290 protein-coding genes, 3 tRNA genes and 4 pseudogenes (1 of these 297 cut by a window edge) are annotated in these 346,797 nt (G+C 66.6%); 165 read left to right on the forward strand and 132 right to left on the reverse strand.

What is annotated here, in order from left to right:
- From AC1DCU_RS05820 to AC1DCU_RS05830, 3 genes are all read left to right on the forward strand, one after another.
- A protein-coding gene (locus AC1DCU_RS05820; RefSeq protein WP_478013576.1) for an FAD/NAD(P)-binding protein crosses the window boundary here: on the forward strand, positions 1-1,393 show its 3' portion. Its footprint begins 29 nt before the window's first position; 1,393 of the gene's 1,422 nt are visible here — the last part of the coding sequence; its start codon lies beyond the left edge, outside the window; the stop codon is at positions 1,391-1,393.
- A gap of 9 nt (positions 1,394-1,402) precedes the next feature.
- Positions 1,403-3,595 (forward strand): DNA helicase II, encoded by a 2,193-nt coding sequence (uvrD, locus tag AC1DCU_RS05825; RefSeq protein ID WP_140228498.1) that lies wholly within the window; start codon positions 1,403-1,405, stop codon positions 3,593-3,595.
- Between the two features lie 97 nt (positions 3,596-3,692).
- Positions 3,693-4,019 (forward strand): low molecular weight protein tyrosine phosphatase family protein, encoded by a 327-nt coding sequence (locus tag AC1DCU_RS05830; protein ID WP_442251883.1) that lies wholly within the window; start codon positions 3,693-3,695, stop codon positions 4,017-4,019.
- Positions 4,020-4,031: 12 nt separating this feature from the next.
- Here the strand turns inward: AC1DCU_RS05830 and AC1DCU_RS05835 are convergent, their stop codons facing one another.
- On the reverse strand, positions 4,032-4,658 hold the full coding sequence (locus tag AC1DCU_RS05835) for a YajG family lipoprotein (RefSeq protein WP_478013577.1): 627 nt from the start codon (positions 4,656-4,658) through the stop codon (positions 4,032-4,034).
- A gap of 141 nt (positions 4,659-4,799) precedes the next feature.
- Between AC1DCU_RS05835 and AC1DCU_RS05840 the strand changes: the two genes are divergently transcribed.
- The gene (locus tag AC1DCU_RS05840) at positions 4,800-5,354 is read left to right on the forward strand and encodes a hypothetical protein (RefSeq protein WP_033832536.1); all 555 of its coding nucleotides are present in this window, start codon (positions 4,800-4,802) and stop codon (positions 5,352-5,354) included.
- 89 nt (positions 5,355-5,443) lie between these two features.
- Here the strand turns inward: AC1DCU_RS05840 and AC1DCU_RS05845 are convergent, their stop codons facing one another.
- Positions 5,444-5,602, reverse strand: coding sequence for a hypothetical protein (locus AC1DCU_RS05845; protein WP_442251881.1), 159 nt, complete (start codon positions 5,600-5,602; stop codon positions 5,444-5,446).
- A gap of 78 nt (positions 5,603-5,680) precedes the next feature.
- Entirely contained in the window at positions 5,681-7,273 is a 1,593-nt protein-coding gene (gene rtcR / locus AC1DCU_RS05850) for an RNA repair transcriptional activator RtcR (protein ID WP_025878051.1), read from the reverse strand.
- Between the two features lie 187 nt (positions 7,274-7,460).
- On the opposite strand from rtcR, the gene AC1DCU_RS05855 reads away from it, so the two are divergent.
- The 4 genes from AC1DCU_RS05855 (at position 7,461) to AC1DCU_RS05870 (ending at position 12,500) form a co-directional block, all read left to right on the forward strand.
- Positions 7,461-9,008, forward strand: coding sequence for a vWA domain-containing protein (locus AC1DCU_RS05855; protein ID WP_442251880.1), 1,548 nt, complete (start codon positions 7,461-7,463; stop codon positions 9,006-9,008).
- Positions 9,009-9,536: 528 nt separating this feature from the next.
- On the forward strand, positions 9,537-10,763 hold the full coding sequence (locus tag AC1DCU_RS05860) for an RtcB family protein (protein ID WP_442251879.1): 1,227 nt from the start codon (positions 9,537-9,539) through the stop codon (positions 10,761-10,763).
- An 81-nt stretch (positions 10,764-10,844) separates the two neighbouring features.
- On the forward strand, positions 10,845-11,861 hold the full coding sequence (gene rtcA / locus AC1DCU_RS05865) for an RNA 3'-terminal phosphate cyclase (RefSeq protein WP_025878045.1): 1,017 nt from the start codon (positions 10,845-10,847) through the stop codon (positions 11,859-11,861).
- A 192-nt stretch (positions 11,862-12,053) separates the two neighbouring features.
- Positions 12,054-12,500 (forward strand): universal stress protein, encoded by a 447-nt coding sequence (locus tag AC1DCU_RS05870; RefSeq protein ID WP_025878044.1) that lies wholly within the window; start codon positions 12,054-12,056, stop codon positions 12,498-12,500.
- 254 nt (positions 12,501-12,754) lie between these two features.
- Here the strand turns inward: AC1DCU_RS05870 and AC1DCU_RS05875 are convergent, their stop codons facing one another.
- Positions 12,755-13,039 carry a DUF2782 domain-containing protein gene (locus tag AC1DCU_RS05875; protein ID WP_025878043.1) on the reverse strand — a complete coding sequence of 95 codons (285 nt, stop codon included), beginning with the start codon at positions 13,037-13,039 and terminating at the stop codon, positions 12,755-12,757.
- Positions 13,040-13,136: 97 nt separating this feature from the next.
- Here AC1DCU_RS05875 and polA point away from each other — a divergent pair, with 97 nt between their 5' ends.
- Positions 13,137-15,911 carry a DNA polymerase I gene (gene polA / locus AC1DCU_RS05880; RefSeq protein ID WP_049466689.1) on the forward strand — a complete coding sequence of 925 codons (2,775 nt, stop codon included), beginning with the start codon at positions 13,137-13,139 and terminating at the stop codon, positions 15,909-15,911.
- A gap of 315 nt (positions 15,912-16,226) precedes the next feature.
- On the forward strand, positions 16,227-16,709 hold the full coding sequence (locus AC1DCU_RS05885; protein ID WP_025878041.1) for a DUF421 domain-containing protein: 483 nt from the start codon (positions 16,227-16,229) through the stop codon (positions 16,707-16,709).
- A gap of 96 nt (positions 16,710-16,805) precedes the next feature.
- On the opposite strand, the gene hemF is transcribed toward AC1DCU_RS05885, so the two are convergent.
- From hemF to AC1DCU_RS05915, 6 genes are read right to left on the reverse strand one after another with little or no spacing between them, the layout of a single operon-like run.
- Entirely contained in the window at positions 16,806-17,702 is an 897-nt protein-coding gene (gene hemF / locus AC1DCU_RS05890; protein ID WP_032976793.1) for an oxygen-dependent coproporphyrinogen oxidase, read from the reverse strand.
- 10 nt (positions 17,703-17,712) lie between these two features.
- Complete coding sequence (locus AC1DCU_RS05895) at positions 17,713-18,894, reverse strand: hypothetical protein (RefSeq protein WP_051585059.1); 1,182 nt, start codon at positions 18,892-18,894, stop codon at positions 17,713-17,715.
- A gap of 41 nt (positions 18,895-18,935) precedes the next feature.
- The gene (locus AC1DCU_RS05900) at positions 18,936-20,135 is read right to left on the reverse strand and encodes a hypothetical protein (protein WP_312962613.1); all 1,200 of its coding nucleotides are present in this window, start codon (positions 20,133-20,135) and stop codon (positions 18,936-18,938) included.
- Between the two features lie 37 nt (positions 20,136-20,172).
- Positions 20,173-20,736 carry a hypothetical protein gene (locus tag AC1DCU_RS05905; protein WP_282279577.1) on the reverse strand — a complete coding sequence of 188 codons (564 nt, stop codon included), beginning with the start codon at positions 20,734-20,736 and terminating at the stop codon, positions 20,173-20,175.
- A 30-nt stretch (positions 20,737-20,766) separates the two neighbouring features.
- Complete coding sequence (locus tag AC1DCU_RS05910) at positions 20,767-21,186, reverse strand: NUDIX hydrolase (RefSeq protein WP_282279576.1); 420 nt, start codon at positions 21,184-21,186, stop codon at positions 20,767-20,769.
- Complete coding sequence (locus AC1DCU_RS05915; protein ID WP_282279575.1) at positions 21,183-23,555, reverse strand: S9 family peptidase; 2,373 nt, start codon at positions 23,553-23,555, stop codon at positions 21,183-21,185. The genes AC1DCU_RS05910 and AC1DCU_RS05915 overlap by 4 nt, the downstream gene beginning before the upstream one ends.
- 166 nt (positions 23,556-23,721) lie before the next feature.
- Here AC1DCU_RS05915 and AC1DCU_RS05920 point away from each other — a divergent pair, with 166 nt between their 5' ends.
- From AC1DCU_RS05920 to AC1DCU_RS06045, 26 genes are all read left to right on the forward strand, one after another.
- Positions 23,722-24,051: a hypothetical protein gene (locus tag AC1DCU_RS05920; protein WP_025878030.1), complete on the forward strand. Its 330-nt coding sequence runs from the start codon at positions 23,722-23,724 to the stop codon at positions 24,049-24,051.
- A gap of 37 nt (positions 24,052-24,088) precedes the next feature.
- Complete coding sequence (locus AC1DCU_RS05925; protein WP_025878028.1) at positions 24,089-24,733, forward strand: RNA polymerase sigma factor; 645 nt, start codon at positions 24,089-24,091, stop codon at positions 24,731-24,733.
- A complete protein-coding gene (locus AC1DCU_RS05930) occupies positions 24,730-24,945 on the forward strand; it encodes a membrane protein (RefSeq protein ID WP_032976798.1) in 216 nt (71 codons plus the stop codon). Before AC1DCU_RS05925 ends, AC1DCU_RS05930 begins: the two co-directional genes overlap by 4 nt.
- A 264-nt stretch (positions 24,946-25,209) precedes the next feature.
- Complete coding sequence (locus AC1DCU_RS05935; RefSeq protein WP_080149570.1) at positions 25,210-26,607, forward strand: cytochrome ubiquinol oxidase subunit I; 1,398 nt, start codon at positions 25,210-25,212, stop codon at positions 26,605-26,607.
- A 1-nt stretch (position 26,608) separates the two neighbouring features.
- Positions 26,609-27,622, forward strand: coding sequence for a cytochrome d ubiquinol oxidase subunit II (gene cydB, locus AC1DCU_RS05940; protein WP_025878022.1), 1,014 nt, complete (start codon positions 26,609-26,611; stop codon positions 27,620-27,622).
- Positions 27,623-27,851: 229 nt separating this feature from the next.
- Complete coding sequence (locus AC1DCU_RS05945; protein WP_442251998.1) at positions 27,852-28,598, forward strand: beta-ketoacyl synthase chain length factor; 747 nt, start codon at positions 27,852-27,854, stop codon at positions 28,596-28,598.
- Entirely contained in the window at positions 28,591-29,388 is a 798-nt protein-coding gene (locus AC1DCU_RS05950) for a lysophospholipid acyltransferase family protein (RefSeq protein WP_025878020.1), read from the forward strand. Before AC1DCU_RS05945 ends, AC1DCU_RS05950 begins: the two co-directional genes overlap by 8 nt.
- Positions 29,375-29,632 (forward strand): phosphopantetheine-binding protein, encoded by a 258-nt coding sequence (locus AC1DCU_RS05955; RefSeq protein ID WP_005411610.1) that lies wholly within the window; start codon positions 29,375-29,377, stop codon positions 29,630-29,632. The genes AC1DCU_RS05950 and AC1DCU_RS05955 overlap by 14 nt, the downstream gene beginning before the upstream one ends.
- A 16-nt stretch (positions 29,633-29,648) precedes the next feature.
- Positions 29,649-29,906 (forward strand): acyl carrier protein, encoded by a 258-nt coding sequence (locus tag AC1DCU_RS05960; RefSeq protein ID WP_025878014.1) that lies wholly within the window; start codon positions 29,649-29,651, stop codon positions 29,904-29,906.
- A 22-nt stretch (positions 29,907-29,928) separates the two neighbouring features.
- Complete coding sequence (locus AC1DCU_RS05965; RefSeq protein WP_025878012.1) at positions 29,929-30,480, forward strand: COG4648 family protein; 552 nt, start codon at positions 29,929-29,931, stop codon at positions 30,478-30,480.
- Positions 30,473-32,161 (forward strand): ApeI family dehydratase, encoded by a 1,689-nt coding sequence (locus AC1DCU_RS05970; protein WP_313445079.1) that lies wholly within the window; start codon positions 30,473-30,475, stop codon positions 32,159-32,161. Before AC1DCU_RS05965 ends, AC1DCU_RS05970 begins: the two co-directional genes overlap by 8 nt.
- Positions 32,151-32,921 (forward strand): glycosyltransferase family 2 protein, encoded by a 771-nt coding sequence (locus AC1DCU_RS05975; protein ID WP_313445077.1) that lies wholly within the window; start codon positions 32,151-32,153, stop codon positions 32,919-32,921. The genes AC1DCU_RS05970 and AC1DCU_RS05975 overlap by 11 nt, the downstream gene beginning before the upstream one ends.
- A gap of 1 nt (position 32,922) precedes the next feature.
- The gene (locus AC1DCU_RS05980; protein WP_442251996.1) at positions 32,923-33,864 is read left to right on the forward strand and encodes an LpxL/LpxP family acyltransferase; all 942 of its coding nucleotides are present in this window, start codon (positions 32,923-32,925) and stop codon (positions 33,862-33,864) included.
- Complete coding sequence (locus AC1DCU_RS05985) at positions 33,854-35,404, forward strand: HAL/PAL/TAL family ammonia-lyase (RefSeq protein WP_478014139.1); 1,551 nt, start codon at positions 33,854-33,856, stop codon at positions 35,402-35,404. Before AC1DCU_RS05980 ends, AC1DCU_RS05985 begins: the two co-directional genes overlap by 11 nt.
- The gene (locus AC1DCU_RS05990) at positions 35,391-35,822 is read left to right on the forward strand and encodes an acyl-CoA thioesterase (RefSeq protein WP_025878003.1); all 432 of its coding nucleotides are present in this window, start codon (positions 35,391-35,393) and stop codon (positions 35,820-35,822) included. The genes AC1DCU_RS05985 and AC1DCU_RS05990 overlap by 14 nt, the downstream gene beginning before the upstream one ends.
- The gene (locus AC1DCU_RS05995) at positions 35,819-36,448 is read left to right on the forward strand and encodes an outer membrane lipoprotein carrier protein LolA (protein WP_099785846.1); all 630 of its coding nucleotides are present in this window, start codon (positions 35,819-35,821) and stop codon (positions 36,446-36,448) included. The genes AC1DCU_RS05990 and AC1DCU_RS05995 overlap by 4 nt, the downstream gene beginning before the upstream one ends.
- Entirely contained in the window at positions 36,441-38,786 is a 2,346-nt protein-coding gene (locus AC1DCU_RS06000) for an MMPL family transporter (protein ID WP_442251995.1), read from the forward strand. The genes AC1DCU_RS05995 and AC1DCU_RS06000 overlap by 8 nt, the downstream gene beginning before the upstream one ends.
- 62 nt (positions 38,787-38,848) lie before the next feature.
- Positions 38,849-40,123, forward strand: a complete 1,275-nt coding sequence (locus AC1DCU_RS06005) for an NAD(P)/FAD-dependent oxidoreductase (protein ID WP_025877998.1) — start codon at positions 38,849-38,851, stop codon at positions 40,121-40,123.
- Complete coding sequence (locus tag AC1DCU_RS06010) at positions 40,111-40,665, forward strand: DUF3261 domain-containing protein (protein WP_033832520.1); 555 nt, start codon at positions 40,111-40,113, stop codon at positions 40,663-40,665. The genes AC1DCU_RS06005 and AC1DCU_RS06010 overlap by 13 nt, the downstream gene beginning before the upstream one ends.
- Entirely contained in the window at positions 40,662-41,849 is a 1,188-nt protein-coding gene (locus AC1DCU_RS06015; protein WP_032976811.1) for a beta-ketoacyl-[acyl-carrier-protein] synthase family protein, read from the forward strand. Before AC1DCU_RS06010 ends, AC1DCU_RS06015 begins: the two co-directional genes overlap by 4 nt.
- Positions 41,846-42,304, forward strand: a complete 459-nt coding sequence (locus AC1DCU_RS06020) for a hotdog family protein (RefSeq protein WP_025877993.1) — start codon at positions 41,846-41,848, stop codon at positions 42,302-42,304. The genes AC1DCU_RS06015 and AC1DCU_RS06020 overlap by 4 nt, the downstream gene beginning before the upstream one ends.
- A complete protein-coding gene (locus tag AC1DCU_RS06025) occupies positions 42,301-43,032 on the forward strand; it encodes a 3-ketoacyl-ACP reductase FabG2 (protein ID WP_025877991.1) in 732 nt (243 codons plus the stop codon). Before AC1DCU_RS06020 ends, AC1DCU_RS06025 begins: the two co-directional genes overlap by 4 nt.
- The gene (locus AC1DCU_RS06030; protein WP_442251994.1) at positions 43,032-44,270 is read left to right on the forward strand and encodes a beta-ketoacyl-ACP synthase; all 1,239 of its coding nucleotides are present in this window, start codon (positions 43,032-43,034) and stop codon (positions 44,268-44,270) included. The genes AC1DCU_RS06025 and AC1DCU_RS06030 overlap by 1 nt, the downstream gene beginning before the upstream one ends.
- A 37-nt stretch (positions 44,271-44,307) precedes the next feature.
- The gene (locus tag AC1DCU_RS06035; RefSeq protein ID WP_025877987.1) at positions 44,308-44,748 is read left to right on the forward strand and encodes a hypothetical protein; all 441 of its coding nucleotides are present in this window, start codon (positions 44,308-44,310) and stop codon (positions 44,746-44,748) included.
- Positions 44,749-44,907: 159 nt separating this feature from the next.
- A complete protein-coding gene (locus tag AC1DCU_RS06040; RefSeq protein ID WP_032976812.1) occupies positions 44,908-45,168 on the forward strand; it encodes a YcgL domain-containing protein in 261 nt (86 codons plus the stop codon).
- Positions 45,161-48,499, forward strand: a complete 3,339-nt coding sequence (locus AC1DCU_RS06045; protein ID WP_025877985.1) for an ankyrin repeat domain-containing protein — start codon at positions 45,161-45,163, stop codon at positions 48,497-48,499. Before AC1DCU_RS06040 ends, AC1DCU_RS06045 begins: the two co-directional genes overlap by 8 nt.
- Positions 48,500-48,745: 246 nt before the next feature.
- Here the strand turns inward: AC1DCU_RS06045 and AC1DCU_RS06050 are convergent, their stop codons facing one another.
- Positions 48,746-50,533: a monovalent cation:proton antiporter-2 (CPA2) family protein gene (locus AC1DCU_RS06050; RefSeq protein ID WP_032976814.1), complete on the reverse strand. Its 1,788-nt coding sequence runs from the start codon at positions 50,531-50,533 to the stop codon at positions 48,746-48,748.
- Positions 50,534-50,877: 344 nt separating this feature from the next.
- Between AC1DCU_RS06050 and mgtE the strand changes: the two genes are divergently transcribed.
- Positions 50,878-52,248 (forward strand): magnesium transporter, encoded by a 1,371-nt coding sequence (gene mgtE, locus AC1DCU_RS06055; protein ID WP_025877611.1) that lies wholly within the window; start codon positions 50,878-50,880, stop codon positions 52,246-52,248.
- A 135-nt stretch (positions 52,249-52,383) separates the two neighbouring features.
- Positions 52,384-55,110: a bifunctional acetate--CoA ligase family protein/GNAT family N-acetyltransferase gene (locus AC1DCU_RS06060; protein WP_099844117.1), complete on the forward strand. Its 2,727-nt coding sequence runs from the start codon at positions 52,384-52,386 to the stop codon at positions 55,108-55,110.
- Between the two features lie 42 nt (positions 55,111-55,152).
- Here AC1DCU_RS06060 and AC1DCU_RS06065 read toward each other — a convergent pair whose 3' ends face one another.
- Entirely contained in the window at positions 55,153-55,533 is a 381-nt protein-coding gene (locus AC1DCU_RS06065) for a YbjQ family protein (protein WP_025877607.1), read from the reverse strand.
- Positions 55,534-55,578: 45 nt separating this feature from the next.
- Here AC1DCU_RS06065 and AC1DCU_RS06070 point away from each other — a divergent pair, with 45 nt between their 5' ends.
- The gene (locus AC1DCU_RS06070) at positions 55,579-56,280 is read left to right on the forward strand and encodes an alpha/beta fold hydrolase (protein ID WP_025877606.1); all 702 of its coding nucleotides are present in this window, start codon (positions 55,579-55,581) and stop codon (positions 56,278-56,280) included.
- A gap of 50 nt (positions 56,281-56,330) precedes the next feature.
- On the opposite strand, the pseudogene dkgB reads toward AC1DCU_RS06070, so the two are convergent.
- Together dkgB and AC1DCU_RS06080 are read right to left on the reverse strand one after the other, a co-directional pair.
- Positions 56,331-56,978 (reverse strand): annotated as a pseudogene (gene dkgB, locus AC1DCU_RS06075) (2,5-didehydrogluconate reductase DkgB); the annotation flags it as partial.
- 85 nt (positions 56,979-57,063) lie between these two features.
- Positions 57,064-58,278 (reverse strand): MFS transporter, encoded by a 1,215-nt coding sequence (locus AC1DCU_RS06080; protein WP_059065570.1) that lies wholly within the window; start codon positions 58,276-58,278, stop codon positions 57,064-57,066.
- A 105-nt stretch (positions 58,279-58,383) separates the two neighbouring features.
- On the opposite strand from AC1DCU_RS06080, the gene AC1DCU_RS06085 reads away from it, so the two are divergent.
- Complete coding sequence (locus AC1DCU_RS06085) at positions 58,384-59,286, forward strand: LysR family transcriptional regulator (protein ID WP_025877600.1); 903 nt, start codon at positions 58,384-58,386, stop codon at positions 59,284-59,286.
- On the opposite strand, the gene AC1DCU_RS06090 is transcribed toward AC1DCU_RS06085, so the two are convergent.
- The gene (locus AC1DCU_RS06090; RefSeq protein WP_478014141.1) at positions 59,274-61,385 is read right to left on the reverse strand and encodes a methyl-accepting chemotaxis protein; all 2,112 of its coding nucleotides are present in this window, start codon (positions 61,383-61,385) and stop codon (positions 59,274-59,276) included. The genes AC1DCU_RS06085 and AC1DCU_RS06090 overlap by 13 nt on opposite strands.
- Positions 61,386-61,568: 183 nt before the next feature.
- On the opposite strand from AC1DCU_RS06090, the gene AC1DCU_RS06095 reads away from it, so the two are divergent.
- Together AC1DCU_RS06095 and AC1DCU_RS06100 are read left to right on the forward strand one after the other, a co-directional pair.
- On the forward strand, positions 61,569-62,024 hold the full coding sequence (locus AC1DCU_RS06095) for an Rrf2 family transcriptional regulator (protein WP_032976824.1): 456 nt from the start codon (positions 61,569-61,571) through the stop codon (positions 62,022-62,024).
- Positions 62,014-62,919 carry an NAD(P)/FAD-dependent oxidoreductase gene (locus tag AC1DCU_RS06100; RefSeq protein ID WP_080149589.1) on the forward strand — a complete coding sequence of 302 codons (906 nt, stop codon included), beginning with the start codon at positions 62,014-62,016 and terminating at the stop codon, positions 62,917-62,919. The genes AC1DCU_RS06095 and AC1DCU_RS06100 overlap by 11 nt, the downstream gene beginning before the upstream one ends.
- A gap of 66 nt (positions 62,920-62,985) precedes the next feature.
- Here AC1DCU_RS06100 and AC1DCU_RS06105 read toward each other — a convergent pair whose 3' ends face one another.
- Positions 62,986-63,942, reverse strand: coding sequence for an aldo/keto reductase (locus AC1DCU_RS06105; protein ID WP_105164849.1), 957 nt, complete (start codon positions 63,940-63,942; stop codon positions 62,986-62,988).
- 169 nt (positions 63,943-64,111) lie between these two features.
- Between AC1DCU_RS06105 and AC1DCU_RS06110 the strand changes: the two genes are divergently transcribed.
- Positions 64,112-64,969, forward strand: coding sequence for a class I SAM-dependent methyltransferase (locus tag AC1DCU_RS06110; RefSeq protein ID WP_088101858.1), 858 nt, complete (start codon positions 64,112-64,114; stop codon positions 64,967-64,969).
- 82 nt (positions 64,970-65,051) lie between these two features.
- Complete coding sequence (locus AC1DCU_RS06115; protein ID WP_312962901.1) at positions 65,052-65,591, forward strand: pseudouridine synthase; 540 nt, start codon at positions 65,052-65,054, stop codon at positions 65,589-65,591.
- Between the two features lie 90 nt (positions 65,592-65,681).
- Here the strand turns inward: AC1DCU_RS06115 and AC1DCU_RS06120 are convergent, their stop codons facing one another.
- Positions 65,682-66,071 carry a hypothetical protein gene (locus AC1DCU_RS06120; RefSeq protein ID WP_025877588.1) on the reverse strand — a complete coding sequence of 130 codons (390 nt, stop codon included), beginning with the start codon at positions 66,069-66,071 and terminating at the stop codon, positions 65,682-65,684.
- A 128-nt stretch (positions 66,072-66,199) separates the two neighbouring features.
- The gene (gene hrpB / locus AC1DCU_RS06125; protein WP_442252340.1) at positions 66,200-68,707 is read right to left on the reverse strand and encodes an ATP-dependent helicase HrpB; all 2,508 of its coding nucleotides are present in this window, start codon (positions 68,705-68,707) and stop codon (positions 66,200-66,202) included.
- A 68-nt stretch (positions 68,708-68,775) separates the two neighbouring features.
- On the opposite strand from hrpB, the gene AC1DCU_RS06130 reads away from it, so the two are divergent.
- Positions 68,776-69,573: a TatD family hydrolase gene (locus AC1DCU_RS06130; RefSeq protein WP_025877584.1), complete on the forward strand. Its 798-nt coding sequence runs from the start codon at positions 68,776-68,778 to the stop codon at positions 69,571-69,573.
- 78 nt (positions 69,574-69,651) lie between these two features.
- Here the strand turns inward: AC1DCU_RS06130 and AC1DCU_RS06135 are convergent, their stop codons facing one another.
- From AC1DCU_RS06135 to AC1DCU_RS06150, 4 genes are all read right to left on the reverse strand, one after another.
- Entirely contained in the window at positions 69,652-70,569 is a 918-nt protein-coding gene (locus AC1DCU_RS06135; RefSeq protein WP_442252342.1) for an NAD-dependent epimerase/dehydratase family protein, read from the reverse strand.
- A gap of 10 nt (positions 70,570-70,579) precedes the next feature.
- Positions 70,580-71,518, reverse strand: coding sequence for a 2-dehydropantoate 2-reductase (gene panE / locus AC1DCU_RS06140; RefSeq protein ID WP_025877580.1), 939 nt, complete (start codon positions 71,516-71,518; stop codon positions 70,580-70,582).
- 687 nt (positions 71,519-72,205) lie between these two features.
- Entirely contained in the window at positions 72,206-73,006 is an 801-nt protein-coding gene (locus AC1DCU_RS06145; RefSeq protein WP_088101854.1) for an ABC transporter permease, read from the reverse strand.
- Positions 73,003-73,971 (reverse strand): ABC transporter ATP-binding protein, encoded by a 969-nt coding sequence (locus AC1DCU_RS06150; RefSeq protein ID WP_051501690.1) that lies wholly within the window; start codon positions 73,969-73,971, stop codon positions 73,003-73,005. Before AC1DCU_RS06150 ends, AC1DCU_RS06145 begins: the two co-directional genes overlap by 4 nt.
- An 84-nt stretch (positions 73,972-74,055) precedes the next feature.
- Between AC1DCU_RS06150 and AC1DCU_RS06155 the strand changes: the two genes are divergently transcribed.
- Positions 74,056-74,805, forward strand: coding sequence for a ferredoxin--NADP reductase (locus tag AC1DCU_RS06155; protein ID WP_080149594.1), 750 nt, complete (start codon positions 74,056-74,058; stop codon positions 74,803-74,805).
- 17 nt (positions 74,806-74,822) lie between these two features.
- Here AC1DCU_RS06155 and AC1DCU_RS06160 read toward each other — a convergent pair whose 3' ends face one another.
- The 4 genes from AC1DCU_RS06160 to AC1DCU_RS06175 all read right to left on the reverse strand — a co-directional run bounded on the left by AC1DCU_RS06160 (position 74,823) and on the right by AC1DCU_RS06175 (position 78,471).
- Positions 74,823-75,104 (reverse strand): DUF1883 domain-containing protein, encoded by a 282-nt coding sequence (locus AC1DCU_RS06160; RefSeq protein ID WP_025877572.1) that lies wholly within the window; start codon positions 75,102-75,104, stop codon positions 74,823-74,825.
- 87 nt (positions 75,105-75,191) lie between these two features.
- Positions 75,192-76,364, reverse strand: a complete 1,173-nt coding sequence (locus tag AC1DCU_RS06165; protein WP_280884149.1) for a lytic polysaccharide monooxygenase — start codon at positions 76,362-76,364, stop codon at positions 75,192-75,194.
- A gap of 215 nt (positions 76,365-76,579) precedes the next feature.
- Positions 76,580-77,749, reverse strand: a complete 1,170-nt coding sequence (locus AC1DCU_RS06170) for a lytic polysaccharide monooxygenase (RefSeq protein ID WP_442251311.1) — start codon at positions 77,747-77,749, stop codon at positions 76,580-76,582.
- Positions 77,750-77,985: 236 nt separating this feature from the next.
- Entirely contained in the window at positions 77,986-78,471 is a 486-nt protein-coding gene (locus AC1DCU_RS06175; protein ID WP_312965074.1) for a DUF1203 domain-containing protein, read from the reverse strand.
- Between the two features lie 271 nt (positions 78,472-78,742).
- Here AC1DCU_RS06175 and AC1DCU_RS06180 point away from each other — a divergent pair, with 271 nt between their 5' ends.
- Genes AC1DCU_RS06180 through AC1DCU_RS06190 form a run of 3 tightly spaced genes read left to right on the forward strand, consistent with a single transcriptional unit; the run spans position 78,743 to position 82,193 of the window.
- On the forward strand, positions 78,743-80,269 hold the full coding sequence (locus AC1DCU_RS06180; protein WP_032976837.1) for an alpha/beta hydrolase: 1,527 nt from the start codon (positions 78,743-78,745) through the stop codon (positions 80,267-80,269).
- Complete coding sequence (locus tag AC1DCU_RS06185) at positions 80,266-81,012, forward strand: ABC transporter ATP-binding protein (protein WP_025877565.1); 747 nt, start codon at positions 80,266-80,268, stop codon at positions 81,010-81,012. The genes AC1DCU_RS06180 and AC1DCU_RS06185 overlap by 4 nt, the downstream gene beginning before the upstream one ends.
- On the forward strand, positions 81,009-82,193 hold the full coding sequence (locus AC1DCU_RS06190) for an ABC transporter permease (RefSeq protein WP_059065550.1): 1,185 nt from the start codon (positions 81,009-81,011) through the stop codon (positions 82,191-82,193). The genes AC1DCU_RS06185 and AC1DCU_RS06190 overlap by 4 nt, the downstream gene beginning before the upstream one ends.
- Positions 82,194-82,265: 72 nt before the next feature.
- Here the strand turns inward: AC1DCU_RS06190 and AC1DCU_RS06195 are convergent, their stop codons facing one another.
- On the reverse strand, positions 82,266-83,069 hold the full coding sequence (locus tag AC1DCU_RS06195) for an AraC family transcriptional regulator (RefSeq protein WP_442251312.1): 804 nt from the start codon (positions 83,067-83,069) through the stop codon (positions 82,266-82,268).
- A 75-nt stretch (positions 83,070-83,144) separates the two neighbouring features.
- Here AC1DCU_RS06195 and AC1DCU_RS06200 point away from each other — a divergent pair, with 75 nt between their 5' ends.
- The gene (locus AC1DCU_RS06200) at positions 83,145-83,399 is read left to right on the forward strand and encodes a hypothetical protein (protein ID WP_105164841.1); all 255 of its coding nucleotides are present in this window, start codon (positions 83,145-83,147) and stop codon (positions 83,397-83,399) included.
- A gap of 74 nt (positions 83,400-83,473) precedes the next feature.
- Here AC1DCU_RS06200 and AC1DCU_RS06205 read toward each other — a convergent pair whose 3' ends face one another.
- Positions 83,474-84,481, reverse strand: coding sequence for an energy transducer TonB (locus tag AC1DCU_RS06205; protein WP_025877557.1), 1,008 nt, complete (start codon positions 84,479-84,481; stop codon positions 83,474-83,476).
- A gap of 201 nt (positions 84,482-84,682) precedes the next feature.
- The gene (locus AC1DCU_RS06210; protein ID WP_032976840.1) at positions 84,683-85,309 is read right to left on the reverse strand and encodes a TIGR00645 family protein; all 627 of its coding nucleotides are present in this window, start codon (positions 85,307-85,309) and stop codon (positions 84,683-84,685) included.
- Between the two features lie 113 nt (positions 85,310-85,422).
- Between AC1DCU_RS06210 and AC1DCU_RS06215 the strand changes: the two genes are divergently transcribed.
- From AC1DCU_RS06215 to AC1DCU_RS06230, 4 genes are all read left to right on the forward strand, one after another.
- On the forward strand, positions 85,423-86,112 hold the full coding sequence (locus AC1DCU_RS06215) for a glutathione binding-like protein (protein ID WP_033832494.1): 690 nt from the start codon (positions 85,423-85,425) through the stop codon (positions 86,110-86,112).
- Between the two features lie 213 nt (positions 86,113-86,325).
- Entirely contained in the window at positions 86,326-88,551 is a 2,226-nt protein-coding gene (locus AC1DCU_RS06220; RefSeq protein ID WP_442251313.1) for a S9 family peptidase, read from the forward strand.
- Positions 88,552-88,576: 25 nt separating this feature from the next.
- The gene (locus tag AC1DCU_RS06225) at positions 88,577-89,092 is read left to right on the forward strand and encodes a cytochrome c oxidase assembly factor Coa1 family protein (protein ID WP_032976843.1); all 516 of its coding nucleotides are present in this window, start codon (positions 88,577-88,579) and stop codon (positions 89,090-89,092) included.
- A 76-nt stretch (positions 89,093-89,168) separates the two neighbouring features.
- Positions 89,169-90,971 carry a DUF885 domain-containing protein gene (locus AC1DCU_RS06230; protein ID WP_154881230.1) on the forward strand — a complete coding sequence of 601 codons (1,803 nt, stop codon included), beginning with the start codon at positions 89,169-89,171 and terminating at the stop codon, positions 90,969-90,971.
- Between the two features lie 69 nt (positions 90,972-91,040).
- Here the strand turns inward: AC1DCU_RS06230 and AC1DCU_RS06235 are convergent.
- Positions 91,041-91,290 (reverse strand): annotated as a pseudogene (locus AC1DCU_RS06235) (hypothetical protein); the annotation flags it as partial.
- Positions 91,291-91,471: 181 nt separating this feature from the next.
- Between AC1DCU_RS06235 and AC1DCU_RS06240 the strand changes: the two are divergent.
- The 4 genes from AC1DCU_RS06240 to AC1DCU_RS06255 all read left to right on the forward strand — a co-directional run bounded on the left by AC1DCU_RS06240 (position 91,472) and on the right by AC1DCU_RS06255 (position 94,073).
- Entirely contained in the window at positions 91,472-91,720 is a 249-nt protein-coding gene (locus AC1DCU_RS06240) for a hypothetical protein (RefSeq protein WP_032952021.1), read from the forward strand.
- Positions 91,721-91,843: 123 nt separating this feature from the next.
- Positions 91,844-92,761 carry a bestrophin family protein gene (locus AC1DCU_RS06245; RefSeq protein ID WP_312963137.1) on the forward strand — a complete coding sequence of 306 codons (918 nt, stop codon included), beginning with the start codon at positions 91,844-91,846 and terminating at the stop codon, positions 92,759-92,761.
- A gap of 19 nt (positions 92,762-92,780) precedes the next feature.
- A complete protein-coding gene (hemB, locus tag AC1DCU_RS06250; protein WP_025877543.1) occupies positions 92,781-93,770 on the forward strand; it encodes a porphobilinogen synthase in 990 nt (329 codons plus the stop codon).
- Between the two features lie 33 nt (positions 93,771-93,803).
- Positions 93,804-94,073, forward strand: coding sequence for a gas vesicle protein GvpG (locus AC1DCU_RS06255; RefSeq protein ID WP_312963134.1), 270 nt, complete (start codon positions 93,804-93,806; stop codon positions 94,071-94,073).
- Between the two features lie 163 nt (positions 94,074-94,236).
- Here the strand turns inward: AC1DCU_RS06255 and AC1DCU_RS06260 are convergent, their stop codons facing one another.
- Positions 94,237-95,100: a hypothetical protein gene (locus AC1DCU_RS06260; RefSeq protein ID WP_312963132.1), complete on the reverse strand. Its 864-nt coding sequence runs from the start codon at positions 95,098-95,100 to the stop codon at positions 94,237-94,239.
- Between the two features lie 48 nt (positions 95,101-95,148).
- Here AC1DCU_RS06260 and aroE point away from each other — a divergent pair, with 48 nt between their 5' ends.
- The 3 genes from aroE to dinG all read left to right on the forward strand — a co-directional run bounded on the left by aroE (position 95,149) and on the right by dinG (position 98,603).
- Positions 95,149-95,994, forward strand: coding sequence for a shikimate dehydrogenase (aroE, locus tag AC1DCU_RS06265; RefSeq protein ID WP_033832490.1), 846 nt, complete (start codon positions 95,149-95,151; stop codon positions 95,992-95,994).
- A 3-nt stretch (positions 95,995-95,997) separates the two neighbouring features.
- Positions 95,998-96,348, forward strand: a complete 351-nt coding sequence (locus AC1DCU_RS06270) for a hypothetical protein (RefSeq protein ID WP_088101842.1) — start codon at positions 95,998-96,000, stop codon at positions 96,346-96,348.
- 152 nt (positions 96,349-96,500) lie between these two features.
- A complete protein-coding gene (gene dinG / locus AC1DCU_RS06275) occupies positions 96,501-98,603 on the forward strand; it encodes an ATP-dependent DNA helicase DinG (protein WP_025877533.1) in 2,103 nt (700 codons plus the stop codon).
- A 68-nt stretch (positions 98,604-98,671) separates the two neighbouring features.
- Here dinG and AC1DCU_RS06280 read toward each other — a convergent pair whose 3' ends face one another.
- Together AC1DCU_RS06280 and ilvD are read right to left on the reverse strand one after the other, a co-directional pair.
- Positions 98,672-99,271 carry a hypothetical protein gene (locus AC1DCU_RS06280; protein WP_312964989.1) on the reverse strand — a complete coding sequence of 200 codons (600 nt, stop codon included), beginning with the start codon at positions 99,269-99,271 and terminating at the stop codon, positions 98,672-98,674.
- A gap of 121 nt (positions 99,272-99,392) precedes the next feature.
- The gene (gene ilvD, locus AC1DCU_RS06285; protein WP_442251316.1) at positions 99,393-101,231 is read right to left on the reverse strand and encodes a dihydroxy-acid dehydratase; all 1,839 of its coding nucleotides are present in this window, start codon (positions 101,229-101,231) and stop codon (positions 99,393-99,395) included.
- Positions 101,232-101,600: 369 nt separating this feature from the next.
- Between ilvD and AC1DCU_RS06290 the strand changes: the two genes are divergently transcribed.
- Genes AC1DCU_RS06290 through AC1DCU_RS06300 form a run of 3 tightly spaced genes read left to right on the forward strand, consistent with a single transcriptional unit; the run spans position 101,601 to position 104,006 of the window.
- The gene (locus tag AC1DCU_RS06290) at positions 101,601-102,170 is read left to right on the forward strand and encodes a DUF1190 domain-containing protein (RefSeq protein ID WP_032976852.1); all 570 of its coding nucleotides are present in this window, start codon (positions 101,601-101,603) and stop codon (positions 102,168-102,170) included.
- Between the two features lie 7 nt (positions 102,171-102,177).
- Entirely contained in the window at positions 102,178-103,356 is a 1,179-nt protein-coding gene (locus AC1DCU_RS06295) for a glutathionylspermidine synthase family protein (protein ID WP_025877526.1), read from the forward strand.
- A complete protein-coding gene (locus AC1DCU_RS06300; RefSeq protein ID WP_442251317.1) occupies positions 103,356-104,006 on the forward strand; it encodes a hypothetical protein in 651 nt (216 codons plus the stop codon). Before AC1DCU_RS06295 ends, AC1DCU_RS06300 begins: the two co-directional genes overlap by 1 nt.
- 144 nt (positions 104,007-104,150) lie before the next feature.
- Here AC1DCU_RS06300 and AC1DCU_RS06305 read toward each other — a convergent pair whose 3' ends face one another.
- The 10 genes from AC1DCU_RS06305 to AC1DCU_RS06350 form a co-directional block, all read right to left on the reverse strand.
- Positions 104,151-105,449: a DUF58 domain-containing protein gene (locus AC1DCU_RS06305; RefSeq protein WP_442251318.1), complete on the reverse strand. Its 1,299-nt coding sequence runs from the start codon at positions 105,447-105,449 to the stop codon at positions 104,151-104,153.
- Positions 105,446-106,432 (reverse strand): AAA family ATPase, encoded by a 987-nt coding sequence (locus AC1DCU_RS06310; RefSeq protein ID WP_025877520.1) that lies wholly within the window; start codon positions 106,430-106,432, stop codon positions 105,446-105,448. The genes AC1DCU_RS06305 and AC1DCU_RS06310 overlap by 4 nt, the downstream gene beginning before the upstream one ends.
- Positions 106,429-107,619: a DUF4350 domain-containing protein gene (locus AC1DCU_RS06315; protein ID WP_442251319.1), complete on the reverse strand. Its 1,191-nt coding sequence runs from the start codon at positions 107,617-107,619 to the stop codon at positions 106,429-106,431. Before AC1DCU_RS06315 ends, AC1DCU_RS06310 begins: the two co-directional genes overlap by 4 nt.
- Entirely contained in the window at positions 107,616-109,250 is a 1,635-nt protein-coding gene (locus tag AC1DCU_RS06320; RefSeq protein ID WP_478014143.1) for a DUF4129 domain-containing protein, read from the reverse strand. Before AC1DCU_RS06320 ends, AC1DCU_RS06315 begins: the two co-directional genes overlap by 4 nt.
- Positions 109,240-110,232 carry a stage II sporulation protein M gene (locus AC1DCU_RS06325; RefSeq protein WP_312964866.1) on the reverse strand — a complete coding sequence of 331 codons (993 nt, stop codon included), beginning with the start codon at positions 110,230-110,232 and terminating at the stop codon, positions 109,240-109,242. Before AC1DCU_RS06325 ends, AC1DCU_RS06320 begins: the two co-directional genes overlap by 11 nt.
- Entirely contained in the window at positions 110,229-110,918 is a 690-nt protein-coding gene (locus AC1DCU_RS06330) for an RDD family protein (RefSeq protein WP_032976856.1), read from the reverse strand. The genes AC1DCU_RS06325 and AC1DCU_RS06330 overlap by 4 nt, the downstream gene beginning before the upstream one ends.
- A 124-nt stretch (positions 110,919-111,042) precedes the next feature.
- On the reverse strand, positions 111,043-111,573 hold the full coding sequence (locus AC1DCU_RS06335) for a gamma carbonic anhydrase family protein (protein WP_059065523.1): 531 nt from the start codon (positions 111,571-111,573) through the stop codon (positions 111,043-111,045).
- Between the two features lie 145 nt (positions 111,574-111,718).
- On the reverse strand, positions 111,719-112,537 hold the full coding sequence (locus AC1DCU_RS06340; protein WP_478013578.1) for a nucleotidyltransferase domain-containing protein: 819 nt from the start codon (positions 112,535-112,537) through the stop codon (positions 111,719-111,721).
- Between the two features lie 103 nt (positions 112,538-112,640).
- The gene (gene mnmG, locus AC1DCU_RS06345) at positions 112,641-114,530 is read right to left on the reverse strand and encodes a tRNA uridine-5-carboxymethylaminomethyl(34) synthesis enzyme MnmG (protein ID WP_025877509.1); all 1,890 of its coding nucleotides are present in this window, start codon (positions 114,528-114,530) and stop codon (positions 112,641-112,643) included.
- Positions 114,531-115,088: 558 nt separating this feature from the next.
- Positions 115,089-115,556, reverse strand: a complete 468-nt coding sequence (locus AC1DCU_RS06350; protein ID WP_032952020.1) for a hypothetical protein — start codon at positions 115,554-115,556, stop codon at positions 115,089-115,091.
- A 159-nt stretch (positions 115,557-115,715) separates the two neighbouring features.
- On the opposite strand from AC1DCU_RS06350, the gene AC1DCU_RS06355 reads away from it, so the two are divergent.
- Both AC1DCU_RS06355 and AC1DCU_RS06360 read left to right on the forward strand, forming a co-directional pair.
- Positions 115,716-116,678 carry a pyridoxal-phosphate dependent enzyme gene (locus AC1DCU_RS06355; protein ID WP_025877505.1) on the forward strand — a complete coding sequence of 321 codons (963 nt, stop codon included), beginning with the start codon at positions 115,716-115,718 and terminating at the stop codon, positions 116,676-116,678.
- Positions 116,675-117,307: a YdcF family protein gene (locus AC1DCU_RS06360; RefSeq protein ID WP_025877503.1), complete on the forward strand. Its 633-nt coding sequence runs from the start codon at positions 116,675-116,677 to the stop codon at positions 117,305-117,307. Before AC1DCU_RS06355 ends, AC1DCU_RS06360 begins: the two co-directional genes overlap by 4 nt.
- Before the next feature lie 153 nt (positions 117,308-117,460).
- On the opposite strand, the gene bioC is transcribed toward AC1DCU_RS06360, so the two are convergent.
- The 5 genes from bioC to bioB all read right to left on the reverse strand — a co-directional run bounded on the left by bioC (position 117,461) and on the right by bioB (position 122,299).
- Positions 117,461-118,345 (reverse strand): malonyl-ACP O-methyltransferase BioC, encoded by an 885-nt coding sequence (bioC, locus tag AC1DCU_RS06365; RefSeq protein WP_025877501.1) that lies wholly within the window; start codon positions 118,343-118,345, stop codon positions 117,461-117,463.
- A gap of 12 nt (positions 118,346-118,357) precedes the next feature.
- A complete protein-coding gene (locus tag AC1DCU_RS06370; protein WP_032976861.1) occupies positions 118,358-119,137 on the reverse strand; it encodes an SDR family oxidoreductase in 780 nt (259 codons plus the stop codon).
- 29 nt (positions 119,138-119,166) lie between these two features.
- A complete protein-coding gene (gene bioH / locus AC1DCU_RS06375) occupies positions 119,167-119,946 on the reverse strand; it encodes a pimeloyl-ACP methyl ester esterase BioH (protein WP_032976862.1) in 780 nt (259 codons plus the stop codon).
- Between the two features lie 18 nt (positions 119,947-119,964).
- Positions 119,965-121,188, reverse strand: a complete 1,224-nt coding sequence (gene bioF, locus AC1DCU_RS06380) for an 8-amino-7-oxononanoate synthase (protein WP_032976863.1) — start codon at positions 121,186-121,188, stop codon at positions 119,965-119,967.
- 67 nt (positions 121,189-121,255) lie between these two features.
- Positions 121,256-122,299, reverse strand: a complete 1,044-nt coding sequence (gene bioB, locus AC1DCU_RS06385; protein WP_059065508.1) for a biotin synthase BioB — start codon at positions 122,297-122,299, stop codon at positions 121,256-121,258.
- A 157-nt stretch (positions 122,300-122,456) separates the two neighbouring features.
- On the opposite strand from bioB, the gene AC1DCU_RS06390 reads away from it, so the two are divergent.
- On the forward strand, positions 122,457-123,029 hold the full coding sequence (locus AC1DCU_RS06390; RefSeq protein WP_032976865.1) for a DUF3658 domain-containing protein: 573 nt from the start codon (positions 122,457-122,459) through the stop codon (positions 123,027-123,029).
- On the opposite strand, the gene AC1DCU_RS06395 is transcribed toward AC1DCU_RS06390, so the two are convergent.
- Positions 123,016-123,438 carry an H-NS histone family protein gene (locus AC1DCU_RS06395; protein WP_032976866.1) on the reverse strand — a complete coding sequence of 141 codons (423 nt, stop codon included), beginning with the start codon at positions 123,436-123,438 and terminating at the stop codon, positions 123,016-123,018. The two genes, AC1DCU_RS06390 and AC1DCU_RS06395, sit on opposite strands and share 14 nt — an antisense overlap.
- Positions 123,439-123,712: 274 nt before the next feature.
- Between AC1DCU_RS06395 and AC1DCU_RS06400 the strand changes: the two genes are divergently transcribed.
- On the forward strand, positions 123,713-124,234 hold the full coding sequence (locus AC1DCU_RS06400; protein ID WP_157804433.1) for an HAD family hydrolase: 522 nt from the start codon (positions 123,713-123,715) through the stop codon (positions 124,232-124,234).
- A 259-nt stretch (positions 124,235-124,493) separates the two neighbouring features.
- Positions 124,494-125,141: a DUF4304 domain-containing protein gene (locus AC1DCU_RS06405; protein WP_235189966.1), complete on the forward strand. Its 648-nt coding sequence runs from the start codon at positions 124,494-124,496 to the stop codon at positions 125,139-125,141.
- Between the two features lie 186 nt (positions 125,142-125,327).
- Here AC1DCU_RS06405 and AC1DCU_RS06410 read toward each other — a convergent pair whose 3' ends face one another.
- Positions 125,328-125,819 carry a GNAT family N-acetyltransferase gene (locus AC1DCU_RS06410; protein ID WP_161763245.1) on the reverse strand — a complete coding sequence of 164 codons (492 nt, stop codon included), beginning with the start codon at positions 125,817-125,819 and terminating at the stop codon, positions 125,328-125,330.
- A 234-nt stretch (positions 125,820-126,053) separates the two neighbouring features.
- On the opposite strand from AC1DCU_RS06410, the gene AC1DCU_RS06415 reads away from it, so the two are divergent.
- From AC1DCU_RS06415 to AC1DCU_RS06425, 3 genes are read left to right on the forward strand one after another with little or no spacing between them, the layout of a single operon-like run.
- Positions 126,054-126,749: a ComF family protein gene (locus AC1DCU_RS06415; protein ID WP_032976869.1), complete on the forward strand. Its 696-nt coding sequence runs from the start codon at positions 126,054-126,056 to the stop codon at positions 126,747-126,749.
- Between the two features lie 58 nt (positions 126,750-126,807).
- The gene (locus AC1DCU_RS06420) at positions 126,808-127,359 is read left to right on the forward strand and encodes an HdeD family acid-resistance protein (protein WP_025877483.1); all 552 of its coding nucleotides are present in this window, start codon (positions 126,808-126,810) and stop codon (positions 127,357-127,359) included.
- Positions 127,359-127,853 (forward strand): SecDF P1 head subdomain-containing protein, encoded by a 495-nt coding sequence (locus AC1DCU_RS06425; protein WP_025877482.1) that lies wholly within the window; start codon positions 127,359-127,361, stop codon positions 127,851-127,853. The genes AC1DCU_RS06420 and AC1DCU_RS06425 overlap by 1 nt, the downstream gene beginning before the upstream one ends.
- Before the next feature lies 1 nt (position 127,854).
- Here the strand turns inward: AC1DCU_RS06425 and AC1DCU_RS06430 are convergent, their stop codons facing one another.
- The 6 genes from AC1DCU_RS06430 to AC1DCU_RS06455 all read right to left on the reverse strand — a co-directional run bounded on the left by AC1DCU_RS06430 (position 127,855) and on the right by AC1DCU_RS06455 (position 135,114).
- Positions 127,855-129,666, reverse strand: coding sequence for an MFS transporter (locus AC1DCU_RS06430; RefSeq protein ID WP_032976870.1), 1,812 nt, complete (start codon positions 129,664-129,666; stop codon positions 127,855-127,857).
- 89 nt (positions 129,667-129,755) lie between these two features.
- Positions 129,756-130,871 (reverse strand): N-acetylglucosamine-6-phosphate deacetylase, encoded by a 1,116-nt coding sequence (locus AC1DCU_RS06435; RefSeq protein WP_032976871.1) that lies wholly within the window; start codon positions 130,869-130,871, stop codon positions 129,756-129,758.
- Positions 130,868-131,644, reverse strand: coding sequence for a DeoR family transcriptional regulator (locus AC1DCU_RS06440; RefSeq protein ID WP_032976943.1), 777 nt, complete (start codon positions 131,642-131,644; stop codon positions 130,868-130,870). Before AC1DCU_RS06440 ends, AC1DCU_RS06435 begins: the two co-directional genes overlap by 4 nt.
- 33 nt (positions 131,645-131,677) lie before the next feature.
- Positions 131,678-133,012 (reverse strand): D-tagatose-bisphosphate aldolase, class II, non-catalytic subunit, encoded by a 1,335-nt coding sequence (locus tag AC1DCU_RS06445; protein WP_032976872.1) that lies wholly within the window; start codon positions 133,010-133,012, stop codon positions 131,678-131,680.
- Positions 133,013-133,028: 16 nt separating this feature from the next.
- A complete protein-coding gene (locus tag AC1DCU_RS06450; protein ID WP_025877472.1) occupies positions 133,029-133,967 on the reverse strand; it encodes an ROK family protein in 939 nt (312 codons plus the stop codon).
- On the reverse strand, positions 133,960-135,114 hold the full coding sequence (locus AC1DCU_RS06455) for an SIS domain-containing protein (protein ID WP_025877469.1): 1,155 nt from the start codon (positions 135,112-135,114) through the stop codon (positions 133,960-133,962). Before AC1DCU_RS06455 ends, AC1DCU_RS06450 begins: the two co-directional genes overlap by 8 nt.
- A 321-nt stretch (positions 135,115-135,435) precedes the next feature.
- Between AC1DCU_RS06455 and AC1DCU_RS06460 the strand changes: the two genes are divergently transcribed.
- The 18 genes from AC1DCU_RS06460 (at position 135,436) to AC1DCU_RS06545 (ending at position 174,265) form a co-directional block, all read left to right on the forward strand.
- Positions 135,436-138,795, forward strand: coding sequence for a TIM-barrel domain-containing protein (locus AC1DCU_RS06460; RefSeq protein ID WP_442251335.1), 3,360 nt, complete (start codon positions 135,436-135,438; stop codon positions 138,793-138,795).
- 131 nt (positions 138,796-138,926) lie between these two features.
- Positions 138,927-141,902, forward strand: coding sequence for a TonB-dependent receptor domain-containing protein (locus AC1DCU_RS06465; RefSeq protein ID WP_032976876.1), 2,976 nt, complete (start codon positions 138,927-138,929; stop codon positions 141,900-141,902).
- A 64-nt stretch (positions 141,903-141,966) separates the two neighbouring features.
- The gene (locus AC1DCU_RS06470; protein WP_442251326.1) at positions 141,967-143,322 is read left to right on the forward strand and encodes a Gfo/Idh/MocA family protein; all 1,356 of its coding nucleotides are present in this window, start codon (positions 141,967-141,969) and stop codon (positions 143,320-143,322) included.
- A 282-nt stretch (positions 143,323-143,604) separates the two neighbouring features.
- Positions 143,605-148,275, forward strand: a complete 4,671-nt coding sequence (locus AC1DCU_RS06475; RefSeq protein ID WP_442251327.1) for an RHS repeat-associated core domain-containing protein — start codon at positions 143,605-143,607, stop codon at positions 148,273-148,275.
- Positions 148,276-148,288: 13 nt separating this feature from the next.
- The gene (locus AC1DCU_RS06480) at positions 148,289-148,756 is read left to right on the forward strand and encodes a hypothetical protein (RefSeq protein WP_282279540.1); all 468 of its coding nucleotides are present in this window, start codon (positions 148,289-148,291) and stop codon (positions 148,754-148,756) included.
- A gap of 161 nt (positions 148,757-148,917) precedes the next feature.
- Positions 148,918-149,205: a hypothetical protein gene (locus AC1DCU_RS06485; protein WP_051585062.1), complete on the forward strand. Its 288-nt coding sequence runs from the start codon at positions 148,918-148,920 to the stop codon at positions 149,203-149,205.
- Positions 149,206-149,318: 113 nt separating this feature from the next.
- A complete protein-coding gene (locus tag AC1DCU_RS06490) occupies positions 149,319-149,687 on the forward strand; it encodes a hypothetical protein (RefSeq protein WP_282279539.1) in 369 nt (122 codons plus the stop codon).
- Positions 149,688-149,719: 32 nt separating this feature from the next.
- On the forward strand, positions 149,720-150,349 hold the full coding sequence (locus AC1DCU_RS06495; protein ID WP_235189971.1) for a hypothetical protein: 630 nt from the start codon (positions 149,720-149,722) through the stop codon (positions 150,347-150,349).
- Positions 150,350-151,000: 651 nt separating this feature from the next.
- Positions 151,001-151,654: an STN domain-containing protein gene (locus AC1DCU_RS06500; protein WP_152543314.1), complete on the forward strand. Its 654-nt coding sequence runs from the start codon at positions 151,001-151,003 to the stop codon at positions 151,652-151,654.
- The gene (locus AC1DCU_RS06505; RefSeq protein ID WP_235189972.1) at positions 151,651-152,181 is read left to right on the forward strand and encodes an RNA polymerase sigma factor; all 531 of its coding nucleotides are present in this window, start codon (positions 151,651-151,653) and stop codon (positions 152,179-152,181) included. Before AC1DCU_RS06500 ends, AC1DCU_RS06505 begins: the two co-directional genes overlap by 4 nt.
- Entirely contained in the window at positions 152,178-153,221 is a 1,044-nt protein-coding gene (locus AC1DCU_RS06510) for a FecR family protein (RefSeq protein WP_081794581.1), read from the forward strand. The genes AC1DCU_RS06505 and AC1DCU_RS06510 overlap by 4 nt, the downstream gene beginning before the upstream one ends.
- A gap of 268 nt (positions 153,222-153,489) precedes the next feature.
- Positions 153,490-167,034, forward strand: coding sequence for a filamentous haemagglutinin family protein (locus tag AC1DCU_RS06515; RefSeq protein WP_478013579.1), 13,545 nt, complete (start codon positions 153,490-153,492; stop codon positions 167,032-167,034).
- Positions 167,035-167,095: 61 nt separating this feature from the next.
- On the forward strand, positions 167,096-168,691 hold the full coding sequence (locus tag AC1DCU_RS06520; RefSeq protein ID WP_032976880.1) for a ShlB/FhaC/HecB family hemolysin secretion/activation protein: 1,596 nt from the start codon (positions 167,096-167,098) through the stop codon (positions 168,689-168,691).
- 34 nt (positions 168,692-168,725) lie between these two features.
- Positions 168,726-170,531 (forward strand): DUF2341 domain-containing protein, encoded by a 1,806-nt coding sequence (locus AC1DCU_RS06525; RefSeq protein WP_478014145.1) that lies wholly within the window; start codon positions 168,726-168,728, stop codon positions 170,529-170,531.
- Positions 170,532-170,542: 11 nt separating this feature from the next.
- Complete coding sequence (locus tag AC1DCU_RS06530) at positions 170,543-170,956, forward strand: ExbD/TolR family protein (RefSeq protein ID WP_032976882.1); 414 nt, start codon at positions 170,543-170,545, stop codon at positions 170,954-170,956.
- Between the two features lie 4 nt (positions 170,957-170,960).
- A complete protein-coding gene (locus AC1DCU_RS06535; RefSeq protein ID WP_235189973.1) occupies positions 170,961-171,653 on the forward strand; it encodes a TonB family protein in 693 nt (230 codons plus the stop codon).
- Positions 171,654-171,705: 52 nt separating this feature from the next.
- Positions 171,706-173,433 carry a putative porin gene (locus AC1DCU_RS06540; protein WP_282279535.1) on the forward strand — a complete coding sequence of 576 codons (1,728 nt, stop codon included), beginning with the start codon at positions 171,706-171,708 and terminating at the stop codon, positions 173,431-173,433.
- 55 nt (positions 173,434-173,488) lie between these two features.
- Positions 173,489-174,265, forward strand: coding sequence for a SapC family protein (locus tag AC1DCU_RS06545; protein ID WP_235189974.1), 777 nt, complete (start codon positions 173,489-173,491; stop codon positions 174,263-174,265).
- A gap of 251 nt (positions 174,266-174,516) precedes the next feature.
- Here the strand turns inward: AC1DCU_RS06545 and AC1DCU_RS06550 are convergent.
- Positions 174,517-174,593 (reverse strand) — tRNA-Arg (locus AC1DCU_RS06550).
- A 149-nt stretch (positions 174,594-174,742) separates the two neighbouring features.
- On the opposite strand from AC1DCU_RS06550, the gene ubiA reads away from it, so the two are divergent.
- Positions 174,743-175,636: a 4-hydroxybenzoate octaprenyltransferase gene (ubiA, locus tag AC1DCU_RS06555; RefSeq protein WP_032976885.1), complete on the forward strand. Its 894-nt coding sequence runs from the start codon at positions 174,743-174,745 to the stop codon at positions 175,634-175,636.
- 176 nt (positions 175,637-175,812) lie between these two features.
- Positions 175,813-177,237, forward strand: a complete 1,425-nt coding sequence (locus AC1DCU_RS06560) for a short-chain fatty acid transporter (protein WP_442251330.1) — start codon at positions 175,813-175,815, stop codon at positions 177,235-177,237.
- Positions 177,238-177,337: 100 nt separating this feature from the next.
- Here the strand turns inward: AC1DCU_RS06560 and AC1DCU_RS06565 are convergent, their stop codons facing one another.
- Positions 177,338-179,002: an AMP-binding protein gene (locus tag AC1DCU_RS06565; protein WP_442251331.1), complete on the reverse strand. Its 1,665-nt coding sequence runs from the start codon at positions 179,000-179,002 to the stop codon at positions 177,338-177,340.
- A 310-nt stretch (positions 179,003-179,312) separates the two neighbouring features.
- Here AC1DCU_RS06565 and AC1DCU_RS06570 point away from each other — a divergent pair, with 310 nt between their 5' ends.
- The gene (locus AC1DCU_RS06570) at positions 179,313-179,474 is read left to right on the forward strand and encodes a hypothetical protein (protein WP_164745118.1); all 162 of its coding nucleotides are present in this window, start codon (positions 179,313-179,315) and stop codon (positions 179,472-179,474) included.
- 54 nt (positions 179,475-179,528) lie between these two features.
- Here AC1DCU_RS06570 and AC1DCU_RS06575 read toward each other — a convergent pair whose 3' ends face one another.
- Positions 179,529-180,155 (reverse strand): YiiX/YebB-like N1pC/P60 family cysteine hydrolase, encoded by a 627-nt coding sequence (locus AC1DCU_RS06575; protein ID WP_032976963.1) that lies wholly within the window; start codon positions 180,153-180,155, stop codon positions 179,529-179,531.
- A gap of 81 nt (positions 180,156-180,236) precedes the next feature.
- Here AC1DCU_RS06575 and AC1DCU_RS06580 point away from each other — a divergent pair, with 81 nt between their 5' ends.
- The 3 genes from AC1DCU_RS06580 to AC1DCU_RS06590 all read left to right on the forward strand — a co-directional run bounded on the left by AC1DCU_RS06580 (position 180,237) and on the right by AC1DCU_RS06590 (position 184,087).
- Positions 180,237-180,761, forward strand: a complete 525-nt coding sequence (locus tag AC1DCU_RS06580) for a hypothetical protein (RefSeq protein ID WP_032976888.1) — start codon at positions 180,237-180,239, stop codon at positions 180,759-180,761.
- Positions 180,762-180,833: 72 nt separating this feature from the next.
- Positions 180,834-182,678 (forward strand): M3 family metallopeptidase, encoded by a 1,845-nt coding sequence (locus AC1DCU_RS06585; protein WP_312962741.1) that lies wholly within the window; start codon positions 180,834-180,836, stop codon positions 182,676-182,678.
- The gene (locus tag AC1DCU_RS06590) at positions 182,675-184,087 is read left to right on the forward strand and encodes a TPM domain-containing protein (RefSeq protein WP_478013580.1); all 1,413 of its coding nucleotides are present in this window, start codon (positions 182,675-182,677) and stop codon (positions 184,085-184,087) included. The genes AC1DCU_RS06585 and AC1DCU_RS06590 overlap by 4 nt, the downstream gene beginning before the upstream one ends.
- A gap of 1 nt (position 184,088) precedes the next feature.
- Here AC1DCU_RS06590 and AC1DCU_RS06595 read toward each other — a convergent pair whose 3' ends face one another.
- The 3 genes from AC1DCU_RS06595 to AC1DCU_RS06605 form a co-directional block, all read right to left on the reverse strand.
- A complete protein-coding gene (locus tag AC1DCU_RS06595) occupies positions 184,089-184,760 on the reverse strand; it encodes a VOC family protein (RefSeq protein ID WP_312962745.1) in 672 nt (223 codons plus the stop codon).
- Positions 184,761-184,878: 118 nt separating this feature from the next.
- Positions 184,879-185,940: an alpha/beta hydrolase family protein gene (locus tag AC1DCU_RS06600; RefSeq protein WP_442251336.1), complete on the reverse strand. Its 1,062-nt coding sequence runs from the start codon at positions 185,938-185,940 to the stop codon at positions 184,879-184,881.
- A gap of 34 nt (positions 185,941-185,974) precedes the next feature.
- Positions 185,975-186,802 (reverse strand): AraC family transcriptional regulator, encoded by an 828-nt coding sequence (locus tag AC1DCU_RS06605; RefSeq protein ID WP_032976895.1) that lies wholly within the window; start codon positions 186,800-186,802, stop codon positions 185,975-185,977.
- A 187-nt stretch (positions 186,803-186,989) separates the two neighbouring features.
- Here AC1DCU_RS06605 and AC1DCU_RS06610 point away from each other — a divergent pair, with 187 nt between their 5' ends.
- The 3 genes from AC1DCU_RS06610 to AC1DCU_RS06620 all read left to right on the forward strand — a co-directional run bounded on the left by AC1DCU_RS06610 (position 186,990) and on the right by AC1DCU_RS06620 (position 191,221).
- Entirely contained in the window at positions 186,990-187,370 is a 381-nt protein-coding gene (locus tag AC1DCU_RS06610; RefSeq protein ID WP_032976897.1) for a hypothetical protein, read from the forward strand.
- Between the two features lie 144 nt (positions 187,371-187,514).
- Positions 187,515-189,920: a TonB-dependent receptor domain-containing protein gene (locus tag AC1DCU_RS06615; RefSeq protein ID WP_312962751.1), complete on the forward strand. Its 2,406-nt coding sequence runs from the start codon at positions 187,515-187,517 to the stop codon at positions 189,918-189,920.
- Positions 189,920-191,221 carry an aminotransferase class V-fold PLP-dependent enzyme gene (locus tag AC1DCU_RS06620; RefSeq protein WP_312962753.1) on the forward strand — a complete coding sequence of 434 codons (1,302 nt, stop codon included), beginning with the start codon at positions 189,920-189,922 and terminating at the stop codon, positions 191,219-191,221. Before AC1DCU_RS06615 ends, AC1DCU_RS06620 begins: the two co-directional genes overlap by 1 nt.
- 176 nt (positions 191,222-191,397) lie before the next feature.
- Here AC1DCU_RS06620 and AC1DCU_RS06625 read toward each other — a convergent pair whose 3' ends face one another.
- From AC1DCU_RS06625 to AC1DCU_RS06640, 4 genes are all read right to left on the reverse strand, one after another.
- Positions 191,398-192,927, reverse strand: coding sequence for an aminotransferase-like domain-containing protein (locus AC1DCU_RS06625; RefSeq protein ID WP_312965719.1), 1,530 nt, complete (start codon positions 192,925-192,927; stop codon positions 191,398-191,400).
- Between the two features lie 9 nt (positions 192,928-192,936).
- The gene (locus AC1DCU_RS06630) at positions 192,937-193,539 is read right to left on the reverse strand and encodes a DUF6436 domain-containing protein (protein ID WP_312965720.1); all 603 of its coding nucleotides are present in this window, start codon (positions 193,537-193,539) and stop codon (positions 192,937-192,939) included.
- A complete protein-coding gene (locus AC1DCU_RS06635; protein WP_032976966.1) occupies positions 193,539-193,799 on the reverse strand; it encodes a hypothetical protein in 261 nt (86 codons plus the stop codon). The genes AC1DCU_RS06630 and AC1DCU_RS06635 overlap by 1 nt, the downstream gene beginning before the upstream one ends.
- Positions 193,800-193,870: 71 nt before the next feature.
- The gene (locus AC1DCU_RS06640; protein WP_312963502.1) at positions 193,871-195,286 is read right to left on the reverse strand and encodes an aminotransferase-like domain-containing protein; all 1,416 of its coding nucleotides are present in this window, start codon (positions 195,284-195,286) and stop codon (positions 193,871-193,873) included.
- Positions 195,287-195,469: 183 nt separating this feature from the next.
- On the opposite strand from AC1DCU_RS06640, the gene cyoA reads away from it, so the two are divergent.
- The 5 genes from cyoA (at position 195,470) to AC1DCU_RS06665 (ending at position 200,124) form a co-directional block, all read left to right on the forward strand.
- Positions 195,470-196,375 (forward strand): ubiquinol oxidase subunit II, encoded by a 906-nt coding sequence (cyoA, locus tag AC1DCU_RS06645; protein ID WP_025877429.1) that lies wholly within the window; start codon positions 195,470-195,472, stop codon positions 196,373-196,375.
- A 5-nt stretch (positions 196,376-196,380) separates the two neighbouring features.
- Positions 196,381-198,357: a cytochrome o ubiquinol oxidase subunit I gene (cyoB, locus tag AC1DCU_RS06650; RefSeq protein ID WP_442251448.1), complete on the forward strand. Its 1,977-nt coding sequence runs from the start codon at positions 196,381-196,383 to the stop codon at positions 198,355-198,357.
- Positions 198,354-198,989, forward strand: a complete 636-nt coding sequence (gene cyoC / locus AC1DCU_RS06655) for a cytochrome o ubiquinol oxidase subunit III (RefSeq protein WP_442251447.1) — start codon at positions 198,354-198,356, stop codon at positions 198,987-198,989. The genes cyoB and cyoC overlap by 4 nt, the downstream gene beginning before the upstream one ends.
- A 1-nt stretch (position 198,990) precedes the next feature.
- Positions 198,991-199,323, forward strand: coding sequence for a cytochrome o ubiquinol oxidase subunit IV (gene cyoD, locus AC1DCU_RS06660; RefSeq protein ID WP_025877422.1), 333 nt, complete (start codon positions 198,991-198,993; stop codon positions 199,321-199,323).
- A 114-nt stretch (positions 199,324-199,437) separates the two neighbouring features.
- Entirely contained in the window at positions 199,438-200,124 is a 687-nt protein-coding gene (locus tag AC1DCU_RS06665; protein WP_309908322.1) for an SCO family protein, read from the forward strand.
- Between the two features lie 201 nt (positions 200,125-200,325).
- Here AC1DCU_RS06665 and AC1DCU_RS06670 read toward each other — a convergent pair whose 3' ends face one another.
- Together AC1DCU_RS06670 and AC1DCU_RS06675 are read right to left on the reverse strand one after the other, a co-directional pair.
- Entirely contained in the window at positions 200,326-200,904 is a 579-nt protein-coding gene (locus AC1DCU_RS06670) for a S8 family serine peptidase (RefSeq protein ID WP_032976910.1), read from the reverse strand.
- Positions 200,904-202,670 (reverse strand): S8 family serine peptidase, encoded by a 1,767-nt coding sequence (locus tag AC1DCU_RS06675; RefSeq protein ID WP_025877415.1) that lies wholly within the window; start codon positions 202,668-202,670, stop codon positions 200,904-200,906. The genes AC1DCU_RS06670 and AC1DCU_RS06675 overlap by 1 nt, the downstream gene beginning before the upstream one ends.
- Positions 202,671-202,948: 278 nt before the next feature.
- Between AC1DCU_RS06675 and AC1DCU_RS06680 the strand changes: the two genes are divergently transcribed.
- From AC1DCU_RS06680 to AC1DCU_RS06690, 3 genes are all read left to right on the forward strand, one after another.
- Positions 202,949-203,353, forward strand: a complete 405-nt coding sequence (locus tag AC1DCU_RS06680) for a hypothetical protein (RefSeq protein WP_442251445.1) — start codon at positions 202,949-202,951, stop codon at positions 203,351-203,353.
- Positions 203,354-203,464: 111 nt separating this feature from the next.
- Positions 203,465-203,905 (forward strand): DUF2231 domain-containing protein, encoded by a 441-nt coding sequence (locus AC1DCU_RS06685; RefSeq protein WP_025877408.1) that lies wholly within the window; start codon positions 203,465-203,467, stop codon positions 203,903-203,905.
- Positions 203,898-205,208 (forward strand): PQQ-dependent sugar dehydrogenase, encoded by a 1,311-nt coding sequence (locus tag AC1DCU_RS06690; protein WP_032976914.1) that lies wholly within the window; start codon positions 203,898-203,900, stop codon positions 205,206-205,208. Before AC1DCU_RS06685 ends, AC1DCU_RS06690 begins: the two co-directional genes overlap by 8 nt.
- 50 nt (positions 205,209-205,258) lie before the next feature.
- Here AC1DCU_RS06690 and AC1DCU_RS06695 read toward each other — a convergent pair whose 3' ends face one another.
- Complete coding sequence (locus AC1DCU_RS06695; RefSeq protein ID WP_223486896.1) at positions 205,259-205,921, reverse strand: exopolysaccharide biosynthesis protein; 663 nt, start codon at positions 205,919-205,921, stop codon at positions 205,259-205,261.
- A 172-nt stretch (positions 205,922-206,093) separates the two neighbouring features.
- Here AC1DCU_RS06695 and yidA point away from each other — a divergent pair, with 172 nt between their 5' ends.
- Positions 206,094-206,927 carry a sugar-phosphatase gene (gene yidA, locus AC1DCU_RS06700; RefSeq protein WP_442251444.1) on the forward strand — a complete coding sequence of 278 codons (834 nt, stop codon included), beginning with the start codon at positions 206,094-206,096 and terminating at the stop codon, positions 206,925-206,927.
- A 60-nt stretch (positions 206,928-206,987) separates the two neighbouring features.
- Here yidA and AC1DCU_RS06705 read toward each other — a convergent pair whose 3' ends face one another.
- Positions 206,988-207,470 (reverse strand): hypothetical protein, encoded by a 483-nt coding sequence (locus tag AC1DCU_RS06705; protein WP_442251443.1) that lies wholly within the window; start codon positions 207,468-207,470, stop codon positions 206,988-206,990.
- Between the two features lie 45 nt (positions 207,471-207,515).
- On the opposite strand from AC1DCU_RS06705, the gene AC1DCU_RS06710 reads away from it, so the two are divergent.
- The 3 genes from AC1DCU_RS06710 to AC1DCU_RS06720 all read left to right on the forward strand — a co-directional run bounded on the left by AC1DCU_RS06710 (position 207,516) and on the right by AC1DCU_RS06720 (position 211,096).
- Complete coding sequence (locus AC1DCU_RS06710) at positions 207,516-207,809, forward strand: hypothetical protein (protein WP_442251442.1); 294 nt, start codon at positions 207,516-207,518, stop codon at positions 207,807-207,809.
- A 128-nt stretch (positions 207,810-207,937) separates the two neighbouring features.
- Entirely contained in the window at positions 207,938-210,253 is a 2,316-nt protein-coding gene (locus AC1DCU_RS06715; RefSeq protein WP_442251441.1) for a TonB-dependent receptor, read from the forward strand.
- Positions 210,254-210,793: 540 nt separating this feature from the next.
- Complete coding sequence (locus tag AC1DCU_RS06720) at positions 210,794-211,096, forward strand: hypothetical protein (protein ID WP_234003398.1); 303 nt, start codon at positions 210,794-210,796, stop codon at positions 211,094-211,096.
- Here the strand turns inward: AC1DCU_RS06720 and AC1DCU_RS06725 are convergent.
- From AC1DCU_RS06725 to AC1DCU_RS06745, 5 genes and pseudogenes are all read right to left on the reverse strand, one after another.
- Complete coding sequence (locus tag AC1DCU_RS06725) at positions 211,093-215,439, reverse strand: AAA domain-containing protein (RefSeq protein ID WP_282279527.1); 4,347 nt, start codon at positions 215,437-215,439, stop codon at positions 211,093-211,095. The two genes, AC1DCU_RS06720 and AC1DCU_RS06725, sit on opposite strands and share 4 nt — an antisense overlap.
- A gap of 36 nt (positions 215,440-215,475) precedes the next feature.
- Positions 215,476-215,910 carry a hypothetical protein gene (locus AC1DCU_RS06730; RefSeq protein WP_165780911.1) on the reverse strand — a complete coding sequence of 145 codons (435 nt, stop codon included), beginning with the start codon at positions 215,908-215,910 and terminating at the stop codon, positions 215,476-215,478.
- A 118-nt stretch (positions 215,911-216,028) separates the two neighbouring features.
- Positions 216,029-217,534, reverse strand: a complete 1,506-nt coding sequence (locus AC1DCU_RS06735; RefSeq protein WP_442251440.1) for a YifB family Mg chelatase-like AAA ATPase — start codon at positions 217,532-217,534, stop codon at positions 216,029-216,031.
- A gap of 415 nt (positions 217,535-217,949) precedes the next feature.
- Entirely contained in the window at positions 217,950-218,879 is a 930-nt protein-coding gene (locus AC1DCU_RS06740; protein WP_442251439.1) for a bifunctional helix-turn-helix transcriptional regulator/GNAT family N-acetyltransferase, read from the reverse strand.
- Positions 218,880-218,959: 80 nt separating this feature from the next.
- Positions 218,960-219,448 (reverse strand): annotated as a pseudogene (locus tag AC1DCU_RS06745) (magnesium chelatase subunit ChlI family protein); the annotation flags it as partial.
- Between the two features lie 101 nt (positions 219,449-219,549).
- Between AC1DCU_RS06745 and AC1DCU_RS06750 the strand changes: the two are divergent.
- Positions 219,550-220,878: a hypothetical protein gene (locus AC1DCU_RS06750; RefSeq protein ID WP_442251438.1), complete on the forward strand. Its 1,329-nt coding sequence runs from the start codon at positions 219,550-219,552 to the stop codon at positions 220,876-220,878.
- Positions 220,879-221,190: 312 nt separating this feature from the next.
- Here the strand turns inward: AC1DCU_RS06750 and AC1DCU_RS06755 are convergent, their stop codons facing one another.
- Both AC1DCU_RS06755 and AC1DCU_RS06760 read right to left on the reverse strand, forming a co-directional pair.
- Positions 221,191-221,916 carry a prefoldin domain-containing protein gene (locus AC1DCU_RS06755; protein WP_442251437.1) on the reverse strand — a complete coding sequence of 242 codons (726 nt, stop codon included), beginning with the start codon at positions 221,914-221,916 and terminating at the stop codon, positions 221,191-221,193.
- Between the two features lie 340 nt (positions 221,917-222,256).
- Positions 222,257-222,523 (reverse strand): helix-turn-helix domain-containing protein, encoded by a 267-nt coding sequence (locus AC1DCU_RS06760; RefSeq protein WP_442251436.1) that lies wholly within the window; start codon positions 222,521-222,523, stop codon positions 222,257-222,259.
- A gap of 958 nt (positions 222,524-223,481) precedes the next feature.
- On the opposite strand from AC1DCU_RS06760, the gene AC1DCU_RS06765 reads away from it, so the two are divergent.
- Positions 223,482-223,961, forward strand: a complete 480-nt coding sequence (locus tag AC1DCU_RS06765; protein WP_442251435.1) for an NIF family HAD-type phosphatase — start codon at positions 223,482-223,484, stop codon at positions 223,959-223,961.
- 48 nt (positions 223,962-224,009) lie between these two features.
- Positions 224,010-224,573: a cyclin-dependent kinase inhibitor 3 family protein gene (locus AC1DCU_RS06770; protein ID WP_442251434.1), complete on the forward strand. Its 564-nt coding sequence runs from the start codon at positions 224,010-224,012 to the stop codon at positions 224,571-224,573.
- 249 nt (positions 224,574-224,822) lie between these two features.
- Here AC1DCU_RS06770 and AC1DCU_RS06775 read toward each other — a convergent pair whose 3' ends face one another.
- Positions 224,823-225,614 (reverse strand): hypothetical protein, encoded by a 792-nt coding sequence (locus AC1DCU_RS06775; RefSeq protein ID WP_442251433.1) that lies wholly within the window; start codon positions 225,612-225,614, stop codon positions 224,823-224,825.
- Positions 225,615-226,003: 389 nt separating this feature from the next.
- Between AC1DCU_RS06775 and AC1DCU_RS06780 the strand changes: the two genes are divergently transcribed.
- Both AC1DCU_RS06780 and AC1DCU_RS06785 read left to right on the forward strand, forming a co-directional pair.
- The gene (locus AC1DCU_RS06780; RefSeq protein ID WP_478013581.1) at positions 226,004-231,919 is read left to right on the forward strand and encodes a hypothetical protein; all 5,916 of its coding nucleotides are present in this window, start codon (positions 226,004-226,006) and stop codon (positions 231,917-231,919) included.
- Between the two features lie 622 nt (positions 231,920-232,541).
- A complete protein-coding gene (locus AC1DCU_RS06785; RefSeq protein WP_442251431.1) occupies positions 232,542-233,528 on the forward strand; it encodes an SEL1-like repeat protein in 987 nt (328 codons plus the stop codon).
- Between the two features lie 101 nt (positions 233,529-233,629).
- On the opposite strand, the gene AC1DCU_RS06790 is transcribed toward AC1DCU_RS06785, so the two are convergent.
- The 3 genes from AC1DCU_RS06790 to AC1DCU_RS06800 all read right to left on the reverse strand — a co-directional run bounded on the left by AC1DCU_RS06790 (position 233,630) and on the right by AC1DCU_RS06800 (position 240,051).
- Positions 233,630-233,806 carry a hypothetical protein gene (locus tag AC1DCU_RS06790; RefSeq protein WP_442251430.1) on the reverse strand — a complete coding sequence of 59 codons (177 nt, stop codon included), beginning with the start codon at positions 233,804-233,806 and terminating at the stop codon, positions 233,630-233,632.
- A 285-nt stretch (positions 233,807-234,091) separates the two neighbouring features.
- The gene (locus AC1DCU_RS06795) at positions 234,092-238,735 is read right to left on the reverse strand and encodes a hypothetical protein (protein WP_442251429.1); all 4,644 of its coding nucleotides are present in this window, start codon (positions 238,733-238,735) and stop codon (positions 234,092-234,094) included.
- Positions 238,736-239,256: 521 nt separating this feature from the next.
- Complete coding sequence (locus AC1DCU_RS06800) at positions 239,257-240,051, reverse strand: DUF6602 domain-containing protein (protein WP_442251428.1); 795 nt, start codon at positions 240,049-240,051, stop codon at positions 239,257-239,259.
- A gap of 640 nt (positions 240,052-240,691) precedes the next feature.
- Between AC1DCU_RS06800 and AC1DCU_RS06805 the strand changes: the two genes are divergently transcribed.
- Complete coding sequence (locus AC1DCU_RS06805; RefSeq protein WP_442251427.1) at positions 240,692-244,519, forward strand: hypothetical protein; 3,828 nt, start codon at positions 240,692-240,694, stop codon at positions 244,517-244,519.
- A gap of 283 nt (positions 244,520-244,802) precedes the next feature.
- Here the strand turns inward: AC1DCU_RS06805 and AC1DCU_RS06810 are convergent.
- Positions 244,803-245,825, reverse strand: a pseudogene (locus tag AC1DCU_RS06810) (YifB family Mg chelatase-like AAA ATPase); the annotation flags it as partial.
- A 365-nt stretch (positions 245,826-246,190) separates the two neighbouring features.
- Between AC1DCU_RS06810 and AC1DCU_RS06815 the strand changes: the two are divergent.
- Entirely contained in the window at positions 246,191-246,631 is a 441-nt protein-coding gene (locus AC1DCU_RS06815) for a YbbD-related protein (protein ID WP_442251426.1), read from the forward strand.
- Between the two features lie 121 nt (positions 246,632-246,752).
- Here AC1DCU_RS06815 and AC1DCU_RS06820 read toward each other — a convergent pair whose 3' ends face one another.
- Positions 246,753-247,229, reverse strand: a complete 477-nt coding sequence (locus AC1DCU_RS06820) for a cold-shock protein (RefSeq protein ID WP_442251425.1) — start codon at positions 247,227-247,229, stop codon at positions 246,753-246,755.
- Positions 247,230-247,275: 46 nt separating this feature from the next.
- Positions 247,276-247,632, reverse strand: coding sequence for a hypothetical protein (locus tag AC1DCU_RS06825; protein ID WP_033832433.1), 357 nt, complete (start codon positions 247,630-247,632; stop codon positions 247,276-247,278).
- A gap of 565 nt (positions 247,633-248,197) precedes the next feature.
- On the opposite strand from AC1DCU_RS06825, the gene AC1DCU_RS06830 reads away from it, so the two are divergent.
- Entirely contained in the window at positions 248,198-248,461 is a 264-nt protein-coding gene (locus AC1DCU_RS06830) for a hypothetical protein (RefSeq protein ID WP_282279488.1), read from the forward strand.
- Between the two features lie 363 nt (positions 248,462-248,824).
- On the forward strand, positions 248,825-249,154 hold the full coding sequence (locus AC1DCU_RS06835) for a hypothetical protein (protein ID WP_127564128.1): 330 nt from the start codon (positions 248,825-248,827) through the stop codon (positions 249,152-249,154).
- Between the two features lie 563 nt (positions 249,155-249,717).
- Here AC1DCU_RS06835 and arr read toward each other — a convergent pair.
- Together arr and ubiK are read right to left on the reverse strand one after the other, a co-directional pair.
- Positions 249,718-250,152, reverse strand: coding sequence for an NAD(+)--rifampin ADP-ribosyltransferase (gene arr / locus AC1DCU_RS06840; RefSeq protein ID WP_282279487.1), 435 nt, complete (start codon positions 250,150-250,152; stop codon positions 249,718-249,720).
- Between the two features lie 127 nt (positions 250,153-250,279).
- Positions 250,280-250,531, reverse strand: coding sequence for a ubiquinone biosynthesis accessory factor UbiK (gene ubiK / locus AC1DCU_RS06845; RefSeq protein ID WP_025874558.1), 252 nt, complete (start codon positions 250,529-250,531; stop codon positions 250,280-250,282).
- A 158-nt stretch (positions 250,532-250,689) separates the two neighbouring features.
- Between ubiK and AC1DCU_RS06850 the strand changes: the two genes are divergently transcribed.
- The gene (locus AC1DCU_RS06850) at positions 250,690-251,028 is read left to right on the forward strand and encodes a P-II family nitrogen regulator (RefSeq protein WP_032977217.1); all 339 of its coding nucleotides are present in this window, start codon (positions 250,690-250,692) and stop codon (positions 251,026-251,028) included.
- 134 nt (positions 251,029-251,162) lie between these two features.
- On the opposite strand, the gene AC1DCU_RS06855 is transcribed toward AC1DCU_RS06850, so the two are convergent.
- Entirely contained in the window at positions 251,163-251,822 is a 660-nt protein-coding gene (locus AC1DCU_RS06855; protein ID WP_051585083.1) for an RIO1 family regulatory kinase/ATPase domain-containing protein, read from the reverse strand.
- 441 nt (positions 251,823-252,263) lie between these two features.
- Between AC1DCU_RS06855 and AC1DCU_RS06860 the strand changes: the two genes are divergently transcribed.
- A complete protein-coding gene (locus tag AC1DCU_RS06860) occupies positions 252,264-253,169 on the forward strand; it encodes an aspartyl/asparaginyl beta-hydroxylase domain-containing protein (RefSeq protein ID WP_478014151.1) in 906 nt (301 codons plus the stop codon).
- A gap of 113 nt (positions 253,170-253,282) precedes the next feature.
- Here the strand turns inward: AC1DCU_RS06860 and speE are convergent, their stop codons facing one another.
- Positions 253,283-254,137, reverse strand: a complete 855-nt coding sequence (gene speE / locus AC1DCU_RS06865; protein ID WP_032977218.1) for a polyamine aminopropyltransferase — start codon at positions 254,135-254,137, stop codon at positions 253,283-253,285.
- Positions 254,138-254,316: 179 nt separating this feature from the next.
- On the opposite strand from speE, the gene speA reads away from it, so the two are divergent.
- The gene (speA, locus tag AC1DCU_RS06870) at positions 254,317-256,206 is read left to right on the forward strand and encodes an arginine decarboxylase (protein ID WP_080149658.1); all 1,890 of its coding nucleotides are present in this window, start codon (positions 254,317-254,319) and stop codon (positions 256,204-256,206) included.
- Positions 256,207-256,249: 43 nt separating this feature from the next.
- The gene (locus tag AC1DCU_RS06875) at positions 256,250-256,570 is read left to right on the forward strand and encodes a DUF6122 family protein (protein WP_033832425.1); all 321 of its coding nucleotides are present in this window, start codon (positions 256,250-256,252) and stop codon (positions 256,568-256,570) included.
- A 118-nt stretch (positions 256,571-256,688) separates the two neighbouring features.
- Here AC1DCU_RS06875 and AC1DCU_RS06880 read toward each other — a convergent pair whose 3' ends face one another.
- Genes AC1DCU_RS06880 through AC1DCU_RS06890 form a run of 3 tightly spaced genes read right to left on the reverse strand, consistent with a single transcriptional unit; the run spans position 256,689 to position 258,954 of the window.
- Positions 256,689-258,008, reverse strand: coding sequence for an ATP-binding protein (locus tag AC1DCU_RS06880; RefSeq protein WP_442251423.1), 1,320 nt, complete (start codon positions 258,006-258,008; stop codon positions 256,689-256,691).
- On the reverse strand, positions 258,005-258,664 hold the full coding sequence (locus AC1DCU_RS06885) for a response regulator transcription factor (protein ID WP_025874566.1): 660 nt from the start codon (positions 258,662-258,664) through the stop codon (positions 258,005-258,007). Before AC1DCU_RS06885 ends, AC1DCU_RS06880 begins: the two co-directional genes overlap by 4 nt.
- On the reverse strand, positions 258,664-258,954 hold the full coding sequence (locus AC1DCU_RS06890) for a PepSY domain-containing protein (protein WP_025874567.1): 291 nt from the start codon (positions 258,952-258,954) through the stop codon (positions 258,664-258,666). The genes AC1DCU_RS06885 and AC1DCU_RS06890 overlap by 1 nt, the downstream gene beginning before the upstream one ends.
- Positions 258,955-259,110: 156 nt before the next feature.
- Here AC1DCU_RS06890 and AC1DCU_RS06895 point away from each other — a divergent pair, with 156 nt between their 5' ends.
- On the forward strand, positions 259,111-259,545 hold the full coding sequence (locus tag AC1DCU_RS06895; protein WP_025874568.1) for a PepSY domain-containing protein: 435 nt from the start codon (positions 259,111-259,113) through the stop codon (positions 259,543-259,545).
- 127 nt (positions 259,546-259,672) lie between these two features.
- Here the strand turns inward: AC1DCU_RS06895 and AC1DCU_RS06900 are convergent, their stop codons facing one another.
- The 3 genes from AC1DCU_RS06900 to AC1DCU_RS06910 all read right to left on the reverse strand — a co-directional run bounded on the left by AC1DCU_RS06900 (position 259,673) and on the right by AC1DCU_RS06910 (position 262,005).
- On the reverse strand, positions 259,673-260,164 hold the full coding sequence (locus AC1DCU_RS06900; protein WP_025874569.1) for a hypothetical protein: 492 nt from the start codon (positions 260,162-260,164) through the stop codon (positions 259,673-259,675).
- Between the two features lie 125 nt (positions 260,165-260,289).
- On the reverse strand, positions 260,290-261,498 hold the full coding sequence (locus AC1DCU_RS06905) for an NAD(P)/FAD-dependent oxidoreductase (protein WP_312964959.1): 1,209 nt from the start codon (positions 261,496-261,498) through the stop codon (positions 260,290-260,292).
- A 12-nt stretch (positions 261,499-261,510) separates the two neighbouring features.
- Positions 261,511-262,005 carry a lipocalin family protein gene (locus AC1DCU_RS06910; RefSeq protein ID WP_033832422.1) on the reverse strand — a complete coding sequence of 165 codons (495 nt, stop codon included), beginning with the start codon at positions 262,003-262,005 and terminating at the stop codon, positions 261,511-261,513.
- Positions 262,006-262,187: 182 nt separating this feature from the next.
- Between AC1DCU_RS06910 and AC1DCU_RS06915 the strand changes: the two genes are divergently transcribed.
- Together AC1DCU_RS06915 and AC1DCU_RS06920 are read left to right on the forward strand one after the other, a co-directional pair.
- Positions 262,188-262,436 (forward strand): hypothetical protein, encoded by a 249-nt coding sequence (locus AC1DCU_RS06915; RefSeq protein ID WP_025874572.1) that lies wholly within the window; start codon positions 262,188-262,190, stop codon positions 262,434-262,436.
- 90 nt (positions 262,437-262,526) lie between these two features.
- On the forward strand, positions 262,527-264,953 hold the full coding sequence (locus tag AC1DCU_RS06920; protein WP_442251422.1) for a DUF3772 domain-containing protein: 2,427 nt from the start codon (positions 262,527-262,529) through the stop codon (positions 264,951-264,953).
- A gap of 667 nt (positions 264,954-265,620) precedes the next feature.
- On the opposite strand, the gene AC1DCU_RS06925 is transcribed toward AC1DCU_RS06920, so the two are convergent.
- Positions 265,621-267,726, reverse strand: a complete 2,106-nt coding sequence (locus AC1DCU_RS06925; RefSeq protein ID WP_313115216.1) for a phosphoglycerol transferase I — start codon at positions 267,724-267,726, stop codon at positions 265,621-265,623.
- 260 nt (positions 267,727-267,986) lie between these two features.
- On the reverse strand, positions 267,987-269,630 hold the full coding sequence (locus AC1DCU_RS06930; protein ID WP_223483053.1) for an ABC1 kinase family protein: 1,644 nt from the start codon (positions 269,628-269,630) through the stop codon (positions 267,987-267,989).
- A 212-nt stretch (positions 269,631-269,842) separates the two neighbouring features.
- Here AC1DCU_RS06930 and AC1DCU_RS06935 point away from each other — a divergent pair, with 212 nt between their 5' ends.
- A complete protein-coding gene (locus tag AC1DCU_RS06935; protein WP_025874576.1) occupies positions 269,843-270,769 on the forward strand; it encodes a DUF808 domain-containing protein in 927 nt (308 codons plus the stop codon).
- 784 nt (positions 270,770-271,553) lie between these two features.
- Here the strand turns inward: AC1DCU_RS06935 and AC1DCU_RS06940 are convergent.
- Positions 271,554-273,092 (reverse strand): GGDEF domain-containing protein, encoded by a 1,539-nt coding sequence (locus AC1DCU_RS06940; protein WP_312965195.1) that lies wholly within the window; start codon positions 273,090-273,092, stop codon positions 271,554-271,556.
- A gap of 106 nt (positions 273,093-273,198) precedes the next feature.
- Between AC1DCU_RS06940 and AC1DCU_RS06945 the strand changes: the two genes are divergently transcribed.
- The 3 genes from AC1DCU_RS06945 to AC1DCU_RS06955 all read left to right on the forward strand — a co-directional run bounded on the left by AC1DCU_RS06945 (position 273,199) and on the right by AC1DCU_RS06955 (position 275,190).
- Entirely contained in the window at positions 273,199-273,834 is a 636-nt protein-coding gene (locus AC1DCU_RS06945) for a Rossmann-fold NAD(P)-binding domain-containing protein (protein ID WP_279208958.1), read from the forward strand.
- Entirely contained in the window at positions 273,834-274,541 is a 708-nt protein-coding gene (locus tag AC1DCU_RS06950; RefSeq protein ID WP_025874579.1) for a helix-turn-helix transcriptional regulator, read from the forward strand. The genes AC1DCU_RS06945 and AC1DCU_RS06950 overlap by 1 nt, the downstream gene beginning before the upstream one ends.
- A 262-nt stretch (positions 274,542-274,803) precedes the next feature.
- Positions 274,804-275,190 (forward strand): VOC family protein, encoded by a 387-nt coding sequence (locus AC1DCU_RS06955; RefSeq protein WP_088101779.1) that lies wholly within the window; start codon positions 274,804-274,806, stop codon positions 275,188-275,190.
- Between the two features lie 184 nt (positions 275,191-275,374).
- On the opposite strand, the gene AC1DCU_RS06960 is transcribed toward AC1DCU_RS06955, so the two are convergent.
- From AC1DCU_RS06960 to pdhA, 4 genes are read right to left on the reverse strand one after another with little or no spacing between them, the layout of a single operon-like run.
- Positions 275,375-276,769: a dihydrolipoamide acetyltransferase family protein gene (locus tag AC1DCU_RS06960; protein ID WP_099785666.1), complete on the reverse strand. Its 1,395-nt coding sequence runs from the start codon at positions 276,767-276,769 to the stop codon at positions 275,375-275,377.
- Positions 276,766-277,119 (reverse strand): SH3 domain-containing protein, encoded by a 354-nt coding sequence (locus AC1DCU_RS06965; RefSeq protein ID WP_025874583.1) that lies wholly within the window; start codon positions 277,117-277,119, stop codon positions 276,766-276,768. Before AC1DCU_RS06965 ends, AC1DCU_RS06960 begins: the two co-directional genes overlap by 4 nt.
- Position 277,120: 1 nt before the next feature.
- Positions 277,121-278,188, reverse strand: coding sequence for an alpha-ketoacid dehydrogenase subunit beta (locus tag AC1DCU_RS06970; protein WP_025874584.1), 1,068 nt, complete (start codon positions 278,186-278,188; stop codon positions 277,121-277,123).
- Positions 278,181-279,263, reverse strand: a complete 1,083-nt coding sequence (gene pdhA / locus AC1DCU_RS06975) for a pyruvate dehydrogenase (acetyl-transferring) E1 component subunit alpha (protein ID WP_032976633.1) — start codon at positions 279,261-279,263, stop codon at positions 278,181-278,183. Before pdhA ends, AC1DCU_RS06970 begins: the two co-directional genes overlap by 8 nt.
- A gap of 325 nt (positions 279,264-279,588) precedes the next feature.
- On the opposite strand from pdhA, the gene AC1DCU_RS06980 reads away from it, so the two are divergent.
- The 4 genes from AC1DCU_RS06980 (at position 279,589) to AC1DCU_RS06995 (ending at position 284,022) form a co-directional block, all read left to right on the forward strand.
- The gene (locus tag AC1DCU_RS06980) at positions 279,589-280,464 is read left to right on the forward strand and encodes a tryptophan 2,3-dioxygenase (RefSeq protein ID WP_025874586.1); all 876 of its coding nucleotides are present in this window, start codon (positions 279,589-279,591) and stop codon (positions 280,462-280,464) included.
- A gap of 179 nt (positions 280,465-280,643) precedes the next feature.
- Entirely contained in the window at positions 280,644-282,143 is a 1,500-nt protein-coding gene (locus tag AC1DCU_RS06985) for a peptide MFS transporter (protein ID WP_025874587.1), read from the forward strand.
- Positions 282,144-282,159: 16 nt separating this feature from the next.
- Positions 282,160-282,762 (forward strand): thioredoxin family protein, encoded by a 603-nt coding sequence (locus AC1DCU_RS06990; RefSeq protein WP_312964845.1) that lies wholly within the window; start codon positions 282,160-282,162, stop codon positions 282,760-282,762.
- A gap of 120 nt (positions 282,763-282,882) precedes the next feature.
- Complete coding sequence (locus tag AC1DCU_RS06995; RefSeq protein ID WP_032976635.1) at positions 282,883-284,022, forward strand: hypothetical protein; 1,140 nt, start codon at positions 282,883-282,885, stop codon at positions 284,020-284,022.
- Positions 284,023-284,153: 131 nt separating this feature from the next.
- Here AC1DCU_RS06995 and AC1DCU_RS07000 read toward each other — a convergent pair whose 3' ends face one another.
- Together AC1DCU_RS07000 and AC1DCU_RS07005 are read right to left on the reverse strand one after the other, a co-directional pair.
- Positions 284,154-284,381: a hypothetical protein gene (locus AC1DCU_RS07000; RefSeq protein ID WP_033832409.1), complete on the reverse strand. Its 228-nt coding sequence runs from the start codon at positions 284,379-284,381 to the stop codon at positions 284,154-284,156.
- Positions 284,382-284,917: 536 nt separating this feature from the next.
- Entirely contained in the window at positions 284,918-285,412 is a 495-nt protein-coding gene (locus AC1DCU_RS07005; protein WP_049467584.1) for a MarR family winged helix-turn-helix transcriptional regulator, read from the reverse strand.
- A 129-nt stretch (positions 285,413-285,541) separates the two neighbouring features.
- Between AC1DCU_RS07005 and hppD the strand changes: the two genes are divergently transcribed.
- Positions 285,542-286,654, forward strand: a complete 1,113-nt coding sequence (gene hppD / locus AC1DCU_RS07010) for a 4-hydroxyphenylpyruvate dioxygenase (RefSeq protein WP_301869906.1) — start codon at positions 285,542-285,544, stop codon at positions 286,652-286,654.
- A gap of 78 nt (positions 286,655-286,732) precedes the next feature.
- On the forward strand, positions 286,733-288,031 hold the full coding sequence (gene hmgA / locus AC1DCU_RS07015; protein ID WP_032976636.1) for a homogentisate 1,2-dioxygenase: 1,299 nt from the start codon (positions 286,733-286,735) through the stop codon (positions 288,029-288,031).
- A 206-nt stretch (positions 288,032-288,237) separates the two neighbouring features.
- Here hmgA and AC1DCU_RS07020 read toward each other — a convergent pair whose 3' ends face one another.
- Positions 288,238-288,774 carry a hypothetical protein gene (locus AC1DCU_RS07020; protein WP_282279471.1) on the reverse strand — a complete coding sequence of 179 codons (537 nt, stop codon included), beginning with the start codon at positions 288,772-288,774 and terminating at the stop codon, positions 288,238-288,240.
- A gap of 124 nt (positions 288,775-288,898) precedes the next feature.
- On the opposite strand from AC1DCU_RS07020, the gene AC1DCU_RS07025 reads away from it, so the two are divergent.
- Together AC1DCU_RS07025 and AC1DCU_RS07030 are read left to right on the forward strand one after the other, a co-directional pair.
- On the forward strand, positions 288,899-289,543 hold the full coding sequence (locus tag AC1DCU_RS07025; protein WP_049467575.1) for a hypothetical protein: 645 nt from the start codon (positions 288,899-288,901) through the stop codon (positions 289,541-289,543).
- Positions 289,544-289,616: 73 nt separating this feature from the next.
- Positions 289,617-290,576 carry a sodium:calcium antiporter gene (locus tag AC1DCU_RS07030; RefSeq protein ID WP_312964400.1) on the forward strand — a complete coding sequence of 320 codons (960 nt, stop codon included), beginning with the start codon at positions 289,617-289,619 and terminating at the stop codon, positions 290,574-290,576.
- A 108-nt stretch (positions 290,577-290,684) separates the two neighbouring features.
- On the opposite strand, the gene AC1DCU_RS07035 is transcribed toward AC1DCU_RS07030, so the two are convergent.
- From AC1DCU_RS07035 to AC1DCU_RS07070, 8 genes are all read right to left on the reverse strand, one after another.
- Entirely contained in the window at positions 290,685-291,071 is a 387-nt protein-coding gene (locus AC1DCU_RS07035) for a Na+/H+ antiporter subunit G (protein WP_025874597.1), read from the reverse strand.
- Positions 291,068-291,352 (reverse strand): K+/H+ antiporter subunit F, encoded by a 285-nt coding sequence (locus AC1DCU_RS07040; RefSeq protein WP_025874598.1) that lies wholly within the window; start codon positions 291,350-291,352, stop codon positions 291,068-291,070. Before AC1DCU_RS07040 ends, AC1DCU_RS07035 begins: the two co-directional genes overlap by 4 nt.
- Positions 291,349-291,855, reverse strand: a complete 507-nt coding sequence (locus AC1DCU_RS07045) for a Na+/H+ antiporter subunit E (RefSeq protein ID WP_025874599.1) — start codon at positions 291,853-291,855, stop codon at positions 291,349-291,351. The genes AC1DCU_RS07040 and AC1DCU_RS07045 overlap by 4 nt, the downstream gene beginning before the upstream one ends.
- Entirely contained in the window at positions 291,852-293,387 is a 1,536-nt protein-coding gene (locus AC1DCU_RS07050) for a monovalent cation/H+ antiporter subunit D (protein WP_025874600.1), read from the reverse strand. The genes AC1DCU_RS07045 and AC1DCU_RS07050 overlap by 4 nt, the downstream gene beginning before the upstream one ends.
- Positions 293,384-293,761 (reverse strand): Na+/H+ antiporter subunit C, encoded by a 378-nt coding sequence (locus tag AC1DCU_RS07055; protein WP_025874601.1) that lies wholly within the window; start codon positions 293,759-293,761, stop codon positions 293,384-293,386. Before AC1DCU_RS07055 ends, AC1DCU_RS07050 begins: the two co-directional genes overlap by 4 nt.
- Positions 293,761-296,589, reverse strand: coding sequence for a monovalent cation/H+ antiporter subunit A (locus tag AC1DCU_RS07060; protein ID WP_442251369.1), 2,829 nt, complete (start codon positions 296,587-296,589; stop codon positions 293,761-293,763). Before AC1DCU_RS07060 ends, AC1DCU_RS07055 begins: the two co-directional genes overlap by 1 nt.
- Before the next feature lie 332 nt (positions 296,590-296,921).
- Entirely contained in the window at positions 296,922-297,407 is a 486-nt protein-coding gene (locus AC1DCU_RS07065; RefSeq protein ID WP_025874603.1) for an Mpo1 family 2-hydroxy fatty acid dioxygenase, read from the reverse strand.
- Positions 297,408-297,613: 206 nt separating this feature from the next.
- On the reverse strand, positions 297,614-298,540 hold the full coding sequence (locus AC1DCU_RS07070; RefSeq protein ID WP_032976644.1) for a phosphoribosylaminoimidazolesuccinocarboxamide synthase: 927 nt from the start codon (positions 298,538-298,540) through the stop codon (positions 297,614-297,616).
- Positions 298,541-298,684: 144 nt separating this feature from the next.
- On the opposite strand from AC1DCU_RS07070, the gene AC1DCU_RS07075 reads away from it, so the two are divergent.
- From AC1DCU_RS07075 to yegS, 5 genes are all read left to right on the forward strand, one after another.
- Positions 298,685-299,014, forward strand: coding sequence for a J domain-containing protein (locus tag AC1DCU_RS07075; protein ID WP_025874605.1), 330 nt, complete (start codon positions 298,685-298,687; stop codon positions 299,012-299,014).
- A 57-nt stretch (positions 299,015-299,071) separates the two neighbouring features.
- Positions 299,072-299,746 carry a ribulose-phosphate 3-epimerase gene (gene rpe / locus AC1DCU_RS07080; protein WP_025874606.1) on the forward strand — a complete coding sequence of 225 codons (675 nt, stop codon included), beginning with the start codon at positions 299,072-299,074 and terminating at the stop codon, positions 299,744-299,746.
- Between the two features lie 60 nt (positions 299,747-299,806).
- Positions 299,807-300,286, forward strand: a complete 480-nt coding sequence (locus AC1DCU_RS07085) for a GNAT family N-acetyltransferase (protein ID WP_025874607.1) — start codon at positions 299,807-299,809, stop codon at positions 300,284-300,286.
- A 26-nt stretch (positions 300,287-300,312) separates the two neighbouring features.
- Entirely contained in the window at positions 300,313-300,900 is a 588-nt protein-coding gene (locus AC1DCU_RS07090; protein WP_033832404.1) for a hypothetical protein, read from the forward strand.
- A gap of 258 nt (positions 300,901-301,158) precedes the next feature.
- Positions 301,159-302,091 carry a lipid kinase YegS gene (yegS, locus tag AC1DCU_RS07095; RefSeq protein WP_059065388.1) on the forward strand — a complete coding sequence of 311 codons (933 nt, stop codon included), beginning with the start codon at positions 301,159-301,161 and terminating at the stop codon, positions 302,089-302,091.
- Between the two features lie 8 nt (positions 302,092-302,099).
- Here yegS and AC1DCU_RS07100 read toward each other — a convergent pair whose 3' ends face one another.
- Complete coding sequence (locus AC1DCU_RS07100) at positions 302,100-302,957, reverse strand: ankyrin repeat domain-containing protein (protein WP_282279462.1); 858 nt, start codon at positions 302,955-302,957, stop codon at positions 302,100-302,102.
- A gap of 11 nt (positions 302,958-302,968) precedes the next feature.
- Positions 302,969-303,841 carry an ankyrin repeat domain-containing protein gene (locus AC1DCU_RS07105; protein ID WP_282279461.1) on the reverse strand — a complete coding sequence of 291 codons (873 nt, stop codon included), beginning with the start codon at positions 303,839-303,841 and terminating at the stop codon, positions 302,969-302,971.
- A gap of 103 nt (positions 303,842-303,944) precedes the next feature.
- Here AC1DCU_RS07105 and AC1DCU_RS07110 point away from each other — a divergent pair, with 103 nt between their 5' ends.
- The 7 genes from AC1DCU_RS07110 (at position 303,945) to AC1DCU_RS07140 (ending at position 312,048) form a co-directional block, all read left to right on the forward strand.
- Entirely contained in the window at positions 303,945-306,326 is a 2,382-nt protein-coding gene (locus tag AC1DCU_RS07110; protein ID WP_442251367.1) for a Tle-like phospholipase domain-containing protein, read from the forward strand.
- 176 nt (positions 306,327-306,502) lie between these two features.
- Positions 306,503-307,978, forward strand: coding sequence for an anthranilate synthase component I (gene trpE, locus AC1DCU_RS07115; RefSeq protein ID WP_282279459.1), 1,476 nt, complete (start codon positions 306,503-306,505; stop codon positions 307,976-307,978).
- Positions 307,979-308,045: 67 nt separating this feature from the next.
- Positions 308,046-308,828, forward strand: coding sequence for an SIMPL domain-containing protein (locus tag AC1DCU_RS07120; RefSeq protein WP_032976650.1), 783 nt, complete (start codon positions 308,046-308,048; stop codon positions 308,826-308,828).
- Positions 308,829-308,830: 2 nt separating this feature from the next.
- Positions 308,831-309,418 (forward strand): anthranilate synthase component II, encoded by a 588-nt coding sequence (locus AC1DCU_RS07125; protein ID WP_025874614.1) that lies wholly within the window; start codon positions 308,831-308,833, stop codon positions 309,416-309,418.
- 16 nt (positions 309,419-309,434) lie between these two features.
- Positions 309,435-310,466: an anthranilate phosphoribosyltransferase gene (gene trpD, locus AC1DCU_RS07130; RefSeq protein ID WP_025874615.1), complete on the forward strand. Its 1,032-nt coding sequence runs from the start codon at positions 309,435-309,437 to the stop codon at positions 310,464-310,466.
- 74 nt (positions 310,467-310,540) lie between these two features.
- On the forward strand, positions 310,541-311,335 hold the full coding sequence (gene trpC, locus AC1DCU_RS07135) for an indole-3-glycerol phosphate synthase TrpC (RefSeq protein WP_059065380.1): 795 nt from the start codon (positions 310,541-310,543) through the stop codon (positions 311,333-311,335).
- Complete coding sequence (locus AC1DCU_RS07140; protein WP_282279457.1) at positions 311,332-312,048, forward strand: haloacid dehalogenase-like hydrolase; 717 nt, start codon at positions 311,332-311,334, stop codon at positions 312,046-312,048. The genes trpC and AC1DCU_RS07140 overlap by 4 nt, the downstream gene beginning before the upstream one ends.
- Before the next feature lie 60 nt (positions 312,049-312,108).
- On the opposite strand, the gene AC1DCU_RS07145 is transcribed toward AC1DCU_RS07140, so the two are convergent.
- Together AC1DCU_RS07145 and crp are read right to left on the reverse strand one after the other, a co-directional pair.
- Positions 312,109-312,870: a sulfite exporter TauE/SafE family protein gene (locus tag AC1DCU_RS07145; RefSeq protein ID WP_025874618.1), complete on the reverse strand. Its 762-nt coding sequence runs from the start codon at positions 312,868-312,870 to the stop codon at positions 312,109-312,111.
- A gap of 137 nt (positions 312,871-313,007) precedes the next feature.
- Positions 313,008-313,697, reverse strand: a complete 690-nt coding sequence (crp, locus tag AC1DCU_RS07150; protein ID WP_025874619.1) for a cAMP-activated global transcriptional regulator CRP — start codon at positions 313,695-313,697, stop codon at positions 313,008-313,010.
- 150 nt (positions 313,698-313,847) lie between these two features.
- Between crp and speD the strand changes: the two genes are divergently transcribed.
- Complete coding sequence (gene speD, locus AC1DCU_RS07155; RefSeq protein WP_025874620.1) at positions 313,848-314,642, forward strand: adenosylmethionine decarboxylase; 795 nt, start codon at positions 313,848-313,850, stop codon at positions 314,640-314,642.
- A gap of 165 nt (positions 314,643-314,807) precedes the next feature.
- Positions 314,808-315,128 (forward strand): DMT family transporter, encoded by a 321-nt coding sequence (locus AC1DCU_RS07160; protein ID WP_025874621.1) that lies wholly within the window; start codon positions 314,808-314,810, stop codon positions 315,126-315,128.
- 93 nt (positions 315,129-315,221) lie between these two features.
- On the opposite strand, the gene coq7 is transcribed toward AC1DCU_RS07160, so the two are convergent.
- Positions 315,222-315,866: a 2-polyprenyl-3-methyl-6-methoxy-1,4-benzoquinone monooxygenase gene (gene coq7, locus AC1DCU_RS07165; protein ID WP_032976655.1), complete on the reverse strand. Its 645-nt coding sequence runs from the start codon at positions 315,864-315,866 to the stop codon at positions 315,222-315,224.
- 196 nt (positions 315,867-316,062) lie between these two features.
- Here coq7 and rplM point away from each other — a divergent pair, with 196 nt between their 5' ends.
- Together rplM and rpsI are read left to right on the forward strand one after the other, a co-directional pair.
- On the forward strand, positions 316,063-316,491 hold the full coding sequence (gene rplM / locus AC1DCU_RS07170) for a 50S ribosomal protein L13 (RefSeq protein WP_025874623.1): 429 nt from the start codon (positions 316,063-316,065) through the stop codon (positions 316,489-316,491).
- Positions 316,492-316,493: 2 nt separating this feature from the next.
- Positions 316,494-316,886, forward strand: a complete 393-nt coding sequence (rpsI, locus tag AC1DCU_RS07175; RefSeq protein WP_005411311.1) for a 30S ribosomal protein S9 — start codon at positions 316,494-316,496, stop codon at positions 316,884-316,886.
- A 283-nt stretch (positions 316,887-317,169) separates the two neighbouring features.
- Here rpsI and AC1DCU_RS07180 read toward each other — a convergent pair.
- Both AC1DCU_RS07180 and AC1DCU_RS07185 read right to left on the reverse strand, forming a co-directional pair.
- A tRNA-Gln gene (locus tag AC1DCU_RS07180) sits at positions 317,170-317,243 on the reverse strand.
- A gap of 52 nt (positions 317,244-317,295) precedes the next feature.
- A tRNA-Met gene (locus tag AC1DCU_RS07185) sits at positions 317,296-317,372 on the reverse strand.
- 121 nt (positions 317,373-317,493) lie between these two features.
- Between AC1DCU_RS07185 and AC1DCU_RS07190 the strand changes: the two genes are divergently transcribed.
- From AC1DCU_RS07190 to bfr, 4 genes are all read left to right on the forward strand, one after another.
- Positions 317,494-318,117, forward strand: a complete 624-nt coding sequence (locus AC1DCU_RS07190; RefSeq protein WP_025874624.1) for an RNA pyrophosphohydrolase — start codon at positions 317,494-317,496, stop codon at positions 318,115-318,117.
- An 8-nt stretch (positions 318,118-318,125) separates the two neighbouring features.
- The gene (locus AC1DCU_RS07195) at positions 318,126-318,416 is read left to right on the forward strand and encodes a hypothetical protein (RefSeq protein WP_312965556.1); all 291 of its coding nucleotides are present in this window, start codon (positions 318,126-318,128) and stop codon (positions 318,414-318,416) included.
- 135 nt (positions 318,417-318,551) lie between these two features.
- Positions 318,552-318,761 carry a (2Fe-2S)-binding protein gene (locus tag AC1DCU_RS07200; protein WP_032951724.1) on the forward strand — a complete coding sequence of 70 codons (210 nt, stop codon included), beginning with the start codon at positions 318,552-318,554 and terminating at the stop codon, positions 318,759-318,761.
- A gap of 140 nt (positions 318,762-318,901) precedes the next feature.
- A complete protein-coding gene (bfr, locus tag AC1DCU_RS07205) occupies positions 318,902-319,372 on the forward strand; it encodes a bacterioferritin (RefSeq protein WP_025874625.1) in 471 nt (156 codons plus the stop codon).
- Position 319,373: 1 nt separating this feature from the next.
- Here bfr and AC1DCU_RS07210 read toward each other — a convergent pair whose 3' ends face one another.
- Genes AC1DCU_RS07210 through AC1DCU_RS07220 form a run of 3 tightly spaced genes read right to left on the reverse strand, consistent with a single transcriptional unit; the run spans position 319,374 to position 324,136 of the window.
- Complete coding sequence (locus tag AC1DCU_RS07210) at positions 319,374-321,578, reverse strand: ATP-binding protein (protein WP_312963951.1); 2,205 nt, start codon at positions 321,576-321,578, stop codon at positions 319,374-319,376.
- On the reverse strand, positions 321,579-323,474 hold the full coding sequence (locus tag AC1DCU_RS07215) for an EAL domain-containing protein (protein WP_312963949.1): 1,896 nt from the start codon (positions 323,472-323,474) through the stop codon (positions 321,579-321,581).
- Between the two features lie 44 nt (positions 323,475-323,518).
- The gene (locus tag AC1DCU_RS07220) at positions 323,519-324,136 is read right to left on the reverse strand and encodes a DUF4126 domain-containing protein (RefSeq protein WP_025874628.1); all 618 of its coding nucleotides are present in this window, start codon (positions 324,134-324,136) and stop codon (positions 323,519-323,521) included.
- 178 nt (positions 324,137-324,314) lie between these two features.
- On the opposite strand from AC1DCU_RS07220, the gene AC1DCU_RS07225 reads away from it, so the two are divergent.
- The 5 genes from AC1DCU_RS07225 to ampE all read left to right on the forward strand — a co-directional run bounded on the left by AC1DCU_RS07225 (position 324,315) and on the right by ampE (position 328,007).
- Entirely contained in the window at positions 324,315-325,058 is a 744-nt protein-coding gene (locus AC1DCU_RS07225; RefSeq protein ID WP_025874629.1) for a DUF6776 family protein, read from the forward strand.
- Positions 325,059-325,062: 4 nt separating this feature from the next.
- Positions 325,063-325,527 (forward strand): bactofilin family protein, encoded by a 465-nt coding sequence (locus tag AC1DCU_RS07230; protein ID WP_025874630.1) that lies wholly within the window; start codon positions 325,063-325,065, stop codon positions 325,525-325,527.
- Between the two features lie 31 nt (positions 325,528-325,558).
- Complete coding sequence (gene erpA, locus AC1DCU_RS07235; protein ID WP_025874631.1) at positions 325,559-325,951, forward strand: iron-sulfur cluster insertion protein ErpA; 393 nt, start codon at positions 325,559-325,561, stop codon at positions 325,949-325,951.
- A 141-nt stretch (positions 325,952-326,092) separates the two neighbouring features.
- On the forward strand, positions 326,093-327,025 hold the full coding sequence (gene nudC / locus AC1DCU_RS07240) for an NAD(+) diphosphatase (protein WP_025874632.1): 933 nt from the start codon (positions 326,093-326,095) through the stop codon (positions 327,023-327,025).
- 94 nt (positions 327,026-327,119) lie between these two features.
- Positions 327,120-328,007: a regulatory signaling modulator protein AmpE gene (gene ampE, locus AC1DCU_RS07245; protein ID WP_312966031.1), complete on the forward strand. Its 888-nt coding sequence runs from the start codon at positions 327,120-327,122 to the stop codon at positions 328,005-328,007.
- Positions 328,008-328,558: 551 nt separating this feature from the next.
- On the opposite strand, the gene AC1DCU_RS07250 is transcribed toward ampE, so the two are convergent.
- The 10 genes from AC1DCU_RS07250 to AC1DCU_RS07295 all read right to left on the reverse strand — a co-directional run bounded on the left by AC1DCU_RS07250 (position 328,559) and on the right by AC1DCU_RS07295 (position 345,089).
- Positions 328,559-328,984 carry a DUF2752 domain-containing protein gene (locus tag AC1DCU_RS07250; RefSeq protein WP_025874634.1) on the reverse strand — a complete coding sequence of 142 codons (426 nt, stop codon included), beginning with the start codon at positions 328,982-328,984 and terminating at the stop codon, positions 328,559-328,561.
- A gap of 43 nt (positions 328,985-329,027) precedes the next feature.
- Positions 329,028-329,312, reverse strand: a complete 285-nt coding sequence (locus AC1DCU_RS07255) for a CD225/dispanin family protein (protein ID WP_025874635.1) — start codon at positions 329,310-329,312, stop codon at positions 329,028-329,030.
- A gap of 33 nt (positions 329,313-329,345) precedes the next feature.
- The gene (locus AC1DCU_RS07260) at positions 329,346-329,633 is read right to left on the reverse strand and encodes a CD225/dispanin family protein (protein ID WP_025874636.1); all 288 of its coding nucleotides are present in this window, start codon (positions 329,631-329,633) and stop codon (positions 329,346-329,348) included.
- 181 nt (positions 329,634-329,814) lie between these two features.
- The gene (locus tag AC1DCU_RS07265; RefSeq protein ID WP_059065362.1) at positions 329,815-331,704 is read right to left on the reverse strand and encodes an MFS transporter; all 1,890 of its coding nucleotides are present in this window, start codon (positions 331,702-331,704) and stop codon (positions 329,815-329,817) included.
- A 93-nt stretch (positions 331,705-331,797) separates the two neighbouring features.
- Positions 331,798-332,595 (reverse strand): SDR family NAD(P)-dependent oxidoreductase, encoded by a 798-nt coding sequence (locus AC1DCU_RS07270; protein WP_134833185.1) that lies wholly within the window; start codon positions 332,593-332,595, stop codon positions 331,798-331,800.
- Positions 332,596-332,744: 149 nt separating this feature from the next.
- Complete coding sequence (gene yccS, locus AC1DCU_RS07275; protein WP_033832393.1) at positions 332,745-334,922, reverse strand: YccS family putative transporter; 2,178 nt, start codon at positions 334,920-334,922, stop codon at positions 332,745-332,747.
- A gap of 120 nt (positions 334,923-335,042) precedes the next feature.
- Positions 335,043-337,100, reverse strand: coding sequence for a TonB-dependent siderophore receptor (locus tag AC1DCU_RS07280; RefSeq protein WP_442251365.1), 2,058 nt, complete (start codon positions 337,098-337,100; stop codon positions 335,043-335,045).
- Between the two features lie 288 nt (positions 337,101-337,388).
- The gene (locus AC1DCU_RS07285; RefSeq protein ID WP_025874641.1) at positions 337,389-340,511 is read right to left on the reverse strand and encodes an efflux RND transporter permease subunit; all 3,123 of its coding nucleotides are present in this window, start codon (positions 340,509-340,511) and stop codon (positions 337,389-337,391) included.
- Between the two features lie 31 nt (positions 340,512-340,542).
- Positions 340,543-343,776 carry an efflux RND transporter permease subunit gene (locus AC1DCU_RS07290; protein ID WP_312962562.1) on the reverse strand — a complete coding sequence of 1,078 codons (3,234 nt, stop codon included), beginning with the start codon at positions 343,774-343,776 and terminating at the stop codon, positions 340,543-340,545.
- Positions 343,777-343,850: 74 nt separating this feature from the next.
- A complete protein-coding gene (locus tag AC1DCU_RS07295; RefSeq protein ID WP_032976663.1) occupies positions 343,851-345,089 on the reverse strand; it encodes an efflux RND transporter periplasmic adaptor subunit in 1,239 nt (412 codons plus the stop codon).
- Between the two features lie 187 nt (positions 345,090-345,276).
- Between AC1DCU_RS07295 and AC1DCU_RS07300 the strand changes: the two genes are divergently transcribed.
- Entirely contained in the window at positions 345,277-346,596 is a 1,320-nt protein-coding gene (locus AC1DCU_RS07300; RefSeq protein ID WP_025874644.1) for a M20 family metallopeptidase, read from the forward strand.
- The last annotated feature ends 201 nt before the right edge of the window (positions 346,597-346,797 follow it).

The following is a 346,797-nucleotide window of genomic DNA, read 5'->3' on the forward strand; positions in this document are numbered from 1 at the left end:
ACCGCGTAGTGGCGAACTGGACCTGGCGATCATCGGCGGTGGTGCGGCCGGGGTGCTGGTGGCGATCCAGGTGTTGCGCCAGGCCCGAGCGCCGCTGGCGCTGGCCATCTTCGAGCCGGCCTCGCAGCTGGCACAGGGCATTGCCTATGCCACGCCGTGGCCGGAGCACCTGCTGAACGTGCCGGCGGCGAAGATGAGCGCCTTTGCCGACCAGCCCGGCGACTTCCTCGATTTCCTGCAGGTCGCCAACGCGTACCCGGGCGAGGCGCGCGAAGTGCTGGGCGAACGCTATGTGTGTCGCCACTACTTCGCTGCCTACCTGCAGCAGCGCCTGCGCGAGGCCGAAGCGGCCAGTGCGGCGCGATTGCAGATCGTGGCCCAGCCGGTGTTGGCGTTGCATCCGGATGACCACGGTTACCAGCTGCAGCTGGGCGACGGCCAAACATTGCATGCAGGGCAGGTGGTGATCGCCACCGGCAACAGCATGCGGCCGTTGCCGGTGGACGGCGTCGACGCGCTATCTGCCGATGACGTGGTCGAAGCCTGGGATTACGACGGCGTACGCACGCTGGCCAGTGACCATGCCCTGGCCATCGTCGGCTCCGGGCTGAGCATGGCCGACACCGTGCTGGCGTTGGTGGCCGGCGGCCATAGCGGGCCGCTGCACGTGATCTCGCGCCACGGGCTGCTGCCATTGCCGCACGCCCACGGCGGTCTGCCGGCGTTCGACCCGCAGGAGCTGCTGACGATGAGCCTGCGCCAGCGCCTGCACGCGCTGCGCCAGCACGCGCGCAAGGCACAGGTCGACGGCATGCCCTGGCAGGGCGTGATGGATCGCATCCGCCCGCACGGCCAAGCGCTGTGGCAGAGCATGGACGCCGCCGACCAGCGCCGCTTCCTGCGCCACGTGGTGCGCTACTGGGACGTGCACCGCCATCGCATTGCTGAACCGGTGGCTGAGCAGTTGCAGGCGCTGCAGGCCAGCGGCCAGCTGCGCGTTCACCGCGCCCGCCTGCAGCGCGTGTGGCGCGACGGTGATGCCCTGCGGCTGTCGGGCCGCGAGGCGGGCGGCGGCAACCTGCAGTGGACGATCGCTGCGGTGGTCAATGCCACCGGTGTGGAGACCCGCGCCTCGGCACTGCGCAATCCCTTGCTGCAGCAACTGCAGGCCGATGGCCTGGCCCGCTCCGGGCCGCATGGGCTGGGCCTGGACAGCAGCGTGCCGGGCGACCGGCTGTGTGCAGCGGGTGGCCAGCCACAGGCGCGCCTGGGGGTACTCGGCAGCCTGCGCATCGGCAGCCTGTGGGAAAGCCTGGCGGTGCCTGAACTGCGTCAGCAGGCGCAGGCACTTGCCACGCAGGTGGTCGCAGGAGCTGCGACGTCGATGCCGTAAAATGGAGGCATGGATGTCTCCCACTTGCTTGATGGCCTGAACCCGGCCCAGCGCGAAGCCGTCTCCGCTCCCCTCGGTCACCACCTGGTGCTGGCCGGTGCCGGGTCGGGCAAGACGCGCGTACTCACCCACCGCATTGCCTGGCTGCATGAAGTCGAAGGCGTGCCGACCCACGGCATTTTCGCGGTGACCTTCACCAACAAGGCCGCCGGCGAGATGCGCCATCGCATCGACGCGCAGCTGCCGCATGGCAGCCGCGGCATGTGGATCGGCACCTTCCACGGCCTGGCCAACCGCCTGCTGCGCCTGCACTGGCAGGATGCCAAGCTGCCTGAAGGCTTCCAGGTGATGGATTCGGACGACCAGCTGCGCCTGGTCAAGCGCGTGGTGCAGGCGCTGGAGCTGGATGACGGCAAGTACCCGCCCAAGCAGATTGCCTGGTGGATCAACGCGCAGAAGGATGAGGGCCGCCGCCCGCAGCACATCCAGCCCGAGCCGAACGATGCGTGGCTGGAAACCATGCGCCAGGCCTACGCCGAGTACCAGGCGCGGTGTGACCGTGCCGGCCTGGTCGATTTCGCCGAGCTGCTGCTGCGCGCGCACGAACTGCTGCGCGACAATCCGCCGTTGCTGTCGCATTACCGCGCGCGGTTCCGCGAGATCCTGGTGGACGAATTCCAGGATACCAACGCCATCCAGTACGCCTTCGTACGGGTACTGGCCGGGCACGAGGGCCACGTGTTCGTGGTCGGTGATGACGACCAGGCCATCTACGGCTGGCGCGGTGCCAAGGTCGAGAACGTGCAGGGCTTCCTGCGCGATTTCCCGGGCGCGCAGACCATCCGCCTGGAGCAGAACTACCGTTCCACCGCCAACATCCTCAGTGCCGCCAACGCGGTGATCGCGCACAACCCGGACCGCATCGGCAAGCAGCTGTGGACCGACAGTGGTGACGGCGAGCCGATCGACCTGTACGCGGCGTACAACGAGATGGACGAGGCGCGCTACATCGTCGAGCGCGCACGGCAGTGGGTGCGCGACGGCGGCAGCTACACCGAAGTGGCCGTGCTCTACCGCAGCAACGCGCAGTCGCGCGCGCTGGAAGAAGCGCTGCTGAGCGAACAGGTGCCGTACCGCGTGTATGGCGGCATGCGCTTCTTCGAGCGCGCCGAAGTGAAGGATGCGCTGGCCTACCTGCGGCTGCTGTCCAACCGCAACGACGACGCTGCATTCGAGCGCGCAGTGAATACGCCCACGCGTGGCATCGGTGACCGCACGCTGGACGAAGTGCGCCGCGAAGCGCGCGCCCAGGGCATCTCGCTGTGGGAAGCCACCATGCTGGTGACCCAGGGCAGCGCACTGGCGGCACGAGCCCGCAATGCGCTGGCCGGCTTCCTGGTGCTGGTCAACGAACTGCAGGCGCAGACCCTGCAGATGACCCTGGCCGAGCGCGTGGACCATGTGCTGGTGCGCTCGCAGCTGCGCGAGCACTGGAGCAAGGAAAGCCGCAACGCGCTGGATTCGGAATCGCGCACCGACAACCTCGACGAACTGGTGTCGGTGGCCTCGCGCTTCGTGCGCCGTGCCGACGACATCGAGGAAGTAGGCGAGGACATGGACGAGCTGGTCGCGTTCCTGGCCTACGCGGCGCTGGAGGCCGGTGAGGGCCAGGCGCAGGCCGGCGAGGAAGGCGTGCAGCTGATGACGCTGCACTCGGCCAAGGGCCTGGAATTCCCGCTGGTGTTCCTGGCCGGCGTGGAAGAGGGGCTGTTCCCCAGTGCACGGTCGCTGGAGGAAAGCGGGCGGCTGGAGGAAGAGCGTCGGCTGGCCTACGTCGGCATCACCCGCGCGCGGCAGAAGCTGGTGCTCAGCTACGCCGAATCGCGGCGCATCCACGGCCAGGACAGCTACAGCCTTCCTTCGCGTTTCCTGCGCGAGATCCCGCGCGAGCTGCTGCACGAAGTGCGGCCGAAGGTGCAGGTCTCGCGGCCGGCGTCGATGGGCGCAAGCCGGGTGATGGGACACGCCGCCATCGAAACGCCGCCGATCAAGCTGGGTGCGCTGGTCAATCATCCCAAGTTCGGCGAAGGCATGGTGACCGACTACGAAGGCAACGGTGCCCACGCACGCGTGCAGATCGAGTTCGCCGACGCCGGCAGCAAGTGGCTGGTGATGGCGTATGCCAACCTGACGGTGATCTGATCACCGCCGGGGTCGGATCCCTCCCGTAGGAGGGCTCTGACCCCGACGCGATGGAAAGCAGCCGAGCACGGGCTCGGCTCTACAAAGGCGAGTGCTCATGACCCGCAACGTGCTCTTCCTCTGCAGCCAGAACCGCCTGCGCAGCCCGACGGCCGAGCAGGTGTTCGCCGATTGGCCGGGCGTCGAAACCGCCTCGGCCGGGCTGCTCGCCGACGCCGAGGAAGTGCTCAGCCCCGAGCTGCTGCAATGGACCGACCTGGTGTTCGTGATGGAGCGGGCGCACCGCAACCGGCTTTCCAGCCGCTACAAGGCATGGTTGAACGGCAAGCGGGTGATCTGCCTGGATATTCCCGATGACTACGAGTACATGGATCCGGTGCTGGTGGAACTGCTCAAGCGCAAAGTGATCACGTTCCTGCGCTGACCCGGGCGGCGATCAGTCCTGCGCCTGCGGTTGCGCGGCCGTGTCCTGTTCGGACATGGACTGCTGCAGGCTGCTGCTGAAGCTCTTCACCGCGCGTTCCAGGGCGATCTCCCAGTTCTCCCGCGAGGCGACCTGGAAGATGTTTGCGCCATGGCCGGTAGTCGTGAAGGTGCGCGTCTGGCCATCCTTGCGTGCCGTCACCTGTACCGCGATGTCTGCAAGCATCCGCTGGGTGTACGTCGCGGCGCGCCAAACATTCACCGGAGCACTTACCGAAAAATCGGTCAGCGTGGTTTCCAGGTGCGTGCACGATGCTTCGCAGTTGTCGGCAGTCCGATAACCCATGTTGCGCAGCGCTTGGATCATGATCTCGCGTGCCTTGTCCGGCGCTGTGGACGTTTCGAGCTCCACCAGCACGCCATTGCCGGCACGGATGACACCACCGATGTTCTTCGCACGCGCCGCCGATTGCACCTGCGGGAAGTACTGGGGGCGGTTGTCACGCACCGGGGCCACCACCACCACCGGGCCCTGCTCCGGGTTCACCCGGATGTCCGGCACGTTCACGCGCACCACTTCGGTGCGGATGCCACAGCCGGTGAGCAACAGCAGCAGTGCCAGCGTAATGATCGACTTCATGTATTCCCCCTGTTGGAATGGTGTCCTTGCGCCGCGCATTATCGCCTGCATATCGCCTGAAGGGACGAGGCGTCGACGCCGCAAAGCAGCCGGGCATGGCGCGGCTCTACAATAGCGGGCACACCTCCCAGGAACGCCCTCATGACCGAACCCACGCTGCATGTCACCGTGAAGTTGAACGCCAGGCTGCAGCCCGAGCATCGCCATGAGCTGTTCGAGGATCCGCTGGACGCGCTGTTGCAGGCGGCCGAGCTGGGCGGGATCACCGGAGGCGGTACTGCGATGTCCGACGAGGGCGAAGTCGAGTACGGCGATATCGAAGTGGCACTGGTCGATGCCGCGGGCGTGCCGAAGCTGGTCGACCTGCTGGAGCAGCTGGGGGCACCGAAGGGGTCGCAGGTGCAGGGCGCAGGCGAGGCCGACCGCAGCTTCGGCGTGACCGAAGGCCTGGGCATCTACCTGGATGGCCTGACCCTGCCTGACGAGGTGTACGAGCAGTGCGATTCGAACCACGTATTCGAACAGCTGTCCGAGCGCATCGATGGCCTGGGCGAGATCTGCAGCTGGTGGCAGGGCCCGAGCGAGACCGCGCTGTACATGTACGGCCAGTCGTTCGAGGCGATGCGTGAGGCGATCGCCGAGTTCGTCGGCAGCTACCCGCTGTGCCAGAACGCGCGCGTGGTGCAGATCGCCTGAAGCTGTGGTTTCGGGTGGAGCGGGCCGGCTGCTCCAGGTGCCGGAATAGCGGCGGCTGCCGGCCAGCGGCCGGCACTACCGGAGCGGGGTCAGCGTGCTGGCTGGGCGGCCGCAGCCTGCTGAGCGTTGTCGGCCTTGGCCAGTGATTTGCCGAACTGGTAGCCACCCACGAGCAGGACGACGGCAGCGACACAGGCCAGCACGATGATCAGGCCGGTTCTGGAAGTCGAGCGGGGGCGGTCCTGCATGGGAAATCTCCGTTCAGGTAGGGGGTCGCAGCCGGAGCATGCGCCGTGACCGGTGCACGCGCAAGCCGGGCCGTCGCGCTACCGGGCCGGCCCCCGCACCTGCTCCCAGTCCAGCCCGAACTTCGCCAGGTACTTGCGCAGGCGGTCGGCATCGTTGGTGCTGGCGCGCTGGGTGCGCGAGACCGCAAACAGCTCGCGCCCGGCGGCGGACAGCGACTTCGAGCGTGCACAGACCCGCACCACTTCTTCCAGCTGCACGCGGTCGAAACGGTCCAGCGCGTCCACGGCCTCGCCCAGCAGCGCATCCAGCGGAGACGGCGCATCGCCGCCGCGCCACTGTGCCCGCAGGCGCGCGATCTCGTCCTCCACGCCCTCGATCTGGATGCGCCCGGCGCTGGCCAACGTGGCCAGGCGCATGATCGACGCGCCCAGGTCGCGGAAGTTGCCACGCCACGCCGCTTCCGGGCTGGTGGCGAATGCGAGATAGCGCGTGCGCGCCTCGGTGTTGAAGCGCACCCGCGCATGCTGGTCCAGCGACCAGCGCTCCAGCTCGAACTCGATGTTCGGCTCGATGTCTTCCATGCGCTGCGCCAGCCCGGGCAGGTGGTACGTCCACAGGTTGAGGCGCGCCAGCAGGTCTTCGCGGAAGCGGCCTTCCAGCACCGACTGCTGCAGATCGCGGTTGGTGCCGGCGATCAGCTGGAAATCGCTCTCCACTTCGCGGTCACTGCCGACCGGCAGGAAGCGCTTCTCTTCCAGCGCCCGCAGCAGCATCGCCTGTTCGTCCTGGCCGAGTTCGCCGATCTCGTCCAGGAACAGCAGCCCTTGGTGCGCTGAGCGCAGCAGGCCGGCACGGTCGCTGGAAGCGCCGGTATAGGCGCCTTTGGTGTGACCGAACAGGGTGCTCATCGCACCGTCGCCGCGCAGCGTGGCGCAGTTCACTTCGACGAAGCGACCGGGCAGCTGGTGCTTGAGCTTCTTCAGCTCGAACACGCGCTTGGCCAACTGGCTCTTGCCGGCGCCGGTTGGTCCCATCAGCAGCATCGGCGCACGTGAGCGGGTGGCCACCGTCTCGATCTGCTCGATCATCCGGTTGAAGGCGGCGTTGCGGGTGGCGATGCCGCCCTTCAGCAGGTCGCGATCCAGCAGCTGCTGCTGGGCGAAGCGCTGGGCGATGTGGTCGTAGCGCGACAGGTCCAGGTCGATGATCGCGTACGTGCCGGCGGCACCGTCCTGCTTGCGCGGTGGCGAGGTCTGCAGCAGTCGTCCGGGGAAATGACGGCTCTCGGTCAACAGGAACCAGCAGATCTGCGCCACGTGCGTGCCGGTGGTGATGTGGACGTAGTAGTCCTCCTCCTCCGGCTGGAACGGGTAGCGCGCGAGAAAGTCGTGCAGGGAGGCGTAGACCCCCTCGAATTCCCATGGATCGGCCAGGTAGGTGTCGTGACGCTGCACGCTGATGCCCGGCGCGGCCTGCGCCAGGTCCTCGCAGACCACGCGCGCCAGCTTGCTGTAGCGGCGCTCATCCAGCAGCAGCTCGATGCGGTCGGGCAGGAAATCCTCATGCATGCCCAGCGAAACGGTCGGGCGCCACTTCTGCCAGCGGCCCGGACCCTCGCCTGCGTCGAGCTGGGTGCCCAGCATGCCGAATACCACCTGCCGACGCGCCATATCCATTCCTATAAAAGATGCGCGGGAAATATATATCTTTTCGCCGGTGTCCGCTGGGCAGGATGGCCTTCTTCTATTGAAATCACTTCAAAATCAATAGCATGCGATGGTTTCGCAAAAGTTGGCACGGCCATTGCTCTATATCCGGCAAGACACGACGCGGGCTGTTCCCGCCGAGGACATCAGCATGGCCAACCTTTCACTCTTCTCCTGGATGCGCACGCCGCAGCCGCCGCAGGCAGACACCGTCAATGAAGCCGGTGGCCTGGCCTACCGCCGCGACCCGCGTGCCGCGCTGGCGCTGTATGCGGCCACCGGGTGCCTGAACAACACCTTCTACAGCGACGCCGAGGCACAGCTGCAGCAGGTGCTGGCGCTGACCGCGCAGGTCGAGCCGCGCTTCATCGCCCGTACCGCCCTGTACGCCCGCCAGGTCGCACACATGAAGGACATGCCGGCGCTGCTGCTGGCGGTGCTGAGCCTGCGCGACCCGGAGGCGTTCGCCCTGGTTTTCCCGCGGGTGATCGACAACGGCCGCCAGCTGCGCACCTTCGTGCAGATCATGCGCAGCGGCCAGGTGGGGCGCCGCTCGCTGGGCTCGCTGCCCAAGCGCAGGGTGCGTGAGTGGATCCAGCAGGCGTCGGCGGAAACGCTGGTGCGTGCGGCGATCGGCCAGCAGCCGTCGCTGGCCGATGTGATCCGCATGGTGCACCCGAAGCCGGCCAACGCCGAGCGCAAGGCGCTGTATGCATGGATCATCGGTCGTCCCTACGACGAGGCGCAGCTGCCGGCAGTGGTGCGGGCGTACGAGGCGTTCAAGCGTGACCCGCGCGGACTGCCGCCGGACCTGCCGTTCCAGTACTACAGCACGCTGCCGCTGGACGCGGCGCAGTGGTCGGCACTGGCCCGCAATGCATCGTGGCAGTCGATGCGGATGAACCTCAACACGTTCGCCCGCCATGGCGTGTTCGACGATCCGGCGATGGTGCAGGTGATCGCAGAGCGCCTGCGTGATCCGCAGCAGGTGCGTCGTGCCCGCGTACTGCCCTACCAGCTGCTGATGGCCTTCCACGCCGGCGGTGGCTTGCCGACGCCGATCCTGGAAGCGTTGCAGGACGCGATGGAGATCGCCACGGCGTCGGCCCCGGCATTGCCCGGGCGGGTGGTGGTGGCGGTGGACGTGTCCGGTTCCATGCAGTCGCCGGTAACCGGCTACCGCAAGGGCTCCAGCACGGCGGCGCGCTGCGTGGACGTGGCGGCGCTGGTTGCAGCCTGCGTGCTGCGCGGCCAGCCGCAGGCCAAGGTGTTGCCGTTCGATACCGAGGTGCGCCACGTGCGCCTGAACCCGCGCGACAGCGTGATGACGTTGGCCCGCCAGCTGGCCATCAACGGCGGTGGTACGTCGGTCAGCGCGCCGCTGCACTACCTCAACCTGCGGCGCGAGCCGGTGGACCTGGTGGTGCTGGTGTCGGACAACGAGAGTTGGCGTGACACCCGCCAGGGCGGCCAGACGGCCACGATGCTGCAGTGGGATGCGTTGAAGCGTCGCTGCCCACAGGCGCGGCTGGTGTGCATCGACCTGCAGCCGGTGGCCAGCAGCCAGACCGTGCAGCGCGGTGACGTGCTGCACATCGGTGGCTTCAGCGATGCGGTGTTCGACCTGATGGCGCAGTACGCCGCTGCGGCCGAGGACGGCAGCAGCTGGGTCGAGCGCATCCAGGACATGGCGTTGTAAGGCGGCAGGGAGGCCGCACGGACCGCCCGGCTGGCAATGGGGCCAGCCGGGCAGGGCCAGGAATTCGTTTTCGCGGTGAATGCTGGTGGAACTACATTGGTTGTCCCTTCGGGGTCGGGTTCGAGTCCCGCGTTTCCTGCCTGTCGTGAGGAAGCAGACGTTCCACCTCCCTTGTCACCGCACCTTTTCAAACGGCACCGGCAACGGTGCCACCGCTTCAATGCCGGCAGCGCGAATGCCGGAGGAACTACAGCCCCTTAAGCTCCAGGTCGCGGGTTCGACTCCCGCCTGCCACGGCAACGCGGCAGTAGCTCAGTGGTAGAGCAGGATGTTCCTCCAGATTCTTGTCGTGCTGCCGGCACCTTCGCTTTCGTTGCGCGGGGAATGCAGGTGGAACTACATCGGAAGCCCTTCGGGGTCGGGTTCAAGTCCCGGCCGTCCTCCGCGGCAACGCGGGTGACGGAATGTTCCACCCCCTTTGTCACCGCACCCTCTTTGTTTTTGCTTTGGATGAAAGGAAACATCACCATGACCACCCTCAATTACGACGTGATCCAGCAGCCGGGCGCTGCACCGATCAAGCTGTGGACCCGCGGCGTGCCGCTGGAAGACCAGGCGCGCGAGCAGCTGCAGAACATCGCCAAGCTGCCCTTCATCCACAAGTGGATCTCGGTGATGCCCGACGTGCACCTGGGCAAGGGCGCGACCGTGGGTTCGGTGGTGCCGACCATCGGCGCGATCATTCCTGCAGCGGTGGGCGTGGACATCGGCTGCGGCATGATCGCGGTGCGCACCACGCTGGTTGCCAGCGACCTGCCGGACAACCTGTCGGCGGTGCGCACCGCGATCGAGCGGGCGGTGCCGCACGGCCGCAGCGTCACCCGCGGGGGCCGTGACAAGGGCAGCTGGGACACGCCGCCCGAACTGGCGGTGGAAGGCTGGGCGCAGCTGGTGGATGACTTCGCACTGATCTGCGAGCGTCACCCGCGCCTGAAGAACACCAACAACCTCAAGCACCTGGGAACGCTGGGTACCGGCAACCACTTCGTCGAGGTCTGCCTGGACCAGGAGCAGCGCGTGTGGTTCATGCTGCACTCCGGTTCGCGTGGCGTAGGCAATGCCATCGGCACCTACTTCATCGAGCTGGCCAAGCAGGAAATGCGCCGCTGGATGATCAACCTGCCCGACCAGGACCTGGCCTACCTGCCCGAGGGCAGCCAGCACTACGGCGACTATGTGTTCGCGGTGGACTGGGCGCAGCGTTTCGCACGCATGAACCGCGAGGTGATGATGCGCAACGTGGTGGCCGCGGTGCGCACGGTGATCAGCAAGCCGTTCGAGGCCGAGGCCGAGGCGGTGAACTGCCACCACAACTACGTGAACCGCGAGACCCACTTCGGCAAGGAAGTGATGCTGACCCGCAAGGGCGCGGTGAGTGCGCGCAAGGGCGAACTGGGCATCATTCCGGGCAGCATGGGGGCCAAGAGCTTCATCGTGCGTGGCCTCGGCAACGAGGACAGCTTCCACAGCTGCAGCCACGGTGCCGGCCGCGTGATGAGCCGTACCCAGGCACGCAAGCTGATCACGGTGGATGACCACGCCAAGGCCACCGCGCACGTGGAGTGCCGCAAGGATGCGGAGGTGGTGGATGAATCGCCGGCGGCCTACAAGCCGATCGAGGCGGTGATGGAGGCCCAGCGCGATCTGGTCGAGATCGTGCACACGCTGCGCCAGGTGGTGTGCGTGAAGGGATGAGGCAACCCGTGCGCGGCGTACACTGCGCCGCGCACGGCAGCAAGGCCCGGCATCGAACAACGGGCACGGAGGAACAGACAGATGGACATGATTGAACTGGATGGCGGGCACGGAGGCGGACAGCTGCTGCGCTCGGCACTGACCCTGAGCCTGTGCACCGGCACCGGCTTCACGCTGCACAACATCCGCGCGATCCGGCGCAAGCCGGGGTTGATGCGCCAGCACCTGACCGCGGTGAACGCTGCGGCGCGGGTCGGCAACGCCTGTGTGCACGGTGCAGAACTTGGCGCTACCTCGCTGCGTTTCGAGCCGGGGCGGGTGAGCGCCGGCACCTACCACTTCGCGACCGGCAGCGCCGGCTCGGCCACGCTGGTGCTGCAGACCGTGCTGCCCGCGCTGTGGCGCGCGCAGGGGCCGTCGCAGCTGCGCCTGGAAGGCGGTACCCACAATCCGCTGGCACCCAGCGCGGATTTCATCGCGCAAAGCTATCTGCCGGCGCTGGGCCGGATGGGCGTGCAGGCGTCGATGCAGCTGCTGCAGCACGGCTTCCATCCAGCCGGTGGCGGCGTGATGGAGGTGCAGGTGCAGCCGTGCGCGGCGTTGCAGCCGCCGTCGTTGGAGGTGCGTGCACCGTTGCAGGCGATCGAGGCACAGGTGCTGATGTCCGGCCTCTCCAGCGGCATCGGCCTGCGCGAACTGCAGGTACTGGCCGAGACGCTGGGCGTGGACCCGCACCCGCGCAACGTGCAGTCGATACGGCCGGCGCTGGGACCGGGCAACGTCGCCCTGGTGCGCGTGCGTCATGGTGATCACGTGGAGGTGTTCAGCGGCCACGGCGAGCGCAGTGTCTCCGCCGAGCAGGTCGGGGCGCGCCTGGCCGGGCAGGTCAAGCAGTACCTGGACGGGACCGGTGCTGTTGGCGAGTACCTGTCCGACCAGTTGCTGCTGCCGATGGCGCTGGCGGGCGGCGGTGCGTTCACCACCCACGTGCTGAGCGATCACCTGGTCAGCAATGCGCGGTTGATCGAGAAGTTCCTGCCGGTGGAATTCGATTGGCAGCCGCACGACGGTGGCTGGCGGGTGACGGTGCAGGCCTGAGTGCCCGCCGGGCGTGGCCCGGCGCTACCGGAGCATTCCAGTTGCCTGTCGATCCTGGGCGCGTCGGCCGATCATGCCGCGCTGCGCAGGCATCGCTGCGCGCTGCCGGATTGATCCTGCGCAAGGCACGATCTCCACACAGGCTGTGTAATGGTGTCGTTCCCACTGGCTGGATCACCGCGGAGCCCCACCATGTACAAGCGCATCCTGATCGCCACCGATGGCTCGGAGCTGGCCGACAAGGGCCTGGCCAAGGGCCTGGAGCTGGCCAAGGACCTCAACGCCGAGGTCGACATCGTCACCGTCTCCGAGCCTTGGGCCGTCGGCATGTACGACGCCATGGGCTGGAGCGTGGGCTACATGAACAGCCCGGAGTACAAGGCCGACCGCGAGGAAGGCGCGCAGAAGGTGCTGCAGCCGGCCCTGGCCAAGGCGGCCGAGCAGGGCATCACCGCCAATCCGGTGCATGTGCTGGACCGCTACGCGGCCGACGGCATCATCGAGACGGCGGGCCAGCGCAACAGCGACCTGATCGTAATGACCTCGCACGGCCGCCGCGGCGTCACCCGCGTGCTGCTGGGCAGCCAGACCGCCGAGGTGCTGGCGCGCAGTACGCTGCCGGTGCTGGTCATCCGCTGATACGGAAGCGTTCCCGGGGAGGGGACCCGACGCCGGCCGCAGGATGCGCGCCGGCGTTGTTTTTTATCGGCGGCCCGAAGAGCATCCACGCATGGCGTGGATCTACTCCAGTTCACCGTCAAAGGTCCACGCCATGCGTGGATGGGGCCACCGCAATGCCCAGTAGATCCACGCCATGCGTGGATAGGGCCGTGCCGATCGCCTTGATGGGGTCAGAGCCCTTTCCCGTGGAAAGGGATCCGACCCCGGCCACATCACCAGCTGTACAGCTTCCAGTACACCGGCGACACGCCATCCTTGTCATTGTCGAAGCGGCCATCGCCGTTCTTGTCATACATGTAGAACGGGGCGCCGCGTGCCGGCGTCACCTTGACCATGCGCAACTGGCCGGACACCCGGTATTCCTCGATGGTGTCGCCGTTGTCCATCGTGCGCTTGGAAACATCGGCGCCCTTGACGTCCACCGGGGGAGCGCCCGCGCCGCCCATGCTGGCGCAGCCAGCAAGCAGGAGCAGGGAAGCCAGCATCAGGGTCTTCATCGGCGGGGCCTTTGCCTGGAAAGAGCCTTGATTATGCCCCAACGCCGCGTCGCTGCCGTGTCGCCGCGATGCAGGAACAGGCGCGTAGAATCGACACATGAGCAGATTAGTCCTGATCGACGGGTCCAGTTACCTGTACCGCGCGTTCCACGCGCTGCCGCCCCTGTCCAATGCACAGGGTGAGCCCACCGGCGCGCTGTTCGGCGTGGTCAACATGCTGCGCTCGACGCTGAAGGAGCGCCCGGCCTACGTCGCCTTCGTCGTCGATGCCCCCGGCAAGACCTTCCGCGATGACCTGTACGACCAATACAAGGCCAATCGCCCGCCGATGCCCGATGAACTGCGCAGCCAGGTCGAGCCGATGTGCCGCATCGTCGAAGCGCTGGGCATCAGCATCCTGCGCATCGACGGCGTGGAGGCCGACGATGTGATCGGCACCCTGGCCCTGCAGGGCGTGGCACAGGACCTGAAGGTCACCATCTCGACCGGCGACAAGGATTTCGCGCAGCTGGTCCGGCCGGGCATCGAACTGGTCAACACCATGACCGGCAGCCGCATGGATTCGGACGCGGCGGTGATGGACAAGTTCGGCGTGCGCGCCGACCAGATCGTCGACCTGCTGGCGCTGATGGGCGATACCGTGGACAACGTGCCGGGCGTGGAGAAGTGCGGGCCGAAGACGGCCGCCAAGTGGCTGGCCGAATACCAGCATCTGGACGGGGTGATGGCAGCGGCGCCGACCATGAAGGGCAAGATCGGCGAAAACCTGCGCGCCGCGCTGGAGCGCCTGCCGCTGAACAAGGAGCTGGTGACCATCCGCACCGACGTCGCGCTGGACGCCAGCCCGACCACGCTGGCCCTGCGCGATCCGGATGTGCCCACCCTGGGCGAGCTGTACCTGCGTTACGGCTTCACCCAGGCATTGAAGGAGCTGGGCGGGCCGGTACCGGCGCCTGCAGTGGCCAACGACGCGACGCCGAGCCTGCGTGGCACCGCAGCCGGCTTTGCCCGTGGCAGCGCCGAAGCGCCGCCCGTCGGCGAGCTCGATCCGGCGCTGTCGGCGCCCGGCGAGTACGAGACCGTGCTGACCACCGAGCAGCTGCAGGCCTGGGTTGCGCGCGTGCAGCAGGCTGACCTGATCAGCTTCGACACCGAGACCGACGCACTGGATGCGATGCGTGCGCGCCTGGTCGGCATCAGCCTGGCGGTGGAGCCGGGCAAGGCCGCCTACATCCCGGTCGGCCACGATTATCCCGGCGCGCCGGCACAGTTGCCGCTGGCACAGGTGCTCGATGCGCTGCGGCCGGTGCTGCAGGACCCGGCGAAGAAGAAGCTGGGCCAGCATGGCAAGTACGACCTGCACGTGCTGCGCCGCCATGGCGTGGACGTGCAGGGCTACCACGACGACACCATGCTTGAGAGCTTCGTGCTCAATTCCACCGCCACCCGCCACGACATGGATTCGCTGGCCCTGCGTTACCTAGGCTACAACACCATCAAGTTCGAGGACGTGGCAGGCAAGGGCGCCAAGCAGATTTCGTTCTCGCAGGTGGGCATCGACGAGGCCGGCCGCTACGCCGCCGAAGACGCCGACATCACCCTGCGCCTGCACCACGCGCTGCAGCCGCAGCTGCTGGCCGAACCGACCCTGGACAGCGTGTACCGCAGCATCGAGATGCCGCTGGTGCCGGTGCTGGCCAGCATCGAAGCCAATGGCGTGCGGATCGACACCGACGAACTGCGCCGGCAGAGCCAGGACCTGTCCTCGCGCATGCTGGCCGCGCAGCAGAAGGCCACCGAACTGGCCGGGCGCAGCTTCAACCTGGATTCGCCCAAGCAGCTGCAGGCGGTGCTGTTCGACGAACTGAAGCTGCCGGCGGTGGTGAAGACCCCCAAGGGCCAGCCCAGCACCAATGAAGAGGCGCTGGAGGCGATTGCCGAGCAGCACGAGCTGCCCCGGGTGATCCTTGAGTACCGTGGCCTGGCCAAACTGCGCAGCACCTATACCGACAAGCTGCCGGAGATGGTCAACTCCGAAACCGGCCGGGTGCACACCAGCTACCACCAGTCCGGCGCCGCCACCGGCCGCCTGTCCTCGTCCGATCCGAACCTGCAGAACATCCCGATCCGCACCGAGGATGGCCGCCGCATCCGCCGTGCGTTCATCGCCCCGGAAGGCTTCCAGCTGCTGGCGGCCGACTATTCGCAGATCGAGCTGCGGATCATGGCGCATCTGTCCGGAGACCCGGGCCTGGTGCGGGCCTTCGAGCAGGGCGCCGACGTGCATCGCGCCACCGCCGCCGAGGTGTTCGGCCGCACCCTGGAAGAAGTGACCAGCAACGAGCGTCGCGCGGCCAAGGCGATCAACTTCGGCCTGATGTACGGCATGAGTGCGTTCGGACTGGCCCGCAACCTCGGCATCGACCGTGGCCAGGCGCAGGACTACGTGGCGCTGTACTTCAGCCGCTATCCGGGCGTGCGTGACTTCATGGAGCGCATGCGCGAGCAGGCCCGCGAGCAGGGCTACGTGGAGACCCTGTTCGGTCGCCGGCTGTACCTGAACGACATTCATGCACGTAACCAGGGCCTGCGTGCTGGCGCTGAACGTGCGGCGATCAATGCACCGATGCAGGGCACCGCCGCCGACATCATCAAGCGCGCCATGGTCGATGTGGACAAATGGCTGCGTGACAGCGGCGCACCGGCGCGGATGATCCTGCAGGTGCACGATGAACTGGTGTTCGAAGCCGAGGCCGGTTTCATCGAAGAACTGCGTAGCAATGTCGTGCAGCGCATGTCGCAAGCGGCACAATTGCGGGTGCCGTTGGTGGTCGATACCGGTACTGGCAGCAATTGGGATGAGGCGCACTGAGTCGCATTCAGGCCGAAAACGCCGTGAATTCGTTCATTTGCATGATATTTCTGACTCAAACATGAATGTTTCCCTGATGGGTGTTTATTAAATTGGGCCCCTTCACGAACCGTTAGTGTTCGGAGTGCTTCTATAACTCCCGACAGGCGCAATGCCTGTCGTGGATCTCTCCCATCCCCTGGAGCAGATCTCGGAACGGGGGCTCCTCCCCAAGCGCCCGTTCCCCGGCCCCGTTGACCTCCCCCTGGTCAGCGGGGCTTTTTATTTGTGCGCTGCTGCGCCACGCTGGGCCACCGCCCAGCAGGGAAACCCGCGATGCCCGATCTGTTCGACTTGGCGATGCCGTGGTGGGAATTCATCCTGCGCGCGGTGGTGGTCTACGCAGTCGTGCTGGGCATGGTCCGGCTCAGCGGCAAGCGCGCGCTGGGACAGGTCACCCCGTTCGACGTGCTGCTGATCGTGCTGCTGGGCAATGCGGTGCAGAACGCATTGCTGGGCACCGATACCTCGCTGGCCGGCGGCCTGCTGCTGGCCGCCACGCTGATCCTGCTGAACTATGGCGTAGGCTGGATCACCGCCCGCAGCCGCCGCATGGAACGGCTGATCGAGGGCGAACCGGTGGTGATCGCGCGCAACGGCAAGCTCTTCGACAGTGTGCTGCGGCGCGAGCTGGTCAGCCGCGCCGATTTCGATGTCGCCATGCGCCAGCAGAGCTGCATCGGCGTGGAAGAAGTGGAACTGGCACTGCTGGAAACCAACGGCCACATCACCATCATTCCCAAGCGCAAGGACGATTGAGCGGGTGCGGTCGATATCGAGCTGGCCCGACCGCCTGTCGCCTCGGCCCGGTCCCGGTAGTGGTCGAGCTTGCTCGACCGCTGTGGGCGCCACGCATCACACCCAGTCGCGCGGCACCAGGTAATCGGCCAGGCGCGCCTCGGCGCTGCCTTCGTCGGGGCTGAAGCCGTACTCCCAACGCACCCGCGGCGGCAGGCTCATCAGGATGCTCTCGCTGCGCCCGCCACTCTGCAGGCCGAACAGCGTGCCACGGTCGTAGACCAGGTTGAACTCGACGTAGCGGCCGCGGCGGTACAGCTGGAACTCGCGCTCGCGTTCGCCGTAGGGCGTGTCCTTGCGCTGCTGCACGATCGGCAGGTAGGCATCGAGGAAGCCATCGCCGACCGCGCGCAGGTAGGCGAAATCGCGTTCGAAATCGCCGTGCAGATCATCGAAGAACAGACCACCCACACCGCGCGTCTCATTGCGGTGGCGCAGGAAGAAATACTCATCGCACCAGCGCTTGTGCGCGGCGTAGCGTTCGTCGCCGAACGGTGCACACAGATCGCGCGCCACCCGATGCCAGTGCTGCATGTCCTCGTCGAACGGGTAGAACGGGGTCAGGTCGAAGCCACCGCCGAACCAGCTGGCCACCACCTCGCCGTCGCGCTGGGCCTGGAAGAAGCGCACGTTGGCGTGGGTGGTCGGCACGTAGGGGTTGAGTGGGTGGAACACCAGCGACACACCGGTGGCGCGCCACGAGGCACCGGCCAGTTCCGGCCGGTTGGCCGAGGCCGACGGCGGCAGGCGGCTGCCCGCCACATCGGAAAAGCCGATACCGGCCTGCTCGAACACCGCGCCATCGCGCAGCACGCGGGTGCGGCCACCGCCACCTTCGGCGCGCTGCCACACATCTTCCTGGAAGCGTGCCCGGCCATCTGCGGATTCGATCGCTGCACAGATGCGGTCCTGCAGGTCGGTGAGGTAGGCGCGCACGCGCTCGAATTCGTTCATGGCGCGTACTTTACCGCAGCGCCGTGCCTGCGCTGGCACGCGCCCCGCAGGTCGGCGACGAACCGTCACGCTGGTAGCGGGCGAAGCGGGCCCAACGGTCGTTGCCTACAAGATCGCCATTGGCCAGCTGCCAGAACACGTGGTCCTCGCCTTCCTCGTTCCGCACCCGGATGGCGCCCTCGCGCATGACCGCAGGCTGCCTGCCGGACGCATCGACCTGGACCTGGGCGTCGTCGCCGAACACCAGGGAGTGGCCCTGCGCCGCATAGCGGCCGCAGGGCAGCGTGGCCACGTCCACGATGACCAGGTCTGCGCTGCTCAGTGCGGCCAAGGGGGCGACGCTGCTGCAGGCCTGCGGGTCCCGACCGATGCTGCACGCCAGCTGCAGGGCATCGCGGGCCGGCAGCAGGCGCGCCGATGCCCACAGCGCCACGGCCGCGGCATGGCAGGAACTGGCACTGGGATGCTCGCGGCACAGCATGCTGACCTCGTCCAGCTGCGCTGCCGGTAGCGGCACGTCGCGCGGGATGCTTCGCGCCACCGAGAACGCCCAGGCCGCATCACGCACCCGGCCCACCGCTTCGGCCTGTCTGCATGCTTCTGCGTCGACGTCCGTGCTGCCACGCTGGCATGCCGCAGGTTCAGCAGGCTCCTCGCGATTGCTGGCCAGGGCGATGTCGAGCACCAGGGCATTGCGGGCGTCGCTGCGATAATCCTCGATCAAGCGATTGCAGCCGGCCGGCACGCCTTCACGGCACCACTGCCGCCAGCGCTCGGGTCCGGCCACTGCCATGTCATCCATGCAGCTGGCGATATCGGCGCGGCAGCTGCCCGCTGCGAACACCGGCGACGCCTGGCAGACCGCCGTGCTTTCCAGCGTGTAGTAACGCTCTTCGCCGGCCAGCGCGTGGCCCTCGTCGATGATCTGCAGGGCCTCGATGCCGCCGGTGGCCAGGTTGGCCAGCATCAGCACGTCCTGCAGCTGCTCCAGGTTGTAGGGCTCCGGGGCTGCGCCGGGGATGAGGCGGGAGCCCTGAACTGGGCTTTCCACCGTCAGCCGGGCGCCGCTGTCGGCGTCCTTGAAGGTACCGCACAGCAGTGGTTGCGCGGATGCTGCCGGGCCGAGCGACAACAGCAGCGCGGCGATCCACCCGCGTGACAGGTGGCCGCGGTGGGCAGTGGAGGGGGGCATGCAGGAACTCCTTGCAGAAACGGTACGTGGAACGATGGTCATCATCGGTGGGCAGATGGTGCGGTATCACGGGTGGGCGCAGCCTTGCAGCGCACAGCACCCGGCTGCCGCTGGTAACGCTGGTAGCCGGTCCAGGCATCCATGCCCAGCAGGTCGCCATTGGCCAGCAGGCGCAGCACATGATCGCTGCCGTGGTCATTGCGCAGATGGATGGCACCGTCCAGCAGTCGCACCTGCGAGCGCTGGCTACCGATCGTCGCGTGGCCATCGTCGCCGAACGCAACCGCATCGATCGTGCCGCCGTCGGCCCGGTACAGGCCACAGGGCGGCTCGGTCGCATCGACCAGGCGCAGCGCGGCACCGAGTGCCTGCAGGGGCTCGACCCGTTCGCATGCGCTGTCGCGACCGCTGTCGCAGACCACCTGCAACGCCTGCACGGCCGCCCGCGGATCGCGCGCATTCAACTGCTGCTCGGCCACTTCGGTGCAGAAGCGGCCAGCGCGCTGCTGCAGGCACAGCTGCTGCAACTGGTCGCGCTGCGCCGCCGGCAGTTCCACCCACGCTGGATCGATGCCACGGGCGAACGCTTGGCCGCTGGCCTGTGCCACCGCGGCGGCCAACGCGTCACGACGGGCATCACGGCAGGTCAGCACCTCCTCGCGCTCCGCATCGGTGGTGCAGGGCGCCGGTGCGGCGGTAGCCAGCGCTACGCCCTTGGCAGACGCGGCGGCGAGGAGCGCATCGTCCACGTAGCGCAGCAACAGGCCGCTGCAGGCCGCGCCCACGCCCTGTTGGCAGGCGGTCAGCAGCTGCGGCGGCGTCGCCGCGTGCAGGCGAGCCATGCAGCGGTTCGCATCGGCCAGGCAGCTGCCGGCGGCGTTCACGGCCACCGGCTGGCAGACCGCCGGTGCACGCAGCTGGTAGTCCTGCAGCGTGTCGTTGATGCGTCTGCCATCAGCACTGGCAGTGAGCGCTGTTGTCACGCCGTCATCCAGGTTGACCAGCACCAGGCCGTTGCCATCGCGTTCGATCTGCAGCGATTCGAGATCAAAGCCCGTCGTCAGGCGACGGCCCCGGTTGTGTGAGTCGATCACCAGCGCGGCATCATTCTGCGCATTGACGTACCGGCCACATCGCAGCGGCGCGGGCGCGGGCGTGGAAGCGGAGGCTGCGGCCGGCGCCGGCGGGGTGGCCAGCAGCAGCGCAGTGACGACCAGAAACATTCGGAGCAGGGCAGGCATGCGACATCCTTGTCGAAGGCGGAACGCGGGAGGGGAGTCAGCGGAAGCGGCAGCGGATGTCCGGTCGCAGCAGGCGCCAACCCAGCCAGCCCTGCAGCCCCGCAAACAGCACCGAGGTGCCGACCAGTGTCAAGGTGAACAGCACACGCTGCACCTGCAGCTCATGCTGCGCCGTGGGGTCGCTGGCAAGCAGCGCGATCAACACCAGCAGCAGGCGATCCATCCACCAGGCGATCACGAAGTTGGCCAGCGCGCTCAGGCCCAGCATCCACATATAGGCCCACAGACCCCAGCGTCGCTCGCGCCACAGGCCCCAGCTGGCCAGGGTCGAGAACAGGCAGAGCAGGGCAACCAGCAGCGAGGTGGCCGCCGGGTGTTTCAGCATCCACCACAGGCTGCCGTCGAGCTGCTGTTCCCATGCCAGTGTCACCAGCGTGGTCCAGAACCCGGTACGGGCCAGTACCGCGGCCATCAGCGCCTGCGCGAGGAAATAGAGGGTGACCAGCAGGCTCAGCCAGAACGAGCCCTGCGCCACTGCGCCGACCCAGTTGCTGGGTGGCGGTGGGGCAGGTGCTGGAATCGAGGGAATCGAAGCTGACATCCGTTGTCCGGGTGAGCGATGCCCGCCGGGTCAGCGGGCCGTCGCCAGGGCAGCGACCGCCGGCAGGATATGGTGTTCACTCAAGGGTGCCAAGGGCTGGCCATGCGGCGGCTGCAGCGGCACCCAGGCCAGTTCGGCGATCTCCGCACGCGCGCACGGCTCACCTTCGATCCACACCCGCCAGGCCTGCGCCTGCACGCGATGGCCTGGCTCGTTCACTGCCCAGTCCTCGAAACTCCCGAGTGCGATGGCCGAAGCGGTGTGCAGCCGTACGCCCAGTTCCTCGTCCAGTTCGCGTGCCAGTGCCTGCAGGGGTGCTTCGCCCGGGTCGGGCTTGCCGCCTGGCTGGATGAAGCGGTTGGCACCGTGCTTGCGCACCACCAGTGCCCGGCCACGGTCATCGAGGATGACCGCGGCCACGATGTGGATCGTGGCCGCGGCAACACTCACTTCAGGTTCTGCTCGAACAGCTTGAGGATGCGCTTGTACTGGTCCAGCCAGGAATCGGCACGCACGTAGCCATGGCGCTCCAGCGGGTACGGCGCGATCGACCAGTTGTCCTTGTGCAGCTCGATCAGGCGCTGGGTCAGGTTCACCGAATCCTGGAAGAACACGTTGTCGTCCATCATGCCGTGGGCGATCAGCAGGTTGTCCTGCAGGTTCTGTGCGTACTCGATCGGCGAGGACACGCGGTACGCCTCCGGATCGATGTCCGGGGTGTTGAGGATGTTGCTGGTGTAGCCGTGGTTGTACTGGTGCCAGTCGACCACCGGACGCAGCGCGGCGCCGGCCTTGAACGTGCCCGGCGAGCGGAACAGGGCCATGAAGGTCATGAAGCCGCCGTAGGAGCCGCCGTAGATGCCGGCGTGGTCACGGTCACCCTGCTGGGTGTCGACCAGCCAGTCCAGGCCGTCCTTGTAGTCTTCCAGCTCCGGGTGGCCCATGTTGCGGTAGATCGCCGTGCGCCAGTCGCGGCCATAGCCTTCGCTGCCGCGGTAGTCCATGTCCAGCACGATGTAGCCCTTCTGCACCAGCAGGTTGTGGAACATCTGCTCGCGGAAGTAGGCCGGGTAGCGCTGGTGCACGTTCTGCAGGTAGCCGGCACCGTGCACGAACATCACGACCGGGTACTTCTTGCCGGGTTCCTTGTTTTCCGGCTCGTAGTACTTGGCCCAGACCACGCCGGCGCCATGCTTGGACGGCACCGCCACCAGCTTCGGCTGGATCCACTGGCGCGCCTTGTACTCGGCGGTACGGGTATCGGTCAGCACGCGCGCCTGGCCAGCGCCGGTACTCGGCACCACCGCCAGCTGCGCCGGCAGGTAGGCGCCGGAATAGCGCACCAGCAGCTGCTGGCCGTCCGGCGACAGCGAGAAATCTTCCACGCCATTGAGGCTGGTCAGCTCGCGCACCTGGCGGGCAGCGGTATCGACCGCGCAGACTTCGTAGTCATGCGGGGCCTGCTGGTTGCACAGGAAGTAGAAGCCCTTGCCGTCGGCCGACAGCACCGGCGCCGAGGTTTCCCACTTGCCGCTGGTCAGCGCCTGCGGCTTGCCGCCACCGGCCTGGGTGTACAGGTGCGAGAAGCCGGATTCCTCGGACAGCAGCCACAGCGTGCGGCCATCGGCCATCCAGCCGAAATCGTTGAAGCCCCAGTTGATCCAGGCGTTGTCGGTCAGCCGGTGGCGGTTCTGCACGCGGCCGTCGGCGGCAGCAACGCTGACGATCCAGCGGTCCTTGTTGTCGTTGGCGCGCAGCATCACCGCGGCCTGCTGGCCGTCAGCGCTCCAGCGGATGCCACCGCCCATGAAGTCGCTCATCACCTGCACGGTGCGGTCGCCCTTCAGTGCGTCCTTGCCGGCCTTGCGGCGCAGCTCGGCCAGCGGATCGGTGCCGATGCCCGGCAGGCTGGACAGCGACAGCTTCTCGGCCTTGCCGCTGCGTACATCCACGAACCACAGGGTGTGCGGCTCGAAGCCGTTGCGGCCGACGCGCTGGCGGGTGTCCTCGGTTTCCTCATAGCCCGACTCGGTCACGTACAGCGGCATCTTGCCGCCGCGGCCGTCATCGAAGTCCTTCGGCTTGGTGGTCACGATCAGGTGGCCCAGGTCCGGCGACAGCACGCTGTCGACGATCTCCACGTCGGCACCCAGGAACACCGGACCCGGTGCGCGGGTCGGGTCGGCCTGGCGCCAGCGCTGGTCCTGGTCCTTCAGCGCCTCGCGCTGTTCGCGGTCGCGGCGCAGGGTTTCCAGCGTGCGCAGCTGCTGGTCGCGCAGCACGTCGGCCTTCGGCGGCGTGCTGGGATCCTTTTCGGCTTTCAGGCTGGCCACCTGCTGCACGCCGCTGGCGGCGGTCCAGTGGAACCAGTTCTGGCCGACGCGCCAGATCACGCCATTGTCGGCGGCGAAGTTCACGCCGCTGGCGCGCTCGTTGCTGCGGGTCAGCTGGGTCAGTGCGCCGCTGCGCAGGTCGCGCACGAACACGTCGCCGTTGCGCACGAACGCGCTGCGCGTGCGGCTGCGGTCGTACACCGGATCGGCCACGTCCAGGCTGCCGCGCTGGTCATCGGCCACCTGCGCGGCCACGCCACCGGCGATCGGCTGGCGGAAGGTGTCGCGCACCGGGCTGCCGTTGCGCTTCAGCTGGTACTCCACCTGCTGGCTGTTCCACGACCACCAGGCCTTCTCCACCGGCGGACCGATCCAGTCCGGGTCGGCCATGGCCTGTTCGATGGTGATCGGTGTCGGCGCAGCCTGCGCGGCCGGAGCGGCCAGCACGGCAGACAGCAGGAGGGACAGGGGCAGCACTCGGGACATGGGCGGACAGCACCAGAAGAGGAAACCGGGCAAGCGTAGCAGCCGTCCCGGCCCCGGGCAGGGGCCACAGGTCATGGCAGCGGAATCGGCAAAGCGGTGCAACCGCTTGCCTTGGTCGCGCATCCAATCTCCTGAACCCGCATCATCTACCGGACAGGAGCACGACATGCAGGAACTCATCCCGATCACCCTCTTCATCTGCATCGCCTATGCGATCCATGCCATCGCCGATGCGCGTGCGCGCAGCAAGCTGGTGGCACCGCACGTGCCGGAGGAAGTCATCCGCTCGCTGGCGGTGCTGGAGGAGGAACGCCGCCGCCAGGGCGCCCTGCGCTGGGGCATCAGCCTGGTCTGCCTGGCGCTGGCCATGGCGCTGCTGGAGGCCATCGGTGCCCGCGACCTGACGTTCGGCGCAGCTGCCGCGCTGGTCGGCAGCGCAGGGCTGGGCCAGCTGCTGGCTTGGCACTTCACCCGCCCCGCCACGCGCAAGGGCTGAGCCGGCGCATGCTGCGGGCACAGGGGGAGTCCCACGCATGAGCCTGCTGGGGGAAGCGCTGGCTGCACTGCGGGGGCGGCGGCGCAATGTCCCCGTGGAGGAGCCCTCTGCGTGGTCGGACGACCGCGCCCTGGTGGGTGCGATCATCGACGGCTCGCAAGCGGCCTTCGCGCAGTTGGTGGAAACACATCAGCGCACCTGCGCGCATGTGATCGGGCGCATGGTCGGCGACCGCGACCAGGTGGCCGACCTGCTGCAGGAAACCTTCCTGGCCGTGTTCCGCCAGCTGCACCGGTTCCGTTTTGAATCTTCGTTGCGGACCTGGATTTCGCGCGTGGCCTACACCACCGCACTGCAGCACCTGCGGCGGCGGCGGCTGGAAGCGCAGTGGATGGTGGCGGTGGAGGTACCTGAAGAGCTGGGTATCGGCGATGAAGGGCCGGGCCCGGCCGAACTCAGCGAGGCGCTGCAGGCCGGCCGCCAACTGGGCGCGGCGCTGGAGCGGTTGAGTGCGCCGCAGCGCCTGATCGTCGGCCTGCACTACCTGGAGGATTTCGATCTGGCCGAGATCGAGCAGGTGACCGGGCTGGCCCGGGGTACCATCAAGAGCCACCTGCACCGTGCGCGCCAGGTCCTGAAACAGGAGCTGGTGAAGCACGCCACCGCCGGAGAACTGTTGTGAGCCGACCAACCGATTCCCGCGAACCCGACGAGCGTGCGCTCTCGCAGGCCTTGCATGAACAGGTAAGGCAGGACGAGGTGCCGGATGTGAGCGAAGCGCTGCAGAAGCGGATTGCGTCCGAGTCGCGCGACAGCAGCGTGGGCTATGCGGTGGTGCAGATCGTGTTGCTGGGCGCGTTGCTGGCGATGGGCGTCTGGTATTTCTGGCGGTGAACGCCCCGCCGGGCATGGCCCGGCGCTACCGCGTGAATCAGCACCCCGCCGGGCATGGCCCGGCGCTACCGCGTGAATCAGCACCTCGCCGGGCATGGCCCGGAGCCACCAATGATGAAATGACGTGTAGCGCCGGGCCATGCCCGGCGGCGTCCACGCACCCTGCGACAAAGTGAAGCAGCGCGTCACCCGGTCGCATCCCGGCTTAACGATATCCCCCTAAAGTGGTCTGGTATCCCACCGGCACCTGGCAGGAGGCGTCCCTTGGACGCGTTGTTGTTGTCGCGGATCCAGTTCGGATTCGTCATCAGTTTCCACGTACTGTTCCCGGCCTTCACCATCGGTACGGCCAGCTGGCTGGCCTTCATCGAATGGCGCTGGCTGCGCACGAAATTGCCCGTCTGGCGCGAGCTGTATTTCTTCTGGCAGAAGATCTTCGCAGTGTCCTTCGGCATGGGCGTGGTCAGCGGCATCGTCATGGCCTTCCAGTTCGGCACCAACTGGCCGCGGCTGAGCGAAGTGGCCGGTACGGTCATCGGACCGCTGCTGACCTACGAAGTGCTGACCGCGTTCTTCCTCGAAGCCAGCTTCCTCGGCGTGATGATGTTCGGCTGGGGCCGGGTGTCGCCGCGCCTGCATTTCCTGTCCACCTGCATGGTGGCGCTGGGCACGCTGTTCTCTACCTTCTGGATCCTCTCGTCCAACAGCTGGCTGCATACGCCGGCCGGCTACGAGATGGTCAACGGCATCGTGCATCCCGTCGACTGGTGGCAGGTGGTGTTCAATCCGTCCTTCCCGTACCGGCTGGCGCACATGGCGCTGGGTTCGTTCATCACCACCTGTTTCGTGATCGGTGGTGTGGGCGCGTGGTATCTGCGCAGGGGAACGCACGTGGAAGCGGGGCGGCGGATGTTGATCGCGGCGGTGGCGTTCGCGGCGCTGACCGTGCCGGTGCAGATCTTCGTCGGCGACATGCATGGCCTGAACACGCTCAAGCACCAGCCGATGAAGATCGCGGCGATGGAAGCGCACTGGCATGAGACCAAGGAGGGCGAGGGCGTGCCGCTGGTGGTGTTCGCGCTGCCCAACGAGAAGGAGGAGCGCAACGATTTCGAGGTGGCCATTCCCAAGCTCGGCAGCGTGATCCTCACCCACACCCTGGACGGTACGTTCGATCCGCTGACGTCGGTGCCGGCCAGCGAACGGCCGCCGGTGACGCCGGTGTTCTTCGCCTTCCGCATCATGGTCGGGCTGGGCACGCTGATGCTGGTGCTGGCCTGGGTCTCGGCCTTCCAGCTGTGGCGGAAGAAGCTGCTGGCCTCGCCGTGGCTGCTGCGTGGCTGGAACTGGATGCTGCCCAGCGGCTTCATCGCGCTGCTGTCGGGCTGGTTCGTCACCGAGATGGGGCGGCAGCCGTGGGTGGTCTATGGCGTGCTGCGTACCGCCGATGCCGTTGGCCCGCAGAGTGCATGGATGACCGCGCTGTCGCTGGGTGTCTATGTGATCGGCTATGCCTTCGTGTTCGGCTGGGGCATCTGGTACCTGGTGAAGATCCTGCGCCACGGCCCGCAGCCGTACGACGAAGGCCCGTCGCTGGACCATGGCAGCCACACCCCGGCGCGGCCGCTGTCGGCCGCCGACGAACCGCTGGAGGAGCGCTGACATGGACCTGATGACCTGGCTGCCGGTGGCATGGTTCGCGGTGATCGGCTTTGGCGTGCTGATGTACGTGGTGCTGGACGGCTTCGTGCTCGGCATCGGCATCCTCGCCCCGTTCGCCGAGGACGAGGAACAGCTGGACCTGATGATGAACACCGCCGCGCCGATCTGGGACGGCAACGAGACCTGGCTGGTGCTCGGCGGCGCTGGCCTGATGGCCGCCTTCCCGAAGGCCTATGCCGTACTGCTGTCGGCGCTGTACCTGCCGGTGCTGCTGCTGGTGGTGGCGCTGGTGTTCCGTGGCGTGGCCTTCGAGTTCCGTTTCAAGGCGCACCGTTCACGGCGGCTGTGGAGCGTGGCGTTCGGCCTCGGTTCGCTGCTGGCCACCTTTGCCCAGGGCGTGATCCTCGGCACGCTGGTGCAGGGCCTGCCGCTGGTCGATGGCGTGTACCAGGGCGGCGCGTTCGGCTGGTTCAGCCCGTTTGCGATGCTGACCGGTGCCGCGCTGGTAGCCGGCTACGCACTGCTGGGCAGCACCTGGCTGATCCTGAAGACCGAAGGCCGCGTGCAGGCGCTGGCCCGACAGATGACCCGCCCGCTGGTGGTGGCGGTGATCGCGGCAATGGGCCTGGTCAGCAGCTGGCTGCCGTTCCTGCAGTCGCGGCTGATGGACCGCTGGTTCAGCGACGGCAACTTCTGGTGGCTGTCGCCGGTGCCGCTGCTGACCTTGGCGGTGGCCATCGCGCTGTGGCGCAGCGCCACCCATCCGCGTCGCGACCTGCCGCCGTTCCTGCTCAGCCTGGCCTTGTTCGTGCTCGGCTTCGCTGGCCTGGTGCTGGGCATGTGGCCGTACCTGCTGCCGCCGTCGATGACGCTGTGGCAGGCCGCCGCGCCGGCCTCGTCGCTGGGCTTCACCCTGGTGGGGCTGGTGGTGCTGCTGCCGGTGATCCTGGGCTATACGGCATGGTCCTACCGGGTGTTCCGCGGCAAGGTACGCGCCGACGCCGGCTATCACTGAACCGGTTCGCTGGATCGGTCCATGCGGGGGGCGGTCGCTGACCGCTCCCCGTTGTGCTTTGTGAAACATGTCATCCCTGTGTCGGACGTGCTAGCGTGCGCTCCTTTCCGGCAGCCAGGGGGGCAGCCGGCGACGTCCTGGACGGATGCATGGCTGCAGGAATGGGGGGCAGCCGCGTGTCGCCGTAATGGCTCGAGACTCTCGTTCGCCCATCGAAACATCACCGGTAATGATCGAATTTTCCGTTGTCGACTGGGCCGCCTGGGCGCCTGGCCTGACCGAGCGTAGCCAATGGATGGGCTGGGCCGGAGCACCGTTCCTGCCGCAGGGCGAGGACACGCCGGCGCTGGCCGAGATTCCGGCCATGCAGCGCCGCCGGATCGAGCGCCTGGGCCGCATGGCGATCCAGGCCGCGTGCTGGTGCGAGGACGGGCAGGGCGCTGACAGCCAGGTACCGCTGGTGTTCGCCAGCCGCCATGGCGATGTCGCCCGATCGATGGACCTGCTGGGCTCGCTGGTGGCCGATCAGCCGCTGTCGCCCACCGGCTTCGGCCTGTCGGTGCACAACGCGATCGCCGCGCTGTACTCGATCGCCCGCGGTCACCGGGGCAACTACCTGGCGTTGTCCGCTGGCCAGTCGACGGTGGAAGCGGCGTGCCTGGAGGCCGTCGGCCTGCTTGGTGATGGTGCCAGTGAAGTGCGGATCGTGGTCTATGAGTCGCCGTTGCCCGACGTTTACGCCGAATTCGCCGACGAACCCGACCCGTTCTTCGCCTGGTGCTGGCGCCTGGCACCCGCCGGTAATGCCGGCGGCAGCGATCTTTCGCTGTCCTGGCAGGTCGCCGGCGACGCCGGGCCGACCGCGCCGGGCGTGCTGCCGCATGCGCTGGACCTGCACCGCTTCCTGCTGGCCGGGGATCCGCAGCTGCAGCACGTGACCCAAGGCCAACGCTGGTCCTGGCGCCGCCGTGGCTGAGGCGCTGCGCCGCCTTGATCATGCCTGGCGGGTGTTCGGCACCGGCCTCAGCTTCGCCGCGTTTGGCGTCGGCGGTCTGTTGCTGGGCGTGCTGGTGATGCCGGTGCTGCTGCTGATGCGCGACCCGGTGGCGCGTCGCCGCCGGGCCCGCCGGCTGGTCCAGCGCGCCTTCGCCAGCCATGTGTGGCTGATGTGCCGGCTGGGGGTGATGACCCTGCAGGTCGACGGGCGCGAACGCCTGCAGCGCGACGGCCTGCTGGTGCTGGCCAACCACCCGACCCTGATCGACGTGGTCTGCCTGATCGCCCTGCTGCCCAACGCCGACTGCGTTGTGAAGCGGGCGGTGGCCTGCAACCCGTTCATGCGCGGCCCGGTGCGTGCCGCCGGTTACATCTCCAATGACGACGGCGCTGGGCTGGTCGATGACTGCGCGGCGGCCGTGCACGCCGGCGGCACCCTGGTGATCTTCCCGGAAGGCACCCGCAGCGTGCCGGGGCAGCCGTTGCGGCTGCAGCGTGGCGCGGCCAACATCGCCGTGCGCGGGCGCCTGGACATCACCCCGGTGCGCATCACCTGCACCCCGCCGACGTTGACCAAGGGCCAGAAGTGGTATCGTGTACCCTCACGTCGTTTTCACGTTCAGCTGCAGATCGGCGAAGATATCCCGATCGCGCCGTTCCTGGCCGAAGATGACTCGCCAAGGGGGGATGCCCTGGCGGCCCGTCGCGTCACCGACCACCTCACTCGTTATTTCGACCTGTCTGGAGATCCGACCCGTGCAAGCACTTGAGCACGAGATCAAGGAATTGATCATTTCCTCGCTTTCACTGGAGGACATCACCCCGGAGGACATCGATCCGACCGCGCCTCTGTTCGTGGAAGGCCTCGGCCTGGACTCGATCGATGCACTGGAACTGGGCCTGGCGCTGCAGAAGAAGTACGGTGTCAGCCTCTCGGCCGACTCGGAAGAAACCCGTCGCCATTTCTCCAGCGTGCGCGCGCTCGGCGAGTTCGTCGCCGCCCGCCAGTCGTAAGGCGCCAGGAACTGCCATGACCAAGAATGAACTGTTCGAGCGCATCGTCCGCATCCTGACCGACAGCTTCGAGATCGAGCCGGCGCGGATCAGCCCGGAATCGCGCCTGTACGACGACCTGGACATCGACAGCATCGATGCCGTGGACCTGATCGTGCAGCTCAAGCCGCTGCTCGGCCGCAACCTGCAGCCTGAAGCGTTCAAGGCCGTGCGCACCGTGCAGGACATCGTTGATGTCGTGCATGGCCTGCTGCCCGGTCAGGCCGCTGCCTGACAGCAGCACGGACGCCGCGACCATGGCACGGGCACGCATGGTCGTGGTGGCAGCGATTTCGCTTGCCTATCCGGTGCTGGTCTACCTGGCGATGGGCCGCTTCGAGCCACGCTGGCTGTCGCTGCTGCTGTTCGCGCTGGCCCTGCTGCGCGCGCTGAGCACCCGCCAGCCCTTGTGGTGGGCCGCCGCCGCCGGCGCGGGCCTGCTGGCCGGGCTGGCCACCGTGCTCAACCAGGCCCTGCCGCTGAAGCTGTACCCGGCGCTGGTGAACGTGGTGATGTTGACGGTGTTCGCCACCAGCCTGCGCTTCGGTCCGCCGCTGGTGGAGCGCCTGGCGCGCCTGCAGGAGCCGGACCTGCCACCGTTCGCGGTGGTCTATACCCGCCGCGTCACCCAGGTGTGGTGCGGCTTTTTCGTTCTCAATGGTGGTCTCGCCCTGCTCACCGCGCTGTATGCGTCGGACCGGGTCTGGATGCTCTACAACGGATTGTTGGCGTACGTGATGATGGGATTGTTGTTCGGGGGCGAATGGCTGGTACGGCGTCGGGTCAAGGCAGCGCACGCGCATGGCTGACTGGATTGCCCTGGACCGGCTGCTGATCGCGGCGCAGCCCGGTCGTGACATCGGTATCTGCGATGGCACTGCCCTCGACCATGTCGCCTTCCGCCTGCGCGTACTGGCCTGGCATGACGCTTTCAGCGCTGCCGAAGGTCGTGACTGGGCGCTCTACTTCGATGACACCGTGGCCTTCGCTGCGGCGTTGTTCGGTGCCTGGCATGCCGGCAAGCGGGTGTTCCTGGCCGCCGACAACCTGCCCGCGACATTGCAGGCGCTGCAGCTGCAGGTGAGTGGCTTCGCAGGTGACCTGTCGGCGGATTACCAGCCGTTGCAGGCCACCAACAGCGCCGCCGCCGACGTGGTGCTGCTGCCGTTGGACGAGCGCGCCTGCGAACTGTGCGTGTTCACCTCCGGCAGCACCGGCCAACCCAGCGCGATCAGCAAGCGGCTGGACCAGCTGGCGCGCGAAGTCGATGCGCTGCAGGCCGCCTTCGGCGCCCAGCTCGACGGGGCCCAGGTGCATGGCACCGTGTCCCACCAGCATATCTACGGCCTGCTGTTCCGCGTGCTGTGGCCGCTGGCTGCCGGCCGTGCGATCCAGCCCCGGCGCTTCTTCCACGAAGACCTGGTGGGCGCGCTGGCCGGTACCGACACGGTGCTGGTGGCGACTCCGGCCCATCTCAAGCGCCTGCCCGAGCAGCTCGACTGGGCCAGCCTGCACGGCCGCCTGCGTGCGGTGTTCTCCTCCGGCGGCCCGCTGCCCGAGGACGCCGCGCGCCAGGTCCGCCAGTGGTTGGGCGTGGCGCCCACCGAGGTTTACGGCAGCAGTGAAACCGGTGGCATCGCCTGGCGCCGCTGGGACACCGATGCACCGCCGTGGCAGCCGTTGCCGGGCGTGCAGTGGCGGATCGAGGAGGACTGCCTGGCGGTGGCCTCGCCGCACCTGGAGACGTTGGACTGGTGGCGCACCCAGGATCGCGTGGAAGCATTGGCCGATGGCCGTTTCCGCCTGCTGGGCCGTGCCGACCGCATCGTCAAGATCGAAGAACGCCGCGTTTCGCTGGATGCACTGGAGCGCGCACTGCGCGAGGATCCAGAAGTCGAGGACGTGCGCGTGCTGGTGCTGCAGGGCCAGCGCGAGCAGCTTGCGGCCGTGGTGGTGCCGGCCGATCCGGCGTTGGCACGTGCCGGTGACGGCGCACGGCGTGCGCTGGGACAGCGGCTCGGTGCGCGGTTGGCGCAGGGCCACGATGCGGTCACCCGGCCGCGGCGCTGGCGCCTGGTCGCATCGCTGCCGATCAATGCCCAGGGCAAGGTCACCCAGGCCGCACTGGTGGCGTTGTTCCAGCCGATGATGCCGGTGCCGGTCTGGGACTGTCGCGACGAGGCGGCGGCCACCCTGCGGATGACGCTGGACCCCGCGCTGCGCGCGTTCCAGGGCCACTTCCCGCAGGCGGCGATCCTGCCCGGCGTCGCCCAGCTGGACTGGGCAGTTCGCTTCGGCCGCCAGGCCTTCGTGTTGCCGGTTGGTTTCCAGCGCATGGATGCAGTGAAGTTCCAGCGCGTGGCCCGCCCCGGCGACGAGCTGACCCTGCACCTGGACTGGGACACCGGGCGCGGCGTGCTGACGTTCCGCTACACCTCGGTGCATGGCGTGCACGCCAGCGGCAGGGTGGTGTTCGCCGATGCGCATTGAGCCGGCCACCGCTGGCGGCGCGTTCGCGCCGCTGGTGGTCATTCCCGTGTACGACCACGAACGCGCCATCGGCGCGGTCGTCGATGGCGTGCAGGCTGCGGGCCTGCCCTGCCTGCTGGTCGACGATGGCTCGCAGCCGTCCTGCGCGCTGGTGCTGCGGGAACTGGCACAGCGAGCGGGTGTCGACCTGCTGCGGCTGGACGTGAACCAGGGCAAGGGCGGTGCGATGCTGGCTGGTTTCGCCGAAGCGCAGCGTCGCGGGTATACCCATGTGCTGCAGATCGATGCCGACGGCCAGCACGACACCGGCGACCTGCCGCGCTTCATCGACGCCGCCCGCGCGCGGCCGGACGCCGTGATCTGCGGTATTCCCGCCTACGATGCCAGTGTGCCGAAGGCGCGCCTGTATGGTCGCTACGCCACCCACATCTGGGTGTGGATCAACACGCTGTCGCTGCACCTGCGCGACACCATGTGTGGATTCCGGGTGTATCCGCTGCCGCCGGTGCTGCGCCTGGTCGGCGAGGAAACCATCGGCCGGCGCATGGATTTCGACACCGAAGTGATGGTGCGCCTGTACTGGCGACAGGTACCGGTCGACCACCTGGCTACGCGGGTGACCTATCCCGCCGACGGCGTTTCGCATTTCGATGTGTGGCGCGACAACGTGCGCATCAGCCGCATGCATACCCGGCTGTTCTTCGGCATGCTCTGGCGCGCGCCGCGCCTGCTGTGGCGCCGCCTGCAGGGGCAGGGCTGAGATGAGCCACGCGCACGACGCCCCGCACTGGGCCGACATCGGCGAGTCCACGTCGGTGGCCGGCGTGCTGTTCCTGTGCTGGGTGCACCGCTGGTTCGGGCGCTGGCCGTTCCACCTCTGCGTGTGGCCGGTCGTGGCCTGCCACTGGCTGGGCAACCGCGTTGGTCGCCAGGCCTCGATGCAGTACCTGCAGCGGCTGCAGGCCCATGCCGGTGCGCTGGGCCATGCGCCCACCCGGCGCGACAGCCTGCGCCACTTCTTCAGCTTCGCCGACACGATGCTGGACAAGATTCTCGGCCTCGGCGGCCGCTATCCGCCCGAGCGCATCCGCCTGCAGCGTGACCTGGTGCTGGGCAGGATTGCGCGCCGCGAAGGCGGCCTGATCCTGACCGCACACATCGGCTGCCTGGAACTGTGCCAGGTGCTGGCCGAGCAGGTGCCGGGCTTCCGCATCACCGTGCTGGTGCATACCGCGCACGCGCAGCGCTTCAACCGGCTGCTGCAACGGCTGGACCCGCTGGCCGCGGTGGAGCTGGTGCAGGTTACCGAGATGGGCCCGGCCACGGCGATGATGCTGGCCGACAAGGTCGCCTCGGGTGGCTTCGTCGCCATCGTTGGCGACCGCGTGCCGGTGCAGGGCGGGCGCAGCGTGACGGCTGATTTCCTCGGCCACCGCGCGCCGTTCCCGATCGGCGCCTACGTGCTGGCGGCCGCGCTCGGCTGCCCGGTCTACACGATGTCGTGCCTGCACCAGGGCGACGGCTATCGAGTGGCATTCGAACAGTTCGCCGACCGCGTGGTGCTGCCGCGCGGTTCACGCGATGCCGCACTGGCCGAACAGGCGCAGCGCTTCGCGCGCTGGCTGGAACTCCAGGTCATCCAGTCCCCGCTGGACTGGTTCAATTTCTTCCCCTTCTGGGATCAGGCTCCTCATGACGATTGACGCCGTACCCGTGTGCCGTTTCGGCGATGCACCGCTGACCATCGAAGACGTGGTCGCCCTGGCCCAGCGCAAGTGCGAGGCCGCGCTGAGCGATGTGCCTGCGTTCCGCGCACATATCCAGCGTGGTGCCGACTTCCTCGACCGCCTGCTGCGCGAGGATGGCGTCATCTATGGCGTGACCACCGGCTACGGTGATTCGTGCACGGTGAACATTCCGCCGGCACTGGTCGCCGAGCTGCCGCACCACCTGTACACCTACCATGGCTGCGGCCTGGGCCGTTACCTGGACCCGGCCGAGACCCGCGCCGTGCTGGCCRCGCGCCTGGCCTCGCTGGTGCGCGGCATGTCCGGCGTCAGCGTGCCGTTGCTGGAAGGCCTGGCCACGCTGCTGCAGCACGACGTGCTGCCGTTGATTCCGGCCGAAGGCTCGGTGGGCGCCAGTGGCGACCTGACCCCGCTGTCGTACGTGGCGGCCGTGCTGTGCGGCGAACGCGAGGTGCTGCACGACGGCCGCGTACAGCCGGCTGCCGACGTGCTGGCGAAGATCGGCATGACGCCGCTGAAGCTGCGGCCGAAGGAAGGCCTGGCGATCATGAACGGCACGGCGGTGATGACCGGCCTGGCCTGCCTGGCCTGGCAGCGCGCCGATTACCTGGCACGCATGGCCACGCGCCTGACCGCGTTCAACGTGCTGTCCAGCGATGGCAACGCGCACCATTTCGATGAAACCCTGTTCGCCGCCAAGCCGCACCCGGGGCAGTCGCGCATTGCCGCACGCCTGCGCAGCGACCTGCACAGCGAGCGCCCGCCGCGCAACGAGCAGCGCCTGCAGGACCGCTACTCGCTGCGCTGCGCGCCGCACGTGATCGGCGTGCTGGAAGACACCCTGCCGTTCCTGCGACAGCTGATCGAAACCGAACTGAACAGCGCCAACGACAACCCGCTGATCGACGCCGACGGCGAGCGCATCCTGCACGGTGGCCACTTCTACGGCGGGCACATCGCGCTGGCGATGGACACGCTGAAGAATACGGTTGCCAACATCGCCGACCTGCTCGACCGGCAGCTGGCGCTGGTGGTCGACGCCCGCTACAACCACGGCCTGCCGGCCAACCTGTCGGCGGCCACCGGCCCGCGCGCGGCGATCAACCATGGCCTGAAGGCGCTGCAGATCAGCGTTTCGGCGTGGACGGCCGAGGCCCTGAAGCAGACCATGCCGGCCTCGGTGTTCTCGCGGTCCACCGAATGCCACAACCAGGACAAGGTCAGCATGGGCACCATCGCCGCGCGCGACTGCCTGCGCGTGATCGAGCTGACTGAGCAGGTGGTGGCGGCCATGCTGATCGCTGCCCGCCAGGGCCTGGCGCTGCGCGAACGGGTTGGCATGAACGCGCAGCTGCATGGCAGTCTGGCCGACATGTACGCCGACCTGGGGCAGCGCATCGCCCTGGTCGAAGAAGACCGCGCGCTGGATCGCGAACTGCGGGAACTGCTGGTGGAGATCCGCGCGCAACGCTGGGAGCTGTATGTCGGTGAATGAAGGCAACGAACTGGTCGGTGAGGTCGAGCTGGCCCCCGCTTTCCATGACTGCGATCCGATGAACGTGGTCTGGCATGGCAACTACTTCAAGTACTTCGAGATCGCGCGCTGCGCGTTGCTGAAGCGCTACGACTACGACTATCCGCAGATGCTCGAATCGGGCTACCTGTGGCCGGTGGTCGACGCGCGGGTGAAGTACGTGCGGCCGCTGCTGTTCGGCCAGGCGCTGCGCGTGCGCTCGCGCATCGTCGAGTGGGAGAACCGGCTGAAGATCGAATACGAGATCCTCGATGCGGAAAGCGGCCAGGTGCTGACCCGCGCAATGACCATCCAGGTCGCGGTCGACGCGGCCAGCAAGGAAATGCTGTATCAGTGCCCGCCGGTGCTGTGGCAGCGTCTTGGAGTGCCTGCCCCGTGAACCGATCCCTTCGTCTTCCGCGCGTGCTGCTGTGCGCGCTGCTGCTGGTGGCCGCACCGCTGGTGCAGGCGGCCGATGCCGCCGTCGATGCCATCACCCAGGCCGTCGCCCGACCGGACGTGCTGCGCGGGCAGTTCACCCAGGAAAAGCAGGTCAGCGGTTTCAAGAACCCGCTGCGTTCGCAGGGCCAGTTCGTGGTCGCGCGCAAGCACGGCGTGATCTGGTCCACGCTCAAGCCGTTCCCGTCGGAGGTGGTGGTCACTGCCGACCGAATCCTCAGCCGCCAGCGCGATGGCAGCACCCGCGTCGAACTGGACGCGCGCCAGCAGCCGGCGATGCGCTCGGTCAACGCGATCATGTTCGCGTTGATGAGCGGTGACGTGCAGGCACTGTCCAGCCAGTTCAACGTCGAGGCCACCCGTGAAGGGCAGGGCTGGCGCCTGAAGCTGACGCCGAAGTCGGCGATGCTGGCCAAGGCCTTCCAGTCGCTGACGTTGCAGGGCGACCGTTACGTGCGCCAGGTCGAGATCATCGAAGCCAACCAGGATCGCACCCGCATCCAGTTCACTGCGCTGAGCGAAGCGCCGGCCACGTTGAACGCCGACGAGGCGCGCCGCTTTGAGTGACAGCGCCGCACCGGATCGCCTGCGCCGCTGGTGGCACTGGCTGGGCATCGCCTGGCTGCTGCTGCTGCTGGTGCTGGGTGCGCAGCAGTGGCGACTGTGGAGCCAGGAGTCGCGGATCGACACCGACATCCTCGCCCTGCTGCCGCAGGACGCGCACGACCGCCTGCTTAGCGACGTCACCCGGCGCATCGCCGATGGCAGCTCGCGGCAGGTGGTGGTGCTGCTCGGCAGTACCGACGGTGCCGCTGCCAAGCGCGCGCAGGCCGCGTTCGCCGCGGCGATGGCCAGTGATGCCGACAGCGCGCTGCTGGTGCCCAGTGGTTCGATCGAAGGCTGGTTCGATGAGGCGCGTGCGTTCTACGCACCGTACCGCGATCGCTTGCTGACCCCGGCCCAGCGCGAGCAGTTGCAGCAGGCCGAACCCGGTGCGTTGGCCGAACAGGCACTCGGCGCGCTGTACGGCCCGATGGGCGCGCCGCGGTTGACCGAGTGGCGGCAGGATCCGCTGTCGCTGTGGCCGCAGTGGTGGCAGCAGCAGGCCCAGGGCTCCGGCCTGCGCCTGGGCGATGACGGCCTGCTCGAGGCCGAAGGCAAGCACTGGGCGGCGCTGCAGTTCGATACGCCGGGCTCGGCCTTCAGGCTCGATGGCGAGCGTCATCTCGATGGCCTGCTCGAACGCGCCGGACAGGCGGCCAAGGCCGCTGCGCCGGATCTGGAGATCCTGCATGCCGGCGTGCCGTTGCATGCCGAAGCGGCTGCCGTGCAGGCCAACCAGGAGATCAACACCATCGGCTGGGGCTCGCTGGCGGCGGTGCTGCTGCTGGTGTGGCTGGCGTTCCGCTCGCTGCGGCCGATCCTGCTGGTTGCCGCCTCACTGCTGATCGGTTGTGGCGTGGCGCTGGCGGTGACCGTGCTGGTGTTCGACAAGGTGCATGTGCTGACCCTGGTGTTCGGTGCCTCGCTGGTTGGCGTGGCCGAGGACTACGGCATCCACTGGTTCGCTTCGCGCCAGGCCGAACCGGCTGACCGTCGCTGGAAGCTGCTGCGGCATCTGCTGCCGGGACTGTGGCTGGCGCTGCTGACCAGTGCGCTGGCGTACCTGGCGCTGGGCCTGGCGCCGTTCCCCGGCCTGCGGCAGATGGCGCTGTTCTCGGTGGTGGGGCTGGCCGCTGCCTTCCTCACGGTGATCTTCTGGTTCCCGTGGCTGGACGGTGGCGAGATCCGTACCACCCGCTTCGCGCAGTGGCTGGGCAACACGCTGGAGCGTTTCCCGCGCCTGCACGGGCGTCGCCCGGTGGCGATCTTCCTCGGCGTGGCCGCACTGGTGTCGGTCATCGGCATCGCCCGCCTGCAGAGCAACGACGACCTGCGCAGCCTGCAGTCCTCGCCGCCGGCACTGATGGCCCAGCAGATCCGCCTCAGCCAGTTGCTGGGCATGCCCAGCCCGGCGCAGTTCTACCTGGTGCAGGGCAGCGATGCCGCACAACTGCTGCAGCGCGAAGAAGCGCTGACCACGCGCCTGCGTGAACTGACCCACGACAAGCGCATCGGCGGTTACCGCGCAATCAGTGACTGGTTGCCATCGCCCGCACGGCAGCAGGCCGATGCGGCGTTGACCGCCAGGGTGGAACCCGGCGTGCTGGCCGCGGTGGGCGAAGCGGTGGGCGAGCCCCTGCAGCGCCCCGCATTCGCAGCGGCGCCGCTGAGCGCCGAGGCCTTCCTCGCCTCGCCGGCGTCGCAGCCGTTCCGCCACCTGTGGGTCGGCAACGTGGGCGGGCAGATGATCAGCGTGGTGATGGTCGATGACCTGTCGCGTGCCGATGCACTGGCCACCCTGCGCGGTGCTGCCGAAGGCCTGGACGGCGTGCGCTGGGTCGACCGTACGGCCGATTTCTCGCAGCTGCTGGGCCACTACCGCAAGCTGATGGGCGGCCTGCTGCTGGTCGGCATCGTGCTGGTGTTCGGCGCCCTGTGGCTGCGCTACCGGCGCCAGGCCTGGCGCGTATTCGCACCGACCCTGGTGGCCGGCGCGCTCACCCTCGGATTGCTCGGCCTGTTCGGCCAGCCGCTGCAGCTGTTCAACGTGCTGGCGCTGATGCTGCTGCTGGGCATGGGCATCGACTACGGCATCTTCCTGATCGAGCACCGCGGCGATGCCAGCGCCTGGCTGGCGGTATGCGTGGGTGCGGCCAGCACCTGGCTGTCGTTCGGACTGCTGGGTCTTTCGCAGACGCCGGCGCTGCGTGCGTTCGGGCTCACCCTGCTGTTCGGCATCGGCCTGGTGTGGCTGATCTCGCCGCTGTTCCGGCCGACACCGCATGACGCTCCGCCGGCCTGACCGGGCACGCTTCATTCCGATTCCTCCGCTTTTCCACCTGATCGAGCAACAAGGACGCACCGATGACTACTGCTGTGGATGCCGCTGATTCTTCCCGCCACGAAGACGTGGAACGTACCGAGATCCTGATCATCGGCGCCGGCCCGGCTGGCTCGGTGGCCGCGGCGATGCTGCGCCAGCAGGGCCGCAGGGTGCTGATGCTGGAGCGCCAGCAGTTCCCGCGCTTCTCCATCGGCGAGAGCCTGCTGCCGCAGAGCATGGAATACATCGAAGCGGCGGGCCTGCTGCAGGACGTGGTCGAGGCAGGCTTCCAGTACAAGAACGGCGCGGCCTTCGTGCACGGAAAAGCGCGCACCGCGTTCGACTTCAGGAAGAAGTTCTCCCCGGGCTGGGGCACCACCTACCAGGTGCAGCGCGCCGACTTCGACAACGTGCTGGCGCGTGGCGCCGAGCGCATGGGCGCGACCCTGCGCTTCGGTGACGAAGTGCTGTCCGTCGAGCCGGGCGAGCAGCCGCTGGTGAGCGTGCGCCGCCCCGATGGCAGCGAGTACCGCATCGAAGCCGATTTCATCCTCGACGCCTCTGGCTTCGCGCGCCTGCTGCCACGCCTGCTGGACCTGGAATCACCGTCCAACTTCCCGGTGCGCGGCGCGATCTTCTGCCACGTACGCGACAACATCCCGGCCGAAGCGGAATTCGACCGCAACAAGATCCTGATCACCACCCATCCCGAGCACATCGACGTCTGGTACTGGACGATTCCGTTCTCCAACGGCTGCTGCTCGCTGGGCGTGGTCGCCGAGCCATCGTTCTTCGAGCGCTACGAAGGCGACGACCTGCAGAAGCTGCAGGCCATCGTCGGCGAGGATCCGAACCTGACCTCGCTGCTGGCCAATGCCGAATGGGCGGTGCTGCCGGTGCGCCGCATCACCGGCTATTCGGCCAATGTCAGCTCGCTGTGGGGCCCGGGTTATGCGCTGCTGGGCAACGCCGGTGAGTTCCTCGACCCGGTGTTCTCCTCCGGCGTCACCATCGCGTTCAAGTCGGCGCAGCTGGCCAGCGAATGCCTGAAGCGCCGTTACGCGGGCGAGACCGTGGACTGGGAAAGCGAATTCTCGATTCCGCTGCGCGCCGGTGTGAAAACCTTCCGCCGCTTCGTCGAAAGCTGGTACCAGGGCGGCTTCCAGAAGATCATCTACCACCCCGACCAGCAGCCGCAGGTACGCGACATGATCAGCTCCATCCTGGCCGGCTACGCCTGGGACACCAACAATCCGTATGTGGCCGACGACAGTGGCCGTCGCATGCGCGTGCTGGAGGAACTGTGCAGCGCCTGATCGTCCGCCTCTCCGCGGTCCTGCTGTGCCTGCTGCTGGCCGCCTGTGCCAGCCGCATGCCGCGGCCGCTGGTCGACCTGCCGCCGCTGCGGCTGGCACCGTCCAGCCTGCCGGCGCCGTTGGCCCTGCAGCAGCAACTGCACTTCCGCTTCGGCAGCCACGAGCGTGATCTGGATGCGCTGCTGGAAGCCGACGCGCAGCAGGTGCGGCTGGCCGTGCAGGCGATGGGCCAGACCGGCGTGCGCCTGCAGTGGGACGGCCAGCAGCTGACCCAGCAGCGTGCACCGTGGCTGCCGCCACAGGTACGTGCCGAACGCGTACTGGATGACCTGCAGTTCGCGCTCTGGCCGACGGACGCCATTGCCGCCGCGCTGCCGGCCGGCTGGCAGGTGAGCGACGACGGCCGCCAGCGCAGCCTGTCCCGCGACGGCACCGTGTGGCTGCAGCTGCAGCGCCTGGGCGATGGCAGCGTGCAGCTGGACAACCGCGCCGAGGGCTACACCCTGCGCATCGAATCGATCGACATGGCCGGCCAGGAATGAAGAGCGCTCCCATTTTCCTGAACGACCTCGGCGTGGTCTGCGCGTTGGGCGAGGGCCGCGCCGCGGTGGCTGCTGCGCTGTTTGCCGATGCGCCCGGCGGCCTGAGCGACAACGCCAGCCTGCTGCCAGGTCGCACGCTCGCGCTGGGCGAAGTGCACAGCCCGCTGCCGACGCTGGAGGAACTGCCGGTGTCCCTGCGTGGCCGCAACAATGCTCTGCTGGACGTGGCACTGGCGCAGATCGCGCCGGCTGTTGCCGATGCCATCAACCGTTACGGTGCCGAGCGTGTGGCGGTGGTGCTGGGCACCAGCACCTCGGGCATCGGTGAATCCGAACAGGCGCTGCGTACCCGCGCCGAGCACGGCCATTGGCCCGAAGGCTTCGACTACGCACAGCAGGAAATGGGCACCGCCGCGCAGTTCGTGCGTGAGCGCAGCGGTGCGCTGGGCCCGGCCTGGACGCTGTCCACGGCCTGTTCGTCCAGCGCCAAGGCGTTGATGTCGGCCGCGCGCATGCTGCGCTCGGGCATCGTCGATGCGGTCATCGCTGGTGGTGCCGATTCCCTGTGCCGGTTCACCGTCGCCGGGTTCAGCGCGCTGGAATCGGTCTCCGCAGTGCGCTGCAATCCGTTCTCGCAGCATCGCTGCGGGATCAACATCGGCGAGGGCGCCGCGCTGTTCCTGCTGACCCGCGATGCAGGCCCGGTCAGCCTGGCGGGGTGGGGTGAGTCGGCCGACGCGCACCATATGTCGGCGCCGGACCCGCAGGGTCTGGGTGCCATCGATGCCCTGCAGCAGGCGTTGCAGCGTGCTGGCTGGGCACCTTCGGAAGTGGATTACGTGAACCTGCATGGCACCGCGACAGGCCACAACGACGCCATGGAAAGCCACGCCGTGGCGCAGGTGCTGGGCACCGCCGTGCCGGCCAGCTCGACCAAGCCACTGACCGGCCACACGCTGGGTGCGTCCGGTGCGATCGAAGCGGCGCTGTGCTGGATCCTGCTGGCCGAGAATCCGCAGCAGCAGCTGCCGCCGCACTGGTGGGACGGCGTGGCCGATCCGGCGCTGCCGGCGTTGCCGCTGGTAGCCCCGGCGACCTTCCTGCAGCAGCTGCCGCGGCGGGTGCTGAGCAATTCGTTCGCCTTCGGCGGCAGCAATGCCGTGCTGGCACTGGAGCGCCGATGAACATGCCGCTGTATGCCATCGAAGAGGTGGTGCCGCACCGCCAGGACATGTGCCTGCTGGACCGCATCCTGCGCTGGGACCAGGACGGCATCGAGGCGGAACTGGTGGTGCCCGAGGCCGGCCTGTTCATCGAAGACGGTGCGGTCCCGGCATGGGTCGGCATCGAATACATGGCCCAGGCCATCGCTGCCTGGGCCGGCTGCCGCGCACGCACGGCCGGCAACCCGCCGCAGCTGGGCTTCCTGCTTGGCAGCCGGCGCTATACCAGCACGCGCAGCAGTTTCCCCAGTGGCACCCGCCTGCAGGTACAGGCGCGTTGCGAGCTGTTGGGCGACAATGGATTAGGGATGTTCGCCTGCCGCATCCTGGCAGGCGAAGAAGAATGGGCGGTTGCCAACGTGTCGGTGTTCGAACCGGCCGACTCGATGGCCTATCTGGAGAGTGGACAGGCATGACAGGGAATCCAAGCGTGCTGGTGACCGGCGCGAGCCGGGGCATCGGCCGGGCCATTGCGCTGCGTATCGCGCGCGATGGCTTCGACGTGGTGGTGCATTGCCGCAGCCGTGTGGAAGAAGCACAGGCGGTGGCCGACGAGATCCAGGCGCTGGGCCGGCAGGCGCGCGTGCTGGCCTTCGACGTGGCCGACCGTGCTGCCGCGCGTGCTGCGCTGGAGGCTGACGTGGAGGCACATGGCGCCTATTACGGCGTGGTGTGCAATGCCGGCATCGCCCGTGACGGCGCGTTCCCGGCATTGTCCGAGGACGACTGGGACCAGGTGATCCACACCAACCTGGACGGTTTCTACAACGTGCTGCATCCGCTGATCATGCCGATGGTGCGGCGGCGCAAGCCGGGCCGCATCGTCACCCTGTCCTCGGTGTCCGGCGTGGCCGGCAACCGTGGCCAGGTCAATTACAGTGCGGCCAAGGCCGGCATCATCGGTGCCAGCAAGGCATTGGCGCTGGAACTGGCCAGCCGCCAGATCACCGTCAACTGCGTGGCCCCGGGCCTGATCGAGACCGACATGCTCAACGAAGAAGTGGTCGAACACGCATTGAAGCTGATCCCGGCCGGCCGCGTCGGCCGTCCCGAGGAAGTGGCGGCCACGGTCGCGTTCCTGCTGTCCGAGCCGGCCGGCTACATCACCCGCCAGGTGATCTCGGTCAACGGAGGGATGATCTGATGGCCGCCGATCGTCGCGTGGTGGTCACCGGTGCTGCCGCCATCAGTCCGCTCGGCCACGACTGGCCGACCATCCAGGCCCATCTGCGCAGCTGCCGCAATGCGGTGCGTTCGATGCCGGAATGGGATGTGTATGCGGGCCTGAACACCAAGCTTGCCGCGCCGGCGCAGGACTACGAGCTGCCGCCGAACTACAACCGCAAGACCACCCGCTCGATGGGCAAGGTGGCGATCATGTCGGTGCGCGCCACCGAGGTCGCCCTGCGTGAGGCGGGCCTGTTCGAGCACCCGGTGCTGCGCAGTGGCCGTACCGGCGTGGCCTATGGCTCGTCGTCGGGCAGCCACGAAGCCACCGGCGAATTCGGCCGCATGCTGCATGAGTTCACCACCGACGGCATCAGCGCCACCACCTACCTGAAGATGATGAGCCACACCGCGCCGGTCAACATCGGTGTGTTCTTCGGCTTGTCCGGGCGTGTCTACACCACTTCCAGCGCCTGTACGTCGGGCAGCCAGGGCGTGGGCGCCGGCTATGAAGCGATCCGCAGCGGCAAGCAGACGGTAATGGTGGCCGGTGGGGCCGAACAGCTCGACGCCACGGCTGCGGCGGTGTTCGACACCCTGTTTGCCACCAGCACGCGCAACGACGCACCGCACACCACCCCGCGTCCGTTCGATGCCGGCCGCGATGGCCTGGTGCTGGGCGAGGGCGCCTGCACGCTGATCCTGGAGGATCTGGAACACGCGCAGGCACGCGGCGCGACCATCCTCGCCGAGATCGTCGGTTACGGCACCAACAGCGACGGCCAGCACGTCACCCAGCCCAGCGCCGATACCATGGCCCAGGCCATGCGCCTGGCGCTGGAAGACGCCGGTCTGCAGCCGGTGCAGATCGACTACGTGAACGCCCATGGCACCGCCACCGACCACGGCGACATCGCCGAGACCCAGGCCACCGCCCAGGTGTTCGGCAGCCGCGTGCCGATCAGCTCGTTGAAGAGCTACGTCGGCCACATGCTGGGCGGTTGCGGCGCGTTCGAAGCCTGGATGAGCATCGAGATGATGCGCGCCGGCTGGTTCGCGCCCACCCTGAACCTGGTCGAGGTGGACCCGCGTTGCGGCCAGCTCGACTTCATCACCGGGCAAGGCCGCGAGCTGCAGGCCGAGTACGTGATGAGCAACAACTTCGCCTTCGGCGGCATCAACACCTCGCTGGTGTTCCGCCGCTGGAGCGCGTGACCCCGCCGTACCCGCACCCCAACAAGGAGACGTTCCGATGCGCCGCACCCTGCTGATCGCCACTGCCACCGCGCTGCTGGCCCTGACTTCCACCGCTTCGGCGCGCGATACCCGCGTCGAACAGTCCCTGCGCGAGCTGATCAGTTCGCAGGCCGCCAAAGATGCCGGCATCGACGGCAGCGTGCGCTTCTACCTGGCCGGCCAGCCGGTCAGCGTGCAGCAGCGCCTGGGCGAGGACGTGACCAACAAGAAGACCAACGCCGCCAACAAGAGCGACGTCGAGGCCTGCAACTGGGTCGCGCTGTCGGCACTGCTGGCCCTGCAGGACGGTGCCAAGTCGCGCGGCGCCAATGCCGTGGTCGACATCGTCAGCTACTACAAGAAGAACGAGTTCAAGAGCGCGACCAACTACGAGTGCTGGGCCGGCACCTTCGTCGCCGGCGTGGCCCTGAAGGGCACCTACGCCAAGGTCAAGTAAGCGCTGCCGACCGGTGGCGCAGCCTGAACGGCGCCGCCACATTGCTGAACCTCAACGGGGAAACGCCGTCGATCGCGCCGCCATCGTCGCGTGACGGCTTTCCCCGGTGTCGGCTTTCCGACACAATCACGGCTCTTCCCGGGTTATCGTCCCGTGGACATGCACGCCTACGTCTATAAAAGCCAACTCAAGCCGGACACCTACGTCTATCTCGCCCGACGCGATGACTTCAGCGCTTTGCCTGCGCCGCTGTCGGCGTCGTTGGGTTCGCTCGTCTTCGTGCTGGACGTGACCCTGGACGCGGAGCGCCGGCTGGCCCAGGCCGACCCGGCCAAGGTGCGCAGCGAACTGACCGAGCGCGGGTTCTACCTGCAGGTGCCGCCGTCGGTGAGCAGCATGATGCTGCGCCACTATGACTGAGCTTTCCCGATCCCGCGCCCTGTCGCTGGCCTTCACCCTGGGTGCCTTGCTGGCACTGGGTTCGGCGCTGGGCGGCCTGCCCGGTGCGGTGCTGGCCGCACTGGCACAACCGGCGTTCGCATTGGGAATCTCGTGGTGGCGGCGCAGCCGTGCGCTGCTGCCGCCGAAGGTGATCGTCCGCCAGGACCTGCCGGCGCTGCTGGCACTGTGGATCGCCGCGCCGTTGCTGCTGGCCCTGTTGCTGGCCTGGCCGCTGGCCGCGCTGCGCGACAGCGGCAGCCTGGCTGCGGTGCTGGGCCTGAGCGTGCTGGTCAGCGCTGGCCTGCTGGCGGCTTGGCGCACCTGGCCGCTGTGGAATGATGTCGAGCGCCTCGACGGTGGCCTGGCCCAGCATTGGCAGGCGCTGGCCGGCCGCGACCTCAGCGCCTGGCGTGGCCTTGGCGTGGCCGCACTGGTGATGGCCCTGGCCGCACTGGTGGTACTGCCGACCTGGCCGGGCCTGCTGCCGGAAAGCGCGCGTTGGCCGTCGGCACTGGCGGTGCTGCTGCTGTCGCCGCTGCTCCACCTGCTGCTGCAGCGCATCGCACCGGCGCCGCTGGTCTCGCTGCGCGGCCCGGTTGGCGCTGAACTGCCGGTCGATCGCGAAACGCTGTTCAGCACTGCGGTGGACACCACACCGCTGGAAGCATTGGCGCCGCAGGAGCTGACCCCGGCCCTGTACGAAGCCGCACGCCACGGCCGCATCGACCGCGCGCTGCAGTTGCTGCAGGCCGGCGCCGATCCGCACTCATTGCCTGACCCCAACTGGCGCGACCAGCGCAGCCTGGCTGTACTGGCCGCGGTATTGCCGGACCTGCGCCTGCTGCGCGAGCTGATCGGCCGCGGCGTCGATGTGAACGCGCCGCACCGTGGCATGACCCCGCTGCTGGCCGCGACCCGCGACAGCTGGCATGGGCGTCCGGAAGCGGTGATGACCCTGCTGGCCAACGGTGCCGATTCGCGCGCCACCGACAGCGAGGGCAACACGCCCCTGCACCACGCCGCGCGCAGTTCCGACCCGGGCGTGGCCGCGCTGCTGCGCGATGCGGCGGCTGAAGTGGACGCACTGAACCGTGATGGCTGGTCACCGCTGGCGGTGGCCTGCCAGGTCGGCAACTGGCGCCTGGCGCGCTTCCTGCTGGAGCGCGGCGCGCGCAGCGAACCGGCTGACGGCACCCCGGTGCTGCTGGCCGCGGCCGCCACCGAGGACGACGATCCGGCCGGCGTGCAGCTGCTGCTCAAGCACAAGGCACGTGCCGACGCGCGCGACCGCCAGCGCCGCAGCGCGCTGCATGAAGCCGCACTGGCCGGCCACGTGGACATCATCGGCGTGCTGCTGGCCGCCGGTGCCAACCTGGAAGCGCGCGATGCGCTGGGCCGCACCCCGTGGCTGGAAGCCGCACGCGCCGGCCGCGCTGCCGTGGTCGAGCACCTGCTGCCGCACAAACCAGACTTGGTTGCGGTCGACACCGATGGCCGCAACGCGGTGCTGCTGGCCACGATGGCCGAGGACGTTTCGCCGTTGTTGATCAAGCGCCTGCTGGAACTGGGGATCGCCGCCGACGGCAGCGATCCGGCCGGCCGGCGCGCGGTGGACTATGCCGCCGAAGCCGGTCGCTGGGCGATCGTGGCCCTGCTGGACCCGTCCTACCCGCTGCCCGCCGCGGTCAGCGATGGCCTGGCCGAGCGCGGTGAGACGGCCAGCGCCAGCGGCCTGTTGCCCGACCGCCCGCCGTTGACCCTGCTGCGCGAGGCGCTGGGGTTCGGCAATACCGATGGCATGGCCGCACTGGCCAGGCTGTGCCAGCCCGAAGAACTGGGTGGCCTGCTGCTCGATCCGGAGCTGGCGCTGGAGCCGCGTGCGGTCGACTGGCTGCTCGCCCATGGTGCCGATCCGTACGTGCGCGACGCCTGCGCAGATACGCCGATGTTCGCGCTGCTTTCGCGTGGCATCGATGCCGTGCCAGCCCTGCAGGTGATGCTGCAGCACGGCCTGTCGCCGGCCGGGCGCGGTGGCCTGGCGCGTTTCCTGGCCGCCTGTGCGCAGCACGACCAGGCGGCGCGTGGCCTTGAGCAGCTGGCGCTGGAACTGCTGGAGCGGGGCGCCGATCCGTTTGCCGCCTCGCCAGCCGGTGATCCGCCGTTGTCGCTGGCGGTGCGCCTGGGCTGGCTGCGCCTGCAGCAGGCCCTGCTCACCACCGGCGTGGACCGCGAAGCACGCGACAGCCATGGCATGACCGCGCTGCATCTGGCCACCGCACTGGCCCGCGAAAGCGCCTTGAAGCTGTTGGTGCAGCACGGCGCCTCGCCGGAAGCGCGTGCTGCCGATGGGCAGACACCGCTGGGCGTGGCGTTGTCGATCGGTCGTCGTGATCTGGCTGATTGGCTGGACTGGCGCGTCTGGCCGCTGCCGCGCCGGACCCTGCGCGAAGGCGATCTGCCGGCCGCCGCGATGGCCGGTGATGTCGACGCCGTGCGTCGTTTGAATGATCTGGGCTTTGCCGTCGACGCCGTCGATGCGCAGGGCTGCACCGCACTGCTGCGTGCTGCCGGCGGTGGCCACCTGGCCGTGGTCGACCTGCTGCTGGCGCGCGGCGCTGATCCGCAGCATGCCGCTGCCAGTGGTGCCACGCCGTTGTCGGCGGCGGTCAGCATGCGCCAGGTCGAGATCGTCTCGGCCCTGCTCGACGCCGGTGCGCAGCTCGAACACCGCCTGCCGGGCGGGGTCACCGTGCTGATGCTGGCCTCGGCGCTGGGGCTGCCGGACATCGTGGCGCGCCTGCTCACCGCCGGTGCCGATGTGCACGCCGGCGATGCCCAGCAGCTGGCGCCGCTGCACTGCGCGGCACTGTATGGCTTCAGTGCGCGCGACCGTTCGCGCCTGCTGGCGCTGCTCGATACCCTGCTGCTGGCTGGTGCAGAGCCGGACCAGGCCGCCGCCGGTGCGGTCACGCCGTTGCTGCTGCTGCTGGGCGCGCGCGCCGAACCGGGCACTGCCTGCGACGAGCAGGTGGTGATGGCCGCCGTCGAGCGCCTGCTGGATGAAGACGTCAGCCTGGACGTGCGCGATCCGCGCGGCTTCGGCCCGCTGCACTTGGCCGCCCTGCACGGGTTGCCGCTGCTGGTGCAGCGCCTGCTGCGCGCCGGTGCCGACCCGGAAGCGCGTGATGGCTTGAACCGCAGCCCGCGCGAGATCGCGGTGATGCGCGGCTTCATCGACGTCGCCGCCGAGTTCGAGCCGCGCGTGCCGGGYGTMTCGTCGATGGCCAGGTTCCTGCGCGACAACGGCTGACCCCWRGGCGCGGTAGTGCCGGCCGCTGGCCGGCAGCTTCGCAATCCTGRCGAGGTKCATGAGGTTGCCGGCCAGCGGCCGGCACTACCCARCCCCGTCGRTCAGCGYTSCTTGTCGCCGYCGCTTTCCGCKTCCGAGCCGCGCGTGCCGGGCGTATCGTCGATGGCCAGGTTCCTGCGCGACAACGGCTGAAGGTCGCCTTCCATTGGGTGGGTGCCGACCGTTGGTTGGCACACCGGCCCGCGGTCAGCGCTCCTTGTCGCCGTCGCTTTCCGCGTCCGCTTCGAACAGGTGCATCAGGTCGTTGCGGGCATCGCGCGAGGTCTGGATCACGGCGGCCTCGTCGTCGTAGACCAGGTACTGGTCGCGCAGCAGCTTCTCGTCGTGTTCGCGGAACTGCTGCACATGGCGCTCGGCCACGTTCGGTGCCACGCCCAGCGCGGTCAGCACGCGCCCGCTCATTTCCAGGCTGGTACCGAACACTTCGCGGAACGGTTCGGCCGACATGTCCATCAACCGCCAGGCATGCTGGCGGTTGCGCGCACGCGCCAGCACCGTCGCATCCGGGTACAGGCGGCGCACCATGCGCACCGCACGCAGGTTGGTTTCCGGGTCGTCCACGGTGATCACGAACACGTCGATGTGCTCGCCACCGGCGGCGCGCAGCATCTCCGGCCGGGTCGGATCGCCGTAGTACAGCTGGTTGCCGAAGCGGCGCAGGTCGGCCACCGTGTCCGGGTTCGCCTCCAGTGCCACGAACGGCACCTTCTGCGCGGTGAGCAGGCGCGCGATCACCTGGCCGAAGCGGCCCATGCCGGCAATCAGCACCTTCGGGCGATTGTCCGGCGCCACCTTGTCGGCCTCCGCCGCCTGGCGGGGCGCGACCTTCTCCTCGCCGAGCAGGCGCATCAGGGCGATCATCAGCAACGGGGTGATCGCCATCGACAGGCCGACGATCGCCACCAGCCGGTCATGGTTGGCATTGCCCAGCAGATGCGCACGCTGGGCTTCGTTGAACACCACGAAGGCGAATTCGCCGCCCAGCCACAACACGCTGCCCAGCAGCAACGACTGCCGCGAGCTGAGTCTGGCGATGCGGCCGATGGCGTACAGCAGGCTGAACTTCACCACCAGCAGGATCGCCACGCCCGCAGCGATCATCCACGGTTCGGCGGCGATGCGGTCCAGGTCGATGCCCATGCCCACGGCAATGAAGAACAGGCCCAACAGCAGGCCCTTGAACGGCTCGATCTGCGATTCCAGCTCATGCCGGAATTCCGAATCGGACAGCAGCACGCCGGCCAGGAATGCCCCCAGGCTGGGGCTCAGGCCGGCTTCCTGCATGAACCAGGCGGTGCCCAGCACCACCAGCAGTGCGGTGGCGGTGAACACCTCCGGGCTGCGGGTGCGGGCGATGATGCCGAACACCCGGCGCAGCACCGGCCGCCCGCACAGGATCACCACCGCCAGCGCGCCCAGCGCGACGGCCGCATCTTCCCAGCGCAGCGTCTCGTTCTTGACCCCGCCCAGCAGCGGAATCGCGGCCAGCAGCGGAATGGCGATCAGGTCCTGGAACAGCAGGATGGCAAACCCCAGCCGGCCATGGTCGCTGTTGATCGCCTTGTGTTCGGACAGCAGCTGCAGGCCGACCGCAGTCGACGACAGCGCCAGCGCCACGCCCACTACCAGCGCGCTCTTCCACTGGAAGTGATCGAGCAGCAGCAGGCCGCCCAGCACCAGCCCGGACAGCGCCACTTGCGCGGCGCCCGCACCGAACACCGAGCGCCGCATCACCTTCAGCCGGGCCGGGGACAGCTCCAGCCCGATCACGAACAGCAGCATGACCACGCCGATCTCGGCCGCGCCGAGGATGCGGTCGGCGTCCTGCACGAAGCCCAGACCGTCCGGACCCAGCACCACGCCGGCCGCCAGGTAGCCCAGCACCGCGCCGAAGCCGAACTTCTTGAACACCGGCACCGCTATCACCGCGGCCAGCAGCAGCACCAGTGCCAGTTCCAGACCACCGCTATGCATGGGAATACCTGGTCATCGGGAGGCCGGCTGTGCGTCCGTTCGGCGGGGAGGGGAAGCGCGGCGGATGCCACCTGGGCATTATGCGCGCGCCGCTGTGTACGCACGAGAACGGCAGCGGGCCCATTGTCCGGTCAGCGTGGCGGGTTGACCTGCACCGACCGCAGGTCCAGACTGCCCGCCGCTGCCGGCGTGTCCGGCAGTACACCCCTCCGGAGTCCCCAACCCATGTCCAGCGACAGTAGAAGTCGACCTCGGTCGACGCCAGCGATGGCCACCGCCTGACACCGGGACGGTTTGCCTGCGTTGGCGTTGCGCGAGGTCGCACCCCATGAAGGCGAATCACCATGAACCAGAAGCAATTGCTGCGTCCGGTGGCCGATGCCGCAGCATTGTCGGCACCGCTGGCGAACTACAACACCGCCGACGCGGTGGAATTCCTCAACACGCTCGAACTGCAGCGCGCCGCCGAGACGCTGGCCGCGCTGTCGCTGCCGCGCGCAGTGAAGATGCTCGAGGCGCCGGAGCTGCACCGCAGTGGCGAACTGGTTGCCGCACTGCCGCCGGCACGCGCCGCCGCGCTGCTGGGGTTGATGGCCGACGACCGTGCCACCGATATCGTCCACGAGCTGGATGAAGAAGAACGCGCGCGGCTGATTCCGCTGCTGGGCAACGAAGCCCGGCAGACCATCCAGAAGCTGCTGAGCTACCCGCCGAACACCGCCGGTGCGCTGATGACCACCGAGTTCGTCGCCGTGCCCGCCACCTGGACCGTGGCCCAGACCCTGCAGCACATCCGCCAGGTCGAACGCACGCGCGAGACCGTGTATGCGATCTACGTACTCGACCCGGCCAACCAGCAGCTGCAGCAGGTGGTGACCATGCGCCGGCTGATCACCGGGCTGCCGGAGGAATCGATCCTGGATGTGGCCCAGGTCAATCCGCCGGTGATGGTGGATGCGCAGATGGACCAGGAAGACGTGGCGCGGCTGATCCGCCGCCACGATCTGCTGGCCATTCCGGTGGTGGACGCGCAGCAGCACATGCTCGGCATCGTCACCGTCGATGACATCCTCGATGCGCTGATCGAAGAGTCCACCGAAGACGCACACAAGTTCGGCGGCATGGAAGCGCTGGACAAGCCGTACATGCAGATCGGCTTCTTCGAGATGCTGCGCAAGCGCGCCGGCTGGCTGAGCGTGCTGTTCGTTGGCGAGATGTTGACCGCCAGCGCGATGCAGCACTACGAGGACGAACTGGCGCGCGCGGTGGTGCTGACCCTGTTCATTCCGTTGATCATGAGCTCGGGTGGCAACTCCGGTTCGCAGGCGACCTCGCTGCTGATCCGCAGCCTGGCGCTGCGCGAACTGCGCCTGCGCGACTGGTGGAAGGTGGCCTTGCGCGAAGTGCCCACCGGCATGGTGCTCGGCGCCATCCTCGGCTGCCTGGCCATCGTACGCATCGTGATCTGGCAGCTCGGTGGCTTCCATGACTACGGCGAACACTGGATCCTACTGGCGATCACCATCGGTGCCGCGCTGGTGGGCATCGTCACGTTCGGCTCGCTGTCCGGGTCGATGCTGCCCTTCATCCTCAAGCGGCTGGGCTTCGACCCGGCCAGTGCCTCGGCCCCATTCGTGGCCACCCTGGTGGATGTGACCGGCCTGGTCATCTACTTCAGCATCGCCGCGATGATCCTGCACGGGACGCTGCTGTAACGGCGGCGTCATCCACGCATGGCGTGGATCCACTGGTCCTGGCCTGCGTAGTAGATCCACGCCCTGCGTGGATGCGATGCCAGGTTCCTGCGCACGATCATGCCGCCGCAGCGCCGGTCCGTGTAACGTAGGCACATGAGTACTTACCACCTGCAGTCCGTGTTCCGTCCGCAGTCGGTCGCGGTGATCGGCGGCAGCCCGCGTGAGCGCTCGGCGGGCCGCGCAGTCATGCGCAACCTGCGCGGCACCGGCTTCCCCGGCAAAGTGGCATGGATCAACCCGCGCCATGCCGAGATCGATGGCATCCGCACGGTGAAGCGGCTGAAGGACCTGGACTGGGTGCCGGAACTGGTGGTGATCACCGCACCGGCCGCCATCGTGCCGCAGGTGGTACGCACCGCTGCCGAACGTGGCGTGCAGGCCGCGATCATCCTCACCGCGCACCTGGGAGAAGGCCCGGGCTCGCCATGGGCACAGGTGGAGGCCGCCGCGCGCGCGCATGGCCTGCGCATCCTCGGCCCGCACTGCCTAGGCGTGATCGCGCCACATGCACGGCTCAATGCCAGCATCGCCGCGCATTTCCCACAGGCTGGCGACCTCGCGCTGATTTCCGAATCCTCGGCGATTGCCGCCGCCCTGGTGGAATGGGGCGTGGCGCGCTCGGTAGGGTTCTCCGCCGTGGTTTCGCTGGGCGACACCATGGACGTGGACTTCGGCGATCTGCTGGATTACTTCGCCACCGACTACCGTACCCGCGCCATCCTGCTCTATGTCGAGCAGATCAAGGACGCGCGCAAGTTCATGTCGGCCGCGCGCGCCGCTGCGCGTGCCAAACCCGTGGTGGTGGTGAAGTCCGGGCGCGCCGAACGGGTACAGCCGGGCAGCGCCGATACCCACGTGCAGGCACTGGCGCGCGCCGATGATGTGTACGGCGCGGCATTCAACCGTGCCGGCCTGCTGCGGGTGAGCGCGCTGGACGAACTGTTCACCGCGGCCGAGTCGCTGGGCCGGCTTGGCACCTTCCCCGGTCGTCGCCTGGCCATCCTCAGCAACGGCGGTGGCGTCGGCCACCTGGCGGTGGACCAGCTGATCGCCCTGCAGGGCACGCTGGCGCAACTGTCCGACAGCACCGTGCAGAAGCTGGATGCGGTACTGCCGCAGGGCTGGACGCGCAGCAACCCGGTCGACATCGTGGTCGACGCCGATGGTGATCGCTATGCCACTGCCATCGAAGCGTTGCTGGCCGACAGCGAGAACGATGCGGTGCTGGTGGTCAACGTGCCTACCGCGTTCACCTCGTCGGCCGATGCGGCGCAGGCGCTGACCCGTACGCTCGGCCTGCGCCCGCGCCACCACCGCGACAAGCCGGTATTCGCGGTGTGGCTGGGCAACGACGACCAGGCCACTGCCACCCTCAATGCCGCACGCGTGCCGACCTATCCCACCGAAGCGGAGGCCGTGCGCGGCTTCCAGCATCTGGTGCGTTACCGGGAGGCACAGAGTGCGTTGATGGAAACGCCGCCGAGCCTGCCGCAGGATTTCAGCGTGGATACCGCGCGTGCGCGCGCGCTGGTCGAAGCCGCGCTGGCCAATGGCCAGGGCTGGCTGGACCCGTTGGCCACCCATGAACTGCTGAAGGCCTACGGCATCCCCTCTGCACCGGTGATGCACGCGCGCGATGCGCACGAGGCGATGGACCTGGCGCAACCCTTGCTGGAGCGTGGCGCGACCGTCGCGCTGAAGATCCTGTCGCCCGATATTCCGCACAAATCCGAAGTGGATGGCGTGCGCCTGAATCTGGCGACCCTGCCGGCGGTGCAGAGCGCGGCGAAGGCCATCCTTGCTCGTGCACGCCAGCTACGGCCGGACGCGCGCATCGACGGCCTGCTGGTGCAACCGACCATCGTCCGCCCGAAGGCGCGCGAGATCATCGTCGGCATCGCCGACGACGCCACGTTTGGACCGGTGATCGTGGTCGGGCGCGGTGGCACGGCGGTGGAAGTGATCAACGACAAGGCGCTGGCGCTGCCGCCGCTGGACCTGCGCCTGGCCCACGAGCTGATCGGCCAGACCCGGGCCTCGCGCATCCTCAAGGCCTATGGCGATGTGCCCGCCGCCGATGAGCGTGCACTGGCACTGGCGCTGGTCAAACTGGCGCAGCTGGCGGCGGACATTCCCGAAGTGCGCACGCTGGACATCAATCCCCTGCTGGTGGACAGCAAGGGCATCCTCGCACTGGACGCGCGCGTTGCGGTTGCGCCGTCGCGCATCCTGCACAAGGGCCGTGGCCATCCACGCTTCGCCGTGTTCCCGTATCCGAAGGAATGGGAGCGCACCATCGAGCTGTCCGATGGCGGTCGCGCGTTCGTGCGCCCGGTGCGGCCGGAAGATGACGCGCTGTTCCGTGCGTTCTTCGCGCGTGTCAGCGACGAGGATCTGCGTCTGCGTTTCTTCCAGTCGGTGAAGCATTTCAGCCACGAGTTCATCGCCCGCCTGACCCAGCTGGACTACGCCCGCTCGATCGCATTGGTGGCGCTCGAACCGCGCAGCGGCGAAATGCTCGGCGCGGTGCGACTGCATGCCGATGCGGATTACCACCGTGGCGAGTACGGCATCCTGATCCGTTCGGATCTGAAGGGACACGGCATCGGCTGGCGCCTGATGGCGATCATGATCGAGTACGCCAAGTGGCTGGGCCTGGATGTGGTGGAAGGCCAGGTGCTGCGCGAGAACAGCACCATGCTGGCGATGTGCCAGAGCCTGGGCTTCAAGACCCGGCTGGACCCGGACGACCCGACGGTGATGATGGTGACGTTGCCGGTGCAGCAGGTGGAAGTGCCCGACGTCCCGCCGGTGGCGTGACCGTGACGGTAGCGCCGGGCCATGCCCGGCGGAACATCGGATTCAACGCAGCGGCTCGACCACCACCGCCGTGCCATAGCACAGCACTTCGGTCAGGCCGGTCATCACATCGGTGGCGTCGTAGCGCATGCCGATGACCGCGTTGGCACCCAGCTGCCGCGCATGCTTGACCATGTCGCGATAGGTTTCCTCGCGCGCCTGCTCGCACAGCTCGGTGTAGATGGTGATGTTGCCGCCGAAGATCGTCTGGATGCCGCCCAGGAAATTGCCCACGATCGAGCGCGAGCGCACGGTGATGCCGCGTACCACGCCCAGGTTGCGCGCGATGCGGTAGCCGGGCAGCTCGAAGGCGGTGGTCACCATCGAATCCTCGAAGCGCGCTGCTGACGTGGTCGGGGTACCGCTGTTGTAGGGGTCGGCCATGGGTGTCTGGTCGTGTTGTGGGTTTGAAGACGCCACAATACCCGCATGACCGACCGCATTCCCCTGCTGCTGCTCCCCGGCTTGCTCAACGACGCCGAACTCTGGCGCGCGCAGCTGGCCGACCTGGCCGATATCGCCGACTGCACCGTGGGCGACCAGACCCACGGCGAGACCCTGCAGGCCGTTGCCGAGGAGGTACTGGCGCAGGCGCCGGAGCGGTTTGCGCTGGCCGGTTTCTCACTGGGCGGCTTCGTCGCCCAGCAGATCCTGCGCACCGCGCCGGAGCGTGTGCTGCAGCTGGCCCTGATCGACACCTCGATCCATGCCGACTCCCCGGAACGTGCCGAACAGCGCCGCAGCCAGCGCGCCAGCGTGCGCCTGCCCGGTAAATTCCACGGCTTTGGTGACGCGCTGATGCGCAGCTATATCGACGCCTCGCGGCTGGACGACTACGTGCTGGTGCAGCGCGTGCGTGACATGACCGCACGGCTGGGTGCGGAGGTGTTCCTGCGCCAGAGCGCGCTGGAGCGCAGTGATGGCCACGATGTGCTGGCCGGCTACCGCGATCCGCTGCTGATCGTCTGTGGTGCGAACGACCGCATCACGCCGTTGGCGGTGAGCGAGGAGATGCACGCGCTGGTGCCGCATTCGCAGCTGGTGGTGGTGCCCGATTGCGGGCACCTGGCACCGATGGAGAAGCCGGACGAGGTGAGTGCGGCAATGCGCGGATGGTTGTTGCAGTACTGATGGATCCGCCGGGCATGGCCCGGCGCTACCCACCGTCATCCGGTAGAATCCTGCTGCAGCGCCCATGCCAGCGCGATCTGCGCCGGGCTGGCCTGATGACGGCCGGCGATGGCCTGGATCACTGGGTCCTTGATCACCTCGCCGTAGGCCAGGCTCATGTAGGCAGTGACGCGGATCCCGTTGTCCTGCAGGAACTTCACCAGCAGGCGGTTCTGCAGGTAAGGGTGGATCTCGATCTGGTTGGTGGCGATGGCATCGGCGCCGAGGATCTCGATCGCCTTGCGGGTCTGGGCGATGGTGAAGTTGGAGATACCGATCTCCCGGGTCAGCCCCTGTGCCTTGGCGGCGGCCAGGGCAGGCAGGTATTCCTCCATCGGCGTATCGACCTTGTCGTTCGGTGACGGCCAGTGGATCAACGCCAGGTCGACATGGTCGGTGCGCAGCTTTTCCAGGCTGGTGCGCAGGCTGGCCAGCAGCGCATCGCGCTTGAACTCGGTGATCCACACCTTGGTGGTCAGGTAGATCTCGTCACGCGGTACGCCGGACTCGGCGATGGCCTGGCCGACCTCGGCTTCGTTGCCGTAGATCTGCGCGGTGTCGATGGCGCGGTAGCCGACGTCCAGCGCGTTGCGCACCGAGTCGATCACGGTCTGGTCTTTCAGGCGGAAGGTGCCGAGGCCGAAAGCGGGGACAGTCATGGAGAACTCCAAAGCGGGGGAAGGAGGTGATCGCAAAGGGTAGGGCAGGGGCCGTGTGCATGCCGGCAACGGTGCATTGCATGCATCAGTGCGCGCTCACCGCGATCCCCTCGGCGCGATCGTCGATGCCGTCGCGACGGTCCAGGCGGCCGCTGAGCGCCGTCAGTGCGAACGCACCGACCACCACCAGCGCACCCAGCCACGGCGTATGCATCAGGCCGATGTGCTCGACCACCAGGCCGCCCAGCGACGCACCCAGCGCGATGCCGATGTTGAAGGCGGCGATGTTCAGGCCCGAAGCCACATCGGTCGCCTGCGGTGCGTAGCGCTGTGCCTGCTTGACCACGTACACCTGCAGGCCGGGCACGTTGCCGAACGCCACCGCGCCCAGTGCCAGCACGGTCAGCAGCATCAGCCAGGTGTTGTGGGCGGTGAAGGTCATGACCAGCAGCACGATGGCCAGCAGCGCGAAGATGCGCTTCAGCGCGGGAATCGGGCCCATGCGGTCGGCCATGCGGCCGCCCCACAGGTTGCCGATCGCCACCGACACGCCATACACCAGCAGCACCAGGCTGACCGCGTTGGCCGAGAAGCCGGTGACGTCCTGCAGGATCGGCGCCAGGTAGGTGAAGGACAGGAAGGTGCCGCCGTAGCCAAGCGCGGTGATGGCATACACCATCAGCAGGCGCGGCTGCGCCAGCACGCCCAGCTGCTGGCGGAAGGTGGCCGGCGCGCTCTGTGCCAGGCCGCGCGGCACGAACAGCAGGCTGCCCAGCAGCGCGATCACGCCCAGGCCGGCCACGGCCAGGAACGTGGCGCGCCAGCCCAGGTGCTGACCGATGAAGGTGCCCAGCGGCACGCCGGTCACCAGCGCCACGGTCAGGCCGGTGAACATGATGGCGATCGCGCTGGCGGCCTTCTCTTTCGGCACCACGGCGGTGGCGATGATCGAGCCGATGGAGAAGAACACGCCGTGGGCCAGGCCGGTGAGGATGCGGGCGACGATCAGCGAGGTGTAGCCCGGTGCCATCCATGCGATGACGTTGCCGAGGGTGAACAGCACCATCAGCGCCACCAGCAGGGTCTTGCGCGGCACGCGGCCGGTGAGCGCGGTCAACACCGGCGCGCCGACGGCCACGCCCAGGGCATACAGGGAGACCAGCAGGCCGGCCGAGGGCAGGCTGACCTGCAGGTCGGCGGCGATGGTCGGGATCAGGCCGACGATGACGAATTCGGTGGTGCCGATGGCAAAGGCACCGAGGGTCAGCGCCAGCAGGGCGAGCGGAATGCCACGGATCATGACAGTGTCCAGAGGGAAGGAAGGCGCGCAGTGTGCGCGGCCGACCTTTGCCGAAAAACCGGTCTTCACGCCAATCACTCTTGCCGCGTGGTCAATAATGGCGCCATGAAAACCACCCTCGACGAAATGCAGGCCTTCCTGGCGGTGATCGACAGCGGTTCGATCAGCGCGGCTGCCGAGCAGCTGGGGCAGACACCTTCGGGCGTGAGCCGCGCGCTGGGCCGTCTGGAGGACAAGCTGGGCACGACCCTGCTGACCCGCACCACCCGCCGCCTGCACCTGACCGCCGAGGGCGAGGCCTACCTGCGCCATGCGCGGGCGATCATCGATGCGGTGGAATCGGCCGAGGAACAGATGGCGGCGCGGCGCGAGCGTCCGGCTGGCCGGCTGCGGGTGGATGCAGCGATGCCGTTCGTGCTGCACGTGATCGCGCCGCTGGTCGCTGGTTACCGCGCGCGCTATCCGGACGTGCAGCTGGAGTTGAACAGTTCCGAGCGCTACATCGACCTGCTGGAACGGCGCACCGATCTGGCGATCCGTATCGGCCCGCTGGCCGATTCCACCCTGCATGCGCGGCCGCTGGGGCGCTGCCGGCTGCAGGTGCTGGCCAGCCCGGCCTATCTGGCCACGCACGGCGAGCCGGCCAGCGTGGTGGCATTGGGTCAGCACACGCTGCTGGGGTTCAACGAGCCGGAGTCATTGAACCGTTGGCCGCTGCCGGGCGATGCCGAGGGGCAGCTGCTGGTGCGCCCGGACATCGCGGTGTCCAGCGGCGAGACCCTGCGCACGCTGGCGGTGGAGGGCGTGGGCATCACCTGCCTGTCCGACTTCGTGACCGAACGCGACCGCGCGGCCGGCACCCTGGTGCCGGTGCTGGCCGCGCAGACGCTGGATGTGTACCAGCCGATCCATGCGGTGTACTACCGCAACACGGCCGTATCGGCACGGATCAGCTCGTTCCTGGATTACCTGGGCGAGGCGATGGCCGCCTCGGATTACCTGCGCTGATGGAGTGTCCGGGTTGCCGGCCAGCGGCCGGCATTACCGGGAATCRCACGCATGGTAGTGCCGGCCGCGGGCCGGCAACCCCCACAGGCGCTCGCTTCTTCCACCAGCGCGGCATTCTGCTGGGTGGTGCCATCCATCTGGATGATGGTCTGGCTGACCTGCTCGATGCCGGCCGACTGCTCCTGCGACGCAGCGGAGATCTCGGCCATGATGTCGGTCACGCGCTGCACCGACGCGACGATCTCGGCCATGGTGTCGCCGGCCTGGCGCACACGCTGCGCACCGTGGCCAACCTGTTCCACCGACGCCTCGATCAGCGATTTGATTTCCTTGGCCGCCGCCGCCGACCGCTGTGCCAGCGTACGCACTTCACTGGCGACCACCGCGAATCCACGGCCCTGCTCGCCGGCACGCGCCGCTTCCACCGCTGCATTCAGCGCCAGGATGTTGGTCTGGAACGCGATGCCGTCGATGACGCTGATGATGTCGGCGATCTGCCGCGACGAGCCTTCGATCGCATCCATCGTCGCCACGACCTGGCCGACCACTTCACCGCCGTGCGAGGCCACGCTGTGCGCACCGATCGCCAGCTGGTTGGCCTGCCGCGCATGCTCGGCGTTCTGGCGCACGGTGGAGGTCAGTTCCTCCATCGACGCGGCGGTTTCTTCCAGGTTCGCCGCCTGCTGTTCGGTGCGGCGCGACAGGTCGTTGTTGCCGGCGGAAATTTCCGCAGCGGCGGTGTGGATGCTGCCGGAGGCGTGCTTGATGTCGCTGACGATCGTCGCCAGCTGTGCGGCGGTGGCGTTGGCATCCCCCGCAATGCGGGCGAACACGCCCTGGAAGTCGCCGTCCATACGCGCACCCAGTCGACCATCGGCAATGGCACGCAGCATGGCCGAGACCTCGCCCAGGTTCTGTTCGGTGGTCTGCATCAATCGGTTCAGGCCATCGACCATCGCGCGGAAATCATGCTCGAAGCGCGCACTGTCGCCGCGTTGGCTGAAATCGCCTGCTGCCGCAGCTTCGGCCAGGCGGCGGATTTCGCCGTTGATCGCGCCCAGGTTGGATTTCACCGCATCCAGCGCCTGGGTGATCACGGCCTTCTCGCCGGGCAGGCGTTCCATGTCCAGGCTGAGATCGCCCACTGCATAGCGGCCCATGATCGTGATCGCGCGCATCTTCACCTGGATGTGCGCATCGACCAGGGTGTTGGTGTCGGCCACCATCGTGCCGTAGGCGCCGGGGAAGGCGCTGCTGTCCATGCGGTGGCTGATCGTGCCGGCGTCGTGTGCCCTTGCCATCGCGGTCTGCGCATCAAGCACGCCACGCAGGGTGCTCTGCACGGCCTGCATCGCCTGTGCCAGGCGACCGATCTCGTCGCGGCTGCGCACCTGCACCACGTGGTCGAGGTCACCGGCGGCAACCGCACGCGCGGCCGCTTCCACCGCCAGCACCGGCTGCACCACGGCGCGCCGCAGCCACCAGCCAAGGGCGATCAGCAGCAGCACGGCGGCGCCGATGGTCAGCGCGGCGCACACCACCAGCACCTGTCGGGAATCCTGCGAACGCGCGGTCACTGCAGCCTCGGCTACCTCGGTGGCACGCATGCTCAGGGCATCCAGCGCACTGGCCACCGGACGGTCCTTGCCGCGCACCAGGGAATCGCCGACCGCCGGGTCGTAGCTGGCGTCAGCGAAGGCCTGCAGTGCGGCGTGGTAGTCCTGCTGCAACTGTGCGTGCAGGCCGGAAAACGCCTGCGCCAGTTCGCGCGTGCGCGCATCGGGGCTGGCGGCCAGGCCCGTGGCCAGTTCGGCAACGACGCGGCCTTCGTTGTCGAAGGCCTGCAGGTGATGCTGGCGCAGCGCGTCATCGTGGCCGCGCAGCAGCACGTTCTTCCACTCCTGTACCTGCCCGCGGAATTCGCGTTGCAGGCGCTCGGCGTCACGGCTGTGGGCAACCTCCGGCGGTACGTCGGTGGACAGCTTCAACCAGGCCGACGCCAGGCCCGCCAGGGCGCATACCAGGACAACAGCCAGACCAACAGAAACGGCACCGAGCAGCTTCGACTGCAGCCGCGGCGCATGGGAAGAGGCTTTCATGGGACGAGATCTCGGAAGGGGTGCGATGCGGTATCGACCGTCCTTTAGCGCTCTGAAGTGCGATGCGTGTCACATTCCCGTTCTGTTTAGTGATGTGAAGAATGTGTTTCATTGGACAAATGTGTCCATATGGAACGAAAGAAGACCCTCGACAGGTGGTTTAAATGTAACTATTGTTGTTACATGAAATCCGCGAATCCGCTTTCCGACGCCCTGCACGTGATGGCCCATCTGGTCGGCCAGCACGGGCCGCGAACCTCCGAACAGCTGGCGACCTGCCTGCCGACCCATCCGGTGGTGATCCGCCGCCTGCTGGCGCAGATGCACAAGGCCGGCCTGGTACGCAGCACGCGCGGCCACGGTGGCGGCAGCCAGCTCGCCCGCGATGCGGCGACGATCACCCTGTACGACGTCTACCAGGCCATCGGCGCGCCGCCGATGGTCCAGGTCGGTACCCGCGAAGGCAGGGGCGGCTGCCCGATCCAGCAGCTGGTCAACCAGGCCCTGCTGGAGAGTGCCCGCGAAGCGCAGCGCCTGCTCGAGCAGCGGCTGCAGGCAACCACCCTCGACCAGCTTGGCGCCGACTTCGCCCGCCATCTTGCCCATCACCGTTCCCTGGAAGGTCACCATGAATCCTGATGTCCTCATCGTCGGCGGCAGCTACGCCGGCATCGCCGCCGCACTGATCCTGGCGCGTGCGCGCCGGCCGGTCACCATCATCGATGCGGGTTCGCCGCGAAACCGTTTCGCCAGCCATTCGCACGGCGTGCTGGGCCTGGACGGCATCAGTGGCGCCGAGTTGTTGAAGAACGCGCGCCAGCAACTGCTGGACTACCCGACCGTGCGTTGGCTGAATGCCGAAGCGGTGCAGGCCACGCTCCGCACCGAAGGTGTGGAGGTGCGTACGGCCGACGGCCAGGTACTGACCGCGCGCAAGCTGCTGCTGGCCACCGGTATCGCCGACCAGCTGCCCGATCTGCCCGGCCTGGCCGAGCGCTGGGGCAGCACCGTGCTGCACTGCCCGTACTGCCATGGTTATGAAGTGGGTGGCGGTTCGATCGGCCTGCTCGGCGGCCATCCGATGTCGGCCGGCAAGGCGCCGCTGTTCGCCGACTGGGGCAACGTCACCTTCTTCAGCCAGGGCCTGCCGATCAGCGACGAGGAGCTGGCCGCCATGCAGCAACGCGGCGTGCAGGTGGAAACCACGCCGGTGGTAGGTGTGCACGGCGAGCAGCCGACGTGGCTGGAAGTGGAACTTGCTGACGGTCGCCGTGTCGCCCAGCGTGCGCTGTTCGTGCCGGCCATGCAGCAGATGGCCACGCCGCTGGTGCAGCAGCTGGGTTGCGCGCTGGTGGAGAGTCCGCTGGGCGTGCTGGCCGAGGTGGACATGATGAAACAGACCTCGGTGCCGAACGTGTACGCCGCCGGTGATGCGACCACGGTCGGCAACATCACCCTGGCCATGGCAGAAGGCGTGCGCGCGGGCATCGGCATGCACCATGCGCTGGTGGCCGAGGACAGCCTGCCGCGCTGAGGCAATGCATCCACGCATGGCGCGGATCCGTTGAAGGGTGCCGACGTTGGCCGGCACCCTCCGCCTTCAACCTTCCACGCTGGCCGCATCCAGCTGTGCCACGTCATGCACGCTCAACGCCACGTTCGCCGCCGCCAGCAGGTCGTGCAGCTGCTCCACGCTGGTGGCACTGACGATCGGTGCGGTGATCGACGGCCGTGCGATCTGCCATGCCAGCGCGATCTGCGCGGCAGTGGCGTTGTGCTTGCTGGCCACGTCATCCAGTGCCTGCAGAATGCGCAGGCCGCGCGGGTTCAGGTAGCGCTTGACCACGGTGGCGCCGCGCGCGGAACTCTTGCCGGCGTCGTCCGGCGTGCGGTACTTGCCACTGAGGAAGCCGCTGGCCAGTGCGTAGTAGTTGATCACGCCGATCTGCTCGCGCTGCACCAGCGGTTCCAGCTCCTTCTCGTAGCCGGCGCGGTCGTACAGGTTGTACTCCGGCTGCAGGGTTTCATAGCGCGGCAGCCCGTAGTCGGTGGAGACCTTCAAGGCATCGGCAAGACGCGTGGCGCTGTAGTTGGACGCGCCGATCGCGCGCACCTTGCCCGCCTCGATCAGGCGACCGAACGCGGCCAGGGTCGCTTCCAGCGGCGTGGATTCATCGTCCTCGTGAGCCTGGTACAGATCGATCACCTCGGTCTGCAGGCGACGCAGCGAATCCTCCACCGCCGCATTGATGTTGTCCGGGGTGAGGCCGGGGCGCTCGGCCCATTTGGCCACCTTGGTCGCCAGCACCACCTTGTCGCGCTTGCCGCTGCGCGCGAACCACTTGCCCAGCAGCGTCTCCGACTCGCCACCCTGGTTGCCCGGCACCCACGCCGAGTACACGTCGGCGGTGTCGACCAGGTTGAAGCCGGCATCGACGAAGGCATCCAGCAGGGCGAAGCTGGCCTTCTCATCAGCGCTCCAGCCGAACACGTTGCCACCGAAGGCGAGCGGAGCTACATGCAGGCCTGAACGGCCCAGTTCGCGGTTTGCCGTCATGGGCACGGACTCCTTGGGGGAAGTCCTTCAGGATAGAACGCGATGTATGACCGCGCTGCGGCGCTGACCACAAAACTGTGTTCCGCACCGCGCACGCGGCTAACGTTTTGTGAACACCTGTGGCGCGGCGGCTGCTAGTCTCGCCGCATCTTCCGCTGGAGTCGCCCCGATGATTGCTGCCTCATCCCTGCGTGGTTGCCGCCTGCTGCTTGCTTCGGCCCTGCTGGTTGCCGTTCCCGCATTCGCCGCGCCGGCCACGGTCGCACCGGCAAAGATCCAGGTGTCGCCCGCGATCGATGCCGCGGTGAAGGCCTCGACCCGCGACCCCGCCAACGTCAAGCGCGACGGTTTCCGTCATCCTGCCCAGACCTTGGGCTTCTTTGGCGTCGCGCCGGAAAAGACCGTCATCGAGATCACCCCGGGCAATGGCTGGTACTCGGAGATCCTGGCGCCGCTGCTGCGCGACAAGGGTCATTACATCGCTGCGGTGGTCGATCCGCAGGCCGTGGCTGAAGGTCGCGGCCGCGACTACCAGCAGCGCAGCCGCGACAGCCTGGAAAAGAAGTACGCCGCCGCACCGGCACAGTTCGACAAAACCGCAGTGGTTGCCTACGACCCGGCCAAGCCGGTGTTCGGTGCAGCCAACTCGGCCGATGTGGTGCTGACCTTCCGCAACGTGCACAACTGGCGCAAGGCCGGCCAGGCGCAGGGCATGTTCCAGGGCTTCTTCAACGTGCTCAAGCCGGGCGGCGTGCTCGGCGTGGTCGAGCACCGCGCCAAGGCCGACGTGGCCGACGCTGACGACACCGGTTATGTGGGCCAGCAGCAGGTGATCGCGATGGCCGAGGCCGCCGGTTTCAAGCTCGACGCGCGCACCGAGGTCAATGCCAACCCGCGCGATACCAAGGATCATCCGAATGGCGTGTGGACCCTGCCGCCGACCAACCAGCATGACAAGGCGGATGACGCCAAGTACCAGGCCATCGGTGAAAGCGACCGCATGACCCTGCGTTTCGTGAAGCCGTGACCCGGTAGCGCCGGGCCATGCCCGGCGAGCACGCGCGGCGTGGCATGGGACAATGCCCTGCCCGCCGCCTGCCGTCCCCGCGATGCTGATTGCCTTCAACAAGCCGTTCAACGTGCTCTGCCAGTTCACCGACCGCAGCGTGCCGCCGCGGCCGACATTGGCCGGCTTCGGTTTGCCGCCGCGCGTCTACGCTGCCGGCCGCCTCGACCATGACAGTGAAGGCCTGCTGCTGCTGACCGACAACGGTACGCTGGCGCACAAGTTGACCGACCCGAAGCACAAGGCGGACAAGCTCTACTGGGTGCAGGTGGAAGGCACGCCCAGCGACGGGCAGCTGCAGCAGCTGCGCGATGGCGTGATGCTCAATGACGGGCCGACGCTGCCGGCGAAAATCGAGCGCCTCGATCCTGCGCCTGAACTGTGGCCGCGCGATCCGCCGGTGCGCTTCCGCAAGACGGTGCCCGACAGCTGGCTGGCGATCACGATCCGCGAGGGGCGTAACCGCCAGGTGCGGCGAATGACCGCTGCGGTGAACCTGCCGACGCTGCGGCTGGTACGCGCTGCAATGGGGCCATACCGGCTGGATGACCTGCAGCCCGGGCAGTGGCGGCAGATCGGCTGAAAAAAAGGCCGGAGGCCTTGCGGCGTCCGACCCTCGTGCAGCGTCATGGGGTCAGAGCCCTTCCTGCGGAAGGGATCCGACCCCGGTCAATCAGGCGTCGCTGCCGATATCGCTGTGCTCGTCGACCACGGTGTCGTTGCGGCGATCGCGCGCGTTGATGCGCTGGGCCTGGCCGTTGACCACATGGCCATTGGCGGCCTTCTTCTTCTGCTGCTTGCGGTACAGCGCATAGCCCAGCAGGCCTACGCCCACGGCAGCTGCCGCGATGGTCACCGCCGGATTGCGGCGGGCGAACTTGGTGGCGACCTTGCCGCCAGTCTTCACCGCGCCAAGGGCGGCACCGGTCTTGATCCAGTCGCTGGCCTGCGGGCCGAGGTGACGCAGGCTGCCGCCCGCGCTCTTCAGGCCATCGCCTGCGGTATGGGCCAGGTCGAGGGCGCGCTCCAGGGCGCGGTCGGTGATTACGGTCAGCTTGCTCATGCGGGGGTGTCCTTGCCTCGGGTCGAAGTCCAGTGTCGCCTGTTGCCCGTAAACGGTATGTCAGTCAGGCGGGCGCGTGGTGTGACTCTACCGCAGCCATTCAGGAACGGGCGGGGTGTCGGCGCGCATCACGTCCCGCGCGGCTTGGCCCGGTGGGTCGCCGTAGCCGTCCAAGGGTCGTCCGGCCACGGGTGGCGCGGGTAACGGCCCTTCATCTCCTTCTTCACCTCGGCGTAGGTGTTCTCCCAGAAATTGCGCAGATCCTGGGTGACCTGCAACGGCCGGCCACCCGGCGACAGCAGGTGCAGGGTCAGCGGCACCCGGCCATCGGCGATGCGTGGCGTATCGGCCAGGCCGAACAACTCCTGCAGCTTCACCGCCAGCACCGGCGGCAGCGGCTCGCCGCTTTCGCCGTCCAGCGCGTAGCTGATCGGCCGCTCCAGCCCCGACGGCACGGTGATCCGGGTGGGCGCGTGGCGCTCGACCAGCTGCCGTTGCGACCATTCCAGTGGCGACTTCAGCGCTTCGCCGAAACTGGCCTCGTCCAGTGCATCCAGCCGTGTCCTGCCCGCGAACGCCGGCTGCAGCCACTGCGCACGGTTGGCCAGCAATGCGGCATCACTGCAGTCGGGCAGGCCCAGCTCGGGCATCCAGCGCCGCAGCGATTCCACCCGTGCCTGCCACTGGCGCAGACCGTCGGTCCATGGCAATGCCTGCAGGCCGAGCTCGGCAACGGCGTCGGTGAGTGCCTGCGCCGCCAGCTGCGGATCAACCCGGCCAGCCGAACGGCTGTCCATCACGATGCGGTCGAAGCGTGTTTCGCGCAGCGCGACCAGGGCGCGGCGGGTGTCATCCCAGCGCACCGCGTCTTCGGTCACGAAGCGCTCGGGCCAGTGCCTGCGCAGAAAGCCTTCATCCACCGGTGCGGCGCGCAGCAGCAGCGCGTCGCGCGCCTCGAAGCGCAGTTCGCTGGCCACCAGCCACGGTTCGCCCCGCAGGTCGCTCAGTTCATGCAGGCGGGCGCTGCGGCCGTTGGCCAGCAGGTAACGCAGCGGGTCGTTCGGATGCTGGAAGGCAATGCGGTCGGGGAAGGCATGGGCCAGCAGGTCGCCCAGTTCGTGGGCCTCGATGCTGGCGGGCGGTGTAGCGTCACAACGCAGGCGACGGCGCCACTGTTTGGCAGCGGCATCGATGGCGGCCAGGCCACTGCGATTGGCATCGGCCGGCGCACGGCCGTTGCGGAAGGCCGCCAGTGCGCGCCAGCGTGCGGCCAGTGCATCACCGCCCTGGCGCAATGGGTCACGAGCTTCCAGCAATGCCGCCAGATCGGCGGCCAACGCCTGCGCGCGGGCATCAGCTGCGGCCAGCAGCATCGCGGCCATCCGCGGATGGGTGCCCAGCGCCAGCACGCGACGGCCAAGTGCAGTGATCGCGCCGCTGCTCGACAACGCGCCCAGGCGCTGCAGCAGTTCGCGTGCGGCGGCCATCGGCCCGGTCGGTGGCGGGTCGAGGAAGCGCAGGTCGCTGCTGCCCCAGGCGGCCAGTTCCAGCGCAAGGCCGGCCAGTTCAACCTGGTCGATCTCGGCGCGACGCTGCGGTTCCAGCCGCTGCGACTGCGGCCACAGCCGCCAGGCCACGCCCTCGGCCACGCGCCCGGCACGGCCGGCACGCTGGTCGGCCGAGGCCTGCGCAATGGCGACCACGTCCAGGCGGGTGAATCCACTGTTGGGGTCGTAGCGCGGCTCGCGCGCCTGGCCGCTGTCGATCACCACGCGCACGCCGGGCAGGGTCACCGAGGATTCGGCGACGTTGGTGGCGAGCACCACGCGGCGGCGGCCGTCGCTGGCGGCCTGCAGCACGCGCGCCTGCTGTTCCACCGGCAGTTCACCGTGCAGGGCCAATACGTCCACCGCAGCGCCAGCAAGACTGTCCTGCAGGCCTGCCTGCACGCGTGCGATCTCACGTTGGCCGGGCAGGAACACCAGCAGGTCACCGGGGTGCTCGGCCAGCGCCTGCTGCACCGCGCGTCGCACCTGCAGTTCCAGCGCCTCGTCACGCCGGGCAGGGAAGTGGCTGATTGCCACCGGATAGCTGCGGCCTTCGCTGCTCAGTCGTGGTGCATCGAGGAAGCGCGCCAGGCGTTCGCCATCGAGCGTCGCCGACATCACCAGCAACCGCAGGTCATCGCGCAGCTGCGACTGCACGTCCAGCGCCAGCGCCAGGCCCAGGTCGCCACTGAGGTGGCGCTCGTGGAATTCGTCGAACAGGATCGCGCCCACGGTCTCCAGCATTGGATCGTCCTGCAGCATCCGGGTCAGGATGCCCTCGGTGACGACCTCGATGCGCGTGCGCGCCGATACCTTGTTCTCGAAGCGGATGCGGTAGCCGACGATGCCGCCGACCTCCTCACCGAGCTGGCGCGCCATGAACATCGCGGCACTGCGCGCGGCCACCCGGCGTGGTTCCAGCAGGATGATCCTGCGACCCTCCAGCCACGGCGCATCGAGCAGCGCCAACGGCACCTGGGTGGTCTTGCCCGCGCCAGGCGGGGCTTCCAGCACCAGCCGCGGGTGCACGGCCAGGTGCTGCTGGATCTGCGGCAGCAGCGGAGAGATGGGGAATTGCGGGGCGTTCATCTGCAAAGGATAAGGGGCCATGGCGGGCACGGGTACAATGCGCGGGTTTTCCTGCCTCTGCTGCCCCCATGCATCTGATCGATATCGGCGCCAACCTGACCCACGACTCCTTCGACCGCGACCGCGACGCCGTGCTGGACCGCGCACGCCAGGCCGGTGTGGTGCAGATGATCATCACCGGTGCCAGCCGCGAGCATTCGCCGCTGGCCCTGCAGCTGGCGCAGCAGCACCCGGGCTTCCTGTACGCCACTGCCGGCGTGCACCCGCACCACGCGGTGGAGTACACCGACGAGTGCGATGCGGAGATGCGCGCACTGCACGCCCATGCCGAAGTGGTGGCGGTGGGAGAGTGCGGGCTGGACTACTTCCGTGATTTCTCGCCGCGCCCGGCGCAGCATCGCGCGTTCGAGCGCCAGCTGCAGCTGGCTGCAGACAATGGCAAGCCGCTGTTCCTGCACCAGCGCGACGCGCATGCCGATTTCATGGCACAGATGAAGAACTTCGAAGGCCGCATCGGTCCGGCCGTGGTGCACTGCTTCACCGGCGAGCGCCAGGAGCTGTTCGATTATCTCGACCAGGACTGGTACATCGGCATCACCGGCTGGCTGTGCGACGAGCGCCGTGGCGGTCACCTGCGCGAGCTGGTGAAGAACATTCCGGCCAACCGGTTGATGATCGAGACCGACGCACCGTACCTGCTGCCGCGCACCTTGAAGCCGATGCCGAAGGATCGCCGCAACGAACCGGTGTTCCTGTCGCACATCGTGGAAGAGCTGGCGCGGGACCGTGGCGAGGATGTGCAGACCACGGCCGCAAACGCCACGGCTGCCACGCGTGCGTTCTTCCGGTTGCCGGACGCCGCCTGATCGGCAAACGGTAGTGCCGGCCGCTGGCCGGATCCGGTAGCGCCGGGCCATGCCCGGCGAGCGAAGCGGCAATATCCGTCAGCCGGGAGTGCCCGGATCCGGTAGCGCCGGGCCATGCCCGGCGAGCGAAGCGGCAATATCCGTCAGCCCTTCCCGATACGTTGGAAACCGCGGCGTCCAGCCCAGCGCGTCGCGCGTGCTGCGGCTGTCGATGCGCTTGCTGCTCTGGTAGAAGCGCCGCAATGTCGCGCTGACTGATGGATCGTCCCAGGCCACCGCGGGTGGCATGGCGAAACCCCCCAGCTGCGCAGCGAAGGCCAGTACATCCTGCGGCGGTGCCGGTTGGTCATCGCTCGGCAGATACAGTGCGTTGGCCATGGGGCGTTGCATCGCGGCGATCACCACCGCAGCCAGGTCGTCCACGTGCAGGCGATTGAACACCAGCCCTGGCCGCACTACGTGCCGCGCGCGGCCCTGCGCCAGCTGCAGCAGCGCGTTGCGCCCGGATCCGTAGAGGCCCGGCAGGCGGAACATCGCCGAGGCGATACCGCGCGCATCCGCCAGCGCACGCCATTGCGTTTCGGCGAGGCGACGCTGCATGCCTGCCGGCCCGGTGGCATCGGCCACGCTGTGCTCATTGATCCAGCCACCGTCGCGGTCGCCGTAGACCGAGGTCGACGACAGGTAACCGAGCCAACGCAGTGAACTGCTGTCGCGCAACGCGGCATGCAGCAGGCGCAGCGCCGGGTCGCCCTCGGCATCGGGAGGGACGCTGCACAGCACCGCGTCGGCATGGGCAATCGCAGCGAGCAGGCTCGGGGCAAGCGCGGCGTCAGCACGCAGCTGATGACGCAGCAGGCCATCGTCAGGTGCCGACGCCGGATCGCGCACCGTGCCTTCCACGTGTACGCCCTGGGCCTGAAGGCGCGCGGCCAACACGCGGCCACTCCAGCCCATGCCGAGGATCAGTACGCGCTTCGGCAACGGGCCAGGCATGTTCATCGGATCACACCGAGCGCTGGGCCTGGTAGGCCTGCAGGCTGCTGTAGGCGACCTGCAGCAGCAACGCTTCCTGGCCCGCGGCGCGCGCACGCGCCAGCATGTCGCCGACGATCTGGGCCGCTTCCACCTGCTGGCCTGCCTCCAGGTCGCGCAGCATCGACGCCTTCAACGCCGAACCGGCCTGGGTCAGGGTGCCACGCGCGGTGTCCTGCGCCGCCTGCGGCACCGGCTCACCCGCTGCTTCGGCCACCGCCAGGCATTCGTCATAGAGCCCACGCACGATGGCGTCGCCGTCATCGGTGGCCACGATCGTGCCGATGTCCGCACGCAGCAGGCAGGTGGCCGCCGCCAGCGCGGTCAGGAACGTGTACTTGATCCACTGTTCCTGGCCGATGTGCTCACTGGCCAGATGATCGAGATTGGCCTGCGCACACGCTGCTGCGAACGCCTGCACGCGCGCGGAGATCGCACCGCCATCGCGTTCGCCGAAGGTCAGCTTGGCCGGCTTGCCCAGGTGCAGCACGGCCCCATCAGGCGCCTTGGTCGCACTGATGAAGCACAGACCGCCGAGCACGGCGTCGCGGCCGAAGCGCGCGTCGAGCGCGTTGTAGTGATGCAGGCCGTTGAGGATCGGCAGCACGGTGGTACCCGCGCCCACCGCCGGGGCGATGGCATCGATCGAGCTGTCCAGATCGTAGGCCTTGCAGCTGAGGATCACCAGATCGAACGGCTTGTCCGCAGCCAGCGCAGGCAGGGCATCTGCGGTGACGTGCTGCACCGGGAACGTGGCATCGCCCACCGGGCTGCGCAGCACCAGGCCATCACGATCCAGCTGCGCGGCGCGCGCGGGGCGCACGAGGAAGGTCACGTCCACGCCAGCCTGGGCCAGGCGACCACCGAAGTAACCGCCGGTACCGCCGGCGCCGAGGATCAGGATACGCATTGCACGCTCACTGCAGTTGGGGGATTCACTGCAGCGATTGTGCCGGAGTTTGCGGCCAACGGCTGAGCCCCTCGTGGTGGTTTGAAGCGCAAGCTGTGTTTGGGTCGGGCGGGGTGGGCTCACGGGGGGCGCCGCAAGTACGTCCGTGTAGGCTTGGCCGCGCCATCCATGGCGCGGACACCCCCGCGAGCCCACCCCGCCCGACCCCTGACGGTTTCCGTGTGCGTCCACCACGGAAAACAAAGAAGAAAATCAAAAGCAACAGCGGGTCGCTTCGCTCGTTCCTCGCGATCATCTTTCCGATGGATCCATATCCATCAGCTCACAAACGAAAAGAGCCGAGCAGATGCTCGGCCCCATCGCGAATGTTTCATCCACGCATGGCGTGGATCTACTGTGTCGACCAGGGTCGACACCCACCAACAGCAGCACGGACGCCGTTCCGACAGCAGCGGAAAACTGTCGAAGGCGGGGTGGTGTCGGGTTGCGGGGTGTCCGCGCCATGGATGGCGCGGCCAAGCCTACAAGGACGTACTTGCGGCGTCCCCGCAACCCGACACCATCCCGCCATCCCACGGATATCTCGTTTTTGACGTTGACGTTGACGTTGCTGTTGCTGTTGCTGTTGCCGGCCAGCGGCCGGCACTACCAGTGCGGGTGCAGGGTCGCAGGCCCTGCAGAACATCCTCAGCTGCGCATTCCCACGCCACGGCGCAACAACCACAGCGCCAGCGCCGTCAGCACCACCACGAAACCGATCATCAGCGCATACGCCACCACCACCGGCACATCGCTGCTGCCCAGCAGGCCATAGCGGAACGCGTTGACCATGTAGAAGATCGGGTTCGCGTGCGTGGCCGCCTCCGCCCATGGCGGCAGCAGCTTCACCGAATAGAACACGCCGCCCAGGTAGGTCAGCGGAGTCAGGATGAAGGTCGGCACGATCGCCACGTCATCGAACTTCTTCGCATACACCGCGTTGATGAAGCCGGCCAGCGAGAAGATCGTCGCGCCCAGGATCACCGTGGTCAGCGTCACCAGCGGATGCGGGATGCGCACCGGAGTGAAGAACATCGCGATGATCAGCACGATCACGCCCACCATCAGGCCACGCAGCACCGCACCGGCCACGTAGCCCCACAGGATCACCCAGTTCGGCATCGGGCTGACCAGCAGCTCTTCCACGTGGCGGCCGAACTTGGCGCCGAAGAACGAGGAGCTGATGTTGCCGTAGCTGTTCTGGATCACGCTCATCATCACCAGGCCCGGCACGATGAACTGCATGTAGGTGTAGCCGCCCATGTCACCCACGCGCGAACCGATCAGGCCGCCGAAGATCAGGAAGTACAGGGTCATGGTGATCGCCGGCGGTACCAGGGTCTGGCCCCAGATGCGCATGATGCGGGCGACTTCGCGGCGCACGATGGTCATCAGTGCGATGCGGTTGCGCTGGCCGTCGGTCAGGACCGGGGTCGGGGTGCTGCTCATGCGGACGTCTCCTGGTTGCCGGTGAGGCGCACGAACAGTTCCTCCAGGCGGTTGCTCTTGGTACGCATCGAGCGCACGCGGATGCCCGCCGCGTTCAGTGCCTCGAACACGCGGTTGAGGTCCATCGCACGTGGCATGTCGATGTCCAGCGTATGGCCGTCGGTGGCGGTCAGGGTTGCCCCCTCGATCACCGGCAACTGGGCGGGCAGGGTGCCGTCGATGTCCAGCAGGAAGCCTTCCACGTCAAGCTTGGCCAGCAGTTCGCGCATCGGGCCCTGGGTGACGATCTGGCCGTGGTCGATGATGGCCAGGTTGCGGCACAGGTGCTCGGCCTCTTCCAGGTAGTGGGTGGTGAGGATGATCGTGGTGCCGGCGGCGTTGATCTCCTTCAGCACCCGCCACATGTCGCGGCGGATCTCGATGTCCACGCCAGCGGTCGGTTCGTCCAGGATCAGCAGGCGCGGCCGGGTCATCATCGCGCGGGCGATCATCAGCCGGCGCTTCATGCCGCCGGACAGGGTGCGGCTCATCACCTGCGCCTTCTCCCACAGGTGGGCGCGCTTGAGCTCGACTTCGGCCATCTGCTCGGCTTCGGCGCGCGGCACGCCGTAGAAGCCGGCGTAGTTCACCAGGATGTCGAAGGGCTTTTCAAACAGGTTGAAGTTGATCTCCTGCGGCACGAGTCCGATCAGGCGCATGGTCGCGCTGCGGTTGCGCACCAGGTCGCTGCCGAACACTTCCACCTGGCCCTCGCTGAGGTTGACCAGGGAACTGATGATGCCGATCAGGGTGGACTTGCCGGCACCGTTCGGGCCCAGCAGGGCGAAGAAGTCGCCCGGGGCCACTTCCAGCGAGACCCCTTTCAGGGCCTGGGTGCCGTTGTCATAGGTTTTACGCAGGTCGCGCACGCGCAGGGCGGGCGCCGTATCGTTCAGGGAAGCCAAGCTCGATGCCTTCGCGCCCATGGGCTGGCGCTGGAGAGGGGCGGGGAAGGTCTATTATAGAAGACCCCGAGGGCTTGCCCCGGCTACACACTGTCCCGAAAAGTCGTGCCTGTCCAATTCCCCATCAAACTGGTCGACCGCCGCATGCTGGCGCCCTCCATCGGCCATTACCAGTTCGTGCGTGACGACGGCCAGCCGCTGGATTTCCAGCCCGGCCAGTTCATCCAGGTCCATTTCAGCTACGCCGATGGCACCGAAACCAAGCGCAGCTATTCGCTGGCGACCATCCACGACCACGCGCTGGGGCCAGGCGAGGCGGTGGATATCGCGGTCAGCTTCGTACCCGGTGGCGCCGCCACGGCGCTGTTCGAGGCGCTGGACATCGGCGGCCAGGTCAGCGCGTCCGGTCCCTACGGTCGGTTCTGCCTGAACCCGGGCGACCACAACGGCCGCTACCTGCTGATCGCCACCGGTACCGGCGTCACCCCGTACCGCTCGATGCTGCCGTTGCTGGCAACGGCGATGGCCGAGCGTGGCGTGCAGGTGGTCCTGTTGCAGGGCGCACGCAGCCCGGGGGAACTGCTGTACAGCGAAGACTTCTACAGCTTCGCCGAAAAGCACCCGAACTTCCGTTATGTGCCTTGCCTGTCGCGGGAACTGCCGGCCGAGCCGCACCCGGACGTACACCATGGCTATGTGCAGCAGGCGCTGGCGGCGTTCACGCCGGACCCGGCCACCGACATCGCCTACCTGTGCGGCAACCCGGACATGGTCGACGCCTGCGCCGAAGCGCTGAAGGCGGCGGGCCTGGGTAATCCGCAGATCCGCCGCGAGAAGTACGTCAGCAGCAAATAAGACCGCTGCCGCCGGGATCAGGCAGGTGGCAAGGGGCGCGGCAGCACCTGCACCGAGGCTTGGGTGCTGCCCGCCAGTCCGGCCATGTCTATGGTCAGATGCCATGGGCCCGAAGAGGGCACCGTGAGGTGGAAGGGTGACGTGCTGACCAGCCCGCCGTGGAACTGATGCCTTCGCCCATTCCGGTAACTGGCCAGATTGCTTGGTGTCATCAAGCGCACGTTGGCGGCGCGGGTCAGAGTGATTTCAATCACGTCACCCGCCTGCAGGATTCCAAGATCCCATTTCAGGTAGTTCATCTGCTTCTGCCCTCTGGATGGCCGTTGCGAGTGCAGGCCGCGGTGATCAGTGGAGGCAGCCAGCGGCTGCCTCCGGCTCCTACCCGGTCAGTACGGCACCCACGCATCGCGCCAGGCCGAACCCACGCCCGGCCGGTAGGCCTCGGCGTTGACGTTGCACCACGCGCCTTCCGGGAACGGGCGGCAGGCGTACAGCTTGCCGTCGGTGCCCTTCACCACGGTCTCGCCGGGCTTGTAGCTGCCAAGTCCGGCCGGGTACACGAAGTCGTAGTCGCCACCCGGCGGTGGATCCACAGGATCGACCGGATCCGGAACGCGCGTGTCGAGCTGGAACCGATGACCCGGCTTCAGATAGACGCGGTTCTCGGTGGCCGAGGCGATCGGCCTGATCACACCATTGTCCATCACACCAACGCGCGCCTGCTGTGCACTGGCGTTGACCGCATGGGCCAGAGCCAGCGGCCACTGGTTCGCCGCAGTCTGGCCGGCGGCCAGGGTGATCTCCGGGCGCTCCAGATCGTTGCCTTGGGCGTTGAACACGCGCAGGGTCAGGGTGGTGCCCACTTCCAGCGCGCCGCGGGCGGTGACCGGACCGGCATCCTGCCATTGCGGTGGCGGCTCGACGCCACCGCCTCCCTCGAAACGCACGTCCATGCAGGTATAGAAGGCCTCGGCCGAATCCGAGCGCTGCCAGGTGTTGTAGATCAGGTGCTGGCCGCTGCGCTGGGGCAGTGGGCAGTCCAGCTTGTAGACACCGCCCGCGGACAACGGGACGTCGCCCAGCGTGCAGAACTCCTGCAGGTCGGCCCAGCGCAGCGGGCTGCCCGGCTGCCAGCCATCGCGGGTGACGTAGAACTTCCATTCGCGGGTGGCATGCGGGGCAGAAGCAAGAAATTCAAAGGTGTAACGGCCGTTGCCATCGGCGCGGATCGGCGTGGTCGACCAATCGGACCGGTCCAGATCCAGGCCGCGGTACTTGCTGTTGCCACCGCTGCACAGCTCGCCGTCGGGAACGACTGCCTGGTGGTTGCCATTGGCATTGGCCTGGTTGATGCCGGCCCAGTCGTAGAAGGGCTGTGCGCCGCCGATGTCCTTGGCCGCAGCACAGGCGGGGTTGGTCGGCTGCTCTGGATTGCCCTGGTAGCAGGCGTACACCCGGCTGGTGGGTTTGGACATGGTGCCGTGTGCCAGCGCGCTGGCAGAGGCGCCCAGGCTGGCGATGGCAGCCACCGCGAGAGCAAGTCGATTGAGCGGTTGCATGATGGGGTCCTGTGGACGGTGGAAGGTCCAGCGAGTCTCCACACGATGCACAGCGCCAACCATTCAACGATTCCGAAAAGCTGCAGGCTGCGACGGGATGTGCAGTGCCTGCGCGAACGGGTTAACACTTCAAGCCGGACCCGCAGGCCTGCCTCTGCCCCATTGCAGAAGCGGGGCGGCACACGCGCGCCGCCCCCGCTCAGTCACTCAGTCACTCAGTACGGCACCCAGGCATCGCGCCAGGCCGAACCCACACCCGGCCGGTACGCCTCGGCATTGACGTTGCACCACGCGCCTTCCGGGAACGGGCGGCAGGCGTACAGCTTGCCGTCGCTGCTCTTCACCACGGTCTGCCCGGGCACGTAGCTGCCGATACCGGCCGGATACACATGGTCGAAATCACCGCCGGGTGACGGTGTACCCGGATCTGGCACCTTGGTGTCCAGCTGGAAGCGATTGCCATCCTTCAGGTACACGCGGTTGTCGGTGGCCGAGGCAGTGGGCGTGATCGCGCCGTTGCTGAGTACGCCGACGCGCGCATGCTGGGCACTGGCGTTGACCTTGCGCGCAAGCGCCAACGGCCACTGCGCCGGCGTGTTCTGGCCTGCGGCCAAGGTGGCTTCCACGCGTTCCACGTCGTTGCCGTTGGCATTGAACACACGCAGCGCCAGGGTGGTGCCCACCGGCAGCTCGGTACGTGCAGTCACCGGCCCGGCATCCTGCCACTGCGGCACCGGCGTGGTACCGCCGCCGCCTTCAAAGCGCACGTCCATGCAGGTATAGAACGCTTCGGTGGAATCGGCGCGCTGCCAGGTGTTGTAGATCACATGCTGGCCGCTGCGCTGCGGCAGCGTGCACTGCAGCTTGTAGGTGCCATCGGCCGACAGCGGCGTGTTGCCCAGCGAGCAGAATTCCTGCAGGTCGGCCCAGCGCAGCGGGCTGCCCGGTTGCCAGCCGGCGCGGGTGACGAAGAACTTCCAGTCGCGCGTAGCGTGCGGGGCGGTCGCCTTGAACACGAAGGTGAACCTGCCGTTCGCATCGGGCTGGATCGGTGTGGTCTGCCAGTCGCTGCGCTCCAGGTCCAGGCCGCGGAAGGTCGGGTTGTTGCCGCTGCACAGCTTGCCGTCGGGCACCACGGCCTGGTGGTTGCCGTTGGCGTTGGCCTGGTTGATGCCGTTCCAGTCGTAGAACGCCTGCGAGCCGGCCACTGCCTTGGCGGCCGCGCAGGCCGGGTTGGTGGGGTTCTCCGGGTTGCCCTGGAAGCAGGCATAGACGCGGCTGACCGGGGTGATCATCGTGCCGTGTGCAGCGGCGTTGCCGGCAACGCCAACACCGACGCCAACGAAGACGGTGGCCAACAGCAATGGGGTGTATCGCAGAGACATGGCGCATCCTTGTGGTCGTCGAAGGGAGCGGTGACCGCAGCACCCACGCCGTATCGCGCGACGGACGATGAGCGGTACCGTCGCGAGTATCGAGCTGCAACACGCAGTGGGAAACCACGTCAATGCCGATCCGTGACTACGTGTGTGAAGCCCTTCCCGCAGGCTTCACGCCACACTGAACGAACACGCTGGCGGTCACGCCTGCGGCGCGGCGACGATCACGTTCCCGTGCAACGTCATTGCCGCGGGTGGCCGACCCGATCCACCTGGCACGAAAAGCATCCATGTCCTGCGTTGTGCAGCTGCACAAAGGCCACCGTTGTATCGGCGAACAGCCGGTCCAGGTGCGTGGCAACCTCGGTGCCCTGGCAGACCAGGCCGCTCAGCATGAAGTCCGCGCTGTCATAGGCGCGCACCGAGATCAGCCGCCGCTGCACGTAGGCAGGTACCACGCCTGCTGGCAGCACGCAGCGGGTTGCACCGCGCTGCACGAAGATCGGGCCCGAGGCGCGGTATGGCGAATGCGTGGCCAGGTGTGTGTAGGGCAGCAGAAGCAGTTCTGCACCGGCAGGCGCGTCGGTCAGGCTGACCCTGCAGGGGTAGCCGCCGCTGTCGCCGGCGCGCCGGCGCACGATTCCCCGCGCGGCCAGCGCATCATCGCTGGATTCGAAAAGCGTCTCGAACGGCTGGTGGTCGATGCCACTGAGTTGCCACGGATGCATGGAGTGTCTCCTGGTTCTGCGCGCATTCTGCCGGCGCCACGGGCCGCCTGCTCGCCATTTTCCGCCACCTGATCGCGCTGGCCGATACCGCCCTGTACCGGGCAAAGGCCGAGGGTCGCAACCGTCTGGTGGCCGTGCCGACGCCGGCCCAGGACATCCGCCTGTCGCCGCCAGCGTCCGGCGCGTGTAAGTTGGGTCACATTCGATTGGTCACATCTGCCGCGGCACACCGTCGTGGTGGACAGGAATATCCCCAGGGGAATCACGCACGATGCAAAGACACCATTTCGCGCGGGCCGGGTTGCTGGCCAGCATGCTGATTGCCGGCTGCAGTGCACCGCCGCAGGCAGGGTCCGACGGCGCGGGCGATACACCCAGCCGCCGCTACGGCCAGATCGATTTCCGCCCCTGCACGCTGGCCACCGAAGGCGCCAATGCCAACGTCGAGGCGCAGTGCGCGACGTTCCAGGTGCCCGAAGACCGGAGCAGGCCGGATGGCCGCAGGATCGATCTGCGCGTGGCCTGGCTGGAGTCGGGCAACAGCGGTTCGGGCCTGCCGGACCCGGTGTTCTTCCTGGCCGGCGGGCCTGGCCAGGCGGCCAGCGAGGTGGCCGTCATCGTCGATACGGCACTGCGCCAGGTGCGCAAGCAGCGCGACATTTTCCTGATCGACCAGCGCGGTACCGGCGGCTCCAATCCGCTCAGCTGCCTGGGCGCGGACGGCAAGGAGCTGCCGATGGATGAAGACGCTGCGCCCAGCGAGGCGCTGCTGCGCGAGTACGCGGAGCGCTGCGCTGCGTCGCTGAAGGGCCGTGCCGATCCGCGCTTCTATACCACCGCCGAAGCCATCGCCGATCTGGACGCGGTACGCCAGGCGCTGGGCGCCAACACGCTGAACCTGGTCGGTGGCTCGTACGGCACCCGCGTTGCCCAGCGCTACGCGGCCGCGTACCCGCAGCACACCCGCAGCATCGTGATCGATGGCGTGGTACCGAACGAGCTGGTGGTCGGCGGCGATTTCGCCACGACCTTCGACAACGCGATCACCCTGCAGTCCGAGCAGTGCCGCAAGGATGCTGTCTGCAGCAAGCGCTTCCCGGTCGACACCCGTGCGCAGCTGCGCAGCGTGGTGGAAACCCTGCGCCGCGCGCCGGTCACGGTCGACTACCGCGACCCCGGCACCAACGCACCGCGGCAGGACGTGCTGACCCCGGACAGCGTGGTCGGCCTGGCGTTCGCCTTCTCCTACGTACCGCAGTACTCCTCGCTGTTGCCGCTGGTGCTGGATGAAGCGGCACAGGGTCGCTATGCACCACTGGCGTCGCTGGCGCGCGGTGCGACCCGCAGCATGGATTTCCAGATCAACCGCGGCATGCAGTGGTCGGTGATCTGCAGCGAAGACGCTCCGCGCTACCAGGCGCCGGTCGAAAGCAGCGACAGCCTGGTCGGCCCGGAAGTGGCGCGCGCGTTCTTCGCCGCCTGCCCGGTGTGGCCGCACCAACCGGCTGCGGCGGCTGCGGCAGTGCCGCTGCACAGCGACCTGCCAGTGCTGCTGCTGTCCGGCGAACTGGACCCGGTGACGCCGCCGCGTTACGCCGAGCAGGTGCTCAAGGGCCTGCCGAAGGGACGCGCGCTGGTTGCCCGCGGCCAAGGCCACGGCACCCTCACCGCCGGCTGCATGCCACGCCTGCTCGGCCAGTTCATCGACACCACCGATGCCAAGGCGCTGGATGCCAGCTGCCTGGACACGCTGAGCTACGTGCCGGCGTTCACCTCGTTCAACGGATGGGCCCCATGATCGTCGCCGACAACCTGCACAAGGCCTTCAATACCCGCACCGGTCGCATCCAGGCGGTGGCCGATGTCGGCTTCCGCGCCGAGGATGGCCGCATCACCGGCCTGCTCGGGCCGAACGGCGCCGGCAAGACCACCACCATGCGCATGCTGTACACGCTGATGACGCCCGATGAAGGCAGCATCACCGTCGATGGCATCGACGCGGCCCGCGATCCGGTGGAAGTGCGTCGCCACCTCGGCGTGCTGCCGGATGCACGTGGCGTCTACAAGCGGCTGACCGCACGCGAGAACATCGCCTACTTCGGCGAGCTGCATGGCCTGTCGGCGTCGCGCATCCGCGAACGCATCGAGGTGCTGTCGCATGCGCTGGACATGGCCGACATCCTCGATCGGCAGACCGATGGCTTCTCACAGGGCCAGCGCACCAAGACCGCCATTGCCCGCGCATTGGTGCACGACCCGCGCAACGTGATCCTTGATGAACCCACCAACGGCCTGGACGTGATGACCACCCGCGCGCTGCGCCGCTTCCTGCTGGGCCTGCGCGAGGAAGGGCGCTGCGTGATCCTGTCCAGCCACATCATGCAGGAGGTCGGTGCGCTGTGTGACCACATCGTGATCATCGCCAAGGGTACGGTGATGGCCGCCGGCAGTGCCGATGAACTGCGCGCGCAGTCCGGCGAGCCCAACCTGGAAGATGCGTTCGTGAAACTGATCGGCAGCGAAGAGGGCCTGCACGCATGAGCATGATGTCGACCCTGATGACGGTGATGCGCAAGGAACTGCGCGACCTCTCGCGTGACCGCCGCACACTGCTGCTGACCCTGCTGTTCGGCCCCGTGCTGTACCCGCTGCTGATCCTGGGCATGGGCAAGCTGGCTGAAAGCCGCGTGCGGATCCAGATCGAACAGCCGCTGCAGATCCCGACCATCGGTGCGGAGAATGCGCCGAACCTGGTGCGCTTCCTGGCGGCGCAGGGATTGAACGCCGCGCCGGCACCGAAGGATCTGGCCGAAGCGATCCGCTCGCAGGAGATCGACGTCGCCCTGCGCATCAGCCCCGAGTTCGGCAAGGACTGGGCCGATGGCAAACCCGCGCTGGTGGAAGTGATCCGTGACAGCACCCGTCGCGCCGCCGAAGTGCCCAGTGCACGCCTGCAGGCGGCCCTGGCAACCTACAACGGTCAGGTTGGTGCGCTGCGGCTGATGGCGCGTGGCGTCGACGCACAGGTTGCACGACCGCTGGATGTGGCCACCCAGGACATGGCCAGTGCCGAGGCCAAGCGCGGCATGATGCTGTCGATGCTGCTGCCGGTGCTGCTGACGCTGACCTCGTTCATCGGTGGCGCCTACCTGGTGATGGATGCCACCGCCGGCGAGCGCGAACGGCAATCGCTGGAGCCGTTACTGGCGACCCCGGGTTCGCGCAGTGCCATCGTCAGCGGCAAGATCGCCGCCGCCTGCGTGGTCGGCTTCGCCTCGTTGCTGCTGACCTTGATCGCGTTCAAGGCCAGCGCACAGATCGCGCCCGGCAACGTCGGCCGGCAGCTCAACATGAACATCGGCTCGATGCTGCAGATGCTGCTGGTGATGGTGCCGATGCTGCTGATCGGCACCTCGTTGCTGACCTTCCTCTCGGCCGCGGCCAAGAGCATGAAGGAAGCGCAGAGCCACATGACCTGGCTGGTGCTGCTGCCGATGCTGCCCGGCTACGCGCTGATGGCTTACCCGGTGAAGAGCGAGCTGTGGCAGTACGCGGTGCCGTTCCTGTCGCAGAACCAGATGCTGCTGAAGGTGATCCGCCACGAGGTGATCAGCCCGACCATCTGGGCGATCTACCTCGGCGCCAGCCTGGCGCTGGCCGCCGTGCTGTGGTTCGCCGCCGTTCGCCGCTACCACAACGAGCGGCTGGCGATTTCCGGCTGAGTGGAACCGGTAGCGCCGGGCCATGCCCGGCGGATGTGGCACGAGGCCCGGTCATGCCGGGCCTCGTGCATTTCAGCGCTGTGAAGCGTTTCCGTCTGCATACCGCGCCGGCGTCACTCCCATCTCGCGCTTGAATACCGCGATGAAGGCGCTGGGCGTGTCGTAGCCCAATGACAGCGCCACGGTGGTGACGGATTCACCGGCCAGCAATCGCGGCAGGGCCAGCAGCACGCGCAGGCGCTGCCGCCAGCGGGTCAGGGTCATGTTCGTTTCGGCCTGCCAGCGGCGGGCGAGGCTGCGACTGGACAGGCCGCTGGCGGCTGCCCAGTCCTCGACGGTGCGGGTGTCATGTGGCACACGTGCCAGGGCGGCGGCGATGCGGCGCAGGCGGCGGTCGCTGGGTTGCTGCAGCGCAAGTGGCAACGGCGTGCCTGCAGCGATCTCATCGGCGATCACCCCGGCCAAGCGCTGTTGCCGCGCATCCAACGCCTGCCCGCACCAGTGCAGTGCCCGCGGCACTGCCACCTGCAGCAGGTCGCTGGGCTGGAAGATGCGCGGTGCGGTGGGCAGGTCCGCGCAGGCCGCCTTGCTGAAGTACAGGCTCCAACCATCGAAGCTGCCGATGCTGGAAAGCGCATGCGGGTGCTGCGGCGGAAGCCACGCCACGTGCCCGGCCGGAAGCAGCCAGTGGGTGTCGCCCACCTCGATCCGCAACAGGCCGGTGTGGGCGCCCAGCAGTTGCCCGCGCGCGTGCTGGTGGCGGGCGGTGCGCCGTGAACCCGGCATCGCCAGCTGCGTGCCGAGCAGGGCCGGCCCCTCACTGGCATCGGCCAATGCAGGATCGATCAGTGGTGTCTGGAGTGTCTGTTCTGCCATATCGATTGGCAGTTATACGGCAGAACGGTCGGTGGCGAGCGTCGACACTGGGCGTCCACCTCCCAGGAGCACGCCATGCAGCCGCACGACATCCTTCCCGACCACCAGAACGAGGTGCAGGTGAACGGCCTCACCGTACGCAAGGGCAGCGTCGGCGCCTTTCTCGCCACCGTGCGGGAGTGGCAGGACCCGGCCCGTGATGCCGACCTCCGTGCCGCCGCCGAAGCTGATCTGCGCGGCCTGCTGCCCGGGCTGCACGCGCTGGGCCTGTTCCAGGTGCTGACGGCGCGTGATCCTGCGCTGCAACGGTTGATCGACAGCGCAGCCTGAAACGCACAAGGCCCGGACATGCCGGGCCTTGCTCCAGAACCGCCGGGCGCGGCCCGGCGCTACCGCCTTGGGCATCAGCCGCCCGGTGCGAACACCAGCGTGCGGCGGGTGGTGACCGGGGCCGTGACCGGTTCGAAGCGCCAGCGCTTGACCGCGTTGAGGGCTTCGCGATCAAAGACACGCGATGGCGTGGCGCGCAGTACGCGCGCATTGGTCACCGAGCCGTCGGTGCCGACGGTGATCTCCACCAGGACTTCGCCGGAGGTACCCGAACGCAGTGCTTCGGCCGGGTAACGCGGGGCTGGCGTGCTGACCGGGCGCAGGCTTGGCGCAGCGGCGGTCGCGGCCTGGCGGGCGGCGTTGGCCTGCTGCGCAGCGGCCTGCTGCTGCTTCTGCTCGGCATCGCGACGCGCGGCAGCCTGGCGCTCGGCTTCCTGGCGCTCGCTGTCACGGCGGGCAACGTCCTGCTGCGCAGCAATCTGCTTGGCCGCTTCGGCTTCCTTGGCACGCTGTTCGGTCAGGCGCTGCTGCTCGGCCAGCTGCTTGGTGCGGTCTTCAGCGTCCTTCTTGACCTTCTCGGTCTCGTCTTCGGTGCGCTTGGCGGCAACCTGCACGCCCTTGGTCAGGCCTTCCTTCAGGCGCGGCAGGGCCGGGGCCGAGGCATCGACCTTTTCGATCAGGGCGACCAGCCGCTGCGCTTCAGTGAAATCCTCGCGGCCCAGATGCTGCTCGGCGGCGATCAGGGTGTAGGGCAGAAGATCGGTCAGCGCGCTCTTCACCGAGGCATCGTCCGGCGTCTTGTCGCGCAGTGCCAGGTAGTACTCGATGGCATTGTCGCCGGCCGGGGCGTACATGCGGTTCTCGCGCAGTGCCTGGCTGGCCGATTCGCGCAGCTGCTCGGTACCCATCGACTGCACCTTGGCGGCCACTGCCGGTGCGGCTGGTGCTGCAGCGGCGGGAGCGGCGGCGCCCTGCGCGGCCGGAGCCGGTGTTTCATCCTTGCCCGAGCAGGCAGCCAGGGCCAAAGCCAGAGCGACCGGCAACCACCGGCGCGCGGCAGCGATCATTGCGACGTGCGACATCCTGCTCCCCTCTAAGAAGACGACGTTACGAAAAACGTAGATACGCATGGCCGGGACGCAAGGTCCGGGCGTGGCGGGGGACGTTTCCCAGCGTCACCGTCGCCTGTAGCGAGGGTGCAATCTAGCATCCCGGCCTCACCTGCGCACAAGGGCAGGCGTAGCGGGCCGGTGGCGGCACAGGGACCGCCACCGGGATTGGGATCAATGGACGGCAGACTTGCCGTGGCTCTCAGCCTTGTCGTGGCTGCCGGACATCAGCTTGTCGGTCCACGCGATGCCGATGGCCGACAGGATGAACACGCAGTGGATGATGGTCTGCCAGAGGACGCCGTCGGCCGTCAGCATCGAGCAGCGCGCTACGCCGATGTTGGCGGCAGCCACGCTCATCTGCTCCGGGGTGCACAGCGGGATACCGCCCAGCGCGCCGGTGGCGATGAACGTCTTCAACAGATGGATCGAGGAGATGCCGATGATCGCCATCGCCAGCTTCACCTTCAGCACGCTGGCGTTGACGTGGCTCAGCCATTCCGGCTGGTCCGGGTGGCCTTCCAGGCGCAGGCGCGAGACGAAGGTTTCATAGCCGCCGACGATCACCATCACCAGCAGGTTGGAGATCATCACCACGTCGATCAGGCCCAGCACGATCAGCATGATCTGCTGCTCGCCCATCGACACCGAGTGCGAGATCAGGTGCCACAGTTCCTTGCCGAACAGGAACACATAGACGCACTGGGCAACGATCAAACCCAGGTACAGCGGCAGCTGCAGCCAGCGCGAGGCGAAGATCAGGGTGGACAGCGGGGAGAGCGGCGGACGGTTTGCACTCATGCGGAGGATGCTGCGTTTCGGGGGAGAGGCGAGGTTACCGGCCCGCCATGACGGTGCCAAGCCAACGCACGCACTAGACTTCAGGTTCCTTTCCGTACCCCAGAGCCGCCGCCATGATCGACCTGTATTACTGGCCTACCCCGAACGGCCACAAAGTGACCCTGCTGCTGGAAGAAGCCGGCCTGGAGTACCGCATCCATCCGGTCAACATCGGTTCGGGCGACCAGTTCAAGCCGGAATTCCTGGCCATTTCCCCCAACAACAAGATGCCGGCCATCGTCGACCACGCCCCGGCCGACGGCGGTGCCCCGCAGAGCGTGTTCGAGTCCGGTGCGATCCTGCTGTACCTGGCCGAGAAGACCGGCCGCTTCCTGCCAGCCGACCCACGTGGCCGCGTCACCACCTTGGAATGGCTGTTCTGGCAGATGGCCGGGCTGGGCCCGATGAGTGGGCAGATGGGCCACTTCAATGTATACGCGCCGGAGAAGATCCCGTACGCGATCGAGCGCTACGACAATGAAGTGCGCCGCCTGCACGGGGTGATGGACAAGCGCCTGGCCGAGCACGCCTTCCTGGCCGGCGAGGAGTACACCATCGCCGACATGGCCAGCTACCCGTGGGTTGGCGCCTACGACAAGCTGCCGGCGGACTTCGACGCGTTCCCGAACCTCAAGCGCTGGCACCAGGCCATCGCCGCCCGCCCGGCGACCCAGCGCGCCTATGCGCTGCGCCAGCAGGTCAACCCGGACGCGGGCAAGCCGCTCAGCGACGAAGAGCGCAGGCACCTGTTCGGCAAGCGCTGAGGATTCAGCGCAGGCCGCTGCGCTCGCCGGGCATGACCCTGCGCTACCCAGCCCGCCAACGGTAGCGCCGGGCCATGCCCGGCGGATGTGCTTTGCTCGGTCCCTGCCATGGGCAGAAGGTCATGCTGTCTTCCTGCACCGCCTTGGTTAGGATGGACGCTGACCGTCCCGCGCCTGTCGCGGTGGCGGACCTGCCGTTTGCCGGGACCCTCCATGCGCCATCTGTTCGCCTCGCTCGCCCTCATGCTTGCCACCAGTACCGTCGCCCACGCTGAAAAACTCACCCTGGAAGCCATCACCGGTCCGCTGCCGTTGTCCGGCCCGACCCTGATGAAGCCGAAGGTGGCGCCGGATGGTTCGCGCGTGACCTTCCTGCGCGGCAAGGACAGCGACCGCAACCAGCTGGACCTGTGGAGCTATGACATCGGCAGCGGCCAGACCCGCCTGCTGGTGGATTCGAAGGTGGTGCTGCCCGGCACCGAAACCCTCAGCGACGAGGAAAAGGCCCGCCGCGAGCGCCAGCGCATCGCCGCCATGACCGGCATCGTCGACTACCAGTGGTCGCCGGACGCGCAGCGCCTGCTGTTCCCGCTGGGCGGCGAGCTGTACCTGTACGACCTCAAGCAGGAAGGCAAGGCTGCGGTGCGCCAGCTGACCCACGGCGAAGGCTTTGCCACCGACGCCAAGCTGTCGCCCAAGGGCGGCTTCGTCAGCTTCATCCGCGGCCGCAACCTGTGGGTGATCGACCTGGCCAGCGGAAAGCAGATGCAGCTGACCGGTGATGGCAGCACGACCATCGGCAACGGTATCGCCGAATTCGTCGCCGACGAAGAGATGGATCGCCATACCGGTTACTGGTGGGCACCCGACGATTCGGCCATCGCCTACGCCCGCATCGATGAAAGCCCGGTGCCGGTGCAGAAGCGTTACGAGGTCTATGCCGACCGCACCGATGTGATCGAACAGCGCTACCCGGCCGCCGGCGATGCCAACGTGCAGGTGAAGCTGGGCGTGATCTCGCCGGCCGAACATGCGCAGACGCAGTGGATCGACCTTGGCAAGGAACAGGACATCTACCTGGCCCGCGTCGATTGGCGCGATCCGCAGCACCTGAGCTTCCAGCGCCAGTCGCGCGACCAGAAGAAGCTCGACCTGGTGGAAGTCACCCTGGCCTCGAACCAGCAGCGCGTGCTGGCCCACGAGACCAGCCCGACCTGGGTGCCGCTGCACAACAGCCTGCGTTTCCTCGATGACGGCAGCGTGCTGTGGTCGTCCGAGCGCACCGGCTTCCAGCATCTGTACCGCATCGACAGCAAGGGCAAGGCCACCGCGCTGACCCACGGCAACTGGTCGGTGGATGAACTGCTGGCGGTCGATGAAAAGGCCGGCCTGGCGTACTTCCGTGCCGGCATCGAATCGGCGCGCGAAAGCCAGATCTACGCCGTCCCGCTGCAGGGGGGCCAGCCGCAGCGCCTGTCGAAGGCGCCAGGCATGCACAGCGCCAGCTTCGCGCGCAACGCCAGCGTGTACGTGGACAGCTGGTCCAACAACAGCACGCCGCCGCAGATCGAACTGTTCCGCGCCAGTGGCGAGAAGATCGCCACCCTGGTCGAGAACGATCTGGCCGATCCCAAGCATCCGTATGCACGCTACCGCGACGCGCAGCGCCCGGTCGAATTCGGCACGCTCACCGCGGCCGACGGCAGGACGCCGCTGAACTACAGCGTGATCAAGCCGGCAGGCTTTGATCCGGCCAAGCGCTACCCGGTGGCGGTGTACGTGTATGGCGGCCCGGCCAGCCAGACCGTCACCGACAGCTGGCCTGGCCGTGGCGACCATCTGTTCAACCAGTACCTGGCCCAGCAGGGCTATGTGGTGTTTTCGCTGGACAACCGCGGTACCCCGCGCCGCGGCCGTGACTTCGGTGGCGCGCTGTATGGCAAGCAGGGCACGGTGGAAGTGGCCGACCAGCTGCGCGGCGTGGCCTGGCTGAAGCAGCAGCCGTGGGTGGACCCGGCGCGCATCGGCGTGCAGGGCTGGTCCAACGGCGGCTACATGACCCTGATGCTGCTGGCCAAGGCGTCGGACAGCTACGCCTGTGGCGTGGCCGGCGCACCGGTCACCGATTGGGGCCTGTACGACAGCCACTACACCGAGCGCTACATGGACCTGCCGTCGCGCAACGACGCCGGTTACCGCGAAGCACGCGTGCTGACCCACATCGAGGGCCTGCGCTCGCCGCTGCTGCTGATCCACGGCATGGCCGACGACAACGTGCTGTTCACCAATTCGACCAGCCTGATGAGCGCGCTGCAGAAGCGCGGCCAGCCGTTTGAACTGATGACCTACCCCGGTGCCAAGCACGGCCTGTCCGGTGCCGACGCACTGCATCGCTACCGCGTTGCCGAAGCTTTCCTGGGGCGTTGCCTGAAACCTTGATCATCATCCGGGAAGGAGCCCGCCCATGACCCTGCCGCCGCCGATTCCTGCGCCCTCCACCCTGGCTTCCGGCTGGTGGTGCCGGCATTGGCGTTGGGCGATGCCGTTGGCGGTGCTGCTGTTCCTGGCCGCACTGGGCGGCGCCATCGCCTGGAGCCTGCTGCGCTGGACCGAGGCCGCGCACGACAGTGCGCCGATGCGCGAGGCCATGCGCCGCGCCGGCTGCAGCGTCGAACTGGTGCAGGTGTTCGGGGAACCGCTGCAGGCCGGCACGCTGCCGCTGGGCAGCATGCAGACCGCCATCAACGGCGAGCGCGACGTTGGCCTGACCGTGGCGCTGGAAGGGCCGCATGCGCACGGCCGCCTGTTCGTGAAGGGCACCCGCAGCGACGACGTGTGGGATTACCCGGTGATGTACGTGCTGGCCGAAGACAAGCAGACCTTCGACCTGAGCGCGCTGGATGATGCCGAGGCGGCCGGCGAATGCGAACTGCAGGCCTGTCGCGATCGTGGCGAATGCGCGCTGACGGCAGCGTTGTAGATGGCGTGACCTCCGGCCGATTGTCGCCACCGCCGTGAGCGCGTAGGGTGCGGGCAACCCTGTCCTGGAGTGCTCCATGAAGCCGATCGCGCTTGCCATCGCCCTGGCCCTGACCGCCGCCCCGCTGCTGTCGGCCCCACCGGCCCTGGCCGCACCGGCCGCCAAGGCCTCCACGCCGGCCAGCCCGGCCTGGGTCGCGCGCAGCAATGCACTGGCGCAGATCCTGCTGGATGCGCAGGGGCCGTTCCAGCCCGAGGAGACCGGCTTCTTCGGCGTGCCCGGCTATGACGACAAGGTCGCCGACCTCGGCCCGGACAACGACCAGCGCTACCGCGCCGCGATGGCCAAGGCCCGCGACGAACTGAAGGCCAAGCTGGCCAGCGAGAAGGATCCCAACGTCCGCCAGGACCTGGAGATCATGATCGCCGCCGCCAATCAGAGCATCGAAGGCAGCGAGCTCAACCAGAAGTACCTGCTGCCGTGGCGTGATGCGCCGCAGAGCGTGTTCAGCGGCCTCAACCTGCTGCTGTCCGACCAGGTGCCGGCCGAGCGCCGGGCCAAGGCGGTCGATCGCCTCAAGGCGTATGCGGGCCTGCAGCCGGGCGGCACCGCGTTCACCACGCTGGCCCGCCAGCGTTACGAAGAGCGGTTGAAGGACAGCACGCTGCTGCAGCCGACGAAGATCGAAGTGCAGCAGTCGCTGGACAACGTCGAGACCTACATCACCGGCATCGAGTCGTTGCTGAAGAAGTACCAGGTCACTGGTGCCGACGAGGCGATGAAGGCGCTTGCCGCACAGATGAAGGACTACGCCGCATGGACCCGCAAGGAGGTGCTGCCGAAGGCACGTGCCGATGCGCGCCTGCCGGCTCCGCTGTACGCCTACCAGCTCAAGCAGGTCGGCATTGATATCGACCCGAAGCTGCTGATGCAGCGCGCGCAGCTGGAGTTCATGGAAACCCGCTCGGCGATGCGCCAGCTGGCGCCGCTGGTGGTGAAAGAGAAGGGCCTGAAGGTCAGTGATCCGAGCGACCCGGTGGCGGTGATCCGTGCGCTGAAGGGCGAGAAGATTGCCGATGACCAGCTTGAAGGCCACTACCGCAAGGTGATCGATGCCATCGATCCGTTGATCCGAGAACACCGCATCGTCGACGTGCCGCAGCGCGCGATGCAGATGCGCTTGGGCTCGGCTGCCGAAAGCGCTGCCAGCCCGGCACCGCACTTCCTGCCTGCGCCGCTGGTCAACAACACCGGGCAGCAGGGCACCTTCGTGCTGCCGCTGGGCAACCCGGCCGCCGGTGCGGGTGCGCAGTACGACGACTTCAACTTCGGTTCGGCGGCCTGGACGCTGAGCGCGCATGAAGGCCGCCCGGGCCACGAGCTGCAGTTCACCGCGATGGTCGAGCGTGGCGTGTCGCTGGCGCGCACGATGTTCGCGTTCAATTCGGTGAACGTGGAAGGCTGGGCGCTGTATGCCGAGGCGGAGATGGTGCCGTACGAGCCGCTGGACGGGCAGATGATCGCGCTGCAGTTCCGCCTGCTGCGTGCCGCCCGCGCGATGCTGGACCCGATGCTCAATCTCGGCCTGACCGACCGTGCCAACGGCGAGCGCGTGCTGATCGAGCAGGTGGGTCTGTCCAAGGCGATGGCCACCCAGGAACTGGACCGTTACATGGTGCGCATGCCGGGCCAGGCGGGCAGCTACTTCTACGGCTACACCCGCATCCTCGAACTGCGCATGCAGACCGAGCTGGCACTGGGCGCGAAGTTCGACCGCTTGGCGTTCAACAACTTCCTGCTCGACCAGGGCCTGTTGCCGCCGGACCAGCTGGCCGAAGCCGTGCAGCAGCAGTTCGTCCCGAAATACAGGAAGAACTGACCGGTAGTGCCGGCCGCTGGCCGGCATTGCCTTTGCCTGCGGTTGCCGGCCAGCGGCCGGCACTACCGCCACCCAGTGCAGCCGCTTCGCGCTTGAGGCGAGCCACAGCGGCATCGGTCTGGCCCTGCGTGCCGAAGCCCACCGCCGAAGACGATTCCAGCTGGGCGATTTCCTGCGAACCGGCGGGCGGCGTCGAATAGATCTGCACCTGGGACGGATCGATCGGCGCGCGGGCGCGGCCCAGCATGACTTTGGAGGTACTGGCGCAACCGGCAACGGTCAGCAGCATGGCCGCCAAGGCGACCCAACGGATGTTCATGGCGTATACCCCTGTAGGACTGGTTCGGATCATCAGCCGGGCACTCTGAATCGGCGCCAACATCGGGGCTCGACCCATGGCCGCACGCTAGCACGGGGCCGGTGAGGCTGACGGCAACGGCGGTAGGCGGCACTGCCTGGAACGGCTATGGTTGGCGCATGAACAACCACGGGAGGGCGCTATGGGTGTGATCAGTCTGTTGTGGGGCGTGCTGGCGCTGCTGTGGATGATCCTGGCGTTGATACCGCTGCTGGGCTGGGGCAACTGGTTCCTGATCCCGTTCGCCGCGGTCGGCGCGATCATCGCCGCGCTCGGCATCCTGTTCACCCACCCCAGCAAGCGCGGCCGGGCGTGGACCGGGCTGATCCTGAACGGCATCGTGGTGGTGGTCGGCATCCTGCGCCTGGGGCTGGGCGGCGGCGTGATCTGAGCCGGCCGGGCCGGTGCGACCGGGCGTCGCAGGGACACGGCCGCCGGCCGGGCAGGGAGTAGAATGGGCGGCTGCGCGAGCCCCCCGCGTGCCTGTCGAACCGCGCCCTGCGCGGCTGCTCCCATGATCATTCGTTCCCGCCCCCACGGCTGGCAACTGCTGTACATCCTGCGTGGCTCCATCGTTCCGGCGATCGCGCCGAAGGTGCTGGCCATCCTCATCCTGTCCATCGCGGTCGCCGCGGTGGTGGAGCTGGCGCCGCCAATCGGCATCGAGCGCGTTTCGGTCACCCCGTTCACCCTGCTCGGCCTGGTTCTGTCGATCTTCCTCAGCTTCCGCAACAGCGCCTGCTACGACCGCTGGTGGGAGGGCCGCAAGCTGTGGGGCCAACTGGTGTTCGAATCGCGCTCGCTGGCGCGGCAGGTACAGGTGCTGCTGGCCGACGACGCGCCGCGCCGCCAGCGCCTCGGCTACCTGACCACCGCCTTCGCCCATGCACTGGCCGCGCGCCTGCGCGCCCGCGACGTTGCGCTGGCGGCGGTGCCATGGCTGGACGAGGAACAGCGCGGGCAGCTCGCCCAGCGCGGGAACGTGCCCGATGCGTTGCTGGCGATGATCGCCGCCGAACTGGCCCAAGCCCGTCGCGCCGGCACGCTCGATTCCATTCTTTACGTCCAGCTGGAAGAGCGCCTGCACGCGATGTCCTCGATCCAGGCTGGCTGCGAACGCATCCTGACCACCCCGCTGCCGTTCGCCTACACCCTGCTGCTGCACCGCTGCGCGTGGATGTTCTGCGTGCTGCTGCCGTTCGGCCTGGCCAGCTCGCTGGGCTGGGCCACGCCGGTGCTGTCGGCGGTGCTGGCCTACGCCTTCTTCGGCCTGGACCAGCTGGGTGAAGAAATGGAAGACCCGTTCGGCCTGGAGCCGAACGACCTGCCGCTGGACGCGCTGGTGCGCACCATCGAGATCGACCAGCTCGACGCCCTCGGCGAACGCCCGTTGCCCGCACCCCTGCTGCCGCAGGGCTACCTGTTGCAATAGCCACTCCCCGGAGCCTGCCATGCCTCATCCCCATTACCGCCCGCGGCGCATGCGCCATGACGAATTCTCGCGCCGCCTGATGCGCGAGAACACGCTGACCACCGACGACCTGATCTATCCGGTGTTCGTGCACGAACCGGCCGGTCGCGTTGCGGTGCCGTCGATGCCGGGCGTGGAGCGGCTGTCGATCGAAGAGCTGCTGAAGGTTGCCGAGGAGGCGCTGGAACTGGGCATCCCGGTGATCGACCTGTTCCCGGTGCTGGATGCCTCGCAGAAGTCGCTGGACGCCTCGGCGGCGTGGGCCGAGGACGGCCTGGCGCAGCGTGCGATCCGCGCGCTGAAGTCGCGCTTCCCGGAGCTGGGGGTGATGACCGACGTGGCCCTGGATCCGTACACCACGCACGGCCAGGACGGCATCATCGATGACAAGGGCTACGTGCTCAACGACATCACCGTCGAAGCGCTGGTCAAGCAGTCGCTGTCGCATGCCGAGGCAGGCGCGGACATCATTTCGCCGTCGGACATGATGGATGGCCGCATCGGTGCGATCCGTCGTGCGCTGGACGCCGACCACCACCTCAACGTGCGCATCATGGCCTACTCGGCCAAGTACGCGTCGGCGTTCTACGGTCCGTTCCGCGATGCGGTGGGCAGCGCGGCCAGCCTCGGCAAGGCCGACAAGAAGACCTACCAGATGGACCCGGCCAACGGTGACGAGGCGATGCGCGAGATCGCGCTGGACCTGGAGGAGGGCGCGGACATGGTGATGGTCAAGCCGGGCATGCCGTACCTGGACCTGGTGCGGCGGGTGAAGGAAACCTTCGGGGTTCCGACCTTCGCTTACCAGGTCAGTGGCGAGTACGCGATGATGAAGGCGGCGTTCGCCAACGGCTGGCTGGACGAGCGCGCCTGCGTGCTGGAATCGCTGCTGGGCTTCAAGCGTGCCGGCGCCGATGGCGTGCTGACCTATTTCGCGCCGCAGGTGGCGCGTTGGCTGCGCGAGCGCTGACAATAGCGCCCACGACGGACGGAGGAACACGCGATGGGACCTGAAATGGGTTGGATGCAATGGTTGATCTGGGGCACCGGTACGCTGGTGTTCGGGGCCATCATCGTCGGCGTGTTCGTTGCTGCCTGGCGCGCCGCGCGGCGCCCGCCCGAGCAGCTCTCCGCTGCGGCCCGGGTCGCCCGCGAGCAGGCCGTGCCGGAAAGCGTGCAGGCCGAACTGGCCGCACTGAACCGGCGCAAGGACAAAGGCCAGCTCAGCGAAGCGGAGTACGAACAGCAGCGCGCGAAGGTGCTGTCGCGCTGAGCGCCGTGGCCCGGGACCCGGGCCATCCACGCATGGCGTGGATCTACTGGTAGCCGCCAACCTTGGTTGGCGGTTTTGTTTCTGTGCCGACCAAGGTCGGCACCTACCGGAGCGGGGGGGGCGGTCGGTATCCACCGAACCGTCATCCACGCATGGCGTGGATCTACTGCATGCACGCGGGCACTGCCGCCACCTTCGGCACGGCCAGCCGGTATACATCCACGCCACCGGCGCGGGGCGACTTCGCCGCGCTGCTGGCCACCATCATTTCGCCCGGCTTGGCGTTGTCGACCACCGGCGCACCGGTCCAGCCGCCGGCCTGGTTGAACGACAGTCCGATCGGCTGCAGCGCAGCGCCCGTCCATGCACAACCGCTGGTCCAGACCTGCGCGGTGTCACCGCTGCCCCGGCTGAAGGCCACCGCGCCAGCGCTGCCCAGCCAGTCGCCATCGGTTTCATCGGCGGGGCTGTTCAATGCCTGCAATGCCGTCGCCGGGCCTCGCACGCCCTGCGCGTCCAACGAGGCCACGAACAGGTCCCAGCCGGCACCACGGCCCTGCTGGCGGGCAAACAGCAGCTGTCGCCCGTCCGCGCTCAATGCCGGCCCGCGCTCTTCATGGCGGACACCATCGCCTGCCAGCGCTTGCGGCGCCCCCACGCTGCCATCGGCGGCGATCGCCGCCCGGTACAGCCCCGACCGGCCCTCGCGGCCTGCGGCGAACAGCAGCCAGCGGCCATCGCGGCTGAAATACGGATCGCGCACCTCGCCGGACACAGCCAGCGGCAACGCCTGCGCCTGCTGCCAGCGGCCGTCGACCACGCTCGCCTGCCACAGCCCCCAGCCGGCCTCGCCACGGCGGGCGAAGACGATGCGCTGGCCATCGGCGCTGATCGTGGCCCGGCCTTCATCGGCACGGGTGGAGACCACGCCCATGCCTTCGATGCCGTACTCGTTCAACGCCATCGCCACCGGGGCAGAGAGTAGACTGGCGGCGAGCACCAGCAGGGTCGGGGCGATACGCATCATCCAGGTCCATGCACGAAAGAGCACCAGTCTAGCCAGCTTGAGGATTCCATGACCGATCGTTACGCCGTCTTCGGACACCCCGTCGCCCACTCGAAGTCGCCGCAGATCCATGCGGCGTTCGGTCGCCAGGAAGGCATCTCCCTCGACTACCGCAGCATCGATCTCGCCCCGGACGCATTCCTGGCCGGGCTGGAGGCGTTCGCCTCCGAAGGCGGGGTCGGTGCCAACGTCACCTCGCCGCACAAGGAAGCGGCGTTCTCGGTGTGCACTACGCTGACCGCACGCGCGCGCCGCGCCGGCTCGGTCAATACCCTGCTGCGCAAGGGCGACCGCTGGCACGGTGACACCACCGATGGCATCGGCCTGGTGCGTGACCTCACCGACCGCCACAGCCTGGACCTGCGCGGCCGCCGCGTGCTGCTGCTGGGCGCCGGTGGTTCCGCGCGCAGCGTCGCTCCGGCGCTGCTGGATGCCGGCATCACCGAACTGGTGGTGGTCAACCGCACGCCGGAACGTGCCGATGAACTGATCGATGCCATGGGCGAGCCGGGCCGCGCGCTCAGCCGCTACTGGGACGATCTGCGCGACCTCGGTGATTTCGAACTGATCCTCAACGCCACCTCGGCCGGCCGCGATCGCGACGCCGAGTTCAAGCTGCCGCTGTCGCTGGTCAATTCGATGACCACGGCCGTCGACCTGAACTACGGCGAGGCCGCCATCGCCTTCCTGGCCTGGGCGCGCGCCGCGCAGTGCCGCAACACGGTCGATGGCCTGGGCATGCTGGTCGAGCAGGCGGCGGAGAGCTTCCTGCAGTGGCATGCCGTACGCCCGCAGACCGACGAGGTCTACCAGCAGCTGCGCGCCGGTGCCGGCGCCTTCGCCGGGCAGGACTGATCGATGGATACCCAGGCTCTGATGGTCTCCCTGCTGACCATGGTCGGCGTGCGCCTGCCGGTGCTGATTGCCCTGTGCGTCGGCCTGGTCTGGGTGATGGGCGCGCCGCGCGATCCGGCACGTACCGGCGCGCTGACCGGCCTGCTGCTGTTGCTGGCGTCCAGCATGGGCAGCCTGCTGGCCAACCTGGTGCCGATGTGGATGGTCAGCAACGGTGACTTCGGCGCGATCTCGCAGCTGAGCACCGTGCTGGGCGTGGTGCACTTCGGCCTGGCGATGCTGGATGCCGTCGGCACGGTCCTGCTGGTCTGGGCGCTGGTACGGTTGCTGCGGCTGCGCGCCGCTACACCCTGACTCCGATGGCGGCCTTGGCCGCGTCGGTAGCGTTGCGGGGCGTGCATCCAGCCATCGTGCGACGCGGCTGACCCTGTTCAGCGCCCGCGCCTCGGAGCCCGTGGCCGGCCATGCGACAATGGCCGGCCTGACCCCGCTACGGTAGTTCTGGCGTGACCGAAACCGTCGCCGCTCCACGCAAGCTCGATGACACCTTGAAGGACGCGATCCGCAAGGCGTACACGACGCTGCAGGCCAACACCCCCGGCTTCTCCACCCGCCGCTCGCAGAGCCAGATGATCGGCGTGGTGTCGCGTGCGCTGTCCACCAGCGGAGGCGTGGGCGTGGTCGAGGCACCGACCGGCGTTGGCAAGAGCCTGGGCTACCTGACCGCCGGGGTGCCGATTGCCCTGGCCAGCAAGAAGAAGCTGGTGATCAGCACCGGTACCGTGGCGCTGCAGTCGCAGCTGGTCGAGCGCGATATTCCGAACTTCCTCAAGGCCACCGGCCTGGAGGCGACCGTTGCCCTGGCCAAGGGCCGCACCCGCTACCTGTGCACGCGCAACGCCGCCGAGGCGCACGGCGAGGGCGCGCAGAACGGCATGTTCGAGGACGAGCAGCCGCTGTTCGACCGCCCGCTGGCGCCGATCGAGATGGACATCGCCAAGCGCCTCACCGTGGCCTTCACCAGCGGCAGCTGGGACGGCGACATCGACAACGCACCGGAAACCATCAGTCCTGGCCTGCGCAGCCGCATCACCACCCCGGCCTCAGGCTGCGCGGGGCGACGCTGCGCGTACTCGGCGCAGTGCGCGGTGCTGCGCTCGCGCAACACCGTGCGCGATGCGCAGATCGTGGTCACCAACCACGCGTTGCTGCTGTCGGCGCTGTCCATTGGTGACAGCGACAACGGCCAGCCGATGATCGCCGCGCCGTCGGACATGCTGCTGGTGCTCGACGAAGGCCACCATGTTGGCAATGTGGCCATTGATCAGGGCGCGGCCAGCCTGGCATTGGATGAAATGGCCAAGCGCACCGGCCGCCTGCAGATCCTGATCGCCGGTGCCTACCGCGCGGTCGACAAGGATCGCCTCGGCAACCTTCTGCCGAACGAAGCCATCGACGCGGCCAGCAACGTGGCCAAGGGTCTGCGTGCGTTCCGCGACCACGTCGAGGCGGTATGGATGCCGGCGCCGGCCGACGAGGAGCCGATGTGGCGCGCGGCCAACGGACGCCTGCCCGAGGCCTGGCGCGAGCCGATCGAGGCGCTGGCCGACGATACCCGCAGCCTCTACAACTGGGCGCACGCGGCCACCGCGCAGGTCGCCAAGGGCAAGCCGGACGATCCGGCGCGCGAGCGCCTGCAGCGCAACCTCGGCATGGCGCTGGAGATGATCGAGCAGCAGTACAACCTGTGGCAGGTCTGGCGCCGCGAAGACAAGGAAGGCGCGCCACCGATGGCACGCTGGGTGACCGCCACCCGCGATGGCGACCTGGTGCTGCATGGCTCGCCGGTGTCGGCCGCGCACGTGCTGCGCAAGCTGTTGTGGGATGAAGTGGATTCGGTGGTGATGACCTCGGCGACGCTGACCGGTGGCGGCGACTTCCAGGCGCTGGCGATCGACAACGGCATCCCCGAAACCGCCGAGATGGTCTCGCTGTCCTCACCGTTCGACCTGCCCAACCAGGCCGAGCTGATCGTGCCGCCGTTCCCGGTCACGCCCGATGACCGCGAAGGCCATCCGCGCGAAGTGGCGCGCTACATCGGCAAGGAACTGGACTGGACGAAGGGCTCGATGGTGCTGTTCACCTCGCGCTGGAAGATGGAGAAGGTGGCGGGCCTGATGCCGGCCGCCAAGCGCAAGCAGGTGCTGGTGCAGGGCGAGATGTCGAAGACGCGCATGATCGATGAACACCTGCGCCGTGTCGCCGCCGGCGAGGGTTCGGTGCTGTTCGGGCTGAACTCGTTCGGCGAAGGCCTGGATCTTCCCGGTGAGGCCTGCACCACGGTGGTGATCACCCAGGTGCCGTTCGCGGTGCCGACCGATCCGCAGACCGCCACCCTGAGCGAATGGGTGGAAGCGCGTGGGCTCAATGCGTTCAACCTGATCGCGATCCCGCATGCGCTGCGCACGCTGACCCAGTTCGCCGGCCGCCTGATCCGCACCTCCACCGACACCGGGCGGGTGATCATTCTCGACTCGCGCCTGCTGACCCGCCGTTACGGCAAGCGCATCATCGACGCGCTGCCGCCGTTCAAGCGCACCATCGGCTGAGCTGCGGGGTCAGATCCCCTCCGCAGGAAGGGCTCTGACCCGGCCGCGCGAGCAGGGCGTTTAGCCTTTCAGGCCTGCGACTGCGGGCACGACTCGAATGCCAGTGCGTAGGGCCGGTACATGCAGCGGATCAGGTCATCCACGGTCTGCAGCCGCGGCGGCCATGCGACGCGCTGCGGGCCTTGCCTGGTCTGCAATCCGGCGATGCCGTCGCTGAGCGTGGCGCCCGGCGGCAGCGGCAGCGTCGCCAACCGCGCGCGGGCACGTCGCAGTGCCGGCAGGTCGTCGTCGAGAAAGGCGATGGTCGCATCCACATAATGGTTCCATCCTTCCGGATCGGCGCCCGCCGGCTTGTACGTCAAGCGCATCAGCGCGCTGGCCGGATCGCGCTGCCCCGCGTAGGCGCGCAGTTGCGCCTCGTGCCAGGCCAACGCTGGGTGGCCGCTTGCCTTGGCCTGGCGCCGGTATGCGGCGAACAGGTCAGCCAGTTCCAACTGGCAGCCGGCGCGCCGGACCAGCGCGTCCCAACCCTCGCCGGGGCCGTGGTCGAATGCTGCCGGAGACATCGCCAGCAGTTGGGCATGATTGTCGAAGCGGCATTCGTCGGCGAACGCCGGCGTGGACGCAGTGGCCAGTGCCAGCGATATCAGGCTGAGGAAACGGCGCATCAGGACGTCCATGTGTGGGGCCGCACATGATGCACCCCTGGGGTGGACGGTGCCGACCACTGGACGGCACGACAGGCAACGTGCGCTGCAGCTGCCGGCCAGCGGCCGGCACTACCGATCTTCAGTCGCCGAGCAGGGCGGTGTTGCGCACGGCGCCCTTGTCGGCGCTGGTGGCCAGCAGGGCATAGGCCTTCAACGCGCTGGTGACTTTGCGTGGTCGCGGTGCGCGCGGCTTCCAGCCCCGTGCATCGGCGTCGGCGCGGCGCTGGGCCAGCGTCGCCTCCTCCACCAGCAGGTCGATGCGGCGGGCCGGGATGTCGATGCGGATGCGGTCGCCATCCTCCACCAGTCCGATCACACCGCCGCTGGCCGCTTCCGGCGAAACGTGGCCGATCGACAGGCCCGAGGTGCCACCGGAGAATCGGCCGTCGGTCAGCAATGCGCACTGCTTGCCCAGGCCTTTCGACTTCAGGTAGCTGGTCGGGTACAGCATCTCCTGCATGCCCGGGCCGCCCTTCGGGCCTTCGTAGCGGATCACCACTACGTCGCCGGGCTTCACTTCATCGGCAAGAATGCCGGCCACGGCGGCGTCCTGGCTTTCGAACACGCGCGCATTGCCTTCGAACACGTGGATCGATTCGTCCACGCCTGCCGTCTTCACCACGCAGCCGTCGACGGCGAGGTTGCCGCGCAGCACGGCCAGCCCGCCTTCCTGCGAATAGGCATGTTCCAGCGCACGGATGCAGCCTTCGGCGCGATCCTGGTCCAGCGACGGCCAGCGCGTGGCCTGGCTGAAGGCCTCCTGGGTGGGAATGCCTGCGGGACCGGCCTTGAAGAAGGTGTGCAGGGTGTCGTTGTCGCTGCGCATCACGTCCCAGCGATCCAGTGCTTCACCGAGCGTGGTGCTGTGCACGGTCGGCACCGAGGTATCCAGCAGGCCGGCGCGATCCAGTTCACCGAGGATGCCGAACACACCACCGGCGCGGTGCACGTCCTCGATGTGATATTTCGGCGTGTTCGGTGCCACCTTGCACAGCTGCGGCACGCGCCGCGACAGTGCATCGATGTGGGTCAGGTCGAAGTCGACCTCGCCTTCCTGCGCGGCGGCCAGCAGGTGCAGGATGGTATTGGTCGAGCCGCCCATGGCGATGTCCAGGGTCATGGCGTTGGCGAACGCGGCCTGGGTGGCGATGCCGCGCGGCAGCGCACGCGGGTCTTCGCCGCCATACCAGCGGTGGCAGAGTTCGACGATCAGGCGGCCGGCGCGACGGAACAGCGCTTCACGGTCGGCATGCGTGGCCAGGGTGGTGCCGTTGCCCGGCAGCGACAGGCCCAGTGCTTCGGTCAGGCAGTTCATCGAATTGGCGGTGAACATGCCCGAGCACGAGCCACAGGTGGGGCAGGCGCTGCGCTCGTAGTCGGCGACCTTCTCGTCCGAAGCGCTGTCATCGGCAGCGACGACCATCGCGTCGACCAGGTCCAGCTTGTGCTCGGACAGCTTGGTCTTGCCGGCTTCCATTGGTCCGCCGGAGACGAACACCACCGGGATGTCCAGGCGCAGCGCCGCCATCAGCATGCCGGGGGTGATCTTGTCGCAGTTGCTGATGCACACCAGCGCATCGGCGCAGTGGGCATTGACCATGTATTCGACGGCGTCGGCGATGATCTCGCGGCTGGGCAGCGAGTACAGCATGCCGTCGTGGCCCATGGCGATGCCGTCGTCCACGGCGATGGTGTTGAATTCCTTGGCGACGCCGCCAACCTGTTCGATCTCGCGCGCGACCAGCTGGCCAAGGTCCTTCAGGTGCACGTGGCCGGGCACGAACTGGGTGAAGGAGTTGGCGATGGCGATGATCGGCTTGTGGAAGTCGCCATCCTTCATGCCGGTGGCACGCCACAGGGCGCGGGCACCGGCCATGTTGCGGCCGGCGGTGGAGGTGCGGGAGCGGTATTCGGGCATGGCTGGCGGAACGGGCGGGCCGTACGACGTGGGGGTCGGTTGATCATGGCCAATTTTTTCGGTTGCTGCTGCAACCACCGGAGGCGGTCCGGCAGGGCTGCGCCCTGCACCTGCCGAATCAACGTCAACGTCAAAATCAAAAGCGGGCTATCCGCGGGATGGCGGGGTGGGTCCGGTGGCGGGGGACGCAACCGGACCCACCCCGCCTCCGACAGGTGGCCGTGGGCCAGTAGATCCACGCCATGCGTGGATCAAGCTCGGGATGACAACGAAAATGAAATTCCGTTCATCTTTCCTACTTTGCCGATTCCGGTTGTTGGCCCGGATTTGGCATGATGGGGCATTGTTCCGACTTGAAGGCATGAGGCCATGAAACGTTCCCGCACCACTGCGCTGCTGCTGATGAGCGCTGCGCCGCTGCTGTTCACTGCCTGCCAGAAGGAAGAGCAGGTGCAGGTGCAGGAAGGCCTGTATACCTCGGTGGAGGCCTGCACCACGGCTACCGCTGATCCTTCGGCGTGCCGCAATGCGTTTGCCGAGGCGCAGAAGAAGTCTGCCGACGCAGCGCCGAAGTACGCGACCAAGGAAGCCTGCGAACAGGATTACAAGCCTGAGCAGTGCGTGCAGCAGCACACCTCGGCCGGCACCTCGTTCATCGGTCCGATGATGATGGGCTTCTTCATGTCGCAGATGCTGAGCAACCGCGGTGGCCTGGCCCCGCAGGCGCCGGCTTCGGCGCCGGCCTACCAGGACAAGAGCGCCGGTTGGGCGCGTCCTGCCCCGGGCGGCAGCGGCGGCCTGAACACCGCCAGCGGCATCGGCGCGGGCAAGGCCGGGCTGGCCCCGGTCAGCAGCGAACCGAACCGTGCGGTGACCGCCAGCCGCAGCGGCTTTGGCAGCACCAGTGCGCGCCGCAGCGGCAGCAGCGTCGGCGGCTGATCGACCCATGCAACGTATCCGTATTGCCGAGCGCGCCCAGTGGCGCGCGCGCGCGGAGGAAGCCGGTTTCCGCTTCCACACCATCGACGGCCAGCCGTACTGGGATGAAAGCGCGTATTACGCGTTCACCCTGCGCCAGATCGAGCAGGACATCGAAGATCCCAGCGCCGAACTGCACCAGATGGCGATGGACCTGGTCGGCGATGTCATCGCCAGCGAGCGCCTGATGGACCAGCTGGCGATCCCCGCGCATTACCGCGACTGGATCGCCGACAGCTGGCGCCAGCGCCAGCCGCACCTGTACGGGCGCCTGGACCTGGCCTACGACGGCACCGGCCCGGCCAAGCTGTACGAACTGAACTACGACACGCCGACCTCGCTGTTCGAAGCCAGCTTCTTCCAGTGGCAGTGGCTGGAGGACCAGCGCAACGCCGGCCGCCTGCCGCAGCACGCCGACCAGTTCAACGCGATCCATGAAGCCCTGGTCGAACGCTTCGGCGAACTGGCCACGCAGCTGCCGCCGCCGCTGTATTTCAGTGCGGTGGGGAGCTCGGACGAAGACCGCGGTACGGTCGAGTATCTGCGCGACTGCGCTTCGCAGACGGGCCTGCACGGGCAGGCGATCGCCATCGAGGACATCGGCCTGTCCGAAGACGGGCGCTTCACCGCGCTGGACGATACGGTCATCGGCACGCTGTTCAAGCTGTACCCGCTGGAAGACCTGATGGCCGAGGAATTCGGTCGCGCGCTGCCGGGCTCGGGCGTGCAGCTGCTGGAACCGGCATGGAAGGCGGTGCTGAGCAACAAGGGCATCCTGCCGCTGCTGTGGCAGCGCAATGTCGGCCATCCGAACCTGCTGGAAGCACACTTCGATGACGGCAGCGCGCTGGCCTCGGGCTGGGTGCGCAAGCCGCTGTTCTCGCGCGAAGGTGCCAACATCGAGATGCACCTGGCCGACGGCAGCACGCAGCGCAGCGACGGTCCGTACGACGGTCCGGCGATCCTCCAGCGTGCGCATCCGCTCACCCGTTTCGAAGGCGGTTACCCGCTGATCGGCAGCTGGGTGATCGGCGACCACGCCTGCGGCATCGGCATCCGCGAGGACGACAGCGCGATCACCCGCGACAGTGCGCGCTTCGTGCCGCACGCGATCATCGACGAAGCGCCGACGCGGATCTACGTCTGATGGCGGTGCAACGCCCGCCCGGTCGGCGCGGGCGTCCTGCTCCCGTGCCGGGCCGTCACTTCGACGATGGTCGCGGCCTGAATGCGTTCGCCGACCGCATCGCGGTGCGCTGCCACCGCTGCGATACGCCGGGCTGGGTGCTGGCGAGCTGGCAGCCCTACCGTTGGACGGTGCGTTTCCGCTGCACCGGCTGCAGCGTTGCGCTGGACAGTGGCGACTGGGTGGGCGCGGTGTGCATGCAGGGGCGTCGGCCGTGCGGGTACTGCGGGCACCAATGGCTGTACGTGCATCGCCGGATCGCGTCGGGCGTTCGTTCGCCGGCCACCTTTCCCGCACGATGTGGGCAATGTGGGCGCAGCAGCGATGTCGACGTGTCGGCCACCCCGCTGCGCGATGCCGAGCCGGCTGATCCGCACTTCGGCCTGCCGCTGCATCTGGTCGAGCCGACCCGCGCAGGTCTGCTTTGGGCCTACAACGCCGAGCATCTGCAGGCGCTGCACGACTACGCCGCAGCTACGCTGCGTGAGCACGGCGGCGTACGCAACAGTTCGATGTTCTCGCGGCTGCCGCAGTGGATGAAGCTGGCGCGTCATCGCGTGCTGTTGCAGCGTGCGGTGGAGCGGCTGCAGAAGCGCTTGCTGCAGGGGTAGTGCCGGCCGCTGGCCGGCAACCGCTGTTGGTAGAGACCGGCCTTGGTCGGCGCCGTTGATTGTGTGCCAACCAAGGTTGGCATCTACCAAGGCGATGTGTCGGTAGCGCCGGGCCATGCCCGGCGAGCGCAGCGGTCCGACAGGTCAGAGCAGCCCTTCGCGCTTCACCGCCAGATAGCGCTCCACCAGCGCGGCGGGCAGGGCATCGGCCGTGACGTCCAGCACCATCACCCGTTCGGCACGCAGCGCGTCATGCGCCTGCGCGCGCTGTTGCAGGTACAGCGCGGCGGCACCGGCCTGCGCGGCATCTTCCACCGTGTGTACCTCACCTTCCAGCGCAGCATCCAGCTCGCGCTCGCGCAGGCTGGCTACGCACACCAGATGACGGCGCTGCAGCAGGCGCACCGCCGCAAGCAGGTCTTCGATGTCCTCGTCGCGCACGTTGCTGACCAGCATCACCAGCGCGCGCCGGGGCTGGCGCAGTGAGACTTCGGTGGCGGCAGCCAGATAATCGGTGGCCACGGCCTGCGGCTGCAGGTCGTAGCTGGCGCGCAACAGATGCTGCACCGTGTCCATGCCGCGCTGCGGCGCCACCCAGCGACGCTCGCCGCCTACCGCGAACAGGCCGGCAGCATCGCCTTGGCGCAATGCCAGGTAGGCCACCACCAGCGAGGCGTTCAAGGCATGGTCGAAATGCGAGAGTCCACCTTCGCTGGCCAGCATGCGCCGGCCGCTGTCGAGCATCAGCAGCAGCTGCTGGTTCTTCTCGTCCTGGTACTCGCGCGAGATCAGCTTGCGGGCGCGGGCGGTGGCCTTCCAGTCGAGCTGGCGCAGGCTGTCGCCGATGCGGTACTCGCGCATCTGGTGGAAGTCGGTGCCTTCGCCACGGCGGCGCTTCACATGTGCACCGACCAGTCGCGAGGCCTGGTCGGCACTGAACAGCGCAAATCGGGTGAGTGGCACGAAGTTGGGATAGACCCGCACCTCCAGCGCCGGTGGCAGCGTGCGTTGCTGCCACCACAACCGCCATGGCGAGCGGATGCGCAGCTGCACGCCTTCGAAGGCAAAGCGACCGCGCTGCTGCGGCTGCACGTGGTAATGCAGCGAACTGGCATGGCCCGCCCGCAACTGCACGCGTTGCGGCAGTGATTCCAGTGGCCAACCGCCTGGCACCAGATCGAATACCTGTACCTGCATGGCCTGCCCGGACTGCAGGCGCAGGCCGATCTCGCGGCGCACGCCCAGTGCCAGGGCCTCGGGCACGTCGCGCTCGACGCTGGGCGGTGGTCGTCGCCGCTGCCGCCACAGATCAACCAGTGCCACCACCGCAACCAGTGCGCCGGCCAGCGCCCAGCTCCAGCGTGGCAGCAGCCCGGCCAGCACCACGCCGCCCAGCGCAGCCCAGGCCAACAACAACGCCAGCAGCAGCGGCGCAGGCCTCATCGGCGCGGCGCTTCCACCTTGGCCAGCAGCGCACCCAGCACGTCGTCGGCACCCTGGCCTTCGATCTGCAGCTCCGGTGCCAATGCAATGCGGTGGCGCAGGGCAGGGCGGGCGATGTCGCGCACATCATCGGGGGTGACGAAGTCACGACCGGCCAGCACCGCCTGCGCGCGCGAGGCACGCACCAGGGCGATGCTGCCGCGTGGGCCGGCGCCGACGGCGATGCCCGGCCACTGCCGGGTGGCGGCGACGATGCGCACCGCGTAGTCGATCACTTCGTCATCCACGGTGATTGCCGCGGTGGCCTGCTGCAACGCCAACAGTTCGCCGGCACCGAGCACGCGCGGCACCTGGCTCAGGTCGAAATCACTGGCGGCACGGCCGCTGGTGATCGCCGCGACCATGCGCTTCTCGTCCTCCAGCTGCGGATAGTCGATCAGCACCTTCAGCAGGAAACGGTCCAGCTGCGCTTCCGGCAGCGGATAGGTGCCTTCCTGTTCCAGCGGGTTCTGCGTGGCCAGCGCCATGAACGGCGGTGCCAGGGTGAAGGCCTTGCCTTCGATGGTGACCTGGCCTTCCTGCATCACTTCCAGCAGCGCGGACTGGGTCTTGGCCGGGGCCCGGTTGATCTCGTCGGCCAGCAGCAGGTTGGTGAACACCGGGCCGCGACGGATCTTGAAGCTCTCGCTCTTCGGGTCGTACACCGCATGGCCGCTGACGTCGCTGGGCATCAGGTCGGGGGTGAACTGCACGCGGCCATAGTCCAGTTCCAGTGCCTGCGCCAGCGCGCGCACCAGCAGGGTCTTGCCGAGGCCGGGCACGCCTTCGATCAGCACGTGGCCACCGGCCAGCAGGGCGACCAGGATCTGGTCGAGCACATCGGCCTGGCCGATGAAGGCGTGGCCGACGGCCTGGCGGATGGCGTCGACGCGTTCGATCAGGCGGGCGGTGGCGGCCGCCGGAAGTTCAGGGGCATCGGTCATAGCAGGGATCTCATCTGGAGCAGCAAGCGGATGCGCTCGCGCAGGGCGGAGGAATCATGCGGCGAAGGCGGAGTGAGTGCACTGGCGACTCGACTGACGGGCCATTGCAACACTGCGGCGATGGCCTGGTCACGCGCAGCACCGTCGAGTGCGGCAGCCAAGGGCGCGCGCAGGCGCAAGCGGTGCAGGAACAGCGCCTGCACGGCCAGGTACAGGCGCGTGCCATGGCCGAAGCGCAGCAGCAGTTCGCCACTGGCGCGGACGTGTTCCAGCAACGAACGGCGTTCGACCACCGGCGCGGGCAGGGCACTGCCGAAGCGTTGCGCGCGTGACCACAGCCAGCCGAGGATCGCCAGCAGCAGCGGCACCCACAGCGGCCAGCCCTGGTAGAAGATGCGCGCGCCCAGCGAGGGCGGGCGGCTGCCGTATACCAGCCACATCGTGCCGCGCCCATAGTTGGGATCGAGCAGGTAGCGCGTCAGGTCGCGGTGCGAGAGGTCATGCAGGCCATCGCGGGCAACGGCATCGGCGTCGACAGGGCGGCGGCGTGTTGATGCGGACGGGCCTTCACCGCGCATGACGTCCATATCCGCCAGCACGTCGATGCGGCCCTTGCCATGCGGCAGGCGCGCGAACACCAGTCCTTCCTGGCCACCCCAGCGGCGCTCGGCCGTGGCGTTGGCCTGGAAGCCCAGGCTGAAGCGCCGACCGCCGCAGAACTCGACGTGGCTGGGATCATCCACCACGTGGAAGGGTTGGCAGTCGCTGCCATGGAACAGGCTGTCCACGCCGATCCTGTCCAGCAGGGGGCCCTGCGTGCTGCTGGCATCGTCCTCGGCCGGTGGCTGCGTGCGCAGCAGCAGATGGCCACCCGTGCCGACCCAGTCCAGCAGGGCCTGCGCAGTGCGCGGCGGCATGTCGGCGGTATCCTGCAGCAATACCACCGTATCGGTGGCGGCCAGTGGCATCTGTGCCAGGTCCAGCCGCTGCCGGGACTGCACCTCGATGCCGTCGGCGCGCAGCGCCTGGCCCAGCACATACAGCGGGTTGTAGCTGGCTTCGCCCTGCGGCGGCAGCACGATGGTCTCGGTCACCTTTTCGTGCGTGCGCAGGAACAGGATGGTCAGCGGCACCCCGAGCAGGACCAGCGCGCCGAGCAGCAACGACCAGAACAGGCGCGGGCTCATGCCTGCCACCCGTACTGCTGGCGCAGCGTGCTGGCCAACGCGTCGAAATCGCTGCGGGTAGGCAGGCGCCCGCCGTATGCGGCGTACTGCCACATGCGCACGATGCGCGCGAACAGTTCACGGTCGGTGCTGTCGGACATGCGCCGCGAGGCACGCAGGCACTGTGCTTCGGTGGCACCGGGCGGCAACGCGATGCCGGTGCGCTCCACCAGCGTGCGCACGCTGGCGCGATAGAGCAGCGCCAGTGCCTGCCGCGGCCGTCCCTGGTCCCACAGCAGCCCGGCCTGGGTCGCCACATCCGGCGGCAGCACCACCGGCATTTCCACCTGCTCTTCGGTAATCTGCGGTGCCTGCTTTTCCTTGCGGCGGCCGGAACCGCGCAACCACGGCAGCCACAGCCGCGCGGTCAACAGCAGCACCAGCAGCAGGACCCCCCACAGCCCCCACAGGCCCCATTCGGCGAGCCGGGCCAGCCACAACTGGCCGCTCTTGCGCGACGTACGGTCCGCGTTGCTGCTGCTGTCCTTCTGCAGCTCTTTCTTGTCTTTCTGCTTCTCGGCGGCGTCTTCGATCGGCTTCCATCGGCTGACCTGCCGCGTCGGCCGCTGCAGCGGATCTTCGTAGGCGCGGTTCACGGCCTGGCGGAAGCCAGCGGTATCCACCGGCGTGTCGCCGAAGATCAGCGCCGGTGTATTGGCCGGATCGTTTTCCGCAGTGGCCGCTTCTTCGGCTTCTTCAGCGTCTTCCGCTTCTGCGTCTTCATCGGCGCTGGCCGTGGTGGTCTGCGCGGCGTCCGGCGTGCCGGCGTCCTGTGCGTGCACGGGCGCCAACGGCAGCGCCAGGCACAACAGCAGCACCAACGAAGAGGCGACCGGCAGCAGGCGTTCGCGCAGGCGGCGCAGGGCGATTTCCACGTCCCAGGCTTCCATCTGCGTGCGTCGGTTCAAGTACAGGCCGAAGCCGGCGCCCACGTAGAACGGCCCGATCAGCGCCGCCGCCAGCCAGCACAACAGGTTGAGGCCAAGCTTGGCCCACGCAGGCGCCTCCACGCTGACCATCGCCCACGCTGCGCGCCAGGATTCGGGCAGCAGTTCCAGCGGGATGAAGATGAAGATAGTGGCGATCGCGCCCACCACCAGCACCAGTTCGAATGCCAGGCAGATCACCGCCAGCACCAGCGCAGGGCCCGCAGCGCCGGCAGCGACTGCACGCCGGCGTGGGCCACGCTGGGCGGGCGCATTGCCCTCCAGCAGATTGACCGGCAGGCACAGGCTGCGCAGGCCGCTGAAACGGCGCCAGCCCAGATAGCCCCAGAACCCGCTGCCGCCCCACTGCCGCTGTGCGCGCAGCGCATCGCGCGGGCCGACCCGTTCGCCGAAGATGCCGCGCGAGAGCACGTACAGCGGTGCGCCTTCGAACAACGGTTTGCACCACCACATCGCCAGCCACGCCCAGCCGAAGGCATCCAGCCACCAGGCCAGTGCATTGAACAGCACGAACAACGGTGCACTGGCCAGCAGCCAGCTGCCCCACACACCGCGTGCGTGGCGGCGGGCCAGCGCGCTGCCCAGCTCCATCGCTTCCCAGCTGCTGCGCGCGCGCAGCACCACGTCCAGGTGGTCAATCYGCATGGCCACCTCCGCGTCCACCGCGCCACAGCCACAGCAGTACGCCGGCCCACAGCACCCCGGCCACGCTGAACTTCACTGCAGCCGGAATGCCGGCGATGGAGGACCAGAACGCTTCCACGAACGCGGCCAGCAGCAGCATGAAGGCCACGCCCAGGCACAGCCGCGCGCCGATGCGCCCGCCTTCGACCAGCGCATCCAGGCGGCGCCGCCGCCCGGGAGCCAGCAGTTTCATGCCCAGCTGCAGGCCGGCGCCGCCGGCAATCACGATCGCGGTCAGCTCGAACGCACCGTGGCCGGCCACAAAGCGCCAGAACGGGCCGCCATGGCCGATGTGCTGCAGGTGGCCGGCTACCGCGCCGATGGTGATGCCGTTGAACAACAGCACCAGCAACGTGCCCAACCCCGCCAGCAGGCCGCTGGCGAAGGTGCGCAGGGCGATGCTGATGTTGTTCATGATGTAGTAGCCGAACATCATCCAGTCGGTGCCGCTGTCGCGGCCCAGGCGCTCGGCGGATGGATCGTACATGCGCTCCATCTCGGCGATCTGGCCGTTGTCCATCAGCAGGTGGATGCTGTCCGGGTACACCTGCACCAGCACGAAGCAGGCCAGCGCCGGCACTGCGAACATCGCCAGCGCTGCCCACATGCTGCGCGCTTGGCTGCGCACCAGCAGCGGAAAATCAGCAACCAGGAATTCCAGCGCGCGCCGCCAGCGGGTCGGCGGCGTGCGGTACAGCACGCCATGGCCGTGCTGCATCAACTGCTGCAGGCGTTGCACCAGCTGCGGGCTGTAGCCGCGTTCGCGGGCCAGCGCCAGCTGCTGGCACAGCCGTCGGTAACGCTGCGGGAAGCTGACATCGCCGGCTTCTTCCGCGCCCGGCCTGCGCCGACGCCGACGCGAGGCACCGGCGCGATGCTGCAGCCACTGCTCCAGGTCATGCCATTCCTGTTGATGGCGGGCGACGAACTGCTCCTGCTTCATCGTCGTCCCAGCAACCAGTTGGCCATTGCATACAGGCGCAGCACGCCGACCTGGCCGGACGCGCTGGTCAACGGCTCGGCGATGCCGGCCAGTTCCTGCTGGCGTGCGGGTGACAGGCGTGGCGCGCGCTCGGCGAAGGCCATCACCGCCGCCTGTTCCTCCGGCCGCAGCGGTTGCGGCGGCGCCAGCGCGCTGTCGATGGTGGCCGGCGGCGGCAGGTAATGCGGCGGTGCATGTACCACCATCGTGCCGGCAACCAGATCGCCCAGGCGGCGGCCATGCGGATCGAACAGGCTGCTGATCAGGCCCAGTGCGTAGCCGAAAGGCAGCATGTCCACGGTGCGCAGCAGGTTGCGGGTGATCGAGGCCATCCAGCCCACCGGTGCGCCATCCTGCGCGAGCACCCGCAGGCCCAGCACGCGCTTGCCGAGGGTACGGCCCCACAGCGCTTCGCAGACGATGGGGTAGGCCCACATCAGCAGGAACATCAGCGCCATGTACAGGCCGCGGCCGAACTCATCGAGCAGGGCCAGCGGAATGGACAGCGCGGTGAGCGCGCCGAAGCGGACGGCCAGGTCGATCAGCCAGGCCAGCGCACGCGGCATCGGGCCGGCCGCAGGCAACTGCAGCGGCACACCTTCCGGCGTTACCACCTCGCGGTAGGTATCGAGCATCGGCGCGGCCATCAGCGCGATGGCCGCCGAAGTGGGCGCTGGAGTCCTCTCCGGCGTGCAGCCACGGGCATGGGGGTCTCGACGGTTCCTGGTCGGGCCCAGACTTTAGCAGAGCCCGGCCATTGGCGAGGCGGCCTCAGCCCAGGTATTCGTCCTTCAGCCGCACGTAGTGGTCGGCCGAATAGTGCAGCGACTCGATCTCCTTGTCGCTGAGCGTGCGCGCCGGACGGGCAGGGTTGCCCACCCACAGCTCGCCCTCGCCCACCACCTTGCCGGGGCCGACCACCGCACCGGCACCGACGAAGCCATGGCGCTCGACCCGGGCACCGTCGAGGATGCACGCGCCCATGCCGATCAGGCTGTAATCGCCGATGCTGCAGGCGTGGATGATGCAGCCATGGCCGACGGTGACGCCTTCGCCGATCAGGGTCGGGTAGCCGGCCTTGTTGTACGGGCTGTGGTGGCTGACGTGGATGATCGTGCCGTCCTGCACGTTGGTGCGTGCACCGATGCGCACGAAATTGACGTCGCCACGGATGACCGTGCCCGGCCAGATCGATACGTCATCGGCCAGTTCGACATCACCGATGATCGTGCAGGCCGGATCGACATACACGCGCTGGCCGAGCACCGGCATCTTGTCGCGGAAGGGGCGCAGCGGGGTCATCGGCATCTCCGGAAGAGCAGGGCAATCGCGATGATGATACCGCGTGCAGCACGCAGCCCTGCCGGTAGTGCCGGCCGCTGGCCGGCAACCGCAGAGGTTCTGCCGAAGGTGTATCGGGTTGCCGGCCAGCGGCCGGCTGTACCCCTTAGTGCTGCGCGTGTTCGGCCAGCATCTGCCGGAACAGGGCATCCAGCCATGGACCATCGCCATGCCCGGCGGGCAACTGCGGAGCCTCGGCGCGCGTGGCCATTTCCTGGTCGATGTAGTCGCTGATGGCGATGATGCGGGGACCGGCCGTCACTTCGGCGCTGGCACGCTTAACCACCAGCAGCGCTTCGATCGCCCCGCGTACCGGGCCATCCGGCAGCAAACGCTCCAGCAGATGCTCGAATGCCATGGGCGGTGGGCTGGACTCGCTTTCGATCCACTGGCAGGCCAGCAGCGCGCGCAGCACGTACAGATACTTCTTGGTGCTGATGGCCCCGCCGCCGAGATGTCGGCTGTACGTGGTGCGCGCCATGCTCATGTAGTGCCACCAGCTGCCCAGCGGCGAGTAGAAGCGCTGGGCAGCCTCCCAGAGCTGCGCCACGGCAGCATCGTTCTGCTGGTAGATGATCGGCGAACGCAGCCATTCGATCAGCGTCGGGTTCGACTTGGATACCAGCCGCAGTGCCTTGCGCAAATCCCAGCCGCTGACGTCCAGCTCGTCGTCGATCGGCAGTTCGATCACATCGCGCTGCGCCTCGCCCGGGCCGGTGCTCTCGTTGACACTCAGGTACCAGGGCTGGCGGTGCACGTAGATGAAGCGTGCATCGTAGTCGCTGTCCGGCGACGAGAAACCCCAGCCGCGGCTGCCCGATTCGCAGGCCAGCAGCACGCGCACGTCGTGCGTGCGTTCGATGTCGGCCAGGGTGGCCAGGATGGCGGCGCGCTTGTCCGCCGCGATCGGATGGATGCCGTCCATGCAAGGAAGCTCCTGCTGTTGTTGCGTCGAGCCGATCGACTCTACAGGCAGCAGGCGGATACGTGTAGCGCCAGGCCATGCCCGGCGCACGCGATCATCGGGGCTATGCCACGCGTCCGCGCCGTGCGCGCTCCAGGTGCACCAGCAGCAGCGAGATCGCCGCCGGGGTCATGCCCGGAATGCGCTGGGCCTGGCCGATGGTCTGCGGACGCACCCGCTCGAGCTTCTGCAGCGCTTCGGCCGACAGCCCGCGCACGATGGCGTAGTCGAAATCGCCGGCAATCGGCGTTGCTTCATGGCGCTGCTGGCGCTCGATCTCCTCGCGCTGGCGATCCAGGTAACCGGCGTACTTCACCCCGATTTCCACCTGTTCGGCCACCTTGCCATCGGCCACGGCCGGGCCGAGCGAGGGCACCCGCATCAGTTGCGCGTAATCCAGTTCCGGGCGCTTGATCAGGTCCAGCACGTTGGTTTCGCGGCTGACCGCCACGCCCAGCGTTTCCTGCACTTCGCGGCCCAGCGCATTGGCCGGCGTGGCCCACAGCGCGCCCAGGCGCGTGCGCTCGGCGGCTACGGCAGCCTGCTTGGTTTCGAAGGCCCGCCAGCGACGATCATCGACCAGGCCCATGTCGCGGCCGGTCGGGGTCAGGCGCTGATCGGCGTTGTCTTCGCGCAGCTGCAGGCGGTACTCGGCGCGGCTGGTGAACATGCGGTACGGCTCGTTGGTGCCGTGGGTGATCAGGTCATCCACCAGCACGCCGAGGTAGGCTTCGTCGCGACGCGGGCACCAGCCCTCGAGGCCACGCACCTGGCGAGCGGCGTTGAGGCCGGCCAGCAGGCCCTGTGCGGCAGCTTCTTCATAACCGGTGGTGCCGTTGATCTGGCCGGCGAAGAACAGGCCGTTGACCAGCTTGGTTTCCAGCGAAGCCTTCAGCCCGCGTGGATCGAAGAAGTCGTACTCGATGGCATAGCCGGGGCGGGTGATGTGCGCGTTCTGGAAACCACGGATGCTGCGCACCATCTCCAGCTGCACGTCGAACGGCAGCGAGGTGGAAATGCCGTTGGGATAGATCTCGACGATGCCCAGGCCTTCGGGCTCGACGAAGATCTGGTGGCTGGCCTTCTCGGCAAAGCGCACCACCTTGTCCTCGATGGAGGGGCAGTAGCGCGGGCCGATGCCTTCGATCTGGCCGCTGTACAGCGGCGAACGGTGCAGGGCGTCGCGGATGATCTGGTGGGTCTGCTCGCTGGTGTGGGTGATCCAGCAGCTGACCTGCTGCGGATGCTCATCCACCGAGCCGAGGAAGGACATCACCGGGCGCGGCGTGTCGCCGGGCTGCTCGTCCATCACGCTGTAGTCCAGCGAACGGCCGTCGATGCGCGGTGGCGTGCCGGTCTTCAGGCGGTCCACCTGGAACGGCCGCTCGCGCAGGCGTGCAGCCAGCGTGGTGGCGGGCGGATCGCCCATGCGGCCGGCTGCGTACTGGGTCGGGCCGACGTGGATCTTGCCGGCCAGGAAGGTGCCGGCGGTCAGCACCACGGCCTCGGCATCGAAACGCAGGCCGGTCTGGGTGATGACCCCGCGCACGTGGTCGCCCTCGATGACCAGGTCATCCACCGCCGCCTGGAACACGGTCAGGTTGGCCTGGCCCTCGACGATGGCGCGGATCGCCATGCGGTACAGGTTGCGGTCGGCCTGGCAGCGGGTGGCGCGCACGGCCGGGCCCTTCGAGGCGTTGAGGGTGCGCCACTGGATGCCGGCGCGGTCGGCGGCATGCGCCATCGCACCGCCGAGGGCGTCGATTTCCTTGACCAGATGGCCCTTGCCGATACCACCGATGGCCGGGTTGCAGCTCATCGCTCCCACCGTTTCGATGTTGTGGGTCAGCAACAGGGTGCGCACGCCGGTACGGGCCGCAGCCAGCGCGGCCTCGGTGCCGGCGTGGCCACCGCCGATGACGATGACGTCGTAACGATGGAAGGAGTCGATCATGGGGGCTGTTCAGCAAGGGGCAGGCGCAGCCGGAGACGGCGCCGGGGTGGCGATTTTAGCGCCAATCGGGGCAGGGACGTTGGCGCCGGCCGGCCGGCGTCGAAATCAACCCTAAAGTTGGCAGGATTTTTGCAGATAACCCAATAGCACCCACCGTGGCTGGCGCCGCGGGCGCTGGTGACCGGAATTGGAACAGGGGCCGGTACAGGCGCACGGTGGGGAAGCAGAGGGGCCGGCAGTCGGGGGACTGTCCGGCCCTGTTTTTTGGGGCGGCTGGGAACGCGGCATCCACGCATGGCGTGGATCTAGTGTCCCGCGCGCCCTGGTGTCCCAAACAACAAACGGCCCCGCAGTGCGGGGCCGTTCGTCTTTAAAGGTGCCGACATCCGACAGGGCCGGAACAGGGGGGATCCAGATGTTCCTGTCGGATATCGACGTAGAGCTGTTTGGGACGGGCCCTTAACGCTTTTGTCACTTTGTGACGCTGGCCGTCACCACCTGCGTAGATTGAGGCTTGGACCGTGTGAAATGCAAGATGGAACAAGCGTCAACTGTGCGCTATCTCTCACGATCCATGGCACGCCAGGGGGAACTGTTCATCCTCGGCGCACGCGGAGCCGGAGCCGGACGCGCCTGCGGCGGCGGCGAGGGGCGCTCGACCCGCTGTGCAGGCTGCGGCGGTCGACGCATCGAATCCATGTTGCGCCAGGGCGAGCCGCCATTGTTCTGGCGCGGCGGCGGTGGCGGGCGGTTTTCGCCGCCGTTGCCGGGACGCGGTGGCGGGCGGTGGTTGTGGTGCGGCGGGCGGTAGATCGGCCGCTGGTAGTAAGGGCCGCCATAGCCGTAATAGCCACCGCCGCCGTAATACGGATAGCCGTAGTCGGCCGGGTAGCCATAGGGGTAGCGGTACTCCACCGACGGCGCACCGTGGTAGTAGCCACCGCCGCGGCCACCGACATAGTCATAGGTGGTGCAACCGGTCAGGGCCAGCAGCAGGCCACCGGCAAGCATCAGGCGCGTTTTCATGATGGGTCCCCCCAGAGGACGGGTATGCAGGCAGCTTCAGCCGCCGGCGTTGAATCAGCCCTTAATTCCGCCGGCCAGGATGAATGGCGGTGTAGGCATGCATGCTGGCATGACCGATGGCGCCCTCGCCAGCGCGGGGCCATACGTTAATCTTGCGTCATGAGCGATTCACTGTTGCCCCGCGCTGATGACGTCCTCGCCGCCGCCGCGCGGATCGCGCCCCATGCCAGCGTGACCCCGGTGCTGCGCTCGCGCACGCTGGATGCGTTGGCCGGTGCGCAACTGGCGTTCAAGGCCGAGCACCTGCAGCGCGGCGGCGCGTTCAAGTTCCGCGGTGCGTGCAATGCGGTGTGGTCGCTGGATGCCGATCACGCCGGTGCCGGTGTGGTGACCCATTCCTCCGGCAATCACGGTGCCGCTTTGGCGCTGGCTGCCCGCACACGGGGCATTCCCTGCCATGTGGTGGTGCCGGAAGGGGCCGTGGCCGCCAAGCTGGCCAATATCGCCCGGCATGGCGCCACCCTCTGGCGCTGCCCGGCCACCATTGCCGACCGCGAGGCCACCTGCGCCAAGGTGCAGGCCGATACCGGCGCCACTCTGGTCCATCCGTACACCAACCCCGCGGTGATCGCCGGGCAGGGCACGGCCGCGCTGGAGCTGCTGCACAGCGAGGGGCCGTTCGACGTGCTGGTGGTGCCGGTGGGCGGTGGTGGCCTGGCCAGTGGCACTGCGTTGGCCCTGCAGCACGCCAGCCCGGGCACGCGGCTGGTGCTGGCCGAGCCGGCCGGTGCCGACGACACCGCCCGTTCGCTGGCGACCGGCAAGCGCCAGGAGGCATTTACCCCGGACACGATCTGCGACGGACTGCGCACGCTGATCGGCGCACCCAACTTCGCGCTGCTGCAGGCGGCGGGCGCCGAGGTCATCGTGGTTGACGATGCCGCCACCGTGGCGGCGATGCGCCTGCTGTGGGACGTGCTCAAGCAGGTGGTCGAGCCATCCTCGGCGATCGTGCTGGCAGCGGTGCTTGCGCAGCCTGCGCGCTTCGCCGGCCTGCGCGTTGGACTGGTGCTGTCCGGCGGCAATGTCGATCTGCCTGCCCTGCGTTGGGGAGCGCCATGAGCCGCGGCCGCCATCGCGAACGTACCGGCCTGCTCGGTTGGGTGTGGCGGTTGTTCGTACTGCTGGTGATCTGGCTGCTGGGCGTGACCGCCTGGATCGTCTGGGTCGGCGAGCGCGACCAGGCGGCCAAGGCGGACGCGATCATCGTGCTGGGTGCGGCGGCCTACGATGCCAAGCCCTCGCCGGTGTTTGAAGAGCGCATCCGCCACGGCCTGGATCTGTACGACGCCGGCTACGCGCCACTGCTGATCTTTACCGGAGGCTACGGCGGCACCGGTGCGCGCTTCTCGGAATCGCAGGTGGCCCGGCGCTATGCGCTCAAGCACGGCATTCCCGATGAGGCGATCCTCATCGAGACCGCCTCGCGCAATACCGTGCAGAACCTGGTCGAGGCCAAGCGGCTGATGGACCAGCGCAAGCTGCATTCGGTGATCATCGTCAGCGACCCGCTGCACATGGCGCGCGCGCTGCGCCTGAGCAAGGCGCTGGGCATCCAGGCGTTGGCCTCGTCCACGCCCAGCACGCGCTTCCGCAGCTTCCATACCAGCTGGCGTTTCCTGGTGCAGGAGATCTACTTCTTCCACCGCGACCTGGTACGGCCGCCGTTGAGTTCACCGGCCAATACCTGAGCGGCTGCCGCTGCGCTCGCCGGGCATGGCCCGGCGCTACCCATAACGCGCGCCTGGCCGGGACCTGCTTTTGGTAGTTGCCGACCTTGGTCGGCACGGGAAGCACAGCGCCGACCAAGGTCGGCATCTACCAGTGCGGATCGCGTGCCGACATCAGGTCTGCTTGCGCCGGATCGGGATCGCCGACACCGGCACGGAAGCAATGTCATGCCCACCTTCGCGGATCGGCGCGCCCGGATCCGGCGCCCAGGCATGGGCGTAGATTACTTCCCAGCTGCTGGGCAGCTTGCCATCGGCACGGCGCATCGGTTCGTACGCCGCCGCTGCCGCCGCGAACCGCCCCCGGCCGGTCAACGTATGGCGGCGATCGACCCGTGCGTTGGTCGCGCCCATCGCGCGCAGCTCGCGCATCAACGAGGGCAGGTCGTCGTAGGTCAGGGTGAACAGGTCGCGGTCCAGAACTGGATCACGGAAGCCGGCCATCATCAGCGCATCGCCGAACTGGGCGATCTGCGCGAAGCGGCTCACGTGCGGGCGGTCGTCGGCGGCGGCGAAGGCCTCGTTGAGCTCGACCAGCGTTTCCGGCCCGAACGTCGAACACACCAGCAACCCACCGGGCTTGAGCACACGGCGGAAACCGGCGAACACCGCCGGCAGGTCGTCCACCCACTGCAGGCACAGGTTGCTGAAGATCACATCGACGCTGTTGTCGGCCAACGGCAGCGCCGTGGCATCGGCGGCCAGGCGCTGGAACGGCTTCCACCAGCCGGCCTGGCGCTTGGCCTGGTCGAGCATCGGCAGTGCCACGTCCAGCGCGATCACCTGCGCCTTCGGCCAGCGCTTCTTCATCAGCGCACTGGCATGGCCGGTGCCGGCACCGATATCCAGCACCACCTCCGGCTTGCGTGCCTCCAGGTAGTCCAGCGATTCCAGCAGCCGCGACTGCACCTCGCGCTGCAGGGCGGCGGCAGCGTCGTAGCTGGTGGCGGCGCGGGCGAAGGCGCGGCGGACATGGCGGGCATCGAAGTGGGACGGCATTGCAGAAGTCTCTTAGAACGTACCGGGGTAGGCGCCGCCGTCGATCAGCAGGTTCTGCCCGGTGAGGTAACCGGCCTGTGCACTGCACAGGAAGGCGCAGGCGGCGCCGAATTCATCCGGCGTGCCGAAACGGCCGGCGGGAATCTGCTGGCGGCGGCGTTCGGCCACCGCCTGCACGTCCCCGTCCTGGCCGGCGGCGTGGGCGAAGTTGGCGCGCAGGCGGTCGGTATCGAACTGGCCGGGCAGCAGATTGTTGATCGTGACGTTGTGGACGACGGTGCGCCGCGCCAGCCCGGCGACGAAGCCGGTCAGGCCGCTGCGCGCGCCGTTGGACAGCGCCAGCGCGTCGATGGGTGCCTTCACCGATGACGAGGTGATGTTGACGATGCGGCCGAAGCCGCGCTCGATCATCGCGTCCACGGTGGCGCGGATCAGCGCGATCGGCGCCAGCATGTTGGCGTCCAGCGCGGCGATCCAGTCGTCGCGCTCGAACGTGCGGAAGTCGCCCGGCGGCGGGCCGCCGGCGTTGGTCACCAGGATGTCGACCTGCGGGCAGGCGGCCAGCGCCTGGGCGCGGCCCGCCTCGGTGGTGACGTCGGCGGCGATCGCCCGCACTCCAGCGGCACCGGGCAGCGTACGCAGTTCTTCAGCCGCGGCCTGCAGCGCAGCGTCACCGCGGGCGACGATGACCACGTTCACGCCTTCGCGCACCAATGCGCGCGCGCAGCCAAGGCCAAGCCCCTTGCTGGCGCCGCAGACCAGTGCCCAGCGGCCGGAAATGCCCAGATCCATGCGTCAGTCCTGCACAAGCTTAGGAAGGCTCATTGTCCGCCATCGGCCGGTGACAGGCCGGCAATGAAGTGTTGCAGGGCGGCTGCAACGTCATCGGCGTGGCCGAGGAAGGGGGCGTGGCCGCCATGACCCACGGTCAACGACTGCCCCCCGGGCGCCAGCGCGGCAGCGGCCTGCATCGCCGCCGGCGAGACCAGACGGTCACGCTGGCCGGCAATCCACAGGCTGGGCTTGCCCAGTGCGGGCAGGGCACCGCGCAGGTCGGTGTTCTCCAGCAGCTGCAGGCCCTCGTGCAGTGCGCGTTCGGTGGGCGCTCCGCGTTCGACCAGGCGCTGCCGCAGCGTGCGCAGTTCCTCGCGGGCATGCGCCGAACCCATCACGTCCAGTGCCAGGAAACGTTCCAGGGTGCCACTGAAGTCCTGCGCGAGGTCACGACCGAACTGCTCGAATACCGATGGCTCCGCCGCATGCGGCCAGTCATCGCCGCGCACGAAGCGCGGCGTGGCGGCGATCATCGCCAGACCGCGCACCTTCGGCAGCGTGGCCGCCGCGTGCAGCGCGAACAGACCGCCCAGTGACCAACCGCACCACACCGCTGGCGGCGTGGCCGCGGCAATGGCATTGACCACGAACGGCAGGCGCAGCGGGGTGCTGTCATCGCGGCTGTGGCCATGGCCGGGCAGGTCGACCAGATGCAGCGTGAATCGATCGGCCAGGCGCTGCACCAGCGGCGCAAACACGCCGCCCTGCAGGGCCCAGCCGTGGATCAGTACCAGGTCCGGCCCATGGCCGGTCACTTCAATATGCATGGGGAACTACACGATCACTCAGGCCAGCGCCGGTAACGACGGCGGCAGCACTTCGCGCGCGGCAAAGGCCACGCGGTCGCGTGCAACGGCGATGGCTTCGACCAGGCCGCGTACCTGCTCGGTGGTGTGCAGCGCGGACAAGGTGACGCGCAGGCGCGCCTTGCCTTCCGGCACGGTCGGTGGGCGGATCGCGCCGACCAGCCAGCCGGCCTGCTCCAGCGCCTGCGACATCGCCATGGCAGTGTGGTCGTCGCCACACAACAGCGGCTGGATCGGCGTTTCCGATGCCATCAGATCCAGCCCATGACGTCGCGCTTCGCTGCGGAACAGGGCAATCAGATCGGCCAGCTTCGCCCGCCGCCAATGATCGCGGCGGGCCAGGCGCACCGCTTCCAGTGCGGATGCCGCCAGCGCCGGCGCCATGGCGGTGGTGTAGATGTAGGGGCGTGCGGTTTCGGCCAGGTGCTCGATCAGGTCTTCGCGGCCGAGCACCAGCGCGCCGGAACCGCCGAGCGCCTTGCCCAGGGTGACCAGCTGCAGCGGCACATCGTCCACGCCCAGGCCGGCGGTGGCGACCGCGCCACGACCATCGCCGAGCACGCCCACGCCATGCGCATCGTCCACGTAGAACAGCGCCTGCTGCAGGCGCGCGACCAGCGACAGCGCACGCAGCGGCGCGATATCGCCATCCATGCTGAAGACACCGTCGGTAGCCAGCATCGCTGCGCCATCGGGCGCATGCTTGAGTTGGCGCATCGCACCTTCCGCGTCCAGGTGCGGGTAGCGGCGCAGGCGCGCGCCGGCCAGCCGGGTAGCATCGAGCAGACTGGCGTGGTTGAGCTTGTCCTGCACGCAGACATCGTTCTCTTCGCCCAGCAGCGCCTGCTGCACGGCCAGGTTGGCGGTGAAGCCACTGCCGAACAGCAAGGCACGCGGGTAACCGAGCCACTCGGCCACTTCGCGTTCCAATGCGTCGTGCAGCGCGTGGTGGCCGCAGACCAGATGCGAGGCACCGGCACCGGCGCCTTCGCGCGCAGCGGCATCCTGCAGTGCGTTGACCACGCTGAACTGCTGGGCCAGGCCCAGGTAATCGTTGCTGCAGAAGCCTGTCAGCCAGCGCCCATCGACTTCCAGGCGCACGCCATCGCGACGGGTGACCGTGCGCCGCGGGCGGCGACGGCCTTGTGCATCGCGCAACGCGCGCTGGGCTTGGAGGCGGGCGGTCAGGTCGGGGCGTGCCATGGCGGCTGGATGCGGCGACGGGGCGGCTAGGGTAGCGCGTTGCCGCGACGCCTGCTTGGCCGCCGGCTCAGGCCGCGTGGGCGCAGCCGCAGCCGGGGCCATCGGCGCTGATATCGGCATGCACGGTGCCGCCATGGTCATGACCGTCGGCGTCCACCTGCACCGCCATCGGCTGCAGGCCCAGGCGTGCGAACAAGGCCATGTCGCGCTCGCTCTCCGGGTTGCCGGTGGTCAGCAGCTTGTCGCCATGGAAGATGGAGTTGGCGCCGGCGAGGAAGCACAGCGCCTGCAGCTCGTCACTCATCGCCTCGCGGCCGGCCGACAGCCGCACCATCGAATGCGGCATGGCGATGCGGGCCACGGCGATCATGCGCACGAACTCGAACGGGTCCAGCTCGGCACTGCCATGCAGCGGCGTGCCGGCCACCTGCACCAGCTTGTTGATCGGCACCGAATCGGGATGCGCCGGCAAGGTGGCCAGCGCCAGCAGCAGGCCGACCCGCTGCGCGCGTGTTTCACCCATGCCAACGATGCCGCCGCAGCAGGTCTTCAACCCCGCATCGCGCACATGGCCCAGCGTATCCAGGCGATCCTGGTACTGCCGGGTGTGGATGATCGACTCGTAGTAGTCCGGCGCGGTATCGAGGTTGTGGTTGTAGTAGTCCAGGCCGGCGTCCTTCAACGCGCGCGCCTGCTCGCCACTGAGCATGCCCAGCGTGGCGCAGGTTTCCAGGCCCAGCGCTTTCACCCCGGCGATCATTGCTGCCACCTTGGGGATGTCGCGGTCCTTCGGCGAACGCCACGCTGCACCCATGCAGAAACGCGAGGCACCGGCCGCTTTGGCTTGGCGGGCCTTGGCCAGCACCGCATCGGTGTCCATCAGCTTCTGTGCGTTGACCCCGGTGCTGTAGCGCTGCGCCTGCGGGCAGTACGCGCAGTCTTCCGGGCAGCCACCGGTCTTCACCGACAACAGCGTGGAGACCTGCACCTGGGCCGGGTCGAAATGCTCGCGGTGGACGGCGGCGGCGCGGAACAGCAGTTCCGGGAAGGGCAGGTCGAACAGCGCCTGCAGTTCGTCGTGGTGCCAGTCGTGGCGGATGGCGGTTGCCATGGCGGGACCTTGGAAGGGCTGGAGCGAGGGCGCAGTCTGGGTGGGGTTGGGAACGCTGTCAACTATTAATATAAAATAGTGGTTTACAGGAAGTCGTCGCCCGCGTCAGTTGCAGCGGTGCTAAGTTCGCCGCTACGCATGGAATGTGAGAATCGGCATGGACACGCACAAGAACGCCGCAACCCTTCGCAACGCTGTGCTGTGCAGCCTGGCTGATCTGCCCGATGGAGGCTTGCGCGTGGTAATGGATGACCTGCGGAAATCGGACACCGCCGGTATGTGGCAGCACCGCACGTTCGTTACGTTCAAGGACTATCCACCAGGCATGCTTGCCGACCCGGTAGGCCTGTCCGAAGCGGAGTTGGCAGACTTTGGCTTCTTCGTGCTGGTCCGCCTGCTGGCTGTAAATGGCCGGCTGGCTGACACTGACGACGCGCCGGACTGCGATGCGCACCTCACCAACGAACAGCGGCACCGCATCGCAGCGCTGACCGAGGAGGACGTCGCGCGGATCGATCAGCAGCTGCTTTCCCACTGTGACGGTCAGTTCCGCAAAGTCGCCTATATCGTGGGCACGGCGATGTCGTTGGATCCCGAACGTCCGCCGGGAATTCCAGAGGTGTTCTACGCAGGGCGTGTGCGCAAGCTGGTCGAGCGTGGCGCGCTGCAGGCTGCCGGCGACCTGTCGCGCATGCGCTACAGCGAAGTGCGCCGGGTCAGCTCTGCTTGAAGACGGTTCTCTGCCCGATCGCGCTGGACTTTCGAACGTCGGACCGGCCCAACCCGGGAATCAGGAAATCGGCAGGGCTGCGGCCATGCTTGGTCTTCTCGGCAAGCCAGCGCGGCATCCGGCCGCGGCCCGACCACGTATTGCGCTTGTTGTCCGGGTCGCGGTACTTGGCCGCCACCTTGCCCGCCTTGCGCCGTGTGGCAGGTTTGCGGACCGGTGCAGCGGCCTCGGCGGGCGCGGCCCCGATCAGCTCTTCAATCGTGTAGCCGCACTGCGCGGCGAAGGCGATCAGCTTGCGACGGACAACGGCCACGGGGCGGCGGCTGGCAACCAGCGCCCTCCGCTGCTCGGCAGCAGTCACAAGGGCGTTCAGTTCGCGCAGGCTCAGGTGTTCGACGTCGATTGTCATGCCGCGAAGGGTCCGGACATCCCGGCAGCCTGTCAAGCAGCGGACGGGTATCTCAGCCTGGGCAACCAGTCCCCCAGCCGGGCTGCCACCAGGCATCTGGCCACCAGTGTGGGTAGGCCCAGGGCGTCCAGCATGCTGCTGACGCTGTGGGGTATGTTGTTGAAAGGCGGCGGACCCAGCCGCTACCTTGTCGAGTACTTTTACTTTATCGATGCCGCTGAGCGTGGAACGAGACCAGACCGGAAACATGCCCACAACTGACCGAAAGCTCCTGGTGCTCGATCTCGATGAAACGCTGGTTCATGCCAGTGCGCGTCAGTTGCACCGTCCTGCTGACACTCAAGTGGTGGGCTATCACGTCTACAAGCGGCCCTACGTTGACGACTTCCTGGATTTCGCATTCGCGCACTTCAACGTAGGGGTGTGGACATCTTCCGGCAGTCTGTATGCCGAGCCACTGGTGGCATGGTTGATGCCAGGGCGCACGCTGGAGTTCCTGTGGTCGTCCCAGCGTTGCAGTACTGCGCGTGATTGGGAGACCGGTGGCTACACCAGCCAGAAGCGCCTGGCCAAACTGAAACGTCTAGGCTTTGCGCTGGAGCAGATGATCGGCATTGACGACACTCCCAGCAAGTACGCCAAGAACTACGGAAATCTGATACAGGTGCGGGAGTTCACTGGTGATGGTTGCGACGATGAATTGCTTCATCTTTCTCGATATCTGGATGTACTGCGCGCGCAGCCCAACATCCGGACCGTGGAGAAGCGCCGTTGGCGAGAGCGCATGATGGAGTGAATCGGCAGGATCATTGATTCACCCGCTTCCAGTGTCGTTTGCGGAAGTGTCACGCTGCGCACACCACCGCACTCCTGTGCGCGGTGCCCGCAGCGGGCCCCCTTTCTGGTTTCACCAACGTCTCTGCGCTTTCGTATGAAGCGGACGACCAGCAATGTTGAAGGGACGAGTGGGCGGGTTCTTCGCCGATTCAATGGTGCTGGCCGACGTTCCTTCCAGTACGATTCCGCGAACGTTCGCAAGCGCAAGGATGCCTTCGATGTCGACCGCTCAGCACTCTCGAATGATCAACGCTGCAGCCAGAACGGTGCTGCGCCCTCTGGGCTGCGTGCAGAAGGGACGCTCCAGAATCTGGATCGACGACCAGGTATGGTGGATCGGCGTGGTTGAATTCCAGCCCTCTTCGGGACGGAAGGGAAGCTATCTGAATGTTGGAGCGTGCTGGCTCTGGCATGAGAAGGACTTCCTTTCATTCGACGCCGGGCACAGAGTGGGAACCTTCCACGAATTCATCGACGAGGAGCAGTTCTCGGCGGAGGCCACGCTGCTGGCCAGGCGTGCAGCGCAGGAAGTCCTTGCGCTGCGCGATCGCTTCCCCTCGATCGCCCACGCGCTGGCGTGGACTACTGCCAATGCATCGCCCGCGCTATGGAACACGTACCACTCGGCGGTGTTGGCGGGGTTGGCGGGTGAGGTCGAACGCAGTGGGTTGCTGTTTACAGAAGTGATCGCCGATCCAAATGACGTGCCATGGGCCGTTGAGCTGAAGCAGAGGGTTGTCGGGCTGCTGCATTGCCTGGAGTCAGGGGCTGGCTTTGAACAGGAGATCGCGGCCACGGTCGGGCGAACGCGTATCGCGCTGGGACTGCCTGCCTGCCAGCGTGCAGCCAACGGGATCGAGTTTTGAGGGGAATTCACGGTGGTCGATCCGCTGCGTGCGGCTGACCCCCGGTGAGCCCAAGCCAGCCACGTCCAGCCTTGGGCTGCCGCCGCCAGGAGCAGGACAAGCCCATGCGTGGTTGCACCGTCCTGAAGGTATTGGCCATCCTGGCGTGGGCGAGTGCTGACCGGGGAGCTGGGGGGCTCCCCATCGTCATATCGCCCTGATCAGGAACAAGCGGAAGTCTGTTCCTTCTGACCCGGCTGGGATGCTGCACGCCATGCCCATCCTTGCAAGATTCCGTTCCCAGAATGCGTGCGCCACATGATCCTTGCGGAATGTGGCCAGCAGCCATTCTCCCGCCGTTGGCCGCACAAGCTCTGCGACCACTGCGGACGCGATGCCTTTGCCCCGATGCCTTGGAAGGATGAACAGATCGGCCAACTCTGGCAGGCGCCGCCCCTGGAAGTCGACTTCATCCACCTGGACGAATCCACACAGCTGGCCATCGAGCCAGAGCAGACGGGTCCACTCCGGCTCTTCCTGCAGGCGGGCCCGGACATCGGCAAGTGTGCAGTCGTAGAGACCATCGGCAAGGATCTCCTCACCACTCCAGGCAGAGGCTTCGAAGTAGTACAGCTGCATCAATCTGAAGACCACATCTGCGTCCTGCGCAGTTGCTTTGACCAGCGTCAGTCCGTCCATGCAGTAGAGGTCCATCCAGGGCAACCGCGCCCATCCTGATGATAGCTGGCGCAGGATCGGCCAGTAGTGGTTCTGCAGTTCCGGCCGTACGTGGATGGAAGCGCGCGGTAGCAGGTGCGATGCAGGTCTACGGCCTGGCAAGGTGCAGCCCCCATCGGCCAACGCTCCCTGTACTGACATGCAGGCAGCCCCTTTACCGATGGGCAGCCTGCGCTTGCAGGGCGATGCTGCGGCATGCGCTTCCCACTGCCTTCTGCCCTTGGTGAACCGTTGCAGGCCGCCTTTCGCCTGTTGCTGCCCCTGCGCTGCCTGGTCTGCAGCGAGCGCGGCCACGACACCCTCGACCTCTGCGTCGCCTGTCTCGCCGACCTACCGTGGGCGGGTCGCGCCTGCCTTCGCTGCGCGCTGCCGCTACCGGAGGAAGCCCTGCCCATCTGCGGCACCTGCCGTGACGAGCCGCCGCCGCAGACCGCTACCCACGCCAGCCTGCTGTACGTGCCGCCGATCGATCAACTGCTGGTCCGCTACAAATTCCACCAGGACCTGGCTGCCGGACGCCTGCTTGCGCAGTTGATGCTGCGCAATCCGCCGCCATGGTCGTGCCCACCGCTGGTACCGGTGCCGCTGCATCCCAAACGCCTGCGCCAGCGCGGCTATGATCAGGCAGCCGAGCTGTGTCGGCTGCTGCGGACGCCGAGGTGGCGCGGGCTGTACCGTCGCCGTCATACCGCGCCGCAGTCCGAACGCAGCGCCGAGCAGCGCCGCGACAACCTGTTCGACGCCTTCGATGTGCGCGGTGCCGTCCCCGCGCGGCTGACCATCGTCGACGACGTGATGACCACCGGCAGCACCGTGCTGGAAGTCGCCGAGACGCTGCGGCTGGTGGGGGCTGAAGATGTGCGGGCATGGGTCTGTGCGCGGGTGCCGTGATCGCGCCTTTCATTCCGTAGGTCTAGGATGTTCGCGAACCCGGATCGAAGGAGTGGTCATGAATTCCCCTCTGTCTCCCTTGTTGTCGGCCGTTGGACGCAGCTGGTGGATCCTGCTGCTGTACGGTCTGGTCGCGCTGGGCTTCGGCATCATCGCGATCGGCTGGCCGATGTCAGCGGCTATCGCGCTGGCGTGGACGCTGGGCGTGATGGCGATCGTGGAAGGCGTCATCAGCCTGCTGGCGCTGATTACCGGTGGTAGTGGCGCCTCGCGTGGCTGGCTGCTGCTGTATGTGGTCGCCTCGCTGGGCTTCGGTATCCTGGCGGTGATCAATCCGCTGGCCACCGCCAGCGTGCTGGTGCTGTTCCTGGCGGCATGGCTGCTGGTGGCAGGCATCTATCGCATCGTCTTCGCCATCCGCGTGCGCAGGCAGATCCAGGGTGAGTGGTTGCTGATTCTCAGCGGCGTGCTGGCCATCGTGCTGGGCCTGCTGTTCGCGGCCAATCCGTATGCCGGCGTGGCGGTAACCACGTTGTGGATCGGCATAGGCAGCCTGCTGTACGGCGTGCTGCAGGTGCTGGTGGCGTTCAAGCTGAGGAAGCTGCGCTGATGCGGGCCTGGAACAGATGGGCGCTGCTCGGCGGCGGCCTCGCGGTGTTGCTGCTGGCGGGCTGCAACCGGGTGCTTCCGGCGGAGACCCGGCATCCGCCGCGGGAGGGGGTGCAGGTGCAGATGCGTGAGGTCGATCCCGATGGTCGCGCTACCCTGCAGTGGCAAGGGCGCAGCATCGCCGTGAAAGCGCCGCCGATGCTCACCAGTGCCGATATCGTCGACGTGCGAGCGGCGTTGGACGCCGCGCACCAGCCCGTACTGGAACTGACGTTCCGCAAGGAGTCCGCCGGCCGGTTGCTGCACGCGACCGAGGCCCTGGTGGGCAAGCAGGTGGCGCTTACCGTCGATGACCACGTGCTGTCCGTGGCCACCATAGCGGGCCCTTTTGGCGAGTCCATGCAGGTGGCCGGTACCAACATGAGCGTGGCCGAAGTGCACGACATGGCGCGCTACATCGTGCACGGCGGCCCTGCGCCGCCACAGCAGCGCTGAATCAGCGCTGCTTTCCTGCAAACCCGGCTTCGATCTCTTCCAGCGAGCGCCCCTTGGTTTCCGGCAGCCAGAATGCGGCCACCAGGAAGAACACGAACGTGCAGCCCGCCCAGAACAGGAACATGCTGGCGTAGCCGTAGTGTCCCACCGTCGGCAGGAAGATGGCGGCAATGGTGGTGGACACGAACTGGTTGACCAGCAGCGCGATGCTCATGCCGTTGGAGCGGATGCGGTTGGGCATCAGCTCGGACAGCGCCAGCCACACGCACACGCCTGGGCCAACTGCGAAGAACGCCACGAATACCAGGATGCAGGCAGCGACGGCCCAGCCATGCGCGGGCGGCGGAATCGGGCCGATACGGGCTTGCTCGATGCGCAGCGGTGCCTGCGCGGCACTGGCCGGGTCGGCGAACGGATTGAGGTGCAACGTGCGGAAGAACGCGCCGATGACGCTGTCCGGCTGCACGGTGCCGGCGCGCTCGATGCGCAGCTCGCGGTCGGTCAGGTTGTCGCTGCGCAGCGCGCGCACGTTGGTGAAGTCGCCATAGGCGTAGGACACGGTCAGCTGCAGTGGCCGGCCTTCGCGGTCGACGCCACCGGCAAGCCGCTGCCACTGCGCGTCATCCAGTACCAGTTGCAGACCATCGCCACTCACTGCGGCCTGCAGGTGCGGCTGCACGTCGGCGCGGCCCCGTTCGGCTTGGAAGAACAGCGTTGCTGCGGCCAGCAGGGCCACGCAGATGCCACCGCTGCCCAGCATCAGCAGGAACTTGCGACCCTTGCGGTCGACCAGCAGCAGCGCGGCGACGGTCATCACCGCGTTGAGCAGTTTGATCGCCACGTCGGCGCCGTTGGCCACCGAGCCGGACAGGCCTGCCTGGTTGAGGATGTTGACCGCATAGGCCAGCACCGAGTTGATGCCGGTGGCCTGGGTGCAGGCCAGCACCACGCAGGCCAACACGAACGGCACCACGTAGCGGCGGCTGAGCAGCGGGTCACGCTTGCCGCTGCTGCTGCTCGATTCCGGAGCCTGGATCTGCGCCAGGGTGGGCTCGACGTCGGCAGCGGGCAGCACGCGCTGCAGGCTGCGGCGCGCATCATCGATGCGGCCACGACGCACCAGCCAGCGCGGTGATTCGGACAGCCAGAAGATGCCAGCGCAGAACAGCAGGCCCGGTGCCAGGCAGGTCCAGAAGATGGTTCGCCAAGCGTGGTCCTTCACCGTGAACAGCTCCTGCGCCTGCTGCGCGACCGGCAGCGAGCGCACCGACTCTGCGGCAGCGTCCACGGCATGGGCGTGGTACAGGCCGATCAACGCGGCCAGCACCAGGCCGACGGTCAGCAGCAGCTGGAACATCGCCGCGCCGCGGCCGCGTCGTTCCGGGCTGAGCACTTCGGCCAGGTACAGGGGAATGACCACGCCGATCAGGCCGCCGCTGACACCCTGCAGCAGGCGCCCCAGCAGCAGCGGGGTGTAACCCGAGGCCAGTGCCATGATCGGGATGCTGGCGGTGAACAGCACGCCGGCCAGCAGCATCGCGCCACGGCGGCCGATGAGGTCGGCGATCATGCCGGCGAACAGCGAGGACAGCACGCTGCCCAGCAGCACCGCGGCGACGACGAAACCGAGCTGCTGGCTGCTGAGCTGCCAGGCGTGGCTGGCAGTCGCTTCGAGGTAGGGCAGGGCACCGGCGATGATGCCGATGTCGATGCCGTACAGCAGGCCACCGAGGCCGCCGATGAAGAGCAGGTAACGTACGGGCCAGCGCGGGGCGGTGGAAGCGGGTACGGCAGGTGCAGTGGCTGCGGTCATCGGCTCGTTCCTGGACTGACGGGATGGTGCGTGGCTGATGCAATGCGCTTGCGCGCCTTGTGTGCGGCATCCGGGCCGCATGGCGCGTGTCAGTCCAGATCGATCAATCGACCGCCTACCACCACTTTCTGCAGGCGCAGTTCCGCATCCAGCACCACCAGGTCGGCGCGGGCGTCGGGCGCAATGCGGCCGCGATCGCTCAAGCCCAGGTAATCGGCCGGGAAGGTGGACACGCGCTGCGATGCGTCAGCCAGATCCAGACCCACCTGCACCAGGTTGCGCAGCGCCTGGTCCATGGTCAGCGCGCTGCCGGCCAGCGAGCCGGTGGCCAGGCGCACGCAGCCGCCGCACTTGTGTACGCGCTGCTCGCCCAGTGCGTACTCACCATCGGGCATGCCGGTGGCGGCCGTCGCGTCGGTTACCGCATACAGGCGCGGAATCGCGCGTGCGGCCAGACGGATCACGCCGGGATGGATGTGCTGCAGGTCGGGAATGATCTCGGCGTACTGCGCATGCGCCAGGGCAGCGGCGGCGATGCCCGGCCGGTAGTGGTCGACGCCGGTCATGCCGTTGAACAGATGGGTGAAACCGGAAGCGCCGGCCTGCAATGCGGCCACGCCTTCCTCGTAGGTGCCTGCACTGTGGCCGAGCTGCACGCGGATGCCGAGTGCGGACAGCGCGGGGATCAGTGCGGTGTGCTCGCCGATCTCCGGCGCCAGCGTCATCACCCGGATCGGTGCCAGCGCGTGCAGCTGCCGCACCAGCGCCATCGTCGCCTCGATCGTACGATTGGGTTGTGCGCCCAGCCGCTGCGGGCTGATGAAGGGGCCTTCCAGGTGCACACCGGCGATGCAGGCGGCATCGGCATCGGGCGCTGCCATCGTTGCCGCAACGCCCTGCAGCGCGTATTCGATCTCGTCCAGGCCAGCGGTCATGGTGGTCGCCAGCAGCGTGGTGGTACCAAAGCGCGCATGGGTGCGGGCGATGCTGCGGGCCACGTCGCCGCCCTGCATCAGGTCGACGCCGGCCGCGCCATGCACGTGCAGGTCGATGAAGCCGGGCAGGATCACCGGCAGTTGCGGGTCATCGCCGCCGCTGTGGTCATCTACCTGCAGCTGGCGCACGTGTGAATCGAACTGGACCTGGCCGCGACGCCAGCCCAACGGGGTGAGGATGCGGCCGTGCAGGGAGCGGGTGTCGGTCATGCGGGGGGCTCGGCGATGATCACTTCGATGCCCAGCCGCTGCAGCCCCTCGCGGGTCGCGTCGTCGATGCCGGCGTCGGTGATGATGGCGTGGATCTGATCGAGGCGGGCGATGCGGTGCAGGCTGACGCGTCCGAATTTGGAGGCGTCGGTGAGCACCACGATGCGCCGCGCGCGTTCGACCATGCGGTGGTTGAGGCGGGCTTCGGCTTCGTCGTGGGTGGTCAGGCCGAACTGCAGGTCCAGGCCATCCACGCCCAGGAACAGCGTGTCGAAGCTGTAAGAGTTGAGGCTGGCTTCAGCCTGGCTGCCCTGCAGCGACAGCGATTGCTGGCGCAGCAGTCCGCCGGTCAGCAGCACGGTGATGCCGGCGGCGTTGGCCAGTTCCCAGGCGATGTTCAGGCCGTTGGTCATCACCGTCACATCGCGGTGTTCGCGCAGATGGCGGGCCAGGGTCATCGTGGTGGAGCCGGAGTCGATGATGATGTTGTCACCGGCCTGCACCAGGCGCGCGGCCGCCGTGCCGATGGAGTCCTTCAGCGGCAGGTTCAGCGCATCCTTTTCGTGGATGTCCTGTTCCTGCGGCGGTGTACGCACCAGGGTGGCACCGCCGTGGGTACGCGTGGCCAGCCCCTGCGATTCGAAGTGGGTCAGGTCGGCACGGATGGTCACCGCCGACACGCCGAAGCGCTCGACCAGATCGGCCACCTGCACCGAGCCGTGCTCGATCAGCAGCTGCAGGATCTGTTGCCGGCGGGAGCGGGTGTTGCGCATGGCCATTCTCGGTTTCGCAGGGAAAGGTAGAGATTAGCCGTTCGCAAGATCGGCGGCAGCCGGACTTGCGTTGTGCTTGCGGGTTCCAGCCTGGTTGGCGCTGCAGGCGCGGGCGTATTCGCCCAGGCACAGGCCGATGCGATGCTGCACCAGGGCGGTAGGCGTATTGGCCAGGGTGCCCTCGCGCACGGCGCGGTACTGCTCCGGCAGGTACTGGCTGAGCAGCACCAGCGGCGGCGCGTGCTGTTCCAGGTTGGCAAACAGGGTGTGCACGGCCTGCACCAGCGCCGGCTCGCCCCAGTAGTAGCGGCAGCGGTCGCTGAAGGAATAGCTGCGCAGCAGGCGCAGGGTCGCTTCGTCGCCCTGGTAGTACGACTGCCAGGACTTCGGCTGCGCCACCATCACCTCGTCCAGCACCTGCGGCAGGCGCGAGCACTGCGCGGCCGGCAGCAGCTCGGCTTCGATGGCAGAGAGTGCGAACAGCGCTTCGCGATAGGCGAAGGTCGCCGCGGGGCCGACCTTGAGGATGGCGAAATGGTCGCGCACCAGCGCATGCAGGCCGCTTTCGCGCTGGTAGTCGGTCGAATGCGCTTCGAACACAATGCGCGGCTGCTGTTCGAGGAAGTCGGCCAGTTCGCTGGCGGCGGCCGCGTCGTACTCGTGCACGCTGCTGTGGTCGAAGTCCACGCCCGGCTGCACCACCATGGCCAGCACACGCTGCCATGCATCGCGCAGCAGCGGGGTATCGAAGGCCTGCCGATGGATGGCCAGGGTCTGCGCAGCGGCGGCCGGGGTGGTCACCTGCAGGCCACCGGCCAGCGAGGCTTCGCCACCGGGAATCGGCACTTCGGTACCGATGACATAGACCGGCGGCGGCAGGCCGTGCTCGGCGGCGGTGCGCTCGGCGATCTCGGCCAGCTCGGCCGAACGTGCAGCAACGATGGCATCGGGCAGCGGCACCGGGTCATCGGCGCAGGACATGCTGCAGTCCAGGTGGATCTTGTGGAAACCCGCGGCGACGTAGGCCTCGATCAGCACGCGCGCATGGGTCATCGCTTCGGCGGCCGGGCGCTTCTGCCAGGCGTTCGGGCCAAGGTGGTCACCGCCGAGGATCAAGCGCTCGCGCGGGAAGCCTTCCTCATCGGCCAGGGTACCGACGTAGTCGCGGTACTGCGGCGGGGTCATGCCGGTGTAGCCGCCGAACTGGTCGACCTGGTTGGAGGTGGCTTCGATCAGCAGCACGGTATCGTGCGCCAACGCCACGTGCATGGCCGCGCGCAGCACCTGTTCGTTGCTGCAGCAGACGCTGTACAGGCCGACGTTGTGGCCGGCGCGGTGGGAGGCAAGCAGGGTCTGCAACGGGGACATGGTCAAGCTCCGGACATCAGGAAAACGAGGGTTGGCAGGCCAGCAGGGCGGCACCGCGTGCACCACCGGCATCGCCGAAGCGCGGCGGCACGATGGGCGGCACCTGCACGCCGTTGAACAGATGCGCGGCGATGGCCGCCGGCAACAGCTGGTACAGCGGTGCGTACTGGGACAGGCCGCCACCGAGCACGATCACGTGCGGGTCCAGCGCCAGCACCAGGGCGGCCAGGCTGTGGCCGAGCAGGTCGCGATGGATGTCCAGCGCCTGCCGTGCACGCGCATCGCCGGCTTCGGCCAGGGTGACCACCACGCTGGCATCGGCAGCGCTGCCACCGAGGTGGCGCTCGATCATCGCCAGGCCACTCCCGGACACGTAGCGCTCCACGCAGCCTTGCAGGCCACAGGCGCAATCAATGAGCGGCAGGCCATGACGCTGCAGCAGGTGACCCGGCACGCTCCAGTGGCCCCATTCGCCGGCCAGGCCGTTGAAGCCGGACAGCAGGCGCCCCTGCAGGCAGAAGCCGCCACCGGCACCGGTGCCGAGGATGGCGCCGAACATGCTGGGGTAGCCATCGGCGGCGCCACCGTGCGCTTCAGAGAGCGCAAAACACTGCAGGTCGTTGCCGAAATGCAGCGGGCGCTGCAGGCGTGCCTGCAGATCAGCCGCCACGCATTGACCGGTCAGCGCAGGCACATTGGCGCTGAGCTGGCGGCCGTTGCGACGATCACGCACGCCGGGCAGGGCGATGCCGATGGCCGCATCGCTGCGACCCAGCGCAGCATCGGCTTCAGCAACCAATGTCACCACCGCCTGCAGGAAGCCGTCGTAGTCGCCCTGCGGGGTAGCCACGCGGCGGCGCCAGGTGACCTGCATCGCCGCATCGCACACCACCAGCTCGATCTTGGTGCCGCCGATGTCGATGCCGTAGCAGGCGTTGGCGATCAGCTCAGCCATGGTGGATGGTGACACCCTTGACCACGCGGTTGACGGTGCCGTCCGGGAACGGATTGTCGGGGGTCAGGCCGAGTGCGGCCGAACGCTGCAGCGCGTACAGCTGCGCAAAGCCCAGCCACACCGGCGCCAGCCACGGGTCATCCAGGGCAGGCACGGTGAGGGTGTAGTCATCGTCGGCGCCGATATCCGAATGCGGGCCGATCGACAGTACCTGGCCAGCCACGCCGTCGCGGCGCAGCTCTTCCAGCAGGTCCTGCTCATAGCGGCGTGCCAGCGGCTGCACGCTGCGCAGCACGACCACCAGGGTGCTGCCGTCCAGCGTGGACTTCGGTCCATGGCGGAAGCCGAGCGGGGTGTTGGCCAGCGCCAGCACGCGGCCGGCGGTGAGCTCCAGCACCTTCAGCGCAGCCTCGCGCGCCAGTGCTTCCAGCGGGCCGCTGCCAAGGTAGATGACCCGGTTGAACGGGCGCTGCGCCAGCGCGGCCACAGCTGCATCCCACTGCGCCTGGCCTTCGCGGGCCAGACCGGCAATCTGCTGCAGGCGCGCGATGCGCGCATCCCACGGCGAACGGTCGAACACGGTCAATGCCGCCAGCAGCATGCAGGTCAGGCTGCTGGTCATGGCGAATGCACGGTCGCAGCTGGCCGACGGCATCAGCAGGGTGCAGGTGTCGGCACGGCCGGCGCCACGGCGGGCCAGTTCGCCCTCGGCATTGCAGGTGATGTCCAGGAAGCGCGCATCGTCCACGTCACTGCGCACGCGGTCGACGGCGGCAACGCTTTCGGGGCTGGAGCCGCTGCGGCCGAACGACACCAGCAGGGTCGGACGATCGCGCTGCAGGTACAGCGCAGGATGGGTGAGCAGGCTGGTGGTATGCACCACGCGCACCTCGGCCGGCCACTGCGCGTTGATGGCATCGGCCACCATTTCAGCGATGAAGCCGGAACTGCCGGCGCCGGTGAACAGCACGCGCTGGTTCGGGTCGTTGAGGCTGTCGCCGAGGAAGGCCTGCAGGCGGTCGCGGGCACGCGACAGATCCTGTGCAAGGGCTTCCCACAGCGCCGGCTGCTGGGCGATTTCGGTAGCGGTATCGGCTCCGCCGCGGCGCTGCCAGGCGGACACATCGGAAAGCAGGGTGACGTCCATTCGGAGGTTCCAGTTGGGCCAGCGCACCATCTGCGTTTTCTTTCGAAATGTCAAATACCGAAAGTAAAAAGAAAGATATCGCGGTGATGACTTTCCTCGCGTGGCATCACTCCGGAAACGAAAGAAACCGCCGGATGCCGTATCGCACAATGCTTAACAGGCGCCTGCAAGCGGTTACACAAAGTATTGCGCCGCAACAACTTTCGTTTCATGTAAATATATCTTCCTTTTTCCTTTCAATTTGTTGACATCTTTCGAATCGCTGCCCTAGAGTCGGCCCAACCGCTTTCGAAACGCCCGGTGAACGGGTTGGGAGTCCGTGTGGAAATCTGCGTTCGTCGTTCGCCACTGCTGCTGGCCCTGTTGCCGGCACTGCTGTCGGCGTCCCTGTCGGCCCAGGCCGCACCGGTCGGCAACCTGCGCTCGGTCAGCGCCAGTGCCAGCACCGACGGTGTAAATGGCTGGGACCTGCAGACCGACAACGGCACGCGCATCCGCATTGAACTGCCGGCCACCGACATCATCCGCGTACAGGCCGGCCGCAACGGCAAGCTGACTGGTGCCGGTGACAAGGCCGCGCCGATCGTGCTGCCGCAGCCCAAGGCCAACGTGCAGGCACAGCTGGAAGAAGATGCGCAGGAGATCCGCGTGCGTACCGCTGCACTCGTGCTGCATGTGCAGCGGCAGCCGTTGCGCCTGCGCCTGGAGCGCCTGGACAACGGCCAGCCCACCGCGCTGTGGCAGGAACTGCAGCCGCTGGACCTGGATGCCGCGCAGAGCGTGCAGGTGCTGTCCTCGCAGGCCGATGAAGGCTATTACGGCGGTGGCCAGCAGAACGGCCGCTACCAGTTCAAGGGCCGCGAACTGGACGTCTCGTACTCCGGCGGCTGGGAAGAGGGGGATCGCCCGAGCCCGGCACCGATGCTGCTGAGCAGCCGTGGCTGGGGCATGCTGCGCAATACGTGGAGCGATGGCAGCTACGACCTGCGGCAGAGCGACCAGGCCACCCTGCTGCATCGTGAAGACCGCTTCGATGCGTACTACTTCGTTGGCGCCGACCTGCCGAAGCTGATCGAGCGCTACACCCAGCTGACCGGCCGCCCGAACATGGTCGCGCGCTGGGCGCTGTCCTACGGCGATGCCGATTGCTACAACGATGGCGACAACGGCAAGAAGCCCGGCACCGTGCCCGAGGGCTGGAGCGACGGCCCGACCGGCACCACACCGGATGTGATCAACAGCGTGGCCAAGCAGTACCGCGCCAACGACATGCCCGGCGGCTGGATCCTGCCCAACGATGGTTATGGCTGCGGCTACAAGCAGTTGCCGGAGACGGTGAAGGGCCTGGCCGGGTACGGCTTCCGCACCGGCCTGTGGACCGAGAACGGCGTCGACAAGATCGCCTGGGAAGTGGGCAAGGCCGGCAGCCGCGTGCAGAAACTGGACGTGGCCTGGACCGGCAAGGGCTACCAGTTCGCGATGGATGCCAACCGCCAGGCATTCAACGGCATCCTCGACAATTCCGATTCCCGCCCGTTCCTGTGGACGGTAATGGGCTGGGCCGGCATCCAGCGCTATGCCGTGGCCTGGACCGGCGACCAGAGCAGCAGCTGGGACTACATCCGCTGGCATGTGCCGACCCTGGTGGGTTCGGGCCTGTCCGGCATGGCCTACGCCAGCGGCGATGTGGACGCGATCTTCGGCGGCAGCGCCGAGACCTTCACCCGCGACCTGCAGTGGAAGGCGTTCACCCCGGTGCTGATGGGCATGAGCGGCTGGTCGTCGAATGCGCGCAAGCACCCGTGGTGGTACGACGAGCCCTACCGCAGCATCAACCGCGATTACCTGAAGTTGAAGATGCGCCTGACCCCGTACATGTATGGGCTGGTGCATGAGGCTGCGCAGACCGGTGCACCGCCGGTGCGTGGCCTGATGTGGGACAACCCGCGCGATCCGTACGCGCAGGATGAAACCTACAAGTACCAGTTCCTGCTCGGCCGCGACCTGCTGGTTGCACCGGTGTACCGCAGCCAGGCCGCCAGCCGTGGTTGGCGCCGCGACATCCACCTGCCCGCCGGCGGCTGGATCGACTACTGGGATGGCCGCCGCGTGCAGGCCGCCGCCGATGGCCGCCAGCTGGACCGCCAGGTGGACCTGGCCACGCTGCCGGTGTTCGTGCGTGCCGGTGCGATCCTGCCGATGTACCCGTCGATGCTGTTCGACGGCGAGAAACCGCTCGATGAAGTGACCTTCGACCTGTACCCGCAGGGTGATTCGCAGTACACGCTGTACGAAGATGACGGCAACACCCGCCGCTACCAGCAGGGCGAATCGAGCACGCAGCGGATCAGTGTGCAGGCGCCGGCACAGGGCAGCGGCCCGGTACAGGTGCAGATCGATGCGGTACAGGGCCAGTACAACGGCCAGCTGGCACAGCGCCGCTATGGCCTGCGCGTGCTCAGCCGGCAGGCGCCGCGTGCGGTGCAGGCCGCTGGCCGCGCGCTGCCGGCGCTGGCCGACGCGACCGCATTCAACAGCGCCAGCGAGGGTTGGTACTTCGATGCCAAGGAGCGTCGCGGCACCCTGCATGTACGCACCGCGGCGCAGGACATCCGCCAGCCGCTGCAGCTGCAGCTGGACTTCGCCGTCGCCGCAGCGGCCGCCGACGATGCCTATCCGGCTGCACCGGTGCTGGGCCGCGAACTGCCGGCCGACAGCCTGCTGGTGGTCAACCGCCCGGCCGAAGAACCCGGCCATGCGCTGGAAAATGCCTTCGATGATGATCCGGCCACCTGGTTCCGCAGCGTGCGCAACCAGGCCGTGCGCACCGGTGCCCATGAGTGGGTGATCGGTTTCGGCGAACGGAAGATGATTGATGGCATCGACATCGCGCCGCGCAACGACAAGAACTGGAAGCACGGCCAGGTGCGCGACTACGAAGTGTACCTGGGCGACAGCAACGGCGAGTGGGGTGAACCGATTGCCCGCGGCTACCTGCAGCTGAAGGAAGGCACGCAGCGCATCGACTTCCCGGCCCACGCCGGCCGCCTGCTGCGCTTCCGCGTGTTGAGCGTGCAGAACCCCGAAGGTGACGGTGCCTCCAGCGCCGATCCGATGGTGACCGCTGCACAGGGCAGTGCGCGTGCCTTCGACGCGCTGCAACCGCGCGACGTCGGCCCGATTGCGCTGTCCACCTTCCACATCCTCGAACACCAGGAACCGGAGCGACCGGCCCGGCAGCGCTATCTCTCCGAGCTGCCGGTGCCGGCCGCGCTGGCCAGCCAGGTGCACGCCGACAAGGCGTTCACCGGCGACGCCGGCATGCGCATGAACGGCCTGCAGTTCCGCCGCGGCCTGGGCGTGTCCGCCAACAGCCGCATCGACCTGCGCCTGCAGGGGGGATGGCGCCTGCTGCGTGCCGACCTCGGCATTGACGACGCCTGCCGCACGGCCGGTGGCCTGCAGTTCCAGGTCTGGGGCGACAACCGCCTGCTGTATGACAGCGGCCTGGTGAAGGCACCCGGCGTGGTCAAGCCGGAGCTGGACATCCGTGGCCTTTCCACCCTGAGCCTGCGCACGCTGGGTGCGCAGGGCAGCCAACCCGCCCAGGTCTGTGCCAACTGGGCCAACGCCGTGCTGATCGGCCAGGAGGGCGACTCCGCCAGCATCGTCGCCCCATGACCGCCACGTAACACCGCTCCTCCCCGCCCATTCCGACTACGGCTTCACCACGACGGTGGGAGCCGTGGCCCGGGAGCGTTTTGCCCGCCGATCCACCATTCGCGCCGCACCCCTGCCAGGAGAGAACCCCGATGTTGCCCGCCCGCCACCACCGCCCCCCCTGTCGTTCGATCGCACCATTGTCGCTGGCCATCGCCGGCGTGCTGCTGTCGGTCGCCGTTCCTGCCTTCGCCCAGGAGAGCAAGGACAAGGCCACCGACCTGGCCCGCATCGAGGTCACCGGTTCCAACATCCGCCGCACCGACGTTGAAACCGCCTCGCCGGTGCAGGTGATCAGCAAGCAGGACATCCAGAACATGGGTGCGCGCACGCTGCTGCAGGTGCTCGACAACCTGCCTGCTGCCCGGCCAGCGCAGCAGGATTCGCGCTCGCTGTTCACCGGCTCCGACGGCGCTTCGCAGGCCAACCTGCGCGGCCTCGGCGCACAGGGCACGCTGGTGCTGTTGAATGGCCGCCGCCTGTCGTACTACGGCGCGCCGGCGGGCTTCCAGACCCAGTTCGTCAACATCGATGCGATTCCCGCCGCCGCCATCGAACGCATGGAAGTGCTGACCGACGGCGCCTCGGCGGTGTACGGCACCGACGCGGTGGCCGGCGTGATCAACGTGATCACCAAGCGCAACTTCCAGGGCGCGGAGATCAGCTTCACCAACGACACCTCCTCGCGCATCGACTCCTACGGCGAGCGCCAGGCCAGCATCACCGCCGGCTTCGGTGACCTCACCGAGAACCGCTTCAACATCTACGGCGCGGTGAACATGTACCGCCGCGACGCGATTCCGCTGGCCGACTTCTATGACAAGCGCCCGGACCAGTACTACGTCAACAACCCCAACTACCTGAACAACCTGCGCCTGGGCGTGGGCAGCAAGCCGGGTGAGTTCAACCCGGGCAGCTATTTCGCGTTCGATCCGGTGACCGGCCGCCGCGTGCAGGAAGCCGCACCGGGCTGCAAGAACGTGCTGACCAGTGAAGCGGCCGGCCCGCGTTGCGTCTGGGAAACCTGGATGAACAACGAGATCGACGCCGGCGCCAAATCCGAGCGCAACACCGCCTACCTCAACGGCACCTTCCTGGTGGGCGACAGCACCGAGATCTTCGCCGAGGCCACCTATACCGATATCGACCTGCGTGCCAACGGCGGTACCCCGCGCAGCTACGGCACCACCACCGGCAACCCGACCAGCTGGTTCTCGCGCGATACCGGAAACAACGTCAACCAGTTCCTGTATCCGTTCCTGGGCCCGAACAACGAGTACAACCACGCCAGCCCCGAGCTGAAGGCAATGATGGGTGGCGTTGTCGGCCTGCAGTACCTGCTGCAGGATGCCGGCGCCAACTACTTCGGCCAGCGCAACACCGACAAGAGCTACCGCGTGCTGACCGGCGCGCGTGGCAACGTCGGTGACTGGAACTGGGAAACCGCGTTCGCCACCGCCGGCACGCACTCGACCACCTACCAGACGATCAACGTCAACGTGAAGGGCTTCGAGAAGGCCTTCGGTCCTTACAGCATCGACCCGGGCACGGGCCGTGTGATCATCTCCGATCATCCGGCGTACAAGTTCGGTGAGATCAGCGAGGCCAACGCCGCACTGATCCGCGGCGCCTTCCCGACCTTCGACATCCAGTCGTGGACGCGCCTGCATACGCTGGATGGCAAGATCGAAGGCCCGCTGTTCCAGCTGCCGGCCGGTGACATGCGCGCCGCGTTCGGTTTCAACGCCAGCCGCGAAACCTTCTACACCCCCGGCAACGCCGACGCGGCCGCCGGCCTGATCACCCAGCAGGGTGGCTCGTGGTTCGATGGCGCGCGCAACACCTATGCGCTGTTTGCTGAAACGGTGGCGCCGATTACCGAGAAGCTGGAGCTGGACGCGGCCGTGCGCGTGGACAAGTACCCGAACTTCAGCGCCAACGTCGCGCCGAAGATCGGCTTCAAGTACCAGGCGTTCGACCAGCTGATGCTGCGCGGTACCTATTCCACCGGCTTCCGCGCCCCCAGCCTGGCCGAGTCCGGCAACGGCGGCGTGTACGCGCAGCTGGGCGGCTACCGTGATGAACTGCGCTGCGCCGAGACCAACGCCATCGCCAACCTGCTGCTGAAATCGCAGCGCGGCGGTGATGTCGACCTGGGCAAGAGCCTGCTCAACGTGGACTGCAGCCGCACCGTGGCCCGCATGACCCAGCCGAACCAGAACCTGAAGCCGGAGAAGGCGAAGATCGCCACGCTGGGCTTCGTCTACGAGCCGGCCAGCTGGCTGTCGGTGTCGGCCGATTACTGGTTCATCTACCGCGACAACGAAATCGTTGCCCCGGACTACCGCCGCGCCGAAGACATCATCTCCTCGTCGCGCTCGCCGATCACCGACAGCGACCGCGCCAATCTGGCGCAGCTGGCGGCGATGTGCGCCGACCCGGCAAGCGGTGTGAGCTGCCCGGGAACGCTGCCGGGCTACTCGGCCGGCAACGTGGCCAGCGTGGTGGGCCAGTACAAGAACCGCGGCAAGACCCTGATCGATGGCTTCGACATCGATGCGCGCAGCCGCTTCTCGCTGGGTGAGTGGGGCGGGCTGAACATCGGCCTGGCAGCCACCATCGCCAACCGCAACCGCTTCTACATGGATGAACAGAACGGCTGGTACTACGGCGACGTGGTGGGCTATTACAACAACCCGCGCCTGCGTGCGACGCTCAATGCCGACTGGACCTACAAGCAGGTCACCACCAGCATGTTCGTCAACTACGTGGGCGGCACCAAGTGGGCCACCGACCAGATCGACGAAGAAAGCAACAACAAGGAAACCTGCACCGGCGGTTACCTGGCCCTGGAAAAGAGCAAGTGCGATGGTGCACCGTCGTGGTGGACCGCCAACATGAGCGTCACCTGGCGCCCGGATGACGCGTGGAACCTGAGCTTCACCGTCAAGAACCTGTTCAACCGCCTGCCGTTCTACGATCCCAACAGCTTCCTGGGTGACTCCAGTGACTACGCCACCATCTTCGGTCGTGGTTACAGTGTGACCATCGGCTACCGGTTCAAGTAATTCCGTTTGCGTGACCAGGCGCGCCGGCCCAGGCTGGCGCGCCTTCAAGAGGAGAGTGTTTGCCATGAAGCGTAGGGAATTCATCGCGGCCAGCGCCGCTGTCGCCGCCAGCAGCCTGCTGCCGCAGACCCCGGCATGGGCACGTGGCCGCAAGGTACGCCTGGCCGTGATCGGTACCGGCATGCGTGGCCTGGTGCTGCTGAAGGAACTGGTGCGCCGAGACGACGTGGAGGTCGTTGCCCTGTGCGATATCGAGCCGATCATGCTCGGCCGCGCCGTGGACATGGTCAGCAAGGCGGGCAAGCCCGCGCCGAAGACCTACGGCCAGGACCGCGACATCAACGCGTGGAAGCGCCTGCTGGAGCAGAAGGGCATCGATGGCGTGATCATCGCCACGCCGTGGGAGTACCACGCACCGATGGCGATTGCCGCGATGCAGACCGGCGTGGCCGTGGGCTGCGAAGTGGTGGCCGGCATCACCCTGCAGGATCACTGGGACGTGCTGAAGACCCAGCTGAGCACCGGCACCCCGTACATGCTGCTGGAGAACGTCTGTTACCGCCGTGACGTGATGGCGGCCCTGCAGATGGTGCGGCAGGGTCTGTTCGGCGAACTGGTGCACCTGCAGGCCGGTTACCAGCACGACCTGCGCGGGGTGAAGTTCAACTCCGGCGACCCGAACCAGCCCTACGACAGCGGCGTGGAATTCGGCCCCAAGGGCTGGAGCGAAGCACGCTGGCGCACCGAACACTCGGTGGAGCGCAATGGTGAGCTCTACCCCAGCCACGGCATCGGCCCGTGCGCGATGTATACCGGCATCAACCGCGGCAACCGTTTCACCCACATCAACGCATTCGCCACCAAGGCGCGTGGCCTGCACGAATACACCGTAGCCAAGAGCGGCGGCACCACCCATCCGAGCACCAGGGTGAAGTTCAAGCTCGGCGACATCGTCACCACCACGCTGGCCTGCGAGAACGGCGAGACCATCCTGCTGCAGCACGACACCTCGCTGCCGCGACCGTATTCGATGGGCTTCCGCGTGCAGGGCACCAAGGGCCTGTGGATGGACGTGAACCATTCGATCCACATCGAAGGCCGCAGCCCGCCGCACCAGTGGGAAGAGTTCAAGAAGTACCAGGACCAGTACGAACATCCGCTGTGGAAGCAGAATGCCGACACCGCTGCCAGCGCCGGCCATGGCGGCATGGACTGGTTCGTGATCCATGCGTTCGTGGAAGCACTGAAGGCCAAGGCGCCGATGCCGATCGACATCTACGACGCAGTGACGTGGAGCGCGATTACCCCGTTGAGCGAGCAGTCGATCGCCAACAGTTTCCAGACGCTGGAGTTCCCGGATTTCACCGCGGGCCTGTGGCAGAAGCGCAAGCCGATTTTTGCGTTTGACGGAAAGTACTGAGGTCTACACCCTTCCACGCTGTGACGGAGACGCCGGGCATTGCCCGGCGTTTTTGTATCTTCGGGCCATTATCGATGGTTGGCGGTTATCAGAAAACTCTGAAATTCGACCCGCTCCACACTTTCTGACTTGAATGCGTAACCCACATCGGAGATAACGTCCCCATGCGGCCACGCCGCAATCCGGAACAGGGACGATCCGACGCAGGGCGGGAAAGGGCAATGGCTGCCCGAGCGCCTTCGTTCCTCCCGGTGCGGTAACCGCCCAGGAAGGAGAACAGGGATGTTGAAGCGATTGAAGGATCTGTCGTGCGCAGTGCTGGCGATGGCCGTGCTGGGGTGCGTGGGTACCACTGCGGTGCAGGCGCAGGAGGTGAAGAAGAAGTGGGAGAGCTACCTGTCGATGGGCCAGCCACGGGCCACCGAAGCTGCAGTGCAGAAGGACATCAGGGCCTTCTTTGCCCGGTACGAGGACGACAGGCCGTTCGTCTGGGAAGTGAAGCGGCAGCGCGTGCAGGCAAACAAAGTCATCTATGACTACCGGGCCAAGCCCGAGGCTATTGTCAGCACAGACTGGGTCTACGTTTACTCGGATCAGGAGTATGCGTCTGAAGATGAGGTCCGGGAGGCGATCCTTGGTCTCAACGCGAGCGACCCCCAATGTCCGGCAACCACGCTGACGGAGGAGGAGTGGGCTGAATTTCCAGGCCTTGGCGTCGGAGACGACGGAAGCATCACACACGAGGACAAGAAATTTCACTATACCCAGAATCGTTTCTACGCAGGTACACAGAGCTGCTCAGAGATGAAGGGATGGGAATACGTGCGCCGCGATAGGACAGCTGAGTGTCCGAATCGATCCGGTATGTTGTGGAATGAAGCCATCCAGATGTGCTCGCTGATTCAGCAGGATGAGCCGATGATGGCGCCAATGCTGGCGTATACGAGTACCCCGCTGCCGCCCCAGCAGTGCCCGGTGGGAAATCCGTGTGATCCGACAACGGGTGACAAGTCCCAGCCAGAATTCGATTTCGATTTCGGCTGGATCAGCTTCCGTCGCCATTATCATTCGCTTACCAGTACAGCGGGCGGAGCACTTGGGACTGGCTGGACGCACTCGCACAACCTGCGGCTCACAGCTGCGGTGGACGACTCGACATTCCCACCGAGCACCGATGTGAAGGTCGGGCTGATTGAGGAAAATGGCGGCCAGATTTCCTTCCAGAAGGTGGGGGCTCAGTACGAGGCAACGGATGGCAGTGGCGATCGTGCGGTGCAGCAAGGCAGTGGCTGGCTGTTGTCAAGGGCGCAGGAACGCATCGAGTTCGGCTCCGACGGGCTGATGCAGCGCCGCGACTTTGAAGATGGCACGTCATTGGTCTATGAGCGCGACGCTCGTGGCCGGCTCCTCGGCATCACCCATTCCTCTGGTCGTCGTTTGGATATCCAGTACGGTGCGCCTGGCGACGATGCGCTGATTTCGACGATTTCGGTAGCCGGTCAGGTCGTGGCCGCGTACGGCTATTCCGTGGCAGGCGAACTGACCACAGTCACCTATGCCGACGGCGGAGTAAGGACCTATCACTACGAAGATGCCCGCTTCCCTGGATACCTGACAGGCGTCACCGCCGAGGATAGCCGGCGCTATAGCTGGTTTGGCTACGACGCCAAGGGGCGTGTGACCTGCAGCCGTCATTCGGGCGACTGCACACAGGCGGATGTCGGCATTGATGGGGTGCGGCTGGATTACACGACCGCCGGCCCGGTCATCGTCACCGATGCACTCGGCAAGCAGAGCACGTACGCGCTTACCGCAAGCGGCACCAGCGGCCTGCCACGCAAGGTCAATGGCATCACCGACAGCAGCGGCACCGCCGGTCGTACCTACCTCCCAGAGGCCACGGACTTCCGCCGCCGCCTGCAGTCCTCGACCGACCGACGCGGCGTGGTCACCCAGTACGCCTACGCAGAGGCCAGCGACCCGGCCGCCGGTACAGTAGCCGTGACAACGACGACGGAAGCGGCGGGTACCCCCGAGCAACGCATCAGCGAGACGCGTGTCGCGCTCGACAGTAATCGCCTCGTGCAGCAGACGGTCGGCAACCAGGAAACCCGCATTGTCCGCAACGCGCGCCTGCAGCCGACCAGCGTCACCGTGCGCGATACAGCGACCAACCATACCCGCGTGACCACGCAGAACTATTGTGAAGCCGAAGGTCAGGACTGCCCGCAGGTGGGCCTGCTGAAAAGCATCGACGGTCCGCGTACGGACGTGGCAGATACCGTGACCTATGCCTGGTACACCGCCGACGATGCAGGGTGTGCGACCAACGGCACCTGTGCGTTCCGCAGGGGCGATCTGCGCAGCGTCACCAGTGCGTTGGGCCATACCGTTGAGACCCTCGCTTACGATGCCTTCGGGCGCCCGTTGTCAGTGCGTGATGCCAATGGCGCGGTGACCGACTACACCTATCACCCACGTGGCTGGCCGACGTCGGTCACCGTGCGTGGCGCCACCACTGCCGAAGATCGCAGCACCCAGCTGAGCTACTGGCCCACCGGCCAGGTGCAGCAGGTCACCGAGCCCGACGGCAGCAGCGTCACCTATGTCTACGACGCCGCCCAGCGGCTCACCGACATTGCCGACAGTGCGGGCAACACCATTCACTACACCTTGGACAACGCCGGCAACCGTCTGCAGGAAAACACGGTCGATGCAGGGGGTACGCTGCGCCGCACGCTGGCCCGTGTCTACAACACCCTCGGGCAGCTGACCGCGCTGAAGGATGCCGGCAACAACGCCACCGGCTTTGCCTACGACGCCAATGGCAATCCGCAGTCGGTCACCGATGCCCTGCAGCGGGTGACGAACCAGCAATACGATCCGTTGAACCGGCTGGCGCAGTCCCTGCAGGACGTGGGCGGTGTTGCTGCGAAAATCCGCAGCCAGTACAACGCGTTGGATCAGGTCACCCAGGTGACCGATCCCAAGGGTCTGCGCACCACCTACGCCTACAACGGCTTTGGTGATCTGACCGGACATGTCAGCCCGGATAGCGGGAACACTACTTTCACGGTTGACGCCGCTGGCAACCGCAAGACCCGCACTGATGCGCGCGGCGTGACCGCCACCTACAGCTACGACGCGCTCAATCGACTGGTCGGCATTGCCTATCCGGATCCCAACCTGGACGTGGGCTATCACTACGACACCGCACCAGCGGTATGTGCCAGTGACGAGCGTTTCGCCAAGGGTCGCCTGGGCCAGGTGCTGCACGCCAATGGCAGCACCGTGTACTGCCATGACCGCTTCGGCCAGGTCACCCGCAAGGTGCAGACGATCAATGGTGTAGCCAGCACCCTGCGCTATGCGTACAGCAAGTCCGGTCGCCTGACCACGTTGACCTACCCGGACGGAGGCGTGGCGGACTATGTGCGCGATGACCAGGGGCGGATCAGCCAGATCGGCCTGACCCGCCCTGGACAGGCCCGGCAGGTGGTGGTCAACAACGTGACCTACGCCGCCTTCGGGCCGGCGACCGGCTGGACCTACGGCAACGGCCGCCAGCTGCAGCGCCCGCTTGATCTGGACTACCGTCCGCAGGCGGTGCATGACCCCGCGGCGGGCGGTCTGTCACTGGGCTACGGCTACGATCCCGTCGGCTCGATCACCGAGCTGAAGAACGGCGCAGGCTCGGAAGTGCTGGCCAAGTATGCCTACGACACGCTCGGCCGACTGACCCAGACCCAAGACGGTGCGACGGGCACGCCGATTGAAACCTATGGCTACGACGCCACCGGCAACCGCACCTCGCTGACCACGTCGGCCGGGACCGCAAGCTATACCTATCCGGCTGACAGCCATCGACTGATTGCCGTGGACGGTCAGGCGCGCAACCAGGATGCCGCAGGCAACACCACCAGCATTGGCAGCAAGACGCTCGCCTACAACGATGCCAACCGCATGAGTGCGGTGAAGCAGGGCGATGCTGTGGTGGAGAGTTACGGTTACAACCACCGCGGTGAGCGCGTGCTGCGTGCGCCAGCCAGTGGCGATGCGCAGGTCACGGTCTATGACGAAGCCGGGCAGTGGGTTGGCAACTACTCGACGACCGGGCAAGCGCAGCAACAGGCGATCTGGCTGGACAACTACCCGGTGGCGTTGATCCAGACACCCGCCACGGGCGTGCCGGGGCTGGCGTACATCCAGCCCGATCACCTGGGTACGCCGCGTGTGGTGATCGACCCCATACGCGATATCGCGATCTGGGAGTGGAGCAGCAAGAGTGAGGTGTTTGGCGACCAGGCACCGGTCAATGACCCTGATGGGGATGGCGTGCTGTTTGAGCTGGCACTGCGCTTCCCGGGACAGCAGGCGACGAATGCGAGTGAGCTGTTCTACAACTATCAGCGCGAGTATGAGCCGGCGGTGGGGCGGTATTCGCAGAGTGATCCGATTGGCCTTAGTGGTGGGATCAGCACTTACGCCTACGCTGAATCCGGTCCTATGGAAAGGGATGACTCGCTTGGTCTCTGTCCCGGTTGCGTACTTGCTCGGCCTCCGGTCGTCGTTCGGCCCCCAGGTAATTCTGGTCGGGGCACTGGAGCTAGTGCAGGTGCGGGCAGATCGCACTCGTGGTACAGCCGGCCTCAGCAAAAAATTGCGCCTAAAGGAGGGAAGTCAAAAAATGACATACCATCTTGGGCGCGGGGGACAAATCCTACGAATGGGGAGACACCTGTTCAGTATGCCCAGCGAGTGTGCAAGGAGTTTGGTCAGGACCCCGGCAAAGGGCAGGGGTCAAACTTGAGCAAGCTAAAAAAATATGCGGAAACGCACTTCACTCCTAGCGGTGAGAAGCCCGGATTCTTTGAGGAATTCTTTTTCAATTTCAGTCAAGATCCTCTGATGGACGCAATTCCAGAAGAGCTCAGGGTTGATGGCGGCATTTAGGCGGGAGTTTGTGATGGCTGATATATATCCGGTTGGGGTTGCTGCGCATGGGAGAGTCGTCTGGTTTGCGTGGGTGTCCGATGACTATGATTATGTGCTATCAAAAAATGGGAGGCCTGTATCAGCCGGTAGCAAGGAGGATCTCGATTACGAAGTCGCTGCTTGCGACGGGACCCTGGACTGGGAGGGTGAATCGTTGCTCGACTTCGAATCCTTGATATCTTCGATTGATTCGGGAGTTGGAGTTAGCCCAGATGCTGTTATTGATGCTTGGAACTTCATGACTGATCTTTTCAGGGTAGTAGCAAATGCTCCACGGAAGATGTTCCACGTCGATATGATAGATACGTACGACTCATTCTTTTCGCAATGCGAGATCGCTCGAGCTGTTGGGCTGACGTCGGTCTCCATCTCTAGACATGACCTCGATCGCGCGAAGATCGTTTTGGAGGACGGGTTGCAGATGGTACTCAGCATTTAGCGACGCGCTTCTAGTTCGCTACGGTATGTACCCGTGCGGAGTGCGGTGCAGCTGAGCCGACGCTGCAAAGGTGACACTGCCTTCTCGACTTGGTTTAGGCGCAGTGACGCCTATTGGTACCGCTGTGTGTTCAGTCCCCGGGCGCGTAGCAAGGAAATTACATGATGGTTGAACGTGCGGAACGGCATAGAGGGTGTCTGATGCGCTTGTTCACCTTTGCCTGCCCCATGTGCGTCGCCGATCGGCAGCGATTTTCGATCCTTTCGGCGCTCGCGCGCCGGCCGAAAAAGCTCTGTCGAGGCTGTGGGATCGTGCTTCGTTCACGCCCATCAATGGGCGTGTATCTTCTGTTCTTGCTATATACGCAATTCATCGGGCTGATCGCGGACTTTCCGCTGATATGGGCCTACATGGAGCAGCAATGGATGGCGATGCCGCGCTCTGTGTAGCTGCGCTTCTGCTATGCCACGTACCAGCGATGGTGATACATGCGCGAGGAACCGCTGTGACAAGGTGAAGCCAGATCGAAGCTACGCCCGTGCCAAGATGAAGGCGTCCAAGCATGATCCTTGAGTTCAACGCATTGCCCTGGTCGGACGCCACCTTGGTTGCGGTGTCCGTTGACCGCAGCAATCCGGGCAACCAGGATGAAGTAGTGGTCCACGTGCGCTGGCCCGACGGGCGCAATGCGCGGGTGGTGTTCCTTGAATGCCGCGGCGCACGATTGGCGCTCAACTTCGGTGTCCTGGGTGAGGACACGATCGACCGCGCATATGTCGATGAGGACAGCAAGCTACTGGCCGATGGCAGACGGCGCTGGGCGGCCTCGGGTGTGTTGCTGCCAAGGCTTCAGTGCTTCCGCATCGAAACCTGCACCACTGCCAGCTCACTCGACATCCTGGCCCTGGGCTGGCGGATAGACTCGCAGTGACGTCCGGTGTGGAAAATTAGGAGTGGCATGGCATGCATGAGACGCACCGTGGCCGGGTATCGGCGAGTGATTCCGTTCGGGTGGGTCCGCCCACCAGCGGGCATCTGGCCGCTCTGTGGCGCGGCAAGCGCAGGGAGATTCCAGGTGCCCCAGCAAGGGACATCATCAAAGGGCCGGTGGCTGGCATCTTGCGCGCAGCGCTGCTGGTCTTGCCAATGCTGGGCGGGTGCAGCATCAACAAATTTCAACGTTCAGAATGGAGCTCGGACTGGGTAGATGTTTCATCCGACGCGATCTTCCCTGGCAATTCAACGACTCTGCCGCTTGACCGCATTTCCACGCTTGATGCGGATAGTGAAGCCGCCATAGCGGAGTGGATGTTGAAGAACTCACTGGTCGCAGTATCGGCATCAGAGGTTGAAGGGAAGATCGGATCATTGCCGTTGAGTGGCCTGAAGCCAGCCCCCGGGGAGAGCGTCTATCTCGTCAGGACCGCTTCGGATGAAGGTAATGGCACGTTCATCGGCTACGTCAACGACAAGGGACTTCTCATCATGTATGGGGTCATGGGGGGCTGCGGCGAGCAGAAGCACCGGGTGGTTGCTGTGAGCCTGCGGGAGAAGCCCGCCAACGTGTTCGGCAGATGCTCGGCGGCGCTGTAGTGCGCTGAAGAGTCGAGCGGCGGTCTGCCACCGTCCCTGGGCGCGCTGGTTCCACATGTGTGATGTCAGCATTCCGTCCGGCAGCGATACCGCATTCCCCACCTCACGGCCGCGTTGTCGGCGGTGCTGGAGGCGGTGCCATCGGCCGCTGAGGCCGCGTGGAGATCCCAAAACTATTCCCCATCCTCTGCTGGGCGGCAGCCCGATGGGCCAGACCGAGCGCGGTTGGCGCCTGCCGCACCCGCTGCTCGGACGCCGGCATCTCAGGCATGGGCTTGCGCGAGGCGGGCATCAACCGTTCGCTCATGCAGGCGTAGTCGGGGATGCGTTCGCCGTTGACCTCCAGTTCGATACAAGCAGCGTCGGCGGCCGTGAGCGCGGGCGCGGTCCTAGGCGCAGCCTTTGCCGGGCCGCCCCACGCGTGCGGCGGTAGCAGCAGAAAGACGCCCGTAGCAAGCCAGCGCAAGAGATGCATGGGTGTCACCAAGTTGCAATGAAGCCGACCTAACGTGACCGGCTTGGCGTTGTGATGCTGGCGTGTCTTGCATGCAGTTTGATGACACCGGAGCGCAGGACGGGGGGCCGGCAATGCGGGCGGGAAGGCGTGATCGCTGCATCCGCGGCGTTGCCTGGCTATTGTGCATCGCATGGATGCTGGCGCCGACGCTGCTGGCCTGGGCCGGCGCGGGCGCTGCGCCCGAGGGGGCTACCCACCTGTTCGACATTCCAGCCCAACCGTTGCCACAGGCGTTGCAGGTGTATGGGGAGACCACAGGGGTGGCGGTACTGATTGATGCCCGCATGCTGGGCGGCCTGCGCTCGACGGCAGTCAGTGGACGCCATGCGCCATTGCCGGCGCTGCAGATGCTGCTGCAGGGCACGGGCCTGGCCCCTCGCTTTGTCGACGGTGGCGGGTTCACGCTGGTAGCGGGTGAGACCCCGGCGTCCAGCGGTGCAGGCCCAGCCAATGCCGGCACACCCTCTGCAACAGACCCCGCCGCGTCCCGGCGCCGAGCGGCGCGTGTCATCCAGCAGTCACTGGAGACAGCGTTGTGCGGCGCGCGCGCGACGCGCCCGGGCGGCTATCGGGTCGCGCTGCAACTATGGTTGGACCCGGCCAACCATCGGGTGAGCCGCGCCGATGTCATGGAAAGCAGCGGCGACCCACGTCGTGATGCCGCGATTCTGCAGCGGTTGGACGACCTGGCCATGCCAGGGCTGCCGGCGGACCTGCCGCAACCGGTGACGCTGCTGTTGCTGCCACACGCTGCGGGCCGCACGCCGCCATGCAGGGGGGCACTGTGACGGCACTCCGCGGGCTGTTCCTGGACCACTACGAGGCCTTCCGCAAGCGCCTGCGCCGCCGCCTGGGCTCGGACGACCTGGCGCTGGATGCATTGCAGGAGACCTGGCTGCGCGTCGAGCGAATGGGCAATATCGTGCCGCAGCGCAGCCCGGTGGCCTATCTGTTCCGCATGTCGATCAACGCCGCCAGCGACCAGCGCCAGGCCCACGCACGGATGCTGACCGGCACCGAGTTGGATGCGCTGATGGACGAGACCGCCGACCATCTGGATCCGGCCACGGTGACGTTCGGCCAGGTGGAAATGGCGCAGCTGGAGCAGGCGCTGCGCGAGCTGCCCGAGCGCCAGCGCGCCATCCTGGTGGCGGCGCGCATCGAGCAGTTGCCGATCGAGGCCATTGCCCTGCAGCACGGGGTGTCGGCGCGGATGATCGGCAAGGAGCTGAAGAAGGCCCTGCAGCACTGCGCAGGACGGCTGGACCGGCCGTTGGTGCAACGGTTCGGTCCCGGCGCCGGAAAACCGTCATGACTGATATGAAGACGAATGTGGCCTCCCCACTGCCGGCAGACGTACGGCAACAGGCACAGGATTGGTTGCTGCGCCTGAACGGTGCGGCAGTCAGTGAAGCCGACGCCGACGCCTTCCGCCGATGGCGGGGGCTCGACCCGCGCCACGCCGCTGCGTTTGCACAGGCACGCGCGCTGTGGAAGGCGCTGGGGCCGGCGCTGCAGGCTACGGGTGCGCAGGCAGAACAGGCGCCTGTGGCCCGTGAGGAGCAGCCGGTGGCAAGTCCGCCGCCAGCTGCCCATGCCGGCAGCCCTGCTCGGCCGCGCAGCCGCGCGCGAATGGGGCGCAGGGCATTCCTGGGCGGCGCAGTCGCAGCGGCGGCAGGTGGCTGCTGGCTGGCGGCCAGTTCGCCACTGGGTCTGTGGCCGGAGCTGGGGGCACTGGGCGCGGACTACCGCACCGCCACCGGTGAGCGCCGCGAGCTGGAGATCCAGGGGGTGACGGTGGCGATGGGTACACGCACCCGTCTGCGACGGTCCGACGATCATGCGCGCGGACTGCAGTTGAGCCAGGGCGAGGCACAATTCGCGCTACCTGCGTGGGCACGGCGTGGCTTCGAGATCCAGGTGGAGGGCGCGCGGGTGACGCTGGACCCGGGCGCTCGGGTGAACGTGCGCTGCGTGGGTGGGGATGTACGGGTGACCTGCCTGGCTGGCACCGCCGCGCTTGCCCGTGGCGCGCGGACAGTGGTGCTGCAGCAGGGCTGGCAGGCACGGCTGGATGGCGCGCGCATTGCCTCGGTGGGGGAGGTGCCCACCGAACGCGTCGACGCGTGGCGACACGGCTGGTTGATGTTCGATGACCAGCCGCTGTCGGAGGTGGTTGAAGAGATCAACCGCTACCGCACCGGGCGCATCGTCATCGCAGACAGCACGTTGTCGCAGCGCCGTGTGCAGGCCCGTATTTCGTTGCAGCGCATCGATACCTTCATCGACTTGGTACGCGATGCCTATGGCGCACGTGTTGTCAGCATGCCCGGCGACGTGGTGCTGTTGGGCTGAGCATGCGGATCCTGCGGGCGCGCGATCACAACACGCCTGCATGACGTTGCGATGACACCTGCAGTGCTGACCGACAGGCCGTCATCTGTAGATGAAATTTTTGTTGCAGCGGTTCAGTCGCTGCCATCCAACCCGGTCTTATCCACCGTAACAAGCGCAACGCAATGCGGCGTCAGGCTGGCTCCTGTTCCTGGGGGTGCGCCGATGGAGTGCCGCTACGGCATGTGCTTGCCCTTATCAGCGAACGATATTGCGACGGGTGATGGCGATGGTGAAGCAGCAGAACGATCTGGGCATGCGCGCAGCTGCACGGGCACCGCAGGTGCAGCCGCTGGCGCAGGCCATTGCCCTGTTGCTGATGGCAGGCGGCATGGTGGGCGGAGTATCGGCGCAACAGGCCTTCAGCCCTGCGTGGTTCGCCAACAAGGGCGCACAGCAGCAGACCGCCGCGCAGAGCGGACGGCTGCCCAGCGGCATGCCGTCCAATCTGCTGCGCACCGATGCACAGGCGCAGAAGGCGCGTGAGACGCTGCAGACCTCGCTGGACAATCTCGGCACTGCTGCGCAGGCCATCGCAATGCAGCAGCGCCTGCAGCAGAGTGCCCGCGATGCGGCGCGACTGCGCGTCAGCCAGGTGCCCGATGGCCTGGGCCAGGGTGGCCTGAAGATCGACGACGATGCGCTGACCAAAGGCTGGTCCAACGCCAGCGGTCCGGTGCAGAGCAGCAAGGACGGCACCACCACGGTCAGCATCACGCAGACGGCCGACAAGGCCATCCTCAACTGGGAAACCTTCAACGTCGGCCGCAACACCGTGGTCGACTTCGACCAGCAGGCGGGCTGGTCGCTGCTGAACCGCATCAACGATCCGTCCGCACGGCCGTCGCAGATTCTTGGCCGCATCCAGGGCCAGGGTACGGTGATGCTGGTCAACCGCAATGGCGTGGTGTTCGACGGCAGCAGCCAGGTGAACGTGCGCAACCTGGCGGCCTCGGCGGTGAACATCAGCGATGCGCAGTTCCGCAAGGGCCTGTACAGCGATGCGCAGGGAACGGCTTTCATTCCCACGTTCGGCAACGAACTGAGCAGCAGCGCCAACAGTTTCGCGCATGCGGCAGCCACCGGTGATGTGGTGGTCGAGCGCGGTGCGCAGATCACCACGCATGCGCCTACCACCGTTACCGAAGGCGGTGGCTATGTGCTGCTGCTCGGCCGGCAGGTCAGCAACCATGGGCAGATCAGCAGCGCCAACGGGCAGACCGTGCTGGCCGCTGGCGATGCGTTCGTGATCCGCAAGGGTCTGGGCACCGACCAGAACCTGACCTCCACCACCCGTGGCAACGTGGTGACCGCACTTCGCGCGCCTGCAGCGGCCGGCATGCCGGTGGACGCTGCGGCAGGCGTGGTCAGCAACACCGGCCTGGTGCAGGCCAGCACCGGCGACATCACCCTGGTTGGTCATGAAGTGCAGCAGCACGGCACGCTGGTGGCCACCAGTTCGGTGCATGCACGCGGCACCATCCATCTGCGCAATGAGCGCAGTGACACCGAAGGCAGCATCCAGCTGGCGCAGGGCAGCACCACCGCCATCGTGCTGGACGACTCGGCCACCACCGCGCTGGATGTGCAGCGCGAGACGCTGGTGCTGGACTCGGACAAGGCCGGCGATGGCATCCAGCATCGCCGCGACCAGTCACTGGTGCAGATCGATACGGCCGGCGATGTCAGCTTTGCGAAGGACAGCCTGACCCTGGCCACCGGCGGCCAGGTGTATGTGGATGCACGCAGCACCGAGCTGCAGCAGGGCGCGCGGATCGACGTGTCCGGCCATGTCGGCGTCAAGATCGCGATGGAAGCCAACAACGTCCAGATCAACGTGCAGGGCAACGAACAGCGCGATGCGCCGGTCAACCGCCTTGGCGAGAAGCTCAGCAGCAACAACATCTGGCTGGACCGGCGCGACCTGACCCTGGTGCCGGCGGGCACCAACGGTTACGAGGCCGATCGCTGGTACACCGCCGGGGGCTTGCTGGAAGTGGGCGGCTATCTGGGCGTTACCGGTCACGGTATCGGTGAATGGTCGGCGCAGGGTGGCTCCGTGCAGTTCAGTGGCGGCAACCTGCAGACGCGCGCGGGCTCGCAGATCAACCTGTCCGGCGGCACCTTGGACGTGCAGACCGGCTATATCCAGCAGACCCACCTGAAGGGAGCCGATGGCCGTCTGTACAGCGCCTCCACCGCACCGGGCGACCTGCTGTACACCGGCCTGTACAAGGGCTTCGAGAGCAGCCACGCCCGTTGGGGCACTACCGAATACCACTACAACCCGCTGATCGGTGCGCGCCAGCGCCTGGAGAACGGCTACGTGGTGGGTCGCGATGCGGGCCGGATGATCGTGGCCACGCAGTCGGCGCAGCTGCAGGGCGACATCGAAACCGCGACGTTCCAGGGCGACCGCCAGATCAATGCCCGCCAGATCGATCTGGATGGCTACCTGCAGGCGCAGACGGCAGTGGCCCGCAATGGCCAGCTGGTGATCGGCCAGCAGCGTGCGGTGCAGGACAAGGGCACGCACGGCCTGCGCTACACACCTTCGGCCGTGACCGGCAAGGTGCAGATCGGCAGCGTGCCGGTTGCAGAAAGTGACAGCAGCACCGGCATGCATCTGGATGCGGCGTGGTTGAACAGCCTGGCGCTGGGGGGCCTGCAGGTCTACGCACGTGATGCGGTGGTGGTGGACCAGGCGCTGCAGATGGCAGCAGGGGGTTCGCTGGGCCTGCATGCCACCCAGGTGCAGGTGAATGCCGATCTGGTGGCCCGTGGTGGCGCGATCGCGCTGGGCAACATCGTGCCCGGCTGGAGCGAGAGTACCGGTTGGCTCGATCGTGCGCTGGTTCCAGTGGCTGCCAACAGCCGTGCACGCACGTTGCTGGGCGAGGGCGTGCTGCTTGATACCCGTGGTCTGTGGAGCAACCTGCAGACCGAGCCACTTGGCATCGAGGGCATGCCCTATGTGGATGGTGGCAGCATCCAGCTGCGCAGCAGCCAGGATGTGCTGGTGGCGCGCGGCGCACGCCTGGATGCCTCTTCGGGCGCAGCGCTGCAGGCCGACGACCACCTGCGTGGCGGTCGCGGCGGCGACATCGCGCTGATCGCCAACGCGCTGGAGGAAGCACCGGTGGCCGGCATTGCGGCGGGTCAGCTGAGCCTGCAGGGCGATCTGCGTGGCCACGGTGTCAAGGGCGGCGGCACGCTGCGGCTGCAATCGGGCAAGGCGGTGGTGATCGGTGGACAGGTGGCCGGCAGCGACGGCCTGCTGCGCGCGGGCGAAAGCGCGCCAATCGATCTGCTCACCTCCGACACCTTCCAGGTGCTGGCGGGCAGCACATTGCCGGTCGACTATGCCTATACCCGCGTACAGGCCCAACCGGGAGAGACGCTGGGCACGCAGCCGGTGGTGGACCCCGCCCGCCCGGAAACCCACCTCACCCTGGGCGCGAGCTGGACCCCACCCAAGCCGGTGGCCAACGCCGACTCCTACATCCTGCGCACGCTGGATGGGCGCGCGTTCACGGTGAACGCATGGACGCCGCCGCCGACCCTGGCGGCGGGCACCGTCGTTACCCAGATCACCGGCTTCCAGGGTGGCTTCCCGATCAACTATGCGGTGCCGGCGGACGTGTTTCCGCAGGGCATCCGGGTACTGCCGTCGGCGGCAACGCTGAAAGCCGGCAGCGTGGCACCGACCGATATCCGTTTCGCCGCCGGCACGCGCATCGGCGCCGGCAACGTGCTGGCGCAGGATGTGGCGGTAGAGCGCCCGTTGCAGCTGTCCAGCGAGTTGTTCGGGCAGGGCTTCGCGCGCTATGAAGTGACTGGCCAGCAGAGCCTGGCGGTGGCACCCGGCGCCGACCTGCGGGTGAGCATGCCGGTGCTGCAGCTGGACCTGGAACATGCGCGGGCACTGCGCAGTGGCGGCGCGCCCGGCGAGGCATTGCAGGAATGGTTGGCACCGGAATTCAGCGCTGACACTGCCAAGGCGACGCTGCAGCAGCGCAAGGGGGCCGACCTGCAGCTGCGTGCAGGCAGCACGATGGGCGCGCTGGCAACGCTGGCGATCGGCGAGGGTGCGCACCTGCAGGTGGACAACGGGCGCAGCATCGGTCTGGCCGGCAATGGCCAGATCACCGTGGACGGCACGTTGCAGGCCCACAGCGGGCGCATCGACATCCTCGACATGGGGCTGGGTGAGATCGCCGCGTCGCCTAAGAGCCACGACCGCTCGCTGTGGATCGGCGATCACGCCGTGCTTGATGTTTCCGGCGTGGCCCAGGTTGAACGTGATGCACGTGGCCAGCGTTTCGGCCAGGTTGGTGATGGCGGCCGCATCCAGCTGGGAGGCCGCTACGATGCCAACGCCACCAGCGTGGATGGTGTGGACGCATTCGTGGTGGTGCGCCCCGGTGCACGCCTCGATGCCTCCGGTGCCAGTGCCACGCTCGATGTGCCTGGCCAAGGGGCGACTGACGTGGCCGGCGATGGTGGCGTGCTGCACCTGGCCAGCTTCAATGGCCTGTTCCTGGAGGGCAGCCTGCGTGCAGCTGCCGGTGGGCGCGGTGCCGCCGGCGGCACCCTGTCGGTGGCACTGGAAGCACCGAACTATCTGCTGGCCGGCAATCCAGACGATCGCGTGCGCTCGTTGCGCGAACTCAGCGTGACCCAGCAGCAGGCAGATAGTGGCCTGGCTGCTGCGCTGCAACCCGGCCAGCGCGATCCAGCGCTGGTCTATGGGCGCGCCGCGATTGGCGTCGACCGCATCCAGGCCGGAGGCTTCGGCAACCTGGGCCTGCTGGTCAATGGCGTGATGAGCTTCAACGACGGCGTGGACCTGGCCATGAGCCAGGGCCTGCGCCTGACCGCCAGCAATTTCAGCCTGGCAGAACACAGCGGGAACGGCGCGCAGGTGGCGCTGGCCGCACCGTATGTACGGCTGGCCGGCAACACCCGTGGTGCGAAGGATGCGCACACCCTGCCGTTGCCCGAGATCCAGCGCCTGCCTGCGTTGCGCGATGCCTCTACGCTGCGCGTGGAAGCAGGGGTGCTGGATGTGATCGAGTCGGTGGCCTTCGGCACTTCCGGCAAGCTGGCACAGGGCGCTGGCACCATCAATGTGCAGCGCGATGGCTTTGAAACCGTGGAGCTGCGCAGCAGGGGTGACCTGCGCCTGCTCAAATCCAAGGTGCGCGACCGCAGCTCGATCGATACGGTGGGCGACCTGGTGCTGTCCGCCAGCCAGATCTATCCCGCCACCCAGGCGGTGGCTGAGATCCGTGCCGGCAAGATGGGCACCGTCGACCAGTGGGGTCAGTTCCAGGTGGTGTACGACCCGGCACGTTCGCTGCGCGTGGAGCGCAGTGGTGACGCGCTGCCGGCTGCACCGCTGGCGGCGTTCGGTACCTTGCGGCTGTTGTCGTCCAACATCGAACAGGGTGGCGTGGTCCGCGCACCGCTGGGCGAACTCCTGATCGGCCAGGCCGACGGCGGCACCTTCGGACTGGCCAGCCGCGTGCAGTTGTTGCCGGGCAGCGTGACGTCTGTCAGCGGCGCGGGCCTGCGCATGCCTTACGGCGGTACCAAGGATGGCCTGACCTATGTGCATGACGGCCTGGATGCGGTCTACAAGGGCATCGGTGTCAGCGGCAACGAGTTCGGCGGTGTCACCCTGCGAGGCGAGAACATCGATGTGCAGGCTGGTGCGGTGCTGGACCTGTCCGGCGGCGGTGAGCTGAGTGGCGCGGCGTTCCTGAGCGGGCGTGGCGGTTCCACCGATGCACGCTTGCATCCGTTGGTGCAGATCGATGCCAACGGCGGTGGCTTCGTGCTGCCTGGCCTGTCCAGCAATCCGGTCTATGCGATCGTGCCCGGCGCACAGGCCGATGCCGCACCGATCGCAGCGGAGAAGGGCGCGGGTGATCCGGCCATCGGCCGCCAGATCCAGATTGGCGCGGGTGTGCCGGGTTTGCCGGCCGGAACCTACACCTTGCTGCCATCCACCTACGCGCTGCTGCCGGGTGCATTCCGGGTGGAACTCAATGGCCAGGCCAGCAGCCAGGCCGGTTTCGGCGCCAGCACGGCGATGCGCAACGGCTCGTGGAGCACGGCGGCGCGGTTCAGCACGGCCGGCACCGATATCCAGGATGCGCTGACCTCGCAGGTGATCGTGACTGCCGCCGACACCCTGCGGCAGTACTCGCAATACAACGAAACCAGCTACGCGCAGTTCGGCCTGGCCTGGGCGCAGCGTGACGGTGCACCGCGGCCCCGGCTGGAGCGTGATGCCGGCAGGCTGACGCTGGATCTTTCCAATCGCCAGGCTGACAAACCCGAAGTGCATGCGCTGGCGATCGCGCCGGGCAGCGTGCGTGGCGTAGCCGCCAGCGGTGGTTACGGCAGTGAGCTGGTTGTGCGCAGCCCAGGTGCGCTGGAAGTGCTGGCGCCCGGCAGTACGGTCACCGACGGCTTCAGCGGCCTGTCGGTGCATGCCGATGCGCTGAACGCGGTAGGGGCCAACACGATGACGATTGGCGGGACGCCTACGTCGGTGTTCCAGGCCAACCGCATCACCCAGGACGCCTACAAGCTTGGGTTCGGCAGCAACGGCCAGGCGTCGTCGCAGGTGGTGCTGCGCAGCGGGGCGCAGCTGTCGGCCGCGCAGGTGTTCCTGGTGGCCGGTGCGCGCGAAGGTGGCATCACGGTGGAGCAGGGCGCATCCATCACGACGCTCGGCCAGGGCGCGGCGGCGTGGGATTCGACCGCTGGCTATATCTTCGACCCCGGCACCACGGCGGTGCTGGCGGTATCCAACGGTTGGCTGGACATGCTGGCACCGGGCACCAGCACCGAAGCGCGCTATGGACAGGGTGACATCCTGATTGGTGGTTGCGGTGCCGACCGCAGCTGCAGCGGTGCCGCTACGCTGTACGCAGGCGGTACCCTCACCGCCGCCACCACGGCGGGCTTCGAGCTGGCCGACAGTGCGCGCTACGGCGCCCGCAACCTGGTGCTGGCCGTTGGCAACATCAACGTTGGCAGTACTGATGCGCTGGCACGGATGGCCGCCGAGGGCCTGCTGCCGGCTGGACTCACCCTCAACCAGCAGGTGTTGGATCGCCTGCTGCGCGGCGATGCCAGTACCGGTGCGCCTGCATTGGAAAAGCTGGTGCTGACGGCCGGCGATGCGGTGAACTTCTTTGATTCGGTAGAGCTGTCCACGCTCGATGCCAGCGGCAAGTCAACGCTGGGACAACTGGTGCTGACCGCGCCCGCCATCCGTGGCCAGGGCGATGCCGATGCAGTGGCCCGCATCCGCACCGATACCCTCGTCTGGAACGGCAGTGCGCGTCCGGCTGGCGATGTTGTTGCCGGTGGCGCGGGTACAGGCAGTGGCCAGCTGCAGGTGGATGCGCGGCAGATCCTGTTCGGCTATGCCGAGCAGTCCCAGCCCGACACCGTGGCCATGCATGGCCGGCAGACGCTGGGCTTCGGCACGGTTGCACTGAACGCCAGCGATCGCATCAGCGCCAATCACATCGGCAGCCTGTCGGTGTACCAATCGCAGGGCGCCTGGAACGGGCAGGCCAAGGCCTTCGATTACAGCGGCGGTGACCTGCTGATCAGCACCCCGCTGTTCACCGGCGCAGCCGGATCGATCAATCGCATCCGTGCCGGTGGCCGCATCGCCGTGGTCGCAGCGCAGGGCGGCAATGCGGTCGCCAGCGATCCGGCAGCGGCGCTGGGCGCTGAGCTTTCACTGCAGGCCGGCCGCGATCTGCTGCTGGATACCCGCGTACAGCTGCCCAGCGGCAAGCTGCAGCTGGCGGCGCAGGATGACGTGCGCCTGGGCGATGGTGCGCAGCTGGACCTTGCCGGGCGCCGCATCGACATGTTCGATGTCAGTCGCTACAGCTGGGGCGGTGATGTCACCCTGGATTCCCAGGCCGGCAGCATCGTGCAGGCGGCGGGCTCGCGCATCGATCTGTCGGCGGTGAACAACCGCGGCGGTCGGCTCAATGCCAGCGCGCTGGGTGCAGGCGCTGGCACTGTATCGCTGGCTGGCCAGATGCTGGGTGGCAGCAGCGGCGGCTACGACACCGGCGGCACCTGGGTGCCGTACAGCAGTGCCTATCTCGATCTGCGTGCGCAGCACATCGACGACTTCGCCGCCCTCAACACGCGTCTCAACGCGGGGCAGGTCTTCGGTGGCCGCAGCTTCCAGCTCAAGCAGGGCGACCTGGTCATCGGTGATGGGCTGAAGGCGCGCGAGGTGAACGTCTCGGTCGATGCCGGCCATCTGACCGTGCAGGGCCATATCGACGCCAGTGGCGAACAGGTGGGCAGCATCCGCCTGGCCGCCCGCGACGGCCTCAGCCTGGGCACCGCTGCGGTGCTGGACGCGCATGGCAGCGTGCTGCGCCGGGACAGCTACGGCCAGGTGATCGAAGCACCGAACCGTGCGGTGATCGAACTGGATTCGGGCAATGGGCTGCTGGCACTGGCCGCTGGCGCGCGCATGGATCTCGGTGTCAGCGATGCACCGGCGGCGTACGGAACGGTTGTGCTCAATGCCCCCCGCCTGGGCGGCGCGCGTGGCAATGATGTGGCGATCGATGCTTCGGCGCCTGTACGCATCGATGGTGCCCGCGCGATCACCGTCAATGCTTTCCAGACCTACACCGATGCTGCCGCCGGCACCGATGCCACGGTGGATGGCCGCAGCTACCAGGTCATCAACCAGGCGTACCTGGACACGATCCATGCCGACAGTACGGCGTTCATCGACAACGCGCTGGGCAACGGGGCGTTGATCGACGGCAAACTGGCCGGGTTGCGTGCCTATGGCGACCAGTTCCATCTGCGGCCGGGTGTACAGATCAGCAGCAGTGCCGACGCGCTGGTCAATCGTGATGGCCATCTGCATGTCGATGGCGATATCGATCTGTCCGGCTATCGCTACGCCAGCCTCAACCCGCATCTGCAGAAGACCCGCCAGTACGGTTCCGGTGAAGCCGGTGCGCTGGTGCTGCGTGCGGCGGGCGACCTGGAAGTGTTCGGCAGCATCAGCGACGGTTTCGACGGCTCGCGCCTGCTGGTGGGCAGCACACCGGATGACAAGGGCTGGCTGTTGCCGAACGGGCGTATTCCGTTCGGCGGCGAAGTGGTGATTCCGCATGGCGGGGTGGTCACGCTGGATGCCGGCAGTGCGTTCCAGCCGGGACGTACACTCAATTTCGACCTTCCCGCAGCGGCGATGCAGTTGCCCTCGGGTACGCAGCTGCCGTCCCGCATGACCCTGGCAGGCGAGCTGGCGTTGCCGGCCGGCACCGTGCTGGGCGCGGCCATCCGCGATGGCAATGGGGTGCTGCTGCATGCGGCCGGCACGGTGCTGGCGCAGGCCACCACACTGGCGGCAGGCACGCAGTTGGACGCGGGTTTCCGCGTACCTGCGGCCACCTCGATGGCAGCCGGTACCTGGCCGGCCGGCGTTCCGCTGCCGGTAGGCATGAGCCTTGCGCAGCCGCTGCTGCTGGCCAAGGGGGCGATCCTGCCGTCGGAAACCGACGTCAAACTGCCAGGCAGCGCAGAGTCGATCAACCTGCGTCCGGCCGATGCCAACGGCAACCAGGGGCGTACCTGGGCACTGGCGCCGATGCTGGCAGCCGGCTCGCAGTCGTTCGACCTGCGCCTGGTGGCTGGTGCCGATCTGCAGGCGGCCGACACCCGCGCCATGGCGCGAGGCGCCACCGGCACCGTGCGCCTGGCCGATACCCATTACGGCGTGCTGGTGGAGAACGCGCCGGTGCCCGGTACGGGCATCCCCGCCGAGTATCGCTGGGCGGTGGACGTTGATGCTGATACCTGGAACTCGATCGGCCTGCCCAGCCAGGTGATTGCCGGCGAAATCATCACCCAGGACAACATCGACATGTTGATCCTCTTCGGCCTGATCACATCCAGCCCGCTGGAGCTCAATGGCTGGGGCCTGGGGGAGCCGGTGTACGAAGCCAACCCGGGAGTGCCGCCGCAGTTCGCCGACATCGCCCGGCCCGCCCGCGAGCAGGTGTTCAGCGTGCTGCGTACCGGCACCGGCGACCTCGACCTGGTGGCAGCCGGTGACCTGCAGATGCATTCGCCCTATGGCGTGTACACCGCCGGTACGGCGTCGTCGTCGCTGGCCGCCGGCAATGGCGTTGACCCCTACAACCAGCCACGCGGCGCGCTGAAGGATGGCAGCCTGCTGTGGAAGGATCAGGAGGCTGCTTTCCGGCCATTGATCGACGGCGGCACGCAGAGTCTCTACAGCGCGTGGTATCCCGAACATGGTGGCAACGTGCTGGTGCGCGCCGGTGGCAATCTGGTCGGCGACCTGATCGGCGCGGGTGGCGAGCCCCGCAACACCGTGTCCTTCGGCATGATGCGTGGGCAGATCGGCTCGGTGGCCATCGGCAATTGGTTGTGGCGACAGGGCACCGGCAGCGTGACGCCGGGCAGCGACGGCACGCCCGTTGCGTGGTGGGTCAACTTCGGCACCTACGTGCCCGGTTCGGCCGATGGCAGCTACCTGGCAAATTCCAACGCACGCTATGCCAATGCCCCGTTCCTGGCCGGCTTCACCGGCGTGGGCACGCTGGGTGGCGGCAACCTGGTGGTGGAAGCCGGCGGTGATGCCGGTATCCAGTCCGCCCGCGGCGATGCACGCCTCAACCAGGGCGCGCAGAGTCTGGACAAGACGCTGGTACCGCGCAGCCAGGGCCTGAACCTGGTGGTCGGCAGCAGTGGCCGCATGACCGCTGCGGGCGATCTGGTGCTGACCGGTGGCGGTGACCTCGACCTGCGTATCGGCGGCAGCCTGAACCCGAACGCGGAACTGCGCCGCAACGAACACGACCTCAACAGCACGCTGGTCAACCTGCGCGGTGCCTTGCGCGTGGAAGCCGGCGCGCTGGGTGGGTTGCAACTGCGCTACGGCGTGCTGGACCACATCGATTCGCGTGGTGGCGATCCTTTCGCGGCAGGCCGTGCCTACGCCGGTGGCGGACCGGTGCTGGTACTTGGCGATTCGTCAGCACGGCTGGATACGCGCGGCGATCTGGTGCTCGGCGGCGTGGGTGATCCCGGCCGCACCAAGCTGCTCAATGCCACGCCGTTTACGTATGCAGGCCAGCAGGTGGCGGGCGAGGGGTGGAGTTCGTTCTCGCTGTGGACACCTTCCACCAGCATCGATCTGTTCAGTGCAGGCGGCAACCTGACCCCGACCACGGAGTGGGCCGGTGGCGCCAACAACGAAGACATCGCCATCGACCGCCGTGGCAGCAACGCATCGGGCACTCTGGATGGCGATTTCTATCCTTCCATCCTGCGTGCGGTTGCGGCCAATGGCAGCCTCTACTACGGCGTGGGCACCACCGCGCTGCGCAACAACTTCGGCAGCACACCACTGCGCGTGCTGCGCGGGCTGACACTGGCGCCCGCGCCGCAGGGCAGCCAGTTCATCAACGCCACCGGCAAGGGCGAGCTGGCCCTGCTTGCGGGCGACTCGATCTACGCCAGCGGCTACGCCATCACCGCATCCACCGCCGACCCGAGGGCACTCAGCAGTCCGTTCAATCCAGCTTTCATGGGCATCACCGCGCAGACCGGTGGTGGGCCGAATGGCTTCAGCCCCACGCGCATCCACAACGCTGCGGCGGCCAACATCGCCTTCAACGACTGGATCACCGATGGCAATGGCCGCATCAGCAACGCCTCGTTGCTGAACTTTGGCAGCCAGGCGACCTCAAGCTACGCCGCCGTGGGCCAGCAGCCGGCGCGCTATTACGCCGTGCAGGGTGACATCGTTGGCCTGCGCATGGGCCAGATCGCCGAGCTGGGGCTGAAGGCACGCGATGGCTACCGCTATGACGGCTCGATTCCGGTGGCGATCCGCGCCGGCCGCGATATCAGCAACAGCGGCACGGGCCTGGGCCAGAAGGACACCGTCGGCGAGGGCCGCGGCAACCTGATCGCGCACGGCCATGCCGATGACATCTCGGTGGTGCAGGCCGGGCGTGACATCCGCTTCAGCACCTTCTACGTCACCGGCCCGGGCCTGCTGGATGTGAGTGCCGGCCGCAACGTCTACCTGGCCGACAAGGGCGAGATCAAATCGCTGGGCAACGTTGTCGATGCCGGTTCCAGCGACCGCGCCAGCGGTGCCAGCATCGTCGTGGCCGCCGGCATGGGCGCGGGTGCGGACTGGAACGCATTTGCCGCGCGCTACCTGGATGCAGTGAACCTGGCCGATCCGGAGCGGCCGCTGTCCGAGCAGCCTGGCAAGGCCGTGTCGATCTACAGTGGCGAACTGACGCTGCCGCAATGGCTGCAGCGTGAGTTCGGCTACAGCGGCGATGCCGCCGGTGCCGATGCCTTCCTGGCCAGCAAGCAGGCCGAACTGGACCAGGCGCGTGCTGCGTCGCTGGTCGGCGGCGGCAATGCTCCCACACGCTCGTTGGCACGCGAGTTCCGCCTGCAGAGCCAGTTGCATCTGGTGAACTGGTTGAGCACCCGCTTCGGTGCCGACAATGGCCTGGGCCTGCATTTCGATGCGGGCACGATGGATGCGCGCACGTTCTTCGCGGCCCTTCCGGCCGAACAGCAGCACGCGTTCCTGCGCAATGTCTATTACGCCGAGTTGAAGAGTGCCGGCCGCGAGTACAACGATGCCAACGGCAAGCGCTTCGGCAGCTACGTGCGCGGTCGTGAAGCGATCGCCACCCTGTTGCCCGGCGCAGACAACGGCGGCCGCTACAACGGTGACCTCACCCTGTTCAGCAGTGCGCTGTATGTGGATGAGTACATCAGCACCAACGGTGTCGGCAAGGATCGGCCGACGCCGGGCAAGACCTATATCAGCAAGGCCGAGTGGCAGGCGATGGGCAGCCCGTCCTACGGTGTGGCGTACTACGAAGTGGTCGACGCCGGCATCCATACCCAGTTCGGCGGTGACGTGCAGATCATGACCCCGGGCGGGCGCACGCTGGTCGGCATCGACGGCGGCTTCGTGCCGGGTGCCGGTTCGGGCGTGATGACCCAGGGCGAGGGTGACATCAGCATCTACTCGCGCGACAGCATTCTGCTCGGCCAGAGCCGCGTCTTCACCACCTTCGGCGGCAACATCCTGGCCTGGTCGGCCGGCGGTGACATCAACGCCGGACGCGGCAGCAAGACCACCGTGGTCTACACGCCGCAGCGTCGCGTCTACGACAGCGTGGGCAACGTCACCCTGTCGCCGAACACGCCCACCACCGGTGCCGGCATCGCCACCCTCAACCCGATCCCGGAGATCGCACCTGGGGACATCGACCTTATTGCTCCGCTGGGCACCATCGATGCCGGTGAGGCCGGTATCCGTGTCTCCGGCAACGTCAACCTGGCGGCGCTGCAGGTGCTCAATGCCGACAACATCCAGGTGCAGGGCAAGTCCGCAGGCGTCCCGGTAGTGGCAGCGGTGAATGTCAGTGCGCTGACCTCGGCCAGTACCGCTGCCAACAGTGCCGTGCAGGCCGCGCAGGAGATGGTCAAACGGCAGACCCAGCAAGCGCAGCCTTCGACCATCAGCGTGCAGGTGCTCGGCTTTGGCGAGGCCACCAGCAGTACCCGTCCGGCCCGCGATGACGACCGCTACGACCCGGACAGCGTGGTGCAGGTGGTGGGCATGGGCGAACTGACAGCCGAACAGCGTGCACGCATGGCCACGTCTTCGGCCAAGCGGCAATGACGATGCCACTGCCAACCCGTTCCGCATCGCCTTCCCACTTTTCCGCATTGAGACGCCACTGATGTTCTTCCCGACCAAGGCAGGGGCCTGGGCGCCCTTGCCGCTGTGCCTGATGTGTGTGATTCCGTTGGCCGCCGCGCAGGAGCAGGCGCCCACCAACGCGCCGCCCGCCGCCCGCGTCAACATCAACGAGTACCTTGTGCGTGGCAACAGCGTGCTGGATGCGCGCGAGATCGAACGCGCAGTCACCCCGTACCTCGGCCCGGACCGCACATTGCAGGATGTCGAGGCAGCGCGGCTGGCCCTGCAGACCGCCTACCAGGGCAAGGGCTACCAGTCGGTGTATGTCGAGCTGCCCGAACAGCAGGTCAGCGGCGGCGTGGTGATCCTGCAGGTCAGCGAGACCCGCGTCGGTGAGGTCAAGGTGGTCGGTGCGCAGCACAATGATCCGCAGCGGCTGCGCGCCCGCGTTCCCGCCCTGCAGGCCGGGGTGGTGCCGGACTTCGCCCAGGCACAGGCGCAGCTGACCGAACTCAACCGCAACGGCAAGCGTCAGGTGATCCCGCTCGTCAAACCCGGTGCCGACGGCCGCATGGATGTCGAACTCAAGGTGGATGATGCGTCGCCGTGGCGTTACAGCGCCAGCGTCAACAACGACCACAGCGTCGACACCGAGCCGCTGCGCAGCACCCTCAGCATCGGCAACGACAACCTGTGGCAGCGCGACCACACCGCCTCGCTCACCTTCTTTGCCGCCCCGCAGGACCTGGACCAGGCCAACGTGCTGTCGGCTTCCTACGGCCTGCCGCTGGCCGGGCCCGACTGGATGCTGGAACTGTCCGGCTACCGCTCCGACAGCAACGTGGTTTCCAGCGGCCAGACCAACGTGACCGGCAAGGGCCATGCGCTGGGCCTGAAGCTCAACCACACCTTGCCGATGGCCGGTGCGTGGTGGCACCAGTTGTCAGCCGGCATCGACTTCAAGGACCTGGACGAATCGGTGGCGATGGTCGGCCAGGCCTCCGATTTCGCGCCGCTCAAATACGCGCCGATCACCTTCGCCTACAGCGGCTTCCGCCAAGGCGAAAAGCATCAGCTCAGTGTCAACCTGCAGATGGTGTTCGGCACCCGCAGCCTGCTTGGCTACGGCAGTTCCGGCGATGAGTTCGATTGGAAACGCGCCTACGCCGATCCGAGCTTCTTCGCGGTCAAGGCCGACCTCAGCGATACCTACACCCTCGACAGCGGCGCGCAGTGGTTCGTCCGCATGTCGGCGCAGATGACCGACCAGCCGCTGGTGTCGGGCGAACAGTTCGCGGCCGGTGGCATGTACACCACGCGCGGCTACCGCTCGGCCGAAGGCATCGGCGACTACGGTGCGCTGGCCACGCTGGAATGGCGCACCCGTCCCTTCAGCCTGTGGGGGCTGCAGGACTGGCGCTTCTACACGTTCATTGATGGCGCCTGGCTGGGCCTGCGCCGGCCGTTGCCCGAACAGACCGACAGCAACTGGATGTCGGCCGTCGGCGTCGGCAGCAGCCTGCGCATCACCGACCACTTCAACCTGCGCCTGGATTACGGCCGCACGCTCAGCGACGGGCCCACCACCACCAAGGGCGCCAATCGCCTGCACATCAGCCTCGGCACCAGCTACTGAGCCCGGCTTTTCCGAATTCCCTGGAGATATTCCCATGCAACGCGTTCTTGCCCTGTTGTTGTTCTGCCTGAGCCTGTCCGCGCTCGGCACTGCCCGCGCCGATACGCCGTGGTGGCAGGCCGAGTGGAAGTACCGCAAATCGATCACTCTGGATGCGGGCCCGGGCGGTGCTGCGCTCGGCGGCAATCTGGGGCGCACCCCAGTGCTGGTGCGCCTGCACACCGGCAACTTCGCCTTCGATGGCGTGGCCGAAGGTGGCAAGGACATCCGTTTCGTCGGTGCGGATGGCCACACGGTGCTGAACCACCAGATCGAGCAGTACGACGCCGGCCTGGGCATGGCGCTGATCTGGGTGGATGTGCCCAGCCTCAGCGGCACCGCACCGCAGACCGTATGGATGTACTACGGCAACGGCAATGCACCGGCTGCCAGCAATGGCCAGCGCGTGTTCGATCCGGATTACAGCGCGGTTCTTCACTTCGCCGACAGCGGCAATGAAGCACACGACACCACCGCCTACGCCAACCCGGCCAGCGGCGCGTTCACCGCCGCCGACGGCGCCATCATCGGCCGCGGTGCGCGCCTGTCCGGCACGCCGCTGCAGTTGCCGGGTTCGCCGTCGCTGGCGATTGCCGCCGGCGGCGCGATGACCTTCTCGGCATGGATCAAGCCGGCCCAGCTCGGCCCGGATCAGGCCCTCTACGCGCGCCGCGAAGGCAGCAACGTGATGATCGTCGGCCTGGATAACGGCGTGCCCTACGTACGCCTCAATGATCAGCGCAGCCAGGCGGTACCGGCGTTGGTAGCAGGGCAGTGGACGCATGTGGCAGTAACGGCCAGCGAGGGCAGGGTCGTACTGTGGGTTGGCGGTCGTGAAGCGAGCCGGATCGATGCGGCATTGCCGGCCTTGGCGGGTGCGGCCCTGATCGGTGCCGATAGTGCACCGCCCGCAGGCGATGCCAGTGCAATCGCCATGGCGCAGCCGTTCCTGGGCGACATCGACGAAGTGCGCGTTTCCAAGGTCGCACGCCCGGCCGCGCTGCTGCTGGCCGACGCAACTGCGCAGGGCGCCGAGTCGCGCCTGCTGACCTTTGGTGAGGATGAGCAGTCGGCTGGCGTCAGCCACTTCGGTTTCATCCTCAAGGCAATGCCGGTGGATGCGTGGGTGGTGGTGGTGGTGCTGGGCCTGATGATGCTGRTGTCGTGGGCGATCATGATCGCCAAGAGCCGCTACTTTGGCACCGTGGCCCGCGCCAACCTGGCGTTCTCCGAACAGTACCGCAAGGTGGCCGGTGCACCGGTGGCTGCCCTGCAGCAGGTGGAGCGCAGCGGCGTGCTGGCACCGCACGTGCGCGACAACTCCACACTGTGGAAGCTGTACCGCATCGCGATGGAGGAAATGGATGGTCGCGGTTCGCACCATCATGGCCTGACCGCCGCGGCGATCACCTCGATCCGTGCGTCGATGGATGCAGAAGTGACCCGTGAAAGCGAGCGCATGTCCAAGCGCATGAACTGGCTGTCCACAACCATCGAAGGCGCACCGTACGTGGGTCTGTTCGGCACCGTGATCGGCATCATGCTGGTGTTCGTGGTGGCCGCGATGGCCGGCGCGGTGGACATCAACTCGGTGGCACCGGGCATGGCCGCCGCACTGCTGTGCACCGCCGCGGGCCTTGGCGTCGCCATCCCTGCATTGTTCGGCTACAACTGGTTGGCATCGCGCGCCGAAGCGATCGCCGCCGACATGTCGGTGTTCGTCGATGAATTCACCGCGCGCCTCGCCGAAGAGTTCGACCGCAGCGAACCGGCCGCCGTCGCGCGTCCGGCGCTGGCCTGAGGGGCATCGCCATGGCCAGGGCAAAGCGGTTCGGCATCAAGAAGCGCGAAAAAGGCATCAATGTCACGCCTTTCGTCGACGTGCTGCTGGTGGTGCTGGTGATCTTCATCCTCACCAGCAACGCCTCCATTCCAGGCATCCAGGTGAACCTGCCCAAGGCCAGCTCCAGCATGGCCCTGGAAAAGCCCAAGACCAAGGCCATCACCGTGGACAACAACGGCCAGGTGTTCCTGGATGCCTATCCGGTGAACCTGGCCGAACTGGAAGACCGGCTGCGCACCGAGAAGGCGCTGACCCCGGATTTTCCGGTGATCGTGCGCGGCGACGCGCAGGTGCAGTACGCCCGTGTGGTCGAGGTGCTGGATCTGTTGCGTCGCATCGATCTGAACCAGGTGGGCCTGGTCACCGGGAAAGTGCAGGGGTGAACACGTGACCTCACTCCACTCCCACGCCAACCACGCGGTTCCCGCATGGCGGCGCTGGTGGCCCTGGCTGGTGGTGCCCGCCGCTGTCGCGCTGTTGGCGCTGCTGGTGTGGCTGCTGCTGTTCAGGAACACAGCCAGTACGCGGCGGCCGGTGGCCGAGGTGCCGATGGTGATGTTGCCGCCCCCGCCGCCCCCGCCCCCACCGGAACCTGAGCGCGAGCCGGAAGCCAAGCCGGAAGAGGTGATGCCCGAGCCGGAGCCGCTGGACGAAGTGCCCAAGCCGACCGAAGAGGCGCCCACCCCGGACACCGCCGACCCGGTGACCATGGATGCCGATGCGCAGGCCGGCGGCGACAGCTTCGGCATCCAGTCCGGCAGCGGCGGTGGCCGCAGTGGCACCGGCAGTGGTGGCGCCGGCAATGCCAGCTACGGCCGTTACCTGGGCTATGTGCTGCAGCAGGCCGTGGCGCGCGATGAGCAGGTGCGACGGTTGGCGTTCCAGCTGACGGTCAACATCTGGCTGGACGCCGACGGCGCGGTGAGCCGTGTCGAACTGCTGCGTGGCAGCGGCAATGCCGATGCCGACGACCGCGTACTGCAGGCGATCCGCGCAGTTGGCCGCATCGACGAGCGTCCCCCGGCATCGCTGGATTTCCCCGCGCGCGTGCTGGTACAGGGCCGACGCCCCGGCGGGTGAATGCTGCCATGACGCTCTTTCCATCGAATTCCCTTTTTCTGCGAGCAAGCCGATGACCCGTTCCAACTCCTTCCCCGTGCTGCGGCACCTGCGTCGCTCTGCCGTGGCCACCGGCATCGTGCTGGCACTGGCCAGCGGCGGTGTCCACGCCCAGCAGGGCGGTGGCGAAAGCACCATGATCAAGCTGATCCGTGGCCTGATGGACAGTGGCGCACTGACCCCGGAAGCCGGCCAGGCATTGCTGCTGGAAGCACAGCGCGATGCGGCCGCATCTACCACGGCCAGCACCGCCGCCGGTACGGCCCAGGCCGGCGATGTGCGCGTGCCGTACATCCCGCAGACCGTGCGCGATGAGATCCGCGATGAGCTCAAGGCCAGCGTGATGACCGAAGCGAAGGCCAATGGCTGGGCAGCACCTGACCAGGTGCCGGAGTGGACCCAGCGCCTGCGCGTGCAGGGCGATGTGCGTGTGCGCAACGAGAGTCGCCTGTATTCCGAACGCAACAGCGACATCGAAGTGGATTGGGCACGCATCAATGCTGGCAATGGCTACGACGTCAACGGCAATACCCATCTGGGCCTGCCGCCGCTGCGCAACAACCGCCAGGACCGCAACAACTCCTGGCGTATCCGCGCCCGGCTGGGCGTGGTGGCCGATCTGGGCGAACACACCCGCGCCGGCGTGCGTTTGGCCACCGGCAACGACAATGGTCCGGTGTCCTCCACCCAGACGCTGGGCGGTGGCTTGGCCAAGAAGGATGTCTGGCTGGACCAGGCCTGGTTGTCGTGGGCGCCAGTGCAGGGGCTGGAAGTGATCGGTGGTCGCTTCGGCAATCCGTACTGGTCCACCGACACCCTGTTCTCCAACGATCTCAACTTCGATGGCGTGGCGTTCAAGTACCGCCAGGCATTGGGTGATGGCGGCCTCTCGCTGTTCGCAACGCTGGGGCTGACTCCGCTGGAGTATTCCTCCGACGGCTTCCCCAACACCAGCCAGAGCAAGATGAAGAGCGAGAACAAGTGGCTCAACGGTCTGCAGGTGGGCGCGGACTGGCAGTTCGGCAACGAGCAGAAGCTGCGCGCGGCGGTCGGTTACTTCGACTTCCGCAACATCGCCGGCGAGTACTCGCAGCCCTGCGCGCTGTATGCCGGTGCCGATTTCTGCAGCAGCGACTGGTCGCGCCCGGCGTTCATGCAGAAGGGCAACACCCTGATGCTGCTGCGTAACATCGCGCTGAATCCGCTGGACCCAGCCAACACGCCGATGCCGCAGTACGTGGGCCTGGCATCGGAGTTCGAGCTGCTGGACCTCAACCTGGCGTGGGAAACACCGCTGTTCGCTGGATACGCGTTGCGTCTGGAAGGCCACGGCATCAAGAACCTGGCCTTCGACCGCAACGCCATGTGGCGTCGCGCGCAGGGCGGCATCGTCACCAACCTGGCCACCGCCGCCAACGGCGTGGCCGGGCCACAGGACATCGACAGTGGCGACATGGCCTACATGGCGCAGGCTACGTTCGGCCACCTCGCGCTGAAGCAGGCCGGCGACTGGAACCTGTGGCTGGGCTACAAGCGCCTTGAGGCCGATGCACTGCCCGATGCCTACAACGATTCCAACTTCCACCTGGGCGGCACCAATGCCAAGGGCTACTACCTGGGCAGCTCCTACATGTTCGACAGGAACGTGTCGCTGACCGGACGCTGGATGGCGGCCAAGGAGATCACTGGTGCGCCGCAGTCCATCGACGTGTTCCAGCTGGAAGTGAACGCTGGCTTCTGACGTGACGGCCGGCGTTCGCGCCGGCCGCTTCCCCGCACTCTGGATGCAAACCGAAATGATCGAAGACTCCCAACTGTCCGTAGCCGAGAGTGATGCCGTGGACGCGCTGTCCGCGCAGGACGCCGTTGGCCCGATGTACCCGCCGCTGTACCGCGCGCCGGTAATGCTGTCCTCGCGCGACCATGCGCGCTGGCGCCTGTTGCCTGGCGATGCCGCCTTCGCTGCGGCCAGCCATGCCGTGCCACTGGTGCTGGGCGAATTTGCCGCTGCTGCGCGTTGCTACCCGCTGGTGTTTGTCGGCGAAGAAGCCGCGCCGGTGGCCGTGCTGGGTCTGGAGGCCGAGCACAATCGTTTCGTGGTGGCCGACCGATGGCAGAGCGGCGCCTATGTGCCGGCCTACGTGCGCCGCTACCCCTTCGTGTTCGCGCGGACCGCCCAACCCGAAGGGTATGCGTTGGCCATCGATGCCGATGCAGCGATGCTGCGCACCGAGGGTGACGAAGGCCAGCCACTGTTCGAGGCCGATGGCCAGCCCAGCGGGTTGACCCGTCAGGCGTTGCAGTTCTGCGAAGCCTTCACCAGCGAAGCCGCTGCTACCGCTGCCTTCAGCGCGCAGCTGCTGGCCTCGGGCGTGCTGGTGGATCGCCAGGCCGATGTAGAGCGTGCCGACGGTCGAACCTCCAGCCTTCTCGGCTTCCAGGTCGTCGATCCCGATCGTTTCGCTGCGCTGCCCGAAGCGACCGTCATCGCCTGGCATCGGCAGGGCTGGTTGGCGCCGTTGCATTTCCACCTGGCCTCGCTGGCGCGCTTCAACGACCTGCTGAACGGCTGACACCTTCACCGGGATACTGGACAGGCGCACGACACGGATGTCGAAGGCCGCGCGCGATGCGTGGCCTGCTGCCCCCCAGGCAGGTGGGAAGACCTCGCCCTGGCATGGCTGCACCCTGTCCGGATCCCGACCTTTGTGCTGCGAAGGATCGGCTCTGCAGCGTCGAGCCGTGCTCGACTGGCCTCAACACGAATGCACGCTTCAGCGTTCCCGGCCAGACAGCGGCCAGGTTGAAATCGTCGCAGGGAAGATGGCGCGCCCGGAGGGATTCGAACCCCCGACCAATGGCTTCGGAAGCCACTACTCTATCCGGCTGAGCTACGAGCGCGTGGTGGAACCGCCGCGCCGTCGGCCAGGGCCGGGGCGGGCATCGCAACGCAATGAGGCGGTGCGGGATGGGCATTCTATCCAGTTTCGCCGCACAAATCTCCCCCCGCCGGCAAAGTCGGTCCGAAGGCACAGGAGTATCCTAGTGTCATGGCTGATACCCCCCTTTCCGCGCCGCATCCGGCGCCGACGCCGCGTTGGCGGCATTACTGGTCCCTGATGCGCGCCGATCGCCCGATCGGCACGCTGCTGCTGCTGTGGCCCACCTGGTGGGCGTTGTGGCTGGCCGCTGGCGGCCTGCCGCCGCTGTGGACCCTGTTCGTGTTCACCGCTGGCGTCTGGCTGACCCGCTCGGCCGGTTGCGTCATCAACGACTACGCCGACCGCTGGCTCGACCCGCACGTAGAGCGCACCAAGGCGCGACCGCTGGTGACCGGCGCAATCAGCGGCCGGGCGGCGCTGGTGCTGTTCGCGGTGCTGATGCTGGTGGCCTTCGGCCTGGTGCTGACCCTGAACGGCCTGACCATCGCCCTGAGCTTCATCGGCGTGTTCCTGGCGGCCAGCTATCCCTACCTGAAGCGCTACACCCATCTGCCGCAGGTCTACCTGGGCATGTCCTTCGGCTGGGGCATCCCGATGGCCTTCGCCGCCGTGCAGGGCGAGGTGCCGATGCTGGGCTGGCTGCTGTATGCCGGCAACATCCTGTGGTCCACCGCCTACGACACGTGGTACGCCATGGTCGACCGCGAAGACGACCTGAAGATGGGTTCGCACTCCACTGCGATCCTGTTCGGCGATCTGGACCTGGTCATCCAGGGCGTGCTGTACGCGCTGTTCCTGGCCACGATGGCGCTGGTGGGCGTGCGCGGCGGGCTGGGTGGGTACTACCTGGCCGGCGTCGCGGTGGCGACGCTGCTGGTGGTGTACGAGTTCTGGATCTGCCGCAACCGCGAGCGTGGGCCGTGCTTCAAGGCCTTCCTGCACAACAACTGGGTGGGTGCCGCGCTGTTTGCCGGTATCGCCGTGGATCTGGCGCTGCGTTGAGAAGGCCGCCGGGCATGGCCCGGCGCTACCCGGCGCCCATGTGCACGGGTCGGAATCCTCGGTCGAACTGGTAGCGCCGGGCCATGCCCGGCGGGCGGCCACCTACGACCAATAGGTGGCTGACAGCCCGCACCCCACCGCCCAGAATCAGGCCATCGAACCTGGGAGGGTAGGTGATGGCCTCGACGGCAACAGTACAGGACGGCTGGATGGCGCGCGCCGCGCTGCGCTCGGCCGCCTGGGCGGAAAAGTGGTTCCCCGATGCGTACGTATTCGCGGTGCTCGGCGTGGTCATCGTCGCGCTGGCGGCGATGGGCTTCGGCGCCACCCCGCGGGCCACCGCCAGCGCCTTCGGCGACGGCTTCTGGAGCCTGATTCCCTTCACCATGCAGATGGCCTTCGTGGTCATCGGTGGTTATGCGGTAGCCACTGCACCGGTGGTCGCGCGCTTCATCGACTACCTGGCCCGGGTGCCACGCACCGGTCGTGGTGCCGTGGTGTACGTCGGCCTGGTCAGCATGCTGGCCTCGCTGCTCAGCTGGGGCTTCTCGCTGGTGTTCGGCGGCCTGCTGGTGCGCGCGCTGGCCCGCCGCACCGAGCTGCGCATGGACTATCGGGCTGCCGGTGCCTCGGCCTACCTGGGCCTGGGCGCGGTGTGGGCGATGGGCCTGAGTTCGTCGGCGGCACAGCTGCAGGCCAACCCGGCCAGCATGCCGCCGGGGCTGCTGGAGATCACCGGCGTGCTGCCGTTCACCGAAACCATCTTCCTGTGGCAGTCGATCGCGCTGACCTCGGTGTTGATCGTGGTTTCGCTGCTGATCGCCTGGCTGACCGCGCCGGCCGCCGGCAGTGCGCGTACCGCCGAAGATTTCCCCGGCGCGGCGCAGGCCGAACCGGAGCCGCTGCAGCGCCGCACCCGCCCGGGCGAATGGCTGGAGTACAGCCCGTTGTTGACCGTGCTGCTTTCGCTGCTGGCCTTCGGCTGGCTGTTCAACGAGTTCGCCAACAAGCCATTGGTCAGCGCGATCGCCAACCTCAACACCTACAACTTCATGTTCATCTCGCTGGGCCTGCTGCTGCACTGGCGCCCGCGCAGCTTCCTCAACGCGGTGGCCAAGGCGGTACCGAGCACCACCGGTGTGCTGATCCAGTTCCCGCTGTACGGCGGCATCGCGATGATCCTCACCCACGCTGCCGGTGGCGACGGTGAGACGCTGGCGCACCGGCTGTCGAGCCTGTTCGTGCACGTGGCCAGCACCGATACGTTCGCGCTGGTGATGGGCGTGTACTCGGCGGTGCTGGGCTTCTTCGTACCGTCCGGTGGCGGCAAGTGGATCATCGAAGCGCCCTACGTGATGCAGGCCGCGAACGAGCTGAAGGCGCACCTGGGCTGGGCGGTGCAGGTCTACAACGCGGCCGAAGCGCTGCCGAACCTGATCAATCCGTTCTGGATGCTGCCACTGCTGGGCGTGCTCGGCCTGAAGGCCCGCGACATCGTCGGCTTCACGTTCATCCAGCTGCTGGTGCACATCCCGCTGGTGCTGGGGTTGCTGTGGCTGCTGGGCATGACCCTGGCCTACGTGCCGCCGGTGATGCCGTAGCGCAAGCACGGGGTCATGTGGGGTCAGAACCTCTCCGCTGGAGAGGATCCGACCCGGGGTCAGATCCCTTTCGAAGGAAGGGCTCTGACCCCGGAGACCCTCAGCCAGCCGCCGCCTGCTTCTCGATCTCGGCCTTGCGCAGCAGGAAGCGCTGCAGCTTGCCGCTGGGCGTCTTCGGTAGTTCCGTCACGAACGCCATTTGGCGCGGGTACGCATGGGCGGACAGCCGGCGTCGCACATGCTGCTGCAGTTCCTGGGCCAGCGTGTCGCTGCCGCTGAACCCCGCGCGCAGGATCACGAACGCCTTGACGATCTCGGTGCGCTCTGGATCGGGTACGCCGATCACCGCCGTTTCCGCCACCGCAGGGTGTTCCATCAGCACGCTCTCCACATCGAATGGACCGATGCGATAGCCCGAGGAGGTGATCAGGTCGTCCGAGCGACCGATGAAACTGATCGAGCCGTCGTCCTCGCATTCCACCGAATCACCGGTGAGGTAGTAGCGATCGCCCAGCGCCGGTGTGTCGGCACCGTAGTAGCCGGTGAACCACATGATCGGCGACTGCTGCAGGTCTATGGCGAGGATGCCGGGCGTGCGCGGCGGCAGTTCGTTGCCGGCATCATCCAGTACCGCCACGCGGTAACCGGGCATCGCAAAGCCCGATGATCCCGATCGCACGGCGTGGTTCAGTGCGTGGTGGTTGTTGACCACCATGCCGGTCTCGGTCTGGCCGTAGTGGTCGAGCACCGTGGTGCCCAGATGGGCGGCGAACCAACGGGCGATCTCCGGGTTCAGCGGTTCGCCGGCGCTGCTCACCACCCGCAGCTTGCCGTTGATGGCCGCACTGGCCTCGGGCCCGGCGGCGATGATCTGCCGGTACGCTGTGGGCGAGCCGGCAAGATTGGTGACACCCAGCCGCGCGACGATGTCGTTCAGCCCCTGCACGCTGAAACCGGCTTCGCTGAAGGTGGTGGCCTGGCCCAGCAGCAGCGGGCCGATCACGGCGTAATACAGCCCATAGGCCCAGCCGGGATCGGCGATGTTCCAGAACACGTCCTCTGGGCGCAGGTCCACGGCCAACTGCATGTAACTGGCAAAGGCCAGCAATGCGCGCAGCGGCACCGGCACGCCCTTGGGGCTGCCGGTGGTGCCGGAGGTGGACAGCAGTGCCATCAGCGCATCGCCGCGCAGCATCACCGGCGCGAAATCAGGTGCAGCATCGGCGGTGCGTGCGGTCCAGTCGATGTCGCCGGCACGTAGTGTCTGCTCCGGTGCCAGGAGGGTGGCGACCGGCGGGCAGCCATCGACCTCGTCCAGCTTGCTGCGGTTTGCGCTGTCGGTCACCACCAATGCGGTGCGCCCGGTTTTCAACCGTGTTTCGATGGCCTTGGGGCCGAACGCAGTGAACAGCGGCTGGTAGATCGCACCCACCCGCCAGGTGCCGAGGATGGTCGCCAGCAGGTCCGGTGTACGCGGCAGCAGGCCGGCCACCACATCGCCCTTGCCGATGCCCTGCGCGGCCAGCACCTGGGCAACACGCGCAGAGGCATCGCGCAGGTCCTCGAAGGTGTACCGATGCAGGGCACCGTGGGCGTCCACCCAGCGCAGCGCCAGCGCATTGCGGCCGCAGTGGCGGTCGCAGCACTCCACGCAGGCGTTGATGCCGGTCTGCAGGTCACCGTGCAACTGTCGCTGTCCGCGCTCGATGCTGAAATCGGCCAGTGCCTGTTCGTAGGCGGGGCGTGCTGCAGTGTCGCGGGCCATGCGCATCTCCGGGGTGACGTCATTCCGACGATAGGCGGCGGCCCTGCATGCTGCAAATGGGACCATGGGCGTAGGCCGCCGCTGCGCGCGCCGCGGCGGACAAGAACGCTGAATGCGTTCGTTTCCGGCTGCAGCATGACGACATGCCAAACCCGCATGAATCCTTCAGTCGCTTGTGCCGCAAGGGCTGGCGCCGGTTCATTCACGCACGTACACATGGGTGTAGCCCGCTCACAACGCATGGTTAACCAATCGCTGCCGACGATGGCCCCGTCCACCGCATTCCGCGCGTGGCATTTGGAGATCGGACATGGCACAGCAGAACCAGAACCCGAACCAGAAGCAGCAGGGCCAGCAGAACCAGCAGGATCAGCAGCAGGGGCGCGGCCGCGACCAGCAGCAGCAACAGCAGCAGGAGCAGCAGAAGCGCAACCAGAACCAGCAGCAGGGCGGGCAGGACGAGGAAGAGTGATCCTGGCAGCCGCCATCCATCACCGACGAAGCCCCGCCCCGCGCGGGGCTTCGCTTATTCCAGCACGCCGATCCGCTGCAGCACCGGTGCTGCAGCCATGTCGTTGGGGTTGGTACCGGGCAGGCCCTGCGGCACCTCCATGCCCATGCCGCGATACAGATCAACCCAGTGCCGGGAGATCTCACCGGTCTGCGGGTTGCGGAAGTTCATCGGCTGCAGTGCGAACACATGGTGCGCACGGAACGCGCGCTCGATGAAATCCGAGCAGTAGTAACTGTCGTCGTTCAACACGTAGGCAGTGTTGTACGGTTTGCCCAGCATCGTGCGCGCGGTGGCCACGGCATCGGCGATGGCATTGTCCGGCGGCGCACGCAGGCGATAGACCACGATCTGCCGCTGCTTGCCTTTCGCGTCCTCGCGGAACTGTTCCAGCGTCTGCCGGCGCGAGCCCTTCTCATCGGCGTGCAGCACCTCCCAGCCCTGCGGTGCGGAAGCCACCAGCGCGACATGGTCGAAACTCGGCGCGCCCTGTTTTCCGGTCGCATCGTCGATGGCCGCACTCAGGCCGCCATGGCCGGCGGTGACGAACAGCAGGTCGCCGTCGCGGACGTCGACGCCCATCGCCATGGCTGGCCACAGGGCAGGCAGCAGCAGGCCGATCAGGAGCAGGAGGCGGCGCATGGGCATCTCGGACAGGCGGAAAACCGCGATTGTAGGCGGCAGGGTAGGATGACGCGACCAAACCGGAATCAGGACGATCCCATGAAACCCCGCCGTTCCCTTGTGCTGCTGGCACCCGCCCTTGGCCTTGTGCTGTCCGCCTGCACGCCTGCGCCGCAGCCCGCGCCGGCTGAAGCCCCGGCTCCTGCAGCGGCACCTGCCAGCACAGCGACGGCGGTGGAGCCGGCGCCCGCACCCGCGCCCGCAGTGGCGACCGCAGCGTGTCCCCATCCCGCGTTCGACACCTTCCTGAAGCACTTCGGCAACGAGATCACCCTGCAGGAAAAGGCCACGGCCGATCCGCTGCTGGACAGCTACGTCGACGCCGGCGCCGAGCCTGAGCCGCGCACAGTGCAACGCCCGCTGGCATTGGCCGATGTCGAATGGCCGGTGATGCCTGATCCGGCAGGGTTGGCCGGGCAGGGCCGGCAGATGCAGGTGACGGCCGTGGCTGACGGGCAGATGCAGGTGCAGATCCGCACACCGGACAGCAGCGACCAGCAGACCTATACCTTCGCGCAGAGGCCGTGCTGGACGCTGGTCAAGCGCGAAGACGAGTCGATCTGAGGCCCGATCGGGACAGGCGCGCACCGTCGGCGGCTGCTAGGCTCCAAGCTCGTTCAAGGCACGGAGACGCCGATGCAGGCCCGCAGGATGCGCACCACCACCGTTACCCTGGTCATCGCCACGCTGTGGGCGATGACCACGTCCCTCGGCGCCCACGCGCAATCGCTGCACGCTGACGATCGCGCCTACTTTCCCAGCGCCGCCGCCGAACAGACGGCACGCATTGCCCTGGGCGAGCGCGTTGAGGCGTTGCAGGGCGCCACGGCGAGCGAGCCGTCCACGCGCTTCCGCCAGGCCGAAGCGCTGCAGGCGCAGTGCCTGCGCCACCATGCGTATCTGCATCTGCAGGCTGCCCGCAACGCACGCGATCGTCGCCCGGCGCAGGCGCTGGACCAGGTGATGGGGCTGTGCAGCCGTATCGCCCGCGCTGGCAGGGCCGCCCTGCGTGAGGCACCGGCGGATGCACCCTGGTTGGCGTCCTACCGGTTCCTGCGCGACCGTGCGCTGCAGGAAGGTGCGGCGCCGGCCAATGCGCAGCTGGATGATGCCGTGGATACGCTGGCCGACCCGGCGCTGGATACCTTCGCGCGCCTGCATCGGCAGATCTTCCACAGCGCCGCATTTCCGCGCGTCGAGGGGGCTGGCCGCAGCTGGGATACCGGCGCTGACAAGCAGGCGCTGGCCCAGCACTCCGACCGTACGCTGCGTGAGGCCGGCTGGAAGGGATACTGGCAGGGCCTGCAGTCGCGCCGCGAGCCGATGGCTTCGGTGCTGCTGGGCCTGGCGCAGGTGAATGACGCCGCCGCGCGCCTGCAGGGAGACGGCTCGGCCACCGCACGTGGCTACCGCCGCATGGGCATGGATACGGCGACCGTCGACGCGACGCTGGCAGCGATCGAGCGCCACGCGGCAGACCGTCGTGCCTACCAGGACATGCTGCTGCAGCATGCTGGGCGCAGCGGCATCACGTCGCCGCAGGTCTGGGATACCACCGTGCCGGATGCCGGCTATACACCACCGGTGCTGACGCTTGAGCAGCTGCGCGATACCGCCGCCGATGCCATGCAGCACCTGGGGCCTGAGTATGTCGCCGAGCTGCGCGCGCTGCTGGACCCTGCGCACAAGCGCATGGACCTGGCCACCGTGCTGGGCAGCCGCAGCCACGACGCGTTCCAGGTAGTTGCTCCGGACATGCCGTCGCTGTTGTTCGTGGGGCTGCGCAGCGGGGATCTGGAGAGCGACGTGGAGATCGCCCATGAAGCCGGGCATGCCGTGCACGGGCAATGGATGCAACGCGGCCATGCCTCGCCGTTGCAGCGCAATGGCAGTGCGTGGCTGACCGAAGCCTTTGCCATCTACAACGAACTGCGTTTCCGTGACCAGCTGTACCAGCAGGCACAGGATCCTCGCGCCAAGGCGTACTACCTGAAATCGCTGCTGGATGACATGGTGATGCAGCTGTTCACCTCCTCCGAGGAAGCGCAGCTGGAGCAGTCGATCTACCAGGGCGTGGCTGGCAACACCCTGGGCACCGCCGACGATCTGGATGCGCTCACCGGCCAGGTGCTGGCGCGCTATGGCCAGCAGCCGCAACGCTACCCGCAGCTGCGCAGTAACTGGATCAGCAAGCGCCTGATGTACGAGGACCCGCAGTACCTGGTCAACTATCTCTACGCCGGCCTGCTGGCGGTGCAGCTGTATGTGCAGGACCAGCAGGACCCGGAGGGTTTCCGCCAGCGCTATCTGACCGTGCTGGGCGAGGGCTTTGATCGCGCACCGCAGGAACAGGTGGCGCAGTTGCTGGGACATGCACCGGACTGGCCGGCACTGGTCGACGCGGACCTGCAGGTGTTCGCGCAGAACGCTGCCCGGCTGCAGGCGCTGTATGCGCGGATCGAGGCAGGGCAGGGCACATGAGCCCGGTGCCGCAGGCGCGCGTTGCCAAGCCGTGGGCGTGGCTTGTGCTGCTGCTCTGCCTGCTGCCGCTGCTGGCGCTGGCGGCAGCCCCGGTCCCAGCGTTGAATGACCCGGTGGTGGACACCGCCAATGCGCTGTCCGCCAGCACCCGCGCCGCGCTGCGCGAGCAGGCATTGCAGCTGCAGGCACGCAAGGGCGCGCAGCTGCAGGTGCTGGTGGTGCCCAGCGTTGGCGAGGAAGGCATCGAAGCCTATGCGCAGCGGGTCTTCGACCAATGGCAGCTGGGCCGCGCCGGCGTCGATGATGGCGTGCTGCTGCTGGTGGCGGTGCAGGATCGGCGCGTACGCATCCAGACCGGTTATGGCCTGGAAGGCACCATTCCTGATGCGTATGCCGCGCGCATCATCGACAAGGCGATCGTGCCGCGGCTGCGCGAGGGAGACCTGGACCAGGGCGTGCTGGACGGCACCGCGGTGCTGGTGGCGCTGGTCGATGGTGAGGAAATGCCGCCCTGGGAAGATCCGTCGGCACGCAACGTGTTGCCCGCGGACTGGCGCACGGGGGATTCGGTCGTCGCGCTGACGTTGTTGGCGGGCTTCCTGGCCGGTCTGTGGCGATCGCCACCGCGTCTGCTGGCGACCAGGACCGAAGCCGATTTCACCGGTAACCGCCGCGAGCGGCGGCGCAAGGCACTGGCAGCCAATGCGGCGGTGCCCAGGTCAACGTGGCCGACATTGCCTGCCTGGGGCAGGCCGCTGCTGGTGACGGCGGTGATCGCCGCGGGAGGGCTTTCTGCGTCGCTGCTGCTGCCGCGCCATGTGCTGCCGGCGTTGGTCTTCGTGCTGCTGCCCGCCGTACCGGTGGCAACCCTGCTGGGCTGGTGCTGGCGTCGCAGCGGCGGCGTACGCATCGTGCTGTACGGCATGCTGGCCGTCAGCACCGGCTTCTTCGCGGTGATGCTGGTACGCGGCCAGTTGCCGCCCAGCCTTGCGCTGCACACGCTGCTGAACCTGGCGGTCGGCATCGCCGCCATGCTGGTGTTCTTCCTGGTGCAGGCCGGTCGCGCGCGTTGGCGGAAGAAGCGCAACAGCTTCGCCATCCGCTTGGTGGTGCTGGTGCTGCTGACCGGTGGCTATGCGCTGGGCGCGCTGCTGGCCATCGACCGTGCCGGCGACGAGAACGCCCGCGTGCTGGCGACGATCGTGTCCAGCATGGGCACGCTGTTCCTGTACTTCATCTGGGTGTTCACTCTGCTGCCCGGCGAAAAAGCCCGCGGCGGCCGGGGGGCGCCCAGAGGCTACCGCTCCTCGTCCAGCACCTCGTCGTCCAGTTCGTCCTCGAGCAGTTCCAGCGACTGGTCCGGTGGTGGCGGCCGCAGCGGAGGCGGTGGCGCCTCGGGCAGCTGGTAACTCAGGCCGCCTGCACCCGCCAGCCCAGCGCGGCATCGTGCAGCTCGCCGCTGCCGCTCACATCGGCCACCTGCAGCTGCAGGCCCTGCGCGTTGGGCAGGTCCTTCTGCTCGGGGAACCAACGGCGATCGGCAGCGACCACGATCAGCAGGCCCTCGTCATCGCCCATCGGCGCGAACTGGGGCGACGGCGGGCTGATCGGCCGCAGGCCGAAGCGTTGGTTGGATTGTTCGCGCACCGCATCGACATCATGGCTGGGCAGGCCGACCTCGCTCAGGCAGGTCAGTTCGCTGCCATGGAAGGCGCCAGTGCGGTCGCTGGCCGGCAAGCGCCTGCGGCCGATCAGTTCCAGGATCAGGCCATCGGGTCCGGTGAAATACACCGACTGCGACTGCCAGCTGCTTTCCAGTGCGAAGTAGTCCAGCCCTTCCGGATTGCATTGCAACGGCGTGCGTGCGCGCAGCCAGCTCATGGCCTCGGCGAAGCGGTTGTCCGGCACATTGAAGGCAAGGTGCACGCCGCCTACCGGACGGCCATTCGCCGGTTGCAGCTGGATCGTGCTCCAGCCAATGCGGACCTGGTCGCCGGCCACCTCCAGCTGCAGCACGTCGCGGAAGTACGTGGCGACGCTGGCAACATCGGATACCGGCAGAGAAAGATGCAACAGGCGCATGATCGATCCTCCGTGGAGCGCTGGGTGCAGTGTAGTCCCGCGCACCTTTGCGCCGCGTCATCACCTGTGCAACGAATCGTTGTTGCCAGCCGTGGCATCGAGCCGTGCTCGACTGTCTTCAGCGCAAGGCCTCCCCGAAGAAGCGCACCGCGTCTTCCACCGCCACCGCATGCGTCTGCTCCTTCGGTACCGCAGTCATGCACAGCGCCTGCAGCCGCTCATTTGCCAGCGGCGTGCAGGCAGACAGGAAATCGTAGTGGCCGACACCGGGCAGCGCGTGCAGCGTTGCTTTCGGAATCAGCGCCGCCGCCACATCACCGTTGGTCACCGGCGGCGCCACTTCATCCGCTGAACCCAGCACGATCATCACCGGCTGCCGCAACGCCTTCAGCTGCTCCGGTGCAAACGCCTGCACGATGGCGGGCGCCAGCACGAACACCGCGCGCACGCCGGCAATCGAACGATCATCCTGTGCATGCTGCACGTACGGTTGCAGTTGTGGTGACGCCGCCGCCGCAAGACGCGCCGCCATCGTATGCGCGGCCGCTTCCTGCTGCGGCCTGCACACGCCGTCGTCCGGGTGCGCCTGGCAGAACGCCAGCAGCCGCGTCATGTCCGGCCGTGCGCCGGCGCTGAGCAGTGCGGTGAAGCCGCCAGCGGAATAACCCACCACGCCCAGCCGCGACGCATCAACATGTGGCCCCAGCTGCGGGTCGGCCTGCACGGCCGCCAGCGCCGCCTTCAGGTCGTCGGCGCGCAGCCAGGTCAGCACGCTGCCGGCCAGCGTCATCTCATCGGCGCCGTTGTTGCCGGGGTGGTCCACGGCGATCACCAGGTAGCCAGACCGCGCCAGCGCGGTGCCCAGCCACCCCATCATGCTCGCGGTGCCGCCATTGCCATGCGACAGCAACAGGGTTGGCAGGCGCCCGCCGGCAATGGGGGCATCCTTCGCCGCGCGCCCCACCTCGAACAGCGGCGCATCCGGTGGCCCGATGGTCAGCGGCGTCTCTTCGCTGCCTGGCATTGCCGGGTACCACGCGGTGAAGCGCAGCACCTCGCGCTGCGCACTATCGCGGATCGCCGCGCTTTTCAGCGTTGTCACGCCATGACGTTCACCGGCAATGGTGGGAGCGGCCGCCATCGCCACCGGCGCCAGAGCAGCCAACAGCAGGGGCAGCATCCATCGTGTCGCGCGCATCATTGGTTTCTCCGGGTCAGTCAGGGCGGTGATCGACCGGCAGCCAGATCTCCACGCCGCCATGGCCGGTATGCTCGTCGAAGCGGGTGTCGTAGCGTTCAAGATCCGGCGCGTTGGCCAGGTGGAGGTCGCTTGCCGGCAGGTACTGGTCCAGCAGCCAGAACCAGGTCGAGCGGATGGTGGAGATATGGCCGCCATGCCAGGCCACCAGGTAACGGCGCGCAGGCACATCCACCCGCTGCCAGTGTGCAGGCACCGATGGCAGTGCATTCACCGGCAAGGCTGCGATGTAGTCGAAGCCACCCTCGTCGTCGCTGCTGCAGCACACACCGAAACTGACCGGCGCCGGTGTTGGCCATTCGCGGTTGAGCTGCGCCCACTGCCCGGGAATCGCACCGCCGCTGTCGCGACTGTGGCGCATGCCGATGCCGGCCACCTGGAAGGGCGTGCAGTCGATCAGCCTGGGCGCCTCGGTGCAGGCCTGTGGCGCGTCGTCGAGGCGGATCGCGTGCACCAGTGCCAGTTCCTGCAGGCCCCGCTCGCGCACGCGCTCCGGGGTCTGCCCGAACTGCTCGCAGAAGGCACGGGTGAACGCGGCATGCGTGCTGTAACCGGCTGCCAACGCCACCTGCAGGATGTCGCCGGCACCGTTGGCCAGCTGTTGCGCGGCGGCGGTCAGGCGGCGTCCGCGCAGGTAGCGCACCACCGACGTGCCGGTGCGGGCCTGGAACAGGCGTGACAGGTGGAAGGGCGACAGTCCGGCGGCTGCCGCGATGTCGGCCAGCGCCAGCGGCTTGTCGGCATGGCTTTCGATGTACCACAACGCTTTGCCGGCTGCGCTCATCGCGCTGTCCCTCGTTCGAATGCCGGGCAGCGTACCGGATCGACGGGGTGGGGCGCTTAGCAGTTCTTGCGCCGGCAGGGCTTTGCGTTTGCCGTTGCACCGGCAACAATGCGGTCTTCATGGACACGATCGAGGCCAGGGACATGCCGGAAGTCACCGCTATCAGCCAGACCGCGCAGATCGCCGCATGGTGATGATCATTGCGATTGCCCTGCTGCCGGCGCTGCTGCCACTGGCGCTGCTGGTGCTCATGTGGCGGCGGGCACCGCGCTGGCGCGGGGACCCCTGGCTGTACCGGGTGATGTTCTCATTGCTGGCAGCACTGCTGGCGCCCACGTTGTTGATGGCAGGCCATGGCGGCCTGCCGTGCCCGACCATCGGTGGCCTTGTACTGGTGCTCATGGACCTTGAGTGGATCGGCCAACTGCAGGTGAACCTGATTGCCTTCGGAACCGAGGACACTGCCATCCTCTCCGCGCCTTTCCTGTTCGTTTTCGCGATCGCGCTGGTCATCCCGCTGCGCACGGCGCGGCCCGCCGTCTTCGGCTTCGACGACGACACCGCATAGCGCAGAGCCCGGCATGGGCGGCGGCTGCACCTCCAGCGGTCGCAACTGTCGTCTCCACGTCATCGCTGCTTCACATCCCGCCCCGAGACTGCGCGCCTTGTCCAGGTCCCACCTGGCCCTGTCGTGCCTTCCCGGAGTCCTGCCGTGCATCGTTCGAAGCTGTCGCGTTCCATCCTCCTCGCCCTTGGTCTGGTCAGCGCAGGAGGCGCGATCGCTGCAGATGCCGGAACGGCAGACACCAGCAGCAGTGGCAACGCCGCTGCGCCCACCCAGCTCGATGCGATGCTGGTCACCGGTACCCGTGCCTCCAACCGCACCCAGTTTGAAACCCTGGCGCCGGTGGACGTGTTCACCAAGCAGGACATCCAGTCGGTCGACTCCACCGACCTGAAGGACGTGTTGGCGCAGCTGGTGCCTTCGTTCGTGGTGCAGCGCCTGCCGATGGCCGATGGCCAGGTGTTCGTGCGCCCGGCCACGCTGCGTGGCCTGTCGCCGGACCAGACGCTGGTGCTGGTCAACGGCCGCCGCTTCCATCGCAGTGCCTTGCTTGGCAACCGCGGCGCACAGGCTGCCGACCTGGCGCAGATTCCGACCAGCGCCATCAAGCGCATCGAAGTGTTGCGCGATGGGGCGTCGGCGCAGTACGGCTCGGATGCCATCGCCGGTGTCATCAACATCATCCTGGAGGACAGCCCGGGCACCGAGATCACTGCGGGCTATTCGCAGTACGCGCAGGGCGATGGCGGCTCGCGCGACTTCAGTGCGCGCACCGGCTGGGCGCTGGGTGACTACGGCAGCCTCGCCCTGTTCGCCGAATCGTCCAACTCCGACGCGACCTCACGCACGCGCCAGCGTCCCGACGCCATCGCCTTCCAGGCCGCGCATCCCGAACTGGACGTGCCCAACCCGGTGCAGCGCTGGGGCCAGCCGGAGCTGGAAAGCCGCCGCGTGGGCTTCAACCTGAAGGCCAATGCCAGCGACACCCTGGAGTTGTATGCCTTCGGCCTGTACAGCCACAGCGACGGCGTCAGCGATTTCAACTGGCGCAACCCCGATACCACCACCGGCGCGTACCGTACGACCAGCATCTTCCCGGGCTGGAACCTGCGCTCGCTGTATCCGGTGGGCTTCAGCCCGCAGTACGGCAACACCCAGAACGACCTGCAGCTGGTCGCGGGCCTGCGGGGTGAGATCACGCCCAAGCTGCGCTGGGACCTGAGCGCCTCGTATGGCCGCAATGCCATCGACTACAGCCTGGACAACTCCATCAACGCCTCGCTGGGCCCGGACAGCCCGACCTCCTTCGACCTCGGCCGGCTGACCCAGACCGAGAAGAACGCCAATGCGGACTTCAACTACGAATGGGACGTGGCTGCGCTGTCGAAGCCGGTCAACGTCGCCTTCGGCGCCGAATTCCGCCAGGAGACCTACCAGGTGCGCGCCGGCGACCCGGCCTCGTATGCGGTGGGCCGTGGCGCTGCGGCGGGCCTGGAAGCCAATTCCAACGGCGCGCCGGGCTTCTCGGCCAGCCAGGCCGGGCAGTGGAGCCAGCGCAGCAAGGCCGCCTACGTGGACATGGAAGTACCGCTGGGCGAGCGTTGGAGCATCGGCGCGGCCGGTCGCTATGAAGACTTCTCCAGCTTCGGCAGCACGGTGGATGGCAAGCTGTCGGCACGTTTAGCGATCACCCCGGACGTGGCGCTGCGCGGCACGCTCTCCACCGGCTTCCGCGCGCCCACGCCGGCCCAGCTCAACACCACCAGCACCACCCAGGGCCTGGACACGCGCACGCTGCAGATCTTCACCAGCGGCCGCCTGTCGCCCAGCGATCCGTTGGCGCAGCTGCTGGATGCCAAGCCGCTCACCCCGGAAGAATCGCGTACGGCCTCGCTGGGCCTGACCTGGCGCACCGACCTGGGCCTGTCCGGGTCGGTCGATGTCTACCGGATCACGCTCAGCGACCGCTTCAGCCAGTCGGCCAGCTTCGCCATTCCGGCCGGCACGCCGAACCCGCTGGGCTATACCTCGGTGAACTACTTCACCAACGATTTCGACACCACCACCACCGGCGTGGATGTGGTCGGCAACTACCTGCGCGACCTCGGCGCAGGGCGGATGACGCTGACCCTGGCTTACAACTACAACCAGACCCGCGTCGACAACGGCAGCACCTCGGTGGCCACCAACGAGACCCAGCGCGTGCTGTTCGAAGACCGCCTGCCCGAGCACAAGGGCAGCTTCACCGGCAGCTGGGACGTCGGCGCGTGGTCGTTGATGGCACGCGTGCGCTATTACGGCAAGTGGACCGACTCCACCGGCAATGCCACCGGCGATATCTACCAGCAATTCGGTGCGATGACCTTCCTCGACCTGGCCGTGGGCTATCGCATCAACGAACACCACAGCCTGCGCGTGGGCGCCGACAACGTGTTCGACCGCTACCCGGATGAAGCCACCTTCCAGGCCAGCCGCGGCCTGATCTATTCGCGCAACGCGCCGTACGACACCGACGGCGCCAACGTGTACGCGCAGTACCGGCTGACCTTCTGATGGACAGCCGCCGCCGTTCCCTGCTGCGTGCCGGCGCGCTGCTGCCGGCCAGTGCGGCGCTTGCCGCGCTGGCTGCTCCGGCGGCCGCGCGCTACGCTGTGCCGATGGACATTCCTGCACCTTCCACGACGCCGGATGTGCTGGCCCGTGACGAGTCGTACTGGGCCGCCGTCGCCAGCCACTTCGACATCACCGATGAAGTGAACCACCTGGAGAACGGCTACTGGGGTGCGATGGGCAAGCAGACCCTGGCCAGCTACCAGCGGCATACCGCCGAAGTGAACCGGGGCAATGCCTGGTACGGTCGCCACGCGTTCCCGGCGCAGTACCTGGCCGTGCATCGGCAGGTGGCCGACATGCTTGGCGTCGGCGCCGACGAGATCGCGCTGACCCGTGGCGCCACCGAAGCGATGCTCGCGCTGATCGGCGGCTACAACCGGTTGGCCGCGGGCGACCAGGTGCTGTACGCCGACATCGACTACGACAGCATGATCAACGCGATGCGTTGGCTGCAGCAGCGTCGTGGCGTGCAGGTCGAGCGCATCGCACTGCCGGTGGTGCCCACCCATGAGCAGATCCTGCAGGCCTACGATGAGGCGTTCGCGCGCCTGCCGCGCCTGAAACTGGTACTGCTGACCCAGGTCAGCCACCGCCATGGGCTGGTGCTGCCGGTGGCCGAGCTCGCCGAACGTGCGCGGGCGCGCGGCATCGATGTGATTGTCGATGCCGCACATGGCTTTGGCCAGATCGACTACGCGGTGCCGGACCTGAAGGCCGATTTCGTTGGCATCAACCTGCACAAGTGGATCGGCGCACCGGTGGGCGTGGGCGCGATGTACGTGCGCAAAGGACGCGTGGCCGACCTGGATCCGTACATGGGCGAGACCGACGACGGCCGCGTGGGCAGTCGCGTGCACACCGGCACGGTCAACTTCGCCGCCTATCTGGCGCTGCCGGAGGCCATCGCGCTGCATCAGCGCATCGGCGCAGCGAACAAGCAGGCGCGGCTGCGCTACCTGCGTGAGCGCTGGACGGTGGCGGCGCGGCAGATGGCGCATATCGAGGTGCTGTCGTCGCCGGATCCGGCGTTGGCCAGTGCATTGGCCAGCTTCCGCCTGCGTGGCCATGCCTCGGTGGAAGACAACCTGGCGCTGCAGAAACGGCTGCTGGATGAACATCGGATATTCACCACCCATCGCGATGGCCTGGACTCCGGCGCCTGCGTGCGGGTGACACCATCGGTGTTCACCCGCCCCGCGCAGATGGATGCGCTGGTGCAGGCGTTGGCCGCGCTGGGGTAGTGCCGGCCGCTGGCCGGCAACCTCATGACCGTAGTGTGCATGCCGTTGCCGGCCAGCGGCCGGCACGACCAGATGCAACACCCATCCACGCATGGCGTGAACGGGCATTGCCAACCAAGGTTGGCATCTACCGGAACAGGCCCAGTAGATCCACGCCATGCGTGGATGCCCTTCCACTACCGGTCAATCGCCGGCAACGCATCGGACAACAACAACCGATCGATCCGCCGCAGCGCGTTTTCCAGTTGCCGCCGGTCCGCAGCCAATCCCAACGACAGCCGCACCCCGCTCGCGAACGGCGCGCCCGGCGGACAGAACGCCGATGAAGGCGCGATCGCCAGGCCCTGCAGCTGCGCCGTACGCACCAGCGTGGCGTCGGTCCACGGCGCTGGCACCCGGCACCACGCATGCAGCCCATCGGCGCGCTCCAGCAACGAGGGCGCCAGCAGATACCGCGCCATCCGCGTGCGCTCGCGCGCTTCCTCGCGTACCTGCGCCAGCAGCGCCTGCGCCGAGCCATCCAGCAGCAGCTGGCTGGCCAGCGCGGATACCAGCGGATGGCCCATCAACCGCGTGGCACGCAGTGCGGTGGCCATCGCCTCGGCATGGGCGGCGCCCGGGCATTGCACGAACGCGGTACGCAGGCCAGGGCTGATCACCTTTGAAAGCGTGGCCACATGGAACACGTGTCGCGGTGCCAGCGTCGCCAGCGGAATGGGCGCGGTGACGGCCAGGTGCCAGTACGGATCGTCCTCGATCGCCAGCAGGCCTTCGCGCTCCAGCACGCGCGCCAGCGCTTCGCGCCGCGTGGTGGGCACGGTCAGCGCCGTCGGGTTCTGGCAGGTGGGGTTGAGGTAGACCAATCGCGCGCCACATTCCCGCGCCCGGCGGGCCAGCGCCTCCGGGCACATGCCGTATTCGTCGCCCTCCACCGTGACCAGCCGCCGTCCCAGTGCGGCGGCGGCCTGCAGCAGACCCGGATACACCAGCCGATCGCAGAGGATCGCATCGCCCTCGCGCCCCTGGCTGAGCAGGATCGCCGCCAGTGCCACCTGCGCGCCTTCGGTCAGCAGCAGGCGAGCATCGTCCACCGTGCCCAGCATCGGCTGCAGCCAGCGCGCCGCCGCGTGGCGGTCGGTCGGGTTGCCACCGCCCAGGTGATAGGTCATCAGGTTCGGCGCATTGCTGCGCGCAAGCACCGCCGCTGCGCCTCGACGCAGCATTTCCGCCAGTGCATCGGCGTCGGGTACCGGTGGCACGTTCATGCTGAGATCCACGGCCTGATCAAAACCGGCCTTGGGCGGCGCGATGAAGCTGCCCTGTGGCCCACGTGCTTCGATCAGTCCACGCTTGCGCGCTTCATCGAACGCACGGGTCACCGTGGTCAGGTCCACGCCCAGCTGCTGTGCCAACGCGCGCTGCGAGGGCAGCCGTTGCCCGGGCGCCAGGCCACCGCGATTGATGGTGCGTTCCAGCGTGTTGACGATGCGCAGGTAGATCGGGCCGCTGTGCACGTGCACGTCCTGCACCCAGCCCAGCCCTGCAATGCCAGGCCCTGCGACATCGGGTCGCGGCATGTACGGAGGATGTCGGGGCGTATCGTTGCTTCCAACGGCGGGAGCCTGTCCATAACCATCGGTCGGTTCGGACAGGTGACCGCCGTTGTTGTTTGTGGCGGCTGCGCCAGCCAGCGTCGGTGATGTCATCGCGCGTCCTCAGCGCTGGGCCTGCCAGGGGCAATAGCAGCCCACGGCAAGCAGTCCTTTCGGGCGCACGGTTTCCCCGCGCACCAGTTTGTCCAGCAACGGTTCGACGAAGCTGTTGGCCGAATTGCAGACCATGCCGATGCTGTACGGGCCGGCATAGGCAAGGCGGCCCTGGCGGTCCCAGATCGCCACCGCCGGGCTGGCCGGAATGTTCCCGATGCCGTCGATGGTCGGCAGGGTGATCACCTTGCTGCGCAGCGGCTCAGGCAGTTCACCCTGGGTGCCGGGGCGGCGGATGGCATAGAAGTCGATGCCGGCGCGGCGATACATGCTGATCAGGTAGCTGAGGTGGGCACCGGTTTCGCGGTTGCACACGCCGCAGGCCGGGTCCCAGAAATGCACCACGCGGATGCGGCCGGTGTTACCGGCCAGTTCCGCCGGCAACCGCAGCTGCGAGTCATCGAAGACGATGGCCTGTTCGGCGAACGTGGACTGCTCGCCATAGCCGAAGTACTGCCACAGTGCCGCCGCCACGCCGGCCATGAACAGGCAGGCGAGGGCGATCATCACCGGCAGCATCGAACGGCGTGGGCGCGGCGCGGCTGCGCCCATCAAGAGCCGTCCGCGCCGAACTTGTGCACGTACTGCTTGCGCATCTCGCGGCAGGAGTCGGCCTGGGCGCGGCGTTGAATCTCGCTGCGCGCCGCGTCCTCGCTGCGGTGCAGGCACTGTTCAATGGCGTGGCGCTCGGCGGCCTGCACATCCACGGTCTGCGGTTGCAGGCAGACCCAGGCCAGGGCGGCCAGCATCAGCACGACGAACCCGCCGCAGCCGGCCATCACCAGGTGGAACTTCAGTTTGTCGGCGGCCATCTGCGGCACATCCTCCGTCCATACATTGCATACAAGATATCATCTTGTATGGGCATGGCCCACGGGATGGCTCAGACGATCGCCGAATGCCGCGCGTCGGGCGCCTCGGACAGGATCTCGTTCAGCTTGGCCAGCGCGCCGGCCAGTGCCTCCTGGTCCACCGCACCGCCCAGCGACAGGCGAATGGCGTTGCCCGGTGGCGGTTCCTCCACGCTGAAGGCATCGGAGCTGGCAATGCCCAGGCCCTGTTCCTGTGCCGCCTGGATCAGCCGGTACTGGTCCAGCCGCGGCGGCAACGGCAGCCACACATGCAGGCCGGCCGGGTGGGCCCGGCGGCGGGCGGGCAGGTAGCGGGCAGCAATGGCCTGGCGCTCGCGCAGTTCCTGCTGGAAGCGTTGCACCATCGCCTGCGCCTGGCCGGTGCGGATCCAGTGCGAGGCCACGGCGACCATCGACTGGGTGGGCATCAGCGCGATCGCACGCAGGGCGTCCAGCACCGGCTCCATCGGCTCGCCGCCCGGCACCACCAGGTAGGCCGTGCGCAGGCCGGGGGCCAGGCACTTGGACAGGGTGGAGATGTAGTAGACCGGGCAGCCACCGTCGGCCAGCGCGGCCAGCGGCGGGGCGGCATCGCCGGCCAGCAGCCAGTAGGGATCGTCCTCGACCACGGTCAGTTCGTGCCGCCGTGCCACCGCCAGCAGGGCCTGCCGGCGCTGCGCCGACATCGTCGCCGTGGTCGGGTTCTGGATGGTCGGCACCAGGTACAGCAGGCGCGGCCGGCGCTGCTGGCAGGCTTCGTCCAGGGCATCGGGCAGCATGCCCTCGGCGTCCATCGCCACCGGCACCACGCCCCGCTGCAGCACGCGCGCAGCGGCCAGCAGGCCCGGGTAGGTCAACTGCTCGGCGGCGATCAGTTCGCCCGGCTGGGTGCGGGCCAGGATCAGTGCGCACAGCGCAGTCTGCGCGCCGGGGCAGATCACCACCCGCTCGGCGCCCACCGGGCCGAGCACCGGCGCCAGCCATTGCACGGCCGCAGCGCGGTCGTCGCGGCTGCCGGCACCGACGTGGTAGCTCATCAGCTCGCCCTGGCCCAGCTGCTGGCCCAGGTGCTGGAACCCGGCCTCCATGCCCTGTGCGAACGGCGCGCTGCCCAGCAGCGGCGGGATGTTCATGCTCAGGTCGACCGAGGTGCTGCGGTTGCCGGCGGACATCGCAATGAAGGTGCCGCCCGCGCCCTGCGCGTCCAGCAGGCCGGCCTGGCGCAGTTCGGCGAAGGCGCGGGTGACCGTGGTCAGGTCCACCCCCACCTGCTGGGCCAGGTCGCGCTGCGGCGGCAGGCGATCGCCCGGCCGCAGCACGCCATCGTCCACCGCCTCGCGCACCTGCTGGGCGATCTGCAGGTACAGCGGTCCTGCGCCCTCACGGAAGGGGCGGACCCAGGTCCGGTTGGGGTGTTTCAGGCGGCGGCCGGCAGCAGGAGGCGTCATCGGTCGGATTTTTCCATACGTGCAGATGCACAAGTCCATACAATGCTGTATCTTGTATGGGCTTGATTGGAGTGGCTCGCCTGTTTGTAGGCGACCTCGTACCCACAGTGTAGCCGCTCCACGCCCGGGCGCTGCGCGCAGGCGAGCCGGTCAAGCGCGCATCTTCAACAGGGTTGACCACCAATGAATATCTGCTGGAACCGCATCCGCCTGGCGCTGGTCGCCCTGGCCTGCATTGCCCTGACGGGCTGCGATTGGGTGCTGCTGGATTCGAAGGGCATGGTCGGGATCGCACAGCGCGACCTGATCCTGATCTGCATCGGCCTGATGCTGATCGTCGTCGTGCCGGCCATCGTGCTGACCTTCGTGTTCGCCTGGCGCTTCCGCGCCGGCAATACCAAGGCGAAGTACACGCCGGACTGGTCGCACTCCACCAAGGTGGAAGTCGTGGTCTGGGGCGTGCCGTTGCTGATCATCGCGGTGCTGGCGGTGATCGTGTGGAAGTCCACCCACGAGCTCGATCCGTACAAGCCGCTGGACGTGGCCGGCGAACCGCTGCACGTGGACGTGATCGCCACCGACTGGAAGTGGGTGTTCGTGTACCCGGACCTGGGCATCGCCACCGTCAACCAGCTCAACTTCCCGGCCAACCGCGCGCTGGCGTTCAACATCACCTCCAACTCGACGATGAACACCTTCTTCATCCCGCAGCTGGGTGGACAGATCTACGCGATGGCCGGCATGCGCACGCAGCTGCACCTGATCGCCAACGAACCCGGCCAGTTCCGTGGCATGTCCGGCAACTACAGCGGCCATGGCTTCTCGAACATGAAGTTCATCGCCACCGCCAGCAGCAACGAAGACTTCGATCGCTGGGTGGCCGAGGTGCGCAGCGCGCCGGATGCGCTCAGCTTCGAGCAGTTCAAGGCGCTGGCCGCACCGTCGAAGAACGCGCCGGTGCAGCACTTCTCCAGCGTCGAACCGCTGCTGTTCAAGAAGGTCATCGACCAGTTCATCGGCGTCGGTGAGAACACCGCTGCTGCAACCCCGGCGGGCGCTGCCGGCGGTGCCCAGGTTTCCCAGGAGTAACGAACATGTTGGGTAAATTGACGTGGGAGGCCGTGCCGCTGCACGAGCCGATCGTCGTGGTCACGTTGGCGGCCATGGTGCTGGGCGGCCTCGCGCTGCTCGGCGCGGTGAGCTATTTCAAGCTGTGGGGCGTGCTCTGGCGCGACTGGTTCACCACGGTGGACCACAAGAAGATCGGCATCATGTATGTGGTCGTCGCGCTGGTCATGCTGGTGCGCGGCTTCGCCGATGCACTGATGATGCGCGCACAGCTGGCGGCCGCCGGGCCGGGCAGCGATGGCTTCCTGCCACCGGAACACTACGACCAGATCTTCACCGCGCACGGCGTGATCATGATCTTCTTCGTGGCCACCCCGTTTGTGGTCGGCCTGATGAACATCATCGTGCCGCTGCAGATCGGCGCGCGCGACATGGCGTTCCCGTTCCTCAACGCCTTCAGCTTCTGGATCTTCGTGGTCGGCGCTGCGCTGATGATGATCTCGCTGGGTGTTGGCGAATTCGCGATGACCGGCTGGGTCGCCTATCCGCCGCTGTCGGGCATCGAGTTCAGTCCCGGGGTCGGTGTCGATTACTACATCTGGGCGTTGCAGGCCTCCGGCATCGGTACCCTGCTGACCGGCGTCAACCTGTTCATCACCATCCTGCGCATGCGTGCGCCGGGCATGACGCTGATGAAGATGCCGGTGTTCACCTGGACCGTGCTGGTCACCAGCGTGATCATCATCGCCGCCTTCCCGATCCTGACCGTAGCCCTGGGTGCGCTCACCCTGGACCGCTACCTGGACTTCAACTTCTACACCAACACGTTGGGTGGCAACCCGATGATGTACGTGAACCTGGTGTGGGCCTGGGGCCACCCGGAGGTGTACATCCTGGTGCTGCCGGCGTTCGGCATCTTCTCTGAAGTGACCGCCACCTTCTCGCGCAAGAAGCTGTTCGGCTACAAGTCGATGGTCGGCGCCACCCTGGCGATCGGCATCCTGTCCTTCATCGTCTGGCTGCACCACTTCTTCACCATGGGCTCCGGTGCCAGCGTCAATGCCTTCTTCGGCATCATGACGATGATCATCGCCATCCCCACCGGCGTGAAAATCTTCACCTGGCTGTTCACCATGTACGGCGGCCGCGTGGAGTTCAGCGTGCCGATGCTGTGGACCATCGCCTTCCTGGTCACCTTCACCATCGGTGGCATGACCGGCGTGCTGCTGGCCATCCCGGGCGCGGACTTCCTGCTGCACAACAGCCTGTTCCTGGTCGCGCACTTCCACAACACCATCATCGGCGGTGCGCTGTTCGGCTACCTGGCCGGCTTCGTCTACTGGTTCCCGAAGGTGTTCGGCTTCACCCTCAACGAGCGCCTGGGCAAGTGGTCCTTCGCCTGCTGGGTGATCGGCTTCTACCTGGCCTTCATGCCGCTGTACATGCTGGGCTTCATGGGCATGACCCGGCGCATGAACCAGTACGACAACCCGGCATGGACGCCGTACCTGATCGCCGCCTTCATCGGTGCGCTGTTCGTGTTCGCGGGCATCATCCTGATGCTGGTGCAGATCTACGTCAGCGTGCGCGACCGCAAGCGCAACCTCGACCTCACCGGCGACCCGTGGAATGCACGCACGCTGGAATGGGCCACGCCGTCGCCGCCGCCGTTCTACAACTTCGCCGTGGTGCCCAAGACCGATGAGCTGGACGCCTTCCACGAAGCGAAGAAACGCGGCCTGCCGCCGCCGCCGAAGAAGTACGCACCGATCCACATGCCGAAGAACACCGGTGTGCCGCTGATCCTCAACGTCTGGATCCTGGTGCTGTGCTTCGCCCTGGTGTGGCACATCTGGTGGATGGCCGGTGCCAGCTTCATCGCGATGATCGCCACCCTGATCGCGCGCTCCTACAACGAGGACGTGGATTACTACGTCAGCTCCGAAGAGGTGGCGCGTACCGAAGCGGCCAACCACGCCAAGCTGCAGGAGGCAGGCGCATGAACCTGTTGACCCGTCCGCAACTGGACAGCGATGTGCTGGTCCACGACGACCATCACGAGCACGATCACGCCCACGACCAGGGCGGCATGAAGGTGTTCGGCATGTGGGTATACCTCATGTCCGACCTGGTGCTGTTCGGCTCGCTGTTCGCCTCGTACGCGGTGCTCAGCACCGCCTACGCCGGCGGCCCGACCGGCAAGGAACTGTTCTCGCTGCCGTTCGTGATGGCCGAGACCTTCATCCTGCTGGTGTCCAGCATCACCTATGGCCAGGCCGTGCTGGCCATGCACCGCCTGGACAAGGCGGCGGTGCTGCGCTGGCTGGGCGTGACCTTCGTGCTCGGTGCCTCGTTCATCGGCATGGAGCTGTACGAGTTCTCGCACCTCCTCCATGAAGGTGCCGGTCCCAGCACCAGTGCCTACCTGTCGGCGTTCTTCGCCCTGGTTGCCACCCACGGCCTGCACGTGGCCAGCGGCCTGATCTGGATGGCGGTGGTGATGCACCAGGTGTATCGCCGCGGCCTCACCCCGACCAACATCACCCGCGTGTCCTGCCTGAGCCTGTTCTGGCACTTCCTGGACCTGGTGTGGATCTGCGTCTTCACCTTCGTCTACCTGATCGGAGCCTTCTGACATGGCCCACGTCGAAACCTCGCGCGCCGGCAATGCGCACGGTTCCACCAAGTCCTACCTGATCGGCTTCGTGCTGTGCGCGTTGCTGACGGTGGTGCCGTTCGCGCTGGTGATGAACCCGGTGCTGTCGCGGCCGGTCACCCTGTTCCTGCTGGTCGGCTTCGCGGTCGCGCAGATCCTGGTGCAGCTGGTGTACTTCCTGCACATGGACCGCAAGTCCGAAGGTGGCTGGAACCTCGCCAGCTTCGTGTTCACCCTGGTGATCCTGTTCATCGTGGTCGCGTTGTCGATCTGGATCATCTGGAGCATGCACTACCACATGATGATCAACTGACCGTGGCCGGGGCGATCGGCAAGGAGTGCGCGATCGCCCTGGCACCTCAGCCCTCTCTTCCCCCAGGGCAGGCCTGACCGAGACCGCGCCCACCTCGTGTTGGTGGTACCCGTGATGCGTGTTGCTTCCGTTGTTCGTTCCCTGCGCCTGCCGCTGCTTGCCGCAGGCTTCGCACTCGGCCTGCTGGCCGGCTGCAGCGCGCAGTCGCGCATGGATTTCTATTCCAAGGACATCGCCTGCGAGGAACTGGGCCAGCACTGGACCATGCCTGACAGCGCCGGCACCCTGCGTGGCCCGAAGGACCTGCAGGGGCAGGTGACCTACCTGTTCTTCGGCTTCACCAGCTGCCCGGACGTGTGCCCGACCACCATGGTCGAACTGAGCCAGGTCAAGCACCTGATGGGCAAGGATGCAGACCAGCTTCAGGTGGTATTCGTCAGCGTCGATCCGGCGCGCGATACCCCCGAAGTCGCGCACACCTATGTGCACGCGTTCGACCCGAAGGCGATGGCACTGGTCGGTGACGAGGCACAGCTGTCGGCGATGGCCAGCGACTTCAAGGCGTTCTACGAGAAAGAGCCCGGACAGCTGCCGGACACCTACACGATGAGCCACATCGCCGGCGGCTACGTGTTCGACCGCCAAGGTCGCCTGCGCCTGTTCGCGCCCTACGGCATGCCGGTGGAGCAGCTGTTCTCGGACGTGCAGCGGTTGCTGCTGGAGCCGGAACATCCGGCCGCAGGCAGTGAAGCGTTGGCGGCGTGCAAGCTGCCGCACAGCGCGAGCGTCGCCGCACGCTGAACGACGCATCGCCCTGGTAGGTGTCGACCTTGGTCGACACGCGATGAATGAATCTGATGGGTGCCGACATCCTGATTCTGGCGGGTGCCGACATTGGGAATCTGGTGCATGCCGACCGTTGGTCGGCACGCCCTCCCGCTCGCCAATCCCCCGGCCAGCCAGGAGAGCCAACCGGCCGGGGGCACCACGCAACGCCCTAGATCACTTCTTCTCTTCCCACTGCACCACGTCCGGCTCGGCCGCGCGCACGCCCGCAGTCGACAGCAGCCGGGTGCTCGCATCCAGCGCCGCGTTCACCGACGGGTATTCCACGATGGCCAGACCGGCAGCCCTGGACACCTTCACCACGGTGCCGCCCGTGGCCTTTGCCGCGCGCTGTGCAGATGCCGCATCGGTAAAGAACACCTTCACCCGCGAGGTCGCCACCACTGGCGCACCATCGTTGGACACCGCAGCGGCGAACTTGCCGGCGCCGGCATCAGCGCCGGCTGCTGCCGCGCCATCCAGCGAACGCTTGCTGCGCGAACTGGTGGTGGCCGCTGCCTGCGGCGTGATCCGGAACTGGCCGCCCGCAGCCTGCTGCACCGTGGTCGACGGGGACAGCTGGAAACGCGTGCCGCCCACGTCGAACGAACGGCCGGTGGCCGAAGCTTTCAGTTCCTGTGCATCCACGGTGGACAGGCTCCGTGCCGGTGGGGTCTGCCCCGAGCTCTGTGCCCAGGCAGGGGAGGTCATCGCCGCGAAGGCGAGCGTGCTCAACAGAATGGTCGTTTTCATCATCAGTGCCCCAGAACGCGGATCTTGAAGAATTCGAGGTTGCCGCGCGATGCAGCATTCGCGGCCTGCCCCATGTCGGTCACTTCCAGCGTCCAGGTGCCGGTGGCACTTTCATCCAGGAAGGCATTGCTGGACAGCAGATCCCAGTTGGTGAAGTTGCGCTGCACGCCATTGGTACCCGAACCGATGGCGGTGAAGGCCGGCTGCACCACGCTGCGCGTACCACTGGGCGAAACAAGCACGAACTGCAGCTGGCGGGTATTGCTGTGGTTCACCCGGAAGCCCAGCTGCACCGACTCGATGTTGCGTGCGCCATTGGCCAGCTGGAAGGTCAACCGCGCGGCGGCGGCGGAGGTGTTGCCGATGGCCACCGTGCGCGTGGTGGTGCGCCAACCCGTATCCAGCAGCGGGCCCAGCGACTGGAAGTTCTCGGCGACCTGCACGGCGCGCGCCGCGTTGACCACACCGAAGCCGTACCAGTTGCTGTAAGCGCGGTTTGCTGCATTCACCGTCCAGCCCGGCACCAGCGTGCGGCCGTCGGCCAGCGTCACCGCCGGTTGGTTCGGATGGTTGCGGGTGGCCGTGGTGGCGAGGATGTATTTCACATCGCGGTAGGACAGGTTCGGGTTGGCCTCCAGCACCAGCGCCGCCACGCCCGACACCATCGGCGCCGACGCCGACGTACCGTTCATCTTCGCGGTGTAGTTGCAGGTGCTGTCGATCGCCGACAGGTTGCTGTCCAGCGTGTTCTGGCGGTTGGTGTTCTTGTTGCTGCCCTGCGTGCAGCCGGTCACGTCGGTGGTGACGATGGCCGGATCGTACGCACGTGCCACCAGGTTCGGTGCGTACTGCGCCTGCAGGCCGTACTCGCCACCAAAGGCCGACACCCACAGTGCCGAACCGGTGGACGAGTACGACGAACGCACGCCATCGGCGCGCACCGCACCCACGGTGATCACGTTGAACAGGTTGTTGCGTGGATCGCGGCCAGCCGGCACACAGCCGGTGTTGCGGTTCTTGGTATCGGTGGTGCAGACGTCCTGGGTCTGGCTGATCGAGGCGTTGTTGAAGTTGTTGCCGGCTGACTTCACGTAGATGCCGCCGCGGCCACCGCGCGTGCCCGACAGTGCCTGCTCGTACGAACTCACCGTGTTCTGGCTGTAGGCCACTGGCAGGTTGGGGTTGCCCGGGCCAGCGCCCCAGCTGTTGTTGAACACCTGCACATCGGCCGACTCGGCGCCATCCCACCAGGCGTATTCGATGTTGCTCTGCTGGTTGCCCTGCGCATTGGAGGCCAGCACGTTGAAGCCCTTCAGCGTTGCCGCCGGGGCCACGCCACGCACGCCCAGGTTGTTGGCGCCCACCGCACCGGCGATGCCGCCCACCATCGTGCCGTGGTTGTCAGCATCGGGATTGGACGGCGTGGGATTGTTGGAGCCGTTGGCGAAGTTCTTGCCCGCTACCGCCGCCACGTTCGCGGCCAGGTCCGGGTGGGCGATCTGCAGGCCGTCATCGACGATGCCGATCACCACGCCCTGGCCACGGATGCCATTGCGGAACAGGCCATCGACGTTGAGATCGTTGCCGGCCACCGGCAGCGTATCGGCCGGCACCGTCTGCCCGGTATTGAGCAGATGCCACTGGATACCCGCCAGTGGGTCGGCCTGTTGCGCCTGGGCGGTAACGGCCAGGCTGCCGAGTACCAGGGCAGTGGCCAGGGCCAAGCGCGCAGAGCGCGGTGGCGCGGAGCGTTGCGTGTGTCGCTTCATACACGAATCCTTCTGTTGTGAATCGGCATGGCAGGACGGCGGGGCGGATCTGCCCCATCGCAACGAGCCAAACGCGACACAACGAACAACCCCCTACCTCTTCACGCAGTCGATGTGCGGATGTGCCAAATACGTCACAAACACTTATGCCGCCTTGTAATGACGACTGCGCCGCTCTGGTCGGTGCCCCGGTAGGTGCCAACCTTGGTTGGCACAATCCACCCGCACCGGAACCCCACCGCCATGCCACCATGCCCAGGCTCCCCGGAGGACACCGGATGAAACGCCCCAATGCCCGCGCCCGCGCCGATCTGGCCCCACTCACCGTGGCCACCATCCGCAAGGTGGTGCTGTCGATGTATCACCGTCGCCACGATTACTGGACCGACGCCGACATCGCCGAGCTGCTGCCGGAGCTCACCGCATTCAACATCACCACGGTGAAGCAGCTCCGCCTGCTGATGAAGCGGCACCGCCGCGCGCTGCTGCGGGAGGAAAGGACAAAGATGCCCCGGGCGCAGACGCTGGATCTGCTGGCAGGGGGCGGTTGGCATGGCATCGATGTGCACGCCAATACCAGCTGGTTCGCCATTGGCGGCCTGGTCCGCATCAGCATGGAACACGAATTCGGCTTCGAGACCATGCTGCCATTCCATGAGATACGGCACACCGAACCGACGTAGCGTGGCGCGTGCGCGACGGCCCAGGCAATGGCAGCAGGGCGTCATCGCACCCCCTCCCGCCCCCCTGTGCTACTACAGCCCGTGCACCCCTTCCCCGAACGGAGCACGACCATGGTCAACCCCGTCGCCCAGGCCCATCGCGGCCTCGGCACAACACTCTTCAGCCTGTTGAATCCGATACCGTTCGGCTTCTTCGTGGCCGGCCTCATTTTCGACATCCTCTACCTCAACACCGCTGAAGTGATGTGGGGCAAGTCGGCGGCGTGGCTGATCACCTTCGGCCTGCTGATCGCCATCCTGCCGCGGCTGATCAACCTGTTCGCGGTCTGGCGCCGCAACGGCACCGCCACCGGCACCGACCGCCTCGATTTCCTGCTCAACCTGGTCGCCATCGTGCTGGCCGTCTGGAACGCCTTCGTGCACAGCCGCGATGCCTATGCGGCGGCCGTGCCGGGCACCATCCTCTCCGCGCTGACGGTGGCACTGATCGCGCTTGGCTTCATCGTGCTTTCGCTGCAGCAGCCGGTGCTGCAAGGAGCCCGTCATGGCTAAGCGCATCCTGCCTGCCGTGGGCGTGCTTTCGCTGGCATTGGCGCTGGCCGCGTGTGCCGGAAAAGCCGAATACCACCCGGCCGACCAGTCCGGTGCACAGCCACCGCTGCCCGCGCCGCAGAACTACCTGATGCCGCCGATGCAGGTGCCCAAGGGCGTGGGCTGGGCCGAGGGACAGGCACCGTCGGTGGCCGACGGCCTGAAGATCGAACGCATCGCTGCCAACCTGCAGCACCCGCGGCGATTGTTGACCCTGCCCAACGGCGATGTGCTGGTGGTGGAGGGTAACGGCCCCGGTGAAGAGCCGGTCACCACGCCCAAGCAGTGGATCGCCGGCAAGGTGAAGGCGCGCTCGGGCAAGGCTGGCAAGGGCGGCAACCGGGTCACGTTGCTGCGGCGCGCGCCGGGCACCGGCACCTGGACCCAGCACGTGTACATCGAAAACCTGCACTCGCCGTTCGGCATCCAGCTGATCGGTGACACGCTGTATGTGGCCAACACCGGCAACATCATGAAATACCACTACGTGCCGGGCGAAACCCGCATGTCCGACAAGGGCAGCGAGTTCACCGACCTGCCCAGCACCATCAACCACCACTGGACCAAGGAACTGCTGGCCAGCCGCGATGGCAGCAAGCTGTACGTGGGCGTGGGCTCCAACAGCAACATCACCGAGAACGGCCTGGCGGTCGAGTACCGCCGCGCGGTGGTGCTGGAAGTGGACGTGGCCACCAGCGGCAGCCGCATCTACGCCTCGGGCCTGCGCAACCCCACCGGCCTGGACTGGGAGCCGAGCACCGGCAAGCTGTGGGCGGTGGTGAACGAACGCGACGAGATCGGCGCCGACCTGGTGCCCGATTACCTCACCTCGGTGCAGGAGCACGGCTTCTACGGCTGGCCCTACAGCTACTACGGCCAGCATGTGGACGAGCGCGTGCAGCCGCAGCGGCCGGACTTGGTGGCCAAGGCAATCCGCCCGGACTTCGCCATCGGCTCGCACGTGGCACCGCTGGGCCTGCTGTTCTACACCGGCCAGGCGTTGCCGGCGAAGTACCACGGCGGTGCCTTCATCGGCGAGCACGGCAGCTGGGACCGTTCGCCACTGAGCGGCTACGAAGTGGTGTACGTGCCGTTCAAGGACGGCAAGCCGGCCGGCCGCCCGGAAGCGGTGGTGAGCGGGTTCGCGTCCAAGGATGAGAAGACGCTGATGGGCGCGCCGGTGGGCATGGCCATCGATGCGGAGGGCGCGCTGCTGGTCGCCGATGATGTGGGCGACGTGGTGTGGCGGGTGTCGGCGAAGTAGCCGGTCGCCCGCGCATCACCCGTGCTGTAGGGCCGAGCCCATGCTCGGCTCTACAGCGCCGATGATCCGTTGCGGAAGCCACTGAACACCGATTCGGCCGCAAAGCCCACGCCACCCAGCAGCACACCGAAGTACACCACCGACGCCACCACGAAGCCATAGCCGGCCGCCACCGCTGCGCCATCGCGCTGGATGAAGCCGATCGCAAAGGACATCAGCGCCAGCGCCGGCAGCGTGTTGCTGAAGGGAATCGGCCCGGCCGGCAGCATCAGCAGGATCGTGGCGAACACCAGCGCCAGGTTGTTCAAGCGCATCATCTTCTTCGAGCGCACCATCGCTGCCAGCCGCATCGGCCGGGACAACCGCTCCATGCGGTGCACCCATTTCAGGGCACGGCCCAGGTTGGCTTTCAGCTTGTCGGTGGCGATCTGCTTGTCGGCCAATCGCTGCGGCACCCACAACGGACGGTCGCGCACGCGGCTCAGGCCGATCAGCAGGATGGACGCACCGAACACCGTGCTCAGCCCGGGAATCGATACTGGAATCAGGAAGATCGCCGACAGCAGGATCACCACCAGCATCAGGCCTTCGTCGCCCAGCGCATGCAGCAGCGTGCCGACGCGGATATGGTCGCCGGGCAGGCCGTCGATCAGGTCTTCAATCTGCTGGGCGAGAGGGGCGGTGTCAGTGGCGTCGGGCGCTTGGTAGGTCATGCGTCGAAAGAGTGTCCAGGGAAGGGCGGTCGATAGGGCCGTCCTGCGGTGGGGGACGCACAGGCCCCACGAGTATCCCCGGCCAGCGCCGCGCAGAGGTGAACGATGCATGAGGCCGGCGTTGCCAGGCCGCCTGGCCTAAAATGGGCGTCCCCCGCACTGGCTGAAGATGATGGACATGGGTCGCAGGCAATCGACCATCGAACTGGTCGCCATCGATATGGATGGCACCCTGCTGGACCCCGCCCACAAGCTCACCGCGCGCGTGAAGCAGGCCATCGCCCGGGCACGCGCGCTGGGCGTGCATATCGTGCTGACCAGCGGCCGCCCGGTTCCGGGGCTGGCGCCGTTCCTGCACGAACTTGGCATCGAGGGCGACGATGATTACTGCATCGCCTGTAATGGTGGCCTCGTGCAGCGCATCGGCCCGCGCGAGACGGTGGTCGAGTATCCGCTCAGCTTCGATGACTTCGTGTACTGCGAACACGTGGCCCGCGAGATTGGCGTGCACTTCCAGGCGCTCGATGCCACGCGCATGTACACGCCCAACCAGGACATCAGCATCTACACCGTGGCCGACTCGCATCTTTCGCGCATGCCACTGTCGTACCGCCGCGTGGCCGACATGGACCCGGGCATGTCCTTCATCAAGCTGATGATGATTGACGAGCCGGACGTGCTGGATGCTGCCATCGCGCGCTTGCCGGCCGCGCTGACCGAGCGCTTCGCGGTGCTGAAGAGCGCGCCGTTCTTCCTGGAAGTGTTCGACCACCGCGCCGGCAAGGGGCCCAGCCTGCAGAAGCTGGCCGAGCACCTGGGCATCGACCGCGCCAACGTGATGGCCATCGGCGACCAGGAGAACGACCTCACCATGCTGCAGTACGCCGGCACCAGCGTGGCGATGGGCAATGCCATCGATGCGGTAAAGGCCGTGGCGCGCTTCGAGACCGCCACCAACGCCGATGAAGGCGTGGCCAAGGCGATCGAGCGCTTCGTGCTGCAGTAAGAAGCCGGCAATACGAAGAAGGACGCCGCCACGCACGGTGGCGGCGTCCCACCAACGGTTTTACTGGCAGACGTACTCGTTGCCCGACTGGGCGCTCTCTACATCGAGCTCATGGTTCTGGATCTCGATCGTTTCCATGCGGGTCGAAACCACCACCGCACGGGCACCGACGTTGCAGCTGGCAGGCAGGCCGCCAGCGTAGACCTGCCCATTGATCGCATACGCCAGGCCGTAGCAGGCCGAGCCGAGCTTCTGCGAGTCGAAGTGGCAGGCATTGAGCTGGTTGTTGGCTGATGCGCTGGCGGCGTTGTAGTTGGTCGTCCAGCCGCTGAACGGATCGTTGGCGCAGGTGCCCGGGAAGTCCTGGATCGGCGTGCCGCCGGTCGTGCAGGTGTGTTCCCATGCGCTGGAGAAGGGGCTTTGCTTGAAGTACGCAGTGCGGCCGCTGTCGACCCATTGCGCGGCGGCGGCATTTTCGGCGAAGGCGGACAGGCCGAGCAGGCAAAGTGCAGTTGCGGCGAGCGGTTTCAATCCATTCAACATGACGTTCGTCCTTTGAAGTGTCGAGTTAACGCGTCGGAGCCTTGCATGGCAGCGCGTGCGGAAGGCATCGCAGATATCCGCGCGGCCGCCGCCGACATGATCATTCAGCGTCCAGGGCGGCGCAAGTCGAGCCAGGCACGAATAGTCGAAAGGCTGACCGAGCGCACAGACATCACGCTGCAACGTGCAGGTGATAGCGCGGCATCGAAAGCGATACCTGCGTATAACCGCGCTTTCCCACGGTGCAATGGCGGATGTGGCGGTCCGATGCAACACTTCCGCACGTCGAAATCACGCCATCGAATCGTTCGGCAGCTGATCGTCTTCGTCTGCCGCTGACCGGCGCGCGCGCAGCGCCGTTCCCGCCTTCAACGCAATCGCGTCACCAGCCACTGCATCGCCATCCGGCGCTGCATCGCGCTGGGCGTGCGCCTGCGTCCTCTTCTCCCTGCAACTTGGATCTGGCCATGAACACTCCACCTACGCTTCTTGCCCTGGCAATCGGCACCGCCCTCGTTGCACCGCTGCACGCTGCCGAATCCACCGACGCCGCGCACGACACCCCCGCCACCTTGAACGCGCTGCAGGTCATCGCCACCCCACGCGGTGCTGCTGTCGCGCCCACCCAGGTGGTCGGCCCGAACCGCTACGTCATCAACGCCACCGACCTGGATGCGATGGTGTCCGGCAACAACGGCCTGTCGATGCTGAAGAACGTGCCGGGTGCCAGYTACACCGCCACCGACGGGCTGGGGCTGGATATTTCCGCCACCAGCCTGTTCGTGCGCGGTTTCCGCATGAATGAAATGGGCATCACCTTCGAAGGCGTGCCGCTGAACGACAACGGCTTCCTCTCGCTTACCGGCACCAGCGTGGTCAACGTCGGTGTGCCCGATGGCATCGGTTCGATCACGGTCAGCCCGGGCGGTGCACCGGTCAGTGTGTTCTCCAGCAGCGTCAATGGCGGCAGCCTCGAGTACCGCCTGCGCGACCTGCAGGACAACCCCAGCCTGCGCATCAAGCAGGGCGTGGGCAGCAACAACACGCGGGTCACCACGGTCTCGGGCCAGAGCGGCCAGCTGGGCGAACACGGCCCGAAGCTGCTGGTCGACCTGCAGCGCGTGTCGGCCGACAAGTACCAGGGCGCCGGCACCCAGAAGTTCCTGCGCGGTGACCTGAAGGCGCAGCAGGATGTGGCGTGGGGTGACTTCACCGTGTTCCTGTCCGACAGCAAGGCCGCGGTGTGGGGCTACAACAACATTTCCTTCGACATGATCCGCAAGCTGGGCTGGAAGGCCGACAGCTTCTATCCGGACTATGCATGGGCGTACTACGTGGCCTCGCCGGAGAACGCCGACACGTCCTGCGGCGCCTACACCTGCGGCGAGCTGTCCGAGCTGATTCCCTACGACACCGGCCAGGTGACCCGCGACCGCGTCGCGTCGATCAACCATCGCTTCCAGATCACGCCCGCGCTCAGCGGCAACGTGCAGCTGTACAACGCCAACAGCCACACCCAGGCCACCTTGACCGACCCGACCGTGCCCTCGCCCAACGGCGCGCCTTTCTCCGAACAGGTACAGACGCCGCACCTCAATCGCCTCGGTGGCATGTTCAACCTGCAGTTCGAGACCGGTGCGCACACCCTCACCACCGGTTTCTGGCAGGAGAAGAGCAAGGCGGCCGCAAAGACCGAGTGGTACCAGCAGCCGCTGCTGGGGCAGGGCAAACCACTCAAGGCGACCGGGTCGTTCGATGTGTACGGGCCGGCGTTCCAGACCGACAACGCATCCAGCTGGGTGACCCGCTCGAGGCAGTTCTACCTGCATGACAATTACGCCGTCACCGACACGCTGGTGCTGGGGCTGGGCTTCAAGGCCGTGGACTTCACTACCACCGGTGGTGGCATCGGCGACGCAGCGGAGCGGCCGGTGTCCGGCACGCTTCGCGCCAAGAGCAACTTCCTGCCGCACGTGTCGCTGTACTGGAGCCCGACCGAGCGGACCGACGCCTTCATCGACCTGGTCAACACCATGAACGGCTATCGCGTGGCCCAGCGCGGCAACATCGGCTACACCGCGTCGGCCTGGACCATCAGTGACCAGAAAGAGTTCGACCGCGTGGCCGGCACCCTGCGCCCAGAGAAGAACTGGAACCTGACCGTGGGCGCCAGCCACCGCTTCGACCGCCTGACCGTGACCGGTGATGTGTTCTACAACGACATCCGCAACCGCCTGCTGTCGGCGGCCATCGGCACACAATTCGCGCAGATCAACACGGTGCGCTTGATGCCGAAGATGCACGTGATCGGCGCCGACCTCGGCATCACCGCCGACCTGACCGACCACCTGCAGTTCTACCAGGGCATCGCGCTGGCGCGCTCGTACTACGACAGCGATTTTGTGGTGGGCGATACCGTGTACCCGATCAAGGGCAACGCGCAGCCGGGCTACCCGCAGCTGTCGCTGGTCAGCGATCTGTCCGCGCACTTCGGCGACTGGCGTTTCGGTGCCACCAGCACCTCATACCTGCGCCAGCCCTTCACCTATGAAAACGACATCCGCGTGCCGACGTTCTGGCAGGTCAACGCGTACACGGCCTACACCCTGGGCCCGGACAGCCTGCTGCCGGGGCTGGAGCTGCGGCTGGACGTAAGCAACCTGTTCAACCGCAACAACATCGGCACCGCCACCATCGCCGGCTCGTCGTTCTCGGGCGACTACCAGACCCTGCAGCGCAGCGCCCCCCGGCAGGTGATGTTCAGCACCTCGATAACCTTCTAAGTAGATCCACGCCATGCGTGGATGCACTTCGCGGCAGGCTGGGTAGCGCCGGGCAATGCCCGGCGAAATCCCTCCGGCGCCGACGCGCCTTGCCAACCAAGGTTGGCATCTACCCATGCGGGCCCCCTCGCCGCACGCAATCCGGTAGCGCCGGGCCATGCCCGGCGGAATCCCTCCGGCGCCGACGCGCCTTGCCAACCAAGGTTGGCATCTACCCAAGCGGGGCCCTTCGCCGCACGCAATCCGGTAGCGCCGGGCCATGCCCGGCGAAATCCCTCCGGCGCCGACGCGCCTTGCCAACCAAGGTTGGCATCTACCCAAGCGGGGCCCTTCGCCGCACGCAATCCGGTAGCGCCGGGCCATGCCCGGCGGAATCGCTCCACCCAAGCGGGCCATCCGCCGCACTTTGCACAATCAGCACTGATATTCCGGCACCAACGCAAGGTTCCCACAATGTTGCTGGGTCATCCTGTACGCATGGCACAGCACAACCCCCGTTTCCCTCCGGTTCGCAGGCGCGCCCATGGACGTGCGCGTCCGGTGCCGTTCGCAGCACCGGCGGTCGACCTGGAGGCCGAATACCAGTTCTGGCAGGTCTATGACCGCGTGGTCCGTCCCCTGCCCGGGGGCGGGTTCCGCCTGGCCTGGCTGGTGCTGCAGGCCGTGTACCGGGCGCGGGCGCGCTATCCTGCCGACACCCACAAGGCGGCGCTGTCGCGGGTACTGTTCGGTACCAACATGACCGACGCGCGCGCGGCCGAACTGGAAGAACTCTACGGGCTGGTCAGCCGCAGGCTGGCGGCGGTGGCCGTGCGCACGCTGGCACCCGGCAGCACCGCCTAGCCCGCCTTGCAGGGCATGCAGATCCGTCCCACCCCGCCGGCACCGGCGCGCAGGTCAGGGTCGAAGAACTCTTCCTGGCTGCGGATCTGCCCACAGCGGCTGCAGACTTTCTTCTCTTTCGATTCCAGCCCCTGCACCTGCTCGATCACCTGATCGACCGCTGCCGAGCGGATCTCCGTGCCGGCCACTTCAATCAGGCGATAGAGCCGGTCGGACAGCGTCTGCACCGGGTCGCTGCCGAGGTTGAACCGGTTGATGCGCAGGAAGCGGTAGCCGTAGCTTTCCAGGGTCAGCTGGCGCTCGACATCAGCCTCCACCAGATAGCGCTCGTGGTTGCCCACATGCACCGGCTTGTCGCGGCGGAAATGGAATTCGAAGCCGTCGTACTCGATCACGATCTGCAGCGCGCCGCGCACGGTCTGCACGGTCACCAGGAAGTCCACCCGCCACGCCGGGTGCTGATAGGTCGGGTCAAGCTGGCGCAGGTAGTCGCCCACCGGGAACTGCGGAATGATCTCGACCGCATCGCCATGGGCAAGCACGAACGGCGTCTGCTGCAGCCACTGCAGCACCTTCGATTCCATCGGGCTGCGCGCATCGGTCTGCGCGGCGTCGGGCGCGGGACGGTCCAGCTGGCTGGCGTAGTAACGCAGCGCATGGCCAATCGCGCCGCGGAACGCATCCACCGGCATCGAATGGACGAACCAGATCGCCTCCTGCGCACGGGAGAAGCCGACATTCAGGCGCTGCACTTTCAGCTTGTCTTCCACCGCATCCACCGCGCCGCTCAGGCTGACCGGGAAGATGTAGTTCAGCGCATCCTGGCCGGCAGTCGCCACCATCGAATAGAAGATCAGCCCGCGTTCCTCACCCTGGCAGGAGTCGACCGTCATCACCTTCAGGCGAAGCCGCTCTTCGAACTCGCGGCCGCGCGGATGGTTGAACAGCGTCTTGGACAACAGCGTCTGCTGCTCGCGGAACGGGGTGATGATGCCCACCGTGGGCGGCGCATCCGTATCCAGCAGTTCCACCAGGCGCTCGGCGATGAACGCCGCTTCGGCGTCGTTGGTGCTGCGGCTGGTGCGGTGCCCACTGGCATCGACCTGGCTGAAGCGGATCACTTCCTGCAGCGGCCGGCTGCGGATCTTCAGCGCCTGCAGCTGGTGGTTGTAGAAGGTGGAGGACGAGAACCCGATCAGTTCCGCATAGCTGCGGAAATGCTTGCGCAGCATCACCGAGTACGAGGCCGAGAGCGAGCAGAACTCCAGCACCGAGCGCTTCACATCGAACATGGCCAACCGTTCCAGCACGTCGGCCTGCTGGCTGACGTTGGTGCGGAAATAGTTGACCAGGTCCGAGCGGTACTTGTCGTTCAGCGCGATGCTGGCGTTGGCAGCCTTGACGTTGGAGAACTGCTTGGAATCGCCCAGTACCACCACCTTGCGCGCGCGCAGCAGCGCCGGCAGCGCCTGCGCCACCGAGACCTGCGAGCCTTCGTCGATCACCAGCACGTCGAACAGGTCCGGCGCCAGCGGCATGTATTCGCCGAACTCGCGGATGCTGGCGATCATCACCGGGAACGACTCGCGCACGCTCTCGAACTTGTCCACCGGGAATTTCTGCCGGTTGGCGATCACGCCCGCCAATGCCCGCGCATCGGCGCGGTGATGATCCATGAAGCTGATCAGGCGCCCATCCACATGGGCATTCATCACCGAGGTGTTCAGGCGCTCCAGCTTGGTCTTGGTGCCCACATAGTCGTACTGCGGCGCGTCGACGAAGGCCTTGCGTGTGGCCATCCAGCCCTGCAGGAAGCGCAGGGTCAGTGCCCACAGTGCGGGATCGTCCTTCGGCTCGGCCAGCAGGGCCTCGACGATGGCCGGATTGAGCCTCGCCAGCAGGGTCATCGCCTGCCGTGCAACCGCCGCACCCGGGCCCGGCGCGGCGCCGTGGGCGATCTGCCGATAGCTGGCCGGCAGCTGCGTGCCCAGGCCTTCGGCCTCCAGCTTCATGCGCAGCGCGTTTGCGCCCTGCACGATGTCCTGCAGGGCGGCTGCATCCTGCTTGAGCAGCAGCGGGCGGGCGGTGCCGAGCTGGTTGAGCTGAAGCTCCAGCCCGCGCACCGCATTGCCACGCAGCAGATAGCCCAGCAGCGGCATCTTCAGCTGCTGGTACTGCAGCAACAGCGTGCCCAGCAGCCGTATCTGCTCGGCATCCAACGACTCGAACAGCGCCCAGCCGTCAACCGGTCGGTCGGCAAGAAAGGCGGTGGTCACCGCATCGCGGCGGATACGTTCGTCCAGCGACGCCGGCGTGTAGTCGGTGCTGCCGAACAGGTCGGCAAGATAGGCTTCCAATGCATCCGCCTGCGCGGTCACCGCTTCCAGCTCGGACAGCACGTTGGCATCCATCACCGCGTGTACCTGCTGCAGCACCGCGGGGGCGCGCTCGCCCAGCGCCGCTTCCTGCTCGTGCATGGTCTTCACTGCAGCAAGCGATACACGCCCCAGCGTCTGCACGGTGTTGGAGATGGCCTGCCGCAGTGTCTGCGCCGTGTCCTGGCGCTCGCTTTCTAGTGCGGGCTGGTTGGCCTTCATGGCCTTGGCGAAGGCCGAGATCTGGCTGATCGTGCCGGTGGAGGTCAGGCGCTTGAAGTTGGCCGCCTGCTGGCCCAGCCGCAGGATCGGGTTGGGGAAATCGCGATCATGGCGAACCCGGCTCATCGCATCGGACAGCTTGTCGTACACCACGTCCAGCGCTTCGGTCTTGTCCGACAGCACCAGGCAGCTCTTCTTGTTGAAGGCGCAGTCGGCGGCGATGGCGGTGATGGTGTGCGACTTGCCGGTGCCAGGCGGGCCTTCGACCACCACGATGCGGCCCTGTGGCTCGCGCACGGCCAGCAGGATCTTGCGCTGCTCCTCGTTCAACGGAATGGGCGAATCGAACACCATGCGCTCCACCAGCGGCAGCGCATCCCAGGCCGATTCCACCCGTTCCCCGATGGGCTCGGGGTTGCGCATCAGCACGCCTTCCACCATGCCGTGGAAAAGATCCACCAGCTTCGACCCCCCATTGCGGGCCTGGTCGATGATCTCCTCGAAATCATTCAACAGCGCCTCGTCGGCGCGCTCGAACGCAGCCAGGTGCAGGGCAGGCGACAGCGCCACGGTGGCGGTGGATGCCTCGCTGGCAGACGAGGAAAGCGAGACGTCGCCGCCCAGATCCACCGCGTTGGCCACCTGCCGGAACAGCGACGCCGCCACTTCGAACAGGCTCTGCGCCGGGTCGAGGTACTGGATGCGCTCCTGGATCGGCGACACCCACTCGCGGGCCATGCCCACGGCCAGTTCCTGCAGCACGAAGTCGATCGCGCGGCGGTTGGCGAACAGGCGGTTGCTGAGGGTCAGGGTGTAGCCCGACCCATCCTTGGCCCGCACCACGTCCAGCGGCAGGTAGAACACCGGGTACTGCACCCCCGCGTACTTGAGCGTGCCCACGTAGAGATACAGCTGCAGGCCATCGCCGGTGGCGACATAGGTTTCCAGGTCGCGGAACTCATGGAAGGCGTCGGCCGCCACGAAGTTCTCGAAGAAGGCCATCAGCGCGCTGATCGTGCCGTCGCGGGTCAGCTGATGCTCGCAGGCCTGCTGCAGCGGCAGCTCGTCACCGGTGGCCAGCAAGCGCGCCAGCACCTCCGGCAGGGTCTGGTACAGATCGACAACGGCACGGGTGACCAGGTCCGATTCAGCCGCGTGCAGCGAATCCATCACCCAGTACGCCTGGCCCTGCAGCGGGCCGGCCAGATGCGCGATCAGCGGCCGCACCACCTGCACGCACATCGCATCCACCAGGGCGCCCTGCACCGATTCCACCCAGGCTTCCGGGTCTTCCAGTGCACCGGCCATGCTGGCGCGCGCCTTGTCCAGCACGGCCACGCGCACCGTGGCGATGGCGGTCTCGGTGATGGCGTTCACTTGTTCTTCGACGATGCGGCGCAGCGTCGCGCTGATCGGCCGGGTATAGCTGCGCGGGCCGATGGTGAACGAAAGCTCCTCGCCGGAGGGCCGGCTGAGCAGCTTCCACAACTCCTTGTCCAACGCCGGATACGGCGCGGTGCGCATGCCCGCGCGGAAGCCGGAATCGCTGGTAAGCACGATGCGGCGCCGCGGTGCCTGCGCGCGCTTGAAATCCGATTCAAGGAAATCGCGGAAGTACTGCGAGATCCGCACCGCGATTTCGCGCATCTTCGTTTCACCCAGAGGCCCGCCGCCGCCGGTTGCCGCAGGTGTCAGCGGGGTGGACGCATCGGAGGTCGGCAGGTGCGGCGGCTGGGGAGTGCTCATGTATGGCTGGGCGGGCACCTGGCAAGACAGGCACCGCTAGGGACTGGGTCCTGCATGGTCGCACGCGTCGCCCACGGCGGGGAGGGGGCCAGTGCCCTCCAGTACCGACGGCAGGATCATGTGCGACGTCAGCGATCGCCAGAACAGCGACTCGTCGTAGCTGTCGAAGTCGGTCCGGACCAGAATCGGCGACGGCAGACCCTGCGCGCGCAGGCGCAGGCGGATACTGGCCACTTCCTCGCTCAGCCCCATGCCGAACAGCACCAGCTGCACCTTCGCATCGCGCAGCACGAACGATTCCTGCAGGCGCGTGCCGAGGCCGGCCGCAAGGAACGTTCCCACCAGGTCGTAGTTGCGCCATTCCAGCACCGACAGGCCGCTGTCCACGCTGTAGATCGATTCCATGCGGATCAGGCCGCGCCGTCCTATCGTCCGTGATATCCGCTGACGGGCGGCCTCCTGCCCGCCCATGATGAGCATCCTGAGCAAAACCGCGTCTCCTTGTGTATGGGCTCGCGGAAATGGTCAGGGCGCAGGTGGCATGGCAGATATCAGATGAATCTGATTCCTTCGTGCATGCAACAGAGTGCTATGCACCTGGTTTGCCCCGGTCCAGCTGCCGGTAGCCAATGGCCTCGGCCAGGTGCGCGGCCCGGATGGTCTCGCTTTCGGCAAGATCGGCAATGGTGCGTGCCACGCGCAGGATGCGATGCATCGCCCGCGCCGACAGCTGCAGGCGCTCGATGGCTTGTTCCAGCAGGTCCTGGTCGGCTTCGCTCAAGCGCGTGCACGCGCGCAGGGCAGCAGGCGGCAGGTGCGCGTTGAGGCCACCACGCGCCTGTTGCCGCGCATGTGCCGCTTCCACCCGCGAGCGAACACTGGCGCTGGGCTCGCCCAGCGGCGTGCTCTCGCGCAGCTCCACCGCATCCATGCGGTTCACGTTGATGTGCAGGTCGATGCGATCCAGCAACGGGCCCGATACCCGTGCGCGGTAGCGGGTGATGCGCTCCTCGCTGCACAGGCAACGGTTGCTGCGGTCGCCGGCCCAGCCACAGGGGCACGGGTTCATCGCCGCCACCAGTTGAAAACGTGCCGGGTAGACCACGCTGCGCGACGCGCGGGAGATGCGGATGTGACCCGACTCCAGCGGTTCGCGCAGGGTTTCCAGCGCACTGCGATTCCACTCCGGCAGTTCATCCAGGAACARCACGCCGTGGTGCGCCAGCGAGATTTCGCCGGGGCAGGGCGGATTGCCGCCCCCCACCAAAGCCGCAGCGCTCGCACTGTGGTGCGGCGCCCGGAACGGCCGCTGTCGCCAGCGCTTCGGGTCCAGCCCTTCGCCGCTGACCGAGGTAATGGCGGCCAACTGCAGGGCATCGATCTCCTCGGAATCCGGCAGCAGGCTGGGCAGGCGCGAGGCCAGCAGGGTCTTGCCGCAGCCGGGGCTGCCGATCAGCAATAGATGATGACCACCGGCCGCCGCCACTTCCAGTGCCCGGCGCGCGAGCGCCTGCCCGCGTACATCGGCCAGATCCGGCAGCGGCAGCGGCGTGGCGTCCACGCGTTCCACCTCCGGCAGCAGGCGTGGATTGCCCAGCCCGGCGCAGCATTCCAGCAGGGTGCGCGCCACGCGCACATCGGCGTGCTGGGCCAGCGCGGCTTCAGCGGCATTGCCCGGGGGCACGATCAGGATGCGTCCGGCTTCGGCGGCGGCAATGGCGGCCGGCAGTGCGCCAGACACCGCGCGCAGCTCACCGGTCAAGCCAAGTTCGCCGAGGAATTCGTACTGCAGCAACGACTGCGGATCAACCTGGCCACTGGCAGCGAGGATGCCCAAGGCAATCGCCAGATCGTAGCGTCCGCCTTCCTTGGGAAGATCGGCGGGGGCGAGGTTGAGGGTGATGCGCCGCTGCGGGAAATCGAAGCGCGCACAGAGCAAGGCGGCACGTACGCGCTCGCGTGACTCGCGCACGCTGGTCTCGGCCAAGCCGACAATCTGGGTAACCGGCAGACCACCGGAGAGATGCACCTCGATTCGTACCAACGGGGCGTCGACTCCGGCGCGGGCACGGCTGTGGACCAGCGCCAGGCTCATGTGTGGTTTCCTGCGGAGGGGCGCTTGATGGTGGGGCGGCGCGCTGCGGGTAGCCATCGGGACTTTCAGGTGGTGCGACTAGGGGGATTCCGACCATTGGGGGGAAGCGGGAATTTCGAGAGGGCACCCTGCGGCGATGCAGGGCCCCGTTTTCCGTCTCGGTTCGTTGGGCGGAAGCGAGAATTGTCGGCACGTGCCCGTGTGCTTGCGACGGGTGAGAACGCGCCACTTAGTCGGGCAGTCGACTCCACGATGCGGCAGCTGAGTGGCGAGTTGCCAGGTACCACTCTCTGCAAGTAGTGGCGCTAAATGTAGTGGCGCTAAGTGGCTGTGCTGATCGGAAGAAGCCGGCCCGATAGGACTCCCGCTCCGTAATCTTCCGGACGAGGGGCGCCTCCTGCGCCGTTGCTTCTGCTCAGGCCAGGTCGCGGGCCCACACCTGGCTGGTCTGGTCACTGCCGAAGCTGTGGTGGTGCTCTTCCTCCACCAGCGAAAAACCGGTCTTCTCATACAGGCGCACCGCATCCAGCAGCACCTTGTTCGTCCACAGCACCATGCGGGTATAACCGGCGGCACGCGCAAAGCCGATGGCTTCTTCCACCAGGCGGCGGCCGACGCCCAGGCCCCGCGCGCTGGCATCCACGTACAGCATGCGCAGCTTGGCCGTGGTGGCATCGTGGCGCACCACGAACACCGAGCCCACCATCTCGCCCTGGCGGTCGGCGATCCAGCAGCGGTCGGAAGTAGGGGCGAACTCGCGCAGGTACTTGCCGACGATGTCAGCCAGCAGCGCCTCGAACTCCTGGTTCCAGCCGTACTCCTGCGCGTACAGCCGCGCCTGCTTGTGTACCACCAGGCCCATGTCACCCGGCTGCGGGGCGCGCAGCACAACATCTGCCGGGCGCGTATCCAGCAGTTGCCCGATGCGGTCCATCGCGTCCACCAGCGCCTGCTGCTGCGCCTCCGGCAACGGCGCCAGCATGGCCAGCACTTCCTGGCGCGACGCCTCTTCGAAAGGCTGGAACGTCTGCCGGCCAAGCGCGGTCAGCGCCAGCAACTGCGAGCGAGCGTCGTCCGGGTGGGGTGTCTTCTCCAGTAGCCCCTGGCTCTCCAGCGTGGCGATCACGCGGCTGAGATAGCCGGCGTTGAGGCCCAGCTCCGTGCGCAGGTCCAACGCCCGCGCTGCCCCGCGGCTCGACAGTTCGTACAGCACACGCATTTCCGTCAGGGAAAACGGGCTGCCCAGCAGGTGGTCCTGCAGCACGCCGATGCGGCGGGTATAGAAGCGGTTGAAACGACGCACCTGCTCGGCGCGGTCGAGGGCTTGGCTGTGCTGGGCGGGCATGGTGGTTGTTCTTTTATTGCCTGAGGCAACTAATATTGTGTGCCTCAGGCAAGCAAGTCAACAGTGTGAGGCCGGGGCCGCTATGTGCCTGGCTTGCCCCGGTCCAGCTGCCGGTATCCAATGGCCTCGGCCAAGTGTGCGGTCTGGATGGTCTCGCTTTCGGCAAGATCGGCAATGGTGCGTGCCACGCGCAGGATGCGATGCATCGCCCGCGCCGACAGCTGCAGGCGCTCGATGGCCTGTTCCAGCAGGTCCTGGTCGGCTTCGCTCAAGCGCGTGCACGCGCGCAGGGCAGCAGGCGGCAGGTGCGCGTTGAGGCCGCCGCGCGCCTGTTGCCGCGCATGCGCCGCTTCCACCCGCGAGCGAACACTGGCGCTGGGCTCGCCCAGCGGCGTGCTCTCGCGCAGTTCAACTGCATCCATGCGGCTCACGTTGATGTGCAGGTCGATGCGGTCCAGCAGCGGGCCCGATACCCGCGCGCGGTAGCGGGTGATGCGCTCGTCGCTGCACAGGCAACGGTTGCTGCGGTCGCCCGCCCAGCCACAGGGACACGGGTTCATCGCCGCCACTTTAGTGGGGGTAGACATAGTGTCATATATATGGCCGAGCGAATTTGACCGATCAACTGAAAGGCCCATAAATTGGGCAGGTTCGACATTGAGTCCACCGAATGAGTCCGGCGCCGCTGCCATATCGCCCTTGGCGTATCATCTACATACCTATCGTGGAACGCCGCGGCGGGCTCTTCCCTTTTCTGTTCCTGAAGAACGGCCTGCCGAGTGCTACGGCGGCCCTCTGGGCACGAGCGCTGAGTTCAGAGAACTGGAGTGATTCCAAGATCGAGGAACACCTACGAGCCGTAGGTACCTTCTACGCATTCTGCCAAGCGAAATGCGGCGTTCAAGCGCCCCTTGAACGAGACCTCTACGTGCTCGTCCAGGAGTACGCGGAGGCTAGATTTCGCGGTACGTTGACCGCCGGTGAAGACACGCATGGCCTTTACTGGGGCCGAGTCCGAATCTCGACTGTCAGTGAGGAGGTCCGCGCCCTTGATCGTTATTCGAGGTTTGTGGCCAAGCTCCACGATTCGCCGGTCTTCAACCCAGATGAGCATGACATCGTTAGGGTTGCGCGGTTCTATCGAGCCGCCCGCGAGGCTGGCTGTAGTGATGCGATGGTCCACTTACGAGGGATACGCCGTCGGCGGAACAGGGAGACTCTTGAGATCAACCGGCGCATGACCGAGACCGACACCTCGAAGATGCGAGCTAAGCATCTCTCGCCGGCGGAGATGATTGAAGTCATTGACCGAGGGGTCCAAGCGCCGAGAGACAAGATGTTGATGCTTTTGCTCGGCTATGCAGGCCTTCGCATCTCTGAGCCTTTGCACCTCTATGTTAATGATGTCGTCGAGCTATTCCGCGAGTCGGGTGCCTCGAAAATTCGCTTGGAGCATCCCGTAAGCGGTAGATACGAATCGTCGACCAATGAGGACAGGTCTGGCTTCCTCGAAAGGAGGTACGGGCGTCTCCCCCGAAGCGAAATAGGAAGGGGGCATCGCGAGTTCGCGGGATGGAAAGGAATGCTCTTGACTGAGTCCGACCCTGCGAATCGATATGCCTTCTGGTTGGAGGAGCGAATCGTTGGCACGTACTTTCGCCGCTGCCTTGAAGCGTACTTTGACGATCACAAGGCGTTGCTCAGGACGGGGCGACTTCGCCACCCGTACCTATTCTTCAACACGAAACGTCGTGGGGCATCGAACAGCTATGGTCAGCCGATGAGCCTTTCGGGCGCACACGAGTTGGTCGAGAGCGCGTTCAAGCGAGTTGGGATCAGGGCCGGCTCGCATGCCTGTAGGCACCATTACGGCTTCTACGCCGCTGACGTGCTCCAGATCCCTCAAGAGACTCTGATGAGGATGATGCACCACAGCTCGATTGCGGCGCTTAAGATAGCTGGAAGATGCAGCGCATGGCGACTCCAAATTCGTCTTTAATCTGCCTGCCCGGGTGATTTACAACATTGGAGTTCCGCGAGCGAGAGATCGAGCGATGCATCAGCACCACTGCTGTGACAGAGAGATCTGCAACAGTCCCAACTACTGACGCACCACTAGCTTGGTCGATGCTGCAAACGGGTGCTCTACGCCTTGCTACCGTTTGGCGCGGCAGAGAGATCGGCGGATCAATTGAGTCCAGGTTCGTGCCGTCGAGGCCTGAAGGGCGCCACAGCCTGTGCCTACAAGCTTCGGCCCGGGGCACTACATCGGTGCGCATTTTCCTCCTTGCACTACTCCGGAGCCGTTGTTCTAAATGGGTTGTCTTATCATCTGGACTTGAGATGGATGGGCTGAGCAAGTCTGAAGAGCGACCCGAATCTGGGAGATATTCTGTTGGATCTGCGCTGAGCGCCTTCTAAGATCCTCGAGTTCGCGCCGCATTTCAGCCTCCCGCTGCGGAGTCACCCTCTCCTGGTACGCCATCGTAGAGTCTCCGCCGTTCTGGATGATCTTTTCCAGTTGCTCTTGTGCAGATTCTTGAGCGAACAGATCATCCCTGAGCCTCTGGCAGGATCCTGCGGCAACGACCGCTAAAGCCTCCTGTCTTGCCAGCTCGGTCTGGGCACCCTGCAGCTTGTTGGCTAATTCTGATTTCTCACTGGTTAGCGTCCTGATAGACGAATCGAGAAGCGCAATCCTTCGGTCCAAGTCTGAAATCGCCGTTTCATGCACGGATCGGGGTACATAGCTGCGCTCTATCTCGGAGTTCCTTGTCACCGTACTTGAGTCGTAGACGCGGAAGCCAAAGTAAGTAAGGAATGAAGCAATGCCTGAAAGAACGACCGCAGTTAGGACGATTGTTGAGCCGACAGGATGACTCTTGATGATCTCCAGTGGAGAGCGAGAATTATTGTCGACAGCCAGTGATGACTGATTGAGCTTAGATTGTGCTGATCGAGTGTCGGCTGCGCTAGGAACAGAGGTCGGTGATGGCTCATTCTTCGCCGCAGGATTGTTTGCATCGGTCGGGTCCATTGACTTCGTCGTCCTAAAGGGCTGCTCATACAATGCCAGATTCTGACTGCGGTGCGCCTACCCAGGCGTCAGATGACGGTAGCGAACACGGATGCCCCTGATGGTAGATCCGGGCCAAGCCAAACCAGGCAGGGCGTTTCAGATCGTTGAATCCCATTCTTGGTGCTAGGGCTCGGACTGATATGTCCCATGCAAGTCGTCATGGGCCGGATCGGCAGCTAGAGTGAGTGCGCAAAAGGCCCTTCCGATCCCGGGGCAATTCGGTCGCAGCTGTGCCACTAAGCTCAACATTCCGGCTATTGCTGGATGGTGCAGTGCCGTGGCAACGCCACTCTCCGTACTAAATCTGATTAGTCCGCACGCTCTGCAGCATCCTCAAGACCTGCTCGGCAACTTCAGCCGAGGAGAACCCTAGGGCGGAAGCGATGAGGCAAAACTCCAATACGTCCAGGCGCCTTGCCCCAGACTCAACGGAAGAGATCCTCTGCTGAGGCCACCCCAGATGGGAGGCCAGCTTGGTCTGACTGATAGCCAGCGAGTCACGTCGCTCGCGAAGCTGGCCGACCAACCGAAGGTACGCACTTTGGTAGATCGTTTTCGTAGCCATTGCATCCGCCTGAAGGAGCGGAACGCAATCTATGGCTGAGTAGTCGCTACATGAAAATTGTGTAGGCGTCTTTCCTCCAGCTTGATAGCATCAAAGCTGGTGGAACTGCCGAGGATCGAGTGATCTATGGGCGTAACCAACAGACCCTCATGTCCCCGTGGCCAGACCTCGATGCGCTGCTCGTATCGCTTGGGCCGTTTTACGCGTGCGCGTGGTGTGCGTTGGAGCGCTCGACCTCGGTCTCTGCCCCCATTGCCGCTGACCCTGCAGTCGCGCAGCACCTGCTGCTATTCCTTAAGGCTGCGGGTGTCCTGGCTGAGGTGGCCTCATCGGGAAGTTCTGCGAGACGCTCTCTCTATGACCCCATTCGCTGGAACTATCGGGATTGCGCTGAACTACCAGGCAATCTGGAAGTCTCGCTAACCGACTCACTGAGGGCTTGGTATCCCTCGCTTGCAGCGCCTGACCGGCAGTGGCTCTGGCGGCAGCTTTCCGATCGCGAAGCGAGTGCGTACCTCGTCGCACTTCTACGTAAGCACAGGATTGGGTTCAGTACGCCGAAGAGATCGTGAGTTTGCACGAGGAGGAATGGAGCGAGCTTAGCTTGGGGCGCAAGAGGTACGTACTGTGGTCATCAGTTCGCGGAGCGGCTAGTCACTTCCTGAGCACCGGCGGCGACGAATCTGCGGCAGTGACTGTGTTAAAGCGTGAGGTCCGGAGCCGGACACGCTGGCTCTCCCTCAAGCAGGCGTCGGGCGTGTTGGACAAGTCTGACTACTGCTTCATGCCAGCCCCTGCCTGGAGGCGGCCGCTGATGGTCGACGTCGCACTGGAATGCCTATTGCCGATTGGCGACGACTACTGGCTCGCCCCGCCGATTCTAGTAGGTCAGTGAAGAACGCCCCAGAACCATCCTGCTGCCTCACGACATGCGCAAACTTGGACAGGATCCCATCAAATGCGTCCGACTATCCTTGCCTTAGATCTAGAAGGGACGCTGATCTCCAATGCGGTCAGCCAGATTCCACGGCCTGGGCTTCTAGGCTTCCTTGATCATGCTCGGAGTACCTTCGGCGAGGTTGTGCTATTTACGACCGTGCCGCAGCCAAGTGCGCTGAAAATTGTGTCACTCCTGGCGGCAGAGGGGCACGCGCCACCGTGGTTCGCCGATGTGCGATACGTCGAATGGACAGGCTCTACTAAGGATCTTCGGTTCGTGAGTCCGCGGCACGGCCAGACGCTGCTGTTGGATGACTACGCCCGCTACGTTCACCCGGGCCAACTCGAGTTCTGGGTTGAAGCACCACTATTTACGTCGCCTTACCTTGCTGATGACGATGGGTTGCAGGTCGCGCAGAGGAGAATCGAAGAAAGGATAACCGTGCTCTCCAGCTCGTCGGATAAGCCGCCGAAAGCACCTCCTCACAGACACACATGAGATCCCTATGGAGGATGCTGTTCCCCCCCTTAAAGCGAAGGAGTTGCAGTGATCAGAACCAGCCTTTCCCATCCTCTTGAGATAGCAACTCTACTGGTTGGCCAGCGCGGCGGTGCCATCGGAGTGACGTTCGCACCAGGCAAGCATCAGAGCACTGCTATGACAGGCTCATGGTCAAGGGATCTAGACATAGATCTGCGGGCACTACGCGCTTGGGGCGCTAGCCATCTCATCAGTCTGCTTGAGCCATACGAGTTCAAGGAGCTCCAGATCCCTGCTCTGCCGGAGCGTGCAGCAATATATGGCATTCATTGGTACGGACTGCCGATCGTGGATGGCAGTCCGCCTAACACGTCCTTTCTCCAGAAGTGGAAGAAGTTGGAGCTGTCCCTCTGCAACGAGCTACGCGAGGGGAGAAGGGTTGTCGTCCATTGCAAAGGTGGATTGGGCAGAGCGGGCACCGTCGCTTGCATGCTCCTCCTAGCTAGCAGAGAGTCGCTGAGTAGCGAGGATGCAATCAAACGTGTGAGGGGCGTGCGCAATGGGGCTGTTGAGACATTGGAGCAGGAGCAATTCCTCCACCACTGGGCATCCGCTCTCCCGACCATGTAGGAGGCTGAAATCAATCTGGGCAACCTCTCACCGCCTATGCAGCCTCTCGATGTGACCAACGCCGAGCCGGGCACCGGTACTACGAGTGTCATGGCCAGACATCCACAGCCGGCCGCCCGGAAGGTAATTCCCTGCCTCGCCGAACGAGATGCGCTGGCGCCGACTCGAGCTCTTCCCATGGCTTCGCGGGAATCCGCTCACGGCTCTATAGCGCCTTCGATGCGAAGCGGGTTCGGCTTGAATGAATTGTTAGCTCTCGCCGTGTGCGGCCCGCTCTAGGCGCCTATACCCACTTCGTTCTTCCGGCTGCAGCTTCAAATCGTCACCCTTTGCGCTCCTAATCGATTGCTCCGAGCTACCAACCGAGACCGTAGCAACGGCCAAATACTTGGCGCCGCCTGCTGCTCCTGCCAGAACTTTAGTGACGAGATCTTTATCGAAGTTCAGATCAAGGCCGCGGAAATAGCGCATGATGATCTGCTCGGCAAGCCTGTAGCCAATTGACTCGAGGGCTCGACCCTTTTCCTCGTAAGCAATTGCATGAACACTGGGGACTACAATGGCAGAAGACTTATCGGCGTAGCCGTGGCAACAGTGAAGCTCTTGTGCTTCACCGCATACATGGCAGTCGAAGTAACAAATCGATGCGAACTGCGAAAACTCCGTTTGCACTGGGTCATGGTCGTACAGCAGAAGCTGGTGATTCATGGAATTAGCTTCTAGCCCTATAAGTTGCTTCCATTTCAGCGCGTCGAATTTTCCGGATTCGTAGATTCTTTTTGCCTCTAAGAAGCCGACTCCCTGCAGCGTATTACCATTGTCGAATCTCAAGTCAATGAGGAAGGCAACATCTCCGTTCTCTTCTTCCAGCGCTCCGTCCATTTTATAAGCATCCCAGCTTACGTCTACAGGACCATGACGAGCGGGCGCCAGCGACGGCCATGCCTGGGACAACTCGCTCAGCCAGCTATAAGTAATGTGATCTTCGTTCCAGGCTCTTGGATAGCAGCCTCGGATACATTTATCCAGAAGCTCATCCACGGCCTCGAGTATGTGAAAGCAGGGTGGAGATAGATGCATGTCCGTCCTTGAGAGCTAACTAACTAATAAATGGGCCCGCGGGTCCGGCTATATGACTTATGCACAAAGAGCCGTATGGTGGGCTTTGCCCTTGATACAGCTCAATCTTAGGGCCGCTGGGTCCGGCTAACAAGCCAGTGCATAATCGCACCTGGCGGCAGCTTCTCGGTAGAGGTCGACTGATCTTCGTTCTAATGGGCCGCGAAGCTACGCGCAAGCATCTGTGCCGAGCAAAGATGATTCTCTAAGATGACGGTATGAGCGCCCCTGATCCAGTCGACCGCGGCGAGGGTACCGCTGGCGGTACAGCACCGACTCGTCGCGCGCCTGGCGCGGGCGAACGAAATGCCATGTTTGGGTACACGCGTCAGTACGCGTCCGCGGCCGCCGCCATCTACCACGGTCTCCAGACCCGGCAATTGCGCTGGGTTGGCGTGGCGGATCGGTGTGCGGGCATCGCTGACGACGTCGTACTCGGCTTCGACGACGAAGTCATCGGCCACCAGTTTAAGTCCAGACGCGATCCGGACCCGTTTCGCATCGCTACGCTCCTGACCGGTGGGGCGGGCTTGCTGCCCGGGCTGGTGCAAGCTTGGCAGGAGCTGAAAGCCAGCTGTCCCGACGTGCGCATCCGCCTGCGGGTCGTGGTGGACGATACGCCGTCAGATGCTGATCGCGTCGGCAACGGAGGCACGACACGACAGTTCGTCGCCGAGTGGCAAGCCAATCCGGACCGGTCGCTGGCGCAGTGGCGCTCCACGCCGTCGGGCCCGTTCTTGGACGATCTAGAGGCTGCCTCTGGGCTGACCCAATCCGAATTTGAGGAATTCTTCCAGCGCCTGGAACTAGTGCACGGTGACCAGCCGAATTTTGCCGCGCTCTACGGAATCACGAGCCGAACTCAGCCACAAGTCGACCGCATCGCCGATCGGCTCCCGCACCTAGTCGCGCGCGTGCCCGAACGTGATCGGTGGACGCGGGCCGAGTTCCTTGAGGAGATGAGCTGGCCCGAGAACGAGCCGCGACATCGCCATCAGTTCCCTGTCGGCGTGGCCGTGCAACGCAATCCCAGCACTGAAGCGCAACTGCGGTGCGTGGTCCGCGATCATCCAAGCGGCTACGTGTCGTTGATCGGCCCGCCCGGTTCAGGCAAGTCGACCTTGCTACAGATCGCGCTGGAAGCCGAGCCACAACTCGTGGTCGTGCGTTACTTGGCCTACGTGCCCGGCGGAGCGCAAGGCATTGGACGCGGGGAATCGGCTGACTTCTTGGAAGACGTGGCTGCCGGGCTGCGTAATACAGGTCTGCCGGGGGTGCGGTTCCTTAGCGAGAACGAGAGACACCGCCGCGAAGAGATTGGAGCTTTGTTGGCTCAGGCCGGCGAGCGTTTTATCACCGATGGCCTGCGCACCTTGATTATCGTCGACGGCCTGGACCATGTGCCGCGCGAAGAGCGACCGATGCGATCGTTCCTGGCCGACTTGCCCTTGCCGGCAGCGGTGCCTGACGGGGTACTCTTCATCCTGGGTACCCAGCGCGTGGACCTGCCCGACATGCCCCCGGCCGTACGCGACCAGGCCAGCATGGCGGAGCGCCAGGTCGAAATGCAGGGGCTGTCCTTGACGGCCATCGCTGCCATGGCCGATGCCCTCGGCGTGCCGACGGCAGTGCCGCGGCCACGCTTGCGAGAACTGACCCTAGGTCATCCGCTGGCTACGCACTATCTGCTGCAGGCGTTGGTCGCGGCGGAAGATGACACCACCCGCGACCGGATTCTGCGCGAAGGTTTCGAGTACGTGGGCGACATCGACGCCTTGTACGCGGCCGCCCTGCGCGGCTTGGCAGAAGACAACGAGGTGCTTGATATCTTGGGCTTGGTGGCTCGAGCCGAAGCACCGCTGGATCCTCGAGACCTAGAAAGCCTGCACCCATCAGCTGCCATCGAGCGGACCTGGCGGCAGGTCCGCCACTTGCTCAAGCGTTCAGGCCATGCATGGTCCATCTTCCACAACAGCTTTCGGTTGTTCCTGACGCGGCTCACGCGCACGCGCTACGGGCTGCCGGACGCAGACTATTCGGCGAGCACCTACCGTCAGCTGGCGGACTTGGCCGCACGGGCTCCCGCGAATTCGCCAAAGCGTTTTCTGGCGGCTCGCTACCTGATGCGCGCCGGTGCGCACAGCGAAGCGCTTGCCTTGGCCACACCGACGCTGTTCCGCGCGCAATACTTGGCTGGGCGCGCGGCGTCGGAAATTCGCGTGGATGTTCGCCTCGCGTTTCGTTCCCTCCAAATGGTGGTCGACCCAACCGCTGCCTTTACGCTAATCCTGGCCGCGGACGAGATGTATCGGCGCGCCGAGGCCTTCGACGAACCGGACGAATCGCTCCGGGCGCTGCTGGCACTGGGGCTACTCGAGGAGGCCGAGGATTTTCTTGACGAAGTCGGGGGCGACGGCTTCCTGGTCGTGGAGGCATGGTTGAAGCAGGGCAACCTCGATCGGGCGCGAACCTTGTTCGAGCAGATCGAACCGCTGCACGATCTGGGCAGCGACCGCATGAGCAACGCGCCGTCCATGCGCAGGGACGAATTCGCCCGGTGGGCCGAACGGGCGAGCGAGTTTCGGTCACCGGCTGAACTGGTCGCAGGGATCGACCGCGTCGTCGAGGCGCTGCAACGCGAGCCCGGTCTGATTGACGAGCCCGAAGAGGTGGGCATGCAGCTGCGCGCGCGCGCGGCGCTGGCTGCGCTCGCCCGTAGTCCGTTGGCTGACCGCGATGCATTGATCGCCGACTTTCGTCTGGAGCCGACAGCACGGGCGCTACTGGCGACCCAAGCGGCACGACAGTTGCTGGCGGACGGTGCCGACCATCTCGCGCAGGCGACCGCGGCGCTAGCCGAAGCGGTCGCCGACGCTACTGCGCTCGCGCAGGTACCGCTGGGACTTCGTCGCACCGCGGCACTGCTCGCAGCCCGGCGCGGCCTAATCGCGCAGGCGCGCGCCCTGTATGACGGCGTGTCGACTCCGGCGCTGAATAAACTGGACAATGCTACCGACGTCGATCAGGCAGCCCACCTCGTCCGCGCCGTCATGGACGCCGCTGAACTGGGCGTGTGGATAGATCTGCCGGCGCCTCCGGCATCGCCGCCTAGAAAGGCCGTCTTGCGCCCGCTCCATCAGTTCACCCTAGATGCCGGACAGCTTGCCGCGCATAGCCGGCGCGAGCCGCAGAACGTCGTTGCTGGCGCCGCGGCACAGCTGTGCGCTAGCTTCATGCGCTACGTGTGCAGGACCGGCACGGTTGGGGTGGACGAGCATTTCGGCGCTCTGCAGCTCGACAAGGCGGCCCCCCAGGTGTTGGGTTCCTTGCTCCGGTCTGCCGCACGCCTGGGCGCATCAGAACTCGCGGGCACGGTGGCGGCCTTCGATCAGCTGCTCTCCGAGCACCCGCGCCAAGGAGATCGCCACACGCCGTTGCAAATCTTGGTGGCAGAAGCTGTGGCCGCGGGAAGCAACGATGTTGACGGCGCGCAAACGCGGCTGGACGCCTTGCTGGGTCAGCGCGAGGAAGGCACCCCTAGCCAGTTTCTAGCCAGCACGGCGCGGCTGGCGAAGTCGATGGCGCGCATTGGACGCCCCGAGCGTGCGCGCGAGCTGCTCGCGCAGCAGCGCGAGGAGACCCTGGGCTACGCCATGCGTGCCAAGAAGGATCCGCAGTACGCCCTCTGGGCGAGCTTGCTGCAAGCCGCCAACCGGGCAGACCCACCCGGTCGGGCGCATCGCGTTCGCGTGCTGACGCGCCAGGCGATCGGGATGAGCGCCACCGAGGGTCGCGATGCTGCGCGCCGATTGGCCCATGTTCTCGTAGCCGAGGCCGCCACTGACAGCGCAGCGTTGGCGTCCAGCGTCGCCGATGCCTTGCTTGCGAACGAGTTGATCGACTTCCCGGCGATGGTTGATGGGTTGATGAAAGGCGCGGTGCGCCGCGCCCCGTCGCGCGTTTTGCCCTGTGTCGAGCTGTGGGTGGCCTTGTGCCTACCCTTCCACCGTGCCGCCTACTACCGAGAATCGGAAGAAGGCGAATTCCTGCACGAGGCCATCCGCCTTGCAGTACCTGAGCAGCTGGGCCGCGTGCGTGATCGACTGCTTGAGAGTATTGAGCGACACGCACTGATTGACGTGCGGCCGGATGCACTGGCGACCTTGCGTGCCGCGCTGCTCGCACGTGGTGAAGATGCCACCCCGGTCGACGCAGCCTCGCAATGCCTGGAAGGCGTTCCTCGTCTGCGTCGCCGGGTGCTCAACTCTCCCACGCGCTACGACAACGTGCCGGACATGGTGCAACTGATCGCGCGCCTGGATATGGACGGCGCGGTTGGTGAACTCAGCCATGACGCCTCGATAGCGTTTGTACGCGTGCTGCCCGACGCGGACTTCCCGGGGGCGCTGGCCCTGTTCGATCGCCATCCCAAGCTGCAGGCCGATTACAAATGCCGCTTCGGCCTGGTGGATCGCGCGCTTGCCGCCGACGATCGTGCGACCGCGGCGCGCTTGGTCGCCGACTATCCGCCGGCCGATGACAGCAGCTCGCGCTGGTCATGGATCTGGGGTGGCGGTCTACGCCGCTATTTCGCGGCACGCCTTCAGCTGGAGGGCGACGCAGTGTTCCCCACGGCCTATGCCAACTTCATCGCGACACTGGTGGCGGGGGAAGAGCAGGTCAGCGCGCTGCTGTGGGATGTTGACGATATCTGGCCGGTGCTCACCGCGTCGCCCGATTGGGCGGCGATGTGGGCCGCGGTGGAAGAACAACTGCCGAGTACGCGCGACTACCGACTTGGCGAGGATGTGAGCGTTGATGGGGTGCAGACGGACGCCACCCTCATTGCCTCCCTGATCGAACGCATGCTCTCGTTACCAGTGGCCCACGTGCGCTGGCATGCCGGCCGCGCCGCTCTCGCGCTAGCGGCCGACGATCCGAACGCGTTCGCGCAGCTGATGCGCAGCCTACTGGCCAATGACGAGGATGACGTTGTCATCGACGGCCTACGGCTGATGCACAGTGCGACACGCGCGGAGCTCAACTCCGAGTGGGTCGCGCTCGTCGTTAGCCTCACCGGCCATGCCGACTTTGGCATTCGGGAACTCGCCCGGCGGCTCGCCACCCGCTCGGGCCGCGAGGTTGATCCAGTGAGGACGCCGATGCCGGCATTCTATAGCCTCGCGCTTCCGCCCATTGGCGCCCCTGACCGCGCGGACCAATTGCGAGCACAGCCTTTCGGCCCCCCCTCTGTGTCCGATCCCGCAGCGTGGAGCGCGCCGTTCCCGGACGCCATTGAGCTGCTCGCCCAGATCGCCGGCGTGTCCGAGGATCACGTGCGCCGTCGCGCTCAACAGCTGATCGACGGCTGGGGCGGCGTAGAAGCCTTCGGTCAGGCGGGCATCAACCGCTTGAGGGCCCGCTTGTCTATGTTTGGCCTGCATAACACGTTTTTCTACCCCCACGTGACGGTGGCGCTGCGCGCCTTGCGGCATGTCGGCGGCGAGTTGGCGGCCGCCGGACGCATCCCGGGCAACCGCGTCGACGAACTGCTGCGCGAGTTACATTTGGCACCATGCTGGCCTCGTACCGACGTCGACGCGCGGCCGGCGTTCGTCAGGCGCCCGGTCCTGCCCGAGGGCAGCGGCGACGAGACGCCGTGGTTGGAGGGTGTCAACGACGATGTCGCTGATCATGCCGCCGCGGACTTCGTCTTGGGTGAGATCACGTGCTACCGCGGCCGCCACTTCGATTTCCTGTACGAGTGGAGCCAGTTGCGCTTGCTGGGCGTGATCCTGCCGCCGACGGGAGATCCAACCGGACTTGTGCACAACCTGCCGATCGGTTCGCCGGTCCAGCTGGTGGCGCGGCGCGGGCTGGGCGCGATGCCACGCTGGGAAATGGTCATAAACCCGCATATCGCCGAGCAGCTGCATTGGCGAACGGTGGATCAGATCACGTGGCATGACGTCGCTGGCGAGCTGGTGGCAACAGCGTATTCCTGGCGGGATGGCGGACCGGATGGCGAACTGCGCGGCGAGTACTTGGAGGGCGAGGGTGCCGCCATCGTACTGACCGAGGACGGCCGCGAGCAGTGGAACGCTGTGCGCGGAGGCACGCGCACTGATGTGTTGGCACGACGGAAAAAGCAGCAAGATGGCAATACCTCCGCGAGAAACGCGCGCGCCACGAATCTTGCGCCGAACCAGAGAGACTGCGAATCCTAGGACGCGCACCCTGTTCAGGTAGGCACGTTGTCGTCCGCTATAGGTCGACAGCGGATGTCACAACCGGCACGGCCGCCAAGTCATCCCAATGTCTGCCTCCGGCCAATAGCTGACATCCTGCGAATTGCGACCGCAGAGTTCGGGCCTCCACGCGCTCTGTCCATCAAACACGGCGCGCACTTTCATTTTCTTGTAGAAAATCAAAGCGATGCGGCGCTGTTGAAAGTACGACGAAGTCGCGCTACCCTAACGCCACGACTTCATTCGTGGTCAGCGCACGCGCAAATTACGGATTCTCTTTTCTCACTTGTGTGAAACAGTGGGGGGCGGATCCGCGCGCAAGTGCTATCAGCCTCCTGCACCTCATCTAGGAAGCTGAACAGTGAAAGATCTCAGGCCATCCGTCCTCCCCACTTTTGAACGTCGCAAGCACAAAGGACGTACGCTTGCACGTATTGACAGCGAGCAGAAGATGCTTGCCTCCGGGCCGCTTGGTCGCGAGCGACTGGTGCTCAACATTGCAATTGAGTACATGGAACGCCACCCTGGCATGTCATTCGACCAGGCCGTTTTCGCGGCGCAAGCCTACTGCGATCGAGCTCATAGCTAAGGGAGTGCGGCCGTGAAGGCTCATAAGACGACTTCCGTTTCGCACAACGGCATTATTTATGATCTCAGTCTAGGGCGCTGGCTTGGACATCGTCATAGCGACCTATCAGAAGCGCTCCTCGAGATAGCAACTGAAGAAATTTGTTTGCCCAACGGGCAGACAGCGGGCACATACAAGGCTGAGAAAAGGAATGAATACTCCACTCAGCGCGACAGGCAAAACCTCTCCGCCAAGAAGCATCTGGATAGCTGCTCGATGCGCGATTTTGGATTTGAGTGGGACGAGCTCGTCAGTAATCTCAAACAAGTCATAAATGAAACCTGCATCCCCCTTCTAACGGCGCGGCACAGGCTTTCAGTGGCAGAACAGCATGCAATGCTGCTGGCCGCAAGCAACGGGCACGTTGGCGCCATGTACTGGATCGGCACTGGACTCAGGGGCATCCAGGATGACAATTGCCTGCTTTGGCTGTCGAAGGCTCACAACCAAGGGCATGTCGGGGCATGCTACGAAATGGCAGCATTCCTTGCATCCACGGGCAACCACACTGAAGCGTTGCGATGCCTAATCGTATCCGCCGACGGAGGATGCGATATTGCTTTTATGAGCATCTTTGACTTTGACGTCCTGCTCAACATGCTAAAGACTAGGGACATCATTCTTTTTGAGGCCATGCTCGATGATTTTGCGGCAATCCATTCCTCAAGCGCCAGGTACCTGAAGGGAATGCTCCTGCTTTTGCAGGGTAGGAGAGGCGAGGGAATCGCCGCTTTGGAAGCTTTCTCAAGAGCTCCCAAAAGGCAGCCGCCGAAAGATGAAATTGATGTGGTGCATAGCAACCAAATCAAGACCATCAGCGATTTTGTGGATGGTCTATTGAAGGATATTGCGATGGGAGTGCAGCCGCTGAACGCCATATCAGCTCGCTGTATGCGAACAGTCTTCGTAAAATTTGAGCACTACGATGAACTGGCCGCAACTTTTATGAACCTGACATAGCTCCGTTCCGTTGTGCAGGACGGCGAGGGAACGCCGCAGCGTGAGGGGTTTGGCCCAGCACTGCGGCGCATAAGAGCCTTGCCCGATCCGGATCGCCTGACTCAATTTAACGAAGCCTGTGAGCAACCTTCGCGAACATGCGTCAGCAGCAGCGATTTCAGCCTAAACAGGCCGTCGTCCTTGGGATCGTATCCGTGGAACATCATGTAATCGTTGCCGCGTTCGCGCACCACGCTGTTGTGACCTAGGCCGATCCCGCGGCTGTTGCCGTGCAGCACTGAATTGACACTCGCTCAACGCCACTTCCGGCCAATATCGGTCGTTGCCAGCGCCCGAACTAGGCGGTGCCAAGAAGCGGAGCGAGGCGCTTGAACGCGGTCCCTATATTTCACTCGAACTCGAGGCGGCAGTGAGCGGCGACGTCGGAAAATCCTGTCGACGCAGCAGCGGATTGTCGTACAAGGTCATGGCCATGCCCTTCTGCCTCGCGCGGTCGGCCAGGGCGTCATCGCTTCACTCGGTCCTGAACCTCGCAACCTACCTTGCTTGGGCGGAGGTGGTTGCTAATCGCGCCACGGCCACACCATATCGTCCGTGTTTCGGCGCAAGAAGGTCCGCTGCAGGGAGAGGGCAGACTTTTCGGCGCCGTGTTTCCAGCGTGGTCGGTTCATGGCCCAGTGTCGGCGCCTGCGGGTCCGCTCTGCCTCGTCCAGCGAAGCCGCTTCCTCCTGCATCCAGCACAGGGCGCGCCGATCGGCACAGTAGTCGAACAACACCCAAGCGGCGAAGGCCGCTTCCGGGTCGTCGCGCTGCCAGTACTCGCGCCACCAATGGCGGGCGCAGGCTTCCAGGTATCGCAAGCGCGCCGCACCCCGCCGGATCTCCTGGGCCCACGAGCGCGACGGGCCCTCAGGCCATGCCCCCGCCACCGGCAGCTCGTTGCCCACCAGAAAGCCGCGCAGGACCTCCGCGCGCTGCTGCCGCCAAGGCACATGCGAGCCCAGGTCGCGCACGATCACCGCCTCGAGCCAGGCCGCGCCGCCGTTGAGTTGTGCCGCGAGTGCCAGCTCGTACAGCTGCGCATCGGTGTTAGTGTGTTTCGGGTCAAGCAGCGCCTCGCGCAGGGCGATGACCTCGGCCGAGGCCGGGACCCGGAACAGCATGTGCCAAAGGTCGGGCAGCTTCGCCGCGCCCATGACCCGTGTACGCATAGCGCCGCCCACGGCGCGCCATATGCTCGCGCCAAGCGCCGGCTGCGCAATAAGCAGCGCTTCGGCAATCGCCAGGAACAGCCCCTCGGCCAACTGCACGCGCCGCACGAACTCGGTGCTCGAGGTCTCGTGTCCGTCGATCCACCGCGTGAGCAGGTCGGGAGCGTGCTGCAGGATGGCGTGCCCGTCTTCGCGCGTGACGAACTCCAGATACAGGCTGGCACCCTCCTCGCGCGCCTTGGCGACGCGCTCGCGTGCCGTCTCGCTCGCACGCCGGTACGCCTCCTGCTGCGCTGCTTCATCGAAAGCGTGCTCGAATGCTTCGGCCGAGTTCGGGTCCTCGGGAGGCATGGGGCGGACTGAGTACCGCGGCGGTCGTTTCGATGCGTCCGTGCGCTGCACGAAGATCTGAGCGCCGGGGTCGGGGGCGTCACGCGGACCGCCGGCGAGAATGGCATCCAGCCGCTCCATGGCGACGCGTGCTTCCGAGGCGTCGTTTCCGCGCAGGCGTACGGCCTCCAACAAGCGCCACGGTGCCAGGCGCGTGGCAACCTGCTCGAACGGCTGGCCGCGGGTGGCCTCGATGAGCGCACCGGATGCGGCGTGTGCCGCGAGCGTGTCGCCATAGAGCGTAAAGCCCCAGCCCGCCTGGTCCAAGTGCTTGCCAAGGCGACGGGGATCGGCGGCGGCCAGAACCATGAACGCCAGACGCACGTCGATCTCGTCGGTCGAGTTCGTCTTCTCCAGCAGCCAGTCCCACGCCCTATCGCTCAGCGTCGGCGGCTCGGTGATCAACAGCACCAAGACGTCCTGCTGCTGCTTGGGCGGGCCGAACCGATAGCGCTCGATCAACTGATCGACCTCAGTGCTGCTCATCGGGCGCAGGTCATCGGTGATCGTGGTCGCGATGCCCGACAGGTCGGCTTCCACGACCAGCACGGCCTGCGCCAGTGCGTCGAGATCGGTCAGTTCGGTCAGCAGCAACTGCGTCGCGACATGGGTCTCATCGCCTTCGCAGGGATCGCGTTCGACTGTTCGCAAGGTGCGGGCCGCCGCAGCCTGCTGGGGCCCGTGCAACAAGAGTGCATCATTCTGGTGCCAGGCGCGCGCGGCGCGTGCAACCACAGTCGTCGGAGCCCGCGTCACCAGTTTGCGATGCAAGTCCGCCAGCACCTGCGGCGCGCAGCGCGCCAAGACCGCCTGCTGCTCATTGAAGCTAAGGTCTTCGCGCGTCGCGTAACGGCCGGTACGCACGTCGACCAGCGGGAACTCGCGCGCCGCGTCGGCGACGGCTTGGCAGAAGGCGGGAGGTGGCTCGAAACTCGGATCGAACCACACGTCATCGCATTTGCGCAGACGTACGTGCAGTGGCAGGGTCTCATCCACCAGCACCGCTGATACGTGTCGGCGCTCCAGCCGAAAGTATAGGCTTCGGCCGGGATCGGACAGGTAGTGCTCCTCGTAGGTAAACGGTCGGCCCATGACCACGTTCAGTGCCGCAGCGGCCTCGTTGTCCTCTTCACGGCCCGACACGTGCAGTAGCAGCTCGGCGACCCGCCGCGCCAGTTGAGGATGCACGCCGACTTCGGGCACGCGACTAGCCATGTCTGCTGCGGCTGCCCGCACGCTTCTTGCGACGGAATCGGCATCGACCGAATTGAACAGGTACACCCAGCGCAGCTGATCCCACGCTCGATGGTTCGAGCCGGCGGCCGCGGCAATGGCAGCCAAGCGCAACGCGGGCACCGCATCGACCAGCGGGTAACCCTCGACCAAGGCGGGCAAGTGGTCTGTCCACTGGCCCTCGTCGCGATCGACCAGCACCATCGCCTCGCCCAGCAGCATGATCGGGCCCGAGGCATCGACGCCGATGCGCTCGATCCATCGCTTGTGCCGGTGCGCGTCGCCTTCCGCGTCCGGCTCGGACTTAGTGCGCAGCTCCACCCCGCGCGAAATGACGCGCAGCCATTGCGCGGCGCGGACGAATATGCGCGCACGCACCGACGTATTACCGCGATCAACGCCACGCAGCGCCTTGACCGCGGTGTGCCGGCTGGCCGCGTGGTTGTAGCGATGTGACAGCTCGACCGCGTCGAGCAAGGCATCGGGCATTTCAGCCGCCAGCGCCTGCACCTCGGCTTGATGGTTCTCGGGTAAATTCTGCGTTTGCAGCCACGCCGCCGTGAGGACGCCGAGGAGGGGGCGGGGCGGTCCCGACTCGAGGGAGATGGATACTGCGGCACGCAGGATTTCCGCGCGCTGGTCCAGCCCACTGATGGGATCGAGCCACTGCTCGAGTGCGGACTCCAGCGCCTCGCGTGTGGCGTCCGGGCTGGCGGACAGCAACTGCACGACGGTGGCGCCGAGGGCATGGTTCACCAGCGAGGCTGTCAGTTGCAGCGTGCCGTCCGAAAGCCTGGTGAAGAACGCGGAATCGGCCAGCTCGCTCAGACGCTGGTAAACCTCCCCTGGGGCCAAGTCCGAGCGTGTGGCGGAATCACTGAGCGCCTTGAGCGAATAGGAGCGGATGCCCTGCTGAAACCCGGTGGCCGCCGCGCGCAGCCATTCGGCCCATTCCAGCGCGGAAAACGCTTTGTTTGCCGAGGCGCCGGCACTGTCGCTGCCGTACTCCCATAACAGCCGATGCAAGGTCACCGCGCCGGCGTCGACGAGCCGCTCGTGAAAGCGGATCACCAGATCGAACAGCCGGGGTATCCGCGCGGTCGTGTAGAGGTCAGGGTGTAAATCCGCGCGGCGCAAGCCGTTCAAAGTGAGCATCTGGTCAAACTCACCGTCGGGTTTGAGGTCGTATCCTCCCACCTCGAAAGCCACGGCAGGATCCACCAGCGACGCGAGCCGCCGCAGCTTGACCTCGAAATGAAGCGTGCGAGTCGTCGTGATCGTGCGCACCCGACCGACGAACTCTACGCCCTGCAGAACCTTGAGCAGGCCTTCCCAGTTTCCGTGCGGCTGCTGGCTCATGCCGTCGAAGATCACCAGCAGGATCGGCCCCTCAGCAGGCGGACGCAGCAGCATGCGCTCCAGTCGGGCGCGCCAATATGGCGCTTCGCGCACCTGCGTCATCTCGAGCAAGCGCTCGGCCAAGAAGGACTTGACCTCGTATACCGACCCCAGATCCCGCCCACCTACCGCAGCGGCCGGGATGAGCAAGGTGGCCGGCAAGTGGTTGGCCCGCTCGATCAGCCAATCGATAACCGCCCAAGTCTTGCCCACACCGAACAGACCGGTCAGGCAGGCCGGCGACGCGGTACCGCTGTGTGCGCTCCACCACTCGTCCAACTGGCGCAACACCTGCGCACGGTGGATGTGCCGCTTGGCGCCACCGGACACGACTTGGCCGAAATGAGACTGCGATTGACGCGGATCGGTCCAGATTGAGCGCAGGCGCGCGAACGACTGACGACGAACGACGGCGGTGCCGATGTGCCAGGCTGCCAGATCGCGCCGCAGACGCTCAATCGCCGCGCACAAGGGGATCGCCAACCGGGCGGCCAAGGCACCGGCAGCCGGATCGAGCAGCTTAGATACGAGCGCGGGATTGGAGGCCAGCAGCGCGGCCATGGCGGGGTCGTCGTGGGATTTCCAGTCGACGATCAGGATAGCGATGCCGTAGCCGTTGCCGTGCTTGAACAGCTGACGCTCGAGCTGCTCGTCGGCCTCGCGCGTGGTTGCCAGGATCCACGCCTCCAGTGCCGGGTCCGCCACGATCGCCTGATCGATCTCGCCCAGCAGAAGCCGGTCACTGAGCGAGGTGTCGTCCCGGTAGCGCTTGCATTCGATGCGTAAGAACCGCTCTTGTCGTCCGGTGGTGCCGGCGTCCGCCCCGTGTTGGAAGCCCGATTTGGCCACCGCGACCGACACCCCGATCAGCTCGCCAATCAGCGCTGCGGTCAGGTGCTCCAATCGCGTTGGCGGATCGATGGCCTGCACCAAGGCCTTGAGCTGGTCGAGCTCTGAGGTAAGCGCTACTACCATTCCCTTTCTCTCGAAAGACGGCGGACCTCGCCGGCACGGTGCCCCGACTTAATGGGGTCCTTGCTCGGACCCCTGCCTAAAGTATACGGCACCGGAATCTTACTGGAGAATTTCGAGGGCGCGACAGTGCTTGGAGAGTTCCGATGGGGGGGGCGAGGGCGCGTGCGGCGCCTCGCGGAGGTCCGATACGTCCTAATCGGCCTGCTGGAGGTTGCCGTGAAGCTGATGCGCGCGATGCCCAAGAACATGTCAATAAACACGCGTAGATCCAATCGCCGCGCTAGGCACGAGGAAAGTATCACGCCGCATGCGCCGCCGGCACCTCAAAGTTTGATTCAAGGGGCGATGACGCCTGGATGATCCACAGTGTGCCTCAAACCGCACTGTACGATTTGGGTCGAAAGCGGACGTTACCACTTGGCATACCACCAAACGGTCTCAATGTCCGCTTCCGGCCAGAAGCGGACATTGAGTGCCTGAGTTGAGCCACGCCGAGAGGCGGCGTCGCGTTGAACCAACTGTTAGCTACCATCACTGAGCTTCTTCCAGCCGCCAGTGCCGCGAGATGTGTAGATCTGCCAGTCAACTTGGGGTCTTCTGGCGCTTTCTCGTGAGAGAAAGTTCATGAGGTGTAGGTAGTACTCAAGGAAGATGCTTTCGTTGTCATCCGTGATCTCCTTTCCGGTTGCTGTTGCTGGATTGATAAGTCCACGACCAAGCACAACCACTCTTTCAACGACATCACGGGCCGCGCCAGCAGCGTCAAGTGCGCCGATAGTGCGCATGTATTCCTTCTGTAGCCAGTCGGTCGCACCTAGATTCGTTGAATAGGCAAAAATTGAGTAAGCACAACGGCATTTTCCGTCTTCCGCAGCAATACCATCGCGTCGCGGTCCAATAAACGGCTCCTTGAAGGGCCTCAGGCTCCTAATCGTCTTCGCTGCTTCAACAGATTTCTCTAGCTCGTCCTTCGAAAGGACGCTCTTTACTTCGATCACGGCATAAAGCGCCTCAGCGGGCACGAGTACATTTTCTCCGCCGGTGAAAATTGGGGCGGATGCACTCTTGTCATAGATAATTAGATCTAGTTGACCTGACCGCTTGTCGCGAAAATCGATTGCTTCACCCTTGGCAATGGCCATGGTGATCGGCAGGTGGGACTGCAGGAAGCGCATAAGAGATGCGGCCCGTTCGTCCCCCCGAATACCGTTGTGATGGAAGTCGCCAGCCTTCTCCGAGCCTAGTGCTAGTTCCTTCTCTGCACGCGACAGTACTGACTTGAAAACACGGCTGGACCTTTGAGTGCCTCGTGGCATGGGCGCTAAACACCTAATAGCCGGATCCCTGAATCCGGTCAGACGATTTATCAACAGCGCACCGTGCGGTACGCTATCCCCCTTGATACGATTCGATGTTAGGACGGCCGGGTCTGGCTAGCAAGCCGATGTAGAGCCGGACTTTGCCGGGTGCCAAGCGTGCGCTTCGGGGGATGCCAGCTCTGGGTGGGGAGTGGACTTTACCACCTGCGCAAGAGTGCCCTCCCGAAGGGACGTCCGCTTTCGGCCAATAGCGGACGTAGAGCGTGCCTCCATTACGAAGCGGCGTAGGAAGAGTCCCGTCTGCATCGGGCACGGCTCGGGCTCTTCTATGCTGGGAGACCCTGCCCGCCCTAAAAGCCGACAGGCCTGACAAGCTTTGGGGCTGGACCGCTTGCTGATGGCGGTTGGGCCTTGTTACGGTCGCAATAGTTGCGATAGACAAGCTGTAGGCCATCTGAAAGACACCTGCACTACCCGGACCAGGCCCCGGCTTGGCCAAAAGGTTCGGGACCTAGAGTTGTTCAACTTAGCAATCTACTCGAAGCTCAGAAGCTTCGTCAGTCGAGCCCCCAACAACCCGGGTCACACCCTCGGCATTATGGGCGAGAGGGGCCCGCACCGAAAATTCGAGAGATTGATGGACTTCCTGGAATTAGCCGCTGCCGACATCACCACCCTGGACGACGGCCAGCTGCGAGAGCTGGTCGCTCGACTAGCGGAAGCGGAGCTTCGCGAGCAGGGAATTCCCCGGTCGAGCGTGCAAGCCGGCGGGGCGCAGGAAGCAGCTGACGGCGGACTGGACGTTAGCGTGGCGACCGAACTTCCTCTCGTGCGGCCGGCCTTCGTCCCCCGTGCGCATACCGGGTTCCAGGTGAAGAAGCACAGCATGAGCCGCGGGAGTTGCGAACGGGAGATGCTCGAGGCGGGTGGGCTTAAGGACTCGATCAAGGCACTTGCGGATCAGAAGGGCGCTTACATCATCGTCAGCGGCAAGGACAGCTGCTCGGCGACCATGTACAAGGGGCGCCTCGCCGGCATGGAGGAGGCGCTGAGCACATATGGTGCGGGCAAGGATCTTCACTTGGACTTCTATGGAGCCGACCGGCTGGCGTTGTGGCTGAAGAGCCATCCCGGTGTTGCGCTCTGGGTGCGGGAAAAGCTTGGCAAGCCGCTAGCGGGTTGGCGCCCCTATGGTCGCTGGGCCTCGACACCAAAGGCCGATAAGGACGAGTTTTTGTCCGACGCGCACCGTTGCGTGAGCGATGGCAGCTCAAGCAAAAGGAACTTGATGACGATCATGGAGGGCATAGAACTGGCGCGGGCGCGGCTGAGGTCAGGCTCTCGCGCCGTGCGCATTACAGGGCTGTCAGGCGTGGGGAAGACACGTTTTGCACAGGCCCTGTTCGAAGAGGATGTTGGGGATGACGCACTGCCTGCAACTGACGTCCTCTACGCCGATCTAGGTGAGGACCTGACACCTTCCGCATCAGCCGTGGTCACCTACCTGATCGCTAACCAGCTGGCGAGCTATGTCGTCCTCGACAACTGCCCACCACAGACGCACCGATCTCTGCAGAAGCAGCTCAGTGCCAGCTCCTCTCCACTGCGCCTGCTTACCATCGAGTACGACATCTCTGACGATCGACCGGAGGAGACCGATGTCATTCATATCGAGCCAAGTAGCGAGGAGACAGTCACCAAGCTCCTTCTTCGGCGATACCACAAGCTTGACCGGTTCAATGCAGCGCGTATTGCCGAATTCGCCGGCGGCAACGCCCGACTGGCGCTGGCGCTTGCTGACCGGGTGGAGCCGGACGAATCGCTTACAAGCTTTAATGACGAGCAGCTCTTCCTGCGGCTTTTCCAGCAGCGCAAGGGCGAGTCAGCGGATCTACTACGGGCGGCAACGGCTCTATCATTGGTTTACTCGTTCAACGTCTCCCGCGAAGAGTACGGGGATGAACTCGGGGTCCTGTCGTCGATATCTGAGGTAGCTCGCGCCGACCTACAGCGCGCCCAAACTGAGCTTGTGCGCAGGCAGCTCGCCCAGAAGCGAGGAAGCTGGCGCGCAGTGCTGCCGCATGCACTCGCAAACCGCCTCGCGCGCCGCGCATTGGACGACTACGAACCTGAGGACATCAACCGCGAGTTACTGCGCCCTGGGAACATCCGGCTGCTCCAGTCCTGTGCTCACCGTCTCGGGTATTTTCATGACAACGAACGAGCTCGCGAGTTGGCCCTCACTTGGGTCGAGTCGAGTGCACCATTAGCCAACCTCGCGACACTCGGCGAGGACCACCTCGTGGTTCTCAACTATGTGGCTCCGGTTTTCCCGGATGTCCTTCTTGGCGCGATCGAGCAATCGGCCCGTATTCCGGGGTTCGCGGACCGCGCCAATCCTAACGTTCAGCGTTTTGTCCGGCTCCTCGTCGATCTGGCTTATGACGACGAGGCTTTCGACCGCTCAGCGAGTGTCCTGCTCTCTATCGCTCGGACTGAGGGTCGTGGAGAGAACAATGACAGCGTCGTGGGTCGGTTGCGCCAACTCCATCAGCTGCATCTATCCGGAACCATGGCTGGCCCGGCGCGACGTCAGGCGCTTGTGCGGAGCCTGCTTGCGAGTGGTGAGATTCGTGACCGCGAGATCGCTGGCGAGCTGCTCCGCGCAGCCTTTGAGGCGCGGTCGTGGACATCATTCGGAGGATTTCAGTTCGGCGCGCGCAACCGCGGACCGGGTTGGAAGCCCAAATCCGGACAGGAGCGACGCGACTGGTATGACGGATTCCTTTCGTTGCTCGATCCGATACTTGAGTCAAACGATGACTCGCGCGAGTGGGCGAAGTCTCTGATCGCAGCGAACTTTCGACAGCTCTGGACCTATGCTGGCTGCTTCGACGCTTTGGAAGCCCTATTATCAACGTATGCCACAGGCGGGCGGTGGCCTGCAGTTTGGTTTGCCATCGGCCAGACTCTCGAGTACGACGGCGCCAGTCTTCATCCGGCGGTGCTTCGGCGCCTGGAGGGACTGCGGTCTCTGGCAGCGCCCTCCGATCTCGAGTCTGAGATCAACGCCTACGCTTTCGTAAACGAATGGGCGCATCCGCACCGTAGAGGCGCCGACTATCAGGCAGAAATGGTCGAACTGCGGGAACGCGTCTTCGCTTTAGGGCGGGCGCTCGCATCCAACCCGGGCCTGTTCGATCGGCTGGCGTCGCAGATTTGGGCGACTTACGCGAGACCGGTGGCTTGGCTGGGTCATGGCTACGCCGAAGCCCACGGCGATCTAGAAGGCCTAGTTGAGATGTTGATCCGCTCGTTCAAGGCACATGCCCCAGACCGCGCCAGCATCGAGTTCATCGAAGGCTGTTTGTCGGCGATCGCGGAGCGTGATTCGGCCCTGCTGCCCCGACTGCAGGAGAAGTTGCTGACGGAAGATAAGCTCAAGCCGTACAGCGTCTGGCTACTTCTGTCCACGCGGATTACGCCGTGGGTGAGCGCGCGGCTGCTTGACATTGCTCGAAATGGCAGCGTGCCCGCAGCTTATTTTGAGGCGGTTGGCCATGGCAGACGTCATGAATCGATGTCTGACGTGGAGCTTTCAGCGCTTACGAATGCGGTCTGCCAACTACCAGGGGGATACCACTCGTCGTTTGACATGCTCATCATGCGGTTACTCGCGAGGGCCGACTGGAACTATATCCCGGGGCCTGAGATCTTCTCTGCCATTCGATTCGCACTGGGTCACCTGTTGCGTGATCGGTCCGACGACGCGAACCGACCTGCCCACCACGGTATAGGCAGGCTGATCGTAGAAGCGCTTGCTCCTGGGGCGCCCGACGACGAGGTGGCCCGGCTCGTCGGTGAACTCTGTGACGGGGCCAAGAAATATCGACTCTCGCGGGAATATTACTCCGAGGTGCTGTCGTCATTCATCGAGGCGCGTCCGGAGATGCTGCTGGATGCATTACTCGAGATCGAACGTGATGATCCCGAGTCCGACGCGGTGGGCTGGCTGTTCCGGCAGCGATCCGGTGAGTCCTCGCCGTCGCTGAATCTCGCACCCGTCGATCAGCTCCTGACGTGGTGCGGGAATGATGCTCGACGGCAGGAGTTCGTTGCGCGCAACATCCGCGTCTACGAGGCAAAGGACGGATCGGAGGTGATCGACGATTCGACATCCTCGGTTCGACTAAGTGAACACTTCAAGCGGCTTCTCGACACTGCGTCTGACAAATCGAGCCTGATCGAGTTCGCTTTCGGCCAAGCCGTGCCGAGCAGTTGGACGAACTCACGCGTTCCGATTATCGAGGCCCGTCAGCAGGCGCTTCGCGAGCTGATTACATATGAATCGCCTGAGGTCAGGACCCTGGTGGTGGAGAAGGTTGCGGACCTCGACCTTCTAATCGAACGGGAGCGCAGGTGGGAGGAGTCCGAGCATCACGCGATGGAGCGGCGGTTCGAGTAGTCAGACGCGAAGCAGCTGAGAATGCATCGACTGAGGATCTAGCGTGCGAATCCCTGGAATCTCGGCGCTACATCGATCAACTTCCCTCCAGCTAGTGGCGTTGGCGCTATACATGCAGGAAGCGAGCCAAGAGCTCGGCGTCGCCACCAATCGAGATGCAGCTGCAAAGAGAGTCTTGAGCACAGCCGCAGATTAGATGACGCACTAAAATGACTTGTCATTTTATCAGGTTGCTGATTCTTAAGAAGAAAAAGTGTTGAATGATATGCGCGGCCGGTACCATTGAGATCAGTTGGAAGCGTGCCGGGTAGACCACGCTGCGCGACGCGCGGGAGATGCGGATGTGGCCGGACTCCAGTGGCTCGCGCAGGGTTTCCAGCGCACTGCAGTTCCACTCCGGCAGTTCATCCAGGAACAGCACGCCGTGGTGCGCCAGCGAGATTTCGCCGGGGCAGGGCGGATTACCGCCCCCCACCAAAGCCGCAGCGCTCGCACTGTGGTGCGGCGCCCGGAACGGCCGCTGTCGCCAACGCTTCGGGTCCAGCCCTTCGCCGCTGACCGAGGTAATGGCCGCCAACTGCAGGGCATCGATCTCTTCGGAATCCGGCAGCAGGCCGGGCAGGCGCGAGGCCAGCAGGGTCTTGCCGCAGCCGGGGCTGCCGATCAGCAACAGATGGTGACCACCGGCCGCGGCAACCTCCAACGCGCGGCGCGCGAGCGCCTGCCCGCGCACATCGGCCAGATCCGGCAGCGGCAGCGGTGTGGTGTCCACCCGTTCCACCTGCGGCAACAGGCGCGGATTGCCCAGCCCGGCACAGCATTCCAGCAGGGTGCGCGCCACCCGCACATCGGCGTGCTGGGCCAGCGCCGCCTCCGCCGCGTTGCCGGGTGGCACGATCAGGATGCGCCCCGCTTCGGCGGCGGCGATGGCGGCCGGCAGCGCACCGGACACCGCGCGCAGCTCTCCGGTCAAGCCAAGTTCGCCGAGGAATTCGTACTGCAGCAACGACTGCGGATCGATCTGGCCACTGGCCGCGAGGATGCCCAGCGCGATGGCCAGATCGTAGCGACCGCCCTCCTTGGGCAGGTCGGCGGGCGCGAGGTTCAAGGTGATGCGCCGCTGCGGAAAGTCGAACCTAGCGCAGAGCATCGCGGCACGCACGCGCTCGCGCGACTCGCGCACGCTGGTCTCGGCCAGACCGACAATCTGGGTAACGGGCAGGCCTCCGGAGAGATGCACCTCGATCCGCACCAGCGGGGCATCGACCCCGGCGCGGGCACGGCTGTGGACCAGCGCCAGGCTCATGTGTGGATTCCTGCGGAGGGGGCGCTTGATGGTGAGGCGGGCGATCTGCGGGTAGCCATCGGGGATTGCTGGAGAAGCGGCTAGGGGGATTCCTCCCCACCGCGCAGCGTGCCCTCTGTTGGCTATGAATGCGCTCCCGACTTGCCTTTTTCCCCACGAGCAAGGACATTTCTTCGGATCTCGCTCGTTGAGCCAATGGGGCTGCAGGACGCCCAGCTTGGCGTGACTAGGACAGAGACCGGTGTGTACACAGTTCGCCTTGGACGATCATCTGGACGAATAAGCCCTGCTGGGAGTTGCTCGCAGATTTGCGGGAGCTATCGTCCCGGTGGAAATTTCCCATGCTGATGACTTGCACGCCTCCAATGAACACTCGCAAGCTCTTCCTGATGGTCACGCTGGCACTCGCACTTTCTGGCTGCTCGGAAGTTGCAAGCACTCAATATGCAGACCGAAACCAAGCCGCTTCGAGACACGCAATCGGTGAATCGAAGTGGTTGCCCGGGTGGTTGCCTGAGGATGCTGTCAACATACAAGAGACGCACGACATGGACACCAATGAGTCGTGGTTGGTCTTTCGTTTAACCAGCGGGATTCTTACCTTGCCTGAAGACTGCACGCTGGCAAGCAGGCCGGAGATGCCGGACGCGCGAGTCATGCGGCGGTTTCCCCAGTTCGCCCGAAGCGCTTGGTCGCGCGCGTCAAATCACGCCGGAAAGTTCTACCTGTGTCCGGAGGGCAATGCTGGTCGCTGGGTCATGCATGATGAAGAACTGGACCTTGTTTACAGCAGAGTAAAGTTCTGAGACCGATGTCCGGGCGCTCAAGTTCGATAACGAACGGCAACCCTCTTCGTCCGAACTTGGACTCCCTCAACGTAGTCAGGCCGACGTCCCCCCGATTTTGAGTAGCAGGGCGATTTGGAGTTCAAGCTCTAGTTGGACACCGCTGCCCATCAGGGACCGCCCCACTGAAGCGCCCAAACAGCGCTTCGATCCACGATGTTCCTGCACTCTCCACCAGTAACGCGCCCTGGCTCTGGTGGTAGTCCAACCATCGCTCGAAACTGAGGCGCAGGCGCTCGATATCCGGTGCCCGCGTAAGTGCATCGGCGGGCACCCGGATCAGCACGCGTGAGGGCGCATTCTCCACGTCCAGCACCAGAACGCCCTTGCACCGGATCTCGAAGGACGTCACCCCGGCATAGCGCGTGTGCAGTTCAAAACCCTCATCTGCTTTGGCGGTCACGAAGCCGAGTGCATCACTGTGCAGCAGCCGGTAATCGGCCGGCCGCAGCTTCTGGTAGGCCCACACCTGATCGCCCGCTGGCTCCGGCCACCCCGCCCATACCGCGCCGATCACCACGATGCACACCGCCGCCGCGGCAAGCCCACGCTTCTTCATTCATCACCCCGCACAAAAACAGAACGTCACGCCCACAAGCGCGCCCTCAGTCCTGTGGCCGCACGCGTTCGTGGATGAAGGCCGTGAGTGCGATGTCGGCCATCACCAGCCCTTCCATCACCCGGTCGCCCACGTACTGGTCGGGCTCGCCGTTCTGGCGCGTGCGCTCGGCCGCCAGCAGGATCTCCTGCACGATGCGCTGGCCCGTCAGCGCGCAGTCGGCGTCGGACAACTGCATCTGCCGACTGCGCAGGTGATGGCGTTCGGGCCACGGCTGGCCGTCGGCTGCGGCGCCTGCGCCGATGCTTCGCAGGATGGCGATGAGGCTGTTGGGGTCCAGAGCAGGTGCAGGCGAGGGCGCTTCCTGGATGGGGCGCGGGGGAGGGGAGTGCGGCGTGGTCATGGCAGGCTCCGTGCAAGCAGGCAGAAGCCGCCACCGATAAAGGTGGCGGACGATGCGTGGCTCGAAAACCGGGCTATTAGGACAACCGGCGGGCGCAAGGCCCCCACGCACCGCCCGCCATAGCCGGCAGACGGATTGCCAGCCGGCACCACGCGTGGTGGTGCCGGCTGACAAGCGTAAACAACTTCCTAATAGCTCGGGTTTTCGACGCCCGGCCACCCGTTGTCGGTGGCTCTACCAGAGTTGCCTGATGTTGTTTGGAATGCCAAGGGGTTGGGGCCAAAGCCGCCAAAGCCCGAGACGTATTTGGCATTGTCGCATAGCGTGTAAAGTGGCGAGAGCGTTGTGTTACGGGAAGACTGGCACTTCTGGAACGGAGTCGTCAGAACCTTCCGCCAAAGACGCAGGGTGCGGCAAATGCGACAGCATTCGACGAGCGGTTCTTCATGGCACTGGCAATAGAGCACGTGTTGCGGGCTTCACTTCCTGGCGATGTGCAAGTCACGGCTTCACCCATGCTATCCACGTTTGCTATAGGTGGAATTCCCAAGCTGTGATTGCACGCATGACTCTGACGGACCTACTGGCTTCTGCCGTCTACCTCGACTATCTATTCGCCTTGGACGCGTACCTGAAGAAGCAGCCCTTCAAGCATGAGGCACCGATCGAGCCGGCCATTGTCCGTGTACAGGAAGGGTGGATGGGGCACGCCAATATCAAGGCAGATGCACTTCTTCAGTTGATCAGTGCCGAGCGAGTTCAGGCCTTCAGCTACATAGCGCAGAAATTGGCCGTCTATTCGGAGGCGGACGGAGGGTGGCTGGAATGAAGAGCTACTTGAAAAAGACCCGGGTTCCGGGTGCCATTGCTTATGCCAGCGAAGTTGCGGAGATGTTCCGTTCCACGCGAGCCAACACTGAATAGGACAGGGTGGGCGATTCAAGATCTCGACTCAAGATCTCGACGAGGATGGCGCAAGGATCTTTGGCGCTGCTGGAAGCACGAGCTGGGTTTTGATCAGGTCGTCTCTGCCACTGAGTCACGCGATCCCTCGTCTATCGAGGTTGCAGCGCTCCCAAGCTGTTCTTCGATGCTGGCGCCTCGGGTAGCGAGAGTGGGGGATGGCCGCGGGTCCCTTCTGCTATAAGTGACGCAACCGTGGCCAGAGGGCCTTCAATTAGATTGTGGACTCATGGATTTGTACTGGCGCTTGTTCACCAATTGCACATCGCAGCAGGCGGCTCTCAAGGTCGCGGCGCGGATCTTTCAGCAAGCTGGTCTTGCAGTCGGCAATCTCCACGCAGAGCCATATCACAAGGGCGGCTTCATGGTGAGTACCTGCTCGAGTCATGCCGCTCAATCGTGGCCTGAATTTGTGGTTCTTGCCCTGACTTCGGCTCAGTCCATCGGCCGCGGATGGCTCTTGAGCGGCTCAATTGCAGAGGAGCTGGACGCTTGGTCCAGTCACTCCTCGGTTTCCGGTGTTTCGTCCATCCATATTCAGGCGGAAAGGCAGGAATGACTCATCGCTGGAGCAGATACCGAGTTCCAGCATGGAGCAGCTCCAGAGACCGAGATCGCCAGCCGGCAATCATCTTGCAGGAGCGAGGTGAGGCTTGAGCTTGTGAATCGCGCATCGCGTATCCAGCAGGGCCTGACGGAGCTCATAGTCTCGCGTCGGTGTTCCGCGATATGGAGGGCTCTTGCTCTCGCGATTGATGTCCGCTCCTGGCCGGAAGCGGATGTGAGCCTCCCTGGCAGCGCGCTTTAATGATGAGGAACGTGTCGATGGTCAGCACCCGGTGCAACATCTGCGGTCGAAAGCTTGGCGTCGCTGCCGATCTGCTCTCTGCCGACTGCGGCGGAGACTGCTGGGGCTGCGTGGGAGCGATGGAGCTTGGTTGGCCAGAATCGGCCAAGCGGGTCGCGAAGGAAATCCGAGCCGGGCTTCGGGAGCCTGATGGGGCGGCTAAGCCGCGGTCCGGCAGTTAGCGGGCCAACGTCCGCTTCTGGCCGAAAGCGGACATCGTTCGAAAGCTTGCCGCGTTGATCGTCCGCCGGCCAAAGCACGGACACTTCTATTCATCAGTTGATGATCTCCCCACTCCCCGACGCGACAAACTCCTTCAACTGCCGAACGAACTCCGCATCGTAGGTCTCCCACTCCGTAATCTTTCCAACAACCCGCAATGGCTCCGCACTCCGATACGACCGCGTCGGATTCCCGGGAAACTTCTTGTTGGTCACATTAGGATCGTCCTCGAACGGCCCGGTCGGCTCCACCACATACACACGCGGCCGCCCCTCACCCCGGGCCATCTCCGCAGCCAAACCGGCGCCCTTGGCAATCGTGGTGAAGTAGATGTGGTTCATCACCACACTGTCGCGATAGTTGGAGCGGAAGCCCGCGCTCAGCAGTTCGCCCACCGCGAGGTCAGCGCGGGTGCCGTGATAGAACGGCCCGGCAACCTGGTCGCAGTTGTCATGCGAAACGGGTGTCCATTCGGTGTCCTGTGCCATCGGCACTGCCCCTGACTGTCCTGCCGGATCGACAGGCCGGCGAGTCTAGGATGCCGGGCGGGCCTTGCGGCAAGGCCCCATCAGGGAAATAATCTGTAAGTGGGAGGCGCGGTGCGCCTCCTTTTTTTTATTCTGCCTTGCCGCGGCCTTCCAGCTCGCGCACCGCCGTTTCCAGAGCATCCAGCTTCTCGCGGGTCTTCAGCAGCACCGCGCGCTGCACTTCAAACTCTTCGCGGGTCACCAGGTCCAGCTTGGCCAGCCCTGCCTGCAGCGCGCTCTTGAAGGTGGCCTGCAGTTCCTCGCGCGATTCGCGCAGGCCCGGCGGCACCAGGTCGCTGAGGCGACGGGCCAGGTCATCGATTTGGTTCAGGTCGATCATGGGGTGCTCCGTGGGGTAGTGGGCCTGCGCATCCGGCGCGGCCACGGCGGTTCGGCGCTAAGGATACTGCTGGCCCCGGCCCGCCGGACAGGCGCTGCGGGTTTCGCACCGGCCGCGTTCAGGCGCTATCCTCCACGCCGGAATACAGGAGATAGACGATGAAGATGGTCATGGCGGTGATCAAGCCGTTCAAGCTCGACGACGTGCGCGAAGCGCTGGCCGAGCGCGGGGTTACCGGGATCACGGTGACGGAAGTGAAGGGCTTCGGTCGCCAGAAGGGCCATACCGAGCTGTACCGCGGCGCCGAGTACGTGGTCGACTTCCTGCCGAAGGTGAAGCTGGAAGTGGCGGTGACCGACGATCAGGTGGAGGTGGTGGTGGAAGCCATCGTGAAAGCGGCGGGCACCGGCAAGATCGGCGACGGCAAGGTGTTCGTGTACGACCTGGGCAGCGTGGTGCGTATTCGTACCGGTGAGCTGGACGCGGACGCGTTGTAAGCCGCTGAAGGGATGTGACCGGCGGGGTTTTGCGTCGCCGGAACGAAGAGCGGTCGAGCAAGCTCGACCTCTACCGGTGAAGCGGGTGAAGCGGTCGAGCAAGCTCGACCCCTACCGGTGAAGCGGGGCGGTGGCTACCGGCGCTTGGCCCACTTGTAGAACCGCTTCCAGCCTTGGCGCACGGCCGCCACCCAACCGGGGTCGGCCACCAGCGCCGCCTGCGCAGGGCTCGGCGCCTGCCCGGTCACGCGCTGGCGCATCTTCAGCAGGTTCTTCATGTCGCTGCGGCTCAGCTGCCGGCTCAGCGGGTTGCGGCGCAGCCAGCGCGGTACGCGCCAGGCCGAGGTGAAATCAAGCAGCACCGGTACGCCGGCGCTGACCACCACGTTGGTGCCATGCAGGTCGTTGTGGGTGATGCCGGCGGCATGCAGGCGGCTCAGCGCGTGCTGCAGCTGCTCGAATACTTCATTGCCCACGGCCTGCGCGGTGCTCAACGTCTGGCCGGGGATGAATTCCATGCCCAGCGCCAGGCCACCGAGGGTGCCGAGCAGGGCCGGGGCGTGCTTCCAGCCGCCCAGCCGCTCCAGCATGCGCGCCTCGCGGCGCACCATCAGCCGGGCGATCGGCGACACCGGGGTGCCACGGTAGCGGGAGTAGTCCTTCACCACCGCCGGACGGCCGTCCAGGCAGGTACGGTAGACATCGGGGGCGAGGAAGCGCTCGCCGCGCTTGAGCAGCAGCGGCGCCACGGCATCATCGCCGCAGGACGGGGAGGGAGTGATGGAAGGGATCATGTGGGGTCTCGGGCGACCCGGTGGGCGGCGCTGAAGCGTCAAGCGAACCGGTACGACGGGGGGAACTGGCTAAACTTTCGTTAAGTCAATTTTAGTACCGGCAAGTTCGCTATTCCACGATTTGTCGGAGAAATGTCGGCGTCGTGGCTGGAACAGTTCGTCGCGCTTTCTCGGACAATTCTGTCTCACTTTTCGAAAAGCAATTTGATTTCAATAGCTTGCAAATGCGGCCGGCGGCGCTCGCGGCGCAGCGATGCGGCCCACGCACGCTTGGCTTGACCCCGGCGCACGGCCTGCCGACCATAAGCTGTTACACGCGACATCGACGGCCGCACCCACCCGGCACGTCCCCGTCTCCTGCCGCGTTCCCCCACTGATGCCGGCCCTGCGGCCGCATCGCCCTGTTTCCCTGTCCGGCGTGTGCTGGAGGAAAGTGCTTTGATCATCAAAATCGTACTTGCGGCGCTGTTCGTGTCCTGCGTGCTGTACATCCACTTCCGTGGCAAGGTCCGTGCGCGCTGGTCGCGCCAGCTGCTGGACCACTCCAGCTTCATGGCCCCGATCAACGTGGTCATGTACATGTTCTCCAAGGTGCCGACCACGCCGTTCCTGGACCCGGGCAAGGAATTCCCGCAGCTGGAGCCGCTGCGGCAGAACTGGCAGATGATCCGCGACGAGGCACTGGCGCTGCGCGATGCGCAGGCGATCGCTGCCTCCAGCACGTTCAATGATGCCGGCTTCAATTCATTCTTCCGCCGCGGCTGGAAGCGCTTCTACCTGAAGTGGTACGGCCCCTCGCACCCGTCGGCCAAGGCGATGTGCCCCAGGACCACCGCGCTGCTGGAATCGCTGCCGGACGTGCGCGCGGCGATGTTCGCGCAGCTGCCGTCGGGCAGCGAGCTGCGCCCGCACCGCGACCCGTTCGCCGGTTCGCTGCGCCTGCACCTGGGCCTGGCCACGCCCAACAACGATGCCTGCTACATCGAAGTGGACGRCATCAAGAAGAGCTGGCGCGACGGTGAGTGGATGATGTTCGACGAAACCTACATCCACCATGCGCACAACGAGACGCCCGATGACCGGGTGATCCTGTTCTGCGATATCGCCCGCCCGCTGCGCTTCGGCCTGCCGGGCCTGTTCAACCGCCTGGTGGCGTCCACGCTGCTGGCCGGTGGCGCCTCGCCGAACCTGCCGGGCGACCCGACCGGTGGCGTCAACAAGGCCTTCGGCAGCGTATACAAGGTGCGGCTGAAGGCCAAGGCGCTGCGCGAGCGCAGCGTGGTGGCCTATCAGGTGATCAAGTGGGGCCTGGTGGTGGCGGTGATCGCCGGTATCTGGGCGCTGTAAGCGGACCGCCGCCGGGCATGGCCCGGCGCTACCGGAAAACGAAAAAACCCGCGCTGTCGCCAGCGCGGGTTTTTGCTTTGGTAGGTGCCAACCTTGGTTGGCACGCTTTCCGATCAACCCTTCAGCGCCGCCTTCACGAACGGCGGGGTCACCAGCACGCCGGTGTGCAGCGCGGCGGTGTAGTACAGGGTGTCGAAGGTCTTGGCGGCCGAATCGGCCTGGCGGAAGTCGAAGCTGCTGTCGCCCTTGCGCGCCAGGGTCACGCTCCACCAGCCGGTGGGGTAGCACGGCTGCGGGAACGGCAGGGTCTTGAACGAGCCGAAGCCGGCCTTGCCCATCTCGGTGCGCATTTCGTTGATCAGCTCCAGCTGCATCAGCGGCGACTCGGACTGCTGCACCAGGATGCCGTCGTCCTTCAGGGCCTTGAAGCAGCTCTCGTAGAACGCCTTGTTGAACAGGCCTTCGCCCGGGCCGACCGGATCGGTCGAATCGACAATCACCACGTCCACGCTGCCGGCCGGGCAGTTGGCCATGTAGGCCACGCCGTCGTCGAACATCAGCTCGGCGCGCGGGTCGTCGTTGGAATCGCACAGTTCCGGGAAGTGCTTGCGCGCCATCACGGTCACCTGCTCGTCGATGTCGCACTGGGTCACGCTCTCCACGCCCTTGTGCTTGAGCACTTCGCGCAGGGTGCCGCAGTCGCCGCCGCCGATGATCACCACGCGCTTGGGCGCGGCGTGGGTGAACAGCACCGGGTGGCTGATCATCTCGTGGTAGAAGAAGTTGTCCTTGCTGGTCAGCATGATGGCCCCATCGATGGTCATCAGGTTGCCCCAGTCGGTGGTCTGGAAGATCTCGATCTTCTGGAACGGCGACTGCACTTCGTCCAGCTTGCCGGTGATGCGGTAGCCGATGGCCGAGCCGGTGCGCTCGAAGTGTTCGATGTACCAGTTGCTGTTGTCAGTCATGGGAAAGCATTCCTGTTCGGAGGGGATGGAGCCGGGCTGAAGGCGGGGTGCCACGCATCCGGACGGATCGGCCCGTTCAGGTTCAGACCTGCCACGGGCGCGGGCGCGCATGATAACGAACCTGTGGGCATATAGGCGTTATCATGCCCCCCCTTTTATTTGCCACAAGGCCGACTGCAATGACCGATTGGTCCCTCGACCAAGCCCGCAAGACCTACTCGATCCCGCACTGGGCGGATGGCTATTTCGACGTGGATCAGGCCGGGCACATGGTGGTGAGACCGACCGGGGCGGATGGCCCGGTGGTGTCGCTGCCCAAGGTGGTCGATGCCGCGCGCGCGGCCGGTGCCAAGCTGCCGCTGCTGGTGCGCTTCCCGGACATCCTCGGCCAGCGCCTGGGCAAGCTGCAGGCGGCGTTCGCCCAGGCCCAGCAGGATTGGGACTACCCGGGCGGCTACACCGCCGTGTACCCGATCAAGGTGAACCAGCACCGCGGCGTGGCCGGCACTCTGGCCAGCCACCACGGTGAAGGCTTCGGCCTGGAAGCGGGCAGCAAGCCGGAACTGATGGCCGTGCTGGCGCTGTCGCGCCCGGGTGGCCTGATCGTCTGCAACGGCTACAAGGACCGCGAGTACATCCGCCTGGCCCTGATCGGCCGCAAGCTGGGCCTGCAGACCTTCATCGTCATCGAGAAGCCGTCCGAGCTGAAGCTGGTGCTGGAAGAGTCCAAGGCGCTGGACGTGAAGCCGGGCCTGGGCGTGCGCATGCGCCTGGCCTCGCTGGGCGCCGGCAAGTGGCAGAACAGCGGTGGCGACAAGGCCAAGTTCGGGCTGTCGCCGCGCCAGCTGCTGGACCTGTGGAAGTCGCTGCGCGATACCGAATACGCCGACTGCCTGAGCCTGCTGCACTTCCACATGGGCTCGCAGATCTCCAACGTGCGCGACATCGCCAACGGCATGCGCGAAGCCACCCGTTACTTCGTCGAGCTGTCACAGCTGGGTGCGAAGATCACCCACGTCGACGTGGGCGGTGGCCTGGGCGTGGACTACGAAGGCACCCGTTCGCGCAGCTTCTGCTCGATCAACTACGGCCTCAATTCGTACGCCAGCAACATCGTTCAGCCGCTGGCCAATGCCTGCGAAGAACATGGCCTGACCCCGCCGCGCATCGTCACCGAGTGCGGCCGCGCGATGACCGCGCACCACGCGGTGCTGATCGCCAACGTGTCTGAAGTGGAACAGGCGCAGGAAGGCCGCGTGCCGGACCAGCACGACGACGAGCCGGCCTCGATCCGCCACCTGCGCGAGATCCACGAAGAACTGGACGTGCGTCCGGCGGTGGAGCTGTTCCAGGAAGCACAGCACTTCCACGCCGAAGGCCTGTCCAGCTATGCGCTGGGCCAGATCGACCTGCCGCAGCGTGCGCGCATCGACGATCTGTTCTATGCCATCGCCCATGGCGTGCGTGCGCGCCTGAGCTACGACGAGAAGAGCCATCGCCCGGCGCTGGATGAACTGAACGAGCGCCTGGTCGACAAGTACTTCGTCAACTTCAGCGTGTTCGAATCGATTCCCGATGCGTGGGCGATCGACCAGGTGTTCCCGATCGTGCCGATCGAGCGCTTGAACGAGATGCCGGATCGCCGCGGGATCATCGCCGACATGACCTGCGATTCCGATGGCATGGTCAAGACCTACGTCGAGAACGAAAGCCTGGACAGCTCGCTGCCGCTGCACGCGATCAAGCACGGCGAGAGCTACCGCATCGGTTTCTTCATGGTCGGTGCCTACCAGGAAATCCTCGGCGACATCCACAACCTGTTCGGCGATACCGACGCGGTGGAAGTGCTGGCCGATGCCGATGGCTATGCCATCACCCAGCAGCGCCGCGGCGATACCACCGACGTGATGCTGGACTACGTGGGCTACAAGCTGGATGACCTGCGTGCGGCTTACGCCGAGCGCGTGGCATCGGCGGACCTGTCGCCGGAACGCGCGCAGGAGCTGTCCGAAGCGCTGGAAGCGGGCCTGACCGGTTACACCTACCTGTCCGATGAACCGTTGATCTGAGGGTGACGGGAACGCCGGGCATGGCCCGGCGCTACCGGTGCTGATGAGCGCCCGCGCGATCTTCCATCTGTTCCTGCATGCCGCCGTGCCAGCCCTGCTGGCATGGCTGTTCTGGCGCAAGCGCTTCGCCTCGGCGTGGCTGTTGCTGCTGCTGGGCTGGATCATCGATCTGGACCACCTGCTGGCCGATCCGATCTACGCCCCGAACCGCTGCAGCATCGGCTTCCACCCGCTGCATACCGCACCGGCGATTGCCGTGTATGCCGGGCTATGCGTGCCGAAGAAAACGCGGCTGGTAGGCATCGGTTTGATGATCCACATCGTGCTCGATGCCATCGACTGCTGGTGGATGCATCACCGTTGAGGCTTGGTAGATGCCGACCTTGGTCGGCGCTCTTGATGCGCGTCGACCACGGTCGACACCTGCCGGGTGGCGCATGATCCGGTAGCGCCGGGCCATGCCCGGCGAGCGCAGCGGCGCGTTACCCCATCGGCAACCACAACGTGGCGCGCAATCCCGGTTGTGCATTCTCCAGCGCCAGCCGTCCACCATAACTGGCGGCGATATCACCCACGATGGCCAGGCCCAGGCCACTGCTGTTTTCGCGCTCATCCAGCCGTACGCCACGCTGGGTCACCTGCGCCAGCGCCTCGGCTGCCAGCCCCGGACCGTCGTCGCGCACATCAATGCGCAACTGTTCATCGTCCACGCGCGCAGTGACCGTCACCTCCCGCTGTGCCCACTTGCCGGCGTTGTCGAGCAGGTTGCCGAGCATCTCTTCCAGGTCGGCGCTGGCACCGGCGAACTGCAGGTCGTCGGCAATGCCTTCGGCCTGGAACTGCAGCGCACGGTCCCCATGCACGCGCGCCATCAACCCGCACAGCGCCTGTGCCACCGTGGCCACCGGCGTGCGTTCGCGATGGTCGGCGGTCAGCCCGGCGGCAAGATAGCGATCGACGCTGGCCTGCATGCGTGCGCCCTGTTCGCGCAGCGTCGCGCGCCACGCGCGGCCCTCGCCATCGGCTTCAGCGGCGAGCACGCTCAGCGGTGTTTTCAGCGCATGCGCCAGATCCTGTGCGCTGGTGCGGGCGCGGCCCACCATCCGTTGCTGGTGGTCGAGCAGGGTATTGAGCTCTTCGCCGAGCGGTGCGATTTCAGCGCCCAATCCGGCCGTATCGATGCGCTCTGCATCGCCGCGGCGCACGCGTTCCAGCTGCGCACCGAGACGCTGCAGGGGCCGCAGGCCGAAATGCACCTGGCTGGCCAGTACCGCCAGCCACGCCGCTACCAGCACGGCCAACGCCATTGCGCTGCGTTGGCGGAACGCGGCGACGTCCGCATCCAAGGCACTGCGGTCGGTGGCGACCACGGCGACATAGGGTTGGTTGGCGCGGGGCAGGCGCACCGGCTGCACGCGCGCGCGCAGCGATTGCTGCAGCGGGCCCGGCAGATTGCGTTCGGCCGTGCCAGTGGCGGCCACTGGCAGCGTTTCGTCCCACAACGAACGTGACTGCAGCAGCACCTTGCCGCTGCCATCGGCGATCTGCCAGTACGCGCCGGAGAACACGCGCTGGAAGCGCGCATCGTTGGGTTCCTGGCGCAGCTGCAGCTGGCCATCGGCATCGATCTCGGCCTGCGCCAGCAGGGTCAGCATGTCCTGCTGCAGTTCGTTGTCCAGGCGGTCGCGCGCGCTGCGCTTGAACAGTTCGCCCAGCAGCGCACTGGCCAGTGCCGAGACCAGCAGCAGGCCGATGCCACCGGCCAACAGCAGCCGGCGTCGCAATGACGGCTGCCGGCTCACGGCGCGGCCAACCGCCAGCCCTGGCCGCGTACGGTCTGGATCAGGTCGGTGCCGAGCTTGCGGCGCACCCGCCCCAGCAGTACGTCCAGCGCATTCGAATCGGGGTCATGACCGCCATCGAACACATGTTCGCCCAGGCGGTCGCGGCCGATCACCTGGCCGCTGTGGTGAATGAAGTAGCTCAGCAGGCGGAATTCCTGCGGGCTCAGCGCCAACGCCTGGCCATCCAGGTCGAAGCGCCCGGCATTGACGTCCAGCTGCAGTGGACCGCACTGCAACCGTGGACTGGCATGGCCGTGGCTGCGGCGGATCAGCGCGCGCAGGCGCAGCACCAGTTCGTCGGCCTGGAAAGGTTTGGTCAGGTAGTCGTCGGCGCCGGCGTCGAAGCCGGCCAGCTTGTCGTGCCAGCGCCCGCGTGCGGTCAGCACCAGCACGGGAAAGTCGCGGCCGTTGCCGCGCCAGCGTTCGATCACGCTCAGGCCGTCCAGCCCGGGCAGGCCCAGATCGACGATGGCGGCCTGCAGGTCTTCCACCTGGCCGATCTCCTCGGCCTGGCGACCATCGGCCACCACCTCGACCACGTAACCGGCCTGCTCCAGCAGCGGCTGCAGGCGCTCGGCCAATGCGGCATCGTCTTCGGCCAACAGGATGCGCATCAGTCGTCCAGCTCCGTCTTCAACAGCCTGCCGTTGCGCGCATCATAGTCCAGCTCCACCACCACGCCGTCGGCGCGCAGGATCTCCACTTCGTACACGCCATCGTCCAGTTCCACTTCCAGCAGCTGGCCGGGGTGGCGCTTGAGCGCATCGCGCACCACGCCTTCCAGCGGCACGTAGCGGCCTTGCTGCACGGCGCGGCGCGCGACCTGCTGCGCCGGGTCTTGGGCAGGGCCGGCGGCGGTCGGGGCGCTGGCCAGGGCCAGCAGCAGGGACAGGGAGGGCAGGATCGGCACGTGAGTGGCTGGAAGCATGGGAACAAGTGACAGGCGCGAGTGTGCCGCGGCCGACTAACGGTTGGCTAACAGCGCCGGCTAGGCCGCTGTTAACCACGCCGTGCATCGTGGCGTTGCCGGGATGGTCCGGCACCGAACAGGAGAACCCCCATGTTGAAGTCGCTCACCCTCGCTACCGTTGTCGCCCTGGCCGTGGCCCCCGCCGTACAGGCGGCACCGCTGGGCATGGCCCAGGTCGAACAGACCCTGCGCAAGGCCGGCTACACCCAGATCCATGAGATCGAGCGGGATGATGGCCTGTGGGAAGCCGATGTCAGCCGTGCCGACGGTCGCTTCAGCGAGGTGTATGTGGACCCGAAGACCGGCGAGATCTTCGACGAGCACGATGGGCGTGCGCAGCTGAGCACCGAGCAGGTGCTGGCCAAGGCGCAGTCGCAGGGCCTGCGCGAGATCCATTCGCTGGAACGCGATGGTGCGACGTGGTCGCTGGAAGCGCGCAATGCCCGCAACCAGAAGGTGGAAGTGCGCCTGAGCGGTCATGACGGCCGCATCCTGCACAGCGAGCGCGATGGCTGGCTGGATTGACGCCTGCTTCGGGAAGGTGTGTCGACCAAGGTCGACACCTACCTGGTAGAGCCGGCCGCTGGCCGGCTGCTGCACGGTGTTTCCGGGATCAGGAGGTACCCGGCCAGCGGCCGGCCCTACCGTGCGCTTACCAGCCGTAAGGCGGCGGGTAATCCCAATAGCCCGGGCCACCACCGTAATACCCACCACCGCCGTACGGCCCGAAGAAGCCCGGGCCCTTGCCTTCGCTCACGTGGATGTTGACGTTGACCCCACGGGTCTTGCCTTCATCGTTGGTGTAGTTCTTGCTGAGATTCAGCGTGGCGGCGTTGTAGTGGGTGTTGCCGTAATTCTTGGCATAGCCGATGCCGGTGGTGAAGCTGCCGGAGACCTTGACCTTGTCGTCCTGCACGTCGGCGATCCTGCCGTCGCCATGCACGCGCGGGCCGGTCTTGTCGCCGTAGAACGTGCCGGGCGGATCCTGTTGCAGCGTCGGATCGTTGAGATAGCGCATAGGCGTCTGCGGCACGGACAGGTCCAGGCCGGACGCCTGCGGCGCGGTGGCGCCGGCGGCGGACTGCGCCAACGCGGTCCCGGGCAGGGCGGCCAAGCACAGCAGCAGGGTCAGGGGGCGGATCATGACGGCACTCCAGCGCAGAGGGGCCGCGCAGCACGCGGCGGTACAGGCCGACGCTAGCAGGCGTTGCTTGAATGATGCCTGTCGGCGCCCGTTTGCGGTAGAGCCAGGCCATGCCTGGCTTCACGCTACAACCGCCCGAACCCGAACAGGTCCTGGAGCGGGTGCCGGCGCCGCTCGATCCGTGCCCGCAGCAGCCCGGCGCCGATCATCGAATAGGTGATGCCATTGCCACCATAGGCCATGGCGAACTGTACCCGTGGCCCCCATTGCGCATGCGGCCCGAAGAACGGCAGGCCGTCAGCGGTCTCGGCAAAGGTGCCCGCCCATGAAAACGCCGGAGTCGGCTGCAGGTGCGGGAACCATTGCAGCAGCTGCTTCATCAGTTTGCGGGCCTTGCTGTCCACCCGGCCATCGCGGCGGGCGGGAATATCGATGGCATCGTCCAGCCCGCCAACCAACAACCTGCGGTCGCCAGTGGCACGCAGGTACAGGTAGGGGCGCGCGCTCTCCCAGACCATCGTGCGCTGCAGCCAGCCCAGCTCGTCGGCGTTGATCGGGTCGGTGATGAAGGCGTAGCTGCTGCGGTTGCGGGCCACGCGCGGGTCCAGCCACTGCTGGTTGGCATAGCCCATCGCCAGCACCACGTGGCGGGCGCGGATCTGCATGCCGGATTCGGTGCGGGCGGTTACGCCGCGCGCAGTGGGAGTGAGGGCATGCAGAACGGTGCGGTCATGCACCGCGCCGCCGCGCCGCTGCAACCGCCGCAGCAGCCCGTAAGTGAAGCAGTAGGGATCAACCCGTGCGGCCTGGCGGGTCAGCAGGGCGCCTCCGGCATCGACGCTGAAACGTTCCTGCAGCGCATCCCGGTCCAGCCAGCGCGCATCCAGGCCGATGCCACGGCGCGCCTCGCCTTCGGCCATCAGCCGCGGTACGTCACGGCGGCGGCTGGCCAGGTACAGGCTGTCCATCTGCTTGAAGTCGACGTCCTTCAGGCCGCGCGCGACCTCGCCCAATGCAGGGATCGCGTCCGCACAGGCCTGGTAGGCCAGCGCCGCAGCGTCCTGGCCATACTGCGAGGCCAGCTCCAGCAGATGGGTATCGATCTCGTACTGCAGCAACGCGGTACTGGCTGCGGTGCTGCCCCAGCCGATGTCACGCTGCTCGACCAGCGCAACGGCGTGGCCATTGGCCGACAGCTCATCGGCGATCAGCGCGCCGGTGATGCCACCACCGACCACCAGCACATCGCACTGCAGATCCTGTTCCAGCGGCGGAAAGGCTTGGATCAGGCCGTTGCGCACCGCCCACCACGGGTAACCACTCTTCAGGTCCATGCGAGGTCAGGCTCAGGCGGTGGGGTGGCCGGTATGCGGGGTCAGGATCAGTTCGGACAGATCGAAGCCCTGCAGGCGCGCGCTGGCCAGATAATGTTCCTGCACGGTGGCATCGAGCCGGGGCTCACGTGCCAGCAGCCACAGGTACTTGCGATCCGGGCTGCCGACCAGGGCAACGCTGTAGTCCGGCGCCACCTGCATCACCCAGTAGTCACCCTTGGCGAAGGGCAGCCAGCGCAGGCCCTTGGGCAGGAAGCTGACTTCCAGCCGCGCGCTGTCGTTGTCGATCGCGCAGGCCTCACCGGTGGCTTCCTCGATCTCGCCGTCCATGCGGCAGCGGTTGGTGACGCCCACGTTGCCGTTGTCGAGCAGCTGGTAATGGGCCGACACATCGGTGCAGCCCTCCGGCTCGTGGCGCATCGGCAGGCGGGCGATCTCGTACCAGGTGCCCAGGTAGCGGGGCAGCTTGAGGTCGGTGACGGTCTTCAGGGGAGGCAGGTCGGTCATTGTCAGGCGTGGCAGGAGAGGACCTCCACGATGCCGAGGACACTGCCACGGGCGGGTGAAGCCGGGGCGAGGGCCATGTCCAGAACATTCCGTCGCCCGGGCGGAGCGCGTGCCGTCATCGGCGCAGCGGTATGCTTCCGCCAGCGCCGCGTTTTTCCGATCCAACCGAAGTGGAGGTGCCGATGTACCAGGTGATCCTGTTGAAGAGTGAAACCCAGTTCGCCCGCGAGCAGTGGCCGCAGGTGGACGATCTGGTGGACTACGAAGGCGTGGCCTACAGCCTGCGCGCCGGGCCGCGCCAGCCGTTGCCGACCGACCACGCCTGGCACCCGATCGCGGTGTATGCGCCGGATGAGATCACCGAGGAAGAATTCCAGGACTGGTACGCGCTGCAGCAGCCGCAGGTGGAAGAGCTGCGCCTGAAGTACTGAGCCGCAACCAGCGGCCAGCGCCTGCGCATCCGCCGTTTACAGTACCTGCCGTATAGTCGCGCGCAGGCGCGGTGGTCCGCGCAAAACGGTGTGGCTGGCTTGTCTTCCTTCTTCCGAACGATCCTGGTGCGTGGCCCCTGGTTGGCCCTGCTGTTGTGCTGCACGCTGCTGCTGGCTGTGCCGGCGCTGGCCCAGGATGACGACCCCACGCCCAAGCAGCAGCTGGCACAGATCGACAGCACGCTGAAGGATGTTGAGCGCAAGCGTGTTGATGCCGAAGCCACCGAAACGCTGGGCACGCTTTCGGAAAATGCGTCACAGGCCAAGCGTGATGCCGAGGCGCTGGAAAAGACCCTGCAGCCGCAGCTGGACCAGCTCAACGAGCAGCTGACGCAGCTGGGCGAGGCGCCCAAGGACACCACTGAACCGCCGGAGCTGGCGGCGCAGCGGCGCACGCTGACGCGCCAGCGCGATGCCCTGGCGGCATCGATTGCCCAAGCCAAGTCCAGTGCCGTCCGTGCGCAGCAGTTGAGTGCGGACATCGACAAGCAGCGCAACGCGCAGCGCACCGAGGAACTGGGGCGCAAGGTCGCCTCGCCACTGTCGCCAACGCTGTGGCGGCAGGTGGCCGACCAGTTGCCGAACGATATCGCCCGCGTCACCCCTTTGGCCCAGCAGGGCCGGGCCGCGCTGACCACGGCCATTGCCACCCATGGCTGGGGCACGTTGCTGCTGGGGCTGGCGGCGGCACTGGTGATGATGTTCCCGCTGCGCCTGTGGCTGCGCGCGCTGGGGCGCCGGTTCGCTGCGTCCGAGCGTGCCCCCGACGGCCGCCTGCGCCGCTCTGGTCTGGCCATGTGGCTGCTGCTGGTGGGCACCCTGCTGCCCGGCTACGCCGTGGTGGTGCTGGTGGCTGCACTGGATGCCATCGGCGCGATTCCGCCGCGCCTGCAGAGCGTGGCCGAAGGCGTACAGGCGGCGACGTTTGCTGCGGCCTTCATTTCCGCGCTCAGCGCCTGCCTGCTGGTGCCCAAGCGGCCTTCGTGGCGGCTGCTGAACCTGGATGACACCGCCGCGCTGAAACTGCGCAAGTACGCCTGGGGTGCCGCGGCACTGGCCTGGCTGAGCACGGTGCTGGTGGCCATCGATCGCGCCACCCGCACCAGCGACGTCACTACGGTGGCGCTGGACGGCGTGATCGCGCTGACCTATCTGGGCCTGATCATGGCCATGCTGGTGACCCTGGCGCGCCTGCATCGGCGCCAGACCGCCGAGGCCGAGGCGAAGCTGGAAGCGCAGGCCGACGGCCAGGGCGCGGCCGTTCCGGTGCGGCGCAGCAGCTGGCTGGTGCTGGCACGTGTGGCTGGCAACATCGCCGTGGTGGCCGCGATCATCGCCACCCTGATGGGCTATGTGAACTTCGCCAAGTTCGTCAACCAGCAGCTGATCGGCGGCAGCATCGTGGTGCTGGCGGCGACGCTGCTGTTCAAGTTCGTCGATGATTTCTCCACCTGGCTGCTCAACGCCGACAGCAAGGTCGGCCAGACCATCCTGCTCAGCACCGGTCTGAGCGTGTCGCGGCTGGAGCAGGCCGGTGTGCTGCTGTCTGCCGTGCTGCGCACGTTCGTGGTGCTGATCGCGCTGCTGGCACTGGCGGCGCCGTTCGGCAACATCGGCTCGGTGGTCGAGCGCGTCGCTTCGCTGGCCAACGGCATTTCCATCGGCGACATCACGCTCAAGCCTGCGCGTATCGCCATCGCCCTGCTGGTGATGCTGGTCGGGTTGGGGCTGACGCAGCTGCTGCAGCGCTGGTTGACCGACACCTACCTGCCCAAGACCGAACTGGACCTGGGCGCGCGCAATTCAATCAGCACGATCACCCGCTACGTGGGCATCATCTTGGTGGCGCTGTGGGCGCTGACCGCCATGGGCCTGAACCTGAAGAACCTGGCGTTGCTGGTCAGTGCGCTGTCGGTAGGTATCGGCTTCGGCCTGCAGGCGATCATCCAGAACTTCGTCTCCGGCCTGATCCTGCTGGCCGAGCGGCCGGTGAAGATCGGTGACTGGGTGAAGCTGGGCGATCAGGAAGGCGACATCCGCCGCATCAACGTGCGCTCCACCGAGATCCAGGTGAGCGACAAGTCCACGCTGATCGTGCCCAACTCGGAACTGATCACCAAGACCATCCGCAACATGACGATGGGCAACAACCAAGGCCGCATCCAGATCCAGTTCGCGGTGCCGGCCAGCACCGATGTCGCGGGACTGCGGCAGGCGCTGCTGGATGCCTACGGTGCCCACAACACGGTGCTGCAGCAGCCGGCGCCGTCGGTGTACATCGACAGCATCGCTGGCGGCCAGATCACCATCAACAGCTTCGCCTACGTGGCCAGCCCGCGGCAGGTGTATGGCACGCGCAGCGATCTGTACTTCAGCCTGCTGCAGATCCTGGCCGAGCGGAACATCCCGCTGTCCACGCCGACCGACATCCACATCACCCGCGATCCGCCGCAGTAAGAGGGTCGGTCTGCGCCCTGCACCCGCCGAAGCGGTAGTGCCGGCCGCTGGCCGGCAACCTCAGGAGCAACAGCCGAAGCTGGTTTCCTGTGGGATGGCGGGGTGGGTCCGGTTGCGGGGGACGCCGTAAACCCGTCATTGGGGGCTTGGCCGCGGCATCCATGCCGCGGACACCCCCGCAACCGGACCCACCCCGCCTTCGACAGATTTCTGCGATCTGGCGGAATTGCATGGCGTGCTCCTGGGGTGTCGACCTTGATCGACACGTAGACCCACGCCATGCGTGGATGCTCTTCAATGAACTATCGAAATATTCGATTTCATGCAGATGGGGTCAGATCCGCTTTCCGTAAGAAAACGGATCTGACCCCGGATTGATTTCCATATCTGACAGAAGTGTCGACCAAGGTCGACACCTACCGACAGCTGCAGGAATCTGTCAGAGGCGGGGAGGTGTGGGTTGGCAGGACCGTTGGCGCCATGGATGGCGCCATCGAGCCCCCAAGGACGGGTTTACGGCGTGTCCTGCCAACCCACACCGCCCCGCCATCCCACGGAACACCAGCTGTTGCTGTTGCTGTTGCTTTGGCTGTTGCCGTTGAGGTTGCCGGCCAGCGGCCGGCACTACTGCTTCGGCAGGTGCAGGGCGCAGCCCTGCCGAACCCCTTTACCCCCGCGGTCGGCCGCGCGAGGGCACAAGTGCGAAGGTATCCACCGCCAGCTTCTCGGCATGGTTCAACCACGCGCGGATTTCCAGATCATCCACTTCGTGGTCGAGCCCGAATGACACGTTGATCTTGCCATCGGCATCAGGCTGCACCCACTGCTGGGCCAGCACCACCTTGCGCTGCGAGGACACCGCTTCGATCCAGAAACCGCGATCCGGGCGCGTGCTCGCCACCAGCTGCAGCATGTACTGGCCGGCGCGGGTACGGCGGCCCTTCTGCGTGATCATGTGCGCCTGGCGCACGCTGGGGCGGGGGCCTTGGAAGGCATCCAGTGGTGCATCCACGTCGATGCCGTTGCGCAGCTGGCCGTCCCGGTACAGCTTGATGCCGTTGTCGCGGTTCACCAGCAGCGCGCACCAGTCGCCGTCGGCCGAGCCATCCTCGAACGCGGTGCAGCGATCGACGTAGGCGAGCGTGTTGTCCGGGTCGGCATCGTCGAACTGGCGCGAGGTGTTTTCCAGGTACACCGATTTCAAGTCCCAGTCCTTGTCGTATTCCAGCAGCACCGGCGGCTGCACGTGCTGCAGGCCCACCACCACCTGGTCGTCGCCGTCGATCTTCAGCTGCCGCGTCGGCTCACCCAGCCACAGCGAGCGGGCGAAGGCCAGGTACTGCGGATAATCGCGGCCGCCATCGCGGCGTGCCGCGGCGCTGGCACTCGGCGCGCGCTTGTCGTCCAGCAGCGAACGGCCAAAGCCCATCGTCTGCAGGTTCGGATCGAGCAGGCTGAGCAGGGTGGCCCCGGAATCCAGGGTCGAGCCGTCTTCAGCGGCCAGCTGGCGCGGGGCGACGCCATCACCGAGGAACAACAGCAGGTTCTCGCGCTTCTGCTTGGTCAGGATATGGCTGAGGTCATTGGGCATGGCCAGGTGATCGGAGGCGATCACGATCAACGTGTCCTTGCCGTACGGGCTGGCCTGGATGCGTTCGACCAGCTGCGAGATCAGGCGGTCGGTGCACTTGAGCGCATTGAGCATGCCGATGTTGCCGTACTGGCTCTGGTAGCGCTCGCCCTTGCAGGCCACCGGCAGGTGCCCGGCCGGGTGGTGCGTGTCCATGGTCAGCGTGGTCAGCATGAACGGCGCATCCTGTCGCGACAGCTGCTCGAAGCGCTGGTAGGCGGTGTCCAGCAGCACGTCGTCATGCACGCCCCACGCCGAGTAGTGGATACGGCCGATCTTCTTCTGCTGCTTGAACCACGCCAGGTCATGCACTTCATCGAAGCCGTGGCTGGCCAGGAACTGGCCCTTGCCGGCGAACTGGCCGTTGGCACCACCCAGGTAATGGTTGGTGTAGCCCTGCTGCTTGAGATAATCGCCCAGGCACACGGCCTTGGGCAGGAAGCTGCCCATGCGGTCCATGCTGTTCTCATCCCCCTGCGAGGTGGTCAGCGGCACGCCGCACATCGACGACACCAGGCCGGCGATGGTCCAGCCACCGCCTTCGGCCGAGGCCAGGCCGCGTACATCCAGCGACCTGGCCGCCAAGCGGTTGAGATTGGGCATCAGGCCGGGAAACACGGCCTCATCCAGATAGGTGCGCTCCAGGCTCTCGCCGTAGATCCAGACGATGTTGCGTGGGCGCTGCAGGGCCTGCGTGGGCACCTGGTATTCGGGGGCGATACGGGCGAAATCCACCGGGCGCAGCTGCTGATAGAGGCGCTGCCCGTCACGTGCCAATGGACTGATCATGATCGTGGCCACCCACAGCACGGCGAAACCGGCAAACCATGCACCACCGGCTGTGGGGCGGCGCCAACGCTTCACCCGCGTAGCGAACAGCGGCAGCAGCGACACGGCGGCCAGCACGATGAAGCCGGCGATATAGCCCTTGAAGTCGGCGACTCCGGCGCCTTCCATGTCCGCACCCAGGTGGTACAGGGTGGCGGCGTTGAGTCCGTCACCGGACAGCTTGTCGATCAGCCACCAGGCACTGAGCGCCAGCAGCAACAGCGAGAACAAGCCTGCTTTCCACCACACCCACTTTGCGGACGCGAGGAACAACCAGGACAGCAGCAACAGCGACAGCAGCAGAATCCAGAGCATAGGCAGCTTCGGCAGTGACGGGGTGGCGATGGACGTCGTACCGACGCGTGTCCATCCGACCGGCGCTGCTGCAAGCACATCTGCATGACAGGCCGATGACCCGATAGTGCATGCACGAACCTGACTGAAATGTTTGTTGAAATCGAGCGCGCGATATCACGCTGCGAACGTAAATCGAGCGTGAAAACTCACGCTCGATTGCATTAAAAACTGCATGAATGCACTGTTTTCGCTGATCCACGCCGAGCGTGGATGCGACACTATCGATGCCCGCGTTCCTCGCGCGAACGCGCACGGCGATCGAACAACAATGCGCTGGTCACGATGCCCAGCCCAAGCACCACGCCGATCAACAACAGCACCAGTGCGATGGCGGGATAGCCCAGCACATGCCAGCCGGTGTCGATCTTCATCATCATTGCCGCCGCCATGATCAACGCGGCGCTGATGATGCCGGCGGCTACGCGGTTGGCGATCTTCTGCAGGTTCTCCATCAGCCGCGATTCTTCCAGCCCGGTCACCTTCATCTGCAGGCGGTTCTCGGCCAGCAGCGCCATGATGTCCGACAGCTTGCGCGGCCCGTCGCGCAGCAGTTGCTGCAGCTCCATCGCCTCGCTGGCCAGGTTGGCGGCCGACAGCGATTTTTTCAGGCGCGCGCGCATCACGTGCTGCAGCTGGCGTTCGACGATGCGGCGCGTGTCCAGATCCGGTGCCAGCAGGCGGCATACGGTTTCAAGGTTGAGCAGCGCCTTGCCCAGCAGGCTCAGCTCCGGTGGCGTGCGCAACCCGGATGAGGTGGCGATGCGCACCATGTCCAGCACCACGCGCCCTTCGGAGAAGTTCGCGCTGGCGGCATAGCGTGCGATCAGCTGGCCGGTCTCGCGCAGGTAGCGCTCCTCATCGAATGCCTCCAGCCGCGTGCTGATGCTGATCAGGTCGTCGGCCACTTCCTCGCCGCGGCCATCGACGGCGGCAAACAGGATCTTCAGCAGGCGCTCGCGCAGCCGCGGCGGCATGTGCGCGACCATGCCCAGGTCGAAGATGGCCAAGCGCCCGTCAGGCATCACCCGCAGGTTGCCGGGGTGCGGGTCGGCGTGGATTTCGCCGTGCACGAAGATCTGGTCCAGGTAACCGCGGATCAGCGCCGCCGCCAGCGGGTCCATCGCCTGTTCGGTGCGGCGCACATCGGGAATGGCATCCACGCGCACGCCGGTGGCCAGTTCCATGGTCAGCACGCGATGGCTGCTGTAGTCCCACAGCGGCTGCGGAATCCACAGGCGCCGGAACGGCTTCAAGTGCCGGCCGAAACGCGACAGGTTCTCGGCCTCGGCGTGGTAGTCCAGCTCCTGCATCAGCGTCTTGGCGAATTCGTTGAGCCAGTCGCGCAGGCGCACGCGGCGACCGATCTGGGTCAGATGGTCGGCGGCCAGGGCGAAGCTGCGCAGCACCTCCAGATCCGAACGCAGCTGCGCGGCCACCTCGGGCTTCTGCACTTTCACCGCTACCTCGCGGCCGTCATGCAGTACCGCGCGGTGCACCTGGGCGATCGACGCGCAGCCCAGCGGTTGTGGGTCGAATGCGGCGAACAGCTTGTTCACCGGCGCCCCCAGCTCCTGCTCGACGATGGCGTGGATGCGTTCGACCGGAATCGGCGCCACCTTCTCCTGCATGCGCTCCAGCGCGGTGGCGAACTCCACCGGCACCATGTCCGGGCGGGTCGACAGCATCTGCCCCAGCTTGACGAAGGTGGGCCCCAGCGCTTCCAGGTCACTGACGAACTGCTCCGGATTGCCGTCCGGTGGCACGTCGGTGTGGCTGCCGGCAGCGTCCAGGTTCATGCCGGAGAACACGCCGGAATGGCGGTAGCGCATCAGCAGGCGCAGGATCTGGCTGCGCCGGTTCATGCCTCTGATCAGCGGCGGATTGCCTGTGGCGGTGGACGGATTGCTCAAACGACACTCCTCGAAGACGACGACCCGATGTCCGTGATCCCGCCGCCGGCGGGACCGGATTACGCTTCCAGTGTCCCTGCCGCCCGGTGGGCGCGCGGTGAACCCGCTACCGCAGGTGGCGCCGGATCGGTCAGAATCCGCTCATTCCCTTTACTGGATCCCCCATGGCCGGTGCCAGCCTGTTTGCCCTGCTTGACGATATCGCCTCCCTGCTCGACGACGTCTCGGTGCTGACCAAGGTCGCCGCCAAGAAGACCGCCGGCGTGCTGGGCGACGACCTGGCGCTGAACGCGCAGCAGGTAACCGGCGTCAACGCCAACCGTGAATTGCCGGTGGTGTGGGCGGTGGCCAAGGGCTCGCTGGTGAACAAGGTGATCCTGGTGCCGGCGGCGCTGGCGATCAGTGCGCTGGAAGCCTGGCTGCACAGCCGCGGCTGGAACGTGCCGCTGATCGTGCCGCTGATGATGATCGGCGGCGCCTTCCTGTGCTTCGAGGGCGTGGAGAAGCTGGCGCACCGTTTCCTGCATTCTGCCGATGAGGACGCCGAACACCAGGCCGAGCGGCGCAAGGCGCTGGCCGATGCGCAGGTGGACATGGTCGCGTGGGAAAAGGACAAGGTGAAGGGCGCCATCCGCACCGACTTCATCCTCTCGGCCGAAATCATCGTGCTGTCGCTGGGCGTGGTTGCCACGGCGTCGTTCATCAACCAGGTCAGCACCCTGGTGGTGATCGCGCTGGCGATGACCGTGTTCGTCTACGGGCTGGTCGCCGGCATCGTCAAGCTGGACGACCTGGGCCTGTACCTGTCGCGCAAGGGCGCGGCGCTGGCGGCAGTCGGCCGTGGCCTGCTGGTGTCGGCACCGTGGCTGATGAAGTTCCTGTCGGTGGCCGGTACCGCAGCGATGTTCCTGGTTGGTGGCGGCATCCTGGTGCACAACGTGCCGGCGCTGCACCACGCGGTGCAGGCGCTGGGCGGTGAAGGCCAGTGGGGCTGGCTGGTCAACGCGCTGGGCAACATGGTGGTCGGCATCATCGCCGGTGCCATCGTGCTGGCGGCGGTGACCGGGTTTCAGAAGCTGCGCGGCAAGTAAGCGCCGGCCCGCTGCCCGGAAGAGGCCGACCTTGGTCGGCGGTTTGTTGTCCGCGCGTGCCAACCAAGGTTGGCACCTACCCAGCGGTTTCCGGTGCCTTGCCCGGAAGAGGCCGACCTTGGTCGGCGGTTTGTTGTCCGCACGTGCCAACCAAGGTTGGCACCTACCCGGCGGTTTCCGGCGCCTCGCCCGGTAGAGGCCGACCTTGGTCGGCGGTTTGTTGTCCGCGCGTGCCAACCAAGGTTGGCACCTACCCAGCGGTTTCCGGCGCCTTGCCCGGTAGAGGCCGACATTGGTCGGCGGTTTGTTGCCCGCACGTGCCAACCAAGGTTGGCACCCTACCCAGCGGTTTCCGGCGCCTTGCCCGGTAGAGGCCGGCCTTGGTCGGCGGTTTGTTGTCCGCGCGTGCCAACCAAGGTTGGCACCTACCCAGCGGTTTCCGGCGCCTCGCCCGGTAGAGGCCGACCTTGGTCGGCGGTTTGTTGTCCGCGCGTGCCAACCAAGGTTGGCACCTACCCAGCGGTTTCCGGCGCCTTGCCCGGTAGAGGCCGACCTTGGTCGGCGGTTTGTTGTCCGCGCGTGCCAACCAAGGTTGGCACCTACCCAGCGGTTTCCGGTGCCTTGCCCGGTAGAGGCCGACCTTGGTCGGCGGTTTGTTGCCCGCGCGTGCCAACCAAGGTTGGCGCCTACCCAGCGGTTTCCGGCGCCTTGCCCGGTAGAGGCCGACCTTGGTAGGCGGTTTTATTCCCGCAAGCACCAACCAAGGTTGGCACCCACCCGCGAGCTAGCCCGCGTGTACCCGGTTCTTGCCTTGGCGCTTTGCTGCGTACAGCGCGTCATCGGCGCGCCGCAGCAGCGTATCGGCATCGTCTCCCGGCTGCCATTGCGCCAGGCCCGCGCTGAAATGCACGGGGATGCGCCGCTCCTGCAGGGTCAGCACGCGATGCGCCAGTGAGCGCTGCAGCCGCTGCACCGTGGCCATGCTGTCCGCGCCGGGGGTTTCGGGAAGCACCAGCACGAACTCGTCGCCGCCCAGCCGGGCGATGCCATCAGTGGCACGCAGCAGCAGGCGGCACACCGCCACCAGGTGCTGCAGCAGCGCGTCGCCGCCGGCATGGCCGTGTTCGTCGTTGGTCTGGTGGAAATCATCCAGGTCGATCACCGCCAGTCCGAGCGGCGAGTGGTTGCGTGCGGCGCGGGCCAGCTCGCGCTGCAGCAGTTCATCCAGGCCACGCCGGTTCAGGGCCTGGGTCAACGGATCGATACGCGCCAGATCGCCGGCCGCGCGCAGATCCTGTTCCAGCTGGTTGATGCGCTGTTCGGCGCGTTCCACTTCCTGCCGCGCGCTGGCCAGGTGATCGCGCGCCTGCGCCGCCTGCTGCTGCACTTTGCCGGTGTCCTGCATCACTTCCTGCAGCAGGTGGTTGAGGTCGGCGATGCTGCGCGCCTCGCGCAACTGCAGCGCGTAGCTGCCGATGCGGTCGTGGTATTCACCGGTGCTGGCAGCCATGCCATCCATGCGCTCGATGAACTCGCCCATCAAGCTACGCATGGCCGCTTTCGAATCGTCGATTCCCTGCCGCAGCAGGCCCTGCTTGTAGATCACCTCGCGCAGCTCGGCGCGGGTGCGCTCGACCGATTCGGCTTCCAGCGGTCCGGCCAGCAACTGGCGCACGGCCGCGATCTGGCCCTGCAGCCAACTGCGGTCATCCAGCAACTCGCTGACGTTCTCCAGCAGCAGGGCGAACAACTCAAGCAACAACGCCTGCTGTTCCTGCCAGCTTTCGGCGCGCACGCCGATCTGGTGGCCCAGCTCGCGCGCGCCCTGTTCGATCGGTTCCAGTGCCGCGCCCGGTTGCCATTGGCGCAGGCGTATGGCCAGGGCCTGCGCCTGCTCGCGCAGGTCGGGATCGTGCTGCAGCAGCGCGACCACCGCGCCGCCCAGCAGCAACCGCAGCTGCTCGGACAGGCGCAGGCTGTCGGGCTGGCCATCGGGCGAGTGCTGGTCGATGGTGCGGATGTATTTATCGATCAGCTGCCGCATCGCCCGGCCATAGCGCGGCCAATCGGCACTGGCCTGTGCTGATTGCAGGCGATCACCCATGTCGCCCAGCTCGCCCGGCAGGGTGGCCATGCCATTGGCGAAGGCGGCCAGCAGCGGCTCGGGGGCATCGGCCCCGGCAAACAGCTGCTGCAACGCCACGCTGCTACCGCCCTGCAGTACCACCCGATCGCCGCGCCCGTCATCGACCACCGCGCGCACGCGCGCAGGCGGCCCGATGGCGGTGCCGGGGGCAGGGCGGGGGTCGGGCTGGTCCGTCATGGAACGCATCCTGGGATGGCAGGGGGGCTGGTCACAGCATATCGGCGCAACCGGCGGTGGCTTGAACCGATAGGATGGGCGACAGGATGCCGCAGTGGAGGTGGGTATGCGTGTGATGTTGCTGGGGGCGACGGGACTGGTCGGAGGCCACGCCCTGTCGCAGCTGCTGGCCGACCCCCGCTGCAGCGCCGTGGTCGCGCCCAGCCGTCGCCCGCTGGCTGCGCCGCACGGGAAACTGCACAACCCGGTGCTCGACTTCGCCCGGCTGCCCGATGCGCCGGACTGGGCCCGGGTGGACGCGGTGGTCTGCGCCCTGGGCAGCACCATCGCCCAGGCCGGCAGCCGCGAGGCGTTCCATCGCATCGATCACGACTATCCGCTGGCCTTCGCCCGCCTGGCCCTTGCGCAGGGTGCCCAGGCCTTCGCGCTGAACTCGGCCGCAGGCGCCAACCCGCGTTCGTCGATCTTCTACAGCCGGGTCAAAGGCGAGCTGGAGCGCGACCTGCGCGCGCTGGGTTTCCCGTCGCTGACGCTGGTGCGGCCGGGGCTGATCGGCGGTGAGCGGCAGGAGGTCCGCCGTGGCGAACACTTCGCGCTGCAGGTGCTGGGTGTGCTGGGGCCGGTGTTGCCACGTGCGTGGCGGATCAATCCGGCACCGGAGATTGCCCACGCGCTGGTGGATGCGGCGCTGGCGGCAAAGCCGGGCGAGCACGTGGTGCCGTCGCGCGATCTGGTCGGCTGATGTCCCGCGCGCTGCGCCTGAACCAGCTGCTTCAGGTACTGCGCCGCCATCGCCGGCCGGTGGCCGGGCAGGCGCTGGCCGAGGAACTGGGCATCAGCCTGCGTACGCTTTACCGCGATATTGAAACGCTGCGCGAGCAGGGCGCCGACCTGCGCGGGGAAGCCGGTGTCGGCTACCAGCTGGAACCGGGCGATGTGCTGCCGCCGCTGACCTTGCCACCGGCCGAGATCGACGCGCTGGTGCTTGGCCTGCGCTGGGTGGCGGCACGCACCGAGCCGGCCCTGGCCGAGGCCGCGCGTGATGCCCTGGCGCGCATTGCGCACGTGCTGCCGGCGGCGCGACGCGATGCGCTGCGTGACAGCGGCCTGCGGGTGGGGCCATCGCGAACGACGGCCAAGGTACCCCCGGCGCGGCTGCAGGCCGTGCGCGAAGCGGTGGGCACGCAGCAGCGGCTGCAGTTTGCCTATGAAGATGCGCAGGGCCGGCGTACCGAGCGCGTGGTCTGGCCGTTCGCACTGGGGTACTTCGATGAAGTGCCGATGCTGGCGGCGTGGTGCGAGGGCCGCGAAGACTTCCGTCATTTCCGCCTGGATCGCATTCGCCATGTGCGTGCGTTGGAAGAGCACTACCTGGTGCCACGCGCGACCTTGTTGCGGCGCTGGCAGAAGGCGCAGGGCATCGCTCCGGATTGGCTGGACCGTTCGTGACGAGGTCGAGCTTCCTCGACTGCTTCTGGTCGTTGCTCTGGCTTTGGTAGATGTCGAGCTTGCTCGACGCTCTTGCTCTTCGCTCTCTGCGCTCGGTAGGTGTCGAGCTTGCTCGACGCTCTTGCTCTTCGCGGAGAGCAGTCGAGCAAGCTCGACATCTACCAAAGCCAGAGCAAAGGCAGTCGAGCCTGCTCGACACTGCTGACAGGATCTGTCAGCAGGGCAGGGCCACCATGACCGCTCCCAACCACGGAGCTTTCCCATGTTCAAGCCAAGCACCCTGCTGCAGTACGTGCGCGACGTTGCCACCAGTGCCACCTTCTACAGCGGCATCCTCGGCACGGCACCGGTCGAACAGTCGCCCGGCTTTGCCCTGTTCCTGCTCGGCGATGGCGCCGCGCTCGGCCTGTGGCAGCGCGATGACGTGCAGCCGCCAGTGGATGCGGAGGGCGGTGCAGCCGAGCTGGCGATGGTGGTGGCCAATCCTGATGAAGTGCGGCAGTTGCACGATGCCTGGCGCGCACTCGGTGTGCAGATCGCCCAGGCGCCGGTAACGCTGGAATTCGGGCACACCTTCGTCGGTGTCGACCCCGATGGCCACCGCCTGCGTGTCTACAGCCGCGCCGAGGGCATGGTCGCGCGCGATTGATCCAGGAATTTCGTATAGCAGAGCCCAAGCTCGGCTTGTTTCATGCCTTCATCCACGCATGGCGTGGATCTACTGAAAAGCAGCCGAGCATGGCTGGGCGACATAGTGGAGCAGGCACAAAAAAACGCCGGGCAATGCCCGGCGTTTTTCAACTCATGTGCCAACCAAGGTTGGCACCTACCGGTCAGCTGGCCAGCGCCAGATCGTCCATCATCGCGCGCAGGAAGCGGGCCGCTTCACCGCCGGTGGCGGCGCGGTGGTCGAAGGTCACCGACAGCGGAATGACCTTGTGCGCTTCCACGCCGCCCATCACCGGGGTCATCTGGTGGCGGGCACGGCCGGCACCGACGATGGCCACGCACGGCGGCACCACGACCGGGGTCGCGTAGCGGCCGGCGAACATGCCGAAGTTGGACAGCGAGATGGTGTAGCCGCTTAGTTCCGAGGCCGCGATCGAACGCGCTTCCACCTGCTCGCGCAGACGGTTCACGCCTTCACGGATGCCACGCGCGTCGAGCATGTCGGCGTTGCGCAGGGCCGGCACGAACAGGCCGTCGTCGGTATCCACGGCGATGCCGATGTCCACCTGCGCGTGCAGGGTGCGGGTCAGCGCTTCACCGTCGAACCAGGCGTTCATCGCCGGCACCTTCTGCGCGGCGACCACGATCGAGCGCACCAGGCGCGCGGTGACGTCGTTGCCCGGCAGCCAGGCGTGGATGTCGGCGTCGTCGTTCAGCGTGGTCGGCACGACCTTGCTGTGCGCATCGGCCATGACGCGGGCCATGTTGCGGCGCACGCCCTTCAGCGGTTCCGGCTGGCCCTTGGCGACCACGCCCGGCGGCTGGGTGCGCATCGGCTTGCCGGCAGCAGACAGCGGGGTGCGTGCGTCGGACTGTACCGGTGCGGCCACCTGGGCCGGCGCCGGTGCGGCGGCAGCCGGTGCAGCAACCGCTGCCGGAGCCGCGCCGATCTTCGCACTGCCGTCGGCGGCGGCCTGTTTGACGTCGGCCATGGTCACCGCGCCATCGGCGCCGGTGGCACGTACGCGGCTCAGGTCCACGCCCAGCTTGCGCGCGGTGGCACGCACCGCCGGCACGGCCTTGACGCCGCCCACGGCCAGCGCCTGTTCGGCGTGCACAGCGTTGGAGCTCTGCATCGCGCCGACCACGGTGCCGGCGTCATCACGCTCGGCGGCGGCCGGCTTGGCTTCTTCTGCAGCCACCGGGGCGGCTGCGGTGGGAAGCGGCGGCGGCGTCGGAGCTGCGGCGGCAGCCGGAGCGGCATGGCCGTGGCTGTGGCCGGTGTCCTGACCATCGGCACGCTGCGGCAGGTTCGGGTCCAGCGCGAAGCTGGCCAGCACCGCGCCGGTCGGGATGATGTCGCCGGCAGCGCCGGACAGCTTCAGCACCGTGCCGGAGAACGGCGAGGGCACTTCGACGACGGCCTTGGCGGTCTCCATCGAGACCAGCGGCTCGTCCAGCTTGATCACATCGCCTTCCTTGACGAACCACTCGACGATGGTCGCGTCCGGCAGGCCTTCGCCCAGGTCGGGCAGGTTGAAGTTCTTGGTCTGGCTCATTTGCAGTTCTCTTCCAGCAGTTCCAGTTCGCGGGCAGGCAACCAGCCCGTCGCGCCATTGGCGCGCTCGGACCACCACCACCCGCCGTGTTCGTGATGAAGCTTGACCATCTCGCCGTTCTCCACATCCAGCTCGCGGGCGTCGTAGTCGCGCAGGGCTTCGGCGCGACCATCGTCCAACAGCTGCAACCACGCTACCGGTGCCCATCCGGCGCGCCCATCGCTGGTGCGCACCCAGGCAAACGCCGGCCATTCCTCGTCACGTACACCTACTTCGACGATCTGGCCGGTGCGGAACCGGAGCGGGTTGGGATACTGGCTGCGGTAAGCCCCGAGAAGGCGGGCCCGCATGTCAGCCTGCCGCCACCGCGCGCTTGGCCGCCGCCACGATCCGCTCCACGCTCGGCAGGTACTTCATCTCCAGGCGGAACAGCGGAATGTGGGTGTCGTAACCGGTGACGCGCTCGACCGGAGCCAGCAGGTCGTAGATCGATTCCTCGGCCAGGCGTGCGGCGATTTCCGCGCCGAAGCCCGCGGTCTTCGGGGCCTCCTGCACGATCACGCAGCGGCCGGTCTTGGCCACCGACTCGGCGATGGTGGCAAAGTCCAGCGGACGCAGCGTAGCCACGTCGATGACTTCGGCACTGATGCCTTCGCCGGCCAGCTTGTCGGCCGCTTCCAGCGCTTCCTTCACCTGCGCACCCCAGGTCACCAGGGTCACGTCGGTGCCATCGCGCAGCACGAAGCACACGTCCAGCGGCAGGGCTTCGCCGTCGTTGACGACCACTTCCTTGTACTGGCGGTAGATGCGCTTGGGCTCCATGTAGATCACCGGATCCGGCTCGCGGATCGCGGCCAGCAGCAGGCCATAGGCGCGCTGCGGCGAGGACGGCAGCACCACGCGCAGGCCCGGCACGTTGGTGAAGATCGCTTCGTTGGCCTCGCTGTGGTGCTCCGGCGCACGGATGCCGCCACCCCACGGCACGCGCAGCACCATCGGGCAGTGCAGGCGGCCACGGGTGCGGTAACGCAGGCGCGCGGCGTGGCAGATGATGTGGTCGACCATCGGGTACATGAAGCCATCGAACTGCGCTTCGGCCACCGGCTTCATGCCCTGTGCGGCCAGGCCGATGGTGAGGCCGGCGATGGTGGTTTCATCCAGCGGGGTGTCGAGGATGCGGTCGGCGCCGAAGCGCTGCTGCAGGCCGGCGGTGGCGCGGAACACGCCGCCGTTGACGCCCACGTCTTCGCCCAGCACCAGCACCGACTTGTCGTGCTCCAGCTCCCAGGCCAGCGCCTGGGTGATGGCTTCGATGAGGGTGATCGGGGTGTCGGTCATGTTCTGTTCTCCGCGCGCGACGGCAGCGCTGTCGGCGGCGTTGGTGTGCGCGCTGGACGCGCCGTTCTTGATCTCATCCATGGCGCTGCTCCAGGGCGATCGCCTGGGCACGCTGGGCCAGCAGGTCCTGCGGCGGGTCGGCATAGAGGAAATCGAACATCGCCTCGACCGGCTGCACCGGCGTGTTGAGGTACAGGTTCACTTCCTCGTCCACGCGCTTGCCGCACTCGGCGGTCCAGGCAGCTTCTTCTTCCTCGCTCCAGACACCGGCGTTGGTCAGGTACTTGCGCAGGCGCAGCATCGGCTCGCGCTGCCAGGCATCCTTCACTTCGGCGTCGTCGCGGTAGCGACGGGCGTCATCGGCGGTGGTGTGGTCGGACAGGCGGTAGGTCATCAGTTCCAGCACGGTGCCGCCGTCGCCGGCCAGCGCACGCTCGCGCGCCTGCAGCATGGCGGCCATCACCGCGATCAGGTCGTTGCCGTCCACCTGCAGGCAGTGCAGGCCGCCGGCCAGGCCCTTCTGTGCCAGCGTCTCGGCACCGGTCTGCGCCGAACGCGGGACCGAGATGGCCCAGCCGTTGTTGACGATGCACAGGATCAGCGGCAGCTTGTAGGCACCGGCCGAATTCAAGGCCGCGTAGAAGTCGGTCTTGGAACTGCCACCGTCGCCGCATACGGCCACCGCGATCTGCGGTTCCTTGTTGAGCTTGAACTTCAGCGCAGCGCCTGCGGCGTGCAGGCACTGGGTGGAAATCGGCACGCAGAACGGGAAGTCCTTGGCGGCATTGCCACCGTAGTCGTTGCCGCGCTCGTCGCCGCCCCAGTACATCAGCACGTCGTGCGGGCGCACGCCACGCATGAACATCGCGCCGTACTCGCGGTAGGACGGTGCGAACACGTCGTCCTTCTGCATCGAGGCGCCGATGCCCACATGCGCGGCTTCGTGGCCGAGGCATGCGGCGTAGGTGCCCAGCTTGCCGGTGCGCTGCAGCGCGATCGACTTGCCGTCGAACACGCGCACGAACAGCATCTGCTTGAACATCGGCAGCAACGCGCGTGGGTCGCGCAGGGCTTCGGGCAGGTCATCGCGGACGAGCGTGCCGTCCGTGTCCAGATACTGCAGGTATTCGATCTTGAACTCAGCGGCAACCGTCATTGCGTACTGCACCTTCGACAGAGAAGTTACAAATGATATGAATCGCCATGTTAAGGAATGCGTACGAAAAAGCCGTCCTGCGGCGCAGCACGGCCCACCGGCCTTTGTACCCCCTTCCGGGCGCATGATGCCAATAACTTCAACGTATTCAGCCATTGCTGCAAAGCATCACAAGCGACGCTGGGCTGAGCGCCAGTAGAACGGCGCAAACGGTTCCACGCGCAACCACCGTTCCACAGCCCTACCGCACGCCCCGGTACGGTCATCACGGCTGCCAGCGCGGCGGCAACGCGCTACCCTTGCCGCCCCCGATCTGGTCCCGCCCATGTCCGTCGACAACAACCAACGCGATCTCGAAGCCGGTATCCACACCGATCTGCAGGGGCGGCTGACCTACGGCGGCTACCTGCGGCTGGACCAGCTGCTCAGCGCGCAGCAGCCGCTGTCCAACCCGCCGCATCACGACGAGATGCTCTTCATCATCCAGCACCAGACCTCCGAGCTGTGGCTGAAGCTGCTGGGCCACGAGCTGGGTGCGGCGATCGGCTTCCTGCAGCGCGATGAGGTCTGGCAGTGCCGCAAGGTGCTGGCGCGCAGCAAGCAGGTGCTGCGCCAGCTGACCGAGCAGTGGTCGGTGCTGGAAACGCTCACCCCGTCCGAGTACATGGGCTTCCGCGACGTGCTGGGCCCGTCCTCGGGCTTCCAGTCGCTGCAGTACCGCTACATCGAGTTCCTGCTGGGCAACAAGAACGCGCAGATGCTGCAGGTGTTCGAGCACGACACGGCCGGGCAGGCGCAGCTGCGCACCGTGCTGGAGGCGCCGAGCCTGTACGAGGAATTCCTGAAGTACCTGGCCCGCTTCGGCCACGCCGTGCCGGCGGTGTACGAGGCGCACGACTGGACCCAGCCACACGTGGCCGACGACAGCCTGCAGCCGGTCTTCGAACGCATCTACCAGGACACCGACCGCTACTGGCGCGAGTACGCGCTGTGCGAGGACCTGGTGGACCTGGAAACGGCCTTCCAGCTGTGGCGGTTCCGCCACATGCGCACGGTGATGCGGGTGATCGGCTTCAAGCGCGGCACCGGCGGCTCGTCCGGCGTGGGCTTCCTGGCCAAGGCGCTGGAACTGACCTTCTTCCCTGAATTGTTCCAGGTACGCACCACCCTGCAGGCCGCGCCCCCGCCGGATCTGGCCTGATCCCCATTCAGCTTGGCCGCCCGCGGCTGGCTGGATCGTTTCAGATGCAAGTTCAGCGAGCAGGCTGCGACCTGCCTCAAACGGCGTGTATTTGACGTGAACGCCAGAAGTCGGTGATCCTCGCGCGTTGCTTCACCGCACATCGGACGTGCCTCCATCCACCGAACCAGGAATTCCGCATGAGCGTAAACGCCACTGCGAACACCCCAGAGCCGGCGCTGCCGGACTTCAACACCACGATGGGCCACCCGCGCCCGTTGTGGATGCTGTTCATGACCGAGTTCTGGGAGCGCTTTGCGTTCTACGGCATCCGCTGGGCGTTGGTGCTGTACATCGTTGCCCAGTTCTACAACGGCAACGCCGCCGGTGAAGGCGACGCCAGCCGCATCTACGGCGCCTACCTGGCGCTGGTGTATGCCGCGGCGATCTTCGGCGGTTACGTCGCCGACCGCGTACTGGGTTACCAGCGCTCGATCCTGACCGGCGCGATCATCATGGCCGTCGGCCTGTTCATGATCTCGCTGCCGCAGGAGCACATCTTCAAGCTCGGCCTGGCCACGATCATCGTCGGCAACGGTCTGTTCAAGCCCAACATCTCGACCATGGTCGGCAAGCTGTACGGCCTGAAGGACGAACGCCGCGACTCGGGCTTCACCATCTTCTACATGGGCATCAACATCGGCGCGATGATCGCTCCGGTGCTGACCGAGTACCTGGCCCGCAAGGTCTTCGGCACCTCGGAAATGCCGTCCTACAAGGTCGTGTTCATCGCTTCCGGCGTGGGCATGCTGATCTCGCTGGTGTGGTTCTACATCGGTCGTGCCGGCCTGAAGGGCATCGGCGCACCGCCGGCCGGTGCCGAAGGCTTCGGCCGCATCGTCATGGTGCTGGTCGGTTCGCTGTTCGCCATTCCGGTGGCCTACTTCCTGCTCGCCACCGGCGCCACCGCGCTGGCCTGGATCCTCGGCGTGATGTTCGCTGCCCTGGCCGTGCTGCTGCTGGTGGAAGGCATCCGCGAGGGCAAGGTGCAGCGCGACCGCGTGATCGCCATGCTGATCATCTTCGCCTTCAACGTCATGTTCTGGATGTTCTTCGAACAGGCCGGCAGCTCCTTCACCTTCCTGGCCGAGAACATCGTCAACCGCCAGCTGGGTGAGTGGACCTTCCCGACCGCGTGGTTCCAGTCGGTCAACTCGGTGGCGATCATCACCCTGGCGCCGATCATCGCCTGGATCTGGGTGGCCCTGGGCCGCGCCAATCCGTCCATTCCGCGCAAGTTCGGCCTCGGCCTGCTGTTCAACGGCGCGGCCTTCGCCCTGCTGATGTTCGCCCTGTCGACCATGGTCGTGGACGGCAAGATCCCGTTCTGGACCCTGTTCATGGTCTACGTCATCCAGTCGGTCGGTGAGCTGTGCCTGTCGCCGATCGGCCTGTCGATGGTGACCAAGCTGGCCCCGGTGCGCCTGGTCGGTTTCGGCATGGGTGGCTGGTTCCTGTCCACCGGCATCGGCAACAACCTGTCGGGCATCTTTGCCGGTGCGGTCAGCGGTGAAGGCGGCATGACGGTCGAATCGGCCCTGAAGGGGTATACCTTCGGCTTCTGGGCCTTGATCGGTTCGGGTGTGGTCCTGTTCCTGGTCGCGCCGCTGATCAACAAGCTGATGCATGGCGTGAAGTAATGAGAGGGTAGTGGGCATGCGTACATCGTTCGGTGGTGCAGTGGTGGCAGTGGTGTGTGCGGCGCTGATCGGCGCCTGTTCGCAGCCTCAACCTCCCGCGGCCCCCGAGCCCACGCAGCCCCTCGACACTCGCCCCACCGAGCCACCGGTCGCTGACCCCAGCGAACCGGTGGCCTCGGGCAACACCCCGGCGGCGGCCGACATCGCCGCCATTGCCGGGCTTGGCGCGCAGTTCGACCCCGTCCGCAATCCCGTTGCCGACCTGGAAACGGCCAAGGTCGAGGCCCAGCGCGGCAACAAGCGCATCATCCTGGAAGTGGGCAACGCCGCGTGCGAGCCCTGCCATGCGCTGGATGAAGCCGTGGAAGGCAATGGCGATCTGCGCCGCTTCCGTGATGCCCACTACGTGTGGGTGAAGGTCAACGACAGCGCCGAGAACCCGAACGCGGCGTTCCTCGGCCAGTTCCCGCCGCTCGAAGGCGAGCACCCGCACCTGCTGGTGATCGATGCCGACGGCACCCTGCTGGCGCCGCAGCCCAGCGAAGCAATGCGCAAGGGCAATGCCGTGCAGACCGCACGCGTGATGGCGTTCCTCAAGCAGTGGGCGCCTGACCGGTAGCGCCCGGCGTTTCCCGCCCGCTGCCCGGACATCCACGCGTGGCGTGGATCTACAGATCATTACCCTTCGGCCGTTAATGGCAAGGACCTCACTGCGCCACCCGGCGCGACCGGAGCGCCCATGCACAGCGACCACGCCGAACGCCTGCCCGAACCTGCCAGCCCGTTGGCCGAAGGAGAGGCACCCGATGGCGTGAGCCTGCCTGCGCAGGAAGCGCTGCTGGATGACGCCGGCACCGGCGACGACACGCTGGAGTTGGCACCGCCGCGGCATCGGCTGCCGCAGATCGCCCTGCCCGACAACGTGGTGCTGAAAGGCGCGGTGCAGAAGCTGGTGGAACAGAAGGCGCGGCTGGATCGACTCGCCGCCGAAGGACAGCTGGCCGGCCTGCTGCCGCCGGAATGGCACGGCAACGGCGTGCGTGCGATCGACCTGTCCAGTTTCGTGCAGGGCGTGCTGCCGTTCCTGCAGCCCGCTGAGCGTGGTGAAACCGCACCGGCCCGCCTGCCGGTGCGCCATGTGCTGGGCGACGACAGCCGCTGGGGCCTGGCCGATGTGCCCGAACCGAAGTCACTGGCCTGGTACCTGGCCAGTGATGACCGCGCCAACGCGGGCAGCAAGGATGTCGCCGAGGCCTATCTGGTCGGCGCGCTTGGCCTGGCCTGGATGCAGGAAGGGCGCAGCCGTCCCGGCTTCCTGCGTGCGATGGAACAGGACAGCCTGGCGGCCCGGGTGACCATGCTGGGCTACCCGCCGCCGAGCGAGCTGGCGTTGTACAGCGTGACCGCACACGGCCAGCCGCAGATCTGGTGTGTGCATGGGCGGCGCAGGCTGCGTCCGCTGGTGGCGCCATGGCTGAGCGTGCCGCTGCTGACCGCCTATGGCGTGCCGGCACCGGTGGCGTGGCCGGGCAGCTTCCCGCCCGTCGAGGCCGTGGCCGAGGCGATTGCCGCCGCCCGTCCGGGCAAGCTGCTGCCAGAAGTGGATCTGGGCAGAGTGGTGGCGAAGATCGCCGAAGATGCCTCGTCCGAAGCGTGGCAGCCGGTCAGCCTGCTGCAGCTCAACACCTGGTCGCCGCGCTGGCCGTTCTTCCTGGGCACCTTCGTCGGCCTGCCGTCGCTGCTGCTGGTCACTGCCGCACTGGCGTTGCCCGGGGCGGTCGAAGCGGCCACTGTCGCCGCCTCGCTGGGCTTTGCCGGTGGCGCCATCGGCGCGCTTGCGGTGCCGTGGATCCATGCGCGGCGCAAGCATCTGAGCTGATCGAGTGGGTCATCCACGCATGGCGTGGATCTACTGGGAAGCGCCATAGCGCACCCACCTATGGTGCGGATCCATCCGTGTGCGTGATGCGGTAGATCCACGCCATGCGTGGATGCTCCTCCATCCGCATCTCAGGGTTCGGCAATCACCCGCAACGCACTGGCATAGCCCTTGGCGAGACTGGTCAGGTCAAGCAGCCGGTTCAACGACAGCAGCAGGCCTGGCTGGCAGGCCTTCAGGCGATGATGCTCAAGCCAGGCCTCGGTGACGGTTTCCAGTGTGGCCAAGGCCTCATCGATGCGCTGCAGGTCGGCATCGCGGTCGATGGGCCCGGTGGTGGGGTGATGGGGGCGTGTCATGGCGAAGCTCCGTGGCGGGCCGCCGGGAAGGCGGCAGGCGGTGCGTGGTTGAAAGACCGTGATCCGAAGGAGAACGGCGGCCATGCGGCCCCACGCACCGCCCGCCAAAGCAGGGCAGCGCGAGTCGTTGCCGCCCGCGATGGGCGGCGACGGGTGCGGCGTGGTTTCCTTCGGATCATCGGGCTTTCAACCCCGGCAGCGGAGCGCCGCTGCGTTCCCACCCTCAGGCCTGTGCAGCCCGCCGTCCAATAGGCAATGCCACTCGATGCGCGAATGTCGATACAGCCGCTCTGTGGATCAGGACTCTACCGGCCCCATTCCGAGACATCAGGCGGTAAACGCGACATGTCGAGTCGAACCCAGCTGAAAGACCGTTCGTCGGCGGGCAATGAACGCCGCGCGTTGCACGTCATCAATGGCCTGCGCCGGATCCCTCACAGCGCAGCCCGCGACATCATCCACGCCTGGCGTGGATCCATTTGTCGACCAAGGTCGACACCTACCAAGAGCGGCGGCGGGGGGGCGCCGCCCCGGGGTCAGACCCCTTCGCCCATCCGCTCCAGGCCATCGCCGGCCAGGCGCAGGATCAGCTTCTCCAGCACCTGCTCCTCTTCCTCGCTCAGCACCGACATCAGCTTGCGGGTGATCTCGATCACCATCGGCGCGATCGTCTCGTATACCTCGAACCCCGCCGCCGACAGCGCCAACACCGAACGGCGGCGGTCATCGCCATGCGTCTCACGCTTGATGAAACCGCGCTCCAGCAGGCGGGCCACCGCGCGGCTGACCGCGACCTTGTCCATCGCCGTGCGGTCGGAGACCTCGCTGGCCGACGACCCGGGGTACAGCGCCAGGATGGTGATCACCCGCCACTCCGGAATGGCCAGGCCATAGCGGTCGCCGTACAGCTTGGCGATGTTGCCGCTGACCCGGTTGGACAGCACGCTCAGCCGGTACGGCAGGAACTGTTCCAGGTCGAGCAGGACGTGGGAGGCACGCAGGCGGGTGGAAACGGGATCGGCGGGGCTCATGTTGCGGTGCACCTTGCTGGTGGTTTCAAGTGTAACTATAAGTGTTGGGTCCGTACCCTGCATTCTCGCCGGGTCCAACCCCGCCCGCACCTGGTTTGTGCCGATGCGGCACCGATTCGGAGCCACGCCATGAATACCGCAGTCCCGTCCGCCTCGCATCCCAACCCCGGCATGCAGGTCACCACCTTCGAAAACCCGATGGGCATCGACGGCTTCGAGTTCGTCGAATTCGCCGCACCGGCCGGCCGTGGTGCCGAGCTGCACGAGTACTTCCGCAAGATGGGCTTCAGCGCGGTGCTCAAGCACAAGCAGCGTCCGATTACCGTCTATCGCCAGGGCGACGTCAACTTCCTGGTCAATGAAGACCCCGATTCGTTCGCCGCCGACTTCGCTGAAAAGCACGGCCCGTGCGCCTGCGGCTTCGCCATCCGCTTCAAGAAGCCGGGCGCGGAGGTCTACCAGACCGCGCTGGGCAATGGCGCCGAAGCCATCGCCTTCAAGCCGGATAGCAAGGCGGTGAACGCCCCGGTCATCAAGGGCATCGGTGACTGCATGCTGTACCTGGTGGACCGCTACGGCGATGCCGGCAGCATCTTCGATGGCGACTACGAGCTGATCGCCGGCGCCGAGCTGCGCCCGAAGGGCTTCGGCCTGACCTTCATCGACCACCTGACCCACAACCTGTACTTCGGCAACATGCAGCAGTGGTCGGACTATTACGAGCGCCTGTTCAACTTCCGCGAGATCCGCTACTTCGACATCAAGGGCCTGAAGACCGGCCTGGTGTCCAAGGCGATGACCGCGCCGGATGGCATCGTGCGCATTCCGCTGAACGAATCGTCCGACCCGAAGAGCCAGATCAACGAGTACCTGGATGCGTACAAGGGCGAGGGCATCCAGCACATCGCCTGCTTCACCGAGAACATCTACGAAACGGTCGAAGCCATGCGCGCGCAGGGCGTGGATTTCCTCGACACGCCGGAGACCTACTTCGATGTGATCGACCAGCGCGTGCCCAACCACGGTGAGGACGTCGCCCGCCTGGCGAAGAACAAGATCCTGATCGACGCCGACCCGGAAACCCACCAGCGCAAGCTGCTGCAGATCTTCACCCAGAACTGCATCGGCCCGATCTTCTTCGAGATCATCCAGCGCAAAGGCAACGAAGGCTTCGGCGAAGGCAACTTCACCGCGCTGTTCGAGAGCATCGAACGCGACCAGATCCGCCGCGGCGTGCTGTAAGGTTTCCACAACGGCACCTTCTCCACCGGTAGCGCCGGGCCACGCCCGGCGGCTTTCCCCAGGCTTCCAGGAACCCCCATGTCTCCCTCCATCACCGCCCGCGGCTACCAGTCCGGTTTCGGCAACGAGTTCGCCAGCGAGGCCGTGCCCGGTGCGCTGCCCGTCGGCCAGAACTCGCCGCAGAAGGTGGCCCATGGCCTGTATGCCGAGCAGCTGACCGGTACCGCATTCACCGCACCGCGCGGCAGCAATCGCCGCAGCTGGCTGTACCGGATCCGTCCGGCGGTTACCCACGGTGAGTTCACTCCCTTCGCGCAATCGCAGCTGCAGTGCGATTTCAGTGCACAGCCGGCTTCGCCGAACCAGCTGCGCTGGAGCCCGCTGCCGCTGCCGGAACTGCCCACCGATTTCGTCGAAGGCCTGTACACGATGGGCGGCAACGGCTCGCCCGACGCGCATGCCGGTGTCGGCATCCATCTGTACGCGGCCAACCGTGACATGGTCGGCCGCTACTTCTACGACGCCGACGGCGAACTGCTGATCGTGCCGCAGCTGGGCAGCCTGCGCCTGCTGACCGAGCTGGGCGTGATCGAGATCGAACCGCAGCAAATCGCGGTGATTCCGCGCGGCGTGCGCTTCCGCGTCGAGCTGCCGGATGGCCCGAGCCGCGGCTACATCTGCGAGAACTTCGGCGCACTGCTGAAGCTGCCCGACCTGGGCCCGATCGGTTCCAACGGCCTGGCCAATCCGCGCGATTTCGAGACCCCGCATGCCGCGTTCGAAGACGTCGACGGCGATTTCGAACTGATTGCCAAGTTCGACGGCCGCCTGTGGCGTGCGCCGATCAATCATTCGCCGCTGGACGTGGTCGCCTGGCACGGCAACTACGCGCCGTACCGCTATGATCTGCGCCGCTTCAACACCATCGGCTCGATCAGCCACGACCACCCGGATCCGTCGATCTTCCTGGTGCTGCACTCGCCCAGCGACACCCCGGGCACCAGCAACATGGACTTTGCGATCTTCCCGCCGCGCTGGCTGGTGGCGCAGAACACGTTCCGCCCGCCGTGGTTCCACCGCAACATCGCCAGCGAGTTCATGGGCCTGGTGCATGGTGCCTACGACGCCAAGGCCGAAGGCTTCGTGCCGGGCGGTGCGTCGCTGCACAACTGCATGAGCGGCCACGGTCCGGATGCCCCGACCTTCGACAAGGCCTCCAATGCGGATCTGTCCAAGCCGGATGTGATCAAGGACACCATGGCCTTCATGTTCGAGACCCGTGGGGTGATCCGCCCGACCGCGCAGGCGCTGGCAGCAAGCCACCGGCAGGGCGATTACCAGCAGTGCTGGAACGGCCTGCGCAACAATTTCCGTTGATCGTCTGCATCCACGCATGGCGTGGATCTACCGGAAAGCGCGATACCGCATCCACGCATGGCGTGGATCTATCGGGAAGCGCGATACCGCATCCACGCATGGCGTGGATCTACCGGGAAGCGCGATATCGCGTGCACGCGTGACGTGGATCCATCCGGGCAAGTGATGTAGTAGATCCACGCCATGCGTGGATGCTGTTCACCGGTTCAGGCAATGGCCGCGAACGCGCTGCAATGCTCCACCGGCAGCGCCTCCATCAGCCGCTGCCGCACGCGCTGGCAGTACCCTTCCGAGGTCAGCGCCGGCAGCACCTGCAGCGCCGATTGCATCACCCGCAGCACCTCGCCTTCGGCACGCGCCTGCTGCAGGTCGCGGAACAGCGCCGCTGCGTTGGGATGCCGCTGCATCTCCAGGATTCCCAGCACATAGATGCGCGCGGCTACCAGCGAGCGGCGGCGCTCGACCGGCGCCGCAGAAGCGGCAGTGACTGACGGCGCCAGTGGAGCCGGCATCGCAACCGGCGCAGGTGGCGTGGAGGCGGGTGCGTCCGCAGCGGTCACCAGATATCCGCCCTGGATCAGCTGGATCACCATCGCTGCCGCGTCCTGCCCAAGTAGTGCGGTCAGCTCGGCGATGCTGCGCTGGCCATCACACAGGATCAGCAGGCGTCGCTGGCGCATGTCCAGCGGTGCGCGGTGGGCCTGCAGCGCGGTTCGGGCGAGGTCGGTCTTGCGCGGTTGCATGGGGAGGACAGCCAAGTCGGTGCTCGCCCAGCCTGAATGAGGGCGATGAAACCGCGATGACAATGCAGCGCCTGCACGCCGGCTGCGGTAGCGTGCACCCACCCTGTGCCAAGGATCCGCACCGATGAAGCATCTCCCGATGGCCGGCCTGCTGCTGTTGTCGTTGGCCGCCTGCAACCGTAGTCCCGACACCGCCGCACCGGCAGCGCCGCCCGCGGCCACCGCACCGGCGAAGGATGCCTCCGTTCCCGCCGACGCCGACCTGGCCACCGCTTCGCCGGTGGATCCGCGCAGCGACAGCCCGGCACGCCTGGATGGCTTCGGCGGCGCCACGCTGGGCGCAGGCATCGCCGAGGTCCGCAGTGGCTTCGGCACCCCCTTGCAGGGTCTGGGTACCGACGCCACTGGCAAGCCGCTGCCTGCCGACGATGCCAATGAAGGCTGCTACTTCCTGCGCCCGCAGGGGGCCGAAGACCCGCGCCTGATGTTCGAAGCGCGCAAGCTGGTCCGCTACGACGTACGCAGCCCGTCCATCGTCGCCCCCGGTGGCGGCCGGGTCGGCATGACCCTGGGCGAGCTGCAGGTGCTCTATCCCGAGCGCGCCGACGTCGGCCCGGACAAATACGACGACAAGGCCCAGCACCTGCGCGTGCGCCCGGCGCAGGAGGGGGCGGCGATCATCGATTTCGCCCTCGGCGCTGACGGCAAGGTCGGCGCCTGGCGGGTCGGCAGGACCCCGCAGGTGGACTACGCCGAAGGCTGCGGCTGATCGGCCATCCTCGGCTCACCCGTCGCGGGTGGGCCGAGCGTAGAATCGCGCCACGACCGCTGGGGAGCGCCCGATGATCGCTATTGCTATTGCCTGGTTCCTGCTCGGCCTGCTGTTGCTGGCCCTGGGTGGGGACTCCGTCGTCAAAGCCGTGTCCGGCCTGGCGCAGCGTTTCGGCGCCAGTGCATTCACCGCAGGCCTGCTGTTGCTGGGTATCACCACCTCGCTGCCGGAGCTGGCGGTCAACGCCCGCGCGCTGGTGGTGGGCCAGCCGGAGCTGGCCTTGGGCAATGCCGTCGGCAGCAGCGTGGTCAACCTCGGCCTGACCCTGGCGGTGGCCGCGATGGTGGCGCCGTTGCTGCTGCGCGCGCGCCTGCAGGCCGTGCTGTGGTGGGGGCTGCTGGCCGCGGGCCTGCTGCTGATCGTGTTCGGGCTCGATGGCCGCCTGCTGCGCTGGGAGGCCGGCGTGCTGGTGGCCGGGTTCGTGGTGGTGCAGTTCCTGCTGCTGCGTCGCGGACGCCATGAGAGCGCCGAGGTACAGGCGATCATTGCCGAGTCAGCCCTGAGCCGCACCAGCCTGCCGTTGAACGTACTGCGCCTGCTGGTTGCCGCACTGGCGTTGTATTGGGGCGCGCGCCTGGTGGTCGGTGCCGCCGCTGATTTCGGCGCCGCGCTGGGCTGGACGCCGCTGCTGGTGGGTCTGCTGCCGGTGGCGATCGGCACTGCGTTGCCGGAGGTGGCGGCCGCGGTCGCGGCAGCACGCCGTGGTCACGGCGACATGGTGCTGGGCCACGTGCTCGGCTCCAGCGTGGTCAACCTGATGCTGGTGATCGGTGCGATGGGGCTGCTGCAGCCGCTGGCGTTGCCAGCCTCGTTCGTGCGCCTGGAACTGCCGGCGGTGCTGGCCTTCGCACTGGTGCTGTACCCGATGCTGCGCGGCGACCTGCGCATCAGCCGCATCGAAGGTGCGGTGCTGCTGGGCGCGTTCGTGGCCTGGCTGGGGCTGGAAATCGCGCTGGTCACACCGGTCTGAGGTAGTGCCGGCCGCTGGCCGGCAACCTCGGCGAACTCGCAGCCAGGCATGGCCTGGCTCTACTGGCGGTTATCCGGGGTCGTGCCGACCAACGGTCGGCACCCACCGTCAACGCGCGGTGGTTTCCTCTTCGCGCTCCGGTTCCGGCGGCGGCAGCTGCTCGTCTTCGGCACGCTCGTTGCCCGGCAGGCTGGGGCGCGTTTCCATCAGCAGCGACAGTGCGGCCTTGGCCATCAGGTGCGCGCTGATCGGTGCGGTGATGAACAGGAACACGGTGATCAGCAGCTCGCGCGGCTGCGGGTCCTGGCCCAGGAAGATGTGGTAGCACACCGAGCACACCAGCACGCAGCCCACGCCCAGCGTGCTGGCCTTGGTCGGTGCGTGCAGGCGCTTGAAGAAGGTGGACAGCTTCACCAGGCCCAGTGCGCCGACCAGGATGAAGAAGCAGCCGAACAGCAGCAGGATCGACAGCGCGATCTGGATGAAGGTGATCATTCGACGATGTCCCGGCGCAGCACGAACTTGCTCAGCACCACGGTGCTGCCGAAGCCGAGCATGGCGATGATCAGTGCCGCCTCGAAGTAGATCGCCGAATTGAGGTACATGCCGAACAGCATCAGCTCGGCGATGGCGGTCACCGACAGCGTATCCAGTGCAAGGATGCGGTCGGGCACGGTCGGCCCGCGCAGCAGGCGCCAGGTGGCCAGCAGCATGGCCAGGCCGACCACGTGCATGCACACCACCAGGGTGGTCTGGATGATCTGGAATCCAGTCATGGGAAGATCTCCATCAACGGGGCTTCATAACGGCGCTTGATCGTGTCGATCAGCTCCTGCGGGTCTTCCAGGTGCAGCACGTGCACCAGCAGGAATTTGCGGTCGTCGCTGAGGGCGGCCGACACCGTGCCGGGGGTCAGGGTGATCATGCTGGTCAGCGCGGCGATGCCGTGGATGTTGGCGATGTCCAGCGGCAGCCAGATGAAACCGGGGTGGATGTTCTTTTCCGGGCCCAGCACCTGGATGGCCACGCGGATGTTGGACATCAGGATGTCCCACAGGGTCACGAACAGCAGCTTCGGCAGCGGCCGCAGGGTGCCGATGCGGGCGAACTCGCGGTCCAGGCGCGCGGCGAACAGCGGAATGACCACGCCCAGCAGCAGGCCCAGCAGGAACTGGCCGAGTGTGAAGCTGTCGGACATCAACAGCCAGAACACCACCACCATCACGCTCAGCGCGGGCGAGGGCAGCAGGCGGCGGATCGGGGAACGCTTGGCGGTCATGGCTGGCGGATCTCCGGCGTGGTCGCGCGCAACTGCTGCACGTAGTCGCCCGGCTGCAGCAGCTGGGTGGCGATGGCGTCGGTGTGCTGCATCAGCGGGGCAGCGAACAAGGTCATGCCGATGCCGTACGCCAGCAGGATGCAGGCGGCGAACAGCTCCACACGGCGCAGTGGTGCCTTGCGCGGTGGCGGTGCATCGGGATCGGGCAGCGGCACGCGCCAGAACAGGCGGATGCCGCCGCGGGTCAGGCCCATGATGACCAGCAGGCTGCTGACCAGCACTGCGGTCCACACCGCGCCGGTGTACTGCGCCGGCATGCCGGCCAACAGCGCGGCCTTGGCCAGGAAGCCGGACAGCGGCGGCAGGCCGGCCACCGACACCGCCGCAATCAGGAACAGCACGGCCGGGGTCTCCTTGCCGGGCATCGGTGCGATCACTTCCTTGCGGTCGCTGGCGCCGCCACGGCGGCGTCGGATCAGGTCGGCGACCAGGAACAGTGCGGCGGCGACGAAGCTGCTGTGCGGCAGGTAGTACAGGCCGGCCGACAGCACCTCAGGCGTGCCCACCGAGAAGGCGATGAACAACGTGGCCGCCGAGACGATCACCAGATACGAAATCAGCACGCGCAGGCGCGCGGCGGCCAACGCGCCCAGGCCGCCCAGCACCAGCGTCGCTACGCCGGCCCACAGCAGCCAGTCGCGGCCGTAGCCGGCCATCGCCCCCGCATCCTCGCCGAACCACAGCATCTGGATGCGCAGCACGGCATACAGGCCCACCTTGGTCATGATCGCAAACAGTGCCGCCACCGCAGCCGGTGCACGCGCATACGATTCGGGCAGCCACAGGTACAGCGGCATCAGCGCGGCCTTGGCACAGAACACCAGCAGCAACAGGCCCATGGTCGCCTTCACCAGGGTCAGCTGCGCAGGCGGTACTTCGGCGATGCGCTGCGACAGCTCGGCCATGTTCAATGAACCCAGCGAGGCGTACAGCAGGCCCAGTGCGATCAGGAACAGGGTCGAGGCGGTGACGTTGAACACCACGTAGTGCAGGCCGATGCGCATGCGCAGGCCACGGCCGCCACTGAGCAGGAGGCCGTAAGAGGCGATCAGCATCACCTCGAAGAATACGAACAGGTTGAAGATGTCGCCGGTCAGGAAGGCGCCGTTGAGGCCGACCAGCTGGAACTGGAACAGCGCATGGAAGTGCGGTGCGCGCCGGTCCCAACCCGAACACGCATGCAGCAGGCAGGGGATGGCCAGCAGCAGGGTGGTCAGCAGCATCCACGCCGACAGCCGGTCGGCCACCAGTGCGATGCCCAGGCGCGACGGCCAGTCACCCAGCAGGTACACGCGGATGTCGCCGCCAGCGGTGTCGGCGAACAACAGGCCGACCACCACCGCCAGCGCGCCCAGCGCGGTCCACGCCACGGCGCGTTGCACCTTCGGCCCATAGCGGCGGTGTTCGACGAACAGCGACAGCGCAGCGCCGAGCAGCGGTACCAGGATCGGCAGGATCACCAGATGATTCATGCGCGGTCCTCGCCCCGGCGCGGCGGTGCATCGTCGTCCGGCTCGTGCGCGTCCACGTGGTCACTGTGGTTGTCGCTGCGGCTGCGCATGGCCAGCACGATGCTGACGGCGGTCATCGCAAAGGCAATGACGATGGCGGTCAGCACCAGCGCCTGTGGCAGCGGGTCGGTGTAATTACCCAGGTGGCTTTCCACGCCTTCCTGCAGCACCGGCGCCTTGCCCTGCACCACGCGGCCACCGGCGAAGATCAGCAGGTTGGTGGCGTAGGACAGGAAGGTCATGCCGAGGATCACATCGAAGCTGCGCGCGCGCAGCAGCAGGTAGATGCCGATGGCGGTCAGCACGCCGATCGCAGAGGCCAGGGCCAGTTCCATCAGTGCATCTCCCCCGTTCGTGCCGAGCGGCGTTGCAGGTCGATCTCGCCCTTGTGCGCGGTGCGCGTCCGCGAGGGTTTGACGGTGGCCATCATCGACAGCATCAGCATCGCGCCACCGAACACCACCAGGTACACGCCGATATCAAAACCAATCGCGCTGGCCAGCGGTACATCGCCGATCAACGGCAGGTGCAGGTCCAGGTGGCCGCTGGTCAGGAACGGCACGCCGAACAGCATCGACGCGGCGCCACTGAGGATGGCGATCAGCAGGCCGGTACCGATGCAGCGGATGTAGTCGAAGCCGAAGCGTGACTCCACCGAGGCGGTGCCCTGGATCACGTACTGGATCAGCAGCGGCACCGCCAGCACCAGGCCGGCGATGAAGCCGCCGCCCGGCGCGTTGTGGCCGCGCAGGAACAGGAAGATGGAGACCGTCAGGGTCAGCGGGAACATGATCTGGGCCAGATCGGCAGGCACAGGCAGCTTGATCGGCGGACCGGGCATGATCTGCTCCGGCGCCATCCGCGTGCGACGCAGCAGCGCATGCACGACCAGTGCGGCGATGCCGAACACGGTGATCTCGCCGAAGGTATCGAAGCCGCGGAAGTCGACCAGGATCACGTTGACCACGTTCTGGCCGTACGCCTCGGGCAGGGCGCGGGCAAGCAGCTCGCCGGCCATGGTGTTCGGCGGCAGGGTCATCGCGCTGTACGCCAGCGCGCCCAGGCCGGCACCGGCCACGATCGCGATCAGCGCATCACGGCGCTTGCGCCAGCGCGGCCGCTCCGGGCCGGACTGTGCCGGCAGGTAGTTCATGCCTAGCAGCATCAGCACCAGGGTCACCATCTCCACCAGCAGCTGGGTCAGCGCCAGGTCCGGTGCGGACAGGAACACGAAGGTCAGCGCCACCATCAGGCCGACGCCGCCGACCAGCAGCACGGCCAGCAGGCGCTGCTTGTACATGCGCAGGGTCGCCACCGCGCAGGACATCATCACCAGCCACAACGCCCAGCCCAGCAGCGGTATCGGCTGCGGTCTGGTCCATTCCGGCGAGGCCGGGTTGGCAATGTAGGGCGCGGCGGCGACCACGATCGCCACCAGCACCAGGCCCAGCAGCATGCGCTGCAGGCTGCCGTTGGCGATGCCGGCGGTCAACCGCTGCGCACCGGCCGACAGCAGGTCCAGCTGGTGGTGGAAGACGTTGCGTCCCGGCGTGGTGTTGGTTACCGCATGCAGATCGATCAGCTTGCGCAGGCCGAAGTAGAGGGCTACGCCACCGACCACGCCAGCGGCGCTCATCGCCAGCGGCAGGTTGAAGCCATGCCAGATCGACAGGTTGTATTCGGGCATCGCGCTGCCGAGGATCGAAACGGCTGCCGCGTGCAATACCGGGGCCACGGTCACGGCCGGGGCAATACCCACCGCCACGCAGATCACCACCAGGATCTCCACCGGCACCTTCATCCAGCGCGGCGGTTCGTGCGGCACGCGGTCCAGGCCATGCGGGCCCTTGCCGAAGAACGTGTCGTGCACGAAGCGCAGGCTGTAGGCCACGCCGAACACACCAGCCAGCAGCGCGGCGATCGACACCGCCGTGCGCATGGTGTCGGTACCACCGGCCGACAGCGCTTCGGCGAACAGCATTTCCTTGGACAGGAAGCCGTTGAGCAGCGGGATGCCGGCCATCGCCAGCGAGGCGATGATCGCCAGCGCGCTGGTGAACGGCATCAGCCTGCGCAGGCCACCCAGCTTGCGCATGTCACGGGTGCCGGTCTCGTGGTCGATGATGCCGGCGGCCATGAACAGCGAGGCCTTGAAGGTGGCGTGGTTGATGATGTGGAACACGCCGGCGACCACCGCCATCGGCGTGGACAGGCCGAACAGCAGGGTGATCAGGCCCAGGTGCGAGATCGTCGAATAGGCCAGCAGGCCCTTCAGGTCATGCTGGAAGATCGCGTTCCAGGCACCGATCAGCAGGGTGATCGCACCGATGCCGCTGACCGTGTAGAAGAACAGATCGCTGCCGGCCAATGCAGGATGCAGGCGCGCCAGCAGGAACACACCGGCCTTCACCATGGTGGCCGAGTGCAGGTAGGCCGACACCGGGGTCGGCGCGGCCATCGCATGCGGCAGCCAGAAGTGGAACGGGAACTGCGCGCTCTTGGTTAAGATGCCCGCCAGCACCAGGAACAGGGCATAGGGGTACAGCGCGCTGGCGCGGATCTGCTCGCCGGCGGCCAGCACCACGTCCAGGTCGAAGCTGCCGACGATGCGGCCGATCAGCAGCACGCCGGCCAGCAGCGCCAGGCCGCCGCCGCCGGTGATCACCAGCGCCATCCGCGCGCCCTCGCGCGCGTCCTGGCGGTGCGACCAGAAACCGATCAGCAGGAACGAGCTGATGCTGGTCATTTCCCAGAAGACCATCAGCAGCAACAGGTTGCCCGACAGCACCATGCCCAGCATGGCGCCCATGAACAGCAACAGGTAGGTATAGAAGCGGTGCGCGTTGTCCTGGCTGCTGAGGTAATAGCGCGCATACAGCACCACCAGCGCGCCGATGCCCAGCACCAGCCCCGCGAACATCCAGGCCAGGCCATCCAGGCGCAGGGTGAAGTCCAGGCCGATCTGCGGCAGCCACGGCACCATCGTGCGCACCACCTGGCCATCAAGTACCGATGGGGTCAGCCAGGCGAGGATCGCCAGCCCGCCCAACGGCGCCAGCGCCGCCAGCCAGGCAGCAGTCGAGCGCGAACTACGGGGGAAGGCTGCGACAGCCACTGCCATGAGGAACGGCAGGGCCAGCAGCAGGGGCAGGCTGGGGAGCATGCAGGGAATCCATGATTCACGAGCAGGTCAGGGAGCATAACAGGCTGCCAAATGTCGCCGAAACCCATTGAACAGCGATCAATTGCATGTAACGTGCGCTGATTCATTTTTTCTGCGATGCAGCATGCCGCGCGGATGACCCATCAGGACCCGGTGGGCAGGTCCACCCTACGCCCACGCAGGGACAGCGCAGCCCCTGTCGCACAGGGACCGCCGCCGCTGGGCGGGGCAAGGTGAGGAGGTCACCGCGGCAGGCTGGCAGGCGCGCCGTGCAGTGTCGGTGACGGGATCTGCCCGTTCAGGAAACGAAGGCGTCGACGCGGCGACGCTGGTCAGTAGCGCCAGTCGAGCTTGCGATAGGCCTTGGCCATCACCCACGCCGGGCCGATCAGCAGGTAGGTCAGGTCGGTCAGGAAGCTGGGCTTGCGGCCTTCGAACTTGTGGCCGATGAACTGCGCGATCCAGGCGACGACGAATACGCCGATGGCCAGCGAGCGCAGGTTGTGCAGGCCGATTTCCGCTTCCAGCAGCCGGCACAGGCAGCCGAACACGAAGAACTGGATGAGCATGCCGATGCCCAGCGGACGCGACAGCTTGTTGTAGAAGCACCACGCGCTGAACATCGCGAACGCCGACCAGATGCCGTACTGGAACCAGGTGATCAGCGGCGGCACGCACCACAGCAGGGCCACCACCGACCACAGGATCGCCGGCACCGCCACCACGTGGATGCGCTGGTTGACCACATTGCGGTGGTCGTCGGAGTAGCTGGCGAAATAGCGGTCGATCGGACGCGCAAGCTGGGTGCTGGTCTGCATGTGGCCAGCATACCCCGGCCGGGGCCGGCAGTAGAGCCAGGCCATGCCTGGCTGCAGGTTCGCGGGGTTGCCGGCCAGCGACCGGCACTGCCAACCGTCAGTAGAGCCAGGCCATGCCTGGCTGCACGTTCGCCGGGCTTGCCGGCCAGCGGCCTGCACTACCGCATTCAGAACGCCCCCGCCACGCGGGCCGGGGCGCAGGGGAATCAGTCGACGCTGATCCCGGCCAGGCGCTGCAGCGCCTCGGCATACTTGGCGCGGGTGCGCTCGATGATCTCCGCCGGGATGCTCGGGCCCGGGGCGGTCTTGCCCCAGTCCAGCGTCTCCAGGTAGTCACGCACGAACTGCTTGTCGTAGCTCGGCGGGCTGGTGCCCACTTCGTACTCGTCGGCAGGCCAGTAGCGCGAGGAATCCGGCGTCAGCATCTCGTCCATGATGTACAGGCGACCGTCGGCGTCGGTACCGAACTCGAACTTGGTGTCGGCCAGGATGATGCCGTGCTCGCGTGCGTAATCGGCCGCGAACTTGTAGATGCGCAGCGTCGCGTCGCGCACCCGCTCGGCCATTTCCGCACCGACCGTCTTCACCATCGCGTCGAAGTCGATGTTCTCGTCATGGTCGCCAACGGCGGCCTTGGTCGAGGGGGTGAAGATCGGCTCGGGCAGCTGCTCGGCCTGGCGCAGGCCGTCGGGCAGCTCGATGCCGCTGACCTTGCCGGTGCGCTGGTAGTCCTTCCAGCCGCTGCCGATCAGGTAGCCACGGGCGATGGCTTCCACCGGTACCGGCTTCAGCTTGCGGGTGACCACCGCGCGCTTGGCGTACAGGGCCGCGTCCACGCCCTCGGGCAGCACGCTGGCCACATCGATGCCGGTCAGGTGGTTGGGCATCAGGTGCGCGGTCTTGGCGAACCAGAAGTTGGACACCTGGCAGAGCATCTCGCCCTTGCCCGGGATCGGGTCGGGCAGGACCACATCGAACGCCGACAGGCGATCGGTGGCGACCATCAAGAGGTAGTCCCCCGGTGGGGTACCGGCCGGCAGTCGCTCGCGCGGGATATCGAACACATCACGCACCTTGCCGCGGTGGCGCAAGGGCAGGCCGGGGAGATCGGATTGCAACAGCGTGGTTGGCACGGGCACTCCTGGGGCTTCGTCGAGACGGCTGCCCAGGGGACCCGGCGGGCCCGCAACTGGTCAGCGGGCGGCCTAGTGTAAAGCGGTCCGGGCCCGCTGTGACGTAAAATGAGCGTCCATTTCGTCGGCCGACCCCGGAGCGCCATGCGCTGGTACGGAAAACTGCTCGGATTCATCGCCGGCGCCCTGCTGTTCCGGCCCAATCCGCTGTTCGGCGCGGTGGTCGGCCTGTTGCTGGGGCATGCCTTCGACAGCGACTGGTTCCGCCTGAACAAGGAGAACCCGTACCGCGAGCTGGGGCTGACCTCCGAGGCCACCGATGCCGAGGTCGAGCGCGCCTACCGCAAGCTGATCTCCCAGTACCACCCCGACAAGCTGGGCGGCGCCGCCCCCGAGCTGCAGCAGCAGGCCGAGCAGAAGTCGCGGCGCATCAACGCCGCCTACGACCGCATCAAGACCCTGCGCAAGCGCTGACCCCATTGCCCCGCCTGCGGGCGGGAGACCCCTTTCCCCGTTCCGAAGGCCCCGGCCATGTCCAACTGCCTCATCGCTCCTTCCATCCTCTCGGCCAACTTCGCCCGCTTGGGCGAGGAAGTCGACAACGTCCTGGCCGCAGGTGCGGACTGGGTCCATTTCGATGTGATGGACAACCACTACGTGCCCAACCTGACCATCGGCCCGATGGTCTGCCAGGCGCTGCGCAAGCACGGCGTCACCGCGCCGATCGACGTGCACCTGATGGTCGAGCCGGTCGACCGCATCATCCCGGACTTCGCCGAGGCCGGTGCCACCTACATCAGCTTCCACCCGGAGGCCAGCCGCCACGTGCACCGCACCATCCAGCTGATCCGCTCGCTGGGCTGCAAGCCGGGCATCGTGCTCAACCCGGCCACCCCGGTGGACATCCTCGACTGGGTGCTGGACGACCTCGACCTGGTGCTGCTGATGTCGGTCAACCCGGGCTTCGGCGGCCAGGCCTTCATTCCGTCGGCCTTGGACAAGCTGCGCGTGGTGCGCCAGAAGATCGATGCCAGCGGCCGTGACATCCGCCTGGAGATCGATGGTGGCGTGAAGGCCGACAACATCGGCGAGATCGCCGCCGCTGGCGCCGACACGTTCGTCGCCGGCTCGGCCATCTTCAACGCCAAGACCAGCTACCAGGACGTGATCGCGCAGATGCGCGCCAACGTCGCTGCAGCGCGCTGACAAAAAGGGGACGGAGGGGATTAAGCTCGCTTAATCCCCTCCGTCCCCTTTTTTCTGCTCATGGCACTCCTGAACATCCGCCCGGCCACCGTCGCCGACGCCGGCCTGATCCTTCGGTTCATCCGCGAACTGGCGATCTACGAGAAGGCAGAGCAGTCGGTGCAGACCGATGAGATCGGCATCGCCGAAAGCCTGTTCGGCGCCGACGCCACCGCCCGCGCGCTGGTCTGCGAGGCGAACGGCGAAGCCATCGGCTACGCGGTGTATTTCTACAACTATTCCACTTGGCTGGGGCGCAAGGGCATCTACCTGGAAGACCTGTACGTGAGCCCGGAAAAACGCGGCTCCGGCGCGGGCAAAGCGCTGCTGAAGTACATCGCCCGCCAGGCGGTAGCTGAAGGTTGCGGTCGCTTCGAATGGTCGGTGCTGGACTGGAACACGCCGGCCATCGAGTTCTACACCGCAGCCGGGGCCAGACCGCAGGACGAGTGGACGGTGTACCGGTTGGAAGGTGAGGCGCTGAAGGCATTCGCCGGGTAGGCCGTTTCCTGGTGACTGGTGTGCCGATGAAATACGCCATTGCCGCACTCCGCCAGCGGCTGCCGGCCTCGATTGCTGTCTGCAGGCAGGCGCTGGAGGCTGCCGGCGGCGACCTGTCACAGGCGCACGCCTTGGTGGTTGATCAGCTCGTGGCCGATTACGGGCACCGCACAGGGTTGGGGGTCGCCGAGGCCGCCATCGAGCTGCAGGCCGCTGGCCATGACGTGGAACGCGCCATGATGCTTTGGCGTCGCCGCCACCCATCACCGCCGCCGCGGCCATTCGCGGCGCTTGAAAAGGGATGGGCGCTGGCAGCGGAGCTGGCTTCGGTGGACACCGGGTTGCGCTGCTTCGCCCATGTCATTCCTGGCGAACAAGACACCTACGAGCTGCGCATGATCACCCATGCCGCACGCTTCACCGAGACCGCCTATGGCTTCGACTACGACTACGCCATGCAGGACGCGCAGACCCGGGTGGAACGCAGGTTCGTGACCGGAATTCCGGCGCTCAACCTTCTGTTGCAGGAGTACGCAATTGATGAAGCGATGTTGTGCAGCATCGATGCCTTCGACAGCTGCCTCCTGCACGGTCCCATCGAGGCTTACCTGTGAGCCGGCCTCTACACCCGCGCGATGGGTAAAAAAAAGCCACGCCAAACACTGGCGTGGCCTTGCTGCATGCGTGGGAGGCTGATCCTGCCTCCATCCGTCGTCCCTGCTATGGCCTTCCATTCTCCCGGTGGCCGATGACACCTGCATGACATGCCGCGCGGGCGAGCCCAGCGCCCTGACCTGAACGGTGGCCGCTGCCTTTCACTGGCCCCGAACGCGCGGTTGCTAGCCTGTGCCGCCCTTCCCTGGAAGCACCGCATGAGCACCCCCCGCTGGCGCCTGATCCTCAACGGCAAGTCCGCAGGCAACGATGACCTGCGCGAGGCCGTGGGCCACTGGCGCGAACGCGGCGTGCAGCTGGAAGTGCGGGTGACCTGGGAAGACGGTGATGCCGAGCGCTACGTCGCCGAGGCCATCGACCACGGCGTGGACGTGATCGTGGCGGCCGGCGGCGACGGCACGCTCAGCGCGGTCGCCGAGACGCTGGCGCATCGCGACGAGCCGGCTGAGGCGCTGCCTTCGCTCGCGCTGGTGCCGATGGGCACCGCCAACGATTTCGCCACCGCTGCCGGCATTCCGGTGGAGCCGCAGGAGGCCTTCGCACTGGTTGCCAGCGGCCACCCACGCCCCATGGACCTGCTGCGCGTCGATGCCGACGGCAAGCCATGGTGGTGCGCCAACCTCGCCAGCGGCGGCTTCGGCACCCAGGTCACGGTGGAAACCGATGCCGGCTTGAAGAAGATGCTCGGCGGCCTGGCCTATGTCATCACCGGTATCGCCAAGCTCGGCCGCATCGAACCCATCACCGCACGCCTGAGCGGGCCGGACTTCCAGTGGGAAGGTGGGTTCATCGCGCTGGGTATCGGCAACGGCCGTCAGGCCGGTGGCGGCCAGCAGCTGTGCCCCCAGGCACTGATCGATGACGGCCTGCTGGACGTCACCGTGGTGCCGGAACTGGAGGGTGAAGTCGCAGCCACCCTTGGACAGATGCTGACCGGCGGCAAGGAGGCGGCGCTTGAACGTGTCGCCACGCGCGCGCAGCTGCCGTGGCTGCAGATCGACGCACCGCAGCCGTTGACGTTGAACCTGGACGGCGAACCGGTGCAGGCACGCCGCTTCCGCATCGACTGCGTGGCGGGCAGGGTGCGGATGCATCTGCCGGATGACTGCGTGCTGCTTTCCGGCAGCTGAGACAGGAATCAGAGCAGCGGAATGTCTTCTTCCTTGCTCGGGAATTTGAAGGCCTCGCGCTTCCTGCGGATGTGTTCGGGCATCGGCGGGCGGGGGATGTTGCGCTCAGCCAGCCATTGCTGGCATTTCTTCTGCCACGGCAGGTTGTCCGGCGTGGTGATTTCCCAGTAGATGTCCTCGACCATCTTCTGCCGGCCAGGCTGGCTGGACCCTTCCGGCTTTGCAATCGCTGGATCAGCACCATGTTCCAGTAGCCAGTAAGCGTAGTCGAAGCCGCCTCGCGTCGTGTACCAGCTCAGGACCGTGTCATCGCCCAGGTCCAGGCTTGATTCATTGATGTTGGCCCCGTTCTCAATCAGTACCTGGATGTTCTTCCACTGATTTCCGCTGAGGAATGCCTGCAGCAGTAGAGTCTCGTTGGCTGAGTTGCGGGTGTTGGGGTCTCCGCCATGCTTCAGGAGCAGCTCCAGGAAGCGAGGGTCGTCCATCTTTGCCGCGTAGACCATCGCATTGTTGTAACCAAGCCTGCGCCCGTCCACCGTCTTGTATACGCGTGCATTCGGATCTGCGCCGTTGTCCAGAAGTGCACGTAGCCCATCAAGATTCTTCGCGCGAAGGGGCCACGCCACCAAGGGGATGCCAGCATCGCGAGCGAAGGCCTTGTCGGGATCGACGCCTTCGTCCTTTACCAAGCGCGTGATCGTGTCGGCATCCCCTTGCTCGCTGGCAACGGCCAGCTCAAGCGCCTTGCCCTTGAAGTAGCTGCTGGCACCATGCGTTGACTGTGGCGTGCAGCCCGGAATCAGAAACAGCGCTGCTGCCAGAAGGGCGGGATACGCAATGATGCGACGCAGGTGAACGTCCATGTCAGAGCTCCTTACAGCAGCGGAATGTCTTCTTCCTTGCTCGGGAATTTGAAGGCCTCGCGCTTCCTGCGGATGTGGTCGGGCATCGGCGGGCGGGGGATGTTGCGCTCAGCCAGCCATTGCTGGCATTTCTTCTGCCACGGCAGGTTGTCCGGCGTGGTGATTTCCCAGTAGATGTCTTCGACCATCAATTGCCGAGCAGATTTGCCCGAACTTTCCGATACGTGCTCGGGAATGGTGGGGTCTGCGCCGTGCTCCAGCAACCAGTAGGCGTAGTCGAATCCGCCTCTTCCTGTGTACCAGCTCAGAACAGTGTCGTCTCCCAGGCTTCTGCGGTTGGATCCATTCACGTCTGCGCCGTGATTGACCAAGGTCTGGACATTCTTCCACTGGTTCCCGCTGATGAAGGCTTGGAAGAGAAGCGTTTCATTGTTGACGTTTCGTGTGTTGGGATCTCCACCGTGCTTCAGCAGCAATTCCAGGAACCGAGGGTCGTCCATCTTTGCTGCGTAGACCATGGCGTTGTCGAACCTGATCAGTTCTCCGTGCATCTGTTTCGATTCACGCGCATTGGGGTCTGCTCCGACATCGAGCAGTGCTTTGAGTCCCTCGATGTTGCGGGTCCGCAGCGGCCATGCAATCAGAGGGATTCCATCCCGCGTTGAAAACGCTTTGTCCGGGTTGACGCCTTCTTCCTTTACGAGGTGGTGTATAGCATTGGCGTCGCCGTCTTCAGCAGCGATGGCGAGTCGTAACGCAGCACCCTCGAAATAGTTTTCGGCATCACGTGCAGACGTTCCAGAGCACCCCATCACAAGCAGAAGTGTGATCCATGCCACGCTTGCGAGGAATTTTGTCGTCATATTGTGAAGAATGACGGTCATGTTTTTCCTATCGATTCGCTGATGAGGTGACACTAGCAAAAGGTTCTGGTAATCCATAGGTGCTGCGAAACAGGCGGCACTTCAAAGTGCAATGGAGATTGCCATGAGTGGTTCGGAGAACGAGACGCGTGCGCGCGCAGTCAACGAGCAGAATCTTCTCGTACAGAAGTTGCGCGAAAGTGGGAATGAAGAAGAGGCCGAGCGCCTGCAGGAAACCTACCATGCGCGTGAAATGGCGGGACTGGCTGCTGATGTGTATAAGTCGGCGAAGCACGAGGGAGAGCCCCCGGTAGGATGGACGCGCGCAAGTAGTGATCCCGACACACTCCGTAAGGCCGGTATCAACATCTCGGACGCCGAACTCAAGGAAATGCTTCAGCCGAGGAGGTCCGGATTCCGTGCCGAAATCTACATCCCGGACAAGCGCGTCTTTGGCGAGGATGCGAAACCTGTCGTGGTCTACAAGGGATCTACGGGTGAGATTGTTGACCCTCTCGCGCCCGATGGAAAACGTGAATCCGGCGGCGAGGATTTCCTCAACAACGGCCAGCAGGGCATCGGCATGCGCAGCGATTACTACGATCGCGCGATGGAACTTGCCGTAGCCATGAACAGACGCCTGCCCGGTGGCTTCGAAATCGCCGGTCACTCCCTCGGTGGCGGCATGGCGTCCGCCGCCTCCGCAGTCACCGGCGCACGTGCCACTACGTTCAACGCCGCCGGCCTGCATCCGGCTACCCCGGCACGTTTCGCCAAGGACAACGGCCTGCCAACCTTCGATACGCAGCAGACCGTGCACACCTATCAGACCACCGGTGAAGTGCTGAACGATGTGCAGAACGGCATGCACCGCCTGAGCGAGCAGCAACGTCGTGGCTACGGCGTGCTTGCCAACGAGCTGGGCATGGTGCTGAAGGATCCGGCCATGCAGAAGGTCGTCGGTGAAAAGCTGCGCGAGATGCTGCCCCCGGGGGCGCAGACCTCCGCCGCACAGTTCATCGAACAACTGGCGAGCCAGCCGGGCCAGCAGGCGCTGCGCGATATTCCGCTCGCGGCAGGGCGCCTGGAATTGTTGCTTGAGCCCAAGACCCGCGATGCGCAAGGGGCGCTCGTCGATCGCCCGCACGTGGCGCCGCCCAGCCAGGTGGCGGAACTGGCGGGGCCGTTGTCCACTGTGCTGCACGCCACGGCCTACGGCATGCGTAGCGGTCGCCTGGCCGGCGAGCAGGTCGAGCGGGCGGGCGCTGCCACTGCCCAGGTGCTGGACAGAACGGGCGATGGCGTCGAGCGTGTGCTGAAGACCGAAGGCATGGTCATCGGCCAGGTAGTGAACATGGGCTCGGCCAGCCTGCAGTTGGGTACCCGGGCGACGAGCACGGTGGTTGCTTCGGGGCGCGAACTGACCGGAAGCATCGAATCCACCCTGCACCGCGTCGAATCGCAGACCCGCTCCCATGGTCTCTCCGCACTATCGTGGGTCGCTGGCCGGGTGGGCGCGGACAACGTCGCCGGCAGGCTTGCCAAGCAGGCCGAAGACGTCCGTGACCACGGCGAGCAACATGCGCAGCATGCGACGAAACAGGCCCTTGCCGATGCCGCAGGCACGCGCGCGGCGGGCGAGCGCGTGGCCGCCGCCATCAACCACGACGGCCAATGGGTCGCTGGCAAGCTGCAGAACGGGTTCGCGACCGCTGGCGCCCACGTTGACCGCGGCTATGACCTGGTGGCCTCCCATGTGAAGGGCATTACCGACAAGGCGCCGATCACCCTGTCCGCGGTAGGGGGTGCTGCGGTGGGCATCGGGGCTGCTGCTGCGACCCACTTGCCGACCGGCAACCTGGTGTTGGACGCAGCGAAGCTGCACAACCTCGACAAGTCCGAACGCGTCATCCGCGGAATGATGCCGGCCTTCAGTGAGGCGACCGCCCGCCATGGCATGGATCCGACGGTCATCCCCAGTCTGGACTCGGAACTGATCAAGCAGGAGGCCGCCGCCCGGAAACTGGTCGAGCGGCCCCCGCACGTCCAGGCTGCCGCCGAAAGCCGGCAGGCCAGCCGTGCCGCCGAACCCTCGGCGCAGGCGATCGGCATCGACCATCCCTCCCATGCCGGCAACCCCCTGTTTGTGGGAGCCCAGACCGGGGTCCACGCGCTGGACCGCGCCCACAACCGGGTGCCTGACCTGCAGAGCGACCAGCTCGCCGGCGCACTGGCCGTGCAGGCCAGGCGCGAGGGGCTGGAGTCCATTTGCCACGTGGTGCTCAGCGACGACCACAGCCGCGCCTTCGCGGTGGATACGCCCGACCTGAACGCCGCGCACCGTCGACATGCCCACGTCGAAGTGGCGGCGGGCATGGCCCAGCCGTTGAGCGCGAGCACCGCCCAGATGGACGCGATCAATGCCACTCGCGAGCAGGCGCAGGGGGTGTCGCTGGCCCAGCAGCAGGTGCACGAGACCCAGGAACAGGCACGGCGGATGGGCTAGGGCGGCGCAAACCGCCCGTCGCCAAAGGGTTTCCCTGCGGCCAAAGCTGCGATACAGTCATTGGGTGTCCAGCCTGACGACCCCGCATACCCTTTCTTCCGCACGCCGTTGGTGGCGATGGTGGCCTGTTGCCGTCGTCCGTCCCCATAACGCTGTGTCCCGGAAGGAAAGTCGTCTTGATCTCGCACGCTCAGTTTCAGCAGCAGGCCGCTGAAGGCCACACCCATATTCCCGTTGTCCGCGAAGTGCTGTCCGACCTGGACACGCCGCTTTCGGTCTATCTGAAGCTCGCCGACGGCCCCAATACCTACCTGTTTGAATCCGTCGAAGGCGGCGAGCGCTTTGGTCGTTACTCGATCATCGGCCTGCCGGCACGTCGCGTGTACGCCTTCCACGGCCACACCCTGACGGTGCGCGAGGACGGCCAAGTGGTGGAAACCCGCGAGGTGGCCGATCCGTTTGCCGAGGTCGAGGCGCTGCGCAGTGCTCACTCGGCGCCGAAGCTGGAAGGCCTGCCGGGCTTCACCGGTGGCCTGGTCGGCTGGTTCGGGTTCGAGTGCATCGGCTACATCGAGCCGCGCCTGGCATCGCCGGCCGGCCGCGACGAACTGGGCACTCCGGACATCCTGCTGCTGCACTCCGATGAGCTGGCGGTGTTCGACAACCTGAAGGGCCGGCTGTACCTGATCGTGCACGCCGACCCGCGCGTCGAAGGCGCCTTTGAACAGGCCCAAGCGCGCCTGGACGCATTGGCGGCCAGGCTGCGCGCGCCGGGTGCCGGCTATCCGGCACCACTCACCAGCGACGTGCTGGACGAGTCCGATTTCGTTTCAGGTTTCACCCGCGAAGGCTTCGTCGATGCGGTCCAGCGCAGCAAGGAGTACATCCGTGCCGGCGACATCTTCCAGGTGGTGCTCAGCCAGCGCCTGAGCGTGCCATTCAAGGCGCGCCCGGTGGATGTGTATCGCGCGCTGCGTGCACTGAATCCGTCGCCGTACATGTATTTCCTCGATGTCGGCGACCTGCAGGTGGTCGGCTCCTCGCCGGAAATCCTGGTGCGTCTGCAGGACGGTGAAGTGACCGTGCGCCCGATCGCCGGCACCCGCCCGCGCGGCGCCACGCCGGAACTGGACCAGGCGCTGGAAGTCGAGCTGCTGGCCGATCCGAAGGAACGCGCCGAGCACTTGATGCTGATCGACCTGGGCCGCAACGACGCCGGCCGCGTGTCCAAAGCCGGTACCGTGGAAGTGGGCGAGCAGTTCGTGATCGAACGCTACAGCCACGTCATGCACATCGTCAGCGAAGTGACCGGGCAGCTGCAGCCGGGCCTGAGCTACGCCGACGTGCTGCGCGCCACCTTCCCGGCCGGTACGGTCAGCGGCGCGCCGAAGATCCGCGCGCTGGAAGTGATCCGCGAACTGGAACCGATCAAGCGCAATGTCTACGCTGGCAGCATCGGTTACATCGGCTGGCACGGCGATGCCGATACCGCGATCGCGATCCGCACCGCCGTGATCAAGGACGGCCGCCTGTACGTGCAGGCCGGCGCCGGCATCGTCTACGACTCGGACCCGGACAAGGAATGGGACGAGACGATGAACAAGGGCCGCGCGCTGTTCCGTGCCGTCGCCCAGGCCGCCAAGGGCCTGTGAGTTTCCCCGTGCTGTGGCCTGCGCCGCAGCACCCCTCGCTGTTTCCGTTCAAGACAAGGAGTACCGCATGAAGCTGCTGAGCGCATTGCTGTGGTCGTCGCTGCTGGCCACGATGGCCCCGTCTGCCTGGGCGCAGGCCAACACCATTCCCTCGCAGCCGCACCTGCTGGTGAAGGGCGAGGGCGCGCGAACGGTGATGCCGGACCGGTTCACCGTCGAACTGCTGGTCAAGTCCACCGATCTTCAGCCGGATACAGCGCGCTCGCGCGTGCAGGGCAATGTCGATGCGGTGCTGGGTGCGTTCAAGCGCAACCATGCACTTCCGGCAAGCGTGGTGGCGGACAACCTGACCATCCAGCCGGACTACCGCTACAGCGTGCAGGGCAAGCAGGAATACTTGGGGACACGGGTGAGCCGGCGGCTGAAAGGCAGCTTCGGCACCACCGGCGACCTGCAGGCCTTCCTGCGCGCGGTCGATGCCAGCGATGACCTGCAGATCAGCAGCATGCGGCCTGGCTACTCGAAGGAAGCCGCACTGCGTGGCGAACTCAAGGCCGAAGCGGCAACGCAGACACGCGCCTCCGCCAAGCACCTTGCCACGGCCTATGGCGCGCGCATCACCGGCCTCTACAGCATCTCCGACGTGGCCCCGAACTTCGCCTACGGCGTGCAGGCAGGCAACTGGCCCCGCAGCGGCGATCTGGTGACGCCGCCTTCGCCGCCCTCGCCCGAGGCGCCGATGAACAGCATCGAGACCACGGGCTCGCGCCTGTCCGAATCCATCGAAGCCGGCCCCATCACCTACACCGAAAACGTGTACGCCATTTTCCTGATAAGCGACGGAACCTGACCATGTTGTGGATGATCGACAACTACGACAGCTTCACCTACAACCTCGTGCAGTACCTGCAGACGCTGGGTGCCGAAGTGAAGGTGGTGCGCAACGATGCGATGAGCGTGGACGAGATCGCCGCGCAGAAGCCCGAACGCATCGTCATTTCGCCCGGCCCGTGCACGCCCAACGAAGCGGGCGTGTCGCTGGAGCTGATCCGGCGCCTGGGCCCGACCACGCCGATCCTCGGCGTGTGCCTGGGCCACCAGGGCATCGGCCAGGTCTACGGCGGCACGGTCATCCGCGCCGGCAACATCATGCACGGCAAGACCTCGCCGATCCGCCATGAAGGCAAGGGCGTGTTCGCCGGCCTGCCGGACGGTTACCAGGCCACCCGCTACCACTCGCTGGTGGTGGACAAGAACAGCCTGCCCGACGCGCTGGAAGTGACCGCGTGGACCGAGAACGAGGATGGCTCGATCGAAGAGATCATGGGCCTGCGCCACCGCCAGTTCCCGGTGGAGGGCGTGCAGTTCCATCCCGAATCGATCCTCACCGAGCACGGTCACGCGCTGCTGCGCAATTTCCTGCAGCGCCCGGCTGCCTGATCCAAGGAGTATTCCGATGAGCTTCTCCCCCCAGGAAGCCCTGCAACGCACCATCGAACACCGCGAAATCTTCTTCGACGAAATGGTCGACCTGATGCGGCAGATCATGCGCGGCGACGTCTCGCCGATGATGACCGCCGCCATCCTCACCGGCCTGCGTGTGAAGAAGGAGACCATCGACGAGATCGCCGCCGCGGCGACGGTGATGCGCGAATTCGCGCTGGCCGTGCCGGTCGCCGATACCACCCACCTGGTCGACATCGTCGGCACCGGTGGCGATGGCTCGCATACGTTCAACATCTCAACCTGCGCGATGTTCGTTGCTGCAGCCGCCGGCGCGCGCGTAGCCAAGCATGGCAACCGCAGCGTGTCGTCCAAGTCCGGCAGCGCTGATGCGGTCGAGGCATTGGGCGCGGCGATCGAGCTGCAGCCGGCGCAGGTGGCGGCGGCCATCGAACAGACCGGCATCGGTTTCATGTTCGCGCCGATCCACCATCCGTCGATGAAGGTGGTGGCGCCGGTGCGTCGCGAGATGGGCGTGCGCACCATCTTCAACATCCTCGGGCCGCTGACCAACCCGGCCAGCGCACCGTCGGTGCTGATGGGCGTGTTCCATCCCGACCTGGTGGGCATCCAGGCGCGCGTGCTGCGCGAGCTGGGTACCGAGCGTGCGATGGTGGTCTGGGGCCGCGACAACATGGACGAGATCTCGCTGGGCGCCGGCACCCTGGTGGGTGAGCTGCGCGACGGCAAGGTGCGCGAGTACGAGATCCATCCGGAAGACTTCGGCATCGCCATGTCGGCCAGCCGCAACCTGCGCGTGGACGGCCCGGAGCAATCCATTGCCATGCTGCGCGCGGTGCTCGACAACGAGCCGGGTCCGGCGCTGGACATCGTCGCCCTGAATGCGGGCGCAGCGTTGTACGTGGCCGGCGTAGCCAGCGATATCGGCGACGGCCTGGCCCGCGCCCGCGCGGTCATCGCCGATGGCAGCGCCCGTGCCCGCCTGCAGCAGTATGTCGATACCACCCGCGCGCTGGTTGCCTGAGCGCGCGGTTCAGCCTGACCCACCCGATGGCCGATAATGGTCGTCCTCACCGCCCCAGCACCGACCCGACGACGATGAGCGATATCCTGCAGACGATCCTGGCCCGCAAGGCCGAAGAAGTAGCCCAGCGCCGCGCCCAGCGGCCGCTTGAGGAGCTGCAGGCCGCGCTGGCCGATGCGCCACCGGTGCGCGGTTTCGTGCGCGCGCTGCAGGCCGCGGTGGCCAATGGCGATCCGGCGGTGATTGCCGAAGTGAAGAAGGCCAGCCCGTCCAAGGGCGTGATCCGCCCCGACTTCCGCCCGGCCGACATCGCGGTCAGCTATGAGTTCGGCGGCGCCAGCTGCCTGTCGGTGCTGACCGACGTGGATTTCTTCCAGGGGGCCGACGTCTACCTGCAGCAGGCCCGCGATGCCTGCACGCTGCCGGTGCTGCGCAAGGACTTCGTGATCGACGCCTACCAGGTGGTCGAGGCGCGCGTGCTTGGCGCCGACTGCATCCTGCTGATCGTCGCTGCGCTGGACGATACGCAGCTGGCCACGCTGTCCGAACTGGCGATGTCGCTGGGCATGGACGTGCTGGTGGAAGTGCATGACATCGACGAACTGGAGCGTGCGCTGCAGGTGCCGGCGCCGATGATCGGCATCAACAACCGCAACCTGCGCACCTTCGAAGTGTCGCTGCAGACCACGCTGGACATGCGCCTGGCCGTGCCGCGCGATCGCCTGCTGGTCACCGAGAGTGGCATTCTTGGCCCGCAGGACGTGGCGCTGATGCGCGATGCCGGCATCCACTCGTTCCTGGTCGGCGAGGCCTTCATGCGCGTGGAAGAGCCGGGTGAGGGTCTGCGTCAGCTATTCTTCGCAGCATGAAAACGCACTATCCAACGCCGCGCGAGGATGCGCCGCTGGTGGTCTTCGACTTCGACCACACCCTGTATGACGGCGATTCGGGCACCCACCTGTTCGCCTCGCTGATCAAGCGCAACCCGCTGCGGATGCTGGCGGCGCTGCTGGTCACCCCGATCGCCGGGCCGATGGTGGCGATGCTGCCGACCCGCCGTGCCGGTATCTCGGTCTATGTCTGGATCGGCAGTTTCGGGCTGCACCGCGCGCGTGAGTTCAACAAGGTGATCGACGCCTACGTGCTGCGCAACGAGGCGCAGATGCGCGCCAAGCTGTTGCCACAGGCGCTGGAGGTGTTCGCCGCGCATCGTGCCAAGGGCGACCGCGTGGTGGTGGCCACCGGTGCGCCGCCGGAGTTGGCCCGTGCGATCCTGGCCTTTGTCGCTCACCAGGACGTGCCGGTGATCGGCACCGAAGTGGGGCCGCGTCTGGGCGGGGTAGGGCCGACCCGACACTGCCACAACGAAGAGAAGATGCGCATGCTGCGCGAGCGCGGCTACGGCGACATCGACATCGCCTATTCCGACAGTACCGCCGACCTTCCGCTGCTGCTGGCGGCGAAAGCGCCGGTGGTGGTCAACCCGAAGCCGGCCAAGGTGGAATTCTTCCGCCGCGTGCTGCCGGCCGGCACCCGCATCCTCAACTGGGGCTGCGTGGACCGCGGTGGCGAGAAGGCGTAATCGATCCCGCCTGCCCGCCGGGCAGGGACCCGGTAGYGCCGGGCCACGCCCGGCGGGCGGTCAGCGGCCCAGGTACCCGAACAGTGCATGGCCCACCTGGAACAGGCTGATGCCCAGCACCAGCACGCCCACTGCGACCAGCACCCAGCGCTCCTTCACCCGCTTCACCAGCACCGCCGCCACCGGCGCGGCCATCATGCCGCCGATCAACAGGCCGGCGACGATCTGCAGGTGCTGCACCCCCATCGACAGCAGGAACGTGGCCGAAATGGTCAGGGTGACCACGAACTCGGCCGCGTTGACGGTGCCGATGGTGGTCCTGGCCTGGCCACCGCGGGCGAGCAGGGTGGAGGTGGCCACCGGGCCCCAGCCGCCGCCGCCGCTGGCATCGAGCAGGCCAGCGAAGAATCCCAGCACCGGCACCCGGCGGATCTCGCCCTTGGGCATCCAGCGGCCGGCCGCGCGGGCCAGGATGATGATGGCTAGCACCAGCAGGTACAGGTAGATCAGCGGGCGGATCAGGTCGCCAGGGACCTGTGTCAGGACGTACGCGCCGAGTGCACCACCCAGTGCGCCGGGCAGGGCGAGGCGGAAGAACAGGCGTTTGTCGACATTTCCTGCTACCAGATGCGACACACCGGATGCGCCGGTGGTGAACACCTCAGCGGTATGGACGCTGGCGCTGACCTGTGCGGGAGGCAGCCCCATGCTGAGCAGCACCGATGAAGAAACCAGCCCGAATGCCATGCCCAGCGCACCATCGACCAGCTGTGCGCCAAGGCCGATGAGGATGAACCACCAGAATTCGCTGCTCAGTTCCATGGATCGAGCCTAGCGGAAGCGGGTGTGCGGGACATGCGATGGCACGTCGCACGTATGGCGACCCGCCGGGCATGGCCCGGCGCTCCCGGCGCAGATCCTGTGGTAGCGCCGGGCCATGCCCGGCGGACACCGGGTGGTCAACGGGTGCCGTACAGCACCACGGTCTTGCCGCGGGCGTGCAGCAGGCCGTCGGTCTGCAGCTTCTTCAGCACCCGGCCGGCCATTTCGCGCGAGCAGCCGACCAGGCGGGCCAGTTCCTGGCGTGAGACGCGCAGCTGGCTGCCCTGCGGATGGCTCATCGACTCCGGCTCCTGCGCCAGATCGTGCAGGGTGCGCACGATACGGTCGGTGACATCCAGGAACGCCAGGCGGCTGGCCTTGCGGCTGGTGTCCAGCAGGCGCTTGGAGATCTGCTGGCCCAGCGCGTACAGCAGGCGCGGGGCATCGGCCGACAGCGGGCCGAGGAACAGCTGATGCAGGCGCTCGTAGCTGATTTCAGCCAGCTCACAGGCGGTGCGGGTGCGCAGGATCACCTCGCGGCGGTCCGACTCCACGAACAGGCCCATCTCGCCGACGAACTCACCGGCGCCGAAATAGCCCAGCACCAGCTCGCGGTCCTCCTCCTCCTCGGCCATGATCGAAACCGAGCCGCTGATGACGTAATACAGGGTTCCCGCCGGGTCACCGGGTCGGAAGACGTCGGTACGGGTGGGATAGCGCCGCCGGTGGCTGTGTGCCAGGAAGCGGTCGATTGTTGCGATGTCCAAGGCCAATGGGCTGCTAGCTAGGCGCACGGTTGACACGATAGGGGCGCTCCCTCTGCGCATGAACGGATTCACGGGGTCGATAGCGGAGCTTAACCAGCGCAATTGTTAAGGGCAAACAGTGTGCCAGAACCTGAGCGTCTTCACGTTCCCCCTGGAGACACTTATGCCGCATAATTCCCCCTTTCCCTTCTTACACAGGAATCGACCGCCGTGGTCAAGCCGTTGCCTCGCCTGAGGTTGCAGGGTTTCAACAACCTCACCAAGGCGCTGAGCTTCAACATCTATGACGTGTGTTACGCGCGCACCGAAGAGGAGCGTCAGCGTTACATTGAATACATCGATGAAGAGTACAACGCCGACAGGCTTACTCAAATCTTGACCGATGTCGCTGAGATCATCGGCGCCAACATCCTCAACGTGGCGCGCCAGGATTACGATCCGCAGGGTGCCTCGGTGACGATCCTGATCTCCGAAGAGCCGGTGATCGACAAGAAGCAGGCCGGCAAGGAGTTGATTTCCGATGCCGTGGTCGCGCACATGGACAAGTCGCACATCACCGTGCACACCTATCCGGAAACGCACCCGCAGGAAGGCATTGCCACTTTCCGCGCCGATATCGACGTGGCTACCTGTGGCGTCATTTCGCCGTTGAAGGCACTGAACTACCTGATCGAGAGCCTGGAATCGGACATCGTGATCATGGACTACCGTGTCCGTGGCTTCACGCGTGATGTGAAGGGCAAGAAGCACTACATCGATCACAAGATCAACTCGATCCAGAACTTCCTGGCCAAGAACATCAAGTCGCGTTACGAGATGTTCGACGTCAATGTCTACCAGGAAAACATCTTCCACACGAAGATGCACCTGAAGGACTTCGACCTGGACCAGTACCTGTTCGAGGAAAAGGCCAAGAACATCTCGTTCAAGGAACGCATGAAGATCGAAGCGCTGCTGCGTCGTGAGATCGAAGAGCTGTTCCACGGCCGCAACCTGGCTGAGTGACCCATGTGCGATGCCGGTAGGCATCGCCACCCAGGCGGGACGCCCCGCCCCGTGGAGCCTGCGCTTGGCGCAATCTTCAGTTCCACGGCGATGTACCGACCTACGGCCCGGTGTGAAAACACCGGGCCGTTTCGTTTTTCCCAAAAAGGTAAGGAGCCCCCACCCATGCCCTGGATCTACCTGCTGCTGGCCGGTCTGTTCGAGATCGGATTCGCCCTTGGAATGAAGTACTCCGAAGGTTTCAGCAAACCCGTGCCGACCGCCCTGACGGTGGTGTCGGCGCTGATCAGCCTGTACTTGATGAGCCAGGCGATGAAGAACATTCCGGTCGGCACGGCCTATGCGATCTGGACCGGCATCGGCGCCATGGGCGTGACGGTGCTGGGCATCTACCTGTTCAACGACAGCGCCTCGCCGGCACGCCTGGCCTGCGTGGGCCTGATCGTGGCCGGCGTGATCGGCCTGAAGCTGGTGTCACCCAATTAATCCCGGTAGTGCCGGCCGCTGGCCGGCAACCTCATTACCTGCGGCGACCCATGCGGGGTTGCCGGCCAGCGGCCGGCACTACCCTCATGCGGGTTACAGCCGGTAGGCAATGGTCTTCATCACCCTGGAGGCCAGCGCCATCGCGCCCGGAATCGGGAACGGCAGGCGGCGCGCGCCGGCCTGCTCGGCATGTTCGGCATGCCGGGCCTCGTCTTCCTTCATCACCCGGATGACCGCGCGGCTGCGCAGGTCGCCGGCCGGCAGGTCGACCAGGTGTTCGTCCAGATGGGCTTCCACCTGGCGCTCGGTCTCGACCACGAAGCCCAGGTTCCAGCCGTCGCCGCGCAGCCCGGCCAGGGTGCCGATGGTGTAGCTGCCGGCGTACCAGAGCGGATTGAACAGGCTGGGGCGGCTGTCCAGCTCGCTCAGGCGGGTGGCGCACCAGGCCAGGTGATCGGTCTCTTCCTGGGCCGCTTCCAGCAGATGTTCGCGGGTCGCCGGGTCGCGTGCCACCGCGGCCTGGCCGAAGTACAGGCCCTGGGCGCAGACCTCACCGACATGGTTGATGCGCATCAGCCCGGCCGCGTGGCGACGCTGGGCGCTGTCCATGCCGGGCTCGCCGGTGTCCGTGGCCGGATAGGGGCGGCTGGCCGGCGGGTTGCCGAACACCGTGTCCAGGGCGCGCTGCGCCTCGGTCAGCAGGTGGTCCAGCGGGGTGGTCTGGCGAAGCACGGTCATGGCGGCACGGCGTGGAGCGGGGGAGGCCCGATTCTCGCCCGGCCCCGGTCCCCTGCCAACCCGGGGCAGGGGACCGGTTGCACCCGCCAGCCAAGGTGCGTACAATGCCGCCCCTTACGCTCCACCTTTCACAACGCGTGGCAGAGTTCCGGCGAGTCCTTCGCCGCAATGAGCCCGACCTAACCAAGAGTTCTTCATGAGCACTTTCACTGCCAAGAACGAGACCGTCCAGCGCGACTGGTACCTCGTCGACGCCGAGGGCAAGACCCTGGGCCGTCTCTGCACCGAGCTGGCCCGCCGTCTGCGTGGCAAGCACAAGCCGGTCTACACCCCGCACGTTGATACCGGCGACTACCTGGTCGTCATCAATGCAGAAAAGATTGTCGTCACCGGCAAGAAGCTGCAGGACAAGATGTATCACCGTTTCACCGGTTACATCGGCAACCTGAAGACCGAATCCCTCGCCCAGGCGCTTGAGCGCCACCCGGAGCGCGTGATCGAGACCGCCGTCAAGGGCATGCTGCCGAAGGGCACGCTGGGTCGCCAGATGTACCGCAAGCTCAAGGTCTACGCCGGCACTGAGCATCCGCACGCCGCACAGCAGCCGCAGGTTCTGGATATCTAATCATGGCTATCACTCAAAACTACGGCACTGGCCGCCGCAAGTCCTCCACCGCTCGCGTGTTCCTGCGCAAGGGTTCGGGCAACATCACCGTCAATGGCCGTCCGCTGGACGAGTTCTTCGGCCGTGAGACCGCTCGCATGATCGTGCGCCAGCCGCTCGAGCTGACCAAGAACACCGAGAGCTTCGACATCCTGGTCACCGCCGCTGGCGGCGGCACCACCGGCCAGGCCGGTGCGATCCGTCTGGGTATCGCCCGCGCTCTGGTCGAGTACGACGAGACCCTGAAGTCCGAGCTGCGCAAGGCTGGCTTCATGACCCGCGACGCCCGCGAAGTCGAACGTAAGAAGGTCGGTCTGCACAAGGCCCGCCGCGCCACCCAGTTCTCCAAGCGCTGATTTACCGCGCCTGGTTGGGCTCCTTCGGGAGCCCGCTGGATGGAAAAGCAAAAGCCCGGCTTCGGCCGGGCTTTTGTCGTTCTGGGGCTGCGCATTTCAAGGTTGCCGGCCAGCGGCCGGCACTACCCATGGTCCGTATGCCCGACCCCGGTCTCTGTCTGGAGGAGAGTCCCCTTGTTGTTCAAGGGGGGCGCGCCGACAGGCGCGGGGATAAGGTGGGATGCGTGACCAAATTAAAAAGAAAAAGGCCTGATCTTTCGATCAGGCCTTTTTCTTTTTAATTTGGCTGCCCCTGATGGATTCGAACCACCGATGCCTGAGTCAGAGTCAGGTGCCTTACCGCTTGGCTAAGGGGCAATGTAACGTGTAACTATTTTCTCACTTTTCACGTTGAAAAACAACTTCAACGTGGTGGCTATGGGTGGACTCGAACCACCGACCCCAGCATTATGAGTGCTGTGCTCTAACCGGCTGAGCTACATAGCCTTGGTGAGCCCGCTATTCTGCTGATGTGTACAAGGACTGTCAACACCTTTGTATCGTGCTTGTGGCCCGACAGACGGCATGGGATAGTCCCAACCAGTAGATTTTCTTAGGAGTCCGCATCGTGATCGATCCGGACGGCTATCGACCGAACGTCGGCATCGTGCTGATGCGGCAGGACGGGCAGGTGTTCTGGGCACGACGTGTGCGCCGGGATGGCTGGCAGTTCCCGCAGGGTGGCATGAACACCGACGAGACGCCTGTCGAGGCCATGTATCGTGAACTGCAGGAAGAGACCGGGCTGTTGCCGGAGCACGTTGAAGTGCTTGGGGCGACACCGGGCTGGCTGCGTTACAAGCTGCCGGCGCGTGCCATCCGCCGCAATGAACGCCAGGTCTGCATCGGCCAGAAGCAGGTCTGGTTCCTGCTGCGCCTGACCGGTGATGAAGCCCACGTCAGCCTGGACCATACCGACTCGCCCGAGTTCGATCATTGGCGCTGGGTCGACTTCTGGTATCCGGTGGAGCATGTGGTGGTGTTCAAGCGTGGCGTCTATGCGCGCGCCCTGCGACATCTGGCGCCGTTGGCCCAGGGGGTGGCGGGGCAGGGCATCAGTGCCATGCCCAAGAGCGCTGCCGAGGCCTGGATGCCAGGCCACGCGGCCGGCCACGACAGGCCCAGGAAGCGCACGCCCATGCGCGGCGGGTACTGGCCGCGGAAAGCAAAGGGTGAACCGGGAGCCGTTTGACGGGCAGGTTGCGCAAAGAGCGGGCCGAACGGTCGCAACGCACGTCTGCCGGGTATTTCCGGCAGCAACTGGCTGTCCGTCTGGCAAGCCTCTCCTGGCTGTTGTTGAGCGCGGTGGTCCTCGGCGACATCGCATGGATGCCGCTTGGGCTGGGCGTTTGCCTCGCCTTCGCGACCTGTGCGGGTGCGCTGTTCCTGGCGGACTACCTGCTGCGGGTGAGAGCGGCAGGTGGTGGTGTGCAGTGGCTGATCGTCTTCTTCAGTACACCGGTGCTGGCGCTTGGGCTGTTGTCCCTGTAGCCGCCTCGTACCGTGTGGATCCGACGGTACTCTGAACCGTATCGAGAATGGTTCAGGTCTCTGATTGACAACCATTCTCGTTTCCATTGGAATAGCGACCAGGCCGCTACTGGCCTGCTGCCCTGGTTCCCGCCCGTGTACGTCTGCATCTGCAACGGTGTTACTGACCACCAGATCCGCGAAGCCGCCAGCCATGGCGTCACGTCGGTGGCCGAGCTGACCATGCGCACCGGATGCGGCGCCACCTGCGGTTCCTGCCTGGACATGGCCGGCGAACTGCTGGCCAAGGCGCGTGCCACCCACGATCTGCCGTTGCCGGTGTTGGGCCTGGCGCAGGTCGCCTGAGTCGTTTCGCGGCGCGTTGACGCCACGCTCTCCTGGTCTTCATTGCTGGCCGCAGTGGCCAATGCGCACGATTCGCGTTCCTTCACGCGCGCGCGCAAGGCGCTACAGTGCCCGCGATTTCAGCGTGCAGGAGCATCCCCATGAAGGGCGACACCAAGGTCATCGAATTCCTCAACAAGGTCCTCTACAACGAGCTGACCGCGATCAACCAGTACTTCCTGCACGCCAAGATGCTCAAGAACTGGGGCATCAAGGAACTGGCCGAACACGAGTACAAGGAATCGATCGAGGAAATGAAGCATGCCGACATGCTTGCCGATCGCATCCTGTTCCTTGAAGGCCTGCCGAACTTCCAGGCGCTGGGCAAGCTGCGCATCGGTGAGAACCCGACCGAGATCCTGCAGTGCGATCTGTCGCTGGAACGCGATGGCGTAGTCACCCTGCGCGAGGCCGTGGCCTATGCCGATTCGGTCGGCGACTATGTCAGCCGCCAGCTGTTCGTGAAGATCCTCGACTCCGAGGAAGAGCACATCGACTGGCTGGAAACCCAGCTGGAGCTGATCGAGCGCATCGGTGAGCCGAAGTACCTGCTGAGCAAGCTCGAAGAGTGATTCAACGGGCCTGGCCGGCGAGGTAGCCGGTCAGCGCCACGCGCGCGCGGGCGAACTCCGCCACCAGCAGCGCCACTGCCACGGCAGGGCGCTGCAGGCTGCCACTGCGGGCTTCGAGTTCGATCCGCCGCGCCACCGCTGACAGCGACAGCGCGCCGACGTTGGCGCTGGAGGATTTCAGGCTGTGCGACAGCGCCTGCAGGCGTTCGATGTCGTTGCCCTGCGCCGCCTGCTGCAGCTGCTGCACCAGCTGCGGTGCATCTTCCAGGAACACCGTTACGATCTGCGCGGCGGCATCGCCGATCACCGCCTGCAGTTCATCCAGCACACTGCGATCAAGCACCGGCTGTGGAATCGGGATCGCGCGCGTTCGTTCATCGTCCAGGCTTTCGCCGTCGGGCACGCTCGGGGTTGCGGCAGGTTGCACGGGTTCCGGCAGCGGTGCATGTCCGCGATCCACGGAAACCCGGCCCCAGCGCTGCAGCAGCGCATGCAGCGCTTCACGCGTGATCGGCTTGGAAAGATAGTCGTCCATGCCCGCCTGCAGGCAGCGTTCGCGATCACCGGCCATGGCGTTGGCGGTCATCGCGATGATCGGCAACCGCGTGCGCCCGGCTTCGGCTTCCTCCCTGCGCCAGCGCTGTGTCGCGCTGTAGCCGTCGAGCACCGGCATCTGGCAATCCATCAGCACCACGTCGATTCCACCTGCGCGCAGCAGTGCGAGGGCCTGCTCGCCGTCGGCGGCATTGCGCACCCGGCACTGGAAGACCCGCAGCAGGTGCTCGGCCACCATCCGGTTGACCGTGTTGTCTTCGACCAGCAGCACATGCAGATCCAGCGGTGGCAGCGCGGCGGCCGGCCTGGCGTCTTCGGCGTTGGCCAGCAGGGCTGCGGGTCGCGCGGTAGCGGTTGGCTGCGCCAGCAGCGCGTGCAGGTCGGCATCGTTGAATGTGCTGTGCAGCTGCTGCTGGCGCGGCCGTGCTGCAACCGGATCATCCTGCAGCCACAGCACCTGCAGTGCGTCGTCGGCACCGCGCTCGGCCAAGGCGCGCTGCAGGGCCACCTCGCCATTGCGGCGGTGGCGCGCGTCGACCAGCAACCATGCCGGTGTGCTCTGGCCCGGGCGTGGTGCTGCGCGCAGGCGTTCCATTGCCTCATCAATGCTGGCCAGCGGCTGCACCTGCAGGCCGTGGTGCGCGGCGATGCGTTCGACGCGTGGCTGCAGCTGTGCATCGGCGGTGTACAGCAGCAGCGCTGCCGGCGAGCGGGCCAGCGCCGGCAGGTCGCCGGGAACCTTCAGCAGCGGTATTTCAAACCAGAAGGTTGCGCCCTGGCCTGGGGTGGAGTGCACGCCGATATCGCCATGCATCAGGTCGGTGATGCGCTTGCAGATGGCCAGGCCCAGGCCGGTGCCACCGTAGATGCGGGTGGTGGACGCGTCGGCCTGGCTGAAGGACTGGAACAGCCGCGCCTGCAGGGCCTCATCGATGCCGATGCCGGTGTCGACCACTTCGAAACGCAGCTGGTGCTGGGCGGGGCCTTCGCCCAGCCGCTGCACGCGCAACTGCACCTGGCCGCGTGCGGTGAACTTGATGGCATTGGCCAGCAGGTTGCCCAGGACCTGGCGCAGGCGCACCGGGTCGCCGCGTACCGGCAGGCGCACGGCCGGATCCAGTTGCAGGCTCAACGTCAGGCCCTTGGCCTCGGCGGCGCGCTGCAGCAGCTGCACCACGCCATCGAGCAGTTCGCGCAGGTTGAAGCTGGTGATCTCCAGCTCCAGCGCCTGGGCTTCCAGGCGCGAGTAATCGAGGATGTCATCGACGATGCGCAGCAGCTGCTGCGAGCTGGCCGAGGCGGTGGCCAGCATCTGCCGCTGGTCTTCGCCGAGCGGGCCGCGGGCAATCAGCTCCAGCATGGGCAGGATGCCGTTGAGCGGCGTGCGGATTTCATGGCTCATGGTGGCCAGGAATTCGCCCTTGGCCAGCACGGCTGCTTCTGCAGCCTGCTTGGCCTGCAGCAGCTGATGTTCCAGCTGGCCCTGGCGCTCGGTGGTGCGCCGCAGCTGGTCGCGTTCACTGGTCAGGGTGATGCGTTCGCGCTGCAGTGCCGCCAGCGCGCGATTGCGCGAACGCAATCGCAGGCCCAGTACCAGCAGGGCGACGATGGCCAGCGCCAGCACCGCCAACAGCGCGACCGTCGGTGACACTCAGAGCACCGCGTTGTGGAAGTCGAAGTTCAGGTCGCTGCCGGCCGACTGCACCATGTTGCCCTGGATGTAATCGACACCGCCGACCCACATCGCGGCCGCTGCCTGCGGGTCCTCGATCTGCTGGCCGATGATCTGCAGGCCGGCTGCATGCGCCTGCTCGATCGATCGGCGCAGTTCTTCGCGCGTATCGGGGTTGGAGTGGCTGCTGGAAAAGCGTGCGGCCATGCGCACGAACGACAGTGGCAGCTGGGTGAGCAGCGCCAGGGCTTCGCTGCCCGGTTCGAACTGGCTCAGGCAGAAGCGCACGCCGACGCTGGCCATGCGCTGGCAGAACTGCTGCAACGGCACGGTGTGGATCAGTGCATCGGGCAGGCGCACGTCGATCACCAGCGCGCTGCCGGGCAGGCGGCGTTGCTGCAGTGACTCCAGCAGCCAGTCGGCGAAGGCATCGCGCTGCAGGGTACGCAGCGACTGCGAGACGAACAGGTTCAGCGGCTGGGTGGCGTGGCGATACAGGTCGAGCAGGCCCATCGCATGCTCCAGCACCTGCTGGTCGAGGTCGGCGATGCGGCCGGCCGCCTCGGCTGCCGGAATCACCTGGCCGGCGGTCAGCACGCTGCCATCGGTCCGGCGCAGGCGCAGCAGCAACTGGTACTGCGCGCTGCTGCCGCCGGCGACGGCGACGATCGGCTGGTAAGCGAGCTCGAGCTGGCCTTCCAGCAACGCCAGGTGCTCCTGCTCGGTCGTGACCTGGCGATGCACGTGGCCGGCAACGCCGGCGCTGAGCAGGCGTGCCTGCAGGGTGGTACGTTCGACTGCTTCCAGGGCGCTGCTGGCATCGTCGAAACCCGGCGACAGCGGCGCGTAGCCGACCACGCCACGCAGGTGTACCGACTCGTCGTCGCGTATCACGAAGGCGCGCGCGGACAGCTGCTCACGCAGGGTGCCGGCGATCGCTTCCAGGCTGTCCTCATCGGCGTTGCGCGCCAGCAGCAGGAAGCTGTTGTCGTTCAGGCGCGCCAGCAGGTGCGGATGGCCAGCCTCGGCAAGGCGTTGCCCGGCCTGCACCATCAGCCGCTCGAAGGCCGCATAGCCATAGCGCTCGCGCAGGCCCAGCGCGCTGGAGATTTCCACGAAGAACACGCCACCGCGGTCGTGCTGGGCCAGCGTCGCGTTGAGTTGCTGCAGCACGTGGTGGCGCGTGGGCAGCCCGGTTTCCGGGTTGCTGGTGGCCGGTGCACCGTTGGCACCGGGCAGGGTCGCTGCCTGCGCGCGTGCGCGGCGGATACGGTTGGCCACCGCGGCAATCAGGTGGCGCGGCCGGATCGGCTTGCTCAGGTAATCGTCGGCACCGCAGTCGAGCACTTCGAACTGGCGCTCCGGATCCGGGTCGCCGCTGAGGAAGACGATTGGCAGCAGCTGCATGCCGGGCTGCTGGCGGATCATCGCGGTCAGCCGCATGCCATCCAGCCCGGGCAGGTGCAGATCCATCAGGATCAGGTCAGGGCGTTGCTCGCGGATGGCCTGCTGCACGCCATCGGCATCGCCGAGCACGATTGCCTGCATGCCGGCGCCATGCAGCACGCTCTGTGCGAACAGCGCCTGGGCACGATCGTCTTCGACGATCAGCACGCGGTAGGGCGAGTCGGCATCGACAGGCGGGATGTCACTGTTGCCCGCCTCGGGCAGTGCGGCGGTGGAGGGCAGGGGCGGCGGAGCCGCCAGTCGCGCGCCGTCGCCGGGCACCGACAGGGCGGGTGCCTCTGACACCGCCAGTACTGCTTCGGCAGGCGTTGCCGCAGCCGAGGGGGCGGCCCAACGTTGCCAATGATCGGCCGGAGGGGTTTCAGCGCGTCCCGGGCGGGGGCCCGCGACGGATTCGTTTGCGGCCATCGATGCTCCTGGTGTTCGCGGCCATTATGCGACAAGCCAGCCGATCAGCCGGTACGCGGTTGCCGTTGTCCGTCGTCGCTGCCGCCACGTGCCAACCAGCGCACGCTTTTCCACAGGGTGCGCCAGACCAGCCAGACCAGCAATGCGCCGGCCAGGCTGCAGGCCAGCACCACCACCAGCGCGATCCATGGATGCGCCAGCGCGAGCGCCAAGCCGCCGATCACCACGGTATCTTCGGCCGCAGAGGCGACCCAGTTGCTGGCCGGTTCCGGTGAGGTGTTGAGCAGGGCGCGGGTGCCGGCCTTCAGGCCATGGCTGGCCAGCGCAACGCCCGCGCCGGCGACCAGTGCACCGGTGCCCAGGTCGCCATCGGGCGACAGTGTCGCTGCCGCGAGGAAAGCGCCGGCGGGCACGCGCGCCAGGGTCTGCACCAGGTCCCAGGCTGAATCCACGCCGGGAATCTTGTCGGCGAAGAATTCGGCAATGGCCAGCGCCGCCGACGTGCCGAGCACCCACCACGACTCGGTGGCCTGCAGCGCCGGTGGCAGGTCGACCCAGCCGAGCAGGCCGGCGATGCCGACGCCGAATACGGTGAGGTAAACGCGGATGCCGGCCAGCCAGGCCAGCAGGATGCCGATCACGAACAGGTGGGCTTCGGTCATGGCGGGCTCCGGCGGCGGAACTGTGCGGGGTGCCACACTATCGACCATGGAGTGGCTGAATGCCACCGCCTGGTACCGGCCGGCACCGGGGAAACCTGCCGTTCCTGTCATACACTAGCCCGTCGTTTGCCCCAGGGGCCGTACTGGCGGCGCTTCGGCGCTGCCACGGAGACTACCCATGAACAACCGCCCTCCCATGCGCGTGCAGGTCCGCCTTCCCGGTGCCGCGCAACCACCCGCCGACCGCCGTCGCCTGCTGGTGATCGCCGGCATCTGGCTGCTCAGCCTGGTGCTTGCGGTGCTGGGTGGCTGCTGGCTGGGCACGCCGCGCGGTGAACAGGGCCAGCGCGTGCAGGCTGCCGAGAAGCGCGCCGATACGCTGCAGACGCAGCTGACCGAACTGCGCCAGAAGCAGGCCACGCTGGAAGCGTCGGACCGCATCAGCCGCGCCGCCAACAACGAAGTGCAGTCCTCGTTGGCCGAGCGCGATGAAGAGATCGCCGGCCTGCGCGCTGACGTCGCCTTCTACGAACGCCTGGTGGGCTCGACCAGCCAGCGCAAGGGCCTGAACACCCATTCGATTGAATTCAGCCCGGAATCGGCCGGCACCTGGCAGTACAGCGTGGTGCTGACGCAGAACCTCAACCGCGGAGCGATCAGCCAAGGGCAGATGCGTTTCACGGTGGAAGGCGTGAAGAACGGCAAGCTGGCCACCATCAGCTGGGACGAGCTGCACCAGCGCAGCAAGGTGCCGGGACAGGATTACTCGTTCCGGTACTTCCAGCAGCTCACCGGCAGCGTGATGCTGCCGGCTGACTTCACCCCGCAACGGGTGAAGGTGACATTGGGGAGTGGTGCGGGGGGCACCACGCAGGTATTCGACTGGAAACAGGCCGGCGCACCGGCCAGCAAAGGGGAGTAGGCAGATGTTCGGAAGCAGCAAATCCAGCCGTGATGGCCAACTGGTGGTGGATGCCCTGATCGGCAACCAGGTGGTGATCCGTGGCGATGTGGAATTCAGTGGTGGCCTGTACGTGGAAGGTCGCATCCACGGCAAGGTGATTGCCCAGGAGGGCGCCAGCGCGGCGACCCTGACCCTCGCCGAGCATGGCGTGATCGAAGGCGAGATCCGCGCCCAAGTGGTGGTCATCAGTGGCCGCCTGGACGGCGATGTCCATGCCACCGAGAAGGTCGAACTGACCCCGAGTGCGCGGGTCAACGGCAATGTTCACTACCAAGTGGTGGAAATGAATGCGGGTGCCCAGCTGAACGGCCGGCTGATCCATGCCAGCGCCCCGATGCAGGCCCTGCCGGCGCCGGAAGGCGAAGCGTCCGCTGACGGCAAGGGCGACACCGCCGCCCGCCGCAAGCTGGCCGAGGCGATGGCTTGAAAGCCAGCGCCGGCGCCCCCATGCTGAGCCCATGAACACGCTCGTCTCCCTCCCCGGCGCCACGCCGGCCGCCGCGCCCGACTACCAGTCGCTGGATCGGCCGCTGAACTTCACCGAGGCCGCTGCGGCCAAGGTCAAGGAACTGATCCAGGACGAGGGCAACCCCGACCTGTCATTGCGTGTGTACATCGAGGGTGGCGGCTGTTCGGGCTTCCAGTACGGGTTCGAGTTCGACGAGAACCGTGCCGGCGATGACCTGGCGGTGCAGACCAGCGGGGTCACCCTGCTGGTCGATCCGCTCAGCCTGCAGTACCTGATGGGTGCCGAAGTGGATTACACCGAGAGCCTGACCGGTGCGCAGTTCGTGATCCGCAATCCGAACGCCAAGACCACCTGCGGCTGCGGCAGCAGTTTCAGCATGTAATTGCAGGGCGTGGGGCATGCACCCCGCGCGCTGCCTTCGCTGGATCCACGCCATGCGTGGATGACCGTTACTGCAACCACAGGCGGGTTTCTGCACAGTCTGCGGCTTGCCACCTGCCGTGATTGGCGGCAGGCTAGCTGGATGCTCAATTCTCCTTCGCCGCTTTCCGGTTTTGCCTTCGTGGGTGAACCGTTGGAGCGCGCCGATGCCATGCGCGAAGATGCCGATGCTCTGGCGCGCCTGTGGCCCGATGCGCGCATTCTTGTCCTGGACCAGGACGGCACCGCCTTCACCGGTGATGACGACCAGCCGCTGGCGTTGACCGGCGCCGATGTCGGTGGCGGGCCGGGTGTCGCGATTTTCCTCGGCCTGCGTGGCGAGCAGGCGTGGTTCTCGGTGGAAGCGGCCAGCGTGACGGTCACCGCGCCACGCCGGCTCGATCTGCGCCAGGCCGCGCTGCTATGGACCGTGGCCGATGCGACCGCCTTCAGCTACGCCCGTGGCATGTCCTACTGGCAATCGCGTACCCGCTTCTGCGGTGTCTGCGGCAGCGCCGTGACGTTCGCCCGGGGGGGCTTCGTCGGCCGCTGCCCGCAGTGCGCGACCGAACACTATCCGCGCGTCGACCCGGCCGTGATCGTCGCGGTTGAAAACCAGGGCCGGCTGTTGCTGGGCCGCCAGTCCAACTGGGCGCCGCGCCGCTATTCGGTGCTGGCCGGCTTTGTCGAGCCGGGCGAGACCTTCGAGCAGACCGTAGCGCGCGAAGTGCACGAAGAGAGCAAGGTGCGGGTGACCGCCTGCCAGTACCTGGGCTCGCAGCCCTGGCCGTTCCCCGGCGCATTGATGGTCGGATTCCGTGCGCAGGCACACGACGACGTGCCGACCGTGGATGGCGAACTGGAAGACGCGCGCTGGTTCAGCGCCGAGGAAGTTGGCGCGGCCCTCGCGCGTGACGTCGAGGACGATGGAGAAGGCATCCGTCTGTCACCGCCGATTTCCATTTCGCGGGGCCTGATCGAGCATTGGTACCGCCAGCAACCGGCATCCGGCGGTGCCAGCATTGCCGCCACCTGAACACGCTGCCGGTTACAGTACGGTTCACCGCTGACGGCGACGCTGCGACAGGTAAGGTAGCGACGCCGAACGCTCGCTCGTAGGGAGACCTGCCATGTTCACCACCCTGGTCGCCGTGTTGGTGGCACTGGCCCTTGGCCATGTCGCCCCGGCCGCTGCCGCGTCGCTGCGCCGTTTCGACGGCTTCCGGCGTTGGCTGGGCTGGCTGGACGCGCGCGGTGGTCGGGCCTGGCAGGGGGCCGCCGGCGTGGCGCTGGCGATCGTACCCCCACTGCTGCTGATGGCGCTGGTCGCCTGGCTGCTGCGCGGGGTGCTGTTCGGCCTTCCGGCGCTGCTGCTGGGCGTGGCCGTGCTGGCCTGGTGCTGGGGCCCGCGCGATCTGGACCGCGACATCGAGGCGATCATCGATGCCGACGATGCGCCGACCCGGCAGGCGGCGGTACGCAACCTGCAGCCGGCCGGTGGCAGCCTGCGTGAGGATGTTCCTTCACTGGTCGAGGCGACCGTGCTCAACGCCCTGCGGCGCTGGTTCGCGGTGCTGTTCTGGTTCCTGCTGCTGGGCCCGGTGGGGGCTCTCGGTTATCGCCTGCTGGCACTGATGGCGGAAAGCCCGATGCGTGCGCGCGTGCCGGTGGAGCCGCTGGCGCTGGCACAGCGGCTGCTGGGCTGGATCGAGTGGCCGGTGGCGCAGTTGATGGCGTTCTCGATGGCCCTGGTCGGCAACTTCGACACGGCCTGGAAGGCATGGCGCCAGGCGCATGGTGAGCGCTTGGCCGGTGGCATTGGTTTCCTGGGTGCGGTGGCGCGTGCCAGCGTCAATGCCGAGCTGCGCGAGGACGCTCACGATTACACCGAAGCGGGCCTGCTGCCGGTGTGGCAGCGGTTGCCGGACCTGCGGGATGCGATGAGCCTGGTGTGGCGGATGCTGCTGCTGTGGCTGGCGGTGCTGGCCCTGCTGGTGATCGCGGGCTGGGTGACCTAGTTGTGCTTTTCTGCAGGGCTTGCCGCCCTGCACCCGCTGGAAGCAACTGCAACTGCAACAGCGGCTCTGGATTTCTGTGGGTTTGGTGGGGGGTGTGGGGCTGCAGGACACGCCGTTAACCCATCCATGGGGGCTCGATGGCGCCATCCATGGCGCCAACGGTTCTGCAGCCCCACGCCGCCCCACCCCCGACAGTTTCCGATGACGGCCAGTAGATCCACGCCATGCGTGGATGCCGAGCGGAGCGACCCGCTTCGGCTTTTGATCTTCTCTTTCTTTTCCGTGGTGGACGCGCACGGAAATTGTCCGTGGCCGGGCGGGATGGGTTTGCGGGGGGTGTCCGCGGCATGGATGCCGCGGACAAGCCTCCAGGGGTGAGGGCGCTTTGATTGCGAAGCACTGCTTCGCAAGCGCCCGAACGCCCAGCCGCCAGCGGCTGGGCCGGTCTGGGGATTCACGGCGTCCCCCGCAAACCCATCCCGCCCGGCCACCCCAGGGCTTCTGCCTTCAAACGCCGCCCACCACGAGGGGCTGCGCCGTTGGCTGGAAACCTACACCGGGGCCAGCGCGGTGAACGGAGCCCACGGCAGGTTGCGCAGCACGGCATAGCCGGGCAGCAGCCACAGCCAGAACGTGGGGCTGGCCAGTACCCGCATCAGTGGATCAAGCACGCGCGGGCGTACGCCGGCGGTGTTGAGCAGCATCAGGAACAGGAAGGGCAGGCTGATGACCAGCAACGGGTTCATCGCCATCGCGCCGGGCAGGTCGAAGTGGACCAGTGAGTACAGGCAGCGCGTGCTGCCGCAGCCGGGGCAGTAGAAGCCGGTCAGTGCGTACAGCGGACAGCCCGGCAGCGGATTGCCGGAGACATACGGATTGACGTGGCGCAGGACCACGGCGGCACCCGCAGCCAGGCCGGACGCGGCCAGCAGCGGAGCCCAGCGGGTGAGTCGGGAACGAGCAGGAAGTGCGGACATGCGGGGGCGGGATCCGGCGCATGGCCGGACCCCGTCGCGGGCATCAGTAGCTGCCGTTGCCGCCGCTCAGGGCGCCCAGGCCGCCAACGGCCATGATGATGATGAAGTACAGGACGCCAACCACAACGGCAGCGATGGCCGACCAGATGGCCCACTTCTTGGCCTTGTCGGCCGAATCACGGGCACCGGCGACGTCGCCGGCAGCCAGCTTGCCGTTGACCTGCGCGGCGTAGACGATCGACACGATGCCGGCCGGCAGGCAGCAGAACAGGGTGGACAGGATGGCCCAGACCAGATTGTTGGGGACCTGCGCAGTGGTGGTGTTCATGGTTCAAGCTCCTCGATGGGTGGTGGTGGTGAATCAAAGGTCGGATAGAGCGCCCAGCGCGGCCAAGCCGCCGAACAGCCCGAACCACAACAGCAACAGGACCGGCAGGGCCGCGGCCGAAGCCACCGCCCACCAGCCCGCCTTGCGCGACGCGCTATAGGCCCCCGGCAGGTCACCGGCCGCATTGCGACCATCGACCTGGGCGGCATACACGATCGACACCACGCCCAACGGCAGGCAGCAGAACAGCGTCGTCAGGATCGCCCAGACCAGATGGTTGGGGATGTAGACCGGACGGCTGAGCGGTGGCGGTTGATTCAAAGCAAGACTCCATTCCTTGGTGGTCGGCCGTGTGAACGGGCCGAACCTCCCCCCTGTGGGTGCGTAATCTACCGCAACCAACGACGCATGTATGCGTTTTCAGCCCCGTCAGGCCTCGTATCGCCCTTGGACGGTGGCGTAGGCAGCGTACCGTCATCGCCCCCGGATGGGGGCGATTGCGTCAGGCGAGGTCGCCGCGCAGGGTGCGGACCTGCGCTTCCAGGGCGGCGGCATCGGTTGAATGGCCATCCACCGCCGGGGCGGCGACCACCTCCACTGTCGCCCGGAACCGGCGCGGCACGCGCATGCGGCCCAGACGGGTATCGCGGCGGCTCCACATGCTCGACCACATGCCGCGCAGGGCCATCGGCACCACCGGTACCGGACGGCGTTCGAGGATCTTCTCCACGCCGGATTTGAACGCTGCCATCGTGCCGTCGCGGGTCAGTGCGCCTTCCGGGAAGATGCATACCAGCTCGCCCTCGGCGAGTGCGGCGTCGACTTCATCGAACGCGCGCTGCATCAGGGCCGGGTCTTCGCGCGCACCGGCGATCGGAATCGCCTTGGCGGTGCGGAAGATCCAGCGCATGACCGGGATGTTGAAGATCTTGTAGTACATGACGAAGCGCACCGGGCGCGGGATCGTCGCCGACAGGATCAGCGCGTCCATGTAGCTGACGTGGTTGCAGACCAGCAGCGCGGCGCCCTCATCGGGCACGTTCGCTTCGATGCCGTGCGGGCGCAGCCGGTACAGCGTGCGCACCATCACCCAGCTGAGGAAGCGCATCAGGAATTCGGGGACGATGGTGAAGATGTAGATCGCCACCACGGCATTGGCGATGGCCAGTGCCAGGAACAGCTGCGGGATGGTCCAGCCGAGCAGGCGCTGGGTGAGCAGGCCGAGTACGGCCGCAGCGACGATGAAGCCGGAGTTCTGGATGTTCAGCGCGGCGAATACGCGCGACATCTCCGATTTCGGCGTGCGGCTCTGGATCAAAGCAAACAGCGGCACCACGAAGAAGCCGGTGAACAGGCCGATGCCGAGCAGGTCGATGATGATGCGGATGCTGCCGGCCTGGTGCACGAACTGGGTGACCGACAGGCCTTGCGCGGTGGCCTCACCGGCGCGTGCGAAGTACAGGTCCAGCAGGAAGGCGGTCATGCCGAACGCACCCAGCGGCACCAGGCCGATCTCCACCGTGCGCGCCGACAGCTTTTCGCACAGCAGCGAACCGACACCGGTGCCGACCGAGAACAGCGCCAGGGCGAAGATGTACAGGGTGGGCTCGCCACCGAGGTTGGTGACCGCATAGGACGGCAGCTGCGCGGTCAGGATGGTGCCGACGAACCAGAACCAGGACACGCCGAGGATGGCGTTGCGTACCGCCTTCTGTTTCCTGGCCATGCGCAGCACGGCCAGCGATTCGGGGATCGGGTTCCAGTTGATCTTCAGGTCCGGGGCGCCGGCATCCACCTTGGGGATCATGCGCGCGGCCAGGTTGCCGCAGATCGCCAGCGCGATGACAGAGGTGGCGGCCACGATCGGGCCATGGGTGCCTGCCAGGGTGAACACCAGGCCGCCGACGATCATGCCGGTCAGGATCGACATCGACGTGCCCATCTCGACCAGGCCATTGCCACCGGTCAGTTCTTCCGGACGCAGTACCGAGGGCAGCACCGAGTACTTCACCGGGCCGAACAGGGTGGACTGCAGGCCCGTGCAGAACAGGGCCACCAGCAGCACCGGCAGGCTCTCGGTGAGAAAGCCCACCGCAGCCAGCGTCATGATCACGATCTCCATGGTGGTGGTGATCACGATCAGCCGCGACTTCTCCAGCTTTTCCGCGATCTGCCCGGCCAGGGCGGAGAACAGGAAGTAGGGCAGGATGAACAGCGCCGGCGCCAGGTTGGTGTAGAGCGTGCGCTCGCTCTCGGCCACGCCCAGGTAGAACAGCAGGCCGATGATCGCCTGCCGGTACACGTTGTCGTTGAAGGCACCCAACCCCTGCACGATGAAGAACGGCAGGAAACGGCGCTGGCGCAGCAGGGCGAACTGGTTGTGACCGGACATGGAACCTCCTTGGACCGGCGCAGCCTAGCATCCCTGCCTGTCAGGCAGGGATGCGGTAGGTGCGGACCGTTGGTCCACACACCCCACCAACGCTCACACGATATCGTCGACCACGCCGCCATCGACCCGCAGCGCTGCGCCGGAGGTGGCCGACGCCTGCGGTGAGGCGAGGTAGACCACCATGTTGGCCACTTCCTCGACCGTGGCCGCGCGCTGGATCACCGATGCAGGGCGATGGGCCATCACGAACTCACGGCCGATCTGTTCCAGCGGCTTGCCGGTGCGTGCACGCTCTTCTTCGAACATCGTTGCGAAGCCATCGGACAACGTCGGGCCGGGCAGCACCGCATTGACGGTGACGCCGCTGCCGGCCACGCGCTTGGCCAGGCCGCGCGACAACGACAGCTGCGCGGTCTTGCTGACGCCGTAATGGATCATGTCGGCAGGAATGTTGCGTGCTGATTCGGAGGAGATGAACAGCACGCGGCCCCAACCGGCGTCGACCATCGCCGGCAGCAGGGCGCGCGACAGGCGCACGCCGGACATGACATTGGTCTGCCAGTACTGCTCCCAGGTGGCATCGTCGGTCTCGAAGAAGTCCTGCGGGCCGAAGATGCCGGCATTGTTGACCAGGATGTCGACGTTGCCCGGCAGGCCGGCCAGCAGCGCGTCGACCCCGCGGGCGTCGGACAGATCGGCGGCCACGCCCAGCACGTTGGCGTCGGGAATTGCAGCCAGCAGTCGCTGACGTGCGCGTTCCACGCTGTCGGTACTGCGGCCGTTGAGGATGACCTGTGCACCCGCGGCGGCAAGCCCCTGCGCGATGGCCAGACCGATGCCGGCGGTGGAGGCGGTGACCAGTGCGGTGCGGTCGTTGAGTTCGATCTTCATGGGGGAGATCCTGCGTGGGCGACACCGCAGTATCGGCGTCGGGGCGTGATCGCAATGCCCCCGTGCACGCAACACGATGTTGCACGGCCGACAGGGTCACGCCCGAATACCGCTCCAGTAGATCCACGCCATGCGTGGATGCCGTCCGCTCAGGCCAGGCCGCGCACCGCGCCATTGGCCGCTGCCCTCACCTTCGGCAACATCCGCAGCACCAGCGCCATCTGCGTGCGGATCAACTGCAGTTTCGGCGGCATCGTCTCATCGAGCTGCTCCAGTTCCGCGGCCACCGCACGATCGGCGTCGTTGTCCTCCTCCGACACCGGCTGCTGCGCCGTCAATGCCGATGCCAGCTGCTGCAGCGCTTTACGCACCCGCTCGCCAGCGGCCAGCGCGAGTGGATCGCCCGCGTAGCTGTCGACCTGGTCGCGGTGCGCACCCAGCGCCGACAGATGCCCGAGCAGGGTGTTGGACAACGCCAGGAAGTGGAAACCCGAATCGAGGTTGCGGCGCACGTGGCCCGGTTCGCGCAGCATGTTCGACAATGCGGTGGACAGTGCGGCATCGGCGTTGTGCATGTCGCGGCGGGCGATGCGGTAGGCCAGGTCGTCGCGCATGCCGCTGCGGTACTGGCCCAGCACCGATTCCAGATAACGGGCGGCGGTATCCAGCACCCGCGCCAGCACGCGGTGCAGCTGTCGACCCTGCCAGTCCGGCAGGATCAGGAACGCGGCCGCTGCGGCGATCGCGCACCCCAGGATCGTATCGACCATGCGCGGCACGATCAGCACGAAGCCGTCGCCGATCAGGTTGAAGCAGGTCAGCGCCATCACCGTGATGGCGGCCGAGGCGACCAGATAGCGGTCGGTACGGGTGAAGAAGAACAGCAGTGCCGACAGCAATGCGATCAGCAGCTGGATCTCCAGCGTTGGGAACAGCTGCAGCAGCGCCCAGGTCAGCACCAGGCCGGCAAGCGTACCGACGATTCGTTGGGCCAGGCGCTGGCGGGTGGCACCGAAGCTGGGCCGGCACACGAACACGATGGTCAGCAGGACCCACGAGCCGTTCTGTGCATTGAACAGATGGATGGCAACGAAACCGGCGATCAGTGCCAGCGCCATGCGCAGGCCATGGCGGAACAATACCGAGCCGGGGGTGAGCTGCTGGCGCACGCGCACGCCCATTTCGCGCAGCGTGTGCGGGTTGCTGTCGCGCAGGCGGGTGTCGACGTTGTCCAGGCTGGCTTCGGATCGTTCGGCATCGAGCAGGCGGCGCTCGATGCTGCGCAGGTTGTGCACCAGCAGGTCCAGCGAGCCGAGCAGGCGCTGCCACTGCGGGCGTTGCTGGTCGCGCAGGTAGGCCAGGGCATCGGCCAGATCGCGCCCGGCCTGCTGGTTGCTCTCGCCGTAGACGAACGGACGACGCAGCCGGATCGCTTCGCCCAGCCGTGCACAGGCCTGGCCCTGCAGGTCGAGCAGGCGCTGGCAGCGGTACAGCACGTCGCTGTGGAAGAACGCGTCGACCAGCGCGCCGTACGGGTAATGCGAGGAGCTGGCGCGCTCATGGAAATCCTGTGCCATGTAGTACAGGCGCAGGTACAGGCCGGAGTTGACGCCGGGCCGTCCGGAGCGGCCAAAGCGCGCCAGGATCGCGGTCTTGGCCTCGTTCAGCGCGCCGACCACGCGACGGTTCTGTTCGGCCAGGTCGAGCTGGCGGCGCTGCAGGTCCGCCTCGCGTACGGGTTCGAACAGCGCGGCCTTGAGCTGCAGGTAACGGCCCAGTTCCACGTACAGGCGGGCCACGCGCTCGCGCACCGGCCGGTTGGCGAACAACGTGGTCCACAGGATCGACAGCAGCCCGTACCAGACCGCACCCGCAAGCAGGTGGCTGACCGCATCCAGCGCACTGTGCAGGTCATGGGCGCCATGCTGTTCCAGGCCGATCATGGTGTAGATGGCCAGCGTGACGGTCGCCTGGGCGATGGACGCGTAGCGCTCGCCCAGTGCACCGAGCAGTGTCAGGCCGAACGTGGACAGCGCCAGGGCCGCGATGAATATCCACGGCCAGGGGAACAGCCAGATCACCGAGGCCGCTGCCAGGCAGAAGCACAACAGCGACAGCAGCACGGCCTTGGTCCGGCCCCACCAGTTGTCATCGGTCTCGGCAATCGCACTGGCGATGATGCCGAGGAACACGCCGGGCAGCGCGGTCAGCGCATCCAGGTGCCAGCACACGGCCATGGCCGCGGTCAGGGCAATGAACACCCGCAGGCCATAGCTGGCCTTCTCGTGGGCCCACAGGCGGCTGAGGCGGGATTCGCGTGCGGACATGCAGGCTCGGCGAAAGGATCGGCCACCATTATTACGGGCCACGCGTGAAATCCGGTAGCGCCGCGCCATGCGCGGCGTGGCATGCAGCCGCCGGGCATGGCCGGGCGCTACCGAGGCCCGTTACATGTCGAACCGCACGCTGAGCGCGAAGGTGCGCGGCAGGCCGACGCCGGCATTGGACCAGTACCTGCGGTTGGCCAGGTTCTCCACGCTGGCACGCAGGGTCACCGGATGGCCGGAGGCCAGCAGGCGGTAACCGACGCCGGCGTTGACGAGGGTGTAGTCGGGCAGCTTCAGGGTGTTGTCGGCGTCGTACCAGACATCGCCGTAGTAGCGCACGGCGGCATAGGTCTCCAGCCCTTCCACCCACGGCAGCTGGTAAGTGGCGTGCAGCACGCCGCTCCAGCGCGCAGCACCGACGGTACGGTTGCCTTCCTGCGCCGCGCTGCCCGGTGACAGCTTGTCGTAGGTCGGGTCCAGCCAGGTCACGCCACCGCCCACGGTCAGCGCATCGGTCAGGTGCAGGTCGGCGCTGGCTTCGACGCCTTCGTACAGGGTGATGCCATCCTGCACCAGGCGCTTGCCTGCATCGGTCAGCTGATCGATGTTGGCGCCACGTTCCAGGCGGAACGCAGCGACATTCGCGTTCCAGCGATTCGCTTCCACCTTGGCGCCGATCTCGTACTGCTTGCTGATGGTGGGGTCGAGCACATCGCCGGCATTGATGTAGCTGTTGCCTACGCGGCTGCCTGCTTCCAGCGACTCGATGTAGCTGGCATACAGGGTGACGGCCTCGCTGGGCTTGAACATGACCGCATAGGTCGGGGTGACCGGATAGGTGTGGTAGGCGCCCTTGGTCTCGAAGTCGTTGTAGCGCCAACCGGCCAGCACCGACCAGCCATGGCCGAGATTGACGGTATCGCTGACGAACACCGCCTGCTGTACGGTCTCGTCACCGCGGGTCATCACCCGGGAACCCACCGCGTCGTGACGGATGCCATGGCGCTGGTAGAGGTTGGCGCGGCCGATCAGGCTGAACTCGTAGGGACGGTCCCAGCCCAGCCCGGTCTGGTGGCTGACACCGGCCACCAGCTGGTGCTGCAGTGGGCCGGTGCCGAAGCGGCCCTGCACCAGTGCCTGCGCCAGCTTCCACTCGCTCTTGCCGCCGAGCTCATAGACGTTGACGGCGTAGTCGCCGTTGGTATCGTCGATGTAGGCGAAGATCTTGTTGACGTCGTTCCACGAGGTGGTGACGCCATAGCTCAGGCTGGCCTTCCAGTCGCTGTTGATCTGCCAGTTCAGCGCGGTGGACAGCAGGCTGGAGCGGGTGTCGTAGTAGGTGCCGGGCACGCTGTTGTCGACATCGCCGGCGATCGGCCGCGGCAGTGAGGTCAGGCCACGGAAGTAGTACTGCGGTGATTCCTCGCGCAGGTCGCGCGACTGGAACACGCCGTCGAAGGTCCAGGTGAGCGCATCGCTCAGGCGCGCGTCCAGCGACAGTGCACCGACCTTGCGATCGACATGGCCACCGTTGAAGGTTTCGCCCTTTTCCTGGTATGCGTTGAAGCGGTAGCCGAACATCTGCTCGTTGCCGAAGCGGCCGCCGACGTCGATGCCGCCGCTGACGATGCCCTGCTCGCGCCAGCCGAGCTGGGCGGAGAAGGTCGGTACGTCGGTCGGCTTCTTGGTGATGTAGTTGACGATGCCGCCCGGCGCGCCGAAGCCGTACAGGAAACCTCCCGGACCCTTCAGCAGGTCGACCTGTTCCATCACTTCCAGCGGCCATTCGGTGCCCCAGGACGAGACCTGCAGACCGTTGACCCGGTAGCTGTCGAAATTCAGGTCGATGCCACGGTTGCGGATCGGCGAGCTCCAGCCACTGGCATAGGCGCTGACCTGGGTGGTGACCGAGGGGTCGAGCAGGAAGGCTTCGCCCAGCGACACGACCTGGCGCTGTTCGATCTGCTCACGGCCGACGGCGGTGATCGCGAACGGGGTATCACGCAGGGCGCGATCGCCGAGGGCGCCAGCCTCGGTATGGGTACGCTCGGCGATGACCTTGACCGCGTCCAGATCGGTGGCGCTGCGGGATCCGGCCGGGGCTTCGGCGTGTGCAGTGCAGGCGGCGGACAGCGCGACGGCCAGTACGGCCAGGCGGGGGGAGCGAATCGGCAACATCGATGGAGATCCTCGGCGGGCGGCCACGGGCCATCCGCCCATGCAGGGGGGAAAGGTCGGTGGCTGGGATCACGCAGGCGTGCCGGGGACGGCAGCGGGGCGCCACAAGGGGGCGCAGGACCATGGCTGGATGAGAATTGTTCTCTTTTCGTTACAGCGCGTCAAATGCCATCGGCGTGCGGACCAACGGTCCGCACCCACCAGAGGCCGGTAGCGCCGCGCCATGCCCGGCGAGCGCGCAGCGCGGATTGCTGAAAGGCCGCCGGGCATGGCCCGGCGCTGCCGAAGTCAGGCCCGCTGTGCGCGCCTGAGGAGCTTCGCTTCACGCCTGCGCGCGCGCCGCGCCTTCCAGCGCTCGGCCAGGCACGAGAAGATCACGTACAGCGCCGGCGTGCTGAGCAGGGTCAGGCTCTGCGAGAACAGCAGGCCGCCGATCATCGCGATGCCCAGCGGGCGACGCAGCTCTGAACCTTCGCCCAGGCCGATCGCCAGCGGCACCGCAGCCAGGATTGCCACCATCGTGGTCATCATGATCGGGCGGAAACGCACGATGCTGGCTTCACGGGCAGCATCGCGCGGAGTCAGCCCATGTTCGCGCTGCGCCACCAGGGCGAAGTCGATCATCATGATCGCGTTCTTCTTGACGATGCCGATCAGCAGCACCAGCGCGATCATCGAGATCACCGACAGTTCGGTGTTGGTGCCGAACAGCGCCAGCAACGCACCGACGCCGGCGGCCGGCAGGGTGGACAGGATCGTCACCGGGTGGATCAGGCTTTCGTACAGGATGCCCAGCACCAGGTAGACGGTGAGGATGGCTGCCAGCACCAGGATCAGCATGTCGCTGGGGTCGGAATTGAAGCCGAAGCCGGCGTCGTCGGCCAGGCGGATGTCGCCGGGCATGCGCATGCCGGCCACGGTGCTGTCGATGATGGCCTTGGCCTCGCCCATGCTGACGCCGGGGGCGAGGTTGTAGCTCAGGTCCATCGTCGTGTACTGGTTTTCATGGGTGATCTGCGAGGGCGCCAGGCCCGGCGCCTGGCGGGCCACCGCCGTGATCGGCACCATCTCGCCGTTGCGTGCACGCACATGCACTTCGTCCAGCGCCGAAGGCGTGGCGGTCTGCGACGGCAGCGCATTGACCACCACGCTGTACTGGTTGATGTCCGAGTAGATGGTGGAGATCTGGCGCTGGCCGAAGGCGCCGTACAGCGCACCGTCGATGGCGCCGACCGAGATGCCCAGGCGCGCGGCCTTGGCCCGGTCGATCTCGATGTTCTGGCGCAGGCCGGCGTTGTCGACGTCGGTGCCGACATCACGCAGCTTCGGGTTCTTCTTCAATGCCGCCTGCAGCTTGGGCAGCCATTCCTGCAGTGCGGCCAGGTCGTTGCCCTGCAGCGAGACGCGGTACTGCGCGCCCTGGCTGTTTCCACCGCCATCGTTGCTGGGCAGGTCCTGGATCGCGCGCAGGCGCAGCTGCAGGTCCGGGTAGCGGTCGGCCTTCGCACTCAGCCGTGCCAGTGCGTGTGCGGTGGTTTCGCGGCGGCCTTCCTTGCGCGACTTCAGTTCCACGTTGAACTGCGCGCTGGAACCCTGGCGTCCGCTGCCCAGGCGTACGCCCACGGTCTTCACTGCCGGGTCGGCCATCAGCATGTCGGTGATGCGGCGCTGGCGGCTGACCATGTCCTCGAAGGACACCGTCGCGCTGGAATTGGCGCGGCCCCAGATCAGGCCGGTGTCCTGTGGCGGGAACGCGCCCTTCTTCACCGCACCGAACAGGAAGATGGTGACGCCGATCAGGATCAACGGCGTCAACGACAGCAGCAGCGCATGGCGCAGCGAAAAATCAAGGAACACGGTGTAGACGCGCAGCATCCGCTCGTGACCGGCATCGAGCCAGCGGCCGAAGCGCGACGGTGCCGCCGTGTGGTCGTGCGCGCTGAGGAAGCGGCTGCACAGCGCCGGGGTCAGTGTCAGCGAAACGATCATCGACACCACGATCGCCGCCACCAGGGTCACGGTGAATTCGCGGAAGAACGCGCCCATCATGCCGCTGGCGAACAGCAGCGGGATGAACACCGCCACCAGCGAAGCGGTGATCGAGACGATGGTGAAGCCGATTTCGCGCGCACCGGCGAAGGCCGCCTGCATCCGCGGCATGCCCTCGTCGAGGTGGCGCATGATGTTCTCGATCACCACGATCGCATCGTCGACCACGAAGCCGATCGCGATCACCAGCGCCAGCAGGCTCAGGTTGTTCAGGGTGAAGCCCATCACGTACATCACAAGCGCGGCACCGGCCAGCGACAGCGGCACGGTGACCGCCGCGATCAGCGTCGGCGCCAACCGGCGCAGGAACAGCGCCATGGTCAGCACCACCATCGCCAGGCTGATCAGCAGGGTGATCTGCACTTCATGCAGCGACGACCGGATGGTCGGGGTGCGGTCGAAGTAGGGCGTCATCGTGGTGCCCGGCTGCAGGTAGTCGCGCAACGCGGGAATCTGCGCTTTCACCCGGTCCACGGTCTCGACGATGTTGGCGCCGGCGCGGGTGAACACATACATCACCACGGCCGGTTTGTGGTCGAACCACGCGGCCTGGTAGGCGTCCTGCTGGCCGTCGTAGACGTTGGCGATGTCCTTCAGGCGGATCACCCGGCCATCGCCCTGGGTCTTGACCACCAGATCGGCGAAGTCGGCGGCGCGTGCGACCGAATCGTTGGCGATGATCGCCGTGGTGGTGTTGCCATCGCTGAGGAAGCCGGTGGGCGAGGTCACGTTGGCCGCGCGCACGGCATTGCGCAGGTCGTCGGCGGTCAGTCCCAGCGCGTTCATCAGGCGCAGGTTGACGTCCACACGCACCGCCGGCGTCGAGGCACCGGCGATATCCACCGAGGCGACACCGCCGATCTGGCGGATGCGCTGGGCCAGCAGCGAATCGGCGACGTTGTACAGCTCATCGGCGGACTGCGTCTGCGAGGTCAGCGCGATGGCGATCACCGGATCGTCGTTCGGGTTCGCCTTCTGGTACATCGGCGAGCCCATGCCCGAGGGCAGGTCGGCCTGCGCCGAATTGATCGCGGTCTGTACGTCCAGCGCGGCCGAATCGATGTCGCGGTCGCTCTGGAAGATCATGAACACCAGCGAGCTGCCTTCCGAACTCGACGAGCGCATGCGGTCGATGCCCGGCAGCTGGCCGAGGTGGCGCTCCAGCGGCGCGGTCACCGTGGAGGCCATGGTCGCCGCATCCGCACCGGACTGGCTGGCGTGCACGAAGATCACCGGGATCTCGATGTTCGGCAACGCCGACACGCCGAGCCGCAGGTAACAGATCACGCCGACCATGAACAAGCCAATGGCCAGCAGGGCGGTGCCGATCGGGCGGCGGATGAAGGGGCCGGACAGGTTCATCGTGCAGCCCCCCGAAGGTGCGGGGCCAGGGTCATGCCTGCGGCTCCTGCACCGTGCCATCGCGCAGCGCACGCTGTTCACGGCGACGGGCGAGCCATTCCGAGAAGCGTTCCATGTACAGGTAGATCACCGGCGTGGTGTACAGGGTTACCAGCTGCGACAGCAGCAGGCCGCCGACGATGGCGATGCCCAGCGGCCGACGCAGTTCCGAGCCGATGCCGGTGCCCAGCGCCAGCGGCAACGCGCCAAGCATGGCTGCAGCGGTGGTCATCATGATCGGGCGGAAGCGCAGCAGGCAGGCGCGGCGGATGGCTTCGCGCGCGTTGGCGCCGGTGCGCCGCGCCTCGATGGCGAAGTCGACCATCATGATGCCGTTCTTCTTGACGATGCCGATCAGCAGCACGATGCCGACGATGCCGTCCACCGACAGGCTCAGGCCACAGACCATCAATGCCAGCAGCGCGCCGACGCCGGCCGGCGGCAGGGTCGAGATGATCGTGATCGGGTGGATGTAGCTCTCGTACAGCACGCCCAGCACGATGTAGATCACCACCAGCGAGGCCAGCAGCAGCCACACCACGTCGGTCTGGCTGCCGGTGAATTCAGCGGCCTTGCCGATGAACTGCGCATGCACGTGCGCCGGCATGTCCAGGCTGGCCTTGGTCTCTTCGATGGCCTTGACCGCAGCGGACAGCGAATAGCCAGCCGCGACGTTGAAGGAAACCGTCACCGCAGGAAGCTGCTGCTGGTGGCTGACCAGCAGCGGCGCGCTGGAGACCTTCGCCTCGGCCAGCGCCGACAACGGGATGATGCCGCCCGCACCGACGGTGATGCCGGTGTTCTGCGCACCGATACCGGTGGCGGTCGACGAGTTGGACGAGGTGACCTGGCCGAAGCTGGTCGCGTTGGTGCCGGTGAGGGCGCCGGCGCCGTTGGAGGCGACCGCCAGCTGTTCCATCAGCGCGGTGCTGGTGCGGAACTGCGGCGCCACTTCCAGCACCACCCGGTACTGGTTGAGCTCGGTGAAGATGGTCGAGATCTGGCGCTGGCCGAACGCATCGTAGAGGGTGTCGTCGATGGTCTGCATCGGCACGCCCAGCACGCTGGCCTTGTCGCGGTCGATGTTCAGTTCCAGTGCGCGGCCCTGGTTGGACAGGTTGTTGTCGACGTCGGCCAGTTCCGGGCGCTGGCGCAGCGCCTGGGTCAGGCGGTTGGCCTGCAGCGCGACTTCCGCGCTGTCCACGTCCGACAGCGAGTACTGGTACTCGGTGGCGGCCACGCGGGTGTCCAGGGTCACGTCCTGTACCGGCTTCAGGTACAGCGCCACGCCGGGAATACCGGCGACGGATTTCTGCAGGCGCGGCAGGATGTCTTCCAGCCCATCACGTTCGCCGCGCTCTTTCAGCACGATCGACAGCTGGCCCTGGTTGAGCGTGGGGTTCATGCTGCCGGCACCGATGAAGGCCGATACGCCGGTCACGTCCGGATCCCTGCGCAGCGCTTCGGCCACCTGCTGGGTGCGTTGCTCCATCTGCGGGAAGGCGATGTTCTGGTCGGCCTGGACCACGGCGGTGATCAGGCCGGTGTCCTGTTCGGGCAGCAGGCCCTTGGGAATCAGCACGTACAGCAGCACGGTCAGTACCAGCGCGGCAGCGGCCACGGCCAGGGTGAGCGGCTGGTGTTCCAGCACCCAGTCCAGGCTGCGCTCATACAGGCCGACGGTGCGCGTCCACAGGTTCTGCTTGCCGGCCGCGGCCGCACGTTCGTGCGCGTCTTCGCCCTCGGGCAGCGCATCGGGCTTGAGCAGGTAGGCGCACATCATCGGGGTGAGCGTCAGCGAGATCAGCATCGACAGCACCACGGCGATGCTCAGCACCCAGGCGAACTCGTGGAACAGGCGGCCGGTGACGCCGGGCATCAGCAGCAGCGGCAGGAACACCGCCACCAGTGAAACCGTCAGCGACAGCACGGTGAAGCCGATCTGGCGCGCACCGATCTCGGCCGCCTCCTTGCCGCTCTTGCCTTGTTCGATGTAGCGCACGATGTTCTCGATCATCACGATCGCATCGTCGACCACGAAGCCGGTGGCCACCACCAGCGCCATCAGCGAGAGGTTGTCCAGCGACATGCCGGTGAAGGCCATCACCGCGAAGGTGCCGGCCAGCGACAACGGCACTGCCACCGAGGGAATGATGGTGGCCCAGAACCGGCGCAGGAACACGAAGATCACCGCCACCACCAGGCCGATCGTCAGGATCAGGGTGAACTGCACTTCATGCACCGAGGCGCGGATGGTTTCGGTACGGTCGGAGAACACCTCCAGGTGCACGTCGGCCGGCAGTACGCCCTGCAGCTGCGGCAGCAGCGCGCGGATGCGCTCGACGGTCTGCACGATGTTGGCGCCCGGCTGCCGGCGCACTTCCAGCAGCACGGCCGGCTTGCCGTCGGCCCATGCCGCCAGCTGGTCGTTCTCCACGCCATCGATCACTTCGGCCACGTCGGACAGCCGCACCGGGCGGCCGTTCTTGTAGCTGATGATGGTGTCGCGGTACTCGGCGGCGCTGGCCAGCTGGTCGTTGGTGCCGATGCTGTAGGACTGGGTCTTGCCGTTCAGCGAGCCCTTCGGCGCATTGACGTTGGCCTGGGTGAGCGCGCTGCGCAGCTCTTCCAGGGTCAAGCCCATGTTGGACAGCTGCGCCGGATTGACCTGGATGCGCACGGCCGGACGCACGTTGCCGGCGATCGACACCAGGCCCACGCCCTGCACCTGCGACAGGCGCTGGGCGAGGATCGAGTCAGCGTAGTTGTTGACGTCGCGCAGCGGCCGCGTATCGGAGGTCAGCTTGAGGGTGACGATGGCCGCGTCGGCCGGGTTCACCCGGTTGTAGACCGGCTGGTACGGCAGCGACGAGGGCAGGGTGGCCTGGCGGATCGCCGCCTGCACGTCCTGTGCGGCGATGTCGATGTCGCGGTCCATCGAGAACTGCAGGATGATCGTCGACAACCCCGCCGAGGAATCGGAGGTCATCAGTTCCAGCCCGGAGATCTGCCCGAACTGGCGCTCCAGCGGCGTGGTCACCAGCGAGGCCATGGTGGTGGCGTTGGCACCGGGGTACTGCGTGGTCACCACCAGGCTGGGCGCATCGATTTCCGGCAGCGCCGACACCGGCAGCTTGCGGTAACCGAGGATGCCCAGCAGCAACAAGCCCGCCATCAACAGCGAGGTGGCAATCGGGCGGCGGATGAAGATCGTCGAAAAGCCCACGGACTGATCCTTGCTGGCACTTCAATGGCAGCGCCGGCGGGATCGCCGGCGCGGGGAAGAGCAGGGGCCTGCGCTCAGCGCGGGCCACCGCCGCGGCGGCCGCCGCCACTCTTCTGTTCGGCGGCCTTCAGTTCGGCCTCGGTCGGTGCGGCCGGGGTTTCACCCGGCTTCAGCGCGGTCACCTTGCTGCCCGGCTTCAGGCGGAACTGGCCTTCGCTGACCACGCGCTCGCCGCCTTTCAGGCCTTCGGCGATCTGCACCTGGCTGTCGCCCACTTCCACGCCACTGCGCACGGTCTGCATCTTCACCGTGTTGTCGCCCTGCACGACGTAGACGTACTCGCCGTCCGGGCCACGCAGCACTGCCTGGGTCGGGATCACCACGCCGCCGCCGATGGTGCGCAGCTGCATGCGCACATTGACGAACTGGCCCGGCCACAGGCCGTTGTCGGTGTTGTCGAACACCGCGCGTGCCTTGAAGGTGCCGCTGTCGGCGCTGATCAGGTTGTCGACCACGTCCAGCTTGCCGTCGCCGCTGAGCACGTGCGAATCGGCGCGGTCCAGCGCTGCGACCGGCACGCTGCCGGCGGCCTGCGCCTGGCGCACGTCGCCGAGCTGGCGTTCGGGCAGGTTGAACAGCACGTGGATCGGATGGATCTGGGTCAGGGTGACCAGTGCGGTACCGGCGTTGACCACGTTGCCGGCGTCGACCGCGCGGATGCCGGCGATACCGGTGATCGGCGCGGTGACCCGGGTGTACTGCAGCTGCACCTGCGCCGAACGCATGCTGGCTTCATTGGCCGCCACTGCGCTTTCGTACTGTGCCACCTGGTTTCGTTGTGTATCCAGATCGGTCTTGGCCACGAACTGGCGGTACTCCGGCGCGTTCGAGCGCTGGTAGTTCGAACGTGCGGTGGCCAGCAGGGCTTCGTTCTGGCGCTTGGATGCAACGGCCTGGTCATAGCTGGCCTGGGCGGTGCGCGGGTCGATCACCGCCAGCACGTCGCCCTTCTTCACTTCCTGGCCTTCGCGGAAATTGAGGCTCATCAGCTGGCCGCCCACCTGCGGGCTGACCGTCACGGTGTTCATCGCGGTCACCGTGCCCAGTGCGCTGGCATACACCGGCACGTCCTGGCGCGCGGCATCGACCACGGTCACCGGCACCGGGCCGGCATCGGGATCTTCACCCCCCTGGCCGGCGCCTGCCTGCTGCCCGGCAGCCTTGTCCTTGCCGCCACCGAGTACGCGCAGGCCGACCACGGCCAGCACCAGCACCGCCACGACCAGCAGCACGATCTTCCAAACACGTGACATTCAAGACTCCAAGAGGGCTGGACGGGGTGGGCACCCCGGGTGGCAATGCGCAAAGCATACCTGTGGCCCACCGGGTTTCCTGCATGACGGATGGGACGGGCGCTCAGACAGATGGACGACGCTGGAGGTTCCCGTAACGGCAAGGTTGCCCTACATTCAGGTGCAGACCCCTTCCGTGGAGATCGAGATGCGCCGTTCGTTGCTGCTGTCCGCCCTGCTGCTGGCCCTGCCGGCCCTTGCCCACGCCGAGGACGCGCAGCGCCCGGAAGTGACCGCTGCCGCGCAGCGCCTGCAGGCCAAGGTGGTTGAATGGCGCCGCGATTTCCACCAGCACCCGGAACTGTCCAACCGCGAGGAGCGCACCTCCGCCGAGGTCGCCAAGCGCCTGCGCGCGATGGGCCTGAAGCCGAAGACCGGCATTGCCCACCACGGCGTGGTGGCGATCATCGAAGGCGGCAAGCCGGGCCCGAAGATCGCCCTGCGCGCGGACATGGACGCACTGCCGGTGACCGAGCAGACCGGCCTGCCATTCGCCTCCAAGGCCACCGCGCAGTACCGCGGGCAGACCGTGGGCGTGATGCACGCCTGTGGCCATGACGCGCACACTGCCACCCTGCTGGGCGTGGCCGAAGCGCTGGTGGCGATGAAGAAGGACCTGCCGGGCCAGGTGATGCTGATCTTCCAGCCGTCCGAAGAAGGTGCGCCGCCACCGGAAGAGGGCGGTGCGGCGCTGATGCTGAAGGAAGGTCTGTTTGCCGACTTCAAGCCCGAGGCGGTGTTCGGCCTGCATGTGTTCTCCAGCGTGCAGGCAGGGCAGATCGCGGTGCGCGGTGGCCCGCTGATGGCCGCGTCCGATCGTTTCGGCATCAAGGTGATCGGCCGCCAGACCCATGGCTCGGCACCGTGGAACGGCGTGGATCCGATCGTGGCCACTGCTGATCTGATCGGCACCGCACAGACCATCGTCAGCCGCCGCGCCAACCTGTCCAAGCAGCCGGCGGTGCTGACCTTCGGCGCGATCAACGGCGGCATCCGCTACAACATCATTCCCGATGAAGTGGAGATGGTCGGCACCATCCGCACCTTCGACGAAGGCATGCGCCAGCAGATCTTCGCCGATCTGCGCAACGTGGCCGACCACACCGCTGCCGCGCATGGGGCCAAGGCGGTGACCGACATCTACGAATCGGAAGGCAACCCGGCCACGGTGAACGACCCGGCGCTGACCGCGAAGATGCTGCCGAGCCTGCAGGCGGTGGTGGGCAAGGACAACGTGTACGAGCCGCCGCTGCAGATGGGCGCGGAGGATTTCTCGCTGTACGCCAAGGAAGTGCCGGGCATGTTCTTCTTCGTCGGTTCCACCAGCGTGGGCATCGACCCGGCGACGGCGCCGGCCAACCATTCGCCGAAGTTCCTGTTGGATGAGAAGGCGCTGGATGTCGGATTCCGTGCGCTGCTGCAGGTGAGCCTGGATTATCTGCATGGTGCGGGCACCCCGGCGGGTTGAGGGTTTCGGGCAGGGCTGCGCCCTGCACCCGCCGAAGCGGTAGTGCCGGCCGCTGGCCGGCAACAGCAACAGCAACAGCAACAGCAGAAGCGGGCTATCCGTGGGATGGCGGGGTGGGTCCGGTTGCGGGGGACGCCGTAAACCCGTCCATGGGGGCTTGGCCGCGGCATCCATGCCGCGGACACCCCCGCAACCGGACCC

The organism is Stenotrophomonas sp. 10L48 (genome assembly GCF_056395105.1).

What these genes read in the sequence shown, in the direction of transcription:
- AC1DCU_RS07065 (WP_025874603.1), bottom strand. Translation starts at nt 297,407, where the DNA reads ATGCAGACCAGCACCCAGCTTGCGCGTCCGATCGACCGCTATTTCGCC.
- AC1DCU_RS06640 (WP_312963502.1), bottom strand. Translation starts at nt 195,286, where the DNA reads ATGACGCCTCCTGCTGCCGGCCGCCGCCTGAAACACCCCAACCGGACC.
- AC1DCU_RS06520 (WP_032976880.1), top strand. Translation starts at nt 167,096, where the DNA reads ATGTTCTTCCCGACCAAGGCAGGGGCCTGGGCGCCCTTGCCGCTGTGC.
- AC1DCU_RS05830 (WP_442251883.1), top strand. Translation starts at nt 3,693, where the DNA reads ATGACCCGCAACGTGCTCTTCCTCTGCAGCCAGAACCGCCTGCGCAGC.
- AC1DCU_RS07250 (WP_025874634.1), bottom strand. Translation starts at nt 328,984, where the DNA reads ATGTCCGCACTTCCTGCTCGTTCCCGACTCACCCGCTGGGCTCCGCTG.
- AC1DCU_RS06630 (WP_312965720.1), bottom strand. Translation starts at nt 193,539, where the DNA reads ATGGGCGCAGCCGCGCCGCGCCCACGCCGTTCGATGCTGCCGGTGATG.
- AC1DCU_RS05870 (WP_025878044.1), top strand. Translation starts at nt 12,054, where the DNA reads ATGTACAAGCGCATCCTGATCGCCACCGATGGCTCGGAGCTGGCCGAC.
- AC1DCU_RS06185 (WP_025877565.1), top strand. Translation starts at nt 80,266, where the DNA reads ATGATCGTCGCCGACAACCTGCACAAGGCCTTCAATACCCGCACCGGT.
- AC1DCU_RS06215 (WP_033832494.1), top strand. Translation starts at nt 85,423, where the DNA reads ATGATCGACCTGTATTACTGGCCTACCCCGAACGGCCACAAAGTGACC.
- AC1DCU_RS06990 (WP_312964845.1), top strand. Translation starts at nt 282,160, where the DNA reads ATGCGTACATCGTTCGGTGGTGCAGTGGTGGCAGTGGTGTGTGCGGCG.
- AC1DCU_RS06015 (WP_032976811.1), top strand. Translation starts at nt 40,662, where the DNA reads ATGAAGAGCGCTCCCATTTTCCTGAACGACCTCGGCGTGGTCTGCGCG.
- AC1DCU_RS06005 (WP_025877998.1), top strand. Translation starts at nt 38,849, where the DNA reads ATGACTACTGCTGTGGATGCCGCTGATTCTTCCCGCCACGAAGACGTG.
- AC1DCU_RS06370 (WP_032976861.1), bottom strand. Translation starts at nt 119,137, where the DNA reads ATGGATCTGGGCATTTCCGGCCGCTGGGCACTGGTCTGCGGCGCCAGC.
- AC1DCU_RS06205 (WP_025877557.1), bottom strand. Translation starts at nt 84,481, where the DNA reads ATGTCGCACGTCGCAATGATCGCTGCCGCGCGCCGGTGGTTGCCGGTC.
- AC1DCU_RS06625 (WP_312965719.1), bottom strand. Translation starts at nt 192,927, where the DNA reads ATGACATCACCGACGCTGGCTGGCGCAGCCGCCACAAACAACAACGGC.
- AC1DCU_RS06540 (WP_282279535.1), top strand. Translation starts at nt 171,706, where the DNA reads ATGACCCGTTCCAACTCCTTCCCCGTGCTGCGGCACCTGCGTCGCTCT.
- AC1DCU_RS06160 (WP_025877572.1), bottom strand. Translation starts at nt 75,104, where the DNA reads ATGAACTACCTGAAATGGGATCTTGGAATCCTGCAGGCGGGTGACGTG.
- AC1DCU_RS07060 (WP_442251369.1), bottom strand. Translation starts at nt 296,589, where the DNA reads ATGCTCCCCAGCCTGCCCCTGCTGCTGGCCCTGCCGTTCCTCATGGCA.
- AC1DCU_RS06130 (WP_025877584.1), top strand. Translation starts at nt 68,776, where the DNA reads ATGCATCTGATCGATATCGGCGCCAACCTGACCCACGACTCCTTCGAC.
- AC1DCU_RS05970 (WP_313445079.1), top strand. Translation starts at nt 30,473, where the DNA reads ATGGCTGACTGGATTGCCCTGGACCGGCTGCTGATCGCGGCGCAGCCC.
- AC1DCU_RS06270 (WP_088101842.1), top strand. Translation starts at nt 95,998, where the DNA reads ATGGATACCCAGGCTCTGATGGTCTCCCTGCTGACCATGGTCGGCGTG.
- AC1DCU_RS06295 (WP_025877526.1), top strand. Translation starts at nt 102,178, where the DNA reads ATGCAACGTATCCGTATTGCCGAGCGCGCCCAGTGGCGCGCGCGCGCG.
- AC1DCU_RS06565 (WP_442251331.1), bottom strand. Translation starts at nt 179,002, where the DNA reads ATGGCCCGCGACACTGCAGCACGCCCCGCCTACGAACAGGCACTGGCC.
- AC1DCU_RS06815 (WP_442251426.1), top strand. Translation starts at nt 246,191, where the DNA reads ATGAACACTCGCAAGCTCTTCCTGATGGTCACGCTGGCACTCGCACTT.
- AC1DCU_RS06970 (WP_025874584.1), bottom strand. Translation starts at nt 278,188, where the DNA reads ATGGATGAGATCAAGAACGGCGCGTCCAGCGCGCACACCAACGCCGCC.
- AC1DCU_RS05875 (WP_025878043.1), bottom strand. Translation starts at nt 13,039, where the DNA reads ATGAAGACCCTGATGCTGGCTTCCCTGCTCCTGCTTGCTGGCTGCGCC.
- AC1DCU_RS07160 (WP_025874621.1), top strand. Translation starts at nt 314,808, where the DNA reads ATGCCCTGGATCTACCTGCTGCTGGCCGGTCTGTTCGAGATCGGATTC.
- AC1DCU_RS06220 (WP_442251313.1), top strand. Translation starts at nt 86,326, where the DNA reads ATGCGCCATCTGTTCGCCTCGCTCGCCCTCATGCTTGCCACCAGTACC.
- AC1DCU_RS06260 (WP_312963132.1), bottom strand. Translation starts at nt 95,100, where the DNA reads ATGATGCGTATCGCCCCGACCCTGCTGGTGCTCGCCGCCAGTCTACTC.
- AC1DCU_RS06985 (WP_025874587.1), top strand. Translation starts at nt 280,644, where the DNA reads ATGAGCGTAAACGCCACTGCGAACACCCCAGAGCCGGCGCTGCCGGAC.
- AC1DCU_RS06190 (WP_059065550.1), top strand. Translation starts at nt 81,009, where the DNA reads ATGAGCATGATGTCGACCCTGATGACGGTGATGCGCAAGGAACTGCGC.
- AC1DCU_RS06950 (WP_025874579.1), top strand. Translation starts at nt 273,834, where the DNA reads ATGTCCCGCGCGCTGCGCCTGAACCAGCTGCTTCAGGTACTGCGCCGC.
- AC1DCU_RS06670 (WP_032976910.1), bottom strand. Translation starts at nt 200,904, where the DNA reads ATGATGAAAACGACCATTCTGTTGAGCACGCTCGCCTTCGCGGCGATG.
- AC1DCU_RS06440 (WP_032976943.1), bottom strand. Translation starts at nt 131,644, where the DNA reads ATGCGCAACACCCGCTCCCGCCGGCAACAGATCCTGCAGCTGCTGATC.
- AC1DCU_RS06995 (WP_032976635.1), top strand. Translation starts at nt 282,883, where the DNA reads ATGCACAGCGACCACGCCGAACGCCTGCCCGAACCTGCCAGCCCGTTG.
- AC1DCU_RS06590 (WP_478013580.1), top strand. Translation starts at nt 182,675, where the DNA reads ATGAGCCCGGTGCCGCAGGCGCGCGTTGCCAAGCCGTGGGCGTGGCTT.
- AC1DCU_RS05915 (WP_282279575.1), bottom strand. Translation starts at nt 23,555, where the DNA reads ATGTCCCGAGTGCTGCCCCTGTCCCTCCTGCTGTCTGCCGTGCTGGCC.
- AC1DCU_RS06765 (WP_442251435.1), top strand. Translation starts at nt 223,482, where the DNA reads ATGCGTCCGACTATCCTTGCCTTAGATCTAGAAGGGACGCTGATCTCC.
- AC1DCU_RS05840 (WP_033832536.1), top strand. Translation starts at nt 4,800, where the DNA reads ATGACCGAACCCACGCTGCATGTCACCGTGAAGTTGAACGCCAGGCTG.
- AC1DCU_RS07030 (WP_312964400.1), top strand. Translation starts at nt 289,617, where the DNA reads ATGATCGCTATTGCTATTGCCTGGTTCCTGCTCGGCCTGCTGTTGCTG.
- AC1DCU_RS06940 (WP_312965195.1), bottom strand. Translation starts at nt 273,092, where the DNA reads ATGACGGACCAGCCCGACCCCCGCCCTGCCCCCGGCACCGCCATCGGG.
- rplM (WP_025874623.1), top strand. Translation starts at nt 316,063, where the DNA reads ATGAGCACTTTCACTGCCAAGAACGAGACCGTCCAGCGCGACTGGTAC.
- AC1DCU_RS06930 (WP_223483053.1), bottom strand. Translation starts at nt 269,630, where the DNA reads ATGAACCGGCGCAGCCAGATCCTGCGCCTGCTGATGCGCTACCGCCAT.
- AC1DCU_RS06515 (WP_478013579.1), top strand. Translation starts at nt 153,490, where the DNA reads ATGGTGAAGCAGCAGAACGATCTGGGCATGCGCGCAGCTGCACGGGCA.
- AC1DCU_RS05920 (WP_025878030.1), top strand. Translation starts at nt 23,722, where the DNA reads ATGCAGGAACTCATCCCGATCACCCTCTTCATCTGCATCGCCTATGCG.
- AC1DCU_RS06305 (WP_442251318.1), bottom strand. Translation starts at nt 105,449, where the DNA reads ATGAGGCCTGCGCCGCTGCTGCTGGCGTTGTTGTTGGCCTGGGCTGCG.
- trpC (WP_059065380.1), top strand. Translation starts at nt 310,541, where the DNA reads ATGAGCGATATCCTGCAGACGATCCTGGCCCGCAAGGCCGAAGAAGTA.
- AC1DCU_RS06885 (WP_025874566.1), bottom strand. Translation starts at nt 258,664, where the DNA reads ATGCGCATCCTGTTGGCCGAAGACGATGCCGCATTGGCCGAGCGCCTG.
- AC1DCU_RS07055 (WP_025874601.1), bottom strand. Translation starts at nt 293,761, where the DNA reads ATGGAACTGGCCCTGGCCTCTGCGATCGGCGTGCTGACCGCCATCGGC.
- ilvD (WP_442251316.1), bottom strand. Translation starts at nt 101,231, where the DNA reads ATGCCCGAATACCGCTCCCGCACCTCCACCGCCGGCCGCAACATGGCC.
- yidA (WP_442251444.1), top strand. Translation starts at nt 206,094, where the DNA reads ATGGACATGGGTCGCAGGCAATCGACCATCGAACTGGTCGCCATCGAT.
- AC1DCU_RS06795 (WP_442251429.1), bottom strand. Translation starts at nt 238,735, where the DNA reads ATGGTAGTAGCGCTTACCTCAGAGCTCGACCAGCTCAAGGCCTTGGTG.
- nudC (WP_025874632.1), top strand. Translation starts at nt 326,093, where the DNA reads ATGCTCAATTCTCCTTCGCCGCTTTCCGGTTTTGCCTTCGTGGGTGAA.
- AC1DCU_RS06025 (WP_025877991.1), top strand. Translation starts at nt 42,301, where the DNA reads ATGACAGGGAATCCAAGCGTGCTGGTGACCGGCGCGAGCCGGGGCATC.
- AC1DCU_RS07050 (WP_025874600.1), bottom strand. Translation starts at nt 293,387, where the DNA reads ATGAATCATCTGGTGATCCTGCCGATCCTGGTACCGCTGCTCGGCGCT.
- AC1DCU_RS06800 (WP_442251428.1), bottom strand. Translation starts at nt 240,051, where the DNA reads ATGCCACGAGGCACTCAAAGGTCCAGCCGTGTTTTCAAGTCAGTACTG.
- AC1DCU_RS06570 (WP_164745118.1), top strand. Translation starts at nt 179,313, where the DNA reads ATGGCACAGCAGAACCAGAACCCGAACCAGAAGCAGCAGGGCCAGCAG.
- AC1DCU_RS06475 (WP_442251327.1), top strand. Translation starts at nt 143,605, where the DNA reads ATGTTGAAGCGATTGAAGGATCTGTCGTGCGCAGTGCTGGCGATGGCC.
- AC1DCU_RS06875 (WP_033832425.1), top strand. Translation starts at nt 256,250, where the DNA reads ATGAGCGCCCGCGCGATCTTCCATCTGTTCCTGCATGCCGCCGTGCCA.
- AC1DCU_RS05925 (WP_025878028.1), top strand. Translation starts at nt 24,089, where the DNA reads ATGAGCCTGCTGGGGGAAGCGCTGGCTGCACTGCGGGGGCGGCGGCGC.
- AC1DCU_RS07020 (WP_282279471.1), bottom strand. Translation starts at nt 288,774, where the DNA reads ATGCAACCGCGCAAGACCGACCTCGCCCGAACCGCGCTGCAGGCCCAC.
- mgtE (WP_025877611.1), top strand. Translation starts at nt 50,878, where the DNA reads ATGAACCAGAAGCAATTGCTGCGTCCGGTGGCCGATGCCGCAGCATTG.
- AC1DCU_RS06040 (WP_032976812.1), top strand. Translation starts at nt 44,908, where the DNA reads ATGCACGCCTACGTCTATAAAAGCCAACTCAAGCCGGACACCTACGTC.
- AC1DCU_RS06675 (WP_025877415.1), bottom strand. Translation starts at nt 202,670, where the DNA reads ATGAAGCGACACACGCAACGCTCCGCGCCACCGCGCTCTGCGCGCTTG.
- rpsI (WP_005411311.1), top strand. Translation starts at nt 316,494, where the DNA reads ATGGCTATCACTCAAAACTACGGCACTGGCCGCCGCAAGTCCTCCACC.
- aroE (WP_033832490.1), top strand. Translation starts at nt 95,149, where the DNA reads ATGACCGATCGTTACGCCGTCTTCGGACACCCCGTCGCCCACTCGAAG.
- AC1DCU_RS06605 (WP_032976895.1), bottom strand. Translation starts at nt 186,802, where the DNA reads ATGAGCGCAGCCGGCAAAGCGTTGTGGTACATCGAAAGCCATGCCGAC.
- AC1DCU_RS06695 (WP_223486896.1), bottom strand. Translation starts at nt 205,921, where the DNA reads ATGACCTACCAAGCGCCCGACGCCACTGACACCGCCCCTCTCGCCCAG.
- hemB (WP_025877543.1), top strand. Translation starts at nt 92,781, where the DNA reads ATGCCTCATCCCCATTACCGCCCGCGGCGCATGCGCCATGACGAATTC.
- coq7 (WP_032976655.1), bottom strand. Translation starts at nt 315,866, where the DNA reads ATGACCGTGCTTCGCCAGACCACCCCGCTGGACCACCTGCTGACCGAG.
- AC1DCU_RS06485 (WP_051585062.1), top strand. Translation starts at nt 148,918, where the DNA reads ATGATGGTTGAACGTGCGGAACGGCATAGAGGGTGTCTGATGCGCTTG.
- speE (WP_032977218.1), bottom strand. Translation starts at nt 254,137, where the DNA reads ATGACTGACAACAGCAACTGGTACATCGAACACTTCGAGCGCACCGGC.
- AC1DCU_RS06750 (WP_442251438.1), top strand. Translation starts at nt 219,550, where the DNA reads ATGAGTCCGGCGCCGCTGCCATATCGCCCTTGGCGTATCATCTACATA.
- AC1DCU_RS06685 (WP_025877408.1), top strand. Translation starts at nt 203,465, where the DNA reads ATGGTCAACCCCGTCGCCCAGGCCCATCGCGGCCTCGGCACAACACTC.
- AC1DCU_RS06430 (WP_032976870.1), bottom strand. Translation starts at nt 129,666, where the DNA reads ATGACCGCAGCCACTGCACCTGCCGTACCCGCTTCCACCGCCCCGCGC.
- arr (WP_282279487.1), bottom strand. Translation starts at nt 250,152, where the DNA reads ATGGCACAGGACACCGAATGGACACCCGTTTCGCATGACAACTGCGAC.
- bioH (WP_032976862.1), bottom strand. Translation starts at nt 119,946, where the DNA reads ATGCATATTGAAGTGACCGGCCATGGGCCGGACCTGGTACTGATCCAC.
- AC1DCU_RS07040 (WP_025874598.1), bottom strand. Translation starts at nt 291,352, where the DNA reads ATGACTGGATTCCAGATCATCCAGACCACCCTGGTGGTGTGCATGCAC.
- AC1DCU_RS06585 (WP_312962741.1), top strand. Translation starts at nt 180,834, where the DNA reads ATGCAGGCCCGCAGGATGCGCACCACCACCGTTACCCTGGTCATCGCC.
- AC1DCU_RS06290 (WP_032976852.1), top strand. Translation starts at nt 101,601, where the DNA reads ATGAAACGTTCCCGCACCACTGCGCTGCTGCTGATGAGCGCTGCGCCG.
- pdhA (WP_032976633.1), bottom strand. Translation starts at nt 279,263, where the DNA reads ATGACGGTTGCCGCTGAGTTCAAGATCGAATACCTGCAGTATCTGGAC.
- AC1DCU_RS06900 (WP_025874569.1), bottom strand. Translation starts at nt 260,164, where the DNA reads ATGATCCGCCCCCTGACCCTGCTGCTGTGCTTGGCCGCCCTGCCCGGG.
- AC1DCU_RS07125 (WP_025874614.1), top strand. Translation starts at nt 308,831, where the DNA reads ATGTTGTGGATGATCGACAACTACGACAGCTTCACCTACAACCTCGTG.
- AC1DCU_RS06110 (WP_088101858.1), top strand. Translation starts at nt 64,112, where the DNA reads ATGATTGCTGCCTCATCCCTGCGTGGTTGCCGCCTGCTGCTTGCTTCG.
- AC1DCU_RS06145 (WP_088101854.1), bottom strand. Translation starts at nt 73,006, where the DNA reads ATGAGCAGCACCCCGACCCCGGTCCTGACCGACGGCCAGCGCAACCGC.
- AC1DCU_RS06665 (WP_309908322.1), top strand. Translation starts at nt 199,438, where the DNA reads ATGCGTGTTGCTTCCGTTGTTCGTTCCCTGCGCCTGCCGCTGCTTGCC.
- crp (WP_025874619.1), bottom strand. Translation starts at nt 313,697, where the DNA reads ATGCGCAGAGGGAGCGCCCCTATCGTGTCAACCGTGCGCCTAGCTAGC.
- AC1DCU_RS06470 (WP_442251326.1), top strand. Translation starts at nt 141,967, where the DNA reads ATGAAGCGTAGGGAATTCATCGCGGCCAGCGCCGCTGTCGCCGCCAGC.
- AC1DCU_RS06330 (WP_032976856.1), bottom strand. Translation starts at nt 110,918, where the DNA reads ATGGCCGCGCCGATGCTCGATACCTACCGCGAGGTGGTAACGCCGGAA.
- AC1DCU_RS06335 (WP_059065523.1), bottom strand. Translation starts at nt 111,573, where the DNA reads ATGACCCCGCTGCGCCCCTTCCGCGACAAGATGCCGGTGCTCGGCCAG.
- AC1DCU_RS06420 (WP_025877483.1), top strand. Translation starts at nt 126,808, where the DNA reads ATGAATTCCCCTCTGTCTCCCTTGTTGTCGGCCGTTGGACGCAGCTGG.
- AC1DCU_RS06310 (WP_025877520.1), bottom strand. Translation starts at nt 106,432, where the DNA reads ATGACCGATGCCCCTGAACTTCCGGCGGCCGCCACCGCCCGCCTGATC.
- AC1DCU_RS06230 (WP_154881230.1), top strand. Translation starts at nt 89,169, where the DNA reads ATGAAGCCGATCGCGCTTGCCATCGCCCTGGCCCTGACCGCCGCCCCG.
- mnmG (WP_025877509.1), bottom strand. Translation starts at nt 114,530, where the DNA reads ATGATCGACTCCTTCCATCGTTACGACGTCATCGTCATCGGCGGTGGC.
- AC1DCU_RS06175 (WP_312965074.1), bottom strand. Translation starts at nt 78,471, where the DNA reads ATGCATCCGTGGCAACTCAGTGGCATCGACCACCAGCCGTTCGAGACG.
- AC1DCU_RS06170 (WP_442251311.1), bottom strand. Translation starts at nt 77,749, where the DNA reads ATGTCTCTGCGATACACCCCATTGCTGTTGGCCACCGTCTTCGTTGGC.
- AC1DCU_RS06120 (WP_025877588.1), bottom strand. Translation starts at nt 66,071, where the DNA reads ATGAGCAAGCTGACCGTAATCACCGACCGCGCCCTGGAGCGCGCCCTC.
- AC1DCU_RS05835 (WP_478013577.1), bottom strand. Translation starts at nt 4,658, where the DNA reads ATGAAGTCGATCATTACGCTGGCACTGCTGCTGTTGCTCACCGGCTGT.
- AC1DCU_RS06100 (WP_080149589.1), top strand. Translation starts at nt 62,014, where the DNA reads ATGAATCCTGATGTCCTCATCGTCGGCGGCAGCTACGCCGGCATCGCC.
- AC1DCU_RS06905 (WP_312964959.1), bottom strand. Translation starts at nt 261,498, where the DNA reads ATGGACCTGAAGAGTGGTTACCCGTGGTGGGCGGTGCGCAACGGCCTG.
- AC1DCU_RS06945 (WP_279208958.1), top strand. Translation starts at nt 273,199, where the DNA reads ATGCGTGTGATGTTGCTGGGGGCGACGGGACTGGTCGGAGGCCACGCC.
- AC1DCU_RS06910 (WP_033832422.1), bottom strand. Translation starts at nt 262,005, where the DNA reads ATGACCGACCTGCCTCCCCTGAAGACCGTCACCGACCTCAAGCTGCCC.
- AC1DCU_RS06355 (WP_025877505.1), top strand. Translation starts at nt 115,716, where the DNA reads ATGAGCGATTCACTGTTGCCCCGCGCTGATGACGTCCTCGCCGCCGCC.
- AC1DCU_RS06095 (WP_032976824.1), top strand. Translation starts at nt 61,569, where the DNA reads ATGAAATCCGCGAATCCGCTTTCCGACGCCCTGCACGTGATGGCCCAT.
- AC1DCU_RS06030 (WP_442251994.1), top strand. Translation starts at nt 43,032, where the DNA reads ATGGCCGCCGATCGTCGCGTGGTGGTCACCGGTGCTGCCGCCATCAGT.
- AC1DCU_RS06455 (WP_025877469.1), bottom strand. Translation starts at nt 135,114, where the DNA reads ATGGACGTCACCCTGCTTTCCGATGTGTCCGCCTGGCAGCGCCGCGGC.
- AC1DCU_RS06825 (WP_033832433.1), bottom strand. Translation starts at nt 247,632, where the DNA reads ATGACCACGCCGCACTCCCCTCCCCCGCGCCCCATCCAGGAAGCGCCC.
- AC1DCU_RS06115 (WP_312962901.1), top strand. Translation starts at nt 65,052, where the DNA reads ATGCTGATTGCCTTCAACAAGCCGTTCAACGTGCTCTGCCAGTTCACC.
- AC1DCU_RS06530 (WP_032976882.1), top strand. Translation starts at nt 170,543, where the DNA reads ATGGCCAGGGCAAAGCGGTTCGGCATCAAGAAGCGCGAAAAAGGCATC.
- panE (WP_025877580.1), bottom strand. Translation starts at nt 71,518, where the DNA reads ATGCGTATCCTGATCCTCGGCGCCGGCGGTACCGGCGGTTACTTCGGT.
- AC1DCU_RS06405 (WP_235189966.1), top strand. Translation starts at nt 124,494, where the DNA reads ATGTCGACCGCTCAGCACTCTCGAATGATCAACGCTGCAGCCAGAACG.
- AC1DCU_RS05845 (WP_442251881.1), bottom strand. Translation starts at nt 5,602, where the DNA reads ATGCAGGACCGCCCCCGCTCGACTTCCAGAACCGGCCTGATCATCGTG.
- rtcA (WP_025878045.1), top strand. Translation starts at nt 10,845, where the DNA reads ATGGACATGATTGAACTGGATGGCGGGCACGGAGGCGGACAGCTGCTG.
- AC1DCU_RS06180 (WP_032976837.1), top strand. Translation starts at nt 78,743, where the DNA reads ATGCAAAGACACCATTTCGCGCGGGCCGGGTTGCTGGCCAGCATGCTG.
- AC1DCU_RS07000 (WP_033832409.1), bottom strand. Translation starts at nt 284,381, where the DNA reads ATGACACGCCCCCATCACCCCACCACCGGGCCCATCGACCGCGATGCC.
- AC1DCU_RS06390 (WP_032976865.1), top strand. Translation starts at nt 122,457, where the DNA reads ATGGACACGCACAAGAACGCCGCAACCCTTCGCAACGCTGTGCTGTGC.
- AC1DCU_RS07265 (WP_059065362.1), bottom strand. Translation starts at nt 331,704, where the DNA reads ATGTCCGGTCACAACCAGTTCGCCCTGCTGCGCCAGCGCCGTTTCCTG.
- AC1DCU_RS07215 (WP_312963949.1), bottom strand. Translation starts at nt 323,474, where the DNA reads ATGGCCGCAAACGAATCCGTCGCGGGCCCCCGCCCGGGACGCGCTGAA.
- AC1DCU_RS06050 (WP_032976814.1), bottom strand. Translation starts at nt 50,533, where the DNA reads ATGCATAGCGGTGGTCTGGAACTGGCACTGGTGCTGCTGCTGGCCGCG.
- AC1DCU_RS07145 (WP_025874618.1), bottom strand. Translation starts at nt 312,870, where the DNA reads ATGGAACTGAGCAGCGAATTCTGGTGGTTCATCCTCATCGGCCTTGGC.
- AC1DCU_RS06300 (WP_442251317.1), top strand. Translation starts at nt 103,356, where the DNA reads ATGGCGGTGCAACGCCCGCCCGGTCGGCGCGGGCGTCCTGCTCCCGTG.
- AC1DCU_RS06195 (WP_442251312.1), bottom strand. Translation starts at nt 83,069, where the DNA reads ATGGCAGAACAGACACTCCAGACACCACTGATCGATCCTGCATTGGCC.
- AC1DCU_RS06395 (WP_032976866.1), bottom strand. Translation starts at nt 123,438, where the DNA reads ATGACAATCGACGTCGAACACCTGAGCCTGCGCGAACTGAACGCCCTT.
- AC1DCU_RS06150 (WP_051501690.1), bottom strand. Translation starts at nt 73,971, where the DNA reads ATGGGCGCGAAGGCATCGAGCTTGGCTTCCCTGAACGATACGGCGCCC.
- AC1DCU_RS06255 (WP_312963134.1), top strand. Translation starts at nt 93,804, where the DNA reads ATGGGACCTGAAATGGGTTGGATGCAATGGTTGATCTGGGGCACCGGT.
- AC1DCU_RS07085 (WP_025874607.1), top strand. Translation starts at nt 299,807, where the DNA reads ATGGCACTCCTGAACATCCGCCCGGCCACCGTCGCCGACGCCGGCCTG.
- AC1DCU_RS06415 (WP_032976869.1), top strand. Translation starts at nt 126,054, where the DNA reads ATGCGCTTCCCACTGCCTTCTGCCCTTGGTGAACCGTTGCAGGCCGCC.
- bfr (WP_025874625.1), top strand. Translation starts at nt 318,902, where the DNA reads ATGAAGGGCGACACCAAGGTCATCGAATTCCTCAACAAGGTCCTCTAC.
- AC1DCU_RS06895 (WP_025874568.1), top strand. Translation starts at nt 259,111, where the DNA reads ATGTTGAAGTCGCTCACCCTCGCTACCGTTGTCGCCCTGGCCGTGGCC.
- AC1DCU_RS06820 (WP_442251425.1), bottom strand. Translation starts at nt 247,229, where the DNA reads ATGAAGAAGCGTGGGCTTGCCGCGGCGGCGGTGTGCATCGTGGTGATC.
- yccS (WP_033832393.1), bottom strand. Translation starts at nt 334,922, where the DNA reads ATGTCCGCACGCGAATCCCGCCTCAGCCGCCTGTGGGCCCACGAGAAG.
- AC1DCU_RS07225 (WP_025874629.1), top strand. Translation starts at nt 324,315, where the DNA reads ATGAACAACCGCCCTCCCATGCGCGTGCAGGTCCGCCTTCCCGGTGCC.
- AC1DCU_RS07025 (WP_049467575.1), top strand. Translation starts at nt 288,899, where the DNA reads ATGAAGCATCTCCCGATGGCCGGCCTGCTGCTGTTGTCGTTGGCCGCC.
- trpD (WP_025874615.1), top strand. Translation starts at nt 309,435, where the DNA reads ATGAGCTTCTCCCCCCAGGAAGCCCTGCAACGCACCATCGAACACCGC.
- AC1DCU_RS06980 (WP_025874586.1), top strand. Translation starts at nt 279,589, where the DNA reads ATGTCCGTCGACAACAACCAACGCGATCTCGAAGCCGGTATCCACACC.
- AC1DCU_RS06955 (WP_088101779.1), top strand. Translation starts at nt 274,804, where the DNA reads ATGTTCAAGCCAAGCACCCTGCTGCAGTACGTGCGCGACGTTGCCACC.
- cyoB (WP_442251448.1), top strand. Translation starts at nt 196,381, where the DNA reads ATGTTGGGTAAATTGACGTGGGAGGCCGTGCCGCTGCACGAGCCGATC.
- AC1DCU_RS06445 (WP_032976872.1), bottom strand. Translation starts at nt 133,012, where the DNA reads ATGTCCCCGTTGCAGACCCTGCTTGCCTCCCACCGCGCCGGCCACAAC.
- AC1DCU_RS06315 (WP_442251319.1), bottom strand. Translation starts at nt 107,619, where the DNA reads ATGAGCCCGCGCCTGTTCTGGTCGTTGCTGCTCGGCGCGCTGGTCCTG.
- AC1DCU_RS07255 (WP_025874635.1), bottom strand. Translation starts at nt 329,312, where the DNA reads ATGAACACCACCACTGCGCAGGTCCCCAACAATCTGGTCTGGGCCATC.
- AC1DCU_RS07300 (WP_025874644.1), top strand. Translation starts at nt 345,277, where the DNA reads ATGCGCCGTTCGTTGCTGCTGTCCGCCCTGCTGCTGGCCCTGCCGGCC.
- speA (WP_080149658.1), top strand. Translation starts at nt 254,317, where the DNA reads ATGACCGATTGGTCCCTCGACCAAGCCCGCAAGACCTACTCGATCCCG.
- AC1DCU_RS06710 (WP_442251442.1), top strand. Translation starts at nt 207,516, where the DNA reads ATGGCAGCGCGTGCGGAAGGCATCGCAGATATCCGCGCGGCCGCCGCC.
- hmgA (WP_032976636.1), top strand. Translation starts at nt 286,733, where the DNA reads ATGTCTCCCTCCATCACCGCCCGCGGCTACCAGTCCGGTTTCGGCAAC.
- AC1DCU_RS06450 (WP_025877472.1), bottom strand. Translation starts at nt 133,967, where the DNA reads ATGGCTGAGCTGATCGCCAACGCCTGCTACGGCATCGACATCGGCGGC.
- ampE (WP_312966031.1), top strand. Translation starts at nt 327,120, where the DNA reads ATGTTCACCACCCTGGTCGCCGTGTTGGTGGCACTGGCCCTTGGCCAT.
- AC1DCU_RS07035 (WP_025874597.1), bottom strand. Translation starts at nt 291,071, where the DNA reads ATGATCACCTTCATCCAGATCGCGCTGTCGATCCTGCTGCTGTTCGGC.
- AC1DCU_RS07075 (WP_025874605.1), top strand. Translation starts at nt 298,685, where the DNA reads ATGCGCTGGTACGGAAAACTGCTCGGATTCATCGCCGGCGCCCTGCTG.
- AC1DCU_RS06580 (WP_032976888.1), top strand. Translation starts at nt 180,237, where the DNA reads ATGAAACCCCGCCGTTCCCTTGTGCTGCTGGCACCCGCCCTTGGCCTT.
- AC1DCU_RS06135 (WP_442252342.1), bottom strand. Translation starts at nt 70,569, where the DNA reads ATGCCTGGCCCGTTGCCGAAGCGCGTACTGATCCTCGGCATGGGCTGG.
- AC1DCU_RS07110 (WP_442251367.1), top strand. Translation starts at nt 303,945, where the DNA reads ATGAGTGGTTCGGAGAACGAGACGCGTGCGCGCGCAGTCAACGAGCAG.
- AC1DCU_RS07220 (WP_025874628.1), bottom strand. Translation starts at nt 324,136, where the DNA reads ATGACCGAAGCCCACCTGTTCGTGATCGGCATCCTGCTGGCCTGGCTG.
- AC1DCU_RS05855 (WP_442251880.1), top strand. Translation starts at nt 7,461, where the DNA reads ATGGCCAACCTTTCACTCTTCTCCTGGATGCGCACGCCGCAGCCGCCG.
- AC1DCU_RS06595 (WP_312962745.1), bottom strand. Translation starts at nt 184,760, where the DNA reads ATGCGCCTGTTGCATCTTTCTCTGCCGGTATCCGATGTTGCCAGCGTC.
- AC1DCU_RS07140 (WP_282279457.1), top strand. Translation starts at nt 311,332, where the DNA reads ATGAAAACGCACTATCCAACGCCGCGCGAGGATGCGCCGCTGGTGGTC.
- AC1DCU_RS06935 (WP_025874576.1), top strand. Translation starts at nt 269,843, where the DNA reads ATGGCCGGTGCCAGCCTGTTTGCCCTGCTTGACGATATCGCCTCCCTG.
- AC1DCU_RS06835 (WP_127564128.1), top strand. Translation starts at nt 248,825, where the DNA reads ATGGATTTGTACTGGCGCTTGTTCACCAATTGCACATCGCAGCAGGCG.
- hppD (WP_301869906.1), top strand. Translation starts at nt 285,542, where the DNA reads ATGAATACCGCAGTCCCGTCCGCCTCGCATCCCAACCCCGGCATGCAG.
- AC1DCU_RS05905 (WP_282279577.1), bottom strand. Translation starts at nt 20,736, where the DNA reads ATGTCAGCTTCGATTCCCTCGATTCCAGCACCTGCCCCACCGCCACCC.
- AC1DCU_RS07285 (WP_025874641.1), bottom strand. Translation starts at nt 340,511, where the DNA reads ATGAACCTGTCCGGCCCCTTCATCCGCCGCCCGATCGGCACCGCCCTG.
- AC1DCU_RS07280 (WP_442251365.1), bottom strand. Translation starts at nt 337,100, where the DNA reads ATGTTGCCGATTCGCTCCCCCCGCCTGGCCGTACTGGCCGTCGCGCTG.
- polA (WP_049466689.1), top strand. Translation starts at nt 13,137, where the DNA reads ATGAGCAGATTAGTCCTGATCGACGGGTCCAGTTACCTGTACCGCGCG.
- AC1DCU_RS06495 (WP_235189971.1), top strand. Translation starts at nt 149,720, where the DNA reads ATGCATGAGACGCACCGTGGCCGGGTATCGGCGAGTGATTCCGTTCGG.
- AC1DCU_RS05885 (WP_025878041.1), top strand. Translation starts at nt 16,227, where the DNA reads ATGCCCGATCTGTTCGACTTGGCGATGCCGTGGTGGGAATTCATCCTG.
- AC1DCU_RS06850 (WP_032977217.1), top strand. Translation starts at nt 250,690, where the DNA reads ATGAAGATGGTCATGGCGGTGATCAAGCCGTTCAAGCTCGACGACGTG.
- AC1DCU_RS05980 (WP_442251996.1), top strand. Translation starts at nt 32,923, where the DNA reads ATGAGCCACGCGCACGACGCCCCGCACTGGGCCGACATCGGCGAGTCC.
- AC1DCU_RS06600 (WP_442251336.1), bottom strand. Translation starts at nt 185,940, where the DNA reads ATGCTGCCCCTGCTGTTGGCTGCTCTGGCGCCGGTGGCGATGGCGGCC.
- AC1DCU_RS06620 (WP_312962753.1), top strand. Translation starts at nt 189,920, where the DNA reads ATGGACAGCCGCCGCCGTTCCCTGCTGCGTGCCGGCGCGCTGCTGCCG.
- AC1DCU_RS06960 (WP_099785666.1), bottom strand. Translation starts at nt 276,769, where the DNA reads ATGAGCCAGACCAAGAACTTCAACCTGCCCGACCTGGGCGAAGGCCTG.
- erpA (WP_025874631.1), top strand. Translation starts at nt 325,559, where the DNA reads ATGAACACGCTCGTCTCCCTCCCCGGCGCCACGCCGGCCGCCGCGCCC.
- AC1DCU_RS06035 (WP_025877987.1), top strand. Translation starts at nt 44,308, where the DNA reads ATGCGCCGCACCCTGCTGATCGCCACTGCCACCGCGCTGCTGGCCCTG.
- bioF (WP_032976863.1), bottom strand. Translation starts at nt 121,188, where the DNA reads ATGGCACGCCCCGACCTGACCGCCCGCCTCCAAGCCCAGCGCGCGTTG.
- AC1DCU_RS06105 (WP_105164849.1), bottom strand. Translation starts at nt 63,942, where the DNA reads ATGACGGCAAACCGCGAACTGGGCCGTTCAGGCCTGCATGTAGCTCCG.
- AC1DCU_RS06425 (WP_025877482.1), top strand. Translation starts at nt 127,359, where the DNA reads ATGCGGGCCTGGAACAGATGGGCGCTGCTCGGCGGCGGCCTCGCGGTG.
- AC1DCU_RS06070 (WP_025877606.1), top strand. Translation starts at nt 55,579, where the DNA reads ATGACCGACCGCATTCCCCTGCTGCTGCTCCCCGGCTTGCTCAACGAC.
- AC1DCU_RS06855 (WP_051585083.1), bottom strand. Translation starts at nt 251,822, where the DNA reads ATGATCCCTTCCATCACTCCCTCCCCGTCCTGCGGCGATGATGCCGTG.
- uvrD (WP_140228498.1), top strand. Translation starts at nt 1,403, where the DNA reads ATGGATGTCTCCCACTTGCTTGATGGCCTGAACCCGGCCCAGCGCGAA.
- AC1DCU_RS06500 (WP_152543314.1), top strand. Translation starts at nt 151,001, where the DNA reads ATGCTGGCGCCGACGCTGCTGGCCTGGGCCGGCGCGGGCGCTGCGCCC.
- bioB (WP_059065508.1), bottom strand. Translation starts at nt 122,299, where the DNA reads ATGGCAACCGCCATCCGCCACGACTGGCACCACGACGAACTGCAGGCG.
- AC1DCU_RS05860 (WP_442251879.1), top strand. Translation starts at nt 9,537, where the DNA reads ATGACCACCCTCAATTACGACGTGATCCAGCAGCCGGGCGCTGCACCG.
- AC1DCU_RS06760 (WP_442251436.1), bottom strand. Translation starts at nt 222,523, where the DNA reads ATGGCTACGAAAACGATCTACCAAAGTGCGTACCTTCGGTTGGTCGGC.
- AC1DCU_RS06245 (WP_312963137.1), top strand. Translation starts at nt 91,844, where the DNA reads ATGATCATTCGTTCCCGCCCCCACGGCTGGCAACTGCTGTACATCCTG.
- rpe (WP_025874606.1), top strand. Translation starts at nt 299,072, where the DNA reads ATGTCCAACTGCCTCATCGCTCCTTCCATCCTCTCGGCCAACTTCGCC.
- AC1DCU_RS06510 (WP_081794581.1), top strand. Translation starts at nt 152,178, where the DNA reads ATGACTGATATGAAGACGAATGTGGCCTCCCCACTGCCGGCAGACGTA.
- AC1DCU_RS07090 (WP_033832404.1), top strand. Translation starts at nt 300,313, where the DNA reads ATGAAATACGCCATTGCCGCACTCCGCCAGCGGCTGCCGGCCTCGATT.
- AC1DCU_RS05965 (WP_025878012.1), top strand. Translation starts at nt 29,929, where the DNA reads ATGGCACGGGCACGCATGGTCGTGGTGGCAGCGATTTCGCTTGCCTAT.
- AC1DCU_RS06435 (WP_032976871.1), bottom strand. Translation starts at nt 130,871, where the DNA reads ATGACCGACACCCGCTCCCTGCACGGCCGCATCCTCACCCCGTTGGGC.
- AC1DCU_RS06280 (WP_312964989.1), bottom strand. Translation starts at nt 99,271, where the DNA reads ATGCGCCGTTTCCTCAGCCTGATATCGCTGGCACTGGCCACTGCGTCC.
- cyoC (WP_442251447.1), top strand. Translation starts at nt 198,354, where the DNA reads ATGAACCTGTTGACCCGTCCGCAACTGGACAGCGATGTGCTGGTCCAC.
- hemF (WP_032976793.1), bottom strand. Translation starts at nt 17,702, where the DNA reads ATGAACGAATTCGAGCGCGTGCGCGCCTACCTCACCGACCTGCAGGAC.
- AC1DCU_RS07270 (WP_134833185.1), bottom strand. Translation starts at nt 332,595, where the DNA reads ATGAAGATCGAACTCAACGACCGCACCGCACTGGTCACCGCCTCCACC.
- AC1DCU_RS06165 (WP_280884149.1), bottom strand. Translation starts at nt 76,364, where the DNA reads ATGCAACCGCTCAATCGACTTGCTCTCGCGGTGGCTGCCATCGCCAGC.
- AC1DCU_RS07120 (WP_032976650.1), top strand. Translation starts at nt 308,046, where the DNA reads ATGAAGCTGCTGAGCGCATTGCTGTGGTCGTCGCTGCTGGCCACGATG.
- cydB (WP_025878022.1), top strand. Translation starts at nt 26,609, where the DNA reads ATGGACCTGATGACCTGGCTGCCGGTGGCATGGTTCGCGGTGATCGGC.
- AC1DCU_RS05960 (WP_025878014.1), top strand. Translation starts at nt 29,649, where the DNA reads ATGACCAAGAATGAACTGTTCGAGCGCATCGTCCGCATCCTGACCGAC.
- AC1DCU_RS06610 (WP_032976897.1), top strand. Translation starts at nt 186,990, where the DNA reads ATGGTGATGATCATTGCGATTGCCCTGCTGCCGGCGCTGCTGCCACTG.
- AC1DCU_RS06465 (WP_032976876.1), top strand. Translation starts at nt 138,927, where the DNA reads ATGTTGCCCGCCCGCCACCACCGCCCCCCCTGTCGTTCGATCGCACCA.
- ubiK (WP_025874558.1), bottom strand. Translation starts at nt 250,531, where the DNA reads ATGATCGACCTGAACCAAATCGATGACCTGGCCCGTCGCCTCAGCGAC.
- AC1DCU_RS06830 (WP_282279488.1), top strand. Translation starts at nt 248,198, where the DNA reads ATGACTCTGACGGACCTACTGGCTTCTGCCGTCTACCTCGACTATCTA.
- AC1DCU_RS06350 (WP_032952020.1), bottom strand. Translation starts at nt 115,556, where the DNA reads ATGAAAACGCGCCTGATGCTTGCCGGTGGCCTGCTGCTGGCCCTGACC.
- cyoA (WP_025877429.1), top strand. Translation starts at nt 195,470, where the DNA reads ATGAATATCTGCTGGAACCGCATCCGCCTGGCGCTGGTCGCCCTGGCC.
- AC1DCU_RS06730 (WP_165780911.1), bottom strand. Translation starts at nt 215,910, where the DNA reads ATGGGCGGGCAGGAGGCCGCCCGTCAGCGGATATCACGGACGATAGGA.
- AC1DCU_RS06545 (WP_235189974.1), top strand. Translation starts at nt 173,489, where the DNA reads ATGATCGAAGACTCCCAACTGTCCGTAGCCGAGAGTGATGCCGTGGAC.
- AC1DCU_RS06705 (WP_442251443.1), bottom strand. Translation starts at nt 207,470, where the DNA reads ATGTTGAATGGATTGAAACCGCTCGCCGCAACTGCACTTTGCCTGCTC.
- AC1DCU_RS06965 (WP_025874583.1), bottom strand. Translation starts at nt 277,119, where the DNA reads ATGCGGGCCCGCCTTCTCGGGGCTTACCGCAGCCAGTATCCCAACCCG.
- AC1DCU_RS06725 (WP_282279527.1), bottom strand. Translation starts at nt 215,439, where the DNA reads ATGAGCACTCCCCAGCCGCCGCACCTGCCGACCTCCGATGCGTCCACC.
- rtcR (WP_025878051.1), bottom strand. Translation starts at nt 7,273, where the DNA reads ATGGCGCGTCGGCAGGTGGTATTCGGCATGCTGGGCACCCAGCTCGAC.
- cyoD (WP_025877422.1), top strand. Translation starts at nt 198,991, where the DNA reads ATGGCCCACGTCGAAACCTCGCGCGCCGGCAATGCGCACGGTTCCACC.
- AC1DCU_RS07005 (WP_049467584.1), bottom strand. Translation starts at nt 285,412, where the DNA reads ATGAGCCCCGCCGATCCCGTTTCCACCCGCCTGCGTGCCTCCCACGTC.
- AC1DCU_RS05895 (WP_051585059.1), bottom strand. Translation starts at nt 18,894, where the DNA reads ATGCCCCCCTCCACTGCCCACCGCGGCCACCTGTCACGCGGGTGGATC.
- AC1DCU_RS06635 (WP_032976966.1), bottom strand. Translation starts at nt 193,799, where the DNA reads ATGGCCGCCGACAAACTGAAGTTCCACCTGGTGATGGCCGGCTGCGGC.
- AC1DCU_RS06410 (WP_161763245.1), bottom strand. Translation starts at nt 125,819, where the DNA reads ATGGACGGACTGACGCTGGTCAAAGCAACTGCGCAGGACGCAGATGTG.
- AC1DCU_RS06575 (WP_032976963.1), bottom strand. Translation starts at nt 180,155, where the DNA reads ATGCGCCGCCTCCTGCTCCTGATCGGCCTGCTGCTGCCTGCCCTGTGG.
- AC1DCU_RS06740 (WP_442251439.1), bottom strand. Translation starts at nt 218,879, where the DNA reads ATGCCCGCCCAGCACAGCCAAGCCCTCGACCGCGCCGAGCAGGTGCGT.
- AC1DCU_RS05900 (WP_312962613.1), bottom strand. Translation starts at nt 20,135, where the DNA reads ATGCCTGCCCTGCTCCGAATGTTTCTGGTCGTCACTGCGCTGCTGCTG.
- AC1DCU_RS05975 (WP_313445077.1), top strand. Translation starts at nt 32,151, where the DNA reads ATGCGCATTGAGCCGGCCACCGCTGGCGGCGCGTTCGCGCCGCTGGTG.
- AC1DCU_RS06780 (WP_478013581.1), top strand. Translation starts at nt 226,004, where the DNA reads ATGTTTGGGTACACGCGTCAGTACGCGTCCGCGGCCGCCGCCATCTAC.
- AC1DCU_RS06085 (WP_025877600.1), top strand. Translation starts at nt 58,384, where the DNA reads ATGAAAACCACCCTCGACGAAATGCAGGCCTTCCTGGCGGTGATCGAC.
- yegS (WP_059065388.1), top strand. Translation starts at nt 301,159, where the DNA reads ATGAGCACCCCCCGCTGGCGCCTGATCCTCAACGGCAAGTCCGCAGGC.
- AC1DCU_RS06020 (WP_025877993.1), top strand. Translation starts at nt 41,846, where the DNA reads ATGAACATGCCGCTGTATGCCATCGAAGAGGTGGTGCCGCACCGCCAG.
- AC1DCU_RS06915 (WP_025874572.1), top strand. Translation starts at nt 262,188, where the DNA reads ATGTACCAGGTGATCCTGTTGAAGAGTGAAACCCAGTTCGCCCGCGAG.
- AC1DCU_RS06690 (WP_032976914.1), top strand. Translation starts at nt 203,898, where the DNA reads ATGGCTAAGCGCATCCTGCCTGCCGTGGGCGTGCTTTCGCTGGCATTG.
- AC1DCU_RS06240 (WP_032952021.1), top strand. Translation starts at nt 91,472, where the DNA reads ATGGGTGTGATCAGTCTGTTGTGGGGCGTGCTGGCGCTGCTGTGGATG.
- AC1DCU_RS07295 (WP_032976663.1), bottom strand. Translation starts at nt 345,089, where the DNA reads ATGTCACGTGTTTGGAAGATCGTGCTGCTGGTCGTGGCGGTGCTGGTG.
- AC1DCU_RS07100 (WP_282279462.1), bottom strand. Translation starts at nt 302,957, where the DNA reads ATGGACGTTCACCTGCGTCGCATCATTGCGTATCCCGCCCTTCTGGCA.
- AC1DCU_RS06360 (WP_025877503.1), top strand. Translation starts at nt 116,675, where the DNA reads ATGAGCCGCGGCCGCCATCGCGAACGTACCGGCCTGCTCGGTTGGGTG.
- AC1DCU_RS06225 (WP_032976843.1), top strand. Translation starts at nt 88,577, where the DNA reads ATGACCCTGCCGCCGCCGATTCCTGCGCCCTCCACCCTGGCTTCCGGC.
- AC1DCU_RS06340 (WP_478013578.1), bottom strand. Translation starts at nt 112,537, where the DNA reads ATGGACGGCATCCATCCGATCGCGGCGGACAAGCGCGCCGCCATCCTG.
- AC1DCU_RS07105 (WP_282279461.1), bottom strand. Translation starts at nt 303,841, where the DNA reads ATGACCGTCATTCTTCACAATATGACGACAAAATTCCTCGCAAGCGTG.
- AC1DCU_RS06560 (WP_442251330.1), top strand. Translation starts at nt 175,813, where the DNA reads ATGGCCTCGACGGCAACAGTACAGGACGGCTGGATGGCGCGCGCCGCG.
- AC1DCU_RS06200 (WP_105164841.1), top strand. Translation starts at nt 83,145, where the DNA reads ATGCAGCCGCACGACATCCTTCCCGACCACCAGAACGAGGTGCAGGTG.
- AC1DCU_RS06060 (WP_099844117.1), top strand. Translation starts at nt 52,384, where the DNA reads ATGAGTACTTACCACCTGCAGTCCGTGTTCCGTCCGCAGTCGGTCGCG.
- AC1DCU_RS07045 (WP_025874599.1), bottom strand. Translation starts at nt 291,855, where the DNA reads ATGACCGCCAAGCGTTCCCCGATCCGCCGCCTGCTGCCCTCGCCCGCG.
- hrpB (WP_442252340.1), bottom strand. Translation starts at nt 68,707, where the DNA reads ATGAACGCCCCGCAATTCCCCATCTCTCCGCTGCTGCCGCAGATCCAG.
- AC1DCU_RS05945 (WP_442251998.1), top strand. Translation starts at nt 27,852, where the DNA reads ATGATCGAATTTTCCGTTGTCGACTGGGCCGCCTGGGCGCCTGGCCTG.
- AC1DCU_RS06755 (WP_442251437.1), bottom strand. Translation starts at nt 221,916, where the DNA reads ATGGACCCGACCGATGCAAACAATCCTGCGGCGAAGAATGAGCCATCA.
- AC1DCU_RS07230 (WP_025874630.1), top strand. Translation starts at nt 325,063, where the DNA reads ATGTTCGGAAGCAGCAAATCCAGCCGTGATGGCCAACTGGTGGTGGAT.
- AC1DCU_RS06490 (WP_282279539.1), top strand. Translation starts at nt 149,319, where the DNA reads ATGATCCTTGAGTTCAACGCATTGCCCTGGTCGGACGCCACCTTGGTT.
- AC1DCU_RS06925 (WP_313115216.1), bottom strand. Translation starts at nt 267,726, where the DNA reads ATGCTCTGGATTCTGCTGCTGTCGCTGTTGCTGCTGTCCTGGTTGTTC.
- bioC (WP_025877501.1), bottom strand. Translation starts at nt 118,345, where the DNA reads ATGCCGTCCCACTTCGATGCCCGCCATGTCCGCCGCGCCTTCGCCCGC.
- AC1DCU_RS06080 (WP_059065570.1), bottom strand. Translation starts at nt 58,278, where the DNA reads ATGATCCGTGGCATTCCGCTCGCCCTGCTGGCGCTGACCCTCGGTGCC.
- AC1DCU_RS05990 (WP_025878003.1), top strand. Translation starts at nt 35,391, where the DNA reads ATGTCGGTGAATGAAGGCAACGAACTGGTCGGTGAGGTCGAGCTGGCC.
- AC1DCU_RS06210 (WP_032976840.1), bottom strand. Translation starts at nt 85,309, where the DNA reads ATGAGTGCAAACCGTCCGCCGCTCTCCCCGCTGTCCACCCTGATCTTC.
- AC1DCU_RS06805 (WP_442251427.1), top strand. Translation starts at nt 240,692, where the DNA reads ATGGACTTCCTGGAATTAGCCGCTGCCGACATCACCACCCTGGACGAC.
- AC1DCU_RS06680 (WP_442251445.1), top strand. Translation starts at nt 202,949, where the DNA reads ATGAAACGCCCCAATGCCCGCGCCCGCGCCGATCTGGCCCCACTCACC.
- ubiA (WP_032976885.1), top strand. Translation starts at nt 174,743, where the DNA reads ATGGCTGATACCCCCCTTTCCGCGCCGCATCCGGCGCCGACGCCGCGT.
- AC1DCU_RS06480 (WP_282279540.1), top strand. Translation starts at nt 148,289, where the DNA reads ATGGCTGATATATATCCGGTTGGGGTTGCTGCGCATGGGAGAGTCGTC.
- AC1DCU_RS06065 (WP_025877607.1), bottom strand. Translation starts at nt 55,533, where the DNA reads ATGGCCGACCCCTACAACAGCGGTACCCCGACCACGTCAGCAGCGCGC.